427 protein-coding genes, 4 tRNA genes, 4 pseudogenes and 2 riboswitches (1 of these 437 only partly in view) are annotated in these 452,751 nt (G+C 64.3%); of the genes and pseudogenes, 216 read left to right on the top strand and 219 right to left on the bottom strand.

Going from position 1 to position 452,751, the window contains the following annotated elements:
- Together NLM27_RS39655 and NLM27_RS39650 are read left to right on the top strand one after the other, a co-directional pair.
- A protein-coding gene (locus NLM27_RS39655; protein WP_254148432.1) for a YcjX family protein crosses the window boundary here: on the top strand, window positions 1-1,073 show its 3' portion. It extends 397 nt beyond the left edge of the window; only the last 1,073 of its 1,470 coding nucleotides appear in the window; the start codon falls outside the window, past its left edge; it ends in the stop codon at window positions 1,071-1,073.
- Complete coding sequence (locus NLM27_RS39650) at window positions 1,070-2,098, top strand: YcjF family protein (RefSeq protein WP_254148431.1); 1,029 nt, start codon at window positions 1,070-1,072, stop codon at window positions 2,096-2,098. Before NLM27_RS39655 ends, NLM27_RS39650 begins: the two co-directional genes overlap by 4 nt.
- Before the next feature lie 154 nt (window positions 2,099-2,252).
- Here the strand turns inward: NLM27_RS39650 and NLM27_RS39645 are convergent, their stop codons facing one another.
- The gene (locus NLM27_RS39645) at window positions 2,253-3,842 is read right to left on the bottom strand and encodes a glycosyltransferase family 39 protein (protein WP_254149038.1); all 1,590 of its coding nucleotides are present in this window, start codon (window positions 3,840-3,842) and stop codon (window positions 2,253-2,255) included.
- Between the two features lie 442 nt (window positions 3,843-4,284).
- Here NLM27_RS39645 and NLM27_RS39640 point away from each other — a divergent pair.
- The 4 genes and pseudogenes from NLM27_RS39640 to NLM27_RS39625 all read left to right on the top strand — a co-directional run bounded on the left by NLM27_RS39640 (window position 4,285) and on the right by NLM27_RS39625 (window position 8,295).
- A pseudogene (locus NLM27_RS39640) lies at window positions 4,285-6,017 on the top strand (adenylate/guanylate cyclase domain-containing protein).
- Between the two features lie 349 nt (window positions 6,018-6,366).
- Window positions 6,367-7,566 carry a molybdopterin-dependent oxidoreductase gene (locus NLM27_RS39635; protein ID WP_254148430.1) on the top strand — a complete coding sequence of 400 codons (1,200 nt, stop codon included), beginning with the start codon at window positions 6,367-6,369 and terminating at the stop codon, window positions 7,564-7,566.
- A 12-nt stretch (window positions 7,567-7,578) separates the two neighbouring features.
- Window positions 7,579-7,887: a cytochrome c gene (locus NLM27_RS39630; protein ID WP_254148429.1), complete on the top strand. Its 309-nt coding sequence runs from the start codon at window positions 7,579-7,581 to the stop codon at window positions 7,885-7,887.
- 207 nt (window positions 7,888-8,094) lie between these two features.
- On the top strand, window positions 8,095-8,295 hold the full coding sequence (locus tag NLM27_RS39625) for a cold-shock protein (RefSeq protein ID WP_008563500.1): 201 nt from the start codon (window positions 8,095-8,097) through the stop codon (window positions 8,293-8,295).
- A 172-nt stretch (window positions 8,296-8,467) separates the two neighbouring features.
- Here the strand turns inward: NLM27_RS39625 and NLM27_RS39620 are convergent, their stop codons facing one another.
- Window positions 8,468-8,929, bottom strand: a complete 462-nt coding sequence (locus tag NLM27_RS39620) for an Lrp/AsnC ligand binding domain-containing protein (RefSeq protein ID WP_018643717.1) — start codon at window positions 8,927-8,929, stop codon at window positions 8,468-8,470.
- 113 nt (window positions 8,930-9,042) lie between these two features.
- Between NLM27_RS39620 and putA the strand changes: the two genes are divergently transcribed.
- The 3 genes from putA to NLM27_RS39605 all read left to right on the top strand — a co-directional run bounded on the left by putA (window position 9,043) and on the right by NLM27_RS39605 (window position 14,517).
- On the top strand, window positions 9,043-12,042 hold the full coding sequence (putA, locus tag NLM27_RS39615; RefSeq protein ID WP_254148428.1) for a bifunctional proline dehydrogenase/L-glutamate gamma-semialdehyde dehydrogenase PutA: 3,000 nt from the start codon (window positions 9,043-9,045) through the stop codon (window positions 12,040-12,042).
- Window positions 12,043-12,324: 282 nt separating this feature from the next.
- Window positions 12,325-13,530, top strand: coding sequence for a CaiB/BaiF CoA-transferase family protein (locus NLM27_RS39610; protein WP_254148427.1), 1,206 nt, complete (start codon window positions 12,325-12,327; stop codon window positions 13,528-13,530).
- A 339-nt stretch (window positions 13,531-13,869) separates the two neighbouring features.
- Window positions 13,870-14,517 carry a glutathione S-transferase family protein gene (locus NLM27_RS39605; protein WP_254148426.1) on the top strand — a complete coding sequence of 216 codons (648 nt, stop codon included), beginning with the start codon at window positions 13,870-13,872 and terminating at the stop codon, window positions 14,515-14,517.
- Window positions 14,518-14,673: 156 nt separating this feature from the next.
- Here NLM27_RS39605 and NLM27_RS39600 read toward each other — a convergent pair whose 3' ends face one another.
- The 3 genes from NLM27_RS39600 to NLM27_RS39590 all read right to left on the bottom strand — a co-directional run bounded on the left by NLM27_RS39600 (window position 14,674) and on the right by NLM27_RS39590 (window position 17,573).
- The gene (locus NLM27_RS39600) at window positions 14,674-14,838 is read right to left on the bottom strand and encodes a hypothetical protein (RefSeq protein WP_254148425.1); all 165 of its coding nucleotides are present in this window, start codon (window positions 14,836-14,838) and stop codon (window positions 14,674-14,676) included.
- 101 nt (window positions 14,839-14,939) lie between these two features.
- Window positions 14,940-16,490, bottom strand: coding sequence for a hypothetical protein (locus NLM27_RS39595; RefSeq protein WP_254148424.1), 1,551 nt, complete (start codon window positions 16,488-16,490; stop codon window positions 14,940-14,942).
- A gap of 93 nt (window positions 16,491-16,583) precedes the next feature.
- Window positions 16,584-17,573: a hypothetical protein gene (locus NLM27_RS39590; RefSeq protein WP_254149037.1), complete on the bottom strand. Its 990-nt coding sequence runs from the start codon at window positions 17,571-17,573 to the stop codon at window positions 16,584-16,586.
- A gap of 283 nt (window positions 17,574-17,856) precedes the next feature.
- Between NLM27_RS39590 and NLM27_RS39585 the strand changes: the two genes are divergently transcribed.
- The 3 genes from NLM27_RS39585 (at window position 17,857) to NLM27_RS39575 (ending at window position 20,306) form a co-directional block, all read left to right on the top strand.
- A complete protein-coding gene (locus NLM27_RS39585; protein WP_254148423.1) occupies window positions 17,857-18,228 on the top strand; it encodes a Crp/Fnr family transcriptional regulator in 372 nt (123 codons plus the stop codon).
- Entirely contained in the window at window positions 18,225-19,037 is an 813-nt protein-coding gene (locus NLM27_RS39580; protein WP_254148422.1) for an MBL fold metallo-hydrolase, read from the top strand. The genes NLM27_RS39585 and NLM27_RS39580 overlap by 4 nt, the downstream gene beginning before the upstream one ends.
- Before the next feature lie 231 nt (window positions 19,038-19,268).
- Complete coding sequence (locus NLM27_RS39575; RefSeq protein ID WP_254144077.1) at window positions 19,269-20,306, top strand: IS110 family transposase; 1,038 nt, start codon at window positions 19,269-19,271, stop codon at window positions 20,304-20,306.
- Window positions 20,307-20,605: 299 nt separating this feature from the next.
- On the opposite strand, the gene NLM27_RS39570 is transcribed toward NLM27_RS39575, so the two are convergent.
- The 3 genes from NLM27_RS39570 to NLM27_RS39560 form a co-directional block, all read right to left on the bottom strand.
- Window positions 20,606-21,103, bottom strand: coding sequence for a TPM domain-containing protein (locus NLM27_RS39570; RefSeq protein ID WP_254148421.1), 498 nt, complete (start codon window positions 21,101-21,103; stop codon window positions 20,606-20,608).
- A gap of 2 nt (window positions 21,104-21,105) precedes the next feature.
- Entirely contained in the window at window positions 21,106-21,999 is an 894-nt protein-coding gene (locus tag NLM27_RS39565) for a YgcG family protein (protein WP_254148420.1), read from the bottom strand.
- Between the two features lie 132 nt (window positions 22,000-22,131).
- Entirely contained in the window at window positions 22,132-22,740 is a 609-nt protein-coding gene (locus tag NLM27_RS39560) for a LemA family protein (protein ID WP_166818293.1), read from the bottom strand.
- Between the two features lie 142 nt (window positions 22,741-22,882).
- On the opposite strand from NLM27_RS39560, the gene NLM27_RS39555 reads away from it, so the two are divergent.
- The 3 genes from NLM27_RS39555 to NLM27_RS39545 are packed head-to-tail and all read left to right on the top strand — an operon-like array spanning window position 22,883 to window position 26,102.
- Window positions 22,883-23,737 carry an enoyl-CoA hydratase gene (locus tag NLM27_RS39555; RefSeq protein ID WP_254148419.1) on the top strand — a complete coding sequence of 285 codons (855 nt, stop codon included), beginning with the start codon at window positions 22,883-22,885 and terminating at the stop codon, window positions 23,735-23,737.
- Between the two features lie 4 nt (window positions 23,738-23,741).
- Window positions 23,742-24,890 (top strand): acyl-CoA dehydrogenase family protein, encoded by a 1,149-nt coding sequence (locus NLM27_RS39550; protein ID WP_254148418.1) that lies wholly within the window; start codon window positions 23,742-23,744, stop codon window positions 24,888-24,890.
- 15 nt (window positions 24,891-24,905) lie between these two features.
- A complete protein-coding gene (locus NLM27_RS39545) occupies window positions 24,906-26,102 on the top strand; it encodes an acyl-CoA dehydrogenase family protein (protein WP_254148417.1) in 1,197 nt (398 codons plus the stop codon).
- A 98-nt stretch (window positions 26,103-26,200) separates the two neighbouring features.
- Here NLM27_RS39545 and NLM27_RS39540 read toward each other — a convergent pair whose 3' ends face one another.
- From NLM27_RS39540 to NLM27_RS39525, 4 genes are all read right to left on the bottom strand, one after another.
- Entirely contained in the window at window positions 26,201-28,522 is a 2,322-nt protein-coding gene (locus NLM27_RS39540) for a xanthine dehydrogenase family protein molybdopterin-binding subunit (RefSeq protein ID WP_254148416.1), read from the bottom strand.
- A 126-nt stretch (window positions 28,523-28,648) separates the two neighbouring features.
- Window positions 28,649-29,755, bottom strand: a complete 1,107-nt coding sequence (locus NLM27_RS39535) for a S1C family serine protease (RefSeq protein ID WP_254148415.1) — start codon at window positions 29,753-29,755, stop codon at window positions 28,649-28,651.
- A gap of 167 nt (window positions 29,756-29,922) precedes the next feature.
- Window positions 29,923-30,798, bottom strand: a complete 876-nt coding sequence (locus NLM27_RS39530; RefSeq protein ID WP_254148414.1) for a dihydrodipicolinate synthase family protein — start codon at window positions 30,796-30,798, stop codon at window positions 29,923-29,925.
- 56 nt (window positions 30,799-30,854) lie between these two features.
- A complete protein-coding gene (locus NLM27_RS39525) occupies window positions 30,855-31,820 on the bottom strand; it encodes a VOC family protein (RefSeq protein WP_254148413.1) in 966 nt (321 codons plus the stop codon).
- Window positions 31,821-32,021: 201 nt separating this feature from the next.
- Here NLM27_RS39525 and NLM27_RS39520 point away from each other — a divergent pair, with 201 nt between their 5' ends.
- A complete protein-coding gene (locus tag NLM27_RS39520; protein ID WP_254148412.1) occupies window positions 32,022-32,888 on the top strand; it encodes a S1C family serine protease in 867 nt (288 codons plus the stop codon).
- Window positions 32,885-33,256, top strand: coding sequence for a response regulator transcription factor (locus NLM27_RS39515; RefSeq protein WP_254148411.1), 372 nt, complete (start codon window positions 32,885-32,887; stop codon window positions 33,254-33,256). Before NLM27_RS39520 ends, NLM27_RS39515 begins: the two co-directional genes overlap by 4 nt.
- 12 nt (window positions 33,257-33,268) lie before the next feature.
- Here NLM27_RS39515 and NLM27_RS39510 read toward each other — a convergent pair whose 3' ends face one another.
- The 4 genes from NLM27_RS39510 to NLM27_RS39495 form a co-directional block, all read right to left on the bottom strand.
- A complete protein-coding gene (locus tag NLM27_RS39510; protein WP_254148410.1) occupies window positions 33,269-34,345 on the bottom strand; it encodes a HAMP domain-containing sensor histidine kinase in 1,077 nt (358 codons plus the stop codon).
- Entirely contained in the window at window positions 34,332-35,024 is a 693-nt protein-coding gene (locus NLM27_RS39505; RefSeq protein ID WP_254148409.1) for a response regulator transcription factor, read from the bottom strand. Before NLM27_RS39505 ends, NLM27_RS39510 begins: the two co-directional genes overlap by 14 nt.
- Window positions 35,025-35,121: 97 nt before the next feature.
- Entirely contained in the window at window positions 35,122-35,682 is a 561-nt protein-coding gene (locus NLM27_RS39500) for a hypothetical protein (protein ID WP_254148408.1), read from the bottom strand.
- 380 nt (window positions 35,683-36,062) lie between these two features.
- Window positions 36,063-38,399 (bottom strand): Tex family protein, encoded by a 2,337-nt coding sequence (locus NLM27_RS39495; protein ID WP_254148407.1) that lies wholly within the window; start codon window positions 38,397-38,399, stop codon window positions 36,063-36,065.
- 386 nt (window positions 38,400-38,785) lie between these two features.
- On the opposite strand from NLM27_RS39495, the gene NLM27_RS39490 reads away from it, so the two are divergent.
- The 3 genes from NLM27_RS39490 to NLM27_RS39480 all read left to right on the top strand — a co-directional run bounded on the left by NLM27_RS39490 (window position 38,786) and on the right by NLM27_RS39480 (window position 42,449).
- Entirely contained in the window at window positions 38,786-39,895 is a 1,110-nt protein-coding gene (locus tag NLM27_RS39490) for a ring-opening amidohydrolase (RefSeq protein WP_254148406.1), read from the top strand.
- 124 nt (window positions 39,896-40,019) lie between these two features.
- Window positions 40,020-41,489 carry an amidase gene (locus NLM27_RS39485; protein ID WP_254148405.1) on the top strand — a complete coding sequence of 490 codons (1,470 nt, stop codon included), beginning with the start codon at window positions 40,020-40,022 and terminating at the stop codon, window positions 41,487-41,489.
- A gap of 75 nt (window positions 41,490-41,564) precedes the next feature.
- Window positions 41,565-42,449, top strand: a complete 885-nt coding sequence (locus NLM27_RS39480) for a DUF1186 domain-containing protein (RefSeq protein WP_254148404.1) — start codon at window positions 41,565-41,567, stop codon at window positions 42,447-42,449.
- Window positions 42,450-42,458: 9 nt separating this feature from the next.
- On the opposite strand, the gene NLM27_RS39475 is transcribed toward NLM27_RS39480, so the two are convergent.
- A complete protein-coding gene (locus NLM27_RS39475) occupies window positions 42,459-42,776 on the bottom strand; it encodes a hypothetical protein (RefSeq protein ID WP_254148403.1) in 318 nt (105 codons plus the stop codon).
- 145 nt (window positions 42,777-42,921) lie between these two features.
- Here NLM27_RS39475 and NLM27_RS39470 point away from each other — a divergent pair, with 145 nt between their 5' ends.
- Both NLM27_RS39470 and NLM27_RS39465 read left to right on the top strand, forming a co-directional pair.
- Window positions 42,922-43,830: a PaaI family thioesterase gene (locus NLM27_RS39470; protein ID WP_254148402.1), complete on the top strand. Its 909-nt coding sequence runs from the start codon at window positions 42,922-42,924 to the stop codon at window positions 43,828-43,830.
- A gap of 68 nt (window positions 43,831-43,898) precedes the next feature.
- The gene (locus tag NLM27_RS39465; protein WP_309144810.1) at window positions 43,899-44,264 is read left to right on the top strand and encodes a hypothetical protein; all 366 of its coding nucleotides are present in this window, start codon (window positions 43,899-43,901) and stop codon (window positions 44,262-44,264) included.
- Here NLM27_RS39465 and poxB read toward each other — a convergent pair.
- The 3 genes from poxB to NLM27_RS39450 all read right to left on the bottom strand — a co-directional run bounded on the left by poxB (window position 44,261) and on the right by NLM27_RS39450 (window position 47,637).
- The gene (gene poxB, locus NLM27_RS39460; protein ID WP_254148400.1) at window positions 44,261-45,997 is read right to left on the bottom strand and encodes a ubiquinone-dependent pyruvate dehydrogenase; all 1,737 of its coding nucleotides are present in this window, start codon (window positions 45,995-45,997) and stop codon (window positions 44,261-44,263) included. The genes NLM27_RS39465 and poxB overlap by 4 nt on opposite strands.
- 79 nt (window positions 45,998-46,076) lie before the next feature.
- Window positions 46,077-46,709, bottom strand: coding sequence for a 2-dehydro-3-deoxy-6-phosphogalactonate aldolase (locus NLM27_RS39455; protein WP_254148399.1), 633 nt, complete (start codon window positions 46,707-46,709; stop codon window positions 46,077-46,079).
- A 13-nt stretch (window positions 46,710-46,722) separates the two neighbouring features.
- Window positions 46,723-47,637, bottom strand: a complete 915-nt coding sequence (locus NLM27_RS39450; RefSeq protein WP_254148398.1) for a 2-dehydro-3-deoxygalactonokinase — start codon at window positions 47,635-47,637, stop codon at window positions 46,723-46,725.
- 217 nt (window positions 47,638-47,854) lie between these two features.
- On the opposite strand from NLM27_RS39450, the gene NLM27_RS39445 reads away from it, so the two are divergent.
- Window positions 47,855-48,952, top strand: coding sequence for an LLM class flavin-dependent oxidoreductase (locus NLM27_RS39445; protein ID WP_254148397.1), 1,098 nt, complete (start codon window positions 47,855-47,857; stop codon window positions 48,950-48,952).
- Between the two features lie 56 nt (window positions 48,953-49,008).
- Window positions 49,009-49,563, top strand: coding sequence for a flavin reductase family protein (locus NLM27_RS39440; protein ID WP_254148396.1), 555 nt, complete (start codon window positions 49,009-49,011; stop codon window positions 49,561-49,563).
- A gap of 1 nt (window position 49,564) precedes the next feature.
- On the opposite strand, the gene NLM27_RS39435 is transcribed toward NLM27_RS39440, so the two are convergent.
- From NLM27_RS39435 to NLM27_RS39410, 6 genes are all read right to left on the bottom strand, one after another.
- Window positions 49,565-50,989, bottom strand: a complete 1,425-nt coding sequence (locus NLM27_RS39435) for an FAD-binding protein (RefSeq protein ID WP_254148395.1) — start codon at window positions 50,987-50,989, stop codon at window positions 49,565-49,567.
- A gap of 164 nt (window positions 50,990-51,153) precedes the next feature.
- Complete coding sequence (locus tag NLM27_RS39430) at window positions 51,154-52,041, bottom strand: LysR family transcriptional regulator (protein WP_254148394.1); 888 nt, start codon at window positions 52,039-52,041, stop codon at window positions 51,154-51,156.
- Between the two features lie 123 nt (window positions 52,042-52,164).
- Window positions 52,165-54,039 carry a sigma-54-dependent Fis family transcriptional regulator gene (locus tag NLM27_RS39425; protein WP_254148393.1) on the bottom strand — a complete coding sequence of 625 codons (1,875 nt, stop codon included), beginning with the start codon at window positions 54,037-54,039 and terminating at the stop codon, window positions 52,165-52,167.
- Window positions 54,040-54,274: 235 nt separating this feature from the next.
- Window positions 54,275-57,577 carry a carboxyl transferase domain-containing protein gene (locus NLM27_RS39420; RefSeq protein ID WP_254148392.1) on the bottom strand — a complete coding sequence of 1,101 codons (3,303 nt, stop codon included), beginning with the start codon at window positions 57,575-57,577 and terminating at the stop codon, window positions 54,275-54,277.
- Window positions 57,578-57,589: 12 nt separating this feature from the next.
- Entirely contained in the window at window positions 57,590-59,311 is a 1,722-nt protein-coding gene (locus NLM27_RS39415) for an AMP-binding protein (protein WP_254148391.1), read from the bottom strand.
- Between the two features lie 163 nt (window positions 59,312-59,474).
- Entirely contained in the window at window positions 59,475-61,157 is a 1,683-nt protein-coding gene (locus NLM27_RS39410; protein WP_254148390.1) for a methyl-accepting chemotaxis protein, read from the bottom strand.
- Between the two features lie 353 nt (window positions 61,158-61,510).
- Here NLM27_RS39410 and NLM27_RS39405 point away from each other — a divergent pair, with 353 nt between their 5' ends.
- Complete coding sequence (locus NLM27_RS39405; RefSeq protein ID WP_254148389.1) at window positions 61,511-62,011, top strand: hypothetical protein; 501 nt, start codon at window positions 61,511-61,513, stop codon at window positions 62,009-62,011.
- Between the two features lie 11 nt (window positions 62,012-62,022).
- Complete coding sequence (locus tag NLM27_RS39400; protein WP_254148388.1) at window positions 62,023-62,496, top strand: hypothetical protein; 474 nt, start codon at window positions 62,023-62,025, stop codon at window positions 62,494-62,496.
- Between the two features lie 141 nt (window positions 62,497-62,637).
- Here NLM27_RS39400 and NLM27_RS39395 read toward each other — a convergent pair whose 3' ends face one another.
- Complete coding sequence (locus NLM27_RS39395; protein WP_254148387.1) at window positions 62,638-63,237, bottom strand: TetR/AcrR family transcriptional regulator; 600 nt, start codon at window positions 63,235-63,237, stop codon at window positions 62,638-62,640.
- 177 nt (window positions 63,238-63,414) lie between these two features.
- Between NLM27_RS39395 and NLM27_RS39390 the strand changes: the two genes are divergently transcribed.
- Entirely contained in the window at window positions 63,415-63,792 is a 378-nt protein-coding gene (locus tag NLM27_RS39390; RefSeq protein WP_254148386.1) for a tautomerase family protein, read from the top strand.
- 124 nt (window positions 63,793-63,916) lie between these two features.
- A complete protein-coding gene (locus NLM27_RS39385) occupies window positions 63,917-64,312 on the top strand; it encodes a GFA family protein (RefSeq protein ID WP_254148385.1) in 396 nt (131 codons plus the stop codon).
- Window positions 64,313-64,315: 3 nt separating this feature from the next.
- On the opposite strand, the gene NLM27_RS39380 is transcribed toward NLM27_RS39385, so the two are convergent.
- From NLM27_RS39380 to NLM27_RS39370, 3 genes are read right to left on the bottom strand one after another with little or no spacing between them, the layout of a single operon-like run.
- Window positions 64,316-65,179 carry a DUF1989 domain-containing protein gene (locus tag NLM27_RS39380; RefSeq protein ID WP_254148384.1) on the bottom strand — a complete coding sequence of 288 codons (864 nt, stop codon included), beginning with the start codon at window positions 65,177-65,179 and terminating at the stop codon, window positions 64,316-64,318.
- A gap of 44 nt (window positions 65,180-65,223) precedes the next feature.
- Window positions 65,224-66,153 (bottom strand): GTP-binding protein, encoded by a 930-nt coding sequence (locus NLM27_RS39375; RefSeq protein WP_254148383.1) that lies wholly within the window; start codon window positions 66,151-66,153, stop codon window positions 65,224-65,226.
- A 3-nt stretch (window positions 66,154-66,156) separates the two neighbouring features.
- Window positions 66,157-67,647, bottom strand: a complete 1,491-nt coding sequence (locus NLM27_RS39370; RefSeq protein ID WP_254148382.1) for an amidohydrolase family protein — start codon at window positions 67,645-67,647, stop codon at window positions 66,157-66,159.
- Between the two features lie 821 nt (window positions 67,648-68,468).
- Window positions 68,469-68,664: riboswitch (cobalamin riboswitch) on the top strand.
- A 107-nt stretch (window positions 68,665-68,771) separates the two neighbouring features.
- On the opposite strand from NLM27_RS39370, the gene NLM27_RS39365 reads away from it, so the two are divergent.
- The 3 genes from NLM27_RS39365 to NLM27_RS39355 all read left to right on the top strand — a co-directional run bounded on the left by NLM27_RS39365 (window position 68,772) and on the right by NLM27_RS39355 (window position 73,787).
- A complete protein-coding gene (locus NLM27_RS39365; RefSeq protein WP_254148381.1) occupies window positions 68,772-71,048 on the top strand; it encodes a TonB-dependent siderophore receptor in 2,277 nt (758 codons plus the stop codon).
- 2 nt (window positions 71,049-71,050) lie between these two features.
- Entirely contained in the window at window positions 71,051-72,496 is a 1,446-nt protein-coding gene (locus NLM27_RS39360) for a PepSY domain-containing protein (protein ID WP_254148380.1), read from the top strand.
- A gap of 265 nt (window positions 72,497-72,761) precedes the next feature.
- Window positions 72,762-73,787 (top strand): alpha/beta fold hydrolase, encoded by a 1,026-nt coding sequence (locus NLM27_RS39355; RefSeq protein ID WP_254148379.1) that lies wholly within the window; start codon window positions 72,762-72,764, stop codon window positions 73,785-73,787.
- 146 nt (window positions 73,788-73,933) lie between these two features.
- Here NLM27_RS39355 and NLM27_RS39350 read toward each other — a convergent pair whose 3' ends face one another.
- The 3 genes from NLM27_RS39350 to NLM27_RS39340 form a co-directional block, all read right to left on the bottom strand.
- Window positions 73,934-75,751: a DEAD/DEAH box helicase gene (locus NLM27_RS39350; RefSeq protein WP_254148378.1), complete on the bottom strand. Its 1,818-nt coding sequence runs from the start codon at window positions 75,749-75,751 to the stop codon at window positions 73,934-73,936.
- 472 nt (window positions 75,752-76,223) lie between these two features.
- Window positions 76,224-77,099 carry an alpha/beta fold hydrolase gene (locus NLM27_RS39345; protein WP_254148377.1) on the bottom strand — a complete coding sequence of 292 codons (876 nt, stop codon included), beginning with the start codon at window positions 77,097-77,099 and terminating at the stop codon, window positions 76,224-76,226.
- Between the two features lie 8 nt (window positions 77,100-77,107).
- Window positions 77,108-79,615: an alpha/beta hydrolase gene (locus NLM27_RS39340; protein ID WP_254148376.1), complete on the bottom strand. Its 2,508-nt coding sequence runs from the start codon at window positions 79,613-79,615 to the stop codon at window positions 77,108-77,110.
- Between the two features lie 130 nt (window positions 79,616-79,745).
- Here NLM27_RS39340 and NLM27_RS39335 point away from each other — a divergent pair, with 130 nt between their 5' ends.
- The 5 genes from NLM27_RS39335 (at window position 79,746) to NLM27_RS39315 (ending at window position 83,134) form a co-directional block, all read left to right on the top strand.
- On the top strand, window positions 79,746-80,672 hold the full coding sequence (locus NLM27_RS39335) for an alpha/beta fold hydrolase (RefSeq protein WP_254148375.1): 927 nt from the start codon (window positions 79,746-79,748) through the stop codon (window positions 80,670-80,672).
- Window positions 80,669-81,283, top strand: coding sequence for a hypothetical protein (locus NLM27_RS39330; protein ID WP_254148374.1), 615 nt, complete (start codon window positions 80,669-80,671; stop codon window positions 81,281-81,283). The genes NLM27_RS39335 and NLM27_RS39330 overlap by 4 nt, the downstream gene beginning before the upstream one ends.
- Window positions 81,284-81,359: 76 nt before the next feature.
- Window positions 81,360-82,007, top strand: coding sequence for a CoA transferase subunit A (locus NLM27_RS39325; RefSeq protein WP_254148373.1), 648 nt, complete (start codon window positions 81,360-81,362; stop codon window positions 82,005-82,007).
- 4 nt (window positions 82,008-82,011) lie between these two features.
- Window positions 82,012-82,662, top strand: a complete 651-nt coding sequence (locus NLM27_RS39320) for a 3-oxoacid CoA-transferase subunit B (protein ID WP_254148372.1) — start codon at window positions 82,012-82,014, stop codon at window positions 82,660-82,662.
- Window positions 82,663-82,675: 13 nt separating this feature from the next.
- The gene (locus NLM27_RS39315) at window positions 82,676-83,134 is read left to right on the top strand and encodes a MaoC family dehydratase (RefSeq protein WP_254148371.1); all 459 of its coding nucleotides are present in this window, start codon (window positions 82,676-82,678) and stop codon (window positions 83,132-83,134) included.
- 161 nt (window positions 83,135-83,295) lie between these two features.
- On the opposite strand, the gene fabI is transcribed toward NLM27_RS39315, so the two are convergent.
- From fabI to NLM27_RS39295, 4 genes are read right to left on the bottom strand one after another with little or no spacing between them, the layout of a single operon-like run.
- On the bottom strand, window positions 83,296-84,084 hold the full coding sequence (gene fabI, locus NLM27_RS39310) for an enoyl-ACP reductase FabI (protein WP_254148370.1): 789 nt from the start codon (window positions 84,082-84,084) through the stop codon (window positions 83,296-83,298).
- On the bottom strand, window positions 84,081-85,295 hold the full coding sequence (locus tag NLM27_RS39305; RefSeq protein WP_254148369.1) for an acetate/propionate family kinase: 1,215 nt from the start codon (window positions 85,293-85,295) through the stop codon (window positions 84,081-84,083). The genes fabI and NLM27_RS39305 overlap by 4 nt, the downstream gene beginning before the upstream one ends.
- A gap of 5 nt (window positions 85,296-85,300) precedes the next feature.
- Entirely contained in the window at window positions 85,301-86,263 is a 963-nt protein-coding gene (locus NLM27_RS39300; protein ID WP_254148368.1) for a phosphate acetyltransferase, read from the bottom strand.
- Window positions 86,264-86,292: 29 nt separating this feature from the next.
- Window positions 86,293-88,521, bottom strand: coding sequence for a DUF3141 domain-containing protein (locus tag NLM27_RS39295; protein WP_254148367.1), 2,229 nt, complete (start codon window positions 88,519-88,521; stop codon window positions 86,293-86,295).
- A 69-nt stretch (window positions 88,522-88,590) separates the two neighbouring features.
- On the opposite strand from NLM27_RS39295, the gene NLM27_RS39290 reads away from it, so the two are divergent.
- Window positions 88,591-89,217 (top strand): GNAT family N-acetyltransferase, encoded by a 627-nt coding sequence (locus tag NLM27_RS39290; RefSeq protein WP_254148366.1) that lies wholly within the window; start codon window positions 88,591-88,593, stop codon window positions 89,215-89,217.
- Window positions 89,218-89,220: 3 nt separating this feature from the next.
- Here NLM27_RS39290 and NLM27_RS39285 read toward each other — a convergent pair whose 3' ends face one another.
- The 6 genes from NLM27_RS39285 to NLM27_RS39260 form a co-directional block, all read right to left on the bottom strand.
- Window positions 89,221-89,685, bottom strand: coding sequence for a hypothetical protein (locus NLM27_RS39285; protein WP_254148365.1), 465 nt, complete (start codon window positions 89,683-89,685; stop codon window positions 89,221-89,223).
- A complete protein-coding gene (locus NLM27_RS39280; RefSeq protein WP_254148364.1) occupies window positions 89,669-90,586 on the bottom strand; it encodes a DUF2950 domain-containing protein in 918 nt (305 codons plus the stop codon). Before NLM27_RS39280 ends, NLM27_RS39285 begins: the two co-directional genes overlap by 17 nt.
- Window positions 90,583-92,292: a DUF3300 domain-containing protein gene (locus NLM27_RS39275; RefSeq protein ID WP_254148363.1), complete on the bottom strand. Its 1,710-nt coding sequence runs from the start codon at window positions 92,290-92,292 to the stop codon at window positions 90,583-90,585. The genes NLM27_RS39280 and NLM27_RS39275 overlap by 4 nt, the downstream gene beginning before the upstream one ends.
- Before the next feature lie 181 nt (window positions 92,293-92,473).
- On the bottom strand, window positions 92,474-94,366 hold the full coding sequence (locus tag NLM27_RS39270; RefSeq protein ID WP_254148362.1) for a HAMP domain-containing sensor histidine kinase: 1,893 nt from the start codon (window positions 94,364-94,366) through the stop codon (window positions 92,474-92,476).
- 107 nt (window positions 94,367-94,473) lie between these two features.
- Entirely contained in the window at window positions 94,474-95,706 is a 1,233-nt protein-coding gene (locus tag NLM27_RS39265; protein WP_254148361.1) for an HlyD family secretion protein, read from the bottom strand.
- Entirely contained in the window at window positions 95,699-96,130 is a 432-nt protein-coding gene (locus NLM27_RS39260; RefSeq protein ID WP_254149036.1) for a hypothetical protein, read from the bottom strand. The genes NLM27_RS39265 and NLM27_RS39260 overlap by 8 nt, the downstream gene beginning before the upstream one ends.
- A gap of 162 nt (window positions 96,131-96,292) precedes the next feature.
- Between NLM27_RS39260 and NLM27_RS39255 the strand changes: the two genes are divergently transcribed.
- Together NLM27_RS39255 and ppk2 are read left to right on the top strand one after the other, a co-directional pair.
- Window positions 96,293-96,748, top strand: coding sequence for a hypothetical protein (locus NLM27_RS39255; RefSeq protein ID WP_254148360.1), 456 nt, complete (start codon window positions 96,293-96,295; stop codon window positions 96,746-96,748).
- A gap of 26 nt (window positions 96,749-96,774) precedes the next feature.
- A complete protein-coding gene (gene ppk2 / locus NLM27_RS39250) occupies window positions 96,775-97,575 on the top strand; it encodes a polyphosphate kinase 2 (protein WP_254148359.1) in 801 nt (266 codons plus the stop codon).
- A 52-nt stretch (window positions 97,576-97,627) separates the two neighbouring features.
- On the opposite strand, the gene NLM27_RS39245 is transcribed toward ppk2, so the two are convergent.
- The 5 genes from NLM27_RS39245 to NLM27_RS39225 all read right to left on the bottom strand — a co-directional run bounded on the left by NLM27_RS39245 (window position 97,628) and on the right by NLM27_RS39225 (window position 105,071).
- Window positions 97,628-98,062, bottom strand: a complete 435-nt coding sequence (locus NLM27_RS39245; protein WP_254148358.1) for a hypothetical protein — start codon at window positions 98,060-98,062, stop codon at window positions 97,628-97,630.
- Window positions 98,063-98,083: 21 nt separating this feature from the next.
- Window positions 98,084-99,784: an aspartate:alanine exchanger family transporter gene (locus NLM27_RS39240; RefSeq protein WP_254148357.1), complete on the bottom strand. Its 1,701-nt coding sequence runs from the start codon at window positions 99,782-99,784 to the stop codon at window positions 98,084-98,086.
- An 18-nt stretch (window positions 99,785-99,802) separates the two neighbouring features.
- On the bottom strand, window positions 99,803-102,556 hold the full coding sequence (locus NLM27_RS39235) for a decarboxylase (RefSeq protein WP_254148356.1): 2,754 nt from the start codon (window positions 102,554-102,556) through the stop codon (window positions 99,803-99,805).
- 134 nt (window positions 102,557-102,690) lie between these two features.
- Window positions 102,691-104,394: a SulP family inorganic anion transporter gene (locus tag NLM27_RS39230; protein ID WP_254148355.1), complete on the bottom strand. Its 1,704-nt coding sequence runs from the start codon at window positions 104,392-104,394 to the stop codon at window positions 102,691-102,693.
- Complete coding sequence (locus NLM27_RS39225) at window positions 104,391-105,071, bottom strand: YoaK family protein (RefSeq protein WP_254148354.1); 681 nt, start codon at window positions 105,069-105,071, stop codon at window positions 104,391-104,393. Before NLM27_RS39225 ends, NLM27_RS39230 begins: the two co-directional genes overlap by 4 nt.
- 132 nt (window positions 105,072-105,203) lie before the next feature.
- On the opposite strand from NLM27_RS39225, the gene NLM27_RS39220 reads away from it, so the two are divergent.
- The 3 genes from NLM27_RS39220 to NLM27_RS39210 are packed head-to-tail and all read left to right on the top strand — an operon-like array spanning window position 105,204 to window position 108,398.
- On the top strand, window positions 105,204-106,892 hold the full coding sequence (locus NLM27_RS39220) for an aspartate:alanine exchanger family transporter (protein WP_254148353.1): 1,689 nt from the start codon (window positions 105,204-105,206) through the stop codon (window positions 106,890-106,892).
- A gap of 10 nt (window positions 106,893-106,902) precedes the next feature.
- Window positions 106,903-107,790, top strand: a complete 888-nt coding sequence (locus NLM27_RS39215) for a S9 family peptidase (RefSeq protein ID WP_254148352.1) — start codon at window positions 106,903-106,905, stop codon at window positions 107,788-107,790.
- A gap of 23 nt (window positions 107,791-107,813) precedes the next feature.
- Window positions 107,814-108,398, top strand: coding sequence for an invasion associated locus B family protein (locus NLM27_RS39210; protein ID WP_254148351.1), 585 nt, complete (start codon window positions 107,814-107,816; stop codon window positions 108,396-108,398).
- Between the two features lie 14 nt (window positions 108,399-108,412).
- Here NLM27_RS39210 and NLM27_RS39205 read toward each other — a convergent pair whose 3' ends face one another.
- The gene (locus tag NLM27_RS39205) at window positions 108,413-108,847 is read right to left on the bottom strand and encodes a response regulator (protein WP_309144780.1); all 435 of its coding nucleotides are present in this window, start codon (window positions 108,845-108,847) and stop codon (window positions 108,413-108,415) included.
- Window positions 108,848-108,960: 113 nt separating this feature from the next.
- Window positions 108,961-109,584, bottom strand: coding sequence for a response regulator transcription factor (locus NLM27_RS39200; RefSeq protein WP_254148350.1), 624 nt, complete (start codon window positions 109,582-109,584; stop codon window positions 108,961-108,963).
- Between the two features lie 304 nt (window positions 109,585-109,888).
- On the opposite strand from NLM27_RS39200, the gene NLM27_RS39195 reads away from it, so the two are divergent.
- Window positions 109,889-110,572 (top strand): helix-turn-helix domain-containing protein, encoded by a 684-nt coding sequence (locus NLM27_RS39195; protein WP_254148349.1) that lies wholly within the window; start codon window positions 109,889-109,891, stop codon window positions 110,570-110,572.
- A gap of 117 nt (window positions 110,573-110,689) precedes the next feature.
- Here NLM27_RS39195 and NLM27_RS39190 read toward each other — a convergent pair whose 3' ends face one another.
- From NLM27_RS39190 to NLM27_RS39170, 6 genes are all read right to left on the bottom strand, one after another.
- Entirely contained in the window at window positions 110,690-111,139 is a 450-nt protein-coding gene (locus NLM27_RS39190; protein ID WP_254148348.1) for a potassium channel family protein, read from the bottom strand.
- 31 nt (window positions 111,140-111,170) lie between these two features.
- Window positions 111,171-112,292 carry an AI-2E family transporter gene (locus NLM27_RS39185; protein WP_254148347.1) on the bottom strand — a complete coding sequence of 374 codons (1,122 nt, stop codon included), beginning with the start codon at window positions 112,290-112,292 and terminating at the stop codon, window positions 111,171-111,173.
- Between the two features lie 208 nt (window positions 112,293-112,500).
- Complete coding sequence (locus NLM27_RS39180; RefSeq protein WP_254148346.1) at window positions 112,501-114,279, bottom strand: adenylate/guanylate cyclase domain-containing protein; 1,779 nt, start codon at window positions 114,277-114,279, stop codon at window positions 112,501-112,503.
- Between the two features lie 245 nt (window positions 114,280-114,524).
- A complete protein-coding gene (locus tag NLM27_RS44210; RefSeq protein ID WP_375142305.1) occupies window positions 114,525-114,794 on the bottom strand; it encodes a DUF6538 domain-containing protein in 270 nt (89 codons plus the stop codon).
- A 63-nt stretch (window positions 114,795-114,857) separates the two neighbouring features.
- Window positions 114,858-114,932: transfer RNA gene (locus tag NLM27_RS39175), tRNA-Glu, on the bottom strand.
- Window positions 114,933-115,081: 149 nt separating this feature from the next.
- On the bottom strand, window positions 115,082-115,426 hold the full coding sequence (locus NLM27_RS39170; RefSeq protein ID WP_254148345.1) for a hypothetical protein: 345 nt from the start codon (window positions 115,424-115,426) through the stop codon (window positions 115,082-115,084).
- Here NLM27_RS39170 and NLM27_RS39165 point away from each other — a divergent pair.
- The 4 genes from NLM27_RS39165 to NLM27_RS39150 all read left to right on the top strand — a co-directional run bounded on the left by NLM27_RS39165 (window position 115,425) and on the right by NLM27_RS39150 (window position 118,777).
- A complete protein-coding gene (locus NLM27_RS39165) occupies window positions 115,425-116,432 on the top strand; it encodes an RluA family pseudouridine synthase (protein WP_254148344.1) in 1,008 nt (335 codons plus the stop codon). The genes NLM27_RS39170 and NLM27_RS39165 overlap by 2 nt on opposite strands.
- A gap of 218 nt (window positions 116,433-116,650) precedes the next feature.
- The gene (rpoH, locus tag NLM27_RS39160; RefSeq protein ID WP_254148343.1) at window positions 116,651-117,550 is read left to right on the top strand and encodes an RNA polymerase sigma factor RpoH; all 900 of its coding nucleotides are present in this window, start codon (window positions 116,651-116,653) and stop codon (window positions 117,548-117,550) included.
- A gap of 232 nt (window positions 117,551-117,782) precedes the next feature.
- Window positions 117,783-118,124, top strand: a complete 342-nt coding sequence (locus tag NLM27_RS39155; protein ID WP_254148342.1) for a hypothetical protein — start codon at window positions 117,783-117,785, stop codon at window positions 118,122-118,124.
- Window positions 118,125-118,384: 260 nt separating this feature from the next.
- Window positions 118,385-118,777 carry a hypothetical protein gene (locus tag NLM27_RS39150; protein ID WP_254148341.1) on the top strand — a complete coding sequence of 131 codons (393 nt, stop codon included), beginning with the start codon at window positions 118,385-118,387 and terminating at the stop codon, window positions 118,775-118,777.
- A gap of 103 nt (window positions 118,778-118,880) precedes the next feature.
- Here the strand turns inward: NLM27_RS39150 and NLM27_RS39145 are convergent, their stop codons facing one another.
- From NLM27_RS39145 to NLM27_RS39125, 5 genes are all read right to left on the bottom strand, one after another.
- Window positions 118,881-119,507, bottom strand: a complete 627-nt coding sequence (locus NLM27_RS39145) for an N-acetylmuramoyl-L-alanine amidase (protein WP_254148340.1) — start codon at window positions 119,505-119,507, stop codon at window positions 118,881-118,883.
- An 86-nt stretch (window positions 119,508-119,593) separates the two neighbouring features.
- On the bottom strand, window positions 119,594-120,805 hold the full coding sequence (locus NLM27_RS39140; RefSeq protein WP_254149034.1) for a GGDEF domain-containing protein: 1,212 nt from the start codon (window positions 120,803-120,805) through the stop codon (window positions 119,594-119,596).
- Window positions 120,806-121,197: 392 nt separating this feature from the next.
- Entirely contained in the window at window positions 121,198-121,410 is a 213-nt protein-coding gene (locus NLM27_RS39135; RefSeq protein ID WP_254148339.1) for a hypothetical protein, read from the bottom strand.
- 163 nt (window positions 121,411-121,573) lie between these two features.
- Complete coding sequence (locus tag NLM27_RS39130) at window positions 121,574-122,185, bottom strand: LysE family translocator (protein WP_254148338.1); 612 nt, start codon at window positions 122,183-122,185, stop codon at window positions 121,574-121,576.
- A gap of 56 nt (window positions 122,186-122,241) precedes the next feature.
- The gene (locus NLM27_RS39125; protein ID WP_254148337.1) at window positions 122,242-122,616 is read right to left on the bottom strand and encodes a response regulator; all 375 of its coding nucleotides are present in this window, start codon (window positions 122,614-122,616) and stop codon (window positions 122,242-122,244) included.
- A 123-nt stretch (window positions 122,617-122,739) separates the two neighbouring features.
- Here NLM27_RS39125 and NLM27_RS39120 point away from each other — a divergent pair, with 123 nt between their 5' ends.
- Window positions 122,740-123,573 (top strand): SDR family oxidoreductase, encoded by an 834-nt coding sequence (locus tag NLM27_RS39120; protein WP_254148336.1) that lies wholly within the window; start codon window positions 122,740-122,742, stop codon window positions 123,571-123,573.
- A gap of 233 nt (window positions 123,574-123,806) precedes the next feature.
- Here NLM27_RS39120 and NLM27_RS39115 read toward each other — a convergent pair whose 3' ends face one another.
- Entirely contained in the window at window positions 123,807-124,613 is an 807-nt protein-coding gene (locus NLM27_RS39115) for a lytic transglycosylase domain-containing protein (RefSeq protein ID WP_254148335.1), read from the bottom strand.
- 892 nt (window positions 124,614-125,505) lie between these two features.
- Between NLM27_RS39115 and NLM27_RS39110 the strand changes: the two genes are divergently transcribed.
- Entirely contained in the window at window positions 125,506-125,742 is a 237-nt protein-coding gene (locus tag NLM27_RS39110; protein ID WP_254148334.1) for a hypothetical protein, read from the top strand.
- A 214-nt stretch (window positions 125,743-125,956) separates the two neighbouring features.
- Here NLM27_RS39110 and rpoD read toward each other — a convergent pair whose 3' ends face one another.
- A complete protein-coding gene (gene rpoD, locus NLM27_RS39105; RefSeq protein ID WP_254148333.1) occupies window positions 125,957-128,101 on the bottom strand; it encodes an RNA polymerase sigma factor RpoD in 2,145 nt (714 codons plus the stop codon).
- A gap of 376 nt (window positions 128,102-128,477) precedes the next feature.
- Window positions 128,478-130,487 carry a DNA primase gene (gene dnaG / locus NLM27_RS39100; RefSeq protein WP_254148332.1) on the bottom strand — a complete coding sequence of 670 codons (2,010 nt, stop codon included), beginning with the start codon at window positions 130,485-130,487 and terminating at the stop codon, window positions 128,478-128,480.
- A 217-nt stretch (window positions 130,488-130,704) separates the two neighbouring features.
- On the opposite strand from dnaG, the gene NLM27_RS39095 reads away from it, so the two are divergent.
- Window positions 130,705-131,268 carry a chlorite dismutase family protein gene (locus NLM27_RS39095; RefSeq protein ID WP_254149033.1) on the top strand — a complete coding sequence of 188 codons (564 nt, stop codon included), beginning with the start codon at window positions 130,705-130,707 and terminating at the stop codon, window positions 131,266-131,268.
- Between the two features lie 101 nt (window positions 131,269-131,369).
- Here the strand turns inward: NLM27_RS39095 and NLM27_RS39090 are convergent, their stop codons facing one another.
- Window positions 131,370-131,768, bottom strand: coding sequence for a gamma-glutamylcyclotransferase (locus NLM27_RS39090; protein WP_254148331.1), 399 nt, complete (start codon window positions 131,766-131,768; stop codon window positions 131,370-131,372).
- 289 nt (window positions 131,769-132,057) lie between these two features.
- Between NLM27_RS39090 and NLM27_RS39085 the strand changes: the two genes are divergently transcribed.
- Window positions 132,058-132,861 (top strand): N-formylglutamate amidohydrolase, encoded by an 804-nt coding sequence (locus tag NLM27_RS39085; RefSeq protein ID WP_254148330.1) that lies wholly within the window; start codon window positions 132,058-132,060, stop codon window positions 132,859-132,861.
- Between the two features lie 3 nt (window positions 132,862-132,864).
- Here the strand turns inward: NLM27_RS39085 and NLM27_RS39080 are convergent, their stop codons facing one another.
- From NLM27_RS39080 to NLM27_RS39070, 3 genes are all read right to left on the bottom strand, one after another.
- Window positions 132,865-133,485: a LysE family translocator gene (locus NLM27_RS39080; RefSeq protein WP_254148329.1), complete on the bottom strand. Its 621-nt coding sequence runs from the start codon at window positions 133,483-133,485 to the stop codon at window positions 132,865-132,867.
- A gap of 220 nt (window positions 133,486-133,705) precedes the next feature.
- Window positions 133,706-134,242: a hypothetical protein gene (locus NLM27_RS39075; RefSeq protein ID WP_254148328.1), complete on the bottom strand. Its 537-nt coding sequence runs from the start codon at window positions 134,240-134,242 to the stop codon at window positions 133,706-133,708.
- Window positions 134,243-134,244: 2 nt separating this feature from the next.
- Window positions 134,245-135,693 (bottom strand): LVIVD repeat-containing protein, encoded by a 1,449-nt coding sequence (locus tag NLM27_RS39070; RefSeq protein WP_254148327.1) that lies wholly within the window; start codon window positions 135,691-135,693, stop codon window positions 134,245-134,247.
- A 115-nt stretch (window positions 135,694-135,808) separates the two neighbouring features.
- On the opposite strand from NLM27_RS39070, the gene NLM27_RS39065 reads away from it, so the two are divergent.
- The 3 genes and pseudogenes from NLM27_RS39065 to NLM27_RS39055 all read left to right on the top strand — a co-directional run bounded on the left by NLM27_RS39065 (window position 135,809) and on the right by NLM27_RS39055 (window position 137,094).
- Window positions 135,809-136,123 carry a helix-turn-helix transcriptional regulator gene (locus tag NLM27_RS39065; RefSeq protein WP_254148326.1) on the top strand — a complete coding sequence of 105 codons (315 nt, stop codon included), beginning with the start codon at window positions 135,809-135,811 and terminating at the stop codon, window positions 136,121-136,123.
- Complete coding sequence (locus tag NLM27_RS39060; protein WP_254148325.1) at window positions 136,116-136,586, top strand: SRPBCC family protein; 471 nt, start codon at window positions 136,116-136,118, stop codon at window positions 136,584-136,586. The genes NLM27_RS39065 and NLM27_RS39060 overlap by 8 nt, the downstream gene beginning before the upstream one ends.
- Window positions 136,583-137,094: pseudogene (locus NLM27_RS39055) on the top strand (SRPBCC family protein). Before NLM27_RS39060 ends, NLM27_RS39055 begins: the two are co-directional and overlap by 4 nt.
- 280 nt (window positions 137,095-137,374) lie before the next feature.
- On the opposite strand, the gene NLM27_RS39050 reads toward NLM27_RS39055, so the two are convergent.
- From NLM27_RS39050 to NLM27_RS39025, 6 genes and pseudogenes are all read right to left on the bottom strand, one after another.
- The gene (locus tag NLM27_RS39050) at window positions 137,375-137,818 is read right to left on the bottom strand and encodes a hypothetical protein (RefSeq protein WP_254148324.1); all 444 of its coding nucleotides are present in this window, start codon (window positions 137,816-137,818) and stop codon (window positions 137,375-137,377) included.
- 2 nt (window positions 137,819-137,820) lie between these two features.
- A complete protein-coding gene (locus tag NLM27_RS39045) occupies window positions 137,821-138,189 on the bottom strand; it encodes a hypothetical protein (RefSeq protein WP_254148323.1) in 369 nt (122 codons plus the stop codon).
- A gap of 83 nt (window positions 138,190-138,272) precedes the next feature.
- Window positions 138,273-138,740, bottom strand: coding sequence for a MarR family winged helix-turn-helix transcriptional regulator (locus NLM27_RS39040; protein ID WP_254148322.1), 468 nt, complete (start codon window positions 138,738-138,740; stop codon window positions 138,273-138,275).
- 9 nt (window positions 138,741-138,749) lie between these two features.
- Entirely contained in the window at window positions 138,750-140,360 is a 1,611-nt protein-coding gene (locus tag NLM27_RS39035; protein WP_254148321.1) for an acyl-CoA synthetase, read from the bottom strand.
- 127 nt (window positions 140,361-140,487) lie between these two features.
- Window positions 140,488-141,628, bottom strand: a pseudogene (locus NLM27_RS39030) (epoxide hydrolase family protein).
- Window positions 141,629-141,842: 214 nt separating this feature from the next.
- Window positions 141,843-142,298, bottom strand: coding sequence for a GatB/YqeY domain-containing protein (locus NLM27_RS39025; RefSeq protein WP_254148320.1), 456 nt, complete (start codon window positions 142,296-142,298; stop codon window positions 141,843-141,845).
- Between the two features lie 227 nt (window positions 142,299-142,525).
- Between NLM27_RS39025 and carA the strand changes: the two genes are divergently transcribed.
- The 4 genes from carA (at window position 142,526) to NLM27_RS39005 (ending at window position 146,256) form a co-directional block, all read left to right on the top strand.
- Window positions 142,526-143,716: a glutamine-hydrolyzing carbamoyl-phosphate synthase small subunit gene (carA, locus tag NLM27_RS39020; protein WP_254148319.1), complete on the top strand. Its 1,191-nt coding sequence runs from the start codon at window positions 142,526-142,528 to the stop codon at window positions 143,714-143,716.
- Between the two features lie 211 nt (window positions 143,717-143,927).
- The gene (locus NLM27_RS39015; protein ID WP_254148318.1) at window positions 143,928-144,455 is read left to right on the top strand and encodes a cupin domain-containing protein; all 528 of its coding nucleotides are present in this window, start codon (window positions 143,928-143,930) and stop codon (window positions 144,453-144,455) included.
- 141 nt (window positions 144,456-144,596) lie between these two features.
- Complete coding sequence (locus NLM27_RS39010) at window positions 144,597-145,820, top strand: M4 family metallopeptidase (RefSeq protein ID WP_254148317.1); 1,224 nt, start codon at window positions 144,597-144,599, stop codon at window positions 145,818-145,820.
- A 130-nt stretch (window positions 145,821-145,950) separates the two neighbouring features.
- A complete protein-coding gene (locus NLM27_RS39005; RefSeq protein WP_254148316.1) occupies window positions 145,951-146,256 on the top strand; it encodes a protealysin inhibitor emfourin in 306 nt (101 codons plus the stop codon).
- A gap of 31 nt (window positions 146,257-146,287) precedes the next feature.
- Here the strand turns inward: NLM27_RS39005 and NLM27_RS39000 are convergent, their stop codons facing one another.
- Window positions 146,288-146,812: a Dps family protein gene (locus NLM27_RS39000; RefSeq protein WP_254148315.1), complete on the bottom strand. Its 525-nt coding sequence runs from the start codon at window positions 146,810-146,812 to the stop codon at window positions 146,288-146,290.
- A gap of 119 nt (window positions 146,813-146,931) precedes the next feature.
- Here NLM27_RS39000 and NLM27_RS38995 point away from each other — a divergent pair, with 119 nt between their 5' ends.
- Entirely contained in the window at window positions 146,932-147,633 is a 702-nt protein-coding gene (locus NLM27_RS38995) for a class I SAM-dependent methyltransferase (RefSeq protein WP_254148314.1), read from the top strand.
- A gap of 54 nt (window positions 147,634-147,687) precedes the next feature.
- Window positions 147,688-147,763 (top strand) — tRNA-OTHER (locus NLM27_RS38990).
- Between the two features lie 100 nt (window positions 147,764-147,863).
- On the opposite strand, the gene NLM27_RS38985 is transcribed toward NLM27_RS38990, so the two are convergent.
- Complete coding sequence (locus NLM27_RS38985) at window positions 147,864-148,235, bottom strand: helix-turn-helix transcriptional regulator (RefSeq protein ID WP_254149032.1); 372 nt, start codon at window positions 148,233-148,235, stop codon at window positions 147,864-147,866.
- A 115-nt stretch (window positions 148,236-148,350) separates the two neighbouring features.
- On the opposite strand from NLM27_RS38985, the gene NLM27_RS38980 reads away from it, so the two are divergent.
- From NLM27_RS38980 to greA, 3 genes are all read left to right on the top strand, one after another.
- Window positions 148,351-149,520 carry an MFS transporter gene (locus NLM27_RS38980; RefSeq protein ID WP_254148313.1) on the top strand — a complete coding sequence of 390 codons (1,170 nt, stop codon included), beginning with the start codon at window positions 148,351-148,353 and terminating at the stop codon, window positions 149,518-149,520.
- Window positions 149,521-149,663: 143 nt separating this feature from the next.
- Window positions 149,664-153,128 (top strand): carbamoyl-phosphate synthase large subunit, encoded by a 3,465-nt coding sequence (gene carB, locus NLM27_RS38975; RefSeq protein ID WP_254148312.1) that lies wholly within the window; start codon window positions 149,664-149,666, stop codon window positions 153,126-153,128.
- A 213-nt stretch (window positions 153,129-153,341) separates the two neighbouring features.
- A complete protein-coding gene (gene greA, locus NLM27_RS38970) occupies window positions 153,342-153,815 on the top strand; it encodes a transcription elongation factor GreA (RefSeq protein WP_018643807.1) in 474 nt (157 codons plus the stop codon).
- Window positions 153,816-154,123: 308 nt separating this feature from the next.
- Here greA and NLM27_RS38965 read toward each other — a convergent pair whose 3' ends face one another.
- A complete protein-coding gene (locus NLM27_RS38965) occupies window positions 154,124-154,603 on the bottom strand; it encodes an Lrp/AsnC family transcriptional regulator (protein WP_254148311.1) in 480 nt (159 codons plus the stop codon).
- Window positions 154,604-154,869: 266 nt separating this feature from the next.
- Here NLM27_RS38965 and trxB point away from each other — a divergent pair, with 266 nt between their 5' ends.
- The 5 genes from trxB to NLM27_RS38940 all read left to right on the top strand — a co-directional run bounded on the left by trxB (window position 154,870) and on the right by NLM27_RS38940 (window position 158,844).
- Window positions 154,870-155,835, top strand: coding sequence for a thioredoxin-disulfide reductase (gene trxB / locus NLM27_RS38960; protein ID WP_254148310.1), 966 nt, complete (start codon window positions 154,870-154,872; stop codon window positions 155,833-155,835).
- A gap of 4 nt (window positions 155,836-155,839) precedes the next feature.
- Window positions 155,840-156,763, top strand: a complete 924-nt coding sequence (locus NLM27_RS38955) for a LysR family transcriptional regulator (protein WP_084809887.1) — start codon at window positions 155,840-155,842, stop codon at window positions 156,761-156,763.
- Between the two features lie 447 nt (window positions 156,764-157,210).
- Complete coding sequence (locus tag NLM27_RS38950) at window positions 157,211-158,119, top strand: 4-hydroxy-tetrahydrodipicolinate synthase (protein ID WP_254148309.1); 909 nt, start codon at window positions 157,211-157,213, stop codon at window positions 158,117-158,119.
- Between the two features lie 295 nt (window positions 158,120-158,414).
- Window positions 158,415-158,564: a hypothetical protein gene (locus NLM27_RS38945; protein ID WP_254148308.1), complete on the top strand. Its 150-nt coding sequence runs from the start codon at window positions 158,415-158,417 to the stop codon at window positions 158,562-158,564.
- Window positions 158,565-158,697: 133 nt separating this feature from the next.
- Window positions 158,698-158,844: a hypothetical protein gene (locus NLM27_RS38940; protein WP_254149070.1), complete on the top strand. Its 147-nt coding sequence runs from the start codon at window positions 158,698-158,700 to the stop codon at window positions 158,842-158,844.
- A 79-nt stretch (window positions 158,845-158,923) separates the two neighbouring features.
- Here the strand turns inward: NLM27_RS38940 and NLM27_RS38935 are convergent, their stop codons facing one another.
- From NLM27_RS38935 to NLM27_RS38925, 3 genes are all read right to left on the bottom strand, one after another.
- The gene (locus NLM27_RS38935; RefSeq protein ID WP_254148307.1) at window positions 158,924-159,601 is read right to left on the bottom strand and encodes a ParA family protein; all 678 of its coding nucleotides are present in this window, start codon (window positions 159,599-159,601) and stop codon (window positions 158,924-158,926) included.
- 68 nt (window positions 159,602-159,669) lie between these two features.
- Window positions 159,670-159,948, bottom strand: a complete 279-nt coding sequence (locus NLM27_RS38930) for a hypothetical protein (protein WP_254148306.1) — start codon at window positions 159,946-159,948, stop codon at window positions 159,670-159,672.
- 68 nt (window positions 159,949-160,016) lie between these two features.
- Window positions 160,017-160,406, bottom strand: coding sequence for a hypothetical protein (locus tag NLM27_RS38925; protein WP_375142304.1), 390 nt, complete (start codon window positions 160,404-160,406; stop codon window positions 160,017-160,019).
- 478 nt (window positions 160,407-160,884) lie between these two features.
- Here NLM27_RS38925 and NLM27_RS38920 point away from each other — a divergent pair, with 478 nt between their 5' ends.
- Window positions 160,885-161,829 (top strand): AEC family transporter, encoded by a 945-nt coding sequence (locus NLM27_RS38920; protein ID WP_254148304.1) that lies wholly within the window; start codon window positions 160,885-160,887, stop codon window positions 161,827-161,829.
- 25 nt (window positions 161,830-161,854) lie between these two features.
- On the opposite strand, the gene tenA is transcribed toward NLM27_RS38920, so the two are convergent.
- Complete coding sequence (gene tenA / locus NLM27_RS38915; RefSeq protein WP_254148303.1) at window positions 161,855-162,529, bottom strand: thiaminase II; 675 nt, start codon at window positions 162,527-162,529, stop codon at window positions 161,855-161,857.
- A 424-nt stretch (window positions 162,530-162,953) separates the two neighbouring features.
- Complete coding sequence (locus NLM27_RS38910) at window positions 162,954-164,201, bottom strand: vanadium-dependent haloperoxidase (RefSeq protein ID WP_254148302.1); 1,248 nt, start codon at window positions 164,199-164,201, stop codon at window positions 162,954-162,956.
- 328 nt (window positions 164,202-164,529) lie between these two features.
- Here NLM27_RS38910 and NLM27_RS38905 point away from each other — a divergent pair, with 328 nt between their 5' ends.
- Window positions 164,530-164,751, top strand: coding sequence for a hypothetical protein (locus tag NLM27_RS38905; RefSeq protein WP_254148301.1), 222 nt, complete (start codon window positions 164,530-164,532; stop codon window positions 164,749-164,751).
- Window positions 164,752-164,868: 117 nt separating this feature from the next.
- Complete coding sequence (locus tag NLM27_RS38900; protein ID WP_254148300.1) at window positions 164,869-165,828, top strand: restriction endonuclease; 960 nt, start codon at window positions 164,869-164,871, stop codon at window positions 165,826-165,828.
- Between the two features lie 545 nt (window positions 165,829-166,373).
- On the opposite strand, the gene NLM27_RS38895 is transcribed toward NLM27_RS38900, so the two are convergent.
- Entirely contained in the window at window positions 166,374-167,513 is a 1,140-nt protein-coding gene (locus NLM27_RS38895; protein ID WP_254148299.1) for a hypothetical protein, read from the bottom strand.
- Window positions 167,514-167,687: 174 nt separating this feature from the next.
- On the opposite strand from NLM27_RS38895, the gene NLM27_RS38890 reads away from it, so the two are divergent.
- A complete protein-coding gene (locus NLM27_RS38890; protein ID WP_254148298.1) occupies window positions 167,688-168,008 on the top strand; it encodes a hypothetical protein in 321 nt (106 codons plus the stop codon).
- A 204-nt stretch (window positions 168,009-168,212) separates the two neighbouring features.
- Here the strand turns inward: NLM27_RS38890 and NLM27_RS38885 are convergent.
- A tRNA-His gene (locus NLM27_RS38885) sits at window positions 168,213-168,289 on the bottom strand.
- Window positions 168,290-168,627: 338 nt separating this feature from the next.
- Entirely contained in the window at window positions 168,628-169,062 is a 435-nt protein-coding gene (locus NLM27_RS38880) for a phasin (RefSeq protein WP_254148297.1), read from the bottom strand.
- 682 nt (window positions 169,063-169,744) lie between these two features.
- Between NLM27_RS38880 and NLM27_RS38875 the strand changes: the two genes are divergently transcribed.
- On the top strand, window positions 169,745-173,128 hold the full coding sequence (locus tag NLM27_RS38875; RefSeq protein WP_254148296.1) for a PAS domain-containing protein: 3,384 nt from the start codon (window positions 169,745-169,747) through the stop codon (window positions 173,126-173,128).
- 91 nt (window positions 173,129-173,219) lie between these two features.
- A complete protein-coding gene (locus NLM27_RS38870) occupies window positions 173,220-173,474 on the top strand; it encodes a PepSY domain-containing protein (RefSeq protein ID WP_254148295.1) in 255 nt (84 codons plus the stop codon).
- 107 nt (window positions 173,475-173,581) lie between these two features.
- On the opposite strand, the gene NLM27_RS38865 is transcribed toward NLM27_RS38870, so the two are convergent.
- From NLM27_RS38865 to NLM27_RS38815, 11 genes are all read right to left on the bottom strand, one after another.
- The gene (locus NLM27_RS38865) at window positions 173,582-174,754 is read right to left on the bottom strand and encodes a thiolase family protein (RefSeq protein WP_254148294.1); all 1,173 of its coding nucleotides are present in this window, start codon (window positions 174,752-174,754) and stop codon (window positions 173,582-173,584) included.
- Between the two features lie 277 nt (window positions 174,755-175,031).
- Complete coding sequence (gene serA / locus NLM27_RS38860; protein WP_254148293.1) at window positions 175,032-176,621, bottom strand: phosphoglycerate dehydrogenase; 1,590 nt, start codon at window positions 176,619-176,621, stop codon at window positions 175,032-175,034.
- Between the two features lie 228 nt (window positions 176,622-176,849).
- Entirely contained in the window at window positions 176,850-178,022 is a 1,173-nt protein-coding gene (locus NLM27_RS38855) for a phosphoserine transaminase (protein ID WP_254148292.1), read from the bottom strand.
- A 79-nt stretch (window positions 178,023-178,101) separates the two neighbouring features.
- Window positions 178,102-178,308, bottom strand: a complete 207-nt coding sequence (locus tag NLM27_RS38850; RefSeq protein ID WP_254148291.1) for a hypothetical protein — start codon at window positions 178,306-178,308, stop codon at window positions 178,102-178,104.
- 157 nt (window positions 178,309-178,465) lie between these two features.
- Window positions 178,466-178,930: a GNAT family N-acetyltransferase gene (locus tag NLM27_RS38845; protein ID WP_254148290.1), complete on the bottom strand. Its 465-nt coding sequence runs from the start codon at window positions 178,928-178,930 to the stop codon at window positions 178,466-178,468.
- A 16-nt stretch (window positions 178,931-178,946) separates the two neighbouring features.
- A complete protein-coding gene (locus tag NLM27_RS38840) occupies window positions 178,947-179,537 on the bottom strand; it encodes a glutathione S-transferase family protein (protein ID WP_254148289.1) in 591 nt (196 codons plus the stop codon).
- A 67-nt stretch (window positions 179,538-179,604) separates the two neighbouring features.
- Window positions 179,605-180,432 carry an outer membrane protein gene (locus tag NLM27_RS38835; protein WP_254148288.1) on the bottom strand — a complete coding sequence of 276 codons (828 nt, stop codon included), beginning with the start codon at window positions 180,430-180,432 and terminating at the stop codon, window positions 179,605-179,607.
- Window positions 180,433-180,599: 167 nt separating this feature from the next.
- Window positions 180,600-181,418, bottom strand: a complete 819-nt coding sequence (locus NLM27_RS38830) for an outer membrane protein (RefSeq protein WP_254148287.1) — start codon at window positions 181,416-181,418, stop codon at window positions 180,600-180,602.
- Between the two features lie 239 nt (window positions 181,419-181,657).
- The gene (locus NLM27_RS38825; protein ID WP_254148286.1) at window positions 181,658-182,902 is read right to left on the bottom strand and encodes an MFS transporter; all 1,245 of its coding nucleotides are present in this window, start codon (window positions 182,900-182,902) and stop codon (window positions 181,658-181,660) included.
- A 341-nt stretch (window positions 182,903-183,243) separates the two neighbouring features.
- Window positions 183,244-184,587, bottom strand: coding sequence for a phosphoglucosamine mutase (gene glmM, locus NLM27_RS38820; protein ID WP_254148285.1), 1,344 nt, complete (start codon window positions 184,585-184,587; stop codon window positions 183,244-183,246).
- Between the two features lie 230 nt (window positions 184,588-184,817).
- A complete protein-coding gene (locus NLM27_RS38815; RefSeq protein WP_254148284.1) occupies window positions 184,818-184,985 on the bottom strand; it encodes a hypothetical protein in 168 nt (55 codons plus the stop codon).
- 106 nt (window positions 184,986-185,091) lie between these two features.
- Here NLM27_RS38815 and NLM27_RS38810 point away from each other — a divergent pair, with 106 nt between their 5' ends.
- Window positions 185,092-186,228 carry an alpha-hydroxy acid oxidase gene (locus tag NLM27_RS38810; protein WP_254148283.1) on the top strand — a complete coding sequence of 379 codons (1,137 nt, stop codon included), beginning with the start codon at window positions 185,092-185,094 and terminating at the stop codon, window positions 186,226-186,228.
- 254 nt (window positions 186,229-186,482) lie between these two features.
- Here NLM27_RS38810 and NLM27_RS38805 read toward each other — a convergent pair whose 3' ends face one another.
- The 6 genes from NLM27_RS38805 to NLM27_RS38780 all read right to left on the bottom strand — a co-directional run bounded on the left by NLM27_RS38805 (window position 186,483) and on the right by NLM27_RS38780 (window position 192,756).
- Window positions 186,483-187,109, bottom strand: coding sequence for a hypothetical protein (locus NLM27_RS38805; RefSeq protein ID WP_254148282.1), 627 nt, complete (start codon window positions 187,107-187,109; stop codon window positions 186,483-186,485).
- A gap of 65 nt (window positions 187,110-187,174) precedes the next feature.
- Complete coding sequence (locus NLM27_RS38800; protein WP_254148281.1) at window positions 187,175-188,014, bottom strand: shikimate dehydrogenase; 840 nt, start codon at window positions 188,012-188,014, stop codon at window positions 187,175-187,177.
- Window positions 188,015-188,075: 61 nt separating this feature from the next.
- Window positions 188,076-188,720 (bottom strand): YoaK family protein, encoded by a 645-nt coding sequence (locus tag NLM27_RS38795; protein WP_254148280.1) that lies wholly within the window; start codon window positions 188,718-188,720, stop codon window positions 188,076-188,078.
- 158 nt (window positions 188,721-188,878) lie between these two features.
- Window positions 188,879-190,927, bottom strand: a complete 2,049-nt coding sequence (locus NLM27_RS38790; RefSeq protein ID WP_254148279.1) for an elongation factor G — start codon at window positions 190,925-190,927, stop codon at window positions 188,879-188,881.
- A 186-nt stretch (window positions 190,928-191,113) separates the two neighbouring features.
- Window positions 191,114-191,728 (bottom strand): SDR family NAD(P)-dependent oxidoreductase, encoded by a 615-nt coding sequence (locus NLM27_RS38785; RefSeq protein WP_254148278.1) that lies wholly within the window; start codon window positions 191,726-191,728, stop codon window positions 191,114-191,116.
- A gap of 2 nt (window positions 191,729-191,730) precedes the next feature.
- Window positions 191,731-192,756: a bifunctional 2-polyprenyl-6-hydroxyphenol methylase/3-demethylubiquinol 3-O-methyltransferase UbiG gene (locus tag NLM27_RS38780; protein WP_254148277.1), complete on the bottom strand. Its 1,026-nt coding sequence runs from the start codon at window positions 192,754-192,756 to the stop codon at window positions 191,731-191,733.
- A 170-nt stretch (window positions 192,757-192,926) separates the two neighbouring features.
- Here NLM27_RS38780 and NLM27_RS38775 point away from each other — a divergent pair, with 170 nt between their 5' ends.
- From NLM27_RS38775 to NLM27_RS38755, 5 genes are read left to right on the top strand one after another with little or no spacing between them, the layout of a single operon-like run.
- Window positions 192,927-193,346 (top strand): MaoC/PaaZ C-terminal domain-containing protein, encoded by a 420-nt coding sequence (locus NLM27_RS38775; RefSeq protein WP_254148276.1) that lies wholly within the window; start codon window positions 192,927-192,929, stop codon window positions 193,344-193,346.
- Between the two features lie 55 nt (window positions 193,347-193,401).
- Entirely contained in the window at window positions 193,402-195,189 is a 1,788-nt protein-coding gene (locus tag NLM27_RS38770; protein WP_254148275.1) for an HAD family hydrolase, read from the top strand.
- Window positions 195,189-195,428: an acyl carrier protein gene (locus tag NLM27_RS38765; RefSeq protein ID WP_254148274.1), complete on the top strand. Its 240-nt coding sequence runs from the start codon at window positions 195,189-195,191 to the stop codon at window positions 195,426-195,428. The genes NLM27_RS38770 and NLM27_RS38765 overlap by 1 nt, the downstream gene beginning before the upstream one ends.
- Window positions 195,429-195,431: 3 nt before the next feature.
- The gene (locus NLM27_RS38760; protein WP_254148273.1) at window positions 195,432-196,859 is read left to right on the top strand and encodes an MBOAT family protein; all 1,428 of its coding nucleotides are present in this window, start codon (window positions 195,432-195,434) and stop codon (window positions 196,857-196,859) included.
- Window positions 196,828-197,967: a hypothetical protein gene (locus NLM27_RS38755; RefSeq protein WP_254148272.1), complete on the top strand. Its 1,140-nt coding sequence runs from the start codon at window positions 196,828-196,830 to the stop codon at window positions 197,965-197,967. Before NLM27_RS38760 ends, NLM27_RS38755 begins: the two co-directional genes overlap by 32 nt.
- A 41-nt stretch (window positions 197,968-198,008) precedes the next feature.
- Here NLM27_RS38755 and NLM27_RS38750 read toward each other — a convergent pair whose 3' ends face one another.
- Both NLM27_RS38750 and NLM27_RS38745 read right to left on the bottom strand, forming a co-directional pair.
- A complete protein-coding gene (locus tag NLM27_RS38750) occupies window positions 198,009-198,488 on the bottom strand; it encodes a DUF992 domain-containing protein (RefSeq protein WP_254148271.1) in 480 nt (159 codons plus the stop codon).
- Window positions 198,489-198,657: 169 nt separating this feature from the next.
- Window positions 198,658-199,860, bottom strand: a complete 1,203-nt coding sequence (locus NLM27_RS38745) for a pyridoxal phosphate-dependent aminotransferase (protein ID WP_254148270.1) — start codon at window positions 199,858-199,860, stop codon at window positions 198,658-198,660.
- 578 nt (window positions 199,861-200,438) lie between these two features.
- Between NLM27_RS38745 and NLM27_RS38740 the strand changes: the two genes are divergently transcribed.
- The 6 genes from NLM27_RS38740 to NLM27_RS38715 all read left to right on the top strand — a co-directional run bounded on the left by NLM27_RS38740 (window position 200,439) and on the right by NLM27_RS38715 (window position 204,343).
- Window positions 200,439-201,089 carry a glutathione S-transferase family protein gene (locus tag NLM27_RS38740; protein ID WP_254148269.1) on the top strand — a complete coding sequence of 217 codons (651 nt, stop codon included), beginning with the start codon at window positions 200,439-200,441 and terminating at the stop codon, window positions 201,087-201,089.
- Between the two features lie 156 nt (window positions 201,090-201,245).
- Window positions 201,246-201,422, top strand: coding sequence for a hypothetical protein (locus NLM27_RS38735; RefSeq protein WP_254148268.1), 177 nt, complete (start codon window positions 201,246-201,248; stop codon window positions 201,420-201,422).
- Between the two features lie 73 nt (window positions 201,423-201,495).
- Window positions 201,496-201,654, top strand: a complete 159-nt coding sequence (locus NLM27_RS38730; protein ID WP_254148267.1) for a hypothetical protein — start codon at window positions 201,496-201,498, stop codon at window positions 201,652-201,654.
- A 128-nt stretch (window positions 201,655-201,782) separates the two neighbouring features.
- Window positions 201,783-202,595, top strand: coding sequence for a PAS-domain containing protein (locus tag NLM27_RS38725; RefSeq protein WP_254148266.1), 813 nt, complete (start codon window positions 201,783-201,785; stop codon window positions 202,593-202,595).
- Between the two features lie 96 nt (window positions 202,596-202,691).
- Entirely contained in the window at window positions 202,692-203,147 is a 456-nt protein-coding gene (locus NLM27_RS38720; protein ID WP_254148265.1) for a GNAT family N-acetyltransferase, read from the top strand.
- Window positions 203,148-203,401: 254 nt separating this feature from the next.
- Window positions 203,402-204,343, top strand: a complete 942-nt coding sequence (locus NLM27_RS38715; RefSeq protein ID WP_254148264.1) for an aldo/keto reductase — start codon at window positions 203,402-203,404, stop codon at window positions 204,341-204,343.
- Window positions 204,344-204,375: 32 nt separating this feature from the next.
- Here NLM27_RS38715 and NLM27_RS38710 read toward each other — a convergent pair whose 3' ends face one another.
- The 4 genes and pseudogenes from NLM27_RS38710 to NLM27_RS38695 all read right to left on the bottom strand — a co-directional run bounded on the left by NLM27_RS38710 (window position 204,376) and on the right by NLM27_RS38695 (window position 207,975).
- The gene (locus tag NLM27_RS38710; protein WP_254149031.1) at window positions 204,376-204,699 is read right to left on the bottom strand and encodes an antibiotic biosynthesis monooxygenase; all 324 of its coding nucleotides are present in this window, start codon (window positions 204,697-204,699) and stop codon (window positions 204,376-204,378) included.
- Window positions 204,700-204,876: 177 nt separating this feature from the next.
- Window positions 204,877-205,117: pseudogene (locus NLM27_RS38705) on the bottom strand (DUF559 domain-containing protein); the annotation flags it as partial.
- 69 nt (window positions 205,118-205,186) lie between these two features.
- Window positions 205,187-206,404 carry a DUF1501 domain-containing protein gene (locus tag NLM27_RS38700; RefSeq protein ID WP_254148263.1) on the bottom strand — a complete coding sequence of 406 codons (1,218 nt, stop codon included), beginning with the start codon at window positions 206,402-206,404 and terminating at the stop codon, window positions 205,187-205,189.
- Window positions 206,405-206,406: 2 nt separating this feature from the next.
- On the bottom strand, window positions 206,407-207,975 hold the full coding sequence (locus tag NLM27_RS38695) for a DUF1800 family protein (RefSeq protein WP_254148262.1): 1,569 nt from the start codon (window positions 207,973-207,975) through the stop codon (window positions 206,407-206,409).
- A gap of 114 nt (window positions 207,976-208,089) precedes the next feature.
- Between NLM27_RS38695 and NLM27_RS38690 the strand changes: the two genes are divergently transcribed.
- Window positions 208,090-208,287, top strand: coding sequence for a cysteine-rich CWC family protein (locus tag NLM27_RS38690; protein ID WP_254148261.1), 198 nt, complete (start codon window positions 208,090-208,092; stop codon window positions 208,285-208,287).
- 54 nt (window positions 208,288-208,341) lie between these two features.
- Here the strand turns inward: NLM27_RS38690 and NLM27_RS38685 are convergent, their stop codons facing one another.
- Complete coding sequence (locus tag NLM27_RS38685) at window positions 208,342-209,040, bottom strand: glutathione S-transferase family protein (RefSeq protein WP_254148260.1); 699 nt, start codon at window positions 209,038-209,040, stop codon at window positions 208,342-208,344.
- 183 nt (window positions 209,041-209,223) lie between these two features.
- Between NLM27_RS38685 and NLM27_RS38680 the strand changes: the two genes are divergently transcribed.
- Both NLM27_RS38680 and NLM27_RS38675 read left to right on the top strand, forming a co-directional pair.
- On the top strand, window positions 209,224-210,339 hold the full coding sequence (locus tag NLM27_RS38680; RefSeq protein WP_254148259.1) for an MBL fold metallo-hydrolase: 1,116 nt from the start codon (window positions 209,224-209,226) through the stop codon (window positions 210,337-210,339).
- Window positions 210,339-210,944: an SCO family protein gene (locus NLM27_RS38675; RefSeq protein ID WP_254148258.1), complete on the top strand. Its 606-nt coding sequence runs from the start codon at window positions 210,339-210,341 to the stop codon at window positions 210,942-210,944. Before NLM27_RS38680 ends, NLM27_RS38675 begins: the two co-directional genes overlap by 1 nt.
- Window positions 210,945-210,977: 33 nt before the next feature.
- On the opposite strand, the gene NLM27_RS38670 is transcribed toward NLM27_RS38675, so the two are convergent.
- Window positions 210,978-211,208 (bottom strand): hypothetical protein, encoded by a 231-nt coding sequence (locus NLM27_RS38670; protein ID WP_254148257.1) that lies wholly within the window; start codon window positions 211,206-211,208, stop codon window positions 210,978-210,980.
- Window positions 211,205-211,984, bottom strand: coding sequence for a TSUP family transporter (locus tag NLM27_RS38665; RefSeq protein WP_254148256.1), 780 nt, complete (start codon window positions 211,982-211,984; stop codon window positions 211,205-211,207). The genes NLM27_RS38670 and NLM27_RS38665 overlap by 4 nt, the downstream gene beginning before the upstream one ends.
- A gap of 304 nt (window positions 211,985-212,288) precedes the next feature.
- On the opposite strand from NLM27_RS38665, the gene NLM27_RS38660 reads away from it, so the two are divergent.
- The 4 genes from NLM27_RS38660 (at window position 212,289) to uvrB (ending at window position 216,867) form a co-directional block, all read left to right on the top strand.
- Window positions 212,289-213,206, top strand: a complete 918-nt coding sequence (locus NLM27_RS38660) for a LysR substrate-binding domain-containing protein (protein WP_254148255.1) — start codon at window positions 212,289-212,291, stop codon at window positions 213,204-213,206.
- Window positions 213,207-213,310: 104 nt separating this feature from the next.
- On the top strand, window positions 213,311-213,535 hold the full coding sequence (locus NLM27_RS38655) for a hypothetical protein (RefSeq protein ID WP_254148254.1): 225 nt from the start codon (window positions 213,311-213,313) through the stop codon (window positions 213,533-213,535).
- Between the two features lie 44 nt (window positions 213,536-213,579).
- Window positions 213,580-213,807, top strand: a complete 228-nt coding sequence (locus NLM27_RS38650) for a hypothetical protein (RefSeq protein ID WP_254148253.1) — start codon at window positions 213,580-213,582, stop codon at window positions 213,805-213,807.
- Between the two features lie 93 nt (window positions 213,808-213,900).
- Entirely contained in the window at window positions 213,901-216,867 is a 2,967-nt protein-coding gene (gene uvrB / locus NLM27_RS38645; RefSeq protein WP_254148252.1) for an excinuclease ABC subunit UvrB, read from the top strand.
- A gap of 95 nt (window positions 216,868-216,962) precedes the next feature.
- Here the strand turns inward: uvrB and NLM27_RS38640 are convergent, their stop codons facing one another.
- Both NLM27_RS38640 and NLM27_RS38635 read right to left on the bottom strand, forming a co-directional pair.
- Complete coding sequence (locus NLM27_RS38640) at window positions 216,963-217,349, bottom strand: hypothetical protein (protein WP_254148251.1); 387 nt, start codon at window positions 217,347-217,349, stop codon at window positions 216,963-216,965.
- Between the two features lie 271 nt (window positions 217,350-217,620).
- Complete coding sequence (locus tag NLM27_RS38635) at window positions 217,621-217,851, bottom strand: hypothetical protein (RefSeq protein ID WP_254148250.1); 231 nt, start codon at window positions 217,849-217,851, stop codon at window positions 217,621-217,623.
- Window positions 217,852-218,129: 278 nt separating this feature from the next.
- Here NLM27_RS38635 and NLM27_RS38630 point away from each other — a divergent pair, with 278 nt between their 5' ends.
- From NLM27_RS38630 to NLM27_RS38610, 5 genes are all read left to right on the top strand, one after another.
- Window positions 218,130-218,582, top strand: a complete 453-nt coding sequence (locus NLM27_RS38630; RefSeq protein ID WP_254148249.1) for a nuclear transport factor 2 family protein — start codon at window positions 218,130-218,132, stop codon at window positions 218,580-218,582.
- A 376-nt stretch (window positions 218,583-218,958) separates the two neighbouring features.
- Window positions 218,959-219,399, top strand: a complete 441-nt coding sequence (locus tag NLM27_RS38625) for a nuclear transport factor 2 family protein (protein ID WP_254148248.1) — start codon at window positions 218,959-218,961, stop codon at window positions 219,397-219,399.
- A 248-nt stretch (window positions 219,400-219,647) separates the two neighbouring features.
- The gene (locus tag NLM27_RS38620) at window positions 219,648-220,568 is read left to right on the top strand and encodes a hypothetical protein (RefSeq protein WP_254148246.1); all 921 of its coding nucleotides are present in this window, start codon (window positions 219,648-219,650) and stop codon (window positions 220,566-220,568) included.
- 227 nt (window positions 220,569-220,795) lie between these two features.
- Window positions 220,796-221,215 carry a hypothetical protein gene (locus tag NLM27_RS38615; RefSeq protein ID WP_254148245.1) on the top strand — a complete coding sequence of 140 codons (420 nt, stop codon included), beginning with the start codon at window positions 220,796-220,798 and terminating at the stop codon, window positions 221,213-221,215.
- Window positions 221,216-221,515: 300 nt separating this feature from the next.
- Window positions 221,516-221,653 (top strand): hypothetical protein, encoded by a 138-nt coding sequence (locus NLM27_RS38610; RefSeq protein WP_254148244.1) that lies wholly within the window; start codon window positions 221,516-221,518, stop codon window positions 221,651-221,653.
- 39 nt (window positions 221,654-221,692) lie between these two features.
- Here the strand turns inward: NLM27_RS38610 and NLM27_RS38605 are convergent, their stop codons facing one another.
- From NLM27_RS38605 to NLM27_RS38595, 3 genes are all read right to left on the bottom strand, one after another.
- Window positions 221,693-221,839 carry a hypothetical protein gene (locus NLM27_RS38605; RefSeq protein WP_254148243.1) on the bottom strand — a complete coding sequence of 49 codons (147 nt, stop codon included), beginning with the start codon at window positions 221,837-221,839 and terminating at the stop codon, window positions 221,693-221,695.
- A gap of 196 nt (window positions 221,840-222,035) precedes the next feature.
- Complete coding sequence (locus NLM27_RS38600) at window positions 222,036-222,518, bottom strand: MaoC family dehydratase (protein ID WP_254148242.1); 483 nt, start codon at window positions 222,516-222,518, stop codon at window positions 222,036-222,038.
- Window positions 222,518-222,970 (bottom strand): MaoC family dehydratase, encoded by a 453-nt coding sequence (locus NLM27_RS38595; protein WP_254148241.1) that lies wholly within the window; start codon window positions 222,968-222,970, stop codon window positions 222,518-222,520. Before NLM27_RS38595 ends, NLM27_RS38600 begins: the two co-directional genes overlap by 1 nt.
- Before the next feature lie 168 nt (window positions 222,971-223,138).
- Here NLM27_RS38595 and NLM27_RS38590 point away from each other — a divergent pair, with 168 nt between their 5' ends.
- Window positions 223,139-223,435 (top strand): DUF4282 domain-containing protein, encoded by a 297-nt coding sequence (locus NLM27_RS38590; protein ID WP_157328414.1) that lies wholly within the window; start codon window positions 223,139-223,141, stop codon window positions 223,433-223,435.
- Between the two features lie 143 nt (window positions 223,436-223,578).
- On the opposite strand, the gene ychF is transcribed toward NLM27_RS38590, so the two are convergent.
- The 4 genes from ychF to NLM27_RS38570 form a co-directional block, all read right to left on the bottom strand.
- Window positions 223,579-224,676: a redox-regulated ATPase YchF gene (ychF, locus tag NLM27_RS38585; protein WP_254148240.1), complete on the bottom strand. Its 1,098-nt coding sequence runs from the start codon at window positions 224,674-224,676 to the stop codon at window positions 223,579-223,581.
- Between the two features lie 121 nt (window positions 224,677-224,797).
- On the bottom strand, window positions 224,798-225,403 hold the full coding sequence (gene pth / locus NLM27_RS38580) for an aminoacyl-tRNA hydrolase (protein WP_254148238.1): 606 nt from the start codon (window positions 225,401-225,403) through the stop codon (window positions 224,798-224,800).
- 58 nt (window positions 225,404-225,461) lie between these two features.
- Window positions 225,462-226,187, bottom strand: coding sequence for a 50S ribosomal protein L25/general stress protein Ctc (locus NLM27_RS38575; protein ID WP_254148237.1), 726 nt, complete (start codon window positions 226,185-226,187; stop codon window positions 225,462-225,464).
- A gap of 332 nt (window positions 226,188-226,519) precedes the next feature.
- A complete protein-coding gene (locus NLM27_RS38570) occupies window positions 226,520-226,771 on the bottom strand; it encodes an accessory factor UbiK family protein (RefSeq protein WP_135170330.1) in 252 nt (83 codons plus the stop codon).
- Window positions 226,772-226,927: 156 nt separating this feature from the next.
- Between NLM27_RS38570 and NLM27_RS38565 the strand changes: the two genes are divergently transcribed.
- The 8 genes from NLM27_RS38565 to NLM27_RS38530 all read left to right on the top strand — a co-directional run bounded on the left by NLM27_RS38565 (window position 226,928) and on the right by NLM27_RS38530 (window position 234,633).
- Window positions 226,928-227,665 carry a dienelactone hydrolase family protein gene (locus NLM27_RS38565; protein ID WP_254148236.1) on the top strand — a complete coding sequence of 246 codons (738 nt, stop codon included), beginning with the start codon at window positions 226,928-226,930 and terminating at the stop codon, window positions 227,663-227,665.
- A gap of 8 nt (window positions 227,666-227,673) precedes the next feature.
- Window positions 227,674-228,519 carry a prolipoprotein diacylglyceryl transferase gene (lgt, locus tag NLM27_RS38560; RefSeq protein WP_254148235.1) on the top strand — a complete coding sequence of 282 codons (846 nt, stop codon included), beginning with the start codon at window positions 227,674-227,676 and terminating at the stop codon, window positions 228,517-228,519.
- A 21-nt stretch (window positions 228,520-228,540) separates the two neighbouring features.
- On the top strand, window positions 228,541-229,659 hold the full coding sequence (locus NLM27_RS38555) for an SAM-dependent methyltransferase (protein ID WP_254148234.1): 1,119 nt from the start codon (window positions 228,541-228,543) through the stop codon (window positions 229,657-229,659).
- On the top strand, window positions 229,656-230,423 hold the full coding sequence (pgeF, locus tag NLM27_RS38550) for a peptidoglycan editing factor PgeF (RefSeq protein WP_254148233.1): 768 nt from the start codon (window positions 229,656-229,658) through the stop codon (window positions 230,421-230,423). The genes NLM27_RS38555 and pgeF overlap by 4 nt, the downstream gene beginning before the upstream one ends.
- A gap of 165 nt (window positions 230,424-230,588) precedes the next feature.
- Window positions 230,589-231,206 carry a hypothetical protein gene (locus NLM27_RS38545; protein WP_254148232.1) on the top strand — a complete coding sequence of 206 codons (618 nt, stop codon included), beginning with the start codon at window positions 230,589-230,591 and terminating at the stop codon, window positions 231,204-231,206.
- A 194-nt stretch (window positions 231,207-231,400) separates the two neighbouring features.
- A complete protein-coding gene (locus tag NLM27_RS38540) occupies window positions 231,401-232,354 on the top strand; it encodes a ribose-phosphate pyrophosphokinase (RefSeq protein ID WP_254148231.1) in 954 nt (317 codons plus the stop codon).
- Between the two features lie 219 nt (window positions 232,355-232,573).
- Window positions 232,574-233,602, top strand: coding sequence for a putative zinc-binding metallopeptidase (locus tag NLM27_RS38535; protein WP_254148230.1), 1,029 nt, complete (start codon window positions 232,574-232,576; stop codon window positions 233,600-233,602).
- Window positions 233,599-234,633 carry an ATP-grasp domain-containing protein gene (locus tag NLM27_RS38530; RefSeq protein ID WP_254148229.1) on the top strand — a complete coding sequence of 345 codons (1,035 nt, stop codon included), beginning with the start codon at window positions 233,599-233,601 and terminating at the stop codon, window positions 234,631-234,633. The genes NLM27_RS38535 and NLM27_RS38530 overlap by 4 nt, the downstream gene beginning before the upstream one ends.
- Before the next feature lie 109 nt (window positions 234,634-234,742).
- Here the strand turns inward: NLM27_RS38530 and NLM27_RS38525 are convergent, their stop codons facing one another.
- A complete protein-coding gene (locus NLM27_RS38525) occupies window positions 234,743-235,294 on the bottom strand; it encodes a 6,7-dimethyl-8-ribityllumazine synthase (RefSeq protein ID WP_254148228.1) in 552 nt (183 codons plus the stop codon).
- Between the two features lie 77 nt (window positions 235,295-235,371).
- Window positions 235,372-235,531, bottom strand: a riboswitch (FMN riboswitch).
- A 545-nt stretch (window positions 235,532-236,076) separates the two neighbouring features.
- Between NLM27_RS38525 and NLM27_RS38520 the strand changes: the two genes are divergently transcribed.
- Window positions 236,077-236,577, top strand: coding sequence for a YbjN domain-containing protein (locus NLM27_RS38520; RefSeq protein ID WP_254148227.1), 501 nt, complete (start codon window positions 236,077-236,079; stop codon window positions 236,575-236,577).
- 189 nt (window positions 236,578-236,766) lie between these two features.
- Window positions 236,767-237,591 carry a pyrroline-5-carboxylate reductase gene (gene proC, locus NLM27_RS38515; RefSeq protein ID WP_254148226.1) on the top strand — a complete coding sequence of 275 codons (825 nt, stop codon included), beginning with the start codon at window positions 236,767-236,769 and terminating at the stop codon, window positions 237,589-237,591.
- A 117-nt stretch (window positions 237,592-237,708) separates the two neighbouring features.
- Here proC and NLM27_RS38510 read toward each other — a convergent pair whose 3' ends face one another.
- The 5 genes from NLM27_RS38510 to NLM27_RS38490 all read right to left on the bottom strand — a co-directional run bounded on the left by NLM27_RS38510 (window position 237,709) and on the right by NLM27_RS38490 (window position 242,084).
- The gene (locus NLM27_RS38510; protein WP_254148225.1) at window positions 237,709-238,101 is read right to left on the bottom strand and encodes a thioesterase family protein; all 393 of its coding nucleotides are present in this window, start codon (window positions 238,099-238,101) and stop codon (window positions 237,709-237,711) included.
- 185 nt (window positions 238,102-238,286) lie between these two features.
- The gene (locus NLM27_RS38505; protein ID WP_008144861.1) at window positions 238,287-238,490 is read right to left on the bottom strand and encodes a tautomerase family protein; all 204 of its coding nucleotides are present in this window, start codon (window positions 238,488-238,490) and stop codon (window positions 238,287-238,289) included.
- Window positions 238,491-238,604: 114 nt separating this feature from the next.
- Window positions 238,605-240,125, bottom strand: coding sequence for a histidine--tRNA ligase (gene hisS, locus NLM27_RS38500; RefSeq protein WP_254148224.1), 1,521 nt, complete (start codon window positions 240,123-240,125; stop codon window positions 238,605-238,607).
- 209 nt (window positions 240,126-240,334) lie between these two features.
- Window positions 240,335-240,859: a YegJ family protein gene (locus NLM27_RS38495; RefSeq protein ID WP_254148223.1), complete on the bottom strand. Its 525-nt coding sequence runs from the start codon at window positions 240,857-240,859 to the stop codon at window positions 240,335-240,337.
- Window positions 240,860-241,001: 142 nt separating this feature from the next.
- The gene (locus NLM27_RS38490) at window positions 241,002-242,084 is read right to left on the bottom strand and encodes a branched-chain amino acid aminotransferase (RefSeq protein WP_254148222.1); all 1,083 of its coding nucleotides are present in this window, start codon (window positions 242,082-242,084) and stop codon (window positions 241,002-241,004) included.
- 339 nt (window positions 242,085-242,423) lie between these two features.
- On the opposite strand from NLM27_RS38490, the gene NLM27_RS38485 reads away from it, so the two are divergent.
- From NLM27_RS38485 to NLM27_RS38475, 3 genes are read left to right on the top strand one after another with little or no spacing between them, the layout of a single operon-like run.
- On the top strand, window positions 242,424-242,966 hold the full coding sequence (locus tag NLM27_RS38485; RefSeq protein WP_254148221.1) for a MarR family transcriptional regulator: 543 nt from the start codon (window positions 242,424-242,426) through the stop codon (window positions 242,964-242,966).
- Window positions 242,963-243,694 carry a response regulator gene (locus tag NLM27_RS38480; RefSeq protein WP_254148220.1) on the top strand — a complete coding sequence of 244 codons (732 nt, stop codon included), beginning with the start codon at window positions 242,963-242,965 and terminating at the stop codon, window positions 243,692-243,694. Before NLM27_RS38485 ends, NLM27_RS38480 begins: the two co-directional genes overlap by 4 nt.
- Before the next feature lie 20 nt (window positions 243,695-243,714).
- The gene (locus NLM27_RS38475; protein ID WP_254148219.1) at window positions 243,715-245,103 is read left to right on the top strand and encodes an ATP-binding protein; all 1,389 of its coding nucleotides are present in this window, start codon (window positions 243,715-243,717) and stop codon (window positions 245,101-245,103) included.
- A gap of 11 nt (window positions 245,104-245,114) precedes the next feature.
- Here NLM27_RS38475 and NLM27_RS38470 read toward each other — a convergent pair whose 3' ends face one another.
- Both NLM27_RS38470 and NLM27_RS38465 read right to left on the bottom strand, forming a co-directional pair.
- Window positions 245,115-245,645: a DUF3617 family protein gene (locus tag NLM27_RS38470; protein ID WP_254148218.1), complete on the bottom strand. Its 531-nt coding sequence runs from the start codon at window positions 245,643-245,645 to the stop codon at window positions 245,115-245,117.
- A 41-nt stretch (window positions 245,646-245,686) separates the two neighbouring features.
- On the bottom strand, window positions 245,687-245,992 hold the full coding sequence (locus NLM27_RS38465) for a hypothetical protein (protein WP_254148217.1): 306 nt from the start codon (window positions 245,990-245,992) through the stop codon (window positions 245,687-245,689).
- A 182-nt stretch (window positions 245,993-246,174) separates the two neighbouring features.
- Between NLM27_RS38465 and NLM27_RS38460 the strand changes: the two genes are divergently transcribed.
- The 4 genes from NLM27_RS38460 to NLM27_RS38445 all read left to right on the top strand — a co-directional run bounded on the left by NLM27_RS38460 (window position 246,175) and on the right by NLM27_RS38445 (window position 248,948).
- On the top strand, window positions 246,175-246,636 hold the full coding sequence (locus NLM27_RS38460; protein WP_254148216.1) for a hypothetical protein: 462 nt from the start codon (window positions 246,175-246,177) through the stop codon (window positions 246,634-246,636).
- A 120-nt stretch (window positions 246,637-246,756) separates the two neighbouring features.
- A complete protein-coding gene (locus NLM27_RS38455; protein ID WP_254148215.1) occupies window positions 246,757-247,461 on the top strand; it encodes a ribonuclease T2 in 705 nt (234 codons plus the stop codon).
- A gap of 159 nt (window positions 247,462-247,620) precedes the next feature.
- Window positions 247,621-248,481 (top strand): 23S rRNA (adenine(2030)-N(6))-methyltransferase RlmJ, encoded by an 861-nt coding sequence (locus tag NLM27_RS38450; RefSeq protein WP_254148214.1) that lies wholly within the window; start codon window positions 247,621-247,623, stop codon window positions 248,479-248,481.
- Between the two features lie 251 nt (window positions 248,482-248,732).
- Complete coding sequence (locus NLM27_RS38445; protein ID WP_063986700.1) at window positions 248,733-248,948, top strand: cold-shock protein; 216 nt, start codon at window positions 248,733-248,735, stop codon at window positions 248,946-248,948.
- A 66-nt stretch (window positions 248,949-249,014) separates the two neighbouring features.
- Here NLM27_RS38445 and NLM27_RS38440 read toward each other — a convergent pair whose 3' ends face one another.
- Complete coding sequence (locus NLM27_RS38440; RefSeq protein WP_254148213.1) at window positions 249,015-249,638, bottom strand: outer membrane protein; 624 nt, start codon at window positions 249,636-249,638, stop codon at window positions 249,015-249,017.
- 246 nt (window positions 249,639-249,884) lie between these two features.
- Here NLM27_RS38440 and uvrC point away from each other — a divergent pair, with 246 nt between their 5' ends.
- From uvrC to NLM27_RS38405, 7 genes are all read left to right on the top strand, one after another.
- Window positions 249,885-251,957, top strand: a complete 2,073-nt coding sequence (gene uvrC, locus NLM27_RS38435; RefSeq protein WP_254148212.1) for an excinuclease ABC subunit UvrC — start codon at window positions 249,885-249,887, stop codon at window positions 251,955-251,957.
- Window positions 251,958-252,054: 97 nt separating this feature from the next.
- Window positions 252,055-252,672: a CDP-diacylglycerol--glycerol-3-phosphate 3-phosphatidyltransferase gene (pgsA, locus tag NLM27_RS38430; RefSeq protein ID WP_254148211.1), complete on the top strand. Its 618-nt coding sequence runs from the start codon at window positions 252,055-252,057 to the stop codon at window positions 252,670-252,672.
- Window positions 252,669-252,920 carry a molybdopterin converting factor subunit 1 gene (moaD, locus tag NLM27_RS38425; protein ID WP_254148210.1) on the top strand — a complete coding sequence of 84 codons (252 nt, stop codon included), beginning with the start codon at window positions 252,669-252,671 and terminating at the stop codon, window positions 252,918-252,920. The genes pgsA and moaD overlap by 4 nt, the downstream gene beginning before the upstream one ends.
- A gap of 3 nt (window positions 252,921-252,923) precedes the next feature.
- Entirely contained in the window at window positions 252,924-253,406 is a 483-nt protein-coding gene (locus tag NLM27_RS38420) for a molybdenum cofactor biosynthesis protein MoaE (RefSeq protein ID WP_254148209.1), read from the top strand.
- Window positions 253,406-254,365, top strand: a complete 960-nt coding sequence (gene prmB / locus NLM27_RS38415; RefSeq protein ID WP_254148208.1) for a 50S ribosomal protein L3 N(5)-glutamine methyltransferase — start codon at window positions 253,406-253,408, stop codon at window positions 254,363-254,365. Before NLM27_RS38420 ends, prmB begins: the two co-directional genes overlap by 1 nt.
- A gap of 89 nt (window positions 254,366-254,454) precedes the next feature.
- Entirely contained in the window at window positions 254,455-255,039 is a 585-nt protein-coding gene (locus NLM27_RS38410; RefSeq protein WP_254148207.1) for a phage holin family protein, read from the top strand.
- Entirely contained in the window at window positions 255,040-256,170 is a 1,131-nt protein-coding gene (locus NLM27_RS38405) for a YihY/virulence factor BrkB family protein (RefSeq protein ID WP_254148206.1), read from the top strand.
- A gap of 43 nt (window positions 256,171-256,213) precedes the next feature.
- Here NLM27_RS38405 and NLM27_RS38400 read toward each other — a convergent pair whose 3' ends face one another.
- Window positions 256,214-257,059 (bottom strand): class I SAM-dependent methyltransferase, encoded by an 846-nt coding sequence (locus NLM27_RS38400; RefSeq protein WP_254148205.1) that lies wholly within the window; start codon window positions 257,057-257,059, stop codon window positions 256,214-256,216.
- Between the two features lie 121 nt (window positions 257,060-257,180).
- Between NLM27_RS38400 and NLM27_RS38395 the strand changes: the two genes are divergently transcribed.
- The 3 genes from NLM27_RS38395 (at window position 257,181) to NLM27_RS38385 (ending at window position 261,229) form a co-directional block, all read left to right on the top strand.
- Entirely contained in the window at window positions 257,181-258,743 is a 1,563-nt protein-coding gene (locus NLM27_RS38395) for a winged helix-turn-helix domain-containing protein (protein ID WP_254148204.1), read from the top strand.
- 140 nt (window positions 258,744-258,883) lie between these two features.
- Window positions 258,884-260,359, top strand: a complete 1,476-nt coding sequence (locus tag NLM27_RS38390) for an EAL domain-containing protein (protein WP_254148203.1) — start codon at window positions 258,884-258,886, stop codon at window positions 260,357-260,359.
- 15 nt (window positions 260,360-260,374) lie between these two features.
- The gene (locus tag NLM27_RS38385; protein ID WP_254148202.1) at window positions 260,375-261,229 is read left to right on the top strand and encodes a TIGR01459 family HAD-type hydrolase; all 855 of its coding nucleotides are present in this window, start codon (window positions 260,375-260,377) and stop codon (window positions 261,227-261,229) included.
- A gap of 180 nt (window positions 261,230-261,409) precedes the next feature.
- Here NLM27_RS38385 and NLM27_RS38380 read toward each other — a convergent pair whose 3' ends face one another.
- A complete protein-coding gene (locus tag NLM27_RS38380) occupies window positions 261,410-261,805 on the bottom strand; it encodes a response regulator (protein WP_008567674.1) in 396 nt (131 codons plus the stop codon).
- 226 nt (window positions 261,806-262,031) lie between these two features.
- Between NLM27_RS38380 and NLM27_RS38375 the strand changes: the two genes are divergently transcribed.
- The 7 genes from NLM27_RS38375 (at window position 262,032) to arfB (ending at window position 271,059) form a co-directional block, all read left to right on the top strand.
- Window positions 262,032-263,015, top strand: a complete 984-nt coding sequence (locus NLM27_RS38375) for a bifunctional riboflavin kinase/FAD synthetase (RefSeq protein WP_254148201.1) — start codon at window positions 262,032-262,034, stop codon at window positions 263,013-263,015.
- A 203-nt stretch (window positions 263,016-263,218) separates the two neighbouring features.
- Window positions 263,219-266,227, top strand: a complete 3,009-nt coding sequence (gene ileS / locus NLM27_RS38370) for an isoleucine--tRNA ligase (RefSeq protein WP_254148200.1) — start codon at window positions 263,219-263,221, stop codon at window positions 266,225-266,227.
- A gap of 8 nt (window positions 266,228-266,235) precedes the next feature.
- Window positions 266,236-266,730: a signal peptidase II gene (lspA, locus tag NLM27_RS38365; RefSeq protein ID WP_254148199.1), complete on the top strand. Its 495-nt coding sequence runs from the start codon at window positions 266,236-266,238 to the stop codon at window positions 266,728-266,730.
- A gap of 96 nt (window positions 266,731-266,826) precedes the next feature.
- The gene (locus NLM27_RS38360; RefSeq protein WP_254148198.1) at window positions 266,827-267,555 is read left to right on the top strand and encodes a hypothetical protein; all 729 of its coding nucleotides are present in this window, start codon (window positions 266,827-266,829) and stop codon (window positions 267,553-267,555) included.
- A 186-nt stretch (window positions 267,556-267,741) separates the two neighbouring features.
- Complete coding sequence (locus NLM27_RS38355; RefSeq protein WP_375142303.1) at window positions 267,742-269,136, top strand: M16 family metallopeptidase; 1,395 nt, start codon at window positions 267,742-267,744, stop codon at window positions 269,134-269,136.
- Window positions 269,133-270,524, top strand: coding sequence for a M16 family metallopeptidase (locus NLM27_RS38350; protein ID WP_375142302.1), 1,392 nt, complete (start codon window positions 269,133-269,135; stop codon window positions 270,522-270,524). The genes NLM27_RS38355 and NLM27_RS38350 overlap by 4 nt, the downstream gene beginning before the upstream one ends.
- 118 nt (window positions 270,525-270,642) lie before the next feature.
- Window positions 270,643-271,059 (top strand): alternative ribosome rescue aminoacyl-tRNA hydrolase ArfB, encoded by a 417-nt coding sequence (arfB, locus tag NLM27_RS38345; protein ID WP_254148195.1) that lies wholly within the window; start codon window positions 270,643-270,645, stop codon window positions 271,057-271,059.
- Window positions 271,060-271,223: 164 nt separating this feature from the next.
- Here arfB and NLM27_RS38340 read toward each other — a convergent pair whose 3' ends face one another.
- On the bottom strand, window positions 271,224-271,529 hold the full coding sequence (locus NLM27_RS38340; RefSeq protein WP_254148194.1) for a hypothetical protein: 306 nt from the start codon (window positions 271,527-271,529) through the stop codon (window positions 271,224-271,226).
- A gap of 303 nt (window positions 271,530-271,832) precedes the next feature.
- On the opposite strand from NLM27_RS38340, the gene NLM27_RS38335 reads away from it, so the two are divergent.
- From NLM27_RS38335 to NLM27_RS38320, 4 genes are read left to right on the top strand one after another with little or no spacing between them, the layout of a single operon-like run.
- On the top strand, window positions 271,833-272,219 hold the full coding sequence (locus NLM27_RS38335) for a cytochrome c family protein (protein ID WP_254148193.1): 387 nt from the start codon (window positions 271,833-271,835) through the stop codon (window positions 272,217-272,219).
- Complete coding sequence (locus tag NLM27_RS38330; protein WP_254148192.1) at window positions 272,220-272,615, top strand: VOC family protein; 396 nt, start codon at window positions 272,220-272,222, stop codon at window positions 272,613-272,615. It abuts the gene before it with no gap.
- Window positions 272,616-272,660: 45 nt separating this feature from the next.
- On the top strand, window positions 272,661-273,209 hold the full coding sequence (locus NLM27_RS38325; RefSeq protein ID WP_254148191.1) for a gluconate 2-dehydrogenase subunit 3 family protein: 549 nt from the start codon (window positions 272,661-272,663) through the stop codon (window positions 273,207-273,209).
- A gap of 29 nt (window positions 273,210-273,238) precedes the next feature.
- The gene (locus tag NLM27_RS38320) at window positions 273,239-274,807 is read left to right on the top strand and encodes a GMC family oxidoreductase (RefSeq protein ID WP_254148190.1); all 1,569 of its coding nucleotides are present in this window, start codon (window positions 273,239-273,241) and stop codon (window positions 274,805-274,807) included.
- A 233-nt stretch (window positions 274,808-275,040) separates the two neighbouring features.
- Here the strand turns inward: NLM27_RS38320 and NLM27_RS38315 are convergent, their stop codons facing one another.
- Window positions 275,041-275,358 (bottom strand): ribbon-helix-helix domain-containing protein, encoded by a 318-nt coding sequence (locus tag NLM27_RS38315; RefSeq protein ID WP_254148189.1) that lies wholly within the window; start codon window positions 275,356-275,358, stop codon window positions 275,041-275,043.
- Between the two features lie 251 nt (window positions 275,359-275,609).
- Here NLM27_RS38315 and mutL point away from each other — a divergent pair, with 251 nt between their 5' ends.
- A complete protein-coding gene (gene mutL / locus NLM27_RS38310; RefSeq protein WP_254148188.1) occupies window positions 275,610-277,424 on the top strand; it encodes a DNA mismatch repair endonuclease MutL in 1,815 nt (604 codons plus the stop codon).
- 106 nt (window positions 277,425-277,530) lie between these two features.
- On the opposite strand, the gene rsmD is transcribed toward mutL, so the two are convergent.
- Window positions 277,531-278,088: a 16S rRNA (guanine(966)-N(2))-methyltransferase RsmD gene (rsmD, locus tag NLM27_RS38305; RefSeq protein WP_254148187.1), complete on the bottom strand. Its 558-nt coding sequence runs from the start codon at window positions 278,086-278,088 to the stop codon at window positions 277,531-277,533.
- Between the two features lie 140 nt (window positions 278,089-278,228).
- A complete protein-coding gene (locus NLM27_RS38300) occupies window positions 278,229-280,262 on the bottom strand; it encodes a pseudouridine synthase (RefSeq protein WP_254148186.1) in 2,034 nt (677 codons plus the stop codon).
- A gap of 120 nt (window positions 280,263-280,382) precedes the next feature.
- Between NLM27_RS38300 and NLM27_RS38295 the strand changes: the two genes are divergently transcribed.
- Window positions 280,383-280,841 (top strand): nucleoside deaminase, encoded by a 459-nt coding sequence (locus NLM27_RS38295; protein WP_254149030.1) that lies wholly within the window; start codon window positions 280,383-280,385, stop codon window positions 280,839-280,841.
- Here the strand turns inward: NLM27_RS38295 and NLM27_RS38290 are convergent.
- The gene (locus tag NLM27_RS38290) at window positions 280,838-281,743 is read right to left on the bottom strand and encodes an alpha/beta fold hydrolase (RefSeq protein WP_254148185.1); all 906 of its coding nucleotides are present in this window, start codon (window positions 281,741-281,743) and stop codon (window positions 280,838-280,840) included. The genes NLM27_RS38295 and NLM27_RS38290 overlap by 4 nt on opposite strands.
- Window positions 281,744-281,943: 200 nt before the next feature.
- Window positions 281,944-283,227 carry a phosphoribosylamine--glycine ligase gene (gene purD / locus NLM27_RS38285; protein ID WP_254148184.1) on the bottom strand — a complete coding sequence of 428 codons (1,284 nt, stop codon included), beginning with the start codon at window positions 283,225-283,227 and terminating at the stop codon, window positions 281,944-281,946.
- A gap of 343 nt (window positions 283,228-283,570) precedes the next feature.
- Here purD and NLM27_RS38280 point away from each other — a divergent pair, with 343 nt between their 5' ends.
- The 4 genes from NLM27_RS38280 (at window position 283,571) to NLM27_RS38265 (ending at window position 287,493) form a co-directional block, all read left to right on the top strand.
- Complete coding sequence (locus NLM27_RS38280) at window positions 283,571-284,116, top strand: hypothetical protein (protein ID WP_254148183.1); 546 nt, start codon at window positions 283,571-283,573, stop codon at window positions 284,114-284,116.
- A 115-nt stretch (window positions 284,117-284,231) separates the two neighbouring features.
- Window positions 284,232-285,242 carry a hypothetical protein gene (locus NLM27_RS38275; protein WP_254148182.1) on the top strand — a complete coding sequence of 337 codons (1,011 nt, stop codon included), beginning with the start codon at window positions 284,232-284,234 and terminating at the stop codon, window positions 285,240-285,242.
- A 216-nt stretch (window positions 285,243-285,458) separates the two neighbouring features.
- Window positions 285,459-286,217: a hypothetical protein gene (locus NLM27_RS38270; protein WP_254148181.1), complete on the top strand. Its 759-nt coding sequence runs from the start codon at window positions 285,459-285,461 to the stop codon at window positions 286,215-286,217.
- 61 nt (window positions 286,218-286,278) lie between these two features.
- Entirely contained in the window at window positions 286,279-287,493 is a 1,215-nt protein-coding gene (locus NLM27_RS38265; protein ID WP_254148180.1) for a hypothetical protein, read from the top strand.
- Window positions 287,494-287,931: 438 nt separating this feature from the next.
- Here NLM27_RS38265 and NLM27_RS38260 read toward each other — a convergent pair whose 3' ends face one another.
- From NLM27_RS38260 to NLM27_RS38250, 3 genes are read right to left on the bottom strand one after another with little or no spacing between them, the layout of a single operon-like run.
- Window positions 287,932-288,231: a transcriptional regulator gene (locus NLM27_RS38260; protein WP_254148179.1), complete on the bottom strand. Its 300-nt coding sequence runs from the start codon at window positions 288,229-288,231 to the stop codon at window positions 287,932-287,934.
- A 4-nt stretch (window positions 288,232-288,235) separates the two neighbouring features.
- On the bottom strand, window positions 288,236-288,790 hold the full coding sequence (locus NLM27_RS38255; RefSeq protein ID WP_254148178.1) for a hypothetical protein: 555 nt from the start codon (window positions 288,788-288,790) through the stop codon (window positions 288,236-288,238).
- Complete coding sequence (locus tag NLM27_RS38250) at window positions 288,787-289,797, bottom strand: alpha/beta hydrolase (protein ID WP_254148177.1); 1,011 nt, start codon at window positions 289,795-289,797, stop codon at window positions 288,787-288,789. Before NLM27_RS38250 ends, NLM27_RS38255 begins: the two co-directional genes overlap by 4 nt.
- A 138-nt stretch (window positions 289,798-289,935) precedes the next feature.
- Here NLM27_RS38250 and xseA point away from each other — a divergent pair, with 138 nt between their 5' ends.
- A complete protein-coding gene (gene xseA / locus NLM27_RS38245) occupies window positions 289,936-291,558 on the top strand; it encodes an exodeoxyribonuclease VII large subunit (RefSeq protein ID WP_254149029.1) in 1,623 nt (540 codons plus the stop codon).
- A 197-nt stretch (window positions 291,559-291,755) separates the two neighbouring features.
- On the opposite strand, the gene NLM27_RS38240 is transcribed toward xseA, so the two are convergent.
- The gene (locus tag NLM27_RS38240) at window positions 291,756-291,905 is read right to left on the bottom strand and encodes a hypothetical protein (RefSeq protein WP_254148176.1); all 150 of its coding nucleotides are present in this window, start codon (window positions 291,903-291,905) and stop codon (window positions 291,756-291,758) included.
- 182 nt (window positions 291,906-292,087) lie between these two features.
- Window positions 292,088-292,912 carry a dienelactone hydrolase family protein gene (locus tag NLM27_RS38235; RefSeq protein WP_254148175.1) on the bottom strand — a complete coding sequence of 275 codons (825 nt, stop codon included), beginning with the start codon at window positions 292,910-292,912 and terminating at the stop codon, window positions 292,088-292,090.
- A gap of 159 nt (window positions 292,913-293,071) precedes the next feature.
- Between NLM27_RS38235 and NLM27_RS38230 the strand changes: the two genes are divergently transcribed.
- Entirely contained in the window at window positions 293,072-293,296 is a 225-nt protein-coding gene (locus NLM27_RS38230; RefSeq protein ID WP_254148174.1) for a DUF2093 domain-containing protein, read from the top strand.
- Window positions 293,297-293,405: 109 nt separating this feature from the next.
- On the opposite strand, the gene NLM27_RS38225 is transcribed toward NLM27_RS38230, so the two are convergent.
- Window positions 293,406-293,717, bottom strand: coding sequence for a hypothetical protein (locus tag NLM27_RS38225; protein WP_254148173.1), 312 nt, complete (start codon window positions 293,715-293,717; stop codon window positions 293,406-293,408).
- A gap of 409 nt (window positions 293,718-294,126) precedes the next feature.
- On the opposite strand from NLM27_RS38225, the gene NLM27_RS38220 reads away from it, so the two are divergent.
- The gene (locus NLM27_RS38220; protein WP_254148172.1) at window positions 294,127-294,411 is read left to right on the top strand and encodes a hypothetical protein; all 285 of its coding nucleotides are present in this window, start codon (window positions 294,127-294,129) and stop codon (window positions 294,409-294,411) included.
- Between the two features lie 235 nt (window positions 294,412-294,646).
- Here NLM27_RS38220 and lpxK read toward each other — a convergent pair whose 3' ends face one another.
- Genes lpxK through NLM27_RS38190 form a run of 6 tightly spaced genes read right to left on the bottom strand, consistent with a single transcriptional unit; the run spans window position 294,647 to window position 300,168 of the window.
- Window positions 294,647-295,663, bottom strand: a complete 1,017-nt coding sequence (gene lpxK / locus NLM27_RS38215; protein WP_254148171.1) for a tetraacyldisaccharide 4'-kinase — start codon at window positions 295,661-295,663, stop codon at window positions 294,647-294,649.
- The gene (locus tag NLM27_RS38210) at window positions 295,656-296,990 is read right to left on the bottom strand and encodes a 3-deoxy-D-manno-octulosonic acid transferase (protein WP_254149028.1); all 1,335 of its coding nucleotides are present in this window, start codon (window positions 296,988-296,990) and stop codon (window positions 295,656-295,658) included. The genes lpxK and NLM27_RS38210 overlap by 8 nt, the downstream gene beginning before the upstream one ends.
- A complete protein-coding gene (locus tag NLM27_RS38205) occupies window positions 296,953-297,666 on the bottom strand; it encodes a lysophospholipid acyltransferase family protein (RefSeq protein ID WP_254148170.1) in 714 nt (237 codons plus the stop codon). Before NLM27_RS38205 ends, NLM27_RS38210 begins: the two co-directional genes overlap by 38 nt.
- Window positions 297,663-297,905: a DUF4170 domain-containing protein gene (locus tag NLM27_RS38200; protein WP_018648410.1), complete on the bottom strand. Its 243-nt coding sequence runs from the start codon at window positions 297,903-297,905 to the stop codon at window positions 297,663-297,665. Before NLM27_RS38200 ends, NLM27_RS38205 begins: the two co-directional genes overlap by 4 nt.
- 60 nt (window positions 297,906-297,965) lie before the next feature.
- Window positions 297,966-298,784 (bottom strand): 3'(2'),5'-bisphosphate nucleotidase CysQ, encoded by an 819-nt coding sequence (locus tag NLM27_RS38195; RefSeq protein ID WP_254148169.1) that lies wholly within the window; start codon window positions 298,782-298,784, stop codon window positions 297,966-297,968.
- The gene (locus NLM27_RS38190) at window positions 298,771-300,168 is read right to left on the bottom strand and encodes a TldD/PmbA family protein (protein WP_254148168.1); all 1,398 of its coding nucleotides are present in this window, start codon (window positions 300,166-300,168) and stop codon (window positions 298,771-298,773) included. The genes NLM27_RS38195 and NLM27_RS38190 overlap by 14 nt, the downstream gene beginning before the upstream one ends.
- A gap of 265 nt (window positions 300,169-300,433) precedes the next feature.
- Here NLM27_RS38190 and NLM27_RS38185 point away from each other — a divergent pair, with 265 nt between their 5' ends.
- Window positions 300,434-300,952, top strand: a complete 519-nt coding sequence (locus tag NLM27_RS38185) for a DUF6101 family protein (protein ID WP_254148167.1) — start codon at window positions 300,434-300,436, stop codon at window positions 300,950-300,952.
- Between the two features lie 30 nt (window positions 300,953-300,982).
- Here the strand turns inward: NLM27_RS38185 and ubiA are convergent, their stop codons facing one another.
- A complete protein-coding gene (gene ubiA / locus NLM27_RS38180; protein ID WP_254148166.1) occupies window positions 300,983-301,915 on the bottom strand; it encodes a 4-hydroxybenzoate octaprenyltransferase in 933 nt (310 codons plus the stop codon).
- The gene (locus NLM27_RS38175; protein WP_254148165.1) at window positions 301,912-302,574 is read right to left on the bottom strand and encodes a hypothetical protein; all 663 of its coding nucleotides are present in this window, start codon (window positions 302,572-302,574) and stop codon (window positions 301,912-301,914) included. The genes ubiA and NLM27_RS38175 overlap by 4 nt, the downstream gene beginning before the upstream one ends.
- A 210-nt stretch (window positions 302,575-302,784) precedes the next feature.
- On the opposite strand from NLM27_RS38175, the gene NLM27_RS38170 reads away from it, so the two are divergent.
- From NLM27_RS38170 to NLM27_RS38145, 6 genes are all read left to right on the top strand, one after another.
- Entirely contained in the window at window positions 302,785-303,537 is a 753-nt protein-coding gene (locus NLM27_RS38170) for a 16S rRNA (uracil(1498)-N(3))-methyltransferase (RefSeq protein ID WP_254148164.1), read from the top strand.
- A gap of 135 nt (window positions 303,538-303,672) precedes the next feature.
- Entirely contained in the window at window positions 303,673-304,824 is a 1,152-nt protein-coding gene (locus tag NLM27_RS38165) for an ATP phosphoribosyltransferase regulatory subunit (RefSeq protein ID WP_254148163.1), read from the top strand.
- 3 nt (window positions 304,825-304,827) lie between these two features.
- The gene (gene hisG, locus NLM27_RS38160; protein ID WP_254148162.1) at window positions 304,828-305,805 is read left to right on the top strand and encodes an ATP phosphoribosyltransferase; all 978 of its coding nucleotides are present in this window, start codon (window positions 304,828-304,830) and stop codon (window positions 305,803-305,805) included.
- 85 nt (window positions 305,806-305,890) lie between these two features.
- The gene (locus NLM27_RS38155; protein WP_254148161.1) at window positions 305,891-306,937 is read left to right on the top strand and encodes a glycosyltransferase family 2 protein; all 1,047 of its coding nucleotides are present in this window, start codon (window positions 305,891-305,893) and stop codon (window positions 306,935-306,937) included.
- On the top strand, window positions 306,934-307,779 hold the full coding sequence (locus NLM27_RS38150; RefSeq protein WP_254148160.1) for a ChbG/HpnK family deacetylase: 846 nt from the start codon (window positions 306,934-306,936) through the stop codon (window positions 307,777-307,779). The genes NLM27_RS38155 and NLM27_RS38150 overlap by 4 nt, the downstream gene beginning before the upstream one ends.
- Before the next feature lie 125 nt (window positions 307,780-307,904).
- Window positions 307,905-308,741: a DUF2076 domain-containing protein gene (locus NLM27_RS38145; protein ID WP_254148159.1), complete on the top strand. Its 837-nt coding sequence runs from the start codon at window positions 307,905-307,907 to the stop codon at window positions 308,739-308,741.
- A gap of 659 nt (window positions 308,742-309,400) precedes the next feature.
- Here the strand turns inward: NLM27_RS38145 and NLM27_RS38140 are convergent.
- Window positions 309,401-310,216, bottom strand: a complete 816-nt coding sequence (locus NLM27_RS38140; protein ID WP_254148158.1) for a L,D-transpeptidase — start codon at window positions 310,214-310,216, stop codon at window positions 309,401-309,403.
- A gap of 314 nt (window positions 310,217-310,530) precedes the next feature.
- Here NLM27_RS38140 and NLM27_RS38135 point away from each other — a divergent pair, with 314 nt between their 5' ends.
- Window positions 310,531-311,310 (top strand): protein phosphatase CheZ, encoded by a 780-nt coding sequence (locus tag NLM27_RS38135; RefSeq protein WP_254148157.1) that lies wholly within the window; start codon window positions 310,531-310,533, stop codon window positions 311,308-311,310.
- A gap of 168 nt (window positions 311,311-311,478) precedes the next feature.
- Here the strand turns inward: NLM27_RS38135 and NLM27_RS38130 are convergent, their stop codons facing one another.
- Window positions 311,479-312,000, bottom strand: coding sequence for a hypothetical protein (locus NLM27_RS38130; protein WP_254148156.1), 522 nt, complete (start codon window positions 311,998-312,000; stop codon window positions 311,479-311,481).
- Window positions 312,001-312,308: 308 nt separating this feature from the next.
- Between NLM27_RS38130 and groES the strand changes: the two genes are divergently transcribed.
- The 3 genes from groES to NLM27_RS38115 all read left to right on the top strand — a co-directional run bounded on the left by groES (window position 312,309) and on the right by NLM27_RS38115 (window position 315,858).
- A complete protein-coding gene (gene groES / locus NLM27_RS38125; protein WP_008544107.1) occupies window positions 312,309-312,605 on the top strand; it encodes a co-chaperone GroES in 297 nt (98 codons plus the stop codon).
- A 187-nt stretch (window positions 312,606-312,792) separates the two neighbouring features.
- Complete coding sequence (gene groL, locus NLM27_RS38120) at window positions 312,793-314,424, top strand: chaperonin GroEL (protein WP_254148155.1); 1,632 nt, start codon at window positions 312,793-312,795, stop codon at window positions 314,422-314,424.
- 222 nt (window positions 314,425-314,646) lie between these two features.
- Window positions 314,647-315,858 (top strand): hypothetical protein, encoded by a 1,212-nt coding sequence (locus NLM27_RS38115; protein WP_254148154.1) that lies wholly within the window; start codon window positions 314,647-314,649, stop codon window positions 315,856-315,858.
- 119 nt (window positions 315,859-315,977) lie between these two features.
- Here the strand turns inward: NLM27_RS38115 and NLM27_RS38110 are convergent, their stop codons facing one another.
- Together NLM27_RS38110 and NLM27_RS38105 are read right to left on the bottom strand one after the other, a co-directional pair.
- Window positions 315,978-316,376 carry an META domain-containing protein gene (locus tag NLM27_RS38110; RefSeq protein WP_254148153.1) on the bottom strand — a complete coding sequence of 133 codons (399 nt, stop codon included), beginning with the start codon at window positions 316,374-316,376 and terminating at the stop codon, window positions 315,978-315,980.
- Window positions 316,377-316,518: 142 nt separating this feature from the next.
- Window positions 316,519-318,183: an L-lactate permease gene (locus NLM27_RS38105; protein WP_254148152.1), complete on the bottom strand. Its 1,665-nt coding sequence runs from the start codon at window positions 318,181-318,183 to the stop codon at window positions 316,519-316,521.
- 313 nt (window positions 318,184-318,496) lie between these two features.
- On the opposite strand from NLM27_RS38105, the gene NLM27_RS38100 reads away from it, so the two are divergent.
- A complete protein-coding gene (locus NLM27_RS38100; RefSeq protein WP_254148151.1) occupies window positions 318,497-320,260 on the top strand; it encodes an ABC transporter ATP-binding protein/permease in 1,764 nt (587 codons plus the stop codon).
- Between the two features lie 248 nt (window positions 320,261-320,508).
- Here NLM27_RS38100 and NLM27_RS38095 read toward each other — a convergent pair whose 3' ends face one another.
- From NLM27_RS38095 to NLM27_RS38075, 5 genes are all read right to left on the bottom strand, one after another.
- Entirely contained in the window at window positions 320,509-321,474 is a 966-nt protein-coding gene (locus NLM27_RS38095; RefSeq protein WP_254144930.1) for an integrase core domain-containing protein, read from the bottom strand.
- 145 nt (window positions 321,475-321,619) lie between these two features.
- Window positions 321,620-322,630 (bottom strand): TorF family putative porin, encoded by a 1,011-nt coding sequence (locus tag NLM27_RS38090; RefSeq protein ID WP_254148150.1) that lies wholly within the window; start codon window positions 322,628-322,630, stop codon window positions 321,620-321,622.
- A gap of 400 nt (window positions 322,631-323,030) precedes the next feature.
- Window positions 323,031-323,405, bottom strand: coding sequence for a histone (locus NLM27_RS38085; RefSeq protein WP_254148149.1), 375 nt, complete (start codon window positions 323,403-323,405; stop codon window positions 323,031-323,033).
- 84 nt (window positions 323,406-323,489) lie between these two features.
- Window positions 323,490-324,812 carry a glycolate oxidase subunit GlcF gene (gene glcF / locus NLM27_RS38080; RefSeq protein ID WP_254148148.1) on the bottom strand — a complete coding sequence of 441 codons (1,323 nt, stop codon included), beginning with the start codon at window positions 324,810-324,812 and terminating at the stop codon, window positions 323,490-323,492.
- Entirely contained in the window at window positions 324,809-326,047 is a 1,239-nt protein-coding gene (locus NLM27_RS38075; protein WP_254148147.1) for an FAD-binding protein, read from the bottom strand. The genes glcF and NLM27_RS38075 overlap by 4 nt, the downstream gene beginning before the upstream one ends.
- Window positions 326,048-326,231: 184 nt before the next feature.
- Between NLM27_RS38075 and NLM27_RS38070 the strand changes: the two genes are divergently transcribed.
- Complete coding sequence (locus tag NLM27_RS38070; protein ID WP_254148146.1) at window positions 326,232-326,717, top strand: putative quinol monooxygenase; 486 nt, start codon at window positions 326,232-326,234, stop codon at window positions 326,715-326,717.
- A 177-nt stretch (window positions 326,718-326,894) separates the two neighbouring features.
- On the opposite strand, the gene NLM27_RS38065 is transcribed toward NLM27_RS38070, so the two are convergent.
- Window positions 326,895-328,388: an FAD-linked oxidase C-terminal domain-containing protein gene (locus NLM27_RS38065; RefSeq protein ID WP_254148145.1), complete on the bottom strand. Its 1,494-nt coding sequence runs from the start codon at window positions 328,386-328,388 to the stop codon at window positions 326,895-326,897.
- Between the two features lie 264 nt (window positions 328,389-328,652).
- Between NLM27_RS38065 and cycA the strand changes: the two genes are divergently transcribed.
- A complete protein-coding gene (cycA, locus tag NLM27_RS38060; RefSeq protein WP_254148144.1) occupies window positions 328,653-329,048 on the top strand; it encodes a cytochrome c-550 CycA in 396 nt (131 codons plus the stop codon).
- A 117-nt stretch (window positions 329,049-329,165) separates the two neighbouring features.
- On the opposite strand, the gene NLM27_RS38055 is transcribed toward cycA, so the two are convergent.
- On the bottom strand, window positions 329,166-330,122 hold the full coding sequence (locus tag NLM27_RS38055; protein ID WP_254148143.1) for an alpha/beta fold hydrolase: 957 nt from the start codon (window positions 330,120-330,122) through the stop codon (window positions 329,166-329,168).
- A 328-nt stretch (window positions 330,123-330,450) separates the two neighbouring features.
- Here NLM27_RS38055 and NLM27_RS38050 point away from each other — a divergent pair, with 328 nt between their 5' ends.
- On the top strand, window positions 330,451-330,633 hold the full coding sequence (locus tag NLM27_RS38050; protein WP_254148142.1) for a hypothetical protein: 183 nt from the start codon (window positions 330,451-330,453) through the stop codon (window positions 330,631-330,633).
- A gap of 11 nt (window positions 330,634-330,644) precedes the next feature.
- Here the strand turns inward: NLM27_RS38050 and NLM27_RS38045 are convergent, their stop codons facing one another.
- From NLM27_RS38045 to ykgO, 3 genes are all read right to left on the bottom strand, one after another.
- The gene (locus NLM27_RS38045) at window positions 330,645-330,905 is read right to left on the bottom strand and encodes a hypothetical protein (protein ID WP_254148141.1); all 261 of its coding nucleotides are present in this window, start codon (window positions 330,903-330,905) and stop codon (window positions 330,645-330,647) included.
- A gap of 125 nt (window positions 330,906-331,030) precedes the next feature.
- Window positions 331,031-331,672: a tetratricopeptide repeat protein gene (locus NLM27_RS38040; RefSeq protein WP_254148140.1), complete on the bottom strand. Its 642-nt coding sequence runs from the start codon at window positions 331,670-331,672 to the stop codon at window positions 331,031-331,033.
- Between the two features lie 105 nt (window positions 331,673-331,777).
- On the bottom strand, window positions 331,778-331,903 hold the full coding sequence (gene ykgO, locus NLM27_RS38035; protein ID WP_006611362.1) for a type B 50S ribosomal protein L36: 126 nt from the start codon (window positions 331,901-331,903) through the stop codon (window positions 331,778-331,780).
- Window positions 331,904-332,244: 341 nt separating this feature from the next.
- On the opposite strand from ykgO, the gene NLM27_RS38030 reads away from it, so the two are divergent.
- Entirely contained in the window at window positions 332,245-333,129 is an 885-nt protein-coding gene (locus NLM27_RS38030) for an amidohydrolase family protein (RefSeq protein ID WP_254148139.1), read from the top strand.
- A gap of 78 nt (window positions 333,130-333,207) precedes the next feature.
- Here NLM27_RS38030 and NLM27_RS38025 read toward each other — a convergent pair whose 3' ends face one another.
- On the bottom strand, window positions 333,208-333,942 hold the full coding sequence (locus NLM27_RS38025; RefSeq protein ID WP_254148138.1) for an SDR family NAD(P)-dependent oxidoreductase: 735 nt from the start codon (window positions 333,940-333,942) through the stop codon (window positions 333,208-333,210).
- A 161-nt stretch (window positions 333,943-334,103) separates the two neighbouring features.
- Here NLM27_RS38025 and NLM27_RS38020 point away from each other — a divergent pair, with 161 nt between their 5' ends.
- Window positions 334,104-334,475, top strand: a complete 372-nt coding sequence (locus NLM27_RS38020; protein WP_254149027.1) for a helix-turn-helix domain-containing protein — start codon at window positions 334,104-334,106, stop codon at window positions 334,473-334,475.
- A 93-nt stretch (window positions 334,476-334,568) separates the two neighbouring features.
- On the opposite strand, the gene NLM27_RS38015 is transcribed toward NLM27_RS38020, so the two are convergent.
- The 3 genes from NLM27_RS38015 to NLM27_RS38005 all read right to left on the bottom strand — a co-directional run bounded on the left by NLM27_RS38015 (window position 334,569) and on the right by NLM27_RS38005 (window position 336,957).
- Window positions 334,569-335,516 carry an alpha/beta hydrolase gene (locus NLM27_RS38015; protein WP_254148137.1) on the bottom strand — a complete coding sequence of 316 codons (948 nt, stop codon included), beginning with the start codon at window positions 335,514-335,516 and terminating at the stop codon, window positions 334,569-334,571.
- Between the two features lie 62 nt (window positions 335,517-335,578).
- A complete protein-coding gene (locus NLM27_RS38010) occupies window positions 335,579-336,166 on the bottom strand; it encodes a glutathione S-transferase N-terminal domain-containing protein (RefSeq protein ID WP_254148136.1) in 588 nt (195 codons plus the stop codon).
- 311 nt (window positions 336,167-336,477) lie between these two features.
- Window positions 336,478-336,957 (bottom strand): GNAT family N-acetyltransferase, encoded by a 480-nt coding sequence (locus tag NLM27_RS38005; RefSeq protein WP_254148135.1) that lies wholly within the window; start codon window positions 336,955-336,957, stop codon window positions 336,478-336,480.
- A gap of 243 nt (window positions 336,958-337,200) precedes the next feature.
- Here NLM27_RS38005 and NLM27_RS38000 point away from each other — a divergent pair, with 243 nt between their 5' ends.
- From NLM27_RS38000 to NLM27_RS37990, 3 genes are read left to right on the top strand one after another with little or no spacing between them, the layout of a single operon-like run.
- Entirely contained in the window at window positions 337,201-337,932 is a 732-nt protein-coding gene (locus NLM27_RS38000; protein WP_254148134.1) for a haloacid dehalogenase type II, read from the top strand.
- 40 nt (window positions 337,933-337,972) lie between these two features.
- Entirely contained in the window at window positions 337,973-338,440 is a 468-nt protein-coding gene (locus tag NLM27_RS37995; protein ID WP_254148133.1) for a YbaK/EbsC family protein, read from the top strand.
- A 55-nt stretch (window positions 338,441-338,495) separates the two neighbouring features.
- On the top strand, window positions 338,496-339,329 hold the full coding sequence (locus NLM27_RS37990; RefSeq protein WP_254148132.1) for an adenylate/guanylate cyclase domain-containing protein: 834 nt from the start codon (window positions 338,496-338,498) through the stop codon (window positions 339,327-339,329).
- 57 nt (window positions 339,330-339,386) lie between these two features.
- On the opposite strand, the gene NLM27_RS37985 is transcribed toward NLM27_RS37990, so the two are convergent.
- Entirely contained in the window at window positions 339,387-339,746 is a 360-nt protein-coding gene (locus tag NLM27_RS37985; protein ID WP_254148131.1) for a hypothetical protein, read from the bottom strand.
- A 135-nt stretch (window positions 339,747-339,881) separates the two neighbouring features.
- Window positions 339,882-340,868, bottom strand: a complete 987-nt coding sequence (locus tag NLM27_RS37980; RefSeq protein ID WP_254148130.1) for a tripartite tricarboxylate transporter substrate binding protein — start codon at window positions 340,866-340,868, stop codon at window positions 339,882-339,884.
- A 145-nt stretch (window positions 340,869-341,013) separates the two neighbouring features.
- Between NLM27_RS37980 and NLM27_RS37975 the strand changes: the two genes are divergently transcribed.
- The gene (locus tag NLM27_RS37975; RefSeq protein ID WP_254148129.1) at window positions 341,014-341,271 is read left to right on the top strand and encodes a hypothetical protein; all 258 of its coding nucleotides are present in this window, start codon (window positions 341,014-341,016) and stop codon (window positions 341,269-341,271) included.
- 116 nt (window positions 341,272-341,387) lie between these two features.
- Here NLM27_RS37975 and NLM27_RS37970 read toward each other — a convergent pair whose 3' ends face one another.
- Window positions 341,388-342,326: a LysR family transcriptional regulator gene (locus NLM27_RS37970; protein ID WP_254148128.1), complete on the bottom strand. Its 939-nt coding sequence runs from the start codon at window positions 342,324-342,326 to the stop codon at window positions 341,388-341,390.
- Between the two features lie 119 nt (window positions 342,327-342,445).
- On the opposite strand from NLM27_RS37970, the gene NLM27_RS37965 reads away from it, so the two are divergent.
- The 3 genes from NLM27_RS37965 (at window position 342,446) to wrbA (ending at window position 344,675) form a co-directional block, all read left to right on the top strand.
- Window positions 342,446-343,198: an SDR family NAD(P)-dependent oxidoreductase gene (locus NLM27_RS37965; RefSeq protein ID WP_254148127.1), complete on the top strand. Its 753-nt coding sequence runs from the start codon at window positions 342,446-342,448 to the stop codon at window positions 343,196-343,198.
- Between the two features lie 36 nt (window positions 343,199-343,234).
- Window positions 343,235-343,933: a pirin family protein gene (locus tag NLM27_RS37960; protein WP_254148126.1), complete on the top strand. Its 699-nt coding sequence runs from the start codon at window positions 343,235-343,237 to the stop codon at window positions 343,931-343,933.
- Window positions 343,934-344,075: 142 nt separating this feature from the next.
- Window positions 344,076-344,675 carry an NAD(P)H:quinone oxidoreductase gene (wrbA, locus tag NLM27_RS37955; protein WP_254148125.1) on the top strand — a complete coding sequence of 200 codons (600 nt, stop codon included), beginning with the start codon at window positions 344,076-344,078 and terminating at the stop codon, window positions 344,673-344,675.
- A gap of 226 nt (window positions 344,676-344,901) precedes the next feature.
- On the opposite strand, the gene NLM27_RS37950 is transcribed toward wrbA, so the two are convergent.
- Both NLM27_RS37950 and NLM27_RS37945 read right to left on the bottom strand, forming a co-directional pair.
- Window positions 344,902-345,786, bottom strand: a complete 885-nt coding sequence (locus tag NLM27_RS37950; protein ID WP_254148124.1) for a protein-L-isoaspartate O-methyltransferase — start codon at window positions 345,784-345,786, stop codon at window positions 344,902-344,904.
- Window positions 345,787-345,900: 114 nt separating this feature from the next.
- Window positions 345,901-346,377, bottom strand: a complete 477-nt coding sequence (locus NLM27_RS37945) for an Lrp/AsnC family transcriptional regulator (protein WP_254148123.1) — start codon at window positions 346,375-346,377, stop codon at window positions 345,901-345,903.
- A 122-nt stretch (window positions 346,378-346,499) separates the two neighbouring features.
- Here NLM27_RS37945 and NLM27_RS37940 point away from each other — a divergent pair, with 122 nt between their 5' ends.
- Window positions 346,500-347,039 (top strand): alpha/beta hydrolase, encoded by a 540-nt coding sequence (locus NLM27_RS37940; protein WP_254148122.1) that lies wholly within the window; start codon window positions 346,500-346,502, stop codon window positions 347,037-347,039.
- Between the two features lie 4 nt (window positions 347,040-347,043).
- Here the strand turns inward: NLM27_RS37940 and NLM27_RS37935 are convergent, their stop codons facing one another.
- Together NLM27_RS37935 and NLM27_RS37930 are read right to left on the bottom strand one after the other, a co-directional pair.
- Window positions 347,044-348,186, bottom strand: coding sequence for a GNAT family N-acetyltransferase (locus tag NLM27_RS37935; protein ID WP_254148121.1), 1,143 nt, complete (start codon window positions 348,184-348,186; stop codon window positions 347,044-347,046).
- 121 nt (window positions 348,187-348,307) lie between these two features.
- On the bottom strand, window positions 348,308-349,639 hold the full coding sequence (locus NLM27_RS37930; protein ID WP_254148120.1) for an O-antigen ligase: 1,332 nt from the start codon (window positions 349,637-349,639) through the stop codon (window positions 348,308-348,310).
- Window positions 349,640-349,979: 340 nt separating this feature from the next.
- Here NLM27_RS37930 and NLM27_RS37925 point away from each other — a divergent pair, with 340 nt between their 5' ends.
- Complete coding sequence (locus NLM27_RS37925; RefSeq protein WP_254148119.1) at window positions 349,980-350,966, top strand: glycosyltransferase; 987 nt, start codon at window positions 349,980-349,982, stop codon at window positions 350,964-350,966.
- Window positions 350,967-350,981: 15 nt separating this feature from the next.
- Here the strand turns inward: NLM27_RS37925 and NLM27_RS37920 are convergent, their stop codons facing one another.
- On the bottom strand, window positions 350,982-352,010 hold the full coding sequence (locus NLM27_RS37920; RefSeq protein WP_254148118.1) for a glycosyltransferase family 2 protein: 1,029 nt from the start codon (window positions 352,008-352,010) through the stop codon (window positions 350,982-350,984).
- 408 nt (window positions 352,011-352,418) lie between these two features.
- Between NLM27_RS37920 and NLM27_RS37915 the strand changes: the two genes are divergently transcribed.
- The 5 genes from NLM27_RS37915 to NLM27_RS37895 all read left to right on the top strand — a co-directional run bounded on the left by NLM27_RS37915 (window position 352,419) and on the right by NLM27_RS37895 (window position 358,238).
- Entirely contained in the window at window positions 352,419-353,219 is an 801-nt protein-coding gene (locus tag NLM27_RS37915) for a bifunctional 2-polyprenyl-6-hydroxyphenol methylase/3-demethylubiquinol 3-O-methyltransferase UbiG (protein ID WP_254148117.1), read from the top strand.
- Between the two features lie 279 nt (window positions 353,220-353,498).
- Window positions 353,499-355,871, top strand: a complete 2,373-nt coding sequence (locus NLM27_RS37910; RefSeq protein WP_254148116.1) for an exopolysaccharide transport family protein — start codon at window positions 353,499-353,501, stop codon at window positions 355,869-355,871.
- Entirely contained in the window at window positions 355,864-356,667 is an 804-nt protein-coding gene (locus tag NLM27_RS37905) for a WecB/TagA/CpsF family glycosyltransferase (protein WP_254148115.1), read from the top strand. The genes NLM27_RS37910 and NLM27_RS37905 overlap by 8 nt, the downstream gene beginning before the upstream one ends.
- Before the next feature lie 19 nt (window positions 356,668-356,686).
- Complete coding sequence (galE, locus tag NLM27_RS37900; RefSeq protein WP_254148114.1) at window positions 356,687-357,679, top strand: UDP-glucose 4-epimerase GalE; 993 nt, start codon at window positions 356,687-356,689, stop codon at window positions 357,677-357,679.
- Window positions 357,680-357,896: 217 nt separating this feature from the next.
- Window positions 357,897-358,238 carry a hypothetical protein gene (locus tag NLM27_RS37895; protein ID WP_254148113.1) on the top strand — a complete coding sequence of 114 codons (342 nt, stop codon included), beginning with the start codon at window positions 357,897-357,899 and terminating at the stop codon, window positions 358,236-358,238.
- On the opposite strand, the gene NLM27_RS37890 is transcribed toward NLM27_RS37895, so the two are convergent.
- Window positions 358,212-362,327, bottom strand: a complete 4,116-nt coding sequence (locus NLM27_RS37890) for a GAF domain-containing protein (protein WP_254148112.1) — start codon at window positions 362,325-362,327, stop codon at window positions 358,212-358,214. The genes NLM27_RS37895 and NLM27_RS37890 overlap by 27 nt on opposite strands.
- 296 nt (window positions 362,328-362,623) lie before the next feature.
- On the opposite strand from NLM27_RS37890, the gene NLM27_RS37885 reads away from it, so the two are divergent.
- Genes NLM27_RS37885 through NLM27_RS37875 form a run of 3 tightly spaced genes read left to right on the top strand, consistent with a single transcriptional unit; the run spans window position 362,624 to window position 365,866 of the window.
- Complete coding sequence (locus tag NLM27_RS37885; protein ID WP_254148111.1) at window positions 362,624-363,676, top strand: Ldh family oxidoreductase; 1,053 nt, start codon at window positions 362,624-362,626, stop codon at window positions 363,674-363,676.
- Between the two features lie 21 nt (window positions 363,677-363,697).
- Complete coding sequence (locus NLM27_RS37880) at window positions 363,698-365,065, top strand: LLM class flavin-dependent oxidoreductase (protein WP_254148110.1); 1,368 nt, start codon at window positions 363,698-363,700, stop codon at window positions 365,063-365,065.
- A 15-nt stretch (window positions 365,066-365,080) separates the two neighbouring features.
- The gene (locus tag NLM27_RS37875; RefSeq protein ID WP_254148109.1) at window positions 365,081-365,866 is read left to right on the top strand and encodes a fumarylacetoacetate hydrolase family protein; all 786 of its coding nucleotides are present in this window, start codon (window positions 365,081-365,083) and stop codon (window positions 365,864-365,866) included.
- 159 nt (window positions 365,867-366,025) lie between these two features.
- Here the strand turns inward: NLM27_RS37875 and NLM27_RS37870 are convergent, their stop codons facing one another.
- Window positions 366,026-366,481, bottom strand: a complete 456-nt coding sequence (locus NLM27_RS37870; protein ID WP_254148108.1) for an Lrp/AsnC family transcriptional regulator — start codon at window positions 366,479-366,481, stop codon at window positions 366,026-366,028.
- A 153-nt stretch (window positions 366,482-366,634) separates the two neighbouring features.
- Here NLM27_RS37870 and NLM27_RS37865 point away from each other — a divergent pair, with 153 nt between their 5' ends.
- The gene (locus NLM27_RS37865) at window positions 366,635-370,084 is read left to right on the top strand and encodes an indolepyruvate ferredoxin oxidoreductase family protein (RefSeq protein ID WP_254148107.1); all 3,450 of its coding nucleotides are present in this window, start codon (window positions 366,635-366,637) and stop codon (window positions 370,082-370,084) included.
- A gap of 75 nt (window positions 370,085-370,159) precedes the next feature.
- Window positions 370,160-371,581, top strand: a complete 1,422-nt coding sequence (iaaH, locus tag NLM27_RS37860; protein ID WP_254148106.1) for an indoleacetamide hydrolase — start codon at window positions 370,160-370,162, stop codon at window positions 371,579-371,581.
- Between the two features lie 161 nt (window positions 371,582-371,742).
- On the opposite strand, the gene NLM27_RS37855 is transcribed toward iaaH, so the two are convergent.
- On the bottom strand, window positions 371,743-372,654 hold the full coding sequence (locus NLM27_RS37855; protein ID WP_254148105.1) for a LysR family transcriptional regulator: 912 nt from the start codon (window positions 372,652-372,654) through the stop codon (window positions 371,743-371,745).
- A 144-nt stretch (window positions 372,655-372,798) separates the two neighbouring features.
- Between NLM27_RS37855 and NLM27_RS37850 the strand changes: the two genes are divergently transcribed.
- Genes NLM27_RS37850 through NLM27_RS37840 form a run of 3 tightly spaced genes read left to right on the top strand, consistent with a single transcriptional unit; the run spans window position 372,799 to window position 376,064 of the window.
- Entirely contained in the window at window positions 372,799-373,950 is a 1,152-nt protein-coding gene (locus NLM27_RS37850) for an HlyD family secretion protein (protein WP_254148104.1), read from the top strand.
- A gap of 16 nt (window positions 373,951-373,966) precedes the next feature.
- Window positions 373,967-375,577, top strand: coding sequence for an MDR family MFS transporter (locus NLM27_RS37845; RefSeq protein WP_254148103.1), 1,611 nt, complete (start codon window positions 373,967-373,969; stop codon window positions 375,575-375,577).
- 25 nt (window positions 375,578-375,602) lie between these two features.
- Window positions 375,603-376,064, top strand: coding sequence for a carboxymuconolactone decarboxylase family protein (locus tag NLM27_RS37840; protein ID WP_254148102.1), 462 nt, complete (start codon window positions 375,603-375,605; stop codon window positions 376,062-376,064).
- 142 nt (window positions 376,065-376,206) lie between these two features.
- Here NLM27_RS37840 and NLM27_RS37835 read toward each other — a convergent pair whose 3' ends face one another.
- From NLM27_RS37835 to NLM27_RS37810, 6 genes are all read right to left on the bottom strand, one after another.
- Window positions 376,207-377,067, bottom strand: a complete 861-nt coding sequence (locus tag NLM27_RS37835) for a D-amino-acid transaminase (protein WP_254148101.1) — start codon at window positions 377,065-377,067, stop codon at window positions 376,207-376,209.
- 204 nt (window positions 377,068-377,271) lie between these two features.
- Window positions 377,272-378,003 (bottom strand): amino acid ABC transporter ATP-binding protein, encoded by a 732-nt coding sequence (locus NLM27_RS37830; protein ID WP_254148100.1) that lies wholly within the window; start codon window positions 378,001-378,003, stop codon window positions 377,272-377,274.
- 12 nt (window positions 378,004-378,015) lie between these two features.
- Window positions 378,016-378,708 carry an amino acid ABC transporter permease gene (locus NLM27_RS37825; protein WP_254148099.1) on the bottom strand — a complete coding sequence of 231 codons (693 nt, stop codon included), beginning with the start codon at window positions 378,706-378,708 and terminating at the stop codon, window positions 378,016-378,018.
- A gap of 3 nt (window positions 378,709-378,711) precedes the next feature.
- Window positions 378,712-379,443, bottom strand: coding sequence for an amino acid ABC transporter permease (locus tag NLM27_RS37820; protein ID WP_254148098.1), 732 nt, complete (start codon window positions 379,441-379,443; stop codon window positions 378,712-378,714).
- Between the two features lie 116 nt (window positions 379,444-379,559).
- Window positions 379,560-380,471, bottom strand: a complete 912-nt coding sequence (locus NLM27_RS37815) for an amino acid ABC transporter substrate-binding protein (RefSeq protein WP_254148097.1) — start codon at window positions 380,469-380,471, stop codon at window positions 379,560-379,562.
- A gap of 86 nt (window positions 380,472-380,557) precedes the next feature.
- On the bottom strand, window positions 380,558-381,943 hold the full coding sequence (locus tag NLM27_RS37810; protein WP_254148096.1) for a M20 family metallopeptidase: 1,386 nt from the start codon (window positions 381,941-381,943) through the stop codon (window positions 380,558-380,560).
- 255 nt (window positions 381,944-382,198) lie between these two features.
- Here NLM27_RS37810 and NLM27_RS37805 point away from each other — a divergent pair, with 255 nt between their 5' ends.
- Window positions 382,199-383,578, top strand: coding sequence for an LLM class flavin-dependent oxidoreductase (locus tag NLM27_RS37805; protein ID WP_254148095.1), 1,380 nt, complete (start codon window positions 382,199-382,201; stop codon window positions 383,576-383,578).
- Window positions 383,579-383,706: 128 nt separating this feature from the next.
- Here the strand turns inward: NLM27_RS37805 and NLM27_RS37800 are convergent, their stop codons facing one another.
- The 5 genes from NLM27_RS37800 to NLM27_RS37780 form a co-directional block, all read right to left on the bottom strand.
- On the bottom strand, window positions 383,707-384,672 hold the full coding sequence (locus tag NLM27_RS37800; protein ID WP_254144930.1) for an integrase core domain-containing protein: 966 nt from the start codon (window positions 384,670-384,672) through the stop codon (window positions 383,707-383,709).
- Window positions 384,673-384,750: 78 nt separating this feature from the next.
- Entirely contained in the window at window positions 384,751-386,412 is a 1,662-nt protein-coding gene (locus NLM27_RS37795; RefSeq protein ID WP_254148094.1) for a thiamine pyrophosphate-binding protein, read from the bottom strand.
- A 105-nt stretch (window positions 386,413-386,517) separates the two neighbouring features.
- Window positions 386,518-387,021: a GFA family protein gene (locus tag NLM27_RS37790; RefSeq protein ID WP_254148093.1), complete on the bottom strand. Its 504-nt coding sequence runs from the start codon at window positions 387,019-387,021 to the stop codon at window positions 386,518-386,520.
- A gap of 220 nt (window positions 387,022-387,241) precedes the next feature.
- Complete coding sequence (locus NLM27_RS37785; RefSeq protein ID WP_254148092.1) at window positions 387,242-388,369, bottom strand: alkene reductase; 1,128 nt, start codon at window positions 388,367-388,369, stop codon at window positions 387,242-387,244.
- Between the two features lie 121 nt (window positions 388,370-388,490).
- Window positions 388,491-389,987 carry an aldehyde dehydrogenase family protein gene (locus NLM27_RS37780; protein ID WP_254148091.1) on the bottom strand — a complete coding sequence of 499 codons (1,497 nt, stop codon included), beginning with the start codon at window positions 389,985-389,987 and terminating at the stop codon, window positions 388,491-388,493.
- 183 nt (window positions 389,988-390,170) lie between these two features.
- Between NLM27_RS37780 and NLM27_RS37775 the strand changes: the two genes are divergently transcribed.
- Complete coding sequence (locus NLM27_RS37775; RefSeq protein WP_254148090.1) at window positions 390,171-391,016, top strand: SDR family NAD(P)-dependent oxidoreductase; 846 nt, start codon at window positions 390,171-390,173, stop codon at window positions 391,014-391,016.
- Window positions 391,017-391,167: 151 nt separating this feature from the next.
- Here NLM27_RS37775 and NLM27_RS37770 read toward each other — a convergent pair whose 3' ends face one another.
- From NLM27_RS37770 to NLM27_RS37745, 6 genes are all read right to left on the bottom strand, one after another.
- Window positions 391,168-391,374, bottom strand: a complete 207-nt coding sequence (locus NLM27_RS37770) for a hypothetical protein (protein ID WP_008543990.1) — start codon at window positions 391,372-391,374, stop codon at window positions 391,168-391,170.
- A 173-nt stretch (window positions 391,375-391,547) separates the two neighbouring features.
- Entirely contained in the window at window positions 391,548-391,961 is a 414-nt protein-coding gene (locus tag NLM27_RS37765) for a Rieske (2Fe-2S) protein (RefSeq protein ID WP_254148089.1), read from the bottom strand.
- A gap of 7 nt (window positions 391,962-391,968) precedes the next feature.
- Entirely contained in the window at window positions 391,969-393,081 is a 1,113-nt protein-coding gene (locus tag NLM27_RS37760) for an amidohydrolase family protein (RefSeq protein WP_254148088.1), read from the bottom strand.
- 15 nt (window positions 393,082-393,096) lie between these two features.
- Complete coding sequence (locus tag NLM27_RS37755) at window positions 393,097-394,158, bottom strand: amidohydrolase family protein (protein ID WP_254148087.1); 1,062 nt, start codon at window positions 394,156-394,158, stop codon at window positions 393,097-393,099.
- Between the two features lie 253 nt (window positions 394,159-394,411).
- Entirely contained in the window at window positions 394,412-394,687 is a 276-nt protein-coding gene (locus tag NLM27_RS37750; protein ID WP_254148086.1) for a YiaA/YiaB family inner membrane protein, read from the bottom strand.
- Between the two features lie 51 nt (window positions 394,688-394,738).
- Window positions 394,739-395,434, bottom strand: a complete 696-nt coding sequence (locus NLM27_RS37745; protein ID WP_254148085.1) for a PspA/IM30 family protein — start codon at window positions 395,432-395,434, stop codon at window positions 394,739-394,741.
- Between the two features lie 103 nt (window positions 395,435-395,537).
- Here NLM27_RS37745 and NLM27_RS37740 point away from each other — a divergent pair, with 103 nt between their 5' ends.
- Complete coding sequence (locus tag NLM27_RS37740) at window positions 395,538-396,146, top strand: TetR/AcrR family transcriptional regulator (RefSeq protein ID WP_254148084.1); 609 nt, start codon at window positions 395,538-395,540, stop codon at window positions 396,144-396,146.
- Between the two features lie 115 nt (window positions 396,147-396,261).
- A complete protein-coding gene (gene hydA / locus NLM27_RS37735; protein ID WP_254148083.1) occupies window positions 396,262-397,716 on the top strand; it encodes a dihydropyrimidinase in 1,455 nt (484 codons plus the stop codon).
- A gap of 67 nt (window positions 397,717-397,783) precedes the next feature.
- Here the strand turns inward: hydA and NLM27_RS37730 are convergent, their stop codons facing one another.
- Window positions 397,784-399,184 carry a glycoside hydrolase family 3 N-terminal domain-containing protein gene (locus NLM27_RS37730; RefSeq protein WP_254148082.1) on the bottom strand — a complete coding sequence of 467 codons (1,401 nt, stop codon included), beginning with the start codon at window positions 399,182-399,184 and terminating at the stop codon, window positions 397,784-397,786.
- 188 nt (window positions 399,185-399,372) lie between these two features.
- On the opposite strand from NLM27_RS37730, the gene NLM27_RS37725 reads away from it, so the two are divergent.
- From NLM27_RS37725 to NLM27_RS37715, 3 genes are read left to right on the top strand one after another with little or no spacing between them, the layout of a single operon-like run.
- The gene (locus NLM27_RS37725; protein WP_254148081.1) at window positions 399,373-400,881 is read left to right on the top strand and encodes a DUF4173 domain-containing protein; all 1,509 of its coding nucleotides are present in this window, start codon (window positions 399,373-399,375) and stop codon (window positions 400,879-400,881) included.
- 19 nt (window positions 400,882-400,900) lie between these two features.
- Entirely contained in the window at window positions 400,901-401,605 is a 705-nt protein-coding gene (locus NLM27_RS37720; protein WP_254148080.1) for a response regulator, read from the top strand.
- Window positions 401,602-403,188, top strand: coding sequence for an ATP-binding protein (locus tag NLM27_RS37715; RefSeq protein ID WP_254148079.1), 1,587 nt, complete (start codon window positions 401,602-401,604; stop codon window positions 403,186-403,188). Before NLM27_RS37720 ends, NLM27_RS37715 begins: the two co-directional genes overlap by 4 nt.
- Here the strand turns inward: NLM27_RS37715 and NLM27_RS37710 are convergent.
- Window positions 403,185-403,325, bottom strand: a complete 141-nt coding sequence (locus NLM27_RS37710; protein WP_254148078.1) for a hypothetical protein — start codon at window positions 403,323-403,325, stop codon at window positions 403,185-403,187. The two genes, NLM27_RS37715 and NLM27_RS37710, sit on opposite strands and share 4 nt — an antisense overlap.
- 276 nt (window positions 403,326-403,601) lie before the next feature.
- On the opposite strand from NLM27_RS37710, the gene NLM27_RS37705 reads away from it, so the two are divergent.
- The 4 genes from NLM27_RS37705 to NLM27_RS37690 all read left to right on the top strand — a co-directional run bounded on the left by NLM27_RS37705 (window position 403,602) and on the right by NLM27_RS37690 (window position 408,120).
- Entirely contained in the window at window positions 403,602-404,021 is a 420-nt protein-coding gene (locus NLM27_RS37705; protein ID WP_254148077.1) for a DUF3606 domain-containing protein, read from the top strand.
- 178 nt (window positions 404,022-404,199) lie between these two features.
- Complete coding sequence (locus NLM27_RS37700) at window positions 404,200-405,129, top strand: carboxylesterase family protein (protein ID WP_309144809.1); 930 nt, start codon at window positions 404,200-404,202, stop codon at window positions 405,127-405,129.
- A gap of 394 nt (window positions 405,130-405,523) precedes the next feature.
- Window positions 405,524-406,687: an ABC transporter substrate-binding protein gene (locus tag NLM27_RS37695; RefSeq protein ID WP_254148075.1), complete on the top strand. Its 1,164-nt coding sequence runs from the start codon at window positions 405,524-405,526 to the stop codon at window positions 406,685-406,687.
- 341 nt (window positions 406,688-407,028) lie between these two features.
- Window positions 407,029-408,120, top strand: coding sequence for an enolase C-terminal domain-like protein (locus tag NLM27_RS37690; protein ID WP_254148074.1), 1,092 nt, complete (start codon window positions 407,029-407,031; stop codon window positions 408,118-408,120).
- A 262-nt stretch (window positions 408,121-408,382) separates the two neighbouring features.
- On the opposite strand, the gene NLM27_RS37685 is transcribed toward NLM27_RS37690, so the two are convergent.
- Window positions 408,383-409,810 carry a sulfatase-like hydrolase/transferase gene (locus NLM27_RS37685; RefSeq protein ID WP_254148073.1) on the bottom strand — a complete coding sequence of 476 codons (1,428 nt, stop codon included), beginning with the start codon at window positions 409,808-409,810 and terminating at the stop codon, window positions 408,383-408,385.
- Between the two features lie 172 nt (window positions 409,811-409,982).
- Between NLM27_RS37685 and NLM27_RS37680 the strand changes: the two genes are divergently transcribed.
- The 6 genes from NLM27_RS37680 (at window position 409,983) to NLM27_RS37655 (ending at window position 415,195) form a co-directional block, all read left to right on the top strand.
- Window positions 409,983-410,744: a FadR/GntR family transcriptional regulator gene (locus NLM27_RS37680; RefSeq protein ID WP_254148072.1), complete on the top strand. Its 762-nt coding sequence runs from the start codon at window positions 409,983-409,985 to the stop codon at window positions 410,742-410,744.
- Between the two features lie 31 nt (window positions 410,745-410,775).
- Window positions 410,776-412,128, top strand: coding sequence for an ABC transporter substrate-binding protein (locus NLM27_RS37675; protein WP_254148071.1), 1,353 nt, complete (start codon window positions 410,776-410,778; stop codon window positions 412,126-412,128).
- Window positions 412,125-413,021: a carbohydrate ABC transporter permease gene (locus tag NLM27_RS37670; protein WP_254148070.1), complete on the top strand. Its 897-nt coding sequence runs from the start codon at window positions 412,125-412,127 to the stop codon at window positions 413,019-413,021. The genes NLM27_RS37675 and NLM27_RS37670 overlap by 4 nt, the downstream gene beginning before the upstream one ends.
- Window positions 413,018-413,845 carry a carbohydrate ABC transporter permease gene (locus NLM27_RS37665; protein WP_254148069.1) on the top strand — a complete coding sequence of 276 codons (828 nt, stop codon included), beginning with the start codon at window positions 413,018-413,020 and terminating at the stop codon, window positions 413,843-413,845. Before NLM27_RS37670 ends, NLM27_RS37665 begins: the two co-directional genes overlap by 4 nt.
- Window positions 413,846-413,849: 4 nt before the next feature.
- Window positions 413,850-414,644, top strand: coding sequence for a shikimate dehydrogenase (locus NLM27_RS37660; protein WP_254148068.1), 795 nt, complete (start codon window positions 413,850-413,852; stop codon window positions 414,642-414,644).
- Window positions 414,645-414,709: 65 nt separating this feature from the next.
- Window positions 414,710-415,195, top strand: coding sequence for an NUDIX hydrolase (locus tag NLM27_RS37655; RefSeq protein WP_254148067.1), 486 nt, complete (start codon window positions 414,710-414,712; stop codon window positions 415,193-415,195).
- 172 nt (window positions 415,196-415,367) lie between these two features.
- On the opposite strand, the gene NLM27_RS37650 is transcribed toward NLM27_RS37655, so the two are convergent.
- The 4 genes from NLM27_RS37650 to cpdR all read right to left on the bottom strand — a co-directional run bounded on the left by NLM27_RS37650 (window position 415,368) and on the right by cpdR (window position 416,629).
- On the bottom strand, window positions 415,368-415,613 hold the full coding sequence (locus NLM27_RS37650; protein ID WP_254148066.1) for a hypothetical protein: 246 nt from the start codon (window positions 415,611-415,613) through the stop codon (window positions 415,368-415,370).
- Window positions 415,614-415,687: 74 nt separating this feature from the next.
- Window positions 415,688-415,915 (bottom strand): DUF2945 domain-containing protein, encoded by a 228-nt coding sequence (locus tag NLM27_RS37645; RefSeq protein ID WP_254148065.1) that lies wholly within the window; start codon window positions 415,913-415,915, stop codon window positions 415,688-415,690.
- Window positions 415,916-416,120: 205 nt separating this feature from the next.
- A tRNA-Val gene (locus NLM27_RS37640) sits at window positions 416,121-416,195 on the bottom strand.
- Window positions 416,196-416,269: 74 nt separating this feature from the next.
- On the bottom strand, window positions 416,270-416,629 hold the full coding sequence (gene cpdR, locus NLM27_RS37635) for a cell cycle two-component system response regulator CpdR (RefSeq protein ID WP_007597092.1): 360 nt from the start codon (window positions 416,627-416,629) through the stop codon (window positions 416,270-416,272).
- A gap of 328 nt (window positions 416,630-416,957) precedes the next feature.
- Here cpdR and NLM27_RS37630 point away from each other — a divergent pair, with 328 nt between their 5' ends.
- The 3 genes from NLM27_RS37630 (at window position 416,958) to NLM27_RS37620 (ending at window position 420,148) form a co-directional block, all read left to right on the top strand.
- A complete protein-coding gene (locus NLM27_RS37630) occupies window positions 416,958-417,848 on the top strand; it encodes an N-formylglutamate amidohydrolase (RefSeq protein ID WP_254148064.1) in 891 nt (296 codons plus the stop codon).
- A gap of 516 nt (window positions 417,849-418,364) precedes the next feature.
- Entirely contained in the window at window positions 418,365-419,147 is a 783-nt protein-coding gene (hisN, locus tag NLM27_RS37625; RefSeq protein ID WP_254148063.1) for a histidinol-phosphatase, read from the top strand.
- Window positions 419,148-419,167: 20 nt separating this feature from the next.
- Window positions 419,168-420,148, top strand: a complete 981-nt coding sequence (locus NLM27_RS37620; protein WP_254148062.1) for a tripartite tricarboxylate transporter substrate binding protein — start codon at window positions 419,168-419,170, stop codon at window positions 420,146-420,148.
- 644 nt (window positions 420,149-420,792) lie between these two features.
- Here the strand turns inward: NLM27_RS37620 and NLM27_RS37615 are convergent.
- Complete coding sequence (locus NLM27_RS37615; protein ID WP_254148061.1) at window positions 420,793-421,683, bottom strand: LysR substrate-binding domain-containing protein; 891 nt, start codon at window positions 421,681-421,683, stop codon at window positions 420,793-420,795.
- Window positions 421,684-421,852: 169 nt separating this feature from the next.
- On the opposite strand from NLM27_RS37615, the gene NLM27_RS37610 reads away from it, so the two are divergent.
- Window positions 421,853-422,605, top strand: coding sequence for a sulfite exporter TauE/SafE family protein (locus tag NLM27_RS37610; protein ID WP_254148060.1), 753 nt, complete (start codon window positions 421,853-421,855; stop codon window positions 422,603-422,605).
- Window positions 422,606-422,610: 5 nt separating this feature from the next.
- Here the strand turns inward: NLM27_RS37610 and NLM27_RS37605 are convergent, their stop codons facing one another.
- Window positions 422,611-423,243 carry a LysE family translocator gene (locus NLM27_RS37605; protein WP_254148059.1) on the bottom strand — a complete coding sequence of 211 codons (633 nt, stop codon included), beginning with the start codon at window positions 423,241-423,243 and terminating at the stop codon, window positions 422,611-422,613.
- 212 nt (window positions 423,244-423,455) lie between these two features.
- Between NLM27_RS37605 and NLM27_RS37600 the strand changes: the two genes are divergently transcribed.
- Complete coding sequence (locus NLM27_RS37600) at window positions 423,456-425,252, top strand: adenylate/guanylate cyclase domain-containing protein (RefSeq protein WP_254148058.1); 1,797 nt, start codon at window positions 423,456-423,458, stop codon at window positions 425,250-425,252.
- 187 nt (window positions 425,253-425,439) lie between these two features.
- Window positions 425,440-428,211 carry a di-heme-cytochrome C peroxidase gene (locus NLM27_RS37595; RefSeq protein ID WP_254148057.1) on the top strand — a complete coding sequence of 924 codons (2,772 nt, stop codon included), beginning with the start codon at window positions 425,440-425,442 and terminating at the stop codon, window positions 428,209-428,211.
- A gap of 234 nt (window positions 428,212-428,445) precedes the next feature.
- Here NLM27_RS37595 and NLM27_RS37590 read toward each other — a convergent pair whose 3' ends face one another.
- Window positions 428,446-429,393, bottom strand: coding sequence for an alpha/beta fold hydrolase (locus NLM27_RS37590; protein ID WP_254148056.1), 948 nt, complete (start codon window positions 429,391-429,393; stop codon window positions 428,446-428,448).
- 250 nt (window positions 429,394-429,643) lie between these two features.
- Between NLM27_RS37590 and NLM27_RS37585 the strand changes: the two genes are divergently transcribed.
- Window positions 429,644-430,105 (top strand): Hsp20 family protein, encoded by a 462-nt coding sequence (locus NLM27_RS37585; protein ID WP_254148055.1) that lies wholly within the window; start codon window positions 429,644-429,646, stop codon window positions 430,103-430,105.
- Between the two features lie 179 nt (window positions 430,106-430,284).
- On the opposite strand, the gene NLM27_RS37580 is transcribed toward NLM27_RS37585, so the two are convergent.
- A complete protein-coding gene (locus NLM27_RS37580) occupies window positions 430,285-431,127 on the bottom strand; it encodes a hypothetical protein (protein ID WP_254148054.1) in 843 nt (280 codons plus the stop codon).
- 494 nt (window positions 431,128-431,621) lie between these two features.
- Here NLM27_RS37580 and gltB point away from each other — a divergent pair, with 494 nt between their 5' ends.
- Window positions 431,622-436,355 (top strand): glutamate synthase large subunit, encoded by a 4,734-nt coding sequence (gltB, locus tag NLM27_RS37575; protein ID WP_254148053.1) that lies wholly within the window; start codon window positions 431,622-431,624, stop codon window positions 436,353-436,355.
- Between the two features lie 144 nt (window positions 436,356-436,499).
- Complete coding sequence (locus NLM27_RS37570) at window positions 436,500-437,951, top strand: glutamate synthase subunit beta (RefSeq protein ID WP_254148052.1); 1,452 nt, start codon at window positions 436,500-436,502, stop codon at window positions 437,949-437,951.
- 175 nt (window positions 437,952-438,126) lie between these two features.
- Here NLM27_RS37570 and NLM27_RS37565 read toward each other — a convergent pair whose 3' ends face one another.
- Window positions 438,127-439,881, bottom strand: a complete 1,755-nt coding sequence (locus NLM27_RS37565) for an outer membrane beta-barrel protein (protein ID WP_254148051.1) — start codon at window positions 439,879-439,881, stop codon at window positions 438,127-438,129.
- A 190-nt stretch (window positions 439,882-440,071) separates the two neighbouring features.
- Here NLM27_RS37565 and NLM27_RS37560 point away from each other — a divergent pair, with 190 nt between their 5' ends.
- Entirely contained in the window at window positions 440,072-441,079 is a 1,008-nt protein-coding gene (locus tag NLM27_RS37560; RefSeq protein WP_254148050.1) for an SIS domain-containing protein, read from the top strand.
- Window positions 441,080-441,254: 175 nt separating this feature from the next.
- On the opposite strand, the gene NLM27_RS37555 is transcribed toward NLM27_RS37560, so the two are convergent.
- Window positions 441,255-441,812 carry a carboxymuconolactone decarboxylase family protein gene (locus tag NLM27_RS37555; RefSeq protein ID WP_254148049.1) on the bottom strand — a complete coding sequence of 186 codons (558 nt, stop codon included), beginning with the start codon at window positions 441,810-441,812 and terminating at the stop codon, window positions 441,255-441,257.
- Window positions 441,813-441,884: 72 nt separating this feature from the next.
- Here NLM27_RS37555 and NLM27_RS37550 point away from each other — a divergent pair, with 72 nt between their 5' ends.
- Complete coding sequence (locus NLM27_RS37550) at window positions 441,885-442,274, top strand: helix-turn-helix domain-containing protein (protein ID WP_254148048.1); 390 nt, start codon at window positions 441,885-441,887, stop codon at window positions 442,272-442,274.
- Window positions 442,275-442,363: 89 nt separating this feature from the next.
- On the opposite strand, the gene NLM27_RS37545 is transcribed toward NLM27_RS37550, so the two are convergent.
- From NLM27_RS37545 to NLM27_RS37535, 3 genes are all read right to left on the bottom strand, one after another.
- A complete protein-coding gene (locus NLM27_RS37545) occupies window positions 442,364-442,807 on the bottom strand; it encodes an NfeD family protein (protein WP_254148047.1) in 444 nt (147 codons plus the stop codon).
- A 118-nt stretch (window positions 442,808-442,925) separates the two neighbouring features.
- Entirely contained in the window at window positions 442,926-443,930 is a 1,005-nt protein-coding gene (locus NLM27_RS37540) for an SPFH domain-containing protein (protein ID WP_254148046.1), read from the bottom strand.
- 229 nt (window positions 443,931-444,159) lie between these two features.
- Window positions 444,160-444,783 carry a 2-hydroxychromene-2-carboxylate isomerase gene (locus tag NLM27_RS37535; RefSeq protein ID WP_254148045.1) on the bottom strand — a complete coding sequence of 208 codons (624 nt, stop codon included), beginning with the start codon at window positions 444,781-444,783 and terminating at the stop codon, window positions 444,160-444,162.
- A gap of 25 nt (window positions 444,784-444,808) precedes the next feature.
- Here NLM27_RS37535 and NLM27_RS37530 point away from each other — a divergent pair, with 25 nt between their 5' ends.
- Window positions 444,809-445,168, top strand: coding sequence for a TfoX/Sxy family protein (locus tag NLM27_RS37530; RefSeq protein WP_256570065.1), 360 nt, complete (start codon window positions 444,809-444,811; stop codon window positions 445,166-445,168).
- 87 nt (window positions 445,169-445,255) lie between these two features.
- Here the strand turns inward: NLM27_RS37530 and NLM27_RS37525 are convergent, their stop codons facing one another.
- Window positions 445,256-446,230 carry an ABC transporter substrate-binding protein gene (locus tag NLM27_RS37525; RefSeq protein ID WP_254148043.1) on the bottom strand — a complete coding sequence of 325 codons (975 nt, stop codon included), beginning with the start codon at window positions 446,228-446,230 and terminating at the stop codon, window positions 445,256-445,258.
- Window positions 446,231-446,241: 11 nt separating this feature from the next.
- Complete coding sequence (gene hemH, locus NLM27_RS37520) at window positions 446,242-447,279, bottom strand: ferrochelatase (protein ID WP_254148042.1); 1,038 nt, start codon at window positions 447,277-447,279, stop codon at window positions 446,242-446,244.
- 82 nt (window positions 447,280-447,361) lie between these two features.
- Between hemH and NLM27_RS37515 the strand changes: the two genes are divergently transcribed.
- On the top strand, window positions 447,362-447,760 hold the full coding sequence (locus NLM27_RS37515; protein WP_254148041.1) for an MAPEG family protein: 399 nt from the start codon (window positions 447,362-447,364) through the stop codon (window positions 447,758-447,760).
- A gap of 7 nt (window positions 447,761-447,767) precedes the next feature.
- On the opposite strand, the gene NLM27_RS37510 is transcribed toward NLM27_RS37515, so the two are convergent.
- From NLM27_RS37510 to NLM27_RS37495, 4 genes are all read right to left on the bottom strand, one after another.
- The gene (locus NLM27_RS37510) at window positions 447,768-448,205 is read right to left on the bottom strand and encodes a thioesterase family protein (RefSeq protein WP_254148040.1); all 438 of its coding nucleotides are present in this window, start codon (window positions 448,203-448,205) and stop codon (window positions 447,768-447,770) included.
- Window positions 448,206-448,436: 231 nt separating this feature from the next.
- Entirely contained in the window at window positions 448,437-449,561 is a 1,125-nt protein-coding gene (locus tag NLM27_RS37505) for a nickel/cobalt transporter (RefSeq protein ID WP_254148039.1), read from the bottom strand.
- On the bottom strand, window positions 449,558-450,196 hold the full coding sequence (locus NLM27_RS37500; protein WP_254148038.1) for a DUF1007 family protein: 639 nt from the start codon (window positions 450,194-450,196) through the stop codon (window positions 449,558-449,560). The genes NLM27_RS37505 and NLM27_RS37500 overlap by 4 nt, the downstream gene beginning before the upstream one ends.
- Window positions 450,196-452,277, bottom strand: a complete 2,082-nt coding sequence (locus NLM27_RS37495; protein WP_254148037.1) for a M3 family metallopeptidase — start codon at window positions 452,275-452,277, stop codon at window positions 450,196-450,198. Before NLM27_RS37495 ends, NLM27_RS37500 begins: the two co-directional genes overlap by 1 nt.
- Before the next feature lie 150 nt (window positions 452,278-452,427).
- Here NLM27_RS37495 and NLM27_RS37490 point away from each other — a divergent pair, with 150 nt between their 5' ends.
- Window positions 452,428-452,682 (top strand): hypothetical protein, encoded by a 255-nt coding sequence (locus NLM27_RS37490; RefSeq protein WP_254148036.1) that lies wholly within the window; start codon window positions 452,428-452,430, stop codon window positions 452,680-452,682.
- The last annotated feature ends 69 nt before the right edge of the window (window positions 452,683-452,751 follow it).

The following is a 452,751-nucleotide window of genomic DNA, read 5'->3' as shown; positions in this document are numbered from 1 at the left end:
TCGACTATCCCGGCGAATGGCTGCTGGACCTGCCGCTGCTGCAAAAGACTTATGAGCAATGGTCGGCGGATAGCCTTGCGCTGTCGCGCGAGGCGCCCCGCGCGCATCTGGCGGCGGAATGGCACGCGCATCTGGCAATGCTCAAGCCCCAGGCACGTGAGGACGAGCAGGCGACGCTGACGGCCGCAAAGCTCTTCACCAACTATTTGCGCGCCTGCCGCGACGAGCGCTTCGCGATGAGCCTGTTGCCGCCCGGCCGCTTCCTGATGCCCGGCAATCTCGCCGATACGCCGGCGCTGACCTTTGCACCGCTCGATGTGCCCGTGGGCGGTCAGGCGCCGGAGGGATCGCTGTGGGCGATGATGGTGCGCCGCTATGAGGCCTACAAGGACAAGGTGGTGCGCCCGTTCTTTCGCGATCATTTCGCCCGGCTCGACCGCCAGATCGTGCTCGCCGATGCGCTCGCCGCATTCAACTCCGGACCCGAGGCACTGCACGATCTCGAAGCGGCGCTTGCCGGCATTCTCGATTGCTTCAACATCGGCCGCAGCACGATTCTCTCCAGCCTGTTCCGGCCGCGCATCGACCGCATCCTGTTCGCGGCGACCAAGGCGGACCATCTGCATCATTCCAGCCACGACCGGCTCGAGGCTGTGCTGCGCCGCGCGGTCACCCGCGCGGTTGCCCGCGCGGAAAATACCGGCGCGCAGATCGACGTGGTCGCGCTCGCCGCCGTGCGCGCCACGCGCGAGGCGCAGGTTGCGCATGGGCGCGACAAATTACCGTCGATCCTGGGAACGCCGGCCGCGGGCGAAAGCGCCGGCGGCGAGTTCTTCGACGGCAACACCGAGGTTGCGACCTTTCCGGGCGATCTGCCGCTGGATCCTGAGCCACTGTTCAACGGCACGGGCGCATTCCGTGGCCTCTCGACGCAGGCCGCAGAGACAAGCGATTTCCGCTTCCTGCGCTTCCGGCCGCCAAAGCGCGAGCACGAGGGCGACAGTGAGCCTGCGCTGCCACATATCCGCCTCGACCGTGCCTTGCAGTTCCTGATCGGAGACAAGCTGTCATGACCGAGCGATCCCAGCCGCGGCGGCCGGCGACATTCCGGCTGGACGATCCCGGAGTCGTCGTCACCGAAGCCGACGAGACCAGCCGGCTCAGTCGCGCCACCATCCAGATCACGCCGGAGCCCGATCCGGCGACGCTGCCGGTACCGGTTCAGACCGCGCTTCCGGCGCGGCGCGGTTTTCCCTGGGGCACCCTGTTCTGGTCCGGCCTCGCCGGGCTGACGCTGCTCGGCGTCGGGCTCGGTGTGGTGCATTTGATCGAGGATTTGTTTGCGCGCAGCGAAACGCTCGGCTTCGTCGGCCTTGCCTTTGCATTCGTCACCGCGCTTGCACTCGCGGTGGTGATCGGACGGGAAGCGTTCGGCCTTGCGCGCCTCGCGACGATCGAAAAACTGCATCAGCGCGCGGCCGCCGTCCTCGCCAGTGACGATCGCAAGGAGAGCCGCGACATCGTGCAGGACCTCTTGAAGATCGCGCACCAGAACCCACAGCTCGCTCGCGCCCGCGCCACGCTGGAGAGCCATGCCGGCGAGATCATCGACGGCGCCGACATGATCCGGCTCGCCGAGCGCGAATTGATGGCGCCGCTGGATGCCGAGGCGCGGCGGCTGGTGTCGTCGGCCGCGCAAAAGGTCTCGATCGTCACGGCGGTGTCGCCGCGCGCAGCGATCGACGTGCTGTTCGTGTTCGTCGCCGCGCTGCGCCTGATCCGCCAGCTCGCCTATCTCTACGGCGGTCGCCCCGGCGCGCTCGGCATGATCCGCCTGCTTCGCCACGTCATCGCCCATCTCGCCATCACCGGCGGCATGGCGGCAAGCGACAGCCTGGTGCAGCAGATGCTCGGCCATGGCATCGCGGCAAAGCTGTCGCAGCGGCTGGGCGAAGGCGTGCTCAATGGATTGTTGACGGCGCGGCTGGGGCTGGCCGCGATCGACGTGACAAGGCCGCTGCCGTTCGCCGCGTTGCCGCCGCCGAAGCTGTCGGACCTCGCGACGGATCTGCTGCGAAAGAAGGACGACGAGGAGTAGCGGCGATGCGGGTGAGGTTTCTCTCCGCGGGGCCGGAATCGTAGGGTGGGCAAAGGCGCATTTGCGCCGTGCCCACCATCGATCCAACACTGCAACGGAAGCGGTGGGCACGCTTCGCTTTTGCCCACCCTACGATAGTGCCCGCGTGGAGAGATCACCCCACCCCGCTCGCGCTGCGCGCGATCGACCCTCCCCCTCCAGGGGAGGGTGAGAGAAGGCGCGCAAGTCGCGCGTCAAACTCCCCCGCCAGCACGCGCCACTGGAACAGCGGCGAATCCTTCGGCGGCGACAGCTCCGGGGTCCAGTCGGTCAGCTTTTCGAGCACATAGGTGTCCATCACACGGCCGCGCCAGCGGCGTTCGACTTGGCCGAGCTGCTCGCGCTTCGCCGGGATGTTCTCCCATAGCGATGAACGGTTGTCTGGCTCGCGGCCGACATAGATGCCGGCGTGGCCCTTGATCCGGTCGATGCCGGGATCGCGGAAATCCTGGAAGCGGCCGCGCTCGTTGATCTCGACGACGGGCACGCGGCCCCTGAACAACCAGCGCATCATGGCGTAGGTGCGATAGTCCGTGGTGGCGATCCAAGTCGCGCCGGTTTCGTCGAGTGCGGCCTGCGCGCGCGCGGCGACCTGCTCGTAGCCGGCTTCCGCGCCGATCGGATCGATCTTGCCGAGGAAGTTCCAGGGCGCGGCGACGTAGTAGAGGAACACGATAACGACGAAGGTGATGCCGGAGACCACCGCCGTGTTGGCCCAGAACAGTGACGATTTGAGCATACGGGCCGACCAGCCCTCCTTCGTCATCGCCGCGAGGTTCACAGCCGCGGCCGCGAATCCGACCGGCCACATGAACATCGGCCAGGTGTCGCCGACACGAAGCGTCAGCGACTTGAAGAAGAAGTAGAGAAACGGCACCAGTACCGCGGTCGAGAGCAAAATCGCGACCGGCTCGCGCGTGCGATAGCCGCGCCACGCCGTCAGCACCAGCCCGGTCAACACCACCGGCAGCATGACGAAGCCGACGAGGCCGAATTGCAGGCCGATGTAATCGCCGATCGTGCGCAGCGAGACGCCGTAACTGGCGGTCGCGCGCACGCCCTGGAAGCGAAACGAGGCCCAATCGTGCCCGGCGTTCCAGATCAGCACCGGCGAGAACACGGCGATCGCGACCAGCACGGCGAGATAGGGGTAAGGGCTCCGCAGCCAACGCCAGCGCCAATCCGGCACCAGCAGAAAGGCGGCAACCGCCGGCGCGAACATGATCGCGGTGAATTTCGACAGCATCGAGAGGCCTGCGAACAGGCCGGCCGCGAGCCACCAGCGACTGTTGCCGCCCTGCGCAAGCCGCACCAACGACCACATCATCGCCACCGCGAAGGGGATCATGGCGACATCGGGCGCGACCTTGGCCATCAGCAGGCCGTAATAGAGCGCGGCCTCCGGCATCAGGACTGCGAACATGACGGCGCGCGCATCATGGGTGAGGCGGCGAACGATGTCGGCGAGCAGAAGCTGCGTCACCAGCATCGCGACAATGCCGCCAAAGCGGACGCCGAGCGCGGTGTCGCCGAAGATCGCGGTGCCGAAGCGGATCAGCCAGGCGATGCCGGGGGGATGATCGAGGAAGCTGAGCGCCGTTTCCTTCGACCAGGTCCAGTAATAGGCCTCGTCGGTGCGCAGCTCGATCGCGGAGGCGTAGACGATGCGCAGCACGGTCATTGCGGCGATGATCGCTGCGGCCATCACGAGCGGGCGGCGGGCGAGGCCGCGGGGGAGCACGGTGCTGTCGGGGGCTGTCGTCACGCCGCGCTTTTCGCCAACCTCGGAGGGGGAGTCAATGCGGCGCCACATAAGCGGTGTCGTCCCGGGCAAGCGTAAGCGCAGACCCGGGACCCATAGCCCCAGGGAGGAGTTTGGCACGAGCTGGTAACCACGAGTCTTCGCCAAACCACTCCCTGGGGCTATGGGTCCCGGATCGGCGCGCGCTTGGAGCGCGCTTGTCCGGGACGACAGCGGAGAGGATGCGGGCGGATGGTGGGCACGGCGCGCAAGCGCGCGCCTTTGCCCACCCTACGATTCCCTACGATTTCGTCACCTTGCCGCGCATGTGATCGGGCAACCTGTCCAGCCCGGGAATTAAACGCTACGCTGGCTGTTCTCCTTCATGAACTGATACAATCGAATCATGGCCACCGCTCCCGTACACATGCCCGAACTCGTCCGCGCCACAGGCGTGCGGCAGGTGCGGCTGGTCTGCGGAATCATCCTGTTCGCCTACGTGGTCAGCCATTTCCTCAACCATGCGCTCGGCAACATCTCGGTCGATGCCATGGAGATCGGGGTCTACTACCACACGCTGTTCTGGCAGTTCCTCCCGGTTGCGATCGTGTTCTACACGGCTGCGCTCACCCATATGGGGCTCGGCATCTACGCGCTGTATCAGCGCCGGCAGTTCCGCTGGCGAACCATCGAGCCGCTCCAGCTCGTGCTGGGGTTGAGCATCCCCGCCCTCGTCATGGCGCACGTGATCGGGGTGCGGCTCGGCCAGACGCTGTACGGACACCAAAAACTCTATCCGCAGGAACTCTATCTGTTCTTCGTGGCGTCGCCGGGCGGCTCTGGCAGATGACGATCCTGCTTCTCATTGCCTGGGTGCACGGCTGCATCGGCATCTTCTTCTGGCTTCGCCTCAAGCCGTTCTTCACGCGGGCGGCGCCCTATCTGCTCGCCGCCGCCGTGCTGATCCCGACGCTGGCGATGCTCGGCATCTACCAGGGCGGCCGCAGCGTCGCCGTCGAGAGCGACGATGGAGAATGGCGTACGCACAATCTCACCCGCCGCCAGGTCGGCAGCGTCGCGGAAGGCAATATGCTCGACCGCATCGCCGGCGGCCTCACCATCGGCTATTTCGGATTGCTCGCCCTAGTGCTGGTGGCGCGCGGTGCACGGGCCTTGCGCGAACGGCGCGGCGGCATGATCGCGTTGTCCTACGGCAACGGCAAGACGGTGCGGGTCCCCAAGGGCCTTTCGGTTCTGGAAGCAAGCCTGCGCCACAATGTGCCGCATGCCAGCGTCTGCGGCGGCCGCGCCCGCTGCTCGACCTGCCGCATCCGCATCATCGGCGACCATGACGCCCTGCCGACACCGTCTCAGCGCGAGGCCTTCGTGCTCACCCGCGTCGGCACCGCCGATCCCTCGATCCGGCTGGCCTGCCAGCTGCGGCCGACGTCCGACCTCTCCTTCTTCCAGCTTTTCACACCGCACACACTCTCCGCGAACGCCCACGCTTCGTCGCCGACTCGGATCGGCCAGGAGCGCTATCTCGTCAGCCTGTTCGTGGACATGCGCGGCTCGACGCAGCTCGCCGAGAAGCGGCTGCCGTTCGACACAGTGTTCATCGTCAACCGCTTCCTCGGCGCGGTGTCGCAGGCCGTGATCGAGAACGGCGGCCAGCCGAACCAGTTTGTCGGTGACGGCATGCTGGCGCTGTTCGGATTGTCGGCCGATCCGCAGACCGCGTGCCGGCAGGCGCTGAAGGCCGCCAGCGGCATCGCCACGCATATCGACGAGCTCAACGAGCTCCTGAGCCACGATCTGCGCCAGCCGATCCGCTTCGGCATCGGCATTCACGGCGGCGAGGTCATCATCGGCGACATCGGCTATCGCGATCACATCGTCTTCACCGCGCTCGGCGATGCCGTCAACGTCGCCGCCCGGCTCCAGGACATGACCAAGACGCTGGCCTGTGAGGCGATCGTCTCGGAAGAAGTCCGCGGCACCGCCGGCCTTGTCGATGACACGCTCCCCCAGCAGGAGGTCGCGATCCGCGGCCGCGACGAGCCGCTGGCGGTGCGTGTGGTCGCGGATGCGAGGGAGCTGACCGCGCTGGTCGATCGAAGCGAGCGCGTTGCGGCGTAAGGCTAGCTACACGGGAGGTGCGCTCCCTCTCCCGCCTGCGGGAGAGGGTTGGGGAGAAGGTCTCTCGCAGTGGGAATGTCCCCTAGAGGAGAGAACCCTCACCCGCGCGCGGGACGATGCTTCGCATCGCCCGGGGCGCGACCTCTCCCGCAAGCGGGAGAGGTGCACCGTCGTCGTCGCTACAGCCCGGCTCAATCGCGTTGCAAACGCAACACCGGCCTGTTGCAACGCAACGGCATGGGCTTGCTGCGAAAGCACGAATTGACTTCATCCAAATCGGTGCGACAGATGAGCGCGGGACCGCGGTGATGACCGCTGGTCCAACGAAAAGCTCCGGGAGGAGACCAGAATGTTCGATCGACGCGACCTGCTCAAAGGAGCGGGTCTTGCCGCTATCGCGGCCACACTGAACTCAACCAAAGCGCTGGCGCTCGACACCGTCACCCTGCCCTTCGCCAATGGCGAACGGCCGCTGGTGAAATATCCGCAGAAGCGGCCGATGATTGGACTGACCAGCCGGCCGCCGCAGCTCGAGACGCCGTTCACGGTGTTCAACGACGGCCCGATCACGCCGAACAATGCGTTCTTCGTGCGCTATCACCTCTCCGACCTGCCCTACAATCTCGACCCCGACAAGTTCACGCTCGAGGTCAAGGGCAAGGTCGACAAGCCGCTCAAGCTGTCGCTGAAGGACATCAGGAAGATGAAGGCGACCGAGATCGTCGCCGTCAACCAATGCTCCGGCAACAGCCGCGGCTTCTTCGAGCCGCGCGTCGCCGGCGGCCAGCTCGCCAATGGCGCCATGGGCAATGCGCGCTGGCGCGGCGTGCCGCTGAAGGCGGTGCTGGCGATGGCGGGCGTGCAGGCCGGCGCCAAGCAGGTCACCTTCAACGGCATGGACGGCCCGGCCAGCGACAAGACGCCTGATTTCGTCAAGGCGCTCGACATCGATCACGCCACCGACGGCGAGGTGATGCTGGCCTATGGCATGAATGGCGAGGACCTGCCGTTCCTCAACGGCTTCCCGTTGCGCCTGATCGTGCCCGGCTATTACGGCACCTACTGGGTCAAGCACCTCAACGAGATCAACGTCATCGACAGCGTCTATGACGGCTTCTGGATGAAGTCGGCCTATCGCATTCCCGATACGCCCAACAATGCGATCGAGCCGGGCACCGCGCCGAAGGCGACCATCCCGATCAACCGTTTCACCATCCGCTCCTTCATCACCAGCATCCCCGACGGCGCCAAGCTGAAGGCGGGAGCTGTGACCCTGCGCGGCATCGCCTTCGACGGCGGCAAAGGCATCAAGGAGGTCCAGGTCTCCACCGACGGCGGCAAGACCTGGACCAGCGCCAAGCTCGGCAAGGATTTTGGCAAATATTCGTTCCGCGAATGGAAGCTGCCGGTGAAGCTCGCGGCAGGCAGCCACGAGCTCAAGGTCCGCGCCACCGGCAATGGCGGCGAGACCCAACCCGATACGCCGCGCTGGAACCCGGCGGGTTATCTGCGCAACGTCGTCGAAACCGTCCGCGTGACCGTGGCCTGAAGGAGAATGATCATGCAGCGCACCGTTCTCCTCGCCATGACCCTCGCCCTTGCCGCCGCGGCCGGTTCGGCACCTGCCGCGCCGGTCAATTACAAGACCCCGGATGAGGTCGCGGTGTTCAAGCCCGGGCCCAATCTCGAGGTCGTGCAGGGCAATTGCAGCGCCTGCCACTCATCGGACTACGTGGCCACGCAGCCGCCGATGAAGGACAAGAAGGCCTTCTGGCAGGCCGAGGTGACCAAGATGATCAAGGTCTATGGCGCACCGATCGACGATGCCGATGTCGGCAAGATCGTCGATTATCTGGCCGCGACTTATTGACGGAGGGCGCGCGGCGTGCCGTTCAATTGACCGCGAAACGGGCAAAAACGGCAAAATCGCTGCCAAGTTGAGCGGATTCGGCGAAATGCCGATATGGTTTGAGCTACCAAGCCTTCCACATTCCGCGTATCTTGTTAGGACCGAACCGGCCGGTTGGCGGGGACTGGCGGTTCGAGATCTCGGAGGAAGACCCGCGGAGAAGTCGTGATGGCTAAAGGTACGGTCAAGTGGTTCAACCCGACGAAGGGTTATGGATTTATCCAGCCTGCGTCGGGCGGCAAGGATGTGTTCGTGCATATCTCAGCAGTGCAGAAAGCCGGTCTGTCGACCCTCAACGAGGGACAGACGGTGGAATACGAAGAGATCGCAAACCGGGGCAAAACCTCCGCAGAGAACCTCAAAGTATAAGCCCGCCAGCCTTCAGCTGCCTCCCGGATTTGTCCGGGAGCGGGGCCAAAAAAATTTTAGAACACGGCCAGTGCATTCGACGACAGGCGTTGCGATTGCACAAGGATAGCTATTTTTTTTCGAAAGACCGCTTGTTCAACGCCACAGCAATGACAATCGCGACGGCACTTCGTCAACCCACCGGCAACGGTGCGTCGCGCTTGATCTCCTCCATCACCGCATAGGTTCGCGTCTCGCGCACGCCCGGCATCGACAGCAGGGTCTCGCCGAGGAAGCGTCGATAGGCGGTCATGTCTGCCAGACGCGCCTTCACAAGATAGTCGAAGCCGCCGGCAACCATGTGACACTCCAGCACCTCGGGCGCGAGTTTCACGGCGCGGGCAAAACGCTCGAAATTGTCGGGCGTAGTCTTGTCGAGCAGCACCTCGACGAACACCAATAGACCGAGACCGAGCCGGTGCGGGTTGAGCCGCGCACCGTAGCCTTCGACAAAGCCCTCGCGCTGCAGGCGCTTCAGCCGCTCGCCGATCGACGTCGGCGACAACCCGATGCGCTCGGCGAGCTCGACATTGGCGATGCGCCCATCCTCCTGCAGTATCGAGAGGATTTTCCGGTCAATTCGATCTAATTCCATAATTTCCATTGCCACAATTCTATTTGCCTTCATTTTCTAAGGCAAAATTGCTAGATTGTCTATCGAACTACGGTTGCCCCGGCACTATCCTGATTTCAGCCACAGGACACGTCATGCCGAACATCCCGCCGCCCTTCACTGCACCCTACGCGCCCGATGATGCCGCGATCGCCGCGCACCTCTTGCCGGCGTCGCATCTCAGCCCGCCGCAGGAGGCGCGGATCGACCGCACTGCGACGCGGCTGATCGAGGCGATCCGCAAACGCGACGACCGGCTGGGCGGGGTCGAGGACATGCTGCGGGAGTTCGCGCTCTCGACCAAGGAGGGCCTCGCTCTGATGGTGCTGGCGGAAGCGCTGCTGCGCGTGCCCGATGCCCTCACCGCCGACCAGTTCATCGAGGACAAGCTCGGCGAAGGCGACTTCATCCATCACGAGACAAAATCCACGGCCTTCCTGGTCAACGCCTCAGCCTGGGCATTGGGCCTCTCGGCGCGGGTGATCCAGCCCGGCGAGACGCCCGACGGCACCATTGGCCGGCTAGTGAAGCGGCTCGGCGCACCGGCCGTGCGCACCGCCACGCGGCAGGCGATGCGGCTGATGGGCAATCATTTCGTGCTGGGCGAGACCATCGAGCAGGCGCTGGAGCGGGGCCGGCCCCGGTCCGGCCAGAAGCCGCGCTACTCCTTCGACATGCTCGGCGAAGGCGCGCGGACGGCGGCAGACGCCAAGCGTTATTTCGACGCCTATGCCAGCGCGATCGAGACCATCGGCAAGGCGGCCGGCCCCCATCCCCTGCCCGACCGGCCCGGCATCTCGGTCAAACTCTCGGCGCTGCATCCGCGCTTCGAGGCGATCAGCCGCGCCCGCGTGATGGCCGAGCTGGTGCCGCTACTGCTCGATCTGGCGCAACGCGCCAAGGCGCATGATCTCAATTTCACGGTCGATGCCGAGGAGGCCGACCGGCTGGAACTGTCGCTCGACGTGATCGCGGCAACGCTCGCTGATGCCTCACTTGCCGGCTGGGATGGATTCGGGCTCGCGATCCAAGTCTATCAGAAACGCGCAAGCGCTGTGATCGACTATGTCGACGAACTCGCCGGCGCGCATGACCGCAAACTGATGGTGCGGCTGGTCAAGGGCGCCTATTGGGACACCGAGATCAAGCGCGCGCAGGAGCGCGGGCTCGACGGCTACCCCGTGTTCACGCGCAAGGCGATGACGGATCTGAACTTCGTCGCCTGTGCCTCGAAACTTTTGAGCCTGCGGCCGCGCATCTTCCCGCAGTTCGCGACCCACAACGCGCTGACAGTCGCAACCCTGCTCGAGCTAGCCGGGGGCAGCGGCGGCTTCGAATTCCAGCGCCTGCACGGCATGGGCGAAGCGCTCTACGAGCAGCTTGCCAAGGACCATGCTGACATCGCCTACCGCACCTACGCGCCGGTCGGCAGCCATCGCGACCTGCTCGCCTATCTGGTGCGGCGGTTGCTGGAGAATGGTGCGAATTCGTCGTTCGTCGCGCAGGCGGCCGATTACCGCGTACCGGTGCCGGCGCTGCTGCAGCGCCCGGCGGATGCCATCGTCCGGCCGCAACAGGCGGCCCATTCCAGGATTCCGCTGCCCGGCGATCTCTTTGCGCCGGAGCGGCGCAATTCGCGCGGTGTCGAATTCGGCGCGCGTGCCGCGCTCGACCAGCTGCTGGCCGACGTCAGGGCCGAGGCCGCCGACCTCAAGCCCATCGCTGATGCCGCTCCGGATCAGGCCAACGCCGCGGTGACTGCTGCGCGCGCGGGCTTTGCCGCCTGGAGCCGGACGCCTGCGGGCACGCGCGCGGCGGCGCTGGAGCAGGCCGCGCATCTGCTGGAGAGCCGTGGCGCCCGTTTCATCGCGCTGCTGCAAATCGAGGGCGGCAAGACGCTCGACGACGCGCTGTCGGAATTGCGCGAGGCCGCCGATTTCTGCCGCTACTATGCCGCGCAGGGCCGCAAGCTGTTCGGGAGCGACGCCGCCATGCCGGGCCCAACCGGCGAGAGCAATGCGCTCGCCATGCGCGGCCGCGGCGTCTTCGTCGCGATCTCGCCGTGGAATTTTCCGCTGGCGATCTTCCTGGGACAGGTCTCGGCAGCGCTGATGGCCGGCAACAGCGTGGTTGCAAAGCCCGCCGAGCAGACGCCGCGCATCGCGCGCGAGGCCGTCGCCCTTCTGCACGAAGCCGGCATCCCCAATAGCGCGCTGCATCTCGTCACCGGCGACGGCCGTATCGGCGCGGTGCTGACCGCACACCAAGACATCGCCGGTGTCGTCTTCACCGGTTCGACCGAGGTGGCCCGCAGCATCAACCGGACACTCGCCGCCAAGGACGGGCCGATCGTGCCGCTGATCGCGGAGACCGGCGGCATCAATGCCATGATCGCGGATGCCACCGCACTGCCCGAGCAGGTCGCCGACGACGTCGTGACCTCCGCCTTCCGCTCCGCCGGCCAGCGCTGCTCGGCGCTGCGGCTGCTGTTCGCGCAGGAGGATGTCGCCGACCGCATGATCGAGATGATCGCGGGCGCCGCGCGCGAGCTCAGGATTGGAAATCCCGCGGATGTCGCGACCCACGTCGGTCCGGTGATCGATCTCGACGCCAAGCAACGCCTCGATGCGCATATCGCGCGGATGAAGAGCGAGGCCCGGCTGCACTTTGCAGGCCGCGCACCGGAGGGCTGCTTCGTCGCGCCGCACATCTTCGAGCTCAGGGACGCCGGCCAGCTCACTGAGGAGGTGTTCGGCCCGATCCTCCACGTCGTGCGCTATCGCGCCGAGACCCTCGAGCGCGTGCTGCAAGCGGTCGAGCGCACCGGCTACGGACTCACGCTCGGCGTCCATTCCCGCATCGACGATACCATCGAGGCCATCATCGATCGCGTTCAGGTCGGCAACATCTATGTCAACCGCAACATGATCGGCGCGGTCGTCGGCGTGCAGCCGTTCGGCGGCAACGGCCTGTCCGGAACCGGCCCCAAGGCCGGCGGCCCGCACTACCTCGCGCGCTTCGCGACCGAGCAGACGGTCACGATCAACACCGCGGCGGCCGGCGGCAATGCTGCCCTGCTTGCGGGGGAGGAGTGAGGCCGACTCTATCTCCGTCATCCTGAGGTGCGAGCCGTGGGGCGCGAAGCGCGCCACGGGGAGCCTCGAACGATGAACGGCCCGGATGCAGCCGGGCCGTCGCCCTTCGAGGGCCGCTGAAGAAGCGGCGCCTCAGGGTGACGGGGATGAACGTGCCGAACACCGCAACGAGCCCTGCGCCGGGCGCCGTTGCATCCCGGCAAAACATGGGTCTAATGCCAAGACCTGACCCGTGCCAATTCCAGCGCGCGGGAAACGACAAGAGCGAGGAGCAACGCCGCGATGGAAAAAGGCATTTTTGCAGGGCTGAAGGTTCTGGACTGCGCGAGCTTCATCGCTGCGCCAGCCGCAGCAACCGTGCTGTCGGATTTCGGCGCCGATGTCATCAAGATCGAGCCGCCCGGCGCCGGCGACCCCTATCGCAATCTGCCGAACATTCCGGGCTATCCCACCGGGGAGCACAATTTCGCCTGGCTGCTGGAGGCCCGCAACAAGAAGAGCATCGCGCTCGACCTCGCAAAGCCCGAGGCGCAGGCCGTGCTCTACAAGCTGGTGGAAGAGGCCGACGTCTTCATCACCAACATGCCGCCGCCAGTGCGCGCCAAACTCGGCATCACCTATGATCACCTCGCCCATCTCAATGACCGGCTGATCTATGCTTCCTTCACCGGCTATGGCGAAAAGGGCGAGGAGGCCAACAAGCCCGGCTTCGACAGCAATGCCTATTGGGCGCGCTCGGGCCTAATGGACCTCGTCCGCGCCGACATCGACACCACGCCGGCCCGCTCGGTCGCCGGCATGGGCGACCATCCCTGCGCCATGGCCTTGTACAGCGCGATCGTCACCGCGCTGTATCAGCGCGAGAAAACCGGCAAGGGCTCGCATGTCGCCTCCAATCTGATGGCCAACGGCGTATGGGCGGCGGGCACGCTGGCGCAGGCAAAATTGTGCGGCTCCAAGTTCGCCGAGCGGCGGCCGCGCGAACGTGCGCTGAACGCCGTGGCCAACCACTACCAGTGCAAGGACGGCCGCTGGTTGATCCTGTCGCTGCTGAGCGAGGAGAAGCAGTTTCCGATACTGGCCAGATGCCTGGGACGCGAGGACCTGATTGACGATCCGCGTTTCGCCACCAAGGCCGACCGTCACGCCCGCTCGGTCGAGCTGATCAAGATTTTTGACGAGACCTTCGCCACCAGGGATCTCGCCGAATGGCGCAAGATCCTCGACGGCAATGGCCTGGTGTTCGGCATCGTCGGCATTTTGGACGACATCCCGAACGACAAGCAGATGCTCGACAACGAGGTGCTGGTGCCGTTCGAGAACGACACCATGCTCACCATCTCGAGCCCGATCTGGGTTGACGGTGCCCAGAAGGTGCAGCCGCGCAAGCCGCCCGGCGTCGGCGAGCACAGTGACGAGATTTTGCGTGGCGCGGGATACGACGAGGCGGCGATCAAGCAGCTGCGGGGATCGGGGGCGGTGGGGTAAGGCCCCCGGGGCGCGCGCCACATACACCGCTGTCGTCCCGGGGCGCGCAAAGCGCGAGCCCGGGACCCATAATCGCAGGGAGTGGTTGTGAGGTGCGACTGGTCACTCCGAGTTTTCGCCAAACCACGGCCTGTGGTTATGGGTCCCGGATCAGCGCTGCGCTTGTCCGGGACGACGATGGGGAGGCAGGCCGCGCTACACACTCCGTCATTGCGAGCGCAGCGAAGCAATCCAGAATCCCACCGCGGATGCATTGCTGGATTGCTTCGCTGCGCTCGCAATGACGATGCGGGACGATCTCGCTATAACCTCACGACAATACAAGCCTCGCGAGGTCCCATGCCCAGCTACCGCCTGCACTACTTCCCGGAATCCGGCAACAGCTACAAGCTGGCGCTGATGCTGACGCTTTGCGGCGAGAGGTTTGAGCCGGTGTGGACCGATTTCGGTGGCGGCGTCACGCGCACGGCGGAGTGGCGCAAGGCCGTGAACGAGATGGGCGAGATTCCCGTGCTCGAAATCGACGGCGTGAAGATGACGCAGACCGCCCCACTGCTGCTCAAGCTTGCCGAGCAATATAGCCGTTTCGGCGCCGAAACGGAGGAAGAGAAATTCGAGCTGCTGCGCTGGCTGTTCTGGGATAACCACAAGCTCACCGGCTACATAGCGACCTACCGCTTCATGCGCGCCTTCACGCAAAACAACGATCCGCAGGTGCTGAAGCATTTTCGTCGGCGGCTCGAGGATTTCCTCGGCATCCTCGACGGTCATCTCCAGCACAACGCCTTCGCGATCGGTGCGAAGCCGACGGTCGCCGACATCTCAATGATGGCCTATCTGCACTATCCGAGCGATGAGCATGGCTTCGATTTCGCCGCAAGCCATCCCGCCATCCACGCCTGGCTCGGCCGCATGGCCGCGCTGCCCGGCTGGAAGCCGGCCTATGAGCTGCTGCCGGGCAAGCGGATGACGAATTACGCGAAGTAGGGCACTCTCTCTTCTCCCTCTCCCCGTTCTTACGGGGAGAGGGCTGGGGTGAGGGGCCTCTCTCCACACGGGAGATCGTCGAGGAACCTGTACCCCCTCACCCGGATCGCAAGAGCGATCCGACCTCTCCCCGCAAGCGGGGCGAGGTAAGCAAGATCACCGCAGCGCCAGCCAGCCGAGCGTGAACAGGATTCCGCCGATGATGACGACCACCGCGACCGCCCAGGTGCTGACGCGGATGCTGCCGGTGACCTGCTTGACTTCCTCATTGCGCGCAATCTCGCGATTGCGCTCCTTGTCGGCTTCGCTCGTGTCCGTCATGGGTCATCCAAATCGCTTGTTGGCTTTATCGTGCGCGTGATCTTTTCGGAAAACCGCTACACACTTTGCGCTAACGCGGCCCTTCGGGTCCGGATCACGCGCTAACGCGTCTTGATGAAGCACATGCCGATGCGGCTCGACGCCGCGGCAGCCTGACAGGTGAGACCTTTAGCACATGTCCATGACGTAAAACTCTTGTCCGCCGTTCCCGATCCCGCATTTTGCAGGGAACAATGTGCACCCCAGCCGTCCTGATATTCGGTGCCGGCCAGCTCGAGGCTGCCGCGGGTCTGCGGCCGATTGGCAAATCCGCGTGAGAAATCAGGACGTTTGCCCGCGGCGAATGCGGTCAGGATGTCGCGGCGGCGGAGCTGATCGCCGAAGAAATGCGGCGAGGCCGGCACGATGGTGGAATTCGACGGCTTGTCCGCAAGCCAGTCGACCCCCGGGAAATGGAAGCCGCCGATGCCGCGCGTCTGGTGACAGCCGGCGCAGGTGACGTCATTGAGGCGGCGCTGGAAGCCCGCCGCCGAGCGGACGTTCTGCATGTCGACGCCGCGTGCCGCCGCCTGCTTCAGCGCACTGACCACGTCATTGTCAGTGAAGATGGGATCGGCTTTGCCTTCGCCCTTGTCTTCCCCTTGCATCATGCCGAACTCCGGCTGCAACGCCGAGGCGTCGAGGCCGGCGGGGGTCGGCACCACCGCGGCCTTGGCCAGGAATTTTTCCGGGATCAGCACGGTGCCGCGATCGAACTCGCGCAGATGATCGGGCGCGAGCAGCCAGTCCCTGAAGTCGCGCCGCAGCGCGTCGTCGGCAAGAATCCGGTCGCGATCGATCTGGTTCTCCAGCGTCGATTCTTCGAACGTCTTGGTGGCCGCGTCGTACTTGAACACCTTGAGCAGGTAGTCGGAGCGGAAATCGTGCAGCGCGGATTTCGGCGCGATGGAGACCTGGATGTTGGTCTCGATGCGGTCGAGCATGGCGTCGTAAGGGGAGATGCGACTGCCGATCAGCCCCTGCCAATCGCCATTGTCGAGCCAGCGGCGCGCGATCTCGGCGCAATTGATCGGCCTGCCGTTTCCATCCGTCTGGCGCGCGTCGCGCGCCTTCATCACCAAGTTGAGCGTCATCGGCAGGCGCGTCGCCGTCTTGCCGCCGTCGGGCCTGCTCTCGAAACGCGTGAGACGGTAGATCAGCCGGATCTCGCCGCAGGACTCTTCCGAGACATAGGCGCGGTCCATGCGATTGACGATGCCGGCCAGCACGAAACGCGTGTCGCGGGATTTCAGATTCGCCCGATCGAACAATTGCACGTCGAAACCTTCGCCGACGCCGATGCTCTCGCCCGGATATGTCTCCTTGTACCGAGAGACGTAGCGGTCGAACTCCGCATCGATCGCCGGCGGAATTGCTTTGAGCTGTGGCAGGGACGAGAACATCAGGTCGGTCGCGAGCGGAACATCAGCATTCCGTTCCGGCCATAGCAGGCGCGAGATCGTAAGAGCGTCGCTCTGGTCGAGCCGGCGCAATAGATCGGGATCGGTGATCGCCGTGCCGCGCGCCAGTTGCGCGTTCTCAGTCGCCGCAAGCGAAACCACGCCGCCCAACAATGCGGCGGCAGCAACGAGAATTCGCAACGCGCGGCTCATGTCTCAGGTAACACCGCGAAGGGACACCTATTCAAGCAAAAAGGCGCCTCACAGGGCAGTGAAGCGCCTCTTCGAAAGTCGTATCCGAACCGTTCAGCGCGCGACGATCAGGCCCTTGCTGGTGACGACCACCCAGCGGCCGTCCTGGCGGCGGATCGCATCGACACGGCCAACGCCGGGAATGGGATCGCCGGCATAGACCTCGTAGAGGCCGCCGCGGCCTTCGATCAGCGCGCCGCCATTGGCGACGTCGCGCAGCCTCCAGCCTTCGATCGTCGGCAAGCGGCCGACCTCGGTTTTGGGGGCGGCGGGTGCGGGAGCCGCGACTGGCGCTGCGGTCGCAACCTGGGTCGGGGCGATCGAACCAGTGGTTTCCTTGGCGGGCGCGGCGGCCGCCTGCGCCGGGGCGGCGGGCGGCGTGGCGCGGAGCTTGTCGACCGTCTCCGACAGTTTTGCGATCTTAGCCAACGGTTCGGCCTGGGCCTTCTCGAGCTTGTCGAGGCGGTCATTGGCCCGGTTGACCTGGCTGACGCCGGTCTTCGAGCTGTGCTCGACGTTGGCCTTCAGTGCGACGAGGTCGGCATCGATCCGCGCGACAGAAGCGTCCAGCGCGCTGGTGTCGGCGACCTGGACCGGCGCCTGGGCCGGGGCGGCAAAACGCATCATGCCGGCGGTCGCGAGCGCACCGCTGATCGCGCCGACGCAAGCGGCAATCACCACCACCGCGGCCATCGCCGACAGGCGGCGCTTGCCGCCGGTCTCGCGCGGCTCCTCGGCCTTCACATGGGGGGCAAAGTCCTCGCGGTCCCAGGAGCCGTCCCAAGAGCGCTCTGACGGCGCCATCACGATCAGCTTGCCGGGCTTCGGGTCGGGCTTGGTCTCGGCTTTGGCCTCGAGCTTCGGCACCTCGATCCTTGCTGCCTCGATTTTTGGCGGCTCGATCTTGACCGGATCAGGCTTGGGGGGCGCCTCATGATCGGGGGCGATCGAGGGGGCCTCGATCCCGGCGACGGCCTCGACGACCTGCGGCGCGGTCGATGCGGCTTCGCCGGCGCCGTTATCCAGGGTGGCCTGCTCGGGCATTGGTTCGCTCACGGCTCAAATTCTCCAGTCTAGGTTGACCTTTTGGTAACTTTCATTGCTTGCGAATTCCTTACCTCGGGACCCGCTTACCGAAATTTTAGGAACTCGTCCGAGGCCGAATTTGGCCGGGAAAGTGGAACCGGCGTGGCGGGCGTAAGACAATTTGTAACCGGGCGAAGATGAACGGCTGCGCAATGGCGCGGCGTAAACCGGTTGTTTGCCCATCACCGTTCCCCGGCTAACATGGCCTATCCCGTCAGCCAGAAGGCGTTTGGGGGGTGCCATGACGATCGAGAAGTGCATCAACGCGTTTGGTGTCGATGACGTCATCTTCGAAGAAGGCTCGACCGGCCGCGAGCTGTTCGTCGTGCTCGACGGTGAGGTCGAGATCGCCAAGGTGAACGGCGCCAGCAAGACCAGCATCATCAAGCTCGGCAAGGGCGAGTTCTTCGGCGAGATGGCAGTGATCGACGGCTCGGCGCGCTCGGCCACCGCGATCGCATCGGCACCGAACACGAAGGTGATGCGGATCAACCACGCCCGCTTCGTCTATCTGGTCAGCCAGCAGCCTGCATTCGCGCTGATGGTAATGGATGCGCTCTCCAAACGCCTGCGCGCGTCCAACGCCGTCAACTACCCGGCGGCACAATCATGAGCGACTGCAAGCTGACCTCCTTTCCGGTCCTGATGAAGAACGACACCTGCACACTGATCGAGGCGGCAGACAACGTTTACCAGATCCGCTTCACTAACCGCGCGGCGAACGCCTATCTGGTGCGCGGCTCGGCGCGCACGATCCTGATCGATGTCGGGCTGTCGTCGAACTATCCGGCGATGGTCGAGTGTCTGACTTTCGCGGGCTGTCCGCCGGAAAAGATCGACATGGTGGTGCTGAGCCATGAGCATCTCGACCATATCGGCGCGGCCTGGCACTTCAATGAGCGCCGCACCTTCGTCGCCGCGCATCGGCTCGCCGCCAACAAGATCATGCTGCGCGACGATTTCTCGATGCTGCGAAAGATGTTCAACGAGCCGAAAGTGCCGATCAACATCGACATCTGGCTCGAGGAAGGCAATCTGATCGACCTCGGCAATTTCCGCCTCAATGTGATGCACACGCCGGGCCACACCTCGGCCTGCATCACGCTGTTCGACCAGGATAAGGGCCTGCTGTTCGCCGCCGATACGCTAATGCCCGGCGGCGTGATGGGCGGCGTGTTCGGTTCGGGCAGCATTGCCGACTACATACAGTCGCTGGAACGCCTCAAGGGGCTCGATTCGAAGCTCCTGCTGTCGGGACACGGGCGCTTGTCAGACACGCCGCAAGACGATGTGCGGATCGCGATTGCGAGGTCACACGGATTGCTGGAGGACACGGCGCAACTGTTTGACGCGCTGGATGCGCGCTCGAATTTCGAGCCGATCATGCAATCGGTGCGGGATTTAAATAAGCTCGATGATTGAATGGGCCTGCGCTTCGCGCGTGGATGCACGAAGGGACGCACAATCACCTCCACGATATCGTCCCGGCGAAGGCCGGGATCCATAACCCCCGGGGGTAGTTTGGCGAAGACTCGTCGTTCAGGAGTTACACCGCGTGCGATCGGTAGACCTCGCGGTGATGGGGTGGACGGCCCCCTACGGCATCAGTGTGCCAGAATGAGGTTGTCACACACTCATTCACAGGAGCCGTCCGTGGGTCAGATTATCCGCATTGGAATGGATACGTCGAAGTATATTTTCCAGCTCCATGGCGTTGACGCCTCCGAGCAGGTCGTGTTGCGCAAGCGGCTCAGCCGCAAGGCGATGCTGGAGTTTTTTGCCAAGCTGCCGCCGACGGTGGTCGTGATCGAGGCTTGCGGGGCCGCCCACCACTTGGCACGCGAGCTCGGCCGGCTGGGACACACGTTCAAGCTGATTGCGCCGCAGCTGGTGAAGCCCTACGTGCCGCGCAACAAGAACGACGGGCGCGATGCGGAAGGGCTGTGCGAGGCGGCGAGCCGGCCGCGGATGCGGTATGTGGCGGTGAAGACGGCGGAGCAGCAGGCTGCACTGATGCTGCTGGGCGTCCGCGAGCAATTGGTCGCGCGTCGCACGCAACTCTCCAACACGATCCGCGGGCATGCGGCGGAGTTCGGTCTGATCGCGGCCAAGGGGCTGGACAAGCTCGCCGCGTTCCTGGCGGCGATCAGCCAGGACGAAGGCGTGCCGGCGCTGGCCCGCGAGCTGTTTGCGATGCTGGCTCGCCAATATGACCAGGTGCAGGTCGAGCTGAAGGCGGTCGAGGCCAAGCTGCTGGCCTGGCACCGGGCCGATGCCACGAGCCGGCGATTGGCGCAGATCCCGGGGATCGGTCCGGTCACGGCGGCGGCGCTGGTGATGAAGGCGCCCGACCCACACGCCTTCCGCTCGGGGCGGCTGTTCGCAGCCTGGCTCGGCCTGACGCCCAAGGACCATTCCACTGCGGGAAAGACCCGGCTCGGCAAGATCACCCGGGCAGGTGATGAGAGGCTACGTCAGCTGCTGGTGGTCGGGGCAACCTCGGTGGTGAAGATGGCCAAAACCCGAGATCGCGGGCCTCGCTGGCTGATCGAGCTGTTGAAGCGCAAGACGCCGAAGCTGGCCGCAGTGGCGCTGGCCAACAAGATGGCTCGCATCGCCTGGAAACTGATGACCACGGGGGAAAGCTACGATAGCGCGCGGATCGATGCCCAAATGGCCGTTGCCGCGTAGTTGAGAGATTCGGCCGGCCGGCGACTTAGTCCGCCGACCGAACCGGAGCTGCAGGAGCAGAGGAGATGGTGTGATCGGTCGACCCGAGACGCGAGCAAATCCGTGGGACCCATTGGCCGAGCAAGGTCGCAGCGGTGATTGGAACTCGTGTTGCGGAAACCATCTTGGCCAGCGGCTACAAAGCTGCATCAACAGGCCGCACATATGGATGCAAGCGATCCGATCAAACCTCACAAAGCTCTTGTGCCACGGGGGCCGTCCACATATGGGTCCCGGCCTTCGCCGGGACGACGTAAAGCTTACATCACCACCGGTTCGTCCGGCAGCTCGTTGCGATGCGCGCCTTGCGGCGGGAAATGCTTTGCCAGCTCGCGCGACACCGCCGCGATGCCGTCGATCACGCCGCGTTCGAACTGGCCTGACCTGAACTCCGCCTCCATCGCACGGCAGATGCTCTCCCAGCCCTCGCCTCCGACCTTCGCGTCGATGCCGCGGTCGGCCACGATCTCGACGTCACGGTCGGCAAGCAGGAGATAGATGAGGACGCCGTTGTTGTGCGCGGTATCCCAGATGCGCAGATGCGAGAAGACGTCGAGCGCGCGCTCGCGCGCCGGCTGGTTGCGGAACAGCGGCCCGCCGTCGAGCGCGCCTTCGACCACAAAACGGACCTGGCCGGAATGGGTGGCCTCGCCCTGCTTGATCGCCTGCTCGATGCGGTCGAGCACGGCTTGCGGGAAAATCTGCTTCGCCCGCCAATGATGCTGGAGCAGATGCCTGCCGATGCGCCTGATGCTCATGCCTACCAGCTCCCCGAGGCGCCGCCGCCGCCGAAACTGGCCCCGCCGCCGCTGAAGCTGCCGCTGTCGCTCGATGAGCCGCTGCTCCAACCGCCCCCCGAGGAGCCGCCCGACCACGCGCCGCCGCGCGACGACCCCGTACTCGGTCCCATCGCCGAAAACAGATCGGCGATGAAACCGATGATGAAGCCGATGACGCCGAGCACCATGGCGAGCGCGAAAGAGCCGAGAATGAGCCAGCTCAGCGCTGCGATGATGCCGCCTGTCGCCACCGATCCAAGCAGCCGGCCCAGCATGGCCCGGAAGAACCCGCCGACCCCGATCGATACGAACAGCGTGACGATGAAGAGCGGAGCGAGATCGTCCAGGCTTCCAAAGCTGACGGTTGGTGACGGAACCGGCAGCGGCTCGCCGTCGATCACGCGGATCATGCGATCGACGCCGTCCGAAATGCCTCCGGCGAAATCGCCCGTCCTGAATTTGGGCGTGATGATCTCGTCGATGATGCGCCGTGACGTGACATCGGTGAGCGCGCCTTCGAGCCCGTAGCCGACCTCGATGCGCAAATGCCGGTCGTTCTTCGCAACGATGAGGATCGCACCGTCATCGACCTTCTTGCGGCCGATCTTCCAGGCGTCGGCGACGCGGATCGAGAACTGCTCGATCGTCTCCGGCTGCGTCGTCGGCACGATCAGGACGGCGACCTGGCTGCCCTTGCGGTTCTCGAAATGGCGCAGCTTTTGCGACAGTGCGGCGATGTCGGCGCTGGAGAGCGTGCCGGTCTGGTCGACGACGCGGCCGGTGAGCTGGGGAACGGCGACGTCGGCGTGGGCAGGGATGACGAAGGCGAGGAATACCGCCGCAATGATGACCGCGCACCATACACTCAGGGTCATCGCCCGGCTCGATCGGGCGATCCAGTATTCCAGAGACGCCGGCGGGCTACGGAGAAGCCGCGGCGTACTGGATTCCCCGCCTTCGCGGGGAATGACTGCGGAGTGTGGGGCGCGCATTTGAGGCGAACGCGCTTACTTCGACGGCGCGGGCGCCGGGTTGAAGTCCACCTTCGGCGCGGTCGAGATCTCCTTCTCGTTCTCGACCGAGAAGTTCGGCTTCTCCTTGTAGCCGAACATCATCGCGGTGAGATTGCTCGGGAAGGAGCGGATGGTGACGTTATAATCCTGCACCGCCTTGATGTAGCGGTTGCGCGCCACCGTGATGCGGTTCTCGGTACCCTCGAGCTGCGACATCAAATCCTTGAACAGGGCGTCCGACTTCAGCTGCGGATAGTTCTCGGTGACGACCAGGAGGCGCGACAGCGCGCTGGAGAGCTCGCCCTGGGCGGCCTGGAATTTCTGGAACGCTGCGGGGTCGTTCAGCACCTCGGGCGTCGCCTGGATGCTGCCGACCTTGGCGCGGGCATTGGTGACGCCGAGCAGCACGTCCTTCTCCTGCTGCGCAAAGCCCTTTACCGAGTTGACGAGGTTGGGCACGAGATCGGCGCGGCGCTGATACTGGTTCACCACCTCGGACCAGTTGCTCTTGATCTGCTCGTCCTCGCTCTGGATGGCGTTGTAGCCGCAATTGGTCAAGCTCAGCGAGGCCAGGGCCGCCAGCACGGTCAGGATCTTGCGCATCAAATTTCTCCCGGTGAAATCTGGCATAAGCTATCAGATTGGGCGCGCGAGAACAGCAGCCGGCTGACGCAAGCCTCTTGCCTATCCCTCGCCCACATAGTCAACTCGGGTAAAACAAGAACGGAAACGCCAGGGAAAAGCGATGTCCTCGTTCGAGACCATCCTCGTGGAGCGACTGGAGCCGGCGATTGCCCGGATCGTGATGAACCGGCCCGAGGCGCGCAACGCGCAAAACCTGCAAATGACCTACGACCTCAACGCCGCCTTCGATGCGGCAGTGCAGGACGATGCGGTCAAGGTGATCATTCTCGCCGGCAACGGGCCGCACTTTTCTTCCGGTCACGATTTGCGCCCCGGCGGCAAGAATGCCGCAGGTGCCGATTTTCCGCCGATTGGAAATTGGGGTGGCTTTGCAGAGCCCAATGCCCATGGCCGCTTCGCGCGCGAGCAGGAAATATATCTCCAGATCACGCGGCGCTGGCGCAACCTCGCCAAGCCCACGATTGCCGAGGTGCACGGCAAGTGCATCGCCGGCGGCCTGATGCTGGCCTGGGCCTGCGATCTCATCGTCGCCAGCGATGACGCGCAGTTCTGCGACCCCGTCGTCACCATGGGCGTCTGCGGTGTCGAGTGGTTCGTGCATCCCTGGGAGCTGGGGCCACGCAAGGCCAAGGAGTTCCTGTTCACGGCCGACAGCTGGAGCGCGCAGGAGGCGCATCAGCTCGGCATGGTCAACCAAATCGTGCCACGCGCGGAATTGTCGTCGCGCGTGCTGGAGCTGGCGCGCCGCATCGCGACAAAGCCGTCCTTCGCACTGAAGCTGACCAAGGAGGCCGTGAATCGCTCCGTCGACGTCATGGGCCAGCCCGTCGCGATCGACCAGGCCTTTGCGCTGCATCAGCTCTGCCACGCGCATAATCTCCAGGAGTTCGGCATGATCGTCGATCCCTCCGGCCTGCATCCCTCCGTGCGCAAGCCGCCGGCGGCCGGAGAGTAGCGACATGGACCTCAATCTCAGTGACAAGCAGCGCCTGCTGCGCGAGAGTGCGGAACGGTTCGTGGCCGAAAGCTACGACGCCGATCATCGCCGCAAGATGGCGAACGATCCGCTCGGCTTCAGCCCCGATGTCTGGAAACTATTCGCCGAGCTCGGCTGGCTGGCGCTGCCGCTTCCGGAGGAGTTTGGCGGCCTCGGCGGCGGCGCGGTCGATGTCGGCATCCTGATGGAAGCCTTTGGCCGCGGACTGGTGTCGGAGCCCTATGTTGCAACCGTGGTGCTGGGCGCCGCGCTGATCGACAGATGCGGCACCAAGGAGCAAAAGCAGGCGAGCCTGCCCAAGGTGGCGGACGGATCGCTGAAGCTTGCGTTTGCGCATTCCGAGCGCGCGGCACGGTTCGATCTTGCCAAGGTCGCGACCGTCGCCAACAAGACGGTGCAGGGCTGGCGCCTGACCGGCAGCAAGATCGCCGTGCTCGACGGGCATGCCGCCGATGAGATCATCGTCTCCGCAGTTACCCATGACCATCACGGCCCTTCGGGACGGATCGGCCTGTTCGTGGTGCCGGCCACAGTGCCGGGCCTCGCGATCTCCGACTACGCGCGCCTCGGCGGCGGGCGCGCCTGCAACATCGCGCTGTCCGACGTGCATCTGCCCAAAGACGCCTTGCTTGGCGACGACCGCGACGCGCTGCCTGCGATCGAATGGGCCGTCGATCGCGCCATAGCCGCGCTCGGCGCCGAGGCCGTCGGCATCATGCAGACGCTGCTGGAGACGACGCTGGAGTACACCAAGATCCGCAAGCAATTTGGCCGGCCGCTGTCCGCCAACCAGGTGATCCGCCACCGCCTTGCCGATATGGCCATGCAGGTCGACGAGTCCCGTTCGATGGCGCTGCGCGCCGCGCTGAAAGCCGACAGCCCGCCGGTCGAGCGCGCGCGGGCCGCATCGGGCGCGAAAGCAAAAATCGGCAAATGCGCCCGCTTCGTCGGCGAGCAGTCGATCCAGCTCCACGGCGGCATGGGCGTCACCGAGGAGCTCGAGGTTGGCGCCTATTTCAAGCGGCTGGTCGCCTTCGACACGCTGTTCGGCGGTAGCGCGCATCATTATGGCCGCCATGCCGGGCTTGGCCGCACCGCCGTGCCCGCCTGACACTGGGAGAGCCTCATGGACCTGTCGTTCAATGCCGAGGAACGCGCCTTCCAGGACGAGGTGCGGGGCTTCATTGCGAAGAACCTCACCGATGAGATGAAGCGCGCCACCGCGCTGACACCGTCCGTGTTCTCCGATCCCGACATCGGCATGGCTTGGCAGCGCGCGCTGCACAGGCAGGGTTGGGGCGCGCCGGGCTGGCCGGTCGAGCACGGCGGCCCGGACTGGACGCCGGCGCAGCGCTGGATCTTCGAGACCGAATCCGCACGGGCTGGCGTGCCGAATGTCAACGTGATGGGCGTGAAGATGGTCGGGCCCGTCATCATCGGCTTCGGCTCGCCGGAACAGAAGAACTTCTATCTGCCGCGGATCCTCTCCGGCGAGGATTATTGGTGCCAGGGCTATTCCGAGCCCGGCTCAGGCTCCGATCTCTCCTCACTGAAGACGCGCGCGGTGCGCGACGGCGACGACTACATCATCAACGGTACGAAAATCTGGACCACGCATGCGCACCACGCCAACCGCATGTTCGCGCTGGTGCGCACCAGCGACGGGCCGCGGCAGCAGGAGGGCATCAGCTTCATCCTGATCGACATGAAGACACCCGGCATCACCACGCGCCCCATCCTCACCATCGGCGGCGACCACGAGGTCAACCAGGTGTTCTTCGACGACGTGCGGGTGCCCGTGGCCAACCGCGTCGGCGAGGAAGGCAAGGGCTGGACCTACGGCAAATATCTGCTCGAGTTCGAGCGCGGCTCGGGGATCGCGTCGGCCAAGCTGCGCGAAGGACTGAAGGCGATCGCGGATCTCGCCGAGTCCGACCTCACGGGCCGCGCGATCGACAGCCCCGACATCGCCACGCGCATCTCCGAGGTCGAGGTTGACATCGACGCGTTGGAGATGACCGAGCTGCGCGTGCTCTCGGCACTCCAGACCGGGCAGAATCCCGGCGCGGTGTCGTCGATCCTGAAGTTGCGCAACAGCGAAATCCGCCAGGCCGTGACGCGGCTGGGGGCCGACGTGATCGGCCATGACGCCCTCGCCGTCGAGCCGATGCGCCCGCTCTACAAGCTCAACCACGAGCCGGCGACGCCTGAGGAGATGCTGACGGTGGTGCCGGAATATCTCAACGGCCGCGCCTACACGATCTTCGGCGGCACCTCGGAGATCCAGCGCGACATCATCGCCAAGATGATGCTGGGGATTTGAGGCGGCGCTAGCGCCACACACTCGCTGTCGTCCCGGGCCTCGTGCGCAATCGCGCACTAGGCCGGGACGACACCGAGTTTGAGGCTTCAGCTGAGCCCCTAACTCGTCTTCGCGTCGCTGATCGCGTTCCAGATCTTCTGCGGCGTCAGGGGCGTATTCAGCTGGGTGATGCCGAGCTCGGCGAGCGCGTCCATCACGCCGTTGGTGACGCAAGGCGGGCCGCCGATGGCACCGGATTCGCCGCAGCCTTTGGCACCGAGCGGATTGGTGCGACAGGGCGCGGAATCGTCGAGCGTCACCACGATCGGCGGCACGTCGTCGGCGCGCGGGATGCAGTAGTCCTGGTAGCTCGCGGTGAGGAGCTGGCCGTCGGCATCGTAGGACACGCCCTCATACAATGCCTGACCGATGCCCTGCGCGACGCCGCCATGGATCTGCCCCGTCACCAGCATCGGGTTCACGGCCACACCGACGTCGTCGACGGTGGTGTAGCGCACGACCTTCGACACGCCGGTCTCGGGATCGATCTCGACCTCGCAGATATGCGTGCCGTTCGGCCAGCTCGGCCCATCCACCTCACCCTCTGAATCGACGCTGAGCTTGGCGCCGCTCTCCTTCTCGGCGAGATCGAACAGGCTGATGCGGCGGTCGGTTCCGACCACGGTGAGCATGCCGCCCTGGTATTCGATGTCCTCGACCGAGGTCTCCAGCACGTTCGCCGCCTTCTCGCGGGCCTTCTGGATCAAATCGTTGGACGACACCGCGACCGCCGTGCCGCCGACGAACAGTGAGCGCGAGCCGACGCTGCCAAAACCCATGGCGAGATCAGTGTCGCCCTGGACGACATCGATCTTGTCCATGGCAATCCCGAGCGTGTCGGAGATCATCTGAGTGTAGGTGGTCTGCAGCCCCTGCCCCATCGCCATGGTGCCGGAATGCAGCACGACGCGGCCCTGCGAGGTCGCGTGCAGGCTCACCTTCTCGGTGTGGGCGCGGCCGCCGGTCCATTCGATGTAGGACGTGAGCCCGCGGCCGTAGAGCAGGCCTTTCTTCTTCGCTGCTTTCTTACGTGCGGCAAAGCCGTCCCAGTCGGCAAGCTTCACGGCACGGTCGAGCATGTGCGCGAAGGCGCCGGAATCATACACTTGGCCCGCTGCATTGGTGTAGGGCAGCTGCGCGGGCTTGATGTAGTTGGCTTTGCGGATCGCGCGCGGATCCATGCCGATTTTTCGCGCGGCCGCGTCGAACAGGCGCTCGACGATGAACACCGCCTCGGGGCGGCCGGCGCCGCGGTAGGCACCAACGGGCGCGGTGTGCGTCATCACCGACTGCACTTCGAAATGCACCAGCGGCAAATCGTAGACGCCGGTCTGCACGAACGGCCCAAGCACCAGCGGAATGATGTTCGCCGCACCCGAGGAATAGGCGCCGGTGCAGCCGATCGACTTGACGCGATAGGCCAGCACCTTGCCCTTCTCGTCGAGCGCGAAGGACGCCGTGGAGGTGAGATCGCGGCCGTGGGTGCCGCCGACGAACTCGTCGGTGCGGTCGCCGCGCCACCGGATTTTTTTGTTCAGCTTGGTTGCCGCGTAAGCGACGATACCATCTTCCGGATAGAGGTTCGTCTTCTGGCCAAAGCCGCCGCCGATGTCGCCGACCAGCACGCGGACGCTGTCCTTGGGACGCTTGAGCACGGCTTCCGCCAGCACGTCGCGGGTCGAGGCCGGCGTCTGCGATTGCACATGCAGGAGAAGGCGACCGGATTTCTTGTCGATCTCGGCAATGGTCGAGCGCGGCTCCATCGCGGAGGGCACGAGGCGCTGGCTGACGACATCGAGCTCGACGGTATGTGCAGCCTTGGCAAAGGCCTCGTCAACCTTGACGGCATCGCCGTAAGCCATGGCGCCGACGATGTTGTCAGGCGCCTCCGGCCACACCACGGGCGCGCCGGGCTTCACCGCCTCGACGGGATCGACCACTGCGGGCTGCACGTCATATTCGACCACGATCGCCTCGGCCGCGCTCTGCGCCTCAGTGCGCGACGACGCCACCACGGCGGCCACGGCCTCACCGGCATAGCGCACGACCTCGTGGGCGAGCAGGCGGCGCGGCGGCACCGTCATCGGCTTGCCGTCGGGACGCTTGAAGATGCTCAGCGTGGGGATGCTGCCGACGTCGTCCTTGACGAGGTCCGCCCCCGTATAGACCGCGATGACGCCCGGCATCGACGCCGCGACGCCGGTGTCGACCGAAACGATCTTCGCGTGGGCGTGCGGCGAGCGCAGCACGTGCAACCACAGCGCGCCGTCCTCCGGCTTGTCGTCGATGAACTGCCCCTTCCCGGTGAGCAGCCGCTGGTCTTCCAAACGCTTGACGGGCTGCCCCGCTCCGAAACGCAAATTGCCGGGAAGAATGTTCATTCCGTGGGGTCCTTGAAATCCGGAAAACGACCGCGGCGGTTTTAGCCGATTTTGCAGTCGATACAACCGACCCGCAGCACATCTGCATTGCGTGCTACGCCCGCTTTGGCCGCGCAGATTGCCGGTTCAGGAGCGCTCGATGTCGATGATGCCCACGTTCACGTCGCGGCTGTCCGAGCCCCGCTTGACAGTAATGCGGACAGTCTTCCCGGCGCCGACCTGCTCCAGCGCATCGGTCAGGTCGGCGAGGCGCCGCACCGGCTTGCCTTCGACGGCGGTGATGATGTCCCCGACCGCCCCAGTCGAAAAGTTGACACCACGAATCCCCGCCTGCTCAGCCGGACTTCCGGGGGCCGTCCGCACGACGATCACCCCTTCGACGCCAAGCCGGGTCGAGACATCCTCGCCGGCGGCCACAATGCCGATGCCGGGCGTCGGCACGCGGCCGTTGCGAATGAGCTCGGGGACAATCCGATTCACGATGTCGACCGGCACCGCAAAGCCGATCCCGGCGTTCGATCCGGACGGCGAGATGATCGCCGTGGTGACGCCGATCAGCCGGCCGGCGGAATCCAGCAAAGGCCCGCCCGAATTGCCCGGGTTGATCGCGGCATCGGTCTGGATGACGTTGGCAATCTCCCGGCCGCCATGAGTCGGAAGCCTGCGCTTGAGCGCGCTGATGATGCCGCTCGTCATCGATTGATCCAGCCCAAAGGGATTGCCGATCGCGAAGGCAGACTGCCCGACCTTCAGGTCGTTCGAACTGCCGAGCGCGATCGGCGGCGGAAGCTGGCGCACGCTGCGGATCCGCAGCACCGCGAGATCGTAATTGGGAGCTCGGCCGACGAGCTCGACCTCGGCCACCTCTCCCGACGCGAAGCGCACGGCGATCTCGTTGCCATTGGCCACGACATGGTTGTTCGTCACGAGATGTCCGTCGCGATCCCAGACGAAGCCCGTGCCTGAAGCTCCGCCGCTGCCCTGCCCTTCCTCGCTCATTAGAGGATTGGCCGCCGACTTGACGGCAACCTGGACGACCGAAGGCGATACGCGCTCGAAGATGTCGATGGTCGCCTTTTCGCCATCGGACAGCGGCCCGCGCTGCTCGACGGCACGTGCGGAGGGCGCCGCCCATGGGACATACGAGCTCGGGACATGCAGGATTTTCGCGGACGTGATGGCGAGCAGCAGGGCGGCGAAGACCGCCGCGGCAATCGCATAGCGACGATTCATCGGGGATTACCGTCTCTTGTGCCGGATACGATCTCGGGACGCACATGCATGTGGTCACACACCTCGCTCACGCAGCAACGTCGCAAACGAACGGAAGTTTCTCCGTCAGGTAAGGAGTGTTTTTGCGTCCGGCACGGCGCCGGGGCAAATTGCCGCGTGGCAAACGGCTATTTCAGCTCCCGCAACGCCGCTTCCACGACCTTGCGTGCGTCGGCCGTCAGCGGGACCTGCGGCAGGACGGGATCGCCGACATCGTAGCCCTGGCTCGCCAACCCCGCCTTGATACAGGCGGCGAGATTGAAGCGGGCGAAGGCCTCGTTGATGCGCCACAGCCGGCGCTGCAGCGCCATGGCCTCATCCCAGCGGCCCGCCTTGCAGAGATCGTAGAGTGCGACGCTCTGGCGCGGGATGATGCAGGCAGGTCCCGCCATCCAGCCACGGCCGCCGATCAGCATCACTGCGGCCGGGATATGGGCCGAGGCCGAGAACACCCGCAGAGCCTCGCCGCAGCGGTTCATGATCGAGAGCAACCGACCGGTGTTGGTCGAGGCATCCTTGATGTAACCGATGCGCGGATGTTCGGCGAGGCGCGCAACAACGTCGAGCGTGAGGTCGGAGCGCTGGAATTGCGGATTGGTGTAGATGACGACGGGGATGTCCACGGCATCGGCGATGGCGCGGAAATAGGATTCGACCTGTGAATCGGCGAGCGGGAAATAAGCCTCCAGGATCGCCAGGATACCGTTGGCACCGAGCTTCTGATACGCCCTCGCCTGCGCCACCGCGTCGGCCGTCGAGGTGGAGGCGACGCCGGCCACAACCGGCACACGGCCCTTCGTAGCCTCGATCGTGGTCTGCACGATCATCATGCGTTGCGCGGCATTGAGATAGGCGAACTCGCCGGTCGAGCCAAGCGGCGTCAGCCCGTGGACGCCGGCGCCGATCAGATCGTCGCAGAGTTTTGCGAGGACCGCGGTGCGCACGCTGCCCTCGGCATCGACGGGCGAAACGAGATAGGGGAAGACGCCGTGGAATTCGGACATGTCGGATGTGGATCCCGGAGCTGTTTGCCCGGTATTACCAATGCCCGCGCCTGCGATCAAACCCTGAGCAGCCGCACACGCGTGCCCCAGGGATCGATTGCCTCGACGCCGTCCGCGATCGTCGTGACTTTCACACCAGCCTTGCGCAGGCGCTCCTCCTGTGCGGCGAGCAGGTCCTGTTTCTCCATCACCAGCGAGAACCAGGCGAGACCCGTGGCCTGATCGTCGCGTTGACCGGCGCCCTGGCTCTGCCAGACGTTCATGCCGAGGTGATGGTGATAGCGGCCCGACGACAGGAACGCCGCGCCGTTGCGCTTGCGGGTCGGATCGAGGCCGATCGTGCCGTGATAGAAGCGCTCGGCCTGCGCAAGATCGCCGACGCGCAGATGCATGTGGCCGATGCGCAAGCCGTCCGGCGCCTTGGCATAGTCGGGAACGCGGGTATTGGTTAGCGACAGCAAATCGGGGATGTTGAGCTCGTCGGTCGCCATCTTCACGCTGCCCTCGCTCCACTGCCATTGCGAGGGATCGCGATCGGCATAGACCTCGATGCCGTTACCTTCGGGGTCATCGAGATAGACGGATTCAGAGACGAGGTGATCGGCAAAGCCAGACAGCGGCACGCGGTGCGAGGCGGCTGCTACCAGCCAGCGCGCGAGGTCCTTGCGCGTCGGCATCAGGAAGGCGGTGTGATAGAGGCCGGCGGCGCTGCGCGGCTCGATTCCCGCATCGGGACGCGCCTCCAGCACAAGGAGCGTGATGCCGGCCGTGCCGAGCTTGGCGGTGGTGCTTGAGCGCTCCATCACGGTGAGCCCGATCACGTCACGGTAGTAGTCCGCGACCTTGTCGATATCCTTGACCCGCAGCGTCACCATGCCGACCCGCATCGGCGTGCGGCTGGCATAGGTCGGCCCGCCGCCCTGCGCGGTGCCCTCGGCACGTGCCGCGGCTGCGGCGGCCATTGCGAGCGAGGTCGCACCGGCGAGTTGAATCAGGGTGCGGCGGGTGAGGTCGATGGTCATCAGTCAGGGCTCTTGGAAGCAGGGGAAGTCATGCGGCACAAGGTCAGGCCGATTGCTACACGTCCCCGTGAGCAGCTCCCAATCACATGTTCGTCGGCCGTGGCCCTGCGGAAGCCAGTTCATCGTCTATGTCCTGGCCACCCGGCCAGTTTCGCAAACGCCTGCGACGTCCCAGATTGAGGGCAGCTACAGGAGCCTGCCATGACCGACCCCACTGCCCTGTCTTCCCTATCGTCCGCGCTCGCGGACGTGGTGGCGCGCACCGCGCCGTCCGTCGTCTCTGTGCATTCACACCGCTCCCGCGCGACCGGCTTCGTCTGGAAACCCGGCCTGATCGTCACCGCCGACGAGGCCCTCGCCGACGAGGGCGCGGTCGAGATCGGCCTTCCCGACGGCAGCCGAGCGGCCGCCACAATCGCCGGCCGCGACCATACGACCGATATCGCGCTGCTGCGCACCGACGCCGCCATCGCGCCGGTCAAGCTGGCCGCGTCGGTCCCGGCCCTCGGTGCGTTGTCGGTCGTGGTCGCCACCAATCGCGATACGCCGAGCGCGACGCTCGGAATGGTGTCCGCGTCCGGCAAAGGTTGGCGCTCCCTCCGCGGCGGCGACATCGATGCGCGGATCGAGCTCGACGTCAGCCTGCGCGGCAGCCAGCAGGGCGGGCTCGCGCTCGATGCATCGGGCGAAGCCTTTGGCATGGCCGTGCTCGGGCCGCGTCGCGTCCTGGTGATCCCCACGGCGACGATCGAGCGCGTCGCGCCCCAGCTCGAGACCCGCGGCCGCATCGCGCGCGGATATCTCGGCCTCGGGCTCCAACCGGTGCGGCTCGATGACGGCATCGGCGCGATGGTGATGAATGTCGACAAGGCCGGACCTTCGGCTGCCGCCGGCATCCGCCAGGGCGACGTGATCGTGGCGGTCAACGACCAGAAGCTCTCCGGCGTGCGCGCCCTGTCGCGGACGCTGGGTCCTTCGAGCGTCGGCGCGGTGGTCGATGTCGCGGCGCGCCGCGGCGGCGAGCCTGTCAGCTTCAAGGTCACGGTCGGTGAAAGGCCGGAGGCGTGAGCGAGGACAACGCGCCCGAAATCGTGCTGGCCCTTGAGATCGACGATCCCGCCCTCGCCGATCGCCTGGCGAAACTGCTCGGCAACGTCACAGGGCTTCGCCTCGCCGCGCCCGGAGAGCCCGCTGCCGCGGCAGTCATCGCCCGCGATCCGCGTATCATGCCAAACGATATCGCGCTGACGCAGCGCGAGCTCGACGTGCTGGCGCTGATGGCCGAAGGCGCCTCCAACAAGATGATCGCGCGCCAGCTCGGCATCTCCGTGCACACCGTGAAGTTCCATGTCGGCTCGCTGCTCGACAAGCTCGATGCCACCGGCCGCACCGACGCGGTCGCGCATGCGGCGCGCCGCGGCGTGATCGAGCTGTGACGCCTTCCGGCATCACATTGCTGATGTCGGCGGGAAGCTGAGCTGGACCGTGAGGCCCGGCGCGTTGTCATGCAACGCGATCTCGGCGCCGTGAAGGCGCGCGACCGCGGCAACGAGACTGAGACCGAGGCCATTGCCTGGCGTATAGCGGCTCTGCTCGAGCCTGTAGAAGCGCTTGAACACGTATTCGCGTTCCTCAGAGGGAATGCCCGGGCCGTCGTCAGCGATCGCGATCGTCGCGCCGCCACCGGCGCTGCGGCAGGTGACCGTCACCTGCCCGCCTTTGCGCCCGTGCTTGATTGCGTTGTCGACGAGATTGGCGATGGCGTCGAACAACAGGTCGCGGTCGCCGGTCACCGGCACCTCGCGATCACCGCCGAGGCTGAGCTTTGTGGCGACCTCTTCGGCGGCGGCGTCGTAGAGCTCCACGACCTCGCCGGCAATCTCGGCGAGGTCGAGCGCGCGGAAGGCGCCGGTGCGGGCCCGGGTCTCGATCTCCGAGATCCGGGTGATGGAGGCGAACATGCCGAGCACGGCGTCGAGATCAGCGATGGTGTCGCCGATCAGCGCCGCATCGGCTTCGCCGTTGCGCGGAGCATGATAGGCCTTCTCCAGCCGACCCCGCATGCGCGTCAGCGGCGTACGCAGATCGTGGGCGACATTGTCGCTGACCTGCTTGACCTCGCCCATCAGCGTCTCGATGCGGTCGAGCATCTGGTTGAGGTTTTCGGCGACGCGGTCCCATTCATCGTTGCTGCCGCGCAGGGGAATGCGCTGGTCGAGGCCTGCGAGCATGATGGCGCGGCTGGTGGCGTTGATCTGCTCGATCCGGCCGACGGTACGCCGCGTCACCAGCACGGCCGCGAGCCCGGCGAGGACGAGGAGCAACACCGCAACCGCAGCCATCGCGAGCTCGATCATCCGCGTGAAGGCATCGTGATCGCCGGCAGCGCCGAGCCGACTTTGCACGTAGGCGAGCGTGCCGAAATAGACATAGGCCATGATCACCGCCACGATCAGGCCGAACGCCGCGATCGCGATCAGCGCCAGGCGGAAGGTCGACGAGCGGAGCGTCTTAGCCAGGAGCACGGAGGCAGTATCCGATGCCGCGAATGGTGTGGATCAGCGGGTAGTCTTGGCTGTCGTCGACCTTGCGGCGGACCCGTCCGACATAGACGTCGATGATGTTGGTGGAGGGATCGAAATGCAGATCCCACACATGCTGGAGCAGCATCGCGCGGGAGACGACGCGGCCCTCGTTGCGGACGAGATATTCGAGCAGCTGGAACTCGCGCGGCAGCAGCGGAATCTTGCGGCCGCGGCGGCTCGCACTGCGCGCGATCAGGTCGATGGCGAGATCGCCGACCCGCAGGATCGTTTCCTTGGCGATGGTCTCGCTGCGGCGGCCGAGGGCCTCGAGCCGCGCCAGCAATTCGGTGAAGGAGAACGGCTTGACGAGATAATCATCGCCCCCGGCGCGCAGGCCCCGCACGCGGTCGTCGACCTCGCCGAGCGCGGAAATGATCAGGAACGGCGCGGCGATGCCGTCGTCGCGCAATTGCCGCATCACGGTGATGCCGTCGATGTCGGGCAGCATACGGTCGATGGTGATCACGGCATAGTCGCGCGAGACGCCGTGGCTCAGGGCTTCGCGCCCCGTTGCGGCGAGATCGACCTCATAGCCTGACGTCGTCAGTTCCTCGACGAGCTGGCCCGCGGTTTCCGGATCGTCCTCGACGACCAGGATGCGACGGTGACCTCCGGTCATGACAAACTCCGCGCGACGACCGCCACCAGACTATCCCGTTCCGGGGCAGAGCGGAACCGCCCGGTGGCGATCGCGACAATGGTGCGGTACAGCGATGCTAGTACCAACCGTCTCCGCACACATTGACCCATTGCCACCCATAGGGCGTCAAACTCCTGCGCCAGCAACCATCGTCGTAATAGTTGTAATAATTGGCGTAGTAGTAGGGCGCGCCGAAAAAGGCGAACCGGTTGAAGCGGTGACGGTGGAAGAAGGCATGGCGGCCAATGAACGGCCTGCCGTGCCAACCCCGGCCAGCAAACCGCGGGCCGAAAGCGGCGCGGGTCGCTAATGGTGCACCGGCAAAGCGCGGCCCCATGGCAGCACGCGCGGCCATTGGCGAACCGGCGAAGCGGGCGCCACCGAAACGAGCACCGCCCATGCCGCCAAATCGCATGCCGCCGCCACCCATACCGCCGACGTGCATACCGCCTCCGCGCATTCCTCCACCGAAGCCGCCCGCGTGCATTCCGCCACCACCGAAATGTCCGCCACCACCGAAGCCACCACCGCCGTGACCTCCGCCACCACCGCCGCCACGGGCGAGCACCGGCGAAGCGAGCGCCATTGCAGCGGCGACCGTCACCGCGGTGAAGCCTTTGAGAAGCCTGTTGTTCATCGAAGCATCCTCCGTGCTGCGCGGCGAAACCAATGCCACGCGAGAAGGACCAGATGAGAGGAAGGGACAAGCAGCTTCAACTTACAAACGCGCCAGATTCTGACGCGGAAGTTAGGAAGGTGAGCTTTCCGCGCAAACGGCGACAGCCGAACAGGCACGCTCTCTCCTCGTCATTGCGAGGAGCCCTTGCGAGGAATCAATCCAGAGTCTTTCCACGGGGGGACTCTGGATTGCTTCGCGGAGCCTGTCATCGGGCCGCGCTACGCGCGGACCCGTTGGCTCGCAATGAGGATGTGGAGAGCACTCCCCACACGTCCAACAGCTCAACGCGTAGGAACTGCCCGACCTCTCCCCGCAGAGAGCGGGGAAAAGGTAAAGGCTCAGGCCCGCTTTCCGTTGTTCTTCTCCGCCGCGCGGCGCAGGGCTTCGGCGAGGGCGCCACCGCCGGAGGATTCCTGCTTGCGCGGTGCCGACGAGGTCATGCGGGCGGCATTGCGCGTGTTGTTGTCGCGCTGCATGCCGGGGGCGTCCTTCTTGGCGCCGACCTCGTCGTCGAGGCGCAGCGTCAGCGAGATGCGCTTGCGGGCGACCTCGAAGTCCAGCACTTTCACCTTGACGATGTCGCCGGGCTTCACCACCTCGCGCGGATCCTTGATGTAGGTCTTGGACATCGCCGAGATGTGCACGAGGCCGTCCTGGTGCACGCCGATGTCGACGAAGGCGCCGAAGGCGGCGACATTGGTCACGGTGCCCTCGAGGATCATGCCCTTCTGGAGATGCTTGATCTCCTCGACGCCCTCCTTGAACACCGCGGCCTTGAACGCCGGTCGCGGATCGCGGCCGGGCTTCTCAAGCTCGCGCAGGATGTCGGTGACGGTCGGCAGACCAAAGGTCTCGTCGACAAAATCCTTCGGCTTGAGCGTGCGCACGATCTCGCTAGAGCCTATCAGCGCCTTGATGTCGCTCTTGGTGGCCGCGAGAATCCGACGTACCACCGGATAGGCCTCCGGATGCACGCCGGAGGCATCGAGCGGGTCTTCGCCGCCGAGGATGCGCAAAAAGCCCGCGCATTGCTCGAACGCCTTCGGACCAAGCCGCGGCACCTCCTTCAGTGCCTTGCGCGACTTGAACGGGCCGTTGGCGTCGCGGTGCGCCACGATGCTCTGCGCAAGACCGGAGCCGACACCCGACACACGCGCCAGCAGCGGTGCGGAGGCGGTGTTGACGTCGACGCCGACGGCATTCACGCAGTCTTCCACCACGGCATCAAGCGATTTGGCGAGCTTGGCCTGGCCGAGGTCGTGCTGGTACTGACCGACGCCGATCGCTTTGGGCTCGATCTTGACGAGCTCGGCGAGCGGATCCTGGAGACGGCGGGCGATCGAGACCGCGCCGCGCAGGGTGACGTCGAGGCCCGGCAATTCCTCCGAGGCGAAAGCGGAGGCCGAATAGACCGAGGCGCCCGCTTCCGACACGACGATCTTGTTCATCTTCAGCTCGGCCAAGCCCTTGACGAGGTCGGCCGCGAGCTTGTCGGTTTCGCGAGAGGCGGTACCATTGCCGATCGCGATCAGCTCGACGCGGTGCTTCAGCGCGAGCCGGCCGAGCGTCGCCAGCGACTCGTTCCACTGCCGCTGCGGCTCGTGCGGATAGATCACGGCGGTATCGACCACCTTGCCGGTGGCATCGATGACGGCGACCTTGACGCCGGTACGGTAGCCGGGATCGAGGCCCATGGTGACGCGGGTGCCCGCGGGCGCGGCCAGCAGCAGGTCGCGCAGGTTCGAAGCGAACACGCGCACCGCCTCGGTCTCGGCCGAGTTCCACAGCCGCATGCGCAAATCGATGTTGAGATGCACCTGGATCTTGGTGCGCCAAGCCCAGCGCACGGTGTCGATCAGCCAGCGGTCGCCGGCGCGCTTGAGGTCGGCGATGCCGAACCGCTTCATGATCTTCAATTCATAGGCGCCCGGCACGCCGGCGGGCGGCGCTTCGGCCTCGGCCTGCATTTGCAGGTCGAGAATCTCTTCCTTCTCGCCGCGGAACATCGCGAGGATGCGGTGCGACGGTAGCTTGGTCAGCGGCTCGGAGAAGTCGAAATAGTCGGCGAATTTTTCACCCTCGGTCTTCTTGCCGTCGCGCACCTTGGAGGCCATGCGCGCATTGGTCCACATCTCCTCGCGCAAGCTCCCGATCAGGTCGGCGTCCTCGTCGAAGCGTTCGACCAGGATGGCGCGGGCTCCGTCGAGTGCGGCGGCGGCATCGGCAACGCCCTTCTCGGCGTTGATGAAGCCTTCCGCCACGATTTTCGGATCGTTGCCCGGCTCCGCGATCAGCTGATCGGCGAGCGGCTCGAGGCCGGCTTCCTTGGCGATCTCGGCCTTGGTGCGGCGCTTCGGCTTGAACGGCAGATAGATGTCTTCGAGGCGGGCCTTGCTGTCGGCGGCGAGAATGGAGGCTTCGAGTGCGGCATCGAGCTTGCCCTGTTCGCGAACCGATTCGAGGATCGCCTTGCGGCGGTCCTCGAGCTCGCGCAGGTAAACCAGGCGCTCCTCCAGGGTGCGCAATTGCGCGTCGTCGAGCGCACCGGTCGCTTCCTTGCGGTAGCGCGCGATGAAGGGAACCGTCGCGCCGCCGTCGAGCAGCGTCACCGCCGCCTCGACCTGCTCGGCCCGAACCCCAAGCTCCTGCGCAATTTTCTGGTTGATATTTGCCACGCGAGAATCCCTCTATCCAAGCACGCGACGTGGAGCGAACCACCGGGTCGCGGGACGCCGCTTATGGACCAACCAAGGTTGATTCATCAAGGTGCGGCGCGCAACCGTCGACAGACGATTTTTTGTTGAACCGATGCGATCTCGCCACATTCGTGGGGATGTGGCCGAGACGGCGCAGCATACTCCATTGGCGTCCTGGCGAAAGCCAGGACCCAACCGCGAGGTCCATCGGTTGGGATGAGGTGCGTGCACCGGACGACGCGTCTTCACCAAACATCTCCCTGGGGTAGTGGGTCCTGGCTTTCGCCAGGACCACGACGGGGATTGACAGCAGCCTCCGTTCCACGGCTGGTTGACTCGCCGGACCACCGAACTGAGGACCAGTCATGCGCACCACATCGGTCGGCGTCTTCAAGGTCGCCACCAAGGGCCCCGGCGACGTCTCCGGCCTCATGAGTATGATCGGCTCCGGCACCATCGATCCCAAATCAATTCTCGCGATCCTCGGCAAGACCGAGGGCAATGGCGGCGTCAACGATTTCACCCGGGAATATGGCGTTGCCGCGCTGTGTGCGGCACTGGCGCCACATCTCGCGCTGCCACCGCACGAGATCGAGCAGCGCATCGCCTTCGTGATGTCCGGCGGCACCGAAGGCGTGCTCAGCCCGCACATCACGGTGTTCACGCGGCGCGAGGTCGAACGCCCGGCAGACATCTCCGGCAAACGCCTGAGCATCGGCATGGCGCACACCCGTGATTTGCTTCCCGAAGAGCTCGGCCGCTCCGCACAAATCACCGAGACCGCCAGGGCCGTGAAGGCCGCGATGGCAGACGCCGGAATCAGCGATTCCGACGACGTCCATTTCGTGCAGATCAAGTGCCCACTGCTCACCAGCGATCGCGTCGAGGCGGCCGCTGCGCGCGGAAATAAGACGGCGACGACCAGTGCCTACGGCTCGATGGCCTATTCACGCGGCGCCTCCGCGCTCGGAGTTGCGGTTGCGCTCGGCGAGATCGCACCCGACGTCCGCGACGAGGACGTGCTGCGACGCTACGATCTGTTCTCGAAAGTCGCCTCCACCTCGGCCGGGATAGAGCTGATGCACAACGTCGTCATCGTGCTCGGCAATTCAGCGTCGTCGGCGAGCGAGTTCGAGATCGGCCACGCCGTCATGGACGATGCCATCGACGCCGCGGCAATCATGTCCGCATTGAACGACGTCAGAATCGGCGCCGCACCGCAGGCGACGAAGGGGCGCGAGCTCGTCAACATCTTCGCCAAGGCCGAGGCCTCGCCTGATGGCAGCGTGCGCGGCCTCCGCCACACCATGCTGGAGGACACCGACATCAGCTCGACACGCCACGCCCGTGCCGCCGTGGGCGGGCTGATCGCGGGCCTTGCGGGCACCAGCGCGGTCTACGTCTCCGGCGGCGCCGAGCACCAGGGGCCTCCGGGCGGCGGGCCGGTTGCAGTGATCGCACGACTGTCGGACTGATACGGCCTGTACGTCTGCTCCCCGCCACCTCTCCGCCCCATGCAACCCTGCCCCTCGCGCCGGCTCAGTTGATTAAGGCGGGCCCTTGCTAAAGGAAGGTGCCGCATCAAGGGGATTTGACGACATGACTTTGCCGATGACCTGGAATGAATGGGCGCAGCACGACGGCATGGCGCTGGCCGCCCGCGTCCGCAAGGGCGAGCTGACCGCGAAGGAACTGACGCGCCAGGCCGCCGCGGGCGTCGCCAAGGTCAACCCGGCGCTGTCGGGCGTGGTCGAGCTGTTCGAGGACGTGATCGCGGACCCCGCCAAGGACGGCGCCAACCTCTCCGGCCCGTTCGCCGGCCTGCCCTTCCTGATGAAGGATCTGGGACCGACCATGAAGGGCCGGCTCCAGGAGATGGGCTCGCTGTTGATGCGCGGCAATCGCGCCGGCGCCGACACGTTCCTGACCGGAAAATTCCGCCAGGCGGGGCTCAATCTGATCGGGCGCACGACGACGCCTGAATTCGGCGTGTGCAGCTCGGCCGACAATCCCGCGGTCTACGTCACGCGCAATCCCTGGAATACCGACTACACCACCTGCGGCTCATCGGCGGGCAGCGCCGCGATGGTCGCCGCGGGGGTGGTGCCGATCGCGCATGCGACCGACGGCGGCGGCTCGATCCGCATTCCCGCCGGTGTCAACGGCAATATCGGACTGAAGGTCTCGCGCGGCGTGTTCTCGCTCGCTCCGCACATGTCCGATCTCACCGGCCTCGTCTCGATCCAGGGCTGCCAATCACGCTCAGTACGCGACACCGCGGCCTTCGTCGATCACGCCCGCGGGCCTGCCCCCGGCGAGTTCATGCCGTTCTGGACCACGGCGCAGCCCTATTTCGAGATGATCAAGCGCGATCCCGGCAAGCTCCGTATCGCGCTGTCGCACACCTGGGGCGACTACACCGCGACGCCCGAGATCACAGCCGAGTTGGAGAAGACCGGCCGCTTCCTCGAAGGTCTCGGCCATCACGTCGACTACGCCCTGCCCGAGCTCGACTTCCGCGCCGCGTTCGCGGCGCAGACCACCTGTTACATCTCGAACTTCGCCGTAGTAATTTCCAACATGCTCGCCGCACGCGGGCTGGAAAAGCCGCCGGAAGATCTCATCGAGCCCATGAACATCCGGATCTGGGAAGCCGGCCGGCACACGAGCTTCGCCGAACGCGCGAAGATGCAAGGCGTGTTCAACACGACCTCGCGCGGCTTCGGCAGCTTCTTCGAGCAGTGGGACGTGATCCTGACGCCGATCACCGCGCTGCCGACGCCGAAGGTCGGCACCAGGGAATATCTCACCATCTCCGACAATCCAGACGTGCTCGACTGGTTCGGCAATCTCTGGCGCTTCTTCGCCTTCACGCCGCTCGCCAATCTCTGCGGCATGCCCGCGATCTCGATGCCGATGGCAGCGCAAGAGCACGGCCTGCCGCTCGGCATCCAGGCCATCGCCAAACAGGCCAATGACGGCCTGCTGCTGCAGCTCGCCGCCCAGATCGAGCGCGCGCTCGACGGCAAGTGGAACGGCGGCAGGAAACCGAAGGTGCATGTGGGCTAGGGGCGATATCGCTCGACCTGAGCCGCCTCTCACGTCACTCTCGATATCTCAGGTTCCCTGACGGCGAGTACGCGAATGGAAGCTCATGAGATTCTCGAAAGATTGAGCGCATCGGAGGGACTTCCCACCGAGGCAATCCTGGCCGCACGCGCCAACCGCGAGGCGGTGATCCCGGTGTTCATTGAGGCCTTCGACCGCTTCGTGTCGTCCGGTCCCGCATCAACCGATCTCGGCCTCTTCTTCGCGTTTCATCTGCTTGGGGAATGGCGAGCCCAAAGTGCCTATCGCACCCTTGCAAAATTCCTGCAGGTGCCGGGAGAAGCTCTTGAACCAGTCTTGAGCGATGCCAAGGTTGCTACGTCTCATCGCGTGATGACAGCTGTCTTTGACGGTGACCCCAAGCCTTTGGAGGACATCGTCTACACGCAGGCGGCTGACGAATTCATCCGCTCGCGCATGATAGAGGCTATCGCGCTTCTGACCTTGGGCGGCCACCTTTCGCGCGCATGGACCGAACAATTTCTGCGAGAGTGCTATGATCGGATAGAGCTACAAGACGGTTGTTACGCCTGGTACGGCTGGCAGCAATCGATCGCATGGCTCGGATTAGACGATTTGAAGCCGCTGGTGCAGCAGGCTTTTGTGCGGGGATCCATCAACGAGGACTGGCTCTCGTTCAAGGATTTCGAGAAAGACCTACGGCATGCGATTGATCATCCAGGCGAGCTCCCACCCCGCCTGGCCCGCGAGCAGTCCCCATTCCAGGACACGATCCTCGAACTATCGGAATGGGCAGCATTCAACCCGAAACATCTGGCCCAACAGAAACGTCTTGGCTCGCTGTCGCTCAACGATTCGCACGCCAATCCGTTTGCGAAGGTCGGCCGCAACGATCCCTGTCCTTGCGGCAGCGGCAAGAAATTCAAGAAGTGCTGCCTGAACGCGGATTTTGCCGGCTGACCCGCCGCCTCAATTCTTCATCGCCGGAATTTCCTCATTCGGCTGCTGCTGCCCCTGCTTGTACATCGCCAGCGCCTTGTCGAGCGCTTCGCGCAGCGCCAGCGCAGCGGCAACGCTACAGCGCAAATGCGCGGTCTGGACCACGTCGACCCTGACGGCGGCGCCGACCGGCATCAGGAGATTTGCGGCGAGCTCGATCTGGATCGCGCCGTTGTGATGGCCGAAACAGGAGGCACCGTCGAAATAGATGATCGGCGCCCGCTCCGAGCTCGAAGTCGAAATGGTGACAGGCCCCTGGGCGGTCGAGGGCGTTTCGGGGTCGGCCATGGACGCTCCTTGCGGCTAGTCGAACGAAACAAGCACCCACCATCGTCGCTTCGGCCCGCCCTGTCGAGGCCAAACCGCCCGAAGCCGACCTGCGAGGGCCATTCGGGGTTTTGCGCGACGCCCGGCGCTGGTCTAGAACATCGTCATGTCCACTCTACCCACCACGCTCCCCTTCGAGGAACTCGCCGAGGCGATCCAGGGCCGCCGCTCCGATTACGGCCATATCAGCGGGCTCAAGCTCGACCGCTTCGCGCCTGGCGAGGCCTGGTCCAGCCTGCCCTACCGTCCGGTCTTCGTCGGCGACACCCAGACCGGCGTTCTCCATGGCGGCGTCGTCACCGCCATGCTGGACGAAAGCTGCGGCATGGCGGTGCAGCTCGCGCTCGACGGCACGCGCGCCATCGCGACGCTCGACCTGCGTATCGACTATCAGAAGCCGGCGACGCCGGGCCTCGACATCAAGGCGCATTCGGTCTGCTACCGTATCACGCGCTCGATTGCCTTTGTGCGCTCCACCGCCTATCAGGAGTCCGAGGACGATCCGGTCGCGACCGCGACCGCCTGCTTCATGATCGGTGCCAACCGCACCAACATGCTCGCCGACCGCCGGATGGATACGCGGGACACCCCGACGTTGGAGGCGCCGGAGGATCCGGAAGGCCCATTCGCGCGTAGCCCGTTCGCGCGCTGCCTCGGCATTCGCGTCAACCAGGACGGCACGCTGACGATGCCATTCTCGCCAAAGATCATCGGCAATCCGATCCTGCCCGCGATCCATGGCGGCATGACCGGCGCTTTCCTCGAGACCACCGCGATCATCGGGGTGGCACGCGAGCTCGGCGCGGCCGCCCCGCCCAAGCCGATCGGCCTTACCGTTAACTATCTGCGCTCCGGTCGCGCGCTCGACACGTTTGCTAACGTCTCGATCGTGAAGCAGGGCCGGCGCATCGTGGCCTTCGAGGCGCGGGCCTGGCAGGACGATGCGAACAAGCCGATCGCCACCGCCTTCGGTCATTTCATGCTGCGGCCGACGCCTGGAAGTGACGAGGAATAGGCGTATTTTACTTGACGGCCGGGGTCTGGGGCCACAACGATAGCGTGTTCCCCGCGAGAGGTATTGGGTTGCGGCATCCGCTCGACATCATCGCCATGTTCGCCGCACTCTGGCTGCTGGCCGCGATGGTGCTCGACGCACTGACACCGAAGGAGCTGACAGCGGTGATGATCGCCATTGCGATCGGGCCCGCCACCGTCATCACCGCCGTGTTCTATTACCTCCGCTGCCCGCGCCTTGATTTTGCGGTGATGTTCGCAGCACTGTGGCTGATCTCCGATATCGCCATGGCGTTCGTCTCACAGACACAGCTGCCGCATTTCCTGATCGCACTGGGCTTCGTACCGGCGCTGCTGATCGGCATCGTGCTGCACTGGCAGCGCTTCCAGCACCGCCACGAGCGGCTGCCCGCGCCTTCGGTGAAGCGGGGCTAACGCGGCAGCAGATTCGTCTTGGCGAGATCGAGCACCTCGTCGCCGCGGCCGTTCATCACCGCGCGCAGCACCCAGAGGCTGAAACCCTTGATCTGCTCGGGCGTGATGGTCGGAGGCATCGACAGCTCCTGCTTGGCAGTGACGACGTCGAGCAGCGCCGGCCCGTTGTGGGCGAGCATCTCCTTCATCGCGCCGGGGAGCTCGCCGGGGTCCTCGACGCGTTTGGCGAAGATGCCCATCGCGCGCGCCATCGCGGCGAAATCGGGGTTGTCCAGATCGACATTGGTGTCGACGAAGCCCGCGGCCTTCATCTCCAGCGCGACAAAGCCGAGCACGCCGTTGTTGAAGACGACCACCTTTACCGGCAGCTTCATTTGCGTCAGCGTGATCAGATCGCCCATCAGCATGGTGAAACCACCGTCGCCCGAGAGCGAGATGACCTGGCGGCCGGGTTGCGCGGCCTGCGCACCGATCGCCTGCGGCATGGCGTTCGCCATCGAGCCGTGCACGAAGGAGCCGATCAGTCGGCGGCGGCCGTTCATGTCGAGATAGCGCGCCGCCCACACCGTCGGCGTGCCGACATCGGCGGTGAACACCGCATCATCGCTCGCATGGTCGCTGATGACTTTTGCGAGATATTGCGGATGGATCGGCTTGGTCCCCGGCGTACCCTTGGCGAGCGAATCGAGCCCTTCGCGGGCCTTCTTGTAATGCGCGATGGCGTCGTCGAGATGCTTGCGCTGCGTCTTGGTCTTCAATAACGGCAGCAGCGCCTCGATGGTGAGCTTGACGTCGCCGACGAGGCCGAGATCGATCTTGCACCGCCGTCCCAGATTTTCCGGACGGATGTCGATCTGCACCACCTTCGCATCGGTCGGGAAGAACTGCTTGTAGGGAAAATCAGTCCCGAGCATCACCAGCGCGTCGCAGGCGTGCATCGCCGCATAGCCCGAGGAGAAGCCGATGAAGCCGGTCATGCCGACGTCGTAGGGATTGCCGTATTCGACATGCTCCTTGCCGCCGAGCGCATGCACGATCGGGCTCTTCAGCGCCTCGGCCAACTGCATCAGCGGCGCGTGCGCGCCGGCGCAGCCTCGGCCGCAGAACAGGGTGATGCGTTCGGCGCCGTTGAGGAGATCCGCAAGAGCCTTCACCTCATCGGCCTGCGGTACGACCTTCGGCGGCGCCAGCGCAAGGCCGCGCGTCGTCGACAGCGCGCGCTTGGGTGGGCTACGGAAAGCGACATCGCCAGGCATGGCGACGACGGCGACGCCGCGCAGGCCCACCGCCGCGCGAATGGCGTTCTCCAGCACGTAAGGAAGCTGGCTCGGATCGGAGACCAGCTCGCAATAATGGCTGCATTCCCTGAACAGGTTCTGCGGGTGGGTTTCCTGGAAATAGCCGCCACCAATCTCGGCCGAGGGGATCTGCGCCGCGATGGCCAGCACAGGGACGCGGCTGCGATGCGCGTCGAACAGGCCGTTGATCAGATGCAGATTTCCGGGGCCGCAGGAGCCGGCGCACACCGCAAGGCTTCCCGTCATCTCGGCCTCGCCGGCGGCGGCAAACGCCGCGACCTCCTCGTGGCGGACATGGATCCAGTCGATGGTGCCGCGGCGGCGCAGCGCCTCGGTAAGTCCGTTCAGGCTGTCGCCGACGATGCCGTAGATGCGCTTGACGCCGGCCTGTTCGAGCGTTGCCACGAACAGATCGGCTATGTTGTTGATCGCCATGTCGGCCTCCTGATCTCGCCGGTAGGCAAGATAGGATAAGGCACGACCGTGACGCCATCACGGCTTGTTCATCACAAGCTCAGTCTTTCGCAATCGCCCGATCGTAGGCCGCGATGGTCGTTTTCGCACATGCCGCGACATCGGCGGCCGACATGCCCGGCTTGTAGAGGCTGGAACCGAGCCCGAACGCTGTCACGCCGCCCTTGATGTACTCCGCAAAATTCTGGTCGGAGACGCCGCCGACGGCGGCGATCATCACGCCCGCGGGCAGCACGGCGCGGATCGCGGCGATGCCGGACGCACCGAGCACGCTCGCCGGAAAGAACTTCAGGCTCGAGGCACCCGACCGCGCCGCCAGCAGCGCCTCGGTCGGCGAGAACACGCCGGGCATCGTTACCATGCCGTGCTGATGCGCGCGCGCCAGCACTGCCATATCGACATTCGGCGAGACCATGAGCTTGCCGCCGACATCGTTGAGACGATCGACGTCTGCCGCCGTCAGCACCGTGCCGGCGCCGATCAGCACGCCGGCCGGCGCGAGCTTCACCGCGAGCCCGATCGAGCGAAACGGATCGGGCGAATTCAAGGGAATCTCGATCGCGGTCATGCCCGCTTCGATCAGCACGCCGACGATCGCCTCGGCTTCCTCTGGCTTGACGCCGCGCAGGATCGCGACCAGCGGGCGCTTCATCGGCGGAAAGGGAACGCTCATCTCGGTCATCCTCTCACTTCGTCCAGATCGCCGCAGCCGCCATCGATAGCCCGCGGCGGACCGCTTCATCCGCATCGATCGGGGTCGCCGCCACCGACAACGCATCGAAGGCGAGCCAGTACAGCATTGCAAGCCGCCCCGAGGCGATCAGCGTGACGCCTGCTTTCGGCACAGTGCCGGCAAGCCCTGCAGCGAGCTCGGCACCGATCAACGTTCCCGACAGCGTTTCGCGCGCCGCGGCCGGCGTGCCGCCGAACAGCAGCTGACGCGACCGCGCGGTGAACAGAAGATTGGTGGCGAAGGCCGGAGCCTTGAACGCTGCAACCGCCGCCGTCTTGAAGCTTGCGACGTCTTCGGCGTCATCGGCGCCGGCAACCGCAAGCGACAAAATCGTCTCGCGCGAGACAACGCTGAAGAGCTCGCCGGTCATGAAGGTGGAGAAATGTTCGACAATGCCGTCCTTCGCCCGAACCCATTTCGAATGCGTGCCGGGCATGCAGACCAGCGCCTCGCCGGCGGTATCGAGACCGAGCGCGCCGAGCAATTGCGTCTCCTCGCCGCGCATCACGTCCGGAGCTTTTGCATCGCGCTGCGCGATGCCCGGCAGGATGCGGATGTCGCGCGCCTCGCCCGGCACAAGTGCGGCCTGCTTCAGGATGGCCGCCAGGGGCGCCGGCGTGTCGACATAGCCGGCCTCGACCCAGCCGGTTTTGGCGCCGGCCATGCCGCAGACGAGAACCGGCAGATGATCCGGCGCCTCGACCGCCGCAAGATGCGATTGCAGCACGGCGGGAAAACCGGCCTTGGCCGCAGCCAGCATCCCCTCGCCGCTGCGACGCTCCGCCAGCACCTGGCCGGCAAGGTCGATCAGCCAGAGCCTGAAGCTGCTGGTGCCCCAGTCTACCGCGACATAGGCCGGTTCGGTCATCTCAACGCGTATCCTCGTCTCACGGCCAAGACGCCGTCTCGCGACAGTGAGACGACGCCTTGCAAGTCTGCCCCGGGATATCGGCTATTGCGGCCGCAAACCAGCTCTTTCTCGCAAGCCTGAGCCCCTATCGCGCTGGCACATCCCTTGCTGGAGCCTCCCCACTCGGATCCGTGAACCGCGCAACAAGACGCGTCAACATCAGATGAGGAGACCCATGGAGATCGGCTATTTCACGATGCCTTCGCATCCGCCGGAGTGCGGCTTGAAGGAAGGAAACGATTGGGACCTGCAAGTCATGCGCTGGCTCGACGAGCTCGGCTACCAGGAAGCCTGGGTCGGCGAGCACCATACCGCGCCGTGGGAACCCAACCCCACGCCGGACCTCTTGATCGCGCAGGCGCTGATGCAGACCAAGCGCTTGCGCATCGGACCCGGCGGCTTCCTCTTGCCCTATCACCACCCGGCCGAGCTCGCTAACCGAGTCGCGATGCTCGACCATCTCTCCGAGGGCCGGCTCAATTTCGGCGTCGCGGCTTCGGGGCTACCGAGCGACTGGGCGATGTTCAACGTCGACGGCATGAGCGGACAGAACCGCGACATGACGCGCGAAGCGCTGGAAATCATCCTGAAGCTGTGGACCGAACCGGCCCCGTTCACCCACAAGGGCAAGTTCTGGACGGTGACCAAGCCGGACACGATGTTCGACTTCCTCAAGCCGCACATCAAGCCGCTCCAGGCACCCCATCCGCCAATCGGCGTTGCAGGACTATCGAAGAACTCCGACACGCTGAAGCTAGCAGGCGAGCGCGGCTTCATCCCGATGAGCCTCAACCTCAACCCGGCCTATGTCGGCAGCCATTGGGACTCGGTCGAGATCGGCGCCGCCAAGACCGGGCGCAAGCCGAACCGGCAGGACTGGCGACTGGTGCGCGAAGTCTTCGTTGCTGACACCGATGAAGAGGCCTGGAAGCTCTCGACCGGCGACATGATGGGCCGGATGATGAGCGAATACTTCCTGCCGCTGCTCGGGCATTTCGGCTTCAAGGACTATCTCAAGCACGCGCCCGACGTGCCCGACAGCGACGTCACGGTCGAATATTGCGCCAAGCGGAACTGGATCGTCGGCTCGCCGTCGACGGTCGCCGAGAAGATCGAGAAGATCTACGACGAGGTCGGCGGCTTCGGCGTGCTCTTGGTGTTCGGCTTCGACTACAAGCACAAGGCGGAAGCCTGGCATCACTCGCTGTCGCTGCTCAGTAACGAGGTGATGCCGCGCCTGACGCATCTCGGCTCCGCGAAGAAGGCGGCTTGACCGCCAATGGGTGCGGCGCGATCGTGCCGCACCCACCCACTTCCGGAGATTTCCGCGTGACGGTCGACGCCAAGGATTTCAAGCAGGCGATGCGCCAATGCGCCGGCGCGGTCGCGCTGGTGACGGTCGGCGCCGAGCACGGCAAGCGCACGGGATTGACGGTAACCTCGGCCTGCTCGCTCTCCGACAATCCGCCATCGCTGATCGTCTGCGTCAACCGCAACGCCAGCGCGCATCGGCGCATTCGCGAGGAAGGCGCCTTCGCGATCAACTTCCTGCACGAGGATCACGCCCTGCTCGCCCTCACCTTCAGCGGTCAGAAGGGCGTCAACGGCGACGACCGTTTTGCCTTCGGACAGTGGGCGCGGGGCGAGACCGGCGCGCCGGTGCTGACGGACGCAGTCGCGGCATTCGACTGCGTGCTGGCGCAGGAGTTCGAGACCAAGACGCATTCGATCTTCGTCGGCGAGGTGCGCGGCGTGTCGCATTATGATGGGGCCGCGCCGCTCGTATATCTACGCAGCAGCTTCCACACGCCGCGGGAGATGCGCGAAGTCGTTTCGGTCGGCGACCTCGATTCGCGGCATTTGAGCTGGACGGATTTCTCCTGACCTAGAACAGATCATATCCGGGCGTGAGGATACCACCCGGATCGTGACGGCGTTTGGCTTCGCGCAGCAGCGTCCATCTTGGGCCGAAATGATCTTCCCAATCCCGTGGCGACATCGCAAGCGCGCTGACCGGGTACAGCATGCCGCCCGCGCCGCGAATACGATCGTACAGCATACGGTTGCGAGCGACCTGCCGGTCTGCGTTCGCCTTGTCCGCGGACACCGGGATGCGGATGAGATTGAACGGGAACACGACGCGCTCGTCAGGCAATCGCAGCAGGGGCGTACGGCATCCGTCCGTTAACATCGGGTAGTAGGTGATCCGCCCGAACGGGCCGAGATCATCGCCGTTCAGCCCGGCAATGACCTCGCTTGCGACCTCGAGCGCGTCGCTGCCGCGCAAATAGGTCAGGAGCCAGGGATGCGGATTGAACCATTGGCCATTCGACCGCAGAAGCTTTTCGAGCTTTGCGAACACATTGGCGTCGTCGCCGAAAGCCATGTCGGAAGCGGTCTCGTGCTTGTCGGACAGGCCAGCAAGCAGAGCCTTTTCGTCGAGCGGCTTACTGCCGCCGTAAAAGACACCCGCCTCCAGTTGATAGCGCCAGCCGCCGGTCCCGTCGGGCACGACGGCGCCCTGCAACTGATCGAAGCGCGACTCCGCCAGGACGCGTCGCTGATCGGCGGTCAGTGCAGCAAGATCGGGATAGTACAGCACATAACGCCGGACACGTTCGGGTGCGCGCATCAGCGCGAGCGTCGCTCTGGTGATGATCGCGCATTGCGCAAGGCCGGCTCGAACGGCATCGAAGAGTTCAGCATGCGAAGCCGGCGAGCAGGTCAGCTCCACGCCCTCACCGGTGACGATGTCGAGTTCCAGAACCTGGTCGGTCTGGAGCCCATGCCGGGACGACGACCCGCCGATCCCTCCAACGGCGAGCGTGCCGCCGACGGAGAGGCCGAGGTAGTTGGTCAGGACCGGCGGGACGAGTCCCTTGGCTAGCGTCGCGTCGAGCACCGTGTGCCAGGTCGCTCCGGCGTCAACGACGACGCGGTCCGGCTCGATCCGATGGATTGCTGTCAGCGCGCCGAGATCCAATACGATGCCGTCTTCGGCCATGGCCCGGCCATAGGTCGCATGGCCCTGCCCACGTGCCGCAACCTTCAGCCCCTGTTGTTTTGCCCAGCGCAAGACGTCGGCGACCTCGCCGCTGGTCGCGGGCCTGCAGACGGCCCGCGGCCGCCTGCAAATGATGTGGCCGAAATCCCGCGCGGCCGCCGCACGAGATTCTACGTCGTCCGCAAGTGAGGCCTTGGGCGGTCGTGGGTCGTGCGCCCCTTGCGGCTGACCGGCGAAGGTGGCGGAAGCGAGCGTTGCGGTAACGCTAACGCCCGCGTGCAAGAGTGTACGTCGATTGGGAGTCATGGTGCAGTCCTTTGCGCAGCGCCGGGTGGATGTGCCCCGCACTTGAAGCTGCGATCGACTGCTTGCCGGGACAACCGGCGCGCCGTGGGATAGACATTCCCGCCAGCCGGTAGAATGACGTGTTCCGGAACCGCGCACGCGCAAAGAGATCATTGGCGCCGGCGTCAAAGCCGCTCGTGCTTCAACTTCTCCGCCAGCAGATCCACGAAGAGACGGGTCTTGGCGGGCGGAATCGCGCTCGGCGGAAACACGGCGTGCACCGGCATCCTGGGCGCCTCGAAATCTTCCAGCACGATCTCCAGTGCTCCATGATCGACGAGATCGCGGATCTGCCAGAAGGGACCATAGCCGACGCCGATGCCATGACAGGCGGCGGTATGCAGAGCCGTGGTATGGTCGGCTCGAAAGCGGCCGTTCACCGGCACCGTCTTCACCTCGCCGCCAAGCTGGAAGCGCCACATGTCCGTGTTTGCCCGGCCGGTGTCGCGCATGATGCATTGATGGTCGGCCAGATCGTCGGGATGCCGTGGGCGGCCATGGCGTGCGAAATAGCCGGGCGCGCCATACACGACCGTACGCAATTCGCCGAGCCGCCGGACCTTCAGCGACGAATCCGGCAATTCCCTGATCCGGACCGCGAGGTCGAAACCATCCCCGACGACGTCGATCGGCCGATCGGACACGTGGAGATCTGCCTCGATCCGCGGATAGCGCGCCATGAATGCGGCGATCGCCGGCACGACGTGAGTCGATCCGAACAGAACAGGCGCGGCAACGCGCAACAGGCCGGATGGCTCGATACGCCGATTGGCCGCTTCCAGCCTAGCCTCGTTGATCTCCGCGTAGGCCGGCTTGACACGATGGTAGAACGCCAGTCCCGCTTCTGTCGCGACTGATTGCCGGGTGGTTCGCCGGACCAGTTCGACACCGACACTGCGCTCCAGCGCGGAAAGGACCCGGTTGACGGACTGGAGCGACCGTCCCAGTTGCCGCGCGGCCGCGGTCTGACTGCCAGCTTCAATGACAGCCAGAAAGACTTCGATCTCCTCCATCGAATCCTCTCCTTCTCGCTATTGGTGAAGTGCATGGTCACGCGAGTGCTTCGGCACCCGCTCACGCAAGCTGCACGAGAATTCCGGAGATCTTTCGGCAAGACCCGATCCGCGGAAACTCGTTTAGGACGAGCCCGTGTCGATCTTGAGCGCCTTGATCTTCCGATAGAGAGTCGCGCGGCTGAGCTTGAGCGCGCGTGCTGCCTCGGTCACGCGGCCGCCGTGCTTGCGCAGCGCCTCGACGATCGTGGCGCGCTCGGCCGCTGCGAGATCAGTCTCCGCTGCCCTGCCGCCGAACGGCGGCAGATCGAGGTCGGCGTCGGTAATCACCCCATCCTCCGCCGTGCAGCCGGCAAGCCGCAGCACGTGGCGGAGCTGGCGCATGTTACCGGGATAGGGATAGGCCGACAGCAAGGCCCAGGCTTCGTCCGACAGGCGGCAGTTCGGTGCTTCCTCGCATGCGATCTGGCGGATGATGTCATCCCGGTCCGCACGCTCGCGCAAGGCCGGCAAGCGCACCTCCATGCCACGCAGGCGGAAATAGAGGTCGGCGCGGAAGGCGCCCGCCTCGGCCATGCGGCCGAGATCGCGATGCGTGGCGCTGATCAGGCGGATGTCGACGGCTACGGGCTTGAGCGCGCCGAGTGGCCAGACCTCGCGGTTCTCCAGCACGCGCAGCAGGCGGGTCTGGAGCGCGATCGGCATGTCGCCGATCTCGTCGAGGAACAGCGTGCCGCCATCGGCCTGCACGATCAGGCCCTTCGAGCCGTCGCGCCGCGCGCCGGTGAAGGCGCCGGTCTCGTAGCCGAACAACTCCGCGTCGATCAGGCTCTCCGGCATCGCCGCGCAGTTCAGCGCGACATAATGGTTGCGCGCGCGGTTGCTCGCCGCATGAATGGCGCGCGCGAACACGTCCTTGCCGACGCCGGTCTCGCCGTGCAGCAGCACCGGCAGATTGTGATCGCCGATGCTCCGGAGCCGTTTTACGCTTTTGATCAGCCCGGGATCGCGGCCGGCAAGCCGATTGAGCGCGTCGAAGCGATCGACGGGTGCATCGCGGCGCGGCGCAAGCGGGCGCGTGGACGACCTTGCGCGCAGCGGCGGCGCGACACGGCCCTGGCCCAAGGCACGGCCGTCGGCGCGGCGCAGCTCGACCACATCATCCGCGCCACGCGTGCCCTGATGATCGAACGTTATGAAGCGCGACAGATCGATCCCGGATGCGATCGTGCCATCGGTGAGGCTCAGTAGGGCGCGCGCAGAACGGCAGGCACCGACGACACGCCGGTCGTCGTCATAGGCGAGCAGGCCGCTATCGCCGCCGCCGCCCGGCACGCGCGCGATCCAGGCGTTGCGGAAATGATCGCGAAAGATCGCATCCTCAATGCGGCGCGTCGCCTCCATCGTGACTGCGAGCGCAAGCTGATGCGCGGTGCGGCTGAGATCGCCGCGGCACGAGGTGATGTTCACGGCACCCGCGATGCGGCCGGTCGGGTCGAACAGCGGCGCCACCGCGCAGGAGAAGATGCCCCATTGCTCGCGAAAATGTTCGTCGCGATGCACCAGGATCGGCTTCTCCTCCGCGAGCGCGGTGCCGAGCCCGTTGGTCCCCTCGAAGCTTTCCGAGAAATTCGAGCCGGTATAGACACCCCAACGCAGGAAGATGTCGGCATCGGCGGCGCCGGGCAGCCAGCTGAGCAGAGCCGTTGCGCTGGGGTCCGCGAGATTGACGCAATAGCCGGCCTCGCGCAGGACCCGCGCGAGGTTTTCGAGCTCCGGCGTCGCGAGCCGGATCAGCTGCTCCATCGGTTCGGCGGCATGCCGGATTTCGGCTTCGGTCAGCGTCTGGGGCGGGCCCTGACGGGCCGGATCGAGCTTGTGATTGACCAGGCAGCGCCGCCAGGAATTGGCAATCCGCGAAGAGGCATCGACGTCGGCCACGTGGTCGGCGACGGACAAGACACGGGCGACATGGTTCGAGGCCGAGAGGCTGGCCATCGCGGACGTCTCCACCCTGAATTATTGTGCAAAGTCTGGCACCGCGGATGGGGATGTCAAGGGAACCGGGCCGCAGCTGCATGGCACACTGCCTCAGCGGTCGTCATGGCCGGGCTTGTCCCGGCCATCCACGCCTTTGCCACGCGTGCGAAGGAGCGTGGATGCCCGGGACAGGCCCGGGCATGACGATGTGGATATGGATTGCCTCAAGCAGCGCTGAATTGCTGCACTGCCCTCACCACGTGTCGATGCAGGGCCGCTTCTTCGCCGTCCGCACGGGCGGCTTCGGCACGGAGCGCAGGCCCGCCATGATCCAGCGCCGCGTCTCCGCGGGGTCGATGACGTTGTCGATCTCGAACACAGAGGCGATCGAGACCGCCTTGCCGTTGGCGTAGAGCTCGGCGACCTTGTTGCGGTAATAGGTCTCGCGCTCCTCGGGGTCGGCGATCGCCTCCATCTCCTTGCGGAAGCCGAGGCGGACATAGCCTTCGAGCCCCATGCCGCCGAACTCGCCGGTCGGCCAGGCCGCGGTGAAGAAGGAGGCGTGGAAGCCGCCGCCGATCATCGATTGCGCGCCGAGCCCATAGCCCTTGCGCAGCACGATGCCGAACAGCGGTACGGTGAGGCTCGCGCCTGTCACGAACATGCGCGAGACGTGGCGCACGATCGCGGTCTTCTCTGCTTCCGGGCCGACCATGAAGCCGGGCGTGTCGCAGAGCGAAACGATCGGCAGATCGAAGGCGTCGCAGAGCTGGAGAAAGCGCGCGGCCTTGTCGCCGGCATCGGCATCGATGGCGCCACCGAGATGACGCGGATTGTTGGCGATCAGGCCGAACGGCTTGCCCTCGATGCGGATCAGGGCGGTGATCATGCCGACGCCGTAATCGCGGCGCAGCTCCAGCACGGAATCCTTGTCGGCGACGAGATCGATCACGCTGCGGATGTCGTAGACGCGCAGGCGGTTCTCGGGGATGGCGCGGCGCAGCAGCCGCTGGTCGGCAGCCTGCCAGTCGCTGACCGCGCCCTGGAAATAGGACAGGTATTTCTGCGCAACGCGCGTCGCTTGCTCTTCGTCCTCGACGAGAATGTCGATGACGCCGTTCGGCGCCTGAAACGTAACAGGGCCGACCTCGGCCGGATGATAGACGCCGAGACCGCCGCCCTCGATCATGGCAGGTCCGCCCATGCCGATCGAAGCGTTCTTGGTGGCGATGATGACATCGCAGCAGCCGAGCATCGCGGCGTTGCCGGCGAAGCAATAGCCGGAAACGACACCGACCACAGGCACGAGGCCCGAGAGCCTTGCGAACTGCACGAAGGACGGGCCGTCCAGCCCGGTCATGCCGAGGCGGTCGGTGTCGCCGGGCCGGCCGCCGCCGCCTTCGGCGTAGAACACCAGCGGCACGCGCCAGTCTTCCGCCAGTGTCAGCATGCGGTCGATCTTCTTGTGGTTCATGTGGCCCTGCGTGCCCGCAAGCACGGTGTAGTCATAGGCCACGACGATGCAGCGGCCGCCCTCCGGACCAAACTTCTCGGCATTGACCGTCGCAACGCCCATGACGAGGCCATCGGCCGGCGTATTCTTGATGAGATCGTCGAGCTTGCGCCGGCGGCGCTGCGCTGCGATCGCAAGGCTGCCATATTCCATGAACGAGCCGGCATCGACGAGCTGCGCGACATTCTCGCGCGCGGTGCGCTGGTTGGTGTTGCGGCGGCGCTCGACCGAGGCGGCGCGATTTTCGTCGAGCGTATTGGCCTGGCGGCCGATCAGCTCGGCGAGATCGGGGCGGACGTGCTCGAGATCGATATCGGCTTCCGCCGCCGTGCTATCAGCCGCGACGTCGAGCGGTTCGAGATAGAGGATCGGCTCGCCGTGCATCAACGTGACGCCGTCGCCGGCAACGAGCTTCATGACGCGGCCGCCCTGCTCCGCCATGACGAGATGCTCCATCTTCATGGACTCGATCACGGCAAGCTGCTGGCCGGGGCGGACGATCTCGCCCTCCTTCACCTGGATGGTGACGATGGTCCCCTGCAAGGGCGCGGCGACCAACACCGCACCTTCGGGCACGGCTTGCGCGACGTGCGTCTCGGTGCCGTGGCCGCTTCGCTCGGTCGCCGCGAAATACAGTGGCTTGGCCGCGCCATCGGCCGTCTCGACGAGCTTTGCGATGTTGCGATCGATGAAGTCGGTCGCGATGCGGTTGGTCCTGAAATCGGGATGTGCGAGCACCGCCTGAAGGAAGGGAATGTTGGTGACGACGCCGTCGATCCGGAATTCGCGCAGCGCACGCGAGGCTTTGGCGACGACGTCATGCCAGGCTTCGCCCGGCGTATGCACGATGACCTTTGCGAGCAGCGAATCGAAGGCGGCGCTGGTCTTGTAGCCGGCATAACCAAAACTATCGACGCGAACGCCGGGCCCCGACGGCGGCTCGAACACGGCGAGCAGGCCGCCGGTCGGATGCGTCGCGCCCGTCTCGTCCAACGTCTCCATGTTGACGCGGAGCTGCATGGCATAGCCGCGCGGCTTCGGCATAGTCCCCTGCGCAAGGCCGAGGGAAGCAAGCGAGCTCCCTGCGGCAACCGCGAGCTGGGCGCGGACGAGGTCGAGGCCGAGCACTTCCTCCGTCACGGTGTGCTCGACCTGGAGCCGCGGATTGGCCTCGATGAAGGCAAAGCTGTCTTCGGCAGTGCCGTCGACCAGGAACTCGAACGTGCCGAGACTGTCGTAGGACGCGGCGGCCGCGAGCTGCTTCGCTGCCTCGATGATACGGCCCCGCAGGGCCTCGCTGAGCGAGGGGCTCGGCGCCACTTCGACCAGCTTCTGGTGCCGGCGCTGGATCGTGCATTCGCGTTCCCAGAGATGCGAGATCTCGCCGTGGCGATCGCCGATGATCTGCACCTCGATGTGGCGCGCCTGCCGGATCAGTCGCTCGGCATAGACGCCATCGAAGCCGAACGCCGCCTTGGCCTCGGACTGGCAGCGCGCATAATGCTCCGCAAGATCGGCAACATCCTCGACCACGCGCATGCCGCGACCGCCGCCGCCGGCCATCGCCTTGATGACGATCGCCGCGTTGCTGCCGAGGGACGCAAAGAACGCCGTGATCTCGGCCAGCGACGAGGGCCCGCTGGTGCCGGCGATGATCGGCACGCCGCAGCGCTTTGCCAGTTGCCGTGCCGCGACCTTGTCGCCGAACAGTTCGAGCGCCGCCGGCTGCGGCCCGACGAAAGCGATACCCGCATCGGCACAGGCCTTCGCGAACCCGGCATTCTCGCTGAGAAAGCCGTAGCCGGGATGCACGGCATCGCACCTGGCCGCCTTCGTCGCCTTCACCACCGCATCGATGTCGAGATAGGCCCGCGCGCCACGGCCGGGGATCTCGATGGCTTCGTCAGCAACACGGACATGCAGCGACAGCGCATCGTCGGCCGGATGGATCGCGACCGTGGCGATGCCGGCATCGGCCGCGGCACGCGCGATGCGGATGGCGATCTCGCCGCGATTGGCGATCAGGAGCTTCTTGAACGACATCGTAGCTCTCACTCAGACGGCAGCAGGCAGGTTTGGATTGAGGTCCTGCTTCCTCACCTTGCCCGTCGCCGTCAGCGGAAGGGCTTCAATGATGCGGACTTCCGGAACCTTGTAGACGGCCATGCGCTCGGCGCACCAGGCGCGCAGATCTTCCGCGGAGATGGTGCCGACCGCCTCCGGTTTGAGCTGGATATAGGCCACCGGCACCTGCCCCTTGTCGGGATCGTCGCGCCCGACCACGCCCGAGCCCAGCACCTTCGGATGCTGTCCCAGCAGCGCTTCGATCTCCGGCGGGAAGACGCTCATGCCCTTGACCTTGAGCATCTCCTTGCGGCGGCCGAGGAAGTGCAGGAAACCATCCTTGTCGATAGTGCCGATGTCGCCGGTGCGCAACCAGCCGTCAACGAGGGACTCTGCGGTCGCCTCCGGCTTGTTCCAGTAGCTCTTGAGCAGCGACGGCGTACGCACGCGGATCTCGCCTTCAGCACCGAGCGGCAGCAATTCGCCGGTCTCGAAGTCGGTAATCTTGAACTCGGCGCCGGGGACCGGCAGGCCGACGAAGATCGGCGCGTTGTTGAGATCGAAATCGTCGTCCTGAAAGCCGGCCGTGAAAGTGTTGGAGGTGTGGGTTTCCGTCATGCCCCAGGCCGCCTCCATCAGGATCGTGCCGGTGAGGTCCTTCCAGCGCCTGCGATAGTCGGCGTTGAGCTTCTTGACGAAAGAGACCACGCGCACCTGCTTCAACGACGACAGGTCGAACTTGCTCCAGCGCGGATGGTCCATCAGCTCGACCGCGCCGTCGACCGGCATTGCCGTGATCGTGACCTTGTACTTGTCGATCGCAGCCATCGCGCCGACGGCGTCCCAGCGCGCGAGCAGGACCAGCGTCGCGCCGGAGAACAGCGGGAAGATCAGGCCAAAGTTCTCGCCCGCGATCCAGAATTCGGGGAAGAACGATAGGAACACGCTGCTCTCGTCCGACAGGACCGAGATGCCGTAATTGGCTGCGGCGGTATAGACCATGTCGCGATGGGTATGGACACAGCCCTTGGGCATGCCGGTGGTGCCGCCGGTGTAGTTCAGCGCGGCGACATCGTCGAGGCCGGGCGGCGGCAGCGGCGTCGGTGCGGGTAGAGCGGCGAGCGCCGGCAGTAGATCAGTCGCACCGTCGACTGCGACGCGCGGCGCGCGGATTGAGTCCGGCGTGGGGAATGCCGGCGCTGCCGGCACGACGTCGGCAAAGCTGGTGACGACGATCTCGCGCAGCCGTACCTCGTTCCTGACCTGCTCGACGACGGGGATGAGCTGGTCCAGCGCGACGATCACCTCGGCCTGAGTGTCGTTGAGCTCGTAGGACAGCTCGAATGCACGCGACAGTGGGCTGACGGGGACATGGACCGCGCCGAGCTTGAGGATGCCGAAGAACACGACGTGAAATTGCGGACAGTTGGGCAGGAACACCGCAACGCGGTCACCCTTGCCCACGTCCTTCGACTGCAACAGCGCGGCGAAGCGGTCGCTCTGCTGGTCGAGCTCGGCGTAGGTGGTGACATGGCCGTAGAAGATCACGGCGGGGTGATCGGGACTGCGCTTCGCCCAGGCGCGCAGATATTCCGTCAGGGGAACTTCGCCATGCAGATAGTTCGGCAAGCGCGGCATGTCCCTGGGCCAGGCCTTGTCCCACAGGCCCCGCAAGGTGGCGAGGTAATCCTCCTCGTTGAGGCCCGCGTTCATGGCGTCTGTCCCGTGCTGCTTGTTCTTTTCGCAACGGCACGCAACGTGTCGTCACGCGACGTCGTTACACGTCGAGCACGGCAGACTTCATGTCAAGGAAAACAGTTTTCCGCGTCACGGCCGATGCCGCGCCGCGGAAAAAGTTCGTCGTGCAGCGCTTCGGTTACGCCGCCCGCACGCCCGCAACGAAGGCGCTGACCTCGTTCTCGAGCGATTGCAGCTTCTGCGTCAGCCGGCCGCTCGATTGCAGCACGAGGCCGGCGGCCTGGCCGGTCTCCGCCGTGGCATCGGTGACGCCGGAGATGTTCTGCGAGACCTGGTCCGTGCCGGAAGCCGCTTCCCGCACGCTGTGGGCGATCGCCTGGGTCGCGGCGCCCTGCTCCTCGACCGCGGCCGCGATCGACGAGGAGATCTCATTGACCTCCATGATTGTCTTGCGGATGCTCTCGATGTTGCCGACAACCTCATTGGTCTCGGCCTGGATCGCGGTGATCTGCGCGCCGATCTCGTCGGTCGCCTTCGCGGTCTGGCTCGCCAGCGACTTCACTTCGCTCGCGACCACCGCAAAGCCCTTGCCGGCTTCGCCGGCTCGCGCCGCCTCGATGGTGGCGTTGAGCGCGAGCAGATTGGTCTGCGAGGCGATCTGGTTGATGAGGTCGATGACCTCGCCGATCTTGTGCGCGGCGGCGGCCAGCCCCTGCACGGTGTCGTTGGTGCGCTGACCGTCGGCGGCGGCCTTGTCGGCCACGTTGGCAGCCTGGGCGACGCGCTGGCTGATCTCGATGATGGAGGACGACAGCTCGCCGGCCGCGGAGGCCACCGTCTGCACGTTGCTGGAGGCCTGCTGGCACGCGGTGGCAACGAAGCTCGCGCGATCGGTCGCCTTGTTCGCGGTCTCCGACATGCCGTGCGCGGCCTGCTGCATCGCGCGCGCCTCGTTGAAGACGTCGCGGACGACGGCCTGGACGCTCGCCTCGAACTTGCCGGCGAGATCGGCCATCGCCTTGCGCTTCTCGCCGTCGGCCCTCTGCTTCAGCTGCTGCTGCTCGGCATGCATCCGGCCGACCGCGGATGCATTGTCCTTGAACACGGCGAGCGCCTTGGCGAGCCCGCCAACCTCATCACTGCGACCGGTGTAGGGCACGTCGAAGGCGCCATCGCCGGAAGCGAGGCGCTCGGTCAGCGCGGTGATCCTGGCGAGCGGCCGGGTGACGCTGCGGCCGATCACGAAGGAAGCGCCGAGAACGACGACCAGCACGGCCAGACATATGTAGGCGAACGTCATCGCGTTCTGGCGGAAAGCGGCATCGACGTCATCGAGATAGATTCCGGTGCCGATGATCCAGCCCCAGGGCGCAAAGCCTTTCACGTAGGAGATCTTTCCGACCGGCTGGTCGAAGCCGGGCTTCGGCCAGAGATAGCCGTAGAAGCCCGCGCCCTGCTTGTTGACGACGTCAACGAAGCCCATGAACAGCGCGTTGCCGGCGGGGTCCTTCATCCCGGAGAGATCCTTGCCATCGAGCTCGGGCTTGATCGGGTGCATGACCATCTTGGGGGCCATGTCGTTGATCCAGAAATACTCGACCTTGTCGTAGCGCAGGCTCTTGATTTCAGCCATCGCACCGGCCTGGGCCTGCTCGCGCGAGAGCTTTCCTTCGCTCTCGAGCTTCTGATAGTGCGCCAGGATGCCGTAGCCGACATCCACCATGTGCTGGGTCTTGGCCTGGCGGTCGGCGACCATCTGCGCGCGCAGGGTCGAAAGCGCAATCGGCGCCAGCGCGGCCATGCCGAGAAGGCTGATGCCGACAATGAGGACCAGTTTGAAGCTGATGCGGGAGAAAAACATCGGTGCTCGCAAGAATTCGAAGGGCTGATATGCGAACTTATCCCGTTCCCCTTAGCAAAGCTTTAAGCATTAGGGTTCCGCCAAATGCCTGCAAAACTGCGTGGGACGGCCGCCGATCAGCCGGCGTCAAGTCGCTTCTGCCTTGTCGTTGGACGTCCCCGGAGAAAGATCGGAATTCGCCAACGCGCCCGGCATTGGAATGATTCAAGACCAGACGCGCTAAGCTTGTTTAGATCTAGAAGACCTCAATATCGCCTCTGCGAGCGTTGACTTGCGGAGGGCTCTGGCAGAACGATCGACACAGATCATCAACGCCAGCCGTGGCGTGAGCGCAGCCGAAGGCCCAAGCCTCAATGCATCAATCGACATACGCCAAGCCCCTCGACCTTCCTGCGCTGAGCGCGTCGGAGCGGCTCTTCATCTGGGGATTCAGGGCGAAGGCACGCAGTGGAAGCGCCGTCCCGACCGCGGCCGATATCCAGCAGGTGTATGACCATTTTCGCGTCGGCGACGCCGTGCCCTCGCTGGACGCCATCATCGAGGTCTTTGCATGCACGGCGCACACGGCGATCGAAGTGCACTGCCCCACCTGCCCGCGCATGTCCGACAGCGAGCACGGAATCTTGCGGGCGATTGCCGCGGCCCAGCAGGAACGCATTGACGTCGCGCGCGAGCAGTTCGAGTGCTGGCTGCCGCCGGTCGGGGCCGATTGGGCTCTCGCGCCCGTGCGTGGACTTGCGACGATCTTCCGCATGGCAGGTCTCATCCTGCCCGATCGGCACATCCGCTCATTTGCGCATGATCGGACGATGGCCATGAAAAGCTGGTTTGTGGGCAGTCCCACGCTGCACTGATGGGATCGTTGATGATGCAGGACGCGTGCGGTTCCGTGACAATCCCGGAGGCGGGCCAATCGCGGCTCGGTCCGCTCCAGACCATGCTTTCGACGCCACGAAGCGTCGAGAGCTACGATCAGTTTTCCCGGGTCGCGCTGTCGTTGTTCCGCTTCATCGGGGCGGCCTATGCGACCGGCGCGTCCGATTGCTGGGAAGCGGCCTATCGCTTCGCCGACGAGACCCCTGATATCGCCGACAGCGCGCTGCTGGTGGCGCGGGCGGCCGCCCTCGTCAGGATCCTGCGCAGCGGCGGGCCATGCGAGCTGTGCTTCATGCCGCCGTCGTGCCGGCGTCTGTCGAAGGACGAGACGGAACTGATGCGGTTGCTCGCGGTCGCCCGCAGCAAGCAGCCGGGCGAGCTCGAATCCATCGTCTGCAAGTTCGTCGGCTCCGGCAAGGAGGATGCCGCGACGCGCGCGGTCAACGCGCTTGCGTTGTGCTGAGGCTTCGACGGGTTCTAGTCGCATCTCGAGCGGCCGTGCGCTATCAACATCGCATGGAGGCGCAGAGCTCGATGCCCTCCATGAAACCTCCAGACGATCCCAGCGCAACCACCGCTGGGATCGTCATTCGGGCATGTCCACCTAGCCACCCTTCTTGCCGAGCACGAGGTCGATCGTGTGGGCGGCGATCTTGCGCAATTGCAGCTCGTCGCCGAAGGCACGTTCGAGTACGGCGAGACCGCGCGTCACCGTGATGATGTGCAGGGCCGCGGCGGCGGGATTGCCGCTGAATTCGCCGCGTTCGGCGCCGGCCGACAACGCATCCTGCACCAGAGCAGTGATGCGCGAGACGAGCCGCGCAAAAGCCTGACGCGCCTCTTCATCTAGCCCTTCGCCTTCGGACGAACCGAGCTCCATCAGGCCACGGGTGGTCGGACATCCCCGCGGCGGTGTGCCGGAACGGAAGTTGGTGATCGTCAGGTCGAAGAACGCGGTGAGGCGTTTGCGCAGTGAGCCCGCGCTGAGCGCCTTCTGCAGGGCGACGAGATACTCTCCCGCATAGCGCTCATAGGCCTGGAGGAACAGCGCCTCCTTGCTGCCGAACGCGTTGTAGAGGCTGCCGCGCTGGACCCCGGCGTCGCGCGCGATGTCCGACAACGAGGTGCCGCGCACACCCCTGCGCCAGAACTGCTCGAACGCGATCCGCAGGACGTCGTCGTGGTCGAACTCGCGCGGCCTCAAATGTCCATCCTCTTCGATTGGCGCCTCCCCCATCGGACCTGATGGGCGGGCTTATTTGACACGGTGTCAAGAATATGCTTTTTTGACGCTACGTCAAAAACCGATTGGGGTCGATCGCCGCTTCGTCAATGAGCGACCGCAAGCGGCCGGTCACGTCATATGCAAACGAGGAATTCGATGCCTCTCCTTCACATCTCGATGCGCGCCGGCAAGCCGGACGCCTATCGGCAGGCGATCCTCGACGGCCTCTACCGTGCCATGCGCGAGACGCTGCACGTGCCCGAAGGCGACGAGTTCATGACCATCAACGAGCTCTCGCCTGCGAACTTCCGTTGCGGCAACGCCTACGGCGTGAAGCGCAGCGACGACGCCGTCCTGATCCAGATCACCGTGTTCGCCTCGCGGACCGCCGATGAGAAGAAGGCACTGTATCGCCGGATCGCGGACCTGCTCGGCGAGAGCCCGGGCATCCGTCCCGAGGACGTCTTCGTCAACGTGCTCGATGCCCCCAAGGAGAACTGGTCCGTCGGGCACGGAATCGCGCAATTCGCGTGAGTTGGCCGGACGTGCCGACACCCTCTTGAGAATTGCCGGCCGGAAGGGTCTGATGGGCGGCGGAGTCGGGCTCCGCATGGCGCCTCCCCGATCCGCGTGGGTGAGGAGCCGGAGGAGGAGTGACATGGCCGCGTTCCGGGGAAGCTGCCTGTGTGGCGAGGTCGCATTCGAGGTCGAGGGTCCGTTCGATCGTTTCCTCAATTGCCATTGCTCGCGCTGCCGCAAGGCGACCGGGACCGCACATGCCTGCGAGGTCATCGTGAAGGCGGGGGCGCTGCGCTGGCTGCGCGGGGAAACATCCGTCGCACGCTTCGATCTGCCCAATGCGCGAAGCTTTGCGACCGCGTTCTGCAAGATTTGCGGCAGCCCGATGCCGCACCTTACACGCAGCGGGCGCGAGGCGATCATCCATGCCGGCGCATTCGACGAGCCGCTGGGCGCGACGCCAGACCGGCATGTGCAATGGGCCTCGCGCGCGGAGTGGTATATGCACGGCGACGGATTGACGGTGGAGGATTGAAGCTCAGCTTTGCGCATGCCCACCGTGGCGACGGTGATACGCACTTGGCGACGGCCAGCTCCAGTCCTTCAGCGTCGTTCGATCCGGCTCGAAGATCTCGATCTTGAGCGCATGGCATGCCGCAGCATCGCTGGAATGGGTTGCGCTACAGTCTCCACCGGGACAGGCCGACAGCGCGCCGAGCAGGTCGATCTCCGCGAGAAACTCGATGAAGTCGCCGGGACGGACCGGACTTGCCTTCATGAAATATTGGTGCGTGTCCTTCGTGAAGCCGGTGCACATGAAGACATTGAGTACATCGTGGACATGATGCTCGATCGCGCGTGGCTCCATCTTGAGCTCAGCGGCAAGCGCGCGGGACAGGTTGGAATGGCAGCAAAAATCGTAAGCCGTGCCGTTCAACAGGAGATTTGTATAGGGATCGCAGCGCGTGCCGATGACATCATGAATGCCGGCGCCGTCCTCATCGAAGCCATACCAGCCGAGCGTGTCGTGACTGATGGTCGCCATCGGCCGAAGGTAGGGCATATTGCTCCAGAGCCGGTCCCCGACGCCGACATGCGTGCCATGGAGCGCCCGCGTCTTGCCGCTGAAGAAGCGCTCGGAGAGATCCTCCGCATTCCAGAGATTGAGGTCGCCGACCTGAGGGCCATCGATACTGACGATGCGAAAAAACTGGCCGCGCGCCACGCGAAATGTTCTGGCATCGCGTGGCGGCACGGTGAGCTCGTGCGTCTTGACCATCGTGCGGCGAGCTTGCTCAAGCGCGGCTAGGTCGGGCCCAGGCATCGTGCCGGCCGGATAGACGATCGTCGGCTTGGCGGCGCGGCGCGAAGCGGCGTCTGCGGGCGCGATTTTGGACGACATGCCAAGCTGATCCCTGTGACTGCGATCCATCCTACCGCCTCATCTCACCCACCCGCAACGCACCCCTCCATGATTCCGTCGAGCTCGGTCTTCGAGAGCACCCCGAGCTCGGCAATGAAGACGATCCGTGACCGCGGCACGCCTGGAGGTGGGGCTTCACCCGGCGCCAGCGTCGCGCGGCCGGCGGCGAACTGAAACACCATCATGCGGCCGGGCTGCTCGACCGTCTCGAACAGGCCTTTTGCGCGCGCGAGCTTTGGCGCCAGTTTGCCGATGGCCTGCTGCAAGCGCGGCAGCGAGAGCGGCTGGTCCGACGTCCAGCTCAGCGTCTCGAAGCGCTCTTCCGCCGGCCGTCGCGGCCCGACCTCGCGCGGCGCGGGCGCGCGATCGACATTCGCTGGAAACAGCAGCGCGGCGGGAATCTCGCCGTGATTCGCATCGACCACCACGGCAGGGACGCGCTGCGCACGGATGGCTTCGCGCATCCGGACACCCGCGCCCGCGTCCGCCAGATCCAGCTTGCTGAGCGCCACGATATCGGCGACGCGCAGTTGCGACCGGTGGAGCGCGTCCTCAAGGGCGGCCGGCGACGCGGTCGCGTCCATCACGCAAAGCACCGTCTCCAGCGGCGCCTCGCGCAGGATCACGGGGTCCATCAGGTTGCGCACGATGTCGGAGGGGTCCGCGACGCCGCTGGTTTCGATGACGATGTATTCGGGCCTGGGATCGCGCCGCAGCAGCGTCGAGAGCGTGCGGAGCAGATCGCCCTCGAGCGAGCAGCAGATGCAGCCATTGGCGAGACTCACGACGCCGTCGTTCGCACCCGCGATCAGTTCCGCATCGATATTGATCGCACCAAAGTCGTTGACCACGGCGGCGATCCGCCGTCCCTCGGCGTTCGCCAGCAGATGATTCACGACCGTGGTCTTGCCCGCCCCCAGAAAGCCCGTGACCAGGAGAATGGGGACCGGCATGTGTCAGGCCTCGACGACGGGGCGACGCACCGGCTTTCCCGGCCGCGCGGTCACGTCGAGCACGCCATCGCTGATCAGTGGCTGACCGCTGACAATCAGATGCCGCACGCCTTCCGAGGGACGGTTCATCGCCGTGAAGGTCGCGCGGTCCGAGAGCTTTTCGTAGTCGAACACGACGATGTCGGCATCGGCGTCCTTCGCAAGCCTGCCCTTGGCGCGCATCGCGGGCGTGCTCTGCGAGAGGATTTCCGCCGGGATCAGCGCGCATTTGCGCACGCCTTCGAGCAGCGACACGGCCTTGCGCTCGCGTACCCATTCGCGGATGAACTTCGTGAAGCAGCCGGCCGAGCGCGGATGCGAGGTGGCATCGTCAGGCAGCGGCCAGGCATCGCCGGTGTAGGTCTTGCCGTCCGACGTCGTCCACGGCATCGCATCGGACGCGATGGCACCGCCGGGATAGAGCACCGACATGTCGAGCAGGTCGCGGTGATGCGCATTATGCTCGGTGTCGAGGATGTGCCAGAGCACCAGCGAGGAGGGCTCTTCGGCCTGCGCCTTCAAGAGCTCCTCACGGTCGTGGAAACGGTAACCGTCAGTCACGCGCTGCACGGAATCGTAGCCGGTGCCGTTGCGCTCGACGAATTTGGGATCGCTGAAGAACGCCGCCGCCAGCACGGTCGAGCCGGTGCCGTAGGGATAGGCCTCGACCGTGATGGGCAGGCCCTGCGCCTGCGCCTTCTCGACCAGCACGCGGCAGCGCGCAATGTCGGTCTTGCTCGACGAGTTGAAATGGCAGATATGCATGTGCGCGCCGGTGGCGCCGGCATAGCCGATCAGCCGGATATAGGCTTCCACCGCGCTTTCGGGGTCGATACGCGACATGAAGGCGACGTGGGTGAAGGTCGGGACGTCCTTGGCCGCAGCCAACTGGCAGACCGCCGTCAGCTCCTGCACGCCGGCGCCCGGCGCATAGGCGTTCAAGATGCCGATGCCGATGCCGCCTTCGTTCAGGCCCCGCCCGAGGCGCTCGAGGATGCCCGCGACCTCGGCATCGGTCGCGACGTTGTCCATCCAGCGGCGGTCGCGCATGGCGTTGCCGAACGCCTCCAGCGAGCTCTCCGCATTTGAGCCCGTCATCGCGCCGATGCGCGCAAAGGCCCAGTTGGTGGCGGCGCCGTAGTTCAGCACGCGCCCTTTCCTCGCCTGCCGCTCATACCAGGACCCGACCGGCAGCACACCGGCCTCGAGATCGAGCGTGGTCGTCACGCCGTCGAACGCCTGCATGCGGTCGGCCGGGATCGACTGGCCATGCGCGTGCAGATCGATGAAGCCGGGCGCGACCACGAGGCCGGTGGCGTCGATGACCCGCTCCGCGCCGCCGAGCGAGGAGCCAACCGCGGCGATCTTGCCGTCCACAACCGCCACGTCGCCGATGGCGTCCATCCCGCTCGCGGGATCCACCACCCGGCCACCAGAGATCACCAAGCTGCTCATTCCACACTCCTCCGCGCTGAAGTCGCATCAAGGCAGATTCTGGAAGGAACGACCACCTCCACCGAGGCCGATGCATCATGCTCGCACGGAAGGTCATTTGGCAGGCAATTCGCAGACACGCCGTCGCGTCCTCGCGGCATGTTCTGCCCGAGCTGCGCTCTCCTCTTCACACCCTCTCGCCAGAAAGGGCGCAGGGAAGACCGGGCGCCGGCTGGCACCCATAAGACCCCTGCGCTGAACGAATGCACACGCAGTGCACAGGGGAGACACAGGGCAGCCGAGACCAGGCCTTCCCTGCGCGATGGTTTGACGGCCTATGCCGCGCTCTCCCGGGAGCCGAGTTCCTTCTGGCCTCCCTCACCCCTGCGAAATTCACGACACCGCGCCGGTTGACGCGATGACGCCTTCGCCAAGGCTTGACCGTAGCAACGACGGCCAGGACCACACGGTTTCGCCGTACGCGGACGACCCTGCTTCGCCAAGAGGCTTCGCAGGGCACAGGCGCCGTCCGTCTTCGCAGGACGTGCCATGCTCACGAGGTTCATCTCGCCCTGCACGCCACAGCCCGCCTTCAACGCCGCCCGCGTCCACCGCAATCCCAGCCCGCGTTCGTGACGACGTACGACCGCCCCTTTGGTGGGCCGGGACGGGCGACACATACGACAAATCCGAATTTCGGTAAAGTGGAATATTTTTGCGAGAAGGGACTGACGCTGAGTCGAGCTGCCGGACGAACGCTGAGCGATCGGCACGTCGGGCCGATGACGGTGCGGCGCGTTGATCTGTCTCGGGACGGCTAGTTGACAGCCCTTTGCAAATAAAACTAGGGTGCCTGCGACGGTTCTCCTTCGGGAGATCAATAGGGAATACGGTGCGGGGATCCCCCAACGCCGTGGCTGCCCCCGCAACTGTAAGCGGTGAGCCTTCGCCAAACGCCACTGGGCCTGCGGGCCTGGGAAGGCGGCGACAGGTAACGACCCGCGAGCCAGGAGACCTGCCGTCAGTCGTGGTCACACGCGAGCACATTGGGCGGGGTGTCCTGGTGGGTGTTGGGCTGCCGTCCTCTTGGGGCAGTGGCCAGACTGCGTTCGCGGTGACGTGCCACGTTATCGCGAGTCCTATTGATGACCTCCCGTACCATCTTCGCGCCACGGCATCGCCGCGCGTTGCTCCGTTCAGTTGCATTCTCCTGTTTCGTGTTGTCGACAGACGGCTGGGCACAGTCCGCAAGTCCGGTCCAGATGCTCGACCCCGTGGTGGTGCAGCCGCCGGCAACGCCGCCGAGTACCCGCAGCACCCGACGCAGTTCTGCTGCCGCCCGCGCCGCGCGTTCGCGCCAGCAGCACAACATGGCTGCCAACACCGATACACCGATTTCCGCGCCGACTGGACCTGTCTTCGCCGCGCCGACGCTCAACCTCACCGGCGCGACCACGGCGGGCAGCCGGCTCGGCCTCACACGACTGCAGACTCCGGCCAGCGTGGAGGTGATCTCCGCTGAAACCATCGCCGAGCGCGGCCAACAGAACATCGTCGACGCGGTAACGCAAAACGCCACCGGCTTCACGGCGAGCCCGGCACCGGGCAATGGCGGCGTCTCGTTCAATACCCGCGGCTTCACGGGCCTCGGCTCCGTCATGACGCTGTATGATGGCACCCAGCTCTATATCGGCGCCGGGACGGTGACCTTTCCGTTCGACACTTGGTCGACCGAGCGCATCGAGGTGCTGCGCGGCCCTGCATCGGTGTTGTACGGCGCGGGCGCGGTCGGCGGCGCCATCAACGTGGTTTCAAAACTGCCGTTGTGGATCTCCCGCAACCAAGCCGAGGTCTCGCTGGACAGCAACACGACGCGGCGAATTGCCGTGGACAGTGGCGGTCCGGTCAGCGAGAACGTCGCCTATCGGATCACCGCCTCCGGCAACATGTCGGATGGCTGGGTCGATCGCGACAACACCTCGAATGTCGCGCTTCATGCCGTGGTCCAGATCAAGCAGAGCGAAGACGTCACCTGGACGCTGTCTACGGACTACGGTGACCGCGACCCTTCGCGCTACTTCGGCACGCCGCTGATCAACGGCAGGCTCGACGAATCGCTACGTTTCAAGAATTACAACGTCAGCGACAGCCACATCCGCTACCAGGACAGCTGGAATCAGGTGAAGACCGAATGGCAGATCGCCGACGGAATTTCGGTTCAGAACACACTTTACTATCTTAACTCCAAGCGGCACTGGAAGGACGTCGAAAGCTACGCCTATAACCCCGCCACTGGCCTCATCAACCGAAGCAGCTACATCGAGATTTTTCACGATCAGCAGCAGGTCGGCAATCGCATGGATGCGAAATTCCGCGGGCATGTCCTTGGTATGGCCAATGAGTTCGTCGCAGGCTTCGACGTCAACAGCATCAATTTTACCCACACCAACAATTCACCCTACGGCGGCTCGTCGTCCGTCAACCCGTTCAATTTCGTTCCGGGCGTATTCAACAGCCCAAACGCCACAATTCCGGGTTACGGCAGTGTGACTAACCAGTATGCGCTATTTGCCGAGAACAGGCTGTCGGTCACCGAGCAACTGTCCTTGATTGCCGGCATCCGCCAGGACGAACCGACAATCACGCGCACTGACTATGTCTCGCCGGCCAACCACTTCGAGAAATCGTTCTCCTCGACAACCTGGCGCGCCGGAGCGGTCTATACACCGGTCAAGGATCTCGCTTTCTATGGCCAGTACGCCACCGCGGTCGATCCGGTCGGAGGGCTCATCTCACTGTCCTCCGCAAACAAGAGCTTCGACCTGGCCACCGGCAGACAGATCGAAATTGGTGTTAAGCAATCGTTCTGGGGCGGCCGCGGCGAATGGACTCTGGCCGGCTATGAGATCGTGAAGAACAACTTGCTGGCACGCGACCCCAACATTCCTTCGCTGACCGTCCAGGTCGGCCAGCAATCATCGCGCGGCGTCGAAGCATCGGTCGGCTTCCTGCTCGATTATGGTTGGCGAATCGATGCCAATACCGCCTTCCTGCGCGCGAAGTACGATGACTTCGTGCAGGCGGTCGGCGGCGGAAGTGCGAATTATGCCGGTAACGTACCTGTCAATGTACCGCAGAACGTCTCCAATATCTGGGCGACCTGGGCTTTTGCACCGAACTGGTCGGCCAACGCGGGCGTACAGATCGTCGGCAGGACTTATGCGGACAATGCCAACACGGTGACACGCCCGGCCTACAACATTGTCAATGCCGGCGTGCAATGGAAGCCTGATCTCAACACCACCGTGTCGTTCCGCATCTACAATCTCTTCGACGAGGTGTACACGATGTCGGGCGGCACCACTCAGTGGCTGCTCGGCATGCCACGCACTGCGCAGCTCGCGGTCAACGTGAAGTTCTGAGCGTGGCACGAACCCTGAAACGCACACTTCGGCGGTGGCTATACATCGGCCACCGCTGGGTCGGCATCGTCACCTGCCTGTTTTTCGCCATGTGGTTCGTTTCCGGCGTGGTGATGATGTACGTCGCTTTTCCCGGCCTTTCCGACAAGGAAAGGCTGGCAGCGCTTCCTGATATTGAATGGGAGAAAGTGGCGTTGTCGCCGGACGACGCGATGAAGACGGCGGGCGCCACGCGCTATCCGCGCGATCTTCGGCTTTCCATGCTGGCCGACGAGCCGGTGTATCGGATAGCCGGCTGGGACGGCAAGCGGCGGGCGATCTCTGCAGCCGATGGCCGGGACATCACCGGTGTTTCCGAACAGCAGGCGCTTGCGGTCGCACAACATCATCCCGCAAGTACATCGCCGCAGCTCGAAGAACTCATCGATCGGGACCAATGGAGCGTGACGGCCCGCTACGATCCGCTGCGACCGCTTTACATCATTACGCTCGGCGACAATGCCGGTACCAAGCTCTATGTCTCCTCACGCTCCGGCGAGATCGCGCTCGACACCAACCACACCGAACGCGTCTGGAACTGGCTCGGCTCGATCCCGCACTGGATCTATCCGACCGTGCTGCGCAAAGATGGGCCGCTGTGGCGGCTGGTCGTGCTTTGGATCTCCGGTATCTGCCTGATCATCGGCGTCACCGGCATCTGGATCGGCATCCTTCGCGTACGCCTGAAGCGGCGCTATGCGAGCGGCAGGATCACGCCTTATCGTGGCTGGATGGCATGGCACCACATCACCGGCCTGATCGCGGGTATCTTCGTGCTGACCTGGACATTCTCCGGTTGGCTTTCGCTCAATCCCGGCGAATATTTCGCAAGCCGCAACACGGCGCGCGAGGTGCTGCAACGCTATGCCGGCCATGATGCGCCGACGATTGCGACGAAGCTGCCAACGCCGCAATCCGCCGTGGTCGAAGCGCGCTTTGTCTGGCTTGATGGCAGCGCGATGATGATCGCCGCGTCGCGTGATGGCACGCAAAGACCTCTGGATGTGACGTCGGGCCAATCGGCAACACTTCCGCAGGATCGCCTCTGGACTGCCGCAACAAAATTGTTGCCGACAGCGCGCATCGTGGAACGGTTAACCCTCAGGGAATACGACGCCTATTGGTATGCACATCATCACGACCGCGAATTGCCGGTGCTGCGCGCCGTGTTTGATGATGACGCGAGAACATGGTTTCACATCAGCCCTGTCACGGGCGACATCATTGGCCGCGTGGACAGCAGCCGGCGCACATATCGCTGGCTGTTCAACGCGCTGCACAGTTTCGATTTTCGATTGCTGCTGGTGTATCGCCCGGCCTGGGACATCGTGGTGTGGCTGCTGTCGATCCTTGGGACCATCGTTTCGGTGAGCGGTGTCGTCGTCGGCTGGCGTTATCTGCGCAGTTGAAGCAAATCCGCTTCGTACAGTGCCCGTTACTCTCCAGCGATTCGCCGAACGACCATTCCTCTCCCGCGACCCGCCCGTTCAGGCGCTTGCTCCGACGCAGTCAGTTACGGAACTTCGCTGCATCGCTCGTAGTTCCGCGGCAGGAACGCGGACGCCAGGAACATGCAACCGACCGCGAAGCTGCTCCGCCGTCTTCTCGCCCCCATTGTCATTCACTGAGCTAGGCGGGGCGGCTTACGGTGGGCAAAGTTCCCAAAGGTTCCGCGTGATCGTCCGACGTCTTCTGCAACGCGACTCCAATTATTCCGTTTCGCGCCGCGCTCTCCTCGGCGGACTTTTGTCGGCAGGGAGCGCTCTCGCGCTCGGCGGTTGCGCCGGCTTGGGCGCGACCGGCGCGCGCTTCGACGCATCGTCGCTCTCCGTCGACCCCACATTGCTTGTCACCACCACGCGCAAGCCCGTCAACGGCGGCCGCACGAAACCCTGGTTCGGGCCGGAACGCGCGACCAGCATGACGGTCGCGCGAGCCAGGCTGGTGGCGCCGGACGAGAGCCGTCTTTCTCTCGCCTCGGTTGGACTCGGCGATTGGCGCCTTGATCGGATCGAACCGGTGTCGGCCGACGCTGGCGATCTCGCCGCGCAGGCCGGCGGAGGAGACGTGCTGATCTATGTGCACGGCTTCAAGCAGACATTCGAGACGGCCGTGCTGGATGCCGCCCATCTCTCCGATGGGATCAAGTTCCGCGGCCGGACCATGGCGTTCTCCTGGCCCTCCAAGGCGGGACTGTTCGACTATGCCTATGACCGCGACAGCGCGATGTGGTCTCGCGACGATTTCGAACGTGTGCTTTCTGCGCTGGTGTCGGCGCCAAGCGGCGGCCGCGTGCACATCGTTGCGCACAGCATGGGAACCATGCTGACACTCGAAAGCCTGCGTCAGCTCTATGCGCGATACGGCGACACGGTTACGAGCAAGATCGGCGCTGTCGTGTTTGCCTCGCCCGACATCGACATGGACGTGTTCACGTCGGCGATCCACCGCATCGGTCCGCTTGCCGGCAAGATCGTCGTGATCGCTTCGACGAACGATCGCGCGCTCGCACTGTCGGGACAAATTGCAGGTGGAATGACCAGGGTCGGCGCCGCCGAGAAGGCCGTCATCGCGCGGCTCGGTGTGCGCGTGATCGATGCCTCCCAGGAAGGCTGGGGCATCATCAACCATGATCTGTTTCTGTCGAATGCGGAGGTGCAGCGGGTGATCCGCCGCTCGATCGACGGCACGACGGCGTAGGGGAGCGCCTGCGCGGCGTCAGTCCAAGGCGCGATGAGATCAGGTGAACCGTCATCGCGCCTTAGGTTGTCGAGCTTGATCTCCGCGCAAACGCGTTCCGCGTTTGTCGCGAGGGAAAACCGCTGCACACTTTTCCGGATCATGCTTTAAGCGATCAAACGCTGCACCAATGCCGACTCGCTCGAGTACGTCAGGAGCGCCTCGTGAGTCGCCCGGGTCACCCCGACATAGGTCAGCCGGACGCATTCCTCGACGGTCTCGCCGTGGCGGCCGAGCAAGCCCAGGCCGGCAATAGCGACGCAGGGAAACTCCAGCCCTTTCGCGGTGTGCATGCTCAAAAACCGCACCGCTACCCGCTTGATCGAAACCCTGTTGCGATTGTCCTTGGCCATATCGATGGGTACGTCGTGCCTCGCAAGTATCTGCGCGACCCGCCCGCCGATCCAGTGCTCGGGGTAGAGACACGCCATCTGCGACCACTCGTACCCGGCCTTTTTCCGGTCGAGAAACCACTCGGCGACGCAGTGAGCTTCTGCGTCGATGCTCACGCATCGCCGTACGGCCGGCTCGAGCCCCTGCCGACCCGCATCTTCGGGCAACAGGATGGCGTGCTCATCGTCGGCGGTGATGCCGGGAGCGCCAATGACGTCGGCAGCGAAGCGTCTCGCGAAGGCAACGATTTGCGAAGTGTTGCGGTAGTTGATTTTCAAGACGGTCGTTCTGCCCGACGCTTCAATTCCAAGCTGCTTCCACACCGGGCGCTCACGTCCCTTGTAGATCGCCTGGATGTCGTCGTAGACGACCATCAGCGCCTTGGTGCGCGCGTTGACCATCTTGGCCGCGAGCGCGAGCCATTGCGGCTCGAAGTCGTGCGCCTCGTCGATCAGGACAGCGTCGTACTGCTCCGTTGGGATCTGGCCTTGATCTACCGCCTTCATGACCTCTGAAACGCTCGCAGCCAGTCGCTTTGCGTAGTCCGGATACTCTCGCTCGGATGGAGCGGGGATCCCATAAGTCCGCAGCATTCGGTAACACCAGGAATGAAAGGTGAGGACCTGAACGCGGTTCTCCACGCCCCTGCTCTGCATGGCATCCTCAAGTCGCCCGGCGATGCCATTGGCGTAACACAGGATGAGTACCGGCTTTGCCGCCGCCCGTGCCAGATACTCGGCTCGAAAGGCAAGGATCAGGGTCTTACCCGATCCGGCGACGCCGCGAATAATGCGATGCCCCTCTCCCAGGCTGCGCGCGAATTGCTCCTGATGCATATCCATGACCGCAAGTGTCCGGTCCGAAGGATCGCCTGCAGCCGCGTCGTCCAGAGGCAGGGCAATCTGTCGTATGCGGATCTCGGGAAAGAGCAGCGCACGCAGGCGGTCGAACTGCGGCATGGACAGCGGCTCTCCGAGACGCGGATAGACCATGCGCCACAATCTGGACCGGAATTCCTCGGGATCCGCGCCCTCCGTCATTTCATCCTTGAACACACATAGATGCTCGGCGAACACCTCCTTGAGATTGGTCTGATCGAACTGCTTGCGCGTGATGTTCGTGAACACAGCCCCGAAGCCGAACGGAAGAAGGGATCGGCCCATGTAGCGATGGCCGGGCGGAAACAACAATTGCCCGTCCCGCTCCAGCGTGCGCACGACCTCGAACGTATATTTGCGAGCCTGCTCGAGCGGATTGCTTTCCCGCACCACACCACGGCTCGTCAGCAGCTCGACCTGTGTCTTGTCCGCCGAAACGATCGTCTCCAGGCGCCAGTCCTTCACCTCGAGCACGAGCAGGCCGTTCGCAGGATGAACGATAATAAAATCCGGATGCCGGTTGAGAGGGCCAACAGGGAGGTTGTGCCAGACGACAGTGTTCTCTTCGAGGAAGTCCTTGAGTCGTTCCGCAAGTCGTAGCTCCCCACGGCTGTCGAAGCGCGCGAAGCCCAAACTGGGGATCAGGATTGCCATGCTACGACCGCGAGGTTGATTTGAGCATCCGGCATGGCGATGGGACCGGATGTTCATTCAGCAATACCCGGGCGATACCAGGTGACTGATCGCAGTCCGCCAAGACGTGAGTTGCTGGGACGCTCGTTTCCCCCAACGCATCGCGCATGCGAGAGGGCGCAGGCTTTCCGACCGGCGCCTTGGGTGGCCTGTTGGGAAACTCGCTGCCGAACGAAGTACTCTGCATGTAGCCTGAAGTCGCCATTACGGACCGCCTTAGGCTACGTGTGTAGCAGAGCGGTCTCTCCAGGGCTCACATGGTTGCCTAGAGTGCGCAGGTTTTCAATGGTTTGGGATCTGTCTGGCGCTCCTGAGCAGGACTTTAAGCTCTAGGGTAAATCAAGCACTTAGGGGGACGGTGGGACAGAAGGCGGTTCTACAGAATTGCTATCACGAGCGCTGTCCATGGGACCCACGCCTCGACATCGCTCCCTTAAAAGCTGGGATAGGCGGCCAGTCCTCCGAACCAGGCCCCGAAATAGCCGGCATAGAGCGCCGGCAATTCGAGGTTCATCGAATGTCCAATGCCGGGAACGATCACCAGCCGGCAATCCGGCATCGCCTCGGCCATGGCGCGGAGATCGGCCAGTGGAATCCAGCCATCCCGCTCGCCCCACAGCACCAGATGCGGGTGCCGGATCTCAGCCATGCGTCGCTCCAGCTCGCGGCTCTGCCTTTCGCGCGTCAGGTTCACCGGCGTTCCGATCCAGACACCCTCGGAGACGCCGAAAGTCTGTTCGACAATCCGGTCGAAGAACACCTCGATGTCTTCGAGACCTGGGCGAAAGCGCGGGATCATGTTGGGCGCCATGCTCTCGGGGACAAACAGCGAAGAGGCGGCGGTTGCCATCACGGACCGTGTCAGCTCCTTGCTCGCCATCATGGCCCGGAACAGCCCGATCTGGTCGGCGTCGAAGGCCATCCCGAGCGGCGTCACCGGATCCAGCGCGAACACACGGCCAAACCGCTGCGGCTGCATCAACAACATCCGCGCTGCAATGATGCCGCCGGTCGAATGGGTGGCAAGATGGCAGTATGCAATGTTCAGCGTATCAAGCGCCGCCAGCATGTCTTCGGCGTGCTGCTTCATGGAATAGTTGGCGTAGTCAGGCGCGGGCTCGGGACGATCGCTATCGCCGCAGCCCCGCCAGTCGATACCGACGACGCGTAGGCCGGAGGGAAACAGCGGTGCAGCGAGCTCGATCCAGTCCTTGCTGGCGAGGTTGCCGTGGATGAAGACGACGGTGATGTCGCCCCGTCCCCACTCCCGCCAGCCAAGCTGGACCTCGCCGGCCTGCACTCTCGGCATGGACCGGCCTATTTGTTGAGGCCGGCCGTCGGCGCAGCGCCGGGCGGCGTCGGCGCGACCGGCAGGGCCGAGACCACCGCGCCCTTGATCATCCTGTCGGTACCGAGCGGCGAAGAGGTGTCGACCGTACCCTTGGTCACGAAATCCACGACATCAGCGGGATACTCCACTGGATTGTCGGTGTGGATGAAGTGCCCGGTCTCCGGATAGATCTTGAGCATTGGCCGATTCCCGGCATTCGTCATCCGCGTCATGAAGGGCGTGATGACGTCGCGTCCGAGGTCCGTCAGCCCGTTGAACGCGGGCGTCGGAATGAACGGCTCCTTGTCGCCGAATGCGAGGAAGATCGGCGCCTTGATCTGGGTGACCCGCTCGTAGAGGTTCTTCGGGTCATCCTGCTGCAGTTCGGCGCCAATCGTGTAGATGTCGAAGATGAAGACGTTGCACCACTGCTCGAGCTCCTTGGGATCGCCCTTGATGAGCCCGACGCGCTGCTCTGTGTGGAAGCGGGCATATTCGCTGTCATTGAAGAAGTAGCCACTCTTCGCTGCCGACACCACGCCGGTGTTCGGGTCTCGCTTCTTGAAGTAGAAGAAATCACGCACGCTTTGCTCGTCGCGTGCCTTCTCCGCGGCGAGGATGCCGGTCTGATCCCAGATCGACTTCCATTTGTCGAAGTCGCGCCCCTGGCCCGGCTCGAACAGCGGCGCCTTCTTATCCTTGGCGATAGTGATCTCGCGCGGATATTCCTCGAGGCCGGACGGCGCCTCCAGCGCCAGCCCCTGCACCGCGTCCGGCCAGGTCAGCGCATAGCCCACCACGAACTGGCCACCCAGCGAATGGCCGAGATAATACGCCTTCTTGACGCCGAGCTGGTTGACGACGAGGTCGTAGATCACCTCGCGCATGTCCTGCATCGTGCGTGCCGGGCTCCTGTCGAGATTACCGGGTCCTGACATGCCGTAGTGCGGCAGGTCCGGCACGATCACGCGCAGACCGCTGCGCAGCGCGTATTGCATGACGTTGCCATAGTGTCCGCCGAACGCGCCCTTGCCGTGAATGATGACGAGCACCTTCGGGTCCTTGTCGGTCCCGGCATACTGATCCATGTATCCGATTTCCCAGGCGTTGCCGCTCTTGTCCTTGGCACTGGCGAATTTCACCGGATAGGGATAGGTCACATACGCCTTCCAGAAGGACTTTTTCGGGTCGATGTCTTGGGCAACGTCGGGCACCCGGTAGTTCTTGTCCACGAACTTCTGTGCACGATCGAGGCTCGCGACGTCGTCCATGAAGGCGACGAACTTCGGATCGTTCTTGCGCTGGTTGATGATCGGGAACACGCCGTAGTGCGCGACCGGGCTCTCCTGGGCGATCAGGTCCGCGCCGGGCACGCGGTCGACGGCCTTCTGCGCCAGCTTGAAGTTCAGCCAGAGATCGTTGGTGATGTGCATCACCAAAGTGCGGGCCTGAATGCGACCGAGATAGGGATTGATGTTGTGGGTCTCGCCGACCCGATTGCGCCAGACGAGATCGACCGCGTCATACAGCTTGGCACGATTGATGACGTTCAAGCCGGCCTTCTCGTTCGGCGGATCCCAGTAGAAGATCTCGGGCTGCACGGCTGGCCAATTCTGGGTCGTGCGAAAGGCAAAGTCGTAACCCGTCATTCCGAGGATTGACCAGCCGAACGCAACGCCTGGGACCGGATGCTTTTCCTTGGGCAGCTTGTAGTAGTCGCCCTTCGTCGCTTGCCAGACCGGATCGGACTCGATCGCGGCCGTCATCATCTGGAACGTCCAGTTGCCAACGGGGTCTTCGCCGTCCGACTGCGTGGTGCCGCCAATCGGCATCAGCGCATTGATGTATTCCGGATGCATCACACCCCAGACATAGGTCTGCGTGCCGCCCATGGAGACGCCGGTCACCAGCGCGACGCGCGCGACCTTCAGCTCGTCGCGCAACAGCCGGTAATTCGCCTGAACCATGTCGTAGTAGCTGTATTGCGGAAATTTGGCACCGAGGCCATCCGACGGCTTGCTGGCACCCCAGGTCCCGAGCGGATCGACCATGATGACGTAGTAGCGATCGGTATCGATCGGTCGGCCCGAACCGATGATCGGCACACCCCCCGAGAGTGGCGCACCCTTGACCCACTGCTCGTACATGTCGGTGGAATCGCCGGAATAGTAGGAGTTGATCACGACGGCATTGGTGATCTCGCCGGCCGCATTGCGACGGGCGTTGCCGATGGCGATATAGGCGGTGCGCAGCTTGCCGGCGCCAAGCGACTCCAGCGTGACGCCGCCCTCACCGCCATTCTCCCATTTGGAGGGATCGGACAGGTCATACTTGCCGCCAAGACGGAAGTTGGCGATCTCGTAGGTCTTCTTCAGTCCGTCATGCTGCACCAGCGACGAGCGGCGAGTGAATGGCTCCGCGGTTGCGATCGCCGTGCCGACCAGCACCACAAGCAGGCTCAACAAGCAGCGCTTCAACGCGTCTTGTCCGGTCATGACACGATCCTCCCTCGACAGTTTCTGATAATGCTAGGCAGCGCGACCAGGCGAGTTTTGATCTAACTCAATGGAATCGGCCGCCAGACGTCGAAGATCACGGACAGCGCAAAGCCGGAATTGTCTCGCGATGCCCTTCCTCAGCCACGGCTCATATCGGATCCGCTATGAGCTCGACGGGCCGGCGGGCGCGCCAGTCTATGTCCTCGTGAACGGGCTGACGCAATATTCCGAGCTGTGGGGTGCCTATCGCGAGGCTTTGTCGGCGCGGGGCTTTCGCGTTGCGACCTTCGATTTGCTCGGCCAGGGCGCCTCCGACAAGCCGACGCTCTACATCAGCCAGGACGACCAGGTCACAGCGTTGCGCCTCCTGATCGGCGAACTCGGAGACGGACCGATTTTTCTGAGCGGGATCAGTTTTGGCGGCCTGATCGCGCTGCGATATGCAATCGAGCATGGGGAGCGACTGTCCGGGCTCGTACCGATGAGCTGCTTTGCCGAGCTTTCGCCTCAACTTCTACTGATCGGCAATGCCTTACGCACCGGCCTGATTCTGGGCGGCACAGGCTATCTCCAGGATCTGCTTTTGCCGATGAACCTATCGGACCAATGGCTGAAGCCGCTCCTGGACAAGCTCGACGGCATCAAGCGCCAGGGCTGGCTGGTCAATGACGTCTACGCGCTCCAGAACCTGATGGAGTCCTTCCTCGACTTCAAGCCGCTGACGCCGCAGCTTTCATCGATCACCGTGCCGACCATGATCTTGAACGGCGAGTTCGACTTCCTGACGCCTCGCGCATTGCACGAGACCCTGCGCGTTGAGATCCCCAACAGCTCGCTTGTGATCATCCCGCGCGCCTATCACGCTTTCACGCTCGAGAAGGCCGCGCTCACCGCCGACTTGCTTGTGCGTTTCGCCGATGACGTACTGGCCGCCCGCTGGCAAGGTAACAAGGCCGTCTGGATCGCGCCTGACGAAGCGGGTGGCGAGCTCACACCCTTTCCGGCCGGCTACGATCATCTGCGCGCGATTCCCGTTGAGAGATTGACGACATGAACGAACTCTACGGACCACTCGATTCCGAGGGCCGCGTGCCGCCGCACCAGCAGACGCGTGTCGCCACATTTCTCATCTCCGCGCATGGCGCGCTGGCGCGCCAGTCCGCGTTCACCTTGCCCGCGAAGCTGGAGTCCGCTTGGCAGACCGAGCTGAACGCGCAGCTCTTCCGCGAGACCGAGATCGTCTCGCTGCTGATGCGCGCGACGAGTTGGGCGCCCGACCCGGGTCTCGGCTATATGGTCGCGGCCTGGGAAAGTGCCTGGTTTCCAGCGCCGGTCTACGAAATATCGGACTGGCCTCTGGCAGTGGCGGCTGGTGTTGCGACACTCGCCCATGCCGTTCACGCGAGTATCCGGCCGGCGGCATTGTTGCCGGTGGAGGCAAATCCCGAGGATCCGTTCGCGATGGCGCTACGCCGCATCGAGCTCGAGAGCGGACGCCTGCTCCAGGCACAAATCCTGTCTCTGAAGGGGCCCAATCTCGTGCCATTTCGCGCCGCCGTCGACTCCGCGCTCGAACGCCGCCACCGCGAGGTGCGCAAGCTGTGGCACGACATGCTCCGAAGCGTTGGGATCACCATCGATGTTTCAAATGGCGGGGAGCCTTGATGCAAATCAAAGGATCGCGGTGAGGGCCGGCAAACATCCGGCTGATGCTCTTCCGTATCCGATCGGAGTACCGACCATGAAGGCCGTTTCCGTCGAAGAAGCCGTTGCGATGATACCGGCGGGCGCGAGCGTCATGGTGGGCGGGTTCATGGGAGTCGGGACTCCGGAGCGGCTGCTCGACGAAGTCGTGCGCCAGCGGAAGACAGGTCTGACCCTGATCTCGAACGACGCGGCGACGCCCGGCAAAGGCGTCGGCAAGCTGTTCGATCAGGCCCTGGTGTCGAAGCTGACCGCAACGCATATCGGCCTCAATCCGAAGGTGCAGCAGCAGATGCTGGCGAACCAGATCGCCGTCGACCTCGTTCCGCAAGGCACCTTCGTCGAGCGCATCCGCGCCGGGGGATGCGGTCTTGGCGGCGTGCTGACGCCAACGGGCGTCGGGACGCTGGTTGCCGAAGGCAAACGTCAGATCGAGGTCGATGGCCGGCCATTCCTGCTGGAAACGGCCCTGCGCGCCCAATTCGCACTGGTGCACGCCTTCCTCGCCGACTACCTCGGCAACCTCGCCTACGCGCTCACTTCGCGCAATTTCAATCCGGTCATGGCGATGGCGGCCGACACCGTCATCGTGACGGCCGAGAATATCGTGCCCGTCGGCGTGATTGCGCCCGATCATGTCGTCACCCCCGCGCCGCTCGTCGACTATCTCATCACCAACGGGTGACATCATGGATCCCCAGATCACCATCGCCCGACGCGTCGCCAAGGAGCTGAAGAGCGGCAACCTCGTCAACCTCGGGATCGGCATTCCGACCCTGGTCGCGAACTACGTGCCGCCCGATCTGAAAGTGTTCTTCCAGTCGGAGAATGGGCTGATCGGCACAGGGCCGATTCCCGAGCAAGGCATGGCGCATCCGACGCTGACCGACGCCGGCGGCCGGCCGATCAGCGCGCTGCCGGGCGCTTCAACCTTCGACAGCGCGATGTCGTTCGGCCTGATCCGCGGTGGCCATGTCGATGTCACCGTGCTCGGCGGCCTCCAGGTCGACGCGCACGGCCATCTCGCCAACTGGATGATCCCCGGCAAGATGGTGCCGGGCATGGGCGGCGCGATGGACCTCGTCAGCGGCGCCCAGCGCGTGATCGTCGCCATGCAGCACGCGGCGAAGGGCAAGTCGAAGATCGTGGCAAAATGCTCGCTGCCGCTGACCTCCGCACGCCCTGTCAACCTGGTGGTGACGGACATGGCCGTGATCGGTTTTCCCGACGGCAAGGCGACGTTGCTGGAGACCGCACCCGGCATCAGCGTCGGCGAGGTCCTGGCGCTGACAGAGGCCGAGCTCGCCATTCCCGACAAGGTTCCGGAAATGAGGATCTGAACAGGTCAACCCCATGCGAACATTCAGCGACTTCGACGAGATCAAGTCGGCCCTCGGCACCGAGATCGGTGCCAGCGACTGGATCGAGATCACACAGGAGCGCATCAACCAGTTCGCCGAGGCGACCTGCGACGAGCAATGGATCCATGTCGACCAGGAGCGCGCGAGCAAGGAGATGCCGGGCGGCAAGACCATCGCCCACGGCCTGCTGTCCCTCGCGCTTGCGCCGATGTTCATTCGCTCGGTGATCGGTCTGAAGGGCCTACGCAACACGCTCAACTACGGCGCGGACCGGATCAGATATCTCGCACCGGTTCCGGCGGGCTCAAAACTGCGCGGCCGGGTCACGATTGCCGAAGCCGAGGACGTGCCGCCGGACGGGCTGCGCGTGAACTATCACCTCGTGATCGAGATTGATGGCGGCAAGAAGCCGGCCTGCGTCGCCGAGTTGATTGCCCTGCACTACCGCTGAAACAAAAAGCTCGAAAACAACCCCATGCACAGTAGCCATGGGGTTGATCGCATGATGCTTTTTCGGGCGGTAAAACCGATTGCCCCGTCGGGCAACACACTGTGATCAGCCCCAGGTGCCCGGACGGTCCAGGCCCCGCGTGACGAGGCCCGGCCGCGCGATCAATCGATGATGTGATAGCCGCCGTCGATATAAAGCACGCTGCCGGTGATCAGCTTGGCGCCGTCGAGCGCCAGGAACGCAGTGGCATTGCCGACATCGTCGATGCTGACGAGGCTGCGTGAGGGCGCCTTCGACTGCGCCTTGTCCATCAGCTCGTCGAACTCCGGGATGCCCGACGCCGCACGCGTGGCGAGCGGCCCCGGCGAGATTGCATGGACCCGGATGCCCTTCGGACCCAGTTCGGCGGCAGCGTAACGGACGGAGGCCTCCAGGGCGGCCTTCGCGACGCCCATGATGTTGTAGTTCTCCACCACCATCTGGCTGCCGTAATAGGTCATGGTGAACATCGTGCCGCCGTTCTTCATCAAGGGTTCGGCAAGATGTGCCATCCGCAGGAATGACCAGCAGGAGACGTCCATGGTCTTCAGAAAGCCGTCGCGGCCAACATCGACGACGCGGCCGTGCAATGCTTCCTTCGGCGAGAAGGCGATGGAATGTAGCAGGAAATCGAGCTGGCCCCACTCCGACTTGATCCGCTCGAACACCGCTTCGGTCTGGCCTTCAACCATGACGTCGAGCGGTAGGAAAATCGGCGCCTCCAGTGCCTGCGCGAGCGGCTCGACGTGCTTCTTGGCGCGCTCGTTCAGGTAAGTAACGGCGAGATCGGCGCCGAGTGCGCGAAACGCCCTGGCGCACCCCCAGGCGATCGACTGGTCGTTGGCGATGCCGACGACCAGACCCTTCTTTCCCTTCAGGGCAACCTTGCTGTCCGGAAATACTGGAATCATGACACCCTCGCATGCCTGGGGTTGGTCGATTGGCCGTTCATCAACAGCGACAGCGTGTGCTGCGCGATCATCAGCTCCTCGTCGGTCGGTACGACATAGACGGGGATGAGACTGGCCTTCGTCGATATCAGCCGCGAATGGCGCGTGTTCTCGGCCGCATCGAGTGCCACGCCGAGCCAGCCGAGGTGCTCCGCCACACGTGCGCGAATGCGGCTCGAATTCTCGCCGATGCCGGCGGTGAAGACGAAGGCATCGATGCCCTGGAGCGCAGCGGCGAGCGCGCCGGCATTGAGGCCGATGCGATAGACGAAATAGTCGACGGCCAGCTTCGCTTGCGAATCGGTGCTCGCCTCCAGTTCGCGCATGTCGTTGCTGATGCCTGAGAGACCTTTCAGTCCGCAATCGCGGTAGAGAAAATCCTGCACCTTCGAGACCGTCATTCCCTTCTCGGACATCAGATACAGCACGACGCCCGGATCGAGCTGGCCGGGTCGCGTGCCCATCGGCAACCCGTCGAGCGCGGTGAATCCCATGGTGCTTTCGACGCTCAACCCGCCCTTCATGGCGCACATCGATGCGCCGCTGCCGAGATGTGCGACGATCACCCGGCGTCTTGCGATCTCCGGCGCAATCTGCGGCAGGGTCCTGGAGATGTATTCATAGGAGAGTCCATGGAAGCCGTAGCGCCGCACGCCCTCGGCGTGGAGCTGGTGCGGGATCGCGTAATGATCGGCCAACGGGCCGTGTGTCCGGTGAAACGCGGTATCGAAGCAGGCGACCTGCGGCACCGTCGGGAAATTGGCAAGGATCGAACGGATCGGCGCCAGATTGTGCGGCTGATGCAGCGGTGCCAGCGCGACGAAGCGCTCCAGCCGCGCCACCACGCCATGATCGATGAGAATCGGCCGCTCATAGTCCGGCCCACCATGGACGACGCGATGCCCGACCGCCAACGGATGGATACGAACCTCGTTCCGCAGCCATTCGCCCGCGACATCCATCGCCGCCGGAACGTCCGGAATGGCCTCGATCGGATAGGCCCGATCGGCCATGGGTTCGTTGCCTGCCCTGCTCGCCCGCAAGCGCGGGCGGCTGCCGATGCCGTCCACCTGCCCCTTGATCAGCCGGCGCAAAGTGCCCTCGCCCTCGACTGCAAAGACCTGGAACTTGACGCTCGACGAGCCGGCGTTGACGACGAGGATGGTGTCCATGGCGATCACGCAGCAATTGTCGGCGCCTTTTGGCGCCGGGCATGGGCATAAAGCGCGGCGACCGCGCAGGACGCCATCCGTGCTCTCGGGCTGTCCGCGCGCGAGGTCAGGACGACGGGCACCCGCGCACCGAGCACGATGCCGGCACCGTCAGCCTTGGCGAAATAGGCGAGATTCTTGGCAAGCATGTTGCCGGATTCGAGATCAGGCACGACCAGGATTTGCGCGCGGCCGGCGACCTCGGACTTGATGCCCTTGATGCGTGCGGATTCGAGATCGATCGCATTGTCGAACGCCAGCGGCCCGTCGAGCACGCCGCCGGTGATCTGCCCGCGGTCCGCCATCTTGCAGAGCGCCGCGGCCTCGATCGTGGACGGAATTTTCGACGTGACCGTCTCCACCGCGGACAGGATGGCGACCCGCGGCCCCTTGCCGAAGCCGGCCTCGTTGTAGAGATCGATCGCGTTCTGAATGATGTCGCGCTTGGCATCGAGATCAGGAAAGATGTTGATCGCGGCGTCGGTCACGAAGATGGTCTCGGCATAGGCAGGGACGTCCATCACGAAGACGTGGCTGATGCGCCGATCGGTCCGCAATCCCCCGACCTTCGCCGTCACCGCCCGCATCAACTCATCGGTGTGCAGGCTGCCCTTCATCAGAAGTTCACCTCGGGCGGCATGGATCAATTCGACGCCCTTCGCCGCGGCAGCGTCGCTGTGTGCGGCATCGACGATCTCGATGCCGGAGATGGTCAATCCGATCCTGGCGGCCGTATCCCTGATCTTCCGCTCCGGCCCGACCAGAAGGGGCCGGATGATGCCGGCCGTTGCGCTGTCGACGGCGCCCCGCAAGGAGGACTCGTCGCAGGGATGCACGACGATGGTTGGCGTCGGCGGGATCGCCTTGGCCGCGGCGATCAGGCGATCGTACTTGCTGGGAGACTGCGTGGCGGTGGCATCTGCTGACATGATGTCGCTCCCGATCCTTGCAACCCGCGTTACGACGCCTTCGCTTTGGGATCGAAAGGGGCAACGTTCGGCGCCCTTTCGGAACCTTCCTTGGTCTCGATGCCAAACAGGCCAGCGACCTGCCGCAGGCGGTTTGCGCGCTCGCCCGTGACATCCTCACTGGCCGACAGCACCTGCTCGATCGCCTCAAATGCCCCGCGACGACGGTTCATGTCGTCAGGCAGCAACTTCGGAATAGCGGCGAGCGCCCCGTCGCGATCGAGCAACAACATGAAGAATTGCTCGCGCACCAGCATCTTGAACTCGGCAAGGGTCATGCGTCTGCCGCCATGATCCCGACGGATCCGGCGCAGAGCTTCGATGCTGCGTTCGTCCACCATTCCCCGCGCCGAGCCGACATAGAGCAAGGCGCGCAGCGCAGCTTCGCGAAGGCCGCCCTCGCCGATCCGCGACTTCAGTTCAGCGACCCGCTTCTCGAGCATAGCGCGGTGATCGGTAGACATCTCCTGCCGCCGGGACGGTGCGGAAGTGGGATCGACCCCGACGGTCGCCTGGAGCGCCGGCGAACCATAGACGCTGAGGAAGATCGCCTCGCTGAGCGCTTCCTGCGAATCGCGCCAGCTGTCCAGGGCGTGAACGATCTGCTTCGACATCTGCTCCTGGAACGCCAGGAACGGATTGTCCGTCGCGACCGGCTTGCGCTCCTCCTCGGCCTTCTCGGCCAATGATTTCACCGTCGCCATATAGGGGTTCCGGCTGCTGAAGAGCTCGTATTGCAGCCGCAGCGGATGCATGTTGTGGGCCCACTCGGCCATCTGCGGTGACACCATGCCCTTGATCCAGGGCTGGACGAACTTCTGGTAGGCCTTCAGATTGATCTCTGAGATGCGCTTGGCGGTGGCAAAGCGCCGCTCGTCCTCGGGCGAATTGCCGCCCATGGCGCGGATATCGTCGAGCGTCCGCGCCTCGCAGCGCATCACCCACTGTCCCACCACGAGATCCGAACTCGTGGTCTCCTCGTCCTTCGCCTCGAACGTGGCCTCGTAGAGCCCGGGCGGCAGAACGTCGATCAGGTCGATGTTGCTGGAAAATTCCGCATGCTCCTTCTTGGCAACGCCGCCGGACACGAAAATGCCGAGATGGCCGATGCTCTTGTGCACGGTGTAGACGATGGTCTGTCCATAAGCCCTGATCTCGTCGACGTCGGCATAGCAATCGAGGATCCAGTGCAGAGCCTGCTGCGGCGGCGTGATGTTGTCGCCCTCGGAGCAGAACACAACGATCGGCGACCTGATGTTGCGAAGGTCGACCTTGCGGCCGTCGGACATCTCGATCTTGGCCGCCGCGAGATTGTTCCCGACGAACAGCTCGTCGACGATGAACTGGATCTCCTCGGCGTTGAGGTTGACATGGCCGCCCCACCAACGCTCGAATTCGAGATAGCGGTCCGCCTCGGTGTCGACCCTGGAGTAGACGTTGTACTGCTTGGTCCACAATGTGTTGGACGGATTCTGGTTCTCGAAATTCTGCACCAGCCAGGCACCGTCGAACTTACCGGCGCCGAGATCGGACGTCAGGGCCGTCAGCCAGCTTCCGCCCAGCAACCCGCCGGAGTAGCGCATCGGATATTTTCCGTGCACGCCGGCCCAATAGGCGAGCGGCGCGCCGGCGATGATCAGCGGCCCGAAAAGTTCAGGACGCAGCGAGGCCAGGATCATCACGGCCCATCCGGCCTGGCAGTTGCCGATCACGCAGGGCTTGCCGTCGGCATCCGGGTGACGACTGATGACCTTTTCGATGAAGATGGCTTCGGCACGCGCGATGCGCTCGATGGTCTGTCCAGGCATTGGATCCGGCAGAAAGCCGATGAAATAGCAGGGATGGCCTGCCTTCATCGCCACCCCGATCTCGCTATCCGCCTTGAAGCCGCCGATGCCGGGACCGTGGCCCGCACGCGGGTCGACCACGACGAACGGCCGCCGGTCCACATCGATCTCCACATCGTCAGGCGGAATGATGCGCACCAGCGCGTAGTTGACGGGATCGTCGAGCTCGCGACCGTCCATGATCAATTCAGCGGCATATTGGAGAACATGCGGCGCGGTTTGCGCGACGTGTTCCCTGTACTGATCACCGCGCCGACGCATGATGTCCAGGAACAGAACACTGCGCTGTCCCGCATCGATCATGTATTCGACCGCCGAGGCGACCAGCCCCGACATTGGACCACCCGGAATTTGCGGCTTGTCCATGGACATGTTTCGACCTCTCCATCGCGTTCGACAATTGACGGCGCCGGGCAAGGACGAGCGTTGATCTAGGTCAAGGTGATCGACCCGCAGGAAAGGCTCTCATCCCGTATCAAGCTCCCGAGACGCGGCTCGCTTGACGAGCCGATTTCGCTGGACGACATCGGCATGTCACAGATTGCAACTTACAGCGCGCCGGCCGTACTGAGAGACGACACTCCCGTCGAGATCCGTGCGCTGCGGCCGGACGACGAGGCGGATATGCTCGCGGCTATCGAACGCACCGGGCCGCAATCGCTCCAGAGCCGGTTCTTCGTCATGAAGCGGCACTTCTCCGAGAAGGAGCGGGCCTTCTTCCTGGATGTGGATTTCAGCAATCACGTGGCGCTGGCCGCTCTGGTCGAGGAACAAGGGCGTCCCGCCATCGTGGGTGGCGGCCGATATATAGTCACGGATCCTGGTCGGGCCGAGCTGGCCTTCGTCGTGGTGGATGCCTGGCAAGGGCGCGGGATCGGCACCCTTTTGCTGAGACACCTTATCGCCATCGCGCGCGAGCACGGGATGCGGGAGCTTACAGCCGAGGTTCTGGCCGACAATGCATCGATGCGCAAAGTATTCGCGAAGTCCGATTTCAAGCTTGCGAGAGGTGATGACCCGAGAACGGTGCGCCTGGCTCTGGATCTTGCATCCGCGAGCCCCACTTGAGCCTCATCTCAAGGTGATCGTGATTTGACTGATATTGGCGGCAAGCTCGAGGCCGGCCTTCGGGCCTTGTAGCACGATCGTCACCCCCTTTTCGTTGCGGAGGTGGACGCCGTTGATGCCCCCGACCAGAGCAAAACCGCCGCCGACCGAGCTGTAGGTGCCCGCGAAGTCGCCGACCTCGCGGATACCTGAGGCACGGCCATCGAGCCGGCCAACCGTCGCGCCGACCGTGATGCCAAAACTCAGACCGCTGATCTTGAACGGATAGGCCTTGCCGCGATACGTGAGCACCCCGCGGCCGCCGCCGCCGCCGACCAGAAGGCCCGCCTTGACGATCTTGGCCGTGACGTGACCGGCTGCTTGCGCGAAGGACGGCGTCGCCGGCATGGTCAGCCCGAGCGCCAGCAGGAGGAGCGCTATCGGACGAAATGCGCGCCGGCGCGCGTGCCGTTCAGGGCTTTGCTGCATCGACCTTCTTCCAGGTCTCGTCGGGATCGAACAGCCTGGTCCGCTCGGCGATGAATGCCGTGCGCTTGCCGAGATCCTTCTGGTAGACGGTGCCGGCATGGTTGACCAGAAAGGTCATCACGCCCGAATTACCGTACTCCGCGGGCCAGGCGATCAAGGCGAAGCCGCCGATCATCTTGCCGTTGACGACGTAGTTGAGCGCGCCGCCGGGCGCATCGCGGCCTTGCCCTTTGAGGATGCGGAAATAGTAGCCGTGATAGGGCGCAGGTCCGACATCGCCCGCGCGATAGCCCTCTTTCGAGGCCTCTGCGGCCAGCGCGCCGAGCGGGCTCGGGTCGCTGTCGTCGCGCCAGAACAGGCCGTCCTTCTTGCCGGGCGAGGAGACGATGCGCTGCGCGTAGACACCGGCGCCCTCGCCGCGGTCCTTGTCGGCATATTCGTTTTGCGCGTCGACAAAAGCGAGCGCGGTCTGGATCGCGTCCAGCTCGTTGCGGCCGATGCGGCGGCGGAGCACCTCGATGCGGCCCTCATCGGTGTCGAACTCCCAGCCGTTTCTGTTGTTGACCAGCGGAATCGGGAACGGGAAGTCATCTGGTCCCAGCATCAGGGTCGCGGTCTTGTTGCCTTCCGCCTTGATGCCGTGCTTGGCGTCATACATCGACGTGAAGCGCTGGCGGATGTCGTTGTCGGCGACCTCGTCGCCTGAGGAGACGATGTCGTCGGCAGCCCGCCCAAGCACTTTCAGAATGTCACTTGGTCCGCTCTTGACGGCGGCCGCGAGCGCGGCGGCCGCATCTTCCGGCGTCTTGTAGGATTGCCGCGCCTGCGACGCAGTGCCCAGCAGTGCCAGCGCCATGATGCCCGGCAACACCGCGCGTCGGAACGATTTCTGGCCGGTCATGGCGTCACCTCCGCAGGAATCTTTGCGCCGCTGGCGCGCCAGTCGCCGTAGGTGCGGAATTTCAGCCCGAGCTTTTCGTAGTAGACACGCAGATAACCGTCGCTGCCCCGGGTCACGGCGGCAGGCATCACCTGCTCGACCTCCTGCGCCATGACGCCGACATAGGCCTTGTCGCTGCCGATGTAGCTGAAGCGATAGTAGCCGAGGCCGTTACCTAGATGGCCGAGCAGGACGACATCATGCTTCAACGCGATGTCGGAGCGCCGGCCGCCACCACCTCCGCGGCCGCCTCCGCCGCCTCCACCGCGGAAGCCACCACCACCGCCGCCGCCGCGCATCGCCATGCCGCCCCCGCCGCCACGGCCGGCCATGCTCGGTCCGCCGCCGCCGCGCGGCATGCTCGCCATGCTGGACCGTCCACGCGCCGACGCCGCGGCCGCGGACCGGCCGGACGACACATTCATCGCGCCGCCGCGATTGCCGCCACCGCCACGGTTGGCCGCACCGCCGCCGGCGCGGTTCGCAGCCTTGGCGCGATCGCCGCCGACCTTGGCACGATCGCCACCACCCTTGGCACGATCACCACCGCCCTTGGCACGATCTGACGCACCGGCCCTATCGCCACCACCAGGCCGATCGCCTCGGTTGCCGGCACGGTCACCCGCGCGATCGCCAGCACGATCTCCCGCACGGTCACCCGGACCGCCGCGATCACCGGCACGGTCGCCCGCGCGATCTCCCGCACCTTGATTGGGTCTCAAGACCTGGTTTCCATCACGACCGCGAAAATCCATCCGGTCCGACGCGCCGGCCCTGATGTTGTTGTTGCCGAAACGCTGCTGAACATTGGTGTTGTTGTAGCGCACGCCTTGGCGATGCGCCGGATTGTGCTGCCAGCCGTTGCCGATGTTTGTGGTGCGATGGTTGACGTAGACGTTGCGGTTCCCCCAGTTGCAGCCGCCGCCCCAGTAATTGCCCCAACGCCCGATCGCCCAGGCCGTGCCGAAGGCGAGGCCGGCCGCGATCACGCCGGCGCCGATATAGGACGGGTAACCCCAATAATAGGGCGGATACTCCGCATAGGGCCAGCTGCCATAGACCGTCGCCGGATCGTAATAAGGCACGTACATCTCCGCGGGGTCGGCCTGCTGGATCACGACGACCTGCTTGCCCTCCTGAGACTGGACACTGATCTTCTGCTGCTTGGTGGTGACCAGCTTCTTGTTGTCGTAGGCCTTGGTGCGCAGGCGCTGGATCGCATCCATCACATCGGGTTGCTGGGCAAGAAAGGCGTCGCCGAGCTTCTGGGTCCAGTCGAGTTGGTCGTTCATCATGGTCAGGACGGAAGCGGTGCTGGCGAGCGCCTTGACGCTGTCGTCCCAGCCCTGCTTGTCCACCTCCGTCTTCAGCGCGTCACCTTTGAGACTCTTGCGCTCCTTCAGCCAACGGTCGGCCTGCACCACCTCCAGCGGATAGGTTGAGGCCGCCAGCACATTGGCCAGGAGCTCGTCGGGATAAAGCGCGATCGGCGCGACGAGGGCCTCGAGCTGCTCGGGCTTCAAGAGCTCGGCAGTCGGCGCAGGCGGGCTCGCGGGCTGGGCCTGCGGACTGGGGGCCGCAGGTGTCGTTGGGGTCTGCGCCGTTGCAGCGACCGAAGTCGCCATCAAGAGCGCAAGCGCCATCAGGGTCTTGCCGCAGCGAAACATCACATCCTCCCTCGGACTTCCAGTGCGGGAAGATCGAGCCGGGGCGCAGGCGTTTGTTGATCGAGATCAACGAAACGAGGTCATCGTGGCTGCTGCAGCGCGAGGGTGAACTATCATTCCCCGATGAGGCCGAGACGGCTTGCCCCTGCCGGCCCAGAGGTCAAGGTCCCGGGACCGCCTCTTACCGAGCTCTCGGAAGCCGGATCGTGAACAGCGCGCCGCCGGCGAGCTGGTTCGCCGCGTCAATCGCGCCGTGATGGGCCTCGATGATGGTTCTGGCGATCGCGAGCCCCATGCCCATGCCTTGCGGTTTGGTCGTGAAGAACGGATCGAAGACGTTTGCGAGATCGGAGGCGGCCATTCCCGGCCCGGTATCGGCAATCCTGATTTCAGCGTGATTGCCGGCACGCAGGGTCGAGACGCTGACCTCTCGCTTTCCGGTGTCCGCATCGGAGATCGCATCCATCGCGTTGATGATCAGGTTGAGAATGACCTGCTGAAGCTGGACCGGATCGCCCTTGACGTGCAGATCAGCCAGGACAGGCATATAGCTCAACGTGATGCGGCGTCCGTCGGCGACGGCTTTCACAAGACCGATCGCTTCGCGGACGGTATCGTTGAGCTCGATATCCTTGACCTCAAACGGCGTCTTTTTCAGAACGCTGCGCAACCTGCGGATCACCTCGCTCGCCCGTTGGTCATCGCGCCTGATGTCGGCGAGAATCTGGCGAATTTCGTCAATGTCCGGCGAATTGCCCCTCAGCATGAGTTCCGCCGTCTCGGCATTCGTCAGGATAGAGCCGAGCGGCTGGTTCAGTTCGTGGGCGATCGAGGTCGTGAGCTCGCCGACAGTTGAATAGCGATTGACGTGGGCGAGCTCAGTAAGCCGCTGGCGCGATTCCACTTCGGCGACTCGGCGGCGGCGACGCTCGTGCAGCAACCCGCTGATGAGACCCGCCTGCACCAGGAATACCGCCGTGATCATCAACATCTGCCAGCGATAGCGCACCCAGATGTTCGGCTCGCGAAACACGATCTCGCTGCCGGGAGGCAGGCGACTCTCGCTGATGTCCCAGCGCTGCAACTCTCGCCAATCGTATTTCGGCGTGGCGAATTCGAGCGGCTCAAAGCTGATGCCCGCCGGTTTTGCACCGCCGAGAATGCCAATCGTGGCGCTGACGGTCCTCGAACTCGTTGCAGCAATCGTATGCATTGGTCCCCCGACCGTGCCGTCGCCGAAGAATGGCTCCTGGTAGGAAAAGATCGGGGCATTCGCGACTGCGCGCAGGCTGCGCAGGGCGATGTCGCTCTCGTGGACGACCCCAGCCGCGTCGACAGACATCAGACCCCAGAACAGCGCGGTGTGTGGCGGGAGCTTTGACGCGCGTTTCAGGATCTCCTCGAATGACAGATCCGAATACCAGACGAGCTCTATCCGCTCGGCCAGAGGCTTCAGCTCCCGCTTTACCTCCTCCATCCAAAATTTCTCCAGCGGCGAGGCACCGATCACGACCATGACCGTTTTTGTGTCCGGCAAGACCTGCAGGATGTTGTCGAATGCGGCCAAGAAATCATTGCGGATCGACACCACGACGTCGTTGTCGCTGAGATCAGCGCGATTAATCAACCGGTGCTCGACCGCGGAGAGTATCAACGGTGTATTGGGGAATAGTCTTGCTCGGTATCTCTGCGCAAACCGGGCAGCAGGCGCACCTATGGTCAACACGACGTCAGGCATCGCGCCTTGGTACAGCGATTGGAGATAATCGACGAATGGCGCCTCGGGACCGGGATTGTTGAAGCGCGCCGTCAGCAGGGCGTGCTCCTGAATATCGAGTGGCCAGGGCGATTGGCGCTCGAGCTCGGCTTTGATGTCGCGCGCATACTCGCTCCACGGTCGAAAATCACGGCCGAAGGAATGCAACACCAGCACCCGCTTGAGTTCGCCGCGCGGGCTCCGCTCGACTGCACCGGCTCGCCCGGCCGACAGGCACAAGGCGACAAGCAGGCCGAAACAGAATAGCGCAGTCGCAGCCCACGGCCTGACCCTGTCGATGGACGTGCCCCGGCTCATGCTGCACCCTCGCAGCTTCCGACGGCTGCTTTCTGGGCAATTCTAGCGGGATTTGCCGTGCGCGGACAGCCCGTAACACCACGCCTCGGCTATCCTTCCTGGGCCGTTCAGTGGCCGCTCAGCACCAGTGTCTGGATCGGCAGCAACAGCGCCTGAATGCGCAGCAGCAGCGCGTGGACCAGGCCAACGCCGTCCACGACGTGCAGCGCGATCTTCCGGCTGGTCGGAGTGTCCTTGGCCGAGATTTCCTCGTGATTGCTGGTGTAGGCATTGACGATGCAGCTGCTGCCGGGTGTCACTCCGTTGAGGCCGCCTTTGTAAAGCGGCTCCAAAAACACCAGGATCGTGCCGGGCTTCACGGTGTTCTGGACTTCCAGCAATTGCTCACCGGACCGGAATTGCCCGGCCGCGATGTAGTCCTGCACGGTCGTGATCACCATCGGGATGATCACCCACGGCTTCGACATGCAGGTCGCCTCCGCCACCATGCCGGTCTTCATCACCTGCGCCTCGATCTGGCCGAAGCCGGCCTGAAGAAGCTTTCGGCCGGCCTCTTCCGGAATCAGGATGCCGGCCGGGCGCATCAGCTGGTTGACGACGTCGCCGGAGCGAACCAGGAACTGCTCGACCCGTCCGTCCACGCCGGCGCGAACCACAGTCTTGTCAAGGTCGACTTGCGCCTGCGCCAGAGCCGCCTCGGCGCTCGACTTCTGCGCAGGCAAAAGCGTCGTGACCTGCAAGCTTGTGGATTGCTTTGCCGCGGTCGCGGCGTCGACACCGGCCTGACGCTGATCGACCAGCACCTTGAGCTTGTCGATGTCGCGCTGCGGCACGATGCCGGGATTGCGGCGCTGGAGTTCGCTCTTGACCTCGAGTTCGTCGAGGGCCTGCTGATGATTGGCCTTCGCCTCCTGGATCTGGGCTTCGGCCTTCACCACGTCGGATTGCGCCGCCGTCATTGCAGCGTCAACCTCCAAGATCTTGCGCTTCGCAGTTTCAAAAGCTGCCTGCTGCCGCGAGCTGTCGAGCGAGAACAGCACATCCCCCTTTTTGACGGCCTGGGTGAAGCCGACATTGACCTCAGCCACCCGCCCCGAGCCTTCGGGCAGGATCGGCACCGTGCGGAAATAGAGTGTCGCGCTCGACGTCGACGGGTGGAAGTAGAAGATCATCGTGATGAGCGACACCGTCAGCATCAGGCAGGCGGTGATGCCCCAGCGCAGCTCGTACCAGACCGAGTAGAAGGTGATCTCCTTGCCGAGCCGCCTGCCCTGCACGTAGCGACGGAACAGGTAGTCGGGCAGGATCGTCACCAGGGAGCAGAGCAGGACTTCAAGCATTGCTGTGCGCCTTCTCCTTCGCCTTCACGGGCTCGGCCTTCTGCTCCACCCCGGCGGTCGCTTGCCCCTCGTCCTGCGTGATCTCACGCCCCTCCGCGGGTGCCGTATCCGCGATCTTCTCAACCGAATCGGCAATGCTGCGCAATGGCGTGCCGAAGTCCGGGATATCGATCAACGCGAGCAGCAGGCCCGCCACCCAGAAGACGTGCATATGCGTGAACAGCGACAGAAGGCCGAGGATCGCCACGATCTCGAACTGAAGCTTCTGCGACTTGTGCGCCATCCGCTCGGGCAGGCTGTGCAGCCGCCAATACAGCGTGCCGACCCAGAACACCGCGCCGATCAGGAATACGCCCATTACCACCATCAGTGTGTCGGTCCCGCTCCCCGACGCCAGATAGAACGGCAGATGGTGTGGGGCCATCGGATGAAGCTGGTCGCTCAAACGTCTCTCCCGGTCAGCAAACCTGCACTTGCGGCACTGTGTTCGGGCAGCTTCCCGATTTGCTTGATTTGAATCAAGGGAACGCCCCCTCCCGGACCTAGCGTCCCCAAAAGCCGATTCACAACCAAGGGAGCCGCAGCCATGCCCGGCCTCGACGAACTCATTCCCAGCGCCACGCAGATCCGCAAAGAGGCCGCGCTCAAGGAGGCCGAGAAGGCCGAAGAATATGTCCGCCTCGCCGCGGCTGCCGAGGCCGAGAAGCATGCCCTGATCGATCGCCTGAGCAAGCCTTCCGGCAAGACTGAGGAGGAGAAGATCAAGCTCGCCTCGACGATCATCCAGCGTGCGGTACGAAACGGGCTTACCGAGGTCCTGGTGTACCGTTTCCCCAACACGCTCTGCACCGACAAGGGGCGCGCCATCAACCAGATGGAAAAGGGCTGGGAAAATACGCTGACGGGCATCCCCAAGGAGATCTTCCAGCTCTGGACCGACTATCTGAAACCGCGCGGCTATCGCATCGCCTATCAGATCATCGATTTTCCGGGCGGCATGCCCGGCGACGTCGGCGTGACCATTTCATGGGGCGACGACTAGCGCTCACCAGCAGCGGAAGGACGGGCATGGCCAAGGACGCGCCGGCGGAACGGATGAAGCGGAAGGACTATGAGAAGGAGCTGGAAAAACTTCAGGTCGAGCTCTGTCACCTCCAGGAATGGGTGAGATCCGAGAAACTGAAGGTGATCGTCATCTTCGAGGGGCGCGATGCCGCCGGCAAGGGTGGCACCATCAAGGCGCTGACCGAGAAGGTGAGCCCGCGCGTGTTCCGTGTCTGCGCCCTGCCCGCGCCCTCCGACCGACAAAAATCCCAGCTGTTCCTGCAGCGCTACATCGAGCAATTCCCGGCCGGCGGCGAAATCGTGATCTTCGACCGCAGCTGGTACAACCGCGCCGGTGTTGAATATGTCATGGGGTTCTGCTCGCCGGCCGAGCACAAGCGCTTCCTGGAACTATGTCCGCTGGTCGAGAAATTCGCCGTGGACGCCGGCATCATCCTGATCAAGCTGTGGCTCGAGGTCGGCATGGAGGAGCAGGAGCTCCGCTTCCAGGCGCGCATCGAGGATCCACTGCGGCAGTGGAAGCTGAGCCCGATGGACACCGAGTCGTTCGGACGCTGGTACGATTACTCCCGTGCACGGGACATGATGTTCGAGGCGACCGACACCAAACATGCGCCGTGGCGGCTGATCCGCTCCGACGACAAGCGGCGGGCGCGGCTCAACGTCATCTCGCACATCCTGAGAACGATACCCTACAAGAAGGTCAAGCGTGAGAAGGTCAAGCTGCCGGCACGGTCCCACAAGGGACGCTACAACGACCAGGCCAGCCTGCGCGGGATGAAGTTCGTTGAGGAACGATACTAAATGCAAACGGGCTGCGGTACGCAGCCCGTTTGCCTTGAGTCAGGTCCTGAGCCTATTTCAAACGGATCGTGACGCCGCCGACCGCGGCCGACACTTCCGCGCCGACCCTTGGACCGCTGAGCTGAAGGATCACGCCATTGGCGTTCTGCAGCTGAACGGCACCCGCGCCTGCGGCGACGGCTCCGCCGGCGCCACCCACGGCATAAGAGCCTTCGATGGATTGCGGTCCCTTCAGATTGAGCGCCCGGCCGACGAACTTCGTGGTCGACGCCCCGATTGTCAGGCCGACGCTCATGCCGGAGACCGTGAAGGGATATTTCTTGCCGCGGTAAACCAGAACGCCCTCGCCGCCCCCGACGCCGACGACGAACCCGCCCTTGGTGAAGACGACGGCAACTTGGCCGGTATCTGCACGCGACGGCGTGCTGATACCGGTACCGGCTGCGATCGAGGCAATCAGGACGGCGCCGATGGTAACTTTCCTCATGACGTTACTTTCCCCTTCTGGTTATTGAGCCAACAACATCGCGAAGTAGCCGAAGATGGTGAGCAGGATGCCCGAGACGGCATAACCGACCGGGAATCCGATCCAGGGTACCGAGCTCTGGATCTCGACCGCGGCCTCGCGGCACGGGCCGGAATGCGAACGCGCACCCGCAACGCCACCCATCAGCACGGCCGGATTGATCTTGAAGACGTGGAAGCCGATCGCCCAGACGATGAAGGGCGGGATCGTGCAGGCGATGAAGCCGACAAGGAATATCTTGAGGGCGACCGCACCGGTGAGCTGTGCCAAGAGACCCGCGCCGGCATTGACGCCGACGATCGCGACGAACACGACGAGACCGAGATCCTCCAGCACGTTGCGCGCCGCGTTCGGCGTGTTGCCGAAGAAGCGCAAGCGCGACACCACCGAGGACACGATCACGCCCGACAGCAACAAGCCGCCAGCGTTGCCGAGGCCGACCTTGGCACCGAACGCCGGGAACTCGATCATGCCGATCAGGAAGCCGATGATCATGCCAACGGCCAGCGTCAGCAAATCGGTCGACGTGTTGGCCCGCGCAATACGGCCCCACATGTCGCCAAGCTCGTTGACGGCGGACTTGAGACCGACCACGGAAACGATGTCCATCCGCTCCAGCTTGGTCTTGAGACCAGCCGGAATCTGGACGCCGCCGCGCTCGACCTTGATAACCTGCAACTGGCCGGCGATCGCGGTGTCGCGGAAGGACTCGAAGGTACGTCCCACCATCTCTTTGTTGGTAACGAGGATGTCTGCCTGGTCCATGGGAATGCCGAGTGTCTTGGCATCGGCGACCTCCGGGCCGATCAAGCCCATCTTCTCGGTGAGATGCTCCGTCGCGCCGCCGAGTGCGACGATGTCGCCCCTTTGCAGGACGAGGTTGGGATCGGCGCCTTGCGGCTCGCCGTTCCGTCCCACATTGACGATCCGGTACTCCGGATTCATCGCGCGGAACTTTGCGATGCTCATGCCGGTCGTCGCGGGATTTTCCAGCCGGTAGGCGCGCAGGCCGAACTGGCGATAGCCGGTCAGGCCGCCGCCTTCGAGATCCTTGACGCCGAACTCCTGCTCATACTGCTTGGCGGCGGCTTTGGCGTCGACGCCCCACCAGCGTGGCAGATATTTGCAGATCAGGATGATTCCGACGGTGCCCCAGATGTAGGTAATGCCGTAGGACAGCGCGATCATGCCGGTGGCGTCTTCCGGCTTCATGCCCTCGGGCAGCTTGACGACACCCGATGTGACGGCCTGTTCGGCCGAACCAATCGCCGCCGACATGGTCTGCGAGCCTGCCAGCATGCCGCCAGCGGCACCGGGCGGAAGTGCGAACAGTTTTGCGCCAATCACCACCAGCGCAAGGCCAAGGACGCTCGACACCAGCGCCAGGATGCAGAACTTCAGGCCGTCGCCCTTCAGGCTATTGATGAAGGACGGACCGACCCGCAAGCCAACGCCGTACATGAAGAGATAGTAAAACAGGCTCTTGGCAAAATTGTTCAGTTCGAGCTTCACGCCATAGGTCGACGACCACACCGATAGACCCGCGCCGACCACGATGGCGCCGGCGACCATGCCGAGGCCATAACCTTTGATGCTGGCCCGGCCGATATAGACGGCGAGGCCAACGACGAAGAACAGCAGCAGATACGGATATTGCTGCAAGAACGTGAAAAATGCCTGCATGATCGTCCCCTCCAACACTTATGACGCAGCCTTGAGCTTGGGCTGCGTGTGGGGTTTCGGCCGTCCGATCTTTGCCAAGGCTTCGGCGCGCACGAGCTTCAAGCCTTCCTTGGCGTCGTAGCCGTGGATCTCCTTCACATCGAGCTTGCGCATGAAGTCGATTGTCTCCTGCGTGATGACCTGACCGGGCACCATGATCGGGAAGCCCGGCGGATACGGAATCACGAAGTTGGCCGAGACGAGCTCCGGTCCCGACTTCAGCCGGCGATCAATCTCGGGATCGTTGAGGCGGATATGCTCGCAGCCGGCCACGTCATAAGCGGCATAGAAGCCGCTGCGAATGTCGCCTTCGTTGGTCTTGCTGCCGGCATCGCCGCGGAAGCTCGGGTGGAAATGCGAGAAGTTCGGCAGATCAGGCACATCGGTCATCAGGCTCTTCACCCGCGCCTCGAAGGTCTTCTTCGCGTTGGCGCCACCCTGCGCCAGCCCGCGGTCGACCTCGCCCGCGATTTCGGCAAGCACCCGAACGAGATGCGCGACGTCGCTACGGGTGTTGTTGATATTGGACTGGACCAGGACCGAGTTGCGCGAGGTCTTGTTGACCTGGATGTTGTACTCGTTGGCCAGGATGCCCTTGAACTGAGTGCCGTCATAACCGGCCATGCCGCACACCAGCGTCATGCGGGTCGGATCGAGGCAGAACTCGTCCTCGTCCAGGCTCTTCAGCGTATTAACCCAGTTCACGCCGGCCGCGAGATAGTCGGTGAACCCGCTCTGGCGATATTGCGCGGGCACCATGACGTCGGCGCCGAGCACACGGAAGTATTTCGAGATCAGGGGATTGTTGTTGACGGCTTGGCGGATGGCGAACGCGATCTCCATCGCATTGGCAACGAGACCATAGCCCTCCAGCTCCATCTGGCGCCGCGAGATGTCGAGGCTGGCGATGAGCTGCTGGTTCGGGCTGGTGGAGGCGTGGGTGAACACCGCCTCCTTGAATTGCTGCTCGACGGTGTGAAATTCGACGTCCTTGACCGAGAGCATGGAGCCCTGCCGGATCGCCGACATCGACTTGTGAGTCGAATTGGTCTGGTAGACCCGCAGGCGGATCTGTCTGGGATCTGGAATGAGCCGGGTCTTGAGCAGCACCTCGTTCGACGGATTCTTGCCGAGCTCGGCCTGCTGCCTCTCGTACGCCGTGACCGACTTCGGATCGTGCATCCACGCTTCGATCTCGTTGGCTGCGCCCATCGCGGTACGACGCCGCAGGAACGGCGAAAAGCGCGCAAAGCCGAACCAGGCTTCGTCCCACAGGAAGATCAGGTCCGGCTTGATGGCGAGACACTCCTCCATCACCCGGCGGGTGTTGTAGATATGGCCGTCGAAGGTGCAGTTGGTGAGATCGAGCATCTTGACGCGGTCAAGCCGGCCGTCGGCCTTGGCGCCGAGCAGCGCCTGCTTGATCGTCTTCAGGGGCACCGCGCCGTACATCGAATATTCCGTCATCGGGAAGGCTTCGACGTAGAGCGGCTGGGCGCCGGCCAGCACCATGCCGTAATGGTGCGACTTGTGGCAGTTGCGGTCGACGATGGCGATATCGCCGGGTGCGAGCAGCGCCTGCACCGCCATCTTGTTCGAGGTCGAGGTGCCGTTGGTGACGAAGAAGACGCGGTCAGCGCCGAGCGCCCTCGCCGCCTTCTCCTGCGCCTTCTTGATGTTCCCGGTCGGCTCCAGCATGCTGTCGAGGCCGCCGGTGGTGGCGCTGCTCTCGGCCAGGAACAGGTTCGGGCCATAGAACTCGCCCATGTCGCGGATCCAGTCGGACTTGAAGATCGACTTGCCCCGGGCAATCGGCAGCGCGTGGAAGGTGCCGATCGGACGCTGGGCATATTTCTTCAGATTGTCGAAGAACGGCGTGTCGTAGCGATCCTGGATGCCCTCGAGGATGGACAGATGCAGCTCGAGAAGTTCCTCGACGGAATAGAAGATGCGGCGAACCACGTCCGCCTCGGGATTGCCCGCCAGCTCCTCCACGTCGCGGTTCGAGATCATGTAGAGATCAAGCTCAGGCCGTACGCGTTTGATGATCTGGGCGAGCCGAAGTGCAGAGGCGTCGGACTCGTCATTGAGGCCGGCCGCAGCGGTGATCGAGCGCAACACCGGGGCATCGTGGCGGGAGCGCAGTCCAAAACCTTCGTTGATGATGACGGCCGCGATGTTGGGATTGAGCATCGTCGCACAGAAAGCATCCTCCAGGCTTCCGACGATGACCGGTTCATAGATGAAGGCATCGACGGGGCGCCGCAGCTTGCGCCATTCGGCAGCGAGCGCCGGCCACTGGCCGGGTGACACCCCGGTCACGATCAGGGTCTCGAAATAAGGCCGGCGCGCCGCATGGGCACCGAAGCTCGGCGGCACCAGTTCGGGCGCATCGCCATTGCCGTCGTCCTTCGCGCTCCAGTCGCCGGCATGCTGACGGAAAGATCGCGTCGCCAGCGCCTGGGAGATCCGGCTCGCCAGCGCAAAGGAGGTCACCCCGTCGCCTGCGGCGGCGGCTTCCCGCAGCGCCGCCATCAATTGCAGACCTGGGTAACCGTGAAACTCTTCCGTGACCGAAAGCTCGGCCAGCGCCGCGTCGTAAGCCGCGCGATTGCCCACTCGTGCCCAGCTTTTCGCGGCCTCGACCAGATCGCGCCAGTCGTCTGCCCGCGCCCCGGGACCGGAAAAGAACTGGTCGATGCGCTTTTGCGCGGCCTTGGGCTCTTTAGACATGTGTCTCTCCCGATCAATTGGGCGAAGGTGATGCGGGATCGTGAGTGCGGCGCCGGTCGCTCCATTGATCCAAGTCAACGGTCGCGCGCATTCTGACAGGCGATGCCATGCCGTTCGCAATGCACTACGAAGCGTCAGGCCGTTCGTTGCGCGGTGCTCGCCTGATCATCGCCGAGCAGGCTATCGAGCGAACGCAACCACTGGCCGCTGTCGGTCTTGTCCGCCAGTCCTTCGGCGCGCAGGAGGTCGCGGAGCTGCGCATGCGCGCCGACGATGCAAAAGGTCACTCTGCGAAGCGCAAGTTCGTCATGGAGATCGTGCAGCATGCGCGCGCCCGCCAGATCGATATAGGGCGACGCCGAGAGGTCGCAGGCCACCAGCCGGACGCCCGGCGACCTCCCAAGGGCGATCAGGACGGTTTCCAGGATCGTCTCGGCATTGATGTAGAGCAGCGATGCTTCCGGCCGGAAGGCGATGATCCCAACCAGCGGCTCGACGCCCTCATGCCTTGCGCTATCGGAATAACGGCCACTGCCGGGCAACCGGCCCAGGAACGCGACGTTCGGCCGCGAGGCCCGCGCCAGCAGCAGGAAGATCGACGCGATCGACGCCAGCAAGACTCCCTGGAGGATGCCGAGCAGCAGCACGGAGATCAGAGCGATCGCCGCCGCGTAGAAATCGATCCGACTGACCTGCCACATTCGGAGCAGCGCACGAACATCGACCAGCCTGTAAACGGCGGCGAAGACGATCGCAGCGAGCACCGCCTTGGGCAGGTTGGTCAAAGGCCCCGTGAAGAACAGAAGGCACAGCCCGAGCGTGACCGAGCAGATCACCAGGGCCAGCGGCGTCCGGGCACCCGCGCTGTCATTGACGGCCGATTGCGACAGGCCGCCGGCGACGGGATAGCCATGACCAAAGGCAGCGGCGAGGTTCGCGGCCCCCAATCCCAGGAACTCCTGACGGACATCGAGCGGATAGCCATGCTTGGCAGCAAAGCTGCGGGCCGCCGATACGCCTTCGATATAGGCCAGCAGCACGCAACCTGCCGCGAGTGGAAATAGATCGTCGAACTCCAGCAGCCCGAATGTCGGCATGCCCAGCGCCGGCAAGCCCTCCGGTATCTTCCCGGTGACGGGCACACCGAGTGCCGGGAGGCCCAGGAGTGTCGCCAGAATGATCGCAACCGCAACGATGGTGATGCCGACGGGTTTTCCCGGAAAAAGCCGCTCGCCAAGCAGGAGCAACACGAGCGCGACCGCGCCGATGCTCAGCACCATCGGATCGATGCCGCCGAGTTGCCCGACCAGCTTGGCGGCGCGATCGAAGAAATTGTGGCCGCCGCCGGCAACGCCGAGCAGGCTCGGCAACTGGCTCATGATGATCGTGAGCCCGGCCCCCGCCTTGAAGCCGACCAATATGCTGTCGCTGACAAGACGGACGAGGACACTGAGCTTGAACAGCCAGGCGATGAAGCACAGCACCGCCACCGCAAAGGCCGCAAGGCTTGCGATCTGCGCATAGCGGACCGCATCGCCGCCGGCGAGCGCGCCGACGGTCCCGGCTATCATCAGGGAGATTGCCGAGGTCGGGCCGATCGCAAGCTGGCGCGACGAGCCGAGCAACGCATAGCCGATGCCGCCGAGCATGTAGCCGTAGACGCCGATCTGCGGCGGCAAGCCCGCGAGCGCGGCATAGGCGAGCGAGACCGGGATGGCGTAAGCGGCGAGCGTGATGCCGGCGATCGCGTCGGACGGTAGCCAACTGCCGCGATAGGCGGCGAGCCAGCCGGCGGGCGGAAAGAATCGGGTCCAGGCCGGGCCGGATGGCGTCTTCATCGCCCCTCCTCCGAACGAGGCGCTTCGCAGCGCAGCAACACAATCAACAGCGCTACCACCGGCAGGCCCAGCGCGAGATCGGGGACGTTCTCCGTCGCAAAGGCACCAGCAGCGGCACCGAAGCCGAACACGGCGCATAATGCGAAGAAGATGCCAGTGCGGCGCAACGTTCCCAGCGGCGCGCCCCCGGATGCGACTGCGAAGACGTTCTCGATGGCCTGACGCATGTTGCCAGTGATCATCACCGTGCTGCACCCGGTGCCCTCGACCTTGACGAATATCGCAGCCTGCATCGCCGCGACCAGGGAGATACCGAGCGTTCCGGCCAGATCCGGCAGCCGGTTATGCAGGATGCCGATTGCGATCAAGAGCAGGATCTCGATCAACGCGCTGATCGCGCTGGCTCGCCCGCCCGCTGCGCGGCGCAGCCAGGCAGCGATCACGATCCCGATCGCGAAGGCCAGGATCGGCGGCACGAAGTGCAACGCCTTCGCCCAGTTTCCGGCCATCGCATACACCCAGAGGAGGATCAGATTGGCGGTCTGGGCATTCGCCATCACGCCGTGGATGATCCAGGTGTAGGCGTCGATGTAGCCACCGGCAAAGGCGAGCAGCAGGACGATTTCAACGGTTTCATCGCGTCGGATCGAGCCGGCAGCAACATCCAGAGTACTCATGTCGGCAATGCGACCTATCGCAAGGATTTCATGAGGTCATAGGCATCGTCTCGTCTCTGCCGAGGCTTGATCTGGATCAAGCAATGTCCCCGCGCTGCCCGCCAAATCGCACCCAAGCGCCGGGGGAATGCCATGGAAACCGTCAGGTGGATCATCACCACCGCACCGGAAATATTCCTGCTGCTCGCGATCGCGATCGGCACCATCCTCGGCCGGATCAAGGTTCGCGGCTTCTCGATCGGCACCACAGCCTGCATCCTGATCGTCGCCGTGCTGATCGGGCAGCTCGGCAGCTTCACCTTCCCGCCGATCCTCCGTGCGATCCTCTTCAGCCTCTTCGTCTTCACGATCGGCTACCGGTCCGGCCCGGAGTTCTTCGCCTCCTTGAGCGTTCGGACCCTGGCGCAGGTTCTGCTCGCGCTGGTCATCGGCGTCACCGGTCTCGCGATCGTGCTCATGTTTGCCTATGCGTTCAAACTCGATACCGGAACGGCCGCGGGCCTTACCGCCGGTGCGCTGACACAATCCTCCGTGATCGGCACTGCATCGGGCGCGCTGGCGCAGCTCGGCCTCTCCGCCGACATGTTGAAGCAGCAGGAAGCCAACATCGCGGCCGGCTATGCCGTGACCTACGTGCTCGGCTACATCCTGACGCTGCTGTTCGTTCCATTCGTTGCGCCGCGGCTGATGCGGGTCGACCTGAAGGTAGCGGCGATCAAGCTCGAGGCCGAGCTTGCCGGCGGCGCACCGGCGAAGACGCACAATTTGTCGTATCGAAAATTCCAGGCCCGCGCCTATCGCGTCGCGACTGCCGCAGGCCGCACGGTCGAGGCCGTCGAAACCGAGATCGGCCGCCGCACCGTGGTCGACCGGATCGTCCGCCGCGGCGCCGACGTCGCGCCGAAGCGCGACATTGTCCTCGAGGATGGCGATGACATCGTCCTGACCGGCCCGACCGCGGCCATCGTCTCGGCGAAGCCCATCATCGGCCCGGAAATCGACGCCGACGAGCTGTTACGCGGTCTGCCCGGCAATGTGATCGACGTGCTCGTCGAGAACCGCAAGCTGCACGGCCGCTCGATTCGCGAGGTCGCCGAGATCGTCGGCGACGACGCGCGCGGCGTCTTCCTGCGTACCCTCACCAGGATGAGCCGCGAGGTGCCACTCGGGCCCGATACGCGGGTCTATGTCGGCGATGTCATGACGCTGGTCGGCAGCACGGGCAATATCGCCCGAGCGACGGCTCGGGTCGGTCACGCCCTGAGCGCCAACGACCGCACCGATATCGCATTCGTCGCCGCCGGCATCGCAGTCGGTCTCCTGGCCGGCCTTGCCAGCTTCAAGGTCGGTACGGTCGCGCTGACGCTGGGCGGCGGCGGCGGTGCGCTGATCGCGGGCCTCGTCTGCGGCTGGCTGCGTTCGCACAGGCCGACCATGGGCGCGATGCCGCCGGCTGCGCAGCAGACGCTGAGCGACCTCGGCCTTGGCGGCTTCATCGCGGCGATCGGGCTCGGCAACGGCCTCGCCGCCTGGTCGGCGATCCAGGCCCATGGCCTGCTGTTGGTCGGCATGGGCATCGTCGTCACGCTGATCCCGCTCACGGTCGGAACGCTCGTCGCCTACTACATCCTGCGCATGAATCCGGTCGTGACCTGCGGGGCATTGGCCGGCGCCATGACCGTCGATGCCGCCGTGACAGGTGCCTGCGATGTCGCCGAGAGCCAGACGCCGGTGCTCGGCGTCGCCGTCCCCTACGCGGTCGGTAACGTCGTGCTGACGGTGCTCGGTCCGATCGTGGTGGCCGCCACGTTCACGAATTGAGGAGGCCGGGATGCGCTTTGGTCTACCCGCAATTGGCCGCATCTTTGCAGTCATCCTGTCCGCTATCGGCACGCTTGCGGCGCCGGCGCATGCCGCGGACGAGGTCCGCATCCAGGAAGAGATCTGGGCCCTCCCGCTGCCTCTTCCGATGTTCGCCTATCTGGTGCGCCCGGTCGGCGACGGTCCCTTCCCGCTCGTCATCATGAATCACGGCGTCTCGCTCAAGCCGACCGACCGCAGCTTCTTTCCACTGGTCGAATTCCGCGATGCCGCCAAATGGTTCGCAAGGCGTGGCTACCTCGTGGTGGCCCCGGTCGGCACCGGCTATGGCGCAGCCGCCATCGACATTCCCGAACGCGGCATCTATGGACCGTTCTTCTCCAAGGTCGGGAAGTGCAGCAATCCCAATTTTCACGACGCCGGGCGCGCCGTCGCCCTGGTCGACCTCTGGATTATCGACCATCTGGCCGCCGAGAAGCGCATCATCCCCAAGGACGTGATCGTGGTTGGGCAGTCCGCCGGCGGCTGGGCCTCGATCGCGCTGTCGAGCGTCAACCCGCCCCCGGTGAAAGCGATCATCACTTTCGCCGCCGGCCGTGGCGGCCGGGTCGACGGCAAGCCCAACAACAATTGCGCGCCCGACAAGCTTGTCGAGGCGACCGGGGATTTCGGCCGAACATCGCGCGTGCCGATGCTGTGGATCTACATCGAAAACGACACCTTCTTCGGCCCCGAGCTATCGAAGCGCATGCATGCAGCGTTCACCGCCGCCGGGGGCCGCGCCGAATATCATCTGATGCCTCCGTTCGGCAACGAGGGGCATTTCTTCATCGGCTCGCCGGACGCGATCCCGCTGTGGTCGCCGCTGGTGACGAAATTCCTCGATGCGTTGAAATAGGCCCGAACTTCGGAGACGCGACGATGCCTCGCCCTCTTGATTGTCTCTCCGCCTTCTTCTTTATCGCGCTCATCGGGACCGTGACGGGTCCGGACAATGCCGCTCCGAAGGCGGCGCAAGCCGACAAATCCGCCGACGTCGCCACGCGCGGCCAGCGCGAAGCCAAGGACATTACTTATGGCGACTGGCAGAAAATCTGCTTCAAGGCCGGCGGTGCGCCGATGCTGTGCCGCACCTCGATAACTGGCAAGTTTCCAACTGGGCAGACGGCCGTACGCATGGACTTGATCGAGCGCGCGGATGCTCCGACGGTTAGGCTGCAATTGTTTGTGCCTGTCGGCATGTACCTGCAACAGGCACCTAAATTGACCGTCGACCAGGGTACTCCCTTCCACGTACCCTATAACTGGTGCGCCACCAATCTCTGCATCGCGGCCGATGTGGCGACGCCGAAAACCCTCAAGGATATGGAGACGGGCAAAGCGCTGACGCTCGAGCTCGTCGATTCGAACCTTCTGGCTCTGACGACCACGGTGCCGTTGGCGCAGTTCGCATCCGTCCACAAGGGCGCACCGTCGAAGACGCTGGAGCAGGAGGTCGACGAATGACGCCCGGTGTACACCTACGAGATGCGGGCACGTTCGACGGATTCGATCAACGATTGCGCCGCAAACGGTTTGATCAAGTAGGCAATGCAGCCGGACGCAAGCGCCGCGGCACGGTTTGCGGGGCAATCATTACCGGTTACATAGATCACCGGCGCTATGACGCCCTTCTCAGCCAATCTTCGGCGCACCTCGATGCCGGACTTTGCGCCGAGATTGACGTCGAGGATGATGCACATCGCGGTGTAGAACTTGCCATGATCGAGCAAAGCACCCGCAGTGTCGAACAGCGTGGTGTCGAAACCGTGTCTTCGCAGAAGTCTGTCCATGCTGGCACGCATGGACGGATCGTCATCGACGACAAAAACGGTCTCGCGTAGGGGCAAGGCGATTTGCCTTTCCGGGGAATGACGAACTGCCAAGACGACGGTGGGAGATTGATCGCTTCGCATTCCGAGCGGACATCTGTGCACATTGCACACGCCTCGCCATGCACTGTCAACAAGCCTCGGCATTGTCCTTTGGGGCAGTCACATCGTGGGAACCGTACCCCGTCGCGACGCAGTTACCGGTCGTTCGGATCGAGCATTCCAAGCCGCTCTGCGATCGAAACGAGTTCCGCCAGCGAGTGAACCTGCATCTTCTCCATCACCTGATGGCGGTGCGCCTTTACTGTGCGCTCGGTGGTTCCGAGTACATGCGCGATCTGCTTATTGATCCGGCCGCGCACGATGAGATCAAACACCTGCCGCTCGCGCTGCGTCAGCGTGGCCAGATGACCGCGAAACGCATCAAGCCTGCTGGCCTGGGCGCGCGCCGTCTGCTGACTGGCCAAAGCCCGCTCGATCGCATCGAGCAGCTGCTCGGAGGATATCGGTTTGGTCAGGAAGTCTTCCGCACCCGCCTTGATCGCTCGTACGGTGGTAGGCGTGTCGGCGTGTCCCGTCAGGAAGATGATGGGCAGCATCGAACCGGACGCGATCAAGCGTGCCTGCAGATCGGGGCCGCTCAGTCCCGGAATCCGGACGTCGAGCAGGATACACCCCACCTGCTCGTCATCCGGCGCCGATTCCAGGAGCTCCAGCGCTGAGGCATAGGTCGCGACCTCATATCCCGCGAGCTTGAGCCGGCGCTCGATGGCGGTTCGAAAGGACTCGTCGTCGTCAACAACGTGAACGAGGCCTGGCACCTTTTATTACCTCTCGCCTGATTTGGTGAGGACGGCTCGAGGTCCCCTCATCCTTCAAGGCCATCTTCAAGTTTGAAAAACGGAATATCTGCACCGCAATATGTCGCATCCTCCGGCGCACAAGACTTTCTCATCCCGCGCAGCCATCGCCAGTGCTGTCCCTTGGTACAATGAACCTTGGGACAATGGATAAGAATACTTCCTTGATCGAAAATCAACTGCCGTGGGAGTGGATAGCGCGGCGCATTTCCCAACTGCGATTCGTCTGACGGACCAATTCGGCGACACGCTAGGGGGTTGACCTATGTTCGTTCGCATCACAACGGATACCACACCGCGCCCCAATACCCTCCGTGACCTCGGCATGACAAATCATTCAAATGCGCTGGTCAATTTAAGCGAATTCTCCTACCGAAAGGGATCTGAGATCTACGGCGAGAAAGAGCCGGCCGAGTATGTTTACCAGGTCAAGTCCGGCGCGGTACGAAGTTACAAGCTGCTGTCGGATGGCCGCAGGCAGATCGGCGCATTTCACCTCGTTGGCGATATTTTCGGGCTCGAGAACGGCAGCGAGCACCGGTTCACGACAGAAGCCATCATCGACACCACGGTGCGCCTTGTGAGACGGCATAGTCTCGAAACGGTGGCCCAGAGCGACGCCATGGTGGCCATAAATCTCCTGGGAATGACCACCAACAATCTCCAGCATGCCGAAGACCACATGTTGCTGCTGGGGCGCAAGACCTCGCTCGAGCGGGTCGCGGCCTTCCTGCTCGAAATGGACAAACGGCTGACGGCTGCGGATGTCATGGCGCTGCCGATGTCGCGGCGCGATATCGCCGACTATCTCGGCCTGACGCTGGAAACCGTTTCACGAGCTCTGTCACGCCTGCATGAGCTCGGCGTTCTCGGCTTCGTGGGCAACACCCAGCGCCAGATCGTGCTGCTCGACCGGCAGCAGCTCGCCAGTCTCGATCTGCAGCCTTGATCTGCAGCCTTGATCTGCAAGTCAATTCGCAGTCCTGATCAGCGCCTATTCGACGGCGCGTGACGCGCTGCCCGATGCCATCGTATCACGCATGTTGCTTCCGTTCCGGCCCCGGGATTACGAGCGTGTAAATCCAGCTGCCCTGGCGGCTTCGAGATGGGCGAGCGTCTTGCGGAGGACCTCGAACAGCACGGCCGCCGACCATCCAAACAGCAGCACCCCGTTCATGGCTGTCAGTGGGCCAATGAGCCGCCATTCGCGGGCAGGTGTGACATCGCCGTAGCCGAGAGTCGTGTAATTGACGAAAGCAAAATAGAGCAGTCCTTGTTCGGCGGCTGCCGCGCCGACAATGCCGTAAGTAGCGGCCCACACGAAAACTTCCAGTATGTGCGCGACCATCAAGACCACGGCAGTTGCCATCATCACGCCCATCAAATGCGATCTCGGCCTCGCCGTACGACGCAGACCCGCGCTGCGCGCAATGCCGACCGCGACCACAGTCACCAGCGCGTGCAGCCCGATACCGACCAGGCTGACCAGCGTACCGACAAGAAGCTGGAGCATCATAGCGTTCCACCGCATTTCGAATTGGTCCAGGTCAATGGTGGATCGCAGTGGTTTTTGCCTCGGCAGCCCAGACCTCATCAGACGGCACAGCTGCAACGCGATCAATGCGGACCCACGCTGCCGCCAGCTCCCAGGCGACCGACAGGATGATCGGGCCGATGAAGAGACCGATGATTCCATGCGCGAGCGTTCCACCGATCACTCCAACCAGAATGACCAGGGTGGGCGTGCTCAGCCCCCGACCCATGACGAGCGGCTTCAGAACGTTGTCGAGCAGCCCGACGACGACGAGATAGACCGTCAGCAAGACTGCGGTGGTCACGTCCTTGTCCGCCCAGATCCAGATCACGACCGGAAGAAGGACGATGGCGGGACCGATCTGGACGATCGACAGCAACAGCACGATGATGGCGAGAAGCCCCGCGCTCGAGATCGCGGCGAGCTTGAAGCCGATCCCCGCCAGCAGCGCCTGTATGATGGCGACGCCGATCACGCCCTGCGAGACTGCGCGGATGGTCGCTCCCGCCAGTTCCAGGAAGTGCTCGCTCTGGCCTGGCACGATGCGCATGAGAAACGCGCGGAGCGCGGCGACGAGCTGCGCCCCATAAGGATGCAGGAAGCCGGCAACGATCACCGAGAGCAGGAATTGTAGCATTCCAACACCGGTATCACCCGCGAACGACAGCATCATCCCGGCGATCGGCTTCAGATACGGCATCACGTCACGCAGCACCGCGCGGACATTGGCATAGGCCTGATTCCATAGCTCGTAGAGCTGCGGCCCGATCAATGGCCAATTCCTGATCTGCTCCGGTGCGGCCTGGAGCGCGAGATCTCCGCTGCCGATCTGGCCCGCAAGATCTTTGAGGCCTTCAACCGCGCTCAGACCGAGCCACGCGGCCGGACCGATGACGACGCCCAGCGTGACGACGGTGAGAACGGCCGAGGCCGCATAGGGGCGGCAACCGAGGCGTTCGGTCAGCAAGGCAAAAAGCGGACGAAACGCCACCGCCAACACTGCGCTCCAGGCCAGTATCGCAACGAACGGCCGAATGAGGAGGAACGTCCAGAAGATCAACAGCCCCAGCAATCCGAGCCGGATCAAGAGCTGGACAATGTCGTCCGTGGACAGAAGCTGGCGAGGCGTCTTCACGGCTGGTTGCCTCCTGCTCGAGAGCCGGCACGCTGCCGAGTAAACTACGGCTGGGGTCCGCTTCGGAGGCTTGATCCAGATCAAGCTCGACGATCGGTTGCTGAGGAGATCAGACGCGTGAGTGCAGCCAATTGCACGCCGCCGCAAACGGCGCGCGTCACCGTTGCGTTCGGCTGCTACGGCAAGAGCACAAAATGCTCCGATGAAGCTACCCTTCCGGCACGCCGGCCAGCCGCATTCCCTCAACGAGGCGTTCGTGGACAGCAAGAAAAACCGGATTGTCGCTCGGTACGTGAGCGCGAAACCGACAGATGGTGAAGCTTGGATCAAGCGCAAGTCCCGCTTGTACCGTGGCGCGCGCCTGGTCTAGTTCGCCAAGCCACGCAAGCGCTGCTCCGAGAGGGAAATGCGCGAACGAATGGTTTCGGTTTGCGTCTAGGCCCCGACGCATCCAGATGACCGCTTCGTCATCGGCACCGAGTTGCGCCTTGGCAAGGCCAACATGCGCCATCCAACGAGCGGCATAGGTGTCGCGAGGAGAAAGGCGGAATGCCTCGTTGATGTGAGTTTCGGTTTCTGCGCCTCGACCAAGGAAGAACTTGGCAAAGCCGATGAGCGCATGAGCGCGGGCCAAATTGCGATCCAGCGCCAAAGCCTGCTGGCATTCCGCGATGCCTTGAGCTGCGCGCTTCGTAAATATTTGCGCAACGCCCAAAGTCACGTGAGCCAAAGCGTGGTTTGGTGCGAGGGATAGTACCCTCATTATGGTTGTCTCCGCCGCAGCAAGCCGCGCTGAATAATCGTCGGTCATAAAGGAAGCCCCTAGTGAGGTATCGACCCGCGCCAAACCGACCATGGCCTCAATATTTTCAGGATCGAGCACAAGGGCCTTCTCGAAAAAACTGCGCGCCCGTATCAGGCAATCGGGGGTCTGCCCCTTGTTGAACCAGCTGCTGCCTTGGAACACCAAGTCCATCGCGTCTGGACGCAGTGAACACTCCGCTCGGCGGGCCTCGGCGGCAATGAGTTCGGCATCGAGCGCGTTGGCGAGCCTCGATACGATTTCATCCTGCATTTCAAAGAGGTCAGCAATGGGCTTGTCGAAGCGCTCGGCCCAAAGGTGGTTGCTGGTTTCGGCATCAATCAACTGCGCATTCACCCGCAAGCGATTGTCACCGCGCTGCACCGAGCCTTCCAGCACATAGCGGACGTTCAGCTCGCGTCCTAGCTTCCTTACATCCACGGCTTTGCCCTTGAACGTGAACGCCGTGTTGCGCGCAATCACGAACGCACCATTGATGCGTGACAAGTCCGTGGTCAGGCTCTCGGTCACACCATCTACGAAATACTCCTGTTCGGGATCGCCGCCGATGTTCGCGAACGGTAACACCACGAGCGAAAGGTGCGGGGCAGAAGACGGCGGCCGGACAACCCCGTCGATAATGTGGTTCGCGTTCAGGCCCACCGCATAGGCACGTATCGGACGCGCGATATTCTTGAGGATTTGATCGCCAAGATCTGCAAACTCGACTGGGACCTTTCCACGAACTTGTTCGTAGGCGGAGGAAGAGATGCAGATGCCACCCGGTTCAGCGATACCCTCAAGCCTCGCGGCAATGTTGACACCGTCGCCGAGAATGTCATCGCCCTCGATCAATATGTCCCCGAGGTTGATCCCGATCCGAAACAGCATGCGCTGCTCTTGTGGCACCCCTCCGTTCCGCCGCGCCATCACCGTCTGCACCGCCATGGCGCATTCGACCGCATCCACCACGGAGGGAAACTCAAGGAGCACGCCGTCCCCCGTAGTTTTCACGAGGCGGCCACCGTGTTTCGTCACAAGAGCGTCGGTAACCTTGCGATGTTCGCGGAGTGTGCGGGCGGTGCCGACCTCGTCGAGGCCCATGAGGCGTGAGTAGCCTGCAACGTCAGCGGCTACTATGGCCGCCAACCTGCGCAAGACCCGACCTGGTTGGTTTTGCTCCATGGCCAAACCACCACCTTAGCGGGGCATTCTGCACAAAGGCGCGACCGGGAGGCAAGGTCCAAAAGTCCCAAGGCTCGCGATGTAGCTTCCGGGCGCGCTCCGTGGAGCCGATCGTGCTTCACCTCCATGCGTTTCCATTCATCACGACCGAAGCGGCTCCGCTCATCGAAAGCGAGCGTCTTTGCGTAACGTATTCTGCCATACGCTTGATCTTAGCGTCGTTGAGTTCAGTTCGACTGTTCGCGTCACGCGCCTTGGGCTCGTAAGAGCCTCAGCGGAGGCAAGGTACGGTCGAACTCCATCAGCACCGGCTTGGCGCGGCTGTTGGCCTCAGCGAGCACCTTGGTACCCAGCGTTTTCTTCAGGGAAACCTGCCTCGGACGAGACGATTTCAGAACTCGGACGACCGCCCGTTGGAGCCGTTCAGGCACACGCTGTTGAGAGTAGTACGTACCGTGTCTGTTTTTGATCAGTCCATCAACGCGCGCATCGAAGCTACATCCAAGTGCTACCACCGGGACGCAGTCAAAGTCATGATTTGCTAGATGTTTTTGAAATCTCAGCGCTTCTGAAGCCGCTGGCGCTCCCTAGGGGAATCGAACCCCTGTTTCAGCCTTGAGAGGGCCGCGTCCTAACCGCTAGACGAAGGGAGCGTGAGGGGTACGACATAGCCGCGAAATTTGCCCGCGGCAAGGTGAGATTGGGGATTCGAGCTGTCTCTTCTGGCGTCGTCCTAGCCTAGTGCGCAATTGCGCACGGGGGCCAGGACGACTGCGGGGGTTCCTGGCGAATATCCGCGCCCTCACGGCTCATTGGCGAATTTCAGCTTTCCGGCCGGCTTCAACGTGTGGGCGTCGAAGGTCCGGATCTCGGTAACGCCACCGACGTCCAGCGTGACCACGAGGCGGTCGCCGGCAACCCCGGTTGCGACGATCCTGGCGCCCTTCGGCAGGGTGGCGGTGACGTCGCCCGCGGCTTCCACCGCCCTTCCCTCCGACTTGAAAAGGCGGTAGCCCACCGCGATCAGGACGGCGCAGATCGCCAGCGCCGTGGTCAACCCCGCGATCAGCATCATCCGCCGCACCCGTGCGAACAGCGCGGCCTGCTCGGGGGTCGGTTCGGGAACAGCGGTATCAGACGTCGTCATGGAAAGTTTTGGCTCTGCGCAAAGGTTGGAGGTCGTGGTCGCCGGCGACGAGGGCTCGGCCCGGCTCGACCGCGTGCTGGCGGCGCACCTCACCGACCTGTCGCGATCGAGGCTGAAAGCCCTGATTTTGGCGGGCGCGGTGAGCCTGAGGGCCTCCGCGGTCCGCGACCCCGCTTATCACGTCGCATCCGGCGATACGATCACAATCGACGTGCCGGAAGCGGCGCCGGCGGAACCGAAGGGCGAGGATATCGCGCTCGACATCGTGTTCGAGGACGACGACATCATCGTCATCAACAAGCCGAAGGGCCTGGTCGTGCACCCCGCGGCCGGGCACGAGACCGGCACACTGGTGAATGCGCTGATCGCCCATTGCGGCGCTTCGCTCTCGGGCATCGGCGGGGTGCGCCGGCCCGGCATCGTGCACCGGCTCGACAAGGACACCACCGGGCTGATGGTGGTCGCCAAGAACGACCTCGCCCATGCCTCACTATCGGCGCAGTTCGCCGATCACGGCCGCACCGGCGAGATGCGGCGCGGCTACATGGCCTTTGCCTGGGGCGCGCCGAACCGCCATCGCGGCACGGTGGATGCGCCGATCGACCGCCATCCGCATGCGCGCGAGAAGATGGCGGTGCGCCAGGGCGGCCGCGAGGCCGTGACGCATTGGGAGATCCTGGAGAGTTTTGCCGGGCGCGACAGCAAGGACGTCGCCGCCCTGCTCACCTGCGAGCTCGAGACCGGGCGCACCCACCAGATCCGCGTCCACCTCGCCCATATCGGCCACCCCCTGATGGGCGACGCCGTCTACGGCCCGCATTTCAAGACCAAGGCGAACCACCTCGGCCCGGAGTCGCAAGGCGCCTTGGCCGCCCTGGGGCGGCAGGCCCTGCACGCCTATCTGCTGGTATTGGAGCACCCGAGGACGGGAGAATTACTCCATTGGGAGGCACCTCTGCCGGAGGATTTACTTCTCCTCCAAGGCTGCCTGAAAGCGGCGCTATGACGCAGGCCGCTTCAGAAAGCCTTTACATTACAAAAAGTTATAGCTGCCACACGGGGACGTGACGTCAGCAATCCTTCCCTTTTTGCCGCCCCATGGGGTATATTGCGCGTGCGCTGGAAGTGACCAGCGCGGAACATCGCAGCCCGGCCGGCTTTGACACAGCGGTCGTCTGCCTGGCCCGCCGCTATCGGGGGCCTGAACCTTTTGGAGGGCGCACTATGGCCCGTACCGCTGCTTTGCCGGTCCTCAATGGAGAATCCGGCCTTTCCCGTTACCTCGCCGAGATTCGCAAGTTTCCGATGCTGGAGCCCCAGCAGGAATACATGCTCGCCAAGCGTTGGCGCGAGCATGACGATCGCGACGCGGCGCATCAACTCGTCACCAGCCATCTCCGCCTCGTGGCTAAGATTGCCATGGGCTATCGCGGCTACGGCCTGCCGATCTCCGAGGTCGTCTCGGAAGGCAATGTCGGCCTGATGCAGGCGGTGAAGCGATTCGAACCCGAGAAGGGGTTCCGTCTCGCCACCTACGCGATGTGGTGGATCAAGGCGTCGATTCAAGAGTACATCCTGCGTTCCTGGTCGCTCGTGAAGATGGGCACCACCGCGAACCAGAAGAAGCTGTTCTTCAACCTGCGCAAGGCGAAGAGCAAGATCAACGCGCTGGACGAGGGCGATCTCCGCCCCGACCAGGTCGCGACCATTGCCAAGCGCCTCGGCGTGACGGACCAGGACGTGATCGACATGAATCGCCGCCTCGGCGGTGACGCGTCGCTCAACGCGCCGATCCGTGACGACGGCGAAGCCGGCGAATGGCAGGACTGGCTGGTCGACAACACGCCCAACCAGGAAGCCTTGATGGCGGAGCACGAGGAATATGATCATCGCCGTAGCGCGCTGAACGGCGCCATGGGCGTGCTCAACCCGCGCGAACGCCGCATCTTCGAGGCCCGCCGCCTCGCCGATGAGCCGATGACGCTGGAAGATCTTGCCGCCGAGTTCGGCGTGTCGCGCGAGCGCGTCCGTCAGATCGAGGTCCGCGCCTTCGAGAAGGTGCAGTCGGCGGTCAAGGGCACGATCGCAAGGGCAGAGCAAGCCGCGCTGGAAGCCGCGCATTAAGCGGGGCGACGGCGCTAGGAATTGGCGGATCGAAAGAAGCAGAAAGCCGGCGGCAACGCCGGCTTTTTTCTTTGATTGGGAAGAAAGAAGCAGTCCCACACTCGGTGTCATGTGAGGCGGCGATCACATTCCCCTTCCCTTTGTCGATGTCGAACCGGGCTAGCCTTGAACCCGCGTTGCCGCTCTGCCGACCCAAGATGATCGGACCGACAGCATCGATTGGACGGACATCGTGTCGATCATCCTGCAATCCACCGTGGGCGGCTTCGAAGCCCAGTTCATGCGCAAGCTGCCGCTGGTCGAGCAGGCAATGCGCGAGCACGGGCTCGAGCCGTCGGAGTTCGTGATCTCGAAGGATTATGCGGGCACAGCGACGATCCCGCTGATGGGCCCGTTCTTCTATAGTTACAGCGTATTTTTCGGCGAGGAGCAATTCACCGTCACCGAGCCGAACGACATGGTATTCCTGGATTACTTCTTCAAACGCGTGCTCGCTGCGGACGGCCCGCCGGAATTACCGCGGCGGCCGGGCCTGATCCGGCGGCTGTTCGGCTGGATGGCGCAGCCGGTGTGAGATTGCGGTCGATCATTCCCAGCCATCATGCTTGTCGCAGCACGTCCGCTCGTGTATGTGCTGCGGCCCCGGCGCAATCCCGCGCCGTTTGTTCACGCTCTCCAGGGAGGCGGCATGAAGTTGAGATCGACACGTTCCGACCGCCGCCCACAGGTCGCCGGCGACCGGTCATGAGCTGAACGCCGCTTCGCGGCTGTTCTTCCGTTCATTCAATTTGGCTACGAGGGGCGTGACGCAACACGGCGTCGCGCCGTGTCGTCATGTATTTGCGGTTCGTTACACCGCTCATCCACCCGCACAGCCGCGTGGAGAGCGGCTTCTTTCGTGCGTCCTGGTATATCCAGCGAAACGACTGCCCGGCTTGGATTCGGCAGGAGCTCTCGGACCAGTTCAACTGGTTCGCGCAGCATCTGCCGCTTCCCGGGCGCATCGCGCGGCACTTCAAGCGGCGTGACTCGATCTGGGGTATTTGCTGGTTCGATCCGCGAGCCCGCGAAGCTGTCAGTCGCGCGCGCTATTGCGCCTGGCTGCTCGAGGAGGGTGGCCTGCCGGTGCGCACGATCACGACGTCGCACCAGCGCGAAGTGATCTGGCGCGACGCGCATCAGATCGTCACGAAGCCTTCCGCCGATCTTCCCAAGGCATTCCCCTGAACATGGGAAGCTCGGGAAGCCGAGGAAAATGGTCGGCGGTCGCTCTCACTGGCCGTTCGGCACCGGTGGTTTCGGCCACCGGCTGCCGGACGCACCTGCTCGACTACTCCCCCCAAATCCTCGCCAGCGTCGCAAGCCAGCAGCCTTCGCAATAGCGGGCGTCCTTGTAGTCGATCCAGTTGTGCGCATAGACGTGGTCGAGCGGGATGCCGTAGCGCGCGCGCAGCACCTTGACGAGGATCTTCCACGCCGCGACCTGCGCTTCGGTCGGGCCGGCCGCGACGTCGGGGTAATTGCCAGCGAACTCGACGCCGATCGAATTGTCGCGCACGACCTGGCGATAGGTCGACCGGTTGTCGATGTATTTGTTGTCGTTGCGGTTGGCGCCGTCGCCATGGGTCGGCACCAGGTTTTCCGCCACCGCCCAGTAGACCGTGCCGTCGGTCTCGACCCACACCGTGACGCCGCGCCGGGTCGGGTTCTTGGCCTGTGCTTGCGCGCCGCCTCGCGCCGAGCCCGCCGGCCCCTCGGTCTGGTGCACGATGATGTTGCGCCAGGGGTTTGCGCTGCCGACGTCGCCCCATGGCGCCAGCCACACGATCTTCAGGCCGGGGATGTCGGGCGTCCCCGAGGCGCGCGCGAGCTTTGTGAGCTCAGCGTCCTCAGCAATGGCGGAAGCGGTCAAAAACAGAGCGGCGAGAACGGCCGCGAGCAAGCGAGACATCATCATGCGGATCCTGTGCGGACCTTGGTCTAGCGCATGATCCGGAAAAGTGAGCAGCGGTTTTCCGACGAGATCATGCTCAAAAACAGCCTCTACGCGAATTTGCGCGCGAACTCACCGGGACCGATCGGCTCGGGCGAGAGCGGCGGCGCCGGATCGTACACGGCAAAGTCGTTCTTGCCGTTCTTCTTGGCGTCGTAGAGGGCGTGGTCGGCATGCGCGATCAGGCGGTCTGGAAATTGACCGATGCCGCGGTCCCACTGCGCGACGCCGATCGAGATCGCGATCGGGATGTCGCTGCCGGTGCAGGTCGCGGCGTCCTGACGGCAGACCTCGAGCACGCGGCGGGCGATCGCGGCCGCCTCGCGCAGCGACGACGACGGCAGCACGATGCAGAACTCGTCCCCGCCGGTGCGGGCGAGCAGGTCGCCGGGCCGCAGGCGCGTCTGCGCCATCAGGGTGAAGTGCTGCAGGCAGGCGTCGCCCGCGGCATGGCCATGGGTGTCATTGATGGTCTTGAAGCCGTCGAGATCGATCACCAGCAGCGAGAAGGGCTCACTGCTGCGCTCCGAGCGGGCGCATTCCTCGGCCAAGCGCTGCAGCAGATGCCGCCGGTTGGCGACGCCGGTGAGATCGTCGAGCAGCGCGAGATCGGCGACCTCGCCCCGCAAGCGATCCATCGCCATCAGCAGGAAACCGAAATTGAGCGTCATCGACAGGAACAGCAGCCCCAGCACCATGACGGCATGGGTCTGGCCGCCGGCGACCGCCGAGAAATCGTGGCCGAGCAGATTGCCCACCGTCCGCACCACGAATATCCCGACGATGCAGAGGATGACGATGCCGGAGAGCCGCGCGCCCGGGCTGACGCGGCCCTCCGGCGGCGACAGCAAGAGACGCAGCGCCAGCACCAGCGGCAACCCCTGACCGATCGTATAGCTGAGCATGCGCAGCTGCATGTGCTCGAAGCCGACCATGAAGAACACGACGCCGGCGAGGCTCAGGCATTGCGTCGCGATCATGACACGCCACGAGACCGGCCGGTTGTAGAAACGCTGAATGCCCATGGCGGCGAAGCAGCTCGCCGCCATGACGCCGGCAGCGCCGAGCAGAAGCGGCAGGGGAGACGTGACGAACAGGCGGGCCAGGGCCGTCATCGCGCCCGCAGCGCCGACGAAGGACGATGCCATCCAGAACCGCGCGGCCGCGAATTTCGGATAGGAGCGCGTCACGTAGGCCCAGATCAGGCCGAGCGCCAGGAAGTTGACGACGAAGACCGTCCACAATGTCGGTACGTTCAGCATGGCGCGTGCGGCGTGCGCAGCGTCCCGCCCCCCTTCCCTGGCAGCCGTTCGTCCATCACCCATCCCCGTTTTCTTGCGGGGAACAATGCGTGGGTTGCGCTTAATGGATCCTCACTGCGTTCGTTGAAAACGCGCCTTTGGTTTTGGATTCATGAACGGCACCGTCTTGTTGTCGGATCGTTAAGCCTGCCGCCGGCGATGCGGCACCGACGCCTTGATGCGGATTCGCGGGCGAAAATCACCCGAAAATGCATCTGAGCTGTGGATAACACGATGACACAGATGTGACGGCGCGGGGCAGGCGGCTCCGAATCTGCTGAGTTTGTCGTCGAGGATGTTGCGAGGCTGGCCCTCCGCCGAGCATCCCTCGTGTCGCGTTCCACCATTAACCCTTAAGAGGATACTATGGCTAAGAAAGCGAAGAAGGCGGCGAAGAAGAAGGCGAAGAAGGCCAAGAAGGCGAAGAAGAAGTAACGAGGCTTCTTTTTCTTTGCCCGGGTGGAGCCTCGCTCCGCCCGGGCGTCGGATAAGCGGGTTTTGAAAGCAGCGGGCAACAGGCCCGCTTTTTTATTGGGTGAGTGTTGAGGGGAGCCCTGCTCTCTCACTCCCTCTCCCCGTTCTTACGGGGAGAGGGTGGGGTGAGGGGCCTCTCTCCGCATGTGAGACTGTCGAGAGACCTGTACCCCCTCACCCGGATCGCAAGGGCGATCCGACCTCTCCCCGCAGGCGGGGAGAGGTGAAGGAAGCAACGGGGGCGAGATGAGGAATTTACCGTTCCGCAAATGCGAGCTTGGCGCCGAGCGCGGCAAACCCGGCGGCAAAGCTGCGGCGCAGCCAGGCCATGACGGCGGGGCGGGATATGACGCGCTCGCGCACCGAGGCGGCGCAGAGGCCATAGACGACGAACACGGCAAAGGTCATCGCCATGAAGGCGCCGCTCAATTCCAGCATTCGCGCCAGGACATGGGCCTCGTCGAGAGCGATGAACTGCGGCAGGAAGGCGAGGAAGAAGATCGACAGTTTTGGATTGAGGATGTTGATCAGGAAACCTGTCACGATGACCCGGCCGTTCGACCGCTCCTCGATCTTGCCCTCAACCGCCAGCGCGCCGGTCTCGCGCAGCGCCTGCCAGGACATGTAGAGCAGATACGCCACGCCGCACCATTTCAACGCGGCGAAGGCGAGCGCGCTGGTGTGGAGCACGGCGGCAAGGCCGAGCATCGCCGCGATCATGTGCGGCACGATCCCGAGCGTGCAGCCGAACGCCGCGGCGACGCTCGCGCGCGAGCCGCGGGTGAGCGCCGCAGCCAGCGTGTAGAGCACGCCGGTGCCCGGCGAGGCGACGACGATCAGCGACGTCAACAGGAAGGACCAAGTCATGGGCGGACCTTATCACCGCGTCTCGCTCCGCAAAAGCGGCTGCCGGGGACACCCCGTCAGGACAGCTGTGCGAGCTCGGCCTCGCGCAGCACGTCGAGCGGTGCCCAGGGCTTGGACCAGAATTTTGCGCCGTCGGGCAAGGGCTGCTTCAAGGGACGACCGGAGGTGACGACGACGTCGAGCCTGGGATTGCGATCCTTGGCGACATGCGCGAGCTCGACCCCGTTCATCCGGCCGGCCAGCTGGACATCGGTCAGCATCAGGCAGAGCGCGCCGGCATTCTTGTCGAGGACGCGTTCGGCCGCCTCGGCGCTCTCGCACTGGATCACCCGGTAGCCGCTCTCTTCCAACAGAAGACATAGCATCTCCCGCTGGAGGGCATCGTCTTCAACGATCAGCGCAGTTGCATGAAACGGTTGTGCCTGTCCCATCAGCGGCTCCCAATGCTTGCTTGCGTAACGTAAGTTAAAGAGCCAATGCGCTTGCGGTTCGGTTCCATTCTGAAAAAATGTAAATCCAAGTTCCTCTTGCGGGGGACTTGACGGGGGGATTTCATGACTGCGATTCGCGGCGCCGCCGCCATCACGGGAGCCGCAAGCGGCATTGGTCGCGCGCTCGCGATCGAGCTGGCGCGACGCGGCTGCGACCTTGCGCTTGCCGATCGCGACGAGGCGGGGCTGAAGACGCTCGCGACGGAGATCGGAACGGGACGTAAGGTCAGCCTGCATCGCGTCGACGTCGGCAAGCCCGACGACATCGCGCAATTCGCGAGCGAGGCGACCGCGGCGCATCCCGCGCTCGGCATCGTCGTCAACAATGCCGGCGTGGCGCTGCTCGGCGCGTTCGACGAGATCGACCAGGCGCAGATGGAGTGGCTGTTCGACATCAATTTCTGGGGCGTGGTGCACGGCACGCGCGCCTTCCTGCCACATCTGAAGACGAGGCCCGAGGCGCACATCGTCAACCTCTCCTCGATCTTCGGCATCATCGCGCCGCCGGGACAATCGGCCTATGCGGCGGCGAAGTTCGCGGTGCGCGGCTTCTCGGAGAGCGTACGGCACGAGCTTGCGGTGGCGGGCAGCCCGGTGAGGCTGTCGGTGGTGCATCCCGGCGGCGTCGCCACCGCGATCGCGCGCAATTCACGCACCGGCGTCGGCGTCACCGACAATGCCCGCCGCGCGCAATCGATCGAGCGGTTCGAGAACGCGGCGAAGACCACGCCGAAGGACGCTGCGCTGCGCATCATCAGGGGCATCGAGAACAACGCGCCGCGCATCCTGATCGGCAACGACGCCCGCTTCATGGACCTGTTGCAGCGCTTCCGCCCGGGAACATATTGGGCACCGCTGCAACGGAAGCTGGAGAAGATGGCGAAGGGGGCGAAGTGAGGGTGATGCGACGCCGCCCGCCTCTCTCTCCGCCGTCGTCCTAGCGAAAGCCGACCCATAACCGCCGCATTCAGTTTGGTGCAGACTGGCGGTTACTCAGCTCATGCAAGTGACTGAGACCCGTCGCAACAACTACCGCCTGGGGTAATGGGTCCTGGCCCCCCCGCGCGCAATTGCGCGCTAGGCCAGGACGACGATTGGAAAGAGTCTTCGCAAGACCCTCTCACGTCCCCTTACTGCCCCATCAAGCGATCCGCGAAATACCCGATCGTCTTCCTGTAGACCACCGCCCTGTTCCACTCGCGCATGGCCTCGAAATTCGGCGTGCCTTCGCCATAGGGCTGGCCCATCTTGAAGCCGTTGGTGTGAAGCAGGTTCGCGGTCGAGGCGAGCACGTCGGGGACGCTGTGGCGGAGGTCGACATGGCCGTCGCCGTCGAAATCGACACCGTATTTGATGTAGGACGACGGCAGGAACTGGGTCTGGCCGATCTCGCCGGCATAGGCGCCGATGAGGTCGCGCAGCGGCAGGTCGCCGCGCTGCACGATCTTGAGCGCGGCGAGCAGTTCGCCCTGGAACAGATCGGTGCGGCGGCAGTCATGCGCGAGCGTTGCCAGCGTCTTGATCACGGGCAGCTTGCCGGTGTCGCCCTTGCCGAAATCGCTCTCCAGCCCCCAGATCGCGACCAGGATATAGCGGGGCACGCCAAACTGCTGCTCAATGCGCGAGAGCAGCGCGGCGTGGCGCTGGAGCAGCGCGCGGCCGCCATTGATGCGGCCCGGACCGACACGGGTCGAAACGTACTGCTCAAAACTCTTGTTGAAGGTGTGGCGCTGGCGGCGGTCGAAGGCGAGCACGGCACCATCCTGCGTCACGCCGCTGAGCGCCGCATTGGTCACAGCAGCCGAGACGCCGGCTCCTTGCGCCTCGGCGGCCATGCTGGCGACGAACGCGTTGAAATCGCCGCCGCAGCGCGCGGCCTGCGCCGACCCGCCGGCCAGACAAAGGACGAAGGCGGTGGCCAGGGCTAGTCTCGACATGCGGGGAAATCCTCTGACGAATAAGAGCAGAAAGCGGCGCGCGATCATGCCCGGGAACCGGATTCGCGTCAAAGCGACAAGAGCTCACCGTGAAGGCGCGCATTTGATCCGCCCCAACATCGCCATGCCGACATTGGGGGATGAAAGGCTCCAGAACGCGCGAGGCGCGAACGCGTAAACAGGTGAGAGAACGCGACGAACATGACGGCGGACGCGGCTCGCCGCCGAGACGCTGAGGCCGCGCAGGCGCACGCATTGAGACATGCACCGCAACAATGGAACTCGCCGGCTCACGGTTTCTGCGCGTCGGCGGGAAGAGGTGCAGGAGGGCGCGCTTTCCTACAAGGCGCGCAGCCGGCGCTGCATCGTGAGAGCAGACCTATGAGCAAAGTGATTGACGATCCAAACAGTCGTTTCGCTACGCATGAGCGCCGCATGTCGCGATCGACGCATATCTGATGCGCACGCTGCGACATCGACGCCCACACGATTTGCCTTGCCAACGCGGGACGCATTCTGTAGCCTTCTATTTTAGGTTGTCACCCTGCCAGCCCCGGGTGATGCTGAAGACCAAAATAAACGGCGGGCTTGCGGCCCGCCGTTTATTGAGGCTGAGGTCACGGCAGGCGCTCGGCGCCGCGCGTCGATAGGCAAACCCAATCAAGCCAAGCCCAATCAAACCAAGCCTGCTGCTGACCAGTTCAGAACATGATGGAGTGAGGTCTGCTCGGCTGTCCGTAGTTCACCTCTCCCCGACGCGGAGAGGTGATTTGAGCTCCGAGCGCGCATCGATTCAATCAAGAATCATCCGCTGCAGCGCTCTGGCTCAACTCCGATGTCGACAACCGCCGAAGTCATTTGACTGCGGCCCGCTGATCGACGACAAGCCGCCATGGCCAAGAAACCCGGAACCAATCCCAAAGGCGAATTCGCCTTCTTCAACGTCATCTATGAGGACGATACCCAGCGCTCCAACCGCCGCGTACCCTCGGAATTGCTCGGCGGCCTCGACGGCGACGAACCCGCGCGCGGCTTCATCATGGAGCAGGACCGCGAGATCGCCGAAAAAAGCGGCCGCCCGCCGCTCGAGATCAAGCGGATCGAGAGGGTCGGGGCGAAGAAGAAGTAGATCTTCAACCTCTCCACGTCATTGCGAGCGAAGCGAAGCAATCCATCGCGCCGCAACAGAAGACATGGATTGCTTCCTCGCATCAGCGCAAAATTGCTACGCAATTTTGTCGCGAGCTCTTCGCAATGACGGCAAAAACAAAACGGCGGGCCTTTCGGCCCGCCGTTTGCGTTTGGATAGATGCCCGGGTCGAGCCCGGGCATGGCGATCCGGGTTAGTTGTCGAGGAACGACCGCAGCTTCCGGCTCCTTGACGGATGCTTCAGCTTGCGCAGCGCCTTCGCCTCGATCTGACGAATGCGCTCGCGCGTCACGCTGAACTGCTGGCCGACTTCTTCCAGCGTGTGGTCGGTGTTCATGCCGATGCCGAAGCGCATGCGCAGGACGCGCTCTTCGCGCGGCGTGAGCGAGGCCAGCACGCGCGTGGTGGTCTCGCGCAGGTTGGACTGGATCGCGGCGTCGATCGGCAGGATCGCGTTCTTGTCCTCGATGAAATCGCCGAGATGTGAATCCTCTTCGTCACCGACGGGGGTTTCGAGCGACAAGGGCTCCTTGGCGATCTTGAGGACCTTGCGGACCTTCTCCAGGGGCATGCCGAGCTTCTCGGCGAGCTCTTCCGGGGTCGGCTCGCGGCCGATCTCGTTGAGCATCTGGCGCGAGGTGCGCACGATCTTGTTGATCGTCTCGATCATGTGCACGGGGATGCGGATGGTGCGGGCCTGGTCGGCGATCGAGCGCGTGATCGCCTGCCGGATCCACCACGTGGCGTAGGTCGAGAACTTGTAGCCGCGGCGATACTCGAACTTGTCGACCGCCTTCATCAGGCCGATGTTGCCTTCCTGGATCAGGTCGAGGAACTGCAGGCCGCGATTGGTGTACTTCTTCGCAATCGAGATCACGAGACGGAGGTTGGCTTCCACCATCTCCTTCTTGGCCTGGCGTGCCTCGCGCTCGCCCTTTTGCACGGAGTGCACGATCTTGCGGAACTCGACGATCTCGAGGCCGGTGAGGGCCGCGAGCTGATGCACCTCGTGGCGAAGGTCCTTGATGCGGTCCTTCTCGTGGTGGACGAAGTTCTTCCAGCCCTTGGCCGAGAGTTTTGACACCCGGTTGAGCCAGCGCGGATCCAATTCAGAACCGGTGTAGTTGCGCAGGAAATCCTCGCGCGCCACACCATGGCTGTCGGCAAGGCGCATCAGGCGGCCCTCATGCGAGACGAGGCGCTTGTTGATGTCGTAGAGCTGCTCGACGAGTGAGTCGATACGGGCCTGGTTGAGGCGCAGCGACTTCACCTCGACGATGATCTCGTCCTTCAGCTTCTTGTACTTGCGCTCCTGATGCGGCGAGAGCGACTCGTTCTGGAGCTGGTTCTGGATGTCCTGCTCCTGAAGCTTGCGCAGCTTCTTGTAGCTGTCGGCGATCTTGTCGAAGATCTCGACCACCTTCGGCTTGAGCTCGGCCTCGATCGCCGCGAGCGACATCTGGTTCTCGAACTCATCGTCGTCCATGTCGGATTCGGCGGCGGCCTCGCCCGGATCCTTCTCCTCGCCGGCCTCGGTGGCGCCGGGAGCAGGCGCGGCACGGAACGGGGTCGGCGACGGGGGCGCGGCGGGCGGCGCGACATGCGCGGGCGCGGCTGCGGACGCGGTGGCTTCGCCACCCTCGGCCGGCGCTTCACCGGCCTCGCCATTGGGACCTGCGATCATCGCGGTGTTCATGCCGCCCTTGGCGTCGGGGCCGGCATAGGTCGCTTCGAGATCGATGATGTCGCGGAGGAAGATCTTGCCTTCGTTGAGCTCGTCGCGCCAGATGATGATGGCCTGGAAGGTCAGCGGGCTTTCGCAGAGGCCTGCGATCATCGCCTCGCGGCCGGCCTCGATGCGCTTCGCAATCGCGATTTCGCCTTCGCGGGACAGCAGCTCGACCGTGCCCATCTCGCGCAGATACATGCGCACGGGATCGTCGGTGCGCTCGCCCGGCTCGCTCTTCTTGACCTCGGTGACGGCCTTCTGGGTGACCTCGACGAGCTCGTTGTCGGTCTCGTCCTCGCCGCCCTCGTCCTTGTCCTCCTCGCCTTCAGAATCGTCGGCTTCGGTGACGTTGATGCCCATGTCCGAGAGCATCGACATGATGTCCTCGATCTGTTCGGGCGAGGTCTGGTCGGACGGCAGGACTTCGTTGAGCTGATCGAAGGTCACGAAGCCGCGCTTCTTGGCCTGCTTGATCATCTTCTTCACGGCGGCGTCGGACAGGTCGAGCAAGGGCGAGGGCGCGTCCTGGGAATCCTTCTCCGGCGCATCCGCTGCCTTGTCGTCTTTTTCCTTGTCCTTCGCCTGCAGCGTCTTTGCCTTGGTGGCCATCCATTGCTCCTAAACGCGCTTCAATGCAGGCGGCGCGCCCCGCCTGCCTGAATTCACATGAACCTGTTGCTCGACGCTCTCGCTTCGGCAGCTCTCGACACGGAAAGGGCGGCGCATCCAACTCTCGCCACCCCCAACTTTCTCTCGCCGGAATTGCCTAACGCTTCGTGAGCCTCTTTGTCGCAGCGGATGCAGGTTTAGTCCCAACAGTGCTCGCGCGGATTCATTCCTGACGCGTCTGTTCTGCCTGCGGCCGCTTCTGGGCCAAAGTGCTACAAGACCGTTAAGCCTCGATTAACCCTGTTTTTGCCGCCAAACCTTGGATTTGGCGAGTCTTTTAGCGGTTCCGGCCCCGGCCGTCCGCATGATTCTTTCATCACATGCTCTTCTGGAGCCGGCCCGACAGCTCACCAAAACCCTCGATCAGGGCCTCGGTACCGTCGACTTCGCCTATCCGAGCCTTGACGTCACGCAGCCACGCCAAATTGGCCTCGCTGGGGTCCTCCCCCAAGGCCAGCTCGGCGTCTTTCAGCTCTCTAAGTAGTGAATGCCATTGCCGATGCAAGGCAACCAGCTGATGCCAGGTGGCGAGAACGTCGTCCCGCGCCGCGCCCTCGCGGGCGCCCCACACCGCCGCGGTCGTGATGCCATTCTCAACCCTTTGAAGAATTTGAGAAAATCCGCCCTTATCGAGATCGCCCCGCATCTTTTCGGCCTGCTCACCGGGGTCCGGCGAGTGGTGATGGTCGTTGGCGAAGGCGGCGATGATGCCGGCCCTGAGCTTATGGGCCTCGGGATGGGCCAGCTCCAGGGCGGCGACCTCCTCAAGGTGTTCATGCAGCAGCCAGGGGTGATTGATCAGGCATTGCAGGATCAGGGCCTCCCGGCGGGAGATGGCGCTGCGCTGGCCCCGCATGATCGGGCTTGCCGCCAGCTGCGGGCTCGCCGCCTGGTAGGGGCCGGAGGGAAGCGGAATGGGACCGGGGGGGCCGCGTCGCCCGCCACCAAATCCCTGCCCGCCGAATCGATTCGCCCCTCCCCCACCCCTCGGCTGGAAGGAGCGGCCGGAATTGCCGCGGAAATTGCCCCGACCGCCAAAGCCGCCGCGCCCGCCTTCGGGGGCAAAGGCGCGCTGGAGCCGGTCGGCAAAATCGTCGCGATAATAGCGCCGCACCACCTCGTCGCGGATGCCGTTGGACAGCTCCTTGATGCGCGCCTCCAGCGCAGCGCGGCGCTCGGGCGTGGCGAAATTGCCGCCTTCGAGCTCGCGCGACCAGATCATGTCGGCAAGCGGCCGCGCCGCCGCGATCACCTCCTCGATCGCGCCGCGCCCGCCCGAGCGCGCGAGATCGTCGGGGTCCTGTCCTTCCGGCAGCAGCGCGAAGCGCAGGCTTTTTCCCGGTGCGAGGAACGGCAAGGCAAGGTCCGCAGCACGATAGGCCGCCTTCTGGCCGGCGCGGTCGCCGTCGAAGCAGAGGATCGGCTCGTCCGCCATCTTCCAGAGCAGCGCAAGCTGGCTCTCGGTCAACGCCGTGCCGAGCGGCGCGACGGCGCCCGCAAAGCCCGCGGTGACCATGGCGATGACGTCGACATAGCCTTCGACCACGATCAGCGCGCTGCCGTCATGGGTCGCCTTGCGCGCGGTCTGGTGGTTGTAGAGATTGTCGCCCTTGTGAAAGAGCGGCGTCTCCGGCGAATTCAGGTATTTGGCCGGAACGTCCTTCTCGAGCGCGCGCCCGCCAAAGGCGATGACGCGGCCACGCAGATCCGTGATCGGAAACATCACGCGATCGCGGAAGCGATCGTACGGCACCGGAATGTCGTCGCCGGCCACGAGGAGCCCGGTCTCGATCATGTCCTCGACGGAAACGCCGAGCTTGCCGAGATGCTCCTTCAGCGCAAAGCGGTCGGGCGGCGCATAGCCGAGACGGAACTGCAATTGCGTCGCCGGCGAGATGGCGCGGTCGGCGAGATAGCCGCGCGCTTTCGCGCCGACGCGCGAGGCCAGCGTCTCCGCGAAGAACTTCGCCGCGAGCTCCATGACGTCATGTAGCGATTTGCGCCGCTGCTCGTGCCTGGCGGCATCCGGCGTCACCGCCGGCAGCGGCAGGCCCGCCATATTGGCGAGCCGCTCGACGGCCTCGGCGAACGGCAGGCCATCGGTTTCCATCACGAAGTTGATGATGTCGCCGTGCTTGCCGGAGGAGAAGTCGTGGTAAAAACCCTTCTGGTCGTTGACGTAGAAGGACGGCGTCTTCTCCTGCTGGAACGGCGACAGGCCCTTCCACTCCCGCCCCGCCTTCTTCAGCTTGACGCGCTTGCCCACGACTTCGGAGACCGAAAGCCGGGCACGAAGCTCGTCGAGGAATTGGGGCGTGAAGCGCATGGCCTGTGTGTAGCGCGAAACCGGGTGAGTCGGGCTGGGGATCAGGGATATAGGTGCGGCCCGGCCAAAGGCCAGGTTTGTCGGGCTTATCCGAGTTATTCGACCTATTCACAGGGCCCCGCCTTCCCACTGTCATTCCGGGGCGATGCGGAGCATCGAGCCCGGAAGGACAGCAGAAATGCTTGAACCCGGCCCGGTTCCGCGCTTCCATATCCCCATGTTCAGGACGTTTCGAGGCGGCCACAGCGGGGGTTGGCGCGTGACGTCGCTTTCGCCCGTGACGGGCGAGCCCCTGCCCTTCGTGCCGGCGCTGTCGGTGACCGACAGCGAGGCCGTCTCATTGCCGCTCGTGCCCTCGCGCAACGCCTGGCGGCTGGCCGGCGTCGCCAGCAGCTTGCGCTACACCGAACGGCCTGAGAAGCAGCAGCTCGATGCCGTGCAGGCCGGCCTCGGCCGGTTGGACGCAACCAGCGCGGCGTTGATCCCGATCCGCAAATCGCAGGCCTGGTGGGAGCTGACGCAGGAAGAGCGCCGCCATATCTTCGAGGACAGATCGCACCACATCGCGAGCAGCCTGCGCTATTTGCCGGCGATCGCGCGGCAGCTCTATCACTGCCGCGACCTCGGCGGTCCCTTCGACTTCTTGACCTGGTTCGAATTCGCACCGGTTGACGCCTCACTGTTCGAGGAGCTGGTGGCGATGCTCAGGCAGACCGAGGAGTGGACATATGTCGAGCGCGAGGTCGACGTGCGCGTGGTGAAGGAAGTGCTGTCGGCTTAGCGCATGATCCGGACTCAAAGGGCCGCGCTAGCGCAAAGTGCGCAGCGGTTTTCCCTCGCGACAAACGCGGAACGCGTTTGCGCGGAAATCATGCTCAAGAACTAATGGTCGAGGAAGCGGCCGGACTCGATGATCGGCAGGCCGGTGACGGGCCAGTTGTAGACATAGGTCCAGGCCTTGCCGCTGGTGCCATCCGGCAGCATCACGTCGATCAGCTGGCGCAGATATTCGGTCGGCTCCGGAAAACCCTCGCCGCAGGCCTCGTACATGTCGAGCTCGCGCAGGAGTTCGTCGCCCGCGCGCAGGTGAAAGAGCTCGCCGTGGACGCGATCGGACGGCGCGTCCGATAGCAGCAATCCCGGATAATGCTTGATGAGGAGCAGCCGGCCGCGGCAGGTCGCTTCGCTCAGGAAATCCGCATGAGCGGCGAGCAGCCGCGCCATCGGATGATCGAAGCCGCGCATCAGGGTGCCGTAGACGAAGAGACGATCGGTGGTCATGGGCGCTCTATAGCTGGCAATGGTGCGGAACGACAGCGGCGCATGTTCGCTGTCGTCCTGGCGAACGCCAGGACCCATAGCCACCGAACGCCGCAATGGGCAAGCTGACAGCGCCAGCGCCGGCCACGCTGGCAGTCGGGGTAATGGGTCCTGGCTTTCGCTAGGACGACGGTGTGGAGGCAGTGCGCGCCCTTAGCGGCATCCTCGGTCGATGATGGTGATTTTGTGCGAACCAATCTATACCGACCCCCGCCCGACTTTCGGGGCGACCTTTCCATAGGCAATCAGGATGGACCTGCACACGACTGAGGCCGCCGATCAACTGCTCGGCGAGGGTGACATTCCGCCGGTGCATGAGGTGAATGCGGAGGGACAATCGCCCTTCCTGCTCACCTCGGATCATTACGGGCGGGTGCTGCCGCGCGCGCTCGGCGATCTCGGCATCGCGGAAAGCGAGCTCGTCAGGCACATCGGCTGGGACATCGGCATCGCCGGCGTCGCCGAGCGCCTGGCAAGAATGCTCGATGCGCATCTGATCGCGCAGCGTTATTCGCGGCTCGTGATCGACTGCAATCGCCCACCCGTCGCGGCGAGCTCGATCCCCGTCATCTCCGAAGCCACCGCGATCCCGCGCAACAAAGGGATTTCGGAATGGGAGCGCGAGGCGCGGCGGCGCGAGATCTTCGCGCCCTATCATGATCGCATCGACGCCGCGATCAACCGCCGCCTGCACGACGAGCGGCCGACCGTGCTGGTCTCGCTGCACAGTTTCACGCCGGTCTATGCCGGCGTGGCCCGGCCCTGGCACATCGGTGCGCTGTACAACCGCGACACCGTGCTGCCGCAGCGGCTTCTCAAACATCTCCGCAGCGAAGGCGATCTCGTCGTCGGCGACAACGAGCCCTATGCGGTGAACGACCTCACCGACTACACCATTCCCGTGCACGGCGAGGCGCGCGGCCTCGTCAACACCGGCATCGAGATCCGCCAGGATCTCATCGCCGACCAGTCCGGCCAGCAGCAATGGGCCGAGCGGCTGGCGCGGATTTTTGCGGAGATCGAGGTGGAGCTGGAGGCGCAGCTGTTGGTGTAGATCTCACTTCGCCCTGGTCAGCGCCAGCCAGATGCCGCCGCCGATCATGAAGCCGCCGGAGATACGCGACATCATTCGCGTGCGGCGCGCCGAGAAGAATTTTCGGGCGCGGCCGGCGGCGATCGCATAGAGCGCGTCCGTCATGACGGCGGTCACCATGAAGGTGGCGCCCAGCAGCGCGACTTGCGGAAAGTGCGGCTGGTTCATGTCCATGAACTGCGGAATGAAGGCGCCGAAGAACACCAGCACCTTCGGGTTCGACAGCAGCACCAGGAACCCTTGCAGGAAGAAACCGCCGCGCGGCGGCGGAGGCGGCGCGTCGACATCAACGCCCTCGACCGGCGCCCAGATCAGCCTGATGCCGAGCCAGACCAGATAGGCGGCGCCGGCAAAACGCACCCAATCGAACCAGTAGCCCATGGTCGCCATCAGCGAGGTCAGGCCGACCGCGACGATGCCGATGACGATGGCAAGGCCCGCTTGCGCGCCGGCAACGTTGGTGAGCGCTGCGCGGGTGCCGTGGCGCAGGCCATTGGCGATGACGAGGGTGACGATCGGCCCCGGCAGCAGCGCCAGCGCAATGCAGGCGGCGACGAAGGCGAGATAGGCTTGCATGGACATCATGGGAGGGACTCGCTGAGGTTTGTGCGCATTAATGCATGGCGGCTGCGGGAACGGAAGCGCGCTTATCCCCTCTCCCCGCTTGCGGGGAGAGGGTTAGGGTGAGGGGGAATCTCCCCGGGGACGGTGATAGTTGGACTCGCGGAAACTCCCCCTCACCCGGATCGCATCTGCGATGCGCTCCGGCCTCTCCCCGCAAGCGGGGAGAGGCGAAGAGCGTGCCTCATCTTCCATCCAGCGCCGCCGTCACCCATGTCCTCATCTCCTGCGTCTTGAGGAACGCGAGCGCCGCGCGCTGCATCGCGCTCGCTTCCCCGCGCCCCTGCACGGCCGCAATAAAAAGATCGCAGCGGCGCGAGACGGCAACACCGATCGCGGTGCGGGCGCCGTCGGGCATGGCGAGATCGTAGCGTCTCGCGCGGCCGCGCATCTCGCCAAGCTCCACCTCCTCGCCCGGCGCGACCGCCGCAAAGCGCGGGCCGATCAGATCGATGTCGGCCACGCGATCGACCTCGTCGTCATCGGCAACGCCGCGGTCGCAATTGCAGAAGCCGCGCTTGGCGCGCACATAGAGCTCGGCGCCCGCGCAGGCACCGTCGCAGCGGAACGCCCGCCCCGCAGGCCAGCCATCGCGTGGGAATGGCCAGGCGATCTCGCGCCAATGCGCCGATTCCTGCACCGGCGGCGCGAGCCGATAGGCGCCGACGCCGGACACACCGAGCGCGATCACCACGCCCGCGATCGCTGCCGCGCGCCGCATCGTCAGTTCTTCGGCAGGCCGGCGACCGCGCGCGCCGGCCCGGTCAGCTCGAGGATATGCAGGCCGGTATTGGCGCGATCGACGATGTAGATGTAGCCGCGGTCATCGGTCTCGACATTGTTGGTCTGGATCGCCACTTTGCAGCGCTCACCGCCCTCGACCGGGATGCACCGCTTGTCGGTGGCAGCGGTGATCGACGGAATGAAATAGCCGACTTCCTTGGGGTGATAGGGATCGCGGATGTCGACCGCGCGCACGCCGGCATTGAAGAAGGCGATGAAGGCCATTTTCTTGTAGTAGACCGGCGCCATGCTCTCGTTCGACGAATGCGAGCCGAAGCGGCCGCCGCGCTGGCAGAACTGCCCGCTCGCCTCCGGCACGGTATAGCTCGAGATCATCATCGGCCGCGTCTCGGTGGTGACGTCCGCGAACCAGACCATCTGCCGCGCCTCGCCGCATTCGTTCAGGATCGCCTCGTCCACGATCATCACGATGTCGCGGGTCTTGCCATCCTTGTCCTCGGCAAATTCGGCAATGGGCATGTCGAGCATCGGAAACGTGGTATGCGCGCCGTTGAAAGCGGACATCGGCATGCGCGAGATCTCGGGATAGCGCAGATTATCCGGCGTCGGCTCCTTCGGGCCGTTCAGGAGCTTCTCGCGATCGACGATCTGCAGGATGCCGCCCTTGTTGGTGCCATAGCCGAAGAAGACGCGATTGCCGTCGGGCCCGGTCGAGATCGGCCCGTGCAGCTCGGTCGGCACCGCGCCGGTCGCGCCCGGCTCCTGACCCGGCAGGCCGAAGTCGCGGATTTTCTGCGGACGCGCGGGATCGGAGAGATCGTAGATCTGCGTCATGCGCCGCGTGCGCCAGTCCGGCGCGCCGGAGACGAGAAAGGCAATGCCGGTGTTGCATTCCCACCAGCTCTTGTGCGTGTCCTTCAACCCGCCGATGCGCGTGACGAGCACGGGATTGGCGGGGTCGGCGACATTCCAGATCTCATGTGCCTCGCTCCCGAAAGTGCGCAGCATGTAGACCGCATTCGGATCGCCCTTCGGCAACGACTTGCCGTCGCAGATGCGTACCATCTGCGCGCCGCCGGATTCGTACTTGCCTTCCTGCCCCGGCAGGTGCCGCAGATATTTCGGCCGCGCGGGGTCGGTGACGTCGACGATGGAGGTGCCGTTCGGCTCGGCCTTGCCCGTCATCGGGTTGACGGGGTTGGGCACGTCGTCGGTGCCGCCGTGATGGCCGATATAGGCGATCCAGCGATCGCCCTGATGATGGATGGTCGGCTGATAGGCGCTGCGCGCCTGAAGGTCGTTCATGCCGACCAGCTTCATGTTGGAAGCTTCCGGCGGCGCGCCGATCACTTGCTGTTTTTGGGCGTGAACGGCCGTGCTGCCGGCAAAAAAGACGAGGCAGGCAGCAGTCAAGACGCAACGGAACATGAAGTCCTCCCGGAACCAATCTGCGTTGGCTGAGCCCGAAGGCTAACACGGCCGATTGCGCGCGCCAAAGACACCATCTTGACATGCAACCATTTGGTTGCCTATTATCGCAGCCATGGATGAGGTCTTCAAAGCGCTCGCCGATGCGTCACGACGGTCGCTGCTGGACAGGCTTCACGCCAGGAACGGCCAGACGCTGAACGATCTCTGCGACGGCCTTGCGATGACGCGTCAGGCCGTGACCAAGCACCTTGCGATTCTGGAGGAGGCCAACCTGGTCACCACCATCAGGCATGGCCGCGAGAAGCTGCACTATCTCAACCCCGTGCCGATCCATCAGATCGGCGAACGATGGATCAGGAAATTCGAGCGCGGCAAGCTCACCGCGCTCAGCGAGTTGAAACGCCAGTTGGAGAAGCGCGATGAGTAAGCCGGAGTTCGTCTACGTGACCTATATCGAGACCACAGCCGAGAAGCTGTGGGAGGCGCTGACGTCGAGCGAGTTCACGAAGCAATATTGGTTCGGCGCCGAAGTCCGGTCCGACTGGAAAGTCGGCTCGCCTTTCGCGCTTCTGCTCGACGGTGAGACCACCGACTCCGGCGAAATCCTCGAGGCCGATCCGCCGCGGCGCCTCTCGTACAGCTTCAAGCACCACAAATTCGAGGAACTGCGCAGTGAGCCGATCTCACGCGTCGTCTTCACCATCGAACCGTTCGGGTCGCTCGTGCGTTTGACCGTGCTGCATGATGGGTTCGTGGAAGGCGGCAAATATCTCGGCGCCGTTTCCAACGGCTGGCCGGCGATCTTGTCCGGCCTCAAGAGCCTGCTGGAAAGAGGCAAGGTGCTCGCCATTCCGCGCGCAGCCCTCAACAAGGGATTCGACACAAAATGAACCTCGAGCAATTCAAGCCGCTGACCGCCTACACCATCTATATTGCGTCCACGCCGGAGAAGGTCTGGCAGGCGCTGACCTCGGCGGAGTTCAGCCGGCAATATTTCTTCGGCAATGCCGTCGAGGTCGACCCGCGGCTCGGCGGCGCCTTCATCGTGCGCACGCCCGACGGCGCGCTGCACATCAGCGGCGAGGTTCTCGCCTACGACCCGCCGCGAAAGCTCGCGGTCACGTTCAACGTGAACTGGCCCGAGCTGGTCGAGAAGCTCGGCCCGACGCTCGTCACCTACGAGATCGAACAGGTCGGCGATGCCGTTCGCTCACCATGAGCGAAGGCCATGACCGCCCGCTGAGTGACGACATCCTCGCAGGCGGGCGCTCCGGCTGGCCGGCGATCCTGTCCAGCCTCAAAAGCCTGCTCGAGACCGGCCAGCCGCTCGTCGTCAAGCTGGGCCCGCCGCAGCGGATGCTCGATGCGCTGAAGGCGATGGGGATCAAGACGCCGTAGGACAGCACCTCAGCCGTCGTCCTGGACAAGCGCCGCGAAGCGGAGCGCAGATCCAGGACCCATTACCACCGAAGCCGATTTGGCGGAGGCTGGTCATGACCAGTTCGCCCCAAACTCCTCCCTGGGGGTAATGGGTCCTGGCTTTCGCCAGGACGACTACGAAAGCCGCCGATAGCGATGCCAGGTCGCATGACCGAGCACCAGCAGCATCACGATCACAGCGGCAAGCGTTGGGCGGTCGACAAATAACGCTACGGCTTCGCTTGCAGCGCCACGCGTATCAGGCACGCCAGGCGAGCAGAAGCGCCACTCCGAGATTGGCCACGAACAGAGCCGCGTCGATGACGAAGATCCTGAGCATCGGGCCCTTCAGCACGGGCCAGTAAGCTACCCCGACGCGTCCGCCGCGCATCAGCACCGGAAGGTTATAGGCGAACTGGCTGAAGTGGCAGCCGGCAAAGAACAGGAACAGCGCGAGCTGGGCCTCGACCGGCTGGAAGAACGACGGACGAGCGGCGAGAAGATAGAACGACAACAGCCCGATCGGCAGATTCATCCCGCCCAGGAACGCCACGCTGGCCGCAAGCGTCGGCGCGATCGGATTGCTGCGCTCTTCCCGCGGCAGCAAGATCTTCAGCGTGTTACCCTGAGCAACGCTGAACTGAATGAAGGCGCCCACGAACCAGAGCGTGTTGAGAAGCAGGACGAAATCCGAAAGGCGCATGGCTATTTTCCGTAAAAGGCTTCGCTGCGCACCACGCGGCCCGCATCGTCGAAGTCCATGAATTCGCTGGCCCGCGTGTCGCCCAGCTGCCACCAGACCGTCAGTCGCGCGATCGCCTCGTCCCAGCTCCAGCTCAGGATCTTCAGATCGGCGCTTTCGATGTGGCCATAGGCTTGCCGCCAATAGGCACAGATGTTCTCGGCGCCCGTGACGACGGGAGAACCGGTCAGTGTCAGCGCCAGAGGACTGCGCATCTGTGCATGGTCGGCAAAATGCGCAACGACCGCGTCGATATCGACCATGCACCAGTTCGCGCACCATGCCGCGACGAAGCGTTCGGCGGCTGCGCGATTCATTGCCTGTCCGTTCATGACGCGAGCTCTCCCCCTGGCTTATGGCCGGGAAAGTGGCAAAGCTCGCGCCTCATGTCAACTATATTGACTTTAGGATTGGGTCAGTTGTTGTCGGCGATGGCTTCCATGACGCCCATCCATGCCGCCGCACCGGATGTCCCGACCCGATCGAACGCCTCGCGCAGTACCTTGCGTTCGTGGTCCGATGCCCGCTGTTCGATGCGCTGTCCCGCGGCCGTCAGGCGCAGCAGCTTAGATCGATGCTGCTCGGGCGAGCGCTTCGACGTCAGGAGCTTGCGTTCCAGCAGCAGGTTGAGCGGCCGGTTGAGGGCCTGCTTGGAAATACCGAGGATCTCGATCAGCGCGCCGATTGCGATGTCGGGCCGGCGCGCCACCACGTAGAGGATGCGATGGTGCGGACGCGACAGGCCTTGGCTTGCAAGATAAGCGTCGGCCTCCAGCGTCATGCCGCGCCAGCCGTAGTACATCAGCTCCAGCGCCGCATCGAGATCGTGCAGCTTCGTCAATGAGGCGCGGTGAAGCCCCGCGGCTTGAGGCGTCTTTGCCATTGCCGGAAGCTAACCCTTCGCCCGCAGCTCGCGCCGCAGCACCTTGCCGGTGGCGGTCATCGGCAGCGTCTCCGCGAACGCGACGAAACGTGGATATTCGTGGGCGGCGAGCTGCACCTTGACGAACTCCTGGATTTCGCGCGCGAGCGCGTCACTGCCGGTGAAGCCGGGTCGCAGCACGATCCAGGCCTTGATCGATTCGGTGCGGATCGGATCGGGAATGCCGACCACCGCCGCCATCGCCACCGACGGATGCTTCATCAGCGTGTGCTCGATCTCGGACGGGCCGACGCGATAGCCGGCGGTGGTGATGACATCGTCCTCGCGGCTGACGTACCAGAAATAGCCGTCCTCATCCTGCACGCCGAGATCGCCGGTCAGCAGGAATTCGCCGGCATATTTCTTCGCGGTCGCCTCCGGATTGCGCCAATATTCGAGCATGGTGACGGGACATGGCTGGCGCACGCCGATGATGCCGCGCTGCCCGCGCTTCTGCTCTTCGCCCTTGTCGTTGACAATGCGGACGTCGAAGCCCGGCGTCGCCTTGCCCATCGCGCCGGGACGGATCGGAAACAGGTTGGAGTTGCTGCCGATCACGAGGTTGCACTCGGTCTGGCCGAACACTTCGTGGGCGTCGATGCCGAAGGTCTCGCGCACCCAGCCGAGCAATTCACCGCCGAGCGATTCACCGCCCGTGAAAATGCTGCGCAGCTTGACGCCAGAATGCTTCACGCCGGCCTGGCGCATCAGCTTGAGCGCGGTCGGCGGCAGGAAGACGTTGCGAACGCCAAGGTCGGCCATCATCTGCATCGCCGCCTGCGGCTCGAATTTGCGCGCGCGATGGCCGACCAGGGGAATGCCATGATACCAGAACGCCAGCAGGCCGTTGACGAGGCCGCCGATCCAGGCCCAGTCCGCCGGCGTCCACATGAGATCGCCGGGACGCGGCAGGAAGTTGTGGCACATCTCCACGTTCGGCAAGTGTCCGAGCACGACGCGGTGCGCATGCAGCGCGCCCTTGGGATTGCCTGTGGTGCCCGAGGTGTAGATGATCAGCGCGGGATCGTCGGCGGAGGTATCGACGGTCGCGAAATCCTCGGACGCGGTTTCGATCGCCGGCCAGAACGGCTTTGCGCCGGCATGGACGGCGCCGCTCGTGATGTAGATGTCCTGCAAATAAGGCAGCCGTTCGCGGATCTTGGTGAGCTTCTCCCAGCCCGCCTCGTCAGTGATGATCGCCTTCGCTTGCGAATTCGACAGTCGGAATTCCAGCGCGTCCTCGCCGAACAGCGCGAACAGCGGGATCGAGATCAGCCCGGAGCGGAACGCCGCCATATGTGCGATCGGCAGCTCCAGCGACTGCGACAGGAACACCGCGACACGGTCGCCACGCACGAGGCCATCCGCCTTCAGCACATTGGCGAAGCGGCGCGACATGTCGGCAACCTCGTCAAAGGAGGTGCGCGTGGTCGCGCCGTTCTCGTCGACATAGACCAGCGCGAGGCGGCCCGTGCCGTCGGCATGGCGATCGCAACACGCTTCCGCCATGTTGAAGCGCCCGGGGATGTCCCAGCGGAAGTTGCGGATGAGCTCGTCATAGGACTTAGCTTCGGTCAGCATGGTTCGGCGTTCCACGGTCTCGGCGTCATGGCCGGACGTGTTCCGGCCATCCACGTCTTGCTTCTTCGGCCTAGTCTAAGCTCGTGGATGCCCGGGACAAGCCCGGACATGACGGCTGAGTGCGCGGCTATCGTACCGTCGCAAAGAATTTGCGCACATCGCGCACGAACAGCTCCGGCTGCTCGAAGGCGGCGAAATGGCCGCCCTTCTCCATCTCGCTCCAATGCGTGATGTTGGGGAAGTTCGGCTCCATCCAGCTCCGCACCGGCGTGATGATCTCCTTGGGGAATGCTGCGACGCCCGTCGGCACCTTCACGACCGGCGTCGTCCGCCGCTTGCCGAAACTTTCCCAATAGAGCCGCGCGGAGGAGGTGGCCGTCTCCGTCGCCCAGTACAGCATGACGTTGTCGAGCAGCTCGTCCCTGGTGAGGATGTTCTCGGGATGGCCATTGCAATCGGTCCAGGCCCAGAATTTCTCCAGAATCCAGGCCGCCTGCCCGCTCGGCGAATCCGTCAGGCCATAACCGAGCGTCTGCGGCCGCGTCGACTGCTGCTTGGAATAGCCGGAATCGAGATCGACATAATGCTTGAGGCCGGCGAGCGCGCGCTTCTCCTCTGCCGTCGGCTCACCCTCGATGCGCGGCGGCGAATTGAAGGACAGCGTGATGTGGATGCCGGCGCAGTGCTCGGCATCCTGCGCACCGAGTGAGGTCGTCACCGCCGAGCCCCAATCGCCGCCCTGCGCGCCGTAGCGCGCATAGCCCAGCCGGTCCATCAGCCTCGCCCAGGTCGCGGCGATGCGGTCAACGCCCCAGCCGGTGGTCTTTGGCTTGGCGGAGAAGCCGAAACCTGGAAGCGACGGGCAAATCACGTGAAAGGCATCCGCGGACTTGCCGCCATGCGCGGCGGGATCGACCAGCGGCGCGATCACCTTCTGGAATTCGACGATCGAGCCCGGCCAGCCATGGGTAATGATCAGCGGCAGCGCCGACGGCTCCTTCGAGCGCACATGGACGAAGTGGATGTCGAGGCCGTCGATCTCGGTGGTGAACTGCTCGAAGCGGTTGAGCTTCGCCTCGCGCGTCCGCCAGTCGTAATCGTTCGCCCAATAGGCGCAGATCTCCTGGATCCATTTCAGCGGCGCGCCCTGGCTCCAGTTCCTCCACCAGCTCCGCCTCCGGCCAGCGCGTGCGGGCGAGACGCGATTTGAGGTCGGACAGGATGTCGTCGCTGACGGAGATGCGGAACGGCTTGATCGCGCCGGTCATCGGTTGCCTCCCGATTGTTTCTATCGGGCAAGAGTAGACCGAACTGATGCGGCATCATAGGTGCCGATCCTCCCCTGGAGGGGGAGGATCGGTTCGCATAGCGCGAAGCGGTATGCGAACCGAGGTGGGGTGACGGTGTCTCAGCCGAAACGGTGCCCGAGTGGAGAGATCACCGCGCGATCGACCCTCCCCTCCAGGGGAGGGTAACAAAGAGTTAGCCCGACAGCGCGGCCTTCACGAGGCCGGACGCCTTGCCGAAATCCATCTGTCCCGCGTATTTCGCCCGCAGCGCCGAGATCACCTTGCCCATGTCCTTCATGCCGGCAGCGCCCGTTTCAGTGATCGCGTCCGCGATCGCCTTCTTCACCTCGTCGTCCGCCATCTGCTTCGGCAAATAGGCCGAGATCACCGCGATCTCCTCGCGCTCCTGGGCGGCGAGCTCGGCCCGGCCGCCCTTGTCGTAGAGCTCGACCGCCTCCTGGCGCTGCTTGATCATCTTCTGCAGTACGGCGAGCAGGTCGGCATCCGACAGCGGCGGCTTGCCGTTGCCGCGGGCGTCGATATCCGCGTTCTTGATAGTCGAGTTGACCATGCGCAGCGTGGACAGCTTGCGCTCGTCCTTGGCCTTCATGGCCTCCTTGACCGCATTGTTGATGTCGTCGCGCAGCATGTCGGGGTCCTCTCGATCTGTCAGGGCCTGATCTAAGCCGTTCGCGGGCAAGAGGCCATACCGGAGCGGCCACGGGTTCATTGTTTCCCTCCCGGGGGTCGAAATGGCTCAAAATTGCCAGTTCCGGCCCGAGGGCCTGAAGCCGCCCGTCAAATATGCAAAAACGCATGTGAATCGGCCCCTTCCCGCTTTGACGGGCGCGCGTGGGGGGCTTATGAAACGCGCTCATGACACAACATGACAACGATCCCGCTTGGCCGGACCACAAACCGACCGCGCTCCTCGTGCTTGCCGATGGCACGGTGCTCGAAGGTTTCGGTCTCGGCGCCGAAGGCCACGCCGTCGGCGAGGTCTGCTTCAACACCGCGATGACCGGCTATGAGGAGATCCTGACCGATCCCTCCTATGCCGGCCAGCTCATCACCTTCACCTTCCCGCATATCGGCAATGTCGGCACCAATGAGGAAGACATCGAGACGGTGAACATGGCCGCGACGCCCGGCGCGCGCGGCGTGATCCTGCGCACCGCGATCACCGATCCCTCGAACTACCGCGCCACCAAGCATCTCGACCAATGGCTGAGGGCGCGCGGCATCATCGGCCTCTCTGGTATCGACACCCGCGCGCTGACCGCGCTGATCCGCTCCAAGGGCATGCCCAATGCCGTGATCGCGCATTCCAAGAGCGGCGAATTCGACCTGCATGGCCTCAAGGAAGAGGCACGCGAATGGCCGGGCCTCGAGGGCATGGACCTCGTGCCGATGGTCACAAGTGGCCAGCGCTTCACCTGGGACGAGACGCCCTGGCTGTGGGACAAGGGCTTTGGCCGGCAGGACAAGCCGGAGTTCAACGTCGTCGCCATCGACTACGGCATCAAGCGCAACATCCTGCGCCTGCTCGCCGGCGTCGGCTGCAAGGTGACGGTGGTGCCGGCGACGACGTCATCCGAGGACATCCTGGCGATGAAGCCGGACGGCGTGTTCCTGTCCAACGGTCCGGGCGATCCGGCCGCGACCGGCAAATATGCCGTGCCCGTGATCCGGGACGTGATCAAGTCGGGCACGCCGACCTTCGGCATTTGTCTCGGTCACCAGATGCTCGGCCTCGCCGTCGGCGCCAAGACGAAGAAGATGCATCAGGGCCATCACGGCGCCAATCATCCCGTCAAGGACGAGACCACCGGCAAGGTCGAGATCACCTCGATGAACCACGGCTTTGCCGTCGACGAGGCGACGCTGCCGAAGGGCGCGACGCAGACCCACATCTCGCTGTTCGACGGCTCCAATTGCGGCATCCAGCTCGACGGCAAGCCGGTGTTCTCGGTGCAGTACCACCCCGAGGCCTCGCCCGGCCCGCGTGACTCGCACTACCTGTTCCAGCGCTTTGCCGATCTGATGCGGCAGAAGAAGAGCGCGTAAGGCGCGCTACGGCTCGTGCCCCGGGCGCAGTGAAGCGCGCCGCTCTTTGCGGCGTGATGCGCTGCTGAACCGGGGCCCATGCTGGTTTCTGGGTCCCGGCTCAGCGACGCATCGCTTCGCGCTGAATCGCGTCCGGGACACGAGACCGGTTCAGGAACGCCTCCTCCCGCTTCAATGTTGTCTCCGCACCTTCGTGTAGCAGGAGCCTGCCATGTCCGTCGTCCGCGACAATGCCGAGCCGCTCGCCATCGTGTTCGAGGATGACGGGCTCGTGCCGAACAACATCCTTCCGTTCCTGGTCTACCAGGGCGCGGTGACGCTCGATCCCAAGCGACCCGAAGAGACCATCGAAGACCTGTTCGAAGCGAACGGCTGGGGCGGCACGTGGCGCAACGGCGTCTACGACTATCTGCACTATCATGCGACCGTGCACGAGGTGCTCGGCGTCGCACGCGGCGATGCGCGGGTGCGCTTCGGCGGCGATCATGGTCAGGAGCTCCAGATCAAGGCCGGCGATGTCGCAATCCTCCCCGCTGGCACCGGCCATCAATGCATCAATGCAAGTGACGATTTCTGCGTGATCGGCGCCTATCCGCCGGGCAGCAAGATGGAGATCACGCGGGCAACCGCGGAGAATCACGCAAAGGCGCTGAAGACAATTCCGGCCGTGAAGGTGCCAGAGTCCGATCCAGTCATGGGCAGGAACGGAGCGCTGGTGAGATTGTGGGAACGGAGCTGACGTTTCCATTCGCTCTGCGCAAGATCACTTTCGCGGGATCGTGACGGGGCGGCTTGACTCCGAAAACCTCGGGTAGAAGATCGCGGAAGTTGTATTTCCTGATTTTGTTTTGCTGTTTCCCGTGCACCATTGGAGTCGATCATGATGTTCTCAAGCCGTTGCCAGTGCATCAACTGCATCACCCCACCCCACATTCTCAAGAAGCTGCTCGACAACAGTGACGGCCGAATTCGCGATGCGGCCCTGCGCACATTGCTGTCGACATCGCGGCTGAGAGGCGAGCGTGCCATCCGCGGGCTCGTAGCCGCTGCGGCCGCTCCGTCGTCGCATGGCCGGCGAACGATATCGGACTGCGGCAACACCACCGACCTCAGCTCGGCGACAATCGCTCGCACCGAGGACGGCGCAAAATCGAGGAACGACACCGTCAATCGCGCATTCGTAGGCCTGGGCGACACTCGCGAATTCTATGAGCAGGTTCTCGATCGCGATTCCATTGACGGAAGAGGGATGCGGCTCAACGCCTTCGTGCACTATGGCGACGCCTTCAACAACGCGTTCTGGGACGGCAACCAGATGGTCTTTGGCGACGGGGACGGCGTTCTCTTCACCGACTTCACCAAGTCGATCGACGTGATCGCCCATGAGCTCACGCATGGCGTCACCGAAACGACCGCGGGACTGATCTACCACAACCAGTCGGGCGCGCTGAACGAGTCGATGTCCGACGTCTTCGGCTCGCTCGTCAAACAATGGACGCTAAAGCAGGCAGCCAACCAGGCAGATTGGCTGATCGGGGCCGAAGTGTTCACGCCCGACATCGGAGCGGATGCCTTGCGATCGATGAAGGAACCGGGCAAGGCCTTCAATAATTCGACGCTCGGCAAGGATCCGCAGCCGGACCATATGAGGAAATACGTCAACCTGCCCGACACGGATGCGGGCGACAACGGCGGCGTGCACATTAATTCCGGGATTCCCAACAAGGCATTCTACCTGACCGCGATCGGCATCGGAGGCCATGCGTGGGAGGCGCCTGGACACATCTGGTACGCCGCGCTCCAGGCCTCTAACCAGAGCACCGAGTTTCAGGAATTCGCCGACACCACCTATCTCAAGGCAGGACAGCTCTATGGCGGGCAGAGCGCCGAGCAGCAGGCCGTTGCTGCTGCATGGAAGGATGTTGGCCTCCAGATCAGCGGCGTACGGTCGCTGGCCGGAACCAGCAGTCGCATCAGGCGCGCGCCGGCCACCACGAACGGCCACGACGACGCGGACGTAACGCAGAAGATTGCCGAACTCTCCAGTCAGCTCACAGCGCTGTCGCGCACGTTGGAGGGTATGCAGCAGGGGCGGCGACACTAGGGCATGATCCGGAGGATCATATGCGCGAGCGATTGCCTCGGCGCGATGACGACGATCCCGATCTCATCGCGCCTGGGCATGCGGCGCGGATACCCCTGACTTGGGGACCGCGGTAAGGTCATAGGTGGCTATGAAGATCAGCTTGGCTCAACACGGCGGTCAGGGCGCCGGAGTTTTTCTCCAGCGCCCGCCGCTCGTCGTCGATTGCGGCGCGCTCGACCCGACTCAGGCGAAAGAGCTCGGCGAACTCGCTGCAGCGGCCACATCGGCAGGCCCCCCGCCGCCGAAGCCCGAGCGTTCGCGCGACCTGATGTCGTACTCGATCTCGATCGAGGACAACGGGCACGAAACCGTCCTGTCGGGTGCCGATACCGCCATGTCGCCGGAATTCGCCAAGCTGCTCGCCTGGCTACAGCGGTATTCCAAATCGCGATGACCTGACAGCCAGCCTGACACGGGCGGCGACGTTACGCCTCGTTGCCGCCTTCCTGGCGGGTGGCTTCGAACAGGAACCAGGTGCGGCGCTCGGTCTCGTCGATGAAGTTCTCGAGGATGCTGGCGCTGGCGACGTCGCCGGCCTCGTCGCACACCTCGTGTGCCTTGCGCATCGCAGCCGCGACATGCTTGTTGTCCTGCATCAATTCGCGGAGCATCTCGCGCGGCGGGACGTAATCCTCGTTGTTGTCCTTGATGGTCTGGAGTTTTGCGACCTGGCCGATCGACTTCAGCGTGGTGCCACCGATCTTGCGGACACGCTCGGCGAGCTGGTCGGTGGTGGCGAAGATCTGGTCGGACTGCTCGTCGAGCAGCAGATGGTAGTCACGGAAATGCCGGCCGCTGATGTGCCAGTGGAAATTCTTGGTCTTCAGATAAAGCGCGAACGCGTCGGCCAGAAGCACGTTGAGCGCCTCCGAGACCTTCTTGACCCCATCGGACGACAGATCGGTGGGGGTGTCGAGATCGGGCGAGACCTTGTTGTTGGTTTTGCTCACGGGAGACCTTCCTGTTAGGACGCGGACAGACATTGACGGCGCGCCGTCGCACCCCTAACGCAAGGCGGGCAGCGCCGGTTCCTGAACAGGAACCGTTTGGCCGGGATCTTCGGAATACCATGGACGATTGGATCGATTATTACGACTCCACGCATACGATCTATGTCAGCAAGCTGCATCGCGACTTGCACTTCCAGATCATTGCGCGGGACATCATCGGCTATATCCCCTCACCTGAGGCAGTGGTGCTGGACTATGCCTGCGGCGAGGCGCTGTCGGCGAGCCAGGTGGCATCCGCCTGCGGCAAGCTGATCCTGGCTGAGCCGGCGCCCGGGGTGCGCGGCCGACTGATCGCGCGGTTCGCGCCGGACACCAAGATCCGCGTCCGCTCGCTCGACGACGTCCGCAAGATGCAGGACCAGTCGATCGATCTCGTCGTGATGAACTCGGTCGCGCAATACATGACCTCGGAGGAGCTGGATGGCGCCCTCCGCAACATCCGCCGGATCCTGAAACCCTCCGGCAAGCTGGTGCTCGGCGACATCCTCCAGCCCAATGTCGGCATGTTCAGGGACGTGATGGCGCTGCTCAGCTTCGGCCTGCGGCACGGCTTCCTGAAAGACGCGCTGGTCGGGCTGATCAGCACCGCGCTCTCGGATTATCGCCAGCTGCGCTCGCGCATCGGCCTCCAGCGCTACAGCGAGGACGAGATCACCGCCAAGCTGACCGCGGCCGGGTTCGCAGTCCAGCGCGCGCACACCAATATCGGCCACAATCGCTGGCGGATGACCTTCGTCGCGCGGCCGCCTCTGGTTCGTTAAGCATAACAATTCACCGAGGTGGCTTGCGGTATCCCGATCAGGCATGATCGCGACGGCCCGGTGGCGGAAGCGTCTACGCGAGGGCGGTGCAACGCTCTACATCCTGGTTCAAATCCAGGCCGGGTCTCCAGCCTTCGCTGGCTTCGCCAGCTTCGGCTCGGCAAGCCCTTTCGTAGCGAAGGCTGCCGCGGCGAAGCCCGAAGGGCGAAGTCGGGCGCGCTCCTCACCCTTCAATCCACATTCACCACTTCGCACTCAGGCAATAGCTGAAGCCGGCCGGCATCCCTGGCTGCGGAGCTGATGACGGCATCGAGTAGGCCCGGGAACCGCGCGTCCAGATCCTCGCGGCGCAGCCTCATGAACCGGTTGGTTCCCGCGATGCGGGTCTGCATCAGCCCGCATTCGCGCAGTTTGGCAAAGTGATAAGCGAGGTTGGACTTGCCGCCGAGATCACTGAAATCGCCGCAGCAAAGCTCGCTGCTGACACGTTCTTGCTGCGCGAGCTGATAGACGATCGCCAGACGAATCGGATCGCTCAGGCAATCCAGGACCATCGGCAGCTCGATCTGCTCGCGGGTCGGGTGAAGCGGTGTGCGGCTCATGATCCCCCGAATCATACCCCAGCCGTCATAATGTTCAATAGTTGTTGAACCAATTGACTCCTCGGCCTTTATGTTCAATAGTTCAATAAATGTTGAACCAAAGGATGGCGTTTCAATGAGCGTGTTCTGGCTGGCCCTGGCGGCCTTCGCGATCGGCACGGAAGGCTTTGTCATTGCAGGACTTTTGCCGTCGATCGCCAGCGATCTCTCGATTTCGGTCTCGGCCGCCGGCCAATTGGTCACTGCCTACGCACTCACCTATGCCGTAGGCTCGCCGATCCTGGCGGTGACCCTGAACAACATCGACCGCCGCACCGTGCTGGCTTTGGCGCTGTCGACCTTCATCGCCGGCAACCTCGCCGCGGTGGTTGCATCCAACTACGGCCTGCTGCTGGCCTCCCGCATGCTGATGGCGCTGGGCTCGGGGCTGTGCATGCCGACGGCGCTCGCGGTGTCCGTGGCGGTCGCCTCGCCCGAACGGCGCGGCCGCGCGGTGGCCCTGGTCACCTCGGGCCTCACCGTCGCGACCGTCATCGGGGTCCCCCTGGGCAATCTCGTCGGCAGCCTCTTGGGCTGGCGCGCGACCTTCGCGATGGTCGCCCTGATCAGCATGGTTGCGCTCGCCGGCCTGCTGCTCGGCCTGCCACGCGGCCTGCCGCGCAACACGGCCTCGCTCAGCGCGCGGCTGGCGGTGGCGCGTCACAGCAACGTCTTGATCGCGCTTGTGATCACGATCTTATGGGCCCTCGGCGGCTTCACCGTATTCACCTATTTCGCGATCCCACTGCGCGGCCTCGGCTTCGATGCTGCGCAGATCAGCCTGGCATTGCTGGTGTTCGGCGGCGCTGCCGCGATCGGCAACATGCTCGGCGGCGTCCTGGCCGACCGGCTCGGCGCGCTTGCGACCGCCGCCCTCGGGCTCGCCGGCATGGCGAGTGCGCTGATCCTGCATTCGCTGGTCCTGAAGCTTTTGCCCGGGCAGGCGCATTATGCGGTGCTGGGCGCGATCTCCCTCTGGGGCATCTCGGGCTGGGCGTTCTATCCGGCCCAGATCGCCAGCATCATCCGAAACGAGCCGCAGGCCTCGATGATCGCGCTCTCGCTCAACGCCTCCGCGATGTATCTCGGCTTCGCCATCGGCGGGGCGCTGGGCGGCGCGGTGCTGGCCACCCTCTCGCCGACCGACCTCGGCTGGATCGGCGGAACGAGCGTTGCGGCCTCCCTTCTGGTGCATCTTGCCCGGGGTTGGCAGACCCGACCAAAACCCGTCAAAATTGCCGGTTGATGGGCGTTTTTCGGGGTTTCGCCGCCCCGAAAACTGGTCTAAGACCCACCCGCGCGCGAGGGAGACCCCGCGCTCTCGGCTCAAGGGGACGCGCGGCAAGCGCGCCCTTTTTTTGTGCCCAAATTCCAGTCCGGCGAGAGTTGATGCCCAAACGTACAGACATCACCACCATCCTGATCATCGGCGCGGGTCCCATCGTGATCGGCCAGGCCTGCGAATTCGACTATTCGGGCACACAGGCGGTGAAGACGCTGAAGGAAGAGGGCTATCGCATCGTCCTCGTCAATTCCAACCCGGCCACCATCATGACCGACCCGGAATTGGCCGATGCGACCTATATCGAGCCGATTACGCCCGAGATCGTCGCCAAGATCATCGAGAAGGAACGTCACGTCATTCCCGGCGGCTTCGCGCTGCTGCCGACCATGGGCGGACAGACCGCGCTGAACTGCGCGCTGTCGCTGCGCCGGCAGGGCACGCTGGAGAAATTCGACGTCGAGATGATCGGCGCCACCGCGGATGCGATCGACAAGGCGGAAGACCGCCAGCTCTTCCGCGAGGCCATGACCAAGATCGGGCTCGAGACGCCGAAGTCGCGGCTCGCCAACGCCTCCGAGCTGAAGAAATCGTTCCGCGACAAACATCAGGCCGAACGTGCGAAGCTGTCGGGCGCGGCTCTCGAAGAGCTCGACCGGCAGTGGACGCTGGGCGAGAGCGAGCGCCGCAAGCGCTATCAGGAATACGCATTCGGCCAGGCCATGATGGCGCTGTCCGAGATCGGCCTGCCCGCGATCATCCGCCCCTCCTTCACGATGGGCGGCACCGGCGGCGGCATCGCCTACAACAAGGAAGAGTTCCTCGACATCATCGAGCGGGGCCTGGACGCGTCTCCGACCAACGAAGTGCTGATCGAGGAATCCGTGCTCGGCTGGAAAGAGTACGAGATGGAGGTGGTGCGCGACAAGAAGGACAATTGCATCATCGTCTGCTCGATCGAGAACCTCGATCCGATGGGCGTGCACACCGGCGATTCCATCACGGTGGCGCCGGCACTGACGCTGACCGACAAGGAATACCAGATCATGCGCGACGCCTCGCTGGCGGTGCTGCGCGAAATCGGTGTCGAGACCGGCGGCTCGAACGTACAATTCGGCGTCAATCCCGAGGACGGCCGCATGGTCGTGATCGAGATGAACCCGCGCGTGTCGCGCTCCTCCGCGCTGGCGTCGAAGGCCACCGGCTTTCCGATCGCCAAGGTCGCCGCCAAGCTCGCGGTCGGCTACACGCTCGACGAGATCGCCAACGACATCACCGGCGGCGCCACGCCGGCCTCGTTCGAGCCGACCATCGATTACGTCGTCACCAAGGTGCCGCGTTTCGCCTTCGAGAAATTCCCGGGCGCCTCGACCACGCTGACCACGTCGATGAAGTCGGTCGGCGAAGTCATGGCGATCGGCCGCACCTTCCAGGAAAGTCTTCAGAAGGCGTTGCGCGGGCTCGAGACCGGGTTGACCGGCCTCGACGAGATCGAGATCGAAGGTCTCGGCCGCGACGACGACAAGAATGCGATCCGCGCCGCGCTGGGCACGCCGACACCCAACCGTCTGCTCCAGGTCGCGCAGGCCATGCGGCTCGGCTGGTCGAACGAGGACATCTTCAACTCCTGCAAGATCGACCCCTGGTTCCTCGGCGAGATGCGCGGCATCGTCGACATGGAGGAGAAGGTCAGGAAGAACGGCCTGCCGGGCAATGCCTTCGGCATGCGCACGCTCAAGGCCATGGGGTTCTCGGACGCGCGGCTTGCCGTGCTCGCGCATACGACCGAGGCCGAGGTGACGGCGAAGCGCCACGCGCTCGGCGTCCGCCCCGTCTACAAGCGCATCGACACCTGCGCGGCCGAATTCGCCTCCCCCACCGCCTACATGTACTCGACCTATGAGGCGCTGTTTGCGGGCGCGCCAGCGGACGAGAGCACGCCATCCGACAAGAAGAAGGTCATCATCCTCGGCGGCGGGCCGAACCGCATCGGCCAGGGGATCGAGTTCGACTATTGCTGCTGTCACGCCTGCTTCGCGCTGCACGACGCCGGCTACGAATCCATCATGGTCAATTGCAACCCGGAAACGGTGTCGACCGACTACGACACCGCCGACCGGCTCTATTTCGAGCCGCTCACCGCCGAGGACGTGCTGGAGATCATCGACAAGGAGCGCAGCAGGGGCACGCTGCACGGCGTGATCGTCCAGTTCGGCGGCCAGACCCCGCTGAAGCTGGCGCGCGCGCTGGAAGCCGCCGAGGTGCCGATCCTCGGCACCTCGCCCGACGCCATCGACCTTGCCGAGGACCGCGACCGCTTCAAGCGCGTGCTCGACAAGCTGCGCCTCAAGCAGCCGAAGAACGGCATCGCCTATTCGGTCGAGCAGGCAAGGCTCGTCTCCGCCGATCTCGGCCTGCCGTTGGTGGTGCGCCCGTCCTACGTGCTCGGCGGCCGTGCGATGCAGATCATCCGCGAGGAGAACCAGCTCAACGACTATCTGCTCGGCACCCTGCCGGAGCTGGTGCCCGCCGACGTCAAGGCGCGCTATCCGAACGACAAGACCGGGCAGATCAACACCGTGCTCGGCAAGAACCCGCTGCTGTTCGATCGCTATCTGTCCGACGCGACCGAGATCGACGTCGACTGCCTCTGCGACGGCAAGGACACCTTCATCGTCGGTATCATGGAGCACATCGAGGAAGCCGGCATCCATTCCGGCGACAGCGCCTGCTCGCTCCCGCCGCACTCGCTCGACGCTGCGATGATCGAGGAGCTGGAGCGGCAGACCCGCGAACTCGCGCTCGGCCTCGACGTCGTCGGCCTGATGAACGTGCAATACGCCATCAAGGACGGCGAGATCTACGTGCTCGAGGTCAATCCGCGCGCCTCGCGCACGGTGCCCTTCGTCGCCAAGGTGGTCGGCACGCCGGTCGCAAAGATCGCCGCGCGCATCATGGCCGGCGAGAAGCTCGCCGACTTCAAATTGAAGAAGGCACAGCTCAAGCACGTCGGCGTCAAGGAATCGGTATTCCCGTTCGCGCGCTTCCCCGGCGTCGACACCGTGCTTGGCCCCGAGATGCGCTCGACCGGCGAGGTCATGGGCATCGATGGCTCGTTCGCGGTGGCTTTCGCCAAGAGCCAACTCGGCGGCGGCACGCGCGTGCCGCGCAAGGGCACGGTGTTCGTCTCGGTGCGCGAGAGCGACAAGACGCGCATCGCCGAGGCCGTTCGCGAATTGCATTCGCTCGGCTTCAAGGTGCTGGCGACCTCGGGCACGGCACGCTTCCTGACCGACCAGGGCATCCCGACCGAGAAGGTGAACAAGGTGCTGGAGGGGCGGCCGCACATCGTCGACGCCATCACCAATGGCGACGTCCAGCTCGTCTTCAACACCACCGAAGGCCCGCAGGCGCTCGCCGACAGCCGTTCGCTGCGGCGCGCGGCCCTCTTGCATAAAGTGCCGTATTACACCACTCTTTCCGGGGCCGTGGCGGCCGCGCAGGGCATCCGCGCCTATTTGGGCGGGGACCTTGAGGTTCGTACCCTGCAGAGCTACTTTTCGGAAACCTGATCGCTAGCGGCGGCGAAGCTTCCGCTAAGTGATTGGCAATGAAGCCACAATGGCCGGAGGAACTGTCCGGCCATGTGGGTGTTCTGTTCCGGCGCTAAGCCCATATCTGTCAACGTCCGGCAGCTTCCTGCGTGGGGCTCCGGAAAGACTGACGAATCAAGGTTGCGGCGCCCATCCGCGTTTCGGGCGCACGATCGAAGGACGAGAGAGACGATGGAAAAGGTTCCGATGACCCAGGCCGGCTTTGTCGCGCTCGGGGAAGAATTGAAGAAGCGCCAGTCGGAGGATCGCCCGCGCATCATCGAGCATATCGCGGAGGCGCGCTCGCACGGAGACCTGTCGGAGAACGCGGAGTATCATGCCGCGAAGGAAGAGCAGTCCCACAATGAGGGCCGTATCGCCGAGCTTGAGGACAAGCTCGCGCGCGCCGACATCATCGATATCTCGAAACTCTCCGGCGACACCATCAAGTTCGGCGCCACCGTGACGCTGGTCGACGAGGACACCGAGAAAAAGACGGTGTGGCAGATCGTCGGCGAGGTCGAGGCCGACGCCAAGAAGGGCCGCATCTCCATCACCTCGCCGCTCGCGCGCGCGCTGATCGGCAAGAAGAAGGGTTCAACCGTCGAGGTCAACGCACCCGGCGGCGCCAAGGCGTATGAGATCACCAAGGTGGAGTGGCGGTAAGGATTTGCCGCCTGCGTGTGATGACGTTTCGAAAAGGCCGCGCTGAGCGCGGCCTTTTTGTTTCGGCGTGTTGCTTGCGTGAGTGGAGCCCGCGCTTTCACGATGACGACGTGGGAGCAGCGCGCCCGAACTCCCTCACCGTCACCCTGAGGTGCTCGCCTCTTCGGCGAGCCTCGAAGAGCGACGGCCCAACTGTCGCCGCGCGTTGCTGCATCTCGGCCGCTCATCCTTCGAGGCTCCCCATCGAGCGCTTTGCGCCCGATGCCTCGCACCTCAGGATGACGGGGCTGATAGGCCGCTTGGCGAACCTACCTCCGTCCCTTCACATCCAGCGGCACGGCCGCCTCGTATTTCGAATTGTGCAGCACCAGCGACGTGCGCACGTTGCGGACATGAGGCGCGGCGGTCAGGTGGGTGACGAATTCCTGGAAGGTCGCCATGTCGGGCGCGACGCATTTGAGGATGAAATCGACTTCGCCCGACAGCATCCAGCATTCCCGCACCAGGGGTTCGGCGCGGACGAAGTCCTCGAAGGCGCGCAGATCCGCCTCGGCCTGGCTGGACAGGTGCACGGCCGCGAACACGGTGACGTCGAAGCCGAGCTTGCGGGCGTCCAGGAGGCCGCGATAGCCGTGGATGTAGCCCTCCTCCTCCAGCGCCCGGACCCGGCGCAGGCAGGGGGGCGGCGAGATGCCGACGCGTTTGGCCAGTTCGACATTCGTGATTCGACCGTCGGCCTGAATCTCGGTGAGAATTTTCAGGTCGATCTCGTCTAGGTTCCGCGACACGTGATTGGAACTCCTGGCCTTTACGGCGGTATTGGGTGGTTTGTTCGCAATCCTCATACCGAGTTCGCGCACCTAGCGCAATTTTATTGCGCGTGCACCGCAATCGACTTTTGTTCCTTGTTGGAAAAATCCGCCGACAGGGAATGCAATTCTTGCATAGCTCACCAGAAGGCTTAGATTAGCTCTGATATTTCAGCGCCTCCGCGAGGCCTCCCGGCACGTTCCGCGCCCGCGCTGCAAATCCCCCGTGAAAGGCGTCCATCGAAATGTCCGCTCCTGTTCATGCAAAGGTCGTTATCATCGGCTCCGGCCCCGCCGGCTACACGGCGGCGATCTACGCCGCACGCGCGATGCTCGAGCCGATCCTGATCCAGGGCATCCAGGCGGGCGGCCAGCTCACCATCACCACCGACGTCGAGAACTATCCGGGCTTTGCCGACGTAATCCAAGGCCCCTGGCTGATGGAGCAGATGGAGAAGCAGGCGGTCCATGTCGGCACCAAGATCGTCTCCGACCTGGTCACCAAGCTGGAGACGGCGCAGCGGCCGTTCCGCCTCACCTGCGACAGCGGCGACGTCTATCTCGCCGACACCGTGATCCTCGCCACGGGCGCGCAAGCGCGCTGGCTCGGGCTGCCGTCCGAAGCGAAATTCCAGGGCGGCGGCGTGTCGGCCTGTGCCACCTGCGACGGCTTCTTCTACCGCAACAAGGACGTCGTTGTGGTCGGCGGCGGCAATACCGCGGTCGAGGAAGCGCTGTACCTCACCAACCATGCCTCGCAGGTCACCATCGTGCATCGTCGCGATCACTTCCGCGCCGAGCGCATCCTGCAGGAGCGCCTGTTCAAGCATCCGAAGATCAAGGTGGTCTGGGACTCCGCTGTCGACGAGATCTGCGGCACCGAGAACCCGAACAAGGTCACCCATGTGCGCCTGAAGAACGTCAGGACGGGCGCGCTGACGGACGTGAAGACCGACGGCGTCTTCATCGCCATCGGCCACGCGCCGGCGACGGAGCTCGTCAAGGACCAGGTCAAGCTCAAACCGTCGGGCTATGTCGAGGTCGCCCCGAATTCGACCGCCACCTCGGTGCCCGGCCTGTTTGCCGCCGGCGACGTCGCCGACGAGACCTATCGCCAGGCCGTGACGGCCGCAGGCCTCGGCTGCATGGCCGCACTCGAAGCCGAACGTTTCTTGGCCCTTCGCGCCAGCGAGCGCGCGGCAGCGGAATAGAATCATGCCTCGAACACGCGACGGATTTACGGATATGGACTGGGACAAGCTGAAGGTGTTTCACGCAGCGGCGGAAGCGGGCAGCTTCACGCATGCGGGCGAGCAGCTCGGCCTGTCGCAATCGGCGGTGTCGCGCCAGGTCTCGGCGCTGGAGCAGGAACTCTCGGTCTCGCTGTTCCACCGCCATGCCCGCGGCCTGATCCTGACCGAGCAGGGCGACCTCTTGTTCCGCACCGCGCATGACGTGTTCATGCAGCTGCAGGCGGCGCGCGCCAAGCTCACCGACAGCCGCGAGCGGCCGAGCGGCGACCTCAAGATCACCACCACGCCCGGCGTCGGCATCAACTGGCTGATCCCGCGGCTCGGCGAGTTCACGGCGCTCTATCCCGAGATCCGGATCTCGCTGATCGTCACCGACGAGGAGCTGGATCTTTCGATGCGCGAGGCCGATGTCGCGATCCGCACCCGCAAGCCGACGCAGCCGGATCTGATCCAGCGTAAATTGTTCGCGATGGGATTCCATGCCTATTGCTCGCCGGAATACATCAAGCGCTTCGGCACGCCGCGCACGCTGGAGGAGCTCGACTCCCACCGCATCATCACGCTCTCGGACGGCAACTTCGCGCCGCATCTTCAGAACCGCAACTGGCTGATCGAAGCCGGGCGCAACGGCTCCGGTCCGCGCGAAGCCTATTTCAAGGTCAACAACATCCTCGGCCTCGTGCGCGCCTGCCAGCAGGGCCTCGGCATCGCCGCGCTCCCCGATTATCTCGTCGAGGAACAGAGCAAGCTGGTGCAGCTGTTCGGCGAGTCCGACTCGATCCAGCTCGACACCTACTTCGTCTATCCCGAGGAGTTGAAGACGGTCGCGCGCGTGCAGGTGTTCCGCGATTTCGTGGTGAGCAAGGCGCAGCGCTGGCCGTCCTGATTTCCGCATGACTGACATGCGGCCTCGGCTGTTGCTGCAGGGCGCTCGTCAAGCTCATACTGCTTGCACGCTGAGCCTTCGCGTTGCGCATTTGTCCCCCTCCTCCAGTGGCGCGGGAGTTCAGTAATCCCTCTTGGAAGGTGATTGTGTCGGCCTCACGTGGCCAATACCTAAGCCGGGCCTTCGGGTCCGGCTTTTTTTCGTCAAAATTTGCCTTCGCCTTCCGCGTGTATTGACAGTCTTGGGCATACCCCGCATCATTTGACCATGATCACGAAGTCGTGCGCAGTCATCTCGAAAAAAGGCCCCCATCCGGGGACCTCGGATTTTTGCGCGCGCTAAACCAGCTTCGTCATCGCAGCAAATCCCGAAAACCCCGCCGCCTGGACGGGGTTTTTTCATGCGCCCTCCGTCTCAGGTGCTTTTTCCCGAGAAGGAGATGGAAACATGACTGGACTACGAGACCAATTGCACGGCCTGTGGCTGCCGCTGGTGACGCCGTTTCGCGACGGCCGTCTCGATGAGACGTCACTGCGGCGGCTGACGCGGCACTATTCCGCGCAGGCCGTCGACGGCTTCATCCTGGGGGCGACGTCGGGTGAAGGCATGACGCTGCGCGACGCCGAGCTCGAACGCCTCGTCGCCATCGTCCGCGACGAGATGGCGGCGGGGCGCCGCACGCTACCGGTTTGTCTCGGGCTCTCGGGCGCGGACACTTTGCGGATGAAGGATCGCCTCGATGAGACCGCGGACTGGCCGATCGGCGGTTATCTGATCGCGAGCCCCTATTACGTGCGGCCCTCGCAGCGCGGCCTCTCGGCGCATTTCGAGGCGCTGGCCGACCACGCCGCCTGGCCGCTCGCGCTCTACAACATCCCCTATCGCACCTCGGTGAACATCACCAACCAGACGCTGCTGCGGCTCGCCGAGCACGGCAACATCGTCGGCCTGAAGGATTGCGGCGCGAGCCGCGAGCAGTCGATCGCGCTGCTGCGCGACCGTCCCCGGGATTTTCGCGTGCTGACCGGCGAGGACGCGAATTACTTCGAGGCGCTCTGTGACGGCGCCGACGGCGGCATCGTGCTGTCAGCTCATGTCGAGACCACGACGTTTGCGGCCGTCCATGCCGAGTTGAAGCGCGGCAACCACGACGCGGCGCTGGCGCGCTGGCAGGAGGTCGCCGAGCTGACGCGGCTGTTGTTCGCTGAACCCAGTCCCGCACCGGCAAAATACTGGCTGTGGCGCAGCGGCCTCATCGACAGTCCCGAAGTGCGCCTGCCGATAGTGGAGGTGAGCAGCGAACTCGCCGCCACGATCGATCGCGAGATCGAGCGGCGGATGAAGGTCGCGGCCTAGCCGCTTCGCTCCCTTCACGCACGCTGCACCTTCTCCCCTTGTTGTGGGAGAAGGTGGCGCGAAGCACCGGATGAGGGGTTCTTTCCGAACGCAAAAGCATTCGTGATGATGGAGACCCCTGACCCGTCTCGCCGCTCCGCAGCGAGCCACCCTCTCCCGCAAGGGAGAGGGTAAGAACCGTGTCCATGGTTAACCGCGCCCCAATCGCCTTCGCAGGCGCCGCATGGCGCATCCACGGCTCGTTTACGCAATCGCGCCTATCGTTTCGCCAGGATATTTCAGAGGGGGAATGATCATGGGACATCGCACCCGGCCTACGGCCGCGAGCCAATTCGCGCCGGCCGATCTCTTGCAAGGCATTCTGGTGGTGTCGTCGTTCGGGTTCTGGGCGGTGATGCTCGGCCTGATGCCGGTGCTGCTGTATCGCGTCTGGCTCGTCGGCTGACACGAGGCGGCGCATCGGGATGGTTAACCCGTGGTAGCACCTGTGTTCAAATGCGCGGCCTGCGGCGACCCGTAATCTTAAATCATCCCGCGTATCGTTCACGCCCACAAGCGAAGAAATCGCGGGGGCGTTTGTGAATAGTCATCATGAAATGGCGTCGCATTACGACGCCGAACAGCAGGGCTTTACCACCGAGGACATTCTCTGGGCTGTCGGCATCTGGTCGGTGATCCTCACCCTGTCGCCGGTCATCGTGTTCTACATGCTGATGGTGGCGTAGCCTCCTGCAGCAGACCCGAAAAACGCAAAACGCGCGGCTGGTCCGCGCGTTTTTCGTACCCCGAAAATGAATAAAGAAATTATGCCGCCTGCTTGTGCATTGCGCCGGATGCCGACGCCGTGCCGCGAATGGCCTTCACCGAACGCTCGATCGCCGCCCACAGCCTTGCGATTTCCTGAGCCGCACGGCTCTCGGCCTGATACTCGCGCGCGCCTTCGCCGTGGCTGAGCGCCATCAGCAGATCGGAACGGTTGGTGATCTGGCCACCCCACACCGGCGCACGGAATTTCGCCAGGGCTTCGCGGGCGATGGTGACGATCGGGCTTTCGGACTCGTCGCGGCGCGCCGGCGCACCGTTGAGCACGACCGCGTAGGGCTTGCGCGCGGCGCGGCACATCTGGATGGTTTCCTGCACCGCGTTGACGTCGAACACGCCCGGACGCGCCGGAATGATCACCATCGTCGCGTTCTTGATCGCGTCGTCGACGACGGCCGACAGGTTCGGCGGCGTGTCGATCAACACCCATTCATAACCGTCGCGCTTGGCCGCGGAGACGATGCCGCTGACGGAGTTCACAGCCGCCTTGATCGGCGGCTCGTTGGTGCCACGCAGCTTGTGCCACAGCGTGAGCGAACCTTGCGGATCCGCGTCCACCAGCATGACCTGCTTGCTCGCCTTGATCTGCGCGGCGAGATGTGCAGCCAGGGTACTCTTCCCCGAGCCGCCTTTACGCGATGCAAAAACAATAACGTTCATACCTTCGGCCTCCAGATTGACCCCAAGGCACGAAAATGAATCAGAGCGCTGATTCGTGAAAGAAAAATTTATCGGGAGTTGCGTTGCCGCCACGAAATAACAAGACGTGTTGGCTTTTGAGTCACACTTATCCGTGCGGCGCCGGATACGAGCTGCAATGAAACACCGCTGGCGCGAGCAATCGTGCGCTTTTTGAGCAGGCCGTTCGGGACAAACGGGAATGCAACCTTGCCGCGCAAACCCTTTTGCGACTCTTTTCCATCGCGCGCGTCCGTAATGACCGCAAGCCTGCGCGGGTTAGCGCGAACAAAACGAGTCCGGATGATGTCGTAGGGCCGGTGCTTCATTCCGCGGGCATTCCGCATGGAGGATGTGCGGATGCCCGGGTTTCCTGGAAGGAACGTAGCTGGCGTGCTCAGCCCTGCTCGGATTTCTTCTTCTTGGCCACCTTCGGCGCCGGCTTGCTGCTCTTCCTGGCGGTATGAGGCGTGATGCGGGTCGGCTTGCTGGCACGAACCTCGCCCGGCTCGGGTCCCGGCCGGAAGAACACCCGGCACTGCGGCGAAAGCTGCGCCTTCTTCCGGATCATGCAGGCGGTGATGGCATCGACGTTCGGAACGAACTCGCCGCAAAGCCGCATCGCGTCGGGCGAGCAGGCCTGCTGCTCTTCCTGGGTGTAGGCGAAGCTTGTGCGCGGCAGCGCCAGGACGGCCAGGGCAATCCCGAGGGTCGCAGCGGCCAAGAGTCTTGCAACGGGTCTTGCAAAGGGTCTTGCAAAGGATTTTTTCGAGCGAAGCGCCGGCATTGATCCCCCCACATGTCGAGTCGGCTGGAATAGTGGGTGAACGGGCGTTGGTTGGCAACCGCGGGGCGATGCGAAAGCCGGGACCTGTGCGGTCTCGGCAACAGGACGGGGCCGACGCTGGATCGGCACGAAGCTTTTCCAGTCCACGGCTGTCATCCCCGCGCAGGCGGGGATCCAGTATTCCAGAGGCGCCTGAGGCTTCCCGAGAAGCCGCGGCGTACTGGGTCCCCGCCTGCGCAGGGGATGACAGTTGTGGGTACGGCATGGCTGCGCAAGATCGCCTCCCGCCAGCCGCTCTCACCACTGCCCAACAAAAAAATGCGAAAACAACCCCATGCACAGTAGCCAAGTCGAGGCGCGGATTGGGTTTTTGCGGATTTTACGAAATCCATTTGACCCGTCGGGCAAAACAGTGGCATGATGGCATGATCGAGGATGCGTGCGGTGGTCGGCCGATCCCCGTGAGGTTGAGGGGCGCATGGCCACTCTGTTGATCGTCGCGCCGGTGTTTGCGCTGATCGCGGCGGGCTATGCCGCGGTGCTGTTTCGCTTCGTCTCGGAGGGCGCGCACAAGGGCATCAGCGAATTCGCCTTCAGCATCGCCATCCCTGCGCTTCTGTTCCGCACCATCGTCGTGTCGGAATTTTCCGATGTCAGCCCCTGGCGGATGTGGGGCGCCTATTACGGCGCGCTCGCGATCACCTGGATCGCGGCGCTTATCCTCTCGGCCCTGCTGCGCAAAAAGCGCGAGGACAGCGAGGACGGTGTCGTGTTCGCGATCGGTTCGGTCTACGGCAACATCGTGATGCTCGGCATTCCCCTGACGCTCTCGGCGCTCGGCAATGAGGCCGCCGGTCCAATGGCGCTGATCCTGTCGGTGAACACGCCGCTGCTCTGGCTCTGCGGCACCCTGCAGATGGAGTTTGTCAGCCGCAAGCAGACGACGTCGCCGCTGTCGATCATCTGGCCTGTCATCACCGATCTCGCCCGCAACCCGATCATGCTCGCGATCGGTTTTGGCCTCGTCTGGCGCCTTGGCGGATTAGGCCTGCATCCCGTCGTCGACAGGACGATCGAGCTATTGGCGCAGGCGGGATCGCCGGCGGCGCTGATCGCGCTCGGTATCAACCTGTTCCGGTTCGAGGTGAAGGGCGAGAAGCTGAGCATCTTGATGATGTGTGCACTCAAGCTGATGGTGATGCCGGCGGCCGCGTTCCTGCTCGCCAAGCTCTTGAACCTGCCGCCGCTCGCAGCCGGCGTCGCCGTGCTGCTCGCGGCGATGCCGACCGGCGCGAACGCGTATATTTTTGCCGTGCAGTATCAGCGACTGGTAAACCCGGTGTCGGGCGCGGTGGCGCTGGGGACGTTGCTGGCGGCGGTGACGTTGCCGGTCGTGGTGGTGATGGTGGCGGGAGGGAGGTAGGGCCGCCTGACGATTTCCGAAACCGCTATTCAACACGCTGGCCGGCGCGCCAGGCCATCTCCCAGAAGTCTGCCTCGAGCCGGGTGGCTTCCTTGAAGATTGCAATCAGCTCTGCCTCGCGGACCGGCGTGGCGTAGAGATCGGCGAGATGCTCCATGTGCGCCCGCGCCTTGGCAGCGACCTCCTGGTACGGCACGCCGGCGTATTCGGCGATCCAGACGCGGTAGGCGTTCGTCGCGGCGTCCGCTTCGGGGCGCGAGGCGAGCCGCGTTGCAATCTCCGCGTACCCGATCACGCAAGGGGCAAGCGCCACCTTGAGTGCCAGCAGATCGCCGCGCATTCCCGCGTCGAGCACGTAGCGTGTATAGGCCAGCATCTCGGCCGCGGGAGGGGCCTGTTCAAGGTCGGCCGGGGATAGACCCCAATCGGCACAGAGCCTCACATGCAGGTTCATCTCGACATCGAGGATGGCCGAAAGGCCGGCCGCTGCTTCACGCATGTCGGCAAGTCTGGGCGACTTGTAGACCCCGAGCGCGTAGGCGCGGGCAAACTCGATGAGGAACAGATAGTCCTGAACGAGGTAGTGACGAAACGCCGCTTCGGGTAGCGAGCCGTCCGCCAATCCGTTCGTGAAGGGATGCTCGGTGTAGGCCCGCCACTCAGCGGATGCTTCTGTCTTGAGACGCTCGAAGAAACTCACGATCTTTTCCGCCTGGCTTGCTTGTCCATGAACGTCTTTGGCTCGCTACCGATAGCGCATTGCGACCCGAGGAGCTACGGTGACAGCGGACAAAATTGGCTTTGAGCGTTGCGGATGCCGCACTCCCGGGTCGAGAGTTTGGCGCACTGTCACCGGAATCAATCCTCGCGGCGATGCCGACGGGAGCCAACGCGTACATTTTTGCGGTCCAGTATCGGCGGCTGGTGAACCCGGACTCAGGTCGCGCTGGGGACGCTGCTGGCGGCGGTGACGTTGCCGGTGGTGATGGTGGCGGGGTTGAAATAGGCGTGCTCTCATGAATGGAAGATGTCTGCTTCAGAGCGGGCAACAAGCCGCAATAAGAAAGCGGGCAGAGCACCGGCGGCCCTGCCCGCCATGTTCAGACGTTTAAGACGAGACACTCCTACTGCTTCGGATCAGCTCGCGCTTCCAGCCCGCGAAGCTGTGTCCTGACAGTCAAATCGCCGATCTTCCTGCCCATGTCCTTTCCGACCTCCGTCGAGAAACGATAATGGAAGCCGGCATAGATGCGCGCATTTGCAACCTCATCGCTATAATCCTGGAGCTTGGTCCATTTGCGGGTCACCCCTGGCGCAGTGGGGCTGGTCATCGACAACTCCATTTCGTCACCGGCGATGGACCGGAGAACCGTGGAAACCGAAGCCGATACGATGCAGTGGGCGCAGGGGTATTCAGGATGCATCGGCGTTTCACCCAGCGGTAACCAGGACGCCTCGCGTGGCGTCATCGAATTGTGCGCGATGTCCGCGTTGCGAATGGCCGTCATTGGCCGCCAGAAGTTGTAATGATACTTCGCATCAAAGACGGCGACGATTGCGTCGTTCGCAGCGATCTCGGCAAGGGCGAAGAGACGAGCGCAGTCGACGACGTCCATATGCTTGGCCGAAGCGGCTTGCCGGACGATTGGATTGAAGCTGGGAGGCCCGACCACAAACCAGAATCGCCCGATATCCGTCTGCTCTGCCGTTCGGGTGGTGCTGTTGCGAGCGCCAACCTCCCGAATTTCGTTGACGTCTTTTGTCCAGGTCCCGGAATCAAGTGCCGGTGGCGGCGCCGGACGGAATTGTGAGACCGACGTCATGACCCAGGGGGACGTTGCTCCAGCCGTCGTGGCGATCGGCACCACGGTCGGCACATAGACACCCGGGGCTGTATAGGGCCGATAAGTCTCCTGCGCGTTACTGCCGTCATCCCTGCGCAACGCGATTACGCCGGAAGCGGCAATCTTTCCAAGCTCGATTCCATTCGCCTTTCCGTCCGTATCCGGGATACCGGATAGCGATGCAAGCAATGCGGTATCGAGAGCAGATTTCTGGTCCGGATAGATCGTCAGAAGAATGTTGTAAGCCGCAGTCGACGCCGCAGCTTCCTTGGACGTGGAGCGGTCTGCTACGAGATCCAGTCTGTATGGCGCGTAGCGCCTGTCGATCGCGTTGACGGCCTCGAACATGGCGACGTGCAGCATCGACATCGTCCGGGCCTGTGGCCCAGGCAGGACCTTCTTATCAGCGGCAATCGCATCTGCTTTCGCGTTCCAATCCATGATGACATCGGCACGCGCGGTGCCGACGCAAACTGCGAGAGCGGCGATGATCAGGAATGGAGATTTCGTTGCAAGGAACGTCTTCATCTTCATGCTCCTCGTTGTCTAGAGAGCGACACCTTGTACGGACGGGCCGCGCAAGAACATGGAAGTGCAGAACGATCTTAAGATCGCAGCAAGCCGGCTGCTGTGAAGCATTTTACACTCGTCATTGCCTTCGCCATAAAACTCCGAAGACGCAATTCGAAGAGTAAGATCGACTGCCTTACTGATGTGCGACCCGTCATCTCGGCAGCCTCCGTTACGCCCATCGTATCCTTGGCGTAGGCGGAATCGCCGCCGGCGCCGATCGCGCTCAGCATCAACCTGTTCCGATACGAGATCAGGGGCGAGAAGCTCAGCACATCCTCGTGATGTGAGTATTCAAGCTCATGGCGATGCCGGCGGCCTGGCAAAACTGCTCGACCTGCCGCCGCTCGCGGCCGGCGTCGCCGTGCTGCTCTCGGCGATGCCAACCGACGCCAACGCGTACATCTTCGCGGTTCAGTATCAGCGGCTGGTGAACCGGTGTCGGGCGCGATGGCGCTGGGGACTCTGCTGGCAGCGATTGCCGGTGGTGGTGGCGGGGGTGAAGTAGTGCTGCGAATATTGACTCACCACTCGGTCCCTTACTAATAGACTGGCATTTTCATCACGGTAACAGTAACACGATGTGTCAGCCCAACGCTCTTGGCCGCGGGCATTTTTGGCCGGCATGACCATGATTGAGAAATTATCCACCACCTTTGAGAGGCAAGTCGAACGCATCCATCAGTTGCTCGAGCGTGCCCCCTCAAGAGTCGTTTGGAACAACAAGATACCTGACCCCGACAATCCGGAGCAGCCGCGGCAGATCGACATCAGCATCGATCGAGATGGTGAGAAGGTTCACGTAGAGTGTCGCATACACAACAGCCCTCAAGACGTAAAATGGATTGAGGAGCTAATTGGTCGCAAAGTCAGCCTCCGCATTGACGTCATGATTGCGGTTTCGTCATCTGGTTTCACGAGTGGCGCCATGAAAAAGGCTGCCGCCTTCAACATTCACCTACGAACGTTGAAGGCATTGACCGATGACGAACTTCGTCTTTGGGTCGATCCTGCAAAGGCGTGGCTAGTCTTTTACGAGTTCGTCGACTGCAGACTATCGATTGAGATGCTATGCGAGGCTCCTCCAGAGGAGGCCACCATCACTCGGGAGGATGGCGGCTCGATTGAATGGCGCACCCTATTTGAACCAGCCATGACGCGCTTCGACAACACCCCGGAACTCGACCATGAGGCAAGAGCTTTCGCACTCGAAGGTGTCGCTGCCATTCTTGTTAATGGGAAAAAGCCAAATCGGATGAAGCTGAGTGCGCGAGCGCGAAGGCTCAGGCAAACCGTGTCACTCACCACAATCCTCCAGTATATGGATCCTCAGATCGAGGAGAGCGGTTCTGCACGAGTCCAAAAACACGCCGATGAGATTTTGGAAATCGTTCAATCATCCGACCAAGTGGCGCTCATACCCAACTTGAAGAACATTGTGGTGCCGCCGAATTCCTTCCTTTACAGCCTTGACATGGATTTCATCCAACCGGTCAAATTGAATTGGGTGAAGCTCGCCTCTTCTCAAATCCCGCAATCTGCGATCGGTATCGAAATACTCATCGGCTATAACCCGACAGAATAAGACGCACGGGTAGCAACCCTTGGCGCGCGATGAAACCCCCGTCGCTGCAGGTCTTCAGGCATCGCGCTTTTCAAGCACTCAATGCTCCCGGCGGAGAGACAACTACATTGCGTCGATCTGGGCCGGAGCACTATCCGCGAAATAACCGTAAAGGATCAACAGTGCGCGAGATGTGACGCCGCACCTGGTACGCGCTGGTATGAGGACGCGACCGACAATGATGGGGCAAGAAATCTCCAAGTCCCTGTGTGTGACGAGTGCTATTCTGAAATCGTAGCCATGCTTGCCAAGCAGCACCAAAAGATTTGGTCCGTCGATCAGGGCAAGTGGGCTTGTTCGCGGCCTATTCGTGCGCGTACGCCCAAATTGGCTTGTCGTCACGAGGATGCCTGGCACCCTCGTTCAGAACTGTGCTGCAAAACTCGCCCGCAGTAGCTACGTCAACGGTGTGGGCATAGCGCTTGGCTGGAACCACGAACTTCCCGCCGTGCAGCGGGTCTGAATTAAAGAGGAGGAAGTTGAAGCAGGATGGGGCACGACAGTCCTCATTGCTTTGCTGCCGCTTCCATGAATTGCTCAACAGCCTTTGGGTCAATGAAGTTCTGTCCCGGTTGAGGCTGCGCTCTGTGGAGGAATGTCACGGTGTCAAAACCGACCTCAAAATCAGACGTTGCTTTGCATTCGAAGACGAGCGGTATGAAGCCGCCATATGATCCCATTCTCCTTTGTATGAATGTAACAAAGTCGGTCCTCGTCAATATGTCAGTCGTTCCATTGAGCTTTTGCAGAATCACATTGTCTTGGTTCGCTTTCAGAGAAAAGTTGGCAATCGTAAACTCATTTCCTAGAGGAGTATCTTCCCGAGTAAAAATACGTCCTTGACACGGCTGAGTCGGTTTGATGACGGCGACAAAGATCTCGTCTTTGGAGCCATACTTATTTTCAATCTTTGCAGACCACCCCAACCTGATCAGGTTGGTGCAGTGTGGTTTTTCAGTTGTCCTGTAAGTCGCGTACTTCTTGTCAGGCGGAAACGCATACCAACTTCCATCTTGATCTTGTGTTTCCTCGCCACAAACGGTGCCGGTTTCGCCCATGACGGTCTGAAAGTTTTGCTGCTGAGACCACATCGGAAAGGTACCAAAAGCATATTGGACGTATGGATCGGCCGGATATGGTTTCCAGCTACTATAGAAGTCTTCGATATAGCTTCCGCAGGAGAAATTCGGAGGCGTGATATGCACCCAATGCTTGCTTGATCTTATTCGAGCTTGCCAATTGTAGAGAGTGTCGGGACGAATTGGATAGGTAATCGTCTGAGTATGGTCCGTACATGGCGCACCACCAGTGCCCCAACACAATTGGACCAGAGGTGAAGTGATGGTGGGCACTCCCTTAAATGAATTATGATTTTCAGCAATTTCAATCTCAACCGATGACGCGGTACAGCCCCGTATGTTTGAGATTGTCACATCGAATTTGACTGAGTCGCCCGCTTGACTGACAACAATACGATCGCCTGGACTAATAATTGAGCCGTCAGATTTCTTTTGTTCTATCGTTTTGGGCTCATTCCATTTTGCGTTAAACGCAGCATTAGGATCTTCCGTCTTTGTCTTTGAGTTCGATTGAGCCAGGGCATTTGTAGAGACAGCAATCGCCAATAAAACGAGCAAGTGCTTCATTTCAAAATCCCCAATGTTATATTTGTAAGGTTGTATAATGTTGGTAATATATATTGCTTGGAAATGGAGTCTATATACTTCGTAACCAAGCAGCGGGACAGCTACGCTCCGACCAGTCACCACTACCGAGAGTTTACGATTTTTTCGCGGTACGAAAACGCTACGACCATCGAGTTGTACCACAACGACCGCTTCCTGAGCGGCACCGGCAGCCTCGATCGCGAAAAACGTTTCTTCAACATCGTGTCGTTCCGCAAGAACGTCGCGACCCGCGCCACCGACCTCGACACCAAGGATGTGCAGGTCCAGAACGACCCCATCACGAAGACAAGCTACGCCGCGATATTCCTCCTCAATCTCAAGAGCCGCACTGCGTTCTTGTTGAGAAGACTGAGGCGAAGGCGAAATTGCATAGCGCTAGCTCTAAGTAGGCGCGCACACCATCACTGCTCCGCTCTCGATAACGCTGATCGACCGCTCGGATGGACTGAGTAGCCCGCCGGCAATCCCTTGCGTAAGCCTCCTTGGCTTGCTCGTACTCTCGAAGGAGGGCCGTTTCAGCATTTCTCCACTTCAAGCTCAGATCAGGAGGTAAATCTCCATGAGGTCATCCGCAATGCAGCGCCTTTTGTATTCCTAAGGGCGCAAAACGTCTGGTCTATCAATATGATGCCGGAATTGCAGGGAAATTTAGTGAGCTGGTACAGTTGGGTGGGCTCGAACCACCGACCTCCTGTTCCACAGACAGGCGCTCTAACCAACTGAGCTACAACTGCATCCTGGCGAGCCGCTCCGGGCGGGCCTGAAAAGGCCGGCGACCTAAGGGGGCTGGACGGGGCGGAAACTAGGTGCAACGGGCGTTTTTGGCAAGGCCGCAAACGGAGGAAAAACCGGGGTAAATCGCACTCAGTGCGATGAAATCGGGCTTGATGGCGGCCATGAGGGTGCCCTCTTCCCGCCTTCGGCGACACTCCCCACGCGGAGAGAGCCCTCACCCGTCGCCCGACGATGCTTCGCATCGCCCGGGCGCCGGCCTCTCCCGCAGGCGGGAGAGGCGACGAAAAACCCGGGCCGCGAGGCCCGGGTTCGACAACTCAAATCAAGCCCAATCCGCTCAGGCGGCGGGCTTGTAGAACTTGGCGGCGTTGGCCTTGATCGGCTCGGCGGTCTCGGCGGCGACGCGCTGGCCGAGCTCGGCCAGCTCCTTGGCCTGGGACTGGAAGGTCTCAAGCTGCTTGCGGGAATGGCCGGTCCACAGCTCCATCGCTTCCGTCGGCGACTTGGCGCCGAGCAGCTCCTGGGCGAAGTCCAGATGGGCGCTGGTGTTGGCCTTCATGAACTCCATCAGCTTGGCGGTGTACTCGCTCGCGCCCTTGCTGGCGGAGGCGAACACGGCCTCGACGGTGCCGTTGTGGCTTTCGGCGGCGTCCTTGAACTTGGCGTAGTTCTCGCGGGCCTGCGACACGCCCTTCTCGGCGAACGCACGCATCTGCTCGGGAACCTCGAACGGGATGATCGAGGCAGAAAACGGATCAGTCGCACCTGTCATGGGTATCCCTCACGATAATGAAAAATGGAGTGAGCCTTCTGGCGCGCCCGCCGGCCCCCGGTCTGGGCCTTTCTAATTCAGCGGGCACGAAGACTGGAAACGCGAAACAAAACGAGATGGCTCGCCCAGCGCCCAGCATTGTGGTCGCCTAAGATGTCAACATTGTGCATCGCAATGCGATCCGACGCGCGTCGCAAAAATTTAATCTCGGTGAGGATGAGGTTCCTCGGCGGGGGAACCGGTGGTTGAGGTAGTCGGGTGCCGCGAATTTGGAGATGGCGGAGCGAGTTGCCCATCCTCCCCTGGAGGGGGAGGATCGGTTTGGATGCAGCGAAGCGGAATGCGAACCGAGGTGGGGTGACAGCCTGTCCACAGAAGCGGTGCCCGAGTGGAGAGATCACCCCACCCCGCTCGCGCTGTGCGCGATCGACCCTCCCCCTCCAGGGGAGGGTGGCGCCTCTGGTGCCTTACGTAACGGCGCCTCGCCCTTCGAATCCTGCGGATGCAGCACCGGGGCGGCTTGCGGGTTCGGCCACATTAAGGTTATCGCGGCTTTGGGACGGCTATGGGAGACTGTGGCCGTGGACCTGCCCGCGCCTGCGCGCGATACTAACCCTTTCTTAAGGCTGCCATTCCCGGCAGCGCCCCACGCGATGCCGCAAGCGAGACTTAAGCCGGTCGGATGAAGAGTTCGGATTTCCAGTTGCGAGGCCTGGACGACCCCCGGCTGGCTGTGCACGCGACCTCTCCGTTGCCCGCCTGGCTGTGGTCGATCGACGGCACGCGCGTGCTCTGGGCCAATCCGGTCGGCGCAAAACTGTTCGGCGCGGCCCATGCCACAGCCCTCGCGGAGAAGACGTTCGGCCCCGCGGACAGCCATCGCCGCCAGGTTATCAGGCTCGCCCGCAGCCTGCCGGCGAACGGCACTGTGCGGCTGGAGCGGCTGCGCGGCTTCGGCGCCCGGCTCGGCACACTGATGACCTGCGCCTGCGCGCGGCTCGACTTTGCCGATGGCAGCCATGGTCTGCTCGTCACTGCAATGGACCCGACGCTGCGCCCCATGCCGCTGATCGAGCGGCTGCATCGTCTCGTTGCCGGCGCCGAGGTGCCGATGGCGGCGTTCGCGCCCGACGGCCTGTTCGTCGGCGCCAGCGAGGCCGCCCGCTCCCTGCTCGGCTTTCGCGATCTCGGTGAAGCCGGGCTCGACCAAGCCCGCAGCGAAGCGCTGAGCCGCGGCCGCGCCACGACGCCGATCGGCATCGGCCAGATGGTGCTGCAACGGGTCGGCACCGGCGCCGATATCGGCCTCATCGCGCTGATCGCGCCCACGCCCGCGAGCAGATCGGACGCCGCGGCCGAGGCGCCGGTCGAGGACGCGCAGCACGAGACCAGGATGCCGGGCGAACCGCCGCCAGCCGGGATCGCCTTGTTCGATGCCTTCGCAGAACCGGTCGACGCAAACGAGGCTGACGAGACGACGACGCCCGCGCCTGAGCCGGCCGTGAGCGAAGCGGCCGTAGAGCGAGAACCGGTGTCCGAGCAGACCGTCGAGACCGCAGCCAAAACTCCGGTTGAAAACTATTCGCAAGCCATTGTGTCGCCGCAGGCCGCGCCGATCACGTCAGGCATGGTCGCCCCGCTGTTGGGCCGAGAGCCGCCCGCACCGCGTCAGCATCCGCTGCGCTTCCTCTGGCAGATGGATGCCGAGGGCCGCTTTGTGCTTCTCTCCGACGAATTCATCCAGCTGATGGGCGCGCGCACCGCCGCCGGCTTCGGCCGCCCCTGGCGCGAGATCGCCGCAATATTCTCGCTCGATCCTGAAAGCCGCATCGCGCAGGCGCTCGAAAGCCACGACACCTGGGCGGGCATCACTGTGAACTGGCCGGCCGATGGCGGCGAGCATTTGCCGGTCGAGCTTGCCGGTCTTCCCGTCTATGACCGCGAGCGCAACTTCGCCGGCTTCAAGGGCTTTGGCGTCTGCCGTGATCTCGACGGCCTCAACCGGCTCGAAGCGCTCAGGCGATTCGAGCAGCGGGTCGAACCACCAGCGCAGCATGGCCTGTCCGCCGATGTCATCGAACCGCACCCCGATCCGGAGGCCAAGGATGAGCCGGAGGCAGAAGCAGCGACGCCGCCTCCGCCGATCACGCCGCCCGAGCCTGAGCCATCACCTGAGCCTGTATCTGAGCCTGTCGCCGAACTGCCCGAACCCGCAACCGACGCGAATTCACACCCAACCGATCCGGAAACGCCAGTGGAAACGCCTCCCAATGTCGTGCCGTTCCGTCCGCCCGGCGGCGATCCCCGCTCACAAGGTGACCAGAGAGCGCCGACGCTGACGCCGGTCGAGAACAGCGCGTTCAACGAGCTCGCCCGGCAATTGTCCGAACGCCTCGAACGCGAGCGCGAACTGGTCGCGGCTGATACATCCGAACCGCCGGCCGCGGAGATTTCGCCCGAACCATCGGCGCCGGAGCCTGCGGCGGCGCAAGCCGCAGCCGAATGGCTGATCGAGCCCGCCCCGCCCGCACGCGGCGCGCCCGCGCGCGACCGCGCGCTGCTCGACCTGTTGCCGACGGGCATTTTGATCTATCGCCTCGATCGCCTGCTCTACGCCAATCCCGCCTTCCTCGCGCGCATGGGCTATGCAAACCTTGGCGCGCTGGAGGATGCCGGCGGGCTGGACGCACTCTATGTCGAGCCCGGCGTGTCCACGGCCAGCAGCACGTCGCAAGGCGGCACGCCGGTGACGATCAGCGCGACGGTCGCCAACGGCGAGCAGCCGCTTGCGACCACCGAAGCGCATCTGCACACGATCGACTGGGACGGCGATGGCGCGCATGCGCTGATCTGCGCGCTGCCGCAGGCTGCGCCTGGCATCGCCGAGCCTGTCCTCGTCGAGCCTGTTGTCGCAGAGTCCTTCCCCTATGCCCCCGACCTCGAGCCCGCGGCCGGCGATGCCGAAGCCGAGGATCTCGCCGCGATCCTGGACACCACGGCCGAGGGCATCGTGATGTTCGATGCCGAAGGCAACATCCACGCCTGCAACCGCAGCGCCGAGGCGCTGTTCGGCTATGACGGCGCGGCGCTGCTCGAGCAGAACCTGGTGACGCTGTTCGCGCCCGAGAGCCAGCAGATCGTCGCCGACTATCTCGACAGCGTGAAGAGCCAGGACATTGCGAGCCTGCTCGATCACGGCCGCGAGGTGCTTGGCCGCGAGAAGAAGGGCGGCGTCATTCCGCTCGCGATGATCATGGGCCGGACGCGGCCGGACGGGCCGAATTTCTTCGCCGTGTTCCGCGATCTCTCCCAGAGCAAGAAGGGCGAGAGCGAATTGACGCAAGCCCGCCGTCTCGCCGACGGCGCGGCGAGCGCCAAGGCCGACATGCTGGCGCGGATCAGCCACGAGATCCGCACCCCCCTCAACGCCATCATCGGCTTTGCCGAGGTGATGATCTCCGAACGGTTCGGCACGCTCGGCAACGAGCGCTACGGCGAATACATGAAGGACATCCGCGCCTCCGGCGAGCGCGTCATCGCGATCATCGACAATTTGCTGGAGCTGTCGCGGATCGAGACCGGCAAGCTCGACCTCAACTTCGCCAACCTCAATCTCAACGACCTGGTCGAGGCCTGCGTCGTGGTGATGCAGCCGCAGGCCAACCGCGAGCGCATCATCATCCGCACCTCGCTCGCGCATGCGCTGCCGCAGGTGACAGTGGACGCGCGCGCGATGCGGCAGATCACCATGAACCTGATCTCGAACTCGATCCGGCTCGCCAGCGCCGGCGGCCAGGTCATCGTCTCGACCGCGCTGACCGATCGCGGCGAGATCGCCCTTCGCATCCGCGACACCGGCCACGGCCTCAGCGAGCGCGAGGTCGCCGCCGCGATGGAGCCGTTCCGCACCCCGCCGCCGGGCGACGCCGCGGACAGCGCGGCGCTGAACCTGTCGCTGACCAAGGCGCTGGTCGAAGCCAACCGTGCCCGGTTCAACATCAAGAGCGCGGGACATTCCGGCACGCTGATCGAGGTGGTGTTCGCGCCGGCGCTGGCGAGGGCGTGAGGGGACGGAACGCCGAATGCCCTAAATTGGCCAGCGTGGGAGGAACACACTGTCGGCGTTGCCGTTGAAGCCTCTTACAAAGGAGACTCTCATGAAGCTTGCCATACTCATGGTCGCCGGTTTCCTCGCCCTCGGCTCGGCAGCGAGAGCAGATCAACCCGGACCGGATTGGATGCCGATGGAGCAAGTGAAGGCCAAGGCTATGGAGTCCGGCTACACCCAGGTGACCAAGCTCGAAGCCGACGACGGCCGGTGGGAGGGCGAAGGCATCAAGAACGGACAGAAGATGGAATTCCATGCCGACCCCAAGACCGGCGTCATCACGCGCGAGAAGCCCGACCATTAGCTTGCGCAGACGACCGCCGCGGCAGTCTCGTCCGTTTCGTATAGCTCAACGCCCAAACAAAAAGGGCACGGCTCGCGCCGTGCCCTTTCGCATTCCTGCAGCTTAACTCAGCTATAGATTTCGAACAGCCCGGCGCCGCCCTGGCCGCCGCCGATGCACATGGTCACCACGCCCCACTTCGCCTTGCGGCGCGCGCCTTCCTGCAGGAGATGGCCGGTGAGACGTGCGCCGGTCATGCCGAAGGGATGACCGATCGCGATCGAGCCGCCATTGACATTGTACTTGGCGGGATCGATGCCCAGCTCGTCGCGGCAATACAGGCACTGGCTGGCGAAGGCCTCGTTGAGCTCCCACAGATCGATGTCGTCGATCTTGAGGCCGGTGCGCTTGAGCAGCTTCGGAATCGCGAACACCGGGCCGATGCCCATCTCGTCGGGCTCGCAGCCGGCGGTGGCCCAGGCGACGAAGCGGCCGAGCGGCTTGAGGCCGCGCTTCTCGGCGTCCTTGGCCTCCATCAGCACCACGGCCGCGGCGCCGTCCGAGAGCTGGCTGGCATTGCCGGCGGTGACGAACTTGCCGGGGCCCTTCACCGGCTCGAGCTTGGCGAGACCTTCCATCGTGGTCTCGGGCCGGTTGCACTCGTCGCGGTCGACGACGTAGTCGACGATGCTCTCGGCCTTGGTCTGCTTGTCGATCACCTTCATCTTGGTCTTCATCGGGACGATCTCGTCCTTGAACTTGTTCGCCTGCTGGGCCGCGGCCATGCGGCGCTGCGATTCCAGCGAGAACTCGTCCTGGTATTCGCGGCTGAGCTTGTAGCGCTCGGCGACGATGTCGGCGGTGTCGATCATCGCCATGAAGATGTCAGGGGCGACCTTGAGCAATTCAGGATCGATCGATTCCTTCGGCGAGCCGCCGCCGGGCATCGAGATGCTCTCGACGCCGCCGGCGACGATGCAGTCCGCGCCGTCGGAGCGGATCGAGTTGGCGGCCATCGCGATGGTCTGGAGCCCCGAGGAGCAGAACCGGTTCACCGAGACGCCGGCGGTGGTCTTCGGCAGACCCGCGAGCAGCGCGGCCTGGCGGCCGATGTTCGGCGCGCCATGGGCGCAATTGCCGAGATAGCAGTCCTCGACATAGTCCTTGTCGACACCGGCGCGGTCCACCGCGTGCTGGATGGCGTGCGCCGCGAGCGACATCGGCGGCGTGATGTTGAACCCGCCGCGGCCGGACTTCGCAAGGCCCGTGCGTGCATAGGAAACGATGACGGCTTCACGCATGTGTTTTCTCCCTTTTCGAACGATTTTGAACGGAGCGTGGTTACGAGGCGTTCTTGGCGCCATTGGTACACAAAGTTGGTCAGGCGCGGGGAAAATAAAAACGCCGCCTCCGGTGTCGAAGGCGACGTTGTTCCGCGGGTCGGAATATCTATGCGGGCATCACGCTATCCACACGTCATGCCCGGGCTCGTCCCGGGCATCCACGTCTTTCTGCGCGCAAGGCAAGGTGTGGATGGCCGGGTCAAGCCCGGCCATGATGCAAGTGGTGAGAGTGCGATCAGAACGTCAGCGCCTTGACCTGCTTGACCTGCGGCAGCGCCTGCACCTTGGCGAGCACGTCGGCCGGCACCGCGCCGTCGACCTCGATGAGCGCGATCGCATCGCCGCCCTGCTCGACGCGGCCGAGATGGAAGGTCGCGATGTTGATCTTGGCGTCGCCCAAGAGGCTTGCGAACTTGCCGATGAAGCCCGGCTTGTCCTCGTTGGTGACGTAGATCATCGACTTGCCGAACTCGGCGTCGACGCGGATGCCCTTGATGTCGACCAGGCGCGGCTTGCCGTCATGATACACGGTGCCGGAGACCGAACGCTCCTGGCGTTCCGTCGCGACCGTCACTGTGATCAGGCTTTCATAATCGCTCTGCGCGGCGCGGGTCACCTCGTCGACCACCATGCCGCGTTCCTTGGCGACGACGGGCGCCGACACCACGTTGACCTCGCCCAGCATCGGCCGCAGCAGGCCGGACAGCACGGCGGAGGTCAGCGCCTTGATCTTCATCTCCGCGACATGACCCTCATAGGTGATCGTGACCTTCGAGATGCCGGTCTCGGTGAGTTGGCCGGCGAAGGAACCGAGCTTCTCGGCAAGCGCGATGAAGGGTTTCAGCTTCGGCGCCTCTTCGGCGGTGATCGAGGGGAAGTTGATGGCGTTGGAGATCGCGCCGGACAACAGATAGTCCGACATCTGTTCGGCAACCTGCAGCGCGACGTTCTCCTGCGCCTCGGTAGTGGAGGCGCCGAGATGCGGCGTGCAGATTACGTTGGGATGGCCAAACAGCACGTTCGCATTCGCGGGCTCCTCGACGAACACGTCGAAGGCTGCGCCGGCGATGTGCTTGGAATTCAACGCATCGACCACCGCCTGCTCGTCGACGAGGCCGCCGCGCGCGCAGTTGATCAGGCGCACGCCCTTCTTCATCTTGGCGATCGCGGCCGCGTCGATGATGTTCTTCGTCTTCTCGGTGAGCGGGGTATGCAAGGTGATGAAGTCGGCGCGCTTGAGTAGATCATCGAGATCGACCTTCTCGACGCCGATGTCCTTGGCGCGCTCCGGCGACAGGAACGGATCGAACGCGATCACCTTCATGCGCAGGCCGAGGCCGCGGTCGGCGACGATCGAGCCGATATTGCCGCAGCCGACCACCCCGAGCACCTTGCCGGTGATCTCGACGCCCATGAAGCGGTTCTTCTCCCACTTGCCGGCCTGGGTCGAGGCGTCGGCCTGCGGGATCTCGCGGGCCAGCGCCAGCATCAGCGTGACGGCGTGCTCGGCGGTCGTGATCGAATTGCCGAACGGCGTGTTCATCACGATGATGCCCTTCGCCGTGGCGGCGGGTATCTCGACATTGTCGACGCCGATGCCGGCGCGGCCGATCACCTTGAGGTTGGTGGCCTTGTCGATGATCTTGGCGGTCGCCTTGGTGGCGGAGCGGATCGCAAGGCCGTCGTAATTGCCGATGATCTCGGCGAGCTTGTCCTTTTCCTTGCCGAGGTTGGGCTGGAAGTCGACCTCGATGCCGCGATCCCTGAAGATCTGCACGGCAGCGGGTGAGAGCGCGTCGGAAATGAGAACTTTGGGTTTGGTCATGGGGATGTGTCCTTCACACCCTCCCCTGGAGGGGGAGGGTCGGCGCGAAGCGCCGGGGGTGGGGTGAAGCTGCAAACAAGAAAATCGCCGGTGCGCCGTGTGGAGAGATCACCCCACCCCGCCGCACCGTCTTGTTTGAGCATGATCTCGTCGGAAAACCGGAGACCACTTTTCCGGATCATGCTCGCCGGTGCGTCGACCCTCCCCCTCCAGGGGAGGGTCAGAACATTAGGCCGCCTTGGCGAGCTGCGCCTTGATCTCGGCGAAGGCCCAGTCGATCCACTGCGTCAGCAGCTCGACGTCCTTGGCCTCGACGGTGGCGCCGCACCAGATGCGCAGGCCGGCCGGCGCGTCGCGGTAATAGGCGAAGTCGTAGCCGGCGCCTTCCTTCTCGACCAGCGCAACCAGCTTCTTGGAGAAGTCGGCCTGCGCGTCCTCGGAGAGCGAGGTGATCGCGGGATCGGTGAACTTCAGGCACACCGAGGTGTTGGAGCGGATCGCGGCGTCCTTGGCCAGGAAGTCGATCCACGGCGTCTTCGCCTTCCAGTCGGCGAGCACCTTGGTGTTGGCGTCGGCCCGCGCGACCAGCGCCTTGAGGCCGCCGATCGACTTGGCCCAGTTCAGCGCGTCGAGATAGTCCTCGACGCAGAGCATCGAGGGCGTGTTGATGGTCTCGCCGACGAAGATGCCTTCGTTGATCTTGCCGCCCTTGGTCATGCGGAAGATCTTCGGCAGCGGCCAGGCCGGCTTGTAGGTCTCGAGCCGCTCCACCGCACGCGGCGACAGGATCAGCATGCCGTGCGCGGCTTCGCCGCCGAGCGCCTTCTGCCAGGAGAACGTGACGACATCGAGCTTGGCCCAGTCGAGAGCTTGCGCAAACGCAGCGGACGTCGCGTCGCAAATGGTCAGGCCTTCGCGGCTCGCGCTGATCCAGTCCGCGTTCGGCACGCGCACGCCTGACGTGGTGCCGTTCCAGGTGAAGACGACGTCGCTCTTGGGGTCCACCTTGGAAAGATCGGGAATCTCACCGTAGGCCGCGTTCAGCTTGGTGACGTCCTTGAGCTTCAATTCCTTGACGATGTCGCTGACCCAGCCCTCGCCGAAGGATTCCCAGGCGAGCGTGGTGACGGGCCGCGCACCGAGCAGCGACCACAGCGCCATCTCGACCGCCCCGGTATCGGAGGCCGGCACGATGCCGATGCGGTAATCGGCGGGGACCTCGAGCACTTCGCGCGTCAGATCGATCGCGAGCTTGAGCTTGGTCTTGCCGACCTTCGCGCGATGCGAACGGCCGAGGGCTGCGTCCTTGAGATTTTGGGCGTTCCAGCCGGGGCGCTTGGCGCAGGGGCCGGAGGAGAAATGCGGCACGTTCGGCCGCGAAGCGGGCTTCGCTACAGTCATGATCTACCCTTCCAGATAGTAAGCCTCCCGTTGGGGGGAGGTGTCCCGCCGCGGCTGATACGGGAATCGGGAAGGGCAGTCAAGGAAGTTCCGGGGCCTCACGCGCGAGTGATGGCGCTTCCACGGGTTTCTCGGGAGATTCCGCCGCAGCCAGGGCATTCAGCAAATCCGTCGCCTCGCTGATCAGTTGCGCGGCGCGACGGCGGCTGCCGACTTTCAAAATGCATTTGTCGTCGGCCTGCACGACATAGTCGTTGCCGACCTTGATCAGTGAATAGCTTGTCATCGAAATCCCCGAACCGACCGAGCCCGGTGTCTGACGTCCCGTAGCACCGTTCGTTCCCGGAGAAACGTGAACGACGGACGGGTAGTTTATCAGCCCTTAATGCGAACGAACATGCGATCCGATTTCGCAGCTTGCGCAAAGGCCGCGACGAGCTGCCTCAAAAGCGAACAGTCATGCCGACGTGGCTCGCTGCAAATCCAAGCCGCGTGTAGAAGCGCTGCGCATCGACGCGCGTCTGATGCGTCAGCAATTCGACCAGATTGCAGCCGCGCGCCCTGGCTTCCGCGATCGCCCATTGCACCAGCTGCTCGCCGATGCCCCGGCTGCGACAATCGGTGGCAACGCGGACGTCTTCGAGCAGGCCGCGCGAGCCGCCTTGCGAACTCAGCCCCGGCAGGATCGCGAGTTGCAGGCAGCCGACCACCCTGCCCTCGCTCTCGGCGACCACGAGCTGAAGATTCGAATCTCGCATGATGCGCTCGAACGCCTCGTAGTAAGTCGCAGGCAGCGGATCCTCCACGCGCTCGCGGGCGCGACCCAGATGATCGTCGGCCAGCATCGCGACGATCGCCGCGACGTCGTCGCGGCGCGCGCGGCGGATGGAGACGGACTTCGCAGTCATGTGGGGAACTCCAGGCTCAACGCGCCGGCGGAAGGCCGAGAAAGGCTTCGGCCTCGCCGATCCATCGGCGAACGGCCGCAAAGCGACCGAGATCGAAGCCGCCTTCGTGCGCAACGCGGGTGTAGGCGAGCAGCGAGACATCCGCGAGCGAAACCGCTTCACCGGTGAAGAAGCGGGTGGCCGAAAGATGCTGCTCCATCCGGTCGAGCGCCGCATAGCCACGCTTGACCTTCTCGGAATCGAGCTCGGATGCGTCCTTGCCTAGATAGACCAGGAGGAAGCGGCACACCGCGATATAGGGCTCGTGGCTGTACTGCTCCCAGAACAGCCATTCGTCCATCTTGGCCGCAGTGAAGGCGTCGCGCGGAACGAGCGCGCTGTCGCGGGCGAGATAGCGGATGATGGCATTGGACTGCGCCAGCGTGCGGCCGTCGTCGAATGCGACGGTCGGCACCTGGCCGGCACCGTTCATCGCCAGGAATTGCGGCGTGCGTGTCTCGCCCTTGCGGGTGTCGATCTCAATCCATTGGTAGGGCAATGCGAGCTTGTCGCAGACCCACTTCACCTTGAGACAATTGCCGGAATTGCTATCGCCGTAGATCTTCATCGCTGCCACCCTGCGTCTGGCGACAGAGCATCAGGACGGCGCGGAGCTGTCAACCGCGGCGTGCGCGTCAGAACTTGTAGCCGAGACCGGCGCGGACGGTGTTGATGCTGGTATCGACCTGGGAGGCGAAGCGGATATATTCGTACTCCGCACGCATGAACAAGCCGCCGACCAGATTGACATCAACACCGAGACCAGCGGTATAGCCGTAGATCAGGTGATTGTGCTGGGCCTCCGTCGAACTCAACGGAGCCAGCGGCGTGTAGACTCCCAACTGGGTCGCGCTCACGCGATCCTGCACGTAGGCAGTGCGCACAATGTCCGCATTGCCGAGCGCGAGACCCGCAAACATGTAAGGCAGGAAACATCCCCATGCGTAGGCGGCGCGGCCGCGGAACGTTCCGATGTCGCTGATGCTGATTGAAGATGTGGACGTCGCCGTGACGTCATGGAAATTACCGTCGGCCAGTGCAGTAGCGCTGACGCGCCTTTCGCTAGCCGACGACATCCCCCCGAACTTGCCATGCAGCCAGCTCACTTCGATGCCCAGCACGACGTCGTCCCACTGCGCATTGTAGCCGACGAAGGCGCCGTAACCGGTGGTGCGCTGCGAGGCCTTGCCCAGTCCGAGATTCCACTGGGATACACCCATCGAGCTCTCGATCAACGTATCGGCCAGCAGTGCCGCCATCATGTTGCTGGTCGAGCCATTGAAGTTCTCGTCGGACGAGCCATAGCCGGCCTGCGCTCCGAAATACGAACCTTGCCAGTTGACGGCGGATCTCGTCAGACCGTCGGTGAAGCTGCCGCGCAGGATCGGCAGATCCGGCATGTCAGCCGCGTGCGCGGCAGACACCGTCCCCAACATCGCTGCCGCCACCATCAGCCTACGCATCGTAACGCTCCATCGGACTCGAACTGTTGCGATGATCATGGCCCGTTAACCTTAACCAATGATTGCGTCAGGCGCCTTCGTCGCCACTCGCCATGAAAAATACGCAAAGCAAAACGGCGCGGGATGATCCCGCGCCGTTAAGAAGTCCTAAGCGATCGAACTGTCGATCAGCCCTTGGTGACGAGCGGCGGCGCGTAGACCGGCGGGCTGCTGAGATCCCAGCGCACGCCGAACTTCAGGTCGTGCGAGGTGATGTCCTTGAACTGCATGGTGCGGCCGCGGTTGAGGCCGGTGAAGTCGCTGAGAGTACCGGTGACGCCGTCGCCGAGATCGACGTAGCGATACGCCAGTTCGAGCGTGAGGCTCGGATTGACCTTGTAGGCGAGACCGGCATGCGCGGCCCAAGCGAAGTTCCATTGCGAGGCGGTCGGCGCATAAGCGACACCGCCGTTCGGCGTGTTGATGTCCTGGAAGTTCGAGATGGTGTTGCGCGAAGCACCGATGCCCGCACCGATGAACGGCGTGACGCACCACCAGGTGCCGAGATCGACATAGGCGTTGGCAAGCACCAGCCATTCCGACTTGCTGCCATGATACTCGTCGGTAAAGGCGGGAACGCCGTTGAAATTGATGATCTGGAGCCCGTGCAGATTGGCGTTGCCGCGATACTCACCGGTCACGTCCGCGCGGAACCAGTTGTTGAACTTGTAGCCGGCGCCGAGACCGAAGATGCCGGCCGTGTCGAAGCCGAGACCTTGTGTGGAGGCGATGCTGATGCCGGGGTCGACGAAGCTCGGGTTAAGCTGCTTCACCTTCTGATTGCTGAAGCCGATGTCGCCGCGCAGATACCAGCCGCCGAAATCGGCGGGCGGAGCCGGCGGCGCGTACATGGGGGGCGGCGCCGCGATCGGCATGTCGGCGGCGAACGCCATCGACGAGATCAGGGTTGCCGCACCCGCGGCAAGGAGAGACTTAACGCTACGCATTTGGCTTCGTCCTTATGGCCGGTGAGGCAAAATGCAGACGCCTCACGTTCTGGAAACTCACGACCGGGACGATGGCATCAAATGCTTAAGCGCCGCTTAACCCTAATTTTTAAGGTTGATTTTTTCTGACCGCACACGCGAGCGCCGCGCGAGCGTTGCAGGAATGCCGCGCCAAATGCAACGGCGTCGCCGCAATTCCTAACGATGTGTAAAACCGCGACGTGGCGAGAGAGAATGCGTTAACGCACGTGCCGCGGCAATTTCGGCAGGAACACGGCAAGCAGCCCGATCGCCGGCAGATAAGCGCAGACCTGGTAGACGAACTCGATCGAGGTGTGGTCGGCGAGCTTGCCGAGCACCGCGGCTCCCAGGCCGCCGATGCCGAAGGCGACGCCGAAGAACACGCCGGAGATCATGCCGAAGCGATGCGGCACCAGCTCCTGCGCGAACACGATGATCGACGACGTGGTCGAGGAGATGATCAGGCCGATGATGACTGACAGCACTGCGCTTGCGTAGAGTCCGGCATAGGGCAGCGCCAGCGTGAACGGCAGCGCCCCGAGGATCGAGATCCAGATCACGATCTTGCGGCCGAAGCGATCGCCCAGGGGACCACCGAGAAATGCGCCGACGGCGTTCGCGGCAAGGAAGACGAAGAGATAGATTTGCGCAGCCTGCGTCGACACGCCGAAACGGTCGATCAGATAGAAGATGTAGTAGCTCGACAGGCTCGAGACGTAGAGCTGTTTTGAGAACAGCAGCGCGACCAGCACGAGCAGCGCAAGCGCGACGCGGCGCGAACTCGGCCCGCCCGGCTGGGCATGAACCGCGGCTGCCTTCTTCGCCGTGATCTGCGGCGCATACCAGCGGCCGATGCGCCAGAGGATGAGGATCGCGAGAAAGGCGATCGAGGAGAACCAGGCGATGCTGCCCTGCCCGAACGGCACGACGATCAGCGCGGCGAGCACGGGGCCCATCGAGGTGCCGAAGCTGCCGCCGAGCTGGAATACCGATTGCGCAAAGCCGTAGCGGCCGCCGGAGGCGAGCCGCGCGATCCGCGCGGATTCGGGATGAAACACCGCCGAGCCGAGACCGACCAGCGCGGCGGCGACGAGAATGACGAGATATTGGTGTGCGGCGCTCAGCAGCAACAGGCCGAAGAAGGTCGAGGCCATGCCGATCGACAGCGAATAGGGCTGCGCCTTCTTGTCGGTGTAGTGGCCGACCACCGGCTGGAGCAGCGAGGCCGTGAACTGGAACGCCAGCGTGATCATGCCGATCTGCGCGAAGTCCAGCGCATAGGTGTCCTTCAGGATCGGATACACCGAGGCGATCAGCGACTGCATGGTGTCGTTGAGGAAGTGCGAGAAGCTGATCCCCGCGAGCACGACATAGGCCGGCCCCGCTGCCTTGGCAGGCGCCACGTCGCTGACGACGACGGGCTCGGTCAGTGTTTCCTCGGAGACGACGACGGGCTTATTCAACGGAGCGATCCAGGCGCGGCAGATTGCCGCGACAAGCTCAATACGATGCAGGCGGCGACGGAACCACCGCCAATCGCTTATGGCTGGGATGCGCGTCGTATCGCGGTTGCGATGTGAAGCAGCAGGGCCTGCATGGTTCGAAACGCCCACTTTCGGCGGGCTCCTCATCATGAGGGTTTAGGAAATCGCCAAGAAACAGGAATCGTAGGTTGGGCAAAGGCGCAACGCGCCGTGCCCACCACCTGTCCGATACGGCAACAGACGCGTGGGCACGCTTCGCTTTGCCCACCCTACGATACTGTCCGTGGGGTGAGATCACCCCACCCCGCTCGCGCCTGACCTTACGCCGCCGCCTGGCCGAGCGCCGAGACGATGGTGTCGACAACGTCCTCGACCAGGATGCGGTCCTCGCCCTCGCCCATGACGCGGATCACCGGCTCGGTGCCGGAGGAGCGGATCAGCAGACGGCCGTGGCCGTTGAGGCGCTTCTCGCCGTCGGAGATCGCCGATTTGACGTCGGAATTGTCGAGCGGCTTGCCGCCCTTGTGGCGGACGTTCTTGAGGATCTGCGGCAGCGGATCGAAGCGATGGCAAACCTCCGAGACCGGCCGGCGCAGCTTCTGCACCACCGCCAGCACCTGCAACGCCGCAACGAAGCCGTCGCCGGTGGTGGCATAGTCGGACAGGATGATGTGGCCGGACTGCTCGCCGCCGAGATTGTAGCCGCCGTTCAGCATCTGCTCGAGAACATAGCGGTCGCCGACCGGCGTGCGGACGAGATCGAGCCCCTGCCCTTTCAGGAAGCGCTCGAGGCCGAGATTGGACATCACGGTCGCGACGATGCCCGGCCGTGACAGCCGGCCGTCTTCCTTCCAGCTCTGCGCGATCACCGCGAGCAGCTGGTCGCCGTCGACGATGTGGCCGCGCTCGTCGACCAGGATGACGCGATCGGCGTCGCCGTCGAGCGCGATGCCGATGTCGGCGCGCATCTCGCGCACCTTCTTCGAGAGCGCTTCCGGCGAGGTGGAGCCGCATTCCTTGTTGATGTTGAAGCCGTCGGGCTCGACGCCGATCGGCACGACGTCGGCACCCAGCTCCCACAACGCCTCCGGCACCACCTTGTAGGCGGCGCCATTGGCGCAATCGACCACGACGCGCAGGCCGTCCAGCGACAGATCGCGCGGCAGCGTGCGCTTGGCGAATTCGATGTAGCGGTCATGCACGCCGTCGATGCGGCGGGCGCGGCCGAGGCTCGCGCTCTGCGCCAGCCGCTTGTCGAGGGATTCGTCGAGCAACTGCTCGATCTGCCTCTCGACGTCGTCGGAGAGCTTGAAGCCCTGCGGTCCGAACAGCTTGATGCCGTTGTCCTCGAACAGATTGTGCGAGGCCGAGATCATCACGCCGAGATCGGCGCGCATCGACTTGGTCAGCATCGCGACCGCCGGCGTCGGCATCGGGCCGACCAGCAGCACGTCCATGCCGACCGAGGTGAAGCCCGCGACCATCGCGTATTCGATCATGTAGCCGGACAGGCGGGTGTCCTTGCCGATCACGACCCGGTGGCGGTGGTCACCGCGCTGAAACGCAAGGCCTGCGGCCTGGCCGACCTTGAGCGCGAGCTCCGGCGTGATCAGACCATTGGCGCGGCCCCGGATCCCGTCCGTCCCGAAATATTTGCGGCTCATATCGTCCCCCACGCAACAACCAGGGATCCCCTCTGCAACCACGGGCTGCCCGAACGGGCCCCGCATCCCTGATGTGCTGAGGTCTTATAAAGCTATCGCGGCAAACTTGGCTTCAAAAAATATGATAAATCGTTACGGAACCAAGCGTACCGCCGCTCCGATAACGTATTGTTAACACTATATTTCCTCGGGGAATAGCGGAACAGAGCGGAACCCCAGGGAACTCGGCCTTAGTCGCTGCGCTTCACATGACGGTCCCCGCGGCTCGGCGCGGGCTGGGTGACGTTGACGGGATCGGAGCCCGGGAAGGTCTCTTCCAGGCCTTCTTCCAGCGCTTCCTCGAGATCACGTTTCTCCTTGATCTCTTCCGGCGAAGGTCCCGCGTGCGGCCTCGTCATGACGCCCTCCTCTCAAACGATTTGGCTGTGCATCCAACCATGCTAGATGACCCCTCGATCTTCCGATGCAAGACTCTTGATACAAGACGGGCCGGGGAAAACGTTCATGAAGCACATCACCTGTATCGACGATCTTCGCGCGCTGCATAAGCGCCGCGTGCCGAAGGCGTTCTTCGACTATTGCGACCGCGGCTCCTATGCCGAGGAGACGTTGCGCGCCAACCGCGAGGACATGCAGGCGATCAAGTTCCGCCAGCGCATCCTGGTCGACGTCTCCAAGCGCGACACCTCGACCACGATCCTCGGCGAGCCCTCGACCATGCCGCTGATCCTGGCGCCCGTCGGTCTTTTAGGCATGCAGCATGGCGACGGCGAGATTTACGCCTGCCGCGCCGCGCAGGCCGCCGGCATCCCGTTCACGCAATCGACGATGTCGATCTGCTCGATCGAGGACATCGCCGCCAATGTCGAGAAGCCGTTCTGGTTCCAGCTCTACGTCATGAAGGACCGCGGCTTCATCAAGGAATTGATCCAGCGGGCGATGGCAGCCAAGTGCAGCGCGCTGGTGCTGACCGTCGACCTGCAGGTGATCGGCCAGCGCCATGCCGACATCAAGAACGGCATGACGGTGCCGCCGGAATGGTCGCTGTCGAAACTGCTGGATTTCGCCAGCAAGCCCGCCTGGGTCTCCGGCGTGCTGCAAGGCAAGCGCCGCACCTTCGGCAACATCGCGGGACACGTGAAGAACACCGAGGATCTCAACCGCCTCGCCGAATGGACGGCGTCGCAGTTCGACACGTCGCTGAGCTGGAAGGACGTCGAGTGGGTCCGCAGCATCTGGCCCGGCAAGCTCATCATCAAGGGCATTTTGGACGTCGAGGACGCGGAGGAAGCCGCCAAGACCGGCGCGCAGGCCCTCGTCGTCTCCAACCATGGCGGCCGTCAGCTCGACGGTGCGCCATCCTCGATCGAGGTGCTGCCGGAGATTGCGGACGCGGTCGGCGAGAAGATGGAGATCATGTTCGACGGCGGCATCCGCTCCGGCCAGGACGTGATGCGCGCGCTCGCGCTCGGCGCAAAATCCTGCATGATCGGCCGCGCCTACGCCTATGGCCTCGGCGCCGGCGGCCAGGCCGGCGTCGCCAAGGCGATCGACATCATCCAGAAGGAGCTGCTCACCACCATGGGCCTGTGCGGCGTCAATGGGATCGACGAGATCGACGATCATATCATTGCGGTGTGAGGCGCAGCGGCAGTGCCGTCTCGCGACGTGATCGAGAGCCGATGCCAATAAACTCCGCCGTCGTCCCGGACAAGCGCGCTCTAAGCGCGCGCCGATCCGGGATCCATAGCCACAGACGGGAGTGGTTACGGGGACTCGGAGTTATCAGCCTTCGCCAAACTTCACCCCGTGGTTATGGGTCCCGGATCGGCGCTTACGCTTTCCGGGACGACAGCGGGGTTTGTGGCGACGATTGCGCGCTATAGCTACGCCCCTCACATCGGCGGCGTCAGGCCGTCGCGGCCGACGCTGACACGGTTGGTCTCGAACGAGCCGTCCGGCAATTGCTTCATGAAGGCGATGACCTTGGCGCCCGCCTTCAACTCGGACTTGTCGCCGGGCACGAAGGTCACCACCGGGGTGTTGTCGGCGACGAACACCTTCTTCTCGCCGTCCTTGTACTTGACCAGCAGCGTGTGCCCGTCATTGCCGACCACGCTCTCGGCGACGGTCGCATTGGTCATGCTGGAGTTGGGCTTGAGGTCCCAGGGCCGCGAGCCCTCGCCGGTGCCGCGCATGCTCTCCGGAAACACGTGGACCTCAACCGCGTTCTGGCCGCCATCCGGCCCCGGCACGGTGGTCGCGCCGATGAACGAGCCCGGCTTGATGTCGGCGAGTGAAATCTTGGTAATGCCCGAGACATTCACGTCAGCGGCGAGGTGAAGCTTGAAATCTTCGCCGCTGCGCGACTTGACCTGCATGGTGTCGCCGTTGACGCTCTCGATCGTGCCGCGCACGCGCGTCGGCACCGGCGCCCTTTGCGCGAAGGCGCAGTAAGTCGAGAGGGCCACCATCGCGACGGCGAGAAGTGGACGTGTGAAAGTAGCGCGTTGAATAGTCATTTCGGTCTCCGATTGTCCCCACGGGGTAGAACTCCGGAGATGGTGTGCTATTCGCCGCGATCCTCTCAAGTCTTTGTGAGATCGGCCTCGACCAGCGCGCGCAAATCGGCGGTGACCTCGGGCCGCCGACCGAACCACAGCTCGAAGCCGCGCACGGCCTGGTGCAGCAGCATGCCGAGCCCGTCGGCGGTCTTCAGGCCACGCGCTTGTGCCGCCGCAAGCAGCGGCGTCACCAGCGGGACATAGACGAGATCGGCGACAACGGCCGTCTGCGGCAGGCGCGCCACATCAACGTCGAGCGAAGGCTGGCCATGCATGCCGAGCGAGGTCGTGTTCACGAGAAGCCTTGCGCGCGGCAGGACATCGTTGATGCTGTCCCATGTCACGGGCTGCACGTTCGGCCCGAACTGTCTTGCGAGTGTGTCCGCCCGCGCCATGGTGCGATTGGCGAGATGGATGCGCTCAATGCCCCGCTCGCGCAGGCCGAACACGACCGCGCGCGAGGAGCCGCCGGCCCCGAGCACAAGTGCCTCCTCGGCCGCGTCCCAGCCGGGCGCGCTGGCATCGAGATTGCCGATGAAGCCCTCGACGTCGGTGTTGGTCGAGCGCAGCTCGCCATCCTCGAACCACAGCGTGTTGGCGGCGCCGACGGCCGTTGCACGCGCATCGGGCTTCGATAGCGCCAGCACGCCCTCCTTGTGCGGGATGGTGACGTTGGCGCCGACGAAGCCGCGCAGCGACAGCCGAAACACGAAGTCTCTGAGATCATCGGGCGGAACCGCCTCGATGACATACCCGCCCGCGATCCCGAGCGTGCGCAACCAATAGCGATGGATCAGCGGCGAGCGCGAATGCGCGGCCGGCCATCCGATCAAACAGGCTGCGGGCGTCTTGGGCGCGGTCATCTCTTGCAGGGTCCCTTGATCATGATTGCAAGCGATCTCATTTCGCCTTGCCGCCGTCCTGTCAAGGATGCGTACGCCGGACCGAGATGACCGCAATGGCGGCGAGCAACAGGGCCGCCGCGGCGGCAAACCACACCGCGGCGAGGCTGATCTCCGAATAAGCGAAGGCGCCGGCCGCGGCCCCGGTGACGAGCGACGCCCAGAGCAGGAGGTTTGGCAGCCAGGCCCAGCGCGGCCCGCCTGTCAGCGCCGCTGCAGCGAGCTGGCCGACCTTGACCAGCGCACCGGTCATGTAGGTGAGCCCAATGCCGGGGCCGCCATCCACCTGGAAAACCGCGTTCTCCAGGCCCATCGCCAGCACCATCGCGATCACCGCGAGCCACGGCACGCCGAAGAGATAGGCGAGGCCCGCCGCTGCCAGCAGCGTGGCTTCCGCCAGTAGCACCCAGCATTGCCGATAGCGGCCCTTCCCATGAACGATGAGGCCTCCGATACCGGCGCCGACGACGAACAGCAGGATCAGCCCGACCGCTTCCGACGCGCCGGTCCAGTGCCCCTCAGCCAAGCTGACGCCGAGCCGTGTTGAATTACCGCTCATGAAAGAGACGAAGAGCCCACCGAGATGCAAGAAGCCCGCACCGTCGACATAACCGGCAAGCGCGCTCAATGCGCAGGCCAGCGCCAGGTTACGGCGGGATCTCAGCATGGAAATATGCGCCCCATTACAGGGAGCAAACTAGCCGTCTTAATCCGGATTGCCAACGATCACGCAGGCGAGGCCATCGCGTCGAGACGCCCGCTAACCTCTCCCCGCTTGCGCGGGGGAGAGCTAGAGAGTTGCACCGCCTTACCGCGCGAAGCCAATCACGCCGCGTGCTGATTCGCGGCGATGATCTGGTCGGCGGCGCGGCCGGTGACTTCGGCCATGTGGTCGAACTGACGGGTGAAGCTGCCGGCGCCGGCGGTTGCCGAGCGCAGCTCGACGATGAGTTCGCCGATCTCGGCTTCCGGCATCATGGCACGGACGCAGTCCCAGCCGCTCCAACCGTCGCGGGTGTCGAAGCCGAGGATCTGGCCACGCCGCGCCGACAGGATCGCGTTGATCTTGGCGGTGGCCTCCGTGGGACAGACGATCTCGACCACGTGGATCGGCTCCAGCAGCACCGACTGGCATTGCGGCAGGCCCTCGTTGAGCCCGATCCGCGCCGCCGTGCGGAAGGCGAGATCGGAGCTATCGACGCTGTGATAGGAGCCGTCGGTCAACGTCACCTGCACATCAGTGACGGGGAAGCCGAGCGGACCGCGCGTCAATCCGTCGACGACGCCCTCTTCCACCGCGCCGATGTAGTTGCGCGGCACGGCGCCGCCGACGACCTTCTCGGCGAACTTGAATCCCTCGCCGCGCGGCAACGGCCTGATGTCGAGCACGACGTCGCCGAACTGGCCGTGGCCGCCGGACTGCTTCTTGTGGCGGCCGCGCTGGACAATCGGCTTGCGGATGGTCTCCTGGTAGCCGATCGCAGGTGGATGCGAGGCGATCTTGACGCCGAAACGGTCGCGCAGCCGCTCGCCGGCGACGCGGAGGTGCATCTCGCCCTGGCCCCACAGCACGGTGTCGTGGGTCTGGGCGTTCATCACGATGACGAGCGAAGGATCCTCCTCGTGCAGCCGCGTCAACGCCTGGCCGAGCTTGACGTCATCCTTGCGATCGGTGGCCGCGATCGAAATCGCGAGCACCGGCGGCGTCGGCTCGGCGACCTCCAATGCAGCCGGCGGGGTCTTGCCGTTCGAGACCGTGTCGCCGGTCCTGATCGGGTCGACCTTGGCGAGCGCCACGGTGTCGCCGGCTTCGGCTGAGGCCCGCTTGGTGTCGTAGGCGCCGTTGACGGCGAGGATGCCGGAGATGCGCCCGGCACCGCCGGCAGCGGATTGCAGCGTCGCACCGTCGTCGAGATGGCCGCAGAGCAGCCGCGTCAGCGACAGTTTTCCGCCGTGCTGTGAATGCAGCGTCTTGAAGACGTAGCCGAGCGCATCCTTGGTCTCGGGAAGGCCGAGACGCTTTGCGGTCTCCGCCACACCCGGCGTCTCGTGGCGCAGCGCCTTCATCAGGCGCAGCACGCCGTTTTCGCGCGCCGCGGCGCCCAGCAGCACGGGACAGATCAGCCCTTCGCGCAGTTCGCGGGCGAGATCGTCGAACACGGCATCGCGCGGCGGCTGGATGTCTTCCAGGAGTTGCTCCATCAGCGCGTCGTCGTGATCGGCGAGTTTCTCCAGCATCGAGAAGCGGGCCTCCTTCTCACGATCGAGGTTGCCGCCCTCGAGCGCGATCACCTCGGAGGCCTTGTGCTCGCGATAGATGAAGGCGCGCTCGAGCGCGAGATCGACGAAACCCTCGATCAGCTCGTCCTTCCAGATCGGGATCTGGCGCAGCACCAACGGCACGCGCGAGGCGGGCTGCAGCGTCGCGAGCGTTTCGCGGATGCGCTGGCTGGCGCGGTCGATCTTGTTGAGGAACAGGAAACGCGGGATCTTCAACTCTTCCAGCTCACGCAGGATGATCTGCAGCTGCGGCAGTTTCTTCTCGTCGGCCTCGCACACCACGACCGCGGCATCGACCGCGGGCAGCACGGCGCGCATGTCGTGGGCAAATTCGACGGAACCGGGACAGTCGAGGAAGGTGTAGCTGTCGCCCATGAAACTCGTGGTGGCGGCAGTCAGGCCAACGGTCATCTTGTGATGACGGGCCTCTGGTGTGGCGTCGCCGACGGAAGTTCCGGCATCGACGCTGCCGGCGCGGGGGATTGCACCCGTTCGCGCCAGGATTGCTTCGAGAAGAGTGGTTTTACCGCTTTGGAAAGGGCCCACCAGCGCGATGCACCGTGGACCTCGGGGACTTCTGACGTCTTGTCCCATTCGCCGCCTCCTTCTTGTGGAGCTCGGCCCATGATTGGGTCGGCGACCATGGATGCTCCGCCCGTCCAGACGATTTGGCAAGATGGAAAACGTCGCTGCGCTGCAATGTGATGCGCGTCGAAACTCTCGCATGGCTTCGGTCAGGAAGAGAGCCGTTCACCCCGAAGACCGGCGCGCTCCAGCGCTTCATTCGGCGCGGTCTATCATCCACACCAGATTTTTCGCTACCGAATCCGACGATCTCAACTTCCCGTCCTGCTTCAAGGCGATGAAGTCTTGCACGCCGGGGAATTCGGCGCGGCGGATAGCGGCCTGCATGTCGGTATCGATCACGCCCGGGTTGAGATTGAACACACGCCGTCCTTCCGCTTCGATGGCGCGGATATAGCCCTCGAGCGCGGCCTTCGCCGCGCAGTACAGCGACCAATGCGGTATTCCCTTGGTCGCGGCTCCGGACGTCACGTTGGCGATTTCGCCTTCGGGGAAATGGCGCAGGAACGACGCGATCGCGATGATCGGGGACGTTACGTTGACGGTGATTTCACGCGAAATCTCGGTCGCCGCAAACGATGCCGCGGCAGCTATGAGCTGCGTCGCAGCGTTGTTGATGAACACCGCGCGATCAAGATGTTCCGAGCGCAGCGACGTGAACGTGATATCGAGCTTTTCGACGTCGATCGCGGATAGATCGAACGCGGGCCGGTTCAATTCGGCCACGCGCCACCCGACCCGCTCGAATTCCCGCTTGAGCGCCCTGCCCAGTCCCCGGCTCGTGCCCGTGATGATGACGAGCTTGGTCATCGTCAGAGCGGCTTTACGCAGAGGAAGCCGGCGAGGCTGGGCGTGAGATTGCGCGGCTTGGAACCCGGCGCGGTTTCTTCCTGAATGCGCGTGATCTGGAAACCGGCATCGGTGAGCATCTTTTCGACCTCGATCGGATGGCGAATGAGGAAGATGTGGTCGGAATGACCCGCGTTAAGCGCGGCGGTGATGAAGGCCTGTCCTCCCGGGCGGATCATGTCGAACAGCCAACGGCAGAACTCGGCCGGATTTTCCAGATGTTCGAGGACTTCCTGGCAGATCAGGAAATCCGCCTTGACGTGGTAGCCGTGGCGGATGTCGCGATTTTCCAGCTTGTACCTGGATTCGTAGCCGAACGACGTCATCACCCGGCCTGTGTAGTCGAGCGAGTGCTGGCTGATGTCGAAGCCGATACCCCGCATGCCCGGCTTGTTGTCCAGGGTCACCTTGGAGTACATGCCGCAACCAACACCGACTTCGAAGAATACGCCCTCATCCTCGATCCGCGGCAACACGCAATTCGTGAATCCGATCAGCGTGAAGTAGTGCTGCGGCCAAACGTAATGCGAGAACCACAGGCCCGGCAGATAGTTCTGAGTCATGTGGTCGGCATTATCGTACAGCGCCGTACGCACCTCCTCATAATTGGACGCGCGATATTTTCCGCTTCGCTCGAACATGACCTGGTGGCGCATGGAATCGTTCGCGAACTCGGCGTAGCAACCCAAGGCGTCTTTCAGACGATCCGACAGGGGATTGCCGATGTCGCCGTACATTCCCTCGATAGCCGGCACCGCTTCCTCGACCCAACGAGGCCCGAACCGCTTTTCGGCTGCAAGAAACGGGGTCGCAAGGACCGGATAGCTTTCCTGCATCTCGTCGCAGATGGCGGCCCATTTTTGCAGAGTATTCAATAGATTGACCTCGTCTTTCCCGTGAACTGCAAAAGTATCACCGAAATCCCGCCGCAAACAAGCTGAACGGAAACACAAGCAAATCGCCGCAGAACACCGCTGGCGCGGCCTCATGCCGGCTTCAACCCGCCAAGCTGTGGTCCCGGGGCCCTAACGCTCTAGTTGGGCTTTGACTGCCATACCTGCTTCATGGCAATAGTCGGCAATATCGGGCGACAGTCCGGAAATAATCAGCAATCAGTAGTCGGTCGCTATCATTGCGGCATACACCGGACGAGCCACGAATGTTGACGGCATTTCACGTCGGCCAGACCCATCATCTGGGAGTTCCGATCACGCGGGATGACCTGGCCCGATATGTCGCGCTGTCGGGCGACACCTCTCCTTTGCATGTTGACGCAGAGTTCGCGAAAGCCGCGGGCTTCGAGGGCGTGGTCGTGCACGGGGCGTACCTCATGGCCTTGGTGTCACGCCTCGTCGGAACGGAGTTCCCGGGCGCGCGATCAGTCCTCGAGCGGGCGGATATCGCCTTTCGCAGGCCATGCTACGCGCCCTGTGACGTCACGTTGGCCGCAACGGTCAGGCAGATCAGCGAAGCCGTCGCGACGATCGTCCTGGATATCGCGATCACCGACGACAAGGGGACTGTTCTGGCATCGGGCAAGACCTGGCATCGCATTCTGGATGCGGAGTCGCTGCAATGACGACACCGATTGCACGTTGCCAGTGATTGTCTCGCTCTAATCGGAACCCCGGCGCATGGACTCGCTGAACTTGCCGCAGGCATGGGAACTGGTCGACCTGCCGTTCCACCGGTTGATCTCGCTTGGCCGGCGCGTCGAACGAAAGGAAGGGCAACCGAGCTTGCGTATCGCACTGCTCGGCGATGCTGCTACCCAGCATTACGGGCAGGCCCTCGCCGCCACCTTGAAGTTGAGGGGATGGTGGCCGGAGGTCTACGAGGCCGAGTTCGATACGATACGGCAGGAGATATTGAATCCAACGAGCGAACTCTATCGCTTCGATCCGGAAGTGGTCATTCTTTTCACGGCAACCCAGGCGCTCTACCACCGCTTCGCGCGAAGTGCCGGGAAAGCCGCCTTCGCCGATAGCGTCAGCAGCGAGATCATCGAACTGTGGAAGCAGGTACGGTCGCGCAGCAACGCTATCCTGGTTCAGCACAATTTCGTGGTGCCGCTCAATCGCCCGTTCGGCAACCGCACCGCGGGCGAGCGCGAGACCTTGACATCGACCGTGGCGCGGATCAACCAGAGCCTTCTCGACGCCGCTTCCGAGCACGGCGTGAAGATCGTCGACACCGAATTCCAGGCCGCCTACCACGGCAAGCGACATTGGCTCGACGAGCGGCTCTGGTGCCAAGCGAAGCAGGCATTGTCCCCGTCCTTCGTTCCTTCGCTGGTCAAAAACGTCAGCGATACCATCCTGGTGGAACGCGGCGCCGGCATCAAATGCGTAATCGTCGATCTCGACAATACGATGTGGGGAGGCATTCTGGCCGAGGACGGCGCAGACCGGATCGAGGTCGGGCAGACCGAACTTGGGCTTGCTTTCCAGCGCTTCCAGATTGCGCTGCTCGAACTGAAATCTCGAGGCGTCCTTCTCGCGGTGTGCAGCAAGAACGACCAGGCGAACGTAACGGACGTTTTGAAAAATCATCCCGACATGATCCTGCGTTGGGATGATTTCGCGGCCGTCGTAGCCAATTTCGGCGACAAGGCCAGCAATATCCTAGCGATCCGGGAAAAATTGAACCTCGGTCTCGACAGCTTCGTCTTCCTCGACGATACCGCTTTCGAGCGGTCTCTCATCCGAACGGCGTTTCCTGCGATGCAGGTGCCGGAGCTGTCGACCGACCCCGCCGACTTCATCAGCGACCTCGCCCGCTGGAATTTGTTCGAAGGCCGGTCGGCGACGGCCGAGGATCTGGCCCGGCTCGCCTATTATCAGGCGGACGATGAGCGTCAGACGATCAGAGAGAAGTTTCACGGGCTGGATGACTTCATCGCCGAACTCGGGATGGAGGCGCACATCCTGCCGTTCGACAGCTACGCGCTGCCGCGTGTCCTCCAGCTCGTCCAGCGGAGCAACCAATTCAACCTCACGACCATCCGGCACAGCGAAGCCGATCTGCGCCAGCTTGCCGCTGACCGCAACGTCGCGGCTCTCTGCATTCGGCTGGCCGACCGGCTCGGCGACAATGGCATCATCGCGACGGTGATCCTGAGGAAGTCGGGCAGCGATGCCGTGGTCGACACCTGGATCATGAGCTGTCGCGTGCTCGGACGCCGTGTCGAGGACCTGACGGTTCAGCTCATGGCCGAAAAAGCCCGGCAGCTTGGCTGCCGCAGGCTGGTCGGGCGCTACATCCCGACCACCAAGAACGGCATCGTTGAAAATCTCTATTCGCAGCAGGGCTTCGCCGCTGCCGGCGAAGAAGGGGCAACGCGCCTCTATTCGCTGGATCTCGCCCACTACCAGCAGCAGTCCATCCCAATCATCATTCACGAACCAGAGCCGCGATCATAATGAGCGATTTTGAAACACGCGTACAGAACGTCTTCCGCGAGGTGTTCGACAATCCTGCCTTGAACATCAATCGGGAAATGCAGGCCAAGGACGTCGCGAACTGGGATTCGCTGAATCACATCACCCTGATCATGACGCTCGAGGAAACCTTCAAGGTAAAGTTCAGCACCCGCGAGGTGATGGGCTTCCAGAACGTCGGCGAGATGATGGACTGCTTGCGCGGGAAGCTCCCGGCGTAGCCAATGGCCTTCAGCGATCTGCGTTACCTGCTGGTTCTCGGAGTTGTGACGCTGATCGTGCACGCAATTCCGCAGGGCGCTCCACGCCTGCTCGCGATAGCCTTCATCAGCCTGGTCTTTTATGTCAGCCTCAATCCGGCTACATGGTACGTGCTGGTCGCCGTCGCCGCGCTGGCCTATCTGTCCGGAATGGTCTTGTCCCGCGTGCCCGACGGCCGGGCGCGGAGCATGCTGTTTGCTGCGCTTCTGACGATCACCCTGCTGCCGCTGCTGTGCTTCAAGTACGCGGCAACCGCCTATCATCTGCTGCCGCCGGACGGCGATCTGGCGGGCCGGTGGTCGACGATGGCCAACATCATCCTGCCGATCGGCATCTCGTTCTATTCGTTTCTCGCAGCCGGATACGTCATCGACGTCTTTGTCGGAAGCCTGCCGGCCGAAACGAACGCGATCCGGTTCGGCGCAGTGATGTTTTTCTTCCCGCACCTGACCGCCGGTCCGATCGAGCGCGCCCGGCATTTGCTGCCGCAGCTCGGAAATGTCGGCGTGTTCAACTACGAACGCGCCGTGACCGGCCTGCGCGCCATCCTCACCGGCCTGTTCCTCAAGATCGTCGTCGCCGACACGCTGGCCCCTTACGTCGATGCCGTCTACTCGGCGCCCCGCAACCATGGGGCCGTCGACCTGGCGCTGGCCACGATCTATTTTTCGTTTCAGGTCTACGCGGATTTTGCCGGCTACTCATTGATCGCGATCGGCAGCGCGCGCCTGCTGGGCATCGAACTTACGATCAACTTCATGCAGCCCTGGCTCAGCCAGAATCTGCCGGACTACTGGCGACGCTGGCACATCAGCCTGTCCTCCTGGTTTCGCGACTATGTCTTCATGCCGCTGCAGTTCCAGGCGCGACGCTGGGGCAAGTACGGTCTTGCGGGGGCGTTGGTCTTTACGTTCGTGCTCGTCGGCATCTGGCACGGCGCCGGATTCAACTTCGCGGTTTTCGGCTTGATCCATGGCGCCCTCGTCGCTTTTTCGACACTCACCTTCGCCCGGCGTGATCGGTTTTGGCGATCCCACGTTCCGCGCCCGGTGTTGCTGGTGCTGCGTGCCACGACGACCTTCCTGATCGTCACCCTGACGTTCATCCTGTTTCGCGCCAGCGGCCTGCGAGAAGCGCTCTGGATCTACAAGGCACTCATCACCGGAGCCGAGGGCGTCCGAACGGTCGCGCTGAGCAAGCCCGTGATCGTCATTGCGGCGGCCATCGCGTACGACCTCCTGGTCACATGGGTCAAGGACGCCAAGCCGTTCCCGGTCTGGCTCCGTTGGTCGGGCTATTACGCCGGCGTTGTGTGCATCCTCATCGCAATGATCGAGCACGTCCTACAGGCATCTTCGAATGTCCAGCAGTTCATCTATTTCAAATTCTAAGCCAACCCCCGCCAGACGGTTCGTCTTGCGGCTGGCCTTGTTCCTGCTGCCGCTGGCCGCGATCGCAATTCCCGGAGCTGCAATCTCGTATCTGAGCGGCGAACTGCTGCCCGTCAGTGCCATCGCATGGCTGCAAACCCGGGGAACGCCATTCACATTCCTGGCCAAGCTTTCGGATCATTCGTATCGACTGAAGCTCGAAGCCGTCCTCCGGAGGAAACCGGAAGCGATAGCGATGGGATCATCGCGGGGAAATCAGTGGCGAAGCGCCATGTTTCGTCCGGCGCGATTCTACAACGCTGCAAACGCAGTTTTCGTTGTCCGGGACTTCCGCCGCATGCTGGAGGAATTCGGCGACTTCAGCCCGCGCGTCATCCTCTTCTCGTTCGACTATTTCACCTTCGTGCCGGCATTCGAGACAGCCTATCTAGCGCAATCTCGCGCCGAGGTGGGCGGCTGGGCTTCACCTGAGCAGATCCGCATCATCCAGGGCGTCCTCGACGACCTCGTGAAGACGCGCAGCTTTCCCTGGCCCTCTCACAATGCTGCCCCAGCACTGGGCCTGTCGGCGATCAGAACCGGCGTCGGATTTCGCTTGGACGGATCCTACAATTACGGATCCCTCACCTTCGACGACGGCACGAGCAGCGTGTCTGCGATCGAAGCCGGAAAGCAATGGCCGCTCGTTCCCGCCGAGCACCTCGATGGCTCGATTCTCCGGGACTTCGAACGCTTCACCGAGCTGGCGAGGCAGAAGGGCATCGCGCTGGTCGGCGTCACGATGCCGTACACTCCGAAGGTGCGCGAGGCTATGGAGCGATCGCCGCACTACGGGGCCTGGCGGCAATTCCGGTCGGAAGCAACGAACGAATGGATCCGAAAGCAGGGCGTGCTTTATTTCGATTTCAGCGACCTGGAGAGTTTCGGGGGCCGACTGGATGAATTTGCCGACCCCTACCATCCGAGCGAACCGGCCTACATCAGGATGCTGCTTTCGATGCTCGCCGACGAAAGATTCCATGCGCTGTTTCCGAATCTCGATGCACGCGACCTGCAGGAGACGCTGAAGCACGCCGGCAGGCTCGAAGCCTATCGCGACACATTCTAGCACCAATCCGCGCCGAAGGATTTGGAACGACGCTCTGGCGGCTAACGGCCCGGACGGAGTTCCAGGCTTTCGAGGCCCGCGGCGACGTTGAGACCAACCTGGCCCTGCACGCTGAGCGGCTGGAGCGCGATCGAATTGTTGGAGCCGCCGACCAGCACGTTGCCGCCAAGACCGACGCCGACCGACGCGCTGCCCTGCGCACCCGCGTAATTGCCGGAGAGATCACCGGGGCCGAGGCGGTCGACCGGGGCGAACACACCCCAGGCCAAAGCCGTCTCCTGGGTGATGCCGATGTCGAGGCCGACTTTACGGATCGTCGCGACATAGCGATCATCGGGCAGACCGTCGGCGCGCAGCACGCAGCCGAGATGGGTCACCGATCCCACGATGAAGCCGACACTGGCACCGCCGCGGCACTCGAGCACGCCGACCCGCGCCATCCGCTGCTGCGCGCCGGCGGCAACGACGGATACAACGAGGCTGGCCGCGGCGAGCCCGGCAAGGATGAACGAACGGCGCATGAAATATCTCCGGCGATGATGTGAGGCGAGCAGAGAGCGCCCTACTCGTGATGCGTGATGGTCTATGCCACAAGAGCCGTGGCGGTGCCAGATCGCGCGCGGGGATAAGCGTGCAAACAATAAGAAGGCCCGCCGGAGGCGGGCCCTTTCGCAGTTCGTTGCTGCTTGCTTACCGGAGATTGCCGCAGAAACGCTGGATGCGCTTGCAGGCGTCTTCGAGGTCGGAGGTCTTGGTCGCATAGGAGATGCGGAACGCCGGACCAAGGCCGAACGCCGAACCCTGCACGACGGCGACGCCTTCGGTCTCCAAGAGCTCGGTGACGAAGGTCTCGTCATTGTCGATCACCTTGCCCGACGGCGCGGTCTTGCCGATCGTGCCGGCGCAGGACGGATAGACGTAGAAGGCGCCTTCGGGGCGCGGGCACTCGATGCCCTTGGCCTGGTTGAGCATGGAGACGACGAGGTCGCGGCGCTCCTTGAACACCTTGTTGTTGGCGGGGATGAAGTCCTGCGGACCGTTCAGCGCTTCCACCGCAGCCCACTGCGCAATCGACGACGGGTTCGAGGTCGACTGCGACTGGATCGTGGACATCGCCTTGATCAGCTGCGCCGGGCCGCCGGCATAGCCGATACGCCAGCCGGTCATGCAATAGGCCTTCGACACGCCGTTCACGGTGAGCGTGCGGTCGTAGAGTTTCGGCTCGACCTGCGCGACCGTGGTGAACTGGAAGTCGTCATAGACGAGGTGCTCGTACATGTCGTCGGTCATCACCCACACGTGGGGATGCTTGACCAGCACGTCGGTAAGCGCCTTCAGCTCGGACTTGGTGTAGGCAGCTCCCGTCGGGTTCGACGGTGAGCACAGGATCACCCATTTGGTCTTCGGCGTGATCGCGCGCTCCAGCGCCTCGGCCTGGAGCTTGAAGCCGGTCGCGGCGGTGCAGACCACCGGCACCGGCTCGCCGCCGGCGAGCGCCACCATCTCGGGATAGCTGACCCAGTACGGCGCGGGGATGATCACCTCGTCGCCCGGATTGATGGTCGCCATCAGCGCGTTGTAGAGCACCTGCTTGCCGCCGGTGCCGACGATGATCTGGTTCGGCTTGTAGGCGACGCCGTTCTCGCGCTGAAACTTGGCGATGATGGCTTCTTTCAGCTCGGGGATGCCGTCGACCGCGGTGTACTTGGTCTTGCCGGCCTCGATGGCGCGGATCGCCGCCAGCTTGATGTTGGCGGGGGTGTCGAAGTCGGGCTCGCCGGCGCCGAGGCCGATAACGTTGCGGCCCGCCGCTTTCAGCGCGCGTGCTTTATCCGTGACCGCGATGGTCGCGGACGGCTTCACACGGTCGAGCGCAGCGGCAAGGAAGGACATCGTCATCTCCTGACAAGCGTCGTGAAGCCCTGGGCCTCACGACTCTGATTGTGGGAATGAGCCACCCTAAAACGTGAGCCGCTGCACCGCAAGAAACTTCGGCCCGATCTCGGAAAGTTTAGGGATTTGGAAGGCTTCAAGCCGGGATTGACCGCAATGTTCCGCAACTTTGCCGTCCAAATCCCTCATATCCGGCAAGGTCTGTCCTCGGAGCAATTTTGGCGCGTTCAACAGGTGGTTGTCATGCCCGGGCTTCCACGTTCTTCGCACCGCGTGGCACGACGTGGATGGCAGGGACAAAGCCCGGCCATGACGATGTGGAAGCTTCAGTGCCCCAAACCGCAATCGCTCTGCCGGCTCACAAGCGCGCGCAGCAATGTCCCGTGCGTTGACGCAAGCGTGAACTGAATTGCAATGTCGCGCGGAAATGATCTTCCGTGGCATTGCAGTGCGGTAGGGTTTTCGAGTTTTTCTATTGGCTGGCCCTTGCGGCGGATTCGCATCAGCATCATTGTCTAGCCGCGCTGCAGGGCAACCAGCGCCGCGCTTTTCCCATCCTTCGGACTAGAACTCCCCGAATGTACAAGCTCTATTCGATGCAGCGCTCCGGCAACAGTTACAAGGTCCGCCTTGCGCTGGCGCTATTGAACCTGCCCTACGAAGCGGTCGAAGTGGACATTCTGCACGGCGAGAGCCGCACGCCCGACTTCCTGTCGAAGAACCCTTCCGGCCAGGTGCCGCTGCTCGAGGTCGGCGACGACCGCTATCTCGCCGAGTCCAACGCCATCCTCTGGTACGTCGCCGTCGGTACGCCGCTCGCGCCGGAGAATCGCATCGACCGCGCCGAGGCGCTGCAATGGATGTTCTTCGAGCAGCACGCGCTCGAGCCCAACATCGGCGCGGCCTATTTCTGGCTGTCGCTGGTCAAGGGCGGCCGCGATCTCCAGACCCACTCGCTGGAGGATTGGATGGAGCGCGGCTATGGCGCGCTCCAGGTCATGGAGAACCATCTCAAGACCAACGCCTATTTCGCCGCCCGCCAGCTCACGGTCGCCGACATCGCGCTCTATGGCTACACCCACCTCGCCGACCGCTGCGATTTCGACCTTTCGACCTTCCCGGCGATCCGGGACTGGCTGAAGCGCGTGGAAGCTGCGCCCGGCTTCGTGACGATGGACTGGCGCCCGGCCGACATCGACGATCCCGCCAGCATCGCGGCGAGCGCCTGACGCCGCCACCCGCTCTGGCGAATAGCGGGTATAAGGGGCGCTTTTGCCGCAATCTCGCCGTTTTTGGCGCGACGGCCGCCGCAATATTGCCCGTTGAAACGGGGAAATTGTCCGGCGCCGCGAGTGATTCGCTCGCGCGTTGAAGGATTTAGACCCATGATTCGGGCGTCCGGCACGGCAGGCTTTCAGGGCCAATCCGCCACCGTCGCGTCTTCCCGGCTGACCAACGCGGTCGCGGCTTCGCTCGCCGTCGCCGCACTCTCGCTGTGCCTGATCGTCACCCTGACGGTGCTGTCGACCAAGGCGACCATGGCGATGGGCCTGCCGGTCTGATTCCCGTTTCATCCTGGACCAGCCTTCAAGGCGCCGCGCTGCCCGCGCCGACCGGCAATGCGACAGGATTTCGATGAAGTCACCTGTGGTAGTCGTTGCAATCACCTTGGCCGCGGCCATCCTGGTCGCGGCGTCGCTGCTGATATTGGTCGGCACTCGCAAGGGCACTGGGACGTCGACGCTGAATGCCCCCGCGCAGCAGCAGCGCATCAAGCACGCGCACTTGGCCTAAAATCATCCGAAAGATTTGCGCTCCGCCGCAACCGCCCCTTAAGCGCGCCGTGCGAAATCGCATCGCGTTGGCGCAACGATCAGCCAGTGTTGCGGACTTACCTCGTTCGGGAGGAGCGAGACTGGCCCATGCGGCTCGGATGGCGTACGATCTCCGGTCCGGCGCTGACGGCAGCAACCCTGCTGCTGGCGATGCTGTTCGATCGCTTCGCTGCCGTTCCCTCGCCTGCCCCGCTGCTGGTCTGCCTCGTGGCTCTTGCCGGCGCACTGTCGGGCCTCGCCTCGGCCATGGCCAGCGCAGCCGTCGCGGTGATCGGCGCGGCGCTGCTCTTCCTCGACCAACATGGCATTTCCGGCTATGGCAACGCGGATCTGGTCCGGCTCGGCCTCCTCGCCATGACGGTCGCCGGCACCGCAGCCATCACCGGCCTGATGCGCGAACAGCTGCTTGGCACGTTCGCGGCCGAGCGCCAGAGCCACGCCACCGCCGCACGCCTGTCAGCTGCTCTCGACCAGATCGATATCGGCGTGGTGCTGCTCGATGCCGAGACGCGGGCCGAATTCATCAATCGCGCCTTCCGCGATTATTTCGCGGTGCCGGACGAAATCGCCGACGGCAAGCCGCCCTTCATCGCGCTGATGTATCACGGCCGCGACACCGGCGCGTTCGAGCTGCCCGAGGACGAGCTCGGCACCTTCATCGCGCAGCGCATGGAGATGGTGCGCATCGGCGATGCCACGCCGATCAATATCAAGCTGCGCAACGGCGAGGTGCTGCGCTTCGTCTGCGCCGCGCTGCCCGACGGCGGCCGCATGCTGAGCTACACGCCGGTGACCGACCTCGTGCGCCACACCGACGCGCCGGCGCGTGCGGACTATTATCGGTCGCTGCGTGATCCCGCGAACCGCAAGCTGATCCGCTACTTGCGCGTTGCAGAGTGATGCGACGGCGCGATTGATCGGCCTACCCGTCATCACGTATGAAGGATGCTTCATCGGGCTCTGCGCCCGCCCCCTTCGAGATTTGCGGAAACTCAGATGTCCCTCATCATTCGCGCCGTCACCAAGCAGGACTACGATCAATGGCTGCCGCTGTGGGACGGCTACAATGCCTTCTACGGCCGCTCCGGCCCGACCGCGCTCGCACCCGAGATTACGCGTGTGACGTGGCAGCGCTTTTTCGATGCTTACGAGCCGGTGCATGCGCTGGTCGCCGAGCGCGACGGCCAATTGCTCGGCCTGACGCATTATCTCTTTCATCGCAGCACCACCGCGATCGAGCCGTCCTGCTATTTGCAGGACCTGTTCACGCTCGAGGCCGCGCGCGGCAAGGGCGTCGCCTCGGCATTGATTTATGGCGTGTATGAGCGGGCGAAACTGGCGGGGGCGCCGCGCGTCTATTGGCAGACGCACGAGACCAACGTCGCGGCCCAGCGCCTGTACGACAAGGTCGCCGAGCGTTCCGGCTTCATCGTCTACCGCAAGCTGTTCTGATCCTCCCACGCAGCCTGTGGATAACTCCCCCTGTCACCCGCGCGTAACATAGCGGGACTAGGTTTCCGCCTGCGTCTGATCAGGCCCCCCGTCACCGATCAAGCGCCCCCAGCGGTCCCCGTCAGTCGCCGCGTCTGACAGGGGCCGCATTTTTTTGTCCGCTTCGCAGGCATGGCAGCAGCGCAGGCTCGCAGCTTGCCGCTGGGAATGCGCCGTGGTCAGAATGCGCTGCTGCTCATCTGACAGGATCTCCCATGGAAATTCGTAATCTCGGCGCCTCCGGCCTTCGCGTGTCTGCGGTCGGGCTCGGCTGCAACAATTTCGGCCAGCGCACGGATCTGGAGACCTCGCGCAAGGTGATCCATCGCGCGCTCGATCTCGGCATCACGCTGTTCGACACCGCCGACATCTATTCGAACATGGGCGGCTCGGAAAACGTGCTCGGCGCCGTCTTGGGCGATCGCCGCAAGGACATCGTGCTGGCGACGAAATACTCGAAGCCCATGGCCGAGGACGGCACCAAGCAGGGCGCCTCGCGCCGCTACATCATGGAAGCGGTCGAGGCGAGCCTGAAGCGGCTGAAGACCGACTACATCGACCTCTACCAGCAGCACGATTACGACCCGCTGACACCGATCGAGGAGAGCCTGCGCGCGCTCGACGATCTCGTCCGGCAGGGCAAGGTCCGCTACATCGGCAATTCGAACTTTCCGGCCTGGCGCATCGCGGAAGCGGAGTACGTCGCGCGCGCGATGAACGTCAGCCGCTTCGTCTCCTGCCAGGACGAATATTCCCTTGTCGTGCGCGACATCGAGAAGGATTTGTTGCCGGCAGCAGCGGAATACAAGCTCGGCCTGTTGCCGTTCTTCCCGCTCGCAAGCGGACTTCTGACCGGCAAATACCGGAAGGGCGAAGCTGCGCCCGGCGATACCCGTTTCGGCAAAGTTGAGCGGCTGCGCGACCGCTACGTCACGCCGCGCAACGAGGACATCGTCGAGAAGCTCACGGCCTTCGCGAAGGCGCGCGGGCACAGCATGCTCGAGCTCGCGTTCTCCTGGCTCGCCGGCCGCCCGCAGGTCTCGAGCGTGATCGCCGGCGCCACCCGCGTCGAACAGATCGAGCAGAACGTCAAGGCAATCGCGTGGAAGCTCAGCGCCGATGATCTTGCCGAGATCGACAAGATCACCCGAGACTGATTTTTGCTGCGACTGATCTTTGCGGCGCGGCGCTACTTGGCGCCGCGTCCGACCGTCTGCATCACCTCAAAACCTTCGAACTGGGGATGGCCGAGATAGAGCGGCTTGTTGTCGCCGGCCCGGTGATGCGCGGCGCGGAACGCTTCCGACTTGGTCCAGGCCTCGAACGCGGCGTGGTTCGCCCACACGGTGTGCGAGGCATAAAGCGTGTGGTCCTCGAGTTCGGGGCCGCGCAGCAGGTGGAATTCGACGAAGCCCGGCACCTTGTCCAGATGGGTGTCGCGCGTGAGCCAGACCTGCTCGAAGGCGGCCTCGGAGCCCTTGGCGACGCGGAAGCGGTTCATGGCGATGTACATGCGGGTGGTTCTCCTGCAAAGGTGGAACGATCGTAAGAGAGGCACCCCTCTCTCACTCCCTCGCCCCGTTCTTACGGGGAGAGGGTGGGGTGAGGGGCTGCCTCCGCGAGTTCGGCTTGAAATTATAGTCAGAACACCCTCAATGTTGCCAAGGACATCGTTGTTCCAGATACGGAGCACTTTGTACCCCTTCTCTCTCAAGCGCTCGTCACGGATCGCATCTGCTGCAGATTCGTTGTGCTGCCCGCCGTCGACTTTCGAAGTCGCAGGTGTAGCCGATGATTGGCTCTTGCCTGACGAACTTGTGTCCATCGACCCTCCGATTGCGAATGCGATTCCAGAGGACCGTCTCCGCATCAGTTTGATCAACGCGGAGCCGTCGTGCGAGTCGGATAGATTTTCCGTTGTGGCCACGCATTGCCTTGCCCCTCACCCGGATCGCTACGCGATCCGACCTCTCCCCGCAAAGAGCGGGGAGAGGTTTAAGTCAGACCACCAATCCCCTCATCGGCCGCGCCCCCGCGCTGTCGGGAAACACGGTCTCCGCCAGCACGCGATCGGACAGGCCAAACTGCCCCTGCAGCACGCCTTTAATCACCGAACGTAGATCCGTAGTCGGCTTGAGATCGCGGCCTTCATGGAGGTTGGCGAGCTTGAGGCCGGGCCAGTCGGAGATGACGCGGCCGCCCTTCACGGCACCGCCGGCGAGCAGCGCGATCGTTCCGGTGCCGTGGTCGGTGCCGTCGGTGCCGTTGATGCGCGCGGTGCGGCCGAACTCGGTGGCAACCACGACGGCGGTGTCGCGCCAGCGATCGCCCAAGCCGCTTTCGAATTCGGCAAGCGCGCCGTCGAGACCGCCGAGCAGGAAGGCGAGACGGCCGACAGGGCCGCCTTCGTTGGCGTGCGTGTCCCAGCCGTCGAAGGCGAGCGCAGCGATGCGCGGGCCATCGTCGGCCGCCATCAGCTTTGCCGCGCCGCGCGCCACCTGCCGCATCTGCGCGGCTGCATTGCCGCCCTTCGGCTTCATGTCATCGCCACCAGCGGCCTTGTCGAGTTGAAGGCCTTGCGACAACGCCGTCGCCAGCGCGGGATCGCGATGGCGGTAGAGCTCGACGAGGCGCATTGCGGTGTCGTCGTCGGCCTGCGGCAGCGCGACCGGCGCCCAGCCGACGGTGGGCGCATTGCCGCGCAGCACCAGCGGCGTGGTCGGCCCGACCGCAAGCCCCGAGGAGACCCTCTCGCCGCGCGGCAGCGCCTCGAGCGCGCGGTTGAGCCAGCCGGATTGCACACGGCCCGGACCGGCATAGCCGCTTTCGAGCACATCCTGGCCGTCGAAATGCGAGCGGTCGCGATAGGGCGTCGCCACCGCATGGATCACCGCAGCATGCCTGTCGCGGTACATGCGCGAGAATTCCGGCATGGCCGGATGCAGCGCGAAGAAGGAATCGAGCTTGATCGCGGGATGCGCGCCATCCGCCGTGAGTGCGATCGAACCGTGCAGGCCTGCGTAGTCGGGATCGCCGATCGGGGCCACCGTCGAAAGCCCGTCGAGCGCGCCGCGCAGGATTACCACGATCAACCTGGGATCGCGCCCGTCGGCCGCGCGGGCGAATTTCGGCAAGTAAGCCCAGGCCGCGAAACAGGCGCCGCCGAGCAGGAGGCCGCGGCGCGAGGTGAGGAGGCGGTTCTCCACGCAGTCGATCATCATCATCTCCGCTGCATTTCCGGCGACATCAACAGCAGCGCCAGCGCCTGCTGCCGCGACTCCGCGCGCTCGATGGTCCGCCGCGTCTCGATGGACGCCGCGTCCGCCGCCGCGAATTCCAGGAGGTCGCGCGGATCGACGTTGTTGCCGAGCCGCGCCCCCATCTGTGCCGCGATGTCGAGCCGCAGCTTCATGCCCTCGGGTGCAGCCCAGGCGGCGCTGGTGTCGGGGAAACCGTTCGGCCCCGCCGGCGACCACAAGGGCTGGCCGAGCACATTGAGATTGTTGAGGTAGGCGCCGGGATCCTCCGGCACGCGCGCGAGCAGCCGGCCACTCGCGACCAGGAAATCATAAGGCGAGCGCATCTTGGTCAGCGGCGCTTTCCACGCTTCATCGGAATCGACCAGCGCCATGGCAAGCGCCTTCAGGTCGCCGTCGGTTCTGACGAAGACATCACGCAGGCGCGCGACCAGCGCCGGCGGCGGATCGTCGGCAACGAAATGACGGACGAGCTTGGTCGCGATGAAATTCGCGGTCGAAGGATGGCGTGCGATGTCGGCGAGCGCGGCTTCGCCCTGTGCAAGGCCGCTCGGCTCGTAGCTCTTGCCGAGCAGCATTTGCGGCCCCGGCTGGTGCGCATTGACGTTGAACACGAAGGAGCCGGGGGTGCCGAGCTGTCCCTGCCGTCCGGCAAAGGTCCAGCCGGTGATGATGCGCGCGAGCGAGGTGACGTCGTCCTGCGTGTAGCCGCCGCCGACGCCGAGCGTATGCAGTTCCATGATCTCGCGCGCGAGATTTTCGTTCAGCCCGCGCTTGCGGTTTTGTCCCGCGCGGGAATCCGGCCCGAGCGATTGCTGGTTGTCGAGGAAGAACAGCATCGCCGGATGCTGCTCGGCCGCCTTCAACATGTCGGCGAACCGCCCGAGCACATGCGGCCTGATCGCCTCGCGCTCGAACGCGCCGGCCCAGATCCGCGCCAGCTCGCCCTTGCTGGCCGAGATGCAGAAATGGTTGGACCAGAACGCGACGAGACGCTCGGTGAAGCCGCACTCCGCCAGGGTCGCGCGTTGCAGGCGCGCAAGCGCTTCGGCGCGAAAGGTTTTTTGGATCACGTTGAGCGGCTGTGGTGCAGGCTTGGCGGGCTGCGGCGCAGCCATGTTGGGCTGCATGGTCTCAGGCTTGGCCGCATTGTCGGCGGGCTTTGCTTCTGCGATCTGGCCGGCGACCTCCATCGCCGCCGCGTTCAGCGAGAGATTGCGGCGCAGGGCAGGCTTCTGATCGGCAGGCGCTTGTGTCGGCGTTTCAGCGGGCGCGGCGGCCTTGGCAGTTTCCTTGGCGGCTTCGCGCGCCCGCTTGACCTCGTCCTGATAGGCGAACACCGCCTGCCCAAGTTGCGGCGTCGATTGCAGGCCGGGCGCTTCCAGCAGCACGCCGTTGGGACGCGCCAGCTCCGCCTTCACGAAGCCACGCGGATCGGAGCCCGCGTTGATCAGATCTCCGGACGCGCCGCCGCGAGCCCCGAAGCCGAAGCGGTTGAGCGCAACGAGGGCGGCTTGCGAATCGCGGGCCATCGATCTGTCCTTCGCGCGTTGCGAACCGCTTTCCTGATACGTGCGCAGCGCATAATATACCGCAGCGAGATATGAACCCGACATGAAAATGACGGCGAAGCTTCGGCGTAAATCATGACAAATCCGAAACAATCCTCATCGCAGGAACCGCGCCGCCTCGCCTGCTCCCGCTGCGGCACCGAGTTCGGCTGCGACCTCTCGGGCAGCTGCTGGTGTGCGGAGGAGACTGCAAGATTGCCGATGCCGGTCGAGGGCGAGGATTGCTTGTGCCGGGAATGTCTGCGCAAGGCGGCGGAAGAGGCGGCTCGTTAGACGCGAGAGCGCGCCACACACTCACTGTCGTCCCGGCGAAGGAGCAAGTGTGCCCTACACCGCATGCCCCGGCGATGTCCGCGCCATGCCGTCGAACGCGTCGAGCAGTTTTTCCCGCCACGCATAGACCGGATCATCCGCCTCGAGCAGCTTGAACGAGCTCACCACGCGCGCCCACTGAAAACCGCCAAACAGGATGTAGTCGGCGTAGTTCGGCGCGGCACCGCCGATATATGGCTGCTTCTTCAGGGTCTGCCGCATCACTTCCAGCGACTTGCGGAATGCGACCACGCCGGCATCACGGCCTGCCATGACCTCTTCCAGCGTCTTGCCGCCAAAGCGCGCCTCGCGCGATTTGCGGAAATAAGCGGCGTCGGCGTCGGCAAGATTGTTCGGGATGTCGGCGACGATCAGCGGAAAGATGCCGCCGACGATGGCGATGTCGCCGAAGGCATTGATCATGCGCGCCATGGCGCGACCACCCTCGCCGCCGAACAACGACGGACGATCCGGAAAATTGTCCTCGAGATAGGTCGCGATCGTCCAGGAATCGACCACGGGCTGGTCGTGATGCAGCAGCACCGGCACTTTCTCGGAACCATGCGGCGCGATCGCGCCCTTCTCGGTGAAGCGCCAAGGCAGCGATTGCGCTGTCAGCCCCTTATGCGCGAGCGCCATCCGCGTGCGCCAGCAATACGGACTGAACGGGCGCGCGGCGTCAGTGCCGACGAGTTCGAAGAGTTTAAGCGACATGATTGGTCCTGCGGCTGCAAGGATGCAGCTGCATGAGTGTCGTAACATCCTACCGCAGTGTCAACCACCCAGCACGCTCACGATCGCGCAACTGCTGACGCGGATTTGCCGCGGCTTGTTGAGCCGCTTTCGGATCGGACCTAAGCTCGGGCATTTCGAAGATCATGTATGGGAGGAATTGCAATGACCAGGAATATTCCTCGGCGCGATTTCCTGTTGGGCTCCGCAGCGCTCGCCGGCGCGGCGGCCGCAAATGCCTTCACTTGTGTCGAGATCGCGAGCGCGGGGCCGATCGCGGTTCCGGCGGTCGACAAGCTCTCGATCCGCGTGCTGGTGGATTCCAGCTTCGACATGTTCTTCCGTCCCAAGCAGATCCACGGCGTCTCCATCGCCCCGGCGGCGCGCGGCAGCGATTTCCGCAAATCGCTGCACAATGAATGGGGCCTGTCGCTCTGGCTTGAATCCGAAGGCGGCGGCAACCAGCGCACGCTGATGCTGGACTATGGCTACACACCCGAAGTTCTGCTCAACAACATGGCGCTGATGGGCGTCGATCCGGCCAAGCTCAATGCGCTGATCGTCAGCCACGGACATTACGATCATTTCGGCGGCCTGAACGGCCTCCTCGACAAATTCCGCGACAAGCTGCCGGCCGACTTGAAGCTCTATGCGGGCGGGGAGGACAATTTCTGCCATCGCGTCAGTCCAACGCCGACGCAGGGACAGTTTGCCGATTTCGGCACGCTCGATCGCCGGCAGCTCGCAGCGCAGAAGGTGACGACCGTGCTGTGCGAAACGCCGACCGTGATCGCCGATCATGCCTTCACCACCGGCAAGATCACCCGCCGCAGCGGCGAACGCGTGTTGCCGAACACCTTCGTCGAATTCGGCATGAAGGATGGGCTCGGCTGCAATGTCGGGCACTATCTTCCCGCCGAGATGGAAGGCAAGATCGTGCCGGACGAGCACATTCACGAGCACGCCACCTGCTTCAACGTGCGGGATCTCGGCCTCGTCGTGATCTCGTCCTGCGGACATGTGGGCATCGTCAATTCGGTCAAGCAGGCGCAGGAGGTGTCGGGCGTCCAGAAGGTGCACGCCATCGTCGGCGGCTTCCATCTCGGCCCGGCCCCGAAGGACTACCTCACGCAGGTCGTGAGCGAGATCAAGGCACTCAATCCTGACGTCGTGGTGCCCATGCATTGCAGCGGGCTCAACTTCGCGCAGGAAGCCAATGCGCAGATGGATGGACGGGTGGTGGTGACGACGACGGGCAGCCGCCTCACCTTCGGGCTGTGATGCGACGCGCGAGCCTGTGGCTGTGCGTGATACTAGCGCTTGCCTGCGCAGGAGCGGCGCAGGCGCGCTCGGCCGCCGAGACAATGGACATCCTGATGTGGAATCGGGAGCCGGTCGGCGGACCGTTCCAGCTGATAGACCAGACCGGCAAGCCACGCAGTGACCGCGACTTCCGCGGACGACTGATGCTGGTCTATTTCGGCTTCACCTATTGCCCCGACGTCTGCCCGACCGACCTGATGGCGATCGGACAGGCGCTCGAGCAGCTCGGGTCGGACGCCGACGCCGTGCAGCCGATCTTCATCACGCTCGACCCCGAGCGCGACACGGCCGAGCATCTTGCCGAATATGTGCCGCTGTTTCATCCGCGGCTGCTCGGGCTCACCGGCAGCCTCGACGCGATCGGGACCGTGGCGGACGCCTACAAGGTCTATTTCGCCAAAGTCGCGATCGGCAAGGAGGGCGGCGACTACACGGTCGACCACACGTCCTTCATCTATCTCATGGATCGCGACGGAAAATATCTCGGCTTCTTTCCGCCGGGGACCTCGGCCGAGCGCATGGTCGAGATCATCCGGCCAAGGCTTGCAGCGCCTTCGCGGTAGCGCTCCGGCGCGGACAGGCTGGAAACGAGGTGATCACCGCCCGTTCGCGCGCAACAGCCTCTCGCCGCCTTCGGTCACGGCGATGATCAGCCCGAGGCCTGCAACCGTCTCGCGCGCGACGTAGCCGCGCTCGGTGGCATCCTCCCAGATGGTGAGGCGCGGGCACGAGGTCTTCCAGGTCGCGATCACCTCGGCATAGGCGCGCGGCTCGCGAGCGACCCATTCGACGAAATCCAGCACCAGCGGATCGGCAGTCTCGCTCACTGCAAACCTCCCTTGTCGAAGGCGGCCAGCACCGGTGTGCGAACCATGAGCCAGCCGCCATAGGCGATGTAGTAGCAGGCAATGGTGGTGATCAGCTTGTTCGACCAGGCGATGAACTGCTGGTCGGTCATGGCTTCGAGGATGCGCCGCGCCAGTGTGGTGCCGAGCATCGAGGCTGCAATTGCGACACCGGCGAGCGCGGGATCGAGGCTCGCCGCCTGATCGATGATGCCGCCGAAATAGATAAGCTTGGTGAAATGGCTGACGAGCTGGCACATCGCTTTCGTCGCGACCTTCTCGCGCCGACCGAAATCGCCACCGAGGAAGAAGGTGTCGAGCAGCGGGCCTGACACGCCGGTCATCAGCATCAGGCCCATGCAGATCGTGCCGTAGACCGTGCCTTGCCACAGGCGATCAGGATCCGGCTTGATGTTGGTGGGCAGCAGCCGCGCCATGAATGGGGTGACGCCGAGCAGCAGCAGCGCCATCGGCTTATCAGGCACGTAGCGGGTCAGAGACCACGCCGCGAGCGCGATGGCAGCGCCGACCATATAGTTCGCGACCGGGCGCCAGCGGATATGCGAGCGCCACAGCAACGCACGCCAGCCGTTCGAGGCCATCTGCGTGATCGCATGCAGCACCATCGCGGTCGGCAGCGGCATCAGGGCCAGGAGCACGCCGATCAGGATCAGTCCGCCCGCCATGCCGAACAGTCCCGACAGGAACGCGGTGGCGACCATCAGCAATCCAAGGGCAGCGATCAAGATGGGCGTCACGTGCAAATTCTCCTGCGGTGGCTCAAATGTAAGGGACGCAACTCCCTCGCCCCGCTTGCGGGGAGAGGGTGGGGTGAGGGGGAGCCACCGCGGGGACGGCGAGAGTGAGACTCGCGGAGAGTCCCCCTCACCCGGAATTTGCTATCGCAAATTCCGGCCTCTCCCCGCAGGCGGGGAGAGGCGAAGGCAGCGGCGCCTCCCAGTAGATCAACTTGGAATTACTCTCATTCTTGTGCCTCGCTTGCCCTGCCCTCGCAAACTGAGTTATCTTGCCCTGGCATCAGCTTTCCTGAGGGTCAGTCAATTGCGGCGGCTACTGTTTCTCAACGGCATCAAGGCATTCGAGGCGGCGGCGCGGACCGGCAGCTTTGCCGCGGCCGGGCTCGAGCTCAACGTGTCGGCGGCCGCGGTCAGCCGCATGGTGCATCTGCTCGAGGAGCGGCTCGGCCTCGCGCTGTTCGAGCGCAAGGCCAACCGCCTGGTGCTGACGCAGGCCGGCCGCGCCTATCAGAGCGGGCTGACGCCGATCTTCGATGCGCTGGCGAGCCTCACCGCGCAGGTGACAGCGCCCTCCAGCGTGCGCGTGCTCACCATCGGCGTCGGCCACACCTTTGCGATGCGCTGGCTGATCCCGCGCCTGTCGGAGTTTCGCAGCGAGGAGCCCGACATCGAGGTGCGCTTCACCACCGGCGGCGCCTCGGTGCCGTTCGGCGAGGACTGGAGCTGCGGCATCAAGCTCGGCACCGGGGACTGGCCGGGCCTCGTTGCCGAACCCTTGTTCGCCGGCGACCTCACGCCGGTCTGCGTGCCGCGACTTGCGAGCGGCCTGAAGCGCCCCGCCGATCTCAAGGGCCCAAGTCTGATCCGCGTCGCACACTCACCCGAGGACTGGCCGATCTGGCTCAAGGCAGCTAACCTCGCCCGCATCAACGCCCGCGGGCCGGAGTTCCAGTTCTACGGCCAGGCACTGCAGGCCGCCGCCGACGGGCTCGGCATCGCCATGGGCATCCGGCCCTATATCGACGACGATCTCGCGGCCGGTCGGCTGGTCGCCCCATTCGACCTCTCGGTGCCCAAGGGCATGCGCTGGTACCTGCTCTATCGCAGCTTCCAGACCGAACAGCGCGACTTTGCCGCGTTCCGCCGCTGGATCATGCGCGCGGCGTCGGAGCCGGCCGCCCGACCTGTCAGGCGGATCGGCCGTGCTGTGGCGCGGAACTGACGCGCACGGCGAAAAAGCCCCGCGGCTTGTGAACGACTTCACATCCCGGAGATCGCAAATGTGGTCCCCTGACCCTCCGAAAAGAAAACGTGGGACCGACAAGAATGACGACCATTTACGACGGCTTTGACATCGAATCCTTCGAAGCTGGCAAGGGGCTGTGGCACGCCCGCATCCGGCGCGCCGATTTCAGCCCGGTTGCCATCGACGGCGTGCTGTTTCCAGCCATGGAGGTCGGCTTCGCCTGGCCCGACCGCGATGCCGCGATTGCCGATGCCAAGCACCACATCGATCGCTTCCGGCGGCGGGCCGACGACGACGACGAATAGGCGAGCGGTCCGCAGGGAAAGGACGGCGCAAAGGGGAACCGGCCGTGTCAATCACCGAAATCGACGGACTGCGTCCGCGGATCTATGCCCGCGCGGTGCTGTCCAATTGCCCGGAATGCGACGCCGATCTCACGGTGCTCCGCGTGATCGGCGGCCGCGCCGGGTGCGAGTACTGGACCATGCGCTGCACCGATTGCGGCGGCATCCATCTCGACATCCTCCAGCCGCATGTTACGGCCTGTGACGACGAGGGGCCGCTGCCGGCGGCGTGAGCCTCGAGGCTGCTGCCAACCTGCTGTCAGCAGGCTGCATGGCGATGGGCATTCGCCCTTTATTGCCGGGCGGACTCGTCCCATATTCGCGTCATGGCGAAGAAACCTGCATCCTCCGAAAAATCCGGCAAATCCCCGAAGACCAAGGCCCCGAACTCGAAGGCGCATCGCCCCGATGTGCAGCCGATCGGGCCGGCGCTGGCCGAGCTACTCAATCCCGCGATCAACCGCGGCGATGCCGGCCTGGGATCGGGTACCGGCCTGCAGCCGCCGCCGGACAATTCGCGCGATCGCCGCTCCGGCGGCGAGGCTGCCGCGCACCGCGCGCGCGCCTCGACGCCGAAGGAGTTTCCGCAGGATGCGGCCAAACCGATGCCGCTGCGTCCCAATCCGCAGCCGCCGGGGGCGCGCGCTTCCTCCGAAGGCTTCGACGAGGCGCCGCAGGCCAATTACGGCACGGCAGCCACGATCCCGACGCTCGATCCGGAATTGGCGCGGCAGCTCGGGCTTCCGACCGAGGAAGACGACGCCGAGGCGCTGGCGCGTCCGCCGCGCAGCAAGATGGAGGCGCTGGGCGTCAAGGCGACCGCGGATGCGCTGGAGGCGCTGATCCGCGAGGGCCGCCCGGAGTTCCGCAAGGACGACGGCTCGATGCGGGTCTGGACGCCGCACCGGCCGCCGCGCCCGGAAAAGTCCGAAGGCGGCGTGCGCTTCGAGATCAAGTCGGCCTATGAGCCCAAGGGCGACCAGCCGACCGCGATCGCCGAGCTGGTCGAGGGCGTCGATCGCAACGACCGCTCGCAGGTGCTGCTCGGCGTCACCGGCTCCGGCAAGACCTACACCATGGCCAAGGTGATCGAGGCGACCCAGCGCCCGGCGCTGATCCTGGCGCCGAACAAGACGCTCGCCGCCCAGCTCTATGGCGAGTTCAAGAGTTTCTTCCCGGACAATGCGGTCGAGTATTTCGTCAGCTATTACGACTACTACCAGCCGGAAGCGTATGTCCCGCGCACCGACACCTACATAGAAAAGGACTCCTCGATCAACGAGCAGATCGACCGCATGCGCCACTCGGCGACGCGCGCGCTGCTCGAACGCGACGACGTCATCATCGTGGCGTCGGTGTCCTGCATCTACGGTATCGGCTCGGTCGAAACCTATACCGCGATGACGTTCGCGCTGAAGAAGGGCGAGCGCATCGACCAGCGCCAGCTCATCGCCGACCTCGTCGCGCTGCAGTACAAGCGCACCCAGGCCGACTTTACCCGCGGCACGTTTCGCGTGCGTGGCGACGTCATCGACATCTTCCCGGCGCACTATGAGGACCGCGCCTGGCGCGTGAACCTGTTCGGCGACACCGTCGAGAATATCGAGGAGTTCGACCCGCTCACTGGCCACAAGCAGGACGAGCTCGAATTCATCAAGATCTACGCCAATTCGCACTATGTGACGCCGCGCCCGACGCTGGTGCAGGCGATCAAGTCGATCAAGTTCGAATTGAAGCAGCGGCTCGACCAGCTCCACGACCAGGGCCGCCTCCTCGAGGCGCAGCGGCTCGAGCAGCGCACCACCTTCGACCTCGAAATGATGGAGGCGACGGGCAGTTGCGCCGGCATCGAGAACTATTCGCGCTATCTCACCGGACGCCGCCCCGGCGAGCCGCCGCCGACGCTGTTCGAATACGTCCCCGATAACGCCCTGATCTTCGCCGACGAGAGCCACGTCACCATCCCGCAGATCGGCGCCATGTTCCGCGGCGACTTCCGCCGCAAGGCGACGCTGGCCGAATACGGCTTCCGCCTGCCCTCCTGCATGGACAACCGCCCCTTGCGCTTCGAGGAATGGGACATGATGCGGCCGCAGACCGTCGCGGTGTCGGCGACGCCGAGCGGCTGGGAGCTGAACGAGAGCGGCGGCGTGTTCGTCGAGCAGGTGATCCGCCCCACCGGGCTTATTGATCCTCCCGTTGATATTCGCCCCGCCCGCACGCAGGTGGACGATCTCGTCGGCGAGGTGCGCGCCACCGCGCAGGCCGGTTATCGCTCGCTGATCACGGTGCTGACGAAACGCATGGCGGAGGATCTCACGGAATATCTGCATGAGCAGGGCATTCGCGTCCGCTACATGCACTCCGATATCGACACCATCGAGCGCATCGAGATCATCAGGGATCTCCGCCTCGGCGCCTTCGACGCGCTGGTCGGCATCAACCTCCTGCGCGAGGGCCTCGACATCCCCGAATGCGCGCTGGTCGCGATCCTCGACGCCGACAAGGAAGGTTTTCTCCGCAGCGAGACCTCGCTGATCCAGACCATCGGCCGCGCCGCGCGCAACGTCGACGGCAAGGTGATCCTCTATGCCGACCAGATGACCGGCTCGATGGAGCGCGCCATCGCTGAGACCAATCGCCGCCGCGAGAAGCAGGTCGAGTACAACACTGCCAACGGCATCACGCCGGAGAGCGTGAAGAAGCAGATCGGCGATATCCTCAACTCCGTCTACGAGCGCGACCACGTGCTGGTCGAGGTCGGCGGCCACGACATGACCGACGACGTCATCTCGATCGGCCACAACTTCGAAGCCGTGCTCGCCGATTTGGAAACACGGATGCGCGAGGCCGCCGCCGATCTGAACTTCGAGGAAGCCGCGCGCCTGCGCGACGAGGTCAAGCGCCTGCGCGCCACCGAGCTCGCGGTCGTCGACGATCCCACCGCCAAACAGCGCGCCGTTGCGGGCAAGGCCGGCGCGTACGCGGGCACCAAGAAGTACGGCGACGCCGCCAACCTGCCCGTCAGCGCGATGAAGAAGAAGACCGTGAGCTCTGCGCTGAAAGCCAGCGGCGGCGGCGGCTCAAAAGTCCACAAGCCGCATCTCGACGAGATGCACGGCCCCGAATCCCTCCCCTTCCGCGCGAACCAGACGCTGCCGGCAAAACCGTTCGGCAGCACCAGCCGGATCATCCAGCCGACGGACTCGCGGCAGTCAGGACCGGAGTTCGGGCCGGCGCCGAAGTCGACGGGCGGGCAGCCGGGGCGACGGGGCGGGTGGAAGAAGAGGTAGGCTGCGGAGTTTCGTCCGCGCTTGTCGTGGCTATGGATTCCGGGCTCGCCGCTTTGCGGCGCCCCGGAATGACGAAAGAGAGATTGTCTCCTCCCTCACCTCACGCTCGCCGTCACCACCGCCATCACCGACAGCAGCAGCACGATCGTCACCAGTTGCAGCGAGGCGACCGGTTGGGTGCGCCAAGCCGTGATCTTGTCCGTGAGCGACAGATGGGCTTCGAAGAATTTTGGCTCATAAACGGTCTTGAACAAGGCGGGGAAGCTCGGGCCCAGGGTCACGGCGAACAGCGCATGGGCGAGCGAAGCGATGGCGACGAAGATGGCGACGCCGGGATCGCCGACGAGGTCGTGGTTGCCGGCGAGCTTGAGCAGGAAGGCGGCGGCGGCGAAGGTCGGGAAGCTCAGGAGGATCGCGGTCAGCGCGAGGCCTTCGAGCGCGTTGTGCAGGCGGGACTTTCTGGCGGTGGCGATGGCGGCCATGGCACGTCTCCCTGATGACATGGGGGTGACGTTAGAGGCGCCGGGACAGCGGTGATGTGAGATGGGTCACGCGGTGCGGCGGCCATCCTTCACCTCGCCCCCTGCGGGGAGAGGTCGATCGCGGAGCGATCGGGTGAGGGGGAGTCTCCGCGAGGGCAACTGTCACCGTCCCCGGGGAGGCTCCCCCTCACCCCACCCTCTCCCCGCAAGCGGGGCGAGGGAACAGGCCGCCGCCGCGGCGACGGCTTCGCGCGACCCGGAATGACGTGGGCTACAACTTCCCCTGCCCGTTCACCTGCCTCTGCTGCTGTTGCCGCTCCTGTTCCTTTGCGTGATGCCTGCCGTAGAGGCAGCCGGCAGCAGCGCCGAGGACGCCGTGATGGCCGGCATAGTGGCCGGCGACGCCGCCGACGATGGCGCCCTTGATGCAGCCTTTGGCGCTGGCGGCGGAGGTTGCGCCAAGCATGAGCAGCACGGCGGCGATGGCGAAGAGGGATTTCATGGATGTCTCCGGATGCGTTGTCGGCGTCATAACGGGCGGGCGCGCGGCGCGGTTCCATGCGCGTGCGGCGTTGTGCCTTGCGCGTTCGTCCATGCGCGTTGCGCGCCATGCGGCAGGAACTCGTGCAGATCCAACGCCACTCGGGCCAGCCGCCATGAACCTGGCATTGCGCTCGCGCGTCATACCGTCTGTAACATCCCGGTGATTTTGCGGATTGCCGGCGCGTGAGGCCGCGCGTTAGCCTTGCGCAACGCCACGGGGCCACAAGGACGGGCGGAATGACGGTCGAGAAGCTGAACCGCCAGCGCGTCGTGCATCTGCTCGACGTCTTCGCACGCGGGGATATCGAGGCGGCGCTGTCCTGCTGCACCGACGATGTCGACTTCCTCACCCACGCGCCGATCGACGTGCTGCCGCACATGGTGCCGCGCCACGGCAAGCAAGAGCTGCGTGAGCTCTGGCAGACGGTCTGGTCGCGCTATTCGGAAGTCCGCTACAAGACGCCCGTCATCGTCGCCGAGGGCGACGAGGTCGCGACCTACATGCATACTTATTTCAGGAAGCGCAGCAATGACCGGGTCGTGCAGTTCGACATGGCGGTGTTCTACAGCTTCCGCGGCGGGCTGGTGTCGCAGATCCGCGAGATCATCGATTCCTATGATCTGGTGCAGCAGGTGCTGGAGCGCGAGATCGGGCCGCTGATCACGGGGGCGCCGGCGGACGGCGGGTAACCCGCGGTCGTTGCCGTAGCGCATGTCGTCCTGGCGAAGGCCAGGACCCATTACCCCGACTGCCGATGTGGCGACATGCTGTCAACTCCCGGCCTGCACATTACAGGGGCCGGTGGGTATGGGTCCTGGCTTTCGCCAGGACGACGCCGGAGGTTGAGCTCCCGGTGGGTAACCGCGCCAGCGCGAACCGGGAAAATACGGGGTTCTATTGTAAATCTCACAAAACGAAGTCAATTGCGCATTGCAAAAATGTGAATTGCGTTTTGGCCGAAACCCCGTATTTGTTCGTACACAAATGAGTTGAGCGCCCCCGCACCTTTCCTGTGCACGGGGTTGTTTTCCGTTTTTTTGCAAGCCAGCTTCAGGACTGCCCCAAATGACAGAGCACAGCCTCTGGCGTTTCTCGCGCGCGTTGCACCGCGCGATCAACGACCGGCATTTCATGGATCTCGAAGCCTTGATCGACGAGGACGTCGAATGGGCGCTGTATGGCCCGATCGACATGTTTCCGTTCCTGGGCGCGCGGCAGGGCAAGGACGCCGTGCTGGACGTCATCCGCCAGCTCGCCGACAATTTTCACGTCCGCCGCTTCGACCGCGAAAGCATCATGCTCGACGTCGATTCCGCCGCCTCGATGCTGCGCTATTCGCTGACGGCGCTCGATTCCAACAAGCCGATCAGCTTGCGCGTCGCGCAGTTCGCCCAGTTCAGGGCGGGCAAGCTCGTCAGCATGCGCGTGCTGATCGACACGTTCGACCTGGTCGAGCAGGCACTCGGCCGCGCCATTCATCTGCCGAAGATGACAAGCGCCGGCTGAGGGGGACGCCAACGGGTCCCGCTTGCCTCGGGACCGATGACGACGCTCACATGACGCCCTGGCCTCCAGCCCCGCCGGATGCGGTCGTGTCAGAAGCTCGTCGTCGGGCGCGCGCCGGTCGCGCGCCCCGTTGGTTCGTCATTCGCGGCGAGGATGATCAACATGTTTTGCGCGGAATGGCGCATGGCCTTTGCGGAGGGCCGATATATATTGCCGGACAGCATGCGCTGGGGTTTGCGGGCAGGACGATGGAATTCTCGACAGGGTTTGGCTGGACCAGGCTGCCAGTGCTGGCGGCCGCATTCATTTTGGGCTCGGCGCTGACGGTCTCGGCGCAGATCATCCCGCCGTTCTCTCCCGCCGCGACCGCGCCCGACGACGAGGCCGAGACCGAGGCCGCGGCCGCCCCTGATGTCAACGACCCCGATGTGCTCAAAGGCATCGACGTCGACAAGCTCGACTGGAGCCAGCTCGCGGTCGACGCCGGGACCGGCATTGACCCCATGGCCGCCAAGAAGCGGGCCCAGGCCGCGGCCAAGGATGGCTTGGACTGGTCGTCGAACCCCAATGCAAACGGCTCCTCGGCGGTGACGGTGAAGCAGTCCGTGTTCTCGTTCTGGGATACGCGGATCGGCGCCGACATGACGGTGACCAGCGAGCCCCGGACGATGTCCGAACTCCTGGCGCAGAAGGCCGCCAATGGCGGCAGCCTGCCGCAATCCTCCGGCAGCGCCTGGGCCGCCGCGACCGCGCCGGGCGCGGGCTCGATCTGGGACAAGACCGCGGTGGAAGCGCGGGTCGATCCCGGCTCTGAACAGAGCAAGATCGGGGCCTCGCTGACCAAATCGGTGCCGCTGTCGGACGATTATTCGCTGACGCTCCAGAACGGCTACAGCGTCAATCAACAGGGCACGACGGCGCTGCCCGGCGTCGGTGGCCACATCACCCGCAATTACGAGACCGACCAGACCGCCAAGGTCACCATCACCGACACCGGCACCAGCATCACCGCCGGCCAGACCCTGTCGACCACCGACGACAAATGGCTGCGCAAGTTCGGCGCCGAGCAGAAGCTGTTCGACAACGTCACCGTCTCCGGCTCGGTCGGCGAGACCTCGCAGGGCGCGACCAACAAGAGCGTAACGGCGGGGTTCAAGAAGAGCTGGTAGCGGTTCCCACGCTACCTCTCTCCCTCACATCTCGACGGCTTGAGGCCCCCGCCCCGGCGGCGTTCAGATTCTTGTAACCATACGCCACGGCAAAACCCCCGAATGGTCCGCCCTTGCCGCATCTTGGCCCATTTGCTGTCGCAATCGGACGCCCTGATAGGGTGCCTCACAGACGTCGTCGTGCGGGGGAGACTCGCGCTGCGCTCAACGCGAACAGGGGAATAACGATGAACGCCATGCGTCCCGAAAAAGTCGAAGCCACCGAGACCGAGACGGTCGACAACAATCTCGCCGCCGTGACCGAGGTCGAAGCCGGCATCCGCGATTTCGTCCGCAACGACATCGCCTATCTGCGCCGTCCGGCGTCGACCACCGACGCGCCGCCGCTGGATCCGAGTGCGGAAGCCACCGTCAACAACGTCAACTCGCTGATCCAGCGCGTCGCCGGCACCTCGCTCGCCGAGATCGAGAACCTGATCTCCGAGCTCGAGAGCCTGCGCGACCTGCTCCATGCCGAAGGCCAGCGCGTCCAGCGCGAAATCTCCGGCTACGCCCAGCTCAGCCAGGCCGCGATGAAGTCGACCCGCATGATCGCGGACAACGTCTCGCAGTGGAAGCGCGCCGCCGACGGCCTGCGCAACAGCTAAGCATTGGCGTCAAGCATCACCGGCCGCCGCGTTCCGCAAGGGACGCGGCGGTTTTGATTCTGACAATGTTTTCTCCCTCTCCCCGCTTGCGGGGAGAGGGTCGGGGTGAGGGGGAGTTTCCCCGAAAACGGTGACAGAGAGACTCGCGGAGAGTCCCCCTCACCCGCCGCGCTTCGCGCGTCGGCCTCTCCCCGCAAGCGGGGCGAGGCGAAGAGCACCAGCCTTTGAACCCTCCGCCCCTCCCCGGCGACCAATGCCAAGCGCCCGTGGCTGTCTGCGGCCGGGCCTTGGGGACATGTCATGGAAAGCATTCGGCCCGACAACTCGGACCCTATATCGCTGCGGCCCGCGCCGAATCAGCTGGGCACGATCATGCTGCGCTTTGTTGGATTGCTGGCGGTCGCGATCGCGGTGCTGGCGTTTGTCTACAGCCGTTGACCCAGGGCCGGACGCCGGCCCCGATCAATTGGCGAACTCTTACTGGGAGGCTTCCACGGTCGAGGCTTCCAGGGTGTAGGCGCCATCGGCATAGCCCTTCACCACCATGCCGGCGACCAGCATCACGGCCAACGTCGCGGTCGCGAAGATGAATCCCACAAACTTGAGTGCGCCGCGATCTGCCATTGTCCTCGTCCCCTGTCTCTGCCTATTCGTTTCAATTAGACAGCGACAGGTTCATAATTAGTTAGCAACTCACTGGTTCCGCAAAACTGCTTCGCGGTAACCATGTTGCGCAGGCTTATGGCAGCCGCCCCGAAAAGCGTCCATAGCGCGCGGGCAACACTTGCCCACTGATTTGCCCGTTCATCTTGGAACAGATCTAACCGCTCTTCGCACGCATCGGCACGAAGGCTGAGGCGGTGATGGAATAGACCTCTTCGCCGCGTTGGTTGGTGCCGGTGGTGCGGGCCGTCAGAATGCCCCAGCCGGGACGCGAGGCTGACGTGCGCTTGTCGATGACGACGCTGACGTAGTCGATCGTGTCGCCGGCCAGCACCGGCCTGATCCAGCGCAGGTCGCGAAAGCCCGGCGACGGCCCCCACACCGCGACCTCCTCGCCGCGCTCTGCGGCCTCCCGCGCCAGCCGCTGGCCGTCGGCGACAACCAGGCTCATGCAGGCCGAGCCGACATGCCAGCCCGACGCCGCGAGCCCGCCGAACAGCGAGTTCTTGCCCTCCTCCTCGTCGAGGTGAAAACGCTGCGGATCGAACTTGGCGGCGAAGGTCTTGATGGACTCCGCCGTGAACGTATAGGCGCCGAGCTCGCGGCGCTGGCCGATCGCGATATCCTCGAAGAACCGCATCAGACCGCCCCCTCGCGCCGCTTGATCAGGATCGGCGAGGTCATCTCGGCGAGCGCCTCGCCCTTGGCGTTGCGCACAGTGCATTTGAACTTGACGATGCCGAGCCCGGGCCGGCTCTTCGAGGTGCGCGCTTCCAGCACATCGACGTCGAGCATCAGGTCGTCGCCGGGCCGCAAGGGCGAGAGCCAGCGCACCTCATCGACGCCGGGCGAGCCGAGCGAGGCCGCGCGGGTGATGAACCCGTCGGCCATCATCCGCATCATCAGCGAGCACAGGTGCCAGCCGGAGCCGGACAGGCCGCGCAGCATGCTCCTGGCGGCCGCCTCCTCATCGAGATGCATCGGCTGCGGATCGAACTCGGCGGCAAAGGCCAAGATCTCGTCGCGGGTGACATGGCGCGGGCCGAACGTTCCGAACCGGCCGGGCGGGAAATCTTCGAAGGTCAGGGTCATCTTGGGATTGGTTGGCGGAAATGACAGATTGTGGCCGCACTTTGCGGCAATCTCAACCCGCCGGCCGGCATGGCTCGTGCTACATAGGACGCGGCGGCTTTGGTCTGAGTCGGATCGGCCGAGGGCCAGGATCCGACACCGAGGCCCGATTTGCCCCTGGGGAGAGCAATGTTTTCATTCAGCGACCTGTTTCAATGGGACCGCTTCATCACGCCGACCATCATCAAGACCTTCTACTGGCTGGTGATCGCGCTGATCTGCCTGTTCGGCCTCTCCGGCGTCTTCTCCGGCCTAGCTGCGATGGCGATCAGCCCGTTCGGCGGCTTCCTGGTGCTGCTGTCGTCGATCGCGAGCGTCGTCGTCGGCATCGTGTTCTCGCGCATCGCCGCGGAACTGATCCTGATCGTCTTCCGCATCAACGAGCATCTCGGCGCAATCAGGGACCAGGGCGGCGGGATGCGGTGAGGCTCTCGTGTCCCGGACGCGGCGCGGCATGAAATGACGCGACGCAGAGCCGGGACCCATGCATCCGCAATCAAGACTCCTGGGCCCCGGCTCTGCAGCGCACCGCAAGAGCGCTGCGCTACGTCCGGGGCACAAGCTTCAGCTTACGTATTGAACCTGAAATGCATCACGTCGCCGTCGGCGACGACGTATTCCTTGCCTTCGAGCCGGAGCTTGCCGGCATCGCGGGCGCCGGCTTCGCCGTTCAGCGCGACGTAGTCCTCATACGCGATGGTCTCGGCGCGGATGAAACCCTTCTCGAAATCGGTGTGGATCACGCCGGCCGCGCCCGGCGCCTTGGTGCCGCGATAGATGGTCCAGGCGCGCGCTTCCTTCGGACCCACCGTGAAATAGGTGATGAGGTCCAGCAGCGTGTAGCCGGCGCGGATCAGGCGATCGAGGCCGGCTTCTTCGAGACCCAGCGTCTCCAGGAAGTCGGCGCGCTCCTCGCGCGAAATGGTGGCGATCTCGGATTCGATCTTGGCAGAGATGACGACGGCGACGGCGCCTTCCTTGGCCGCCTGCTCCTGCACCGCCTGGGAGAACGAATTGCCCGTTGCGGCCGAGCCTTCCTCGACGTTGCAGACATAGAGCACCGGCTTTGACGACAACAGGCCGAGCATGGAGAAGGCGCGCTCCTCCTCGGCCTTGCGCTCCACGAGTCGCGCGGGCTTGCCGTCACGGAGCAGCACCAGGGTGCGGTTGACCAGGTCAAGCTGCTCCTTGGCGTCCTTGTCGTTGCCCTTGGCTTTCTTGGCGAGGTTGTCGACGCGCTTCTCGAGGCTGTCGAGGTCCGCGAGCATCAGCTCGGTCTCGATGGTCTCGATGTCGGCGAGCGGGGCGATCTTGCCCTCGACATGGGTGATGTCGGAGTCCTCGAAGCAGCGCACGACATGCGCGATGGCGTCGACCTCGCGGATGTTGGCGAGGAACTGGTTGCCGAGACCTTCGCCCTTGGAGGCGCCGCGCACAAGGCCCGCGATATCGACGAAGGTCAGCCGGGTCGGGATAATCTGCGCCGACTTGGCGATCGCCGACAGCTTGTCGAGCCGCGGATCGGGCACGGCAACCTCGCCGACATTCGGCTCGATGGTGCAGAACGGATAGTTCGCAGCCTGCGCCGCGGCCGTCTCGGTCAGCGCGTTAAACAAGGTCGATTTGCCGACATTGGGCAACCCGACGATCCCGCATTTGAATCCCATAGTCGTCCTCTATCCGTATTCGTCATGGCCGGGCTTGACCCGGCCATCCGCGCCTTAACGCGCGGAACGAAGATCGTGGATGCCCGGGACAAGCCCGGGCATGACGGAGAGAACAGCGACCCTATTCCTTGCCGTTCTCGTCCTTGGTCAAAAATCCCTTCGCCTGCATGGCGAGATGCACCCTGTTGGCGAAGGTCGCGTCCGTGCCCTTGGCGATCAGCGCCGCGTGCTCAGCCACCGCATCGCAGAGCGTCGCCACCCACTCGTTGTCGGCCTTGGCGAAGTCCGACAGCACGTGGCCGTGCACCATCTCCTTGACGCCGGGATGACCGATGCCGAGCCGCACCCGGCGATACTCGTTGCCGATATGCGCGGAAATCGAGCGCAGGCCGTTGTGGCCGGCGATGCCGCCGCCGATCTTCACCCGCACCTTGCCCGGCGGCAGTTCGAGCTCATCATGGAACACGGTGACGTCGCCGGGAGCGATCTTGAAGAAGCTTGCGGCTTCCTGAACGCTGCGGCCGGAGTCGTTCATGTAGGTCGTGGGCTTGAGCAGGATCACGCGCTCAGGTCCGAGCGTGCCTTCCGAGGTCTCGCCCTGAAAGCGGCGGCGCCATGGCGCAAAGCCATGACGCCGCGCGATCTCGTCGACGGCCATGAAGCCGATATTGTGCCGGTTACGTGCGTATTTCGCGCCGGGATTGCCGAGCCCAACAAAGAGTCGCATGACGCGGCGCGCCCCTCGCTCGGCGCGCGATCAAGGATCGCGCGCCAGCTTTGAGAGATTACTTCTTCTTGTCGCCGCCGGCGGGAGCCTTGGCAGCCGCCGCCGGAGCAGCAGCACCCGCAGCCGGAGCCGCCGCGCCAGCCGCCGGAGCAGCCGCAGCGCCCGGAGCCGCGCCACCGGCAGCAGCCGCAGCCGCGGCCTTCTGCTCTTCGGCATAGCCGGACGGCGGCACGATGGTGACGAGGGTCGCGTCCTCGCGGGTCAGCGCCTTCACACCGGCCGGCAGCTTGACGTCCGACAGATGCAGCGAGTGACCGATTTCGAGCGAGCCGACATCGGCCTCGATGTATTGCGGGATGCTCTCGACGCCGCATTCGAGCTCGATCGCATGGGCGACGATGTTGACGGTGCCGCCGCGCTTCACGCCGGGCGAGCCTTCCGCCTTCACCACATGCAAGGGCACGCTGATGCGGATGGTGGCGCCTTCGCCGAGCCGCATGAAGTCGACATGGATCGGGAAGTCCTTGACCGGATCGAGGTGGTAGTCGCGCGGAATCACGCGGTGCTTCTTGCCCTCGAGGTCGATGTCGACCAGCGTGGTCAGGAACCGGCCGGCGAGGATGCGCTGACGCAGTTCGCGATCTTCAATCGAGATCGTCACCGGGGGCTGGTTGTTGCCGTAGATCACTCCGGGCACTCTGCCGGCGCGACGCTCAGCCCGGGCGGCCCCCTTGCCGCTCTTCGGACGTGCGGTCGCCTTCAATTCCTTGACGGTCGTCGCCATAACGTTAAGTCCTTGTTTTTGCAAAAGTTAATGGGCCGCAGCGCGGCCCATGGCATAGTCCGCAGCAAGCCTCCAGGGGTGCGGGGGCCGCAGACGTTGGCGGGCTTTTACCCGGAAGATGCGGAAATGACAAGGAGAATGGGCCCCGCTGGGGGGCGGTTTCCCACCCTCCCCTGGAGGGGGAGGGTCGGCTCACATTGAGCGCAGCGAAATGTGGGACGGGGTGGGGTGATCTCTCCCCACGAGCACTGTTCGACGCGGAGGGACCGTCACCCCACCCCGCTCGCGCTACGCGCGATCGACCCTCCCCCTCCAGGGGAGGGTCAGCGGCCCTAGCCGCCGAGCTTGGCCTCCAGCGCTGCAATCCGCGTCTTCAGGGCCTCGTTCTCCTCGCGCGCAAGGCGAGCCATGTCCTTGACCGCCTCGAACTCCTCGCGCTTGACCAGATCCATGTCGCGCAGGAATTTTTCCGCCTGGGTCCGCATCACCGTGTCGAACTCGCGCTTGACGCCTTGGGCGGCACCGGCAGCGTCGTTCATCAGGCGGCCGATCTCGTCGAAAAACCGGTTGTTGGTCTGGGTCATGGCGGGCCTCCGATAAACTTTGCGCGAACTCGCAGGAGACAATGGCAATCCGAACGAAACGGTTCAAGAGCGGATCGGCGGTATCCTTGTCATGCCCCGGTTTCCTTGCAATCGTATTCAACGTCCCGGCATAAGAAGAATCACAAGGCGCACGAGATGATCGACCAGCAGATCGCGATCCCGACCAAGGACGGCCACACCGCAACCTTCATCACCCATCCCGAACGCGGCGGGCCGTTCCCGGTGATCCTGTTCTACATGGACGCGCCCGCGATCCGCGAGGAGCTGCGCGACATGGCGCGCCGGCTCGCGACTTCGGGTTACTACGTGATGCTGCCGAACCTCTATTACCGCTCCGGCGTGATGGAGCTCGGCGCGCTGCCGGCCGATCCGAATGCGCCCGAGCGCAAGCGGATGTTCGCGCTGATGGGTTCGCTCACGATTCCCATGATCATGGACGACACCAGGGCGCTGCTCACCTATGCCGAGGGCCAGGCGGCCGCGAACACTGAAATCGTCGGCACCGTCGGCTATTGCATGAGCGGCCGTTATGCCGTTAACGCCGCCACGCATTTCCCCGATCGCGTCAAGGCGGCCGCCTCGATCTACGGCACGCAGCTTGCGACCGACCAGGATGACAGCCCGCATCTCGCCGCGAACAAGACCAGGGCCGAGCTCTATTTCGCCTGCGCCGAGACCGATATTTACGCGCCCACCGAGATCATCGAGAAGGTCAAGCAGGGCATGAGCGGCGCGAAAGCCGAGGTCGAGATCTATCCCGGCACGCATCACGGCTTCGCCTTCCCCAAGCGCCCGGTCTACGACCGCGACGCCGCCGAGCGGCATTGGGAGCGTCTGCTGGCGCTCTATCGCCGCAATCTCGTTCAGACATAGAAGGCGCGATGCCCTTTCTTCTCATCGACTTTCCTGCCTTCAAGCCGATCGCGATCGAGCTCGGTCCGTTCGCAATCCGCTGGTATGCGCTGGCCTATATCTGCGGCATCGTATTCGGCTGGCTCTATGCGCGCTCGCTGCTGAAGAACAAACACCTGTGGAGCGGGCCAGCGCCAATCTCGCTGCTCCAGATCGACGACTTCATCCTGTGGGTCACGCTCGGCATCATCCTCGGCGGCCGCACCGGCTATGTGCTGTTCTACAATCTGCCCTTCTTCATCGAGCATCCCGCCGCGATCTTGAAATTGTGGGAGGGCGGGATGTCCTTCCACGGCGGCTTCCTCGGCTGCGTCGTCGCGGTGATGTGGTTTGCCTATCGCAACGGCATCTCGATCCTGTCGCTCGGCGACATCACCACCGCGGTCGCCCCGGTCGGGCTGCTGCTCGGACGCATCGCCAATTTCATCAATGGCGAGTTGTGGGGCCGCGCCACCGATGCGAGCCTGCCCTGGGCGATGATCTTCCCCAACGATCCCACACAGCTGCCGCGCCATCCGAGCCAGCTCTATGAAGCCGGCATGGAGGGCATCCTGCTGTTCACGGTGCTCGCAATCATGATCCGCTTCGGTGCCTTGAAGCGGCCCGGCATGATCCTCGGCGCCTTCATCCTGATCTATGGCCTGACCCGGATCGCCGGCGAACACTTCCGCGAGCCGGACGCCCAGCTCGGCTTCCTCTGGGGCGGATTAACCATGGGCATGCTGTTGTCGATCCCGATGCTTATCGTCGGCGCCATACTTATTGTATGGGCAGTCAGGCGCGGGGCGCCGAAGACCCTCGAGCCCATTCGTTAATTCACTTCGAGAACACAGACCGTGAGCGACTCGCCGCTACTCAACGAGATCAAGGCGCTGATCAAATCCTCAGGCCCGATGCCGGTCTGGCGCTACATGGAACTGTGCCTGATGCATCCGCGCCATGGCTATTACGTCTCGCGTGATCCGCTCGGGCGCGAAGGCGACTTCACCACGGCGCCCGAGGTCAGCCAGATGTTCGGCGAGCTCTTGGGACTGTGGACCGCCTCGGTCTGGAAGCAAATGGGCTCGCCGCAATTTTTGCGCCTGATCGAGCTCGGCCCCGGCCGCGGCACCATGATGGCGGATGCGCTGCGCGCATTGCGCGTGCTGCCGCCGCTCTACCAGGCGCTTCATGTCCACATGGTCGAGGTCAATCCCGTCCTGCGCGAGCGGCAGAGTGCAACGCTCTCCGCCGTGCGCAACATCACCTGGCACGACAGCATCGACGGCGTGCCGGAAGGACCGAGCATCATCCTCGCCAACGAATATTTCGACGTGCTGCCGATCCACCAGATGGTCCGCCACGAAAACGGCTGGCATGAGCGCGTGATCGAGATCGATCCCAACGGCAAGCTTCAGTTCGGCGCGGCGCCCGAGCCGACGCCGCGCTTCGACGTGCTGCTGCCGCCCTTGGTGCGCGCCGCGCCGGTCGGGGCCGTATTCGAATGGCGGCCCGACGGCGAGATCATGAAACTTGCGACGCGCGTGCGCGACCAGAACGGTGCGGCCCTCATCATCGACTACGGCCATTTGCGCAGCGATGCCGGCGACACGTTTCAGGCGATCGCGCGCCACACTTTCACCGATCCGTTGAAAGCGCCGGGCCAAGCCGACGTCACCGCCCATGTCGACTTCCAGGCGCTGGCGCGCGCGGCCGAGGATGTCGGCGCCCGCGTCCACGGTCCGGTGACGCAGGGCGACTTCCTAAAACGCGTCGGCATCGACACCCGCGCGGCGGCGCTGATGCAGAAGGCGACGCCGGACATCGCCACCGACATTTCGGTGGCACTCAAGCGCCTGACCGATACCGGGCGCAGCGGCATGGGCTCGATGTTCAAGGTGCTCGGCATCTCCGAGCCGCGGCTGTCAGGCCTTGCCGGCCTCAGCGATCTCGAACAGGCTGGAGGGGCCTCATGACGCTTGTTTCGTCGTTGCTGTCGGCCGTGCCCGGCCTGCACCATGCCTTCTTCACCCGCGAGGGTGGCGTCTCCCACGGCATTTATTCGGCGCTGAACGGCGGACTCGGCTCCAACGACGATCAGGCCCTCGTCGCGGAGAACCGCCGCCGCATGGCCGAGCATGTCGGCGTCGCGCCGGAACGTTTCCTCAGTCTGCACCAGATCCATTCACCCGACGTGCGCGTCGCCGAGGCTCCCTGGCCGAATGGGCCGCGGCCAAAGGGCGATGCGCTGGTGACGAAAACGCCCGGCATCGCGCTCGGCGTCTCCACTGCCGATTGCGGACCTGTGCTGTTCGTCGATCCCAACGCGCGCGTGATCGGCGGCGCCCATGCCGGCTGGAAGGGCGCGCTGACCGGCGTGCTGGAATCCACGATCTCGGCGATGGAGAAGCTCGGCGCGACCCGCAGCGGCATCATCGCCGCGATCGGCCCCCTGATCCGTCAGGACAGCTACGAGGTCGGCAACGAGTTCGTCGCGCGCTTCATCGAGGCGGACGCGGACAACGCCATGTTCTTCATCCCATCGGTGCGCGAGGGCCATGCAATGTTCGACCTCGCCGGCTTCATCCGCAAGCGGCTGGAGGCCGCGGGCATCCTGATGATCGACGATCTCGGTCTCGATACTTACGCCGACGAGCGCTTCTTCAGCTATCGCCGCTCAGTGCATCGCAAGGAGCCGGATTACGGCCGCCACATCCACGCGATTGCGCTGGAGGGGTAAACACAGGGGCAACATTAACGATCGTCATTCCGGGGCTCGCAAAGTCAGAACCCGGAATCTCGAGATTCGGGATTCGATGCTTGCACATCGCCCCGGAATGACGGTGATCTGTGGCGTCCCTGCCCTAGACGTTAATCGATTTTAACGATATCGCTGCCCTCCATAATGAGGGAAGCGTCATCCATCTTGCGCCGCGCTGGCTCGCGCGTGCTGGCGGTCATGCTGCTGGCGGCTGCGACCGTGCTGGCCGGCTGCGCCGGCGGCAATGCGCCGAGCAATTCCTATGCGATGGCGCCGAGCGGTGGCAGCGGCGCAACCGTGGCCTTCGAATCCATCGACGGGCCGCCGCCGCAGGTGTTCGACCGTATGGTCGGGGTGCTCGACAGCGAATCCAAGCTGCGCAGCCTGTCCGTGGTCTCCCGCGAGGGTACGGCCGCCTACCGTGTGCGCAGCTACCTCTCGGCTCAGGTCGTGCGCGGCAAGACTGTGATCGCCTGGGTCTGGGACGTCTACGACGCCAACCAGCAGCGGGCGCTGCGCCTCTCCGGCGAGGAACCCACGTCCACCAAGGGCGGTCGCGATCCGTGGGGAGCTGCAGACGACCTCGTCCTGCGCAAGATTGCCCAGGCCGGATTCAGCGGACTTTCCAACATGATCAACGGTACGCCGGATGCTCCAGGGGCAGCTCCGGGCCTGCGCGGACCGGCGGTGGCGAGCGTCGCCCCGGTCGCGCCCGCGCCGCCGGACATGCCGGCCTCGGCCCTCGGCTATGCCGAGCGATAACCCCCGCTAAACCACGGCCTCAAGTCGCGGCCAAGCCGTTGGCCCGACTCAGGATTTTCGGAGGGAAAACGTAGCATCCCGGGTTGCCATTGCAGCCTCTCGCCTGATATTTGCTCGCCCGTCGTAACCGTGCTGCCAGTGGGTATTTTCTGATGTTGAACGTCGTATCCAGCAAAGCGCGGGAGGAAGCATCCATGTCGGCCAAAAACGGCTCCATCAAGCTCGTCGCCGGCAACTCCAATCCGGCCCTCGCCCAGGCCATCGCGCAAGGTCTCAACCTGCCGCTGACCAAGGCGGTGGTGCGGCGCTTCGCCGACATGGAGATCTTTGTCGAGATCCAGGAGAACGTCCGCGGCTCGGATGCCTTCGTCATCCAGTCGACCTCGTTCCCTGCGAACGACCATCTGATGGAATTGCTGATCATCACCGACGCGCTGCGCCGTTCCTCGGCGCGCCGCATCACCGCGGTGCTGCCCTATTTTGGCTACGCAAGACAGGACCGCAAATCGGGTTCACGCACGCCGATCTCAGCCAAGCTCGTCGCCAACCTGATCACGCAGGCCGGCGTCGACCGCGTCATGACGCTCGACCTGCATGCTGGCCAGATCCAGGGTTTCTTCGACATCCCGACCGACAATCTCTATGCGGCACCTCTGATGGTGCGCGACATCAAGGAGAAGTTCGACCTCTCCAAGGTGATGGTGATCTCGCCCGACGTCGGCGGCGTGGCCCGCGCGCGCGGCCTGGCTAAACGCATCAACACCCCGCTCGCGATCGTCGACAAGCGGCGCGAGCGTCCGGGCGAGTCCGAGGTCATGAACGTGATCGGTGACGTCGCCGGCTACACCTGTATCCTGGTCGACGACATCGTGGACTCCGGCGGCACGCTGGTGAACGCGGCCGACGCGCTGATCGCCAAGGGCGCCAAGGACGTCTACGCCTACATCACCCACGGCGTGCTCTCCGGCGGCGCCGCCGCCCGCATCTCCGGCTCCAAGCTGAAGGAGCTCGTGATCACCGACTCGATCCTGCCGACCGAGGCGGTGACCAAGGCTGCGAACATCCGCACGCTGCCGATCGCCAGCCTGATCTCCGACGCGATCGCGCGCACGGCGGCCGAAGAGTCGGTGTCGAGCCTGTTCGACTAGTTTTTTCGATCCCGGAAGGTCTCGTAGGGTGGGCAAAGGCGCGACGCGCCGTGCCCACCTTTTTTGTTGCCGCGAAGATCGTGGGCACGCTCCGCTTTGCCCACCCTACGATGCCGTGCTCGGACGCGCCGCAACCTGCCTCACAGCCCCCGCGGGTTGTTGCCGGCTGCCGCCCATGACATCATCCGGATAACGAGTCATCTGCCCTCTGGATGCCTGATGCCACGCCGGAAATTTGCCTGGGAGAAGCTGTCGGATGAGGAGTTGCTCAAGCAGCGCCTCTCCAGCCTGAGGGTTACCGTCGAAGGCACCTGGCTCGAGGACTGCGTCGGCACACTCCACGAGGAGCTCGAAGAGCGTGGCATCCGGCTGCGGCCGCATACATGGATCTCGAGCGAATGGTTCAGCCCGGGCGGCGTGCCCGGCATCGCGATTCCCTTCTATCTCGCCCATCCCCGGCTGATGAAGCTCGAGAAGAAGCAGATGTTCGACGTCGAGGGCGGGACCTGGCGCGAGTGCATGGCCATCCTCCGTCACGAGGCGGGCCATGCCTTGCAGCATGGCTACCAGCTACAGCGCCGCCGGCGCTGGCAGCAGTTGTTCGGCCCGTCGTCGAAACACTATCCACGCTACTACCGCCCCAATCCGGCCAGCAGGCGTTACGTCCAGCACCTTCGGCTGTGGTACGCGCAGAGCCACCCGGACGAGGATTTCGCCGAGACCTTTGCGGTGTGGCTGCGGCCGCGCTCGAACTGGCGGACGCGCTATGCCGGCTGGCCGGCGCTGAAGAAGCTCGAATATGTCGACGAGCTGATGGCGGAGATCGCGGGAAAGCGGCCGCTGGTCACGACGCGGGATCGTGTCGACCCGCTGGGCCGGCTCAGCGAGACACTCGAAGATCATTACAAGAAGAAGCAGGCGTTCTACGCCTTCACGCCGCCGAAGACCTACGATCGCGATCTCTCCCGGCTCTTCTCCACCGATCCGCGGCATCACCGGTCAAAACCGGCTGCGGTCCTGATCCGGCGGCATCGCGCCCAGATCAGGCAGCTGGTCGCACGGTGGACGGGCGAGAACCAGCTCACTCTCGACGCCGTCCTCGACGACATGATCTCCCGCTGCCGCGAGCTCGACCTGCGCGCCGTCGGCTCCGAACAGAAGCTCGTTCTCGATTTCACCGTCCTCGTGACCGCCAAGACGATGCACGCGCTGTTTGGCCCGTCTCGGCGCAAATGGATCGCGCTATGAGACGACTCCGCGTTCTCGTGCTGATGCATCCGGACTTCCTGCCGCCGGACTCCTCCGACGGATACACGCCGCAGGAGATCAACATCTGGAAAACGGAATACGACGTCGTCAGCACCTTGCGCGCAGCCGGCCACCAGGTGCGCCCGCTCGGTGCGCAGGAGGAAATCAGACCGGTCCGCGAAGCGATCGAGGAGTTCAAGCCGCACGTGGTTTTCACGCTGCTGGAGGAATTCCACTACAACGTCGCCTACGACCAGCACATCGCCAGCTATCTCGAGCTGATGAAAGTGCCCTACACCGGTTGCAACCCGCGCGGCCTGATCCTGGCGCGCGGCAAGGATTTGTCCAAGACGCTGGTGCATCACCGCCGTATCGCGGCACCGGCCTTCGCCGTCTTCCCGATGCGCCGCAAGGTGAAACGGCCAAAACATCTTGCGCTGCCGCTGATCGTCAAGGCGCTGAACCTGGACGGGTCCTTTGGCATATCGCAGGCCTCGATCGTCGATACCGACGAGAAGCTGGCGGAACGGGTCGCCTTCATCCACGAGCGCGTGGAGACCGCCGCCATCGCCGAGCAATTCATCGAGGGGCGCGAGCTCTATGTCGGCGTGCTCGGCAACAACCGGCTACGCGTCCTGCCGGTCTGGGAATTGAAGTTCGGCAGCATGGGCGGGCGCCGGTCACGCCACATCGCCACCGAAAAGGCCAAGCACGACACCGATTACCAGGAACGCCTCGGCATCGTCGACGGGCCGGCGAAGGATCTTGCGCCCGAAGTCACCGCGCGCATCCAACGCGCTGCGAAGCGCATCTACCGGGCGCTCGGCCTCGACGGTTACGCGCGCATCGATTTCCGCCTCGCCGCCGACGGTACGCCGTATTTCATCGAAGCCAACCCCAACCCCGAGATCGCCAAGAGCCAGGAGTTCGCCACCGCGGCTCAGCACGACGGGCTGAAATACGGGGATCTTCTGCATCGCATCCTGACGCTTGGGATCACCCGCGCCAAGGCGGGTGTGTCGTTGGGGTGACGAGAGGCGATCGCAGCATCGTAGGTGGGCAAGGGCGCAAGGCGCCATGCCCACCCTTTTTGTCTCGCGAGATGAGGTGGGCACGCTTCCGCTTTGCCCCTACGGCAGCCTACCCCACGATTCCCGCCGCGACCTGGCCGCGCAGACGTTCGAGGCCGAGCAATGTCTCCGCACAGGCGGCCGCAACCTCGACGCCCTTGATGGCAAAATGCCTGCGGAAGAAGTCGTAGTGCACCTCGGTCTCGTGGAACTGCTGCGGCGTCAGCACGGCTGAGAACACCGGCACCTCGGTGCGGAGCTGCACGTCCATCAGGGCCTTGATCACGGTGTCGGCGACGAACTCGTGGCGGTAGATGCCGCCGTCGACGACGAGGCCGGCTGCGACGATCGCGGTGTAGCGCCGGGTCTTGGCGAGGACCTGCGCATGCAGCGGGATCTCGAACGAGCCCGGCACCTCGAACACGTCGACATGGGTGAGGTGCCGCGCCTCCGCCTCCCTCACGAAGGCGATGCGAGCCTCCTCGACGACCTCGCGATGCCAGCAGGCCTGCACGAAGGCCACCCGCTGCGGCTTTGCAAAGCGCGGGTGCTCGGTCGCCGGACCCGGCGGTTGAGTGACTTCGGACGTTTCAGCTTGGGTATCTTGCAACATCTGATTCATGGCTTTCCTCGGTTTAAGGACCAGAATCAGGGCACACGGAACGACAAACAGCCGCATCTTGCGATGCGTCTGCCACCGACCGTTCTCTTTCATCCGGACTTTAACCGTCGGCTTCGGAGTTGCACCGAATCTGCTGACCCTTCCCTTCGGCAAATGACCTTGGGGAAGGCGCTCGCGGGCTTAGGCCTTTCGGCCCTTACCGCCGGTGGGGACTTTCACCCCGCCCTGAGAACGCGAGCATTTTTCCGACAAAGTGGGAACCGGTTTGTCGAAGAAAAATGCTCAGATTTAAGTTTGCGCGTATTCTAGTCGCAAAACCGGTACCCACTTTTGCGGAATACGCGCAGCCGTTCGGGATGAACGGCCTGCCAGGAAATATGCCGCCGGCGGGCAGTCCCGGCAAGCGTGTTCCGCATGGGCAAATCGCATGGTCCCATGCCACCGCCGTGGGACCGGCCTCGCGGGGCGGAATTTTGACGACTGGCACTTCTCCCCTTGAATCCGATTCCGGTTTGTTCTCTTCCATCCGGATTGGGGACTCCCGGCGTTAAGAATTGTGGCGGAGATGAGCTGTGGACGAACGAGTCCTGGCTTGTGGACGGACTTGGGACCCCGTTGCGCAGATTCCGCAAATCACATCACTTGATCCGCGACAGGCCCGCTTTGATCCGAGGGGATCGCGAGAGCGACTCTGGGGATCGCCGTAGCGACGTCTAGGGAGCGCGCGCCGGGCCAACCGCGTGCGTATCAAAGACAACAAGAAGGCAAGAGGTCGAGACGGAATGTCCCTGCTCGAAGGCACTATCGATTCCAAGAACCATCCGCTCGCGGTGGTCGAGGACATCGCTGCCAGCAACAACTGGCCGTTCGAACGCTCCGGCGAAGATGAACTCACGATTGTCTCGAAGGGACAATGGACCGACTACCAGCTCTCCTTCACCTGGATGGGCGAGATCGAGGCGCTGCATCTGGCCTGCGCCTTCGACATGAAGATTCCGCCCGCGCGGCGCGGCGAAGTGCAGCGGCTCGTCGCTGCCGTGAACGAGCAGCTGTGGGTGGGCCATTTCGACCTGTGGACCAACACCGGCATGGTCATGCATCGTCAGGCTCTGGTGCTGCCGGGCGGCCTCACCGCTTCGACCGCACAGTGCGAAGCCATGCTCGCCGGCGCGATCCACGCCTGCGAGCGCTATTTTCCGGCATTCCAGTTCGTGGTGTGGGCCGGCAAGACCACCGCGCAGGCCATGGATGCGGCGATGTTCGACACGGTGGGCGAGGCGTAAGGCCTTTCCTCAGCACGGTGAGTGAGCCAAGGCTCTCTCCTCATCGTCGTCCCGGCGAAGGCCGGGACCCATACGGCGTGATTTCACCGTATCGCGCGATGCTTGTTGCCAACACCTCCATCCATTAGAACCCCCTGTGGTTATGGATCCCGGCCTTCGCCGGGACGACACTGATTTTGTGGCACAGCGATGGCAAACAACACCCTTCAGAACATCACCGGCACCATCCTTCTCGCCGGCGCCGGCAAGATGGGTGGCGCGATGCTGACGGGATGGCTGGCGGGCGGGCTCGATCCGCGCCGCGTCGCCGTGGTCGATCCGCATATCTCGCCCGAGATCACCGCGCTGGCCACGAAGGGCGTTGCGCTCAATCCGGATGTGAAAGCGGCCGGCGCAGTCGAGACGCTGGTCGTCGCGGTGAAGCCGCAGATGTTCCGCGAGGCCGGTGCCAAGCTGAAGCCGTTCGTCTCGGACAAGACGTCGGTGGTCTCGATCATGGCGGGAACCACGATCGCCTCGCTTGAAGAAGTTTGCGGCGGCGCCGTGGTGCGCGCGATGCCGAACACGCCGGCCGCGATCGGCCGCGGCATCACCGTCGCCGTCGCGGCGAAGAGTGTCAGCGCCGCGCAGCGCGCGGTGGCCGATGCGCTGCTACGCGCCACCGGCTCGGTGGAATGGGTCGAGGATGAAGGGCTGATGGATGCGGTCACCGCCGTGTCCGGTTCGGGCCCCGCCTATGTGTTCCTGCTCGCCGAAGAGCTCGCGCGCGCCGGCGTCGAGGCCGGCTTGCCCGAAGCGCTGGCGACAAAGCTTGCGCGCGAAACCGTCGCTGGCTCCGGCGAATTGCTGCACCAGTCCGACCTTCCCTCCAGCACGCTGCGCCAGAACGTCACCTCACCCGGCGGCACCACTGCGGCGGCGCTTGGCGTGCTGATGGGCGAACCCGGCCTGCGCGAACTGATGATCCGCGCGATCGCGGCGGCGACGAAGCGCTCGAAGGAATTGGCGAAGTAAACAGGTGCCTTAGGGTGGGCAAAGCGAAAGCGTGCCCACCAACTTCGTCGCAGTTCAGGACAGATCGTAGGCACGGCGCTTTGCGTCTTTGCCCATCCTACGGCATCGCGCCCGCCGTCACGCTCCCAGCCGCTTGTTGAACATCTCGACATTGACGAGACCGCGCGCGTGGCGGCCCTCGCCGAGCTTGCGCGTGCCTTCGAACGCCTCGACCTCGAAACGGATGACACGGCGTTCGACCGCAACCACCTTCGCGGTGGTCCGCACCGTGGCACCGACGAGAGCGGCTGCCAGATGTCGGATGTCGACCTCAGTACCGACCGTGACCCAGCCCGGCTGAAGCGCGGAGCGGATCGCATCGCCCGACGTCATCTCCATCTCCAGGATCATCATCGGCGTCGCGTAAACCATGGGCATGCCGGGCACGAAATGCCCGACCGTGCGCTCCACCGGCACCACCAGCGTGCGCTCGGCGCTCATGCCTGTCGTGATGAAGTCGCGTGCGTCCATGGGGCCTCAAACTCCGCTGTCGTCCCGGACAAGCGAGCTTAGCGAGCGCTGATCCGGGACCCATAGCCACAGGGAGTAGTTTGGCGAAGACTCGGAGTTGCCTGTTGACGCCCGCAACCACTCCCTGGGAGTATGGGTCCCGGCCTTCGCCAGGACGACAGTTGTGTTTGCTGCGCCGCCAATGCCTATTTCTTCGCCGCCGCCGCGCGCTCCACAAACGTCTTGCCACCCTTCATCTTGTGGCGAAGCGGGGCTTCGTTGATCTGGATGACGACGGCATCGGCGTCGACGCCGAGATTCTTCACCAGCGCCTGGGTGATGTCGCGCATCATGCCGGCCTTCTGCTCGTCGGTGCGGCCTTCGGCCATGCTGACGGTGATCTCAGGCATCGTTTTCTCCCTGCTGCATCATGGCCGGGTGCATCCCGACCATTCCTCGTGGTGCGCATCAAACAAGACGTGGATGCCCGGGACAAGCCCGGGCATGACGACCTGCCGGAATGGCTATCCCCACTTTACGTCATGGCGGCCCAGGACCTCGCGCACCTTGACGACGAGATCGGCTTCGCTGCACGAAAACTGCGCCGGGCGGCTCTCGCGCCATTCCTGGTTGGAGGCGATCGCGGCCGCGGCCTTCGCACCCTCGATCAAATCCTTGATCTGCACCTCGCCGCGCGCCTTCTCGTCGGAGCCCTGGATGATGACGCAGGGCGCGTTGCGGCGATCGGCATATTTGAGCTGGTTGCCCATGTTCTTGGGATTGCCAAGGTAGAGCTCGGCGCGGATGCCGGCGGTGCGCAAGGATGCGACCATCTTCTGATAGTCGGCGACGCGGTCGCGGTCGAACACGGTGACGACGACAGGCCCGAATTCGGGCCGCGTGTCGAGCTGGCCGAGCAGCGTCAGCGCGGCCTGCAAACGAGAAACGCCAATCGAGAAACCGGTCGCCGGCACCGGCTCGCCGCGAAAGCGCGAGACGAGGCCGTCGTAACGACCACCCCCGCCGACCGAGCCGAAGCGCACAGGGCGGCCCTTCTCGTCCTTGGTCTCGAGCAGGAGTTCGACCTCGTAGACGGGGCCGGTGTAGTATTCGAGGCCGCGCACGACGGACGGATCGATCTTGATACGATCCGCACCGTAACCCGAAGCCGTCACCAGCTTGGCAATCTCTTCGAGCTCGCTGACGCCAGCCTGACCGATCTCGCTCTTGGCGAGGTAAGTCTCCGCCGCAGCGATGGCTTCTTTCCAATCGTCGCGCGGCTTGGTGATGGCGAGAACGACGTCGGCCTCCGCCGCGCTGAGGTTGGCGCCTTTCGTGAAGTCGCCCTTGCCCTCTTCGCCGCCGTCCCACCGTCCGGGACCGAGCAGCTTGCGCACTTCGTCAGCAGAAAACTTGTCGAGCTTGTCGATCGCGCGCAGCACGGTCAGCCTGCGGCCTGCGTTCTCGTCACCACCGAGCCCGATGGCTTCCAGCACACCGTCGAGCACTTTTCGGTTGTTCACCTTCACCACGTACTGGCCGCGCCGAACGCCGAGTGCCTCCATCGTGTCCGCCGCCATCATGCAGATCTCGGCATCCGCCGCCGGCGTTGCCGAGCCGACCGTGTCGGCATCGAACTGCATGAACTGGCGGAAGCGGCCCGGGCCGGGCTTTTCGTTGCGGAACACGTAACCGACGCGGTAACTGCGATAGGGCAACACCAGACCGTCGGTGCCGTAGCGCTCGCCGACATAGCGGGCGAGCGGCGCGGTCAAATCGTAGCGCAGGCTGATCCACTGCTCGTCGTCGTCCTGGAACGAGAATACGCCCTCGTTCGGGCGATCCTGGTCGGGCAGGAATTTGCCGAGCGCATCGGTGTATTCCATCGCCGGCGTCTCGACGGGCTCGAAGCCGTAGAGCTCGTAGACGGCGCGGATCTTCTCGACCATCTCGCGCGTCGCCCGGATCGCGGCGGGATCGCGATCCTCGAGCCCGCGCGGCAGGCGCGCCTTCAGTTTCTGGGGTTTTTTGGGTTTCTCGGCCATGCGCGGCGTTTACCAGCCGACGCGGGATGCGGCAACCGGACTGTGTTCTTCACCTCGCCCCGCCTGCGGGGAGAGGTCGGATTTTACGCCTTTCGCGTAAAATTCGGGTGAGGGGGACTCTCCGCGAGTCCGACTGTCACCGTCCCCGGAGAGACTCCCCCTCACCCTACCCTCTCCCCGCAGGCGGGGAGAGGGGAAGAGAGAGCCCCCTAAGGCTGCTCCATCCGTGCCCTCAGGGCATCCGCATCCGCCTTCGGCAGCGACTTCAGCGTCGGCTTGATGGTTTCGCCGCCGACGATCTTGCCGTTGCGCATGAACATCCAGTCCGAGATGTCGGCTTCGCCGAACGCGACCTTATCGCCGGCGTGCTTGCCCGGCAGATCGCGCGGTTCGTTGGCAAAGAGACCGGTAAAGGTCCCGTCCGGCTGCTTCTTCACCTCGGCGATCCAGATGTGCTCGCCGCCCTTGCGGGTCGAGAAGCGCACCTTCAGGGAATGGCCGGCCTCCGACGGCTTTGGCGATTCATAGGAAGCCCAGAAGGTCGGGAGCGTGCCGCGGGCCCGCGCGATCGCGGCGTTCATTTCCGGATCGCTGGTGCGCACGTCGACGATCGGCGAGCGGTCTTGCGCTGCGACCTCGTGCGTGGGGCCGATGGTCAGGATGCCGAAAACGGAGACGCCGGTGATTGCGGCGAGAATGACCCATTTCACGGGTTGGGAGAGTTTTGGTGCCATGATCGCGATGTCCAGGATGCTTCGATGTGTCCTGACTTTTGTCGCATGTCGGCAGCGCCACGTTCAGTGCGCAAAAAGCCACAAGCGATGCGCGTTTCCCCTCTCCCTTGTGGGAGAGGAGAAGCAGCACTCTCACCGCCGATCAAAGCACCTTGCGGATCCAATTGTGCGGATCGTTGGTGCGGCCGTACTGGATGTCGACGAGCTGCTTGCGCAGGCCCATGGCGACGGGACCGGCGGCGCCGCCGCCGATGTCGAAATCGCCGGTGACCGAACGCACCTTGCCGATCGGCGAGATCACGGCGGCCGTGCCGCAGGCGAACGCTTCCTTGAGCTTGCCGGAGCCTGCATCCTTGCGCCACTGGTCGAGCGAATACGGCTCCTCGCGCACGGTCTTGCCGGCATCCTTCGCGAGCGCGATGATGGAGTCGCGGGTGATGCCGGGCAGGATGGTGCCGAGCGGCGGCGTCACGAGCGAGCCGTCGTCGAACACGAAGAAGACGTTCATGCCGCCGAGCTCCTCGACATAGCGGCGCTCGACCGCATCGAGGAAGACGACCTGATCGCAGCCGTGCTGGATCGCTTCGGCCTGGGCGCGCAGGCTCGCGGCATAATTGCCGCCGCATTTGACGGCTCCGGTGCCGCCGATCGCCGCGCGTGTGTAGTTCTCCGACACCCAGATCGAGACCGGCGCGGGACCGCCCTTGAAGTACGACCCGACCGGCGAAGCGATGACCGCGAAGATATATTCGGAGGACGGCTTGACGCCGAGGAAGGTCTCGCTCGCGATCATGAAGGGGCGCAGATAGAGGCTGCCCTCGCCGCCCGGCATCCAGGTGCGATCGATGCGCACGACCTGCTCGACCGCCTCGATGAAGACGTCTTCGGGCAACTGCGCCATCGCCATGCGGTCGGCGGAATCCTTGAAGCGGCGCGCATTGGCGTCGGGGCGGAACAAGTTCACGCCGCCATCGTCGCGCTTGTAGGCCTTGAGACCTTCGAAGATCTCCTGGGCGTAGTGCAGCACCGCACCGGCCGGATCGAGCTGGAAGTTGGCGCGTGCCTCGATGCGCGCTTCATACCAGCCGCCCTTGGCCTGGTTGTAGCGGACGATCGCCATGTGATCGGTGAAGACCCGTCCGAAGCCGGGATCCACCAGCTTGGCGACCCGGTCCTTCTCTGGAGTCGGATTGGATGCGGGCTGGATGTCGAATGTCATGCTCATGTCCTTGCCTCCCGCTGCCGATGGCGGCGCTGTTCTGGCGCCTGCCTGCCCGCTTTCGGGCCCGGCTGGCTTGATTGGTTTCTGGCCGGACCGCCGCCAGCCTTGTTACGGCCGGTTTCCGTGGCCAGCATGTCGCCGAGGACATGCTTTTGCGGAAGGCGGAAGTCCAGTATGTTTTGCCGAAATGCCGCTCGACAATTGCACGGTAGATCTGATCCGGCCGTCGTCGCCCTGTCCGGCTCTTTCCGCCGTCCCTGCTTCGACACCGCCCGCCGCGAAACGACCTAAAATTTCGTGCGGGTTGATCGTTTTGTAACATTGAACCCAAGATACGTCAATATGCCTGACATAAATTTCGCGAGTCCCTCTCAAGACGCCGCCGAGCCCCGGCCGGCCACAGGCGATGGAGCCAATTTGCGCTGGGATATCATCGAGCTGCTGTTCTTCGCCTACCGCGATTTCGTCGGCGATCCCGACCAGGAGCTGGAGGCGTTCGGCTTCGGCCGGGCTCATCACCGGGTCATGCACTTCGTCTACCGCTATCCCGGACTCAAGGTCGCCGACCTCCTCGACGTCCTGCGCATCACAAAACAGTCGCTCGGCCGCGTGCTCAAGCAGCTCCTGGACGAGGGCTATATCGTGCAGAAGACCGGCGACAATGACCGCCGCCAGCGCCTGCTCTACGCGACGCCGAAGGGCGAAGCGCTGGTGCAGAAGCTCGCCGGGCTCCAGACCACGCGGATCACCAAGGCACTCGCCGAGATGGGGCCGCAGGATGCGGAGACCGTGAAGCGCTTCCTGCGCGCGATGATCGACCGTGAGGATCCGGACAAGGTGCTCGAGACCATCTTCGCTTCCGTCAACCACGACGCCAAGGAGTGAACGTGCCGCTCGCTGCCACTCTCGCCCGCCCGCCGGCACGCCCGGCCGACGACGCGCCGCATCTGCTCTTGGTCGACGACGACCGCCGCATCCGCGACCTGCTGTCGCGCTTCCTCGCCAGCGAAGGCTATCGCGTCTCGACCGCCGCCAGCGCCAGCGATGCGCGCGCCAAGCTCATGGGCCTGCATTTCGACCTCCTGATCCTCGACGTCATGATGCCGGGCGAGACCGGCTTCGAACTCGCCCGCTTCATCCGGACGTCCTCCTCGGTGCCGATCGTGATGCTGACGGCACGGCACGAAGCAGAAAGCCGCATCGAGGGCCTGCAGATCGGCGCCGACGACTACGTGGCAAAACCATTCGAGCCGCGCGAGCTCGCGCTGCGCATCAACAACATCCTCAAGCGCGCCGCGCCACCGCCGCAGGTAGCAACCGTGGAGAAGATTGCCTTCGGCCCCTATGTCTACCATCTCGATCGCGGCGAACTGCGCCAGGGCGAGGAGGTCATTCACCTCACCGACCGCGAGCGCGAGATGCTGCGCATCCTCTCGGAGACGCCGGGCGAGACCGTGCCGCGCAGCGCACTGACCGGCAATGGCAGCGTCAACGAGCGCGCCGTCGACGTGCAGATCAACCGCCTCAGGCGCAAGATCGAGACCGATCCCGCCAATCCACTCTTCCTCCAGGCGGTACGCGGCATCGGCTACCGGCTGGTGGCCTCGCCTTAAACCGCAGTGAAGCGCGACCGATGAGCACGATCGATACCGGCCTGACGCTTCTGAGGAGCGCCGCCGGCCGCGTCTCCGCCGTCAATGGCTGGATGGGCAATGCGTTCAAGGGCTGGATGCCGACCGGCCTCTATGCCCGTGCGCTCCTCATCATGATCGTACCGATGGTGGTGCTGCAATCGGTCGTCGCCTTCGTGTTCATGGAGCGGCACTGGAACACGGTGACGCGCAGATTGTCGGCCGCGGTGGTGCAGGACATCGCCGCGCTGATCGACGTCTACAAGGGCTACCCGCAGGACAAGGACCGCGACCAGATCCGCCGCATCGCCCAGCAGCGGCTCGGCCTCGTCGTCGATTTCCTGCCCGCCGGCGACATGCCGCCGCCGGGACCAAAGCCGTTCTTCTCGCTACTCGACCAGACGCTGTCGGTACAGCTCGGCCGCCAGATCGGACGTTCGTTCTGGATCGACACGGTCGGCCGCTCCAACCTCGTCGAGATCCGCATCCAGCTCGACGATGCCGTGATGCGCGTGTTCGCACAGCGCAGTGCGGCCTATGCCTCGAACTCGGAGATCTTCCTGTTCTGGATGGTCGGCACGTCCTCGATCCTGCTGATCGTCGCCGTGCTGTTCCTGCGCAACCAGATCAAGCCGATCCTGCGGCTTGCGGATGCCGCCGAAAGTTTCGGCAAGGGCCGCGAGGCGCCGAACTTCCGCCCCAGGGGCGCACGCGAAGTGCGGCGCGCCTCCGTCGCCTTCCTCGAGATGAAATCGCGCATCGAGCGTACGATGGAGCAGCGCACCGCGATGCTCGCCGGCGTCAGCCACGACCTGCGCACCATCCTGACCCGTTTCAAGCTCGAGCTGGCGCTGATCGGCGACAGCCCCGAGCTCGAAGGCATGCGCAAGGACGTCGACGAGATGTCGATGATGCTGGAGGATTACCTTGCCTTTGCCCGCGGCGATTCCGGCGAGCAGTCGCAGCCAACCGACATGGCCCAGGCCCTGGAAGAGTTGCGTAGCGACGCCGAGCGCCACGGCCACACTGCGACCGTGGCGTTCCACGGCCTGCCCGTGGTGACGGTGAAGCCGGCCTCGTTCAAGCGTTGCCTCGCCAACCTCGTCACCAACGCCGCGCGCTACGGCAAGGCCATCGCCATCAGCGGCCAGCGCGATCACCGTTATCTCACCGTCACGGTCGACGACGACGGCCCCGGCATTCCCGCGCATTTGCGCGAAGAGGTGTTCAAGCCGTTCCTGCGGCTGGACAACGCCCGCAACCAGGACGAAGGCGGTACCGGCCTTGGCCTTGCGATCGCCCGCGACATCGCCCGCTCGCACGGCGGCGACATCACGCTCGGCGACAGCCCGATGGGGGGCTTGAGGGCCAGTGTGCGGATTCCGGTGTAGCTGCCGTAGCCCTACTTCGGCAACAGCGCCTTCAGCTTGTCCATGTCGCGCACATTCATCTTGAAGCCGCCGGGCATCACGATGTCGCCGGGCTTCTGGTCCGCCTTGCAGGCGCCGAGCCACTTGGCTTGCAGCGTCATGCTGGTATCGCGGCCGGCCGTGCCGGCGACGCCGCCTTGCGCATGCGAGGAGGTCTTCACCGTGTAGGCCGAGTTGAAATCGCCTGATATCTCGGCATGCGAGCTTGTGCTCACGCCGGCGACGTTGCATTCGGAGTCGCTGACATAGCCCGTCGCGGTCTTCTTGATCTCCTGCTTGGCGCAGATCTGCTTGGCCATCGGGGAGACGTTGTTGCTCATCTCCTTGTCGACGGTCTCGTCGGTGCAGTGCTGCATGGTCATCTCAGGCACGGGCGAGCCGGTCGTGACCAGCTTCATTTCCCAAAGGCCGGCCTTGCGCACCGGCAACTCGTCGGCGCGGGCGCTGCCTGCCGACAACACGAGACAAGCGACCGAGCCGAGCAAAGCAAGTTTGCGCGTCATAGGGGAGGCTCCCGGCTGAGAGATTGCGGCGTTACGTCAGCTCAGTACAGCGTGCGGATCGGCTGCTCGGCGGCGCCATAGGGCACCCAGCGGCAGGAGAACGAGATGTAGCCGCCCTCATAGGCCTGCACCGCGAGGAATTTAACGACCTTGCCGTAACGCGCGCAGTGATCGACCGCGACCTGACGCGCATCGACCTGGGTCGCCATCGAATAGGCGATGATGCCGCCGGTGTCGTTGCCCTTGAAAGGCGGCACCGGAAGGATATCGGCGCGCGCCGACTGGCTCGCCACCATACCCGAGACAACCAGGCTGGCGAGAAGACCCGCGGCCGCAATGATTCGCATACCCGTCACTCCAATTGGTTGGCCCCAGTTTACGGTGCCGGGATCGCCGTGAAAAGAACTGAACCCGGTCGGCGACGACGTTGCGGTCAACTCCTGGCGAAGTGTTGCCGCGCTGCACTTGACCTCCCTCGGCCTTCGCGGCACCGTCCAACCTTCGCAAGACCCAGCTGTCCGGATTGACCATGCGCGCCCCCTCCCTGAAATCGCTCCGCTTTGCCGCCGTGCTCGGCCTCATGTTCGGGGCGCTGTCGCTCGGTGAGGCCAGGGCCGCCAATCCGCTAGAGCTGAATTTCTGGCTGAGCGGGCCGCGCTATGACGGCGCCGTGGCCGATTGCGACAAGGCGCTGCCGACGATCGCCACCCAGTTCTGGGAAAAGGAAAGCTCGTTCTGGAATTCCTCGCTGAAGATCACGGGCTTCTCCGCCGTTCGCGAGGTCGCATTCCGTCCCTGGCAGTCCGACAACATTCCGCGCCGCTACTGCACCGGCGATGCCATGCTCAACGACGGCAAGGTGCGCAAGGTGCATTTCTCGATCATCGAGGATGGCGGCTTTGCCGGTTATGGCAATGGCGTCGAATGGTGTGTCGTCGGGGTCGACCGCAACTGGGCCTACAATCCGGCCTGCCGCGCCGCCAAGCCCTGATCTGAAAAGCCCTGATTCGGGTTGGTCCGGCCATCAACGACGGGCCGCCCGAATTTTGTTCTTGAAATGTTCTTATCGCCTGCTAGGCTTCCCTGCACAGTCTAGTTGAGGGGCGTCGCCATGTTTTATTCCAGATTGCATTCATTCTCCCGCCTGGTGATCTCGCTGACTTTTTCCCTGATCGTTGCCGCGGGCCTGGCCTCGTTCGCCGGTGACGCGAGGGCCCAGGACAAGCGGCAGAACGCGCCGGGCGAGTTCGATTTCTATGTGCTGTCGCTGTCATGGTCGCCCTCCTTCTGCGAGGAAGCCGCCGAGCGCGGCGGCCGCTCACAGATACAATGCAGCGGACGACCCTACGCCTTCGTGGTGCATGGGCTGTGGCCGCAATATGAAAACGGCTTCCCCGAATATTGTCAGCGGCCGGCACCGCGGCTGAACCGCAGCATCGTCTCTTCGATGCTCGACCTGATGCCGGCGCCGGGCCTGATCTTCAACGAATGGGACAAGCACGGCACCTGCTCGGGGCTCGAGAGCCGCGGCTATTTCGAGGCGATCCGCAAGGCGCGCGCCGCGATCAAGATCCCGGCCGAATATCTCGATTTGTCACAGGCCAAGACCGTGGCGCCGGCGGAGGTCGAGGAAGCCTTCATCAGGGCCAATCCCGGCCTCAGCAATGCAGCCGTCTCGGTCACCTGCAACCGGACACGGCTCTCCGAGGTCCGCATCTGCCTCCGCAAGGACCTGCAATTCCGCGCTTGCGACGAGCTCGAGCGCCGCGCCTGCCGTCGCGACCAGGTGACGATGCCGCCGATCAGGGGTGGTTGAGGCCGACTTCTCTGATCGTCATTCCGGGACGCGCGAAGCGCGAACCCGGAATCCATCGACCCGCTTGGCCGGTGCAGAAATGGATTCCGGGCTCGGTGCTGCGCACCGCCCCGGAATGACGGGAGTTACTTTCATCGCGCGATGTCGTAACTCTCCGCCATGAACTACCGCCACGCCTTCCACGCCGGCAGCTTCGCCGATGTCATCAAGCACATCGTGCTGGCGCGCATCCTCACCTACTTGCAAGACAAGCCGGCGGCCTTCCGCGTCATCGACACCCATGCCGGCGCCGGCCTCTACGACCTCGACGGCGACGAGGCGCGCCGCAGCGGCGAGTGGCTGACCGGCATTGCACGACTGATGCAGGCACGCCTGTCGAACGAGACCGCAGCGCTGACGAAGCCCTATCTCGACATCGTCCGCGCCTTCAATCCGAAGGGCGAGCTCAAGGCCTATCCGGGCTCGCCGCTGATCGCGCGCGGCCTGCTCAGGCCGCAGGACCGCCTCGTTGCCTGCGAGCTCGAGCCGAAGGCCCGCAAGGCGCTGATCGATGTGCTGCGCCGCGACGAACAGGCGCGCGTGGTCGATCTCGATGGCTGGATGGCGCTGCCGGCCTTCGTGCCGCCGAAGGAGCGTCGCGGCCTCGTGCTGATCGACCCGCCCTTCGAGGCCAAGGACGAGTTCGAGCGGCTCGGCGAGGCCTTCTCGGCGGCCTTCGCGAAATGGCCGACCGGTATCTACGTAATCTGGTATCCCGCCAAGAACCGGCGCGCCACCGAAGCGCTGGCGCAAACGGTGGCGCGGCTCGCAGCCGCAGCAAAGCCGCCCGGAAAATGCCTGCGCCTCGAATTCAGCGTCGCACCGCAGCTCGATGGCGCAGCGCTCACCTCCACGGGTCTTCTGATCGTCAATCCGCCCTACACGCTGCACGGCGAGCTCAAGACGATTCTGCCCGAGCTGGAAATGCCGCTCGGTCAGGGCGGCGCTGCCAGATTCCGATTGGAGGTGCCGAGGCCGTAACACTCCGGCATTCTTGGGAAAAAGATGCAGGAGCGGTAGTCAATCTGCAAAGAACCGTATTATGCTGTTTGCGTGACTGGCTTTACGTTCCGCTTCCGCGAATGGTTGCGGCGGAGTGAAGGCCTAAGAAAGATCCGGCCGGACCGATGAGGTCCGCCCAAGGATGGCCAGCTCCCGGGCTTCGTAAGGCCCGGTCATGTCGTGACGTGAGTCTGCGTCGCGGCGGAGGAGCAATGAGGGGGAGTTTCCCGATGGCCATGACGGGAACGGTCAAGTTTTTCAACGGCGAGCGCGGCTACGGTTTCATCAAGCCGGACGACGGTGGTCGTGACGTCTTCGTGCACATTACTGCTGTGGAGCGGGCGGGACTGAAGGACCTTGCCGAAGGACAGCGCATTACTTTCGAAGTCGAGCCGGACAAGAAGGGCAAGGGACCGAAAGCGGTCAATCTGGTGATCGTCTCTTAGCCTGCCGAAAAAAAATCCCGGCCGCGAGCGGCCGGGAGGTTGGTCCGGTATTTTCTTCTTCAGCTATCAGAAACGATAGTTCACGCCTGCGCGGACAACGCTGGCGCTATAGCCGTTTGACACGCCCGTAATTGCGAACTGGCTGGTCGACAGATCGATGTAGAGATATTCGAGCTTGGCGCTCCAGTTCGGCGCAATGCCGACTTCCGCGCCGGCGCCGATGGTCCAGCCGGCTGTGGTGTGCGACTCCGTCCAGCCGAAGGTCTGCGCACGCAGTTCGCCGAAGGCGAGGCCGGCGGTGCCGTAGAACAGCACGTTGTTGAAGGCATAGCCGGCGCGGCCACGCACGGTGCCGAACCAGGGATTGGAGAACTTCCACGGCGCAAAAGTATCGTCGGCACCGGCGGCCTGGATGTCGCCCTCGACGCCGAACACCCAAGGGCCGTTTTGGAAATTGTAGCCCGCCTGCACGCCGCCGACGAAGCCGGAGGGCTTTACGGGTGAGTTGCTCACCGAGCCCCATTCATAGCCGATGTTGCCGCCGAGATAGGGACCGGCCCAGCTATACGCATTGAGCGGCTGGTTGACGGTGTAGGGCGCACGCTGCCCGTAATTGAAATCGGCGGCCTCTGCCGAAGCTGTCCAGCCGGCTGCAATCAATGCCGCCGCGCCCACAACGAGCCTCTTCATCACACACTCCAACGCAACTGCCGACCCGCGATGCCCAACGCCGCCGCGCGAGGCAAAACCGCATGGTTACGGAACCACCACTTTTTCGCGTAAGATTTATCGAGAGTTTTAAGTTAAAGGGCTGTTAAGCCGGGTTACCGCGCCCTTAACAGGCTTAAGCAAGCGTTACCGGGAACCGCCCGCCATCCTGTGCGGGCGCCACGGCCGGAACTTCAAATCAGCAGCCCCAGCGCCTAAATTCGCACCATGGTTCACGATTCCCCCGACAATCCGGACGAGCGCGCGCGCAGGTCGCCGCGGGCTGCCGCGAGCAATGCGCCGCCCGAGGGGTTGGCGCCGCCGGACCTCGATCCCGCCACGGCGAGCGGCGACGACGAGGACGATGCGCGGCTGCCGGATATTCTGGAAGAGAACGGCGCGGTCGGCGAAGGCCCGCTCGCAACCGGCCACGAGGCGATCGAGCGCGCCGTCAGGCTCGCCCCCACCTCGCCCGGCGTCTACCGCATGCTCAATGCGAACGCCGACGTGCTTTATGTCGGCAAGGCCAAGAACGTCAAAAAGCGCTTGTCCAACTACGCGCGTCAAAGTGCGCCGCAGCCGGCGCGCATCCTGCGCATGATCGCCGCCACGGTGACCGTGGAGATCGTCTCGACCAACACCGAGACGGAAGCACTGCTGCTGGAAGCCAACCTGATCAAGCAGCTGCGGCCACGCTTCAACGTGCAGCTGCGCGACGACAAGTCGTTTCCCTACATCCTCATCACCGGCGACCATTGGGCGCCGCAGATTCTCAAGCACCGTGGCGCGCAGACGCGGCCGGGCCGCTATTTCGGCCCGTTCGCCTCCGCGGGCGCCGTGAACCGCACCATCACCGCCCTGCAGCGCGCGTTCCTGATTCGCTCCTGCACCGATTCCTTCTTCGAGAGCCGTAGCCGGCCCTGCCTGCTCTACCAGATCCGCCGCTGCGCCGGCCCCTGCACTCGCGAGATCGACTTCGGAGGCTATACGACCCTGGTGCGCGAGGCGACCGACTTCCTCTCCGGCAAGAGCCATGCGGTGAAGCAGGAACTTGCCGGCGAGATGGAGAAGGCCGCCGGCGAGCTCGAATTCGAGCGCGCCGCGCTCTACCGCGACCGCCTCGCCGCGCTGTCGGCGATCCAGTCGCAGCAGGGCATCAATCCCCGCACGGTCGAGGAAGCCGACGTGTTCGCCATCCACCAGGAGGGCGGCTTCTCCTGCGTCGAGGTGTTCTTCTTCCGCACCGGACAGAACTGGGGCAATCGCGCCTATTTTCCGCGCGCGGAGAAGACGTTTACGCCGGAGGAAGTGCTCGGCTCCTTCCTCGCCCAATTCTACGACGACAAGCCGCCGCCGAAGAACATCCTGCTCTCGCACGAGATCGAGGAAAGCGAGCTCCTCGCCAACGCGCTGTCGATCAAGGCCGGCCGCAAGATCGAGGTCACCGCGCCCAAGCGCGGCGAGAAGAAGGAGCTCGTCGCCCACGCGCTGACCAATGCGCGCGAGGCACTGGGCCGCAAGCTCGCGGACACGGCAACGCAGAGCCGCCTGCTCGAGGCCATGGCCGCGACGCTGAGCCTGCCGCACGCGCCCAAGCGCATCGAGGTCTACGACAACAGCCATATCCAAGGCACCAATGCGGTCGGCGCCATGATCGTGGCGGGCCCGGACGGCTTCGTGAAGAACCAGTACCGCAAGTTCAACATCAGGTCGGAAGGGCTGACGCCCGGCGACGACTACGCCATGATGCGCGAGGTGCTGGAGCGCCGCTTCAAGCGCTTGATCAATCCGCCCGAGGGGGGTGGGGCCAAGGAAAACATTAAGGCGAAAGACGACGATTTCCCGCAATGGCCCGACCTCGTCATCATCGACGGCGGCCGCGGCCAGCTCAACGCCGTCCGCGAGATCTTCGCAAATCTCGGCCTGACCCAGGTGTCGCTGATGTCGGTCGCCAAGGGCCCGGACCGGGATGCCGGCCGCGAAACCCTGTTCATGCCGGAGCGCGAGGCGATCAAGCTGGAGCCGCGCGATCCCGTGCTCTATTTCATCCAGCGCCTGCGCGACGAGGCCCACCGCTTCGTCATCGGCTCCCACCGCAAGCTGCGCAAGAAGGATATCCGCGAGGCCGGTTTGCAGGAGATTCCGGGCATCGGCCCGTCACGCAAACGTGCCTTGCTGCATCATTTCGGAACCCTGAAGGAGATCGAAAGGGCCTCGATCGCCGATCTCGGCAAGGTTCCGGGGGTGAGCGCCGAGAGCGCTCGCAGGATCTTCGAGTATTTCCATCCCCAGCCGGGATGAACTAAAGGGGGGCCGCGGTCATATGATCGTTGCGTCCGCACCTCATTTGGGGGGCGGAACGGTTGACGTTCAGGCAGCAGCGGTATTGGTAGGACGGATGAACATCGCCACCACACGAGGGACGACCAGCCGCGCGATGTCCCTCCCCAACATCCTGACCTATGGCCGGATCGCCGCGATCCCGGTCGTGGTGGGATGCATCTATGCGCAGTCGATTCTGGATCAGCCGCTGTGGCTGCGCTGGGTGGCGGTGGCCATCTTCATCGGCGCCGCGGTGACCGATTACCTCGACGGCTATTATGCCCGGATCTGGAATCAGCAATCGGCGTTCGGCCGGATGCTCGACCCGATCGCCGACAAGCTGCTGGTCGCCTCGTGCCTGCTGATGCTGGCCGCCGATGGCATCATCCATGGCTGGTCGCTGTGGGCTGCCATCGTGATCCTGTGCCGCGAGATCCTGGTCTCGGGCCTGCGCGAATACCTCGCCGCGTTGCGCGTCAGCGTGCCCGTGACCAAGCTCGCCAAGTGGAAGACCACGGTCCAGCTCGTCGCCATCGGCTTCCTGCTCGCGGGCCCGGCCGGCGATGAGGTGGTGCCGTTCGTCTCGATGGTCGGACTGGCACTGCTGTGGGCCTCGGCGATCCTCACCATGTACACCGGCTACGACTACTTCCGTGCCGGCATCCATCACCTCATCAAGGAGGACGAGGGATGAAGGTGAAGTATTTCGCCTGGGTGCGCGAGCGCGTCGGTAAGGCCGAGGAGACCATCGAGCCACCCGCGACAGTGCGCACAGTCGAAGAACTAATCGCCTGGCTGTCCGGCCGGAGCGAAGCCTATGCCTACGCCTTCGAGAGGCCGAAGGTGATCCGCGCCGCGATCGACCACGCCCACGTCAAATCGGACGCCGCGATCGCGGGCGCCCGCGAGATCGCGTTCTTCCCGCCGATGACCGGCGGTTAGGCCATGCCCATTCCTGTCACCACCTGCCCCGTCACCATCCGCATCCAGCAGGACGATTTCGACCTCGCGCGCGAGATCGCGGGCCTGACGGCCGGCCGCACCGACATCGGTGCCGTCGTGACATTCTCCGGCATCTGCCGCGGCGATGAGGACAGCGCGAAGACCTCGGCGCTGACGCTCGAACATTATCCTGATATGGCCGAAGAAGAGATCAAGCGTCATGTCGAGGAGGCGACCTCGCGCTGGCCGCTGAACGGCGTCACGGTGATCCACCGCGTCGGCCGCTTCCTGCCCGGCCAGAACATCGTGCTGGTGCTGACCGCCTCGCAACATCGCCAGGCCGCGTTCCAGGCGGCCGAGTTCCTGATGGATTATCTCAAGACGAGCGCGCCGTTCTGGAAGAAGGAAGAGAGCGAAGCCGGCACCGGCTGGGTCGAGGCCCAGGCCCGCGACGACGAAGCCGCCGCACGCTGGACCCGATCCTGATGGCACGGGCATCCAAGAAGACCTTGCGCGGCCGCGCCGCGCCCAAACCTGCCAAACCCGGTCCGGGCGAACTTCTCACGCTGCTCGATTTTGTCCGCTATGCGGTCAGCCGCTTCGTCGAGGCCGAGCTTGCCTTTGCGCATGGCACGACCGATCCGGTTGCCGAAGCAGCCTTCCTGGTCAGCGAGGCGCTGCATCTCAATCCCGAACAGTTCGAGATTTTTGCCAACGCGCGCGTCACGGTCGCCGAGGCCGCGACCATCCTCGATCTCATCCACGAGCGCGTCACCACGCGCAAACCGGCCGCCTATCTCGTCAACAAGATCTACATGCGCGGCCTGCCCTTCTATGTCGATGAGCGCGTCATCGTTCCGCGCTCCTTCATCGGCGAGCTCCTGGAGTCGCATTTCGGCGGCGACGGCAATGCCGGATCGCTGATCGACGATCCCACGGCCGTCGAGCGCGTGCTCGATCTCTGCACCGGATCGGGATGCCTCGCCATCCTGGCCGCGCATCATTTTCCCAGCGCCACCGTCGATGCCGTCGACATCTCCAAGGGCGCGCTCGAGGTCGCTACGCGAAATGTCGGCGCATACGGGCTCGAGGACCGGATTAGCCTCTTTCGCGGCGACCTGTTCGCCCCGCTCGGCGATGCACGCTACGACCTGATCATCACCAATCCGCCCTATGTCGATGCCGAAGGGATGGCGGCCCTGCCGCCGGAGTGCCGAGCCGAGCCGAATCTCGCCTTCGATGGCGGCCGCGACGGTCTCGACGTGGTGCGCCGGATCCTGCACGAGGCGCCCGATCACCTCACACCGAATGGCGGGCTGATCTGCGAGATCGGCCGCGGCCGCGAACTGGTCGACGAGGCCTTTCCGGAACTGCCGCTGCTCTGGCTGGACACCGAGGATTCCGAGGGCGAGGTGTTCTGGATCGCAGCCGCCGATCTCGGCTGATCCCTTGCGAGGGGAAGGCTTCTTCGGAACAAGTCAAATACCGCCACGTTCATCCCCCGAAGAATTTCTCGGTCTTGGAGGATGTCCGCATGCTCGCGCCATCGGGCGAATTGCTGCGCGCCGGCATGGCGCTCAAGCTCAACCATCTCAAGCGCGCTGCCCAATCGTACCTGCGTGACCGCACCAGCCAGGCCACGGGTCGCGTGACGTCCTACGCGGTCGCCGCCGGTCTGTTCGCAGGAGCCGGGCTGTTCGTGATCGCGACCTTTTTTGTCGGCGTGATCGCTCTGTACCGCTTTGTCGCAATCACCTACGGGCAATTCTGGGGCTTTGGTGCCGTCGCGGCGGTGCTGCTGATATTGGCTGCTGTCTGCGCCGGCGTCGCCATGGCGATGATGAAGCGGCCGACCAAGGCGATCGTGCCGCTTGCCAGCCGGATGCGGGTTGCCATCGCGACACCGCGCATTCCGAGCGGAACGGTCAAGCAAGCCGTGAAGGAGGTCGCGACGACCATTCCCCTCGTTCCGCATGCGCCGGGTGAACGCGGTCATGGCAGCAAAGCCAGGTCGACGGGCGCCAACCGTCCCGTGCAACTTGGTCTGATGCTCGCAGCTGTCGGTCTGGTCGGCTTGACGGCTGCGCGGCGCCGGCGCAGGCACGGTCTGGAGGCGTGAATGCTGGGGCGGCGCTCCGAGCAGATCGATAGTTGGATGCTGGTGGCGGCGACGGCCGTCTTTGTGCTCACCGCGGAGCGGTACTTCCAGGACTCGGACCTTGTCAGGTCGGGCCCTCCGCAAGACCACCGCAAGGGCGAGGCGAATTCACCGGAAACCCATCCGGCGGGCGCGGCCGTGGAGCCCGGCCGCGGCCGTCATGCCAAGAGCCCGTTCACGATCCCCTGGGCAGGCTGGAAGGATATTTTCTGGCGCACCTACCAGCGCATCGATGAGGATCGCCTGCTGGCGACTGCCGGCGGCGTCGTCTTTTTCGGGCTGCTCGCGATCTTTCCCGCTGTCACGGCGATTGTCTCCTCTTATGGCCTGTTCGCCGACCCCTCGACGATCAGCGCCAACCTGCAGACGCTCGCGACGATGCTGCCCGAGGGCTCGTTCCAGATTGTCGAGGACCAAGTCGCGCGCGTGGTATCGCATGGCAATACGACGCTGGGTGCCACCTTCCTGCTCGGCCTTCTGCTTGCGATCTGGAGCGCCAATGCCGGCGTCAAGGCAATCTTCGATGCCCTCAATGTCGCCTATGAGGAACGCGAGAAGCGCAGCTTCATCAAGCTCAACATGGTGTCGCTGGCCTTCACCATCGGCGGCATCGTGGCGCTGCTGCTGATGGTCGGGACCGTCGTCGCCTTTCCGCTCGCGCTCAATCATCTCGGCATGGCCCCCGAAAGCAAGCTGATCGTGGCGCTGGCGCGATGGCCGCTGCTGTTCCTCATCCTGCTCGTGGCGCTTGCGATCCTCTACCGCTTTGCGCCCAGTCGCGATGCGTCGCGCTGGCAATGGCTGAGCCTCGGCGCGCTGACGGCCGCCCTCCTCTGGATCGCCGGCTCGGCACTTCTGTCCTGGTATCTCTCGGAATTCGCCAATTACAACGCGACCTACGGCTCGCTCGGCGCAGCGATCGGCTTGATGATGTGGATGTGGATGTCGGCCATCGTAATCATGTTCGGCGCCGAGCTGAACTCGGAGATCGAGCGGCAGACCCTGCGCGACACGACCACCGGGCGGCCGAAGCCGCTCGGCAGCCGCGACGCTGTTTCGGCCGACACGGTCGGCGCCGCCGCGCCGTCCTGATGGACGATCAGGCCGGATCTCACCAGCCTGACCGAACCGCATCTCAGCGCTTGGTGATGACGGCTTCCAGATATTCGCTGTGCACGACGACCGTACCGTCATCGGCACGGTTGAACTCGCCGAGCAGCGCCTGGAGATCGCGCTTCAGCGCGCTCTGGCCGCTCTCGTCGAGCGCGGCAAACGCCTTCAGCGTGGGCCCGTAGAAGGTCTTGAAGATCTCGAGCCAGTGGTCCGGCGAACGATAGCGGAACACGAACATGCGCGGCTCGGCGGCGATCTCGGAGGCCTGGCTTGCGAACATCTCGTCAAGTCGCGCCGCCGTCCCCCACAATGCCGGCGACTTTACGCCGGCTGGCGGGGCGATATGCTTGCCGATGGTCTTGAACAGCTGACCGATGAAACCTTGCGGCGTCCAGTTGGCGAGGCCGATCTTGCCGCCGGACCTGCAGACCCGCGCGAGCTCGGAGGCCGCCTTGTCCTGATCCGGCGTGAACATCACGCCGAAGGTCGAGAGCACCACATCGTAACTGGCATCGGGGAACGGCAGCGCTTCGGCATCCGCCTCGCGGAATTCGATCATGAGATGTTCGGCCGCTGCGCGCTCGCGACCACGCTTGAGCAGCGCCGGCACATAATCGGTCGACGTGACGTCACACCAGCGCCGTGCCGCGGCCAGCGTCGCATTGCCGTTGCCGGCGGCGACGTCCAGCACCTTGCTGCCGGCGCGTAAGTCAAGCGCCTCACAGAGATGCTCGCCGACGATCTGCAAGGTGGTCCCGACCACGGCATAGTCGCCCGACGACCAGGCGCCGTGCTGGCGCTGCTTGACGGCGGCGAGGTCAGGCTGGGGCTGGGATGCGGCGGGCTTGAGCACTGCGGATGTCGACATGGCAAATCTCCTGCGGTTGAAAACACCGGGACGATAGGGCGCATGCGGCTCGCTGGCCTTGAGAGCGGCATTATTTTACGCTGAGAGCACCTTGATTTCCGACGGGCGCCGAGGGAGAGGTGTGACATTTCAGTTCGAGGATTTCCTGCTCGACCCCGAGCGCCGCGAATTGCGCCATGCGGACACGCTCGTCGCGCTCGAGCCACAAGTGTTCGATCTCCTGACCTATCTCGTCCGCAACCGCGAACGCGTGGTGACGCGGGACAATCTGCTCGATGCGATCTGGAACGGCCGCGTCGTCTCGGAATCGACACTGACCAGCCGGATCAACGCGGTGCGGCGCGCGATCAACGACAATGGCGAGGAGCAGCGGCTGATCCGGACCATCGCGCGCAAGGGCGTGCGGTTCGTCGGCGCGGTGACCGAGCTGGCCGGCGCAGCGGCGCCGGCGTTGGCGGGCAAACCACCCGGATCGGCGTCGGCAGGATTGCCGCTGCCGGATCGTCCGGCGATCGCGGTGCTGCCCTTCACCAACATGAGCGGCGAGGCCGAGCAGGAATATTTCTCCGATGGCATCAGCGAGGACATCATCACCGCGCTGTCGAAGCTGCGCTGGTTCTTCGTCATCGCGCGCAACTCCTCCTTCATCTACAAGGGCCGCACGGTTCACCTGCGGCAAATCGCCGAAGAGCTTGGCGTGCGCTACGTCGTCGAGGGCAGCGTCCGCAAGGATGGCGACCGCGTCCGCATCACCGCGCAACTCAACGACGTCGCCACCGGCAGTCATCTCTGGGCTGAACGCTACGACCGCGAGCTCGCCGACGTCTTCGCCGTGCAGGACGAGATCACGGAGGCGATCGTCGCCGCGATCGAGCCGCAGCTCTACGCCGCGGAAAGCTTTCGCGCCCAGCGCAAGCCGCCCGACAGCATGGACGCCTGGGATCTGCTGATGCGCGCGCTCTCGCACTACTGGCGCGTGACGCGGCAGGATCATGTCGTGGCGCAGGCCCTGCTCGAAAAGGCCATCGCGCTCGATCCGACCTACGGCAAGGCGCTTGGGCTGCTCGGCACCAGCTACATGTTCACGGCGCATATGGGCTGGATGGAGATGGCCACGGCAATACCCGCCGCCGAGCGGGCCGCACGTGCCGCAATCCGCGCCGACGACGAAGACGCCTGGGCCCACAACGCGCTCGGCCACGTCCATCTTTTCGCGCGCCGGTTCGATGACTCGCTGGCCGAATTCGAAACCGCATTGCGGCTCAATCCGAACTTCGCGCTGGCACAGGGCTATTATGGCCTGGCGCTCTGCTTTTGCGGCCGCTGGCAAGACGCCGATGAGGCGGCGCGGCGGGCGATCCGCCTCAGCCCGCACGATCCCTATGCGCCGGTTTATTTCGGCATCGCCGCCTTCGCCCGCTTCCTCGGTGCCGACTATGCGGAAGCGATCCGGCTGGCGCAGGAATCGCTGCGCCAGCGCAGCGACTTCGCCGGCGGACACCGGGTGCTGACGGCAGCCGCCGGCATGGCCGGACGAGCCGAGATCGCCGGCACCGCGCTGAAGGAACTCCGCCGCGCCCAGCCGAACGTCTCGCTGGCCTGGATCGCCGAGTTCATGCCGATCAGAGTTGCCGCCGACCGCGAGCGCTACCTCGAAGGCTTTCGCCGCGCTGGACTGACTTGAGGGGCGGGCAGCCGCTATCCCCTCGAATCAACAATGATGTTAAGGTCCCCGGGCTTGGGGGAGCGTGAGGCGTGACGGGTCGGACGGCGGCCCGTGTTTTCCCGGGTGAGACAATCAGCTCTTGAGGCGTAACGCGCGGCATGATTCGCATTTCGACGATCTTCATCGCCATCTGCATGGTTCTGGTCGCGGCCTCGCTCGGGCTTGTGCTCTATGCGGTCGCCGGCATCAGCGGAACCGAATCTGCGATCGTGGCGCTGACGGCGCTGACCTTCCTGATCCTCTACAACGCGGTGTCGATGCGGCTGCGCGACCGCAGCGATGTCGGCGGCCAGATTGCCGACCTGTCGCGCGGCACCGCCGACCTCGCCCGCCAGGTAGCCGAGTTCGGCCGCCGGTTGGCTGCGATCGAGGGACGCATCGCCTCGTCCAATTCGACCAATTCCGATCGCATCCAATCGGTGGTCGGCGAGATCAACGAGCTCGGCGGACTGGTCAGACAGCTCGCCAGCACCGTGTCGGCCCATGAAGACCTGCTGGCCGGCGGCGCGCCGCTGCCAGCCGCAGGCCCGGTCGAGAAGCAGGAGCCGGTGGCGCCGCTCGACCTGATCGCGACGGTCGACGAGCCGCCGGTCGCGCCGCCACCAATGCCCGCAGCGCCTCCGCCTCCCGTGGCGCAGCCGCGTCAGGCACCGGCAGTCCCGTCCCAGACGGCCAACGGACGGAACCAGACTCAATTGCTGGCGACGCTGCGCAACGCGATCGACGAGAACCGCATCGACATCTTCCTCCAGCCGATGGTGACGCTGCCGCAGCGCAAGGTGCGGTTCTACGAGGCGGTGACGCGCCTGCGCGACGAGCGCGACCAGCTGATCGCCGCCGAGGAGTTCATCAGCATCGCGGAGGCCTCCGGGCTGATCGGGCGCATCGACAACATGGTGATGCTGCGCTGTGTGCAGGTGCTGCGGCGCCTGATGGTGCGCAGCAAGGATGTCGGCGTGTTCTGCAACGTCGCGGCCTCCACACTCGGCAATTCCACCAGCTTTGCGCAGTGCCTCGACTTCCTCGAAGCCAACCGGGCGCTGGCGTCCTCGCTGGTGCTGGAGTTCAAGCAGTCGACCTTCCGCAATCTTGGCCCGACCGAAACCGAGAATCTCGCGGCGCTGGCCCAGCGCGGCTTCCGCTTCTCGATCGACCATGTCACGGATCTGAGGATCGAGCCGCGTGAACTCGCCGACCGCGGCGTGCGCTTCATCAAGGTTCCGGCGTCGCTGCTGCTCGACCCCAGGCAGGCCTCGACCTCGGACATCCATCCCTCCGACCTCTCCGACCTGCTCGGCCGTTTCGGCATCGACCTGATCGCCGAGCGGATCGAGGGCGAGCGCGCGGTGGTCGACCTGCTCGATTATGACGTGCGGTTCGGCCAGGGCTTTTTGTTCGCGCCACCCCGGCCATTGCGGCCGGAAGGGGCATCTGCTACCGGCGGGGCCTCGCCGAACCAGGCGCAGGACATCCAGGGATCCAATGCCTCCGGTACTACCAGCCCAGCCGCGACGTCAGGCACGCCTCCATCGCAACGCATCACCGGCAACGCGGCGCTCGCGCGCCGCATCTGATCGGCCGCACGCATCATGACCACGCTGCATTTCGCCAAAAGCCTGCGCGAGCTCGTGGGTAGCGTCGACGTCGTGCTCAGCGACATCTGGGGCGTGGTCCACAACGGCCTCGAATCTTTCCCCGAAGCCTGCGAGGCGCTGCATACCTATCGCAGTCGCGGCGGTACGGTGATCCTGATCACCAACGCACCGCGCCCGGCCGATTCCGTGCAGCGACAATTGCGCAAGCTCGGCGTTGCTGACGAGACCTATGACGCGATCGTCTCGTCGGGCGATCTGACCCGGCTCTATGTCGCCGAGCATCCCGGCCGCAAGATGTTCTGGCTCGGCCCCGAGCGCGACAATTCGATCTATCGCGGCCTCGATGCGACGACTGCACCGCTGGAGGAAGCCGATTACATCGTCTGCACCGGCCTCTATGACGACGAGACCGAGACGGCGGAAGACTATCGCGGCATGATGCTGAAGGCGCGCGAGCGCAAGCTGACGTTGGTCTGCGCCAACCCCGACATCGTGGTCGAGCGCGGCGATCGGCTGATCTACTGCGCCGGCGCCATCGCAGAGCTCTATCGTGAGCTCGGGGGCGAGGTGATCTTCTACGGCAAGCCGCACCGGCCGATCTACGAGCGCGCGATGGCACTCGCCGGAGAACGCCAGGGCCACCCGATCGATCGGAAGAAGGTGCTGGCGATCGGCGATTCCGTCCGCACCGATCTCACCGGCGCGCGCGAGTTCGGCATCGACTGCCTGTTCGTCACCCGCGGCATCCATGCCGAGGAGTTCGAGGGCCTCGATCAGCTCGACCCGAATTCGGTGATGGAGTTGTTCGGCCATCCGCCGAAGGCGCTGATGCGCGAATTGAAGTGGTGATGGTGCGGCACGCGTGCACGCTGCCGGATTAGACCAATTGCTAGGTGCTAAGTAGTCGTCATGGCCGGGCTTGACCCGGCCATCCACGCCTTCCTTCAGTGATCCAAGAACGTGGATGCCCGGGACAAGCCCGGACATGACGTTCCCAATGGAAGATTGTTTATCCGGTGATGATCGCGCTTACGCGCTCGCCATGTCCGGGAAGACCGCCTCGATCTTGGTCTTCAGCGTCGCCGCGTTGAACGGCTTGACGATGTAATTGTTCACGCCGGCCTTCTTGGCCGCGATCACGTTCTCGGTCTTGGATTCGGCCGTGATCATGATGAAGGGCGTGGTGGCGAGGTTCGGATCCGCGCGCACTTCGCGCAAGAGGTCATAACCCGTCATCGGCTCCATGTTCCAGTCGGAGATCACGAGCCCGTACTTCTTGCCGCGCATCTTGTTCAGCGCCGCCGAACCGTCGCTGGCATCGTCGATGTTCTCGAAGCCAAGCTGCTTCAGCAGATTCCGGATGATACGGATCATGGTGCTGTAGTCATCCACCACCAGAACCGGCATCGACAAATCAACCGCCATCTCGACTCCCCCAACGCAAACCCAGGAATATTACGATCGGACCTGCCAGGCCGGAGCCCGGCAGTCCACACTCAAGGACTAGCACCAAGGCGTTAAACAGCGCGTTAACTGGGGACGCCCCCGAAGGGCTGAATCGCATTCGATGCCGTCCCACCCTCCCGCTTGACTTCATCCGGCCGGTCGCGCCACGGTCCCGGCCGGTCCTGCCGCTTCGAGAATTCCCCTGATGGCTCCGCATTTTACCGTAATCCGCGACACCACGCCGGACTCCGCGATTCCAAGGGGCGCCGTGGTCGCCATGGGCAATTTCGACGGCGTTCACCTTGGCCATCGCGCCGTGATCGCGGCCGCCCTGGAAATGGGCCGGGCGCATGGCCGCCCCGCGCTGGCTTTGACCTTCGAGCCGCATCCGCGCCGGTTTTTCAGCCCCAACACCCCGCAATTCCGCCTGACGGACGAACCAGCCAAGCTGCGGCTTCTGGCCGGCACCGGGCTTGCCGGCGCCGTGGTCATGACCTTCGACAAGGCGCGCGCCGGGACCAGTGCGCAGGATTTCATTCACCATGACCTGATCGGGCGGCTCGGCGTCAGCGGCATCGCCGTCGGCTACGACTTCCATTTCGGCAAAGGTCGCGTCGGCTCGCCGAGCCTGCTGGTCAACGAAGCGCCCCGGCTCGGCATCGAGGTCGACGTGCAGGCGCATGTCGATATCGACGAGCGGCCGGTCTCTTCCAGCGCGATCCGGATCGCCCTCGCCGAGGGCCAGCTGGACGAGGCCACCACCATGCTGGGCGCCCCCTGGTTCGTCACCGGCGAGGTGATCCACGGCGAGAAGCGCGGCCGCGACCTCGGCTATCCCACCGCCAACATCCGTCTGGACGCCAATTGCGGCCTGAAGCACGGCATCTACGCCGTGCGGGTCGGCCGCGGCCAAGGAAAAGACCAGGCGCGCCTCGACGGCGTGGCAAGTTTTGGCCGCCGCCCGACCTTCGACAATGGCGCACCGCTCCTCGAAATCTTCCTGTTCGACTTCAAGGGCGATCTTTACGGGCAGGCGCTCGACTGCGCCTTCGTCGGCTTCATCCGCGAGGAGCTGAAATTCGACAGCCTGGAGGCCCTGATCCGCCAGATGGACGACGATTCCGCCCGCGCCCGCGCCATGCTGGCCGCAGCTCCGGACGCGTTTCCGCGGCTCGGGACCATCGATTGAGCCTGAAACCGGGCCTCCCGAACCTTTGCGCTTCCCTTGGCCCCCTGCTATGGAGAACCCATGTTTGCGCGGCGCATCATAGGGATTAGCGGCCCGGCTTCCGCCTGAGCCTGAAGGCTCGGCGCAAGACCGGGATTGTGTCGTTTCACCCCGCGATGCCTTATCGCCATCCGTTTCCGCGCCCTTCCGAGCCAGTCAGCCTCATGTCCGAAAAGCCGCAAAAGTCCCAAAAGTCTGAAGTCAAAGACTATTCGAAAACCCTGTTCCTGCCGCAGACCGAATTCCCGATGCGCGCCGGCCTGCCGCAGCGCGAGCCGGAGCTGCTGAAATACTGGAACGACATCGGCCTCTACGACAAGCTGCGTCAGGACGCCCGGGGCCGCGCCAAATTCGTGCTCCACGACGGCCCGCCCTACGCCAACGGCAACATCCATATCGGGCACGCCCTGAACAAGATCCTCAAGGACGTCGTGACCAAGAGCCAGCAGATGCTCGGCTTCGATTCCAACTACGTACCCGGCTGGGACTGTCACGGCCTGCCGATCGAATGGAAGATCGAGGAGGAGAACTACCGCTCCAAGGGCAAGCAGAAGCCCGATTTCCGCGACTCCGCCGCGATGGTAGCGTTCCGCAAGGAATGCCGCGCCTATGCGACGCACTGGATCAACGTGCAGCGCGAGGAATTCAAGCGGCTCGGCATCATCGGCGACTGGGATCATCCCTATCAGACCATGACCTACCCGGCCGAGGCGCAGATCGCCCGCGAGCTGATGAAATTCGCGGCCAACGGCACGCTCTATCGCGGCTCCAAGCCGGTGATGTGGAGCGTGGTCGAGAAGACCGCGCTCGCGGAGGCGGAGGTCGAGTACGAAGACTACACTTCGGATATGGTGTGGGTGAAATTCCCGGTCACCTCGCCGGCGCATGGCGCACTCGCCAATGCTTCGGTGGTGATCTGGACCACCACGCCCTGGACGCTGCCCGGCAACCGCGCCATCTCCTTCTCGCCGAAGATCGCCTACGGCTTGTTCGAGGTCACCGACGCGCCCGCCGATAACTGGACCAAGACCGGCGATCTGCTGATCCTCGCCGATGGGCTGGCCGACAGCGTGTTCAAGCAGGCCCGCGTCACCGCCTACAAGAAGGTGCGCGATCTCCCCGGCGATACGCTGGATGCCGTCGAATGCGCGCATCCGCTGAAGGGAGTTGCCGGCGGGTATGACTTCATCGTGCCGCTGCTGGCCGGCGATCACGTCACCGACGACACCGGCACCGGCTTCGTCCACACCGCGCCCGGCCACGGCCGCGAGGACTTCGATGCCTGGATGGCCAATGCGCGCGAGCTCGATGCACGCGGCATCAACACCACGATCCCCTACACCGTCGACGAGAACGGCGCCTACACCGCACAGGCCCCCGGCTTCACCGGAAAACGCGTGATCAACGACAAGGGCGAGAAGGGCGACGCCAACGAGGCCGTGATCAAGGCGCTGATCGAGGCCGGCAAGCTGCTCGCGCGCGGCCGCCTCAAGCACCAATATCCGCATTCCTGGCGCTCGAAGAAGCCGGTGATCTTCCGGAACACGCCGCAATGGTTCATTGCGATGGACAAGGACATCAGCGAGAACGGCCAGGCCAAGAAAGGCGACACGCTGCGCGCCCGCGCGCTGCATGCGATCTCGGTGACGCAATGGGTGCCGCCGGCGGGCGAGAACCGCATCAACGGCATGATCGCCAATCGTCCGGACTGGGTGATCTCGCGTCAGCGCGCCTGGGGCGTGCCGATCGCCGTGTTCGTGCGCGAGAAGGGCGACGGCTCGGCCGAGATCCTGCAAGACGAGATCGTCAACCAGCGCATCACCGAGGCCTTCATGGAGGAAGGCGCCGACGCCTGGTACATGCAGGGCGCCCGCGAGCGCTTCCTCGGGTCCCGCGCAGCTGAGGACTGGAAGAAGGTCGACGACATCTGCGACGTCTGGTTCGATTCCGGCTCCACGCACGCCTTCGTGCTCGAGGATCGGCAGAACTTCCCGCAGCTCGGCAACATCGTCCGCAAGATCGACGGCGGCAACGACACCGTGATGTATCTGGAAGGCAGCGACCAGCATCGCGGCTGGTTTCATTCCTCGCTGCTGGAAAGTGCGGGCACGCGGGGCCGCGCGCCCTACGACGTCGTGCTCACCCACGGCTTCACGCTCGACGAGAACGGCCGCAAGATGTCGAAGTCGCTCGGCAACACCGTCGAGCCACAGAAGGTGATCAAGGATTCGGGGGCAGATATTTTGCGCCTGTGGGTCTGCGCCACCGACTATGCCGACGACCAGCGCATCGGCCCGGAGATCCTGAAGAACACCATCGAGACCTATCGCAAGCTGCGCAACTCGATCCGCTGGATGCTCGGCACGCTGCATCACTTCAAGGCGAGCGAGAAGGTCGCCTATGCCGAGATGCCCGAGCTCGAGCGGCTGATGCTGCACGAACTGGCCGGCCATGCCGAGACCATTCGCAAGGCCTATGCCGCCTTCGACTACAAGACCGTGGTCGCAAGCCTCGCGGCCTTCATGAATTCCGAGCTGTCGGCGTTCTACTTCGATATCCGCAAGGACACGCTGTATTGCGATCCGCCATCCTCGGTGGCGCGCAAGGCGGCGCTCACCGCGATCGAGCTCTTGTGCGATGCCCTCCTGAAATGGTTCGCGCCGATCCTGAGCTTCACGACCGACGAAGCGTGGCGGATGTTCCGGCCCAATGCCGAGCCCTCCGTGCATCTGACGCTGTTCCCGAACGATCTCGAACAACTTCGCGACGACAAGCTCGCCGCGAAATGGGAGGTCATTCGCAATGTCCGCCGCGTCGTCACCGGAGCGCTCGAGCTGGAGCGCGCCGCCAAGAACATCGGCTCGTCGCTGGAGGCCTCGCCGGTGATCTATGTCGCCGACCGCGACATGCTGGCGACGCTGTTCGCCGTCGATCTCGCCGAGGTTTGCATCACCTCGAACTACGAGGTCCGTGAGGGCGAGGCGCCGGCGGATGCATTCCGTCTCGATGCCGTGCCCGGCGTCGCCGTTATCGTCGAGAAGGCCGTCGGCACCAAATGCGCCCGCTCCTGGAAGATCTCGCCGATGGTCGGTGAAGACCCCGAATATCCCGACGTCACCCCACGCGATGCTCAGGCGCTGCACGAATGGAAGGCGCTGGGGGTGGGAGTCTGATCCCCGGCATGACCCCGCTCCGCGCCGGCATCCTCTCCGCCCTGGTCACACTCGTCCTCGACCAGGCCTCGAAGCTCTGGCTGCTGAACGTGTTCGACCTCGCCCATCGCGGCGCGGTCAGGGTGACGCCGTTCTTCGACCTGGTGCTGGCCTGGAACATCGGCATCAGCTTCGGCTGGCTCCAGAACGACAGCCAGGCGGCGCAGCTCGCGCTGATGGCCGTCAAAGGTATCGCGGTGGTCGCGCTGGCGATCTGGATGGCCCGCTCCCACACCCACCTCGCCACGATCGCGCTCGGCCTGATCATCGGGGGCGCCATTGGCAATGGCATCGATCGCCTGGCCTATGGCGCGGTGGTGGATTTCGCCCTGTTCCACATCGAGATCGGCGGAAATAGCTATAATTGGTATGTGTTTAACCTCGCCGACGTGGCCATCGTTGCTGGGGTGGCGGCGCTATTGTATGATTCCTTCCTGGGGGTACCCGCCGCAAAAGCGCCCTGATCCCGGCCGATACGACCGGCAGGTGGAACCCGCTTTTTGCGAGAGTTTAAGCCGCGTGCGAGCGGCAATCTGCCACAATATGAAACAGGTACAGTGATGCGCAGCTCGATGACCAGCGGTTCGATGGTGCGAGACACCCAATGGGGGTTCTGGCGGGCATTGAAATTGTCCGCTGTCGCGCTCGGCATCGGTCTCGTGATGGCGGCAGGCGCGGCCCGCGCCGGCGATGACGACGAAGACGATCGGACCTTCGAGGAAAAGATTATCGATAATTTGATGTCCGGTCTCGGCGCCAAGAGCATGGAAACGCCCGGCATTGAATACCGCGAACGTTCGCCGCTGGTGGTGCCGCCAAAGCTCGACCTGCCGCCCCCGGCATCGTCGGCCGAGGCCGCTCCTCCGAACTGGCCAAAAGACCCCGATGAGAGGCGTCGCAAGGAGGCTGCCGCTGCCAGAAAGAAATCTGGCACCAAGTTCGTGAACCCCTGGGAAACGGCCCGACCACTCACTCCGGCCGAGTTGAACGCCGCCAAGACCAACGGCAACAGCCGCACGTCGAGCAACGACCCGGTCCAGCCGGGCAACAGCACTAATAACCCGACGCTCAGCCCTGCCCAGCTCGGATATACCGGCGGCCTGTGGAAACTGTTCAAAGGGGACAGCCCCGAGTCCAAGCAGTTCACGACGGAGCCGCCGCGCCAGTCGCTGGTGGAGCCGCCGCCTGGATATCAGACGCCGTCGCCGAACTACGCCTACGGCTCCGGGCCGGATAATTCGAAGCGAACCTATTTCGACGTCCTCTCCGGCAAGGAGAAGGAGAAATAGCCCTCCTGCCCCGCCCCGACGTTTCGGCAGACGCGGAGCCGGCTGCCGGCCCTTTCTGCGGCTTCGGCTGCTGGCCTGCTCTCGAGTTGATGGCGTTCTCTGCTTCGTGACGCGAAGTCTCAGCCGCACGGTGTACCATGCCGTGCCTCCGAGCCGGACATCCGGGCTCGGCCTTTCATAAGGATCATGATGTCCTCTTACCGATCGGCTGCCTGCCTCCTTGCCGCGCTGCTTTCGACGAGTGTCCTGACGGTCGGCGCGTCCCTCGCCCAGACCACGGTAACATCGGCCCCGCCCGCCAGCTTCACGCTCAGCAACGGCATGCAGGTCGTGGTGATCCCGGATCACCGTACGCCCGTGGTCACGGAGATGATCTGGTACAAGGTCGGCTCGGCCGACGAGACGCCGGGCAAATCCGGGCTCGCGCACTTCCTCGAGCACCTGATGTTCAAGGGCACCTCGAAACATCCCGTCGGCGAATTCTCCCAGACCGTGCTCCGCGTCGGCGGCAACGAGAACGCCTCGACCTCGGTCGACTACACCAACTACTACCAGCGCGTGCCGAAAGAGCAGCTGCCGACCATGATGGAGTTCGAGGCCGACCGCATGACCGGCCTCATCCTCAAGGACGAGAACGTGCTGCCCGAGCGCGACGTCGTGCTCGAAGAGTACAACATGCGCGTCGCCAACAATCCCGACGCGCGGCTGAACGAGCAGATCATGGCCGCGCTCTATCTCAATCATCCCTACGGCCGGCCGGTGATCGGCTGGCATCAGGAGATCGAGAAGCTCGACCGTGAGGACGCGCTCGCCTTCTACCGCCGCTTCTACGCGCCGAACAACGCGATTCTGGTGATCGCCGGCGACGTGGACGCCGCTGAAATCCGCCCGCTGGTCGAGCGCAATTTCGGCTCCATCCCGCCGCAGCCCGCCATCCCGGCGCGGCGCGTTCGTCCGCAGGAGCCGGAGCCGGCCGCGCCGCGCACCGTCACGCTGGCCGACCCGCGCGTCGAACAGCCCAACATGCGGCGCTATTATCTCGTGCCCTCGGCGACCACGGCTGCGGCCGGCGAGAGCGCCGCCCTCGACGTGCTCGCGCAGCTGATGGGCAGCGGCAGCAATTCCTATCTCTACCGCGCGCTCGTCGTCGACAAGCCGCTCGCGGTCTCCGCCAGCGCCAGCTATTCGAGCATCTCGCTCGACCCGACGCAGTTCGCGATCTCGGCTGCGCCGAAACCCGGCGTCAGCTTCGCCGAGGTCGAGCAGGCGGTCGACGGCGTCATCGCCAACGTCGCGCAGAACCCGATCCGCGCCGAGGATCTGGAGCGGGTCAAGACCCAGCTCATCGCCGAGGCGATCTACGCCCAGGACAATCAGACTGTGCTGGCGCGCTGGTATGGCGGCGCGCTGACCACGGGCCTGTCGATCGAGGACATCAGGAGCTGGCCGGACCGCATCCGCGCGGTCACCGCCGAGCAGGTTCGCGCCGCCGCCCAGAAATGGCTCGAGAAGAAGCGCTCGGTGACGGGCTATCTGATCAAGGACACCGCCAGCGCCAAGCGCGAGGAGAAGCGTTCGTGACCTATTCTTTCCTTCGCGCAAAACACTTCCTACGCACAAGACATTTCGCACTATCCTTCGTCACCGGCGCGGCGCTCGCGCTCGCCGTGGTGTCGCCGTCGCATGCGGCCGCAAAGATCCAGCATCTGATCTCGCCGGGCGGCATCGAAGCCTGGTTCGTGCAGGACGCGACGGTGCCGCTGATCGCCATGGAATATTCCTTCGCCGGCGGCTCGGCCCAGGATCCCAAGGACAAGTCGGGCGTCGCCAACCTGGTCGGCGACCTCCTCGACGAAGGCTCCGGCGATCTCGACTCCAAGACTTTCCATGAACGGCTCGACCGCCGCGCCATCGAGCTCTCCTTCAGCGCCACCCGCGACACCTTCCGCGGCAGCCTGCGCATGCTGCGCGACAACAAGGACGAGGCCTTCGACCTGCTCAGGATGGCGCTGACCTCGCCGCATTTCGATACGGCCGATGTCGAACGCATCCGCTCGCAGGTCATTTCGGGGCTGCGCCGCGAGACCACCAATCCGACCTCGCTCGCGAGCCGCAAGTTCCTGGAGGTCGCCTTCGGCGGCCATCCCTACGGCCGGCAGACCAACGGCAACCTCGACAGCGTGCCGACCATCACGGTCGCCGACATGAAGGATTATGTCGGCCGCGTGCTCGCCAAGGATGGGCTGAAGATCGCGGTCGTCGGCGATGTCGATCCGGCGACACTCGGCAAGCTGCTCGACCACACCTTCGGCGCCCTCCCCGCCAAGGCCAACCTCACGCCGGTCCCGGACGTCGAGGCCGCAAAGCCGCCGCAGCGCGCCTTCGTGACCCTCGACGTGCCGCAAACCGTGATCACGTTCGGCGGCCCCGGGGTGAAGCGCAGCGATCCCAACTTCATGGCAGCCTATGTCGTCAACCACATCCTCGGCGGCGGTGGATTGTCCTCCCGGCTCTATCGCGAGGTCCGCGAGAAGCGCGGGCTGGCCTATTCCGTGTACGAATCGCTGCTCTGGATGCAGCATTCGGCGCTCTTCATCGGCAATACCGGCACCCGCGCCGACCGCGCCGGCGACACCATCGACGCCATCGAGAAGGAGGTCCGCCGCATCGCCGACGAGGGCCCGACGCAGAAGGAGCTCGACGAGGCCAAGTCCTACCTCAAGGGCTCGCAGATGCTGGCGCTCGATACCTCCTCCAAGCTCGCGCAGGCGCTGTTGCAATATCAGCAGGACAAGCTGCCGATCGACTATATCGAGAAGCGCAACGCCATCGTCGATGCCGTGACGCTTGATGACGCCAAGGCCGCCGCTAAGCGCCTGTGGGGCCAGGGCCTCCTGACCGTCGTCGTCGGTCGCGCCCCGCAGGCCGCCGCGCAGCCGGCGGCTGCACCGGCGACGAAGTCGAACTGACGGTCGGACAGAACGTCTCCCGAAATGGCCGGGCTCGTCCCGGCCATTTGCGTTCCAGATGCACCATTGCCGAACCTGGACGTCCGCGATATGTCCGGACATCACGAATGGTGCCATCATGCTGCGGATATCCCGCGATCTCGTCATCGACGAGGACGACATCGAGATCGGCTTTGTCCGCGCCTCTGGGCCCGGCGGGCAGAACGTCAACAAGGTCGCGACCTCCGCACAACTGCGCTTCGACACGCGCAAGCTGATTTTGCCGGAGGACGCCGCCATCCGGCTCGCCCGCATCGCCGGCCAGCGCATGACCAAGGACGGCGTGATCGTCATCCACGCCCAGCGCTTCCGCACCCAGGAGCGTAACCGGCAGGACGCCATCGACCGGCTCGTCGAAATCCTGAGTGAGGCAATGATACGGCCGACGCCAAGGCGTGCGACGCGGCCGACCTACGCCTCCAAGCAGCGCCGGCTCGACGGCAAGAAGCGCCGTGGCGACGTCAAGGCCGGTCGTGGCGGCCGCTTCGACGACTAAAGTGCGATGAGATTGGGATGAACCGTCATCGCGCTTTAGGTTGTTGTTTGAGCATGATCTTTTCGGAAAACCGCTTCGCACCTTTCCGGATCATGCTTTAGCGAATGCAGCCGAAAAAACTCCGGCCGCGGGGCGACCGGAGTTTTGCCGTTTCACCGGCGAGACTAGTAACGCTTGGATGGGGCTGCACCGCCCGTCGTGGGATCGTCGGCGGTCCCCTTGTGCGCAGCGCTGCCTGTGGTGCCGACCGTGCCTCGGGTGCCTTTGGTCGACTTCATGCCGGTCTTCTCACCCGCCGCGCCCGGTTGAGCGTTCATCTCCTCATCGCCACTGCCCATCGTGCTGCCTTGCATGGGTTTGCTTTGCACGGTGCCCGGCTTGGCAGTGGGGGGCGCGCTTTGCGCGAGAACGGGCGTCGCAATAAGAGCCGACAGAGTGCATGCGATCATCGAGGTCTTCACCAACTTCATCCATTTCTCCTGGATTTGTTGCGATGAATGGCTCGGCGGCTCCCGACGCCGCTCGTCTGCACCGGACCATTGCATCGCGTAGAGAGTTCAAGCGGCGCGACCGCCATGCAATGCGCCTGGTGTGGTGATCGTTTAGGGATTTGACGGCGGTTTCGCGGAATTGTGCTCCGCATATAAGGCGGCGCGGAACACCACACGCCACGTGCATCGCCTTGCGCCAAGAAACAGCCCGCTACTACCACCGCATCTTTGACGCCGCCTAGAGTTTGCGCAGGTTGATGTGGACGGGCGGGATTCTTGGCGATGCGCGCGATCGTGCTGGGATTGTGCACCGCAGTGGTGCTGATCATTCGGGTTGCCGACGCGCAGATGCCTTTGCCGGCGGCAAAGCCGCCGGATGGCGCGACACTGTTCAAGCAGCAATGCGCGGTGTGCCATACCACCAGCCTGTCGGAACCGATGCGGCAGGGACCGGCTCTGGTCAAGATCGTGGGCCGCCCCGCCGGCAAGCTCGAAGGCTTTCGCTACTCGGAGAGTCTCGCGAAAGCTGACTTCGCCTGGGACGAGGCAAAGCTCGACGCCTGGCTGATCAATCCTCAAGCCGTCATTCCCGGCGCGACCATGGTCTACCGGCAGGCGAAGCCGGAGACGCGCGCCGCCATCATCGCTTATCTGAAGGAGCAGAACTGAATGGCAAAGCCGGTTCATTCCATGATCCGTGTGCGCGATGAGGTGCGATCGCTCGACTTCTACAGGCGCGCCTTCGGCCTGGAGGTCACCGACCATCTGAAGTTCGCGGATTTCGCCCTGATCTATCTGCGTCACCCCTCCTCACCTTTCGAGGTCGAGCTGACGGTCAATTTCGATCGCAAGGAGCCATATGCGCTCGGCGATGGGTACGGCCATCTTGCCGTGGTGGTCGAAGACCTCGACGCCGAACATGCCCGCTTCGAGCGCGAGAAACTCGCACCGGGGCCCCTGCGCGACTTCAAGCACGACGGCCGAACGCTGGCGCGCTTCTTCTTCGTCAGCGACCCCGATGGCTACAAGATCGAAGTGATCGAGCGAGGTGGACGCTTCAACTGATCAGAACATAAAAATCCAAATCACAAAAATTGAAGGAGGAATGCCATGAGAGAAGTCGACCGTCGAAGCAAGCACAGCCGCCGCGTCTTTCTCAAGGGTGCGGCAACCGCCGTGCCGGTCGTCGCTGTCGCGACCAGCGTTGCCGTCAGCATCGAGGATGCCTGGGCCGATGAAGCGAGCACGCTGTCGCCGGCCACGATGAAGACGCTGCTGAAGGTCGCGCGCGACATCTATCCGCACGACGTCCTCGGCGACAGCTACTACATCACCGCGATCACGCCATGGGATGGCAAGGCGGCCAAGGATGCGTCGGTCAAGTCGCTGATCAGCGACGGCATCACGCGGCTCGATCAGAACGCACGCGATCGCCACAAGGTGGCTTACGCCGAGGTGCCCTGGGAAGCCGACCGCGTGGTGCTGCTGAAGGAGATCGAGCAAAGCGACTTCTTCCAGAAGGTGCGCGGCGACCTCGTCGTCTCGCTCTACAACCAGAAAGAGGTCTGGCCGCGGTTCGGCTACGAGGGCTCGTCCGCTGAGCACGGCGGCTACATCAACCGCGGCTTCGCCGACATCGACTGGCTGCCGAAGGCTTAAACCGCACCCAACGGTTCAGGAGAACGCATATGGCAAAATTCGATCTGAACGACTCCAGCGTTGTGGTGATCGTCGGCTCCGGTGCCGGCGGCGGAACGCTGGGCAACGAGCTCGCGCAGAAGGGCGTCAAGGTTGTCATCCTTGAAGCAGGTCCCCGCATCGAGAACCAGGACTTCGTCAACGACGAGTGGGAGAGTTTTTCCCAGCTCGCCTGGACCGATGCGCGAACGACATCGGGAACTTGGCGCGTCGCCAAGGATTTTTCGGGCCTTCCCGCCTGGATCGTCAAGGCCGTCGGCGGCTCGACGACCCATTGGGCCGGCGCATCGCTGCGTTTCGACGAGCACGAGTTCAAGGTGAAGAGCACCTACGGCAACATTCCCGGCGCCAATCTGCTGGACTGGCCGGTGACGCTCGCGGAGATGGAGCCGTGGTACGCCAAGGCCGAGAACAAGATGGGCGTGACCCGCACCAACGGCATTCCCGGACTTCCCGGCAACAATAACTTCAAGGTGCTCGAAGCCGGCGCCAAGAAGCTCGGCTACAAGACCGTGCACACCGGCAACATGGCGATCAACAGCCAGCCGCGCGACGGACGCGGTTCCTGCCAGCAGATCGGCTTCTGCTTCCAGGGCTGCAAATCCGGCGCAAAATGGTCGACGCTCTACACCGAGATCCCCAAGGGTGAGGCCACCGGCAATCTCGAGGTCCGCCCCGGCAGCATGGTGGTCAAGATCGAGCACGATCCGAGCGGTAAGGTGACCGGCGTCGTCTACGCTGACGAGAGCGGCGCGATGCAACGCCAGAAGGCGCGTATCGTCGCAGTCGCCGGCAATTCGATCGAGAGCCCGCGGCTACTGCTCAACAGCGCCTCGAGCATGTTCCCCGACGGCCTCGGCAATTCATCGGGTCAGGTCGGCCGCAACTACATGCGGCACATGACCGGCAGCGTCTATGCCGTATTCGAGAAGTCGGTGCACATGTATCGCGGCACGACCATGGCCGGCATCATCCGCGACGAGTCCGTCAACAATCCGAAGCGCGGCTTCGTCGGCGGCTACGAGATGGAGACGCTGTCGATCGGGCTGCCGTTCATGGCGGCGTTCCTCAATCCCGGCGCCTGGGGACGCCCGTTCACTAGCGCGCTGGACGGCTATCCCAGGATGGCCGGCATGTGGCTGGTGGGCGAGGACATGCCGCAGGAGACCAACCGCATCACGCTCGACCCTAGCGTGAAGGACAAGCACGGCCAGGCGGTCGCGAGCGTTCATTTCGACGATCATCCCAACGACGTCGCGATGCGCGCGCATGCCTACAAGCAGGGCGCCGCAGTCTATGACGCCGTCGGCGCCACCGTGACCTATCCGACCCCGCCCTATCCGAGCACGCACAACCTCGGCACCAACAGGATGAGCGAGAAGCCCAGGGACGGCGTGGTCAACAAGTTCGGTCAGAGCCACGACGTCAAGAACCTGTTCGTCTCCGACGGCAGCCAGTTTACCAGCGGCGCGGCCTGCAACCCGACCCTGACCATCGTTGCGCTGGCCATCCGGCAGGCGGACTACATCGCTGGCGCGATGCAGAAGAAGGAGATTTGAGGCCGGATAGGCAAACCGCTCTCTCCTCCGTCATTGCGAGCGGAGCGAAGCAATCCAGAGTTTCTCCGCGCAACAGTCTGGATTGCTTCGTCGCAAGAGCTGCTCGCAATGACGGCGGATGGAGTCTCGTAGCCCGGATGGAACGAAGCGTAATCCGGGGCCGCCGTCACTTGTGGCCCGAAACCCGGATTGCGCTTCGCTCCATCCGGGCTACGCACTCTTGTTGGGAGCAGCTACTCGGCTGCGTCGAGAATGGGCGCGACGGTCGCCTTGAATTCCGGCACCGGCACCATGCTCTTTGAGCGGTAGATCAGGCAAGAACATCGCAGCAGCGAGGCAAAATTGTTGACCTCGCCATGATGGTCGAGCACCTCGTTGTAGAGCGTGGTCAGGAACTTGCCGACGCTCATATTCTCCTTGGCCGCGATCTCCTCCAGCGTGTCCCAGAACGCCATTTCGAGCCGGATCGAGGTGCAGTGCCCACCGATCCTCAAGGAACGGGTCTGGGATTCGTAGTCGCGTTGGGGCTGGTGCGCGAAGAGATGGCACATGGCGTCCTCCCGTCCGGTTGCCATTTTTTCACGATGCTACACCGCTCCCCGGCACCTCACAATCAGGACAACGGCCGGACATCCGTTCATTCCGGTTGCGGAATTTTCTCGAACGCCCAATGTCTTCAATGTGATAGAGAGCCCTCTTCCCCAGGCCGCCACGCCGGTGTTGCCCAACCCATGCTTTTGACGCAACACGGCCTAGAATAGCGTCGTCTGCGAATCCCCCGTTCGAGCCCAAGACCGAGTTCATGCCTGTCCGCCAGCTTCCAGAGCAAGTCGTCAACCGCATCGCCGCCGGCGAGGTGGTCGAACGTCCGGCGAGCGTGGTCAAGGAGCTCGTCGAAAACGCGATCGATGCCGGCGCGAGCCGCATCGATGTCTTTACCGACGGCGGCGGGCGGCGGCGGATCGGCATCACCGATGACGGCGGCGGCATGATTGCGAAGGATCTCGCCCTCGCAGTCGAGCGCCACGCCACCTCTAAGCTCGACGATGAGGACCTGCTCCAGATCCGCACCCTCGGATTCCGCGGCGAGGCGCTGCCCTCGATCGGGTCGGTCGCGCGTCTGTCCATCACCACGCGCCATGCGAGCGAGCCGCATGCGTGGGCGCTGACCGTCGAGGGCGGCGAGAAGTCCGAGATCATGCCGGCGGCGCTGGCGCACGGCACGCGGGTCGAGGTTGGCGACCTCTTCTACGCGACGCCGGCGCGACTGAAGTTTCTGAAGACCGACCGCACCGAGGCGGAAGCGATCCGCGAGGTGGTCCGGCGCCTCGCGATGGCGCGGCCCGACATCGCCTTCACGCTGGCGGGCGAGGAACGCGCGCCGGTGACCTGGGCTGCGGCGCTGCCCGGTGCCGCCGGACGCCTGACGCGGCTCGGCGATATCCTGGGCGCGGAGTTTCGCAGCCACGCCATCGAGGTCCATGCCGAGCGCGACGGCGTCGTCGTCGCCGGCTATGCCGCGGCCCCTGCGCTGACCAAGGCCAACGCGCTCGGGCAATATCTCTTCGTCAACGGCCGACCTGTGCGCGACAAGCTGATCTTGGGGGCGGTGCGCGGGGCCTATGCCGACTATCTGCCGCGCGATCGCCATCCGGTCCTGGCGCTGTTCGTCACGCTCGATCCGCGCGAGGTCGACGCCAACGTGCATCCGGCCAAGACCGAGGTGCGCTTCCGCAATGCCGGCCTCGTCCGCGCGCTGATCGTGCATGGACTGAAGGAAGGGCTCGCACGCGAGGGCCGCCGCACCGCCGCCAACGGCGGCGAGAGCGCCTTGTCCTCGTTCCGGCCCGCCTTCACGCCGCAGCGTCCGGCGAGTTGGGACTGGCGGGCCTCGCCAGCAGCCCCGGTCGCGCCGATGCCGTCATTCGAGGGATCGGCCGCGCCCGCCTTCGCCGAGCGCGCGCAGGCCGCATTCGATGTCGGCGCGCCGAGCGCTGACATCAGGATCGAGGCGCAGCCCGTGGCCGATCTCGTCGACCGCCCGCTCGGTGCGGCGCGCACGCAGATCCACGAGACCTACATCGTCTCGCAGACCCGCGACGGCCTCATCATCGTCGACCAGCATGCCGCGCATGAGCGCATCGTCTACGAACGGCTGAAGGCCTCGCTCGCCGCCAATGGTGTGCAGCGGCAGATCCTCCTGATCCCCGAGATCGTCGAGATGGACGAGGCAACGGTGGAGCGCCTGCTGGAGCGCAGCGAGGAACTCGCATCGTTTGGGCTGGCGATCGAGTCCTTCGGTCCCGGCGCCGTCGCCGTGCGCGAGACGCCGTCGCTGCTCGGCAAGACCAATGCCGGAGGGCTGCTCCGCGATCTCTCCGAGCATATGGCCGAGTGGGATGAAGCGCTGCCGCTGGAGCGCCGCCTGATGCACGTCGCGGCGACCATGGCCTGCCACGGGTCGGTGCGCGCCGGCCGCCGGCTACGGCCGGAAGAGATGAACGCCCTGCTCCGCGAGATGGAGGACACCCCGAACTCCGGTCAGTGCAATCACGGACGGCCGACCTATGTCGAGCTGAAGCTGAGCGATGTGGAAAAGCTGTTCGGGCGGCGGTGACTGTGCCGTAGGGTGGGCAAAGGCGCAAAGCGCCGTGCCCACCATCTTCCAAGGATTTCGATAGCTGGTGGGCACGCTTCGCTTTGCCCACCCTACGGCAGCGAGACTACGGCTGCTTTCTCAGAAACACGAACTCCGTGTCGTCATACGCCCGCCGCTCCAGTTCCTCATAACCTTCCGGCGTCACGAATTGCGCGGCCTTGGCCTCCTCCACCACCAGCAACGCGCCAGGGGTAAGCCAGCCGCCGTCACGCAGGCTCGCGAGCGCCTTCTCCGCAAAGCCCTTGCCATAGGGCGGATCGAGGAACACCAGCGAGAACGGCTCGACGGGATGCGCGGGGCCGAGGTCGGTCGCATCGCGGCGATAGACCTTTGTAATGCCACCCAACCCCAACGACTCGACGTTGTTCCGCAGCAGCGCCCGCGCCTCCGCGCCATTGTCCACGAACAGTGTGAACTTCGCGCCGCGTGACGACGCCTCGATGCCGAGGGCGCCGGTGCCGGCGAAGAGATCGAGCACGCGCGCGTCCTCGATCGGATCGTCATAGGCGTGCACGAGGATGTTGAACACAGACTCGCGCAGGCGATCCGCCGTGGGGCGGATGTCGCGCGAGGACGGTGAGGCCAGATTGCGCCCCTTCAACCTGCCGCCGACGACGCGCATCTAGAAGTCTCCGTCATGCCCGGGCTTGTCCTGGGCATCCACGTTCTTCAGCCGTGGGCGCAAGCAAGACGTGGATGGCCGGGTCAAGCCCGGCCATGACGACCTGTGGCGGAGCGTCAGCGTCGTGTCAGCCATCGGCCTTACTCGCCGTCCCGCGGCGTCAGGTCGCGCTTGCCGTGATAGCCACGCTTGGGACGGCGCGGCGGGCCGTAACCGTTGGCCTCTTGCTCGTTGCGCTCGCGCGCCTCCTCGCTGCCGGTGCGCTGTACCAGCACGCGGCGGCCCTTGCGGTCGTTGATCACAGCGCGCTTGCTGGCGGGCTTCTTCTCGCGCGGTGCATCGTCGTCGCGCGAAGAAGACTTCTGCGGCACGTCGAACTGCGCACCCGACTTCTCGATCACCTTGTCGCCGAGCTGCTCGCGCAGCACGCGCGACTTAATCTCGTCGACCTGGCCTTCTGGAATCTCGCCGAGCTGGAACGGGCCATAGGAGACGCGGATCAGCCGGTTCACCTCGAGCCCGAGATGGGCGCAGACATTGCGCACCTCGCGGTTCTTGCCCTCGCGGATCGCGAACACCAGCCAGACATTGGCGCCCTGATCGCGCTCGAGCGTTGCTTCGATCGGACCGTATTTGACGCCCTCGACCTCGATGCCGTTCTTGAGCTCGTCGAGTTGCGCCTGGGTGACGTCGCCATGGGCGCGGACGCGATAGCGGCGCAGCCAGCCGGTGTCCGGCAGCTCGAGCGTGCGCGCGAGGCCGCCGTCGTTGGTGAGCAGCAACAGGCCCTCGGTGTTGAAGTCGAGCCGGCCGACGCTGATGAGGCGCGGCAGGCCTTCCGGCAGATTGTCGAACACGGTCGGACGCCCCTCGGGGTCGTCATGCGTCGTCATCAGCCCGCGCGGCTTGTGATAGAGGAACAGTCGCGTGCGCTCGCGCTCCGGCAACGGCTTGCCGTCGACCATGACGACGTCGTTCGGGGTGATGTCGAGCGCCGGCGAATTGATCACCCGGCCGTTGACGGTGACGCGGCCCTGCGTGACCATCTCCTCGGCGTCGCGACGCGATGCGAGGCCTGCACGTGCCAACGCCTTGGCGATGCGCTCGCCCGCCTTCTTGGGCTTCGGCGCTTCGTCCCGGCGGGGCCGTCCCTCGAAATCCCGATCGCGCTCGCGATAGGCGCCGCGGCCGCCGAAGGCGGGGCGCTTCTCGAAGACTCTGCTGTCGTCCTCGTTGTCGCGGCGCGGACGGTCGCGAAAACGGCCTTCGCTGCGCGGATGCTCCTGCCAATCCATGCGGCCTTCCGGGCGCTCGCGCGGGCGGTCGAATTTCGGACGGTCGCGGAACGGACGATCGCCCGGTGCACGGTCGTCGCGCGATCGCGAAAAGCGCGGACGGTCTTCACCGCGACCGCCGTCGCGACGGTCGTCACGCTTCTGCCAGGGCTTGTCCTCACCGCGGTCGCGGCCGCCAAAATCCTTGCGCGGCCCGCGATCCGCTCCGCCCCGCGAAAACTTTCGCTCGCCGTCGAACTTGCGCTCGGGACGGTCGCCGCGCGGCGCGCGATCGCCGCGATCGAAATTCGGGCGGTCGCCACGCGGCTTGAAGCTGCGCTCGCCACGATCCTCGCGCGGCCCGCGATCTCCTCCCCGCGAAAATTTCCGTTCGCCATCGAATTTGCGTTCCGGGCGCTCGCCACGTGGCGCATACGGCCGCTTGTCGCCGAACTTCCTCTCGCCGGAGCGGCCAGCCGGACGCGCGTCGTCGCGATCCCGGCGCGGCGGACGGTCGTCACGCCCGTAGGACGGACGATCGCCACGGGGCTTGAACGGCCGCTTCTCGCCATCGCGCGAGCCGCGATCGGAAAACGGACGGTCGCCGCGCGGCTTGAAGCTGCGCTCGCCGCGGCCCTCACTGGCGCGATCGTCGCGCTTGAAGCGCGGACGGTCACTGAAATCGCGGTGCGGGGCATCGCCCTCCTCGCGGCGGCGGAACGGGCGACTGTCACGGTCGCCCCGGGGCGGGCGGCTGTCGCGGTCGCCCTTGCCCTCAAAACCGCGCTTGGCGAATTTCTTGTCCGGGCCTCGCGGCTTGCCGCTGCGCCCCTTCGATGACCCCTTGGCCGGGCCTCGCCGGCCACGAGAATCGTTGTCTTTGTCGCTGTCGCGGGGCATGAATGATCTCACTCAGGGGGTCGTGCGATGAGCATTGTGCGCGCTCGTTGCGAGCCGCATGCTCAGGCAAAATCGGTATCCACTCTTGCTGAAGGCGGAGCTAGTAGCAGGTTTCTGGCGATGATACGAGGCATGAAGGCCCCTTCTTTCATGGATTTGGCGCTTCTGACGGCCGAAAATGCCGGAAAATCGGGCGAAGTTCCGATCGGATGCGTGGTCGTCCGCGATGACGAGGTCATCGCCACGGCGGCCAACCGGACGCTGACCGACCATGACCCGACCGCCCATGCCGAGATCATCGCGCTGCGCGAGGCGGCGAAAAAGGTCGGCAGCGAGCGCCTCGTCGATTGCGACCTCTACGTGACGCTGGAGCCCTGCACCATGTGTGCGGGCGCCATCTCCCTTGCAAGGGTCCGCCGGCTCTATTACGGCGCGGCCGACCCCAAGGGCGGCGCGGTCGAGTCCGGCGTGCGGTTCTTTGCCTCCCCAACCTGCCACCACAAGCCGGACGTCTATTCCGGCGTCGGCGAGAGCGAGGCGGCGCGGCTGCTGCGGGAGTTCTTTCGCGAGCGACGCTAGTCCGCGAGAAAGAACTCGCGCAGAGCCCTCGCGGTATCGTCCGGATTCTCCTCTGTGAGGAAGTGGCCGGAATCCACCGGCATGCCCACGACGTTCGTGGCCCATTGCGTCCAGGTGTCGAGCGGGGTGGCGGCGGCCTGCGCGATGCCGGCATCGCCCCACAGCGCCAGCATCGGAATGGTGATTTTCTTGCCGGCCTCGAAATCGGCCTTGTCGAGGTCGTAGTCGAAATAGGCGCCGGCGCGATAGTCCTCGCACATCGCATGCACCCGCGCGGGATCGCGGAACGGGGCCATGTAGTGCTCAAGCGCGCGCTCGTCGATTTCCTCCAACGTCTTCGACCTGGTCTGGCTCGCCATCTTGAAGCGCAGGAAGAATTCGCCATTGCTGGAGATCAACGTCTCCGGCAGCGGATAGGGCTGCGCCAGGAAGCTCCAGTGATAGATCTTCAGCGCGTAGGCGCGGTTCATCCGCTCCCAGTAATTATAGGTCGGCAGGATATCGAGCACCGCGAGCTTCGACAGCCGGCCGGGATGGTCGAGCGCGAGGCGGTAGGAGACGCGGCCGCCACGGTCGTGGCCGGCCAGCGCGAAGTGCACGTGGCCAAGGCGTTCCATCACCTCGACCATGGCCTTGGCCATCGCGCGCTTGCTGTAGGGGATGTGCAGCGCATCGCTCTGGGGCATGTCGGACCAGCCATAGCCCGGCAAATCGGCGATGATCAGCGTGAAGGCGTCGGCAAGCTCTGGCGCGACGCGGTGCCACATCACATGCGTCTCGGAGAAGCCGTGCAGGAGCAGCAGGGGCGGGCCCTTGCCGCCGACACGGGCGAAGATGCGGCCGAAGGAGGTGTCGATCCATTTGGCGGCAAAGCCCGGATAGAGGTCGGCAAGATCGGACATCTTCTGCATCCTTATCTGATCAGTCCCGGAGCTGCGCCAACAAAAATGGCGAAACAACCCCATGCACAGTAGCAGGGTCATCATCGGCGAGGGCTGCTAAGCCCAACGGGTGACTACGCATTTCTGGAACGTCGTTGTGGCGGCGCGGTGGCACGCGGCAATTTTCGTTGCCGGTGCACGCTTTTCCGGAAAAAAGCCTGTCAGCTCCGGGCTTTCTCCGCTTCCACCGCTTGCCAGCCGATGTCGCGGCGGCAGAAGCCTTCGGACCAGTCGATCCGGTCGACGGCCTGATAGGCGCGGCCTTGCGCCTCGGTCACGGTCTTGCCGAGCGCGCAGACATTGAGCACCCGGCCGCCATTGGCGAGGATGGCGCCATCCTTCTCAACCGTGCCGGCGTGGAAGATCTCGACGGCGTCGACCTTGGCGGCCGCATCGAGCCCGTCGATCCGCGTGCCCTTCCGGTAGTCGCCAGGATAGCCCTTTGCCGCCATCACCACGGTGAGCGCGGAGTCCGGATGCCAGCGCAGATCGAAATTCTTCAGCTGCCCGTCACAGGCCGCAAGGAAGGCCGGCACGATGTCCGACATCATGCGCAACATCAGCACCTGGCACTCGGGATCGCCGAAGCGCACGTTGAACTCGAACAGCTTGGGGCCCTGCGTCGTCAGCATGATCCCGGCGTAGAGGATGCCACGGAACGGCGTGCCGCGCTGCTTCATGCCTGATACCGTCGGCAGGATGATCTTGGCCATGATCGCGTCGTGGATCGCAGGCGTCACCAGCGGCGTCGGCGAATAGGCGCCCATGCCGCCCGTGTTGGGACCGACGTCGTGGTCGAACACGCGCTTGTGGTCCTGGGCCGAGGCCAGCGGAATGGCGGTCTCGCCGTCGCACAGCGCGAAGAAGCTGATCTCGCGGCCGGGCAGAAACTCCTCGATCACGACTTCGGCGCCGGCCTCGCCAAAGGCGCCTTCGAACATCATGGCGATGGCGTCCTCGGCCTCGCGCACGGTCTTGGCGACGACCACGCCCTTGCCGGCGGCAAGGCCGTCGGCCTTGACCACGATCGGCGCGCCCTGGCTCTGGACGTAAGCGCGCGCATCGCCAGCGTTGGTGAAGCGCTTGTAGGCGCCGGTCGGAATGCCGAATTCGGTGCAGAGTGCCTTGGTGAAACCCTTGGAGCTTTCGAGCTGGGCGGCCACCTTGCTCGGCCCGAACGCCTTGATGCCGGCGGCGGTGAGGTCATCGACGATGCCGGCCGCCAGCGGCGTCTCCGGGCCGACCACCACCAGCTCGACCGCGTTCTTCCTGCAGAAATCGATCACCGCGGTATGGTCGGCGACATCGAGCGCCACGCATTCGGCCTCCCGCGCGATGCCGGCATTGCCGGGCGCGCACCAGAATTTGGTCACCAGGGGGGAGGCTGCGATCTTCCATGCCAGGGCATGTTCGCGGCCGCCGGAACCGAGCAGAAGAATGTGCATCGAAGGCTCAGAATAAGGGGTTTGCTGGGGGCGGAGGTCGCACGAATCGGCGCGGGTCTCAAGGGGGCTGGCCCCGAACTCCCCGTCATTCGGGGACGCGGCGAAGCTCCTCCTCCGTCTGCCCTTACGGCAGACTCAATACCGTGAATTGCCGAGCAAAATCAATCGGCAATCGCCCGAGTGTATGACCAGTGTGTAAAGTAGAAATTCCGCGAACGCTGGCGGGATATGGCCAGTGCCTCACTGTGGCGAGTACAGATTTTCGCGCAAACGGGCTTAGTTCCGGAGTAGGTGTTGGCGACCAAATCAGCGAGCCGTTAGACGAATCGCTTATGTTGCCCTGATGGCCGAGGAAAAACTTTACTTCACTGACGAGAAGCAGCCTCACGCGATTGAGCCGGGCGCGTTCCTGCTCGACCTTTACCGACTCGTCTGCATGGCTTCAGCATCTCGCGACGTGGCCACGCTTGGCCTTACTTCGTCTGCCATCGCAATGATGCAGGCGGGCTACTTCAAGTCCGAAGCAACGCGAATTTTGATCTCTTGTGCGGCGGGCGTGCGAATCCAGTTCGATCAATCGCAGGGACCAGCAGACGAGGCGAAATCCGATTGCGGAAAGCTGTTTCCAAACTGGGTGACCGATCGAGACAAGGCCGAGGTCCTCACCTTGCGCGAGGCCTGCAACAAGATCATTCACGCAACCGATATCCGGTTTGATGTTGAAATTCCCGATGCGGACAACAACCCGGATGAGGAAGGGGCTTATTACCAGCCGCGCCTGTACCTGTATGGAAGCAAGGGGCGCAATGACTGGCGCGCCGAGCTATCGCTGATCGACTTCGCGCGATGGGCTGCGGTGGCGTTCAGGTGGTTTGCTGTTCTGAAATGACCCGATGGGCGGCGTTTGCCGGCAGCCGTGCCCAAAGCCGCGACGGGCTGCCCTCTGCATACCCGAAAAACGCTATAAAGTGCTGGGGGACGCAGATTCTCATCATGGGCCAGTAATGCCCCTTTATCACTCGACCATCTTTTCAGGTGACTACCCCGGCACGGCTTTTAAGGCGACGGCGGCCGCATGGCAGTATGAAAAAGCATCCGGCGTTTTTCGAGGTACCCGTGACGAATTGTATGCCGAAAATGAACGTATTCGGCTAGAGCGCGGTCACGCACCTTCGCAGAACTACTATGGCGAGGGACATCCGGTATTTTTCGACATGGAGATAATGATACGCGCGGCGAATGAGCAGCGCGCCCGTCAAGCCGTCACCCTCCTGTGTTCGGCAATCGACGTTTTACACGGCAGTGCGATGGGATACACAGATCCGATGGAGGACATTCCCGTTCGCCTCAGTGGGACGAACCAAGATGCGCCCTCGTTCTACTCAACAAGCGGGATCACCACAGCGTGCCGTTTTGCTGCGCTCGTGAGCAGAGCTTCTCTAGCTTACGCCATGCACAAGCTCGCTTACAGTTACCGCTCGGCGGGTGCGCATCACATGAATATGCATCCGCGTTATTCACCGCACGAATTTCGAGTGCAGAAAGAACCGCTCGCTCACGTCCGCATAGCGAATGCGATTACCTTAGCCTATTCGGCTATTGAAGAGATGCAGCTTGAGCTGCGCGCTAGTCGAGAGAACCCGTCTCGACTAAAGGACGGTTCGTGGAATCCTGTCGTGCGCAACGAACTTGAGCAGCGCCTGCAGAAGGCCAAGATCGACATTAACGATCCATTTATTTGGACCATTAGAGGGCCGAAGACTCGTATAGAGCGCTCGCGACAAATTCCGTCCATTGGGAAGGCGAAATGGACTTACGGCATGGTCCGAGATCGTAAGGTGTCGGTTGTTGATGCCTTGGCATATGCAAGTTGGCTTCGCAGTACGACCACTACGCACCGTTTTACGAAAACGAGCGCGAGCCTCACCGTGGGCGACGCTTACAACGTGCAGCTCTTGGCACGAAAGCTGCTGATGGAACGCTTCGGCTTCTGGGATAGGACCGTGCGCGCCTGATCCATCAAGCCGCCTAATTCGGTGACGACGGATCACCGCGTTTAAGCAACCTCCCTGTGAATAACCGGCACATGCGCCCCAAGGCTCGTATTGCCACCCTGCATTGTGCCATCGTGAGGGACACGCTGATTCGAGTGAAGCCTTGGGGCGCGCGTACGGCGATTGCGCCCGTTGATGGTAGCGCTCAGCGATCAGCGTCGTTCCTCGGAGAGACAGATGGACTTAGATGAGGCAATTGCCATACTGCTCGAACTTCTGCGGAATGACCGCGCGCGAAACTACGGATATGACCTATACGCACGCACTGGAGCAGAGTTTGCAGCTCGACAGCGGCATCCTCACGAGCACTACTTGGACGGTCCAGTTCGCGAGCTGTCGCCGATATTCTACGAAGCAGCTTGGGAATTGTGCAGGCGCGGAATTGTTCGACCGGGCGTCCGACGGTCTGGCGAGCAAGCGGTCGAAGAAGGCGGCTATTCGCTCACGGTTGCCGGGCGTGCCGCTCTAGCAAATCTTGACGCAGCAACCATTCTAATCGCGCAGCCCGGCTCACTTGCCGCGACCTTCAACGGCTATCGACAACTTTTCGGTGATGGATTTCACCAGCGCGCCATGGAAGCCATCAGGTGCCGAAACGCTGAAGCATGGCTGGCTTGCTGTGCAATGGTCGGCGCAGCCGCCGAGTCCATTTTACTTGCAATTGCGATCACCAAAGAAGGGGACGAGGAACGAGTACTACGAGTGTATCGCGGCAATCGGGGACGCCAAGCGGTGTTAAACATGATCATTGGTCAAGCCGACGTGCAGAGGCGCAACACACTAACTACCTTTGCAGGTATCGTCTCGCTGTGGCGAGATGATGCCGCGCACGGCCGGGCCAGTCCTATTGATACATCAAATGCGGATGAGGCCCTACGTCAGCTTCTCCACATGTGCCAGTGGGTTGATCGCGAGTGGGATAACCTCACCGCTTAGCTCAAACGACATCGGAAAACCGACCCAGCACGAAATCATCATCTCGCAATTGGACCCTAAAATGTTCGAATTGCCGCCGTTTCGAAAATGCCCGAAGTGCAAAAAACAAAAATTCGGGACGCTTTCAGTGAGTGGCAACGCCGTTACCAAGCGCTGCGCAGATTGCAGGTACTCTCATGACGAGATTCTTCCTGACTTCGATAAGCGTGTCGTCTATTTGGATCAATTTGCGGTATCCGAGCTCTACAAGACAAAAGAGGGGAAGCGTCGGCTGGGCGCACCGAGCGCAACATTTTGGCAAAGATGTTACGAGCTTGCTGACCTCGCTTACAAGCGCCAGCAGGTCATATTTCCGGCCTCCAACCTGCATTCAGACGAGACAATTGTCTGGCACTCGCCAAGCGAGTTAAGGTTGGCGCATGAGATGTTCAGTGGCGAGACGTTTTTTGACAGAACCGACGAAATTGCAACAAATCAAGAGTGGGAATTTGCTGAGGCCTATATCAGCGGCTCCAGCCCTCCTGCTCTGACTTTTGACGTCGATGATATTCTGTCTGGTGACCGCAACGACTGGCTCCCAGTCTACCACATCAGCATCGATTCCGATTATTCGATTTTTGCTCCGGGTCTACGTAGGGATCGATCGGTCGCAGAGACGAGCTTGAAGAGCCTTGCCGAAGGGTGGGCAAAGAGTCGACCGACGTTCGACCAAATCCTAAGGCACGAGCTATCCAGCTACGGGTCCGCCATGCGCGAGGCTCTACGTGATCAGGTTGCCAAAACACAGGCGGCAATGGCTTCGGACGATCCGTCGAGTGTATTGGAGTTGCGCTTTGGCTTAATGAAGCGGTACCGTCAACTTGCCGCTATGTTCGTTGATCGAGGTGTACCACCTCAAGATGCCTTCAATGAAGTATCCAAGTTTCTTGATTGGCCGGGGAATCAGGAACAGCCAGCGCATAAGATCTTCGCTTACCTAATCGCCGCCCTTGGCTGGAGAGTGTCGTCTGGACAAAGTCCAAATGTCGGTGCCGGCATCCTGAACGACTTCACGGCTATAGCTACATATGCGCCTTTCGCGGATGCCATGTTCGTAGACAGACAGTGCGCGTCACTATTGCAGCAAGGTCGGCTTCGCTCTGAATTGTCCTACAAGGCGCGCATATTCTCGATGAGCAACCAGCAAGAATTTTTGGATTATCTCAAGCAGCTTGGCGACTCTGCCACCGACGAGGTCCGACAGCTTGCAAATGAGCTGTACGGTGCGGAGCGATAGGCGAGACGCAAGTCGCGGAAGGTCTCGCCCTTCATCGCTTTGTGAGCAGGCTAAGGGGCCGCCTTCAGCATCTCCTGCAGCGCACGGCCTGAGAACCAGCCTTTGAAATCGGGATGCATCGGTGCGTTGCGCCGCTGCATGTAAGCCGGGTGTTAAAAACAGCAGAGGCACAGCGGCTGCACTGTGCCTGCATAGGCGCTCGCCCAGTCCCACAGCGAGTTCAATGACTTAGATAGTAGTTTTACACCCGCTGCCGCTGGGCAGCAACTTGCATACTCCCCTTGCGGGAGAAGGTGGCGCGAAGCGCCGGATGAGGGGTCTCCATCTGCGGAGAGACTTTTGATGAGGGGCGAACCCCTCACCCCAGTGACTCTGCGTCTACCGTCCTCGCTGCCCTCTCCCGCAAGGGGAGAGGGCACAATGATTGGCACCGCAGCGCTACACCTGCTTTCCCGCGATGATCTCCTGCAACGTCGCCACATGCCGCGCGAAGGCGCCTCGGCCGGCGGCGGTGGCGGTCACTGTCGTCTGTGGCTTCTTGCCGACGAAGGCTTTCTCCACCGACACGTATCCCGCTTTCGCCAGCGTCTCGATATGCGCGCCGAGATTGCCGTCGGTGGCGCCGGTGAGCTTTTTCAGACGCGCGAATTCCAGACCTGACGCGACCGGCAGCGCGTTCAACGCCGCCATGATCTTCAGGCGCAGCGGCTGGTGGATGATGTCGTCGAGCTCGGCCATGCCGCTAGATCCGCCGCATCCAGAGGCCGCCGAGGATCAGGCCGCCGCCGTTGACGAAGGCCATCCAGAGCGGGAACGCCTCGCCGATATAGAAGAAGCCGATCAAGGTCAGCGCGGCGATGCCGAGACCGATCGCCACGAAGGCATGACCGAACCAGAGGCCCGCCATCGTATAGAACAGCATGAAATAGAGCGGCCAGAACGTGCCCAACTGGCGCGGACCGAAATGGCCGATCACATTGGTGCAGAGATAGCCGAAGGCGAAGAACAACACGAGCACCAGCAGCATCCTGATGCTGGCGACGCTCCCATTGGGGTATTGCGGCGGATTCAGGACGCGGAGTACGACCAGACCGCCGACGCCGACGACATCCGTGGCAACCCAGGCGTGGACCGCATAGACCGGCCAGAGCCAGGTGACGAGATTGGCTGCGAACACCAGCACGCCCCACCAGACCGCTGCGAGGCTCGCAAGCTCATAGAGCTGCGATTGCTTCACGCGCTGGACGATGTCGTCGATATCGGCCAGCGCTGCGGACGCCTCCTTGCTGTCGATCATGACTGCCCGCTCCCGCGCGTTGCCACGTCCTCGGCGATCGCGGAGACCGCCTTCGGATTGGTGACGATGCCCATGTGGTTGATGCCGTCGATGATCTTGACGTCGATCGACGGTTTGATGGCCTGAACCGCCTCGGCATATTTGTCCGAGATCATCATCTCGTCCTCGGCGGCGCCGAAGATCGTGATCGGACGTGTCGTTGCCGGCAGATCGATGCTGTAGCCGCGCGTCGCGAAGTTGCGCATCAGGCGGTCGGAATAAGTGGAGACGAGGTACCTTGCCGAGCTCGACGGCACGGCCAGCGCGAGCACCGGCAGCTGCGCGCAGCAGTCGATGCCGAGCTTGCGCAGCGCCGCCAGACCAAGGAGGCGCGGAATGTCGGCGTTGGCCCAGCCGCCGGAATGCGGCCTGTTGGTCGGCGCGTCATAGCCGAGATAGGGCGCGAGCAGGACGGTGCGGACGAACATGTCCTGCATGATCGGTGTCGCGGCAACGCGCAGCGAGAAGCCGGCGCCGGCGGAATGGCCGATCAGGGTCAGCGGCAGGTCAGGCGCGTTCTTGCGGACATGAGCGACGAAGTCGACGAGGTCGTCCTCGAGCTGACCGACATAGCCGATATCACCGCGCGTGCCGGAGCCGCCATGGCCGCGGACGTCCAGCGCCCAGGTCTCCACCCCACGCGCGGCGATCGCATGGGTCAGCGCGTGATTGACGGTGCCGCTGGAGCCCGAGGAGCCGTGGATGAAGATCGCGCCCCGGCCTGTCTCCGTGCCCTTCGGCGCATAGTGGCGATAGCCGATCCAAGTGCCGTCGCGGGCCTGAAAGCGCTCGAGCGGCGGCAGCGTGGACCAGTCGATGCCCTTGGCGGACTCCGAGACCGATCGCATCTCAGGCGGCCGCTGCAACGGCGTCGCGATCATCGCGCCCAGGATCAGCGCCACGCCGCCGACCGCACACAGGACCCATTTCAGGCCGTTCAAAACGCCGCGCAGCAGCCGGATCGCCATGGCTCATCTCCTGGAAACTCATCTATTAACAGAGAACTCTATATTACAGAGCACTCTTTCGATCAATCCCGGGATTGGCGCCGCGGAGCGAAAATCCTTAACGTCAGGTCTGACCCCAAAATGCCGAATCGTTTGCCGATGCCGCCTGCGGAACAACTGAACAACGCGTTCGAATTCACCGTCTCCGAGCTCTCACAGTCCCTGAAGCGGACGGTGGAGGACACCTATGGCCATGTCCGGGTCCGCGGTGAGATCTCGGGGTTCCGTGGCGCCCACTCCTCCGGCCATTGCTATTTCGCGCTCAAGGACGAGAGCGCCAAGATCGAGGCGGTGATCTGGAAGGGCGTGCACGGGCGCATGCGCTTCAAGCCCCAGGAGGGGCTCGAGGTCATCGCCACCGGCAAGCTCACGACCTATCCGGGCTCCTCGAAATACCAGATCGTGATCGAGGCGCTGGAGCCCGCCGGCATCGGCGCGCTGATGGCGCTGATGGAGGAGCGCAAGAAGAAGCTCGCAGCCGAAGGCCTGTTCGACGAGGCGCGCAAGCAGCTCCTGCCCTGGCTGCCGGAGGTGATCGGCGTCGTGACCTCGCCGACCGGCGCCGTGATCCGCGACATCCTGCACCGGCTGGAGGACCGTTTTCCCCGCCGCGTGCTGGTGTGGCCGGTCAAGGTGCAAGGCGAAGGCTCGGCCGAGCAGGTCGCGGCCGCGATCCGCGGTTTCAACGCGCTGCCCGAGGGTGGCAAGATTCCACGCCCCGATGTGCTGATCGTCGCGCGCGGCGGCGGCTCGCTGGAGGATCTCTGGTCGTTCAACGAGGAGATCGTGGTGCGGGCCGCAGCCGAGAGCATGATCCCGCTGATCTCGGCGGTCGGGCACGAGACCGACATCACCCTGATCGACTTCGTCGCCGACAAGCGCGCGCCGACGCCGACGGCGGCGGCCGAGATGGCGGTGCCGGTGCGCAGCGAATTGTTCGTCGAGGTCGCCGATCTCGGACGCCGCACCCGCGCCTATTGGCAACGCGCCCAGGAGAGCCGCCGCAGCGAGCTGCGCGCCGCCGCCCGCGCGCTGCCGGCGGCCGGCGATCTCTTGGCGATCCCGCGGCAGCGGCTGGATTCGGCGGGCGCATCCCTGCCCCGCTGCCTCAAGGCCAACACCCATGCGCATTTCCGCAGATTCACCGCCGCCGGCGCCAAGCTGACGCTGCGCGTGCTTCATGGCCAGATCACGCAGGCCGATCACCGCCTCACCGTGTGCGGAGAGCGGCTCGGCCTGTCGGCGCGCTCGTTGCTGCGGCGCCGGCGCGACCGCTTTGCGGGGCTGGAGGTTCGCTTACGCGCCTCGAAGCTCTCCAACGCGCAGGCGCAGCGCAATGCGATTGCCCGCCAGCGCGAGCGCACGCATCGGCTGTCCGAACGCGCGGGCCGCGCGCTCGTCACGCTGCTGCAGCGGCTCGATGCCCGCGTCGAGAACAGCGGCAAGCTGCTCTCCGCCCTGTCCTATCGCAGCGTGCTCGCCCGCGGCTTTGCCCTGGTGCGCGATGAGGCCGGCCATCCCCTGCATGCGGCAGACAGCGTCGGGCCGAATGCGCGGCTCGAGATCGAGTTTGCGGATGGACGTGTTGCGGCGACCGCGGATGCGGATCGCCCCGCGCCTGCGGCAAGGCGTGCGCCATCGCAAGCCAAGCCCGCCGCGCAGGACGCAAAGCCCGCACCGAAACGCGTGGCCAAGCCGGTGGATCAGGGCAGTCTGTTCTGAGTGCGAGGACGGGGCGAACATCCTCGCCGTCGTCCTGGCGAAAGCCAGGACCCATACCGCGGAATCTAACGGTTGCGCGCGATATCAGTCCCGAACGACCAGTCTTCGCCAAAACACTCCCTGGGGTAATGGGTCCTGGCTTTCGCCAGGACGACTCCGGGAGAGAGTGCGTGTCACACCACCATCGTCGGTGACGCCTACCTACACGACAATCCCGCATCGATCGTGGTCCAGAAGCCGCAATGTTCCGGCGCGCGCAGCGTGGCGCCGGCATGGGCTTCGAACAGGAAGACCGCGACGGTGAAGACGATCAGGGCGGAGGCGAACAGGACGATACGGTTGCGCATATGAACGCGTTTAATCGACATCGTGGTCGAATGATGGCGTCGCCACGTGTTGAAACCGCCGCCGCGCGCGATCCGTAGATTCCCGGTCGGCCATCATGGTCCGTGCAGGGCGGTGGTCGATGCGGGGCTGTCCGCCTACGTTGTTCCTCGGGCGGCCCCGCTTTGGCACGCGTCGCCCGACACTACCGCGCCAGCCACTCCGCCACGTCCTTCTGCGACTCCGCCCGCGCCTCGGCATCCGTGCCGAGATGGCCATGCTCGGGCGCCGCGGCGTCGGTGCCGCCGGCAGCTGTGTGCAGCGGCGTGTTGGCGCGGTCGAAATCGTGATCGGCGCCGGGATAGACCACGATGCGCGCCAGCGCGCTGCGGCCGCGCGCGCCGTCCACCATCTGGCGGCAGGCCGGCGGCGACGACACGTCGTCATCGGCGCCAATCAGCACCAGGGTCGGTACCCGCGTGCTCCAGCCGAGGCCGGCGGAAATCCGACAATCGGGATAGAAGGCGACCGCGGCACGGAAATCCGGACTGAGATCGCGCGCCACGCTCTGCGGGCGCACGGCCCAGAGCAGCGCGCTGGCGCCGTTCGCCCAGCCGATCAGGCTGACGCGGCTGCGCGCGACCCAGGTCTGCTTCATCAGCCAGGCACGCGCCGCGACGATGTCGGCGACGCGCTCGCGTCGCGCCTTGACGTGCATCTCCTTGACGCGGCATTGCGGTCCGAGCTCCCGCGAGCCGTAGCTGTCGGGCAGCAGCACGGCGTTGCCGGCCCTAAGCAGCCGCACGGCCCAGTCGCGATAGCGCGGCAGGACGGAATCGGAATGGCCACTGAGTCCGTCGCAGCCGTGCAGCGCGATCACGACCGGAAACGGCCCCTCGCCCTCGGGCTTGTAGAGCTGCGCATGCAGGATGCCCGACGACAGCGGAATGTCGACCTGCTGCGGCACCGGCGCGGCGTGCGCGGTCGGCATCAGGAGCGTCAGGAACAGGGCGGTCAGTCGAAGGCGCATCGAACACTGCGTCAAGATCCTTCGTCCAAGCCCTATCATGCGGAAACAGCGCCAAAACATCACAAACCGGTGGGTTTACTGGGCGGACAAGCCACCCTATCTATGCTAGATCTCATTCAACACGTTGCCTTTACGGGCCTTCCACGGAGACTTTCGACCGTGCTGAACAAATTCGGCCCCTCGGGCCATGGCGAAGCGCAGGTGCAATATCTCGACGGCGATTTCCGCGTGATCTCGCCAGGCACCTATGTACGCTGCGCGATCACCGACACGCGGATCCCGCTCGACGAGTTGAAATATTGGAGCGTGGATCTGCAAGAGGCCTACGCCACGCCGGCCGCTGTCCTGCAGCGGCATTTTCCGGGCGCGCTGAAGCAGTCGTGATCTCGTAGGGCGGGCAAAGGCGCGCAGCGCCGTGCCCACCGTCTCTCCGGAACCGCAATGAACAAGGTGGGCACGCGTTGCTTCGCCCACCCAATCGCACTGAACCCGTTTATTGCTCCGTACCATCGCCACCCACACAGCTCTTGATGAAGGTCTTCCTGGGTTCGCCGACGACCTTCTGATCGATCGCCTGCTTCAGGCAATCGAGCCGCGCCTGTGCCATGCAGAGCTGCATCTGGTCGCGCTTGTCCTGCCCCTTCAGGCTTTGCGTCGTCGCCAAGCATGTGACGCGCTTGGTCGCGGGGACTGGCACAGTGCCGGCCGGACTTGTCGGAGCGGCCGGCGCAGTCGTTTGTGCGAACACCGGCGCAATGATCAGACACACAAGGCTGGCGGCGACAGCCGCGGACGGCAGTTTCATCGAACTCTCCCGATCGTCCAAAACCGATAGGGCTTTTGCGATGAATGTCGCCTGAATGGCAGGTCACTGCAGGGCGCTTTACGCGGGCTCGTCTTGCCGGGGGGGACACGATTGGCGCCGCCTTCCGCGCGGCATGGGATGGAGACGATGGTCACGCGCAGCTGACTGGGAGTCTCACACTGTAGTGAATTCCCTCGCGCCGATCCGCGTTGCATCGAACAGCGCGCACACTCGGTGATTAGTCATTTCGCGCTGTGGTTGGATTCTTCGCCGCGACTCGGCGCCCTTAAGTTGTTCGATGAAGTCTTCATGAAACAGAAGGCTGCTAAGCTGCATGTTAGGTAATTGGCCCTGCTCCTTCTATCGCACAGACAATCAAGTCGCGGTCATTTCGGAATCGGCGCGATCTGTGAACGGGCTCATATCGAAGAGCCATCTGGCGGGCTACCATCACCTCGAAAATTCGCAGTGGAATATCTGTAAATCGAAAGTAACGATGGGGGTGATCATGCCCACCATATTCGACCTGCTCTATCGTGAATATTGCCGCGCCCGCCTTGCGGAAATGCGAAGACAGCTTCTGATCTCAGCTCGACGCTCTGAAGCTCGCGAAGCGCAATATCATCCCGCGGATCTCGATGACGATGAGCGGGCGGACGTACATCGCGAGAGCGGTCACGGCGCGCCGAACTGAAAGCGGCCCAGGACCGGCAACTCCCGCGTAACAGTGACCAAACCCTTGGCAACGGTTTGGGAGGCAACGATGAATACACCCGAATGCTATACAGTGATGGTGGCCTGCGTCTCGTGCCTGACCATTGTCGGATTGATGGCCGTTGGGGCGTGGTGAACGCTGGATCGTCGGCAAGCACGTTCAGTTGGCCCCAGGGCGCCCGATCTTTACGGAGACGCTTTGCGCCGTTACGAAATCATCGCCTGCCGAATCTTCGCTCGCGCGCCCTGTAGAGATGATCGCTGATCAGTTGCCGGAGCGCGGAAGGATCGTCGAATTCAAGCTGGACGGCAAACGGCACGATGTTATCAGGCACACCCGCGCGGCCGCGCAGGCGAGCAAGGTCCTTCTCCGTCGTCACCAGGGTGAGCTGCTCGCGCTGCGCTTCCGCTGCGAGCGCTACGATCTCGTCGTTCGAAAACACGTGATGGTCGGGGAACGGACGCGCGCGCACGACCTCGATGCCGCTGGCGCCCAAGCTGCGGAAGAAGCGTTCGGGATCGCCGATGCCGGCGAAGGCAAAAGCCCGCTTGCCGATCAGCTGCGCGACCGAGGCCGCATCCGGCTTCAGGCGCGCGCGCAGCTCCGGCTTGTCGCGCTTGGCAAGCTCGGCCGCGACGTCGTTGGCGGCACGGCCGTCGCCGATCAGCACCAGCGCGTCGGTGCGCGCGAGCTGCGCCTTCAGCGGCGCGCGCAAGGGGCCAGCCGGAAACACATTGCCGTTGCCGAGACCGCGCTCGCTATCGATCACGATCAATGAGGCGTCCTTCAACAGGCGCGGATTCTGGAAGCCGTCGTCCATCACGATCACGGTCGCGCCTTGCGCCTTTGCAAGAGCCACGCCGTCGAGGCGATCGCGGGCGACCGTAACAGGGACATCGCGCGCCATCATCAAGGGCTCGTCGCCGACGTCGTCAGCGGTGTGACGCGCGGGATCGACCATTACCGGGCCTTTCAGGCGTCCGCCATAGCCGCGGCTGAGCACCACCGGCGTCTCGCCGAGCTCGCGCAAGAGCTTCGTCAGCGCCAGCGCGGTCGGTGTCTTGCCGGCGCCGCCGACATGGTAGTTGCCGACACAGATCACGGGGATGCCGGCGTCGAAGCCCCTGCGCAGCATGCGCCGTTCGGTGATCGCGCCGTAGAGTGCTCCAAGCGGCCATAACGCGTACGACTGGAGGGAACGTGGCCGGTACCAAAAGGCCGGCTCACGCATTGGCGGCTCCCATCTCGATGGTCAGCTGCAACAGATAGGGCTCGAGCGCAATCATGGTGCGGTCCAGCGCGCCGCCGAGCTGCTCGACCACGCCCGTGCCTGCGCGCTGCATCTTGTCGCGCACGGTGGGATCGGCCAGCAACTGGCCAAGCTGCTTGACCAGGACCTCCGGCGTGTCGGCCTGGCGCGCCCCGCCGCTGCCGTCGAGCGCCGCGTAGACATCGGAGAAATTGAAGACGTGCGGACCATGGATGATCGCGGCACCCAGCTTGATCGCCTCGATCGGATTCTGCCCGCCATGGTGGATCAGCGATCCGCCCATGAACACGATGGGCGAAAGGCGATAGAACAGGCCGAGCTCGCCCATGGTGTCGGCGACATAGAGGTCGGTCGTAGCGGTCGGCAGCTCCTCGCGCGAGCGCAGCGCCGGCTTCAGGCCGGAGGCGGTGATCAAGCCTGCGATCGAGGCGCCGCGATCCGGATGTCGCGGCACGATCACGGTCAGCAGCTGCGGGAAGAAACCGGAAAGGCTGCGGTGCGCCGCCACCACCATCTCGTCCTCGCCCGGATGGGTCGAGGCCGCGATAATAATGGGCCGTCCGCGCGTCATCGCCATCAAGCGTTCGAGCTTGCCGGGATCGGCCGGCGGCGCGGGGACGTCGAGCTTGAGGTTACCCGTGGTGAGGACGTCGCGGCCGCCGAGAGCGGCAAAGCGCTCGGCATCCAGCTTCGACTGCGCAAGGCAGATGTCGAAGCGAGAGAGCAGCGCCGAGATGGTGCCATGCATGCGCCGCCAGCGCGGGAAGGAGCGCGGCGACATCCGCCCATTGATCAGCACCATCGGCACCCGGCGCGCCGCACCGGCGAGGATCAGGTTCGGCCACAGGTCGGATTCGATGAACAGCGCCAGCGACGGCTTCCAATGGTCGAGGAAGCGCGCGACATAGCGCGGGGAATCATACGGCACGTATTGATGAATCACGTCGGGCGGAAAGCGTTTTGCCACGACAGCCGCCGAGGTGACGGTGCCGGAGGTGAGCAGGATACGCAAATTGAGGTCGCGCAAGCGCTCGATCAGCGCCGCTGCGGCCAGAACCTCGCCGACGCTGGCGCCGTGGATCCAGACCAGCGGTCCATGCGGACGCACGTCCCGCGACAGCCCCCGCCGCTCGCCGACGCGCTCGGGATCCTCCTTGCCCTGCTTCAGCCGCCGCTTGATCAGCGCAGGCGCCAGCGGCACCAGGCCGGAGGCCAGACGCTGATACATCCGCAGCGTGATGGGCAGCGAATTAGGCATCTTCCGGTCCCGGGCGGCCGAGTTGCGCATAGGCACGGCGAGTCGCCTCGTTCAACGTCTCCTCCAGCTCCAGCCGCAGCGCTTCCATGGTGGCCGCGTCGGCGTCAGGCGGAACGTGGATCTCCTTGATGCCGACCAATGCGCCCCGCCCGAACGGCAGATTGATGGTGGTGCGGTCCCAGTTCTTGAGCCGGATGAAGCGGCTGGTCGCCATCGCAAAAGGCATGATCGGCCGTCCGGATTCCCGTGCCAGCATGATTATGCCGAGCCCGGCCACGCGCGAGCGCTTGGGGACGTCGGCGGTCAGCGCGACATTACAACCGTCCTGGAGCGTCCGCACCATTTCCTTGAAGGCGCCGACCCCGCCCTTGCGGTGGAAGGCGCCGCCATGATCGCCGGAACCGCGGATGGTACCGATGCCGAGGCGCTCGGCGGCGATCGCATTGAACTCGCCATCCCGGTGCCGCGAGATCAGGACCTTGGCCCGGTACGAGGTCTTGTTCTTGATGAAGGGGGTGAGGAAATGCTGGCCGTGCCAGAACGCGAAGATCGCCGGGATCTGCGGCTCGACGAGGTCATAGACGTCGGGCGGATCGAACGTGAATTTGTTGGTCCGCCAGACAAAGCGCAGATATTCGGCCGCCAGGACCCCGACGGCACGCTGAACGAAGCTGCTTCGCAGCGTATTGCGAAGCAGTTTTTTCAACGCGCCGGTTCTTGATTCGGGTCGAGCAGCCGGTGGAGGTGGACGATGAAATAGCGCATCTGCGCGTTGTCGACCGTGCTCTGCGCCTTGGCCCGCCAGGCCGCGTGCGCGGTGGCATAGTTCGGATAGAGGCCGACGATCTCGACGTCATCGAGATTCTTGAAGGTGTTGTGCTCGAGATCGACGAGCTCGCCACCGATGACGAGGTGAAGCAGTTGTTGCGGGGCACTATCTGGCATGGATTCTGTTCCTAACGGCTGCCCGGCAAAGCAGTGTTCGACAAGCACGACGAAAGCGCTTTAGGCGAAGGGGCGGTTTCGAAAATGCGCGACAATGCCCGCATGACGATCGCGTCCCGCTGCCACCAGCACCCCGTGCGCCACTTCCCGGCGGTTATAGAGGATGGGATCTCCGGAGAGGTCGCTCATCCTACCATCCGCTTCCTGCACGATCAAATCGGCCGCCGCAAGGTCCCAATCATGACTGTTGCCGCCCGCAAAAGCCGCATCCAGCGCGCCATGGGCGACCCGGCACAGACGCAGCGCGAGCGAGCCGATTCGCGGATGCAGCTCGATCTCGCCGCCCGAGCCATTGAGCCGCTCGACCATCGGCTTCGGTCCGGCGATGCGGGTGAAGTCGAGCACCGATCCGGGCGACGCCCGCACGGCCGCGCCGTTCAGCGTCGTGCCCTGGCCGCGGGCCGCGAAGAAGAACTCGTCGCGGGTCGGCGCAAACACCGCGGCAAGCACCGGCGAGGCGTCCTCAACCAGCGCGACGCTGATGCACCAATCGTCATGCCCGCCCAGATAGTTGCGCGTGCCGTCGATGGGATCGACGATCCAGGTCAGCCGCCGCGACAGCCGTGCCGCGTCGTCCGCGCTCTCCTCGGACAGCCAGCCATAGTCGGGCGTCGCAGCGCGCAGGCGCGCCTCGAGGAGATCGTTGACCGCGATGTCGGCCTCCGACACCGGCGAGGATGCGCCCTTGGTCCATTTCCTCAGCTCGGTGCGGAACATCGATTGCGCGAGTACGCCCGCGTCCCGCACCGTGTCCTTCAGCAGCGCCGCATCGTGCGTCAGGATGGCCGCGTCCAGGGATTGCGCGTCAGCGTCCGCCAAGCGTCAAACCCTCGATGCGCACCGTCGGCGCATTGATGCCGTAGCGGAACTCGAGATTGTTCGCCGGCTGCATCGACTTGAAGATCTCGAACAGATGGCCGGCGATCGTGACCTCGCTGACGGGATAGGTGATCTCGCCGTTCTCGATCCAGAAGCCGGAGGCGCCGCGGCTGTAATCGCCGGTGACGCCGTTGACGCCAGAGCCGATCAGGTCGGTGACGTAGAACCCCTGCTTGATGTCGGAGATCAGCTCGGCCGGCGTCGGCGTGCCGGGCTCCAGATGCAGATTGTACGGCCCGGGCGACGGCGAGGAGGAGACGCCGCGATGGGCGTGGCCCGTCGTGGTGAGGCCGAGCTCACGCGCGGTGGCGCAATCGAGCAGCCAGGTCGTCAGCACGCCCTCGTCGACCAGCGCGATTCTCTTCACCGCGACGCCTTCCGCATCGAAGGTCTGCGAGCGCAGGCCGCGCTTGCGCAGGGGATCGTCGACGATGCGGATGTTCTTCGCGAACAGCTGCTGGCCGAGCTTGTCCTTCAGGAAGCTGGTCTTGCGCGCGATCGAGGCGCCGTTGATGGCGCCGACGACATGGCCGACCAGGGAGCCGGCGACGCGCGGGTCGAACACGACGGGCACCTTGCAGGTCTCGACCTTGCGCGGATTGTAGCGCGCCACGGTGCGCTCGCCGGCGGAACGGCCGACGACCTCCGGCGACAGCAGATCGGCGCCGTGTGGCGCCGAGGTGAAGTCGTAGTCGCGCTCCATGCCGGTGCCTTCGCCCGATATGGCGGTGGCGGAAATCCCCTGACTTGAGCGCAGATAGGAGCCGTGGAAGCCGGTCGAGGTGACGAGCACCATGCCGCCGATGCCGGCGGAAGCCGAGGCGCCGCCGGACTTGGTCACGCCCTTCACACCGAGCGCGGCAGCTTCGGCCGCAAGCGCGCGGCGCTCGAGCTCCGAGGTCGTGGGCACGTCGGGATCGAGCAGGTCGAGATCGGGGAAGTCGCGCGCGAGCAGTGCGGGATCGGCGAGGCCGACATATTTGTCGTCGGGCGCGACACGCGCCATCGCGACCGCGCGTTCTGCGAGCTTGGTGACGGCATCGCCGCTGACGTCGTTGGTCGAGACCACTGCCTGGCGCTGGCCGACCAGCACGCGCAGACCGACATCGTCGCCTTCGGACCGCTCGGATTCCTCGACGCGGCCGTCACGCACCTCGACGCCTTGCGAGACGCCGCGCACCGCGACCGCATCGGCCGCGTCCGCGCCGGCGCGCTTGGCCGCCTCGACCAGCCGCTGCGCGAGATCGGAGAGCGCGGACTGATCGAACAAGTCGCGATTGGCTGTGGTCGAAAGCGTCGAGCTTGCGGATGGTGAAGAGTTCACGAACGAAATCCTGTTGGGGCGGGGTTCGGGACTGGAACCCACAGATGTGCCCTGATGGCGCGGACTTCAAGCATTTTCAGCCTGCCAAAAAGCTCAGATTCGCGACTTCGGCGCAACGTCTCGTCAATCATGCGCGCCAAGGTCTTGTCAATCATGAGCAGCAGTGACGGTGGGTTAACCAGCCTTTTTAAGCGGTTTCGGAAAGGCGCACGCTAAGGTCCTCGCATCGACCGGGAACATAATCCCGGCGGGGAGAACTAAAGCCGTGAGGCGTCAAACAGCAACATGCGGGGTCGCTCCCGCCGGGTCGAGCCGCTCCTTGCGGCTCGACCCTCTTTCCCTTCCGGTCCGCTTCGATGCGCACGATCCGCGCGCCGACGGACATGTCAGGCAGATCGAGCTTCATCGCGAGCGTGTCGTGCTGCGCCGTGCCGTGCGCGGCATGCAGATGGCCATCAACGTTCGCGTCAGCGACTTCACCGGCGTCGCGCTGCGCGGCAACGAGGAGGCGCAAGCCCTCGTCCTCGTGCATCGCGATCCCTCGCTCTCCGTTCCGCTGCTCATCAGCGCCGACGGCGACGAGCTCGCCGAGGCCTGGACCATCTGGAGCGAGATCTTCGCGCTGCCGCAGCTCGACGAAGGCGCCCGCAAACCCGCAGCACGCCGCCGCCGCGCCAACGCGATCCGCGCCCGCCGCCCAAAATTCTTGATGCGCCGCCGCGCCGGCATCGCGCGCGAGCTGTCCGTTCACCGCGGCGAACACGAGATCATCGCGAGAAACTAGAGGGCAATCACGCCTTTGCCCCTACGGCAGCTACGACGCCCGCATCACTGCGTCGGCGAGCAATCCCGCGAACAACAACAACCCCGCATACTTGTTCGAATAGAACAGGCGCTTGCAGAGGTCAGGATCGCTGATATTCAGCCGCACGATCTGCGACGCCAGATGCACGGCGAAGGCGATCAGCCCGAGCCAGGCCGGCCAGCGCGCATCGCCGGACGCCAGCGCGACACCGATCAGCATCACCGCGAGCCCGTAGAACAGGATTAGCGCCTGGTGCGTATGCGCGCCGAACAATCGCGCGGTGGACTTGATGCCGATCAGCGCGTCGTCCTCGGCGTCCTGATGCGCGTAGATCGTGTCATAGCCGATCACCCAGGAAATCGCGCCGGCATAGAGCACGAGCGCGGTGACGTCGATGCGTCCGAAGGTGACGGCAAATCCCATCAGGGCGCCCCAGGAGAACGCAAGCCCGAGCACGATCTGCGGCCACCAGGTGATGCGCTTCATGAAGGGATAGATCGCGACGATCAAAAGCGAGGCGATGCCGGTCAGCACAGCAAAGCGGTTGAACTGCAGCAGCACCACGAGGCCGATCAACGCCTGTGCGACCATGAAGACCAGCGCCTGCTTCGTGGTCACCTGCCCTGACGGCAGCGGCCGCGAGCGCGTCCGCTCGACCTTGTCGTCGAGGTCGCGGTCGGTGACGTCGTTCCAGGTGCAGCCGGCTCCGCGCATCACGAACGCACCGACGAAGAACAGCACGATGGTGAGCGGCAGGCCGCGGACGTCGTGCGCGACGCCGGCGGCGAGCGCGGCCGACCACCAGCAGGGCATCAACAGCAGCCACGAGCCGATCGGACGGTCGAAGCGGGACAGGCGCAGGTAAGGCCGCGCCCATGACGGGGCAAGCGTATCGACCCAGTTGCCCGTGGAATCGGCAACGCGGGCGGATGTATCGCTCATCGGGTCAGGACGTTGCCGTTGAGCGTGTCGAAGGTGCTGCCCCCCTTCTTGCCGGCATTCGCCTCTGGCGCCGAGCCCGAACCCAGCACCTCGCTCAGCGACGGACCTGCCGGACCGCGCGGCTGGTTCTGCATCTGCTGCGCGACGTTGCAGACTTTCGTCTGCATGGCCTCGGTGTTCTTGTGGCCGGTCTTCATCTGCTCGCCGATCTGCGGCGGAATTCCGCATTTGGCGGCATGGGACTCGATGTACTTGATCATCTTCGTTTCAGCCTGGCTGAAATTGCGGATCAGCTTGCAGGCCTCGTCCGGCGCCGCATGACGGTCGCTCGCGGCCTTGATCAGCTTGCCGCGCTTCTCGGCCTCCTCGCGCAGCGGAATGAAGGCCTTCATGCAGTCCTCGCCAGGACCGCCTTGCGTCGGCGGGGCCGCGCTGAAGGCGCCGGCGCCGCCGACCGGCGCGGCGCCATTCACGGGAAAGGACGATTGCGGGGCGGTACCGACCGACGCGGTTGGCGCCGAGCCATTCACTGGCGGAAACGGCGAACTGGTCGCGGCCTGATTGGGCAGCGGCGCCGGGAATGCGCTTTGCGCATAAGCGCCCGCGGCGCCCATGGTGACCATGGCGGCAGTGATCGGAACCATCAAATGACGGATCATCAAGTAGTCTCTCCGGCAGGAGCTTGCGGGGTTCGGCGTCTTCCTAATTTGAAGCGCAACCAGCTGTTCGCGTTTCTACGATTCCCGCCGGCGCTTAACAACCCGTGGAATTGGGCAAGAGCGCGGCGCTGGGACGCACCAGATTGGCAATAATTTACCCCGAAATGGCGGCTTTCGGTTAAGAACGGCGGTCAATCGGACCTTTGAACGATGCCTTCCCACGATTTTCGCGCCCCCCGCCTATTCGTCGACGCTCCCCTTGCCCAGGACGCCAGGGTCCCGCTCGACCGCGACCAGAGCAATTATCTCGGCAATGTGCTGCGGCTTGCCGCCGGTGCGGAGGTTTTGGCCTTCAATGGCCGTGACGGCGAATGGCAGGCCGCCATCGAGGGCCGCAAGCGGCCGGATGGCCTCGTCATCCTCCAGCAGACCCGGCCCCAGGATCGACTAGCCGACCTCACTTACGTTTTCGCTCCGCTCAAGCATGCCCGGCTGGACTACATGGTGCAGAAGGCCATCGAGTTAGGCGCCGCCACGCTTCAGCCGGTCCTGACACGGTTCACCCAGGCCTCCCGGGTCAACACCGAGCGGATGCGCGCCAATGTCGTCGAGGCGGCGGAGCAGTGCGGGATCCTCAGCATCGCCACCGTCGGCGAGCCGGCGCCGCTGGAGCGGTACCTCAGCCAGCGCGCCGCGGGCCGCCTGCTGATCTTCTGCGACGAGGCGGCCGAGGTCCAAAACCCCATTCAGAGCCTGCAAGGCGCCAGCGAGGCCGGACAAGGCATCGACGTGCTGATCGGTCCGGAAGGCGGTTTTGCCGAGGAAGAGCGGGCGCTTCTGCTGCGGCAGCCGAAGATCCTGCGGCTCGCCCTGGGGCCCCGGATCATGCGGGCTGACACCGCCGCGGTGGCGGCGCTGGCGCTGGTGCAGGCAGTGCTGGGCGATTGGGGCAGGCCCACCTGATCCCTGGCATTGGCCGCCCGTTAAGCGATTGATCCTTTGGAGGTCGAAACCGCTTTCGGGCCATGCTAAGGGCTGCGCCAATTCCCGTCCCTTCCCTTGCCTGCCCCGGTTCCACCGGGCGATGGACCCCCTGTTATGACCGCGACTGCCACCTCAAATGCTGCCGGCTCCGCCGCCTGGGCGGATACGCTGCTCTTGTCGTTCGCGCAGGCGGGCTACGTCAGGGCCGAGCCCGCGATCCTGCAGCCGGCCGAGCCGTTCCTGGACCTCTCCGGCGAGGACATCCGCAAGAGCCTGTACCTGACCACGGACTTGTCCGGCGAGGAGCTCTGCCTGCGCCCAGACCTGACCATTCCCGTCGCCCGCGATTACCTCGCCTCGACCAGCGCCGGCCAGCCGGCCGGGTTCAGCTATCTCGGCCCGGTGTTTCGCTACCGTAGCGGGCAGGCCAGCGAGTTCCTGCAGGCCGGCATCGAATCCTTCGGCCGCCAGGACCGCGCCGCGGCGGACGCCGAAATGCTGGCGCTGGCGCTGGAGGCAACCGCCGCCTTCGGCGTCGGCGAGGTCGAGATCCGCACCGGTGACGTCGCGCTGTTCAATGCCCTGCTCGACGCGCTCGATCTCTATCCGGTCTGGCGCCGCCGCCTGATCAAGGATTTCAACCGCAAGATCAGCCTGGAAAAGGATCTGGAACGGCTGGCGGCCGCGACCACCGCGACCCGCAGCGAATATGAGGGCGTGCTCGCCGCGCTTGCCGGCTCCGACCGCAAGGCGGCGCTGGCCTTCGTCACCGATCTGATGTCGATCGCCGGCACCACCAATGTCGGTGGCCGCACCACGGCCGAGATCGCCGACCGATTCCTCGAGCAATCGACCCTCAAAGGTGGCGCGCTGTCGCGCGAGGCGATCACCGTGCTCAAGCGCTTCCTGTCGATCGCAGGCAATCCCGACGACGCCGTTGCAGAGCTGCGCGCGCTCACCGCTGATGCCAGGCTTGATCTCGCTGCCGCGATCGACCAGTTCGAAAGCCGGGTCGGCTTCATGGCGGCGCGCGGCATCGACGTGAAGCTGACGCGCTTTTCGACCGCGTTCGGACGCGGGCTCGACTATTACACCGGCTTCGAGTTCGAATTGCATCACAGGGGCAACGGCGCCGAGCCGCTGGTCGCCGGCGGCCGCTATGACGGGCTGATGACCCAGCTCGGTTCGGTCGAGCCGATCCCCGCGGTCGGCTTCTCGGTCTGGGTGGACGCGCTGACCAGAATCGGTCGCAAGGTGGGAGCTTAAGCCATGAGCGCGCCATTCGTTCTGGCCGTTCCCTCCAAGGGCCGCCTTCAGGAAAACACCGAAGCCTTCTTCGCACGCGCCGGGCTCAAGCTGTCGAAGGCCGGCGGCGCCCGCGACTATCGCGGCACCATCGCGGGCCTCGACAATGTCGAGATCGCCTATCTCTCGGCGAGCGAGATCGCCGCGCAACTGTCCCGCGGCTTTGCGCATCTCGGCGTCACCGGTGAAGATCTCGTGCGCGAGACCATCGCGGATGCCGACAAGCGCGTGTCCCTGATCGAAGGGCTCGGCTTCGGCTACGCCGACGTCGTCGTCGCGGTGCCGCAGGCCTGGATCGACGTCCGTACCATGGCCGACCTCGACGACGTCACCACCGGCTTCCGCGAGCAGCATCACATGCGGATGCGGGTCGCGACCAAGTTCATCAACCTCACCCGCGCCTTCTTCCAGAGCCACGGCATCACCGATTACCGCATCGTCGAGAGCGCAGGCGCGACCGAAGGCGCGCCTGCGGCCGGCAGCGCCGAGTTGATCGTCGACATTACCACCACAGGCGCGACACTCGCCGCCAATGGCTTGCGGGTGCTCGACGACGGCGTGATCCTGCGCAGCCAGGCCAATCTGGTCGCCTCGAAGGAGGCCGACTGGTCGCCGCAGGCGCGGGAGACCGCGCGCGTCATCCTTGACCACATCGCAGCGCGGGCGCGGGCCAATAAATACCGCGAGGTCCGCACCCGTTTCCGGCAATGCGACGCTGCCCTGCTCGGCGAGGCCCACAGCCGGTTCGGCGTCGTGGCCCCGTTTGGCGGGCCGACCTCGTCAGGTATGCTGACGCTGCACTGCCCCCCGGGGCAGCTCTATGCGCTCGCGAGCTTCCTGCGCGAACATGGCGCCGAGACCGTCTCGGTGGTTTCGCTCGACTACGTGTTCGACCGGGAGAACCCCCTGTTCGCCAAGCTCGAGGCGTTCCTGCGGCGGTGACCTCAGTTTCGTTCAGCGTAGCGACAGCAAACGGCAGCTACCATATGCTGTTGAGAAGACCCAAACGCCTCTGGAACCTTGATCGATGACGCTGGGCTCTGACGTTTCCGGCATGACGACCACCGCGGCGAGCGCCGCCGCGAAGGGACTGTCGATTGTCGTCCCCGTCTACAACGAGGCGGCGGGCCTCGCCGCGTTGCACCAGCGTATCTGCGATCTCGCCAAGACCTTGCGCGAGCGGTACCGCCTCGCCTGCGAGGTCGTCTATGTCGACGACGGCAGTGCAGACGCAACGCTGTCGATCTCCCGTTCGCTGCCGGCCGACGCGATCGACGTCCAGGTGGTCTCGCTCTCGCGCAATTTCGGCAAGGAGGCGGCGCTGATGGCCGGCCTCGACCATGCCCGGCTCGGCGCCGTCATGTTCATGGATGGCGACGGCCAGCATCCGCCGGCGCTGGTCGAGCAGCTGGTGCGGCACTGGATCGAAGACGGCCATGACGTCGTCTATACCGCCAAGGCGCATCGCGACAACGAGCCATTCCTGCGCCGCGTCGCCGTGCGCGGCTTCTATTCGCTGATCAATTGGGGCGCCCGGCAGAAGATCCCCGAGGACGCCGGCGACTTCCGCCTGCTCTCGCCGCGCGCGGTCGCCGCGCTCAGGCAGCTGCCGGAGCGCAACCGCTTCTTCAAGGGTCTCGCAAGCTGGATCGGCTTCCGCCAGATCCGCGTCGACTACGAGCCCGCGCCGCGCGTCCATGGCGTGACGACCTTCAGCGCCGCGCGTCTGCTCGGTCTTTCGATCGAGGGGGTGACCTCGTTCTCGGTCGCGCCGCTGCGCTTCGCCAGCCTGCTCGGCGTGATCCTCGCCGGCGGCGCCTTCCTGTTCGGCCTCTCGATCCTCTGGGAGGTCTGGACCACCGGCAAACAGGTGCCCGGCTATCCCTCGCTCGTGATCGGCCTGATGACGATCGGCGGCGTGCAGCTCATCATGATCGGCATCGTCGGCGAATATATCGGCAAGATCCTCTCCGAGCTGAAGGCGCGCCCGATTTACTTCGTGGCCGAGCACAGCGAAAAGCGCTTCGCGACCGACAACGCCGACGACGCCTCGAAGAGGACGGCGGCCGAATGAGCGCGGCGGCGGCGCCGCGGCGGATCTGGCTCTGCGCCGACGATTACGGCATCAGCCCGGGCGTCAACCGTGCCATCCGCGACCTGATCGAACGCGGTCGCCTCAACGCCACCTCGGTGATGATGGTGGGACCTGCGATCGCGCGCAGCGAGATCGAGGCGCTGGACACGGCGGCCAAAGCAAGCCCGCGCTGCGCGATCGGATTGCACGTCACGCTGTCGGCACCGTTCCGGCCGCTCACCATGCATTTCCGTCCTCTCGACGGCGACATGTTCTTGACCTTTCCGAAGCTGCTGGGCGCCGGACTGATGCGGCGGCTCGACCGCGAATTCTTTCGCAATGAGGTGAAGGCGCAGCTCGCAACTTTCATGGAAGCGTTCGGGCGTGCGCCCGACTTTGTCGACGGGCACCAGCATGTCCAGCTCTATCCGCAGGTGCGCGACGGCTTTGTCGATGCGGTTGGCGAGGCCGCACCAAACGCCTGGGTGCGCCAGGGCGGGCGCGACCTGCCACTGGCGCAGCTTCTGGCTTCACCAAAGGCCATGGTGCTCGATATCCTCAGCGCGCAATTTCGCCGGCGCGCCGGCGCCGCCGGCCTCAGCTTCAATCCTGCCTTCGCCGGCGCTTATGACTTCACGCGGGCGACCGATTTCGGCGCGTTGATGCGACAGTTCCTCGAAGGCTTGCCGGATGGCGGGCTCGTGATGTGCCACCCGGGCTTCGTCGATGATGTCCTCACCGGTCTCGACCCGATGACGGATGTGCGCGAACGCGAGCACGCTTATCTCGCCGGCGATGCGTTCCCACGTCTGCTGACGGACAGTGGCGTCACGCTGGGGTGAAATCGGCAAGAACCGACCTTTCGAGGCAGCTTGTCGCATACCGAAATTTAATATGGCCGGGGCTGTTGGGGCCACAATGGAACCCTACATCTGCCTCGCGCTTGTTTGCGCGAAGGAGATTGACCATGACGCCGCAGGAACGCCAGCTCGTCGACGAGCTTTTCGACCGGCTTACCAAACTGGAAAATGCACCGCGCGATCCCGACGCGACCGCCGCAATCTCCGACGGCTTGCGCAAGGCGCCCGGTGCGATCTACGCGCTGGTGCAGACCGTGCTGTTGCAGGACGAAGCGCTGAAGCGCGCCCACGCCCGCATCCAGGAGCTGGAAGCGGGACAGGCGCCCGAGCAGGCGCAGTCCGGCGGTTTCCTGGATTCCATGCGCGAGTCGCTGTTCGGCGGAGGCCCCGCCCGCGGCTCGGTTCCGAACGTGCCGCCGCGCGAGCAGCGGCCGGCCTGGAATACCGGTCAGGCCATGCAACAGACGCAGCCGGGCTACGGCCAGCCGCCTTACGGACAGGCTTATGGCCAAGGTCCCGGTCAAGGCCCAGGCCAGGGCTTTGGTGCTCCGCCGGTCGGCGGTGGCGGCGGCTCGTTCCTTGGCACGGCGGCGGCAGCCGCAGCCGGCGTCGTCGGCGGCTCGCTGCTGCTCTCCAGCATCCGCGGCATGATGGGCGGACCGCATCAGCAGGCTTTTGGCGACACCAATGCCCTCGGCGACCGCAGCGCTGGTGGAAGCCCTTGGGGCGGCAGCGACCAGTCCGGCGGATCGCTCTCGCGCGACGCCGGCCTTAACGACATCGGCTCGAACCGCGACTCCCGCCAGGGCTTCGTCGACCAGGCGTCGAACGACGATCGGAACAACGACAACGATCAGAACTACGACGATAACGACGACAACATGGACATGGCCGACGACAGCGATTTCGGCGGCGGAGACGACGGCGGCAGCGATTACGCGTGACGTCGGATCCATAGCGCATGCAAACCAGCGGCCGCCGATGAGGCGGCCGTTTTCTTCTGCGCATGCCTCAAGCGCCTTCGATGCCACGACATCGCAAGGGAGGGCCGCTCGATATAGTATGACTAATGCGCGCTATTGGATTGCACTGGGCTGAACGTTGACGGGCGCGCCTGAGTTCACCATGACAAGCGAAACTGCCCTTCGACACACGCAGCCGTAGACTCCCGGATTTCCAAATTCGGACATGGGTGTTCAACTGAAAGAACACATCGCTCCTGCCACACACCGATGTGGCTGCCGCTCTTGGCTAAAGTCGGGGGTTTATTGATGAGTCCACTTCAGCAGCGCATTGCGACCTTGACCGACGCGACAACGCATCTCATCACCGAATTGTGCGAGTTGGAAGGATTGCACGAGCGCGTCAGGAAGGCGGAGCTGTCGGCACGGCGTCTGACCCGCTCCGCGGGCGCACCGCATTCCCGTTCATCAACTCGTCGTCGCTGCTCCGTTGCCCCGCGGCTCGGGTCGACGCGGCACCGCCAGCGCGCATAAACCATAGCTGGAAGGCGTACGCCGGCGGCAGCCAGCGCCTTCGATGCCGCGCATCGCGAGCCGACGCGGCACGCCGAGTTGACGGCTCGCATCGAGCGTATGACGCCTCACATCACCACGACCTTGGTGCCGACATTGACGCGGCCGTAGAGATCGATGACGTCCTCGTTGCGCATGCGGATGCAGCCGGAGGAGACGTTGGTGCCGATGGTCCAGGGCTCGTTGGAGCCATGGATGCGGTAGAGTGTCGAGCCCAGATACATCGCACGGGCGCCGAGCGGATTTTCCGGCCCGCCTTCCATGTGCCGGGGCAGATCGGGGCGGCGGGCGATCATCTCCGCCGGCGGCGTCCAGTCCGGCCATTCGCGCTTGGCCGTGATCGACTTCACACCGGACCAGGTGAAGCCGGGACGTCCCACGCCGATGCCGTAGCGCATCGCCCGGCCGTTGCCCTCGACGAGATAGAGGAACTTGTTCGGCGTATCGACCACGATCGTGCCGGGACTTTCCTTGCCGCTATAGTCAACGAGTTGCTTCTCGAATTTCGGATCGAAGGGACGCTGCCGCGGATCGACCGCATCCTGCTGGAGACCTGCGCCTTGCTGATATCCACCCTGCATCTGCGGCTCGCCCATCGGCGGCAGGCGGCGCTGATCGTAGTAACCGGGCTGCTGCTGATAGATCGGCTGCTGCGGCGCATAGGCCGGACCGCGGCCAGGACCATCGCCAAACAGGAACTCGATGAAGCCGCCGCCCATGTTCGCATTGGAGGCGACACGCACCGGCGCCGGCGGCATCTGCGGCTGGTAGAGTACCGCGGGCGGATCGTTCGGTACGTTATTGTCAAAAGCGCTGGCGCTGTTTGCGCCGGCAATGAAGGTGCACGCGCTGCCCAGCAGCGCGACAGACATTTTCTTGAACATCGACGTACTCTGTACTGTTTCGTCTAGATCACATGCGTCGCGGAAAGCGTCTGGCTGATCGGCCGCCGCGACGTGGTCAATAAAAAGCAAAAGCCGTTTTGTTTGGTAAACAGAAGCGGCGTTTCGATTCACCACGTCGCCAAGCATGGGCCAATTTGGCGATCAGCGTTTATTTTCGGTGAACGCAGCGCAGCCATGGTTAATCGCTTCTTTGCGCGCCGTCGCGCGACGCCGCACAACAGTTCCGGCCGTGAACTTCGTGTTAAATCGCTTCTGCCTACAAAGACGCGTGAATGAGGTGGGGGAGTATTCTGATGGCTGTTCACCGCAAGCGTTTTCGCGTCGAAGATATCGTCGGTGGCGAAATGCCCATTGTTGACGTAACCGAAGAGGCAACCCCGATGCATAGCGAGATCATGGCCGAGCTGCGTGCGATCCGCGCACAGATGGCCAAGGGCACCGTGCCCTTGTCCGGCAGCGCAGCCATGGCGGCGATCGACGCCTCCACCGCCCATGAGCTCTCCGAAGCTCGCACCATGCTCGAGACCTACCGGGCGCAGATCGAGCAGTGCGAGAAGCTGAAGGTCGAACTCGACCTCATCCACGACGCCATCGACCGCACCAAGCGCGAGATCGCGACGCTGCACGGCAAGAGCTTCGATGGCGGCGAAATGGCCAAGGTCAATGGCGAGCTCGGCGCGGTCGTCGGCGGCACCGAGCAGGCGACGCAGCAGATCCTCGAAGCCGCCGAGTCGATCGACCAGGCGGCGAGCGCGATGTCCAAGGTGCAATCGGCCGATCAGCAGAAGCGGCTCGCCGACGACATCCAGGAACGCGTCATCTCGATCTTCGAAGCCTGCAACTTCCAGGACCTGACCGGCCAGCGCATCAGCAAGGTCATGACCACGATGAAGTTCATCGAGCAGCACATCAATGCGATGATGGAAATCTGGGGCGGCGTCGACGCCATCAAGGCCCACGTGCCGGCGCCTGTCGACGGCCGCAGCGAGGACGAGAAGCTTCTCAACGGCCCGAAGCTCGCCGGCGACGTCGGCCACGCCTCGCAGGACGACATCGACGCGCTGTTCGACTGATCGGACGCGAGATCACGGAAAAGCAAAACGCCGGCATGAGCCGGCGTTTTTTGTTTGGGGCGTCATTGCGAGGAGCGAAGCGACGAAGCAATCCAGGCTGCCTCCGCGGAAACAGTCTGGATTGCTTCGCTTCGCTCGCAATGACGCCTCGCTAGGCCGGAACCCCGATCACGCCCGCGGCGCGCAGCGGACGTAGACCATGTTGCCGTAGCGGGTGGCGGCGTCCTTGTCGATGAAGCGGGTGATCAGCACGCGGCCGTCGAAGGAGACGATCTCACGGTCCTGATCGCCGGGAGTGGGACCGGCGGGGCCGATGTAGTTCTTGCCGCTGGGCGAGCCCTTGAGCCGCAATTCCTGCGGGGTCGCCTGGTCGGCCAGATGCATGATCACGCCGCCGGAGGAACCGGCGGTGATCACATAGGGATTCTTGCACTGGGCCCTCGCCGCGGCTTCGGTGCGGGCACGGTCGGCCGGGTTCTGGAACGAGGCGAGACCCCAGCGTCCCACGATCTCGTCGGCGCGGATCGTCGCAGGCATTTCCGGACCCGTGCCGGGTTCGGCCTCGGGCGGCGGCGAAGACGACGAGAAGGACGGCAGGCTCATGCCGCCGCCGCAGGCGCCCAGCAATAGCGCCAAGCAAGAGGCAGCCGCCAGATTGGCGACCGTGCGCGCGTGAGCTGAACTGATCATGGCATTCCCCCGAACAAGACCATGGCCGCACCCCTCCCGCAGCCAAGCGCAAAACCGCCGCCGGGGCAATGACGTCGTTTGATACGCCGGCGCCCCGAACGAGTTTCCAATCATCCTATATCCGCCTCACCAATCGCTTAACCACCTTTGCTTGACAGGATCGCGGCCAAGCCATATTTCCGGGCCCACTATTAGCACTCGGAAAGCCCGATTGCTAAGCGCGCCGTCCGATCCTCGAAGAGGGTGGACGGAAGCGCCGCCCCACCCACTTCCACTACTTCCAAAGCGAGCCTCCAAAGGGAAACGTCATGGCTAAATCCAAATTTCGTCCGCTGCATGACCGTGTCGTGGTCAAACGTATCGACGCCGAGGAAAAGACCAAGGGCGGCATCATCATTCCGGACACCGCCAAGGAAAAGCCGTCCCAGGGCGAAATCGTCGCCGTCGGCCCCGGCGGCCGCGACGAGACCGGCAAGCTGATCCCGATCGACCTCAAGGTCGGCGACCGCGTGCTGTTCGGCAAGTGGTCGGGCACCGAGGTCAAGATCGACAACGAAGAGCTCCTGATCATGAAGGAGTCGGACATCATGGGCGTTCTGGCCTAAGGCCACCCGCCTGAACGGCCGCTGAATGTCTCATCGTCATGCCCGGGCTGAAGCGCGAAGCGCGTCTTCGCGATAGGCGACCCGGGCATCCATCTTTTTCGCAGGGTGATGGATTGCCGGGTCAGGCCCGGCAATGACGGAGAGAGAAGCGCGGCAGACACATCACGAAACACGAGGAATAGCAAAAATGGCTGCCAAAGACGTCAAGTTTTCCGGAGACGCGCGCGATCGCATGCTGCGCGGCGTCGACGTTCTCGCCAACGCCGTCAAGGTGACGCTGGGCCCGAAGGGCCGCAACGTCGTCATCGAGAAGAGCTTCGGCGCACCCCGCATCACCAAGGACGGCGTCACCGTCGCCAAGGAGATCGAGCTCGAGGACAAGTTCGAGAACATGGGCGCCCAGATGGTGCGTGAGGTCGCCTCCAAGACCAACGACCTCGCCGGCGACGGCACCACCACCGCGACCGTGCTGGCCCAGGCCATCGTGCGCGAAGGCGCCAAGGCGGTTGCCGCCGGCATGAACCCGATGGACCTCAAGCGCGGCATCGACAGCGCGGTTGCGGCCGTCATCAAGGACATCGAGAAGCGCGCCAAACCGGTCGCCTCTTCCTCCGAGGTCGCCCAGGTCGGCACCATCTCGGCCAACGGCGATACCGCCATCGGCAAGATGATCGCCCAGGCGATGCAGAAGGTCGGCAACGAGGGCGTCATCACCGTCGAGGAGAACAAGTCGCTCGACACCGAGGTCGACATCGTCGAGGGCATGAAGTTCGACCGCGGCTATCTGTCGCCCTACTTCGTCACCAACGCCGAGAAGATGACCGCCGAGCTCGAGGACGCCTACATCCTGCTGCACGAGAAGAAGCTCTCGGGCCTGCAGGCCATGCTGCCGGTGCTCGAAGCCGTGGTGCAGTCGGGCAAGCCGCTCGTCATCATCGCCGAGGACGTCGAAGGGGAGGCGCTGGCCACCCTGGTCGTCAACCGCCTGCGCGGCGGCCTCAAGGTCGCGGCCGTCAAGGCGCCGGGCTTCGGTGACCGCCGCAAGGCCATGCTCGAGGACATCGCGATCCTCACCGGTGGCCAGCTCATCTCCGAGGACCTCGGCATGAAGCTCGAGAACGTCACGGTGAAGATGCTCGGTCGCGCCAAGAAGGTCGTGATCGACAAGGAGAACACCACGATCGTCAACGGTGCCGGCAAAAAGCCCGACATCGAGGCCCGCGTCGGCCAGATCAAGGCCCAGATCGAGGAGACCACCTCGGACTACGACCGCGAGAAGCTCCAGGAGCGCCTTGCCAAGCTGGCCGGCGGCGTCGCGGTGATCCGCGTGGGCGGCGCCACCGAGATCGAGGTCAAGGAGAAGAAGGACCGCGTCGAGGACGCGCTCAACGCCACCCGCGCCGCGGTACAGGAAGGCATCGTCCCGGGCGGCGGCGTCGCGCTGCTCCGCGCCAAGAAGGCGGTGGGCCGTCTCACCAACGCCAATGACGACGTCCAGGCCGGCATCAACATCGTGCTGAAGGCGCTGGAGGCCCCGATCCGCCAGATCTCCGAGAACGCCGGCGTGGAAGGCTCGATCGTGGTCGGCAAGATCCTGGAGAACAAGTCCGAGACCTTTGGCTTCGACGCCCAGAACGAGGACTATGTCGACATGGTCGAGAAGGGCATCATCGATCCCGCCAAGGTGGTGCGCACCGCGCTCCAGGACGCCTCCTCCGTGGCCGGCCTGCTGGTCACCACCGAGGCCATGGTCGCCGAGATGCCGAAGAAGGAAGCCCCGCCCGCCATGCCCGCGGGCGGCGGCATGGGCGGCTTCTAAGGCCCTCTTCTTCCATTACAGCGCTGTGAAGGCCGCCTCCGGGCGGCCTTCTTTTTTGCCGACCCTGCCCCCGCGCTTTCCGATTCAACCGGCGGCCAAAACCCACTACGGTGGCGCCGATTCTCAAGCGCGTTGGCATCAAGACGAATCGTGATCGCGCTTTGGGTTGTTGTTTGGGCGTGATCTTTTCCGGATCATGCCCCTTGCTCGAGGATTTCGTCGATGCGCGCGCACCTGGTTTGCCCGACAGCTCTTTTGGCGGCCTTGCTCGCCGTTTCGCCCGAGGTCGCCTCGGCCCAGATGAAGCTGTCGCCGAAGGCCACGGCGCCCGGCGGCGCCGAGACGCGCTATTTCACCTCGATCGACGGGCTGATGGACGGCAATGCCGACGCGATCCTGAAGGAGACGCGCCAGGGCAAGACGGTCACGGCGGCCGTGCTCGACGTCTGCTATCCCGTCGCGAAGAATTCCGACCGCAAGGACCGCTTCGTCGTCAATCTCCAGGTCGCGGGCCAGAACCTGACGGGCACGACCCAGAGCCTCGGAGCGAAGGCGCCTGTGAGCGTCAAGCTGCTGCGCAAGCAGGCCGGCGACATGTTCGAATTCCGCGGCCAGATCGCCATCGGCCAAGCCGTGACCGAGGTCGCCTCGGCTGACAATTCCGATCTCAGCGAGAAGGAATTTCTGGACAACCAGACCTCCGACGACGGCATCACGCCGCAGCCCAAGGATTTCACCGACGTCTCGCCGGAGGCGATCGCGGTCAAGGTCAAGCTCGACGCCGCGACCGACTTCCTGAAGAGCCTGAAGGGCCAGGAGGTCGAGGTGACGCTGGCCAGCCTCAATGTCGGCTGCGACGCGCTGCGCGCCGGCGAGCAGACCATCAACATGTCGGTCGATCCGGAGCGCGCGGGAGCGCTGCTGGCGAAGTTCAAGGCGATGCCCGGCGTCACCGCCGCGGGCTGGACCGCGGGCATGACCGAGATGGACCGCACCATCCGCTTCCCCGCCGCCGACTGGCGCGACGGCGACAAGATCAACCGCGACAAGCTCGCGGCCGCGGTTGCAGGCGTGCTGAGCAGGACGCTCGCGGCAAAGCCGGTGTCGCAGAGCTTCAATCCCGCCACCGGCAAGCTCAGGCTCGTCTTCAAACGGCCGAACCAGGATTTCCCGGCGCTCGATCTCATCGACACGATCGAGGTCGCAGGGCTCGTCGCGCCCGACAAGCCCGGCACGACCGACAAGCTCATGATCTGGATCGGCAGCCCCGCGACGACCACGGCCGACGAAAGCAGCGGCGCCAAGCTCAATCTGTCGGATGACGCGAGCCCGGACGAAGAAGGCGATCTGCCCGACGACAACGGCTCGATCGAGGCGCTCGCCAAGGAGCTGAAGGGTCAGCGCTGGGACGCCGACAAGTCGGTGTGGAAATAGGCGAAGCCACTGTCGTCGCCCGGCTTGACCGGGCGACCCAGTACTCCGAGACAGCCGTGTTGAATCGATAGGCCGCGGCGTACTGGATTCCCCGCCTTCGTGGGGAATGACAGCCGCGATCAATTCCCCGTCGTGCGAAAGCGCAGCGGCTTCGGGCCGACCAGCGTGAGCACGTCACCCTGGCGCTTCCAGGTCTCGACACTGCTCAGCGCTGCGACGAGATCATCGTCGGCCTGCGCCTTCGCGGGCGGACAGGAACGGTCCTGGATCTGACCGGGAACGAAGATCACCGTGTTGCCGGCGACCGAGAACTGGCCCTTGCCGCCTTTGCACCAGAGCTCCAGCACGACCTCGCCATGGTCGCCGATCTCGATGTTCGGAATCCGCTTCGAGCCGGGCTGCGGCAGCGCGTCCAGCGTCATCTCGGTGCCGAAGGGGAACCCCTCCTCGGCACGCGCGAGCGTGGGCATCGCGAGCATTGCAACTGCCGCACACACCAATCGCAGAAGCGAAACCATGAGACCCCTCGACCGACCTGATTTGCCGCACCTTCTATAAGACGGCGGCGCCCTTGAGAAGGTTCGCCCACGGCAGATGTAGATGCGAAAATCCCCGCGAGGCGAACCTCACGGGGATTTGCGTCGAGGCCGGAATGGCCGGCTACTTCAGCACCAGCGCCGTGAACGGCCAGACATAGGCCTGCAACGTCACGAGCACGCCGACAAGGCAGGCCAGCACGATCGAATGCCAGAACACGAAGCGCAGGATGGTGCCCTCGTGCCCGTACCATCGCGTGGCCGTGGAGGCGACCACGATCGACTGTGCGTCGATCATCTTGCCCATCACGCCGCCGGAGGAGTTCGCCGCCGCCATCAGGACCGGTGACAGGCCGAGCTGTTCGGAGGTGATCTTTTGCAGATTGCCGAACAGGATGTTCGAGGCGGTATCCGATCCCGTCAGCGCCACGCCGAGCCAGCCGAGCAGCGTGCCGAAGAAGGGATAGAGCACGCCTGTCGCGGCGAAGGCGAGACCAAGCGTCGCGTCGACGCCCGACAGACGCGTGAGCGTGCCGATCGCGAGCATCGCCGAGATCGTGATCAGCGAGATCGCGCACAGCCGGATCGTACGACCATACTCCACCAGCAAGCGACCTGGCCCGACCCCCATCAGGAAGCCGGAGATGATCGCCGCGATCAGCATGCCGGTGCCGGTGAACGACAGATAGGTGAACGCGAACACCGCACCTTCCGGCGTCGGCTTGGCGGCCACCGGCGGCATCTTGTTGATCACCTGGTGGAGGTCGGGAACAGCGTAGTTCCAGGTGAAGATGGAATTCGCCCAGGTCTTGAACCCACCATTGCCCCAGATCAGCATCACGACACAGACGATGATCCACGGCAGCAGCGCGCTCCACAGTTCGGACTGGGTGAGCGGCGTCTTGTCGAGCGGTGTTGCCTTTTCCATTTGTGCGGCCGACTCGTCGTGGCCGCGCAGCTCCGGCGACAACCAGAGCTGCCTCGGCTGCCACACCTTCAGGAACAGGATGAGCGCGCCCATCGAGATCAGCGACGCTCCGATGTCGACGATCCAGGGATTGATGTAGTTCGAGATCACGAATTGCGGGACTGCGAACGACACGGCGGTGACGAGAATCGCCGGCCAGACGTCCTTCATGCCGCGCCAACCCGCGAACGCCCACACCACCCAGAACGGCACGATCAGCGAGAAGACCGGCAATTGCCGGCCGACCATCGCGCCGAGGATGTAGGGATCGAGCCCGGTGACGGACGCAAGGCCCTGGATCGGCGTGCCGAGCGCGCCATAGGCCACCGGCGCGGTGTTCGCGATCAGGGACAAGCCTGATGCCGCGAGCGGCGAGAAGCCGAGACCAATCAGCACGGCGCCGGTGATCGCGACCGGCGTGCCGAAGCCCGAAGCGCCTTCGAAGAACGCGCCGAATGAGAACGCGACCAGCAGGAGCTGCAGGCGTCGGTCCTCGGTGACGCCGCCGATGGCGCGCTTGAGCAATTCGAAGCGCCCGGTCGACACCGTCACCTGATAGAGGAAGATGACGTTGAGGACGATCCAGCCGATCGGGAAGAAGCCTGTGACGATACCGAGCACAGAGGCGCGGATCGACATGCCGGCCGGCATGGTGAAGACGAAAATCGTGATCAGGTTTGTGATGATCACGGCAATCACGGCCGCGATGTGCGCTTTCACGCGTCCGCTCGCGATCATGACCAATAGCGAGACAACCGGAACGGCAGCCGCGACCGTCGAGAGCGCCGCGCTATTCAGCGGATCATAGATTTGATTCCACATGGTCTTTCTCCCCCACGCATGTTGCGGCAGGCGACTCGCGTGGAGAGCCGATCCTGCTTGACGCTGGAAGCGATAACCCCGAGTTGAATGCGAATTCTTCGCGAGTGCGGGCGGTTCCCATCCGCTCACAAGCTCGCGAAATCCCTGAGCACCCCACCCCGCGCCGTCGAGCCCCATGCTAGGGTTGCAGCCTGCGACAATCCAACGCAAATTGCAGAACTTGCGACTTTAGTCTAAGCGCGCCCATTTCCGCCATTGCCTCAACCATTTAGCGCTGGGCTGTTATGCACATTCCCTCAGGAGACCCCGCTCTGTGAAGAACATCAGCGCCACGCTCGCGATCGTCTGGCGAATCGCCGCCCCCTATTTCCGATCGGAGGACAAATGGGCGGGCCGCGGCCTGCTCGCGGCTGTCGTCGCAATGGAGCTGGCGCTGGTCGCGATCAACGTCCTCGTCAGCCAGTGGCAGAACCGATTTTTCACTGCGATCCAGGAATACAATCTGGATCGATTCGTCAGGGAGATCTGGATATTCCTCGGTCTCGCTTCCGTGTTCATCACGCTCGCCGTCTACAAACTCTACCTGAACCAGTGGCTCCAGATCCGCTGGCGGCGATGGCTGACGCAACACTATCTCGGCGAATGGCTCGACGACGCCACGCACTATCGCATGCAGCTCAAGGGCGACGCGGCTGACAACCCGGACCAGCGTCTCACCGAGGACGTCACGAATTTCGTCGAACAAACGCTTGTCCTCGGCCTCGGCCTGTTATCGTCGGTCGTGACGCTGGCGTCTTTCATCGTCATCCTCTGGGGTCTGTCCGACAAGGCACCCCTGCACATTTACGGCACTGATATCGTCATTCCGGGTTTTCTGGTCTGGTGCGCGCTAGCCTACGCGATCCTGGGTACGGCGCTAACGCACTGGATCGGTGCCCCGCTCATCAATCTTTATTTCGAGAAGCAGCGCTTCGAGGCCGACTTCCGCTTCAATCTGATCCGCGTGCGCGAGAACTCCGAGCAGATCGCACTCTTGAAAGGAGAAAACGCGGAGCGAGGTCATCTCCTGCAGCGCTTCGGTAACGTCATCGGCAACTGGTATGCGATCATGAGCCGAACCAAGCGCCTGACCGCTTTCACGGCAAGCTACAGCCAGGCTGCAGTGATCTTCCCCTATGTTGTGGTGGCGCCCGCCTACTTCGCCAAGCGAATCCAGCTTGGCGACATGATGCAGACCGGCTCGGCCTTTGGCCAAGTGCAGGATGCTCTGTCCTTCTTCGTCTCGGCCTATCGGTCAATCGCGGAATGGCGCTCGATCGTCGCGCGCCTCGACGGCTTCGAGATGTCGGTCGCATCGGCCGCAACCCTGCCGGCGAATGAGCCGGCGATTGCTCTCAAGGCTGCCGGCGGCAGCCGGAATATCGGCCTCGACCAGCTCTGCGTGAACCTGCCGAGCGGCACGCCGCTGGTCGCTGCCGACGCCTTCACCATCCAGACGCCGGAGCGCGTGCTGGTGACCGGACCGTCGGGCTCCGGCAAGTCGACGCTGTTCCGGGCCATCGCCGGGATCTGGCCGTTCGGCACCGGCACGATCTCTATCCCCGAACGAGCGAAGCTGATGATGCTGCCGCAGCGGCCTTATTTCCCGGTCGGCGTGCTCCGCGATGCCGTAGTCTATCCCGCAGCGCCCGCTGCATTCGAGACCGGGCAGGTCCGCGACGCCTTGATCGCCGTCGGGCTGCCCGACCTCGCCGAGCGGCTCGAGGAGGACGGACACTGGAATCGGATGCTCTCGCTCGGCGAGCAGCAGCGCCTCGGGCTCGCCCGCGCGCTGCTGCATGTGCCGGACTATCTGTTCCTGGACGAGGCCACCGCCTCGCTGGATGAACCCTCGGAGGCCCGGCTCTACCGCCTGCTGGCCGAGAAGCTACCTCAGGCCACCATCGTCTCGATCGGCCACCGCTCGACGCTCGACGCCTTCCACACGCGCAAGGTGGCACTGGTGAAGGACGGTGCGATCCACGTCCTCGGCAACGGCGGCGCGCCGGCCGAGAAGGAGCCGAGTGCGGCGGGCTGAGGCGCGAAAGGCGCGTCCTGCGGACTATCGCATGAAAAGCCATGTGGGCAGCGTTCCTGCCGCTCTTGGGACGGCCGCCGCCCCAACTCGGGCTTCGTCATTGCGAGGAGCTCGTGCGACGAAGCAATCCAGACTGCCTCCACAGATGCGTTTCTGGATTGCTTCGCGGAGCCTGTCACCGGGCCGCGCTTCGCGCGGACCCGTTGGCTCGCAATTGTGCAAGTTCACTAATTCGCTGATCGAATGGTTTAGGTCTGGGCCTCGGCAAATTCCTTCGGTGTCTTGCCGCCGAGGGCCTGATGGGGCCTGAAGTTATTGTAGTAGATCACGTACTCGAACAGCTCGTTGGCGAAGTGGTCCAGGTTATCGAAGGTTGCGCCTTCGATGACGTCGTCGTCCAGGTTTCGCCAGAAGCGTTCGACCTTGCCGTTGGTCTGCGGCCGGTAGGGTCTGGTGTAGCGATGCTTGATGCCGAGCTCGATCAGCATGGCCTCGAAGGGATGCTCTTCAGGCGTGTTGCGGGATGCGAACTCCGCGCCGTTGTCGGACAGGATCTCGGCAAACTGGATCCCATAGGTGACGTTGAGCGTGTTGATCATCTTCAAGGTCTTAAACATGACCGGCAGGGCCTTTTTTGAAGTCAGCACCTCGGCCCAGGCCAGGCGCGAGCAACTGTCGACCAGGCTGACGATAAAGGCGGGGCTTGAGGGGGGCGCCAGGAACATGTCGCGGGACAGCTGGTGCAGGTCGACATGGCCGAGCTCGCCGATCTTGTCCTTGATAATACGACGTTTCTCCTCGCGCATCGTCGGGGTGCGGCGGTTGAGCTGATTGCGTTTGAAGACCCGGTAGATGGTCGAGAGCGACGGTACCGTATCTCGCCGTTCGCGCAAGGCAGCGTGGACCTCGTACCGGTTCATGCCGCGCGTTCGGCAAGCAACGATCTCCGCCTCGATGCCTTGCGGCTCGCGGCGCTCGCGCCACTTCGGTCCGCGGCGTTGCGGCAACAGGTCAGCCTCCGCGCCGCTCCGCAGGTAGCGGTTGTAGTACTTCCGGAAGGTCTGCGAGCAGGTGCCGTGGTGCTTGTAGAAGTCTCCCACCCGGCGGAACGTCGCCGACCGCCCGGCCTTCACCTCCTCATACTCGGCGATCAGGAACCGCCACTTCTGAAGATAATTCCGCTCAATCGTCCGGTCGAAGCTGTTGTCGCGCATCGGATCCTCCACGCTGGGAACGGATTCGATCAGCGAATTAGTGAACTTGCACAGCAATGACGGAGTGCAAGCCTCAAAGCAAGAAGGCGGCAGATCGCTCTGCCGCCCTTGCCAAATGACTTGGTCAAGTCGTTCGGGAAGAAACTTACTTCAGGTTGCTCATCGCCGTCAGGTCGAACGAGAGCTTGGCGACGCCGGCGGCGCTGCACCAGTTGGAGCCGAAACCACCGGGGTTGATGGCGGTGAAGCTGCCGTCGAACTTCGCGGTGTAGTCGCTGGTGAAGGCGTTGCAGTCGCCCTTCTTCAGGTCGGTGTCGTAGTAGCGCAGATCGAGGGTGAGCACCTTGTAGGTGAAGCCGACGCCGAGGTTCCAGGTGTTGTAGCTCGGCTCCTTGATGCCGTTCGCGTACACCGGATCGCCGGCAATGCCGTAGAAGATGTCGGAGGTGCCGAGCCACTGGCGACCGAACTCACCCGACACATACATGCCGACGCCGCTGGCGCCGAAGGTCGTGCTCGGCGCGGTCCACTTGGCGGTGATCGAGGCGTAGTTGCCCCAGGCGCCGAGGTTCAGGAAGTTCGGCGAATAGTACTCGTTGAAGCCGACCGTCCACTGGTCGTTGATGTTGATGTTCAGCTTGGCATAGGCTTCGAAGAAGCTCGCGTCCTTCTTGGCGAAGTTGCCGTTGATGGGAAGGCCGATGGCGCCCTGCGAGTAGTCGATGTCGGTGCCGCAATTGCCCTGAGCGAGGGTGCCCTGCGAGCCGAAGCAGCTTCCACCCGGGTAGAGGTAACCCCAGACACCGAAGTCGAAGGCGAACATGCCGAAGGTCGGGCGGATACCGCCGTAGATGTCGACTTCGGCCGCGGCGCGGTTCGGGAACGAGATGCTCGAGGCGGACGTACCGACGTAGAGCTGGAGGTCCTTGTTGACGTTATAGCGCGGCTCGAAATAGGCCGTGACCGACGGCTTGTGGTTCGACTGGGTGACACCGCGGAAGATGTAATCGCTCATGATGCCACCGCCGAAGGCGAGGTCCCAGGGATCGAAGGCCGGGGGCGGCGGAGCCTTCAATGCCTTCACCGGCATGTCTGCCGCGAAAGCCGAACCCGTCACCATTGCCAGCGCCGTTGCCAACAAAGCCACTTTTTTCATGTCGATCCCCATCGTCAGTTCTTAGACCCCAGTCGGATCCCGGAAGCCCCCGGGACGCTCGACCCAAATTCACTGCGACAATCTGGATTGGGGGCTATGAACCGTGAAGCAAAAAGCGCGGGCATCTGCCGACTTTTTAGGCGTTTTGACGATTTCACGAAAGGTTGTGAGGCTGTGTGGCTTCTCGATCACATTATTTGCATTCCAAAGTACACCGGAGGCCCCGTGTAAGTGCGGGGATCGTCGGGCACCGTGACATCCAGGCTACGAATCAGACAGGCGGGGGGGAAAGCCGCGTCTGAACGTGCTTGCGACGATGTAAAAAGGCCGCAGCGCCAGCGCCGCGGCCTTCCTGTTTGCAGGTCCATTCCAAGAGGAAGCGAGCGGCCGGGGCCTCCCCCTACCCCTGTCCCTCGGCCGGCGCCGGTTCCGCAGAAGACGAAGGCATCGCCCAGCTTGTCTCGGCGGCAGGCTCGGGAGCCGGAGCTTCCGCCGGTGCTGATGGCTTCGGAGCAGGAGCTGCCTTCGCCTTCTTCGGTGCCGCTTTCCTCGCGGCCTTCTTGGGTGCGGCCTTCTTGGCCGACTTCGTCGCAGCCTTCTTGGCGGCTTTCTTCGGGGCTGCCTTCTTGGCAGATTTCTTCGCAGCCTTCTTGCCAGCTTTCTTCGCAGCTTTCTTCGCAGACTTCTTGGCTGCCCTCTTCGCGGACTTCTTCGCCGCTACAGCCTTCTTGGCCTTTTTGGCCTTCTTGCTTTTTTTCTTCTTCGCTTTCGCCATCGTGGTCCTCCTGTTGCCGCCGAACAATGGTCGATCGGGCGTCTTCAGCCGTCACCTCCGGACCAAAGCTTAGCTTTTGAAAGCTCAAACTTGCGCGTTCAATGCCGGCCGCGACCCGCCCGTAGCCCAATCGAGAAGCTCAATCGTGTGTACGACCGGAACTGACGTGCCACTGGCAATCTGCACCATGCAGCCGATATTGCCCGCGGCAATCATGTCCGGCTTGACGCTTGCGATGTTGGCGACCTTGCGATCGCGCAACCGGCCCGCAAGCTCGGGCTGGAGAATGTTGTAGGTCCCCGCCGAGCCGCAACACAAATGGCTCTCCGGTACATCTTTCACCACGAATCCATTCTTGGAAAGCAATTCTTTCGGAAGTCCCGTGATTTTCTGCCCGTGCTGCAACGAACATGCGGAGTGATAGGCGACGACGATGTCGTCCCGCCGCGTGCTCGATGCGAGGCTGAGACCGGCGACGTATTCGGTGATGTCCTTGGCGAGTGCGGACACCTTCGCCGCATCCGCCGCGAACGCAGCGTCCTCGCGCAGGAGGTAGCCATAGTCCTTGATGACGGTGCCACAGCCGGACGCCGTCACCAGGATGGCGTCGAGCCCCTCGCCGGCCGTTTCCTTCCGCCACGCCGCGACATTGGCACGCGCCCGCGCCAATGCGTCCCGGTCGTTGCCGAGGTGATGGGTCAGCGCGCCGCAGCATTGCTCGTCCCGGACCAGGACAACCTCGATGCCGTGGCGGGTGAGCAGGCTGATGGCAGCCTGGTTGATGCGCGGCGCCAGCACCTGCTGGGCACAGCCCTGGAGCAGCGCAACCCGGCCTCGCCTCTTGCCGAGCGCCGCGAACACGCTGCCGGCGGCGGGCCCCGGCGATGGCAGCCGGTCCGGCGCCAGCGCCAGCATCGCCTTGATGCGCTGGACCAGTCCGGGCGTGGCCGAGGGCCGGGGCGTCGGCAGGAAGACGGCGAGCGGGCGGGCCAGCCGCGCCAGCCACATGCTCGCGCGAAAACGCTGCGGGTTCGGCAGGACGAAGGCCAGCACCTGGCGCAGCAGCCGCTCAGTCAGCGGCCGCTGATAGCGCTGCTCGATCCGGACCCGGGCCTGGTCGACGAGGTGCATGTAGTTCACCCCTGACGGGCAGGTCGTCATGCAGGCCAGGCACGACAGGCAGCGGTCGATATGCTTGACCACTTCGGCCGTCGGCGCCTGGTCCTTCTCCAGCATCTCCTTGATCAGGTAGATGCGGCCGCGCGGGCTATCGAGCTCGTCGCCGAGCAGCACATAGGTCGGACAGGTCGCCGTGCAGAAGCCGCAATGGACGCAGGCACGAAGGATCTTGTCGGCTTCGGCGATGTCGGGGTCGGCGAGCTGGGCCAGTGAAAATTCGGTCTTCATGCCGCAGCGCCCCGCCTCAAGCGTCCCCGGTTGAGAATGGTCTTCGGATCGAAACTGGCGCGCACCCGCTCGCTCAGCGCGGCAATGCCGGGCGCTTGCGGATGGAATACATCGACATCGCGCCTGACGTCCTCGGCCGCACGGATCAGCGTGGCATGTCCTCCGACCGCACCTGTGCGCTGGCGCACGGCCGGGGCATGCGCGTCCGACGTCGGCGGCAGCGCTGCCCAAATCAGTCCGCCGCCCCAGTCGTAGAGCACGTCGCCCCCGGTCTCGCGCGCCAATTGCGTCCCGAGCGCCGCGCCCGACGCCGGCGGACAGACGATCCTCCAGACCGGCCAGGCGCCCAGCGCGCCGCTGGCCGCGAACGGCAGCACGTCGCGGATCGTGGCCCACAGCGCCGCGGAGGCGGCGTCCTCGACCAGCGTCGCGGTTCCGAACGGGGCCAGCAATTCGCGCAGCGAGCCGGCGCGGTGGGCGGCCGAAGCCGTGATGCCCTCGAGCCGCAGCACGGTCAGCGCCTCGCCCTCGCCCGCGATGTCGCCGAGCCCCTCGGTCCTGCCGCGGAAGGCCGATTTCGGCAAATGCGCGGCACCGGAGACGTCGAAGGGCGAGCCGAGCGCTGTCGTCATCGCCTTGTTTGCGACGGCATCATCTAACCCGCGCAGCAGCAGCGTCCGCTCGGCCTCGGGCTTCGGCATCACCTTGAGCGTGACCTCGGTCATCACCGACAACGTGCCCCAGGACCCCGCCAGCAGCTTGCAAAGGTCGTAGCCGGTGACGTTCTTCACCACCTTGCCGCCGGTCTTGAAGCTGTCACCGAAACCGGAGACGGCGTGCGCCCCAAGCAGGTGATCGCGCGCCCCGCCCGCCCTGATCCGCCGCGGCCCGGCGAGGCCGGCCGCGATCATGCCGCCGATGGTTCCGAGCGGAGGCGTACCGAGCAGCGGCGCTGTGTTCATCGGCTCGAAGGCGAATTGCTGGTTCTTGGCATCGATCAGCGACAGCACGTCAGCCAGCGGCGCGCCGGCCTGGAGCGTGATGATCAATTCGTTGGGCTCGTAGGAGGTAACGGCATTGAGCGCGGAGACGTCGAGCACGGCGTTGGTCGCCATCGCGTGTCCAATGCCGCGCTTGGATCCATGACCGATGATCTCGAGCGGCTGCTCATTGGCAATCGCCGCGCGCACCACCTCTTCGACGTCTTTGGCGTCTCTGACCTTGAGCGTATCCACGGGAAAAGCCGGTAGCGAAATTCGCCGCCAAAATCAAATGCGGCGTGACACGCTCACCGTGACGGTTCGATCATGATCGAACCGTTCACGACATCGACACTTCGATCAGCGGCGAACCAAAGCCGGCAGGCCATCGCTACAAGGCTGCTCCGATCGCGATCGAGACCAACCGATGGAGGCAGACATGCGATCGACACATGAACGGCCGGTGCCGCGCATCCACGAAGCGTTCAGCCGCAGGTCGGTGATCCAGGCCTTCGGCGCCATCCTGGCGATTTATCTCTCGCCATGGACGGCGGCGTCATCTCAAGCCCAGCAGCAAGGAGCAAGAACCATGAACCATTATGCCACGCAGAAATCCCTCAGCGACGCCGTCGATGGCGGCGGCCTGCTCGTCGTCGCGCAATGGGAGGCCAAGCCCGGCGAAGCCGACAAGGTCGCAGCGATCCTCGATCGCTTCCTGCCGGAGGCGCAGCGCGAGGACGGTGTGAGGCTGTTCCTGATCTCGCGCGGCAAGGACAATCCGGCGCAGTTCCTGTTCTACGAGCTGTTCCGCGACGAAGCGGCCTTCAAGGCACACCAGGAGAGCGCGCACTTCAAGACCTACATCGCCGGTGAAGCCCTGCCGCTGCTGGCCAAGCGCGAGCGGGCGCAATACGGGCTGCTGTGACGGCTCTTACTTCCTTCTCCCCTTGTGGGAGAAGGTGGCGCGAAGCGCCGGATGAGGGGTTCTCTCCGCGAACACAACTATCGCAGCGGCTCGCGGACAGAGACCCCTCACCCGGCTTCGCTTTGCGAAGCCACCCTCTCCCACAAGGGGAGAGGGTAATTCAGCGCACGCTTGAGGTCAGAACCGCGGAATGTCCGGAAACGCCACCTTCCCGGCATGGACATGCATGCGGCCGAGCTCGGCGCAGCGATGCAGGGTCGGAAATACTTTTCCGGGATTGAGCAGGCCCTGCGCGTCGAAGGCGCATTTCAGACGCTGTTGCTGGTTGAGATCGATCTCGGTGAACATATCAGGCATCAGGTCGCGCTTCTCGATGCCGACGCCATGCTCGCCGGTGAGCACGCCGCCGAACTCGACGCAGGCGCGCAGGATGTCGGCGCCGAAGGCTTCGGCACGCTCGATCTCGCCGGGCTTGTTGGCATCGTAGAGGATCAGCGGGTGCAGATTGCCGTCGCCGGCGTGGAACACGTTGGCGCAGCCGAGCTGGTATTTTTCGCCGAGTTCGCGGATGCGCGCCAGCGCCTTCGGCAGCGCGCCGCGGGGAATCGTGCCGTCCATGCAGAGATAGTCGGGCGAGATGCGGCCGACCGCCGGAAACGCCGCTTTCCGGCCGGCCCAGAACAGGTTGCGCTCGGCTTCCGAATTGGAGATCTGCAGCGTCACCGAGCCGCAGCCTCTTGCGATGCTCTCGACCCGCGTGATCAGCTCGTCGACCTCGATCTTGGGACCATCGAGCTCGATGATCAGCAGCGCCTCCACGTCGAGCGGATAGCCGGCGTGGACGAAGGCTTCGGCGGCGTGGATCGCCGGCCTGTCCATCATCTCCATGCCTCCAGGGATGATGCCGGCGCCGATGATCCGCGCCACGCATTCGCCGGCCGCCTCGACCTCGGCGAAGCCGACCATCAGCGCACGCGCCGTTTCCGGCTTTTGCAGGATGCGCACCGTGATCTCGGTGATGACGCCGAGCAGGCCTTCCGAGCCGGTGATGACACCCATGAGATCGTAGCCGGGATTCTCCGCCGACTTGCCGCCGATGCGCAGAATCTCGCCGCTCATCAGCACGATCTCGCAACCGAGCACGTTGTTGGTCGTCATGCCGTATTTCAGGCAGTGCACCCCGCCGGAATTTTCGGCGACATTACCGCCAATCGAGCAGGCGATCTGCGAGGACGGGTCGGGCGCGTAATAGAAGCCGGCATGCGCGACCGCCTGGCTGATGGCGAGGTTGGTAACGCCGGGCTCGGTGACGACGACACGGTTGTCGAAATCGATCTCGCGGATGCGCTTGAACTTGCCGAGGCCCAGCAGCACGCCGTCCTCGAGCGGCAGCGCACCGCCGGACAGCGAGGTGCCGGAGCCGCGCGGCACCACCTTGATGTTCTGCTGTGCACAATATTTCAGGACCAGCGAGACCTGCTCGGTCGTATCGGGCAACACGACGACCATCGGCGGCTGCCGGTAGGCGGTCAGCCCGTCGGATTCATAGGCCCGCATCTCGGCGGCGCTGTCGATCACGCCTTCGCCGGGCACGATTGCGCGCAATGCGGCCACAATCTCAGCGCGGCGCGCGAGCACCGCCTGGTCGCTCGCAGGCATCATGATGGCCATATCAAATCCTTCCAGCTCGCGCGAACAGTCGATTTATCACGGCAAATCAACCACGTCTGCGGTGGTTTGGGTAGGTTGTCCGAAAGTCGGATCAAGGATCTCAGGCGAGTTCGCTCTGGGACAAGTAGGAAGTCATGAAACCTGTCATGGTTTCGTGGCTTGTCCAAGCCGGACGGGCCTGCCAAAACCGGCGGGTTCGACGATCGCCGACCAGGCAAGAGCTGAACAGGCCAGACCAACCAGGGAAGAGACGAAGAGCACCCGATGACAAAACTGACTTTTGGCGCACTGATGATCCTCACCGTGACTGCCACCGCATCCGCCGCGATGGCGCAGGATGTTGCGGCCGGCAAATCGTCATTCAACAAATGCCTGGCCTGCCACGCGATCGGCGAAGGCGCCAAGAACAAGGTCGGCCCCGAGCTCAATGGCCTCAACGGCCGCAAATCCGGCAGCGCGCCGGACTACAATTATACGGACGCGAACAAGAATTCCGGCATCACCTGGGACGAAGCCACGTTCAAGGAATACATCAAGGACCCCAAGGCCAAGATCCCCGGCACCAAGATGGCGTTCGCCGGCATCAAGAACGAGAACGAGATCAACAATCTCTGGTCCTATGTCTCGCAGTTCGACAAGGACGGGAAGATCAAGCAATAAGCCGGAAAAGGCGGCCGCTAGAGCTTCGGTTCTGATTCAATCAGAACCGCAGCTCTAGGTTCTTATTCTGTCGCGTTTTCTTCACGCGAACCGGTGTCCACTTCGCTCGAAAGCGCTCTAATCGGCGGCCGCCTGCGCCGGGACGATCCTGCCGATCATCGCCTCGATCTCCGTCTTCACGAGATCCGGCACGGCGTTCTGTACCATGTGGCCGAGATCGGGCAGGACGATCAGCTTTGCATTCGGCACGGTCGCGGCAAACGGGCGCGCGTGGATGTCGGTCTTCACGGTCTTGTCGGGCTCGCCGGCGATGATCGTCACCGGTGCCGATATCTCGCCATAGCGCGCAACTTGCGCGGCCACCGCGTCCTTCAGCGTCACCAGATCATAGGCATTGGCGATGAACTCGCGCGGACGCAGCAGCAGCGGCGTCGCGGAATCCCTGACGAAGCCGTCCGGCATCACTTGAGGCAGGAAGACGTTGCGCGCCCCGGATTCGGTGAGGACGTAGCCGAGCGGCAGCGTGATCGTATAGGCGAGCAGCGGACCGATCACTGGCGTTGCGATGATCTCATTGTAGCGGCCGACGCCGCCGCGCCAGGGATGAGTGACGGGCGCGAGCATCACGAGGCCGGCGACGCGGTGCGGGTGATCGAGCGCGATCCGAGCGCCGAGCGCGCCGCTCCAGGAATGCACCACGAAGACCGCGCGATCGATCCCGAGCTTGCGAAGGGCGTCATCGATCATCCGCGCCTGGATCTGCGGCGTCGAATCCTGCCGCTGCGCGCGCGTGCTCCAGCCATGGCCGGGGCGGTCGATCAGGATCACGCGATGCTCGCTGGCGAGGCGATCGCCGAGCGGCCGCCGCATCGCTTCGAGATTGGAGCTCGCGCCGTGCAGCATCACGATCGGCAGGCCAGCGTTGCGCGGGCCGAGATCGACGATGTGAAGCACGGCGCCGTCGACCTCGATCATCCGGCCCTGCGGTGGAAAGGCGCGTTGCACGGCGACGATTCCGGCCTGCGTGACCAGCGCCAGCAGAACCAGCGCCGTCACGACTGAAATCACGATCATCGAGAGAATCCGGGCGATCCTGGGCACAGGGCAGTTACGGGTCTTTGCACACGGCAGTTTCGTCGGCCAGCTTCTGGGCGTTCACCGGAAATGGCGAGGCTGTGGATATGTGCATAATTGGCGAACGTAAAAACTCAATGGAATCAACAATATTCCCTTGCGACACGCAAGCCTCGGAACGTTCATGCAGTCGTCATCGCGGCTTCCATATAATCGCCATGGTCGGTTCCGCCATCTAGGCGCGGGTGGGCGCCGATCCTCCTCGCAGCCTCAGGGCATGCGGGAAAGACCGGCAGGATTTGTCCTGATTTGAACCGGAGGATTTTCGATGAGCATCAGATCGAACGACACCGCGATCGACGAGATCGTCGCGAGCTGTAGCGGCGACCTGCGCGGTGCCGTGCGGGCGCTGCTGCTGATCAACGAGCATCTCGAAGCGGAGCTGGCAAAGGCCTACGCAGCGGCCGCCGATCAGGGCCTCGTCGAGCGAGCCAGCAGCGTCCTGCACTAGATGCAAGCGACTTAGTTCGACCCGTCCTCGTCCTTTTCCTCGTCGGGTGTGACCGCAGGACAGGCTCGGATCGTCGAGCGGGCAAGCTTGGCATCGGCCCTGGATTTGTAGGGGCCGTCGCCGAACCAGATATCGCCGATGATCACGGGATTGCTGGTCACGATGTTGCATCTGCCGGTGGCGCGGTTGCCGACCACCCAGAACAATCCGTCGGCGAGACCAGCGGTTCCCGACGCAAGCAGCAAGCTACCGGCAAAGATCAAGCGCTTCATGGCTTTTGCTCCTGCCATGCAAGTAGGCCTGCGGCGATGCCGGCAATAGGCCTCAAAACGCCGCGTTTCCGATCGTGGTTAATCCGCGTCGGCCATGATTGCTCAGGAAATGATCAACTTATCCGCTAGATGTCGCGGCCTTCGACCTTCTCGGTCAGCGCCTTGACCTGGTCGGGGATCTTCTCGAGGTGCGGATTGACGGCGAGCGCCTTGCGGTAGGCGTCCAGCGCACGCTTCTCGTCGCCGACCTCCTGCATGATCATGCCGAGCCCTGCGAGCGCGCCGAAATGGCGGGGCTCGCGGATCAGCACTTGCTGGATGTCCGCGAGCGAGCGGCCATAATCGTTCTGCATGTAATAGAGCGTCGCGCGCCGGTTCCAGGCCTCGATGTAATCCGGCCTGAGCTTGATGACCGAATCCAGCAGCTTGATCGCGATCTCGATCTTCTGCGCCTCGGCCGCCGTCTTGGCGCGCGCCATCAGCAGCGCCGCAGTGTCGCTTGGGGTCTGGAGCCACATCGCCCAGATCCGTGCCTCGACATGCTTGGCACTGGCCTCATCGGGGGCCGCCTTCAACGCACCGAACAGGAAGTCGAGGTTTTTGGTGCGATCGACCTTGGGCAGCTTCGCCGGCGCCTCCGGCAGCTTCTTCGGCTTGCCGGGCGGAGGCGGCGGTTCAACCTGCTGCGCCAGCGCCGGGGCGAATCCGGCGGCTCCCGGCACGAGGGCCAGACACAGGATGAGCGCGAAAGGGAATCTCACTGCCATGGCGAAAGTCTAAACGCGTAAAGCCGCCCTTGCAAAGCAGGGGCGGCGTCAAACTCGTGTGAGACCGTGGTCTGGCGGGCGCGCGCGGCGTCCGGCAGGGCGAGATCAGCCCTGACGCGCCTTGAAGCGGCGCTGCACCTTGTTGATCACATAGACCCGGCCCTTGCGACGGACCAGGCGGTTGGCGCGATGGCGACCGCGCAGCGATTTCAGCGAGTTACGGACCTTCATGGCAGAATCCTGAACGTTCGAAAGGCCGTGTTCGGCACTACCGTTTCGGCACGCGCGAATGTGGCAAAATGAGATCTTTCCCGCTGGCGGACCGACCGCCCGGGACGGGGCGGTTCTTAAGGCATGGCGGCAGGTGATGTCAATGTTAACTGCCCGGTTCCGAACCGGCAATTTCGCGAAAACAACCCCATGCACAGTAGGTGCGGCCGGATCGGCCCGATCTGCCCCATCGGACGTCGCGCACAGCAAAGACTTTTGCAGGCTGCGGTTTTGCCTCCCGCGACGCCTTGCCAAATTCGTTATATCATATAATCAATTCCGCAACCCGTCGGGAGGAAACCATGCCGAAGCTGAAGCTGCCGAACATCGACGACGTCGTCGCCATCGACATCCACACCCATGCCGAGGAGCCGTGCGGCTGCCATCCCGACGACGGCTATGACGATTTCCAGGCGCAGATGGCGGAGTATTTCAAGTCGCCCAACAAGCATCCGCCGACCGTGCCGGAGACCGCGGCCTATTACCGCGCCAAGAACATCGCCGCGGTGATCTTCCCTGTTGATGCCGAGCGCGAGACCGGCTTCCGCCGCTACAACAATTACGAGATGATCGAGGCCGCCTCCGACCATCTCGACGTCCTCATCCCCTTCGTCTCGATCGACCCGCACAAGGGCAAGCTCGGCGCGCGTGAAGCACGCAAGCTGATCGAGGAATACGGCGTGCGCGGCTTCAAATTCCACCCGACCATGCAGGGCTTCTACGCCAACGACCGCATGGCCTATCCGCTCTACGAAGAGATCAACAATGGCGGCGCGATCGCGCTGTTCCACACCGGCCAGACCGGCGTCGGCTCCGGCATGCCCGGCGGCATGGGCATGCGGCTGAAATATTCCAACCCGATGTACATGGACGACGTCGCGGCCGATTTCCCCGACCTCAAGATCATCCTCGCGCACCCCTCCTTCCCCTGGCAGGAAGAGGCGCTATCGGTCGCGACCCACAAGCCGAACGTCTATATCGACCTCTCTGGCTGGTCGCCAAAGTACTTCCCGCCGATCCTGGTGCGCTACATCAACTCGATTCTCCAGGACAAGATGCTGTTCGGCTCGGACTGGCCGGTGATCACGCCGGACCGCTGGCTGTCGGATTTTGCCAAGATCGAGATCCGCGACGAGATCCGACCGAAAGTGTTGAAGGCGAACGCGCGCAAGCTGCTGGGAATCTAGGCTTGTAGTCATCGCCGCAGCGCATTGAGGGCTTCGATCCTTGACGACCGAAGCCCTCACGCTCGGATGCTCGAGGCCTCAGACCTGCGCGAGGCCTCCATCGACGAAAACCTCGCCGCCGGTCATGTAGCTGCTGTCCGAGGACGCCAGGAACGCAGCCACCGCGCCCGTCTCGGCCGGGTCACCGACGCGCCCGATGGGCGTCGTGCTCCCGAGCGCATCAAACGCTTCCTCGCCGACGACCTCCAGCGCCAGCTCCGTCTTGGTCGGCCCCGGCGACAACACGTTGACGCGGATGCCGGTGCCGCGCAGGTCGAGCGCCCAGCTGCGCGCGAGATTGCGGATCGCGGCCTTGGTCGCGCTGTAGACGCTGAATTGCGGCGTCCCCATCACGCCCGTGCTCGAACCGGTCAGGATGATCGACGATCCCTTCCGCATCAGCGGCAGGGCTTTCTGCACGGTGAACACCAGCCCTTTCACATTGACGTCGAAGATCTGATCGTAATGCTCGGGCGTGATCTCGCCGAGCGGTGCAAACGCCCCGGTCCCGGCATTGGCGAACAGGATGTCGACGCTACCGCGTTCGGCTTTCACCGTCTCGTACAGTCGGTCGAGGTCGGATAAGTCGGTGACCGATCCCCTGACCGCGTGCGCAGAGGACCCCAGCTGCGCGAGGGCAGCGTCGAGCGGCTCCTGCCGCCGTCCGAAGATGTAGACGATCGCGCCCTCATCGACGAACCGTTTGGCGGCTCCCAATCCGATGCCGGTTCCACCGCCCGTCACCACTGCCGTCCTGCCTCGTAGTCTGCTCATGATGTGCTCCTTCATTGAGGTTGCACTGAGCTGGCGGCCTACCCACCTATCGACAAGTATGCACCTTTTGGTAAGTATCCAAAAAAATGTCGTCAGATCGTTCAGACCCCATCTCTCCGCCGACGCAGGCTCAAGCAGACGTCCAGCATTGCACGCCGAACCTGCCCGGGTTCACCTGCGGCCTTGATGCGACCCTGCGGGTTGTCTCGGGCAAGTGGAAGCCGCTGATCCTGTACTTCCTCGCCCAGGACGGCCCGACCCGCTACGGCGAGCTCCGGCGAGCCGTGCGCGACGTCAGCGACAAGGTTCTGATCCAGCAGCTGAGGGAGCTCGAGGCCGACGGTCTGGTGAAGCGGACCGACTACAAGGAGGTGCCGCCGCGCGTGGACTACAGCCTCACGCCTTTGGGCCACAGCCTGGCCCAGGCCCTCGTGCCGCTCTGCTCCTGGGGCACGGAGCACATGGCGGAGGTCAGCCGGGTCTTCGCCGAGCGAGAGGCCTGGTCGCGGCGAGGACGTCCACCGACTGTCTAGCTTGCGCTGCTCTTCGTCCGAGCTCTGCTCCGCCCCTGATTGCAGCCCGTTGGCGCATCTCGCCCCGAGCCCGGCTTGGGCCAATAGCCAAGGCTAGGTCCCGAAGAATGCCCCCATCACCGCCGCCGCTTCTTCGTTGGCCTTCAGCCCCTGGCTGAGGAACCTTGTCAGCGAGAAGCAGCCGTGGATAGTGCCTGGATAATTCACGTAGGTTGTTTTCACACCGGCATCGATCAGCCGCTCGGCGTAGGCGCGGCCCTCGTCGCGCAGCGGGTCGTAGCCGGCCGTCAGCACGAAGGCGGGCGGCAGGCCCTTGAAGTTGTTGGCTAGCAGCGGCGAAAGCCTAGGGTGGGTCCGATCGACGCCGGTCGGCAAATAGGCGCTCCAGAACCAATCGATCAGTTCCTTGGTCAGGAAGTAGCCGTCGGAGAATTGCTTGTGTGATTGACTCTCGCGGCTCAAGTCGGTCGCGGGATAGATCAGCATCTGGAACGCCGGTCCCGTCTCACCCGCGTCGCGCATTGCCTGGCACACTACGGCAGAGATGGCGCCGCCGGCCGAATCGCCGCCGACCGCGAGCCGCGCCGGACCCACGTCGAAGGCGGCGGCGTTGTCGCGGATATAGCGGAAAGCCGCGATGCCGTCGTCGGTCGGCGCCGGGAACGGGTGCTCGGGCGACAGCCGGTAGTCGATGGCAATCACTTGACAGCCGCTCCTGTTGGCGAGTCGCCGACAGGTCGAGTCATGCGTCTCAAGCGAGCCGGCCACGAAGCCGCCGCCGTGATAATAGATCAGCGTCGGCAGTGGCCCGCTTGGTAGGCCCAACGGCCGATAGCGCCGAAAGCCGATCTTGCCAGCCGGTCCGGCAAAGCCACCGTCCTCGACTGCGGCAACCTCCGGCGGGTCGACCTCGCCGTCCTCCAACATCATGTCGACGGCGGCACGGCCTACGGTGTAGGGCAGCGTATTGGGCTTGGGCCTTCCCTCCTGGACGGCCTTGTCCATTAGGTCGAGCAGCGTGCGGGCTTCGGCATCGAGCATGGGTCACTCCTCTTCGAACAGGAGTTCGGGTGGGAAGAGGCCTTGCCGAGAACGGGCTTTCCTCAGACGAGTCCTTCATCTGCGAGCGCTTTGGCAACCGAAGGAATCGTCTTCATGTGCGCGAGATAGTCGTTGAGCCGCTTCGGCACCTCGATCTCGTTCTTCTCAGCCCACATCAGCATCACGACAAGATACGGGTCTGCGATCGTCATTCGATCGCCCACCAGAAACGGCCTATCGCCAAGCTGGCCGGCGATCGTGGCGAAATGCTTGACCAGCAACTTTCGCGCCTTGACCCTTTCCGCATCGGTCGCGTCAGCGTGGAAAAAGGGCCTGAAATTGCCATGGAATTCGGTGGTCATGAAGGAAGTGGCTTCGAGTGCGCGCCAACGGCCGAGACCCTCGCTGGGAAGCAGGGCCCCCGCTTGGTGGGCGATATAGTCAAGAATGGCGAGATTTTCGGTAAGGACACTCCCATCGTCGAGTTCCAGCGCGGGAATGAACCCCTTTGGATTGATCGTCATGAAATCACGCCCATCCTCGGTCCGCTTGCCCCGTTCGACTTTAACGAGTTCGTATGGAAGGCCTGTCTCGATCAGCACGATGTGATCAGCCAAGCTACAGCCGCCGGGATGGTAATAGAGGATCATGAGATTCTCCGTACTTGTCGGTCGATAGGAAGCTTGACTGGAAAGATAGGCGACTTGATCGGGACCGTATCGTCACGTCCGGTTGTCTCAAGCGGAAGTGACCGGGCAATTAGCATCGGCTGTGGGTCTGTTAGCGGCTTCGACAAACGATCAACACGTCAATGCTGTTCCTGCGACAAGCGAAGAGTCTCACCGAGGACGAAGCCCGCAGCAACATCGTGTTGCTGCGGAGTTTCAAGCTCCGACATGATTTCGGGCAAGGCGTGGGCAATGTCCGCTCCGGGGCCACAAGCAGGCGCGCCAGTGTTGCACTACGCTTCGCGAGGCATGATGTACAAGAGTTGGGGCAGTACAGTTTCCGGCGAAAAGTAGAACGGCGCTTCGCCAATCCTGGTCGCCCCCATTCGCTTGTAAAAGCCCTCCGCCGACGGTTCGGCATTAATCAGGATAGCCCCGGCTTTGAACTCGGTCGCGCGAGTTGCAGCGGCTCCGAAGAGTACTCGACCAATCCCACGCCTCCAAAGAGCCGGCTCGACATAAAGTCCTTGGAGCAGTGCAATTCCTTGAAGCCCCGTTGGCGTCACCCAAACGACGCCGACGACTTTGCTTGAGCTGTCTTGTGCCACTTCAACCCAATTCCCGCTGATCATCGGCACGGTTACCGCCAGCGCAGGAATGGTACGGTCGATGAACGCCTCGTCGTGTCCGGCATGCATAGTTGCACGTACAGCGAGGCGCGTTAGCTCACGTTGTTCCTCAGGCTTGGCCTTTCGAACTGAATAATCGTCCATACCCCTCTCCTTTTCTTGGCCGCTATTTTAGATTGTGATGGCCTGGAAAGTCGGCAATGGGTCCAATCTGCAATGCACTGATCCAGCAGATGATTTCCGTCTGAGTACCAAAAGCCGACCTCCGCGCCTAAGGGGATACGCGTCCAGCCGGCCAAGCAGCACCCAATTCGAGTTTCTTTCTTGGATCGACATCGCCGCGCCTTGTATAATCCTTCGGTCCACACCCCACAGAGGAATGGTCTAGTGACGATCAAAGCCGTCGTCTTCGACGCCTACGGGACGCTCTACGACATCCAATCGGTCGCTGAGATTACCGAGGATGCGTTTCCTGGCTATGGCGAGATCATCACGCAGGTGTGGCGCATCAAGCAGCTCGAATACAGCTGGCTGCGCTCGCTGATGCGGCGCTACCAGGATTTTACCGTCGTCACCCGCGACTCGCTCGCCTATACGCTGCGCATGCTGGGGCTTGCTTACGAGAACGACGCGTTCGAGCGTGTGATCGGGAAATATCTGCACCTCGATCTCTATCCGGACGCGACAGCGGCGCTTGCCGCCTTGAGGCCGCGAAAGCTCGCCATCCTCTCCAACGGCAGTCCAGACATGCTCAATGCGCTCGTGCGCAATTCCGGCCTCGACGCCCTGCTCGATGCCACCATCAGCGTCGACGCGAAGAAGATCTTTAAGCCGAGCCCGGAAGCCTATGAGCTGATCGGCGAGGCGCTCGGCACCGCGCCGAACGAGGTTCTGTTCGTCTCGTCCAATCCCTGGGACGCCGCCGGGGCGAAATCGTTCGGATTGAAGGTTGCATGGACCGAGCGGGTGACGCCCGAAGCCATGGCGCTGGCTTGCGTCGAGAACGAACTCGTGGCACCGCTGACGATGTTCAGGGCGATCCGTACTCAGATGGACGAGCTCGGGTTCGCGCCGGATCATCGTATCCGCGCCCTCTCCGAGCTGCCAGGAATCGCCTAAGCGTCGTCGCCCCCATGAGTTTTGCAATGAGCTGTCTGGAATGAGCCTTCAATCCGTTCGCGATTTCTTCGCCGAAAAAGCCCCCGACATATCCGTCATCGAATCCCCGATCAGCTCCGCAACCGTGCCGCTGGCCGCCGAAGCCTATGGTGTCGAGCCCGGCCGGATCGCCAAGACGCTGTCCTTGCGTATCGGCGAGCGCGTGATCCTGATCGTCGCGAGCGGCACATCGCGCATGGACAACAAGAAGGTGAAGGCGCAATTCGGCGGCAAGCCGAAAATGCTGGGACTGGAAGAGGTCGCGGATATCACGGGCCACGAGGTCGGCGGCGTCTGCCCGTTCGGCCTGAAGGCGCCACTGCCGATCTATTGCGACGTCTCATTGAAGGCGTTCGACGTCGTGGTGCCGGCCGCAGGCTCGACCCACAGCGCGGTGCGCATCACGCCCGACCGAATGGCCGAGCTGACCGCGGCCGAATGGGTCGATGTCTGCGAGATCAGACCGTAAGGCGATTGCGGGATGCCTGATGCATTTGCCGGTCAGGGAGGCTAATGTAGGGACCATGCCCGACGATAAGGTAAAACGACGGCTGACAACCGTACTGTGCGCCGATGTATACGGCTATTCTCGCCTCATGGAAGCAGACGAGGCGGGAACGCTGGAGACGCTCCGCCGCTACCGCACGGCCATTGCGGGATTGGTCGAGCGTCATGACGGTCGCATCGTGAATACCTGGGGCGATGCCGTGATCGCCGAGTTCGCCAGCGTCGTCGAGGCCGTGCAATGTGCGGTCGAAATTCAGCAAGAGATTTCAAATCAGGATTCGGACCCGTCTCGCGTGAACCCGATGCGGTTTCGCATCGGCATCAACCTCGGAGATGTGATGGTTGATGGCTCCGACATCTATGGCGACGGAGTCAATATTGCGTCGCGGCTGCAAGAACTCGCTGAACCCGGCGGCGTCGTGATCTCGAGCTCGGTCTACGATCAGGTGCACAACAAACTGGCCGTCGGCTTCGACTGTCTCGGCCAGCGGCCCATGAAGAACATTGCTCCCTTGACCAGCTATCGGGTGACCTTGGGCGACCAAGCCGCCGGCCGAGGGAGCTTCGCGGTCAACGAAAGCCCAGCTCGCCGGGAGGATGCCGGTGCTATGCGGATGGGCGACAGGCACGGGCCATCCTCATGGACGAGTGTCGTCTCGGACTGGCTGGCGAAGCTGCCACGCCCGGTTGCAGCGGCCCTCACGGTGTCGGCCTTTTTAATTCTGATCAATCTGTTCACTGGCGCGCATAAAATCTGGTTCCATTGGCCAGTCGCAGCCATTCTCTTCGGTGTTGTCTTGCGGATGGCGCTTGGCCATCGACCTGAGTCGGACAGCAAGAGGGAGCGCTGAACGAAGCGGTACGACCGCATCTTGGCGCTTACGCTGCGTACCGTGCGCCAGGCAGCGCTAATCGTCGTCCTCATCATAATAGGGCCGCGGCTGCGCGTATGGAGGCGGCGGCGGCGCATTGTTATAGCGCGGCGGCGGCGCGATGCGGTTGCGCGGCACCGGCTGCTGCTGCTGGACCTGATTGTTGGACTGGAACACCGCACGGCAGCCGCTCGACAACTGCGGCGTGTTCTGTTGCAAGCAAGCCACGATGCGGTTCCTGTCCGGAATCTGGTCACTGCACAGCCGCCACACATCGGGTGTACAGGCCATCTGCTGCTCCATTGTGCCGCGATATTCCTGGGCGACGGCTGCGCCCTGCGCAACGATGCCGCCGATCGCGAGCGCCACACCCAGCGCAATCCGCTCTGTTCGCATTGTCTCGGTCCTTCCCGATCCGTCAAAACCTCCTCAATCAATGAGGCGGGGGAAGGTTCTGGACCAACAACAAAACGTGAAAGAGCGCTTGGAACCTGTTCGCCCGGCCCATTCTCCGGGCCACCGCGATGCCCCCTACTCCACCTTGCCGATCCTCTTCACCGCCGCGATCAGCCGCGCGCTGTCGGTCGCGACGAATTGCGAGAAGGCCGGTGCATCCTGATAGGCGACGAGACTGCCCGAGGCCTCGAACGCCTTGAGGACATCGGGGCTCGTCATCACCTGCGCCATCGCCTCGCGCAGGCGGGTCGCGATTGGTGCAGGAAGAGAACTCTGTGCAAAGAGCCCGGCCCAGATGTACATCTCGACATCCTTGTAGCCGAGCTCCTGGAAGGTCGGCACGTCAGGGAAGCTCGCGATGCGCTGCGCTCCGCAATTACCGAGCACGCGCAGCCTGCCATCGTCGACCTGCGGCTTCAGCGTGCCGGGTGCGGCGGCGATCGCCTGCACGGTACCACCGAGGATCGCGGTCAGCGCGGGACCTGCACCGCGAAACGGCACGTGCAGCAGCTTGATGCCGGCGCTGCTTGCGAACATCTCCATCGCCACGTGCAGCGTGCCGTAGGGCCCGGACGAGCCGAAGGTGATCTGGCCGGGGCGCTTCTTCGCGTCCTCGACGAAATCCTGCGCCGTCTTCCATGGCGCCGAAGCCGGCACGGCGAGCAGCGTGGGATCGGCGAGCACGCGCGAGATCGGCATGAACTGCGAGACCTCGTAGGCAACGGGACGCTCGAACAGCCGGTCGGCCTCGGGGAGCACCGCGAGCGAGGACAGTGTCATCAGCAGCGTGTAGCCGTCAGGCTCGGCGCGTGCCGCCGCGGCGTTGCCGACCGATCCGCCACCGCCGCCGGCCCTGTTGTCGACGATGACGGGCTTGCCGAGGACCCGCTCCAGCGCCTGTGCGACGGGGCGCGCCGCAAGGTCGGCCTGTCCGCCGGCGGGAAACGGCACGATCATGGTGATGTTGCGGACCGGATAGGTTTGGGCGAAGGCCTTGTCAGGTAACGCAGCGCGCAACAGCGGCAAGGTTGCAGCGGCGCGCAAGAGATCGCGTCGGTCCATGAAGGTCACTCCCCCAATTTTTCTTGTTTCGCTCCCAGCCTAGCGCGGCGATTGGCAAGAACAAGCTGTTTACGAAGCGTTAGCCATGTTCGGCCGAGCCCGGAACGCATGCCTGAGGCCTCCGTTGCCCTCCCAGGAGTGTGCCATGGGAAAACTCGCAACTATCGACGTCGCCCTGGACGAGATGCTGGTGAATCTCGCCGCGATTGTCCTGCGGCTTGCAAAGCCCGAAGTGACGCGAACGCCGGAAGCACGGCGCGCATTGGCGCAATCCGTCCGTCAATATGCGGTTTGCGCGAAGCGTTCGAGCGACCCTCGCGTTCACGAATTGAAGTCGCAGCTGGACGAGACGCTGAAGCCGAGCCTGCGCATCGTCGCGATCGACGGCGTGAAGGTGGCTTAGTCGATCCGTCATTGCGAGGAGCTCTTGCGACGAAGCAATCCAGAATCCCGCCGCAGAGACATTCTGGATTGCTTCGCTGCGCTCGCAATGACGGGGTCGTTGGAAGTGCTCTCGCCCTAGGTCTTTGCTTTCGCACTCTTCTTCGCCCGCCGCTTGCACGTGCCCGGCAGCTTCGCCGCCAGGAAATCGCCGAGCGCCTCGACACGAGCGGGGCGCGGGCCGCCGGGCGGCGTCACCAGGTGCACCGCGCCTTCGGCCTGCTTCCAGTCCTTCAGGATCACTTCGACCTGGCCTGAGGAGATCGCCTCGCCGACGATGAACTCGGGCAGCTCGGCGATGCCGAGGCCTGCGATCAGCGCCGGCATCACGGCCTCGCCATTGTTGACGCGAAGCTGGCCGCCCGGGCGCACGCTGGCCTGCTCGCCGGCCGAATTGGTGTAGTGCCAGACGTTGGGCGTGGAGAGATAAGCGTAGCTGAAGCATTTGTGCTCGGCCAGATGCATCGGATGCGTCGGCCGGCCGTGTTGCTTGAGGTAGGACGGCGCGGCCACGGTGTAGCGCGGCATGGTGAAGAGCTGCCGTGCGATCAGCGAGGAATCCGGCAGCCGCGCGATCCGCACCGCCATGTCGAAACCTTCGCCGATCAGGTCGACGGTCGCATCGCTCAGATGCAGGTCGACGGAGACTTCCGGGTAGGCCTGAAAGAATTCCGGCAGCAGCGGCGCCACCGCCTTGATGCCGAATGTCATGGGAACGGCGAGCCGGACCAGTCCGCGCGGCGCCACCGATTGGGCCAGTGCTTCGTTCTCCGCGGCTTCGCCGTCGGCCAGCAGGCGTGTCGCGCGTTCGGCGAGCTTGTGCCCGGCATCGGTCAGCGCGAGCCGGCGCGAGGTGCGGTTGAACAGCCGGGCGCCGAGCCTCTCCTCCAGCCGCGTGACCGCCTTGGAGACCGTCGCCTTGGACATCGCAAGCTCGCTTGCGGCCCCCGCAAACGACCGTAATTCCACGACTTTTGCAAAAATCGCGAGCGCCTCGAAGTCGGGGAGTTTTGCCATGGCAGCCGATCCATTAGGGACAAATATCGAAACAATGCGTTTCGACAGTTTCTATTTCTATACCACGGACGGAGGCTTATCCAAGGGTCAATCGCAAACTGACGCAACGGAGAAATCCAATGACCAAGAAGCTCTCAGGCAAGGTTGCCCTCGTCACCGGCGGCTCGCGCGGCATCGGCGCGGCTTCGGCCCGCGCGCTCGCAGATGAAGGCGCTGATGTCGCCATCAGCTATGTCGCTTCGCCCGACAAGGCGGAAGCCGTCGTCACGGAATTGAAGGCAAAGGGCGTCAAGGCGCGCGCCTTTAGGGCGGACCAGGCCTCGGCCGGGGACGTTACGCAGCTGGTCAAGGACGTCGCGAAGGCGTTCGGCCACCTCGATATCCTCGTCAACAATGCCGGTGTCGCCGCCGGCGGCGCGATCGACGATGCCAATGCCGACACCGAAGCGCTTGCCCGCCAGGATCAGGTCAACGTGCATGGCGTGATCGCGGCGATCCGCGCCGCCTCGCAGTTGATGGGTGAAGGCGGTCGCATTGTCACCGTCGGCTCGATGCTGGCCGACCGCGCCTCGTTCCCGGGACTTGCGGACTACGTCGCCACCAAGGCGGCCGTCGTCGGCTACACCAAGGGCGCGGCACGCGACCTCGGCCCGCGCGGCATCACTGTGAACGTGGTGCAGCCCGGCTCGATCGACACCGACATGAATCCGAAGGACGGCGGCGAGTTCGCCGAGACCCAGCGCAAGCAGCACGCGCTCCAGCGCTTTGGCCGCCCCGAGGAAGTCGCAGCGGGCGTCGCCTTCCTCGCAAGTCCCGAAGCCTCCTTCGTCACCGGCACCGTGCTCAACGTCGACGGCGGGTTCGGCGCCTGATCCAGGCGCCACCCTTCAACTCGAGGAATTACGCAAATGATCGAACTCAGACCTTTCGCGGAGCTCGGCGGCGCCGATCACGGCTGGCTCAAGGCCAAGCATCATTTCTCTTTCGCAAGCCACTATGATCCCAACAACATGGGTCACGGCGCCTTGCGGGTGTGGAATGACGACGAGATCGCACCGAACACCGGCTTTCCCGCTCATCCCCACGCCAACATGGAAATCATCACCTATGTGCGCGAGGGCGCGATCACCCATCAGGACAGCCTCGGCAACGAGGGCCGCACTGAAGCGGGTGACGTGCAGGTGATGAGCGCCGGCAGCGGCATCCGCCACTCCGAGTACAATCTCGAGCCGAGCAAGACCCGGATCTTCCAGATCTGGATCGAGCCGACGTCACGCGGCGGACAACCGACCTGGGGCTCGAAACCGTTTCCGAAGGCTGATCGTTCCGGCAAGCTCGTCACCATCGCGAGCGGTCTTGAGGGCGACACGGATGCGCTGCCGATCCGCGCCGACGCGCGGGTGCTCGCCACCACGCTGAAGGCGGGCGAGAGTGCGGAGTACCAGTCGCAGAAGTCGCGGCATCTCTATTTGGTGCCCGCGGCGGGCGCGGTCGAGATCAACGGCGTGCGCGTCAACGCCCGCGACGGCGCTGCGATCCGCGACGAGGACCAGCTGAAGATCACCGCGCTGGAAGATTCAGAGATCGTGCTCGTCGACGCGGCGTAAACCGCTCTCTCCGTCCATGGCCGGGCTTTGTCCCGGCCATCCACGCCTTTCGGCACGGAAAACAAGTACGTGGATGCCCGGGACGAGCCCGGGCATGACGACTCCAAAGATCAATCCATCAAATCTGAAACGGAGACTTCCCATGACCAAAGTTCTCGTCCTCTATTATTCCGCCTATGGCCACATCGAAGCCATGGCCAACGCCGTTGCCGAAGGCGCGCGCGAGACCGGCGCGACCGTCGACATCAAGCGCGTGCCGGAGTTGGTGCCGGCCGAGGTTGCAAAAGCCTCCTACTACAAGGTCGATCAGGCGGCTCCCATCGCAGAGATCGAGGATCTCGCCAATTACGACGCGATCATCGTCGGCACCGGCACCCGCTTCGGCCGCATGGCCTCGCAGATGGCGAACTTCCTCGATCAGGCCGGGGGGCTCTGGGCCAAGGGCGCCTTGCACGGCAAGGTCGGCGGCGCCTTCACCTCGACCGCGACCCAGCATGGCGGCCAGGAGACGACGTTGTTCTCGATCATCACCAACCTCCTGCATTTCGGCATGGTGGTGGTCGGCATGAATTACGGCTTCGCCGGCCAGATGATGCTCGACGAGGTCACCGGCGGCGCGCCCTATGGCGCCACCACGATCACCGGCGGCGACGGCAGCCGCCAGCCCAGCGCCAACGAGCTCGCCGGCGCGCGCTACCAGGGCCGCCAGATCGCGGAGACCGCCAAAAAGCTGCATGGCTGATGCGACAGGGGCGGCATTCTCTTTCGGAAATGCCGCCCCATCTCCGTGGAGGAGATTTCACCAAAAGCGATACGGATGGCTTTCGAACTCTTGTTGATCGCGCAGATGATCCGCCGGCCCGCACAGGTGCTGGCGCGCCGCTGGTATTGTCGCAGCCTCGTTCGCGCCTCGCGTGGCCGATTTCGCTGTGCAGGTTGCACGGGATCGTGATGCGCGACGCCTGACGTCAAGCCTGCGTGATGTCCGCGTGCGCAGGAATGCTGATCGCCGGCGCAGGTGCCGGCGCCGTCGAGAGCCACCAGCCTTCACCGGCAAACCAGCACGTCTCGTCCTGAGCGCCTCCTCTGCGCAGCGACTGCACGCTCTCCCATCCTTTCGCAAACGCCTCGGCCAATCGCCGGCCGGCTTCAACATCCTGCAATCCCGCACAGCCGATGAACTGGGCACGGCCCAGGAATCTTGCCGGCCAGACCGCGCCCTTGTCAGGGCGCGTGATCATCAACATGCCACCGAGCACGCCTTCGGGCGCCAGCGGAAACACCAGGCGTCCGCCCGGCCGCAGCGCCTCGAGCCATTCCGTGGCCGGCTGCGCGGCGCCCGCGCAGACATAGATCACGTCCGCATCGGGCAGACCGGACGTGATGCCAGAACGTTCGCATAGATCCGCGTGAGCGATGTCCTTGAGATTGTCGCGTGCGAGTCCTGCCAGGCGTTCGTCGATTTCGTAGGCATGGACACGCCCGCCGGGGCCGACGAGATGCGCGAGGATCGCAGTGTAATAGCCGCTGCCCGCCCCGATCTGGATCACGGTCTCGCCTTCCTTGACAGCGCAGCCGCTGAGCCAATAGGCGTGCGCACTGGGCATCCCGATGTTGAGGCCGCGCGCGCTATCGAGCGCCAGCAGCGCGTTCTGATAGATGAAGGCGGGATCATCATCGGGCGTCACGGCATAGGTGTGGCTGCCGAGAGAGATCGACCACGGCCCGGGCCCAACGAAAGGCTCGCGCCTGACGGTCCGAAACGCCTGCTCGATGCGGGGATCCGCGGCCTTCGCCGCGGCGCAGATCAACCGGGCATAGAATGCGCGATATTTTGCCGAACGATCTTCCATGTCGCCTCCGGAAAACAGAGGCGACGATAACACAACGCGCACGATAACCGGTAGCCTGGCGCAATCCGGAGCTTTGTGACGGCGCGATGACGTGCCGATCGCGCGGGTCCTGCCTCAGCTGCGTTCGGCTTTCTTCCTGACGAGGTCTTTGCCGATCGGCCGCGCCGGCTCGCTCCGGAGCACCAGCGAGGTCGTGACGGCGCCAAAGCCGGCAATGCGGTCCACGATCGTCTCGAGGTCTTCCGGCGCCGGGACGAGCACCTTGAGCACGAAGCAATCATCGCCGGTCACACGATGGACTTCGATGATGTGGGGCATCTCGCTGAACCGTCTCAGGCAGGTCTTGATGTGCTCGTGCGTGGTGCGCAGGCGCACCAGCGCCATCAGGCCGAGCCCGAGCGCGCGGGGGTTAATGCGGGCGCCGTAGCCTTCGATGATCCCGGCTTCCTCCAGCCGCTTCACGCGCTCGGAGACGGCCGGCTGGGACAGCCCGACGGCACGGCCGAGCTCGGACAGCGGCACCCGCGCATTGACTTGCAACGCCTCCAGGATCTTCAAGTCCTTGGCGTCGATGCTTCCGAAGCGATCCAACAAAATTCTCCATTCCGCCTTGAGATCAACGGCGGATGATCGATTCCACCGATGACTTGCCATGTCACGCAGCGTCTCGCCCGGCCACACTGCGTCTCCCTCTCAGATATCACGGGACGACCATGCACGACATCATCACCCTGCCCGGCCTCGGCGGCTCCGGCGACACCCATTGGCAGACGATTTGGGAGCGCAATGATGCGCGCTTCCAGCGATTTCAGCCGGCGAACTGGGACCAGCCGGACCTCGCCGACTGGGAGCAATCGCTGGAGCGCGCGGTCAGGCGCTGCGCGACGACGCCCGTGCTGGTCGCACACAGCCTCGCCTGCCTGTTGGTGGCGCACTGGGCCGCCCGATTCCCATCCAGCATCGCGGGCGCGTTTCTGGTCGCGGTGCCCGATCCTGATGGCGCCAACTTTCCGATGGAGGCCGCCGCGTTCAAGACGGTGCCGGACCGCGCGCTGCGCTTCCCTTCGCTCGTCATCGCCAGTACAGACGATCCCTATGGCGAGATCAATGCGACAATGCAGCGAGCGCACGCCTGGCGGTCCGGTCTCATTGTGCTCGGCGCACTCGGCCACATCAATGCGTCGAGCGGGCTCGGCGACTGGCCGCAAGGGCGCGCGCTGCTGGAGGCCTTCAGTGCGGGCCTTTCGCGATGACGGATCAGCGCATCTTGCGCAGCGCCGGCGTGGCGATGGCGGCGAGCCTTGGATATCGGCGCAAGCCCTGCGCGGCATGATCGCGCCATGCATAGGGCGCGCCGCGCCAGGACAGCGCGACGCTGACATCGGTCAGCGGCACCGGCTGGGCGCCGAAGCGGCGCTTGTAGTCCTGGTTGCCGATGCTGAGATCGAAACGGCGCACGCCCTCTGCATGCAGCGCCGACATGGTGCGCTCGGTAACAAGCAGCCCGGGCGAACAGCTCGACCACGAATCGCCGGCGTGACTGATGCGCAGCAGATAATAAGTCGCGCCGTGCCTGACGCCGAGCGAGGTGCCGATGACGCCCTCGTCGCACACCAGCGCCGAGACGACTGCATAGCCTTCCGCGATGCCCTGGCGGGCCACCTCGCGGTAGAACCGCGCATGAGTCTCGTCGTTGAGGACAAACGGCGAGCCGAGCTTTCGCATGCGCGCCTGCTGCTGGACATCCATCACGTCCAGCAACTCATGCGCGCGCGCGACATCCGTGACGATCTCGAACCGCGCGCCGGCGTGCCGACTGAAGACGCGCCAGCAGCGCGGCATCTGCATGCGCTTGATCGACGCCTGGTAGGCTCCATAGTCGTCACCCAACAGCACGAGATTGCCGTTGAGCGAGGAGGATCCGATCCGGCCGAGCGACACCAACGGATTCGGCTTGCCGCCGATCTGGGCCGGCATCTTCTTCAGGCGCAGCAGATCGAAGCCGTCAGGCAAGGCGCGCAGCGCGCCGACCAGCGCCGTGCCGATCGCACACATCGCCGCCGCGTCCACCGCGGCATCGAGCGACAGGATCGGGGCGTTGTTGTCGGAGACGCCGAGATCGGCAAACTCGACGATGCGGATGCCGCGCCTGATATGGCTCATCATCGGCACCAGCGCGATGTCCTTGCCGGTCGCGGCATCGGAAATCACGGCGATCAGCGGTGCGCGTTCGTGAAATGCCTCGTACCAGGCGCCGAGCCAGTAGCCGTGCTGGAACGCGGTACGATGGCCTGCGTTCAGGCGCGAAGCAGCCCGCCGCCAGTCACGCACGAAATCGACCACGATTCCCGGCGTGCTGGACACCCGACCTTCTGATTGCTCGACGCTGAGGAACGTCATCCGCGGGACTTACGATTACTGAGTGTTTCCAGATAGATTATGTTTCGCCGCGGACCACAAGTAACGTCGCTGCTTATCGTTAAGCCGATGCAACCAAAGCCGTTTCCGCTGCGACAAGATGTCAGCGCTCGGGTTCCGTAGGCGCGACGCACTGGAACCTGGCCATGAAGTGCAGGCCGGCCACCGCGAGAACGAACATGAACCAGATCGGATTCTGCCGATCGAGCAGGAAGGTCTCGGTGGCTCCATAATATAGGCCGAACAGCCATATCGTCAGGAACAGTTTTGCCAGCGCGCTGCTGCGGTTGTGCGCCTGAGCCGATTGGAAATTGCCGAGCGGTGCGAGCACGAAGACGAGAATCACGAGCAGCAGCCCCGGCAGGCCGATGGTGACCGCGAGATCGAGATAGCTGTTGTGGCTGTGCGCCGCCGTCGTCGCCCATTCGGCGCCTTGCGCGGTCTGCCGTGCGCTGACGTCGTCCCAGAAGGCCGCATAGCCGTGGCCGATGATCGGCTTTTCCGCGACGGCTGCGAGCGCGAACTCCCAGATCGCGGAACGGCCGGTGAAGGTGGGATCGAGCGGAAGCAGCCGCGTCATGGCGCCGAGCGCCGGGCTCAGGACGCTGCCGACCGTGAGCAGATTCATCACGATCAGTGGCACGAAGCAGATGATCCGCTTCAGCCACAGGCTCCGCGTGACGTAGACCAGCGACGCCAGCGCGTAGATCGCAAGACACAGCACCGAGGACGTCTTGCCGCCGGTGAAGATCAGGAAGATTCCGGCAAGCATAGCGATCGCCGGGCCCATCACGAACGAGCCGACACCGCAAAGGTAGATGCCGACATAGACCAGAATGGTCATCACGGGCGAGGCGACGTTCTTGTGGCCGAAACTGCCGCGCCAGTCGCCCGCGAGCTGCGGCTCGGTGATGTCGAGCGCGGTGTGGATCGAATATTGCGGCGCGAGGAAGACACCGAGATAGCACAGCACCAGCAGCGCGAGCGCGGCACCGCCGAGGCACAGGTTGAAGCTGCGCTGCGTCGGCGGCAATAGCGGCAGGAGCACGGCGAGCGACGTCACGCTCGCGGCGAGCACGAAGCGCTGGAACGAAACGCCGCGGCTCTCGGAGAAGGCGATGTTGATCAACAGCCAACCGACGAGACAGAGATGCAGCGGGGTCACCAGGGTCTTCAGCGCCGGCGCATCGGTCGCGGCGACGAACAGCACGGCGACCACGGCCAAAAGGCCGAAGGCGATGTAGGTCAGCGCCATTCGCCCGCCGACGACGGTCACGAAGTTCTCGCTGCGCAGGTCGGGAAACGGATCGAGCGTCACCAGGATCAACAGCAAGGCCGCGACGGCGACGAGGCAGCGCGCCGCGCGCACGGCGTTCACCCCCGCGAGTCCATCGCGCAGGACGTGGCCGAACGGTTGGGCTTCGACGTCAGTCATGTCAGCGGCGCTGCGATCCAAGCTGCAATCCATCGCGACAGGGGGTGAGGCCGGCGAAGCTTCAGGTTCTAGCTCACGGCCGTTAACCATCCGTCAACCAGCATGACGAAGACGACAGGCATAATTCTGCGCGAGCAGCGCTGCCGCACTCCCTAGGTTTGCGGCAGGCTCGATGTCATCGGCTTAACGTTATTCCACGAATCCGGCGCCGCGCGGACGCTCGCAGCAGCGACTTGCCCACAATGCGGGTATCATTCGCAGCAGCCGAGATTTCGATTGTTGACATTGCCCGCTTGGCAAACCCGCCCTGGTTAACAGACCATTAAAGACGAGCCGCCGCTTGATCACCGCCGACGAGGTTCTCGAACTACCGCCAGCCTCGCGCGTAGCGCCGGCGACGCGCCTGCCGCTGCCGATGAGTCCGGCCCCGTCGGTGTCCGTCGTCATTCCCGCCAAGAACGCTTCGGCGTATATCAGCGAAACTATCGCGAGCGCGCTGGCACAAGTCGATGTCACCGAGGTGATCGTCGTGGACGACGGCTCGACCGACGATACCGCTTCGATCGTCCGCGCCCTGCGAGACGGGCGGCTTCGCCTGATGAACAACGATTCCGCCGGCGTATCGGCGGCGCGCAATCTGGGCGCGCGGCATGCGAGCGGCGACTGGCTGCTCTTCCTCGATGCCGACGATCGACTGCGTCCCGGTGCAGTGGCGACACTGCTGGCGGCAGCGCGCGGCGCGCCGCGCGCGGTTCTCGTCTATGGCGACTACAACACGATCGACAGCGAAGGACGGCAGATCGGCCGGCGCGACCTGCTGAAAGGACGCAGCAAACCATCCGGCGATGTTCTGACGCGGCTCGCGGCCGGCAACTTCATCGTCAATGGCGGCATCGTGCTCACCCGTGCGGAAGCCTTCCGCGCCATCGGCGGCTTCGACGTCTCCCTCAGATATTGCGAGGATTGGCACTGCTGGTGCCGTCTTGCCGCGATCGGCGAGTTCGAATTCGCGCCCAAGCTCATGCTCGACTATCGCCTGCACACGGCCAACACGATGAACGCGGCGGTACGGACGCCGCAGGATTTCTTCCCGGCTGTCGCGCGGGTCTTCGACGACGGGCTGATCCTGGCGAGACTGCCCGAGGGCATGGCCGGGCCGTTGCGCCAGGCCGCAGAGGTCCATCTCGTCACTTATTCGGCAATGCAGGCCGTGCGTTTCGGCAGATATCGCCAAGCCTTCGCCTATCTCGCGATGGTCGCCCGGCGCTCACTCAAATCGCTGCCACGTTCGGCTGTGCGGGTGCTTCTCACCCGTTTTGGCATCTAGTCCACCGTCACGGCGTCAGGACACGATCTTCGAGGCTTCATAGGGTTTCGGCTCGATACCGAACGCCGCGAGCACGGAGCCGAGTGCGACCATCACGGGATGCATCGCAACGACGGTCTTCGACGACGTCAGCAGACCGACCGCGCGCACCAGCGACAGCGGCAGCCGCCCCACCATCTGCGCAAACACCAGCATCCGCGCCGATGCGCTCTGCGCAGCCTTGGACTGCACGCGATAATTGATCGCGCCGATGCGCAGGCCGCGTTTCGCGATCCAGCCAAGACCGGTGCGGCTCTGTGGCACGGTCTCGGTGATGACCGCCTCCGCCGTCCAGTGGAACGTCATGCCGGCATCGCGGCACCGCACGAAGAAGTCGCAGTCGCCGCCGCCGAGAAAATTGAAGCGCAGGTCGAAGGCCGGGCGATCGAACCGGTCGAACACCGCACGCGTGATCAGACAATTGCCGCAACCATAAATCAGCGGCACCGCCCCGCTGTAGTCATAGGCGGGACAGAAGGCGGGATGACGCGACAGCCAGGGCTGGCTGTCGTCGTCGAAGACCGGCAGCACCGGCCCGCCGACCACGTCGGCGCCGGTCGCCTCCGCGGTCCGAACCATCAGCTCGAGCCAGTCGCTCGATGCGACCTCGTCGTCGTCGATCATCAGGAAGCGGGTCGCGGCGGGAAACAGCGCCTGCGCCGTCTCGAACGCGGCGTTGATCGCCTGGCAATTGCCTTGCCGCTTCTCGACGAGACAGATGCCCTGGAGCCGGCCATCGGCGAGATACTCCGCGGCGACCGGCGCGCTCTCGCGCCGCGCGGCATCGTTCTCGACCATGACGACGGCAAAGGAGCGGGGCGTACGCTGGCTTACCAGCGAGTCCAGAGTCAGCCGCAGATGCTGCGGGCGGCGGAAACAGGGAATGCAGACGACGATGCCGACCGACAGGTCGACGACGCGGGAGCTCGCCACGATCTCCCGGTCGGGATCGCGCACGACGTCCGAGATGCTCGTGGCAGACAGGTCTGTCGGGATCAATGTCATGACGTCCTAGATGTCCGAGATATATTGAAAAAGCCCTGCTTTGATCGCGCGGATCGCCCCCGTCCCGCGACGGCACATCGTCGCGGGACGGATGCGTCCCATAAATGAACGGCCGGAGAGTGGCAGATCCCGACGTCACGCCGGCGATCTCCAGCCATCTGGGCACAGACCATGCACTTAACCGACTTCGCTGGTTTCTGCTGCGAAACCTCGCACGCGTGTTAGTGCAATTCGCGGTCCATTGCGCCGACAGCATCTCAACATGAACGATGCCGTAGTTAACGCCTATGCGCATTAACCCGACCGTAAGCACTGCGATCAGTGAGACGGCGCGGCATCAGATTTGCTCTTCGGGCAAGCGAGTTTTTTCCTGTAAATTTGAATAGAACAAGCGCGGTCAGAAAATCCATGAACAAGCCAGCTACGATCGATTTCGCGACAGCCACGGCAATCAACGTCTCCGCGGCCGCTCCACCCACCCAGGCGCTGCACGATCTGATCCCCGGCGAAGCCCGCGACAGCCTGCTCGCCGTTCATGACGTGCTGCGCCGCGAACTGCCGCAGGGCCGCCTCGCCATCTATGAAGCCGGCGGCGGCTCGTGCAGCGTCCTGCCGCCGGAATTGCCGGGCCGCAGTCGCGTCACCGTCGTCGACATCGACGAGGACCAGGTCCGCAACAACACCTACGCGGACGAGGCGATCCTCGGTGACGTTCAGACCTACCGTTTCGGGCGTGAAACCTTCGATCTCGTGATCTGCTACAACGTGATCGAACATCTTCCCGACGTCGAAGCGGCATTGCTCAATTTCCGCGACGCGCTCAAGCGCGGCGGAATGATCCTGATCGGCGCGCCCAATCCACGCTCGCTGTCAGGCGTCGTCACCAAATATTCGCCGCACTGGTTCCACGTCTGGTTCTACCGGCACATCCGCGGCATCAAGGATGCCGGCCTGCCCGGCGAGCCGCCGTTCCCGACGTTCTTTCATCCGCTGGTGACGCTGCCGAGGCTCGAAGCATTCGCGGCCGCCAACGGTCTCGAGATGATCTATCGTCGTGAAGTCGAGAGCCCCCGCTATCCCGAGATGCGTCGGGGCAAGCCGCTGTTTGCCGCCCTGGTCGACGCCGGCGCCGCGGTGCTGAACGCGGTGCTCCCGCGCGGCACCGACGTCCGCCGCGGCGACTATCACGTCATCCTGCGGAAGAGCTGACAGCCATGCGCGCGCAGCTGATCGCACGACGAGCGAAGCTTCGCGGCCACGCTGCGCGCGGTAACGAACCGTTAATCTCTAGGGGAGCTCGGCGTCACGGCGACGCGCCAAAGAGCAGCATGCGCTTAAACGCTTTGTTTGCCATTTCGGTGAATAGTCCCTCAATGAGTATGGTTAATTTTCCCTGTTGCGTTGATTGGGCACCTATATCCCGGGTGCGTGGCGTAAAGCGAAGAGTAACCCCTCAGCCCGCGGCAGTTGGAATGAAAGCTGGGGACCATGCTTGACTATGACCAGCCCATCGATCGGGTCAGACCGGAGGCTCCGGAACGGAAGCCTCAGGCCGACTTCAATGTGCTGGAGCTCGCCAATTTGCTCTGGCGGCGAAAGGTCGGCGTCGTCGCGGCCGCCCTGCTCGGCGCGACGCTTGCGGTCACCGTCGGCAAGAGCGTGACGCCCCGCTACACCGCCACCGCCCAGCTCTATGTCGATCCGCGCGAGCTTCAGCTCGTCGATCGCGAGCTCACGCCGCGCGCACAGGACGTCTCCGGCATGTCCATGGTGGTGGAGAGCCAGGCGCGCCTGATCACCTCCAACAGCGTGCTGCTCCGGGTGATCCAGCAGGCCGGTCTCGACAAGGATCCGGAATTCGGCGGCGGCGAGGGCACGAGCCTGATGTCGTCGCTGCTCGGCCTGATCGGCCTTCAGCCCCGCGCACCCTCCGCCGCGGAGAAGAAGGAAGTGGAGCTCGCGGCGCTCGACGCGTTGAACAAGCACATCACGATCCGCAAGACCGAGAAGAGCTTCATCGTCGACATCGAAGTCTGGTCGACGGACCCGGCCAAGGCGGCGATGCTCGCCAATACGCTGACCAATGCCTACCTCACGGAATCCCGCAACTCGCAGGCTTCGGCCGCACGGCGCGCCACCAACGATCTGTCCAGCCGCCTGAAGGAGCTGCGCGAGCGGCTGCGCAACGCCGAGACCGCGCTCGCCACCTACAAGGCCCAGAACAATTTCGTCGGCACCCAGGATACGCTGATCAGCGACCAGCAGCTCTCCGCCAGCAACCAGCGCCTGGCCGCCGCCCGCGCCGCGACGATGGATGCGCAGGCACGGCTCGACCAGATCGAGGCGAGCCGTCGCACGGCCACGGACGCAGGTGCGATCCCCGAGGCGCTGCAATCGCCGACGATTGCGAACCTGCGCGCGCAATACGCCGACGCCCGCAAGAAATATGCGGAGCAGGCCGGCGAGCTTGGCCCGCGCCATCCGGCGCTGCGCCAGACCGAGAAGCAGGTTGAAGATCTCAAGCGTACCATCAACGAGGAGATCGACCGCTTCGCCCAGTCCGCCAAGAACGACCTGACGCGCGCCCGCGACTTCGAAGCCTCGCTCAACCGGGCGCTGGAAGCGCAGAAACGCCAGAGCGTTCAGCTCAGCCAGGCTGCGGTCCGCCTGCGCGAACTTGAGCGCGAGTCTGACGCCAGCCGCGATGTCTATCAGTCCTTCCTCAAGCGGTCGCGCGAGACCGAGGAGCAGGAGACGCTCAACACCTCGGCGGCCCGCGTCATCGGCGAAGCGACAGTGCCGCAGCGGCGTTCATTCCCGCCGGCGATGAGCCTGTTCGCCATGATCGGCTTCATCTTCGGCGCGATCGCTGCGTCAAGCTGGTTCGTTGCGGCCGAGCTGCTGTTCCGTGGTGCGACCGCGCCGGCGCCGACGCCTGCCCGTCCACAGCGCACGCCGGCGCCGGATGCAACGCGAGTTCCGCAACGCGCGCGGGCTCCGGAGGCCGCACCGCCTCTACCGCCCTCGCCAGCTCCGGAAGTTGCGCAGGTTCCGCCGGAACTTGCCGCACCTCCGCTACAGCCTTCGATGGTCGAGAAGCCGCTGATCGAAAAGCCGCTGATCGCGCGCCTCCAGGAGGCCGACGTCATCCACACGCTCGGCGCCATTCTCGCCACGGGGGGCGGCGTCGATCTCACCCGGCTCGGCTGGCCGACCCTGCGCCCCGGCTTTCCCCTGACCACGCTGCTCAATGCCTGGCGCGATATGCGCACTGCTGGGGCCCGACGCGCCGACGGCAAGGCGATGCCGGTCATCGCACTCGTCGGTACCGGCGAGACCACCGGGCGGAGCGTAGCTGCGCTGAATTTCGCGCTGGCGGCCGCGCGCGACGGCGCCCGCGTGCTGATGATCGATGCCGACCATCAGGGATGCTCGCTCTCGAACAAGGTCAACCGTCGCGGCAAGAGCGAACCGAGCCGGCTCGGCTGGCTCTCGATCGGCAGCAAGGACGCGCGCGAGATCAAGACGGTCAACGGCATCTCGGTGCTGCCGGCAACCGGAGGCGATCCCGGCAAGGCGACCGAGGCCATCCGCAAGGCAATTGCGCAGGCGCGTGCCGCGAGCGGCTATGACCTCGTGATCCTCGACGGCCCCGCCGTGCCGCTCTTGGCCGGCGGCCGCAAGCTGCTCGATGAGACCGACGCGCTGGTGGCGGTGCTGCCGACCAGCCTCGACATCAACGACAGCCTGGAAGAGATCCTGACCGCGCTCGGCGGCGCCGAGCGCAAGCTCGTCGGCGTCGTACTTGACGAGCTCACTCCCGCAGCTCAAACGCGCCAGCGAGGCAGACAATATGCTTGAGCGCCGCGTCAACTTCGATGGACGGGCGGCAACCGCTGACGTGCCGCGGACAACCGTTGGCGGCCTTCGCATGGCCGCGCTCGACCTGGAGGAAACCGCCGATTTCATGATCGAGGCGACCGATCCTGACAATCGCATCGGTCGTCCGCTGTACCTGACCTCTGCCAATGGCGAGGTGCTGGCGCGCTGCTCGACCGAACCGCAGACCGAGCGCCTGTTCCGCGCCGCCGACCTGATCAATGCCGACGGCCAGCCGCTGGTGGCGGCGTCGAAGCTGCAATCCTGGTTCCCGCTGCCCGAGCGCGTCGCGACCACGGACCTGTTCCACGTCGTCGCGCGCAAGGCGGAAGCGGTGGGCCGCACCTTCTACATGTTCGGCGCCAGCGAGGCCGAGAACATCACGGCCGTCGAGAACGTCCAGACGATGTATCCGAACCTCAAGATCGTCGGGCGCAGCCACGGCTATCTGCGCGGCGAGGCGCTGCGCGAGAAGGTCGAGGAGATCAACGCGCTTGCGCCGGATTATCTGTGGGTCGCGCTCGGCGTGCCCAACGAGCAGGCATTCGTGGAGGAATTCACGCCGCACCTCACCAATGTTGGCGTTATCAAGACATCCGGCGGCCTGTTCAATTTTCTGTCGGGCAGCCGTTCCCGCGCGCCGCAATGGATGCAGAAGATCGGGCTTGAATGGGCCTGGCGTACCTGGCTCGAGCCACGCCGCCTGCTCTGGCGCTATTTGACCACCAACCCCCGCGCGCTCTATCTTCTCTTAAGCCGCAACCGACCCCTCCGCTAAGAGAAGAGCAGAAGACGACATGACCGACCGACCGACCGTCCTCGTCACCGGGGGCGCGGGCTATATAGGCTCGCATGCCTGCCGCGCACTGACCGCCGCCGGCTATCAGCCCGTCGTTTATGACAATCTCTCGACAGGTCATCGCAGTTTCGTCGCCGGTCCGCTGGTGACGGGCGATCTGCTCGACGGCACGACGCTGGGGCGCGCCTTCGCCGATCACAAGGCCACGGCGGTGATGCATTTCGCGGCGGCGAGCCTCGTCGGGGAGTCCATGACCGACCCGCAGAAATATTACATCAACAACGTGCAGGGCACGCTGTCGCTGTTACAGGCGATGCGCAACGCGAACTGCCATCGCATCGTGTTCTCCTCGACCGGCGCCGTCTACGGCAACGCCGATTCCAAGGAGTTGCCGGAAGACTTTCCCTGCGTGCCGATCAACCCCTACGGCGCATCGAAGTGGATGATCGAGCGCATGCTGGCCGACTACCGCGCGGCCTACGGCTTCGGCGCGTTCTGTCTGCGCTATTTCAACGCCAGCGGTGCCGACGCGACCGGTGGCATCGGCGAACTGCGCGACAACGAAACCCACCTCATTCCGCGCGCGATGATGGCGCTTCAGGGACATGTCGACTTCGCGGTGTTCGGCGACGACTACGACACGCCCGACGGCACCGCGATCCGCGACTACATCCATGTCACCGACCTCGCGGCGGCACATGTGGCGGCACTGAAGCTTCTGGAGGAAGGGCACGCCGGCGGCAGCTTCAACCTCGGCACCGGCTCCGGCTTTTCCGTGCGCGAGATCCTCGACGCCATCAGGCAGGAAACCGGACGCGAGGTGCCGCACACCGTCAAGCCGCGCCGCGCCGGCGATCCCACCTATCTGGTCGCGGATCCCTCTGCTGCGAAGAAGGTGCTGAACTTCGTGCCGCGTCATTCCGACCTCGCTACGGTCATCCGCACCGCCTGGGCCTGGCACCAGAAGGCGCATCCGCTCAGGTCGCGTTAGGACGCGCCCGCGCCCTTGCCCGCCGGGCGCCTGAACGGCTAGAATGAAGCTTCGGCGCCGGCGTTTGTCCGGCGGCCGTATTTTCTCGCATCCCGGCGATGATGCCGGCCTGCGTGGCTCCGCCGATTACGGAATCCGATTTTTCCGAGCTCAAGGCCACGATCACGTCCGCGCGTCGGCCTGTCATCAGGCGCGGACCCCGGGGAGCATGGAGCGAATGCATCAGGCTGCACGCCTGGAGTTCGAGCGCGTGATGGAAGAATTCGCCCGCTGGCAGGTCGTGCCCGCGGACGAGCGCTCGCCGGCGCCTGCCTGGTGGTGGGGTCCCGCAATGGCGGTATTCGACGACAATGAGACGATGGGTAGCGCATGGTGCGCCGAGCTCGGCTTGAACGACGGGTCGAGCTTCGCCGAGGGCGCGCGCACCATTCTCGCGCTGTTCGTCGAGCAGACGTCACTGACGGGGCCGCAGGATTTTCCGAGCAAGGCCGACGCCGGCGAGCACGACGTCCGTGAACTACATCCGCAGCCGTCAGACGACAGCGCGTTTCAGCCGTAACGCTGCGCCTTCATCCGCGACCGGCTCCGCGTCCGGCTGGAGCGGCGGCGCCACCGGCAGCGCCATCGGCCGCAACAGCTCGGCCATCTGCCGCGCCGGCAGCGGCTTGGAGATCAGATAACCCTGCATCTCGTCGCAGCCATGAGTGCGCAGGAACGCCTCCTGCTCGGCGTTCTCGACGCCTTCGGCGACGACGGTCATGCCGAGCGCCTTGCCCATGCTGATGATCGCCTGCGCGATTGCCTGGTCTTCCGAATCCTGCGGCAGGTCGCGCACGAAGGAGCGGTCGATCTTGATGGTGTCGATCGGGAAGTGCTTCATCAGGGACATCGACGAATAGCCGGTGCCGAAATCGTCGATGGCGAGGCGAATGCCGCGGCTCTGGATGGCGTCGAGCACCTTGAGCGCGCGGCCGACATTGCGCATCATCATGCTCTCGGTGACCTCCAATTGGAGCAGCACTGGCGACATGCCGCTGGCCGCCAGCGCCTCGTCGACGTCCTGCAACAGATGCTCATCGGCGAACTGCCGCGGCGACAGGTTGACCGCCATCGACAGCGGCAACAGGCCGCGGCGCTGCCAGGCCATGGCCTGCGCACAGGCCTCATTCAGCACCCAGCGGCCGATCGGCACGATCAGCCCGGTTTCCTCCGCAAGCGGAATGAACTGCGCCGGCGAGACATTGCCGAGATCGGGATGGGTCCAGCGCAGCAGCGCTTCCACGCCGGTGATCTGACCGGTCTCCATGTCCACCTTGGGCTGGTAATTCAGCGAGAATTGCTCGCGCTCCAGCGCCCGGCGCAGCGCGCTCTCCAGCGACAGGCGCTCGATCGACTGCGTCTTCACTTCCTTGGAGAAGAAGCGATAGCCGTTCTTGCCGTCTTCCTTGGCGAGATACATCGCCATGTCGGCGTTCTTGGTCAGCGTCTGCGCGTCGGAGCCGTTGGCCGGATACATCGCAATGCCGATCGAGGCCGTGGTATGGCACTCGTGGCCGGCCAGCTCCATGGGCTCGGCAAGCGCGGCGAGCAGTCCAGTCGCGATGTCCTGGACGTCGTCGATCTCGCCGCACTGGTCGAGGATCACCACGAACTCGTCACCGCCGAGCCGTGCCACCACGTCGCTTGTCCGCAGTGCGCCGCGCAAGCGACTCGCCACTTCGAGCAGGAGCAGGTCGCCGGCCTCGTGCCCCAGCGAATCGTTGATGACCTTGAAGCGATCGAGATCGATGAACAGCACCGCAAAACGGTGATCGTGGCGCTGCGCCGCGTCGATCGCCTCGCGCAGCAGCCCGTTGAACGTCTCGCGGTTCGGCAGGTCGGTCAGGCTGTCATGCGAGGCGAGGTATTCGATCCGCTCGTCGGCCTTGTGCTTCTCGTCGGCGCGATCGAAATTCTCCATTGCGAAGGAGACGTTGTCTGCCAGGCGCTGCAACAGCTCGACGAATTCGCTGGTGAACGTGTCCTGTTCGGTCGACATGTAGATCATGACACCGACAGGCTGATCGTGGGCGATAAGCGGGATCGCCGCGCCCGCGCGCGCGCGGTCGCCGCGAACGATGGCGTGGAAGGCGCTCACGCGCTGGTCGTTGAGATAGTCGTTACTGATGCAGGGCTGCCGGGTTCGAAACGCCGTGCCGGCCATCCCCCGGCCTTCGGGGCGCTCGGGGTCGACCGAGAGGCGGACATTGCGCGTGGTGTCGGACGACGGTCCGGCGCTGGCGACGATCTTGAGCTGGTCGGTGTCGGCGCTGGCGAGCGCGATGGTCGTCGAGGTGAACTTGGCGCCGTTCGATGCGGCGAGGCACACGAGATCGAACAATTCGGCGCGCGATTTCGCCCGCATGATCGCCTCATTGGTCGCGCTCAACGCCGCGAACATGCGCGTCAGGCGTTCCTTCTGCGCTTCGGTGCGGGCCTTCTCCTCGGCGCGGTCGAAATTGTCGAGGGCGAAGGAGACATTTTCGGCCAGGCGACCCAGCAGCTCGACCAGATCGGGCGTGAAGGTATTCTCTTCCAACGCAAGGAAAAGCAGAATGCCGATCGGCTCCTCGCCGCCGCGCAACAGCGGAAAGCTGGCAGCGGCCCGGGTTCCATCCTCGGTCGCCTTGGAATGCCAGTGCGCCGAACGCGGGTCGTTCAGATAGTCATTGATGACACTGGGCTGGCGGGTCCGCACCGAGGTTCCGATGATGCCCTGGCCCTCGGGGTGCTCGGCGGAAACAACGCAGGTCCGCCCGACCATTCGCTCCTGGAGCTGTCCTTTCACCGCGACCACGCGAACGAGCTCACGCCTCTCGTCCATGATGCCAATCGTCGCGGATGCGAACATGTCACCCAGCACGGCTGCCTGGCACGCCACCTCGAACAGGTCCTCGCGAGTCTTGGCTCGCATGATGGCTTCGTTGGTGGCGCTGAGCGCTTCGAACATGCCGCTCAGGCGGTTGCGCTGCTTGTCGGCCCGCGCCTTCTCGTCGGCGCGATCGAAGTTCTCCAGCGCGAAGGCGACGTTGGCCTGGAGCTTGCGCAACAGCTCGACGAATTCCGGTGTGAAAGTGCCCCGCTCCGGCGAATTGAACAGGAATATGCCTTCCACCCTGTCGCCGTTGAACAGCGGCAGCGCAGCGGAGGAAGCGATACCGTTGCGGCGGGCGCTGGCCTGCCAGGGCTGTGTGCGATCGTCCACGAGAACATCATTGCTGATGCAGGGCTGCCGGGTCCGGAACGCCGTGCCGGTCAACCCCCGTCCCTCCGGCACGTCGTCGCCGATCGCAAACTTGAAGGTTCGCACTTCGTCTGCGTTCGGCCCGCAAGATGCGACGACGCGGAGCAATCCGGCCTGATGATCGACCAGCGCAATCGAGGTTGAGGCGAACTTGGCACCCTGCACCGTCGCCTCGCAAACCAGATCGAACAGCTCGGCGCGGCACCGCGCCCGCAGGATCGCCTCGTTGGTGGCGCTCAGCGCCGCATACATGCGCGCGAGGCGGTCCTCTTCGTCGGCAATCCTAGCCTTCTCAGCCTCCCGGTCGAAATTCTCGATCGCGAACGAGACGTTCTCCGCCATGCGCAGCAGCAGGGCGACGACCTCCTCGTCCTTGGCCCAGGAGCGGCTGATGAAGAACAGGAGGACGCCGACGCTCTCGCCGTGCTTGATCAGGGGCGCGACCACACAAGCGGCAACGCCGGTATCGATGTTGACGCGCTCCCAGGGCGTTCCCTTGGTACGGCTCGGCAGGTCTTCCTCGACGACCGCCTTCTGCGTCCGGAACACCTGACCGGTTATGCCGCGGCCGAACGGATTGTCGGCATCGGTCGAGTAGCGCGCCTGGGTGACGAGATCGAGATGCTCGCCCGTCGCGGCGACTGGCTTCAACCAGTGCGACCCCTGCTCGCGGAGCAGCACGAAGGTCGCAATCGACTTGGCGCTGTGCACGGACGCGTCACAGACGAGCTGGTACAGCTCCAGCTCGGTCTTGGCGCGCAGGATGGCTTCGTTGGTGGCACTGATGGCGCAGAACATGCGGTTCAGCCGCCGTGTCGCCCGCTCGCTGGCCTGCCGCGCGGTCTCGCGCTCGAAATTGTCCAGCGCATAGGAGATGTTGGCCGACATGCGTTCGAACAGCGACACCATCTGCTCGCTCAGCGAGCCGGCTTCGCGGCGGGTCACGTAGAGCACGCCGACACTCTTGCCGTTGCAGAGCAGCGGCAGCGCCGCCGCCGCGCCGATTTCGACCGAAGCCGCGCCTACCCGCCATGCCAGCGAACGCGGGTCGTTCAGATAGTCGTTGCTGATGCACAGCTTCTGATCGCGAAACGCCTCGCCGCCGACGCCCGAGCCTTCGGGTGTCCCGGCTTCCGTCGTGATCACAAGGGAGCGCAGCCGCGCGACGTCCTCGCCGCAGCCGGCCGCAAAACGAAGCCGCTGGCCGTCGGGTCCCACCAGGAACACGGCCACGGCCAAAAAGTCCCCGCTCGAAAACCCGGCGTCGCAGACCTTCTGGTACAGCTCGTCCGGCGATTTCGCGTAGAGAATCGCTTCGTTGATGGCGCTCAACGCCGCAAAGGTGCGCGCGAGTGTCGTCGGCACGATCTCAGCTCCCGGGCATTTCTGCCTATTTCTCCCGGGTGACTTTATGACGGGCGATCGCCTAAGTGGTTATTATCGCGCGCTGCAAACCGTCGATCAAAGTGAACGAGCCGCGAACGAGGGCTGCAAAACTGTCGAAAATCCCGCCACACGGGACGAATCTTCGACCAAAGGCGCGTTCTCTTTACGAATTTGCAGCCCTGTATTGGTTTACGGGAGATTGATATCGCAGTGGCGCTTTGAGACGATGGCACTCAACAAGCAGCCCGTTAAGGGGACCGAGCCGAGGAAACGCCATGCCGATCGTCAGGGCCGACCGCCTCACGCGCATCAGCGCCGCGCTGCTCCGTGCCGCCGGGGCTTCGGAGGAAGAGGCCGATGCGGTCGCAATCGGCTGCGTCAATGCCAATCTCGCCGGGCATGATTCGCACGGCGTGATCGCCGTTCCCACCTATATCGATCGCATCAAGGCCGGACACATCGTTCCCGGCGCCAAATGGACCATCGTCCAGGAATCGTCGACCACGACCGTGATCGACGGCCATTGGGGGTTCGGCTTCCACGTCAACGCGAAGGCGATGGCGCTGACCATCGAGAAGGCGAGGACGGCGAACGTCGCCGCCTGCACGGTGTTCCGGCAGAGCCATGTCGGCCGCCTTGCCGCCTATCCGCTGATGGCGATGCGCGAGGGCATGATCGGGATCGCGACGGCGGATTCCGGCCGCTCGCCGAAGCACGTGGCGCCGTTCGGCGGCAAGGAGGCACGGCTCGGCACCAACCCGATCTCGATCGCGGTGCCGTCCGATCTCGATGCGCCGTTCTACCTGGATATGGCAACCTCGGCGGTGGCGGCCGGCAAGATCCAGCTCGCGGTTGCCCGCAGCGAAGAGATTCCGACCGGCTGGATCATCGACGCCGAGGGACGGCACACCACCGATCCGACCCAATACCGCAAGGGCGGCGCGCTGCTGCCGCTTGGCGGCACCGAGGGCTACAAGGGCAGCGGCCTTGCTGCCATGGTCGAGGTGCTGTGCGGCCTGCTCACCGGCCTCGGCTTCGGCGTCGAGCCCACCGGCCGTCACAATGACGGATGCTTCATGGCGGTGTTCAACGTCGCCGCGTTCCGCCCGCTGAAGGAGTTCAAGCGCGAGGTCGCTGAATTCGCGCAATATCTGAAATCGACGCCGCCGTCCGAAGGCAGCAAGGGCGTCTACTACCCCGGCGAGATCGAGGGCCTGCGTGAGCAGCAGCGCCTTCACGACGGCATCGAGATCGAGGATGCAACCTGGGAGAAGCTGCGCGCGCTGGCACGCGAATACCGGCTCGATACCGTCCTCGACCTGGCCTGATACAATCCGGAGAACAGCAGCATGAATCGGCAGATGGTCCTGGTCGGCTTCCTTCAGGCGCAGAACTGCACGAATTTGCCGAGCTCCTGGCGGCATCCGGACTCCCGCTCCGATTCGATGTCGGCGGATTATTATCAGGAGATCGCCAGAATTTTGGAGGCCGGCAAATTCCACATGGCATTCTTCGACGATCGCCTGGCGATGCCGGACCGCTACGGCAATGACCACGCGCACACCGTCGAATACGGCATCCGCTGCGTGAAGATGGATCCGCTGATCGTGCTGACCACGATGGGCCTGGTTACCGAGAACCTTGGGCTGGGTGCGACCTGCTCGACCACTTACTATGAGCCGTTCGACGTCGCGCGCCGCTTTGCCACGCTCGATCTGATGTCCGGCGGACGGGCGGGGTGGAATGTCGTCACCTCGCTCAATGATGGCGAAGCGCTCAACATGGGGCGCGACTCCCATCCCGAACATGATTCCCGCTACGACAAGGCCGACGAATTCATGGAGGTCGTGCTCGGCCATTGGGACACCTGGGAAGACGGCTCGCTCATCATGGACAAAAAGAGTGGCCGCTTCGCCGACCCGACCAAGGTGAAGCGGCTCGATCACAAGGGCGCGGCCTTCAAGTCGCGCGGCCCGTTCACCGTGCCGCGCTCGGACCAGGGCCATCCCGTCATCATCCAGGCCGGCGCCTCCGGCCGCGGCCAGCGTTTTGCTGGTCGCTGGGGCGAGGTGATCTTCACCGCCGCGCGTAATCTCCAGGGCGCGAAGGACGGTTACGCCGCCGTGCGCAACGAGGCGGCGAAAGCCGGCCGCGATCCCGACCAGATGTTCCTGTGCAATCTGACGACGCCGGTCTGCGCCGCGACCAAGGCGGAGGCCGAAGACAAGATGGCGCTGATCAACAAGCTGCCGCTCGAGATCGACGCGCTGTCGCTGCTCGCCGAAGCACTCAATTACGATTTCGCCTCCAAGAACCTCGACGAGCCGCTGACGACGGAAGAGCTGAAGAGCATGCAGGGCATCTTGGGCATTCGCGACGGCGTTCTGAAGAATTCGGGCAAGAGCAACCCGAGTGCGCGCGACTTCGTCACCTTCTCCGGCCGCGGCCAGGTCCAGGATGCGATGGTGGGCGGCCCCAAGGAGATCGCGGACAAGCTCGAAGAAATGTTCGTCGAGCGCGGCTGCGACGGGTTTGTCATCGCCGCGACTTACGTGCCCGGCTCCTATGCGGACTTCGTGCAGCACGTCGTGCCGGAGTTGCAGCGGCGCGGGCTATTCCAGAAGGAATACCGCGGCAAGACATTGCGTGAAAATCTCGGGCTGAGGCGGCCGGACGCCGGCGCCTGGAAGGCGAAGCCTCGCGATGCCGCGGAATAACGACGAGGACCGGACATGCGCTGGCTGAAATTCACGGCTTCGGACAAGACCTCTTGGGGGATCGTCGAAGGCGATAAGGTGATTGCGATCGACGGCGATCCCTTCGGTGAATGGCAGCGCGGCTCACGCACGCATCCACTGTCGCAGGTCAGAATCGAGCTGCCGTTGATCCCGCGCACCTTCTATTGCGTCGGCCTGAACTATCTGAAGCACCTGAAGGAGGCCGCCGACAAGCGCGGCGAGGTGCCGGCGGTCCCTGACCGGCCCGAGATCGGCTATCGCGCCCAGAACGCGCTGATCGCGCATGACGAGGATGTCGTGATCCCGTCCTTTGCAACGGACAACATCCACTACGAGGGCGAGCTCGTCGTCGTCATCGGCAAGAAGGTGAAGCATCTCACCGAAGCGAATGCGATGGATTGCGTGTTCGGCTACACCATCGGCAACGACGTCAGCGAGCGGAGCTGGCAGAAAGCGGACCGTAGCCTGTGGCGCTCGAAGAATGCCGACACGTTCAAGCCGATGGGCCCGTGGATCGAAACCGAAGCCGATCTCGACACGATGGAAACGATCGTCAGGGTCAACGGCAAGGAAACCAACCGCTTCCACACCAACGACATGATCTTCGGCGTGGTGCCGTTTCTGGTCGAGCTGACGAAGTATTTCACTCTATGGCCCGGCGACGTGATCTGGATGGGCACGGATGGCGCATCGCCTGACATCAAGCACGGCGACGTCGTGGAGATCGACATCACTGGCATTGGCACGTTGCGCAGCCGGTTTGTCAGAGAGAGGATGTAGTCACGATCGCGGCGTCGTCCCGGCGAAGGCCGGGACCCATACGCCGCAGCAAATGTTGTGACCGGGACTCGCCGTTACAGCTTCGCAAGCAACTCGCACTCGTGATTATGGGTCCCGGCCTACGCCGGGACGACGACGGATCATCCGCGCAACCCTTCCTCAAAACGGCAACGCCACCCCTGTCTTGATCTCCTTCAGCACCACGTTGCTGCGGACGTAACGGATACCGGGAATGCGGAACATGAATTCGTCGAGGAATCTGTTGTAGGCCGCCATGTCATGCACGACGACGCGCAAGTGATAGTCGGCATCGCCCGTGGTCGCAAAGCACTCCAGCACCTCGCGGCGCTTGGTGACCCGCGACACAAATTCGTCGACGAACTTCGCATCGTGCCGCTCCAGCGAGACGTGGAGGATGGCCGACATCGCGAACCCCGCCCGCTCGCGATCGATCAGCGCGGCGTAGCCTCGGATGACGCCGCTTTCCTCAAGCGCGCGCACCCGGCGCCAGCAGGCCGAGGTGGACATGCCAACCTCGTCCGCAAGCTGTTGATTGGTGGCGCGACCATCCGTCTGGAGGTGCGCAAGAATCCGCGTGTCCTGCTCTTCGATCATGAATCTCACCAAATCGGATAATCTCACCGAATTATAGGATAAATCGGATATATCTACCAGAATGACGCGTCCGTGAGGAAAATTAGGTAAGACCTACCAGTTGCCCGGGCCTAACCTCTGCCAATCCGGCAGGGAATGCCGCGGGAGGTCCGCATGGACACCATTCCGTCCCTCGACGCCTACGAGCTCTCCGACCGTTACGACCGCGAGGAGGGCCGCGTCTTCCTCACGGGCACACAGGCGATCGTCCGCATCGCACTCGACCAGGTCAGGCGCGATCGCGCGGGCGGCCTCAACACCGCGGGCTTCATCTCCGGCTATCGCGGCTCGCCCCTCGGCGGCATCGATCTCGAACTGTGGCGCATCCAGGAACGGCTCAAGCGTGACCGCATCGAATTCCTTCCCGCCGTGAACGAGGACCTTGCGGCAACCGCGGTGCTCGGCTCGCAGCAGGTCGAGACCCAAGGTGACCGCGAGGTCGATGGCGTGTTCGGGCTCTGGTACGGCAAGGGCCCCGGCGTCGATCGCTCCGGCGACGCGCTCAAGCACGGCAACGCCTACGGCTCCTCGCCGCATGGCGGCGTGCTGGTGGTCGCCGGCGACGACCATGGCTGCGTCTCCTCGTCGATGCCGCACCAGTCCGACGTCGCCTTCATGAGCTGGTTCATGCCGACGCTGCACCCCGCAAGCGTCGGCGAATATCTCGAGTTCGGCGAATATGGTTACGCACTGAGCCGTTTCTCCGGCATGTGGGTCGGCTTCAAGGCAATTTCGGAAATCGTGGAGTCGGGCGCATCCGTCGCGCTGCGTCCGCCACGTGCCTTCCGTACGCCCGAGTTCACGCCGCCGCCTGATGGACTGCACTATCGCTGGCCCGACCTGCCCGGTCCGCAGATCGAGGAGCGGCTCGAGGCGAAGAAGCACGCGGTCTACGCCTTTGCGAAGGCCAATCCAATCGATCGCCACATCTATGACGTCAGGGACGCCACCTACGGCATCGTCACGACGGGCAAGGCACATCTCGACCTGATGGAAGCGCTGCGGCTGGTGGGCCTCGACGAAGCGGCCTGCCGCAGCATCGGCATCGACATCTACAAGGTCGGCATGGTCTGGCCGCTGGCACTGCATGACGCGATGGAGTTCGTGAAGGGCAAGCGCGAGATCCTCGTGGTCGAGGAGAAGCGCGGCATCATCGAGAGCCAGTTCAAGGAATATTTCTACGACTATCCCGGCAGCAAGCCCGAGCGCATGGTCGGCAAGCACGACGAGCAAGGGGCGCGCCTGATCTCGTGGATCGGCGAATTGTCGCCGCGCGCACTCGCCGGTGTGCTCGCACGCCGGCTCGATCCAATCTTCCCGGGCCTCAATCTCGCCGCACGCACTGCCGCCTTGATGCCGGAAGCGGCGCGCACGATCAACGTCAGCGGCGCGACGCGTACGCCCTATTTCTGCTCGGGATGTCCGCACAACACGTCGACCAAGGTGCCGGAGGGATCGAAGGCCCTCGCCGGCATCGGCTGTCATTTCATGGCGAGTTGGATGGACCGCGAGACCTCCTCGCTGATCCAGATGGGCGGCGAAGGCGTGAACTGGGCGGCTTCGTCGAAATTCACCGGCCACAAGCACGTCTTCCAGAATCTCGGCGAAGGCACCTATTATCACTCCGGCTCGATGGCGATCCGACAGGCGGTCGCCGCCAACACCAACATCACCTACAAGATCTTGTTCAATGATGCGGTGGCGATGACCGGCGGTCAGCCGGTCGACGGGCCTGTCAGTGTGCATGCCATCGCACACAGCGTCCGCGCCGAGGGCGTCGGGCGCATCGCGCTTGTCTCGGACGATCTCGCGCAGTTCTCGCCGGCGGATCTGCCTGTCGGCGTCACCATTCACCCGCGAGAGGAGATGGACACCGTGCAGCGCGAACTGCGCGAAGTCTCCGGCGTCTCAGTCCTGATCTACCAGCAGACCTGCGCGACCGAGAAACGGCGCCGGCGCAAGCGCGGGCAGATGACCGATCCCAGGCGCTTCGCCTACATCAATGATCTCGTCTGCGAGGGCTGCGGCGATTGCTCGGTCGAATCCAACTGCCTCAGCGTCGAGCCGAAGGACACGCCCTTCGGCCGCAAGCGTCAGATCAACCTCTCATCCTGCAACAAGGACTTTTCCTGCCTCAACGGCTTCTGCCCGAGCTTCGTCACCGTCGAAGGCGCGACGCGTCGAAAGAAGACCGCAAGCCAAATCGACGCGATCGGCCGCGCCGCGACGCTTCTCCTGCCCACCTCCGCAACGCTCGACCGGCCCTACGACCTGCTGGTGACCGGCGTCGGCGGTACCGGTGTGATTACGGTCGGCGCGTTGATCGGCATGGCCGCGCATCTCGAACGGCGCGGCGTGTCGGTGCTGGATTTTACCGGCTTTGCGCAGAAATTCGGACCCGTGCTGAGCTATATCCGGCTTGCGGATTCCCCCGAGGCACTGCAACAGGTGCGCATCGACCAGGGCGCGGCCGATGCCGTGATCGGCTGTGACGTTGTCGTCAGCTCCTCGCCGAAGGCGTCCGGCACCTACCGCCGCGGCACGCGCGCCGCGATCAATACCGCGGAGATGCCGACCGGCGACGTCGTCCGGTTCCGCGACGCCGACCTCGCCTCGCCCGTCCGCCTGCGTGCGATCGGCCGCGTGATCGGCGACGGCAATCTGGACACGATCAACGCGAATGCGCTGGCGGAACGCCTGCTCGGCGATGCCGTCTATGCCAACATCATCATGCTGGGCTTTGCTTGGCAGCGCGGACTGGTTCCCATCTCGCTGCAAGCGCTGCTGCGCGCGATCGAGCTCAACGGCGTCGCCGTCGAGCGCAACAAGCAGGCCTTCGCCTGGGGCCGCATCGCGGCTGCCGATCCGGATTTTCTGCCCAAGTCGAACGATCTGCCCACGGTCGAGACGCTCGATCAGCTCATTGAACGCCGCGCCGGCTTCCTTGCCGCCTATCAGAACGACGCCTATGCGTTGCGCTACCGGGCGATCATCGCGAAGGTCCGCCGCGCCGAAGCCGTCTTGACCAGCGAATCCCTGACCGATGCGGTTGTTCGCGCCCTGTTCAAGCTGATGGCCTACAAGGACGAGTACGAGGTGGCGCGCCTGCACATGCAGGGCGGCTTCCTCGACGAGCTGAAGGGCGAATTCGAGGATGGCTTCAGCATCCGGTATCACCTTGCCCCGCCCTTCCTGCCGTCAAGGCGCGACGCACGCGGCCGGCCGCGCAAGCGCGCCTTCGGCCAATGGATCCAGATGCCACTCGCCGTGCTCGCGCGATTGAAGGGGCTGCGCGGGACGCCGTTCGATCCGTTCGGCTACACCGCCGAACGGCGCACTGAGCGGGAGCTGATCGCCTGGTATGAAAGTCTGATCGAACGGATGCTCGGCAGGCTTGACGCGGCGCACCTCCCTCGCATCGTCGCGATCGCGAAAGCCCCGATGGAGATTCGCGGCTATGGCCCGGTGAAGGACGCCGCGATCGAGAAGGTGAAGGCCGAGATCGAGCGGCTGTTCGCCGAGCTCGACGCACCATCGCCGGTAAAGATGCGCGCCTACGGTTGACGTCGCGCCAGCGAGGCTTCAGCCTCTAAACCCGAAGGGCGCCCTGATGGCGCCCCTGCAATGGGGTGACACATCATGGATTTCGACCAGCCGACCCTGACCCAGGCTGCAAGCGACCTCCGTGCCGGGAGAGTCACGAGCACCGCGCTCACGACGGAAGCTCTCGCCCGCGCCAAAGCAAACGGCGATCTCAATGCCTTCGTGACCCTGGACCAGGCCGGCGCCTTGAAAGCCGCGGCCGCGTTCGACGCGACGGGCGACGGGAGCAAGCCGCTCGGCGGCGTGCCCATCGTGATCAAGGATAACATCGAGGTGGCAGGACTTCCCTGTAGCGCCGGCACGCCTGCGCTGAAGGACTACGTTCCGCAAGCTGACGCACCCGTTGCCGCGAAACTGCGCGCGGCGGGCGCGATCATCATCGGCAAGACCAGCATGCACGAGCTCGCCTTCGGCATTTCCGGCTACAACACCGCGTTCAAGACCGGCGCGGAGTTCGGCGTACGCAATGCCTATGATCGCGCCCTGATTGCCGGCGGCTCCTCGTCCGGAACGGGTGCGGCGATCGGCGCGCGGATCGTTGCGGGCGGACTCGGCACCGACACGGGCGGATCAGTCCGCGTGCCCGGCGCGTTGAATGGATGCGCATCGCTGCGCCCGACCGTCGGACGCTACTCGCAAGAAGGCATCGCGCCGATCTCGCATACGCGCGACACCGCAGGCCCGATGGCCGCGACCATGGCCGACGTCGAACTGCTCGACCGCGTCATCGCGGGAGGAGACGAGGTCGCGCCGGCTGATTTGAAGCAGGTGCGGATCGGCATCGTGAGGTCGATGCTGACCAATCTCGATGCCGACACCGAGGTCGCCTTCCACGCGGCAATCGCGAAAATGAAGGCGCAGGGTATCACGATTGTCGAGATCGAGATGCCTGAACTGGCCGGGCTCAACGGTCAAGTGGGCTTTCCCGTCGCGCTGTACGAGGCCTATGACGACATGGTCGCCTATCTCGCGCGCACCGGCACGGGCCTCACCATCGAAGCGCTGGCCAACGAAATCTCAAGTCCCGACGTGAAGGACACCTATGATGGCCTCGTCATCCCGCGCAAGCTGCCGGGCCCCGACAACACGCTGATTGACGCCAGGCCGATTTATGATGCAGCGATCAAGACAGCACGGCCCCGGCTTCAGGCGCTATACGGCAGGACCTTTGCCGATAATCGGTTAGACGCCGTCGCCTTCCCGACCACGCCGCGCGTCGCGATTGCCTCCAATCCCGACTCCAGCAGCCTCGAAAACTTCGGACTGTTCATCCAGAACACCGATCCCGGCAGCAATGCCGGTATTCCCGGGATCCAGATCCCGATCGCGCTCGGTGCCACCAGCAAATTGCCTGTAGGGCTTGAATTGGATGGCCCCGCGGGCAGCGATCGCCGCCTGCTCGCAATCGGCATGGCACTCGACGCCGTGTTCGGGCGGCTGCCACCGCCGGCCCGCTAGAGGCAGGCACATATCTATTTCCTCACCCTGAGGAGCTTGCGAAGCAAGCGTGTCGAAGGGCGAGGCCACGACGCGGGCCTTTCGTCCTTCGCGACGCGCGTTCCGCGCTCCCAGCGACAACGGCTTCGCCGTTGCGCAAGGGATGAGGAATTGTTCGCATCTCAAGAATAAGGATTGATCAGCTTCTGCAGCTCGGCGCTGTGGTGCACGAGCATGTCGATGAAGGTTCTGACCTTCGCCGACAGATGGTGGCGGTGCGGATAGACCGCGTTCATCGACATCTCGACCGGGCGATATTCCGGCAGGAGCCGAACGAGGTGGCCTGCTTCGAGATCGCCCTGGGCGAGAAATCCGGCCATCAGGCAGACGGCCGCCCCGTCCAGCGCCGCAGCCCGCAGCGCCTCCCCGCTGTTGGTGACGAAGCGGCCGGAGATGCGCACCGAGGCCGGAGCACCCTTGCGGTCGAAGAAGCGCCATTCGTCGCCAAAAGGGTAGTTTAGGTGACGCGCGCAATTGTGCGCGGTGAGTTCGTCGAGCTTCTGAACACGACCATGTCTCTCGAGATAATCGTGCGAACAGCACAGCACGTGCCGCCAGGTGGCGAGGCTGCGGACGATCAGGCTCGAATCCGGCGGCGCGGTCATACGCAGGGCGACGTCATAGCCTTCCTCGATGAGGTCGACGTCGGCCTCCCCCATGCGCAGATCGATCCTGAGCTCCGGATAAGTCGACAGGAGCTGCGCCACCACCGGCGCGACGAACGGCACCATATGCGTGGCGACGTGGACGCGCAGCGTACCGCGGGGCACCGACTGCAATTCGCTCGCGATGTCGTCGGCCTGTTCGAGATCGGCGAGGATCTGCGTGGCGCGCTCGTAATAGGCCCTGCCGATCTCGGTGAGGCTGACCTTGCGCGTGGTGCGATTGAGCAGCCGCACGCCGAGGCGGTCCTCCAGCGCCTGAACGTGGTTGCTCACCATGGTGGTCGACGTGTTGAGCTTGCGAGCAGCCGCGGAGAAGCCGCCGGTCTCGACCACCCGGCTGAAGACTTCGAGGCTGGTAAAGCGGTCCAAGGTTCGATGCTCCGATTATCCGCCATTACGGGATAATGCATCCATAATTTCGAGGATTATCACAACCACCTGGATAACGCATCTTGTGGCTATCCACGACGCGCTTTTCAGAAACGGGGCGTCCGGGAGTTTTTCGAGGATGCCATGTCGAACGCCTCTTATGTCACTGAAACCAATGAACAAACTGGGCTTCGCCCGTCCCGCCAAGCGATCAGGCGCGCAGCCATTGGCCTGGCACTGGCGCTCGGCGTCGCAGTCGCCGGCCACTACGGCTATGACTATTTGACGACCGGCCGCTACCTCGAATCCACCGACGATGCCTATGTGAAGGCCGATTCCACGATCATCGCGCCCAAGGTCTCCGGCTACATCGCGAAGGTGCTGGTCGGCGACAACGAGAAGGTCAAGGCGGGCCAGCCGCTGGCCAAGATCGACGATCGTGACTTCAAGGCAGCACTCGACCAGGCCCGCGCCGATGTCGCCGCCGGAGAAGCTTCGGTGCGCAACATCGATGCGCAGCTCGAATTGCAGCAGCCGATCATCGCGCAGAGCACCGCCGACGTGGCCGCGGCGGACGCCAATCTGAAATTCGCGCAAGAGGAACGCGCCCGCTACGACGACCTCATGAAGTCGGGCTCCGGCACGATCCAGCGCGCGCAGCAGACCGACGCGGCGCTGCGCGCCAGCTCCGCGCAATTGCAGCACGCGAAATCCGGCCTCTTGGCGGCGCAGCGCAAGGTCGACGTGCTCACCACCCAGCGCGCCCAGGCGACGGCCCAGCTCGAACGCGCCCGCGCGGTGGCGCAGCAGGCCGCGCTGAACCTGTCCTATACCGAGATCACCGCGCCGGTCGACGGCACGGTTGGCGCGCGTTCGCTGCGCGTCGGCCAGTACGTGCAGGCCGGCACCCAGCTGATGGCCGTGGTGCCGCTCGATGCGGTCTATGTCGTTGCGAACTTCAAGGAGACTCAACTCACGCATATGCGGCCGGGCCAGCCGGTCGAGCTGCGCGTGGACAGTTTTCGCAACCAGACCCTGCGCGGCCATGTCGACAGCCTGTCGCCGGCGAGCGGGCTCGAATTCGCCCTGCTGCCGCCGGACAACGCCACCGGTAACTTCACCAAGATCGTGCAGCGCGTGCCGGTGAAGATCGTGCTCGACGATCATGAGCTCACCGGCCTGTTGCGGCCGGGCATGTCGGCGGTGCCGACCGTCGACACCAAGCAGACCGTGCTGGCCGAACGCAAGGCGACCAGGCATCTCGCCGACAACACATCCCGTCCGAACGGCGGCTAAAGCTGACGAGGCTGCCATGAGCACGCGCCAACCCACCCTCAACGCCGCAGCCGGCCTCCCCGCCCCTGCTGTGCCCGCGACCCCGGCGGTTTCCGCGAGAACATGGATCGCGGTGATCGGCGCGACGCTCGGCGCCTTCATGGCGGTGCTGAACATCCAGATCGTCAACGCCTCGCTGGCCGACATCCAGGGCGCGATCGGCGCCGGCATCGATGACGGCGGCTGGATCTCGACCTCCTATCTGGTCGCAGAGATCGTGGTGATCCCGCTGTCCGGCTGGCTGGCGCAGGTGTTCTCGATCCGGATCTATCTCCTCACCAACGCGATCCTGTTCTTGGTCCTGTCCGCAGCCTGCGCACTGGCACAGGATCTGTCGCAGATGATCGTGCTGCGCGCCGTGCAGGGTTTTACCGGCGGCGTGCTGATCCCAATGGCATTCACCCTAATCATCACGCTGCTGCCACGCGCCAAGCAGCCGGTCGGGCTTGCGCTGTTCGCGCTGTCAGCGACGTTCGCGCCCGCGATCGGCCCGACCATCGGCGGCTATCTCACCGAGAATTTCGGCTGGCAATACATCTTCTACGTCAACCTCGTGCCCGGCGCGATCATGGTCGGCATGCTCTGGTACGCGCTCGACGCAAAGCCGATGAAGCTGTCGCTCCTGCGCGAGGGCGATTGGGCCGGTATCATCACCATGGCGATCGGGCTGTCGGCGCTTCAAACGGTTCTCGAGGAAGGCAACAAGGACGACTGGTTCGGCTCGCCGTTCATCGTGAAGCTTTCGGTGATCGCGGCCGTTGCGCTGGCCGCCTTCCTGATCATCGAGCTCACGGTGAAGAAGCCGCTCTTGAACCTGCGCCTGCTCGTTCGCCGCAATTTCGGCTTCGGCATGCTCGCGAACTTCCTGCTCGGCATCGCGCTCTACGGCTCGGTGTTCATCCTGCCGCAATATCTGGCTCGCATCCAGGGCTACAATGCCGAGCAGATCGGCATGGTGCTGGCCTGGACCGGCTTGCCGCAGCTCGTCTTGATCCCTCTCGTGCCGCGCCTGATGCAGCGGTTCGATGCACGGATCATCATCGGCATCGGCTTCGTGCTGTTCGCCGCCTCCAACTTCATGAACATCTACATGACCAGCAACTACGCCGCCGATCAGCTGCTGTGGCCCAACGTCGTGCGGGCGATCGGCCAGGCGCTGGTCATGGCCCCGCTGTCTGCGGTGGCGACATCGGGCATCGAGCCGGAAAACGCGGGCTCGGCGTCCGGCCTGTTCAACATGATGCGCAATCTCGGCGGCGCCGTCGGCATCGCGCTGCTCCAGACCGTACTGACCAAGCGCGAACAATATCACTCCAACGTGCTGATGCAGTCGGTCTCGGTGTTCGAGCAGGCGACGCGCACGCGGCTGGAACAGCTCACCCAGTATTTCATCAATCACGGTGTCCTCGACCGTGCGGATGCCGCGCATCGCGCCTATGTCGCGATCGGCCGTATCGTGCAGAAGCAGGCCTATATCCTTGCCTTCAGCGATACGTTCTATCTGCTCGGCGTGGCGCTGATCGTGGCCCTGATCGCTGCCCTCTTCCTGAAGAAGCCCGGCCAGACTTCCGCCGGCGGAGCCCACTGACCTCAACCAAGAAAGGAGAACGACCATGAAGCCCCGTATGAACTATTACCAGGCCGCACCCGACACGATCAAAGCACTGATGGCCTTGGAGACGCAGATCCAGTCGACGGGCCTGGAGAAATCACTGATCGAGCTGGTCAAGATCAGGGCCTCGCAGATCAACGGCTGTGCCTATTGCATCAACATGCACACCGAGGACGCGCGCAAGCGCGGCGAGACCGAGCAGCGCATCTATCTGCTCGATGCCTGGCGCGAATCCCCGCTTTATTCCGACCGCGAGCGCGCGGCGCTGGCCTGGACGGAATCGGTGACGCTGATTTCGCAGACGCGCGCCCCTGATGACGTCTACGAGCAGGTCCGGGCGCAGTTCTCCGAGGCGGAAACCGTGAACCTGACCATGCTGATCGCGGCCATCAACGCCTGGAACAGGATCGCGATCTCGTTTCGCTCGGTTCACCCGGTGAAGGTGAAAGCATCCGTGGCGTGAGGGGGAGCCCGCTGTCGCAGCTCGGCAAGTCTCGTAGGGTGGGCAAAGCGAAGCGTGCCCACCGCTTTCAGCAAATGCGAGAGACAACGTGGGCACGGCGCAAGCGCGCCTTTGCCCACCCTACGATAGCTGAATGTGTGGCCTAAACCGCCGTCGCCTTGGCGAACTCCACGTAGATCTCGCGCAGGCGCGTTGCCATCGGGCCGGGTTTGCCGTCACCGATCTTCTTGCCGTCGATCGCAACCACCGGCTGGACGAACAGCGATGCCGACGTCGCAAAAGCCTCCTTCGCAGCGAGCGCCTCAGCGACCGTGAAGGAACGCTCCTCGACCCGGAGCTGGCGCTCTTCGGCGAGCGCCACCACCGCCTTGCGGGTGCAGCCCGGCAGGATCGCGTTGGAGTTCTTGCGGGTGACGATGACGTCGTCCTTGGTGAGGATGAACGCCGAGGACGAACCGCCTTCGGTGACATAACCGTCTTCCAACATCCAGGCTTCGCCGGCGCCGGCTTCCGCCGCGACCTGCTTCGCCAGCACCTGCGCCAGCAGCGCCACGCTCTTGATGTCGCGCCGCTCCCAGCGGATGTCGGGCACGGTGATCACGTTGATGCCGGTCTTCGCCACCGCGGCGTTGATGATGTCCTTCTCCGAGGTGAACATCACCAGGCTCGACTTGACGTCGCCCTTGGGGAACGCGAAGTCGCGGCCTTTGTCGGCGCCGCGCGTGACCTGGAGGTAGACGAGGCCGTTCTCGACCCTGTTGCGCGCGATGAGCTCCTTCTGAAGCTCGGTGATGCGCTCGACCGTCTCCGGCAGCCTCAGCTTGATCTCGCCGACCGACCGTTCCAGCCGGGCCAGATGCGAGGCATTGTCGACCAGCTTGCCGTCGAGCACGGCGGAGACCTCGTAAATACCGTCAGCGAACAGGAAGCCGCGGTCGAGGATCGAGACTTTCGCGTCCGAGAGCGGGACGAATGAGCCGTTGACATAGGCAATCGAGTCCAAGGCAGGTCTCCTGGGAGAAAAGGGGGATTTGGCTGGTTATACGCGAATTGGGGGCGGCGATCACCCCTCGTTTCGTCATTCTCCATTGCGCACTTGCGCAATGTGGGCATTCGCAACGCGAATGAGCCCGGAATCCATAACCATCAGCCGGGGTTATGGATTCCGGGCCTGCGCCTTCGGCGCATCCCGGAATGAAGGCGGGAGTTAATGCGACAGGATCTTCGACAAGAACTTCTGCGCGCGGTCGCTGCGCGGCTTACCGAAGAAATCGTCCTTCGGGGCGTCCTCGACGATCTCGCCGCGGTCCATGAAGATCACGCGGTTGGCGACCTTGCGGGCAAAACCCATCTCGTGGGTGACGACCATCATGGTCATGCCCTCGCGGGCGAGATCGACCATGACGTCGAGCACTTCGCTGACCATTTCAGGATCGAGCGCTGAGGTCGGCTCGTCGAACAGCATGACGATCGGATCCATCGCGAGCGCGCGCGCGATGGCCACGCGCTGCTGCTGGCCGCCGGAGAGCTGGGCCGGAAATTTCTGCGCCTGCTCCTTCAAGCCGACGCGCTCGAGCAGTTGCATGCCCTTCGTCACCGCCTTGTCGTGTGACCGGCCCAGCACCTTCTCCTGCGAGAGGCAGAGATTGTCGATGATCTTGAGGTGCGGAAACAGCTCGAAGTGCTGGAACACCATGCCGACGCGCGAGCGCAGCTTCGGCAGGTTGGTCTTGGGATCGTTGACCTTGGTGCCATCGACCAGGATGTCGCCGCTCTGGAACGGCTCAAGCGCATTGACGCATTTGATCAGCGTCGACTTGCCCGAACCCGAGGGGCCGCAGACGACGACCACCTCGCCCTTGGTGACGTTGGTGGTGCAATCCGTCAGCACCTGGAAGCTTGGAGTGTACCATTTGTTGACGTGGCTGATTTCGATCATGACGGACACGCTCTATCGGATGATGGCGATGCGCGCCTGCAGGCGGCGGACGCCGAAGGACGCGATACAGGAAATGGTGAAGTAGACGACTGCCGCGAACAGGTACATTTCGACCAGGCGCCCGTCGCGCTGCGCCACCTTGCTCGCCGCTCCCAGGAAGTCCGTGATCGACAGGACGTAGACCAGCGATGTGTCCTGGAACAGCACGATGGTCTGCGTGATCAAAACCGGCAGCATGTTGCGGAAGGCCTGCGGCAACACGACGTAGCGCATGGTCTGGGCGTAGGTCAGCCCCAGCGCATTCGCCGCGGCCGGCTGTCCGCGCGAGATCGACTGGATGCCGGCACGCATGATCTCGGAGAAGTACGCTGCCTCGAACATGATGAAGGTGATGAGCGAGGATGCGAAGGCGCCGACGCTGATCGGACGCGAGGCGCCGGTCAGCCACTGCCCGATATAGGGCACCAGGAAGTAGAACCAGAAGATGACCAGCACCAGCGGCAGCGAACGCATGAAGTCGACATAGATGCCGGCGATGCGTCCGAGGGTCTTGTAGCCGGACAGCCGCATCAGGGCGAGCGCCGTACCGAAGACGAGGCCGCCGAGGGCTGCGAGCGCCGTCAGCGTCAGTGTGAATGTCATGCCCTCGTAGAACAGATAGGGCAGTGCGCGGCGGATGACGTCGAAATCGAAATTACCGAGCATCGCTTATTTCCCCGTGATGTAGCCGGGGATCGCGACCCAGCGCTCGAGGAAGCGCATCGCGGTCACGACGACGGCGTTGACGAGGAGGTAGAGGATGGTCGCGGCGGTGAAGGCCTCGAACACCTGGAACGAGAATTCCTGCATCGAGCGCGCCTGTCCGGTCAGCTCGAGCAGGCCGATGGTGATCGCGACCGCTGTGTTCTTGATGGTGTTGAGGAACTCGGACGTCAGCGGCGGCAGGATGATGCGGAACGCCATCGGCAGCAGCACGTAGCGATAGCCCTGCACGGTGGTCAGGCCCAGCGCGGTCGCCGCCATCTTCTGCCCGCGCGGCAGCGAACCGATGCCGGCCTGCAGCTGCACGGCCACGCGCGCCGACATGAACAGGCCGACGCCGATCGCCGCCGTCCAGAACGGCGCATTCGGCAATTGCTTCAGCCATAGTCCGGCGGCCTTCGGCAGGATTTCCGGCAGCACGAAGAACCACAGGAAGAGCTGCACCAGCAGCGGCATGTTGCGGAAGAATTCGACGTAAGCGAAGCCGAACCAGTAGGCGCCCTTCGACGGCAGCGTGCGCATCACGCCGACGATCGAGCCGGTGATCAGCGCGATGATCCAGGCCAGCACCGCGGTCTTGAGGGTCAGTGCCAATCCCGACAGCAGCATGTCGAGATAGGTACCGGTCCCCATCGGGTTCGGCTGGAAAAAGATTCCCCAGTTCCAGTTGTAGTTCACGTGTCCCCCGCGCGAACGCGCCCGTCATGGACGTCCTGGGCGCCTATGCAAATGTCCGGCCACCCTGGTGTCAAGAGTGGCCGGACATGATCCCGATCGAAAGATCGAGGTTATACTTACTTATAATCGTCCGGGTTCGGCGAGTCCGACGGCTTGGCGAACTCGTTCTTCAGCTCGGCCGAGATCGGCGTGTTGAGGTTGAGACCCTTCGGCGGGATCTTGGCCGTGAACCACTTGTCGTAGATCTTCTGGGCCTCGCCGGACGTATAGAGCGCGGCCGTTGCCGCATCGACCACCTTCTTGAAGGCGGCGTCGTCCTTGCGCAGCATGATGCCGTAGGGCTCGGGCTTGGAGAACGCGTCCTTGGAAACGACGTAGTCACCGGGCGCCTTCGAGCCGGCGACGAGGCTCGCAAGCAGGATGTCGTCCATGACGAAGGCGACCGCGCGGTCGGTCTCGACCATCAGGAAGGCTTCGGCGTGATCCTTGGCCGGGATGATGTTGGCGCCGAGCTTTTTCTCGACGTTGGCTTCGGTGAGCTGCTTGATGTTGGTCGTGCCGGCGGTCGAGACCACGGTTTTGCCCTTGAGATCTTCGATCGACTTGAGGCCGCTCGACTTCTTGAACACGTAGCGGCTGGCGGTCAGGAAGTGGGTGTTGGTGAAGGCGACCTGCTTCTGGCGCTCGGCGTTGTTGGTGGTCGAACCGCATTCGAGGTCGATCGTGCCGTTCGCCATCAGCGGAATACGCGTCGCCGAGGTCACCGGGTTGAGCTTGACCTCGAGCTTGTCGAGCTTGAGCTCCTTCTTCACGGCGTCGACGATCTTGTAGCAAATGTCCATCGCGAAGCCGACAGGCTTCTGGTTGTCGTCGAGATAGGAGAACGGGATCGAGGAGTCGCGGAAGCCCAGCGTGATGGCGCCGGTATCCTTGATATTCTTCAGCGTGCCGGTCAGCTCCTGGGCCCCTGCCTGGCTGACGGCGAAGGTCGCGGCGAGCGCGAGCCCGATGCTACGGAAATGTTTCACTTTTTTATTCCCCTTTCAGGATGATGCGGCCGGATGCAAGCACAAATCAGGCCGGATTAGAATGTGACTTTCGGCGGGATCGCGGGTCAGGTTAACGGCCGTGGTAATTCCCCGAGATCCCAGAACAGCCCGGCCATCACCGTCAAGGCCTCTTCGGTCAATGGCAGCAGGATGTGCTCATTGGGCGCATGCTGGGAGCAACCGGGATAGGAGTGCGGCACCCAGATCGTCGGCAGGCCCAGGATTTCGGAGAACACGTCATTGGGGAGCGAGCCGCCGAAATTCGGCAGCACGGCCGGCTGCTTTCCGGTGGTCTCTTGCACCGAATCCGCCGCCCATTTGATCCAGGGACTGTCAAAATCGGTGCGCGATGCAGCAAAACTCTGGGCCGCCCGCACCTCGACCATCGGAAAACCCTTCGCGACCAGATGCGCCCCGATGGCCTCGATCAGGCCCTCGATCTTTGTCCCGACCACGAAACGCAGTTGCAGCACGGCATTGGCATGGCCGGGAATGGCGTTCGCCGGCTTCTCGATATTGCCCGAGGACATCGCCAGCACTTCGAGCGTGTTCCAGGCGTAGAGCCGTTCGGCTGCCGACAGGCCGTCCTCGCCCCAATTCTCGGCCAGCGCGGGCTCGTCCGCGGTCGGCACCACCTGAACGTCCGCCAGATAGCTGCGGATCTGGTTGGTGAGGCGGGGCGGCTTCAGCGCGTCGAGCTGGAGCCGGCCGTGGCCGTCCACCAGCGTGGAGATGGCGTTGACCAGGATGGTCGCGGGGTTGGCGAGCACGCCGCCCCAATTGCCGGAATGGTGGCCGCCTTCGCGCAAATTCACGTCGAGGTGGATGCGGATGCCGCCACGACAGCCGAGGAAGAGCGTCGGCCGGTCGGCGGCCAGGCGCGGCCCGTCGGACGCCATGAACAGGTCGGCCTTGAGCGCCTCGCGATTGAGATCGCAGACCTTGCCGAGATCGGGCGAGCCGATCTCCTCGCCCATCTCGACGATGAACTTGGCGTTGAAGCCGAGCTTGGCGCCTCGCGCAGCGCGCACGGCGCGGAGCGCCGCCATGTTGATGCTGTGCTGCCCCTTGTTGTCGGCTGTGCCGCGGCCATAGAGCCGCGTGCCCGCAACGGTCGTGCGCCAGGGATCGCGCCCATCGCGCCACTCGCCCTCCATGCCGTCGACGACGTCGCCATGGCCGTAGATCAGCACGGTCGGCACCGTGTCGTTCTCGTGATGCTCGGCGAACAGGAATGGCGCCTTGCCGCTCGGGGATTCGACGATGCGGCTGGAAAAATCGAGCGCGGCAAAGGCCGGTTGCATCTCTTGTTCCAGATAGGCACGCAGCTCGGCGCCGCGCGACGGATTCTGGCTTTCGGTTCGATACGCGACGCGGCGGTCGAGCTCAGAAAGAAACGCACCGGAGGTGAAATCCTCACGGGCACGGGCGATGGCGTCGGCTCTGGTCATTGCTTGTTTTTCGAGGCGTTGGCACGAAGGACCATATCCGATACGGGCAGGCCCTCGAAAGTGGCGGGAAGTTCGATAGCTCTTGGGATTTCGTTCTTGCTCTCTTGAGATCGGCTTGCCAAGGGCAGAGGCGCTGCTGATTTTGGCCTTGCCAAGGTCGCGTCATCCAAGTCTAGGATATGCAAGAACGTCGCCAAGTTCGGGCGCACGTCTACCATTCGAAGAGCGCTCAGTACAGAGCGCCGAGGGATTGTCATGGCCAAGCAGATCAGGCTCAACGCCTTTGCGATGAATTGCGTCGCACACCAGTCACCGGGCCTGTGGACCCATCCACGCGATCGCACCGCCGACTATAACCGCCTGCCTTACTGGATCGATCTCGCCAAGACGCTGGAGCGCGGCCGTTTCGACGGGCTGTTCCTCGCCGACGTGCTCGGGGTCTATGACGTCTACGGCAACAGCCCTGACGCAGCCTTGCGCAATGCAGCACAGACGCCGTCGAACGAGCCACTGCTGCTGCTCTCGGCGATGGCCGCGGTGACGCAAAATCTCGGTTTCGGCGTCACCAGCAATCTGTCCTTCGAGCCGCCCTACCCGTTCGCGCGTCGGATGTCGACGCTCGATCACCTCACCGAGGGGCGGATCGGATGGAATGTCGTCACCGGCTATCTCGACAGCGCCGCGCGCGGCGCCGGCAAGGACAAGCAGACCGGGCATGACGATCGCTACGATATCGCCGACGAATATATGGAGGTCGTCTACAAGCTTTGGGAAGGGAGCTGGGAGGATGACGCCGTGCTGCGGGACCGCAAGCGGGGCATCTTCACAGATCCGAGCAAGGTTCACCGCGTCAATCATGACGGCGCGAACTACCGCATCAACAACACCATTCATCTCAGCGAGCCCTCGCCGCAGCGCACCCCCGTGCTGTACCAGGCCGGCACCTCGCCGCGCGGCCGGCAGTTCGCAGCAAAGCATGCCGAATGCGTGTTCATGTCGGGCCCATCCGCCAAGGTGATCGCGCCGCGCGTCTCCGCGATCCGGCAGGAAGCCGCCGCAATTGGCCGCAACCCGGCCGAGATCCTGATGTTCTCGATGATGACGATCATCCTCGGCCGGACCGAAGCCGAAGCCAAAGAAAAATATGCCGACTACCGCCGCCACATCAGTCCGGAAGGCGCGCTAGCCCTGATGTCGGGATGGACCGGTGTCGACTTCTCCGGCTACGACCTCGACCAGCAGGTTCGCCACGTCCAGAACGATGCCGGCCGCAGCGCGATGGATAACGTCACCCGCGCCGATCCCGACCGCATCTGGACCGTACGCGACGTCATCGAGCATGTCGGCATCGGCGGCGCCGGCCCGGTCGTGGTCGGCACGCCGGAAATGGTCGCCGACAAGATCGAGGCATGGTTCGAGGCGACCGACGTCGACGGCCTCAACGTCGCCTTTGCGATCTCGCCCGGCGATTTCGAGGACATTGCCGACATGCTGGTGCCGGAGTTGACCCGGCGCGGACGATACAAGCCGGACTACGCGAAGGGCACGCTGCGGGAAAAGCTTTTTGGCGCAGGCCGCGCAAGGCTCGACGCGACGCATCCGGCCGCGGGGTATCGCGTGGGGAAGACGGGGTAGGCGCCTCCTCCTCGTCATTGCGAGCGAAGCGAAGCAATCCAGAATTTCACCGCCGAGGCAGTCTGGATTGCTTCGTCGCAAGAGCTCCTCGCAATTGTGCAAGTTCACTAATTCGCTGATCGAATGGTTTAGGTCTGGGCCTCGGCAAATTCCTTCGGTGTCTTGCCGCCGAGGGCCTGATGGGGCCTGAAGTTATTGTAGTAGATCACGTACTCGAACAGCTCGTTGGCGAAGTGGTCCAGGTTATCGAAGGTTGCGCCTTCGATGACGTCGTCGTCCAGGTTTCGCCAGAAGCGTTCGACCTTGCCGTTGGTCTGCGGCCGGTAGGGTCTGGTGTAGCGATGCTTGATGCCGAGCTCGATCAGCATGGCCTCGAAGGGATGCTCTTCAGGCGTGTTGCGGGATGCGAACTCCGCGCCGTTGTCGGACAGGATCTCGGCAAACTGGATCCCATAGGTGACGTTGAGCGTGTTGATCATCTTCAAGGTCTTAAACATGACCGGCAGGGCCTTTTTTGAAGTCAGCACCTCGGCCCAGGCCAGGCGCGAGCAACTGTCGACCAGGCTGACGATAAAGGCGGGGCTTGAGGGGGGCGCCAGGAACATGTCGCGGGACAGCTGGTGCAGGTCGACATGGCCGAGCTCGCCGATCTTGTCCTTGATAATACGACGTTTCTCCTCGCGCATCGTCGGGGTGCGGCGGTTGAGCTGATTGCGTTTGAAGACCCGGTAGATGGTCGAGAGCGACGGTACCGTATCTCGCCGTTCGCGCAAGGCAGCGTGGACCTCGTACCGGTTCATGCCGCGCGTTCGGCAAGCAACGATCTCCGCCTCGATGCCTTGCGGCTCGCGGCGCTCGCGCCACTTCGGTCCGCGGCGTTGCGGCAACAGGTCAGCCTCCGCGCCGCTCCGCAGGTAGCGGTTGTAGTACTTCCGGAAGGTCTGCGAGCAGGTGCCGTGGTGCTTGTAGAAGTCTCCCACCCGGCGGAACGTCGCCGACCGCCCGGCCTTCACCTCCTCATACTCGGCGATCAGGAACCGCCACTTCTGAAGATAATTCCGCTCAATCGTCCGGTCGAAGCTGTTGTCGCGCATCGGATCCTCCACGCTGGGAACGGATTCGATCAGCGAATTAGTGAACTTGCACAGCAATGACGGTGGTGGGCAGCTGCCCTACACCTTCCCGTCCACCATCACCTCGATCAGCTTGGTGCCCGGCCGGCCAAATGCCGACGCCAGCGTCGCCTTCAGCTCACGGGGATCGGCGATCTTGATCGCCTCGCAGCTGAGCGCCTTGGCGACGCCAGCGAAATCCACGGGCGGATCGACAAAGTCCATACCGACATAATTGTCATTGCCATGGAAGGCGAGCAGGCGCTGCTTGATGATGCGGTAGCCGCCATTGTTGGCGATGACGACGTTGAGCGGCAGCTTGTGATGCGCCGCCGTCCACAGCGACTGAATCGAATACATCGCGCTGCCGTCACCGGAGAAGCACACGACGGGCCGATCGGGATTGGCGATACTGGCGCCGACCGACGCCGGCAGACCCCAGCCGATGCCGCCTGACGCAAGGCCGTGATAACCGTAGCGGTCGCGGTGCGGGCGCAGCGCCGTGATCTGGCGGCTCGAGGTCAGGCCCTCGTCGACGAGGATGGCATTGTCCGGCATGGCCTCGACCATTTGCAGCACCAGGAAGTCCGGATCGATCGGCGTGCGGCCGGCGCTCTTGCCGATCTGCTCGACCAGCGCGCCGCGGCGCGCGGTCCAGTTCTTCGGCGCAAGCTCGGCGAGACGCTGTTTTGCGCGGCTCGCGAGTGTCGCGCCGCCCATCTCTTTCAGTACCGGGATCAGCGCGCGCAGTGTTTCCTTCAGATCCGCCTTCAACGCGATCTCGGCGCCGTAGTTCTTGGCGATCTCCCAGTCAACAAGGCCGACCTGCACGATGCCAAGACCATCCGGCAACGCATCGACCTCGCTATGGACCGACATCCGTAGGGGATCGCCGCCCAGCGCGATCAGGAGATCGTAGGGCGCGAGCGTATCGCGCGCGACCTTCTGCACGCGCGCCAGCGTGCCGACGAAGCTCGGGCTCTCGGAGAGGAAATGCGCGCCATAGGGCGTGGAGGATTGATAGGCCGCCGCCCCCAGCAGCTCGGCAAGTTCGGCAGCCTCCTTCAGCGCATCGCTCTTGACCACCTCGTCCATGGTGACGATCACGGGACGCTCGGCTTTCAGCAGCCGCGCTGCAAATGCCCCGAGTGCGTCATCCGATGGTTTGGAGCGCGCATCGATGCGGGTGGAGCGGCCGAGATCGATCCCGGCCTCGCTGTTGAGGATGTCACCGGGCAGCGAGATGAACACTGGCCCGGTCGGCGGCGTCATCGCGACCTTGGCAGCGCGGCGCACGATGCGCGGCAGATCCTCCAGCCGCGTCACCTCGACCGCCCATTTCACCAGCGGCTCGGCCATGCGCACCAGCGGGCCATAGAGCACCGGCTCCATCAGGCCATGGCCCTGCTCCTGCTGGCCGGCCGTGAGGATCATCGGCGTGCCCGTGAACTGGGCGTTGTAGAGCGAGCCCATCGCGTTGCCGAGGCCCGGTGCGACATGGACATTGCAGGCGACGAGTTTTCCGGAGGCACGGCTGTAGCCGTCCGCGATCGCCACCACCAGGCTCTCCTGCATCGCCATCACATAGGTGAGATCGGGATGGTCCTTCAGCGCATGCATGATCGGCAGCTCGGTGGTGCCGGGGTTGCCGAACAGATGGGTGATGCCCTCGTCCTTGAGCAGCGCGAGAAAGGCGGAGCGGCCGGTGATCTTGTTCTTCATGTTTCCTCCAGGAGCGGGCGTCGCCGCAAGGACGGGCGCATGATGACCGAAGTTTTGGGATCCGCGCAAGAAAGCGCGGTCATGGCTGCGTTGCGCGTGCGCGCATTACATCTCCTCGCGGCCAAGCTCGAACGGATCCGCGCCGCCCGCGCGCTTCTTCTTTTTCGAGCGCTGCCAGACCACGCCGGGAAAGCCTTTCAGCGGCACCAGCGGCTCGCCGGTATAGGCCCATTCCTGCAGCTCTTCGATCGCGATGTGATAGAGCGGCTGCCGACCCGTGCGCTCGTTGAACAATGCGCGCGGGATGTTGATCATGTGCGGGCCGCGCGGGCGCTCATAGGCGATCGGCGTGCCGCAATGGGCGCAGAAGCTGCGGGTGGTCTTCGTAGCCTTGTCCTCGTAGCGCGTGAGCGCGGTCTTGCCGGCTGTTATGCGAAAGCGCTTCTTCCAGCTGCCGACATAGGTCGCGTAAGCCGCGCCATGGGCGCGGCGGCTGGCGGTGGAATGATCGTGCCAGGCCCAGCGCGCGGGAATATCGATCTCGAAGCTGACCTTGCCGCAGAGGCATTGCCCGGTGGCGGTTCCTGCGGCGACTGCGGCTTTGGCCATTGTGCCTCCCGATCGTCATTGCGAGCGCAGCGAAGCAATCCAGACTGCCTCCGCGGAAAGGTTCTGGATTGCGTCGCTGCGCTCACAATGACGGAGTTTGTGGTGACCGTCGGAGTCCAACAATAGTTTCGTAGCCCGGATGAGCGAAGCGACATCCGGGGAAGCCATTGCTAGGCGAAAGTCCCGGATATCGCTTCGCTCATCCGGGCTACGACATCGTCTACGCCGGCGTCAGCTCGTCATAAACCGGATAATCCGTGTACCCTTTCGCCTCGCCGCCATAGAACGTCGCGCGGTTGTACGGCGTGATCGGATAGTTGTGCTCCAGCCGGCGCGGCAGATCGGGATTGGAGATGAAGATGCGGCCGAAAGCGATGATATCGGCGTGGCCGTCGGCGATCGCCGCATTCGCGGTCTCGCCGGTGAAGCCGCCGGCGGTCATCAACACGCCGCTGTAGTGCGGGCGGAACAGCACCATCGCGGACGGCACGTTCTCCCAGTGGACGTCGGCGCGGCCTGCACCGCTGGAGCGCGGCTCGATGAAGTGCAGATAGGCAAGGCCCAGCTTGTCGAGCGCCTTCACCACATGGGTGTAGAGCGGCATCGGATCGGGTTCGCCGGAATCGTTGGCGATACCATGTGGCGACAGCCGGACCGCGACGCGGTTCGCGCCCCAGACGTCGATCGCGGCCTGCGTGATCTCGAGCAGCAGCCGCGCGCGGTTCTCGATGGAACCACCATATTGGTCGGTGCGCTGATTGCTGCGCGATTGCAGGAACTGCTCGAGCAGATAGCCATTGGCACCATGGATCTCGACGCCATCGAAGCCGGCGGCGAGCGCGTTCTTGGCACCCTGCCGGAACGCCTCGACGATGTTATTGACCTCCTCGGTCGCCAGCGCGCGCGGCGTCTCGTAGTCGGCAATCTTGCCGTCAGCGGTCATCGCCCTCATACCCTCGGCCCTGATCGGGATCGCCGAGGCCGACACCGGCAGCTGGCCGCCATGGAAGGAGGAATGCGAAACGCGGCCGACATGCCAGAGCTGGAGGAAGATGATGCCGCCCTTGGCGTGGACCGCGTCGACCACCTTGCGCCAGCCGGCAATCTGCGCCTCCGAATAGATGCCCGGTGTCGCGGGATTGCCGCGGCCGTGCGAGAGGACCGGCGAGGCTTCGGCGATGAGCAGGCCGCCCTTTGTTGCGCGCTGGCCGTAATATTCGGCGTTGAGCGGGCGCGGCGAAAAGCTCTCGCGCTCGGCGCGCATACGCGTCAGCGGCGCCATCGCGACGCGATGCGCGAGCTTGTACGGGCCGACCTGCAACGGTTTGAACAACGCCTCGAATTTCATGTGGTCCCCGAATGGCTATCAAAGGATGCAGATCATATAGCGAAGGGCGGCCACCGGAAAAGGCGCCGCCCCTGCAAAAGTCGATATTCCCTCCTACGGAACGCGAGAGAGAGAACAGGCCTTACGCCGTCTTGATCCAGACCGCCTTCACGTTGAGATATTCCTCGACGTGCTGCTTGCCGGACTCGCGGCCGTAGCCGCTCATCTTGTAGCCGCCGAACGGCACGGCCGGGTCCATTGCCTGGTAGCAGTTCACCCACACCGAGCCGGCACGCAGGCTCTTCGCCACCGCATGCGCCTTGCTGACGTCGCGCGTCCACAGGCCGGAGCCGAGGCCGAACGTGGTGGCGTTGGCGCGCTTGACCAGTTCGTCCATGTCCTTGAACGCGATCGCGGAGATGACGGGACCGAAGATCTCCTCCTGCGCGATGCGCATGTTGTCCTGGACGCCCGCGAACACGGTCGGCGAGACGAAGAAGCCCTTCGACAGCGCGCCTTCAGTGACACGGCCGCCACCGGCGAGCGCCTTCGCGCCTTCTTTCTGGCCGATGTCGAGATAGCCGGTGACGCGCTTGAGTTGCTCCTCGGAGACGAGCGGGCCAATCTGCACATTGGGATCGAGGCCGTTGCCGACCTGCAGCTTCTTGCCGAACTCGGCGACGCGGCCGACGAACTCTTCGTAGACCGACTGCTCGACGAACAGGCGGGTGCCCGCGCTGCAGATCTGGCCGGAGTTGGCGAACACCGCCATTGCGGCGCCGGGGACGGCCGCATCGAGATCGGCATCCGCGAACACGATGTCCGGCGACTTGCCGCCGAGCTCGAGCGAGACGCGCTTGAGGTTGCCCGCCGACGCACGGATGATCGACTGTCCCGTGACGTGCGAGCCAGTGAAGGCGACCTTGTCGACGTCATGGTGCGAGGCGAGCGCGGCGCCCGCGGTCTCGCCATAGCCCGGCACGACGTTGACGACGCCGGGCGGAATGCCGGCTTCGATCGCGAGTTCGGCAATGCGCAGCGAGGTCAGCGGCGCCTCTTCGGCGGGCTTGAGCACTACGGTGCAGCCGGTCGCGATCGCGGGTCCAATCTTCCAGAGCGTCGCGGTGAGCGGGCCGTTCCAGGGGATGATGGCGCCGACGACACCGACGGGCTCCTTCAGCGTGTAGGAGAAGATTTCGCCCGGCAGCGAGTTCTCGATCGTCTCGCCATGGATCGCGGTGGTCTGGCCAGCGTAATAGCGCAGCATGCCGACGGCACGCAGGCGATAGGCACGGGTGCGGCTGAGCGGCGCACCCATGTCGAGCGTGTCGAGCTGCGACAATTCGTCGAAATTCTTCTCGACGAGGTCGGCGAGCTTCAGAAGCAGGTTCTGCCGCTCGAACGGCTTGACCTTGCTCCAGGGTCCTTCGAAGGCGCGGCGTGCGGCGGCGACCGCACGATCGATATCCTCCTTGTCGCCTTCGGCGACGGTTGCGAGCAGCTCGCCGGTGGCGGGATTGCGGGTCTCGAAGCGCTTGCCGGAGGCAGCGTCGACCCACTTCCCGTCGATCAGCATCTGCTTGTAAGACCCGTTGGCGAACGGATGGCGCGTGATCGGAATAGCCTGCGACACAGCCATGGCTGCACTCCCTATCAGGTGATTGATTGGTTCGATCTGGGCGGGATCGTTAGGTCGAAGAGAATACAGCGGTGGCGGAGAGGCGTAAAGGCAGCGCGGAACGAAGACCTCCCATGCCGACTTGTGCAGGGTCGCGCGAGCGCCATGTTATAGCTCGAATTCCCCCTCTCCCGGAGACATTCCATGCCGCATTCCGCCATCGCCAAAGACAATGTTGCCGTGATCACGGGTGGTGCGTCCGGTATTGGATTCGCCGCCGCAGCAGCCTTCGCGCGTGCCGGCATGAAGGTCTGCATCGCCGATGTCGATGCGGCTCGATTGGCCGAGGCCGCAACAAAACTGTCATCCGTCACGTCTGCCACACATGTGATGACGTTGGCCGTAGATGTCAGCAAGGCCGAGAGCGTGGCGGGACTGGAACACGCCGTGCGCGAACGCTTTGGCGGCACTGACATCCTGATGAACAATGCCGGCATCCAGCCCGGCAGCACACTGTTCGCCGAGCCCGACAATTGGCAGCGCATCATCGGCGTCAACATGTGGGGCATCATCAACGGCTCACGCATCTTCGCGCCCAATATGATCGCGCGCGGCAAGGCCGGCCTGATCATCAACACCGGATCCAAGCAGGGCATCACCGCGCCGCCCGGCGATCCCGCCTACAACGTCTCCAAGGCCGGCGCGAAGGCGTTCACGGAAGCGCTCCAGCACGAGCTGCGCAATACCAGGGACTGTCGCATCACTGCGCATCTGCTCATTCCCGGCTTTGTCTTCACCGGGCTGACCGCGAAAGGCCGCACCGAAAAGCCGGCCGGCGCCTGGACACCGGAGCAGACGGTCGATTTCATGCTGACGCGTCTGGAGGCTGGCGACTTCTATATCCTGTGCCCGGACAATGACGTGCCGCGCACTCTCGACGAGAAGCGCATGCAATGGGCCGCCGGCGACATCATCGAGAACCGCCCTCCGCTGTCGCGCTGGCATCCGGATTATGCGGACGCGTTTAAGAGATTTGTGGAGGGAGAGTAGGCGCCTTCCCTTCTCCCCTTGTGGGAGAAGGTGGCGCGAAGCGCCGGATGAGGGGTTCTTTCACCTCGCGCAATCGTCCGTGAGGAGAGAACCCCTCACCCGGCTTCGCTGCGCGAAGCCACCCTCTCCACAAGGGGAGAGGGTTAGAACCCTACAGCGTCTCTTGCTTGTGCCCGCAATTCTTGCAGGCGAATTTGACGCGGGTTTGGCCCTTCTCCGCTTGCACCCGGTTCGGCGCGCCGCACTTGCCGCAGACGGCCTCGATGCGGGTGGCGCCCTGCTTGACGACGATGGTCTTCTTTTCCATCGATTCGCGGATCAGGCGCTCGGCCTCCTCACGCAGGGATTGTTTGGACAAAGCTCATCTCCGCCTCTGGAAAGCGCGAGAGCCATATCGCACCTGCGTTCGAATCTCAATGTGTGATCAGTCATTCCGGGATGGTCCGAAGGACCAGACCACAGGCGCACCGGGGAATCTCCAGATTTCGGCCTGATTCGCTGCGCGAATGCCCCGGAATGACGATGCGCAATCTAGACCTCGACAATCACGTAGCTGTCCTCGACATGCACGGGAAATGTCTCGGCAACATACGGCCCCTTCTGCAATTCCTCCCCGCGCTCCACCGCGACCGGATATGACCGGATCCTGATGCGCTTCGGATCGAACCAGGACTGGCCGTTGCGCATGTCGAACTCCCAGCCGTGCCAGGGACAACGCAGCATCTCGCCGACGCGCGAGCGCTCGTAGACGCCGGGCTCGGGCGAGGTCAGCCGCGCCACGCAGGCGGCTTTCTCCAGCGGCGCACCCTCGTGGGGACAGCGGTTCAACAGCGCGAAGAACTCGCCATTGACGTGGAACACGACGATGTCGCGGCCGGCGATATCGACGACCTTGTTGCCGCCGGGCGGAATCTCCGAGGTGGTGGCGATGATGTGACGAGCCATGCCTGTCTCAGAACTTGTAGACCGCGCGGGCATTGGTGCTGAAGATCTTCTTTCGCTCGGCCTCGGTCAGCGGCGTCTTGAAGGCGAAGCGCGGATCGTCGAAATCCCAGTGTGGATAATCCGACGAGAACAACAGACGGTCGATGCCGACCCATTCGATCAGGGCGCGCAGATGCCGCGCCTCGTCCGGCTCGTCGATCGGCTGCGTCGTGAACCAGAAATGCTCGCGGACATATTCCGACGGCTTGCGCCGGAGATGCGGAACCTCGCTGCGGAAGCGCTCGAAATGCTGATCCATGCGCCACACCGCCGAAGGAATCCAGCCGAACCCGCCTTCGATGAAGACGATCTTCAACTTCGGGAAGCGCTCCAGCACGCCCTCGATCACGAGGCTGGCAAGCTGCGCCGCGATGGTGTGCGCATTGGACTGATGCTCCTCGACATAATAGGACGGCCAGCCGCCACCGGTCGGCGCGTGGCCGCCATAGCCGCCGACATGGATGCCGAGCGGCAGGTCCAGCGCCTCGGCGCGCTCGTAGATCGGCCAATAGCGGCGCCGGCCGAGCGGCTCGTTGGCGCGCGGCGAGACGTTGATCTGGATGTATTCGCCGGTTTTTGCGCAGCGCTCGATCTCGGCGATGGCGAGGTCGAACCCGTCCTGCCCGACCAGGATCGAGGCCTTCAGGCGCGGATCGCGATGCGACCAGAACGCCAGCTGCCAGTCGTTGATGGCGCGCTGGATCGCGGCACCGAATTCCAGGTTCTGCTGCGAGAAGATGAAGAGATCGAGCACCTGCAAAATGCCGAACTCGACGTCGAGCGGATCGAGATGCTGCTTCTGCATGAAGGCGAGATCGGAGCCCGGCACCCCGCCGGTCGGCGGCCATGCGTCACGCCGCGCGATCAGCGGCGAGGAGCGCGGATAGGGCGTCGTGAAGAGGTACGGTGTGCGCAGATGGCTGCCATATTCCTTCAGGTGCTGCTGCCAGCGCTTTGGCAGGAACTCGTTGAGGTCGTCCGTCGATCTCAGGCTCGGATGCACGTCGCAATCGACGATGCGCAGCCTTGATGCGGCGGGCTTTTCGTCTTCGCGTAGCGGGCGGTCGATGACGTCGCTCATGCGAAACCTCCGGAATTAGTTGATCGACAGCCGCGGAAACGTCTCCAGCGGATTGTCGACACACATCTTCTCGATGATGCTCCTCGGCAGGTTCGGCGGGATCGGATCGTCGCCGTCGAACTGCCAGTGCGGATAGTCGGACGCGAACAGGAACATCTTTTCCGAGCCGATCTGGTCGATGATCTCCTCGACGCCTTTCGCGTTTGCCGGCGCGTCGAACGGCTGCATGGTGACGCGGAAATTCTCGCGGATGATCGCGGCCGGCTCGCGCTCCACCCAGGGGACCTCGACGCGCACGCCGCGCCAGGTCTTGTTGGCGCGCCACATGAAGGCCGGCAGCCAGCTGACACCCGATTCCATCAGCACGACCTTCAAGCTCGGAAACTTGCCGAACACGCCCTCGTAGATCAGGCTGAGGATCTGCGCCTGAAACGCCTGCGCCTCGACGAAATAATATTCGTAGCGGTGCGATGGCCAGCCGGCCGAGCTCGGCGCCTGCCGGTATTGCGTGCCGGCGTGGATCGCGAGCGGCAGCTTGTACTTCTCGGCGAGCTGGTAGACCGGCCAGAAATGGCGCCGCCCCAGCAGCGTCTCGCCCTGCGCCAACACCAGGATGGATACGAAGCGGTGATCGCCGGCGCGGCGCTCTATCTCCTCGATCGCGAGATCCGGCGCCTGCATCGGCACCACGATGGACGCGCGCAGGCGGGGATCGCGCGACAGCCATTCGGCGGCGATCCAGTCGTTGATGGCCTTGCAGAAGTCGGCCGCCATGTAGGCGTCGAACACAGCTTGCGCGCCGTAGAGCACGTTGAGGATGGCGTGGCTCGCACCCAGCTGGTCGAACGCGCCCTTCTGCACCATGGCGAGATCGGAGCCGGGTTTGGCACCATTCGCCGGTCGCCAGTCGGCCCGACCTGAAAGGGGCATGGTCGGCGGATAAGAGGTGAGATCGAGCCCGTCGATGGCGCGGCTCACCACCTGCTCTTTCCAATGGTCGCTGAGATAGGGAAGCAGCGTCGTGCGGGTACCGCCAACCGCCGGATGGATGTCGCAGTCGATCCGCGTCGCCGCCATGGAGCTTCCTCGCCGAGATCTTGTAGGCACATCTTATTGGCGGCGTTCTTTGCGAGCCGCCTGCGTAGAGTGCGCTGGCCGCCGCCGCGGCGCAAGGGAGCGCACCCGCGCGATCCGTCATGGCTCTATTGCATTTCGCAGTCGCGATATGAGGCTTGATGGAACGCGCCGCGGTGCCTTCGACGCGGAAGCGGCGGAGCCAATTGCTCCGCCGCCTCCTTGCGTATGGTTTCGGCCGTCTCAGGCCGCCTTATCAAGCTGCCTTGGAGACCTCCATCAGCAGACGCTCTGCCTTGGCATCCTCGATGCGGTTCACCAGCCGGCCACTCTCATGATTGTCGCGCACGGTCTTGGTCAGGGTGATGCAGGTCTGGATCAGCATCACGATGCCCATCGTGAGATAGCCCTTCATCCAGAGATCGATCGGCAGGAAGAAGACGCCGATGGCGACGAGGAAGGCGGAGGCTGCGAAAGACGCGTAAGTGAAGGTCACCCAAGCGCTGCTGTGGGGTTGGCCGTTCTGGTTCATGATGGTCTCCTGTGTTTCGAATGATGATTGGGTTCGAGATCGGGATTGAGATCAGGCAGTCGGCATGCGCTTGGACTTCAACCGCGCCAGCACATCGTCTGCGGTCGTCTTGAGCCGGGGGCCAAAGCCCTGTTCGGCGAGTTTTTCGGCGGTGGCGAGCGGACCGGTGGCCGCATCGAGTTCGACCAGCGCATCATCGGCTGCCTGGGCTTCCATCTGCCGGTCGCGCAGACGCCTCAACGTGCTCTCCGCCTCCGGCAGCGTGGATTCGTAAGGACGCGCCGCCTCGATGCCGCTGCGGCGGAGCGAGCGCACCGCTTCCGAGGCTCGGGCGACGCGGCGGCCGCGGTCGAGCTCGGTGATGCGGGCCTGCGCATTCGCGACATGCCGCTTCAGCCGGGCGATCTCGGTCGCGAACAGTGCGCGGGCCGTCATCGCCGCATCGCGATCAGCCTCCAAGCCTGCGATGGCTTCGGCGGCGTCTCTGGCGAGATCCTCGCGGCCGCCGTCGAGCGCCGCAACCGTGCGGGTCTCGAGATCGGCGATGCGGGCGATGGTCGCTTCTAACTTGCGGCCTTCCTGCTGGTCCTGCGCGATCGCCAGCGCCAGCGTCCGCTTGCTGCGCTCGACGGCCGCGGCCGCATCGCGCATCTGCTGGTCGAGGATCAGAAGGGCCGTCCGGTCTTCCAGCTCCTCGCCCGCGGCGGCCACGCTCCCGCGGAAAAGTGTCACTACGGTCTTGAACATCTGCAGCTCCCTGTTATGAGCGTTGCTCACAGATCCTTTGTAGCAGCAATCTTGAACATCGTTCAATAAATATTTGAGCGATGCTCATGAATTTGGTTAACAAATGACTAAGGCCTTGGAACGTCGAGAGAAATTGCGGGCCGACCTGATCCAGGCGGCCGAGCGGACGATCGCTGAGCGAGGGTTGGCGGGTCTAAAAACTCGCGATTTGGCCCGCGAGATCGGCTGCGCCAATGGCGCGGTCTACAATCTCGTCGCCGACGTGGACGAGCTGGTCCTGCACGTCGGCTCACGCACGCTGCTCCGGCTCGACGAGGCGCTCAGCGCGGCTGAAGGCGCGGGCGATCCGTCGCCGCAGGAGACGCTGGTCCGCATCGCGATCGCCTATTGCGATTTCGCCGCGGAGAATCTCGAACTTTGGCGCGCGATGTTCGAGCACCGCATGGCGGCTGACAAGGCCCTCCCCGAGTGGTCGATCGACGACCAGTTGCAGTTGTTCCGCCACATCTACCAACCGCTGGCCACGCTGCTCCCAAAGCGAGGTGCGGACGAGCTCGGCATCACCGCACGCAGCCTGTTCTCTGCCGTGCACGGCATGGTAGCGCTGGGGCTGGAGCAGAGGCTGGTCGCCGTGCCATTGCCAGCGCTGCGGAAGGAAATCGCGGGCCTCGTGCGCGCTATGCTGGATGGGCTGGCCGCCCGCGCGACGTAGAGGCCAGCGCGGCGAATCCTTTGGCGGGGGCTGACTAAAATTTCGCCTGTCGCATCGCGATCGCCGCGCTTAGCCTTCGCGTCAAAGCGTCCCTCGCCTCTCCCCGGAGTCCTTCATGTCCCTCCTCGTTCGCGGCGGCACCGTCGTCAATCACGATCACTCGCGCCGCGCGGACGTGCTGATCGACGGCGAGACCATCGTCGCGGTCGGGGCCTCGCTCGATGCGCCCGCGGGCACTGAGGTGATCGACGCCGGCGGCGCCTACATCATCCCCGGCGGCATCGATCCGCATACCCATCTCGAAATGCCGTTCATGGGTACCGTCACCGCAGACGATTTCGAATCCGGAACCAAGGCGGCACTCGCCGGCGGCACCACCATGGTGGTGGATTTCTGCCTGCCGGATCCCGGCCAGTCGATGCTCGCGGCCTATCAGGATTGGCGCCACAAATCCGAGAAGGCGGCCGCCGACTACGGCTTCCACATGGCGGTGACGTCATGGTCGAAGCAAATCCATGACGAGATGGAGACCGTGGTCAAGACCTACGGCATCAACACCTTCAAGCATTTCATGGCCTACAAGGGCGCGCTGATGGTGAACGACGACGAGCTCTACAACTCGTTCGCGCGCTGCGCCCATCTCGGCGCCATGCCGGTGGTCCATGCCGAGAACGGCGACGTCGTCGCCCTGATGCAGGAGGCGCTGATCGCACGCGGCGTCACCGGCCCGGAAGGCCACGCTTACTCACGACCGCCGGAGGTCGAGGGCGAAGCCACCAACCGCGCCATCATGATCGCGGACATGACCGGCACCCCGGTCTACATCGTGCACACCAGCTGCCGCGAGGCGCATGAGGCGATCGCCCGCGCGCGCGCTGCCGGCAAGCGCGTCTATGGCGAGCCGCTGATCCAGCATCTGCTGCTCGATGCCGGCGAGTACCAGCACAAGGACTGGGATCATTCCGCCCAGCGCGTGATGTCGCCGCCGTTCCGCGACAAGTCGCATCAGGACAGCCTGTGGGCCGGCCTGCAAGCCGGTTCGCTCCAGGTGGTCGCAACCGACCATTGCGCGTTCACCACCGCACAGAAGCGGTTTGGCCTCGGCGACTTCAGGAAGATCCCGAACGGCACCGGCGGCCTCGAGGACCGCCTCGCGCTGCTCTGGACCGCGGGCGTCGTCAGTGGGCGGCTCACCAAGGAAGAATTCGTCGCGGTGACCTCGGCGAACATCGCCCGCATCCTCAACATCTATCCCCGCAAGGGCGCCATCGCCGTCGGCTCGGATGCCGATATCGTGGTTTGGGATCCCAAGTCGGCCAGGACCATCAGCGCCAAGCGGCAGCTGAGCCGGATCGACTACAACGTGTTCGAGGGCTTTTCCTGCACGGGCGGGCCAGCCGCGACGCTGTCCCGTGGCCGCATCGTCTGGAAGGATGGCGATCTGCGCGCCGAGGCCGGCGACGGCCGCTACGTCGAACGTCCCGCGTTCTCGCCGGTGCATCTGGCCAATTCGACGTGGAAGGAGTTGACCGCTCCACGCGCGGTCGCACGCGGAGCGGTGACACCGTAGCGACTTGCCCGGCACGGTCGATGTCGTATGACGGCGACCATACCGTGCGTCGCCTGGATACGAATCGTCACGGATTGCGAATTCCGATCTCACCACGAGCCGGACTACCCGCGGCTTGCGACAAGCTGACCGTCGTCGGCGGCGTGGACGGGCGTGACGCCGCTCGCACCTGCTCTGTTGGGAAGCCTCTTTCCAGCCGCGTCTCGCTCGCGCGCAGCATCGCCGCGTCGAGCTTGCCCTGCCGCGATCCGTCGAGAGCGCAGGCGAAAACGCGGTAGAACTGCGCGCCGTCATAGGCGACCAGCAGCAAATCGACGCCGGCATTGATCGCCTCGACCACGGCCTTGCAGATGTCATGCTGGTAGATCGCGCCCATGACGAGATCGTCCGTCATCACCACGCCCTGGTAGTTCCACCGGTCGCGGATAATTCCATCGACGACGCGCTTCGAATGCGAGGCGGCGCGATCGGGGTCGACGGCCGTGAGCGTGACATGACCGACCATGAGCGCGCTGCGCGAATGCGACAGCACCTCGCGGAACGGGAGCCAGTCGGTTACCTCCAATTCCTTCACCGGCGTATCGAGATTGGCGCTGAAATGATGCGTATCGTTGCGCACGCGGCCGATGCCGGGAAAATGCTTCAGCGTGGCCCCGACGCCTGACTCTTCCAGCCCCCGTACGTAGGCACTCGCGATCGTGCTGACGACAGCGGGATCGGTCGCGATCGCGCGCTGCCCGATCAACGTGTGGAAGTCGAGGCGATTGCGTCTCGCCGGCGGCTTGAGGTCAAGCACCGGCGCGAGATTGAGGTTGACGCCGAGCCCCGCGAGTTCACGCCCGTGGATGCGGCCGAACTCTTCGGCTTTGGCCTGCTGGTCGTCGGGGGCGAGCCCGGCGAGCGTCGCCAGCGCCGGCACCCTCGTCAGCGGCGGCGCGAGATGCCCGACAATCCCGCCCTCCTGATCGGCAGCGACGGCCAGCGGCGGTAGGCCCGCTGCGCGCCTGATATCCTGTAGCGCTGCGATCTCGGCACGCAGCGCCTCGACCGTCCGCCCCCGGATGTTGTGCCGGGTGACATAGACGCCACCGATCAATCCCAATTCGGCAAGGCGCGCAACTTCCGGAAACGACGAATAGCCGACCATGACGTGAGGTCCGAGCTGTCGTGCCTCGGCGGCGCTCGCGGCGAGGACATCGTGCTTGCGCAGCTCGAACTTCAGATGCGCTGCAGACATTAGGATCGGCGGCAGACACCAGAGCATGACGAGCAGCTTGCCCGCCATGCTGCGCCAGTGCCCGCTGCGAAGCAGAATGATGACGATCACGATGCTTGTGACGACAAGCGCGATGTTTCCGGCGCCACGTAGCGCGAGCAGATAGGGATCATTCTTGTTCACGGCCGCGAATGCCACGAGCGGCGCGGAAAGCCAGAGCAGGATGAGGCCGATGCGCTTGAGGAATTGCATGATGCATCACACGCGATTGGGGTGGATGCTTCGCACCTATCAAAGCGATTTGCACCACGCGAGAGGCAAAAGCGCGCCTGCACGAAAACTGCAAAAGACTCCTGAAACCATGCAGACGATGGCCCCGGCTTCTGCACAAGCGACGTTCAGACTTCGTGATGCCACCATTCACGGAGGATCTTCTGGACATGACGAGCCTGGCTTCGACGTCGACGACGGACATCCAACCGATCAGGCCTTCCGCGCTGTCGGCCAAGCTCGCAATGGCGCTGCTGCTCGCCGCGCTCGCCGACTGGCTCTTCTACGGCCAGCGGATCGGACTGTCGCTGGCGATCTTTGCGACCGCAATCACCTGCGCCTCGGTGCTCGCCAATCACACGACGCTGGATCTTCGGCGCGCGGCGATCGGCGGCAATATCGTCGCGCTCGGCCTGGCGCCTGCCGTGGAACAGCTTAACACGCTCTCGTTCCTGATCCTCATCGCGGCGCTGCTCATCGCCCTGCTGCTCACGACCAATCCGGAGACGACCGGGCTCGCGGACCGCGCCCACGCGCTCCGAAACTTCGTTCTGTTCGGCTTCTTGCGGTTCTTCCCCGATGCACTCCAGGCCTTCAACTTGTCGGCGTTCACCCGCGGCGTCGCGCTCTGGCTGCTGCCGGCGACGCTGAGCACGGTGTTCGTCGCGCTGTTCGCGGCGGCCAATCCGGTGATCGAGCAATGGGTGTCCCTGCTCAATCCGAAGGTCATCTTCGAATATGTCAGTGTGTGGCGCGTGCTGTTCTGGACTTTGATGCTGGCGCTGGTCTGGCCTTTCATCCATGTGCGGTGGCGGCGCCAGAAAATGGCTGTTGCCGCCGCAACCGAGGTCGCAGAACCAGAGCCTCTGGCGCCCTTTGTCTCGGCAGAGTTTCTGGGCCCCTCCACCATTCTGCGGTCGCTGATCCTGTTCAATCTGCTGTTCGCGGCGCAATCCGTCCTCGACGGCATCTATCTCTGGGGCCATGTGGCACTGCCCGACAATTTGACCTACGCCGCCTATGCCCATCGCGGCGCCTATCCGCTGATCGCGACCGCGCTGCTCGCCGCCGCTTTCGTGCTGGTGGCGATGCGCCCGGGCGGACCGGCCGAGAAATCGCCGGTGATCCGGCCGCTGGTCTATCTCTGGGTGGGGCAGAACGTGCTTCTGGTCGCCTCGTCCATCCTCCGGCTCGATCTCTACGTCGACATCTACATGCTGACCTACTGGCGCATCGCGGCCTTCATCTGGATGGGGTTGGTGGCGCTTGGCCTGATCCTGATCGTCGCGCGCATCGTGCTCGACAGGTCCAACCAATGGCTGATCGGGGCCAACCTGATCGCGCTGACGATCGTGCTCTATGGCTGTTCGCTCGTGAACTTCGACGCCCTCATCGCCGACTACAATGTCGCCCACAGCCGGGAAGCGTCGGGTCGAGGCGTGCAAATCGACATCGACTATCTCCTGACGCTCGGGCCGCAGGCGCTGCCCGCCATCGACAGGGCGATCGCGCTGCGGCCCGGCGTCAGCGAGGGCTGCCTTGTGTCACGCCGAGACCGCCTTGTAGAACAGCAGCGTCAGGACCTGGCCTGGCGAAGCTGGGGCTTTCGCAACTGGCGACTCCAGCGCAGGCTGGAAGCCCAGGCGAAGGCCCGGTCCGGCAGCCAGCCGGCGGGCTGACCAGGTCACGGAGAGTTTCTTGGCGCATCGCATTCTCATTGTCGACGACGAGGGCCACATCCGCGAGGTCATCCGTGTCGCCCTCAAGAAGGCCGGCATGGACGTGATCGAAGCGCGCGACGGCAAGGAGGCGCTCGCCCGCTTTGCCGCCGACAAGCCCGATTTGATCGTGCTCGACATTGGCATGCCCGAGTTCGACGGGCTCGACGTCTGTCGCGAGATACGCAAGAGCTCGGACGTGCCGATCCTGTTCCTGTCGGCGCGCGACGAGGAGATCGACCGCATCCTTGGCCTCGAGATCGGCGGCGATGACTACGTGACGAAGCCGTTCAGTCCGCGCGAGCTGGTCGCGCGGGTCAACGTCATCCTGCGCAGGCTCGGTCCACGCAACGGCGAGATCAAGGCCGGCCCGGCGACGCTAACCCAAGGCAGTCTCCTGATCGATCCCGAACAGCACCTGGCGTCCTTCGCCGGCACGCCGCTGAAACTGACGGCGATCGAGTTCGGCATCTTGCGCGCGTTCCTGACCCGGCCCACATCGGTGTTCAACCGCGAGCAGCTGATGCGGGCGGCCTATCAGCTCAACATCCAGGTCTCCGACCGCACCATCGACAGCCACATCCGCAACATCCGCGCCAAGCTGGCGGCGCTGGCTTGCGACAACGTCATCGAGACCATCCACGGCGTCGGCTTCAAGCTCGGCCGCTGCGAGACAGAGGCATGAGCACGGCGCCCGACAAATGGCGGCCGTCGCTGACCCTCGTGATCTTCACGGTGCTGGCGACCGTCGGCGTGCTGCCGCTGGTCGGCCTGTTCTTCTTCCGCCTCTATGACAACCAGCTGATCCGCCAGACCCAGGCCGAGCTGATCGCGCAGAGCCGGGTGCTCGCGACGATCTATGCGCAGGAGGTCACGGCAAGGCTCGATGGCGGCCTGACGCTCGGCGCCGAGGTGCCGCCAGGGGTGTTGCCCGATCCCGGCGACCCCGTCACCCCGATCCGCCCCGCGCTCGATCTCACCGCCAACGACCTGTTGCGGCGGCGGCCGGATGCACAGGCCGCGGCTCGGCCGGCGGAGCAGGCCTATGTCGAGATCGGCGCCAAGCTGACGCCGATCATCCGCGAGACCCAGAAGGTGACGCTGGCGGGCTTCCGCATCCTCGATCCGCAAGGCGTGGTGATCGCCGGCCGGCAGGAGGTCGGGCTGTCGCTCGCCCATATCGAGGAGGTCGCGGACGCCCTCCACGGGCAATACCGCGCCACCTTGCGCAATCGCGTGCCGGACAAGCCGCCGCCACCGATCTATTCCTTCAGCCGCGGCCTCGGCGTGCACGTGTTCTCGGCAATGCCGGTTATCGTCAACAACCGCGTCGCCGGGGTGATCTACACCACGCGGACGCCGAGCAACATCTTTGACCATCTCTACCAGGAACGCGGCAAGTTCGTGCTGGCCGGCCTCGCCGTGATCTTCGGCACGATCGCGATCGGCCTCGTGTTCTCGCGCACCATCACGCTGCCGATGCGCGAGCTGATCGACCGCGCCGCGCGGATCGGCCGCGGCGACCGCGAGGCGTTCCGGCCGCTGCGGCATTACGGCACAAGCGAGTTCGCCCAGCTCTCGCACAGCTTTCTCGGCATGGCCGAGCAGCTGGCGCGCCGTTCCGACTATATCGCGACGTTCTCGGCGCACCTCACCCACGAGCTGAAATCGCCGCTGACCTCGATCAAGGGCGCCGCCGAGCTGTTGCAGGATTCACTTCAGGGCAAGTCGGGTAGCCTGACGCCGGCCGAGCAGAAGACCTTCATCACCAACATCCTGTCCGACACCCAGCGCCTGGAGGCGATGGCGCAGCGGCTGCGCGAGCTCGCCCGCGCCGAAAGCCTGCCGCAGAACGAGCGCACCGAGCTTGCTCCCGTCATCGCCGACCTCAAGAGCCGGTTTCCGGAAAGCGCGATCTCGGCCGCCGGCAGCCTCGACCGGGCGATCGGCATGTCCGGCGAGAAGGCGCTGATCGTGCTGTCGCATCTCGCCGACAACGCAATGCGGCACAAGGCAAGGACGATCAGGCTGGAGGCGACCTTCGAGCGGACGACCTTGCTGCTGACGGTGAGCAATGACGGCGAGCCGATCTCGGCGCCCAACCGCGACAGGATTTTCGACGCCTTCTTCACCACCCGCCGCGACCAGGGCGGCACAGGGATGGGGCTGGCGATCGCACGCGCGGTGATGGCGAGCCATGGCGGCTCGATCAGGCTCAAGCCGACCGACGAGGGCGCGGCCTTCGAGCTCCAGTTTCCAGCGGCCTAGATGGCAAATACCCAGGCGGCTACGATGGCGCCGATGGTGACGAGACCGGCGATGGTCCAGCCAGCGGCATATTCCAGTTCAGGGTGACCGGTCGCCCGCATCATCTCGGCGGGATCGGCGGCATGCTTCTCTGCCATGACGGCCTCACACGTTACTACTCCCCGTGTCATGGATAAGTCGCATCAGGCGCCAGAAGGTTCCATCACGGAAATGCGAGGAACAAAAAACGGCGAAAACAACCCCATGCACAGTAGAAAGCCCCTTCCAGCCCGCGGCGCGGTCGCGGGCCCGCAAGCGCCTGAGAGGTCGGTGCAAAACCGCCGCTCCGCGCAATCGCCGCGCGGCTTGCCGTCTTGCCTTCCGAATCCGGTTGCGTGCTAGATTGGCACACGCTGTCCAGGCAGGAGGGAAGCATGGCCGACAACAAGGCAAAACGGGGCGGAGCCGATCGCGCGTTGATTGCGCTCACCGAGAAGTACGAGGTCGCCTACTGGTCGAAGAAGTTCAAGGTGACCCCGGCCAAGCTGAAATACGCCGTGAAAAAGGTCGGCCGCTCCGCCAGGAAGGTCGAGGAGTACATCAAGCTCCAGAAGCACCGCGCCTCCGACAAGAGCCGGATCGCGCTGAGCGAGCCCTACGAGGTCCGCTACTGGTCGAAGCGGTTCAAGCTCACCCCGGCCAAGCTGAGGCTCGTGGTCGCGACCGCCGGCCATTCCTCCAGGAAGGTCGAAGCCTATCTCGCCGCCCAGAAGGCGGCGAAGAAGGCCAGGAGGACCGCGAAGAAGACCAGGAAGACAGTGAATAAGACGGCCAAGCGGAAGAAAGCGGCCTGAGACCAACGCCGTCACGCCGAAGGACAGCAGCGGGCGGGCCGCACATTCCAGCCAGGCAATTGAATTGCCGCCGAGCAGGCGCCGTGAATTCGCCTCAAGGCCAGCTAACTAATGAGGCGAATTGAAAAGACAGGCCAAACCGGCGAGCCAATATGAGTCCCGCAAGGCCGGCACCACCATGAAGAATTATCTGGCATTTTTCCTTCTTCTGTTCGTGACCACGGCCTCCGCGCACGGACCTTTGCCGGCCCGGCTCCCCTCGCCGTCCGATCTCGTGCAAGTGGGCCTCACCGATTCCGACACGACGGCGGGCGGCACCGCCCGGCTGTGCGAGCAGGTCACCTTCTCGCGCGGCCTGCGCTACGGCGAGACCGAAGCCAATGTGCTCGACGTCGCGACCAGCGCAACCAAGGCGGATACGCCTCGGCCCGTGCTGGTGTTCGTGACGGGCGACAGCTTTACCGGCGACCACGCGGCGCCGGAGCTGGCCCGGCAGATCCAGGACCAGGCGATGTGCTTTGCCGCGCGCAACGACATGATCGGCGTGCGCGTGAGCTATCGCCTGGCGCCCGCAGCGACCTGGCCGATGGGGGCCACGGACGTGGCGGCGGCGCTGTCCTGGATCCACGGCAATATCGACCTGTTCAACGGCGACGCGCGCGAGATCGTTGCGGTCGGCTACGGCGCCGGCGCCTTCCATGTCGCCACCCTGCTGGCGCATCCCGAGCTTCAGGCCGACCGCGCCGATGTCGCCGCCGTGGTCCTGGTGTCCGGCATTTACCGTGCGGGCAAGGACGCAAGCGACAGCGAGAAGGCCTATCTCGGCAGCGACGCCGGCCAGTACAACACGCGCTCGGTCTTTCCCGGCATCCTCAATGTCGACGTGCCGATCGTGCTGGCCTGGGCCGCGGACGATTCTGCCGGCGTCGTCGCGCAAGGCGAAACCTTGAAGAAGACGCTCTGCGGCGCCGGCCACTGTCCGCGCAGCGCGCTGCTGCGCAACCGTGACGGCATCGCGAGCGCCTTCGGCCTCGACGGCTCCGGCGACAGCCTCGCCGAGCCGACGCTGCTGCTGGTGCATCAGCTGGAGGCGCGAGGGCTGCCGTAACGGCGGCACGGTAGCGAGGCAACAGATGGAGCCGAGGTTTCAACCTCTCCCGCTTGCGGGAGAGGTCGCGCCGAAGGCGCGGGTGAGGGCTCTTTCCGCCTGGGGATTATCCCGTTGAGGAGAAACCCTCTCCCCAGCCCTCTCCCGCAAGCGGGAGAGGGAGCAGACCAGCAGCGGACTAGCGCCGCGTCAACACGCCTGTCATTTCGCTGCGGCCCTGCGCTACGTTGAAGTGCCCCGCCAAGCCACAGGATTGACAAACGCTTGACGTAGATCAACTCGCCTCGGTGCGGATCGAGCCGACCTCGTCGGGGGCCAACGTCAAGGTGTCGACATGCGCGTCACCGGCAGACTGCTGTTCGTTTTGATCGTTGCCTTGGCATCGCTAGGGGCGATGTCCCTGCAACACGCGGAGCAACCCCCGACCGACAAGGAAATCCGCATCGGCAATGTCATGCCGTATTCGGGACCGCTCTCGGAGTTCGGTGCCATCGGCCAGGCGGAAGCCGCCTATTTCGACATGATCAACGCGCGCGGCGGCATCAACGGCCGCAAGATCCGCTTCATCACGCGCGACGACAATTCCGACCCGGCGACCGCGCTGGAGCTGACGCGCAACCTGGTCGAGACCGATGACGTGCACCTGATGTTCGGCTCGTTCGGCACGCCGGGCAATCTCGCCACGCGCTGGTATCTGAACGAGAAGAAAATCCCGCAGCTGTTCGTCGCCTCCGGCGACGAGGAGCTGAGCCAGGCCAGGGCGTTCCCTTGGACCATGGGCTGGCAGCCACCGTTCCGGTCGGAGGGACGCATCTACGCCAACTACATCCAGGCCTATTATCCCAAGAAGAAGATCGTGGTGCTCTGGCAGAACGACCAGTTCGGCCGCATGCTCTACAAGGGCATCCAGGAAGGACTTGGCGACCTCAACCGTCATGTCCTCGTCGACATCGCCTTCGACATCGCCGATCAGCATCTCGACGGGCACGTCTCGATCCTCAAGCGCGCCGGCGCCGACATCTTCGTCTTTCTCGGCGTGCCATCGACGGCAGCCAAGGTGATCAAGCTGGCGGCCTCGCTCAACTGGCGCCCGGTCTTCATCGTGAACGATGCCTCCGCCTCGATCGCCAATGCGATGGCGCCCGCGGGCCTGGAGAATTCCGCCGGCGTGATCTCCGCGACCTTCCTGAAGGATCCGAGCGATCCCGCATGGAAGGACGATCCCGCCATGAAGGACTGGTTCGCCTTCATGGACCAGTACCACCACGTCGAAAGCACCAACAACAGCGCAGCAGTCTATGGCTACGCCGCGGCCGAGGCGCTGACGCAGGTGCTGAAGCAATGCGGCGACGACTTCTCGCGCGAGAACATCATGCGTCAGGCGGCGTCACTCAAGGGGTATCACCCCTCCGTTGCGCTGCCCGACATCAGGATGAATACCTCGCCCACAAACTATCTGCCGATCAAGCAGATGCGGCTCGTCCAGTTCGACGGCCGGTCCTGGCAGCTATTCGGCGACGTGATCGAAACCGCGTTCACCGAAGGCGCGGCGCGCTGAGGCGCGTCAGATCGGCGCTTATCCCCTGCAGGGGCAGGGCAATCGCATCTGACCTTTGGCGGCGCCTGAGCGCGCGCCTCGCCCTTCGAGACGATCGCTTCGCGGTCTCCTCAGGATGAGGCTAATCGGCATCGATGCCCGTTGAAGCGATCGCACGCTTTCTATCCTCATCCTGAGGAGCCCGCCTAAAGCGGGCGTCTCGAAGGATGCCGCACCATTCTTGAGGCGATTGTCCTGCCCCGCAGATGAGGAAGGGCCACCTTGCAACAGGTGCCTTTTCGTTTGATCACGGATGCTTAAGATCGGCACCCGACCTGCATCCGCCCCGCCGGGAGAGATCCATGACCGAGACCATCCGCATCAAGCGCTTCCACGCGCGGCCCGTGATCGTGCCGATGAACCTGCCGCTCCAGACCTCGACCGGGGCGGTCGCAAAGGCGCCGCTGGTGCTGATCGACTGCGAGACCGACCAGGGCGCGGTGGGCCATGCCTATCTGTTCTCGATCACGCCGTCTGCCTTGAAGCCACTGACGGCGATGGTCACGGAAATGTCGGATCTCGTCGCCGGCGACGAGCTGCTGCCGTTCGAGATCGAGCGCAAGCTGGCCCAGCGCTTCACCCTGCTGGGCCTCGCCGGCCTGCAGCGGCTGGCGCAATCCGGCATCGACATGGCGGCGTGGGACGCACTGGCGCGCAGCAAGGGCATGCCGCTGGCGCGGCTGCTCGGCGGCGCGCCGAAGCCGGTGCGCGCCTACAATTCGAAGGGGCTCGGCATCATGCCCGTGGGCGCGGCGGTCGAGGAAGCCCACAAGCTGCTGGCCGAGGGTTTTCGGGCAGCAAAGATTCGCGTCGGCCGGCCCGATGCACGGGAGGATCTTGCGGTCGTGCGCGCGGTACGCAAGGCCGTCGGCGACCAGGTGACGCTGATGTGCGACTACAATCAGGCGCTGACGGTCACCGAAGCCATCCGCCGCGGCGAGATGCTCGACGACGAGGGACTGACCTGGATCGAGGAGCCGATCCGCCACGACGACTATGCCGGCTGTGCCCGCATTGCGGACGCGCTACGCACGCCGGTTCAGATCGGCGAGAATTTCGACAGCGCCTTTTCGATGCAGGCTGCACTGTCGGCGGAAGCCTGCGACTATGTGATGCCTGATGTCCAGCGCATCGGCGGCGTCACCGGCTGGCTCCGCGCCGCCTCGCTTGCGCATGCCGCCGGCATCGAGATGTCGACCCATCTGTTCTCGGAGATCAGCGCGCACCTGCTCTGCGTGACGCCCACCGCGCACTGGCTGGAATATGTCGACTGGGCCGATGCGGTGCTTTCGACGCGGCTCGCGATCAAGGACGGCTTTGCGCTGCCGAGCGAAGAGCCCGGCAACGGGATCTCGTGGGATGAGGCGGCGGTGAGGAAGTATCTGGTGGAGTGATTGGAGCTACATCCGCAGCGGAGGTGCGCTCGCTCGCCCCGCTTGCGGGGGATCAAAATGCATCCACACCGTCATTGCGAGCGCAGCGAAGCAATCCAGAATCTTTCCGCATTGACAGTCTGGATTGCTTCGCTGCGCGCAATGACGGAGAATGAGGACTCTCCACGAGCCCTACTCTCACCTTCCCCGCGGAGACTCCCCCTCACCCGAATTTGCGCTTGCGCAAATTCGACCTCTCCCGCAAGCGGGGCGAGGTGAAGAATCACCGCGCCGCCGCGTTCAAATCCATCGTCTCCAGCAGGCTGTTCTGGCGCCAGTCGATGAAGGCGTCCTTCAGGCGGCTGATCGTGCCGGCATACTCGGGCACGCCCCAGAGATTGCGCTGCTCGAGCGGATCGGTCTCGAGGTCGAATAGCTGTCCGTCCGTGGCGCCGTGAATGAACACGACCTTCCAGCGGTCGTCGCGCACCATGGTGATCAGCCGCGCGCCGGTCATGGCGACGTCGCCGGCCTGCTCGCTGAACACAAAATCGCGGCCGCTCCATTCCTCACCTTTCAGCGCCGGAAGCAGGCTGCGCGCCTGGAACGGCTTTGGATGCTGCGCGCCGGCAAGATCGAGAATGGTCGGAGCAAGGTCGAACAGCTGGCATTTTTCGCGGATCCGGCGGCCCGCCGAGAATATGCTCGGCGACCAGAACAGCAGTGGGATGCGGGTGACGGGCTCGTACATCGACCATTTCTGGCTGAGGCCGTGCTCGCCGAGATTGTCGCCGTGGTCCGACATGAAGATGACGACGCAATTGTCGAGATAGCCCTTCGTGTCCAGCATCTCGATCAGGCGGCCGATCTGCTCGTCGATCATGGTGACGTTGGCATAGTAATGCGCGCGCAGGCGGCGCATCTCTTCATGCGTCGGTGCGAGCTTCCATGACACCGCATCGTGGTCGACCTCGGTGTCGTGGCGGCGCTTCTCTTTCAGATAGGCCGGCAGGCCTTCGATCTCCGCATCGGTCGGCTGCGGCACCGGCAGGTCGTTGCGAGCGAGGTAGTGCTCGAGGTATTCCGGCAAGGGATCATAGGGCGGATGTGGCCCCGGCAGACCGATCTGCATGAACAGCGCCTCGGGCTTCGGCCGCGTCTCCAGCCACCACATCGCGGTCTCAGCGACGAAGATGTCCGGATGCAGCGACTTCGGCATCTCCCAGGTGAAGGCGCCCATGCGGTCGCCATAGTCAGGCAGGCTGCGATAGCCGGCGCGCGACGGCTTTGTCAGCTTGTGCGCGGCAAAGGCCTTGTCGAGCTCGTCGGCGAACCAGCGCCCCTCGAAGAAGCGGTCCTTGTTCTCGACCACGAAGCGCTCGTGGAAGCCGGCCTTCGCGTCATAGGGAATGGTGTGCATCTTGCCGACATTGACGCAGTGATAGCCGACCTCGCCAAGATTGCTCACCCACGTCTTCTGCCAGTGCTGCCCGTTCTTTAGCACGCCCGAGGCGTGCGGATAGAGGCCGGAGAACAGCGCCGCGCGCGAAGGCACGCAGCTCGGCGCATTGATGAAGCAATTATCGAAATAGACGCCCTCGCGCACCAGCCGATCGAGGTTCGGCGTCTTCATGTAGGGATGCCCCGTCGCCGCGATCGTGTCGAAACGTTGCTGGTCGGTCATGACCAGGATGATGTGGGGCTTCGTCACGATCGATTTGTCCTACGCGGCGTTGTTCTTACAGGAAATATGTCTGACATAATAATTCTTGTCAAACCGACGCGGATTTGATTATTTTTGCCTCGGGGAGCCAAATTCTGCACTCACCTTCGCTGACACTCGCAATAAATCAGACATTTTGTTCCACGCATCCGGGATCAACGTGGTAAAACCTCCTAGCAAGGACAACCCGCAATCGAGCGCCGTGGTCGCCCGTGAGGTGGCGCGGATGATCCTGACCGGCGTGTGGCGTGAGGGCACGACGCTGCCGCGCGAGATCGAGCTGGCGTCGCGCTTCGATGTCAGCCGCGCCTCGATCCGCGAGGCACTGTCGCTGCTCAAGGCGAAAGGGCTGATCGCCTCGAAGCAGAAAGCCGGCACGCATGTGCGGGCGCGCTTCGACTGGAACATGCTCGACGAGGAGCTGCTCAACTGGACGCTGTCGGCGTTGCCGACACAGGAGTTCGCCAAGCAGATCATGGAGGTCCGCCGCATCGTCGAGCCCGAGGCCTGCGCGATCTGCGCGGTGCGCGGCACCGACGAGGATTTTGCCCGGATCGAACGCGCCTATCGCGGCATGGACGCGGCCGGTATGGATCGCGTCGCCTATGCCGAGCCCGACCTGCAGTTCCATCGCGGCATCCTGATCGCCACCGGCAACGATTTCCTAATCGCCTTCGGCGCGACAGTCGCCGCGGCCTTGCGGATGTCATTCAATATGTCGAGCAAGAATCCCGGCGCGCCGCGGAAAAGCCTGCCCTATCACCGCGCGGTGCTCGACGAGATCTGGGCGCGCAATTCAGACGGCGCGCGCCAGGCCATGCACAAGCTGATGGATCTCACTGAAGGGAACATCGTCACGGCCATGTCGCGCCAGAAGAAAGACACCGAGGACGAGAACGCCCGCACCAGACGGACGCGTTGAAACCGGCAAACAATAGTTGAGGGAGACAAGCATGAAGACCGCATCGCGCGCGAGTTCGCTCACCCGCCGCAAATTACTCAAAGCCAGTGCCGCCACCGCGGCGCTCGCGGCATTCCCGGCGCCACTGATCGCGCAGACCAAACCCTTTGCCGGCGTGACGCTGCACGGCGCCTCGTTCCAGCACCGCTTCTTCACGCTGCTACAAAAGTACATCCCCGAGTTCGAGGAAAAGACCGGCATGAAGGTCGACCTCCAGCTCTCGGCCCTGCCCGTCTACAACCAGCAGGCCAATCTCGAACTGTCCTCGGGCGGCTCGGCCTATGACTTCGTCAACGTCACCTTCACGCTTGCGACCCGCTGGATCGCGGCAGGCCTGCTCGCCAATCTCGACGAGTTCACGGGCGACGCCAATTTGACGCCGGCCGACTGGAATCCGAAGGATTTCGTCGATGGCGCGCAGGTGCCCTATCGCGACGCCAAGGGCGCCACCTACGGCTACTCCTGGGAAGGCGGCGCCATGCTGATGGGGCTGTCGCGCATGGACCTGATGGAGAAGAAGGGGCTGAAGATCCCAAAGACCTTCGCCGAGCTTCAGCAGGTCTGCGCCGAGATCAACGGCACCGACGGCGTCAGCGGCATGGTGTCGTGGTTCCTCCACAACTGGAATCTGCCGCCCTACATCCAGGGCTTCGGCGGCAACATCTTCAAGAAGCCGCCCGGCGACGTCATGCCGGCGCTGAATACGCCCGAGGCGATCCAGGGCGTCGAGTTCTATGCGAACCTCCTGAAGAGCGCGCCGAAGGGCGTCTTGACCTACACCGAGGACCAGGCCCGGCAGGCGATGCTGACCGGCCGCGCCAATATCTTCATTCATTCCAGCGCCTGGGTGACGCCGATCCTGCTCTCCGAAGAAAGCAAGGTGAAGGACACCGCGCGCGTGGTGCGCTCCCCGGCCGGTCCCGTGCACGACTATCCGGCCTCGAACAGCCAGGGCCTCGGCATTCCCAAGAACGCCAAAAACCAGAAGGCAGCCTGGGAATTCATCAAATGGGCGCTCAGCCCCGAGATCTCGATGAAGCTCGTCAAGGAGCACGGTCACTCCTCGGTGTGTCGGCGCTCGATCATCACCAGCGACGAGTATCGCAAGTTGAATACGGTAAACGGCCAGGACCTCGGCGCGCTCTATCTTGAGGTGCTCGAGCTGCCCGGCAAGGGCGAGAACTACATGGCTTACCGCACCTCGAAGGAGTTCCCGATCGTCGGCGACGTCCTCAACAAGGCGTTCGAGCAGGTCGCCACCGGCCAGCTGCCGGCAAAGGACGCGATGAGCGCGGCCCAGGATCAGGCCATCGCCGCACTCCGCCGCGCCGGGACAAAACTTTGAGCGAGAGCGGAATTGACGATGAGCGCCGAAGGTTCATCGCCTTCGCGCTCACGCCGAGTTTGATCGTGCTGTTCGCAGTCGCCGTGCTGCCGGCGATCTATCTCGTCGTGACCAGCCTGACCCCGTTCCAGTTGACGACGCCGGGCTCGGCCACCGATTTCAGCGATCCGTTTCGCAATTATGCCTTGCTGCCCGGTGACCCCCGCTTCGTCAACTCGCTGGCCGTGCAGGCCAAGCTGTCGGTCGCAAGCGTGCTGTTCCAGGTGCTGCTCGGCATGTTGCTGGCGCTGCTGCTGAACGTGCCGTCGCGCTTCGTCGAATTCGCGCGCACCTTCTTCCTGATCCCGATGGTGCTGCCGCCGATCGTAGTCGCGGTGATCTGGAAGCTGATCTACGCGCCCGACATCAGCCCGCTCTATTACGCCGCGCAAGCGCTGCATTTCACGCTGCCGGCACTGACCTCGAGCGTCGATTTCGCGCTGACCTCGATCATCATCGCCGACACCTGGGAATGGCTGCCCTTCACCTTCCTGATGGTACTGGCGGCGCTGCAGACCATTCCCGACGAATATTCGGAGGCCGCTCTCGTCGACGGCGCCAACAAGCTCCAGATATTCTGGTACGTCGCCCTGCCCTTCATCACGCCGATCCTGGTGATATCAGGCATGTTCCGCCTGATCGACAGCGTCAAGGCTTTCCCGCTGATCTTTCTCCTGACCGGCGGCGGACCCGGCACCGTCACCGAAGTCACGAACTACTATGCGTATCTCCTCGCCTTCGACACCAACGAGATCGGCTATTCCAGCGCGGTCACGGTGGTGATGCTGCTGCTGGTCTGCGGCATCAGCCTGGGCCTGGTCTGGATGGGCCGGCGCAAGGCGGCACTGGCATGAGCGAGTCTTCCCTCCGCAAGGCCACGCCCGGCCGGCTGATCGCGATTACGGTCACGCTGCTCATCCTGCTTTCGCCGTTCCTGTGGCTGCTGCAGATGAGCTTCAAGACCAACGACCAGATCCTGCAGTTCCCCCCGCCGCTGATCTTCACGCCGACGCTCGAGAACTACGTCTCGCTCTGGCATAGCGCGTTCTCGGCGTCCTTCGTCAACAGCCTGCTCAGCGCCTCGCTTTCGACCGCGCTGGCGCTGCTGTTCGGCGTGCCCGCAGCCTATGCGCTGTCGCGCTGGGCCGGGCGCGGCAAGCATGGCCTCTCCTTTGCGATCCTGGTGACGCGCATGGCGCCGCCGATCGCGTTCACGATCCCGTTCTTCCTGTTCTATCGGTGGATCGGGCTGCTCGACACCATCACGGGCCTCGTTCTGGTCTATACCAGTTTCAACCTGCCGCTGGTGATCTGGATGATGCAGCCGTTTTTCGACACGATCCCGGTCTCGCTGGAAGAGGCGGCGCTGGTCGACGGCGCGCGCACGCGCACAGTGTTCACCAAGATCGTGCTGCCGATGGTGACGCCCGGCATCGCCGCTACCGCGATCCTGTGCTTCCTCTATGCCTGGAACGATTTCTTCTTCGCGCTGATCCTGACCCGAACCAATGCGCGCACCGCACCGGTCGCCGTCGTCAATTTCATGAACTACGAAGGCTGGGAATGGGGCAAGATCGCCGCCGGCGGCTCGCTGGTGATGGCACCGGTGCTGATCTTCTCGCTCGCGGTGCGCCGCTATCTCGTCAGCGGGCTCACGGCGGGTGCCGTCAAGGGATGAGATCATGAAGCTTCCGACCGGCGCAACGCGCACCGTCTTCATCTTCGCCCACCCGGCGGGCCACGTCGCGGCTCCCCGCTACTACACGCCCTATTTCGAGGAGCAGGGCCTCGACTGGCACCTGGTGCCAATGGATGTCGAGCCGAAGCATCTCGCCGAGACGATCCGCGCGCTGGCGAAGTCGCCGAGCACCGCCGGCTTCAACTTGACCATGCCGCACAAGCCGGCCGCGTTCGAACTCTGCGACGAGGTCGGGCCTGCCGCGAAGTTCGAGGGCGTGGTCAATACCATCCGACTAGAGGCGAGCGGAAAACTCGTCGGCGAGTCCTTCGACGGCGGCGGCTTTTTGAACGCCGCACGCGAAGCCGGCATCTTCGACCCTGAACGCCGAACCGTCGTGATCGGTGCGGGTGGTGCCGGCCGCGCGATCTGCCACGCCTTGGTAGCGGCCGGCTTGAAGCGCTTGCGCATCCTCAACGAGGTGCCCGGCCCGGTCGAGGCGCTCGCGGCAAAGCTGCGCGGGCAATTCCCCGATCTCGACCTGAGCCTCGAGGAGCGCTTCGACGACGCGGGACTGTGCGTCAACGCGACATCCCTCGGCCTGCGCGTGACCGATGCCTTGCCGATGGACCCGGCCAAGCTGCCGGGGGATTGCGCAGTATTTGACATCATAGCCGCGCGGCGCACCGGCTTCATGGAGGCCTGCGCCGCCCGCGGATTGAAGGTCGTCGATGGTGTCGCGATGATCCGGCATCAGCTGCCGCTGCAGACGGCGTTCTGGCGGGCTTCCATCCTGTGATCCGGACAGACAGGCAATCATCCCTCATCGTTGCGAGATCGCGCGAAGCCGACTAACCATGCCCCATGACCACATGGCGCCCGCATCCCCACATCCGCGTCGTCGCGATCGGCCTGCATTGGCGGGACGGGCGGCTGCTCGCGGCCGAGGTTCGCGACGATGCAGGCCGGATCAAGGGCGTGCGTCCGCTCGGCGGCGAGATCGAGTTCGGCGAGAGCTGGCGGGCGGCGCTGGTGCGGGAATTTCACGAAGAACTCGGCATCGGCATCACCATCACCGGCGAGCCACTGGTGATGGAGAATATTTTCGTGCACGAGGGATCGACCGGGCACGAGATGATGTTCATCGCGGCGGTCGCGTTTCCGGATGGCGCGTTCAGCGACCAGGAACGCGTCGATTTTCGCGAGGATAACGGCGAGCAGATTGTGGCCCGCTGGTTTAATCTCGCCGACCTCGATGTCGAGGGCGGTCCGAGCCTGTACCCGACCGGGTTGAAGGACGTGCTGCTCGGAAGCAAGGACAGGACCAAGGTCTCAACTCCGTCATCCTGAGGTGCGAACCGCGCAGTGCATCCGCACTGCGCTGAGAGCCTCGAAGGATGTACGGCCCGGATACAGCGGGGCCGTCGCCCTTCGAGGGCCGCTGAAGAAGCCGCCACCTCAGGGTGACGGTTATGCAGATGCCGCCCCTGCCGCCGTCATCGCATGCGCAGCACCCGGCAGGCTACCAGACCCCGGCGCCGGGGATTTTCTTGCGCACCGCCATGCGCTGGATCCAGATGCAACGGCGAACCGACCTGTTGGAGCGGCCGACGGCGGATATCCCCTCGCCGGCCTGAAGCAGCGGCGCGACGCTCTCGCGCAGCACACGGCAGCGCTGCAGCTCGGCCTGCCAGTCGACAATCGCTGCATCCGCGCGCGACACCATCAGCGCCAGTATCGCCACGGAAAAACCTGCTGCCCGCGTCATTCGCATTTCCTCACCGGCGACCTCACGTCAGAAGACGATAACTCAACTTGATGTTGGCGCCGAGAGCTTGCCCGTTACGTGCGCAGCCGCCGCAGCGCCCGGCGCTTGTGGAGGGCGACGTGATCGGTCTTGTCGCTCTTGATCTCGTATTGCGGATCATCCGGCGTGGCGTGGTGCGTATAGCCCTTGTAATCGACGTCCTGGGTGTGGACGCGCAGGATATGGCCCCGCACGCGGCCGGCCTCGGAATTCCAGCTGACGTGATCGCCGCGGCTGAAGGGTTTTGTGGACGGCTTGGCCATGGCGGAACAATGCCCGATGGCTTCGGGGCGTTCCAGAGGAGCAGAGCTAGACGCCCCAATCCGTCTTCGCTCTTCGAGCTACGCCGGACACGCTTTGCATTGAGATTGATTGGTGGGCTTGCTTCGCCGAAGCTCGCGGCGGCGGCCCGCCCGCGCCCGTTGGGCTTCGGCGCGGCATCCTTCTCTCGCTATCGCGAGCGAAGGATGGTGGGCACGACAGGGATCGAACCTGTGACCCCTACCATGTCAAGGTAGTGCTCTCCCGCTGAGCTACGTGCCCTAGATGTCGTCTAGATCGGGTGGGGTCCCTATAACGGCTCAGGGGAGCCGGCGCAAGGACGGAACGGCGCCGATTCAGGCCGCCAGCATCTTGTTCACTTCACTGACCAATTCGCGCAGATGCACGGGCTTGGACAGCACCTTGGCGTTCTTGGGGGCGTCCGAATCCGAGTTCAGAGCCACCGCGGCGAAGCCGGTGATGAACATGATCTTGATGTCGGGATCGAGTTCCGAGGCCCGGCGGGCGAGCTCGATGCCGTCCATCTCCGGCATGACGATGTCGGTCAGCAGCATCTCGAACGGCTCTTCCCGCAGCCGCTGATAGGCGGCCATGCCGTTGTCGTGGGACGAAACCTGAAAACCGGCGTTTTCCAGCGCCTTGACCAGGAAACGGCGCATGTCGTTGTCGTCTTCGGCGAGGAGGATCTTTGGCATGGCAGGAAAGTCGACTCCCCAGAGGATATCAGCAAAGGTTACTAAGCCCGATAGAGGGTAAATTTGAGGTGAAAATCTTAACCCCAAGCGGGCTGCGTTGCCGGTCCTTGTGAACTGGAATGCGGCTCGAAGCAATCGAGCCGCGCCGGCGCGTCCCCACCTCCCTGCCTGCACGGTTAAGACGTGTTCCAGCAGCCATCACATCTTTTCGCTTGGCAGAATGGTTGCGATTCCGGACAATGACGACACATAAGAGCCGCTCGATCGGCCGAATCAATGCGATCTGGCCCCTGCCAGATTCCGGCGCGAAGGGACGAAGCCTGAGAAGATGACCCGGTTTGACGGCGATGCGTCGCCAGCCTTCGAGATCGTGGAGCCCGCGCAATGGCGCGCGCCGGTCATTTTCAACTCGCCCCATTCCGGCTCGACCTATCCGGACGAATTCTTGGCGGCCTCGCGGATCGACCTGCCGACGCTGCGGCGGTCCGAAGATTCCTTCATGGACGAGCTGATCGGCCATTTGAGCGAGCGCGGCTTTCCGACCGTGCGGGTCAACTTTCCCCGCTCCTATGTCGACGTCAATCGCGAGCCCTATGAGCTCGACCCCCGTATGTTCACCGGGCGGCTGCCGAGCTTTGCAAATACGCGCTCGATGCGGGTCGCCGGCGGCCTCGGCACCATTCCGCGCGTGGTCGGCGACGGCCAGGAGATCTATCGCGAGCGCATCCTGGTCGACGACGCGCTGGGGCGGATCGAGGCGCTGTACAAGCCATACCACCGCGCTCTGCGCCGGCTGATCAACCAGGTGCACCAGATGTTCGGCACCGTGGTGCTGGTCGACTGCCACTCGATGCCCTCGGTCGGCGTCAGCAGAGATGAGCCGCGCCGGCCCGACGTCGTGATCGGCGACCGCTACGGCACGAGCTGCACGCCGCTGCTCCCCGACAGGGTCGAGGAGACCATGACGGGGCTCGGCTATTCGATCGGCCGCAACAAACCCTACGCCGGCGGCTTCATCACCGAGCATTACGGCAATCCGGCGAGCGGCCTGCACGCGGTGCAGCTTGAGCTCAATCGCGCGATCTACATGGACGAACGGCGGCGCGAGCGCGGTCCGCGCTTTGCGCAAGTTGCGTCCGATTTCGGCGTGCTTGCCGACGTGCTGGCAACGACGATCCCGTTCGGCGATCTCGGCCCGTTCCAGGCTGCGGCGGAATAGGCTCGAACTCTTTCGCGTTGCCGACCACAGGCGCGAACATGCTTTCGCTTCGCGAACTCGCGCGCACCAAAATGAAAACAAGGGCCAAAGAAAAAAGGGCCGCTTCTAATGAAGAAGCGGCCCAAGTCTAGGGAGGAAACGCCCAAGGAGGGCAGCGGTAACGCCAAGCGCTACCGCACCGCAACAATATGCGACCGCGACGCACAAAGTGCAAGGGCTTTTGAGCGGTTTCCCATGCAAAACGCACATGGCTCAGTTGCTTCTATGGAAACCCAGATTCAGTTTCTTTAATAAGGAAATTCAATGGGTTGATAGATGTTTGCATACGAACGAGGCAGGGGCGGAACTAAGGTTTCAACGCTGTGATCGATATTTGGCCAGGAGATGACTGAGATGAGGCAGCCAATCGCGGCATTCAAAATACCAGGGGCCAAATCAAGACAGCGCTGCAAGAGTCTGCCGATTTGAGCTAGGCAGGAGCGAGCTTCATTCGACTTTCGCTTTCGAGGATTCGCCGTGACGGTGATCGACTTCTCCGCCTTCATCGGACGGCTCGCCACCGCCTCCGGCGAAACCATCCTGCCGTTCTTCCGCACCTCGCTGTCGATCGACGACAAGAGCAAGACCAAGGATTTCGATCCGGTCACGGAAGCCGACCGCGCCGCGGAGGCGGTGATGCGGCGGCTGATCAAGGCCAACTTCCCCCAGCACGGCATCGTCGGCGAGGAATTCGGCAATGAGCGCGAAGACGCCGACTATGTCTGGGTGCTCGACCCCATCGACGGCACGAAATCCTTCATCGGCGGCTTTCCGATCTGGGGGACGTTGATCGCGCTGCTGCACAAGGGTGCGCCGGTGTTCGGCATGATGCACCAGCCCTTCATCGGCGAGCGCTTTTCCGGCGACAACGGCTCGGCCAACTATAAGGGCCTCTCCGGCGAGCGCCGGCTCCAGGTCCGCCGCTGCGCCTCGCTGTCGGAAGCCACGACCTACACCACCAGCCCGCTGCTGATGAACGAGCGCGACCGCGCCATCTTCAGCCGCATCGAGCAGGGCGCGCGGCTGTCGCGCTATGGCGGTGACTGCTACTCCTATTGCATGCTGGCGGCCGGCCATGTCGACCTCGTGGTCGAGACCGAGTTGAAGCCGTACGATATTGCGGCGCTGATCCCGATCGTGACCGGTGCCGGCGGCGTCGTCACCACCTGGGAAGGCAAGCCGGCCCAGGGCGGCGGCCGCATCATCGCGGCCGGTGATCCCAGGGTTCACGAAGAAGCACTGAAACTCTTGAACCAATAACAACGCGGGCGGAGGCTTGCATGACGATCTCACGCAGGCTGCTCGTTGAATTGTTCTCGGGATTGTTCCTGCTTCTGTTGCCGACGCTTGCGTCGGCGCAGAATTTTCCAGCCAAGCCGATCAAGCTGATCGTGCCGTTCCCGGCCGGCGGCCCCAACGACATCATCGCGCGGGTCATCGGCCAGCGGATGTCCGAGCTGTCAGGACAGCCGGTGGTGATCGACAATCGCGGCGGCCAGGGCGGCGTGCTCGGCACTGACGCCGTCTCCAAGGCCACGCCCGACGGCTACACCATCGCGATCTCCTCAGCCGGCGCGCTCGCGATCAGCCCGAGCATGGAACGGGTCGCCTACGACACCTCGAGCGACCTGACGCCGGTGACGCTGGTCGCGACCGTGCCGGAAATGCTGGTCGTCGGCACCAATGTGCCCGCCAAGGACATCGGTGAGCTGATCGCACTCGCCAAGGCACAGCCCGGAAAGCTCAACTTCGCCTCCTCCGGCCCCGGCAGCCTGCCGCATCTCGCCGGCGAATTGTTCAAGCTGACCGCAAAGATCGACATCGTGCACGTGCCCTATCGCGGCGCAGCTCCTGCGGTGAACGATCTGCTGGGTCAGCAGGTCCAGATGACGTTCCTCGATCTCCCCGTGCTGCTGCCGCAGGTTAACGCAGGCGCCCTGCGTCCTATCGCGATGGGCTCGGCCGAACGCGCCCCGACCGCGCCTGATGTACCGACGATGGCCGAAGCGGGCTTTGCCGATCTGCGCATCGAGAACTGGTACGGCATGGTCGCGCCCAAGGGCACGCCGAAGGAGGTCGTTACTGCGCTGCACGCCCTTGCGACGAAGGCGATGGCGGATCCCGCGGTGAAGGAGAAGCTCGCCGCCCAAGGCGCGACCCTGATCGGCGACGAGCCCGAGCACTTCCGCAGCTTCATCGCGGACGAGACGAAGAAGTGGGCGAAGGTGATCAAGGACGCCGGGATCGAGACGGCGAAGTAGGACCCGGCGCCGCCCAAGCATCGCCGCGTTCCCTCGTTTTGCCTATGTCCGCGGTTGCAGAGGTTATTGAACCGGAATCATGCTTAGCATCCCTTGCAGATGCTCTTGATCTTCCGATCGGCCTGTGAGTTCGCCGAGCTCTCCGAGCGGATCTGGTCATCGCCCTGCAACGAGGGACCGGGCGTGACCGTCCCATCGATCCGACCGATATTGGTGCCACCCGCCGGATTGCCGGGCCGCCCAACGGTCGTTGATCCACGCGGACCAGCGCCACCGCCCGACTGAGCCGTGCCGGCCGCGTTGGTTCCGGGAGCGGTCGCGGTCCCAGACGAAGCGCCACCGCTGCCCGCGCCTCCCCCGCCCGAACTTCCGCCACCCCCGCCGCTCTGCCCTGATGCTGGACCAATGGAAGCGCTTGCCAGCACAGCGACCAGCACGAGGCCGGTTACGCGCATGGAACGTCTCGCGTTGCGCCTGTTCCTGGACATGGTTTGCTCCTGGCTCGTTTCGCCAACTGGGCAATGAGGTAAGGCTGCGACCGTTCCCCGGGCTGATCGCCGCAGCGGCGCATGAAAACGAACGCCGCACGGAACGACCGATTTTGACTCGGTTGGTCGGCATTGCCGCGAGCGCGGCGCTACGGCTCACGCTGCCTCGGCCCTCAAATGCTCCACCAGCATCTTGGCCGGCCGCGGCAGCGCCTTGAAGCTGCGCGCGCAGATCACGAGGCTCCGGTTGGCGAAGGCATCGCGCAGGCGGACCATCGCGAGCGGCATGGTCCTGGCACAACGGCGGGCAGCGGCTTCGGGCACGAGCGCCACGCCGACATCGGCGGCGACCATCTGACAGATCGCGTCGAAATCGCGCAACCGCGCGCGAAAATGCGGACGCATGCCGAGCCGCGCCGCATGTTTCGAGATGTGCATCTGGAGTGCGGTGGCGCTGGTCAGGCCGACGAAGTCGCATGCTCCCGCCTCCTGAAAGTCGATCTGGCGGCGGCCGGCGAACGGGCCGCGTTTCGATGTCACCAGTGTCAGGCGGTCCTCGCTGAAGACGAAGCGCTCGATATGTTCGGGTAATGCGTGCTCGGCGGCGAAGCCGAGATCGGCGGCACCGGCGGTGATCGCCGCCGCGATGTCGGTGCTCTCGCGCTCCTCGATGTCGATGGCGACATCGTGATGCTCGCGCAGGAAGCCAGCGAGCGCCTTCGGCAGGTGTTCCGACAGGCCCGACGTGTTGGCGAGGAAATGCACGCTGGCGCGCACGCCGCTGGCAAAGCCGGCGAGATCGCCGCGCATGGCGTCGATCTGGTGGATGACCAGCCGCGCATGATCGAGCAGGCTCTCGCCGGCCGCGGTCAGTTCCACGCCGCGGCGCCCGCGCTTGAGCAGCGCGACGCCGAGCGCGTCCTCGAGGCCCTTGATGCGCGCGCTGGCCGAGGCCAGCGCCAGGTGCGACCGCTCCGCGCCGCGGGTGATGCTGCGCTGGTCGGCGACCGCGATGAAGAGCTGGAGGTCGACGAGGTCGAAGCGCATGGCAGGTCGTTCTCTCATTGTTGGAGCATGATCTTGTCGGAAACCGCTGCGCACTTTGCGCTGACGCGGCCCTAAGGGTCCGGATCATGTTCTAGCCTTCGCCTGAAACGAAGGCACTCTCCGTAACCTCCAGATTGTGCCGGCGCGCGGCTTCGGTCAATGTGCAGATATGATCGACCCGCTGCTCATCCTCATCGCCGCCGTCTTCCTGCTGGCCGGATTCGTCAAGGGCGTGGTCGGGCTCGGCCTGCCGACGGTCTCCATGGGTCTGCTCGCGGTGAGCATGGCGCCAAGCCGAGCCATCGCCATCGTCATCGTGCCCGCCATCGTCACCAACATCTGGCAGACCTTCGTCGGCCCTTATCTGCGCGACATCCTGAAGCGGCTGTGGCCGCTGATGATCGGCACCGTGATCGGATGCTGGCTCAATGCCGGCGCGCTGACCGGCCCGCATGCGCGCTACGGCACGATCGTGCTCGGCGCCCTGCTGATCATCTACGCCGTGATCGGCCTGAACAAACTCCAGTTCCGCGTCGCACCTGAGAACGAGAAATGGGTTGGCGGCGTGGTCGGTGTCATCACCGGCGTGATCTCGGCCTCGACAGGCGTGCAGGTGATCCCCTCGATGCCGTTCATGCAGGCGATCGGCATGGAGAAGGACGAGCTGGTACAGGCGCTCGGCGTGTTCTTCACCACGGCGACGCTGGCGCTCGCCTTCAACCTGACCGCCGTCGGATTGATGACGCCGGCGAATGTCGTGCCGGGCGCTGTAGGCCTCGCCATGGCCTTTGCCGGCATGTTCATCGGCCAATCGGTGCGGGCGCGGATGCCGGCGGAAGCGTTTCGCCGCTGGTTCCTGATCGCGATGATCCTGCTTGGCCTTTATCTTACCGGCAGCGCCGTGCTGAAGGAATTTACCTGAGGGAACTACCGCGTCTCCAGCATGGCGACGCGGATTCCGAGATAGATGAAGAGACCGCCGAGCGCACGGTTGACCCAGGCGATCGCGCCCTCCGAGCTCCGCAGGCGATGGGCGGCCTTGGCCGCAAACGCCGCCAGCACCAGGCACCACAGCGTTCCCGTCGAGATGAAGATCAGGCCGAGCGTCAGGAAGGCGAGCGGCTTGTGGGCTGAATCGGCTGCGACGAATTGCGGCAGGAAGGCCAGGAAGAACAGGGCGACCTTGGGATTGAGCGCGTTGGTGAAGACGCCCTGGAGAAAGACCCGCCGCAGCGAGCTCCGCACCGGCTCGTCGATGGCCGAGGCCAGCGCCGGGCGCGACCACAGTATCTGAAGTCCCGTCACGACGAGATAGGCCGCGCCGACCAGCTTCAGGATCGAAAACGCCGTCGATGAGGCCATCAGCAGGGCCGAAAGGCCGATCGCCGCTGCCGCGACGTGGAAAAAGCAGCCGCAACTGATGCCAAGCGCGGCGGCGGCGCCGCCCCGCCAGCCCATCTGCATGCTGCGGCCGATTACGTAGACCGAATCCGGCCCCGGCGTGATGTTGAGCAGCACGCCCGACAGGATGAAGAGCCAGATTTCGTGAATGCCAAGCATGGAAGGTGCCCCCGGCCGTCCCAATTCCGCTTAGTCGGTCCGGGCGCCCCCGTCCACTACCGCAATTGCGTGGGATTTACCTCGAATTTGCAATGCGGGTCATACTTTCGCGCCGCCTTATCTGCTCTATAAAGGCAGGGTTCTTGAAATGCGGGATTCGAGGCGACTGCCACGCCGTGGCCGGTCCGCCATCCGTTGGAGCTCCGAGGGATATGGAAAGACGTCTGGCTGCCATCGTCTGCGCCGATGTCGCCGGCTATTCGCGCATGATGGGCAGCGACGAGGCAGGCACCCATGCCGCCTTCAAGGCCCATCGCAGCGCGATCCATCCCATCATCCTCAATCACGGCGGCCGCGTCGTGAAGAACACCGGCGACGGCTTCCTGCTCGAATTCGCTTCGATCGTCGGCGCCACCGAGGCCGCGATCGCGATGCAGACTCTAATGGCGGAGCGCAACCGCCATCTGCCGTCCGACCGCGCCATGCAGTTCCGGCTCGGCATCCACATGGGCGACGTCATCGCCGACGAGGACGAAGTATTCGGTGACGATGTCAACATTGCCGTGCGCCTGGAAGCGGTGGCGAGCCCCGGCGGCTTCGCGATCTCGGCGAAGGCCTATCGCGAGGCAAGCAAGCATCTCACGGTGCCGCTGGTCGATGCCGGCAACCATCGCTTCAAGAACATCAAGGATTCGGTCGGGGTCTGGACCTGGACGCCCGAGGGTGCGCCGGCGCTCGCGCCCGAGCTGAGGGAGGCGTCCGCGCTCTCGCAGCAGTACCGCACCGCCATCGTCGGCGTGCTGCCCTTCGCCAATCTCAGCGACGCCCAGGACGAATATTTCTCCGACGGCCTGACCGAGGATTTGATCCACGCGCTGTCGCTGCAATCCTTCTATCGCGTGCTGAGCCGCAACTCGACCTTCGCCTTCAAGGGCATGAACACCAGCACGCGGCTGATCGCGCGCGAGATCGACGCCACCTATCTGATCCAGGGTTCGGTACGGCGCGCAGGCGCCAAGATCCGCGTCACCGCCGAGCTGATCGCGCCGGAGACCGGTCAGCAGCTCTGGACCGGCCGCTACGATCGCGACATCGGCGACCTGTTCGCGATGCAGGACGAGATCACCACCAACCTGTCCGCCGCCATCGCCACCGAGATCGTCCGGGCCGAGGCCTCGGCACCGGCACGGCTCTCGACCGACGTGAGCGCCTGGGACCGCTTCCTCAAGGGGCTGTCGCATTACTATCGGCAGACCAAGGAGGATCTGGCCACCGCCGTCGACCTGTTCCGCGAGGCCATCAGGCTCGATCCCAAGCTGTCGATCGCGCATGCCTATCTCGCCACGATCCAGATCCAGAGCATCCAGTTCGGCTGGGTCAAGGGCACGCGGGAGATGTGGGCCGAGGCGATGAACCTTGCCGAAACCAGCGTCCGGCTCGACCCGCGCTCCTCCTTCGCGTTCTCGATCCTGTCCTGGGCCCACGGCATGGAAGGCCACTACGAGGCCGCGATGGACGCCGCCAAGCGCGCGGTCGCGCTCAACCCCTACGACAACGGCGCGCGCGGCGTGCTCGGCATCTGCCATTTCATCATCGGCGAGCACCGCGAGGCGGTCGAGCTGTTCTCGATGGCCTCGCAGCGCGACAACAGCGACCCGCGCTACCAATGGGCGGCGCTGAACGCCTTCAGTCACTACCTGTTGCGCCAATATGACGCGACCCTATCATGGGCCCGCGAGCAGCTCTACATCAATCCGAACCACATGCAGGCGCTGGCGATCCGCGCCGCCGCATTGGCGCAATTGGGGCGGAGCGACGAGACGGCCGAGGCCGCCGGCGTGCTGATGGGCAACTACCCGACTCTCAACGTCGATCGTCACCTGCGCAATTTCCACTGGAAGCGGCCCGAGGACATTGCCCATTACCGCGAGGGGCTGCTGAAGGCCGGCGTGCCGCTGGGCAGACTGACCCTGGTGCAGAGCGACGTCAAACGCGCCGTCGAGTCCTGAAGGGCCACGGGGCCCGTTGCCGTCCTTGGCGACCAACCTCCCGCCTGCTCCCGTTGACGCGACAGTGAAATCCGCCACACTTCGTCACACGCTGAAGTAGTATATTGTGCTGTAAGTTTGTTAGGACTTTCCGCGCTTGATCGGCGCCTGTGCATTTCACGATTCGCTGCTGTCAGGATTTTGGGCCATGAACGATGCCGCCTCGAAGCCTCCCTTCGATCCCTCGATCCCGGTCTCGCCGAACAATCCCTGCCCGTTCCTGCGCGGCCTCGTCGGCGAAGGCTTCGTCGATGGCGGCACCGTCCCGCTCAACACGCTGTCGCAGACCATCGCGAATGCGAGCGGCGAGACGGGGTTGAAGAAGATCTCGGCCCGCATCCAGGTCCGCGGTGTTGCGATGATCGCCAACGGTCTCGGTCACATCCTGAAGAGCATCTGGTCGGGCGCGCAGCTCGACGCGCTGCGCGGCGGCCCGCTCGACAAGCGCGGCGCCGGCTCGCGCATCCTCGGCGTCGACGGCAAAGTCAACGAGGACGAGATCGCGCGGCTCGCGAGCTTCGGCCGGACCTACACCGACCCGAACACCGGCAGCAGCGAGCCCGGCCTCAACGCCGCGGAAATCAAGAGCTTCATGCGCGACAACCTCAAGCGCGCCGGCAGCGCCGCACGCTGGTACTACCCGCTACTGATGAAGTTCGAATGGCCCATCCTCCTGAAGATCATCGGCAAGGGCAAGACGGACGAGGAGCGCTATCTCAGCGTGGCCGACGTGCACACGCTGTTCAACGAGCGCAAATTCCCCGACCGCATCAACCAGCGGATATTGTCGCAGCCGCTGCTGTCGGCCTGCCAACTCCGCTTTCGCTGGGCCGTCGCGCTCACGGCGCTCGTCATCGGCCTCGGTCTCGTCGCCCTCGTCGCGGTCGCCGAATTCCCCAACCAGGTTCGCGCCATGCTGCCGCAGAAGGGCGTCCTCGTGAATCTTCTGCCGCCGCCCTTGCCCGCGGTCCCGGAAACGAAGGCAGCTTACTGGCTCGAGCAAAACTGGTCGCTGAAGGACCGGCACTGGTTTCACCATGCCAGCCAGGGCACAGCGACTTTCCCGGTGCCCTATGAGTGGTTCGTGGCGCTGGAGCAGCCGCGCCTTCATCTGTTCTCAAAGCCGGGCATGATGAAGGAGAGCGCCTATCTCGAGCGCTTCGGCTTCATCCCGAGCCCGCAGTCGATCCAGACCGACACGGCGACGCTGCGCCGCTTCGGCTACGCCAATGTCTACGAGACGTCACAGGCCTCGGACTGGTCGACGAGATGGACGCCGGCGGAGAACGTCGACGGCCTGCCGGTCGGCTTCGCCCGGATGACCGGCGTGGTCGATCCAGCGACGGGCCGCCGCGAAGAGGACAAGATCGGGCTGACCTGCGCGGCCTGTCATACCGGCCAGATCCACTATCAGGGCGTCGACGTCCGCTTCGACGGTGGTCCGGCGATGACCGACCTCAAGAAGCTCGAGCTCGCGACCGGCCTGTCGATCGCCTACACGCTCTACGTCCCGTTCCGCTTCCAGCGCTTCGCCGATCGCATGCTTGGCGCCGAGGCCAGCAAGACGGACCGCGCCGCGCTCAAGCAGAAACTCAGCACGATCGGCAGCTTCCTGATCGACTGGGCCAAGAATTACGAGAAGACAATCGAGGGCAAGAAGACCTGGGACGGCAAGGAGCAGCAGGACACCGAGGAAGGGTTCGGCCGGCTCGACGCCCTCAACCGTATCGGCAACCAGGTCTTTTCGCAGGATCTCGCTCTGAGCGGGATCAAGGGATTCGAGAAGAACCTGCATGCCCAGGACGCGCCGGTCAGCTACCCCGCGATCTGGACCGTGCCGTGGTTCAAGTTCGCCCAGTACGACGCCTCGATCGAGCAGCCGCTGATCCGCAACGCCGGCGAAGCCCTCGGCGTGACCGCCCTGCTCAACCTGTCCGACGCCTATCCGGAGGACAGGCTGTGGCGCTCCTCGGTCAACATCAGGACAATCGGCTGGATCGAGGACATGCTGAGAGGCCCTGATCCGTTCAAGCCGGCCGATCCTTCGAGCGGTCCGAAGTTCGGCGGCCTGCTCGCGCCGAAATGGCCTTCGCAGATCCTCGGCGACGCATGGAGACTGAAGCCCGATCGCGTCGAGCGCGGCCGCACCATCTACACCGAGATGTGTTCGGGATGCCATTTGCCGGCCGTCGACACTCCGGCCTTCTGGTCGTCGAAGCATTGGGAGCCGAACGGCGACAGCAAGGTCCTGAACGCGGTGACGATCCCCCTCGACGAGATCAAGACGGATCCCGAACAGTCGCTCGTTCTCAGCAAGAGGACCGTCGATGTGCCCGGCTTCCTGAAGGTGAACACGGCCGACCTGCAGAAATGGTGGCAATGCGATATCCCGACCGCGAGTTCGCCGACCGAGATGGTCTATGCCCTCGGCCTCATGACGGTGGTCGATCTCGTCGCCCGCAAATGGATGGACGACGAGAAGATCCCGGAGGCCGAACGCGCGCAAATGTGGAATCTCGCGCGCAAGAACTGTCTCAATCCGGCGCCTGATCCGCGCTATCGCGCGCGGCCGCTGAACGGCATCTGGGCGACGGCGCCTTACCTGCACAACGGTTCGGTACCTTCGCTGTACTGGCTGCTGAAGCCGGCGAGCGAGCGTCCGCAAAAATTCTGCATGGGCCGCCGCGACTATGATCCCGAGACGGTCGGTTTCGCAGTCACCGCCAACGAGCGCTGCAAGTCGGGTGAAACGGAGTTCTCTGCGACGGGACCTGACGGCAAGCCGATCCAAGGCAACAGCGTGCTCGGCCATTCCTTCGAACGCAAGCAAGGCGAACCGAAACGCCCCGGCGTGATCGGTCGCATGTTCAAGGACGATGCCGAACGCTACGATCTGATCGAGTATCTGAAGACGCTGTGAGCTGCCGTTCACCTCTCCCCGCCTGCGCGGAGAGGTCGGAACTCATCCACACCGTCATTGCGAGCGCAGCGAAGCAATCCAGACTGTCTTCGCGGAGGCAGTCTGGATTGCTTCGTCGCAAGAGCTCCTCGCAATGACGGAGAATGAGGCCTCTCCGCAGACTCAACCTTCACCGCCATCACGGAAACAGCCCCTCTCCCCGTAAGAACGGGGCGAGGGAGCGCACCGCCACTCTCACTTGAACAGCGGCGTGCCGGGCACGAAGGCGTCGAAGGCGGCCCAGAACTGGGAGCGGTAGCGGTCCTGCTCCTGCAGGATCTCGTGCTTGGCGCCGGCAATCACGAGATGGGAGCCGGCGCGCAAATGATAGGCGAACTCCTCGATGGCCGCGGTCGAGACCACGGTGTCGTTGGAGGCCGCCAGCATCAAGATCGGCTGGCGGATCTCCGAGGGGTAGTTCATGCCCTTGAAGGTGTGCATCGCGCGGAACGCTGTATCGGCCCAGGCCACCGTCGGCGACGCCAACCCGAGCGTCGGATCCTCCTCCAGGATCGCGGCATTGCGCGCATAGCGCACGGGATCGCTGGTCAGGGGATTGTTGATGAAGGGATTGAGCCCGGTGATGTGGTCGTTGCCGCCGGGGACATAGCGGCCGCCCTGCCCGAGCAGACGCATCGTCCTGAGCAGCATCCGCGCCGGAAGCGACGTAGCGCGGCCGGGCAGATCGATCATCGGCGCCGACAGCACCATGCGATCGAACCAGCGCTTGCCGGCGTGCGCCACCCGCAGCAGCACGGTGCCCCCCATGGAATGGGCGAGCGCGAAGAACGGCGGCGGGCAATCCGGCAACACAACCTGCTGCACGAAGGTCTCGACGTCGACCTCGAAATCGGCGAAGTCGCGCACATAGCCCTTGCGCGGATCGCGCAGGCGGCGCGACGAATGGCCCTGCCCGCGCCAGTCGATCATCGCCACGGCAAAGCCGCGGTCGCGCAGGTCGCGCACGGTCTCGAAATATTTCTCGATCTGCTCGCTGCGCCCGGTGAAGACGCAGACGGTGCCCTTGCGGCCCGCCGGCGGCGCCCAGCGCGCAAAGCGCAGCTCGGCGCCATCGGGGGTCTTGATGGTACCGCTGACGACGTTTTCGGGGACGGGATTGGACGGGATCGAGACCAGCGTCATGATTGGAAGTGCTTGGGCGCCAAGTGCTGTAAGACAAGTGCTGTAAGACAAGTGCTGCAAATCAAGGGGCGGGAGCGCCGAAAAGGCGCTTTGTGCCGCCCTCTTGAACGCCGTCTCGTTCCACCCATATCATTTTCGTGCAGGCCGCTACCAGTGTTTCGGAACCGGAACATCAGGCTGCACACAGACGAAAGCCCGGCCCGATTGGCGGGCAGGTTACCCGAACAGTCGCTCAATGGAGGACTTGACCATGCGTAGCTATGATCTCACCCCGTTCTATCGTTCCACCGTCGGCTTTGACCGCCTCTTCAACTTGCTCGACCAGGCCGGTTCGGACGGCAGCCCCGGTTATCCCCCCTACAACATCGAGCGTACCGGCGAGAACGCCTACCGCATCACCGTTGCGGTCTCGGGCTTCGCCAAGGATGAGCTCTCCATCGTCGCGAAGGAAAACACGCTGACGATCAAGGGCGAGAAGGTCGCCAACGAGAACTCGAAGTCCGAAGTGCTCTATCGCGGCATTGCCGCACGCGCCTTCGAGCGCGCCTTCCAGCTTGCCGATTTCGTGCAGGTGAAGGACGCCTCGCTCGAGAACGGCCTGCTTCACGTCGACCTCGTCCGCGAGATTCCCGAGGCCAAGAAGCCGCGCCAGATCGCGATCAACACCAGCGCTCCAAAGGCGCAGGTGATCGAGAGCTCGGTCGCCGCCTAAGCACATCGACACCACCAAGTTGCGAAAACGCCCCGGTGCCCCGGGGCGTTTTTTCGTTTTGCTCTATGTCGTCCCGGCGAAGGCCGGGACCCATAGCCACAGGGAGTGGTTGGGCTAGGTCCCGGCCTTCGCCGGGACGACACCGAAAATGTAGCGCGAGTTCGATCAAGCCAACGCCGCTAGTCCAATCCCTGCGCCGCCGGCATCTCCTGGGTCGGCAGGATCGTTGCCGCCGGCTTGGCTTGACCGACGGTTGGAGCAGCGGCTTGCGGCACGGCCTCGGCGGGCTTGGCCTGCATGGCAGCGGTCTGCTGCGCGGGCTGGGCTTGAGTCTGCTGCGGCGCTTGAGCCTGCGGCGCCTGGGCCTGAGGCGCTTGGGCCTGCGGCGCTTGGGCCTGCGGTGACGCTTGAAACTGCTGCGGCGCGGGCTCGACCGGCTTCGACGCGACCACCGGCGTCTCGGCGCGCCGCGGCGCGGCCTTGGGCAGCGGCACGGTGCGGCTCGCCACGTGCGGGATTGAAGCCGGCGGGCGCGGCGGGCCGCTGCGGATCACGGTCGGCGGCGGCAGCGCGCTTTGCGGGCCGTAAGGCGCGACCGCGCGCCCCTCATAGGCGGGCGCCATGCCATAGGCGTCAGCGGCCGGCATGAAACGGATGATCCGCCCGTCGCGGGCGTCGATCACCAGCCGGCCATCGTCGCCGCGGCGGTCGATCACCGCGATGGTGTAGACGCTGCCGCGCAGTCGCGGGATGCCGAGGGGCGAGAAGCCGTTGTCGCGCAGCACCGCGTAGACTTCGGTCGACGGCAGCAGTGCCGGGGCCGGGCCGCGCTCCTCGTAGCCATAGCCGTAGCCATAGCGCGGCGGCGGGGGCGGCGCGGCCTCCGGGGGCCCATACGGTCCGTCGAAATCCGACACCACGATAACCCCTCCCGCGATACCGTTCGCGGGAACCTGCGCATGCCCGGCGCTGGCTGCCAGCGCCAGCGTGGCGGCGGCCACACATCCTGTGAAAAACTTCATGGTCGAGACGCTCCTGTCAGGCCCTCCCGATGGCCGCCCCTCTTTCGCTTCTCGCGGCGTGGCGCACCTTCCGAAGGGTTGATGCGAAGCTTCATTTGGGATTTCGGCACCCGCGGGGCCGGATCAGGGCGCGTTTGCTTCAAAACCGGGGCCGCGCAACTTTCGGAAAGCGATTGATTGACATATCGGGAATCGGGACTTCCGCGCGCTTGTGTGCTAGACAAAAATTTGGCAAGGTGATGGTTAGGACAGGAAAGCTGTCTCAATTTTGCTTGCGGTTCCGGCACAGGGATTGCAGCGAAAACTGGTGCTCTCGAGCGCCAGGAAGGTACCAGGCAAAGCCGTTCTCGGGGACGTAGAACGCCTAGGCCTGAATTTAAGAAAATGCGGCTCGCGAGCGGACGAGCGGTGACCCAGAGGCGGGTGCCGCGGAACGCCCAAGGTGCGCCGAAGATGGCGGTGAGGCAGCTTGCCGCATGGAGAGGATAGGAACAATGAACGGGTCGCAATTCGAGCGCGCAAACATCGTGGCAGAAGAGCTGTCGGCGACGGTCGCCTCGAAAACGACCGATCCGATTCAGGAACATAATTCGCGCCCCAAAGCCGAAGGCCTCTACGATCCGAGCCTCGAGAAGGATTCCTGCGGTGTCGGCTTCATCGCCAACATCAAGGGCAGGAAGTCGCACGAGATCGTCGCGGACGCGCTCAACATCCTCTGCAACCTCGAGCATCGCGGCGCGGTCGGCGCCGACCCGCGCGCCGGAGACGGCGCCGGCATTCTGGTGCAGATCCCGCACGCCTTCTTCAGCCGCAAGGCCGGGGAGCTCGGCTTCAAGCTGCCGGCGCCCGGCGAATACGCCATCGGCGCGCTGTTCATGCCGCGCGACACCGCCTGGCGCAACGTCATCAAGAGCATCATCGCCGACCAGATCAAGGAAGAGGGCCTGACGCTGCTCGGCTGGCGCGACGTGCCGACCGACAATTCCTCGCTCGGCGTCACCGTGAAGCCGACCGAGCCGGCCTGCATGCAGGTGTTCATCGGGCGCAACGGCACCGCCAAGACCGAGGACGACTTCGAGCGCCGGCTCTACATCCTGCGCAAGTCGATCTCGCAGGCGATCTACCAGCGCCGCGACCGCGGCCTTGCCGGCTATTATCCCTGCTCGCTGTCGTGCCGCACCGTGATCTACAAGGGCATGTTCCTCGCCGACCAGCTCGGCAAGTACTATCCCGACCTGCACGAGAAGGATTTTGAGAGCGCGCTCGCACTCGTGCACCAGCGCTTCTCGACCAACACTTTCCCGGCCTGGTCGCTGGCGCATCCCTATCGCATGATCGCGCACAACGGCGAGATCAACACGCTGCGCGGCAACGTCAACTGGATGGCGGCGCGGCAGGCCTCAGTGAGCTCCGAGCTCTACGGCAAGGAGATCAACCGGCTCTGGCCGATCTCCTATGAGGGACAGTCCGACACCGCCTGCTTCGACAACGCGCTCGAATTCCTGGTGCAGGGCGGCTACTCGCTGCCGCACGCCGTGATGATGATGATTCCGGAGGCGTGGGCCGGCAATCCCCTGATGGATGAGAAGCGCCGCGCCTTCTACGAATATCACGCCGCGCTGATGGAGCCGTGGGACGGCCCCGCCGCGATCGCCTTCACCGACGGCCGCCAGATCGGCGCCACGCTCGACCGCAACGGCCTGCGGCCGGCGCGCTATCTCGTGACCAAGGACGACCGCATCGTGATGGCGTCCGAGATGGGCGTGCTGACGATCCCCGAGGACCAGATCATCACCAAGTGGCGCTTGCAGCCCGGCAAGATGCTGCTGGTCGACCTCGAGCAGGGCCGCCTGATCCCCGACGACGAGATCAAGGCCGAGCTTGCCAAGAGCCATCCCTACAAGGAGTGGCTGGAGCGGACCCAGATCGTGCTGGAAGAGCTGCCGAAGGTGCCGACGACAGGCGTGCGCTCGAACCTGTCCCTGCTCGACCGCCAGCAGGCGTTCGGCTACAGCCAGGAAGACGTCACCATCCTGATGACGCCGATGGCGGCCACCGGCGAGGAAGCCGCGGGCTCGATGGGCAACGACACGCCGATCTCGGCGCTGTCGGACAAGGCCAAGCCGCTGTTCACCTACTTCAAGCAGAACTTCGCGCAGGTCACCAACCCGCCGATCGACCCGATCCGCGAGGAGCTGGTGATGAGCCTCGTCTCCATCATCGGACCGCGGCCGAACTTGTTCGATCTCCAGGGCATGGCCACCACCAAGCGCCTCGAAGTGCGCCAGCCGATCCTGACCGACGCCGATCTGGAAAAGATCCGCTCGATCTCCGACGTGGCCGAATCGCACTTCAAGTCGCGCACGCTCGACACCACCTTCCACGCCGGTCTCGGCGCAGCCGGCATGGACCAGGTGCTCGACGAGCTCTGCGCGCGTGCGGAAGCCGCCGTCCGCGAGGGCGTCAACATTATCATCCTGTCCGACCGCATGGTCGGCACCGACCGGGTGCCGATCCCGGCCCTGCTGGCCTGCGCCGCCGTGCATCATCATCTGATCCGCGTCGGACTGCGCACCTCGGTCGGCCTCGTCGTCGAATCCGGCGAGCCGCGCGAAGTGCATCACTTTGCCTGTCTTGCCGGCTACGGCGCCGAAGCGATCAATCCCTATCTTGCGTTCGAGACCATCATCGCGATGAAGGACCGCCTGCCCGGCTCGCTCGACGACTACGAGATCGTCAAGCGCTACATCAAGTCGATCGGCAAGGGCCTGCTCAAGGTGATGTCCAAGATGGGCATCTCGACCTACCAGTCATATTGCGGCGCGCAGATTTTTGACGCGGTCGGTCTCAAGGCTGATTTCGTCGCCAAGTTCTTCGCCGGTACGCATACCCGCGTCGAGGGCGTCGGCCTTGGCGAGATCGCGGAGGAGGCGGTGCGCCGCCATGCCGACGCGTTTGGCGAGGCACAGGTCTACAAGAGCGCGCTCGACGTCGGCGGCGAATATGCCTACCGCAGCCGCGGCGAGGACCATGCCTGGACCGCCGAGTCGGTGTCGCTGCTCCAGCACGCCGCGCGCGGCAATTCGCAGGAGCGCTACCGCGCCTTCGCAAAAATCCTCAACGAGCAGTCTGAGCGGCTTCTGACGCTGCGCGGCCTGTTCCGGATCAAGAACGCGGACGAAGAGAAGCGCAAGCCTGTAGCCCTCGACCAGGTCGAGCCGGCCAAGGACATCGTCAAGCGCTTCGCCACGGGTGCGATGAGCTTCGGCTCGATCTCGCGCGAGGCACACACCACGCTCGCGATCGCCATGAACCGGATCGGCGGCAAGTCGAACACCGGCGAGGGTGGCGAGGAAGCCGACCGCTTCAAGCCGATGCCGAACGGCGATTCCATGCGCTCGGCGATCAAGCAGGTCGCCTCTGGCCGCTTCGGCGTCACCACGGAGTATCTCGTCAACTCCGACATGATGCAGATCAAGATGGCGCAGGGCGCCAAGCCCGGCGAAGGCGGCCAGCTGCCCGGCCACAAGGTCGACGCGACCATCGCCAAGGTCCGGCACTCGACGCCGGGCGTCGGCCTGATCTCGCCGCCGCCGCACCACGACATCTACTCGATCGAGGATCTGGCGCAGCTCATCTACGACCTCAAGAACGTCAACCCGACCGGTGACGTCTCGGTCAAGCTCGTCTCCGAGATCGGCGTCGGCACGGTGGCCGCGGGCGTCGCCAAGGCGCGCGCCGACCATGTCACCATCGCGGGCTTCGAGGGCGGCACCGGTGCTTCGCCGCTGACCTCGATCAAGCACGCCGGCTCCCCGTGGGAGATCGGCCTCGCCGAAACCCATCAGACGCTGGTGCGCGAGCGGCTGCGCAGCCGCATCGTGGTCCAGGTCGACGGCGGCTTCCGCACCGGCCGTGACGTCGTGATCGGCGCGCTGCTGGGTGCCGATGAGTTCGGCTTCGCCACTGCACCGCTGATCGCGGCAGGCTGCATCATGATGCGCAAGTGCCACCTCAACACCTGTCCGGTCGGTGTTGCGACGCAGGATCCGGTGCTGCGCAAGCGCTTCACCGGCCAGCCCGAGCACGTCATCAACTATTTCTTCTTCGTCGCGGAAGAAGTCCGCGAGATCATGGCGAGCCTCGGCTTCCGCACCTTCAACGAGATGGTCGGCCAGGTTCAGCTGCTCGACCAGACCAGGCTGGTTGCGCACTGGAAGGCCAAGGGCCTCGACTTCTCAAAACTGTTCGTCAAGCAGAAGGAAGAGAAGGGTCAGAAGATCTATCACTCCGAGCGCCAGAACCATCATCTGGAAGCGGTGCTCGACCGCACGCTGATCGAGAAGGCGACGCCTGCGCTCGACCGCGGCGCGCCGGTGAAGATCGAAGCCGCAATCAACAGCACCAACCGCTCCGCGGGCGCGATGCTGTCGGGCGCGGTCGCCAAGATCTACGGCCATGCCGGCCTGCCGCACGACACGATCCATGTCGGTCTCAAGGGCACCGCCGGCCAGGCTTTCGGCGCGTGGCTGGCGCAGGGCGTCACCTTCGAGCTCGAAGGCGAAGCCAACGACTATGTCGGCAAGGGCCTCTCGGGCGGCAAGATCATCGTCAAGCCGCCTGCCAACAGCGGCATCGTGCCGGAAGAAAGCATCATCGTCGGCAACACCGTGATGTACGGCGCCATTCAAGGCGAGTGCTACTTCCGTGGTGTCGCCGGCGAGCGCTTCGCCGTGCGCAACTCGGGTGCGGTGGCGGTCGTCGAAGGCGCCGGCGATCATTGCTGTGAATACATGACAGGCGGCATCGTGGTCGTGCTCGGCAAGACCGGGCGCAACTTCGCGGCCGGCATGTCCGGCGGCATCGCCTATGTGCTCGACGAGACCGGTGGCTTCGACAAGCTGTGCAACCTCAGCATGGTCGAGCTCGAGCCGGTGCTGTCGGAAGAGCTGATCAACGCCGGCACCTACAATCATTCAGGTGACCTCGAGTCGCACGGCCGGGTCGACGTGTTCAAGAACCTGCTCGATTCCGACGTCGAGCGCCTCCACGTCCTGATCTCGCGCCATGCGAAAGCAACCGGCTCCAAGCGCGCCGCCGACATCCTTGCCAATTGGAAGGAATGGCTGCCCAAATTCCGCAAGGTGATGCCGGTCGAATACCGGCGCGCGCTGCGCGAAATGGCCGCCAACGCGGACGCCGAGCCGAAAATCGCGATCGGGGCGTAATCATATCAGCGCCCGTCATTGCGAGCGCAGCGAAGCAATCCAGACTTTCTCCTCAGCAGCAGACTGGATTGCTTCGTCGCTTCGCTCCTCGCAATGACGGTTGAAGCAGCAACAAACGACTAAGCGGCAGGGACTTCGGGTTTAATGGGCAAGATCACGGGTTTTCTCGAAATCGAACGGCACGACCGCAAGTACACCCCGGTCGCCGAGCGCGTGAAGCATTACAGCGAGTTCGTCGTTCCCTTGACCGAGAAGGAAACGCGCGACCAGGCCGCGCGCTGCATGAACTGCGGCATTCCCTATTGCCACGGCACCGGCTCGGTCGCGCCCGGCACGCCCGGCTGCCCGGTCAACAACCAGATCCCCGACTGGAACGACCTCGTCTACCAGGGCAATTGGGAAGAAGCCTCGCGCAACCTGCACTCGACCAACAATTTCCCGGAGTTCACGGGACGCATCTGCCCGGCGCCGTGCGAAGCCTCCTGCACGCTCAACATCGACGACAACCCCGTCACCATCAAGACCATCGAATGCGCAATCGTCGATCGCGCCTGGGACAATGGCTGGCTGAAGCCGGAAGTCGCCGCCGTGAAGACCGGCAAGAAGGTCGCCGTGATCGGCTCGGGTCCGGCCGGCATGGCCTGCGCGCAGCAGCTCGCCCGCGCCGGCCACGACGTGCATCTGTTCGAGAAGTACGCCAAGGCCGGCGGCCTGCTGCGCTACGGCATCCCCGACTTCAAGATGGAGAAGGGCGTCATCGACCGCCGCGTCAAGCAGATGGAAGGCGAAGGCGTCACCTTCCACTACAACAGCCATGTCGGCGCTGGCGGCAATGTCGATCCGCGCGAGATGCTCAACGAGTTCGACGCAGTGGCGCTGACCGGCGGCGCGGAAGCCCCGCGCGACCTGCCGATCCCCGGCCGCGAGCTTCAGGGCATTCACTACGCCATGGACTTCCTGCCGCAGCAGAACCGCCGCGTCTCCGAGGAGCCGCTCGGCGGCGTCCAGGAGATTCTGGCCGACGGCAAGCACGTCGTCGTCATCGGCGGCGGCGACACCGGCTCTGACTGCATCGGCACCTCGCTGCGGCAGGGCGCGCTGTCGGTGACCCAGCTCGAGATCATGCCCGCCCCGCCCGAGCGCGAGAACAAGGGCCTGACCTGGCCGAACTGGCCCTTGAAGATGCGGACGTCCTCCAGCCAGGCTGAAGGCGCCGTGCGCGAATTCGCCGTGCTGACGCAAAAGTTCTCTGGCGAGAACGGCAAGGTCAAGAAGCTGCACTGCGTGCACGTCGACGACAAGTTCAAGCCGATTGCCGGCACCGAGTTCGAGCTCGATGCCGAGCTCGTCCTGCTCGCCATGGGCTTCGTCCATCCCGTACACGAGGGCCTGCTCAAGATGCTCTCGGTCGAGCTCGACCCGCGCGGCAACGTCAAGGCCAACACGCTCGACTACCAGACCTCGCGCCCGAACGTGTTCACGGCCGGCGACATGCGCCGCGGGCAATCGCTGGTGGTGTGGGCCATCCGCGAGGGCCGGCTGTGCGCCCGGTCGATCGATACGTTCCTGATGGGGAAGACGGATCTGCCGCGGTAAACGGCTGTCGTCCTGGCGAAAGCCAGGACCCATACCGCGGAATCTATCGATGGGCCGATGGTCGCAGTACCGAGTGCCCAGTCTTCGCCACACTCTTCCCTGGGGTAATGGGTCCTGGCTTTCGCCAGGACGACGTCGAGGGCTTGGCTCCGCCAGTGACCCTTGCGACTAACCGCTAATTCTGCAGCCTCACCCCCAGCATCACCACCGTCCCCTGCGAGCTCGCCGACGCCACGTTCGAATCCAGGATGTCGTGGCGCAGCGTGCCTTTGATCCAGACGTTGCGGTTGAGCTTGTAGATCAAATTGCCTTCGAGCGAGTAGGTCTTGTCGTTGCGATTCTGGTTCTGATAGTCGTACGTGCCGTAGGTGAACTTGCCGACGGCGGTGAGCCAGCGGCGGAAGTCGTGGTCGACTTCGGCGGCGTAGGTGCGCACCAGCACGCCGGAGGAGCCAGGAATCGTGGTCTCGTTGATCTGCGTGTCGGTGAAGAATTTCACCGTGGTGAGGCCGCTCGCATTCCAGATCAGTGAGCCCGTGGTGAGGAAGCCCGCGAGCTGGCTGAGACGCGGATCGGTATAGTTGCGCGCGGAATAGCCGACCGAGATTTCGCCGGTGAGGATGCGCGAGAACTCGAAGGACGAGCCGACCTTGGCATAGCCGCCGTTCGAATCGCGGAAATAGCCGTTGCGATCGGCGGCCTGGTCGTGCACGCGGGTGTCGCCCTCGATCTCGACGAACGGTTTCAAGCCCGGTTTCAGGTCGTAGGAGAACCGCCCCACACCGCCATATTGATTGAAGTCGCGGTCGGTGTTGGCAAAGGTCGAGCCGTCGGTGAGCTTGGAGTCGGTGTAGGCGGTGCGATCGACGGTGGCGCCGGCCGCCACCTGGAAGCGGTTGAAGGTCTGGTCGAAGCCGAGGGTCGTGCCGTAGGTGGCGTAGACAGGGTATTTCTGCAAGCCGGCCTGTACGTTCGGGCTGCCGGGATTGTCGGTGGCTAGCCGCAGACGGAGCTGCGAGAGGAGCTTGAAATCGCGGGTGACGTCGACGCGGCCGTCGACATGGCCGGTGAAATCGGGGCGGTCGATCTCGACCGGCGACGGCGAGGCGAAGCCGTTGATCGTCGCCGGCATGTTGTTGGTGTAGCCCGAGAACGAGCCGCGCAAATCGGCGACCAGCGCATGGCGCTCCCAGTCGGACACCACGAGGAGGTCGGGCGCGACCACATAGGCCGGCGATCCCACGGGCTTGTTGAGGCGCGCCGGATTGGTGTCGTAGCCGGCGGAGAGTTCGAGCCCGCCCTTGATCAGGAAGCTGCCGGCATAATCGCCGACCGCGCCGAACGGATCCTCGTCAAGCTTGAGACGACGACGCAGCGGCTGGCCGGGCACGTTGCCCGCCATCGCCGGCGGCACCGGTACCTTGTGCGCGGTCTCGGAGGGCGGCGGTGCGATGCGCGGCGGGCCAAGCGTCCGCTCCGGCGTTGCCGGCGGCACCGGTGAGCCGGGGCCGGGCGGCCGCTTCGGCTTCGGCTGGCCGGGATAGAGCTTGGGCTGCTGCCGCTTGCGGTTGAGCGAGTCGTAACCGGAGCCGCTCGCGCCGTTGGCGGCGGGCAGGCCGTAGGTCGGGACCTGACCGGTCGGGCCTTGTCCGGCGCGCGGGGCGGCCGCCGGCTGCTGGCGCCGGCGCGGATCGTTGGGATCGGGCAGCGTCGGCAAAGCGTCTGACGGCGCCTGCGGCACACCGGCGGTGCGCCGTGTCGGCAGCGTATCGGGCGAGGCGAAGCCGCCGCGGTTGGGATTGAACAGATCGGGTGTGAGGCTCTGGGCCAAAGCCGGTGCGCTGTCAAAGGCCGTCAGCACCAGCCACGGCAAAGCCGCGCGCAGGAAATGCGCGCGTTTGCTCCGGCCCCTGCCTGGAGACGACCCCACGATGAAAGAACTCCAACGAAATCAAACACTTTCATGACGACCTCCGCCGGTAGGCGGGAACCATCCTTAATGGAGTTAAAACAATTATGGTTAATGACCCGTTGAGGGAGTTGGCGGCCGCGTCGCCTCCTCGGCCGCGGCGTGCTAAGCAGGCGCCAACGGGCGAACGCCCTCCTCCTTGGACCTGAGCATGCCGAGTTCGAAACCGCTGATGACCGCATCATCCGGCTCCATCCCTGATAGCGTCGAATCCGCGCTCCGCACGCTGGAGACCGAGAGCGGCGGCATCAACGCGCTCGCCACGGCCCTGCGCGGACCGCTGGGTGCGACATTTGCCAAGGCGGTCGATCTGATCCGCAACGCCAAGGGCCGCGTCATCGTCACCGGGCTCGGCAAGTCAGGCCATATGGGCCGCAAGATCGCGGCGACGCTGGCCTCGACTGGAACGCCCGCCTTCTTCGTGCACACGGCCGAAGCCGGCCATGGCGATCTCGGCATGATCACGACCGACGACGTCATCATGGCGCTGTCCTGGTCCGGCGAGCAGCCGGAGATGAAGAACCTCGTGAACTATTCGGCGCGCTTTGCGATTCCTATGATCGCGGTGACGTCGAGCGCGGCGTCCTCGCTGGGACAAGCCGCCGACATCGTGATCGAGTTGCCGAAGGCGCGTGAGGCCTGCCCGCACAATCTGGCGCCGACCACCTCGACGCTGATGCAGGCCGCGATCGGCGACGCGATCGCGATCGCGCTGCTCGAAGGCCGCGGCTTCACCGCGCTCGAGTTCGCGCACTTCCACCCCGGCGGCAAGCTGGGTGCGATGCTGAAATTCGTCCGCGACTACATGCGCACGGGCGACGAGATCCCGGTCAAGCCGCTCGGTACCAAGATGTCGGACGCCGTGGTCGAGATGTCGGCCAAGGGGCTCGGCTGCGTCTGCATCATCGATGATGCCGGCGCCATCGCTGGCATCATCACCGACGGCGATCTGCGCCGCCACATGCGACCGGACCTGTTGACGGCGACGGTCGACGAGATCATGACCAGGGAGCCGAAGACGGTGCCGCCCTCGATGCTCGCGACCGAGATGATCGAGGTGCTGAACACGCGCAAGATCACCACGCTGGTCGTGACCGAAGCGGGCAAGGTGGTCGGGATCGTGCATCTGCACGATCTGTTGCGGGCCGGCGTGGCGTAGGGCGCTGCCTCCTCCCGTCATTCCGGGGCGCGCCACTTGGCGCGAGCCCGGAATCCATTTCACTGAGATCGCGGCCCAATGGCTTCCGGGCTCGCGACTTCGTCGCGCCCCGGAATGACAGAGAGGATGTAGCGCGCGCCTGCCTCCACGTCGTCATTGCGAGCAATGACGGTGGCTAGAGTGGCGGCGGAAACCGCGCCGCCTTCTCCTCCAGCGGCAGCCTCAAGCCGTTCGCTAGATACGATACCGTGCGATAGAAGCCGCACAACAGCATGATCTCCAGGATCTGCGCCTCGTCGTAATGTGCCGACAGCGCGGCGAACTCCTCGTCATCGAGCGTCGCACGGTGATGCAGCGCATCGACGGCCGCGATCAGCGCCTGCTCGGCCGGCGACCAGCACGGCGACGTCGCATCGCCCAACACGGTCGCCCGCACCTCCTCCTCGGTGAGCCGCGCGGGGCCGGCAAAGATCGCGACGTGCACGCCCCATTCGTACTCGCACCTGTTCAGCGCGGAGGTGCGGTCGATGACGATCTCGCGCAGACGCAAGGACAGCGGGCCGGGATCGAGCAGGCCGCCGGCGCGAAACTTGTCCCAGGCACGGCAGTGGCCCGCCATCACCCGGAACAGCATCAGCGTCGGCGCGCCGCGCATGATGCGGTCGAACTGCGCCTGGATCTCCGGGGGATAAGGCGGATCGAGCGGCGCGATGCGTGGCATCTGCTGGGACATAAGCCGCCTCCGTTGCTACAATTACCGTAGCAATATGCTACATTATTTGTAGCACAACGCAAGGGGGCGCCGATGTCGAAACGGGCTACTTCCGGATCACGCAGTGTGCGCGGCTCGCGCACGGGACGGCCGATCATGGCGCTGCTCGACCTCCTGGGCCGGCGCTGGAGCCTTCGGATCCTGTGGGAATTGCGCGACGCCCCCCTCACCTCCCGAGGCTTACGCAGCGCATGTGACGAAGCTTCGCCGACGGTGCTGCAAGCGCGGCTGAGCGAGTTGCGCGAGGCAGGGTTCGTCGAGCTGGGCGACGGTGGAGGTTACGGCCTGACAGCGCTGGGGCGGGAATTGTGCGAGACGTTCATGCCGCTGCACAAATTTGCGGAGAGGTGGAAGAGGTCTTCCCCCTCTTCCCGCTTGCGGGGAGAGGGTCGGGGTGAGGGAGAGCCTCCGCGAGGACGGTAAGAGACGGATTCGCGCAGAGTCCCCCTCACCCGGATTGCATCTGCGATGCAATCCGGCCTCTCCCCGCACGCGGGAGAGGCGAAGAGTCTCTACGCCGCAGCGACCGTCAGATTGGCGCCGTCCACTTGCACCACCTTCACCCGCGTCCCTGCCGGAGTATCCGGGCCAGCCACGCGCCACACTGTGTCGCCGATGCGGACGGTGCCCGAGCCGTCGATGATCGGCTTCTCCAGGGTGAACTCGCGGCCGAGTAGCGCCTCCGTGCGCTTGTTGAGGAAGGGGCTGGCGCTGGCGTCGGGTTTCGGCCGGGCCAGACGGCGCCACACCGGCACCGCCGCGGCGGCGAAGATCGCGAACATCACGAGCTGGATCTGCCAGGACACCGCAACAGTGAACGAGATCAGGCCGACGAGCAGCGCGGCGAGCCCGAGCCAGAACAGGAAGATGCCCGGCGCCAGCACCTCGAGCGCCATGAGGATGAAGCCGAAGATCAGCCAGTTCCAGGTGCCGAGCGATACGAACATGTCGGTCATGACACGACCTCTTTACATTGGCGCATGCCCTCCGCGCAAATGCGCTCCGCGTTTGTCGCGAGGGAAAACCGGTATCCACTTTGCACCAACGTGGCCCTCCGGGTCCGGGGCATGCGGTTTACCCCTGCCGCGGCGGCACCGCCGGCGGCGTGCCGCCGGTCGGCGGCACCGAGCCGGGACGGCGAGCGGCGGCGGCCGCGGAGGCCGCGCTCTCGCCAAAGGTCGCCTTGGCGATCTCGCCGATGCCGGCGAGCGAGCCGAGCATGCTCGTCGCTTCCATCGGCAGCATGATGATCTTCTGGTTCGGCGCCTCCGCGAACTGGCCGAACGCCTTGATATATTTGTCGGCGATGAAATAGTTCAACGCGGCAACATCGCCCTTGGAGATGGCTTCACTGACCATCTGCGTCGCCTTGGCCTCGGCCTCCGCGGACCGCTCGCGCGCTTCGGCATCGCGGAACGCAGCTTCCTTGCGGCCCTCGGCCTGGAGGATCTGGCCCTGCTTGGCGCCCTCGGCGCGCAGGATCTCGGATTGGCGCTGGCCCTCGGCGGCGAGAATGTCGGCGCGCTTGACGCGCTCGGCCTTCATCTGCCGGCCCATGGCTTCGACGAGGTCGGCCGGCGGGACGATGTCCTTGATCTCGATGCGGTTGACCTTGACGCCCCAGGGCGAGACCGCGGCGTCGACGACGCGCAGCAGGCGCTCGTTGATCTCGTCACGATGCGACAGCACCTGGTCGAGATCCATCGAACCCATCACCGAGCGGATGTTGGTCATGGTCAGGACGGTAATCGCCTGGTTGAGATTGGCGACCTCGTAGCTCGCCTTCGCGGCATCGAATACCTGATAGAAGGCTACGCCGTCCACCGTCACGGTGGCGTTGTCCTTGGTGATGACCTCCTGCTCGGGAATGTCGATCACCTGCTCCATCATGTTGATCTTGCGCCCGACGCGGTCGAAATAGGGCACGATCAGGTTGAGCCCGGGGCGCAAGGTCTGGGTGTATTTGCCGAACCGCTCGATGGTCCAGTCATAGCCCTGCGGCACCGTCTTCACGCCGGCGACCAGCGTGACGATGACGAGCAACACCAGAACAATCGCGAAAATGTCGAAACCGCTCATATTTCCTCCAAGACAGGAAAGGACCTTTCCCGCGCCGTCATTGGTCGGGATCACAACCCTACCGGTTCAGCGGTCGCAAGTAACGTCGGTACAGGCGCGATTCTGCACAAGACACGCCAGGAGGGAACGGTCACGATATGTATTTCAGAAAGGCTCTTGAAAGCGTCCGGGCGCAGACCTAGCAGCGGACGTTAAGGATTTCGTACCAGTCCTATCGAAAGCAGAGCCATCATTCGTCGGCTGCGCGATTCACTTTCCAAGCCAAGACTTCGAGTCGATCCGCGCCAAAGAAGATTTCACCATTCCAGACGAACGTGGGCGTCCCGAACACACCATTCGCATAGGCTTCCACTGTCCGCCTCGTTAAGGCGTCGCGAACACCGGGATCAGCAGCTTGCTCCACGACTGCCGGATCACCACCAGCGCGGGCGACGGCTTCTCTCAACACCGCAGGGTCGGAAATGTCCCGCTGTTCATGCCAAAGACCATCGAAGATGGCGCTCCGAAAAACCTCCTCGGCCCGACCAGACAGCAGGGATGCAATGCACAACGCAGGAATCTGATTTGGACGGTTGGGCCACTTCCACGAAGGCTTGTAAGGCGCCCCGTAAAACCTGGCCATGCGGCGGATGTCCGCCATCAGATAAGCCCGCTTTGGAGGGATGAGGGTATCGACATAAGGCGCCCATGGCTCTCGGCCAGATTGGAGGTTGAGGATCACGTCGATGAAAATCGGACGACCGACCCATTCAACCTCGACCGCCAAGCCGAAGTCGGCGTTGCGGGCCCTGTAATCGGCGAAATATGCGTACGGCGACCTGAAGTCGTAATAGGTGTCGATTTTGACAGTCATGGCTCATGATCTCTAGAATCAAGGCATGGTTGCAAGCCCAGAGTATGCCGACTTCCTAAGCGAGCAGCTAGCTCCGCTTGGCCGGATCACGACGCGACGCATGTTCGGCAAAACGGGCGTCTTTTGCGACGGCGGGATGCTCGGGATGGTCACCGCCAACACGCTCTATCTAAGAGTCGATGACGACAACCGCGCGACCTTCGAGGAGGCACGCTCATCTCCACCCTTGAACTATGCGAAGAAGGGCACGCTCATCGAGCTGTCGTTCTGGCGCGTACCTGACCGACTGTTCGACGATCCCGACGAATTTATGAAATGGGCGCGTGCGGCATTGGCGGCAGCGCGGCGCATCGCCAAGAAACGACATCGGTCGACGACGGGATGAAACTCTTGCTGCGCTCCTCGATCGGGAGATCCGCCTTCGTCCATCTCAGAAGCTTGCAGAACCTGGACTTTCCGACCGCCACCCGCCCTACTCGATGACGTCGTTCGCGATTGCGAGCAGGCCCGCGGGGAGCGTGATGCCAAGCGCCTTGGCCGTCTTCAGGTTGATCGTCAGCTCGAACTTGGTGGGATTCTGGACCGGCAGATCGGCCGCCTGCGCGCCCCTCAGGATGCGATCGATGTAGGAGGCGGCGCGGCGGAGCTGCTCGGCACTGTCGGTGCTGTAGGACATCAGCCCGCCCTCCTCGACGAAGGTGCGGCTCCAGAACACCGCGGGCAGGCGCGCCTCACCAATCACCGCCAGCAGCTGCGCGCGATTGGCCATGGTGAAGAAGTCCGGAAGGACCAGGAGGCCGCCCTCCTTGCGCGAGGCCAGCGCCGCGATCGAGCCGGCGTCGCTCACCGGCGCGGGCTCGACGAGCACGTGAAGCGTGCGGCCCGCGTCCTCGAGCGTGCGCAGCATCAAGGGCGCAAACGGCGCGGTCTCGGGATTGTAGACGACGAAGACGCGGCGGACGGGCGGGGTGACCTGCGTCAGCATCTCCAGCCATTTGCCGGCGAGCGGGCCGTCGTAATCGGTGAAGCCGGTGACGTTGCCGCCGGGATGAGCGAGGTTTTTGACAAAGCCCTGGCTGACGGGATCGGTGACGACGGCGAACACGATCGGGATTGTCGTGGTGCGCTGGCGCAGCTCCTCGACCGAGGGCGTGCCGACCGCAAGCAGGATGTCGGGCTTGAGCGCGACCAGTTCGTCCGCAAAGCGCGCGATTTTCGCCCGGTCGCCGCCGCCGCTACGCCAATCGATCCTGAGGTTGTCGCGCTCCTTCCAGCCGTGGCCGGCGAGCGCCTCGACCAGGATCGTGCTGCGCGCTTGCCCGATCGCATCCTCGGCGGCGGTGACCGAGAGCACGCCGAGCCGGCGCGTCGCATCCGGCTGCGCCTGCACTGAGGCCGGCAGCGCCGCGATCACCCCAAGAAGCGCCAGACATTCTCGGCGATTCACGGGATACCCCATCAGATCCAGCCCTGGAGCTCGCGCAGCACCAGGGTGCGGATCACGTCCATACCTGGTACGCTGTCGTTGAGGCAGGGGATCGCGGAAAACTGCTCGCCACCATTGTGCTTGAATATCTCGGCATTCTCCTGTGCGATCTCCTCCAGCGTCTCCAGGCAATCGGCCGAAAAGCCCGGCGTCACCACCGCGATTCGGCGCACGCCCTCTTTCGCCAGCTGCTCCATCGTCTTGTCGGTATACGGCTGGAGCCACTCGTCATTGCCGAAGCGCGACTGGAAGGTCAGCAGCAACTTCGTCTCGTCCATGCCGAGCCGGCGGCGCAGCGCCGCGGTCGTGGCGATGCAATGGCTTTGATAGGGATCGCCCTTGTCGACATAGGATTTCGGCATGCCGTGGAAGGAGGCAACGATGAGCTCCGGCGTGAAGGCGAGCGTCGCCAGATGGGTCTCGATCGAGGTCGCGAGCGCCTCGATATAGGCCGTGTCCTCGTAATAAGGCGGCGTCACCCGCAGTGTCGGCTGGTTGCGCAGGCGGGCGAGCACGCGGAACACCTCGTCGCAGACCGTTGCCGAGGTCGAGGCGGAATATTGCGGATACAGGGGGACGGCGAGGATGCGTTCGCAGCCTTTCGCGATCAGCGCGTCGATGCCCGACTTGATCGAGGGATTGCCATAGCGCATCGCCCAGTCCACGACGACGTGGCTGCGATCCGACAGCGCGGCCGCGAGCTTTTCGGCCTGCGAGCGCGTGATGGTCTTCAGCGGCGACTCGTTCCGCTCGTTGTTCCAGATCTTGCGATAGTCGAGCGCCTTGGTGCGGGGACGGCTGCGCAGGATGATCCCGTTCAGCACGAATTTCCAGACCAGGCCCTGGTCCTCGATGACCCGGGCATCACTGAGGAATTCCTTCAAATAGACCCGCACGCCCGGCGCATCGGCCGTATCTGGCGTGCCGAGATTGACCAGGAGCACGCCGACGCGCGGCAGGACGGACTGGGCGGCCGGTTTCGCGCTTTCGATGGGGACGACGCTGGTCATGGCCCTGTGGGTCGCGCGTTGGTCCGAACTTGTCAAGATGAGGCGGGTTTCGCTAGGGTCGCTTCCAAGCGGGGGAGGGAAGATGACACTCGCGGAATGGTGCGTCTTTGGAGCGCTGCTGCTTTACCTTGCGACGATCGTCTCGATCAAATGGGCCAGGTTTCGCACGTTCGACAATTCCCGGCCGCGTGACCCCGCCTTCTTCGAGGACGCGCTTGCGCGGCGTGCACTCGGCGCGCACCAGAACGGCATCGAGACGTTTCCGTTCTTCGCCTTCGCGGTGCTGCTCGCCGAATTCAGGGATTCGCCGCAGCAGCTGATCGATGAGCTCGCGGCACTGTTCCTGATCGTGCGGATCGCCTATGTGCTGACCTATCTCGGCAACCGCCCGACGCTGCGCTCGATCCTCTGGAGCATCGGCTTTGCGATCAATCTCGGGATCTTCTTCATGCCGGCGTTGAAGCAGTTTCTGCCGGTGTGAGGCGGCCTCACGCCGAAAGATGACGCTCCCGCGTCGCGATCAGCGCCCGCATCGATCCCGGGATCGTGGCCGGTCGGTGGGTCTCCTGGTTGGTGTAGACCCAGACGACCTCGCCGGTCACTAGCGCGTCCGCGCCGCCTTTCAGGAAGATGGCGAGCTCGAAGGTGAGGCTCGAATTGCCGATCCGCGCCACGCGCGCGCCGACGTCGAGCTCCCAGTCGAATCTGACAGGCGCCTTGTATTCTATCAGCGACTTGACGACGTGAAAATCGATGCCGCTCGCCTGCGCGTCGGCATATTGGTCAAAGCCCAACGCGCGGAAATACTCGGTAATGGTGGTGTCGAAATAGGTCAGGTAGTGCGCGTTGAAGACGACACCCTGGCCGTCGATCTCGGAATAGCGCACCCGGAACGGGTGAAAGAACCAGAAGTTTTCGCGCGACATCGGGCCTCCCGACGGCTCTTGTTGGTATGACGGACTGATTAGCTGACCCGAGGGAGTTCGCATAGCGGCCGCAACTGGTTCCAGCCCGTCATTGCGAGGAGCTCTCGCGACGAAGCAATCCAGACTGTTTCTGCGGAGCGATTCTGGATTGCTTCGCTACGCTCGCAATGACAGAGCAAGGTGCGCGACCGTCAAACCCGACCAACGCCACGGATCGCAGATGCATCCCACCTAAAAACACGTCGTCCGTTCGGCGGCGATATAGCCGAACAACAGGCCGACGCCGAACAGCAGCACGAGGCCGGCGGCGCCGAATTCGATGCCGCGCATGAACAGCGCACCGCCGCCATCGCGTCCTGCGCTGAGACGGGCGGCGATGCCCTTGGCGGAGACGGCGACGACCGCGATGGCCGCAACCGTGATCGCGGTGCCCAATCCCATCAGCAAGGTCGCGGCGATGCCGGCCCAGAACAGACCCTGCGCCAGCGCGAACACCAGGACCAGGATCGCACCCGAGCAGGGGCGGATGCCGACGGTCAGGATCGCCGCGAACCCGCGCCGCCAGCCGCCGGGCCCAGCGAGCTCGCTGGGTGTGGGTCCGTGGGAGTGGCCGCAATGCTCGTCATGGACGTGGTCGTGCCCGCTGTGGTGATGGGCGTGAGCGTGACCGTGATCGTGGTGATGATGGTTATGCCCGTGATGATCATGCGCATCATGATGATGGTGATGGCCGTGGTCATGGTGGTCGTGCGGCACGCCCGCAATCGCCGGCACCGGCTGGGCTGCCTGGAGTGCGCGGATGAAGGCGCCGCCCTTGACCCAGACCAGGCGCAGGCCGAACAGCGCGATCAGGCCGTAGCTTGCAATCTCGATCACGCCTTCCGCCTTGCACATGGACTTGGCCGTCGCATTCAGCACCCAGGCCGAGATGCCGACGATCAGGACCGCCACCAGCGACTGCATCAGCGCCGAGGCAAACGACAGCGCGATGCCGCGCCGCGCGGTCTCGCGGTTGGCGACGAGATAGGAGGCGATCACCGCCTTGCCGTGGCCGGGGCCGGCGGCGTGGAAGATGCCATAGGCAAACGAGATGAACAGCAGCGTCCACACCGCCGAGCCGTCGGACTTCGCGGCCCGGATCGTCGTCGACATCTGGCGATAGAATTCCGACTGTTTTGCCAGGAGCCAGCCGATCGGACCGCCCGCCCCGGGCTCGGCTGCGTGCGCGGTGCGCGGCGCGCCGAACGGGTTTTGCGCGAGGAGATCGTGGAGCGCGGCGTCGGCGACGCCCACGACCAGCAGAACGGCGGCGCAGGCGAGCAGCCCGCGCGCAAGCGGGGAGAGTTGCGGCTTCAAGGGCAATCCACCGTGATCTTGTTGGCGAACATCATGCCGAAATTCGCGTTCTCGCCGTTCAGAAAGGTCTGCTCGTTGAGCTTCTGGGCGCTGGCGGTGCCGTCGTTGGGCCGCTCGAGCTTCATCTGACAGCCCGTGGGCGCGCCGACCAGCTTGACCGGATTGTCCTTGGCCATCTGGAAGTCGATGAAAAAGGAACGGTCGAACACTTCGAGCACCAGCTGCTTGGGCTTGACCGGGTTCTTCAGCGGCAGCGTGAAGTGCAGGGTCAGCACCGTATCCTTGTAGTCGAGGAAGTAGTCGACCGGCTCCTGGAATCGTTCCTTCTTGCCGTCGGCTCGCGCGAAGGTGAAGTAGGCGTATTCCTTCAGCGACTCGACATTGGTCTGCGCCAGCGGCCCCAGCTCCTCGCGCGTGTAAGTCCCCTTGGTCTTGCTCTCGAGCCCCTGCACCGCATAGGCCGAGAACATGTCGTCGAAGGTCCAGGCGTGGCGGACGCCGGTGATGCTGCCGTCCGGTGCATAGACCAGCTCGCTGGTCGCGGTGATCCAGACATGGGGATGCGCGCTCGCCGCGCCTGATGCGAACATCATTGCGGCGGCGAGCAGCAGTCCTAACAGGGCACGCATGCTCATCAGGCCGCCTTGGCGTCGTCGAGCAGGCCGCGCCGGCGGAGCAGCGCGTCCGGCTCGGGCGGACGGCCGCGGAAGGCCTCGTAGGCGGCTTCCGGATCGACCGATCCGCCGCTCGAGTAGATATCGTCGTGCAGGCGCTTGGCCACGGCAGGATCGAAGATGTCACCGGCCTCCTCGAACGCGCCGAAGGCGTCGGCGTCCATCACCTCGGACCACATGTAGCTGTAATAGCCGGCGGCATAATGATCGCCGGTGAAGATATGTCCGAACTGCGTGGGCCGGTGGCGCAAGGAAATCTCCTCGGGCATGCCGATCTTCTCCAGCTCCTTCTTCTCGAAGGCTCGCACGTCGCTGGCCGCCGCGGCCGGCTGGGTGTGGAATTCGAGATCGACCAGCGCCGAGGAGACGAACTCGACCGTAGCAAAGCCCTGATTGAATTTTCGCGCGGCAAGGAAGCGTTGCAACAGGTCGTCCGGCAGCGGCTCGCCGGTCTGGTAGTGGCGGGCGAACTTTTGCAGCACCTCGGGCCGCTCCTGCCAGTGCTCGTAGAGCTGGGACGGCAACTCGACGAAATCGGTGAACACGGAAGTGCCCGACAGCGAGGGATAGGTGACGTTGGACAGCATGCCGTGCAGGCCGTGGCCGAACTCGTGGAACAGGGTGCGGGCGTCGTCGGGCGACAGCAGCGAAGGTTCGCCGCCGGCACCCTTGGTAAAGTTGCAGATATTGAGAACGAGCGGCGCGACGTCGCCGTCGAGCTTCTGCTGGTCGCGCAGGGAGGTCATCCAGGCACCGGAGCGCTTCGACGGCCGGGCGAAGTAGTCACCATAGAACAGCGCCTTGTGCTTGCCGTCCGGCCCCTTCATCTCCCAGACCCGGACGTCCGGGTGCCAGACCGGAACATCCTTGCGTTCCTCGAAGGTGACGCCGAACAGGCGCGTGGCGCAGTCGAAGGCGGCCGCGATCATATGGTCGAGCGAAAGATAGGGCTTGATTGCGGCGTCGTCGAAATTGGCGCGCTGAAGGCGCAGCTTCTCGGCATAGAAGCGCCAGTCCCAGGGGGCGAGCTGGAAATTGCCGCCCTCCTCCGTGATCAGCGCCTGCATCTCGTCGCGGTCGGCGAGCGCGCGCGCGCGGGCCGGCTTCCAGACCCGCTCCAGAAGGCCCCGCACCGCCTCCGGCGTCTTGGCCATGGAGTCTTCGAGACGATAGGCGGCGTAGGTCGGGTAGCCCAGGAGGTTGGCGCTCTCCTCCCGCAGCTTCAGGACCTCGACGATGGTCGTGTTGTTGTCGTTGGCATTGCCGTTGTCGCCGCGCGCGATGAAGGCCTTGTAGACCTTCTCGCGCAGGTCGCGGCGCGCCGAGCTCTTCAGGAATGTTTCGACCGAGGAACGCGACAGCGTCACGATGGCCTTGCCTTCCATGCCGCGCTCTTCTGCCGCAGCCTTGGCGCCGGCGACGAAGCTCTCCGGCAGGCCCTGGCGATCGGCCTCGCCGAGCTCCAGGAACCATTCCTGCTCGTCGCCGAGCAGGTGATGGCTGAAGCCGGTGCCGAGCTGGGCGAGCCTCTCGTTGATCTCGGCCATCCGCGTCTTGGCCTCCTCGGAGAGGCCGGCGCCGGAACGGTGGAAGCGGGTGTAGGTACGCTCCAGCAGGCGCAGCTGCTCGGGAGCGAGATCAAGGCTGGCACGGTTCTCGTGCAGCTGGGCGATGCGGCCAAACAGCACGGCGTTCATCATGATCGGATTCCAGTGCCGCGCCATCCGCAAGGAGACCTCCTTATCGATCTCCAGGATGGCCGGGTTGGAATGCGCCGAGACAAGGTCGTAGAACACCGCCGCGACCTTGCTCAGCAGCTTGCCCGAGCGCTCCTGCGCCGTGATGGTGTTGGCGAAGTCGGGCGCGGCGGGATCATTGGTGATCGCCGCGATCTCGGCGGAGTGGTCGGCGAAGGCCTGCTCGAAGGCCGGAAGGAAGTGCTCCGGCTTGATCTCGTCGAAGGGCGGGGTCGCAAACGGCGTCACCCAGGCCCTCAGCAGCGGGTTGGTCTCGGGGTCCGTAATCTGGCGGGGTTCTGACATCGCAATTCCCGATTTTTGAGCTGAATTATTGCAGCCAGCTATAGCACGCGATCGGGCTTTTTTGGGCCGTTTGCCCTTGCTCCCGGCCGCCTTTTCGGGGAGATTGCGGCCCTCGAAGCCTTGCCTCGAAGCCTTGGGATCACTGAGCTCATGAACGCGCCTGCTTCCTCGTCCCGCCAGATCGTCTGGCCGAGCGTCATCACCGTCATCAGCGCCGCCATCCTGATCGGCGCGGAGGTGTTCGGCGCGGCGTTTGCCGGCGGCTGGGCGCTTGCGATCCTGTTCGGTTTAGGCGATCAGGGCGCGCACATCCTGCAGGCCGTGCTGTTCGCGCTCGGCGTGCTGGTGATGACCGCGTTCATCCGCGCAGCTCAGCGCATCGAGCCGTTCACGAAGCGCGGCTGACGCTTCTCGCGCGAGAGAGACAGACGCGCTCCTCAAAAACTTAACGCACGTTCATCTTCCGCGTCGCTC

Origin of the sequence: Bradyrhizobium sp. CCGB12 (assembly GCF_024199845.1) — a bacterium.
GTDB lineage: Bacteria > Pseudomonadota > Alphaproteobacteria > Rhizobiales > Xanthobacteraceae > Bradyrhizobium.
The sequence above is the reverse complement of the archived record's forward strand: the minus strand, read 5'-3'. Positions and strand labels throughout refer to the sequence as shown.

Bases quoted from the DNA above. Each gene is read 5' to 3' on its own strand.
- NLM27_RS39210 (WP_254148351.1), top strand. From the start codon at position 107,814: ATGCCTCGCCCTCTTGATTGTCTCTCCGCCTTCTTCTTTATCGCGCTC.
- NLM27_RS39270 (WP_254148362.1), bottom strand. From the start codon at position 94,366: ATGAGCCGGGGCACGTCCATCGACAGGGTCAGGCCGTGGGCTGCGACT.
- NLM27_RS39445 (WP_254148397.1), top strand. From the start codon at position 47,855: ATGGAGATCGGCTATTTCACGATGCCTTCGCATCCGCCGGAGTGCGGC.
- NLM27_RS37705 (WP_254148077.1), top strand. From the start codon at position 403,602: ATGGCCGACAACAAGGCAAAACGGGGCGGAGCCGATCGCGCGTTGATT.
- NLM27_RS38300 (WP_254148186.1), bottom strand. From the start codon at position 280,262: ATGCCCCGCGACAGCGACAAAGACAACGATTCTCGTGGCCGGCGAGGC.
- NLM27_RS38165 (WP_254148163.1), top strand. From the start codon at position 303,673: ATGACCGCGACTGCCACCTCAAATGCTGCCGGCTCCGCCGCCTGGGCG.
- NLM27_RS39630 (WP_254148429.1), top strand. From the start codon at position 7,579: ATGCAGCGCACCGTTCTCCTCGCCATGACCCTCGCCCTTGCCGCCGCG.
- purD (WP_254148184.1), bottom strand. From the start codon at position 283,227: ATGCACATTCTTCTGCTCGGTTCCGGCGGCCGCGAACATGCCCTGGCA.
- NLM27_RS39225 (WP_254148354.1), bottom strand. From the start codon at position 105,071: ATGAGTACTCTGGATGTTGCTGCCGGCTCGATCCGACGCGATGAAACC.
- NLM27_RS37610 (WP_254148060.1), top strand. From the start codon at position 421,853: ATGATCGACCCGCTGCTCATCCTCATCGCCGCCGTCTTCCTGCTGGCC.
- NLM27_RS37590 (WP_254148056.1), bottom strand. From the start codon at position 429,393: ATGACGCTGGTCTCGATCCCGTCCAATCCCGTCCCCGAAAACGTCGTC.
- NLM27_RS38680 (WP_254148259.1), top strand. From the start codon at position 209,224: ATGACCAGGAATATTCCTCGGCGCGATTTCCTGTTGGGCTCCGCAGCG.
- NLM27_RS38525 (WP_254148228.1), bottom strand. From the start codon at position 235,294: ATGAATCAGATGTTGCAAGATACCCAAGCTGAAACGTCCGAAGTCACT.
- NLM27_RS38005 (WP_254148135.1), bottom strand. From the start codon at position 336,957: ATGGACGATTATTCAGTTCGAAAGGCCAAGCCTGAGGAACAACGTGAG.
- NLM27_RS38750 (WP_254148271.1), bottom strand. From the start codon at position 198,488: ATGCGCCGTTCGTTCATCCTTGCCGGGCTCGCCGCGGCCAGCCTCGTT.
- NLM27_RS38530 (WP_254148229.1), top strand. From the start codon at position 233,599: ATGAGACGACTCCGCGTTCTCGTGCTGATGCATCCGGACTTCCTGCCG.
- NLM27_RS38810 (WP_254148283.1), top strand. From the start codon at position 185,092: ATGAAGCACATCACCTGTATCGACGATCTTCGCGCGCTGCATAAGCGC.
- NLM27_RS39240 (WP_254148357.1), bottom strand. From the start codon at position 99,784: ATGCAGGCATTTTTCACGTTCTTGCAGCAATATCCGTATCTGCTGCTG.
- NLM27_RS38765 (WP_254148274.1), top strand. From the start codon at position 195,189: ATGAGCGATTTTGAAACACGCGTACAGAACGTCTTCCGCGAGGTGTTC.
- NLM27_RS38720 (WP_254148265.1), top strand. From the start codon at position 202,692: ATGTCCCTCATCATTCGCGCCGTCACCAAGCAGGACTACGATCAATGG.
- groL (WP_254148155.1), top strand. From the start codon at position 312,793: ATGGCTGCCAAAGACGTCAAGTTTTCCGGAGACGCGCGCGATCGCATG.
- carB (WP_254148312.1), top strand. From the start codon at position 149,664: ATGCCCAAACGTACAGACATCACCACCATCCTGATCATCGGCGCGGGT.
- NLM27_RS38115 (WP_254148154.1), top strand. From the start codon at position 314,647: ATGCGCGCGCACCTGGTTTGCCCGACAGCTCTTTTGGCGGCCTTGCTC.
- NLM27_RS39435 (WP_254148395.1), bottom strand. From the start codon at position 50,989: ATGACTCCCAATCGACGTACACTCTTGCACGCGGGCGTTAGCGTTACC.
- NLM27_RS38470 (WP_254148218.1), bottom strand. From the start codon at position 245,645: ATGACGCGCAAACTTGCTTTGCTCGGCTCGGTCGCTTGTCTCGTGTTG.
- NLM27_RS38385 (WP_254148202.1), top strand. From the start codon at position 260,375: ATGACCACGCTGCATTTCGCCAAAAGCCTGCGCGAGCTCGTGGGTAGC.
- NLM27_RS39180 (WP_254148346.1), bottom strand. From the start codon at position 114,279: ATGGAGCAAAACCAACCAGGTCGGGTCTTGCGCAGGTTGGCGGCCATA.
- NLM27_RS39305 (WP_254148369.1), bottom strand. From the start codon at position 85,295: ATGGACACCATCCTCGTCGTCAACGCCGGCTCGTCGAGCGTCAAGTTC.
- NLM27_RS37710 (WP_254148078.1), bottom strand. From the start codon at position 403,325: ATGGCAGAGAAGCATGCCGCCGATCCCGCCGAGATGATGCGGGCGACC.
- NLM27_RS38685 (WP_254148260.1), bottom strand. From the start codon at position 209,040: ATGTCGCTTAAACTCTTCGAACTCGTCGGCACTGACGCCGCGCGCCCG.
- NLM27_RS38505 (WP_008144861.1), bottom strand. From the start codon at position 238,490: ATGCCTGAGATCACCGTCAGCATGGCCGAAGGCCGCACCGACGAGCAG.
- NLM27_RS39215 (WP_254148352.1), top strand. From the start codon at position 106,903: ATGCGCTTTGGTCTACCCGCAATTGGCCGCATCTTTGCAGTCATCCTG.
- uvrC (WP_254148212.1), top strand. From the start codon at position 249,885: ATGGTTCACGATTCCCCCGACAATCCGGACGAGCGCGCGCGCAGGTCG.
- NLM27_RS39085 (WP_254148330.1), top strand. From the start codon at position 132,058: ATGGACCTGCACACGACTGAGGCCGCCGATCAACTGCTCGGCGAGGGT.
- NLM27_RS37740 (WP_254148084.1), top strand. From the start codon at position 395,538: ATGACTAAGGCCTTGGAACGTCGAGAGAAATTGCGGGCCGACCTGATC.
- NLM27_RS38900 (WP_254148300.1), top strand. From the start codon at position 164,869: ATGACCATGATTGAGAAATTATCCACCACCTTTGAGAGGCAAGTCGAA.
- NLM27_RS37690 (WP_254148074.1), top strand. From the start codon at position 407,029: ATGACCGAGACCATCCGCATCAAGCGCTTCCACGCGCGGCCCGTGATC.
- NLM27_RS37910 (WP_254148116.1), top strand. From the start codon at position 353,499: ATGCTTGACTATGACCAGCCCATCGATCGGGTCAGACCGGAGGCTCCG.
- NLM27_RS38875 (WP_254148296.1), top strand. From the start codon at position 169,745: ATGAAGAGTTCGGATTTCCAGTTGCGAGGCCTGGACGACCCCCGGCTG.
- NLM27_RS38955 (WP_084809887.1), top strand. From the start codon at position 155,840: ATGCCTCGAACACGCGACGGATTTACGGATATGGACTGGGACAAGCTG.
- NLM27_RS39165 (WP_254148344.1), top strand. From the start codon at position 115,425: ATGGAAAGTTTTGGCTCTGCGCAAAGGTTGGAGGTCGTGGTCGCCGGC.
- NLM27_RS37985 (WP_254148131.1), bottom strand. From the start codon at position 339,746: ATGCGAACAGAGCGGATTGCGCTGGGTGTGGCGCTCGCGATCGGCGGC.
- NLM27_RS37975 (WP_254148129.1), top strand. From the start codon at position 341,014: ATGGGAAAACTCGCAACTATCGACGTCGCCCTGGACGAGATGCTGGTG.
- NLM27_RS37950 (WP_254148124.1), bottom strand. From the start codon at position 345,786: ATGGAAGATCGTTCGGCAAAATATCGCGCATTCTATGCCCGGTTGATC.
- NLM27_RS39420 (WP_254148392.1), bottom strand. From the start codon at position 57,577: ATGTCGTTCAAGAAGCTCCTGATCGCCAATCGCGGCGAGATCGCCATC.
- NLM27_RS37700 (WP_309144809.1), top strand. From the start codon at position 404,200: ATGAAGAATTATCTGGCATTTTTCCTTCTTCTGTTCGTGACCACGGCC.
- NLM27_RS39635 (WP_254148430.1), top strand. From the start codon at position 6,367: ATGTTCGATCGACGCGACCTGCTCAAAGGAGCGGGTCTTGCCGCTATC.
- NLM27_RS38510 (WP_254148225.1), bottom strand. From the start codon at position 238,101: ATGGACGCACGCGACTTCATCACGACAGGCATGAGCGCCGAGCGCACG.
- groES (WP_008544107.1), top strand. From the start codon at position 312,309: ATGGCTAAATCCAAATTTCGTCCGCTGCATGACCGTGTCGTGGTCAAA.
- NLM27_RS38930 (WP_254148306.1), bottom strand. From the start codon at position 159,948: ATGAAGCACCGGCCCTACGACATCATCCGGACTCGTTTTGTTCGCGCT.
- NLM27_RS38440 (WP_254148213.1), bottom strand. From the start codon at position 249,638: ATGAAGAGGCTCGTTGTGGGCGCGGCGGCATTGATTGCAGCCGGCTGG.
- NLM27_RS37645 (WP_254148065.1), bottom strand. From the start codon at position 415,915: ATGGCCAAGCCGTCCACAAAACCCTTCAGCCGCGGCGATCACGTCAGC.
- NLM27_RS38170 (WP_254148164.1), top strand. From the start codon at position 302,785: ATGCCTTCCCACGATTTTCGCGCCCCCCGCCTATTCGTCGACGCTCCC.
- NLM27_RS39245 (WP_254148358.1), bottom strand. From the start codon at position 98,062: ATGAGGAAAGTTACCATCGGCGCCGTCCTGATTGCCTCGATCGCAGCC.
- NLM27_RS38025 (WP_254148138.1), bottom strand. From the start codon at position 333,942: ATGAGCAGACTACGAGGCAGGACGGCAGTGGTGACGGGCGGTGGAACC.
- greA (WP_018643807.1), top strand. From the start codon at position 153,342: ATGGAAAAGGTTCCGATGACCCAGGCCGGCTTTGTCGCGCTCGGGGAA.
- NLM27_RS38175 (WP_254148165.1), bottom strand. From the start codon at position 302,574: ATGATCCGTCATTTGATGGTTCCGATCACTGCCGCCATGGTCACCATG.
- NLM27_RS37845 (WP_254148103.1), top strand. From the start codon at position 373,967: ATGAGCACGCGCCAACCCACCCTCAACGCCGCAGCCGGCCTCCCCGCC.
- NLM27_RS37630 (WP_254148064.1), top strand. From the start codon at position 416,958: ATGACCCGGTTTGACGGCGATGCGTCGCCAGCCTTCGAGATCGTGGAG.
- NLM27_RS37725 (WP_254148081.1), top strand. From the start codon at position 399,373: ATGACGAGCCTGGCTTCGACGTCGACGACGGACATCCAACCGATCAGG.
- NLM27_RS37865 (WP_254148107.1), top strand. From the start codon at position 366,635: ATGGACACCATTCCGTCCCTCGACGCCTACGAGCTCTCCGACCGTTAC.
- NLM27_RS38785 (WP_254148278.1), bottom strand. From the start codon at position 191,728: ATGACCAAGCTCGTCATCATCACGGGCACGAGCCGGGGACTGGGCAGG.
- NLM27_RS37980 (WP_254148130.1), bottom strand. From the start codon at position 340,868: ATGGACCGACGCGATCTCTTGCGCGCCGCTGCAACCTTGCCGCTGTTG.
- NLM27_RS38445 (WP_063986700.1), top strand. From the start codon at position 248,733: ATGGCCATGACGGGAACGGTCAAGTTTTTCAACGGCGAGCGCGGCTAC.
- NLM27_RS38540 (WP_254148231.1), top strand. From the start codon at position 231,401: ATGTCGGCCAAAAACGGCTCCATCAAGCTCGTCGCCGGCAACTCCAAT.
- lspA (WP_254148199.1), top strand. From the start codon at position 266,236: ATGACCCCGCTCCGCGCCGGCATCCTCTCCGCCCTGGTCACACTCGTC.
- NLM27_RS39545 (WP_254148417.1), top strand. From the start codon at position 24,906: ATGGACCTGTCGTTCAATGCCGAGGAACGCGCCTTCCAGGACGAGGTG.
- NLM27_RS39090 (WP_254148331.1), bottom strand. From the start codon at position 131,768: ATGACCACCGATCGTCTCTTCGTCTACGGCACCCTGATGCGCGGCTTC.
- NLM27_RS38715 (WP_254148264.1), top strand. From the start codon at position 203,402: ATGGAAATTCGTAATCTCGGCGCCTCCGGCCTTCGCGTGTCTGCGGTC.
- cycA (WP_254148144.1), top strand. From the start codon at position 328,653: ATGACAAAACTGACTTTTGGCGCACTGATGATCCTCACCGTGACTGCC.
- NLM27_RS39350 (WP_254148378.1), bottom strand. From the start codon at position 75,751: ATGGCAATCCTGATCCCCAGTTTGGGCTTCGCGCGCTTCGACAGCCGT.
- NLM27_RS37495 (WP_254148037.1), bottom strand. From the start codon at position 452,277: ATGTCAGAACCCCGCCAGATTACGGACCCCGAGACCAACCCGCTGCTG.
- NLM27_RS38815 (WP_254148284.1), bottom strand. From the start codon at position 184,985: ATGACGAGGCCGCACGCGGGACCTTCGCCGGAAGAGATCAAGGAGAAA.
- NLM27_RS37730 (WP_254148082.1), bottom strand. From the start codon at position 399,184: ATGCAATTCCTCAAGCGCATCGGCCTCATCCTGCTCTGGCTTTCCGCG.
- NLM27_RS37665 (WP_254148069.1), top strand. From the start codon at position 413,018: ATGAGCGAGTCTTCCCTCCGCAAGGCCACGCCCGGCCGGCTGATCGCG.
- trxB (WP_254148310.1), top strand. From the start codon at position 154,870: ATGTCCGCTCCTGTTCATGCAAAGGTCGTTATCATCGGCTCCGGCCCC.
- NLM27_RS39070 (WP_254148327.1), bottom strand. From the start codon at position 135,693: ATGTTCCGTTGCGTCTTGACTGCTGCCTGCCTCGTCTTTTTTGCCGGC.
- NLM27_RS39455 (WP_254148399.1), bottom strand. From the start codon at position 46,709: ATGAGCGTTCCCTTTCCGCCGATGAAGCGCCCGCTGGTCGCGATCCTG.
- carA (WP_254148319.1), top strand. From the start codon at position 142,526: ATGACACAACATGACAACGATCCCGCTTGGCCGGACCACAAACCGACC.
- NLM27_RS37600 (WP_254148058.1), top strand. From the start codon at position 423,456: ATGGAAAGACGTCTGGCTGCCATCGTCTGCGCCGATGTCGCCGGCTAT.
- NLM27_RS37490 (WP_254148036.1), top strand. From the start codon at position 452,428: ATGAACGCGCCTGCTTCCTCGTCCCGCCAGATCGTCTGGCCGAGCGTC.
- NLM27_RS39505 (WP_254148409.1), bottom strand. From the start codon at position 35,024: ATGACCGGAGGTCACCGTCGCATCCTGGTCGTCGAGGACGATCCGGAA.
- NLM27_RS38920 (WP_254148304.1), top strand. From the start codon at position 160,885: ATGGCCACTCTGTTGATCGTCGCGCCGGTGTTTGCGCTGATCGCGGCG.
- NLM27_RS38620 (WP_254148246.1), top strand. From the start codon at position 219,648: ATGGAATTCTCGACAGGGTTTGGCTGGACCAGGCTGCCAGTGCTGGCG.
- NLM27_RS39280 (WP_254148364.1), bottom strand. From the start codon at position 90,586: ATGACCGGCCAGAAATCGTTCCGACGCGCGGTGTTGCCGGGCATCATG.
- NLM27_RS37755 (WP_254148087.1), bottom strand. From the start codon at position 394,158: ATGGCGGCGACGCGGATCGACTGCGACATCCATCCGGCGGTTGGCGGT.
- NLM27_RS37650 (WP_254148066.1), bottom strand. From the start codon at position 415,613: ATGACGCGGGCAGCAGGTTTTTCCGTGGCGATACTGGCGCTGATGGTG.
- NLM27_RS39650 (WP_254148431.1), top strand. From the start codon at position 1,070: ATGACCGAGCGATCCCAGCCGCGGCGGCCGGCGACATTCCGGCTGGAC.
- NLM27_RS37990 (WP_254148132.1), top strand. From the start codon at position 338,496: ATGCCCGACGATAAGGTAAAACGACGGCTGACAACCGTACTGTGCGCC.
- NLM27_RS39590 (WP_254149037.1), bottom strand. From the start codon at position 17,573: ATGCCCGAGCAGGCCACCCTGGATAACGGCGCCGGCGAAGCCGCATCG.
- NLM27_RS38615 (WP_254148245.1), top strand. From the start codon at position 220,796: ATGAACGCCATGCGTCCCGAAAAAGTCGAAGCCACCGAGACCGAGACG.
- NLM27_RS37790 (WP_254148093.1), bottom strand. From the start codon at position 387,021: ATGGCCAAAGCCGCAGTCGCCGCAGGAACCGCCACCGGGCAATGCCTC.
- NLM27_RS38895 (WP_254148299.1), bottom strand. From the start codon at position 167,513: ATGAAGCACTTGCTCGTTTTATTGGCGATTGCTGTCTCTACAAATGCC.
- NLM27_RS38290 (WP_254148185.1), bottom strand. From the start codon at position 281,743: ATGTCCGATCTTGCCGACCTCTATCCGGGCTTTGCCGCCAAATGGATC.
- NLM27_RS37675 (WP_254148071.1), top strand. From the start codon at position 410,776: ATGAAGACCGCATCGCGCGCGAGTTCGCTCACCCGCCGCAAATTACTC.
- glcF (WP_254148148.1), bottom strand. From the start codon at position 324,812: ATGAAGACCGAATTTTCACTGGCCCAGCTCGCCGACCCCGACATCGCC.
- poxB (WP_254148400.1), bottom strand. From the start codon at position 45,997: ATGGCGATCAACAACATAGCCGATCTGTTCGTGGCAACGCTCGAACAG.
- NLM27_RS38600 (WP_254148242.1), bottom strand. From the start codon at position 222,518: ATGCGGTTCTTCGAGGATATCGCGATCGGCCAGCGCCGCGAGCTCGGC.
- NLM27_RS38465 (WP_254148217.1), bottom strand. From the start codon at position 245,992: ATGCGAATCATTGCGGCCGCGGGTCTTCTCGCCAGCCTGGTTGTCTCG.
- NLM27_RS38340 (WP_254148194.1), bottom strand. From the start codon at position 271,529: ATGAAGTTGGTGAAGACCTCGATGATCGCATGCACTCTGTCGGCTCTT.
- NLM27_RS38040 (WP_254148140.1), bottom strand. From the start codon at position 331,672: ATGGCAGTGAGATTCCCTTTCGCGCTCATCCTGTGTCTGGCCCTCGTG.
- NLM27_RS38730 (WP_254148267.1), top strand. From the start codon at position 201,496: ATGAAGTCACCTGTGGTAGTCGTTGCAATCACCTTGGCCGCGGCCATC.
- NLM27_RS38355 (WP_375142303.1), top strand. From the start codon at position 267,742: ATGATGTCCTCTTACCGATCGGCTGCCTGCCTCCTTGCCGCGCTGCTT.
- NLM27_RS38625 (WP_254148248.1), top strand. From the start codon at position 218,959: ATGACAGAGCACAGCCTCTGGCGTTTCTCGCGCGCGTTGCACCGCGCG.
- NLM27_RS38845 (WP_254148290.1), bottom strand. From the start codon at position 178,930: ATGACTGCGAAGTCCGTCTCCATCCGCCGCGCGCGCCGCGACGACGTC.
- NLM27_RS38055 (WP_254148143.1), bottom strand. From the start codon at position 330,122: ATGATCGTGATTTCAGTCGTGACGGCGCTGGTTCTGCTGGCGCTGGTC.
- NLM27_RS38760 (WP_254148273.1), top strand. From the start codon at position 195,432: ATGGCCTTCAGCGATCTGCGTTACCTGCTGGTTCTCGGAGTTGTGACG.
- NLM27_RS39405 (WP_254148389.1), top strand. From the start codon at position 61,511: ATGCATCAATCGACATACGCCAAGCCCCTCGACCTTCCTGCGCTGAGC.
- NLM27_RS38950 (WP_254148309.1), top strand. From the start codon at position 157,211: ATGACTGGACTACGAGACCAATTGCACGGCCTGTGGCTGCCGCTGGTG.
- rpoH (WP_254148343.1), top strand. From the start codon at position 116,651: ATGGCCCGTACCGCTGCTTTGCCGGTCCTCAATGGAGAATCCGGCCTT.
- putA (WP_254148428.1), top strand. From the start codon at position 9,043: ATGCCGAACATCCCGCCGCCCTTCACTGCACCCTACGCGCCCGATGAT.
- NLM27_RS39415 (WP_254148391.1), bottom strand. From the start codon at position 59,311: ATGAACGCGGGCCTCAACGAGGAGGATTACCTCGCCACCTTGCGGGGC.
- NLM27_RS37660 (WP_254148068.1), top strand. From the start codon at position 413,850: ATGAAGCTTCCGACCGGCGCAACGCGCACCGTCTTCATCTTCGCCCAC.
- NLM27_RS38570 (WP_135170330.1), bottom strand. From the start codon at position 226,771: ATGACCCAGACCAACAACCGGTTTTTCGACGAGATCGGCCGCCTGATG.
- proC (WP_254148226.1), top strand. From the start codon at position 236,767: ATGGCAAACAACACCCTTCAGAACATCACCGGCACCATCCTTCTCGCC.
- NLM27_RS37540 (WP_254148046.1), bottom strand. From the start codon at position 443,930: ATGAGCGGTTTCGACATTTTCGCGATTGTTCTGGTGTTGCTCGTCATC.
- NLM27_RS39125 (WP_254148337.1), bottom strand. From the start codon at position 122,616: ATGGGACAGGCACAACCGTTTCATGCAACTGCGCTGATCGTTGAAGAC.
- NLM27_RS39585 (WP_254148423.1), top strand. From the start codon at position 17,857: ATGACGATCGAGAAGTGCATCAACGCGTTTGGTGTCGATGACGTCATC.
- NLM27_RS37940 (WP_254148122.1), top strand. From the start codon at position 346,500: ATGCACGACATCATCACCCTGCCCGGCCTCGGCGGCTCCGGCGACACC.
- NLM27_RS39115 (WP_254148335.1), bottom strand. From the start codon at position 124,613: ATGTCGAGACTAGCCCTGGCCACCGCCTTCGTCCTTTGTCTGGCCGGC.
- mutL (WP_254148188.1), top strand. From the start codon at position 275,610: ATGCCTGTCCGCCAGCTTCCAGAGCAAGTCGTCAACCGCATCGCCGCC.
- NLM27_RS38250 (WP_254148177.1), bottom strand. From the start codon at position 289,797: ATGGCGATCCGGCTGCTGCGCGGCGTTTTGAACGGCCTGAAATGGGTC.
- cpdR (WP_007597092.1), bottom strand. From the start codon at position 416,629: ATGCCAAAGATCCTCCTCGCCGAAGACGACAACGACATGCGCCGTTTC.
- NLM27_RS39490 (WP_254148406.1), top strand. From the start codon at position 38,786: ATGCGCACCACATCGGTCGGCGTCTTCAAGGTCGCCACCAAGGGCCCC.
- NLM27_RS38095 (WP_254144930.1), bottom strand. From the start codon at position 321,474: ATGCGCGACAACAGCTTCGACCGGACGATTGAGCGGAATTATCTTCAG.
- NLM27_RS39275 (WP_254148363.1), bottom strand. From the start codon at position 92,292: ATGTTTCGCTGCGGCAAGACCCTGATGGCGCTTGCGCTCTTGATGGCG.
- NLM27_RS37825 (WP_254148099.1), bottom strand. From the start codon at position 378,708: ATGCTCGGTAATTTCGATTTCGACGTCATCCGCCGCGCACTGCCCTAT.
- NLM27_RS37580 (WP_254148054.1), bottom strand. From the start codon at position 431,127: ATGAAGTTTTTCACAGGATGTGTGGCCGCCGCCACGCTGGCGCTGGCA.
- NLM27_RS38630 (WP_254148249.1), top strand. From the start codon at position 218,130: ATGACGGTCGAGAAGCTGAACCGCCAGCGCGTCGTGCATCTGCTCGAC.
- NLM27_RS37880 (WP_254148110.1), top strand. From the start codon at position 363,698: ATGAATCGGCAGATGGTCCTGGTCGGCTTCCTTCAGGCGCAGAACTGC.
- hisS (WP_254148224.1), bottom strand. From the start codon at position 240,125: ATGGCCGAGAAACCCAAAAAACCCCAGAAACTGAAGGCGCGCCTGCCG.
- dnaG (WP_254148332.1), bottom strand. From the start codon at position 130,487: ATGCGCTTCACGCCCCAATTCCTCGACGAGCTTCGTGCCCGGCTTTCG.
- NLM27_RS39230 (WP_254148355.1), bottom strand. From the start codon at position 104,394: ATGAAGACGCCATCCGGCCCGGCCTGGACCCGATTCTTTCCGCCCGCC.
- NLM27_RS39140 (WP_254149034.1), bottom strand. From the start codon at position 120,805: ATGCTGAACGTACCGACATTGTGGACGGTCTTCGTCGTCAACTTCCTG.
- NLM27_RS39080 (WP_254148329.1), bottom strand. From the start codon at position 133,485: ATGATGTCCATGCAAGCCTATCTCGCCTTCGTCGCCGCCTGCATTGCG.
- NLM27_RS38545 (WP_254148232.1), top strand. From the start codon at position 230,589: ATGAGGGAAGCGTCATCCATCTTGCGCCGCGCTGGCTCGCGCGTGCTG.
- NLM27_RS38070 (WP_254148146.1), top strand. From the start codon at position 326,232: ATGCGATCGACACATGAACGGCCGGTGCCGCGCATCCACGAAGCGTTC.
- NLM27_RS39385 (WP_254148385.1), top strand. From the start codon at position 63,917: ATGGCCGCGTTCCGGGGAAGCTGCCTGTGTGGCGAGGTCGCATTCGAG.
- NLM27_RS39475 (WP_254148403.1), bottom strand. From the start codon at position 42,776: ATGGCCGACCCCGAAACGCCCTCGACCGCCCAGGGGCCTGTCACCATT.
- NLM27_RS38320 (WP_254148190.1), top strand. From the start codon at position 273,239: ATGGCAAAATTCGATCTGAACGACTCCAGCGTTGTGGTGATCGTCGGC.
- NLM27_RS39555 (WP_254148419.1), top strand. From the start codon at position 22,883: ATGTCCTCGTTCGAGACCATCCTCGTGGAGCGACTGGAGCCGGCGATT.
- NLM27_RS38030 (WP_254148139.1), top strand. From the start codon at position 332,245: ATGCCGAAGCTGAAGCTGCCGAACATCGACGACGTCGTCGCCATCGAC.
- NLM27_RS38275 (WP_254148182.1), top strand. From the start codon at position 284,232: ATGCCCCTTTATCACTCGACCATCTTTTCAGGTGACTACCCCGGCACG.
- NLM27_RS37810 (WP_254148096.1), bottom strand. From the start codon at position 381,943: ATGACCAGAGCCGACGCCATCGCCCGTGCCCGTGAGGATTTCACCTCC.
- NLM27_RS39025 (WP_254148320.1), bottom strand. From the start codon at position 142,298: ATGCTGCGCGACGACATCAACAATGCGGTCAAGGAGGCCATGAAGGCC.
- NLM27_RS37785 (WP_254148092.1), bottom strand. From the start codon at position 388,369: ATGAAATTCGAGGCGTTGTTCAAACCGTTGCAGGTCGGCCCGTACAAG.
- NLM27_RS39425 (WP_254148393.1), bottom strand. From the start codon at position 54,039: ATGGCCAGCCTCTCGGCCTCGAACCATGTCGCCCGTGTCTTGTCCGTC.
- NLM27_RS38045 (WP_254148141.1), bottom strand. From the start codon at position 330,905: ATGAAGCGCTTGATCTTTGCCGGTAGCTTGCTGCTTGCGTCGGGAACC.
- NLM27_RS38980 (WP_254148313.1), top strand. From the start codon at position 148,351: ATGAGCGTGTTCTGGCTGGCCCTGGCGGCCTTCGCGATCGGCACGGAA.
- NLM27_RS39330 (WP_254148374.1), top strand. From the start codon at position 80,669: ATGAACGAACTCTACGGACCACTCGATTCCGAGGGCCGCGTGCCGCCG.
- NLM27_RS38490 (WP_254148222.1), bottom strand. From the start codon at position 242,084: ATGAGCATGACATTCGACATCCAGCCCGCATCCAATCCGACTCCAGAG.
- NLM27_RS38635 (WP_254148250.1), bottom strand. From the start codon at position 217,851: ATGAAATCCCTCTTCGCCATCGCCGCCGTGCTGCTCATGCTTGGCGCA.
- NLM27_RS37515 (WP_254148041.1), top strand. From the start codon at position 447,362: ATGACACTCGCGGAATGGTGCGTCTTTGGAGCGCTGCTGCTTTACCTT.
- NLM27_RS39400 (WP_254148388.1), top strand. From the start codon at position 62,023: ATGATGCAGGACGCGTGCGGTTCCGTGACAATCCCGGAGGCGGGCCAA.
- NLM27_RS37800 (WP_254144930.1), bottom strand. From the start codon at position 384,672: ATGCGCGACAACAGCTTCGACCGGACGATTGAGCGGAATTATCTTCAG.
- hydA (WP_254148083.1), top strand. From the start codon at position 396,262: ATGTCCCTCCTCGTTCGCGGCGGCACCGTCGTCAATCACGATCACTCG.
- NLM27_RS37805 (WP_254148095.1), top strand. From the start codon at position 382,199: ATGGCCAAGCAGATCAGGCTCAACGCCTTTGCGATGAATTGCGTCGCA.
- NLM27_RS39340 (WP_254148376.1), bottom strand. From the start codon at position 79,615: ATGACCGGACAAGACGCGTTGAAGCGCTGCTTGTTGAGCCTGCTTGTG.
- NLM27_RS37560 (WP_254148050.1), top strand. From the start codon at position 440,072: ATGCCGAGTTCGAAACCGCTGATGACCGCATCATCCGGCTCCATCCCT.
- xseA (WP_254149029.1), top strand. From the start codon at position 289,936: ATGCCGCCTGCGGAACAACTGAACAACGCGTTCGAATTCACCGTCTCC.
- NLM27_RS39335 (WP_254148375.1), top strand. From the start codon at position 79,746: ATGCCCTTCCTCAGCCACGGCTCATATCGGATCCGCTATGAGCTCGAC.
- NLM27_RS39130 (WP_254148338.1), bottom strand. From the start codon at position 122,185: ATGACTTGGTCCTTCCTGTTGACGTCGCTGATCGTCGTCGCCTCGCCG.
- NLM27_RS38140 (WP_254148158.1), bottom strand. From the start codon at position 310,216: ATGTTCAAGAAAATGTCTGTCGCGCTGCTGGGCAGCGCGTGCACCTTC.
- NLM27_RS38590 (WP_157328414.1), top strand. From the start codon at position 223,139: ATGTTTTCATTCAGCGACCTGTTTCAATGGGACCGCTTCATCACGCCG.
- NLM27_RS38835 (WP_254148288.1), bottom strand. From the start codon at position 180,432: ATGCGTAGGCTGATGGTGGCGGCAGCGATGTTGGGGACGGTGTCTGCC.
- NLM27_RS39500 (WP_254148408.1), bottom strand. From the start codon at position 35,682: ATGAACAACAGGCTTCTCAAAGGCTTCACCGCGGTGACGGTCGCCGCT.
- NLM27_RS39320 (WP_254148372.1), top strand. From the start codon at position 82,012: ATGGATCCCCAGATCACCATCGCCCGACGCGTCGCCAAGGAGCTGAAG.
- NLM27_RS37780 (WP_254148091.1), bottom strand. From the start codon at position 389,987: ATGGCTGTGTCGCAGGCTATTCCGATCACGCGCCATCCGTTCGCCAAC.
- ychF (WP_254148240.1), bottom strand. From the start codon at position 224,676: ATGGGATTCAAATGCGGGATCGTCGGGTTGCCCAATGTCGGCAAATCG.
- NLM27_RS39065 (WP_254148326.1), top strand. From the start codon at position 135,809: ATGGATGAGGTCTTCAAAGCGCTCGCCGATGCGTCACGACGGTCGCTG.
- NLM27_RS37620 (WP_254148062.1), top strand. From the start codon at position 419,168: ATGACGATCTCACGCAGGCTGCTCGTTGAATTGTTCTCGGGATTGTTC.
- NLM27_RS38405 (WP_254148206.1), top strand. From the start codon at position 255,040: ATGCTGGGGCGGCGCTCCGAGCAGATCGATAGTTGGATGCTGGTGGCG.
- NLM27_RS37615 (WP_254148061.1), bottom strand. From the start codon at position 421,683: ATGCGCTTCGACCTCGTCGACCTCCAGCTCTTCATCGCGGTCGCCGAC.
- hisG (WP_254148162.1), top strand. From the start codon at position 304,828: ATGAGCGCGCCATTCGTTCTGGCCGTTCCCTCCAAGGGCCGCCTTCAG.
- ppk2 (WP_254148359.1), top strand. From the start codon at position 96,775: ATGGCCAAGGACGCGCCGGCGGAACGGATGAAGCGGAAGGACTATGAG.
- NLM27_RS38850 (WP_254148291.1), bottom strand. From the start codon at position 178,308: ATGACAAGCTATTCACTGATCAAGGTCGGCAACGACTATGTCGTGCAG.
- NLM27_RS39370 (WP_254148382.1), bottom strand. From the start codon at position 67,647: ATGAGCAGCTTGGTGATCTCTGGTGGCCGGGTGGTGGATCCCGCGAGC.
- NLM27_RS38265 (WP_254148180.1), top strand. From the start codon at position 286,279: ATGTTCGAATTGCCGCCGTTTCGAAAATGCCCGAAGTGCAAAAAACAA.
- NLM27_RS39595 (WP_254148424.1), bottom strand. From the start codon at position 16,490: ATGAGCCGCGCGTTGCGAATTCTCGTTGCTGCCGCCGCATTGTTGGGC.
- NLM27_RS39390 (WP_254148386.1), top strand. From the start codon at position 63,415: ATGCCTCTCCTTCACATCTCGATGCGCGCCGGCAAGCCGGACGCCTAT.
- NLM27_RS38575 (WP_254148237.1), bottom strand. From the start codon at position 226,187: ATGGCGACGACCGTCAAGGAATTGAAGGCGACCGCACGTCCGAAGAGC.
- NLM27_RS37970 (WP_254148128.1), bottom strand. From the start codon at position 342,326: ATGGCAAAACTCCCCGACTTCGAGGCGCTCGCGATTTTTGCAAAAGTC.
- NLM27_RS37995 (WP_254148133.1), top strand. From the start codon at position 337,973: ATGAGCCTTCAATCCGTTCGCGATTTCTTCGCCGAAAAAGCCCCCGAC.
- NLM27_RS38735 (WP_254148268.1), top strand. From the start codon at position 201,246: ATGATTCGGGCGTCCGGCACGGCAGGCTTTCAGGGCCAATCCGCCACC.
- NLM27_RS39620 (WP_018643717.1), bottom strand. From the start codon at position 8,929: ATGGAATTAGATCGAATTGACCGGAAAATCCTCTCGATACTGCAGGAG.
- NLM27_RS39255 (WP_254148360.1), top strand. From the start codon at position 96,293: ATGCCCGGCCTCGACGAACTCATTCCCAGCGCCACGCAGATCCGCAAA.
- NLM27_RS38925 (WP_375142304.1), bottom strand. From the start codon at position 160,406: ATGCCGGCGCTTCGCTCGAAAAAATCCTTTGCAAGACCCTTTGCAAGA.
- NLM27_RS38595 (WP_254148241.1), bottom strand. From the start codon at position 222,970: ATGACCCTGACCTTCGAAGATTTCCCGCCCGGCCGGTTCGGAACGTTC.
- NLM27_RS37570 (WP_254148052.1), top strand. From the start codon at position 436,500: ATGGGCAAGATCACGGGTTTTCTCGAAATCGAACGGCACGACCGCAAG.
- NLM27_RS38740 (WP_254148269.1), top strand. From the start codon at position 200,439: ATGTACAAGCTCTATTCGATGCAGCGCTCCGGCAACAGTTACAAGGTC.
- NLM27_RS38150 (WP_254148160.1), top strand. From the start codon at position 306,934: ATGAGCGCGGCGGCGGCGCCGCGGCGGATCTGGCTCTGCGCCGACGAT.
- NLM27_RS39530 (WP_254148414.1), bottom strand. From the start codon at position 30,798: ATGTCCGAATTCCACGGCGTCTTCCCCTATCTCGTTTCGCCCGTCGAT.
- NLM27_RS37530 (WP_256570065.1), top strand. From the start codon at position 444,809: ATGGTTGCAAGCCCAGAGTATGCCGACTTCCTAAGCGAGCAGCTAGCT.
- NLM27_RS38840 (WP_254148289.1), bottom strand. From the start codon at position 179,537: ATGAAGATCTACGGCGATAGCAATTCCGGCAATTGTCTCAAGGTGAAG.
- NLM27_RS39410 (WP_254148390.1), bottom strand. From the start codon at position 61,157: ATGTTTTTCTCCCGCATCAGCTTCAAACTGGTCCTCATTGTCGGCATC.
- NLM27_RS38460 (WP_254148216.1), top strand. From the start codon at position 246,175: ATGCGCGCCCCCTCCCTGAAATCGCTCCGCTTTGCCGCCGTGCTCGGC.
- ubiA (WP_254148166.1), bottom strand. From the start codon at position 301,915: ATGAGCGATACATCCGCCCGCGTTGCCGATTCCACGGGCAACTGGGTC.
- NLM27_RS38945 (WP_254148308.1), top strand. From the start codon at position 158,415: ATGGGACATCGCACCCGGCCTACGGCCGCGAGCCAATTCGCGCCGGCC.
- NLM27_RS38085 (WP_254148149.1), bottom strand. From the start codon at position 323,405: ATGGCGAAAGCGAAGAAGAAAAAAAGCAAGAAGGCCAAAAAGGCCAAG.
- NLM27_RS38655 (WP_254148254.1), top strand. From the start codon at position 213,311: ATGACGACCATTTACGACGGCTTTGACATCGAATCCTTCGAAGCTGGC.
- NLM27_RS38485 (WP_254148221.1), top strand. From the start codon at position 242,424: ATGCCTGACATAAATTTCGCGAGTCCCTCTCAAGACGCCGCCGAGCCC.
- NLM27_RS39565 (WP_254148420.1), bottom strand. From the start codon at position 21,999: ATGACCCTGAGTGTATGGTGCGCGGTCATCATTGCGGCGGTATTCCTC.
- NLM27_RS38790 (WP_254148279.1), bottom strand. From the start codon at position 190,927: ATGGGACAAGACGTCAGAAGTCCCCGAGGTCCACGGTGCATCGCGCTG.
- NLM27_RS38090 (WP_254148150.1), bottom strand. From the start codon at position 322,630: ATGAAAAAAGTGGCTTTGTTGGCAACGGCGCTGGCAATGGTGACGGGT.
- NLM27_RS37795 (WP_254148094.1), bottom strand. From the start codon at position 386,412: ATGAAGAACAAGATCACCGGCCGCTCCGCCTTTCTCGCGCTGCTCAAG.
- moaD (WP_254148210.1), top strand. From the start codon at position 252,669: ATGAAGGTGAAGTATTTCGCCTGGGTGCGCGAGCGCGTCGGTAAGGCC.
- NLM27_RS38710 (WP_254149031.1), bottom strand. From the start codon at position 204,699: ATGTACATCGCCATGAACCGCTTCCGCGTCGCCAAGGGCTCCGAGGCC.
- NLM27_RS38015 (WP_254148137.1), bottom strand. From the start codon at position 335,516: ATGCTCGATGCCGAAGCCCGCACGCTGCTCGACCTAATGGACAAGGCC.
- NLM27_RS39120 (WP_254148336.1), top strand. From the start codon at position 122,740: ATGACTGCGATTCGCGGCGCCGCCGCCATCACGGGAGCCGCAAGCGGC.
- NLM27_RS37895 (WP_254148113.1), top strand. From the start codon at position 357,897: ATGCATCAGGCTGCACGCCTGGAGTTCGAGCGCGTGATGGAAGAATTC.
- NLM27_RS37920 (WP_254148118.1), bottom strand. From the start codon at position 352,010: ATGACATTGATCCCGACAGACCTGTCTGCCACGAGCATCTCGGACGTC.
- NLM27_RS38010 (WP_254148136.1), bottom strand. From the start codon at position 336,166: ATGATCCTCTATTACCATCCCGGCGGCTGTAGCTTGGCTGATCACATC.
- NLM27_RS38315 (WP_254148189.1), bottom strand. From the start codon at position 275,358: ATGTGCCATCTCTTCGCGCACCAGCCCCAACGCGACTACGAATCCCAG.
- NLM27_RS38225 (WP_254148173.1), bottom strand. From the start codon at position 293,717: ATGAAACTGCCGTCCGCGGCTGTCGCCGCCAGCCTTGTGTGTCTGATC.
- NLM27_RS39480 (WP_254148404.1), top strand. From the start codon at position 41,565: ATGGAAGCTCATGAGATTCTCGAAAGATTGAGCGCATCGGAGGGACTT.
- NLM27_RS37870 (WP_254148108.1), bottom strand. From the start codon at position 366,481: ATGATCGAAGAGCAGGACACGCGGATTCTTGCGCACCTCCAGACGGAT.
- NLM27_RS38855 (WP_254148292.1), bottom strand. From the start codon at position 178,022: ATGACTGTAGCGAAGCCCGCTTCGCGGCCGAACGTGCCGCATTTCTCC.
- NLM27_RS37500 (WP_254148038.1), bottom strand. From the start codon at position 450,196: ATGAGCATGCGTGCCCTGTTAGGACTGCTGCTCGCCGCCGCAATGATG.
- NLM27_RS38475 (WP_254148219.1), top strand. From the start codon at position 243,715: ATGAGCACGATCGATACCGGCCTGACGCTTCTGAGGAGCGCCGCCGGC.
- NLM27_RS38610 (WP_254148244.1), top strand. From the start codon at position 221,516: ATGGAAAGCATTCGGCCCGACAACTCGGACCCTATATCGCTGCGGCCC.
- NLM27_RS37965 (WP_254148127.1), top strand. From the start codon at position 342,446: ATGACCAAGAAGCTCTCAGGCAAGGTTGCCCTCGTCACCGGCGGCTCG.
- NLM27_RS39345 (WP_254148377.1), bottom strand. From the start codon at position 77,099: ATGCCGAGAGTGCAGGCCGGCGAGGTCCAGCTTGGCTGGCGGGAGTGG.
- NLM27_RS37850 (WP_254148104.1), top strand. From the start codon at position 372,799: ATGTCGAACGCCTCTTATGTCACTGAAACCAATGAACAAACTGGGCTT.
- serA (WP_254148293.1), bottom strand. From the start codon at position 176,621: ATGACCAAACCCAAAGTTCTCATTTCCGACGCGCTCTCACCCGCTGCC.
- NLM27_RS38235 (WP_254148175.1), bottom strand. From the start codon at position 292,912: ATGCGCCTTCGACTGACCGCCCTGTTCCTGACGCTCCTGATGCCGACC.
- NLM27_RS39525 (WP_254148413.1), bottom strand. From the start codon at position 31,820: ATGACCATCGACCTCACCCGCCGCACCCTGATTCAACTCGCCGGTGCG.
- NLM27_RS39190 (WP_254148348.1), bottom strand. From the start codon at position 111,139: ATGATGCTCCAGCTTCTTGTCGGTACGCTGGTCAGCCTGGTCGGTATC.
- NLM27_RS39195 (WP_254148349.1), top strand. From the start codon at position 109,889: ATGTTCGTTCGCATCACAACGGATACCACACCGCGCCCCAATACCCTC.
- glmM (WP_254148285.1), bottom strand. From the start codon at position 184,587: ATGAGCCGCAAATATTTCGGGACGGACGGGATCCGGGGCCGCGCCAAT.
- NLM27_RS39365 (WP_254148381.1), top strand. From the start codon at position 68,772: ATGACCTCCCGTACCATCTTCGCGCCACGGCATCGCCGCGCGTTGCTC.
- NLM27_RS38210 (WP_254149028.1), bottom strand. From the start codon at position 296,990: ATGCGCAACTCGGCCGCCCGGGACCGGAAGATGCCTAATTCGCTGCCC.
- NLM27_RS38255 (WP_254148178.1), bottom strand. From the start codon at position 288,790: ATGATCGACAGCAAGGAGGCGTCCGCAGCGCTGGCCGATATCGACGAC.
- NLM27_RS39485 (WP_254148405.1), top strand. From the start codon at position 40,020: ATGACTTTGCCGATGACCTGGAATGAATGGGCGCAGCACGACGGCATG.
- NLM27_RS38375 (WP_254148201.1), top strand. From the start codon at position 262,032: ATGGCTCCGCATTTTACCGTAATCCGCGACACCACGCCGGACTCCGCG.
- wrbA (WP_254148125.1), top strand. From the start codon at position 344,076: ATGACCAAAGTTCTCGTCCTCTATTATTCCGCCTATGGCCACATCGAA.
- NLM27_RS37930 (WP_254148120.1), bottom strand. From the start codon at position 349,639: ATGACTGACGTCGAAGCCCAACCGTTCGGCCACGTCCTGCGCGATGGA.
- NLM27_RS37545 (WP_254148047.1), bottom strand. From the start codon at position 442,807: ATGACCGACATGTTCGTATCGCTCGGCACCTGGAACTGGCTGATCTTC.
- NLM27_RS39095 (WP_254149033.1), top strand. From the start codon at position 130,705: ATGTTCAGGACGTTTCGAGGCGGCCACAGCGGGGGTTGGCGCGTGACG.
- NLM27_RS37960 (WP_254148126.1), top strand. From the start codon at position 343,235: ATGATCGAACTCAGACCTTTCGCGGAGCTCGGCGGCGCCGATCACGGC.
- NLM27_RS39205 (WP_309144780.1), bottom strand. From the start codon at position 108,847: ATGCGAAGCGATCAATCTCCCACCGTCGTCTTGGCAGTTCGTCATTCC.
- NLM27_RS39295 (WP_254148367.1), bottom strand. From the start codon at position 88,521: ATGTCCATGGACAAGCCGCAAATTCCGGGTGGTCCAATGTCGGGGCTG.
- NLM27_RS38745 (WP_254148270.1), bottom strand. From the start codon at position 199,860: ATGTCCTTCCTTGCCGCTGCGCTCGACCGTGTGAAGCCGTCCGCGACC.
- fabI (WP_254148370.1), bottom strand. From the start codon at position 84,084: ATGATTCCAGTATTTCCGGACAGCAAGGTTGCCCTGAAGGGAAAGAAG.
- NLM27_RS37745 (WP_254148085.1), bottom strand. From the start codon at position 395,434: ATGTTCAAGACCGTAGTGACACTTTTCCGCGGGAGCGTGGCCGCCGCG.
- NLM27_RS39535 (WP_254148415.1), bottom strand. From the start codon at position 29,755: ATGAATCGTCGCTATGCGATTGCCGCGGCGGTCTTCGCCGCCCTGCTG.
- NLM27_RS37605 (WP_254148059.1), bottom strand. From the start codon at position 423,243: ATGCTTGGCATTCACGAAATCTGGCTCTTCATCCTGTCGGGCGTGCTG.
- NLM27_RS37765 (WP_254148089.1), bottom strand. From the start codon at position 391,961: ATGGCTCGTCACATCATCGCCACCACCTCGGAGATTCCGCCCGGCGGC.
- NLM27_RS37875 (WP_254148109.1), top strand. From the start codon at position 365,081: ATGCGCTGGCTGAAATTCACGGCTTCGGACAAGACCTCTTGGGGGATC.
- NLM27_RS38830 (WP_254148287.1), bottom strand. From the start codon at position 181,418: ATGCGTAGCGTTAAGTCTCTCCTTGCCGCGGGTGCGGCAACCCTGATC.
- NLM27_RS37510 (WP_254148040.1), bottom strand. From the start codon at position 448,205: ATGTCGCGCGAAAACTTCTGGTTCTTTCACCCGTTCCGGGTGCGCTAT.
- NLM27_RS38535 (WP_254148230.1), top strand. From the start codon at position 232,574: ATGCCACGCCGGAAATTTGCCTGGGAGAAGCTGTCGGATGAGGAGTTG.
- NLM27_RS39060 (WP_254148325.1), top strand. From the start codon at position 136,116: ATGAGTAAGCCGGAGTTCGTCTACGTGACCTATATCGAGACCACAGCC.
- uvrB (WP_254148252.1), top strand. From the start codon at position 213,901: ATGGCGAAGAAACCTGCATCCTCCGAAAAATCCGGCAAATCCCCGAAG.
- NLM27_RS38795 (WP_254148280.1), bottom strand. From the start codon at position 188,720: ATGCTGAGATCCCGCCGTAACCTGGCGCTGGCCTGCGCATTGAGCGCG.
- NLM27_RS39540 (WP_254148416.1), bottom strand. From the start codon at position 28,522: ATGAACATTCTTCCCGGCAATTTGCGTTTCGGAGCGGGGCAGCCCGTC.
- NLM27_RS37775 (WP_254148090.1), top strand. From the start codon at position 390,171: ATGCCGCATTCCGCCATCGCCAAAGACAATGTTGCCGTGATCACGGGT.
- NLM27_RS39145 (WP_254148340.1), bottom strand. From the start codon at position 119,507: ATGATGATGTCTCGCTTGCTCGCGGCCGTTCTCGCCGCTCTGTTTTTG.
- NLM27_RS38400 (WP_254148205.1), bottom strand. From the start codon at position 257,059: ATGTCGACATCCGCAGTGCTCAAGCCCGCCGCATCCCAGCCCCAGCCT.
- rsmD (WP_254148187.1), bottom strand. From the start codon at position 278,088: ATGCGCGTCGTCGGCGGCAGGTTGAAGGGGCGCAATCTGGCCTCACCG.
- NLM27_RS38065 (WP_254148145.1), bottom strand. From the start codon at position 328,388: ATGGCCATCATGATGCCTGCGAGCGACCAGGCGGTGCTCGCGCGCCGC.
- NLM27_RS39265 (WP_254148361.1), bottom strand. From the start codon at position 95,706: ATGCTTGAAGTCCTGCTCTGCTCCCTGGTGACGATCCTGCCCGACTAC.
- hemH (WP_254148042.1), bottom strand. From the start codon at position 447,279: ATGACCAGCGTCGTCCCCATCGAAAGCGCGAAACCGGCCGCCCAGTCC.
- NLM27_RS38495 (WP_254148223.1), bottom strand. From the start codon at position 240,859: ATGGCACCAAAACTCTCCCAACCCGTGAAATGGGTCATTCTCGCCGCA.
- NLM27_RS38260 (WP_254148179.1), bottom strand. From the start codon at position 288,231: ATGGCCGAGCTCGACGACATCATCCACCAGCCGCTGCGCCTGAAGATC.
- NLM27_RS37915 (WP_254148117.1), top strand. From the start codon at position 352,419: ATGAACAAGCCAGCTACGATCGATTTCGCGACAGCCACGGCAATCAAC.
- NLM27_RS37830 (WP_254148100.1), bottom strand. From the start codon at position 378,003: ATGATCGAAATCAGCCACGTCAACAAATGGTACACTCCAAGCTTCCAG.
- lpxK (WP_254148171.1), bottom strand. From the start codon at position 295,663: ATGCGTGAGCCGGCCTTTTGGTACCGGCCACGTTCCCTCCAGTCGTAC.
- NLM27_RS38755 (WP_254148272.1), top strand. From the start codon at position 196,828: ATGTCCAGCAGTTCATCTATTTCAAATTCTAAGCCAACCCCCGCCAGA.
- NLM27_RS39550 (WP_254148418.1), top strand. From the start codon at position 23,742: ATGGACCTCAATCTCAGTGACAAGCAGCGCCTGCTGCGCGAGAGTGCG.
- galE (WP_254148114.1), top strand. From the start codon at position 356,687: ATGACCGACCGACCGACCGTCCTCGTCACCGGGGGCGCGGGCTATATA.
- NLM27_RS38410 (WP_254148207.1), top strand. From the start codon at position 254,455: ATGCTCGCGCCATCGGGCGAATTGCTGCGCGCCGGCATGGCGCTCAAG.
- NLM27_RS39110 (WP_254148334.1), top strand. From the start codon at position 125,506: ATGGCCAAGAAACCCGGAACCAATCCCAAAGGCGAATTCGCCTTCTTC.
- NLM27_RS39005 (WP_254148316.1), top strand. From the start codon at position 145,951: ATGAAGATCAGCTTGGCTCAACACGGCGGTCAGGGCGCCGGAGTTTTT.
- NLM27_RS39235 (WP_254148356.1), bottom strand. From the start codon at position 102,556: ATGTCTAAAGAGCCCAAGGCCGCGCAAAAGCGCATCGACCAGTTCTTT.
- NLM27_RS37840 (WP_254148102.1), top strand. From the start codon at position 375,603: ATGAAGCCCCGTATGAACTATTACCAGGCCGCACCCGACACGATCAAA.
- NLM27_RS38295 (WP_254149030.1), top strand. From the start codon at position 280,383: ATGATACGAGGCATGAAGGCCCCTTCTTTCATGGATTTGGCGCTTCTG.
- NLM27_RS39150 (WP_254148341.1), top strand. From the start codon at position 118,385: ATGTATTTGCGGTTCGTTACACCGCTCATCCACCCGCACAGCCGCGTG.
- NLM27_RS39040 (WP_254148322.1), bottom strand. From the start codon at position 138,740: ATGGCAAAGACGCCTCAAGCCGCGGGGCTTCACCGCGCCTCATTGACG.
- pgsA (WP_254148211.1), top strand. From the start codon at position 252,055: ATGAACATCGCCACCACACGAGGGACGACCAGCCGCGCGATGTCCCTC.
- iaaH (WP_254148106.1), top strand. From the start codon at position 370,160: ATGGATTTCGACCAGCCGACCCTGACCCAGGCTGCAAGCGACCTCCGT.
- NLM27_RS39285 (WP_254148365.1), bottom strand. From the start codon at position 89,685: ATGCAGCAAAGCCCTGAACGGCACGCGCGCCGGCGCGCATTTCGTCCG.
- NLM27_RS39300 (WP_254148368.1), bottom strand. From the start codon at position 86,263: ATGTCAGCAGATGCCACCGCCACGCAGTCTCCCAGCAAGTACGATCGC.
- NLM27_RS38870 (WP_254148295.1), top strand. From the start codon at position 173,220: ATGAAGCTTGCCATACTCATGGTCGCCGGTTTCCTCGCCCTCGGCTCG.
- NLM27_RS38110 (WP_254148153.1), bottom strand. From the start codon at position 316,376: ATGGTTTCGCTTCTGCGATTGGTGTGTGCGGCAGTTGCAATGCTCGCG.
- NLM27_RS38675 (WP_254148258.1), top strand. From the start codon at position 210,339: ATGCGACGCGCGAGCCTGTGGCTGTGCGTGATACTAGCGCTTGCCTGC.
- pgeF (WP_254148233.1), top strand. From the start codon at position 229,656: ATGACGCTTGTTTCGTCGTTGCTGTCGGCCGTGCCCGGCCTGCACCAT.
- NLM27_RS39645 (WP_254149038.1), bottom strand. From the start codon at position 3,842: ATGGCCGCAGCGATCATCGCCGCAATGACCGTGCTGCGCATCGTCTAC.
- NLM27_RS39430 (WP_254148394.1), bottom strand. From the start codon at position 52,041: ATGGAGGAGATCGAAGTCTTTCTGGCTGTCATTGAAGCTGGCAGTCAG.
- ykgO (WP_006611362.1), bottom strand. From the start codon at position 331,903: ATGAAGGTCCGTAACTCGCTGAAATCGCTGCGCGGTCGCCATCGCGCC.
- NLM27_RS38450 (WP_254148214.1), top strand. From the start codon at position 247,621: ATGAACTACCGCCACGCCTTCCACGCCGGCAGCTTCGCCGATGTCATC.
- NLM27_RS39470 (WP_254148402.1), top strand. From the start codon at position 42,922: ATGTCCACTCTACCCACCACGCTCCCCTTCGAGGAACTCGCCGAGGCG.
- NLM27_RS39050 (WP_254148324.1), bottom strand. From the start codon at position 137,818: ATGCGCCTTTCGGATTTCGTCCTGCTTCTCAACACGCTCTGGTTCGTG.
- NLM27_RS38605 (WP_254148243.1), bottom strand. From the start codon at position 221,839: ATGGCAGATCGCGGCGCACTCAAGTTTGTGGGATTCATCTTCGCGACC.
- NLM27_RS39605 (WP_254148426.1), top strand. From the start codon at position 13,870: ATGCCCAGCTACCGCCTGCACTACTTCCCGGAATCCGGCAACAGCTAC.
- NLM27_RS38105 (WP_254148152.1), bottom strand. From the start codon at position 318,183: ATGTGGAATCAAATCTATGATCCGCTGAATAGCGCGGCGCTCTCGACG.
- NLM27_RS38775 (WP_254148276.1), top strand. From the start codon at position 192,927: ATGTTGACGGCATTTCACGTCGGCCAGACCCATCATCTGGGAGTTCCG.
- NLM27_RS38155 (WP_254148161.1), top strand. From the start codon at position 305,891: ATGACGCTGGGCTCTGACGTTTCCGGCATGACGACCACCGCGGCGAGC.
- NLM27_RS38520 (WP_254148227.1), top strand. From the start codon at position 236,077: ATGTCCCTGCTCGAAGGCACTATCGATTCCAAGAACCATCCGCTCGCG.
- NLM27_RS38640 (WP_254148251.1), bottom strand. From the start codon at position 217,349: ATGGCCGCCATCGCCACCGCCAGAAAGTCCCGCCTGCACAACGCGCTC.
- NLM27_RS38455 (WP_254148215.1), top strand. From the start codon at position 246,757: ATGTTTTATTCCAGATTGCATTCATTCTCCCGCCTGGTGATCTCGCTG.
- NLM27_RS37885 (WP_254148111.1), top strand. From the start codon at position 362,624: ATGCCGATCGTCAGGGCCGACCGCCTCACGCGCATCAGCGCCGCGCTG.
- NLM27_RS38700 (WP_254148263.1), bottom strand. From the start codon at position 206,404: ATGATCGACTGCGTGGAGAACCGCCTCCTCACCTCGCGCCGCGGCCTC.
- NLM27_RS38145 (WP_254148159.1), top strand. From the start codon at position 307,905: ATGACGCCGCAGGAACGCCAGCTCGTCGACGAGCTTTTCGACCGGCTT.
- gltB (WP_254148053.1), top strand. From the start codon at position 431,622: ATGAACGGGTCGCAATTCGAGCGCGCAAACATCGTGGCAGAAGAGCTG.
- pth (WP_254148238.1), bottom strand. From the start codon at position 225,403: ATGCGACTCTTTGTTGGGCTCGGCAATCCCGGCGCGAAATACGCACGT.
- NLM27_RS37595 (WP_254148057.1), top strand. From the start codon at position 425,440: ATGAACGATGCCGCCTCGAAGCCTCCCTTCGATCCCTCGATCCCGGTC.
- NLM27_RS39260 (WP_254149036.1), bottom strand. From the start codon at position 96,130: ATGGCCCCACACCATCTGCCGTTCTATCTGGCGTCGGGGAGCGGGACC.
- NLM27_RS39625 (WP_008563500.1), top strand. From the start codon at position 8,095: ATGGCTAAAGGTACGGTCAAGTGGTTCAACCCGACGAAGGGTTATGGA.
- NLM27_RS37750 (WP_254148086.1), bottom strand. From the start codon at position 394,687: ATGAACCAGAACGGCCAACCCCACAGCAGCGCTTGGGTGACCTTCACT.
- rpoD (WP_254148333.1), bottom strand. From the start codon at position 128,101: ATGGCCACCAAGGCAAAGACGCTGCAGGCGAAGGACAAGGAAAAAGAC.
- NLM27_RS37555 (WP_254148049.1), bottom strand. From the start codon at position 441,812: ATGTCCCAGCAGATGCCACGCATCGCGCCGCTCGATCCGCCTTATCCC.
- NLM27_RS39315 (WP_254148371.1), top strand. From the start codon at position 82,676: ATGCGAACATTCAGCGACTTCGACGAGATCAAGTCGGCCCTCGGCACC.
- NLM27_RS39220 (WP_254148353.1), top strand. From the start codon at position 105,204: ATGGAAACCGTCAGGTGGATCATCACCACCGCACCGGAAATATTCCTG.
- NLM27_RS37550 (WP_254148048.1), top strand. From the start codon at position 441,885: ATGTCGAAACGGGCTACTTCCGGATCACGCAGTGTGCGCGGCTCGCGC.
- NLM27_RS39375 (WP_254148383.1), bottom strand. From the start codon at position 66,153: ATGCCGGTCCCCATTCTCCTGGTCACGGGCTTTCTGGGGGCGGGCAAG.
- NLM27_RS38880 (WP_254148297.1), bottom strand. From the start codon at position 169,062: ATGACAGGTGCGACTGATCCGTTTTCTGCCTCGATCATCCCGTTCGAG.
- NLM27_RS38130 (WP_254148156.1), bottom strand. From the start codon at position 312,000: ATGATCAGTTCAGCTCACGCGCGCACGGTCGCCAATCTGGCGGCTGCC.
- NLM27_RS39560 (WP_166818293.1), bottom strand. From the start codon at position 22,740: ATGCGCAAGATCCTGACCGTGCTGGCGGCCCTGGCCTCGCTGAGCTTG.
- prmB (WP_254148208.1), top strand. From the start codon at position 253,406: ATGGCACGGGCATCCAAGAAGACCTTGCGCGGCCGCGCCGCGCCCAAA.
- arfB (WP_254148195.1), top strand. From the start codon at position 270,643: ATGCTGCGGATATCCCGCGATCTCGTCATCGACGAGGACGACATCGAG.
- ileS (WP_254148200.1), top strand. From the start codon at position 263,219: ATGTCCGAAAAGCCGCAAAAGTCCCAAAAGTCTGAAGTCAAAGACTAT.
- NLM27_RS38805 (WP_254148282.1), bottom strand. From the start codon at position 187,109: ATGACTATTCAACGCGCTACTTTCACACGTCCACTTCTCGCCGTCGCG.
- NLM27_RS38325 (WP_254148191.1), top strand. From the start codon at position 272,661: ATGAGAGAAGTCGACCGTCGAAGCAAGCACAGCCGCCGCGTCTTTCTC.
- NLM27_RS39570 (WP_254148421.1), bottom strand. From the start codon at position 21,103: ATGAGCATCAGGCGCATCGGCAGGCATCTGCTCCAGCATCATTGGCGG.
- NLM27_RS37905 (WP_254148115.1), top strand. From the start codon at position 355,864: ATGCTTGAGCGCCGCGTCAACTTCGATGGACGGGCGGCAACCGCTGAC.
- NLM27_RS38800 (WP_254148281.1), bottom strand. From the start codon at position 188,014: ATGACCGCGCCCAAGACGCCCGCAGCCTGTTTGATCGGATGGCCGGCC.
- NLM27_RS37655 (WP_254148067.1), top strand. From the start codon at position 414,710: ATGACCACATGGCGCCCGCATCCCCACATCCGCGTCGTCGCGATCGGC.
- NLM27_RS39325 (WP_254148373.1), top strand. From the start codon at position 81,360: ATGAAGGCCGTTTCCGTCGAAGAAGCCGTTGCGATGATACCGGCGGGC.
- NLM27_RS39170 (WP_254148345.1), bottom strand. From the start codon at position 115,426: ATGACGACGTCTGATACCGCTGTTCCCGAACCGACCCCCGAGCAGGCC.
- NLM27_RS38420 (WP_254148209.1), top strand. From the start codon at position 252,924: ATGCCCATTCCTGTCACCACCTGCCCCGTCACCATCCGCATCCAGCAG.
- NLM27_RS38330 (WP_254148192.1), top strand. From the start codon at position 272,220: ATGGCAAAGCCGGTTCATTCCATGATCCGTGTGCGCGATGAGGTGCGA.
- NLM27_RS38695 (WP_254148262.1), bottom strand. From the start codon at position 207,975: ATGGCCCGCGATTCGCAAGCCGCCCTCGTTGCGCTCAACCGCTTCGGC.
- NLM27_RS38985 (WP_254149032.1), bottom strand. From the start codon at position 148,235: ATGAGCCGCACACCGCTTCACCCGACCCGCGAGCAGATCGAGCTGCCG.
- NLM27_RS38135 (WP_254148157.1), top strand. From the start codon at position 310,531: ATGGCTGTTCACCGCAAGCGTTTTCGCGTCGAAGATATCGTCGGTGGC.
- NLM27_RS38565 (WP_254148236.1), top strand. From the start codon at position 226,928: ATGATCGACCAGCAGATCGCGATCCCGACCAAGGACGGCCACACCGCA.
- NLM27_RS39380 (WP_254148384.1), bottom strand. From the start codon at position 65,179: ATGTCGTCCAAAATCGCGCCCGCAGACGCCGCTTCGCGCCGCGCCGCC.
- NLM27_RS39580 (WP_254148422.1), top strand. From the start codon at position 18,225: ATGAGCGACTGCAAGCTGACCTCCTTTCCGGTCCTGATGAAGAACGAC.
- lgt (WP_254148235.1), top strand. From the start codon at position 227,674: ATGCCCTTTCTTCTCATCGACTTTCCTGCCTTCAAGCCGATCGCGATC.
- NLM27_RS38935 (WP_254148307.1), bottom strand. From the start codon at position 159,601: ATGAACGTTATTGTTTTTGCATCGCGTAAAGGCGGCTCGGGGAAGAGT.
- NLM27_RS38725 (WP_254148266.1), top strand. From the start codon at position 201,783: ATGCGGCTCGGATGGCGTACGATCTCCGGTCCGGCGCTGACGGCAGCA.
- NLM27_RS38050 (WP_254148142.1), top strand. From the start codon at position 330,451: ATGAGCATCAGATCGAACGACACCGCGATCGACGAGATCGTCGCGAGC.
- NLM27_RS39045 (WP_254148323.1), bottom strand. From the start codon at position 138,189: ATGAACGGACAGGCAATGAATCGCGCAGCCGCCGAACGCTTCGTCGCG.
- NLM27_RS38390 (WP_254148203.1), top strand. From the start codon at position 258,884: ATGATTCGCATTTCGACGATCTTCATCGCCATCTGCATGGTTCTGGTC.
- NLM27_RS37760 (WP_254148088.1), bottom strand. From the start codon at position 393,081: ATGAGCGACGTCATCGACCGCCCGCTACGCGAAGACGAAAAGCCCGCC.
- NLM27_RS37715 (WP_254148079.1), top strand. From the start codon at position 401,602: ATGAGCACGGCGCCCGACAAATGGCGGCCGTCGCTGACCCTCGTGATC.
- NLM27_RS38270 (WP_254148181.1), top strand. From the start codon at position 285,459: ATGGACTTAGATGAGGCAATTGCCATACTGCTCGAACTTCTGCGGAAT.
- NLM27_RS39035 (WP_254148321.1), bottom strand. From the start codon at position 140,360: ATGCTGACCGAAGCTAAGTCCTATGACGAGCTCATCCGCAACTTCCGC.
- NLM27_RS38280 (WP_254148183.1), top strand. From the start codon at position 283,571: ATGGCCGAGGAAAAACTTTACTTCACTGACGAGAAGCAGCCTCACGCG.
- NLM27_RS39010 (WP_254148317.1), top strand. From the start codon at position 144,597: ATGATGTTCTCAAGCCGTTGCCAGTGCATCAACTGCATCACCCCACCC.
- NLM27_RS38240 (WP_254148176.1), bottom strand. From the start codon at position 291,905: ATGCGCAACCGTATCGTCCTGTTCGCCTCCGCCCTGATCGTCTTCACC.
- NLM27_RS39075 (WP_254148328.1), bottom strand. From the start codon at position 134,242: ATGCGGCGCGCGGCAGCGATCGCGGGCGTGGTGATCGCGCTCGGTGTG.
- NLM27_RS39600 (WP_254148425.1), bottom strand. From the start codon at position 14,838: ATGACGGACACGAGCGAAGCCGACAAGGAGCGCAATCGCGAGATTGCG.
- NLM27_RS38200 (WP_018648410.1), bottom strand. From the start codon at position 297,905: ATGCCAGATAGTGCCCCGCAACAACTGCTTCACCTCGTCATCGGTGGC.
- NLM27_RS39610 (WP_254148427.1), top strand. From the start codon at position 12,325: ATGGAAAAAGGCATTTTTGCAGGGCTGAAGGTTCTGGACTGCGCGAGC.
- NLM27_RS37935 (WP_254148121.1), bottom strand. From the start codon at position 348,186: ATGACGTTCCTCAGCGTCGAGCAATCAGAAGGTCGGGTGTCCAGCACG.
- NLM27_RS38770 (WP_254148275.1), top strand. From the start codon at position 193,402: ATGGACTCGCTGAACTTGCCGCAGGCATGGGAACTGGTCGACCTGCCG.
- NLM27_RS39450 (WP_254148398.1), bottom strand. From the start codon at position 47,637: ATGACCGAACCGGCCTATGTCGCGGTAGACTGGGGCACCAGCAGCTTC.
- NLM27_RS38380 (WP_008567674.1), bottom strand. From the start codon at position 261,805: ATGGCGGTTGATTTGTCGATGCCGGTTCTGGTGGTGGATGACTACAGC.
- NLM27_RS37695 (WP_254148075.1), top strand. From the start codon at position 405,524: ATGTCCCTGCAACACGCGGAGCAACCCCCGACCGACAAGGAAATCCGC.
- NLM27_RS38690 (WP_254148261.1), top strand. From the start codon at position 208,090: ATGACAAATCCGAAACAATCCTCATCGCAGGAACCGCGCCGCCTCGCC.
- NLM27_RS38865 (WP_254148294.1), bottom strand. From the start codon at position 174,754: ATGCGTGAAGCCGTCATCGTTTCCTATGCACGCACGGGCCTTGCGAAG.
- NLM27_RS38910 (WP_254148302.1), bottom strand. From the start codon at position 164,201: ATGAAGACGTTCCTTGCAACGAAATCTCCATTCCTGATCATCGCCGCT.
- NLM27_RS38335 (WP_254148193.1), top strand. From the start codon at position 271,833: ATGCGCGCGATCGTGCTGGGATTGTGCACCGCAGTGGTGCTGATCATT.
- NLM27_RS38995 (WP_254148314.1), top strand. From the start codon at position 146,932: ATGGACGATTGGATCGATTATTACGACTCCACGCATACGATCTATGTC.
- NLM27_RS39520 (WP_254148412.1), top strand. From the start codon at position 32,022: ATGACCGACCCCACTGCCCTGTCTTCCCTATCGTCCGCGCTCGCGGAC.
- NLM27_RS37535 (WP_254148045.1), bottom strand. From the start codon at position 444,783: ATGACTGTCAAAATCGACACCTATTACGACTTCAGGTCGCCGTACGCA.
- NLM27_RS37585 (WP_254148055.1), top strand. From the start codon at position 429,644: ATGCGTAGCTATGATCTCACCCCGTTCTATCGTTCCACCGTCGGCTTT.
- NLM27_RS38360 (WP_254148198.1), top strand. From the start codon at position 266,827: ATGCGCAGCTCGATGACCAGCGGTTCGATGGTGCGAGACACCCAATGG.
- NLM27_RS39015 (WP_254148318.1), top strand. From the start codon at position 143,928: ATGTCCGTCGTCCGCGACAATGCCGAGCCGCTCGCCATCGTGTTCGAG.
- NLM27_RS38780 (WP_254148277.1), bottom strand. From the start codon at position 192,756: ATGAGGCCGCGCCAGCGGTGTTCTGCGGCGATTTGCTTGTGTTTCCGT.